The 461,373-nt window shown below is 41.6% G+C and carries 388 protein-coding genes, 2 tRNA genes, 1 other RNA gene, 2 pseudogenes and 2 riboswitches (2 of these 395 only partly in view); of the genes and pseudogenes, 223 read left to right on the top strand and 170 right to left on the bottom strand.

Annotated features, from left to right (window positions below):
• Positions 1 to 824, bottom strand: the 5' portion of a protein-coding gene (locus DIU38_RS12080) for a hypothetical protein (RefSeq protein ID WP_112654946.1). The gene continues 283 nt to the left of window position 1, outside the view; the window shows 824 of its 1,107 coding nt (coding positions 1-824); the start codon lies at positions 822 to 824; the stop codon falls past the left edge of the window.
• 3 nt (positions 825 to 827) lie between these two features.
• Positions 828 to 1,436 (bottom strand): hypothetical protein, encoded by a 609-nt coding sequence (locus DIU38_RS12075; RefSeq protein ID WP_112654945.1) that lies wholly within the window; start codon positions 1,434 to 1,436, stop codon positions 828 to 830.
• Between the two features lie 115 nt (positions 1,437 to 1,551).
• On the opposite strand from DIU38_RS12075, the gene DIU38_RS12070 reads away from it, so the two are divergent.
• The 6 genes from DIU38_RS12070 to DIU38_RS12045 all read left to right on the top strand — a co-directional run bounded on the left by DIU38_RS12070 (position 1,552) and on the right by DIU38_RS12045 (position 6,088).
• Entirely contained in the window at positions 1,552 to 1,737 is a 186-nt protein-coding gene (locus DIU38_RS12070) for a hypothetical protein (protein WP_112654944.1), read from the top strand.
• A gap of 202 nt (positions 1,738 to 1,939) precedes the next feature.
• Positions 1,940 to 3,259 carry a tRNA (N(6)-L-threonylcarbamoyladenosine(37)-C(2))-methylthiotransferase MtaB gene (gene mtaB / locus DIU38_RS12065; protein ID WP_112654943.1) on the top strand — a complete coding sequence of 440 codons (1,320 nt, stop codon included), beginning with the start codon at positions 1,940 to 1,942 and terminating at the stop codon, positions 3,257 to 3,259.
• A gap of 28 nt (positions 3,260 to 3,287) precedes the next feature.
• Positions 3,288 to 4,457 carry a prolipoprotein diacylglyceryl transferase gene (locus DIU38_RS12060; RefSeq protein WP_112654942.1) on the top strand — a complete coding sequence of 390 codons (1,170 nt, stop codon included), beginning with the start codon at positions 3,288 to 3,290 and terminating at the stop codon, positions 4,455 to 4,457.
• A complete protein-coding gene (locus DIU38_RS34875; RefSeq protein WP_112654941.1) occupies positions 4,450 to 4,938 on the top strand; it encodes a GtrA family protein in 489 nt (162 codons plus the stop codon). Before DIU38_RS12060 ends, DIU38_RS34875 begins: the two co-directional genes overlap by 8 nt.
• The gene (locus tag DIU38_RS12050; protein ID WP_112654940.1) at positions 4,904 to 5,695 is read left to right on the top strand and encodes an inositol monophosphatase family protein; all 792 of its coding nucleotides are present in this window, start codon (positions 4,904 to 4,906) and stop codon (positions 5,693 to 5,695) included. The genes DIU38_RS34875 and DIU38_RS12050 overlap by 35 nt, the downstream gene beginning before the upstream one ends.
• A 24-nt stretch (positions 5,696 to 5,719) precedes the next feature.
• Positions 5,720 to 6,088, top strand: a complete 369-nt coding sequence (locus tag DIU38_RS12045) for a hypothetical protein (RefSeq protein ID WP_112654939.1) — start codon at positions 5,720 to 5,722, stop codon at positions 6,086 to 6,088.
• Between the two features lie 428 nt (positions 6,089 to 6,516).
• Here DIU38_RS12045 and DIU38_RS12040 read toward each other — a convergent pair whose 3' ends face one another.
• Entirely contained in the window at positions 6,517 to 7,068 is a 552-nt protein-coding gene (locus tag DIU38_RS12040; RefSeq protein ID WP_112654938.1) for a NifU family protein, read from the bottom strand.
• Between the two features lie 222 nt (positions 7,069 to 7,290).
• A complete protein-coding gene (gene purB, locus DIU38_RS12035; RefSeq protein ID WP_112654937.1) occupies positions 7,291 to 8,634 on the bottom strand; it encodes an adenylosuccinate lyase in 1,344 nt (447 codons plus the stop codon).
• A gap of 204 nt (positions 8,635 to 8,838) precedes the next feature.
• Between purB and DIU38_RS12030 the strand changes: the two genes are divergently transcribed.
• From DIU38_RS12030 to DIU38_RS12010, 5 genes are all read left to right on the top strand, one after another.
• Entirely contained in the window at positions 8,839 to 9,450 is a 612-nt protein-coding gene (locus tag DIU38_RS12030) for a TetR/AcrR family transcriptional regulator (RefSeq protein ID WP_112654936.1), read from the top strand.
• A gap of 80 nt (positions 9,451 to 9,530) precedes the next feature.
• Positions 9,531 to 10,880, top strand: coding sequence for a TolC family protein (locus tag DIU38_RS12025; RefSeq protein WP_112654935.1), 1,350 nt, complete (start codon positions 9,531 to 9,533; stop codon positions 10,878 to 10,880).
• Between the two features lie 30 nt (positions 10,881 to 10,910).
• Positions 10,911 to 12,014: an efflux RND transporter periplasmic adaptor subunit gene (locus DIU38_RS12020; RefSeq protein WP_112655355.1), complete on the top strand. Its 1,104-nt coding sequence runs from the start codon at positions 10,911 to 10,913 to the stop codon at positions 12,012 to 12,014.
• Between the two features lie 25 nt (positions 12,015 to 12,039).
• Positions 12,040 to 15,462: an efflux RND transporter permease subunit gene (locus DIU38_RS12015; protein WP_112654934.1), complete on the top strand. Its 3,423-nt coding sequence runs from the start codon at positions 12,040 to 12,042 to the stop codon at positions 15,460 to 15,462.
• A gap of 125 nt (positions 15,463 to 15,587) precedes the next feature.
• The gene (locus tag DIU38_RS12010; protein WP_167516149.1) at positions 15,588 to 16,091 is read left to right on the top strand and encodes a DUF4126 family protein; all 504 of its coding nucleotides are present in this window, start codon (positions 15,588 to 15,590) and stop codon (positions 16,089 to 16,091) included.
• Here the strand turns inward: DIU38_RS12010 and DIU38_RS12005 are convergent.
• Positions 16,070 to 17,197, bottom strand: a complete 1,128-nt coding sequence (locus DIU38_RS12005; protein ID WP_112654932.1) for a mechanosensitive ion channel family protein — start codon at positions 17,195 to 17,197, stop codon at positions 16,070 to 16,072. The two genes, DIU38_RS12010 and DIU38_RS12005, sit on opposite strands and share 22 nt — an antisense overlap.
• Before the next feature lie 178 nt (positions 17,198 to 17,375).
• On the opposite strand from DIU38_RS12005, the gene DIU38_RS12000 reads away from it, so the two are divergent.
• Positions 17,376 to 17,993 carry a TetR/AcrR family transcriptional regulator gene (locus tag DIU38_RS12000; RefSeq protein ID WP_091163733.1) on the top strand — a complete coding sequence of 206 codons (618 nt, stop codon included), beginning with the start codon at positions 17,376 to 17,378 and terminating at the stop codon, positions 17,991 to 17,993.
• 220 nt (positions 17,994 to 18,213) lie between these two features.
• Here the strand turns inward: DIU38_RS12000 and DIU38_RS11995 are convergent, their stop codons facing one another.
• From DIU38_RS11995 to DIU38_RS11985, 3 genes are all read right to left on the bottom strand, one after another.
• Positions 18,214 to 18,627 (bottom strand): OsmC family protein, encoded by a 414-nt coding sequence (locus tag DIU38_RS11995; RefSeq protein ID WP_112654931.1) that lies wholly within the window; start codon positions 18,625 to 18,627, stop codon positions 18,214 to 18,216.
• 132 nt (positions 18,628 to 18,759) lie between these two features.
• Positions 18,760 to 19,179 carry a hypothetical protein gene (locus DIU38_RS11990; protein WP_112654930.1) on the bottom strand — a complete coding sequence of 140 codons (420 nt, stop codon included), beginning with the start codon at positions 19,177 to 19,179 and terminating at the stop codon, positions 18,760 to 18,762.
• Between the two features lie 31 nt (positions 19,180 to 19,210).
• Positions 19,211 to 20,458, bottom strand: coding sequence for a nucleoside recognition domain-containing protein (locus DIU38_RS11985; RefSeq protein WP_112654929.1), 1,248 nt, complete (start codon positions 20,456 to 20,458; stop codon positions 19,211 to 19,213).
• An 83-nt stretch (positions 20,459 to 20,541) separates the two neighbouring features.
• Here DIU38_RS11985 and DIU38_RS11980 point away from each other — a divergent pair, with 83 nt between their 5' ends.
• From DIU38_RS11980 to DIU38_RS11955, 6 genes are all read left to right on the top strand, one after another.
• Positions 20,542 to 20,976, top strand: a complete 435-nt coding sequence (locus DIU38_RS11980) for a DinB family protein (protein ID WP_112654928.1) — start codon at positions 20,542 to 20,544, stop codon at positions 20,974 to 20,976.
• Complete coding sequence (locus tag DIU38_RS11975; protein WP_112654927.1) at positions 20,976 to 21,392, top strand: DUF3052 family protein; 417 nt, start codon at positions 20,976 to 20,978, stop codon at positions 21,390 to 21,392. Before DIU38_RS11980 ends, DIU38_RS11975 begins: the two co-directional genes overlap by 1 nt.
• Positions 21,393 to 21,483: 91 nt before the next feature.
• Positions 21,484 to 21,912: an OsmC family protein gene (locus DIU38_RS11970; RefSeq protein WP_112654926.1), complete on the top strand. Its 429-nt coding sequence runs from the start codon at positions 21,484 to 21,486 to the stop codon at positions 21,910 to 21,912.
• A gap of 28 nt (positions 21,913 to 21,940) precedes the next feature.
• Positions 21,941 to 22,780 carry a maleylpyruvate isomerase N-terminal domain-containing protein gene (locus DIU38_RS11965; protein WP_112654925.1) on the top strand — a complete coding sequence of 280 codons (840 nt, stop codon included), beginning with the start codon at positions 21,941 to 21,943 and terminating at the stop codon, positions 22,778 to 22,780.
• 309 nt (positions 22,781 to 23,089) lie between these two features.
• The gene (locus DIU38_RS11960) at positions 23,090 to 24,466 is read left to right on the top strand and encodes an OmpA family protein (RefSeq protein WP_112654924.1); all 1,377 of its coding nucleotides are present in this window, start codon (positions 23,090 to 23,092) and stop codon (positions 24,464 to 24,466) included.
• 505 nt (positions 24,467 to 24,971) lie between these two features.
• Positions 24,972 to 25,739 carry a hypothetical protein gene (locus DIU38_RS11955; protein ID WP_112654923.1) on the top strand — a complete coding sequence of 256 codons (768 nt, stop codon included), beginning with the start codon at positions 24,972 to 24,974 and terminating at the stop codon, positions 25,737 to 25,739.
• A gap of 65 nt (positions 25,740 to 25,804) precedes the next feature.
• Here DIU38_RS11955 and DIU38_RS11950 read toward each other — a convergent pair whose 3' ends face one another.
• Both DIU38_RS11950 and DIU38_RS11945 read right to left on the bottom strand, forming a co-directional pair.
• Positions 25,805 to 26,668 (bottom strand): alpha/beta hydrolase, encoded by an 864-nt coding sequence (locus tag DIU38_RS11950; protein ID WP_112654922.1) that lies wholly within the window; start codon positions 26,666 to 26,668, stop codon positions 25,805 to 25,807.
• 4 nt (positions 26,669 to 26,672) lie between these two features.
• Positions 26,673 to 28,289 (bottom strand): carboxylesterase/lipase family protein, encoded by a 1,617-nt coding sequence (locus tag DIU38_RS11945; protein ID WP_112654921.1) that lies wholly within the window; start codon positions 28,287 to 28,289, stop codon positions 26,673 to 26,675.
• 566 nt (positions 28,290 to 28,855) lie between these two features.
• On the opposite strand from DIU38_RS11945, the gene DIU38_RS11940 reads away from it, so the two are divergent.
• The gene (locus tag DIU38_RS11940; RefSeq protein ID WP_149354085.1) at positions 28,856 to 29,338 is read left to right on the top strand and encodes a hypothetical protein; all 483 of its coding nucleotides are present in this window, start codon (positions 28,856 to 28,858) and stop codon (positions 29,336 to 29,338) included.
• Position 29,339: 1 nt separating this feature from the next.
• On the opposite strand, the gene DIU38_RS11935 is transcribed toward DIU38_RS11940, so the two are convergent.
• Genes DIU38_RS11935 through DIU38_RS11925 form a run of 3 tightly spaced genes read right to left on the bottom strand, consistent with a single transcriptional unit; the run spans position 29,340 to position 31,738 of the window.
• Positions 29,340 to 30,143 carry an MBL fold metallo-hydrolase gene (locus DIU38_RS11935; RefSeq protein WP_112654919.1) on the bottom strand — a complete coding sequence of 268 codons (804 nt, stop codon included), beginning with the start codon at positions 30,141 to 30,143 and terminating at the stop codon, positions 29,340 to 29,342.
• Positions 30,144 to 30,175: 32 nt separating this feature from the next.
• Positions 30,176 to 31,219: an EamA family transporter gene (locus DIU38_RS11930; RefSeq protein WP_112654918.1), complete on the bottom strand. Its 1,044-nt coding sequence runs from the start codon at positions 31,217 to 31,219 to the stop codon at positions 30,176 to 30,178.
• A 33-nt stretch (positions 31,220 to 31,252) separates the two neighbouring features.
• Positions 31,253 to 31,738, bottom strand: coding sequence for a TQO small subunit DoxD (locus tag DIU38_RS11925; protein ID WP_112654917.1), 486 nt, complete (start codon positions 31,736 to 31,738; stop codon positions 31,253 to 31,255).
• 82 nt (positions 31,739 to 31,820) lie between these two features.
• Here DIU38_RS11925 and pdxR point away from each other — a divergent pair, with 82 nt between their 5' ends.
• From pdxR to DIU38_RS11900, 5 genes are all read left to right on the top strand, one after another.
• Positions 31,821 to 33,314, top strand: coding sequence for a MocR-like pyridoxine biosynthesis transcription factor PdxR (pdxR, locus tag DIU38_RS11920; RefSeq protein WP_112654916.1), 1,494 nt, complete (start codon positions 31,821 to 31,823; stop codon positions 33,312 to 33,314).
• A gap of 1,097 nt (positions 33,315 to 34,411) precedes the next feature.
• On the top strand, positions 34,412 to 35,671 hold the full coding sequence (locus DIU38_RS11915) for a heparan-alpha-glucosaminide N-acetyltransferase domain-containing protein (RefSeq protein WP_112654914.1): 1,260 nt from the start codon (positions 34,412 to 34,414) through the stop codon (positions 35,669 to 35,671).
• A gap of 743 nt (positions 35,672 to 36,414) precedes the next feature.
• Positions 36,415 to 38,259, top strand: coding sequence for a glycoside hydrolase family 9 protein (locus DIU38_RS11910; RefSeq protein ID WP_112655353.1), 1,845 nt, complete (start codon positions 36,415 to 36,417; stop codon positions 38,257 to 38,259).
• An 18-nt stretch (positions 38,260 to 38,277) separates the two neighbouring features.
• Positions 38,278 to 39,411 (top strand): redoxin family protein, encoded by a 1,134-nt coding sequence (locus tag DIU38_RS11905; RefSeq protein ID WP_112654913.1) that lies wholly within the window; start codon positions 38,278 to 38,280, stop codon positions 39,409 to 39,411.
• Positions 39,412 to 39,435: 24 nt separating this feature from the next.
• Positions 39,436 to 40,194, top strand: a complete 759-nt coding sequence (locus DIU38_RS11900; protein ID WP_112654912.1) for a ThuA domain-containing protein — start codon at positions 39,436 to 39,438, stop codon at positions 40,192 to 40,194.
• 112 nt (positions 40,195 to 40,306) lie between these two features.
• On the opposite strand, the gene DIU38_RS11895 is transcribed toward DIU38_RS11900, so the two are convergent.
• From DIU38_RS11895 to DIU38_RS11880, 4 genes are all read right to left on the bottom strand, one after another.
• The gene (locus DIU38_RS11895; RefSeq protein WP_112654911.1) at positions 40,307 to 43,228 is read right to left on the bottom strand and encodes a triple tyrosine motif-containing protein; all 2,922 of its coding nucleotides are present in this window, start codon (positions 43,226 to 43,228) and stop codon (positions 40,307 to 40,309) included.
• Between the two features lie 266 nt (positions 43,229 to 43,494).
• On the bottom strand, positions 43,495 to 44,469 hold the full coding sequence (locus DIU38_RS11890) for a YeiH family protein (protein ID WP_112654910.1): 975 nt from the start codon (positions 44,467 to 44,469) through the stop codon (positions 43,495 to 43,497).
• A gap of 96 nt (positions 44,470 to 44,565) precedes the next feature.
• Positions 44,566 to 45,420 (bottom strand): pirin family protein, encoded by an 855-nt coding sequence (locus DIU38_RS11885; protein WP_112654909.1) that lies wholly within the window; start codon positions 45,418 to 45,420, stop codon positions 44,566 to 44,568.
• Between the two features lie 76 nt (positions 45,421 to 45,496).
• Positions 45,497 to 46,186, bottom strand: coding sequence for a class I SAM-dependent methyltransferase (locus tag DIU38_RS11880; RefSeq protein WP_112654908.1), 690 nt, complete (start codon positions 46,184 to 46,186; stop codon positions 45,497 to 45,499).
• Positions 46,187 to 46,246: 60 nt separating this feature from the next.
• Here DIU38_RS11880 and DIU38_RS11875 point away from each other — a divergent pair, with 60 nt between their 5' ends.
• Entirely contained in the window at positions 46,247 to 46,954 is a 708-nt protein-coding gene (locus tag DIU38_RS11875) for a DUF92 domain-containing protein (protein WP_112654907.1), read from the top strand.
• A gap of 18 nt (positions 46,955 to 46,972) precedes the next feature.
• Positions 46,973 to 47,755, top strand: coding sequence for a M90 family metallopeptidase (locus tag DIU38_RS11870; protein WP_112654906.1), 783 nt, complete (start codon positions 46,973 to 46,975; stop codon positions 47,753 to 47,755).
• Here the strand turns inward: DIU38_RS11870 and DIU38_RS11865 are convergent, their stop codons facing one another.
• On the bottom strand, positions 47,756 to 48,565 hold the full coding sequence (locus tag DIU38_RS11865; protein WP_091163804.1) for an MBL fold metallo-hydrolase: 810 nt from the start codon (positions 48,563 to 48,565) through the stop codon (positions 47,756 to 47,758).
• Between the two features lie 112 nt (positions 48,566 to 48,677).
• Between DIU38_RS11865 and DIU38_RS11860 the strand changes: the two genes are divergently transcribed.
• Positions 48,678 to 49,337 (top strand): YceH family protein, encoded by a 660-nt coding sequence (locus DIU38_RS11860; RefSeq protein ID WP_112654905.1) that lies wholly within the window; start codon positions 48,678 to 48,680, stop codon positions 49,335 to 49,337.
• Positions 49,338 to 49,458: 121 nt separating this feature from the next.
• Here DIU38_RS11860 and DIU38_RS11855 read toward each other — a convergent pair whose 3' ends face one another.
• From DIU38_RS11855 to DIU38_RS11845, 3 genes are all read right to left on the bottom strand, one after another.
• A complete protein-coding gene (locus DIU38_RS11855) occupies positions 49,459 to 49,989 on the bottom strand; it encodes an NADPH-dependent FMN reductase (protein WP_112654904.1) in 531 nt (176 codons plus the stop codon).
• Positions 49,990 to 50,100: 111 nt separating this feature from the next.
• Positions 50,101 to 51,447 carry a sensor histidine kinase gene (locus DIU38_RS11850; protein WP_112654903.1) on the bottom strand — a complete coding sequence of 449 codons (1,347 nt, stop codon included), beginning with the start codon at positions 51,445 to 51,447 and terminating at the stop codon, positions 50,101 to 50,103.
• Positions 51,437 to 52,795, bottom strand: coding sequence for a sigma-54-dependent transcriptional regulator (locus DIU38_RS11845; RefSeq protein ID WP_112654902.1), 1,359 nt, complete (start codon positions 52,793 to 52,795; stop codon positions 51,437 to 51,439). The genes DIU38_RS11850 and DIU38_RS11845 overlap by 11 nt, the downstream gene beginning before the upstream one ends.
• Before the next feature lie 512 nt (positions 52,796 to 53,307).
• Between DIU38_RS11845 and DIU38_RS11840 the strand changes: the two genes are divergently transcribed.
• The 25 genes from DIU38_RS11840 to DIU38_RS11725 all read left to right on the top strand — a co-directional run bounded on the left by DIU38_RS11840 (position 53,308) and on the right by DIU38_RS11725 (position 104,695).
• Positions 53,308 to 54,564, top strand: a complete 1,257-nt coding sequence (locus DIU38_RS11840) for an efflux RND transporter periplasmic adaptor subunit (protein ID WP_112654901.1) — start codon at positions 53,308 to 53,310, stop codon at positions 54,562 to 54,564.
• A gap of 131 nt (positions 54,565 to 54,695) precedes the next feature.
• Positions 54,696 to 55,373 (top strand): ABC transporter ATP-binding protein, encoded by a 678-nt coding sequence (locus tag DIU38_RS11835; protein ID WP_090525339.1) that lies wholly within the window; start codon positions 54,696 to 54,698, stop codon positions 55,371 to 55,373.
• 194 nt (positions 55,374 to 55,567) lie between these two features.
• Positions 55,568 to 57,937: an ABC transporter permease gene (locus DIU38_RS11830; RefSeq protein WP_112654900.1), complete on the top strand. Its 2,370-nt coding sequence runs from the start codon at positions 55,568 to 55,570 to the stop codon at positions 57,935 to 57,937.
• A gap of 106 nt (positions 57,938 to 58,043) precedes the next feature.
• Positions 58,044 to 60,410 (top strand): ABC transporter permease, encoded by a 2,367-nt coding sequence (locus DIU38_RS11825; protein WP_112654899.1) that lies wholly within the window; start codon positions 58,044 to 58,046, stop codon positions 60,408 to 60,410.
• 251 nt (positions 60,411 to 60,661) lie between these two features.
• Positions 60,662 to 63,052, top strand: coding sequence for an ABC transporter permease (locus DIU38_RS11820; protein ID WP_112654898.1), 2,391 nt, complete (start codon positions 60,662 to 60,664; stop codon positions 63,050 to 63,052).
• A gap of 203 nt (positions 63,053 to 63,255) precedes the next feature.
• On the top strand, positions 63,256 to 65,571 hold the full coding sequence (locus DIU38_RS11815) for an ABC transporter permease (RefSeq protein WP_244311290.1): 2,316 nt from the start codon (positions 63,256 to 63,258) through the stop codon (positions 65,569 to 65,571).
• A gap of 83 nt (positions 65,572 to 65,654) precedes the next feature.
• Positions 65,655 to 68,078 (top strand): ABC transporter permease, encoded by a 2,424-nt coding sequence (locus DIU38_RS11810; protein WP_112654896.1) that lies wholly within the window; start codon positions 65,655 to 65,657, stop codon positions 68,076 to 68,078.
• Positions 68,079 to 68,182: 104 nt separating this feature from the next.
• Positions 68,183 to 70,558, top strand: a complete 2,376-nt coding sequence (locus DIU38_RS11805) for an ABC transporter permease (RefSeq protein ID WP_112654895.1) — start codon at positions 68,183 to 68,185, stop codon at positions 70,556 to 70,558.
• A gap of 190 nt (positions 70,559 to 70,748) precedes the next feature.
• Positions 70,749 to 71,783: a DUF4097 family beta strand repeat-containing protein gene (locus DIU38_RS11800; RefSeq protein WP_112654894.1), complete on the top strand. Its 1,035-nt coding sequence runs from the start codon at positions 70,749 to 70,751 to the stop codon at positions 71,781 to 71,783.
• Positions 71,784 to 71,984: 201 nt separating this feature from the next.
• Positions 71,985 to 74,405: an ABC transporter permease gene (locus DIU38_RS11795; RefSeq protein ID WP_112654893.1), complete on the top strand. Its 2,421-nt coding sequence runs from the start codon at positions 71,985 to 71,987 to the stop codon at positions 74,403 to 74,405.
• A 62-nt stretch (positions 74,406 to 74,467) separates the two neighbouring features.
• Positions 74,468 to 76,885 (top strand): ABC transporter permease, encoded by a 2,418-nt coding sequence (locus tag DIU38_RS11790; RefSeq protein ID WP_112654892.1) that lies wholly within the window; start codon positions 74,468 to 74,470, stop codon positions 76,883 to 76,885.
• A gap of 96 nt (positions 76,886 to 76,981) precedes the next feature.
• A complete protein-coding gene (locus DIU38_RS11785; RefSeq protein WP_112654891.1) occupies positions 76,982 to 79,450 on the top strand; it encodes an ABC transporter permease in 2,469 nt (822 codons plus the stop codon).
• Positions 79,451 to 79,557: 107 nt separating this feature from the next.
• On the top strand, positions 79,558 to 81,954 hold the full coding sequence (locus DIU38_RS11780) for an ABC transporter permease (protein WP_112654890.1): 2,397 nt from the start codon (positions 79,558 to 79,560) through the stop codon (positions 81,952 to 81,954).
• 301 nt (positions 81,955 to 82,255) lie between these two features.
• Positions 82,256 to 84,322: an ABC transporter permease gene (locus tag DIU38_RS11775; RefSeq protein WP_208057835.1), complete on the top strand. Its 2,067-nt coding sequence runs from the start codon at positions 82,256 to 82,258 to the stop codon at positions 84,320 to 84,322.
• Positions 84,289 to 84,672, top strand: coding sequence for an ABC transporter permease (locus DIU38_RS33520; protein ID WP_208057836.1), 384 nt, complete (start codon positions 84,289 to 84,291; stop codon positions 84,670 to 84,672). Before DIU38_RS11775 ends, DIU38_RS33520 begins: the two co-directional genes overlap by 34 nt.
• Positions 84,673 to 84,746: 74 nt before the next feature.
• Positions 84,747 to 87,107, top strand: coding sequence for an ABC transporter permease (locus tag DIU38_RS11770; RefSeq protein WP_112654889.1), 2,361 nt, complete (start codon positions 84,747 to 84,749; stop codon positions 87,105 to 87,107).
• Between the two features lie 113 nt (positions 87,108 to 87,220).
• Positions 87,221 to 89,599: an ABC transporter permease gene (locus tag DIU38_RS11765; RefSeq protein WP_112654888.1), complete on the top strand. Its 2,379-nt coding sequence runs from the start codon at positions 87,221 to 87,223 to the stop codon at positions 89,597 to 89,599.
• A gap of 112 nt (positions 89,600 to 89,711) precedes the next feature.
• On the top strand, positions 89,712 to 92,078 hold the full coding sequence (locus tag DIU38_RS11760) for an ABC transporter permease (protein ID WP_112654887.1): 2,367 nt from the start codon (positions 89,712 to 89,714) through the stop codon (positions 92,076 to 92,078).
• A gap of 76 nt (positions 92,079 to 92,154) precedes the next feature.
• The gene (locus DIU38_RS11755; RefSeq protein WP_112654886.1) at positions 92,155 to 94,536 is read left to right on the top strand and encodes an ABC transporter permease; all 2,382 of its coding nucleotides are present in this window, start codon (positions 92,155 to 92,157) and stop codon (positions 94,534 to 94,536) included.
• Between the two features lie 69 nt (positions 94,537 to 94,605).
• Positions 94,606 to 97,002 carry an ABC transporter permease gene (locus DIU38_RS11750; RefSeq protein WP_112654885.1) on the top strand — a complete coding sequence of 799 codons (2,397 nt, stop codon included), beginning with the start codon at positions 94,606 to 94,608 and terminating at the stop codon, positions 97,000 to 97,002.
• An 89-nt stretch (positions 97,003 to 97,091) separates the two neighbouring features.
• Positions 97,092 to 99,494, top strand: a complete 2,403-nt coding sequence (locus tag DIU38_RS11745) for an ABC transporter permease (RefSeq protein ID WP_112654884.1) — start codon at positions 97,092 to 97,094, stop codon at positions 99,492 to 99,494.
• 388 nt (positions 99,495 to 99,882) lie between these two features.
• The gene (locus DIU38_RS11740; RefSeq protein WP_091163863.1) at positions 99,883 to 100,560 is read left to right on the top strand and encodes an ABC transporter ATP-binding protein; all 678 of its coding nucleotides are present in this window, start codon (positions 99,883 to 99,885) and stop codon (positions 100,558 to 100,560) included.
• Between the two features lie 13 nt (positions 100,561 to 100,573).
• Entirely contained in the window at positions 100,574 to 101,899 is a 1,326-nt protein-coding gene (locus DIU38_RS11735; RefSeq protein WP_112654883.1) for a TolC family protein, read from the top strand.
• A gap of 179 nt (positions 101,900 to 102,078) precedes the next feature.
• Positions 102,079 to 102,669: a porin family protein gene (locus tag DIU38_RS11730; RefSeq protein ID WP_091163868.1), complete on the top strand. Its 591-nt coding sequence runs from the start codon at positions 102,079 to 102,081 to the stop codon at positions 102,667 to 102,669.
• Positions 102,670 to 102,919: 250 nt separating this feature from the next.
• Positions 102,920 to 104,695 (top strand): glycoside hydrolase family 9 protein, encoded by a 1,776-nt coding sequence (locus DIU38_RS11725; protein ID WP_112654882.1) that lies wholly within the window; start codon positions 102,920 to 102,922, stop codon positions 104,693 to 104,695.
• Between the two features lie 166 nt (positions 104,696 to 104,861).
• On the opposite strand, the gene DIU38_RS11720 is transcribed toward DIU38_RS11725, so the two are convergent.
• From DIU38_RS11720 to proB, 6 genes are all read right to left on the bottom strand, one after another.
• Entirely contained in the window at positions 104,862 to 110,468 is a 5,607-nt protein-coding gene (locus tag DIU38_RS11720; protein ID WP_112654881.1) for an alpha-2-macroglobulin family protein, read from the bottom strand.
• Positions 110,469 to 110,533: 65 nt separating this feature from the next.
• Complete coding sequence (locus DIU38_RS11715; protein ID WP_090525388.1) at positions 110,534 to 110,938, bottom strand: hypothetical protein; 405 nt, start codon at positions 110,936 to 110,938, stop codon at positions 110,534 to 110,536.
• 96 nt (positions 110,939 to 111,034) lie between these two features.
• Positions 111,035 to 113,428, bottom strand: a complete 2,394-nt coding sequence (gene topA / locus DIU38_RS11710) for a type I DNA topoisomerase (protein WP_112654880.1) — start codon at positions 113,426 to 113,428, stop codon at positions 111,035 to 111,037.
• A gap of 234 nt (positions 113,429 to 113,662) precedes the next feature.
• Positions 113,663 to 114,751 carry a tRNA 2-thiouridine(34) synthase MnmA gene (gene mnmA / locus DIU38_RS11705; RefSeq protein ID WP_090525391.1) on the bottom strand — a complete coding sequence of 363 codons (1,089 nt, stop codon included), beginning with the start codon at positions 114,749 to 114,751 and terminating at the stop codon, positions 113,663 to 113,665.
• 761 nt (positions 114,752 to 115,512) lie between these two features.
• Positions 115,513 to 116,760: a glutamate-5-semialdehyde dehydrogenase gene (locus tag DIU38_RS11700; RefSeq protein ID WP_112654879.1), complete on the bottom strand. Its 1,248-nt coding sequence runs from the start codon at positions 116,758 to 116,760 to the stop codon at positions 115,513 to 115,515.
• Positions 116,761 to 116,765: 5 nt separating this feature from the next.
• Entirely contained in the window at positions 116,766 to 117,845 is a 1,080-nt protein-coding gene (gene proB, locus DIU38_RS11695; protein WP_112654878.1) for a glutamate 5-kinase, read from the bottom strand.
• Positions 117,846 to 118,185: 340 nt separating this feature from the next.
• Between proB and DIU38_RS11690 the strand changes: the two genes are divergently transcribed.
• Entirely contained in the window at positions 118,186 to 121,134 is a 2,949-nt protein-coding gene (locus DIU38_RS11690; protein WP_112654877.1) for a TonB-dependent receptor, read from the top strand.
• A 308-nt stretch (positions 121,135 to 121,442) separates the two neighbouring features.
• On the opposite strand, the gene DIU38_RS11685 is transcribed toward DIU38_RS11690, so the two are convergent.
• The 6 genes from DIU38_RS11685 to DIU38_RS34450 all read right to left on the bottom strand — a co-directional run bounded on the left by DIU38_RS11685 (position 121,443) and on the right by DIU38_RS34450 (position 128,463).
• A complete protein-coding gene (locus tag DIU38_RS11685; protein WP_112654876.1) occupies positions 121,443 to 122,153 on the bottom strand; it encodes a phosphoadenylyl-sulfate reductase in 711 nt (236 codons plus the stop codon).
• Between the two features lies 1 nt (position 122,154).
• On the bottom strand, positions 122,155 to 123,663 hold the full coding sequence (locus DIU38_RS11680) for a TSUP family transporter (protein WP_112654875.1): 1,509 nt from the start codon (positions 123,661 to 123,663) through the stop codon (positions 122,155 to 122,157).
• On the bottom strand, positions 123,641 to 124,426 hold the full coding sequence (cobA, locus tag DIU38_RS11675; RefSeq protein ID WP_112654874.1) for a uroporphyrinogen-III C-methyltransferase: 786 nt from the start codon (positions 124,424 to 124,426) through the stop codon (positions 123,641 to 123,643). The genes DIU38_RS11680 and cobA overlap by 23 nt, the downstream gene beginning before the upstream one ends.
• A complete protein-coding gene (locus DIU38_RS11670) occupies positions 124,426 to 126,516 on the bottom strand; it encodes a HEPN domain-containing protein (protein ID WP_112654873.1) in 2,091 nt (696 codons plus the stop codon). Before DIU38_RS11670 ends, cobA begins: the two co-directional genes overlap by 1 nt.
• 240 nt (positions 126,517 to 126,756) lie before the next feature.
• Positions 126,757 to 127,191, bottom strand: a complete 435-nt coding sequence (locus DIU38_RS11665; protein ID WP_090525408.1) for an RrF2 family transcriptional regulator — start codon at positions 127,189 to 127,191, stop codon at positions 126,757 to 126,759.
• A 117-nt stretch (positions 127,192 to 127,308) separates the two neighbouring features.
• Complete coding sequence (locus DIU38_RS34450; protein WP_262714356.1) at positions 127,309 to 128,463, bottom strand: SelT/SelW/SelH family protein; 1,155 nt, start codon at positions 128,461 to 128,463, stop codon at positions 127,309 to 127,311.
• A 162-nt stretch (positions 128,464 to 128,625) separates the two neighbouring features.
• Between DIU38_RS34450 and DIU38_RS11655 the strand changes: the two genes are divergently transcribed.
• Both DIU38_RS11655 and DIU38_RS11650 read left to right on the top strand, forming a co-directional pair.
• Positions 128,626 to 130,335: a GMC oxidoreductase gene (locus DIU38_RS11655; RefSeq protein WP_112654872.1), complete on the top strand. Its 1,710-nt coding sequence runs from the start codon at positions 128,626 to 128,628 to the stop codon at positions 130,333 to 130,335.
• Between the two features lie 144 nt (positions 130,336 to 130,479).
• Positions 130,480 to 131,193, top strand: a complete 714-nt coding sequence (locus tag DIU38_RS11650) for a ThuA domain-containing protein (RefSeq protein WP_112654871.1) — start codon at positions 130,480 to 130,482, stop codon at positions 131,191 to 131,193.
• 130 nt (positions 131,194 to 131,323) lie between these two features.
• Here the strand turns inward: DIU38_RS11650 and DIU38_RS11645 are convergent, their stop codons facing one another.
• The 4 genes from DIU38_RS11645 to DIU38_RS11630 form a co-directional block, all read right to left on the bottom strand.
• Positions 131,324 to 132,583, bottom strand: a complete 1,260-nt coding sequence (locus tag DIU38_RS11645) for a nucleoside permease (RefSeq protein WP_112654870.1) — start codon at positions 132,581 to 132,583, stop codon at positions 131,324 to 131,326.
• 213 nt (positions 132,584 to 132,796) lie between these two features.
• Positions 132,797 to 133,396: a bifunctional nuclease family protein gene (locus DIU38_RS11640; protein WP_091164922.1), complete on the bottom strand. Its 600-nt coding sequence runs from the start codon at positions 133,394 to 133,396 to the stop codon at positions 132,797 to 132,799.
• A gap of 23 nt (positions 133,397 to 133,419) precedes the next feature.
• Positions 133,420 to 134,397, bottom strand: coding sequence for an electron transfer flavoprotein subunit alpha/FixB family protein (locus DIU38_RS11635; protein WP_112654869.1), 978 nt, complete (start codon positions 134,395 to 134,397; stop codon positions 133,420 to 133,422).
• A 29-nt stretch (positions 134,398 to 134,426) separates the two neighbouring features.
• Positions 134,427 to 135,164 carry an electron transfer flavoprotein subunit beta/FixA family protein gene (locus DIU38_RS11630; RefSeq protein ID WP_112654868.1) on the bottom strand — a complete coding sequence of 246 codons (738 nt, stop codon included), beginning with the start codon at positions 135,162 to 135,164 and terminating at the stop codon, positions 134,427 to 134,429.
• 45 nt (positions 135,165 to 135,209) lie between these two features.
• Here DIU38_RS11630 and DIU38_RS11625 point away from each other — a divergent pair, with 45 nt between their 5' ends.
• Positions 135,210 to 135,551 (top strand): tetratricopeptide repeat protein, encoded by a 342-nt coding sequence (locus DIU38_RS11625; RefSeq protein ID WP_112654867.1) that lies wholly within the window; start codon positions 135,210 to 135,212, stop codon positions 135,549 to 135,551.
• 176 nt (positions 135,552 to 135,727) lie between these two features.
• The gene (gene chrA, locus DIU38_RS11620) at positions 135,728 to 136,927 is read left to right on the top strand and encodes a chromate efflux transporter (protein ID WP_112654866.1); all 1,200 of its coding nucleotides are present in this window, start codon (positions 135,728 to 135,730) and stop codon (positions 136,925 to 136,927) included.
• 78 nt (positions 136,928 to 137,005) lie between these two features.
• Here chrA and dnaB read toward each other — a convergent pair whose 3' ends face one another.
• Positions 137,006 to 138,571 (bottom strand): replicative DNA helicase, encoded by a 1,566-nt coding sequence (gene dnaB / locus DIU38_RS11615; protein ID WP_091163915.1) that lies wholly within the window; start codon positions 138,569 to 138,571, stop codon positions 137,006 to 137,008.
• A gap of 305 nt (positions 138,572 to 138,876) precedes the next feature.
• Between dnaB and rlmB the strand changes: the two genes are divergently transcribed.
• Entirely contained in the window at positions 138,877 to 139,647 is a 771-nt protein-coding gene (gene rlmB, locus DIU38_RS11610) for a 23S rRNA (guanosine(2251)-2'-O)-methyltransferase RlmB (protein ID WP_112654865.1), read from the top strand.
• A gap of 70 nt (positions 139,648 to 139,717) precedes the next feature.
• On the opposite strand, the gene DIU38_RS11605 is transcribed toward rlmB, so the two are convergent.
• Positions 139,718 to 140,803, bottom strand: a complete 1,086-nt coding sequence (locus tag DIU38_RS11605; protein ID WP_149354084.1) for a mannose-1-phosphate guanylyltransferase — start codon at positions 140,801 to 140,803, stop codon at positions 139,718 to 139,720.
• Positions 140,804 to 141,063: 260 nt separating this feature from the next.
• Between DIU38_RS11605 and recQ the strand changes: the two genes are divergently transcribed.
• Positions 141,064 to 143,256 carry a DNA helicase RecQ gene (gene recQ, locus DIU38_RS11600; protein WP_112659158.1) on the top strand — a complete coding sequence of 731 codons (2,193 nt, stop codon included), beginning with the start codon at positions 141,064 to 141,066 and terminating at the stop codon, positions 143,254 to 143,256.
• Positions 143,257 to 143,350: 94 nt separating this feature from the next.
• Here the strand turns inward: recQ and DIU38_RS11595 are convergent, their stop codons facing one another.
• Together DIU38_RS11595 and DIU38_RS11590 are read right to left on the bottom strand one after the other, a co-directional pair.
• Positions 143,351 to 145,255: an OmpA family protein gene (locus tag DIU38_RS11595; protein WP_112659156.1), complete on the bottom strand. Its 1,905-nt coding sequence runs from the start codon at positions 145,253 to 145,255 to the stop codon at positions 143,351 to 143,353.
• A gap of 38 nt (positions 145,256 to 145,293) precedes the next feature.
• Positions 145,294 to 145,917 carry a 7-carboxy-7-deazaguanine synthase QueE gene (locus tag DIU38_RS11590; RefSeq protein ID WP_090525991.1) on the bottom strand — a complete coding sequence of 208 codons (624 nt, stop codon included), beginning with the start codon at positions 145,915 to 145,917 and terminating at the stop codon, positions 145,294 to 145,296.
• A 321-nt stretch (positions 145,918 to 146,238) separates the two neighbouring features.
• Here DIU38_RS11590 and DIU38_RS11585 point away from each other — a divergent pair, with 321 nt between their 5' ends.
• From DIU38_RS11585 to DIU38_RS11575, 3 genes are all read left to right on the top strand, one after another.
• On the top strand, positions 146,239 to 147,003 hold the full coding sequence (locus DIU38_RS11585; protein ID WP_112659154.1) for a hypothetical protein: 765 nt from the start codon (positions 146,239 to 146,241) through the stop codon (positions 147,001 to 147,003).
• 77 nt (positions 147,004 to 147,080) lie between these two features.
• Complete coding sequence (locus DIU38_RS11580; RefSeq protein WP_112659152.1) at positions 147,081 to 147,803, top strand: hypothetical protein; 723 nt, start codon at positions 147,081 to 147,083, stop codon at positions 147,801 to 147,803.
• A complete protein-coding gene (locus DIU38_RS11575; RefSeq protein ID WP_112659150.1) occupies positions 147,800 to 148,135 on the top strand; it encodes a Rieske (2Fe-2S) protein in 336 nt (111 codons plus the stop codon). The genes DIU38_RS11580 and DIU38_RS11575 overlap by 4 nt, the downstream gene beginning before the upstream one ends.
• Before the next feature lie 62 nt (positions 148,136 to 148,197).
• On the opposite strand, the gene DIU38_RS11570 is transcribed toward DIU38_RS11575, so the two are convergent.
• Together DIU38_RS11570 and lepA are read right to left on the bottom strand one after the other, a co-directional pair.
• Complete coding sequence (locus tag DIU38_RS11570; protein WP_112659148.1) at positions 148,198 to 149,079, bottom strand: bifunctional 5,10-methylenetetrahydrofolate dehydrogenase/5,10-methenyltetrahydrofolate cyclohydrolase; 882 nt, start codon at positions 149,077 to 149,079, stop codon at positions 148,198 to 148,200.
• Between the two features lie 386 nt (positions 149,080 to 149,465).
• A complete protein-coding gene (gene lepA / locus DIU38_RS11565; RefSeq protein WP_112659144.1) occupies positions 149,466 to 151,253 on the bottom strand; it encodes a translation elongation factor 4 in 1,788 nt (595 codons plus the stop codon).
• Positions 151,254 to 151,346: 93 nt separating this feature from the next.
• Between lepA and DIU38_RS11560 the strand changes: the two genes are divergently transcribed.
• Positions 151,347 to 152,213 (top strand): fructosamine kinase family protein, encoded by an 867-nt coding sequence (locus tag DIU38_RS11560; protein WP_112659142.1) that lies wholly within the window; start codon positions 151,347 to 151,349, stop codon positions 152,211 to 152,213.
• Here DIU38_RS11560 and DIU38_RS11555 read toward each other — a convergent pair.
• From DIU38_RS11555 to DIU38_RS11515, 9 genes are all read right to left on the bottom strand, one after another.
• A complete protein-coding gene (locus tag DIU38_RS11555; RefSeq protein ID WP_146750470.1) occupies positions 152,210 to 153,670 on the bottom strand; it encodes a hypothetical protein in 1,461 nt (486 codons plus the stop codon). The genes DIU38_RS11560 and DIU38_RS11555 overlap by 4 nt on opposite strands.
• A 447-nt stretch (positions 153,671 to 154,117) precedes the next feature.
• Positions 154,118 to 154,585, bottom strand: coding sequence for a hypothetical protein (locus DIU38_RS11550; RefSeq protein WP_112659138.1), 468 nt, complete (start codon positions 154,583 to 154,585; stop codon positions 154,118 to 154,120).
• 97 nt (positions 154,586 to 154,682) lie between these two features.
• The gene (locus DIU38_RS11545) at positions 154,683 to 156,068 is read right to left on the bottom strand and encodes a sigma-54-dependent transcriptional regulator (protein WP_112659136.1); all 1,386 of its coding nucleotides are present in this window, start codon (positions 156,066 to 156,068) and stop codon (positions 154,683 to 154,685) included.
• Positions 156,069 to 156,249: 181 nt separating this feature from the next.
• An RNA gene (rnpB, locus tag DIU38_RS11540) (RNase P RNA component class A) lies at positions 156,250 to 156,636 on the bottom strand.
• Positions 156,637 to 156,700: 64 nt separating this feature from the next.
• Positions 156,701 to 157,822 (bottom strand): ISAs1 family transposase, encoded by a 1,122-nt coding sequence (locus tag DIU38_RS11535; protein ID WP_149354031.1) that lies wholly within the window; start codon positions 157,820 to 157,822, stop codon positions 156,701 to 156,703.
• Between the two features lie 187 nt (positions 157,823 to 158,009).
• Positions 158,010 to 158,426: a c-type cytochrome gene (locus tag DIU38_RS11530; protein ID WP_112656989.1), complete on the bottom strand. Its 417-nt coding sequence runs from the start codon at positions 158,424 to 158,426 to the stop codon at positions 158,010 to 158,012.
• Entirely contained in the window at positions 158,423 to 159,070 is a 648-nt protein-coding gene (locus tag DIU38_RS11525; RefSeq protein ID WP_112656987.1) for an SCO family protein, read from the bottom strand. Before DIU38_RS11525 ends, DIU38_RS11530 begins: the two co-directional genes overlap by 4 nt.
• Entirely contained in the window at positions 159,067 to 159,480 is a 414-nt protein-coding gene (locus DIU38_RS11520; protein ID WP_112656985.1) for a hypothetical protein, read from the bottom strand. Before DIU38_RS11520 ends, DIU38_RS11525 begins: the two co-directional genes overlap by 4 nt.
• A 42-nt stretch (positions 159,481 to 159,522) precedes the next feature.
• Positions 159,523 to 159,990: a DinB family protein gene (locus tag DIU38_RS11515; RefSeq protein ID WP_112656983.1), complete on the bottom strand. Its 468-nt coding sequence runs from the start codon at positions 159,988 to 159,990 to the stop codon at positions 159,523 to 159,525.
• A 296-nt stretch (positions 159,991 to 160,286) separates the two neighbouring features.
• On the opposite strand from DIU38_RS11515, the gene DIU38_RS11510 reads away from it, so the two are divergent.
• Positions 160,287 to 161,645 carry a GH1 family beta-glucosidase gene (locus DIU38_RS11510; protein ID WP_112656981.1) on the top strand — a complete coding sequence of 453 codons (1,359 nt, stop codon included), beginning with the start codon at positions 160,287 to 160,289 and terminating at the stop codon, positions 161,643 to 161,645.
• 4 nt (positions 161,646 to 161,649) lie between these two features.
• On the opposite strand, the gene DIU38_RS11505 is transcribed toward DIU38_RS11510, so the two are convergent.
• The 5 genes from DIU38_RS11505 to DIU38_RS35060 form a co-directional block, all read right to left on the bottom strand.
• Positions 161,650 to 162,930 carry a sensor histidine kinase gene (locus DIU38_RS11505; RefSeq protein ID WP_149354083.1) on the bottom strand — a complete coding sequence of 427 codons (1,281 nt, stop codon included), beginning with the start codon at positions 162,928 to 162,930 and terminating at the stop codon, positions 161,650 to 161,652.
• Positions 162,918 to 163,730, bottom strand: coding sequence for a hypothetical protein (locus DIU38_RS11500; protein ID WP_149354082.1), 813 nt, complete (start codon positions 163,728 to 163,730; stop codon positions 162,918 to 162,920). Before DIU38_RS11500 ends, DIU38_RS11505 begins: the two co-directional genes overlap by 13 nt.
• Positions 163,731 to 163,875: 145 nt before the next feature.
• On the bottom strand, positions 163,876 to 165,972 hold the full coding sequence (locus DIU38_RS11495; protein WP_112656977.1) for a sensor histidine kinase: 2,097 nt from the start codon (positions 165,970 to 165,972) through the stop codon (positions 163,876 to 163,878).
• 104 nt (positions 165,973 to 166,076) lie between these two features.
• Positions 166,077 to 166,469, bottom strand: a complete 393-nt coding sequence (locus DIU38_RS35065) for an acyl-CoA dehydrogenase family protein (protein WP_244311289.1) — start codon at positions 166,467 to 166,469, stop codon at positions 166,077 to 166,079.
• Positions 166,470 to 166,533: 64 nt separating this feature from the next.
• Positions 166,534 to 167,184 (bottom strand): acyl-CoA dehydrogenase family protein, encoded by a 651-nt coding sequence (locus tag DIU38_RS35060; protein ID WP_244311288.1) that lies wholly within the window; start codon positions 167,182 to 167,184, stop codon positions 166,534 to 166,536.
• Between the two features lie 308 nt (positions 167,185 to 167,492).
• Here DIU38_RS35060 and folB point away from each other — a divergent pair, with 308 nt between their 5' ends.
• Together folB and DIU38_RS11480 are read left to right on the top strand one after the other, a co-directional pair.
• Positions 167,493 to 167,852 (top strand): dihydroneopterin aldolase, encoded by a 360-nt coding sequence (gene folB / locus DIU38_RS11485; protein WP_090526249.1) that lies wholly within the window; start codon positions 167,493 to 167,495, stop codon positions 167,850 to 167,852.
• A gap of 2 nt (positions 167,853 to 167,854) precedes the next feature.
• Entirely contained in the window at positions 167,855 to 169,252 is a 1,398-nt protein-coding gene (locus DIU38_RS11480) for an FAD-binding oxidoreductase (RefSeq protein WP_112656975.1), read from the top strand.
• A 147-nt stretch (positions 169,253 to 169,399) separates the two neighbouring features.
• Here the strand turns inward: DIU38_RS11480 and DIU38_RS11475 are convergent, their stop codons facing one another.
• Positions 169,400 to 169,846 (bottom strand): acyl-CoA thioesterase, encoded by a 447-nt coding sequence (locus tag DIU38_RS11475; protein ID WP_112656973.1) that lies wholly within the window; start codon positions 169,844 to 169,846, stop codon positions 169,400 to 169,402.
• Positions 169,847 to 169,982: 136 nt separating this feature from the next.
• On the opposite strand from DIU38_RS11475, the gene DIU38_RS11470 reads away from it, so the two are divergent.
• The 3 genes from DIU38_RS11470 to DIU38_RS11460 all read left to right on the top strand — a co-directional run bounded on the left by DIU38_RS11470 (position 169,983) and on the right by DIU38_RS11460 (position 172,495).
• Complete coding sequence (locus tag DIU38_RS11470) at positions 169,983 to 170,423, top strand: Hsp20/alpha crystallin family protein (protein WP_112656971.1); 441 nt, start codon at positions 169,983 to 169,985, stop codon at positions 170,421 to 170,423.
• 314 nt (positions 170,424 to 170,737) lie between these two features.
• A complete protein-coding gene (locus DIU38_RS11465; RefSeq protein ID WP_112656969.1) occupies positions 170,738 to 171,499 on the top strand; it encodes an SDR family NAD(P)-dependent oxidoreductase in 762 nt (253 codons plus the stop codon).
• A 78-nt stretch (positions 171,500 to 171,577) separates the two neighbouring features.
• Positions 171,578 to 172,495: a helix-turn-helix domain-containing protein gene (locus DIU38_RS11460; protein WP_112656967.1), complete on the top strand. Its 918-nt coding sequence runs from the start codon at positions 171,578 to 171,580 to the stop codon at positions 172,493 to 172,495.
• Between the two features lie 468 nt (positions 172,496 to 172,963).
• Here the strand turns inward: DIU38_RS11460 and DIU38_RS11455 are convergent, their stop codons facing one another.
• Positions 172,964 to 173,758, bottom strand: a complete 795-nt coding sequence (locus DIU38_RS11455) for an AraC family transcriptional regulator (protein ID WP_208057843.1) — start codon at positions 173,756 to 173,758, stop codon at positions 172,964 to 172,966.
• 108 nt (positions 173,759 to 173,866) lie between these two features.
• On the opposite strand from DIU38_RS11455, the gene DIU38_RS11450 reads away from it, so the two are divergent.
• The 5 genes from DIU38_RS11450 to DIU38_RS32995 all read left to right on the top strand — a co-directional run bounded on the left by DIU38_RS11450 (position 173,867) and on the right by DIU38_RS32995 (position 178,471).
• The gene (locus DIU38_RS11450) at positions 173,867 to 175,186 is read left to right on the top strand and encodes a TolC family protein (protein WP_112656965.1); all 1,320 of its coding nucleotides are present in this window, start codon (positions 173,867 to 173,869) and stop codon (positions 175,184 to 175,186) included.
• A gap of 193 nt (positions 175,187 to 175,379) precedes the next feature.
• Positions 175,380 to 176,255 carry an HlyD family secretion protein gene (locus DIU38_RS11445; RefSeq protein ID WP_456152471.1) on the top strand — a complete coding sequence of 292 codons (876 nt, stop codon included), beginning with the start codon at positions 175,380 to 175,382 and terminating at the stop codon, positions 176,253 to 176,255.
• Positions 176,248 to 177,837: an MFS transporter gene (locus DIU38_RS11440; RefSeq protein ID WP_112656961.1), complete on the top strand. Its 1,590-nt coding sequence runs from the start codon at positions 176,248 to 176,250 to the stop codon at positions 177,835 to 177,837. Before DIU38_RS11445 ends, DIU38_RS11440 begins: the two co-directional genes overlap by 8 nt.
• Before the next feature lie 26 nt (positions 177,838 to 177,863).
• Positions 177,864 to 178,271 (top strand): hypothetical protein, encoded by a 408-nt coding sequence (locus DIU38_RS11435; protein ID WP_112656959.1) that lies wholly within the window; start codon positions 177,864 to 177,866, stop codon positions 178,269 to 178,271.
• 32 nt (positions 178,272 to 178,303) lie between these two features.
• A complete protein-coding gene (locus DIU38_RS32995; RefSeq protein ID WP_167516148.1) occupies positions 178,304 to 178,471 on the top strand; it encodes a hypothetical protein in 168 nt (55 codons plus the stop codon).
• A 656-nt stretch (positions 178,472 to 179,127) separates the two neighbouring features.
• Here DIU38_RS32995 and DIU38_RS11430 read toward each other — a convergent pair.
• The 7 genes from DIU38_RS11430 to DIU38_RS33515 all read right to left on the bottom strand — a co-directional run bounded on the left by DIU38_RS11430 (position 179,128) and on the right by DIU38_RS33515 (position 184,096).
• A complete protein-coding gene (locus DIU38_RS11430) occupies positions 179,128 to 180,018 on the bottom strand; it encodes a helix-turn-helix domain-containing protein (RefSeq protein ID WP_112656957.1) in 891 nt (296 codons plus the stop codon).
• Positions 180,019 to 180,038: 20 nt separating this feature from the next.
• The gene (locus tag DIU38_RS11425) at positions 180,039 to 180,581 is read right to left on the bottom strand and encodes a DUF1569 domain-containing protein (RefSeq protein WP_112656955.1); all 543 of its coding nucleotides are present in this window, start codon (positions 180,579 to 180,581) and stop codon (positions 180,039 to 180,041) included.
• 10 nt (positions 180,582 to 180,591) lie between these two features.
• Entirely contained in the window at positions 180,592 to 181,434 is an 843-nt protein-coding gene (locus DIU38_RS11420) for an oxidoreductase (RefSeq protein ID WP_112656953.1), read from the bottom strand.
• Between the two features lie 106 nt (positions 181,435 to 181,540).
• Positions 181,541 to 182,419 carry an NmrA family NAD(P)-binding protein gene (locus DIU38_RS11415; RefSeq protein WP_112656951.1) on the bottom strand — a complete coding sequence of 293 codons (879 nt, stop codon included), beginning with the start codon at positions 182,417 to 182,419 and terminating at the stop codon, positions 181,541 to 181,543.
• Positions 182,420 to 182,582: 163 nt separating this feature from the next.
• Positions 182,583 to 183,104 carry a DUF420 domain-containing protein gene (locus tag DIU38_RS11410; RefSeq protein WP_112656949.1) on the bottom strand — a complete coding sequence of 174 codons (522 nt, stop codon included), beginning with the start codon at positions 183,102 to 183,104 and terminating at the stop codon, positions 182,583 to 182,585.
• Positions 183,104 to 183,733: an HD domain-containing protein gene (locus DIU38_RS11405; protein WP_112656947.1), complete on the bottom strand. Its 630-nt coding sequence runs from the start codon at positions 183,731 to 183,733 to the stop codon at positions 183,104 to 183,106. The genes DIU38_RS11410 and DIU38_RS11405 overlap by 1 nt, the downstream gene beginning before the upstream one ends.
• 57 nt (positions 183,734 to 183,790) lie before the next feature.
• Positions 183,791 to 184,096 (bottom strand): carbonic anhydrase, encoded by a 306-nt coding sequence (locus DIU38_RS33515; RefSeq protein ID WP_208057844.1) that lies wholly within the window; start codon positions 184,094 to 184,096, stop codon positions 183,791 to 183,793.
• On the opposite strand from DIU38_RS33515, the gene DIU38_RS33510 reads away from it, so the two are divergent.
• From DIU38_RS33510 to DIU38_RS11360, 9 genes are all read left to right on the top strand, one after another.
• Positions 184,079 to 184,387: a hypothetical protein gene (locus DIU38_RS33510; RefSeq protein ID WP_208057846.1), complete on the top strand. Its 309-nt coding sequence runs from the start codon at positions 184,079 to 184,081 to the stop codon at positions 184,385 to 184,387. The two genes, DIU38_RS33515 and DIU38_RS33510, sit on opposite strands and share 18 nt — an antisense overlap.
• Before the next feature lie 119 nt (positions 184,388 to 184,506).
• A complete protein-coding gene (locus DIU38_RS11395; protein WP_112656993.1) occupies positions 184,507 to 185,115 on the top strand; it encodes a TetR/AcrR family transcriptional regulator in 609 nt (202 codons plus the stop codon).
• Positions 185,116 to 185,942: 827 nt separating this feature from the next.
• A complete protein-coding gene (locus DIU38_RS11390) occupies positions 185,943 to 187,199 on the top strand; it encodes a putative DNA modification/repair radical SAM protein (RefSeq protein WP_112656943.1) in 1,257 nt (418 codons plus the stop codon).
• 1 nt (position 187,200) lies between these two features.
• Entirely contained in the window at positions 187,201 to 187,959 is a 759-nt protein-coding gene (locus DIU38_RS11385; protein ID WP_112656941.1) for a TIGR03915 family putative DNA repair protein, read from the top strand.
• Positions 187,960 to 188,612: 653 nt separating this feature from the next.
• Positions 188,613 to 189,953, top strand: coding sequence for a PhoH family protein (locus DIU38_RS11380; protein ID WP_090526023.1), 1,341 nt, complete (start codon positions 188,613 to 188,615; stop codon positions 189,951 to 189,953).
• A gap of 176 nt (positions 189,954 to 190,129) precedes the next feature.
• Positions 190,130 to 190,780 carry an MBL fold metallo-hydrolase gene (locus DIU38_RS11375; RefSeq protein WP_149354081.1) on the top strand — a complete coding sequence of 217 codons (651 nt, stop codon included), beginning with the start codon at positions 190,130 to 190,132 and terminating at the stop codon, positions 190,778 to 190,780.
• Between the two features lie 287 nt (positions 190,781 to 191,067).
• Positions 191,068 to 191,700, top strand: coding sequence for an HAD family hydrolase (locus DIU38_RS11370; protein ID WP_112656937.1), 633 nt, complete (start codon positions 191,068 to 191,070; stop codon positions 191,698 to 191,700).
• Between the two features lie 11 nt (positions 191,701 to 191,711).
• The gene (locus DIU38_RS11365; protein ID WP_112656935.1) at positions 191,712 to 192,506 is read left to right on the top strand and encodes a DUF6438 domain-containing protein; all 795 of its coding nucleotides are present in this window, start codon (positions 191,712 to 191,714) and stop codon (positions 192,504 to 192,506) included.
• Positions 192,507 to 192,581: 75 nt separating this feature from the next.
• On the top strand, positions 192,582 to 192,932 hold the full coding sequence (locus DIU38_RS11360; RefSeq protein ID WP_112656933.1) for a hypothetical protein: 351 nt from the start codon (positions 192,582 to 192,584) through the stop codon (positions 192,930 to 192,932).
• A 57-nt stretch (positions 192,933 to 192,989) separates the two neighbouring features.
• Here the strand turns inward: DIU38_RS11360 and DIU38_RS11355 are convergent, their stop codons facing one another.
• From DIU38_RS11355 to DIU38_RS11335, 5 genes are all read right to left on the bottom strand, one after another.
• Positions 192,990 to 193,268, bottom strand: coding sequence for a hypothetical protein (locus DIU38_RS11355; protein ID WP_112656931.1), 279 nt, complete (start codon positions 193,266 to 193,268; stop codon positions 192,990 to 192,992).
• 24 nt (positions 193,269 to 193,292) lie between these two features.
• Entirely contained in the window at positions 193,293 to 193,763 is a 471-nt protein-coding gene (locus tag DIU38_RS11350) for a ferritin-like domain-containing protein (protein WP_167516147.1), read from the bottom strand.
• 320 nt (positions 193,764 to 194,083) lie between these two features.
• Positions 194,084 to 194,551 (bottom strand): response regulator, encoded by a 468-nt coding sequence (locus tag DIU38_RS11345; protein ID WP_317131841.1) that lies wholly within the window; start codon positions 194,549 to 194,551, stop codon positions 194,084 to 194,086.
• The gene (locus DIU38_RS11340) at positions 194,535 to 194,834 is read right to left on the bottom strand and encodes a sensor histidine kinase (protein WP_244311306.1); all 300 of its coding nucleotides are present in this window, start codon (positions 194,832 to 194,834) and stop codon (positions 194,535 to 194,537) included. The genes DIU38_RS11345 and DIU38_RS11340 overlap by 17 nt, the downstream gene beginning before the upstream one ends.
• A 32-nt stretch (positions 194,835 to 194,866) precedes the next feature.
• Entirely contained in the window at positions 194,867 to 197,533 is a 2,667-nt protein-coding gene (locus DIU38_RS11335) for a PAS domain S-box protein (protein ID WP_149354079.1), read from the bottom strand.
• A 413-nt stretch (positions 197,534 to 197,946) separates the two neighbouring features.
• On the opposite strand from DIU38_RS11335, the gene kaiC reads away from it, so the two are divergent.
• From kaiC to DIU38_RS11310, 5 genes are all read left to right on the top strand, one after another.
• Positions 197,947 to 199,695 carry a circadian clock protein KaiC gene (kaiC, locus tag DIU38_RS11330; protein ID WP_112656925.1) on the top strand — a complete coding sequence of 583 codons (1,749 nt, stop codon included), beginning with the start codon at positions 197,947 to 197,949 and terminating at the stop codon, positions 199,693 to 199,695.
• Positions 199,695 to 199,991: a circadian clock KaiB family protein gene (locus DIU38_RS11325; RefSeq protein WP_090526014.1), complete on the top strand. Its 297-nt coding sequence runs from the start codon at positions 199,695 to 199,697 to the stop codon at positions 199,989 to 199,991. Before kaiC ends, DIU38_RS11325 begins: the two co-directional genes overlap by 1 nt.
• Positions 199,992 to 199,995: 4 nt before the next feature.
• Complete coding sequence (locus DIU38_RS11320) at positions 199,996 to 200,313, top strand: circadian clock KaiB family protein (RefSeq protein WP_091162822.1); 318 nt, start codon at positions 199,996 to 199,998, stop codon at positions 200,311 to 200,313.
• Between the two features lie 2 nt (positions 200,314 to 200,315).
• Positions 200,316 to 201,983: a PAS domain-containing sensor histidine kinase gene (locus DIU38_RS11315; protein WP_112656923.1), complete on the top strand. Its 1,668-nt coding sequence runs from the start codon at positions 200,316 to 200,318 to the stop codon at positions 201,981 to 201,983.
• A gap of 85 nt (positions 201,984 to 202,068) precedes the next feature.
• A complete protein-coding gene (locus DIU38_RS11310; protein WP_112656921.1) occupies positions 202,069 to 202,845 on the top strand; it encodes an enoyl-CoA hydratase/isomerase family protein in 777 nt (258 codons plus the stop codon).
• 170 nt (positions 202,846 to 203,015) lie between these two features.
• Here the strand turns inward: DIU38_RS11310 and DIU38_RS33505 are convergent, their stop codons facing one another.
• Positions 203,016 to 203,297 (bottom strand): hypothetical protein, encoded by a 282-nt coding sequence (locus DIU38_RS33505; protein WP_208057847.1) that lies wholly within the window; start codon positions 203,295 to 203,297, stop codon positions 203,016 to 203,018.
• Between the two features lie 194 nt (positions 203,298 to 203,491).
• On the opposite strand from DIU38_RS33505, the gene DIU38_RS11300 reads away from it, so the two are divergent.
• Entirely contained in the window at positions 203,492 to 205,075 is a 1,584-nt protein-coding gene (locus DIU38_RS11300) for a MutS-related protein (protein WP_167516146.1), read from the top strand.
• Between the two features lie 23 nt (positions 205,076 to 205,098).
• Here the strand turns inward: DIU38_RS11300 and DIU38_RS11295 are convergent, their stop codons facing one another.
• Positions 205,099 to 205,386 carry a chaperone modulator CbpM gene (locus DIU38_RS11295; protein WP_090526009.1) on the bottom strand — a complete coding sequence of 96 codons (288 nt, stop codon included), beginning with the start codon at positions 205,384 to 205,386 and terminating at the stop codon, positions 205,099 to 205,101.
• A 12-nt stretch (positions 205,387 to 205,398) separates the two neighbouring features.
• On the bottom strand, positions 205,399 to 206,322 hold the full coding sequence (locus DIU38_RS11290; protein WP_112656917.1) for a DnaJ C-terminal domain-containing protein: 924 nt from the start codon (positions 206,320 to 206,322) through the stop codon (positions 205,399 to 205,401).
• Positions 206,323 to 206,465: 143 nt separating this feature from the next.
• Here DIU38_RS11290 and DIU38_RS11285 point away from each other — a divergent pair, with 143 nt between their 5' ends.
• Both DIU38_RS11285 and DIU38_RS11280 read left to right on the top strand, forming a co-directional pair.
• Positions 206,466 to 207,062, top strand: a complete 597-nt coding sequence (locus tag DIU38_RS11285) for a hypothetical protein (RefSeq protein ID WP_112656915.1) — start codon at positions 206,466 to 206,468, stop codon at positions 207,060 to 207,062.
• 100 nt (positions 207,063 to 207,162) lie between these two features.
• Positions 207,163 to 207,675, top strand: a complete 513-nt coding sequence (locus DIU38_RS11280) for a GNAT family N-acetyltransferase (RefSeq protein ID WP_112656913.1) — start codon at positions 207,163 to 207,165, stop codon at positions 207,673 to 207,675.
• 67 nt (positions 207,676 to 207,742) lie between these two features.
• On the opposite strand, the gene DIU38_RS11275 is transcribed toward DIU38_RS11280, so the two are convergent.
• Entirely contained in the window at positions 207,743 to 208,465 is a 723-nt protein-coding gene (locus tag DIU38_RS11275; protein ID WP_112656911.1) for an HAD family hydrolase, read from the bottom strand.
• Between the two features lie 205 nt (positions 208,466 to 208,670).
• Here DIU38_RS11275 and DIU38_RS11270 point away from each other — a divergent pair, with 205 nt between their 5' ends.
• Positions 208,671 to 209,030 carry a DUF1493 family protein gene (locus DIU38_RS11270; protein ID WP_112656909.1) on the top strand — a complete coding sequence of 120 codons (360 nt, stop codon included), beginning with the start codon at positions 208,671 to 208,673 and terminating at the stop codon, positions 209,028 to 209,030.
• 106 nt (positions 209,031 to 209,136) lie between these two features.
• Here DIU38_RS11270 and DIU38_RS11265 read toward each other — a convergent pair whose 3' ends face one another.
• On the bottom strand, positions 209,137 to 209,358 hold the full coding sequence (locus DIU38_RS11265) for a PspC domain-containing protein (RefSeq protein WP_022830549.1): 222 nt from the start codon (positions 209,356 to 209,358) through the stop codon (positions 209,137 to 209,139).
• 4 nt (positions 209,359 to 209,362) lie between these two features.
• Positions 209,363 to 210,649: a DUF2851 family protein gene (locus DIU38_RS11260; protein ID WP_112656907.1), complete on the bottom strand. Its 1,287-nt coding sequence runs from the start codon at positions 210,647 to 210,649 to the stop codon at positions 209,363 to 209,365.
• A 145-nt stretch (positions 210,650 to 210,794) separates the two neighbouring features.
• On the opposite strand from DIU38_RS11260, the gene DIU38_RS11255 reads away from it, so the two are divergent.
• From DIU38_RS11255 to DIU38_RS11245, 5 genes are all read left to right on the top strand, one after another.
• Positions 210,795 to 212,099: an MFS transporter gene (locus tag DIU38_RS11255; RefSeq protein ID WP_112656905.1), complete on the top strand. Its 1,305-nt coding sequence runs from the start codon at positions 210,795 to 210,797 to the stop codon at positions 212,097 to 212,099.
• Between the two features lie 193 nt (positions 212,100 to 212,292).
• Complete coding sequence (locus DIU38_RS11250) at positions 212,293 to 213,357, top strand: M20 family metallo-hydrolase (RefSeq protein ID WP_112656903.1); 1,065 nt, start codon at positions 212,293 to 212,295, stop codon at positions 213,355 to 213,357.
• Between the two features lie 360 nt (positions 213,358 to 213,717).
• Positions 213,718 to 214,302 (top strand): carbohydrate binding family 9 domain-containing protein, encoded by a 585-nt coding sequence (locus DIU38_RS33500; protein WP_208809230.1) that lies wholly within the window; start codon positions 213,718 to 213,720, stop codon positions 214,300 to 214,302.
• Entirely contained in the window at positions 214,248 to 214,460 is a 213-nt protein-coding gene (locus tag DIU38_RS33495; RefSeq protein WP_208809250.1) for a hypothetical protein, read from the top strand. Before DIU38_RS33500 ends, DIU38_RS33495 begins: the two co-directional genes overlap by 55 nt.
• Complete coding sequence (locus DIU38_RS11245) at positions 214,451 to 215,911, top strand: DUF5916 domain-containing protein (protein ID WP_244311305.1); 1,461 nt, start codon at positions 214,451 to 214,453, stop codon at positions 215,909 to 215,911. Before DIU38_RS33495 ends, DIU38_RS11245 begins: the two co-directional genes overlap by 10 nt.
• A gap of 70 nt (positions 215,912 to 215,981) precedes the next feature.
• Here DIU38_RS11245 and DIU38_RS11240 read toward each other — a convergent pair whose 3' ends face one another.
• A complete protein-coding gene (locus DIU38_RS11240; protein ID WP_112651238.1) occupies positions 215,982 to 217,673 on the bottom strand; it encodes a sensor histidine kinase in 1,692 nt (563 codons plus the stop codon).
• A 1,303-nt stretch (positions 217,674 to 218,976) separates the two neighbouring features.
• Between DIU38_RS11240 and DIU38_RS11235 the strand changes: the two genes are divergently transcribed.
• The 8 genes from DIU38_RS11235 to DIU38_RS11205 all read left to right on the top strand — a co-directional run bounded on the left by DIU38_RS11235 (position 218,977) and on the right by DIU38_RS11205 (position 228,827).
• Positions 218,977 to 219,378 (top strand): sigma factor-like helix-turn-helix DNA-binding protein, encoded by a 402-nt coding sequence (locus DIU38_RS11235; RefSeq protein WP_149354078.1) that lies wholly within the window; start codon positions 218,977 to 218,979, stop codon positions 219,376 to 219,378.
• Positions 219,379 to 219,414: 36 nt separating this feature from the next.
• The gene (locus DIU38_RS11230; RefSeq protein ID WP_112651247.1) at positions 219,415 to 220,560 is read left to right on the top strand and encodes a FecR family protein; all 1,146 of its coding nucleotides are present in this window, start codon (positions 219,415 to 219,417) and stop codon (positions 220,558 to 220,560) included.
• A gap of 240 nt (positions 220,561 to 220,800) precedes the next feature.
• Positions 220,801 to 221,406 (top strand): STN domain-containing protein, encoded by a 606-nt coding sequence (locus DIU38_RS33970; RefSeq protein ID WP_244311287.1) that lies wholly within the window; start codon positions 220,801 to 220,803, stop codon positions 221,404 to 221,406.
• Between the two features lie 228 nt (positions 221,407 to 221,634).
• Positions 221,635 to 221,802: a TonB-dependent receptor plug domain-containing protein gene (locus DIU38_RS33965; protein ID WP_244311286.1), complete on the top strand. Its 168-nt coding sequence runs from the start codon at positions 221,635 to 221,637 to the stop codon at positions 221,800 to 221,802.
• A gap of 2 nt (positions 221,803 to 221,804) precedes the next feature.
• A complete protein-coding gene (locus DIU38_RS11220; RefSeq protein ID WP_244311285.1) occupies positions 221,805 to 224,309 on the top strand; it encodes a SusC/RagA family TonB-linked outer membrane protein in 2,505 nt (834 codons plus the stop codon).
• A gap of 19 nt (positions 224,310 to 224,328) precedes the next feature.
• Positions 224,329 to 226,305, top strand: a complete 1,977-nt coding sequence (locus DIU38_RS11215) for a RagB/SusD family nutrient uptake outer membrane protein (protein WP_208057848.1) — start codon at positions 224,329 to 224,331, stop codon at positions 226,303 to 226,305.
• Positions 226,306 to 226,342: 37 nt separating this feature from the next.
• Positions 226,343 to 227,548, top strand: a complete 1,206-nt coding sequence (locus tag DIU38_RS11210) for a DUF5000 domain-containing lipoprotein (protein ID WP_112651249.1) — start codon at positions 226,343 to 226,345, stop codon at positions 227,546 to 227,548.
• Positions 227,549 to 227,582: 34 nt separating this feature from the next.
• Positions 227,583 to 228,827 (top strand): DUF4998 domain-containing protein, encoded by a 1,245-nt coding sequence (locus DIU38_RS11205; protein WP_112651344.1) that lies wholly within the window; start codon positions 227,583 to 227,585, stop codon positions 228,825 to 228,827.
• 70 nt (positions 228,828 to 228,897) lie between these two features.
• Here the strand turns inward: DIU38_RS11205 and DIU38_RS11200 are convergent, their stop codons facing one another.
• Positions 228,898 to 230,106, bottom strand: a complete 1,209-nt coding sequence (locus tag DIU38_RS11200) for an MFS transporter (RefSeq protein WP_112651250.1) — start codon at positions 230,104 to 230,106, stop codon at positions 228,898 to 228,900.
• 77 nt (positions 230,107 to 230,183) lie between these two features.
• Positions 230,184 to 230,459, bottom strand: coding sequence for an ArsR/SmtB family transcription factor (locus DIU38_RS11195; RefSeq protein WP_112651251.1), 276 nt, complete (start codon positions 230,457 to 230,459; stop codon positions 230,184 to 230,186).
• A gap of 228 nt (positions 230,460 to 230,687) precedes the next feature.
• Between DIU38_RS11195 and DIU38_RS11190 the strand changes: the two genes are divergently transcribed.
• The gene (locus DIU38_RS11190) at positions 230,688 to 230,996 is read left to right on the top strand and encodes a hypothetical protein (RefSeq protein WP_112651252.1); all 309 of its coding nucleotides are present in this window, start codon (positions 230,688 to 230,690) and stop codon (positions 230,994 to 230,996) included.
• A 10-nt stretch (positions 230,997 to 231,006) separates the two neighbouring features.
• On the opposite strand, the gene DIU38_RS11185 is transcribed toward DIU38_RS11190, so the two are convergent.
• A complete protein-coding gene (locus DIU38_RS11185) occupies positions 231,007 to 231,480 on the bottom strand; it encodes an Lrp/AsnC family transcriptional regulator (protein WP_090525447.1) in 474 nt (157 codons plus the stop codon).
• Positions 231,481 to 231,628: 148 nt separating this feature from the next.
• Between DIU38_RS11185 and DIU38_RS33960 the strand changes: the two genes are divergently transcribed.
• The 10 genes from DIU38_RS33960 (at position 231,629) to DIU38_RS11145 (ending at position 242,350) form a co-directional block, all read left to right on the top strand.
• Positions 231,629 to 231,913, top strand: a complete 285-nt coding sequence (locus DIU38_RS33960; RefSeq protein WP_244311284.1) for an NAD-dependent epimerase/dehydratase family protein — start codon at positions 231,629 to 231,631, stop codon at positions 231,911 to 231,913.
• 139 nt (positions 231,914 to 232,052) lie between these two features.
• Positions 232,053 to 232,214, top strand: coding sequence for an NAD-dependent epimerase/dehydratase family protein (locus DIU38_RS34655; protein ID WP_317132436.1), 162 nt, complete (start codon positions 232,053 to 232,055; stop codon positions 232,212 to 232,214).
• Positions 232,215 to 232,282: 68 nt separating this feature from the next.
• Positions 232,283 to 232,624 carry a Rossmann-fold NAD(P)-binding domain-containing protein gene (locus DIU38_RS33950; RefSeq protein ID WP_317132435.1) on the top strand — a complete coding sequence of 114 codons (342 nt, stop codon included), beginning with the start codon at positions 232,283 to 232,285 and terminating at the stop codon, positions 232,622 to 232,624.
• An 11-nt stretch (positions 232,625 to 232,635) separates the two neighbouring features.
• The gene (locus DIU38_RS11175; RefSeq protein ID WP_112651254.1) at positions 232,636 to 233,490 is read left to right on the top strand and encodes a sigma-70 family RNA polymerase sigma factor; all 855 of its coding nucleotides are present in this window, start codon (positions 232,636 to 232,638) and stop codon (positions 233,488 to 233,490) included.
• 277 nt (positions 233,491 to 233,767) lie between these two features.
• The gene (locus tag DIU38_RS11170) at positions 233,768 to 235,624 is read left to right on the top strand and encodes a beta-galactosidase (protein ID WP_112651255.1); all 1,857 of its coding nucleotides are present in this window, start codon (positions 233,768 to 233,770) and stop codon (positions 235,622 to 235,624) included.
• 296 nt (positions 235,625 to 235,920) lie between these two features.
• A complete protein-coding gene (locus DIU38_RS11165) occupies positions 235,921 to 238,290 on the top strand; it encodes a response regulator (RefSeq protein ID WP_112651256.1) in 2,370 nt (789 codons plus the stop codon).
• A 241-nt stretch (positions 238,291 to 238,531) separates the two neighbouring features.
• Positions 238,532 to 239,137, top strand: coding sequence for an RNA polymerase sigma-70 factor (locus DIU38_RS11160; RefSeq protein ID WP_112651258.1), 606 nt, complete (start codon positions 238,532 to 238,534; stop codon positions 239,135 to 239,137).
• A gap of 1 nt (position 239,138) precedes the next feature.
• Positions 239,139 to 240,101 (top strand): FecR family protein, encoded by a 963-nt coding sequence (locus tag DIU38_RS11155; protein ID WP_112651260.1) that lies wholly within the window; start codon positions 239,139 to 239,141, stop codon positions 240,099 to 240,101.
• Positions 240,101 to 241,834: a carboxypeptidase-like regulatory domain-containing protein gene (locus DIU38_RS11150; RefSeq protein ID WP_112651262.1), complete on the top strand. Its 1,734-nt coding sequence runs from the start codon at positions 240,101 to 240,103 to the stop codon at positions 241,832 to 241,834. Before DIU38_RS11155 ends, DIU38_RS11150 begins: the two co-directional genes overlap by 1 nt.
• A 45-nt stretch (positions 241,835 to 241,879) precedes the next feature.
• Positions 241,880 to 242,350, top strand: coding sequence for a RidA family protein (locus tag DIU38_RS11145; RefSeq protein ID WP_167516145.1), 471 nt, complete (start codon positions 241,880 to 241,882; stop codon positions 242,348 to 242,350).
• A gap of 192 nt (positions 242,351 to 242,542) precedes the next feature.
• Here DIU38_RS11145 and DIU38_RS11140 read toward each other — a convergent pair whose 3' ends face one another.
• Positions 242,543 to 243,850 carry a PQQ-dependent sugar dehydrogenase gene (locus DIU38_RS11140; protein ID WP_243770762.1) on the bottom strand — a complete coding sequence of 436 codons (1,308 nt, stop codon included), beginning with the start codon at positions 243,848 to 243,850 and terminating at the stop codon, positions 242,543 to 242,545.
• 276 nt (positions 243,851 to 244,126) lie between these two features.
• Here DIU38_RS11140 and DIU38_RS11135 point away from each other — a divergent pair, with 276 nt between their 5' ends.
• The gene (locus tag DIU38_RS11135; RefSeq protein WP_112651266.1) at positions 244,127 to 244,930 is read left to right on the top strand and encodes a hypothetical protein; all 804 of its coding nucleotides are present in this window, start codon (positions 244,127 to 244,129) and stop codon (positions 244,928 to 244,930) included.
• A 191-nt stretch (positions 244,931 to 245,121) separates the two neighbouring features.
• Positions 245,122 to 246,135, top strand: coding sequence for a LacI family DNA-binding transcriptional regulator (locus tag DIU38_RS11130; RefSeq protein WP_112651268.1), 1,014 nt, complete (start codon positions 245,122 to 245,124; stop codon positions 246,133 to 246,135).
• Positions 246,136 to 246,192: 57 nt separating this feature from the next.
• Here the strand turns inward: DIU38_RS11130 and DIU38_RS11125 are convergent, their stop codons facing one another.
• The 4 genes from DIU38_RS11125 to DIU38_RS11110 are packed head-to-tail and all read right to left on the bottom strand — an operon-like array spanning position 246,193 to position 250,941.
• Positions 246,193 to 246,879 carry an arylesterase gene (locus DIU38_RS11125; protein ID WP_112651270.1) on the bottom strand — a complete coding sequence of 229 codons (687 nt, stop codon included), beginning with the start codon at positions 246,877 to 246,879 and terminating at the stop codon, positions 246,193 to 246,195.
• Positions 246,880 to 246,899: 20 nt separating this feature from the next.
• On the bottom strand, positions 246,900 to 249,458 hold the full coding sequence (locus DIU38_RS11120; RefSeq protein ID WP_208057849.1) for an ABC transporter permease: 2,559 nt from the start codon (positions 249,456 to 249,458) through the stop codon (positions 246,900 to 246,902).
• A gap of 4 nt (positions 249,459 to 249,462) precedes the next feature.
• Positions 249,463 to 250,254, bottom strand: coding sequence for an ABC transporter ATP-binding protein (locus DIU38_RS11115; RefSeq protein WP_243770763.1), 792 nt, complete (start codon positions 250,252 to 250,254; stop codon positions 249,463 to 249,465).
• 54 nt (positions 250,255 to 250,308) lie between these two features.
• The gene (locus DIU38_RS11110; protein WP_112651272.1) at positions 250,309 to 250,941 is read right to left on the bottom strand and encodes a MarR family winged helix-turn-helix transcriptional regulator; all 633 of its coding nucleotides are present in this window, start codon (positions 250,939 to 250,941) and stop codon (positions 250,309 to 250,311) included.
• Positions 250,942 to 251,181: 240 nt separating this feature from the next.
• Here DIU38_RS11110 and DIU38_RS11105 point away from each other — a divergent pair, with 240 nt between their 5' ends.
• From DIU38_RS11105 to DIU38_RS11075, 7 genes and pseudogenes are all read left to right on the top strand, one after another.
• Positions 251,182 to 252,936, top strand: a complete 1,755-nt coding sequence (locus DIU38_RS11105; RefSeq protein ID WP_112651274.1) for an ABC transporter ATP-binding protein — start codon at positions 251,182 to 251,184, stop codon at positions 252,934 to 252,936.
• Positions 252,937 to 252,971: 35 nt separating this feature from the next.
• Positions 252,972 to 254,732 carry an ABC transporter ATP-binding protein gene (locus DIU38_RS11100; protein WP_112651276.1) on the top strand — a complete coding sequence of 587 codons (1,761 nt, stop codon included), beginning with the start codon at positions 252,972 to 252,974 and terminating at the stop codon, positions 254,730 to 254,732.
• 174 nt (positions 254,733 to 254,906) lie between these two features.
• Positions 254,907 to 255,611, top strand: a complete 705-nt coding sequence (locus tag DIU38_RS11095; RefSeq protein WP_090525482.1) for an NUDIX hydrolase — start codon at positions 254,907 to 254,909, stop codon at positions 255,609 to 255,611.
• Between the two features lie 645 nt (positions 255,612 to 256,256).
• Complete coding sequence (locus tag DIU38_RS11090) at positions 256,257 to 259,790, top strand: gliding motility-associated C-terminal domain-containing protein (RefSeq protein WP_146750375.1); 3,534 nt, start codon at positions 256,257 to 256,259, stop codon at positions 259,788 to 259,790.
• Position 259,791: 1 nt separating this feature from the next.
• Positions 259,792 to 260,807, top strand: a pseudogene (locus DIU38_RS11085) (PorP/SprF family type IX secretion system membrane protein).
• A gap of 260 nt (positions 260,808 to 261,067) precedes the next feature.
• Positions 261,068 to 261,379 (top strand): hypothetical protein, encoded by a 312-nt coding sequence (locus DIU38_RS11080; RefSeq protein ID WP_149354077.1) that lies wholly within the window; start codon positions 261,068 to 261,070, stop codon positions 261,377 to 261,379.
• A gap of 106 nt (positions 261,380 to 261,485) precedes the next feature.
• Positions 261,486 to 261,719: a hypothetical protein gene (locus tag DIU38_RS11075; RefSeq protein ID WP_112651282.1), complete on the top strand. Its 234-nt coding sequence runs from the start codon at positions 261,486 to 261,488 to the stop codon at positions 261,717 to 261,719.
• Positions 261,720 to 261,777: 58 nt separating this feature from the next.
• Here the strand turns inward: DIU38_RS11075 and DIU38_RS11070 are convergent, their stop codons facing one another.
• The 3 genes from DIU38_RS11070 to DIU38_RS11065 form a co-directional block, all read right to left on the bottom strand.
• Positions 261,778 to 263,172, bottom strand: coding sequence for an arginine decarboxylase (locus tag DIU38_RS11070; RefSeq protein ID WP_091162859.1), 1,395 nt, complete (start codon positions 263,170 to 263,172; stop codon positions 261,778 to 261,780).
• 233 nt (positions 263,173 to 263,405) lie between these two features.
• Positions 263,406 to 263,522: an AraC family transcriptional regulator gene (locus DIU38_RS34650; protein WP_317132434.1), complete on the bottom strand. Its 117-nt coding sequence runs from the start codon at positions 263,520 to 263,522 to the stop codon at positions 263,406 to 263,408.
• On the bottom strand, positions 263,522 to 264,385 hold the full coding sequence (locus tag DIU38_RS11065; protein WP_317132433.1) for a GlxA family transcriptional regulator: 864 nt from the start codon (positions 264,383 to 264,385) through the stop codon (positions 263,522 to 263,524). The genes DIU38_RS34650 and DIU38_RS11065 overlap by 1 nt, the downstream gene beginning before the upstream one ends.
• 157 nt (positions 264,386 to 264,542) lie before the next feature.
• Between DIU38_RS11065 and DIU38_RS11060 the strand changes: the two genes are divergently transcribed.
• The 7 genes from DIU38_RS11060 to DIU38_RS11030 all read left to right on the top strand — a co-directional run bounded on the left by DIU38_RS11060 (position 264,543) and on the right by DIU38_RS11030 (position 272,534).
• Entirely contained in the window at positions 264,543 to 264,965 is a 423-nt protein-coding gene (locus DIU38_RS11060) for a DoxX family protein (protein ID WP_112651286.1), read from the top strand.
• A 62-nt stretch (positions 264,966 to 265,027) separates the two neighbouring features.
• Positions 265,028 to 265,603 (top strand): dihydrofolate reductase family protein, encoded by a 576-nt coding sequence (locus DIU38_RS11055; protein ID WP_112651288.1) that lies wholly within the window; start codon positions 265,028 to 265,030, stop codon positions 265,601 to 265,603.
• 105 nt (positions 265,604 to 265,708) lie between these two features.
• A complete protein-coding gene (locus tag DIU38_RS11050; RefSeq protein WP_112651290.1) occupies positions 265,709 to 266,023 on the top strand; it encodes an HTH domain-containing protein in 315 nt (104 codons plus the stop codon).
• Positions 266,024 to 266,217: 194 nt separating this feature from the next.
• Positions 266,218 to 267,273 (top strand): hypothetical protein, encoded by a 1,056-nt coding sequence (locus tag DIU38_RS11045; RefSeq protein WP_112651292.1) that lies wholly within the window; start codon positions 266,218 to 266,220, stop codon positions 267,271 to 267,273.
• Positions 267,273 to 268,373, top strand: a complete 1,101-nt coding sequence (locus DIU38_RS11040) for a S8 family peptidase (RefSeq protein ID WP_112651294.1) — start codon at positions 267,273 to 267,275, stop codon at positions 268,371 to 268,373. The genes DIU38_RS11045 and DIU38_RS11040 overlap by 1 nt, the downstream gene beginning before the upstream one ends.
• Complete coding sequence (locus DIU38_RS11035) at positions 268,370 to 270,520, top strand: hypothetical protein (protein WP_112651296.1); 2,151 nt, start codon at positions 268,370 to 268,372, stop codon at positions 270,518 to 270,520. The genes DIU38_RS11040 and DIU38_RS11035 overlap by 4 nt, the downstream gene beginning before the upstream one ends.
• Positions 270,521 to 270,797: 277 nt before the next feature.
• Positions 270,798 to 272,534, top strand: a complete 1,737-nt coding sequence (locus tag DIU38_RS11030; RefSeq protein ID WP_112651298.1) for a phospho-sugar mutase — start codon at positions 270,798 to 270,800, stop codon at positions 272,532 to 272,534.
• Positions 272,535 to 272,615: 81 nt separating this feature from the next.
• On the opposite strand, the gene DIU38_RS11025 is transcribed toward DIU38_RS11030, so the two are convergent.
• Entirely contained in the window at positions 272,616 to 273,032 is a 417-nt protein-coding gene (locus DIU38_RS11025) for an RNA recognition motif domain-containing protein (RefSeq protein WP_112651300.1), read from the bottom strand.
• A 269-nt stretch (positions 273,033 to 273,301) separates the two neighbouring features.
• Positions 273,302 to 273,451 (bottom strand): hypothetical protein, encoded by a 150-nt coding sequence (locus DIU38_RS32990; RefSeq protein ID WP_167516144.1) that lies wholly within the window; start codon positions 273,449 to 273,451, stop codon positions 273,302 to 273,304.
• Between the two features lie 455 nt (positions 273,452 to 273,906).
• Here DIU38_RS32990 and DIU38_RS11020 point away from each other — a divergent pair, with 455 nt between their 5' ends.
• The 5 genes from DIU38_RS11020 (at position 273,907) to DIU38_RS11000 (ending at position 287,271) form a co-directional block, all read left to right on the top strand.
• A complete protein-coding gene (locus DIU38_RS11020; protein WP_146750377.1) occupies positions 273,907 to 275,517 on the top strand; it encodes a DUF6377 domain-containing protein in 1,611 nt (536 codons plus the stop codon).
• Between the two features lie 507 nt (positions 275,518 to 276,024).
• Positions 276,025 to 279,006, top strand: coding sequence for a SusC/RagA family TonB-linked outer membrane protein (locus DIU38_RS11015; RefSeq protein ID WP_112651306.1), 2,982 nt, complete (start codon positions 276,025 to 276,027; stop codon positions 279,004 to 279,006).
• A gap of 10 nt (positions 279,007 to 279,016) precedes the next feature.
• Entirely contained in the window at positions 279,017 to 280,564 is a 1,548-nt protein-coding gene (locus DIU38_RS11010) for a RagB/SusD family nutrient uptake outer membrane protein (protein ID WP_112651308.1), read from the top strand.
• A gap of 70 nt (positions 280,565 to 280,634) precedes the next feature.
• A complete protein-coding gene (locus tag DIU38_RS11005; RefSeq protein ID WP_112651310.1) occupies positions 280,635 to 283,937 on the top strand; it encodes a VCBS repeat-containing protein in 3,303 nt (1,100 codons plus the stop codon).
• The gene (locus DIU38_RS11000) at positions 283,924 to 287,271 is read left to right on the top strand and encodes an FG-GAP repeat domain-containing protein (protein ID WP_167516143.1); all 3,348 of its coding nucleotides are present in this window, start codon (positions 283,924 to 283,926) and stop codon (positions 287,269 to 287,271) included. Before DIU38_RS11005 ends, DIU38_RS11000 begins: the two co-directional genes overlap by 14 nt.
• A 268-nt stretch (positions 287,272 to 287,539) precedes the next feature.
• Here DIU38_RS11000 and DIU38_RS10995 read toward each other — a convergent pair whose 3' ends face one another.
• Positions 287,540 to 288,205, bottom strand: a complete 666-nt coding sequence (locus tag DIU38_RS10995; RefSeq protein WP_149354076.1) for a hypothetical protein — start codon at positions 288,203 to 288,205, stop codon at positions 287,540 to 287,542.
• Positions 288,206 to 288,450: 245 nt separating this feature from the next.
• Here DIU38_RS10995 and DIU38_RS10990 point away from each other — a divergent pair, with 245 nt between their 5' ends.
• Positions 288,451 to 289,779: a vanadium-dependent haloperoxidase gene (locus DIU38_RS10990; protein WP_112651316.1), complete on the top strand. Its 1,329-nt coding sequence runs from the start codon at positions 288,451 to 288,453 to the stop codon at positions 289,777 to 289,779.
• Positions 289,780 to 289,810: 31 nt separating this feature from the next.
• Positions 289,811 to 291,850 carry a glycoside hydrolase family 65 protein gene (locus DIU38_RS10985; RefSeq protein WP_243770764.1) on the top strand — a complete coding sequence of 680 codons (2,040 nt, stop codon included), beginning with the start codon at positions 289,811 to 289,813 and terminating at the stop codon, positions 291,848 to 291,850.
• Between the two features lie 98 nt (positions 291,851 to 291,948).
• Here DIU38_RS10985 and treF read toward each other — a convergent pair whose 3' ends face one another.
• Positions 291,949 to 293,541 (bottom strand): alpha,alpha-trehalase TreF, encoded by a 1,593-nt coding sequence (gene treF, locus DIU38_RS10980; protein ID WP_112651318.1) that lies wholly within the window; start codon positions 293,539 to 293,541, stop codon positions 291,949 to 291,951.
• Between the two features lie 189 nt (positions 293,542 to 293,730).
• Between treF and DIU38_RS10975 the strand changes: the two genes are divergently transcribed.
• Positions 293,731 to 294,882, top strand: coding sequence for a glycoside hydrolase family 130 protein (locus DIU38_RS10975; RefSeq protein WP_112651320.1), 1,152 nt, complete (start codon positions 293,731 to 293,733; stop codon positions 294,880 to 294,882).
• Positions 294,883 to 295,328: 446 nt separating this feature from the next.
• Here DIU38_RS10975 and DIU38_RS10970 read toward each other — a convergent pair whose 3' ends face one another.
• Entirely contained in the window at positions 295,329 to 298,751 is a 3,423-nt protein-coding gene (locus DIU38_RS10970; RefSeq protein ID WP_112651322.1) for a DEAD/DEAH box helicase, read from the bottom strand.
• A 125-nt stretch (positions 298,752 to 298,876) separates the two neighbouring features.
• Here DIU38_RS10970 and DIU38_RS10965 point away from each other — a divergent pair, with 125 nt between their 5' ends.
• From DIU38_RS10965 to DIU38_RS34865, 3 genes are all read left to right on the top strand, one after another.
• Complete coding sequence (locus DIU38_RS10965) at positions 298,877 to 301,615, top strand: bifunctional YncE family protein/alkaline phosphatase family protein (protein WP_112651324.1); 2,739 nt, start codon at positions 298,877 to 298,879, stop codon at positions 301,613 to 301,615.
• Positions 301,616 to 301,904: 289 nt separating this feature from the next.
• Complete coding sequence (locus DIU38_RS10960; protein ID WP_112651326.1) at positions 301,905 to 303,014, top strand: deoxyribonuclease II family protein; 1,110 nt, start codon at positions 301,905 to 301,907, stop codon at positions 303,012 to 303,014.
• A 60-nt stretch (positions 303,015 to 303,074) separates the two neighbouring features.
• Entirely contained in the window at positions 303,075 to 303,179 is a 105-nt protein-coding gene (locus tag DIU38_RS34865; protein WP_407716476.1) for a hypothetical protein, read from the top strand.
• 701 nt (positions 303,180 to 303,880) lie between these two features.
• On the opposite strand, the gene DIU38_RS10945 is transcribed toward DIU38_RS34865, so the two are convergent.
• From DIU38_RS10945 to DIU38_RS10900, 10 genes are all read right to left on the bottom strand, one after another.
• Complete coding sequence (locus DIU38_RS10945; RefSeq protein ID WP_208057513.1) at positions 303,881 to 304,138, bottom strand: hypothetical protein; 258 nt, start codon at positions 304,136 to 304,138, stop codon at positions 303,881 to 303,883.
• 160 nt (positions 304,139 to 304,298) lie between these two features.
• Positions 304,299 to 305,525, bottom strand: coding sequence for a group II intron reverse transcriptase/maturase (gene ltrA, locus DIU38_RS10940; RefSeq protein WP_112651330.1), 1,227 nt, complete (start codon positions 305,523 to 305,525; stop codon positions 304,299 to 304,301).
• Positions 305,526 to 305,870: 345 nt separating this feature from the next.
• Positions 305,871 to 306,269, bottom strand: a complete 399-nt coding sequence (locus DIU38_RS34445; protein WP_112651332.1) for an ORF6N domain-containing protein — start codon at positions 306,267 to 306,269, stop codon at positions 305,871 to 305,873.
• A 73-nt stretch (positions 306,270 to 306,342) separates the two neighbouring features.
• A complete protein-coding gene (locus DIU38_RS10930; RefSeq protein ID WP_112651334.1) occupies positions 306,343 to 307,554 on the bottom strand; it encodes a site-specific integrase in 1,212 nt (403 codons plus the stop codon).
• Positions 307,555 to 307,798: 244 nt separating this feature from the next.
• Positions 307,799 to 307,888: transfer RNA gene (locus tag DIU38_RS10925), tRNA-Ser, on the bottom strand.
• Positions 307,889 to 307,986: 98 nt separating this feature from the next.
• Positions 307,987 to 308,967, bottom strand: coding sequence for a YihY/virulence factor BrkB family protein (locus tag DIU38_RS10920; RefSeq protein ID WP_091164424.1), 981 nt, complete (start codon positions 308,965 to 308,967; stop codon positions 307,987 to 307,989).
• A gap of 11 nt (positions 308,968 to 308,978) precedes the next feature.
• Complete coding sequence (locus DIU38_RS10915) at positions 308,979 to 309,386, bottom strand: acyl-CoA thioesterase (RefSeq protein WP_112651336.1); 408 nt, start codon at positions 309,384 to 309,386, stop codon at positions 308,979 to 308,981.
• Positions 309,386 to 310,438 carry an endolytic transglycosylase MltG gene (gene mltG / locus DIU38_RS10910; RefSeq protein ID WP_112651338.1) on the bottom strand — a complete coding sequence of 351 codons (1,053 nt, stop codon included), beginning with the start codon at positions 310,436 to 310,438 and terminating at the stop codon, positions 309,386 to 309,388. The genes DIU38_RS10915 and mltG overlap by 1 nt, the downstream gene beginning before the upstream one ends.
• 28 nt (positions 310,439 to 310,466) lie before the next feature.
• Positions 310,467 to 310,775 (bottom strand): rhodanese-like domain-containing protein, encoded by a 309-nt coding sequence (locus DIU38_RS10905; RefSeq protein WP_091164434.1) that lies wholly within the window; start codon positions 310,773 to 310,775, stop codon positions 310,467 to 310,469.
• Positions 310,753 to 311,493, bottom strand: coding sequence for a PASTA domain-containing protein (locus DIU38_RS10900; RefSeq protein WP_149354075.1), 741 nt, complete (start codon positions 311,491 to 311,493; stop codon positions 310,753 to 310,755). The genes DIU38_RS10905 and DIU38_RS10900 overlap by 23 nt, the downstream gene beginning before the upstream one ends.
• A 252-nt stretch (positions 311,494 to 311,745) precedes the next feature.
• Between DIU38_RS10900 and DIU38_RS10895 the strand changes: the two genes are divergently transcribed.
• The 6 genes from DIU38_RS10895 to DIU38_RS10870 all read left to right on the top strand — a co-directional run bounded on the left by DIU38_RS10895 (position 311,746) and on the right by DIU38_RS10870 (position 315,918).
• Complete coding sequence (locus tag DIU38_RS10895) at positions 311,746 to 312,150, top strand: ISAs1 family transposase (protein ID WP_149354001.1); 405 nt, start codon at positions 311,746 to 311,748, stop codon at positions 312,148 to 312,150.
• A complete protein-coding gene (locus DIU38_RS34860; RefSeq protein ID WP_167516141.1) occupies positions 312,144 to 312,359 on the top strand; it encodes an ISAs1 family transposase in 216 nt (71 codons plus the stop codon). Before DIU38_RS10895 ends, DIU38_RS34860 begins: the two co-directional genes overlap by 7 nt.
• The gene (locus tag DIU38_RS10885; RefSeq protein ID WP_149354074.1) at positions 312,277 to 312,864 is read left to right on the top strand and encodes an ISAs1 family transposase; all 588 of its coding nucleotides are present in this window, start codon (positions 312,277 to 312,279) and stop codon (positions 312,862 to 312,864) included. Before DIU38_RS34860 ends, DIU38_RS10885 begins: the two co-directional genes overlap by 83 nt.
• 205 nt (positions 312,865 to 313,069) lie before the next feature.
• On the top strand, positions 313,070 to 314,059 hold the full coding sequence (locus DIU38_RS10880) for a D-alanine--D-alanine ligase (protein WP_112657239.1): 990 nt from the start codon (positions 313,070 to 313,072) through the stop codon (positions 314,057 to 314,059).
• A 114-nt stretch (positions 314,060 to 314,173) separates the two neighbouring features.
• The gene (locus tag DIU38_RS10875; protein WP_112657237.1) at positions 314,174 to 314,809 is read left to right on the top strand and encodes an ABC transporter ATP-binding protein; all 636 of its coding nucleotides are present in this window, start codon (positions 314,174 to 314,176) and stop codon (positions 314,807 to 314,809) included.
• Positions 314,809 to 315,918, top strand: a complete 1,110-nt coding sequence (locus DIU38_RS10870; RefSeq protein WP_112657235.1) for a hypothetical protein — start codon at positions 314,809 to 314,811, stop codon at positions 315,916 to 315,918. The genes DIU38_RS10875 and DIU38_RS10870 overlap by 1 nt, the downstream gene beginning before the upstream one ends.
• Positions 315,919 to 315,922: 4 nt before the next feature.
• Here the strand turns inward: DIU38_RS10870 and prmC are convergent, their stop codons facing one another.
• The gene (gene prmC / locus DIU38_RS10865) at positions 315,923 to 316,786 is read right to left on the bottom strand and encodes a peptide chain release factor N(5)-glutamine methyltransferase (RefSeq protein WP_167516140.1); all 864 of its coding nucleotides are present in this window, start codon (positions 316,784 to 316,786) and stop codon (positions 315,923 to 315,925) included.
• Between the two features lie 33 nt (positions 316,787 to 316,819).
• On the opposite strand from prmC, the gene ribD reads away from it, so the two are divergent.
• The 5 genes from ribD to bioB all read left to right on the top strand — a co-directional run bounded on the left by ribD (position 316,820) and on the right by bioB (position 322,043).
• The gene (gene ribD, locus DIU38_RS10860) at positions 316,820 to 317,740 is read left to right on the top strand and encodes a bifunctional diaminohydroxyphosphoribosylaminopyrimidine deaminase/5-amino-6-(5-phosphoribosylamino)uracil reductase RibD (protein ID WP_317132432.1); all 921 of its coding nucleotides are present in this window, start codon (positions 316,820 to 316,822) and stop codon (positions 317,738 to 317,740) included.
• A 133-nt stretch (positions 317,741 to 317,873) separates the two neighbouring features.
• The gene (locus DIU38_RS10855) at positions 317,874 to 318,752 is read left to right on the top strand and encodes an EamA family transporter (protein WP_112657229.1); all 879 of its coding nucleotides are present in this window, start codon (positions 317,874 to 317,876) and stop codon (positions 318,750 to 318,752) included.
• A gap of 9 nt (positions 318,753 to 318,761) precedes the next feature.
• Entirely contained in the window at positions 318,762 to 319,376 is a 615-nt protein-coding gene (locus DIU38_RS10850; RefSeq protein WP_112657227.1) for an IMPACT family protein, read from the top strand.
• Positions 319,377 to 319,464: 88 nt separating this feature from the next.
• Positions 319,465 to 320,817, top strand: coding sequence for a magnesium transporter (gene mgtE, locus DIU38_RS10845; RefSeq protein ID WP_112657225.1), 1,353 nt, complete (start codon positions 319,465 to 319,467; stop codon positions 320,815 to 320,817).
• A gap of 218 nt (positions 320,818 to 321,035) precedes the next feature.
• The gene (gene bioB, locus DIU38_RS10840; RefSeq protein ID WP_090525910.1) at positions 321,036 to 322,043 is read left to right on the top strand and encodes a biotin synthase BioB; all 1,008 of its coding nucleotides are present in this window, start codon (positions 321,036 to 321,038) and stop codon (positions 322,041 to 322,043) included.
• Between the two features lie 93 nt (positions 322,044 to 322,136).
• On the opposite strand, the gene DIU38_RS10835 is transcribed toward bioB, so the two are convergent.
• Positions 322,137 to 322,628, bottom strand: a complete 492-nt coding sequence (locus DIU38_RS10835; RefSeq protein WP_090525909.1) for a YajQ family cyclic di-GMP-binding protein — start codon at positions 322,626 to 322,628, stop codon at positions 322,137 to 322,139.
• Positions 322,629 to 322,821: 193 nt separating this feature from the next.
• On the opposite strand from DIU38_RS10835, the gene ppk1 reads away from it, so the two are divergent.
• From ppk1 to DIU38_RS10815, 4 genes are all read left to right on the top strand, one after another.
• Positions 322,822 to 324,867: a polyphosphate kinase 1 gene (gene ppk1 / locus DIU38_RS10830; RefSeq protein WP_090525908.1), complete on the top strand. Its 2,046-nt coding sequence runs from the start codon at positions 322,822 to 322,824 to the stop codon at positions 324,865 to 324,867.
• 2 nt (positions 324,868 to 324,869) lie between these two features.
• Positions 324,870 to 325,748, top strand: coding sequence for a Ppx/GppA phosphatase family protein (locus DIU38_RS10825; protein ID WP_090525907.1), 879 nt, complete (start codon positions 324,870 to 324,872; stop codon positions 325,746 to 325,748).
• 172 nt (positions 325,749 to 325,920) lie between these two features.
• Positions 325,921 to 326,484 (top strand): UbiX family flavin prenyltransferase, encoded by a 564-nt coding sequence (locus tag DIU38_RS10820; RefSeq protein ID WP_208057517.1) that lies wholly within the window; start codon positions 325,921 to 325,923, stop codon positions 326,482 to 326,484.
• 398 nt (positions 326,485 to 326,882) lie between these two features.
• A complete protein-coding gene (locus DIU38_RS10815; RefSeq protein WP_146750452.1) occupies positions 326,883 to 330,320 on the top strand; it encodes an ABC transporter permease in 3,438 nt (1,145 codons plus the stop codon).
• A 154-nt stretch (positions 330,321 to 330,474) separates the two neighbouring features.
• On the opposite strand, the gene DIU38_RS10810 is transcribed toward DIU38_RS10815, so the two are convergent.
• The 7 genes and pseudogenes from DIU38_RS10810 to DIU38_RS10790 form a co-directional block, all read right to left on the bottom strand.
• Positions 330,475 to 332,646, bottom strand: a complete 2,172-nt coding sequence (locus DIU38_RS10810) for a TonB-dependent receptor (protein ID WP_112657221.1) — start codon at positions 332,644 to 332,646, stop codon at positions 330,475 to 330,477.
• A gap of 49 nt (positions 332,647 to 332,695) precedes the next feature.
• Positions 332,696 to 333,094 (bottom strand): hypothetical protein, encoded by a 399-nt coding sequence (locus DIU38_RS10805; RefSeq protein ID WP_112657219.1) that lies wholly within the window; start codon positions 333,092 to 333,094, stop codon positions 332,696 to 332,698.
• A gap of 76 nt (positions 333,095 to 333,170) precedes the next feature.
• Positions 333,171 to 333,335, bottom strand: a complete 165-nt coding sequence (locus tag DIU38_RS10800; protein WP_208057519.1) for a hypothetical protein — start codon at positions 333,333 to 333,335, stop codon at positions 333,171 to 333,173.
• A 38-nt stretch (positions 333,336 to 333,373) separates the two neighbouring features.
• Positions 333,374 to 333,814, bottom strand: coding sequence for an SDR family oxidoreductase (locus DIU38_RS33490; protein ID WP_208057521.1), 441 nt, complete (start codon positions 333,812 to 333,814; stop codon positions 333,374 to 333,376).
• The gene (locus DIU38_RS33485; protein WP_208057523.1) at positions 333,792 to 334,040 is read right to left on the bottom strand and encodes a Rossmann-fold NAD(P)-binding domain-containing protein; all 249 of its coding nucleotides are present in this window, start codon (positions 334,038 to 334,040) and stop codon (positions 333,792 to 333,794) included. Before DIU38_RS33485 ends, DIU38_RS33490 begins: the two co-directional genes overlap by 23 nt.
• 51 nt (positions 334,041 to 334,091) lie before the next feature.
• Positions 334,092 to 334,214: a hypothetical protein gene (locus tag DIU38_RS34440; protein ID WP_262714355.1), complete on the bottom strand. Its 123-nt coding sequence runs from the start codon at positions 334,212 to 334,214 to the stop codon at positions 334,092 to 334,094.
• Between the two features lies 1 nt (position 334,215).
• A pseudogene (locus tag DIU38_RS10790) lies at positions 334,216 to 335,139 on the bottom strand (aldo/keto reductase).
• A gap of 224 nt (positions 335,140 to 335,363) precedes the next feature.
• Between DIU38_RS10790 and DIU38_RS10785 the strand changes: the two are divergent.
• The gene (locus DIU38_RS10785; protein WP_112657217.1) at positions 335,364 to 336,257 is read left to right on the top strand and encodes a helix-turn-helix domain-containing protein; all 894 of its coding nucleotides are present in this window, start codon (positions 335,364 to 335,366) and stop codon (positions 336,255 to 336,257) included.
• A 577-nt stretch (positions 336,258 to 336,834) separates the two neighbouring features.
• Here DIU38_RS10785 and DIU38_RS10780 read toward each other — a convergent pair.
• On the bottom strand, positions 336,835 to 338,097 hold the full coding sequence (locus DIU38_RS10780) for an ABC transporter permease (protein ID WP_149354073.1): 1,263 nt from the start codon (positions 338,095 to 338,097) through the stop codon (positions 336,835 to 336,837).
• Between the two features lie 11 nt (positions 338,098 to 338,108).
• Complete coding sequence (locus tag DIU38_RS10775; protein WP_149354072.1) at positions 338,109 to 340,511, bottom strand: ABC transporter permease; 2,403 nt, start codon at positions 340,509 to 340,511, stop codon at positions 338,109 to 338,111.
• A 68-nt stretch (positions 340,512 to 340,579) separates the two neighbouring features.
• Between DIU38_RS10775 and DIU38_RS34855 the strand changes: the two genes are divergently transcribed.
• Positions 340,580 to 340,645 carry a hypothetical protein gene (locus tag DIU38_RS34855; protein ID WP_112657247.1) on the top strand — a complete coding sequence of 22 codons (66 nt, stop codon included), beginning with the start codon at positions 340,580 to 340,582 and terminating at the stop codon, positions 340,643 to 340,645.
• Positions 340,646 to 341,346: 701 nt separating this feature from the next.
• On the opposite strand, the gene DIU38_RS10765 is transcribed toward DIU38_RS34855, so the two are convergent.
• From DIU38_RS10765 to DIU38_RS10750, 4 genes are all read right to left on the bottom strand, one after another.
• The gene (locus DIU38_RS10765) at positions 341,347 to 343,464 is read right to left on the bottom strand and encodes a hypothetical protein (protein ID WP_112657213.1); all 2,118 of its coding nucleotides are present in this window, start codon (positions 343,462 to 343,464) and stop codon (positions 341,347 to 341,349) included.
• Between the two features lie 46 nt (positions 343,465 to 343,510).
• Positions 343,511 to 345,664, bottom strand: a complete 2,154-nt coding sequence (locus DIU38_RS10760; RefSeq protein WP_167516139.1) for a beta-N-acetylhexosaminidase — start codon at positions 345,662 to 345,664, stop codon at positions 343,511 to 343,513.
• Positions 345,665 to 345,680: 16 nt separating this feature from the next.
• A complete protein-coding gene (locus DIU38_RS10755) occupies positions 345,681 to 346,292 on the bottom strand; it encodes a TetR/AcrR family transcriptional regulator (protein ID WP_146750453.1) in 612 nt (203 codons plus the stop codon).
• A 430-nt stretch (positions 346,293 to 346,722) separates the two neighbouring features.
• Positions 346,723 to 346,795 (bottom strand) — tRNA-Lys (locus DIU38_RS10750).
• A gap of 267 nt (positions 346,796 to 347,062) precedes the next feature.
• Here DIU38_RS10750 and DIU38_RS10745 point away from each other — a divergent pair.
• Entirely contained in the window at positions 347,063 to 347,245 is a 183-nt protein-coding gene (locus tag DIU38_RS10745) for a hypothetical protein (RefSeq protein ID WP_091164514.1), read from the top strand.
• 64 nt (positions 347,246 to 347,309) lie between these two features.
• Here the strand turns inward: DIU38_RS10745 and DIU38_RS10740 are convergent, their stop codons facing one another.
• The 3 genes from DIU38_RS10740 to pyrE form a co-directional block, all read right to left on the bottom strand.
• Positions 347,310 to 348,938, bottom strand: a complete 1,629-nt coding sequence (locus DIU38_RS10740) for an ABC-F family ATP-binding cassette domain-containing protein (protein ID WP_112657207.1) — start codon at positions 348,936 to 348,938, stop codon at positions 347,310 to 347,312.
• Between the two features lie 383 nt (positions 348,939 to 349,321).
• Positions 349,322 to 349,723, bottom strand: a complete 402-nt coding sequence (locus DIU38_RS10735) for an SRPBCC family protein (protein WP_112657205.1) — start codon at positions 349,721 to 349,723, stop codon at positions 349,322 to 349,324.
• 92 nt (positions 349,724 to 349,815) lie between these two features.
• Positions 349,816 to 350,475, bottom strand: a complete 660-nt coding sequence (gene pyrE, locus DIU38_RS10730; RefSeq protein WP_112657203.1) for an orotate phosphoribosyltransferase — start codon at positions 350,473 to 350,475, stop codon at positions 349,816 to 349,818.
• On the opposite strand from pyrE, the gene DIU38_RS10725 reads away from it, so the two are divergent.
• A complete protein-coding gene (locus DIU38_RS10725) occupies positions 350,474 to 351,112 on the top strand; it encodes an NUDIX domain-containing protein (protein ID WP_112657201.1) in 639 nt (212 codons plus the stop codon). The genes pyrE and DIU38_RS10725 overlap by 2 nt on opposite strands.
• Here the strand turns inward: DIU38_RS10725 and coaD are convergent.
• Both coaD and DIU38_RS10715 read right to left on the bottom strand, forming a co-directional pair.
• Positions 351,081 to 351,542, bottom strand: coding sequence for a pantetheine-phosphate adenylyltransferase (gene coaD / locus DIU38_RS10720; protein WP_112657199.1), 462 nt, complete (start codon positions 351,540 to 351,542; stop codon positions 351,081 to 351,083). The two genes, DIU38_RS10725 and coaD, sit on opposite strands and share 32 nt — an antisense overlap.
• A 233-nt stretch (positions 351,543 to 351,775) precedes the next feature.
• Positions 351,776 to 352,246: an NUDIX domain-containing protein gene (locus DIU38_RS10715; protein ID WP_244311281.1), complete on the bottom strand. Its 471-nt coding sequence runs from the start codon at positions 352,244 to 352,246 to the stop codon at positions 351,776 to 351,778.
• Between the two features lie 60 nt (positions 352,247 to 352,306).
• Between DIU38_RS10715 and DIU38_RS10710 the strand changes: the two genes are divergently transcribed.
• Positions 352,307 to 353,059: a DeoR/GlpR family DNA-binding transcription regulator gene (locus DIU38_RS10710; RefSeq protein WP_112657245.1), complete on the top strand. Its 753-nt coding sequence runs from the start codon at positions 352,307 to 352,309 to the stop codon at positions 353,057 to 353,059.
• Here DIU38_RS10710 and rsmD read toward each other — a convergent pair.
• The 3 genes from rsmD to DIU38_RS10695 all read right to left on the bottom strand — a co-directional run bounded on the left by rsmD (position 353,056) and on the right by DIU38_RS10695 (position 354,922).
• Positions 353,056 to 353,592 (bottom strand): 16S rRNA (guanine(966)-N(2))-methyltransferase RsmD, encoded by a 537-nt coding sequence (gene rsmD, locus DIU38_RS10705; RefSeq protein ID WP_112657195.1) that lies wholly within the window; start codon positions 353,590 to 353,592, stop codon positions 353,056 to 353,058. The genes DIU38_RS10710 and rsmD overlap by 4 nt on opposite strands.
• Positions 353,568 to 354,380, bottom strand: a complete 813-nt coding sequence (locus DIU38_RS10700; protein WP_112657193.1) for a DUF3822 family protein — start codon at positions 354,378 to 354,380, stop codon at positions 353,568 to 353,570. The genes rsmD and DIU38_RS10700 overlap by 25 nt, the downstream gene beginning before the upstream one ends.
• Before the next feature lie 68 nt (positions 354,381 to 354,448).
• Positions 354,449 to 354,922 carry a hypothetical protein gene (locus tag DIU38_RS10695; RefSeq protein WP_112657191.1) on the bottom strand — a complete coding sequence of 158 codons (474 nt, stop codon included), beginning with the start codon at positions 354,920 to 354,922 and terminating at the stop codon, positions 354,449 to 354,451.
• 57 nt (positions 354,923 to 354,979) lie between these two features.
• Here DIU38_RS10695 and DIU38_RS10690 point away from each other — a divergent pair, with 57 nt between their 5' ends.
• Positions 354,980 to 356,401, top strand: coding sequence for an ATP-dependent DNA helicase (locus DIU38_RS10690; protein ID WP_112657190.1), 1,422 nt, complete (start codon positions 354,980 to 354,982; stop codon positions 356,399 to 356,401).
• 87 nt (positions 356,402 to 356,488) lie between these two features.
• The gene (locus DIU38_RS10685) at positions 356,489 to 356,926 is read left to right on the top strand and encodes a DUF5675 family protein (protein ID WP_112657188.1); all 438 of its coding nucleotides are present in this window, start codon (positions 356,489 to 356,491) and stop codon (positions 356,924 to 356,926) included.
• Between the two features lie 232 nt (positions 356,927 to 357,158).
• On the opposite strand, the gene DIU38_RS10680 is transcribed toward DIU38_RS10685, so the two are convergent.
• Positions 357,159 to 358,499 carry a sensor histidine kinase gene (locus DIU38_RS10680; protein ID WP_112657186.1) on the bottom strand — a complete coding sequence of 447 codons (1,341 nt, stop codon included), beginning with the start codon at positions 358,497 to 358,499 and terminating at the stop codon, positions 357,159 to 357,161.
• 192 nt (positions 358,500 to 358,691) lie between these two features.
• Between DIU38_RS10680 and DIU38_RS10675 the strand changes: the two genes are divergently transcribed.
• Both DIU38_RS10675 and clpB read left to right on the top strand, forming a co-directional pair.
• The gene (locus DIU38_RS10675; protein ID WP_112657184.1) at positions 358,692 to 359,123 is read left to right on the top strand and encodes a hypothetical protein; all 432 of its coding nucleotides are present in this window, start codon (positions 358,692 to 358,694) and stop codon (positions 359,121 to 359,123) included.
• Between the two features lie 364 nt (positions 359,124 to 359,487).
• The gene (clpB, locus tag DIU38_RS10670; RefSeq protein WP_090525930.1) at positions 359,488 to 362,106 is read left to right on the top strand and encodes an ATP-dependent chaperone ClpB; all 2,619 of its coding nucleotides are present in this window, start codon (positions 359,488 to 359,490) and stop codon (positions 362,104 to 362,106) included.
• 74 nt (positions 362,107 to 362,180) lie between these two features.
• On the opposite strand, the gene DIU38_RS10665 is transcribed toward clpB, so the two are convergent.
• The 3 genes from DIU38_RS10665 to DIU38_RS10655 all read right to left on the bottom strand — a co-directional run bounded on the left by DIU38_RS10665 (position 362,181) and on the right by DIU38_RS10655 (position 365,881).
• Entirely contained in the window at positions 362,181 to 363,416 is a 1,236-nt protein-coding gene (locus DIU38_RS10665) for a homoserine dehydrogenase (protein ID WP_090525929.1), read from the bottom strand.
• Positions 363,416 to 364,471 (bottom strand): homoserine O-acetyltransferase family protein, encoded by a 1,056-nt coding sequence (locus tag DIU38_RS10660; protein ID WP_112657182.1) that lies wholly within the window; start codon positions 364,469 to 364,471, stop codon positions 363,416 to 363,418. The genes DIU38_RS10665 and DIU38_RS10660 overlap by 1 nt, the downstream gene beginning before the upstream one ends.
• Before the next feature lie 90 nt (positions 364,472 to 364,561).
• Positions 364,562 to 365,881 carry an O-acetylhomoserine aminocarboxypropyltransferase/cysteine synthase family protein gene (locus DIU38_RS10655; protein ID WP_112657180.1) on the bottom strand — a complete coding sequence of 440 codons (1,320 nt, stop codon included), beginning with the start codon at positions 365,879 to 365,881 and terminating at the stop codon, positions 364,562 to 364,564.
• 246 nt (positions 365,882 to 366,127) lie between these two features.
• Positions 366,128 to 366,238: riboswitch (SAM riboswitch) on the bottom strand.
• A 170-nt stretch (positions 366,239 to 366,408) separates the two neighbouring features.
• Between DIU38_RS10655 and DIU38_RS10650 the strand changes: the two genes are divergently transcribed.
• Complete coding sequence (locus DIU38_RS10650; protein WP_146750454.1) at positions 366,409 to 367,518, top strand: TonB-dependent receptor; 1,110 nt, start codon at positions 366,409 to 366,411, stop codon at positions 367,516 to 367,518.
• Here DIU38_RS10650 and DIU38_RS10645 read toward each other — a convergent pair.
• Positions 367,515 to 368,630: a trans-sulfuration enzyme family protein gene (locus tag DIU38_RS10645; protein WP_112657176.1), complete on the bottom strand. Its 1,116-nt coding sequence runs from the start codon at positions 368,628 to 368,630 to the stop codon at positions 367,515 to 367,517. The two genes, DIU38_RS10650 and DIU38_RS10645, sit on opposite strands and share 4 nt — an antisense overlap.
• Positions 368,631 to 368,726: 96 nt before the next feature.
• Here DIU38_RS10645 and DIU38_RS10640 point away from each other — a divergent pair, with 96 nt between their 5' ends.
• From DIU38_RS10640 to DIU38_RS10605, 9 genes are all read left to right on the top strand, one after another.
• Positions 368,727 to 369,245 carry a hypothetical protein gene (locus DIU38_RS10640; protein WP_112657174.1) on the top strand — a complete coding sequence of 173 codons (519 nt, stop codon included), beginning with the start codon at positions 368,727 to 368,729 and terminating at the stop codon, positions 369,243 to 369,245.
• A 93-nt stretch (positions 369,246 to 369,338) separates the two neighbouring features.
• The gene (gene mqnE / locus DIU38_RS10635; RefSeq protein ID WP_112657172.1) at positions 369,339 to 370,532 is read left to right on the top strand and encodes an aminofutalosine synthase MqnE; all 1,194 of its coding nucleotides are present in this window, start codon (positions 369,339 to 369,341) and stop codon (positions 370,530 to 370,532) included.
• Positions 370,533 to 370,643: 111 nt separating this feature from the next.
• Positions 370,644 to 371,270 (top strand): histidine phosphatase family protein, encoded by a 627-nt coding sequence (locus DIU38_RS10630; protein WP_112657170.1) that lies wholly within the window; start codon positions 370,644 to 370,646, stop codon positions 371,268 to 371,270.
• A gap of 13 nt (positions 371,271 to 371,283) precedes the next feature.
• A complete protein-coding gene (locus tag DIU38_RS10625; protein ID WP_112657243.1) occupies positions 371,284 to 372,027 on the top strand; it encodes a menaquinone biosynthetic enzyme MqnA/MqnD family protein in 744 nt (247 codons plus the stop codon).
• A gap of 148 nt (positions 372,028 to 372,175) precedes the next feature.
• Complete coding sequence (locus DIU38_RS10620; RefSeq protein WP_262714354.1) at positions 372,176 to 372,859, top strand: SDR family NAD(P)-dependent oxidoreductase; 684 nt, start codon at positions 372,176 to 372,178, stop codon at positions 372,857 to 372,859.
• Positions 372,829 to 372,987, top strand: coding sequence for an SDR family oxidoreductase (locus DIU38_RS34850; protein WP_407716481.1), 159 nt, complete (start codon positions 372,829 to 372,831; stop codon positions 372,985 to 372,987). Before DIU38_RS10620 ends, DIU38_RS34850 begins: the two co-directional genes overlap by 31 nt.
• A 225-nt stretch (positions 372,988 to 373,212) precedes the next feature.
• Positions 373,213 to 373,689: a hypothetical protein gene (locus tag DIU38_RS10615; RefSeq protein WP_090525550.1), complete on the top strand. Its 477-nt coding sequence runs from the start codon at positions 373,213 to 373,215 to the stop codon at positions 373,687 to 373,689.
• A gap of 149 nt (positions 373,690 to 373,838) precedes the next feature.
• Positions 373,839 to 376,046 carry a bifunctional alpha,alpha-trehalose-phosphate synthase (UDP-forming)/trehalose-phosphatase gene (locus DIU38_RS10610; protein ID WP_112657166.1) on the top strand — a complete coding sequence of 736 codons (2,208 nt, stop codon included), beginning with the start codon at positions 373,839 to 373,841 and terminating at the stop codon, positions 376,044 to 376,046.
• Between the two features lie 86 nt (positions 376,047 to 376,132).
• Positions 376,133 to 376,981: an N-acyl homoserine lactonase family protein gene (locus DIU38_RS10605; RefSeq protein WP_112657164.1), complete on the top strand. Its 849-nt coding sequence runs from the start codon at positions 376,133 to 376,135 to the stop codon at positions 376,979 to 376,981.
• Between the two features lie 99 nt (positions 376,982 to 377,080).
• Here DIU38_RS10605 and DIU38_RS10600 read toward each other — a convergent pair whose 3' ends face one another.
• Complete coding sequence (locus DIU38_RS10600) at positions 377,081 to 378,865, bottom strand: glycoside hydrolase family 15 protein (protein ID WP_112657162.1); 1,785 nt, start codon at positions 378,863 to 378,865, stop codon at positions 377,081 to 377,083.
• Between the two features lie 145 nt (positions 378,866 to 379,010).
• Here DIU38_RS10600 and DIU38_RS10595 point away from each other — a divergent pair, with 145 nt between their 5' ends.
• The 12 genes from DIU38_RS10595 (at position 379,011) to DIU38_RS10540 (ending at position 392,460) form a co-directional block, all read left to right on the top strand.
• A complete protein-coding gene (locus tag DIU38_RS10595; RefSeq protein WP_112657241.1) occupies positions 379,011 to 379,646 on the top strand; it encodes a peroxiredoxin in 636 nt (211 codons plus the stop codon).
• A 138-nt stretch (positions 379,647 to 379,784) separates the two neighbouring features.
• Positions 379,785 to 379,982, top strand: a complete 198-nt coding sequence (locus DIU38_RS10590; RefSeq protein WP_090525558.1) for a cold-shock protein — start codon at positions 379,785 to 379,787, stop codon at positions 379,980 to 379,982.
• A gap of 126 nt (positions 379,983 to 380,108) precedes the next feature.
• Positions 380,109 to 381,341 carry an MFS transporter gene (locus DIU38_RS10585; RefSeq protein WP_112657160.1) on the top strand — a complete coding sequence of 411 codons (1,233 nt, stop codon included), beginning with the start codon at positions 380,109 to 380,111 and terminating at the stop codon, positions 381,339 to 381,341.
• Between the two features lie 283 nt (positions 381,342 to 381,624).
• Positions 381,625 to 382,539 (top strand): oxygen-dependent coproporphyrinogen oxidase, encoded by a 915-nt coding sequence (hemF, locus tag DIU38_RS10580; protein WP_112657158.1) that lies wholly within the window; start codon positions 381,625 to 381,627, stop codon positions 382,537 to 382,539.
• 24 nt (positions 382,540 to 382,563) lie between these two features.
• Entirely contained in the window at positions 382,564 to 382,962 is a 399-nt protein-coding gene (locus tag DIU38_RS10575; RefSeq protein WP_091164618.1) for a hypothetical protein, read from the top strand.
• A gap of 162 nt (positions 382,963 to 383,124) precedes the next feature.
• Positions 383,125 to 385,716: a DNA gyrase subunit A gene (gene gyrA, locus DIU38_RS10570; protein ID WP_112657156.1), complete on the top strand. Its 2,592-nt coding sequence runs from the start codon at positions 383,125 to 383,127 to the stop codon at positions 385,714 to 385,716.
• A 5-nt stretch (positions 385,717 to 385,721) separates the two neighbouring features.
• On the top strand, positions 385,722 to 386,840 hold the full coding sequence (locus DIU38_RS10565) for a tetratricopeptide repeat protein (protein WP_091164626.1): 1,119 nt from the start codon (positions 385,722 to 385,724) through the stop codon (positions 386,838 to 386,840).
• A gap of 5 nt (positions 386,841 to 386,845) precedes the next feature.
• The gene (locus DIU38_RS10560) at positions 386,846 to 388,108 is read left to right on the top strand and encodes a tetratricopeptide repeat protein (protein ID WP_112657154.1); all 1,263 of its coding nucleotides are present in this window, start codon (positions 386,846 to 386,848) and stop codon (positions 388,106 to 388,108) included.
• A 510-nt stretch (positions 388,109 to 388,618) separates the two neighbouring features.
• The gene (locus DIU38_RS10555) at positions 388,619 to 389,479 is read left to right on the top strand and encodes a glycosyltransferase family 2 protein (RefSeq protein ID WP_112657152.1); all 861 of its coding nucleotides are present in this window, start codon (positions 388,619 to 388,621) and stop codon (positions 389,477 to 389,479) included.
• A gap of 178 nt (positions 389,480 to 389,657) precedes the next feature.
• Entirely contained in the window at positions 389,658 to 390,746 is a 1,089-nt protein-coding gene (locus tag DIU38_RS10550; RefSeq protein WP_208057525.1) for a GNAT family N-acetyltransferase, read from the top strand.
• A 62-nt stretch (positions 390,747 to 390,808) separates the two neighbouring features.
• Positions 390,809 to 391,558 (top strand): phytanoyl-CoA dioxygenase family protein, encoded by a 750-nt coding sequence (locus DIU38_RS10545; RefSeq protein ID WP_243770767.1) that lies wholly within the window; start codon positions 390,809 to 390,811, stop codon positions 391,556 to 391,558.
• A 107-nt stretch (positions 391,559 to 391,665) separates the two neighbouring features.
• Positions 391,666 to 392,460 (top strand): SDR family NAD(P)-dependent oxidoreductase, encoded by a 795-nt coding sequence (locus tag DIU38_RS10540; protein WP_112657150.1) that lies wholly within the window; start codon positions 391,666 to 391,668, stop codon positions 392,458 to 392,460.
• 75 nt (positions 392,461 to 392,535) lie between these two features.
• On the opposite strand, the gene DIU38_RS10535 is transcribed toward DIU38_RS10540, so the two are convergent.
• On the bottom strand, positions 392,536 to 392,733 hold the full coding sequence (locus DIU38_RS10535; RefSeq protein WP_091164641.1) for a hypothetical protein: 198 nt from the start codon (positions 392,731 to 392,733) through the stop codon (positions 392,536 to 392,538).
• 175 nt (positions 392,734 to 392,908) lie between these two features.
• Between DIU38_RS10535 and DIU38_RS10530 the strand changes: the two genes are divergently transcribed.
• The 4 genes from DIU38_RS10530 to DIU38_RS10515 are packed head-to-tail and all read left to right on the top strand — an operon-like array spanning position 392,909 to position 395,934.
• A complete protein-coding gene (locus tag DIU38_RS10530) occupies positions 392,909 to 393,385 on the top strand; it encodes a DUF4442 domain-containing protein (protein WP_091164644.1) in 477 nt (158 codons plus the stop codon).
• Positions 393,386 to 393,394: 9 nt separating this feature from the next.
• Complete coding sequence (locus tag DIU38_RS10525) at positions 393,395 to 393,850, top strand: GNAT family N-acetyltransferase (protein ID WP_149354071.1); 456 nt, start codon at positions 393,395 to 393,397, stop codon at positions 393,848 to 393,850.
• Between the two features lie 16 nt (positions 393,851 to 393,866).
• Positions 393,867 to 394,499: an AlbA family DNA-binding domain-containing protein gene (locus DIU38_RS10520; protein WP_112652276.1), complete on the top strand. Its 633-nt coding sequence runs from the start codon at positions 393,867 to 393,869 to the stop codon at positions 394,497 to 394,499.
• Positions 394,500 to 394,551: 52 nt separating this feature from the next.
• Positions 394,552 to 395,934 (top strand): MATE family efflux transporter, encoded by a 1,383-nt coding sequence (locus DIU38_RS10515; RefSeq protein ID WP_112652277.1) that lies wholly within the window; start codon positions 394,552 to 394,554, stop codon positions 395,932 to 395,934.
• On the opposite strand, the gene DIU38_RS10510 is transcribed toward DIU38_RS10515, so the two are convergent.
• Genes DIU38_RS10510 through DIU38_RS10485 form a run of 6 tightly spaced genes read right to left on the bottom strand, consistent with a single transcriptional unit; the run spans position 395,931 to position 400,742 of the window.
• A complete protein-coding gene (locus DIU38_RS10510) occupies positions 395,931 to 396,833 on the bottom strand; it encodes a histone deacetylase family protein (RefSeq protein WP_112652278.1) in 903 nt (300 codons plus the stop codon). The genes DIU38_RS10515 and DIU38_RS10510 overlap by 4 nt on opposite strands.
• Positions 396,834 to 396,838: 5 nt before the next feature.
• Positions 396,839 to 397,693: a bestrophin family protein gene (locus DIU38_RS10505; protein WP_112652279.1), complete on the bottom strand. Its 855-nt coding sequence runs from the start codon at positions 397,691 to 397,693 to the stop codon at positions 396,839 to 396,841.
• A gap of 14 nt (positions 397,694 to 397,707) precedes the next feature.
• The gene (gene kynU / locus DIU38_RS10500) at positions 397,708 to 398,991 is read right to left on the bottom strand and encodes a kynureninase (protein WP_112652280.1); all 1,284 of its coding nucleotides are present in this window, start codon (positions 398,989 to 398,991) and stop codon (positions 397,708 to 397,710) included.
• Positions 398,992 to 399,016: 25 nt separating this feature from the next.
• Positions 399,017 to 399,619 carry a DNA-3-methyladenine glycosylase gene (locus tag DIU38_RS10495; RefSeq protein ID WP_112652281.1) on the bottom strand — a complete coding sequence of 201 codons (603 nt, stop codon included), beginning with the start codon at positions 399,617 to 399,619 and terminating at the stop codon, positions 399,017 to 399,019.
• Positions 399,616 to 400,266 carry an alpha/beta hydrolase gene (locus DIU38_RS10490; protein WP_112652282.1) on the bottom strand — a complete coding sequence of 217 codons (651 nt, stop codon included), beginning with the start codon at positions 400,264 to 400,266 and terminating at the stop codon, positions 399,616 to 399,618. Before DIU38_RS10490 ends, DIU38_RS10495 begins: the two co-directional genes overlap by 4 nt.
• Positions 400,266 to 400,742, bottom strand: a complete 477-nt coding sequence (locus tag DIU38_RS10485) for a GAF domain-containing protein (protein ID WP_112652283.1) — start codon at positions 400,740 to 400,742, stop codon at positions 400,266 to 400,268. Before DIU38_RS10485 ends, DIU38_RS10490 begins: the two co-directional genes overlap by 1 nt.
• 74 nt (positions 400,743 to 400,816) lie before the next feature.
• Here DIU38_RS10485 and DIU38_RS10480 point away from each other — a divergent pair, with 74 nt between their 5' ends.
• Together DIU38_RS10480 and DIU38_RS10475 are read left to right on the top strand one after the other, a co-directional pair.
• The gene (locus DIU38_RS10480; protein WP_112652284.1) at positions 400,817 to 401,518 is read left to right on the top strand and encodes a DUF3291 domain-containing protein; all 702 of its coding nucleotides are present in this window, start codon (positions 400,817 to 400,819) and stop codon (positions 401,516 to 401,518) included.
• 7 nt (positions 401,519 to 401,525) lie between these two features.
• Positions 401,526 to 401,774 (top strand): hypothetical protein, encoded by a 249-nt coding sequence (locus tag DIU38_RS10475; RefSeq protein WP_091164687.1) that lies wholly within the window; start codon positions 401,526 to 401,528, stop codon positions 401,772 to 401,774.
• A 226-nt stretch (positions 401,775 to 402,000) separates the two neighbouring features.
• Here DIU38_RS10475 and DIU38_RS10470 read toward each other — a convergent pair whose 3' ends face one another.
• The 4 genes from DIU38_RS10470 to DIU38_RS10455 all read right to left on the bottom strand — a co-directional run bounded on the left by DIU38_RS10470 (position 402,001) and on the right by DIU38_RS10455 (position 406,104).
• Positions 402,001 to 402,714, bottom strand: a complete 714-nt coding sequence (locus DIU38_RS10470) for a Dph6-related ATP pyrophosphatase (protein WP_112652285.1) — start codon at positions 402,712 to 402,714, stop codon at positions 402,001 to 402,003.
• Positions 402,715 to 402,753: 39 nt separating this feature from the next.
• Positions 402,754 to 403,440: an SIR2 family NAD-dependent protein deacylase gene (locus DIU38_RS10465; RefSeq protein WP_112652536.1), complete on the bottom strand. Its 687-nt coding sequence runs from the start codon at positions 403,438 to 403,440 to the stop codon at positions 402,754 to 402,756.
• A gap of 87 nt (positions 403,441 to 403,527) precedes the next feature.
• The gene (locus DIU38_RS10460) at positions 403,528 to 404,100 is read right to left on the bottom strand and encodes a DUF6580 family putative transport protein (protein ID WP_112652286.1); all 573 of its coding nucleotides are present in this window, start codon (positions 404,098 to 404,100) and stop codon (positions 403,528 to 403,530) included.
• A gap of 51 nt (positions 404,101 to 404,151) precedes the next feature.
• Positions 404,152 to 406,104: a TonB-dependent receptor plug domain-containing protein gene (locus tag DIU38_RS10455; RefSeq protein WP_167516138.1), complete on the bottom strand. Its 1,953-nt coding sequence runs from the start codon at positions 406,102 to 406,104 to the stop codon at positions 404,152 to 404,154.
• A 120-nt stretch (positions 406,105 to 406,224) separates the two neighbouring features.
• A riboswitch (cobalamin riboswitch) is annotated at positions 406,225 to 406,418 on the bottom strand.
• Positions 406,419 to 406,460: 42 nt separating this feature from the next.
• Between DIU38_RS10455 and DIU38_RS10450 the strand changes: the two genes are divergently transcribed.
• Entirely contained in the window at positions 406,461 to 407,720 is a 1,260-nt protein-coding gene (locus DIU38_RS10450) for a serine hydrolase (RefSeq protein WP_317132431.1), read from the top strand.
• A 66-nt stretch (positions 407,721 to 407,786) separates the two neighbouring features.
• Positions 407,787 to 408,521, top strand: coding sequence for an SRPBCC family protein (locus DIU38_RS10445; protein WP_112652289.1), 735 nt, complete (start codon positions 407,787 to 407,789; stop codon positions 408,519 to 408,521).
• 67 nt (positions 408,522 to 408,588) lie between these two features.
• Here DIU38_RS10445 and DIU38_RS34845 read toward each other — a convergent pair whose 3' ends face one another.
• The 6 genes from DIU38_RS34845 to DIU38_RS33935 form a co-directional block, all read right to left on the bottom strand.
• On the bottom strand, positions 408,589 to 409,662 hold the full coding sequence (locus tag DIU38_RS34845; RefSeq protein ID WP_167516137.1) for an acyltransferase family protein: 1,074 nt from the start codon (positions 409,660 to 409,662) through the stop codon (positions 408,589 to 408,591).
• A gap of 79 nt (positions 409,663 to 409,741) precedes the next feature.
• Positions 409,742 to 410,086: a 50S ribosomal protein L20 gene (gene rplT / locus DIU38_RS10435; RefSeq protein WP_022829871.1), complete on the bottom strand. Its 345-nt coding sequence runs from the start codon at positions 410,084 to 410,086 to the stop codon at positions 409,742 to 409,744.
• 81 nt (positions 410,087 to 410,167) lie between these two features.
• Positions 410,168 to 410,368 (bottom strand): 50S ribosomal protein L35, encoded by a 201-nt coding sequence (gene rpmI, locus DIU38_RS10430; protein ID WP_090525627.1) that lies wholly within the window; start codon positions 410,366 to 410,368, stop codon positions 410,168 to 410,170.
• 81 nt (positions 410,369 to 410,449) lie between these two features.
• Complete coding sequence (infC, locus tag DIU38_RS10425) at positions 410,450 to 411,016, bottom strand: translation initiation factor IF-3 (RefSeq protein WP_090525629.1); 567 nt, start codon at positions 411,014 to 411,016, stop codon at positions 410,450 to 410,452.
• A gap of 1 nt (position 411,017) precedes the next feature.
• Positions 411,018 to 412,943 (bottom strand): threonine--tRNA ligase, encoded by a 1,926-nt coding sequence (gene thrS, locus DIU38_RS10420; protein WP_112652291.1) that lies wholly within the window; start codon positions 412,941 to 412,943, stop codon positions 411,018 to 411,020.
• A 230-nt stretch (positions 412,944 to 413,173) separates the two neighbouring features.
• Positions 413,174 to 415,777 (bottom strand): M1 family metallopeptidase, encoded by a 2,604-nt coding sequence (locus tag DIU38_RS33935; RefSeq protein WP_167516136.1) that lies wholly within the window; start codon positions 415,775 to 415,777, stop codon positions 413,174 to 413,176.
• A gap of 217 nt (positions 415,778 to 415,994) precedes the next feature.
• On the opposite strand from DIU38_RS33935, the gene DIU38_RS10410 reads away from it, so the two are divergent.
• The 6 genes from DIU38_RS10410 to rseP all read left to right on the top strand — a co-directional run bounded on the left by DIU38_RS10410 (position 415,995) and on the right by rseP (position 422,747).
• The gene (locus DIU38_RS10410; RefSeq protein WP_112652292.1) at positions 415,995 to 416,945 is read left to right on the top strand and encodes a glycosyltransferase family 2 protein; all 951 of its coding nucleotides are present in this window, start codon (positions 415,995 to 415,997) and stop codon (positions 416,943 to 416,945) included.
• A gap of 76 nt (positions 416,946 to 417,021) precedes the next feature.
• A complete protein-coding gene (locus tag DIU38_RS10405) occupies positions 417,022 to 417,990 on the top strand; it encodes a glycosyltransferase (protein ID WP_112652293.1) in 969 nt (322 codons plus the stop codon).
• Between the two features lie 5 nt (positions 417,991 to 417,995).
• Positions 417,996 to 418,697, top strand: a complete 702-nt coding sequence (locus tag DIU38_RS10400; protein WP_112652294.1) for a hypothetical protein — start codon at positions 417,996 to 417,998, stop codon at positions 418,695 to 418,697.
• Positions 418,698 to 418,699: 2 nt separating this feature from the next.
• A complete protein-coding gene (locus tag DIU38_RS10395) occupies positions 418,700 to 420,199 on the top strand; it encodes a GH3 auxin-responsive promoter family protein (RefSeq protein WP_112652295.1) in 1,500 nt (499 codons plus the stop codon).
• Between the two features lie 6 nt (positions 420,200 to 420,205).
• On the top strand, positions 420,206 to 421,393 hold the full coding sequence (locus tag DIU38_RS10390; protein ID WP_112652296.1) for a 1-deoxy-D-xylulose-5-phosphate reductoisomerase: 1,188 nt from the start codon (positions 420,206 to 420,208) through the stop codon (positions 421,391 to 421,393).
• A 19-nt stretch (positions 421,394 to 421,412) separates the two neighbouring features.
• Positions 421,413 to 422,747: an RIP metalloprotease RseP gene (gene rseP, locus DIU38_RS10385; RefSeq protein ID WP_112652297.1), complete on the top strand. Its 1,335-nt coding sequence runs from the start codon at positions 421,413 to 421,415 to the stop codon at positions 422,745 to 422,747.
• A 164-nt stretch (positions 422,748 to 422,911) separates the two neighbouring features.
• Here rseP and DIU38_RS10380 read toward each other — a convergent pair whose 3' ends face one another.
• The 5 genes from DIU38_RS10380 to DIU38_RS10360 all read right to left on the bottom strand — a co-directional run bounded on the left by DIU38_RS10380 (position 422,912) and on the right by DIU38_RS10360 (position 428,316).
• Positions 422,912 to 423,478: a DUF4199 domain-containing protein gene (locus DIU38_RS10380; RefSeq protein WP_112652298.1), complete on the bottom strand. Its 567-nt coding sequence runs from the start codon at positions 423,476 to 423,478 to the stop codon at positions 422,912 to 422,914.
• Between the two features lie 246 nt (positions 423,479 to 423,724).
• Entirely contained in the window at positions 423,725 to 424,300 is a 576-nt protein-coding gene (locus DIU38_RS10375) for a DUF4199 domain-containing protein (protein WP_112652299.1), read from the bottom strand.
• Positions 424,301 to 424,308: 8 nt separating this feature from the next.
• Positions 424,309 to 424,977 (bottom strand): hypothetical protein, encoded by a 669-nt coding sequence (locus DIU38_RS10370; protein ID WP_112652300.1) that lies wholly within the window; start codon positions 424,975 to 424,977, stop codon positions 424,309 to 424,311.
• A 7-nt stretch (positions 424,978 to 424,984) separates the two neighbouring features.
• Positions 424,985 to 426,235, bottom strand: coding sequence for a dihydroorotase (locus tag DIU38_RS10365; protein WP_112652301.1), 1,251 nt, complete (start codon positions 426,233 to 426,235; stop codon positions 424,985 to 424,987).
• 32 nt (positions 426,236 to 426,267) lie between these two features.
• Entirely contained in the window at positions 426,268 to 428,316 is a 2,049-nt protein-coding gene (locus DIU38_RS10360) for a vWA domain-containing protein (RefSeq protein WP_112652302.1), read from the bottom strand.
• 75 nt (positions 428,317 to 428,391) lie between these two features.
• Between DIU38_RS10360 and DIU38_RS10355 the strand changes: the two genes are divergently transcribed.
• The 8 genes from DIU38_RS10355 to DIU38_RS10325 all read left to right on the top strand — a co-directional run bounded on the left by DIU38_RS10355 (position 428,392) and on the right by DIU38_RS10325 (position 436,266).
• Positions 428,392 to 428,994, top strand: a complete 603-nt coding sequence (locus DIU38_RS10355) for a CDP-alcohol phosphatidyltransferase family protein (protein WP_112652303.1) — start codon at positions 428,392 to 428,394, stop codon at positions 428,992 to 428,994.
• 110 nt (positions 428,995 to 429,104) lie between these two features.
• A complete protein-coding gene (locus DIU38_RS10350; protein WP_112652304.1) occupies positions 429,105 to 430,100 on the top strand; it encodes an aldo/keto reductase in 996 nt (331 codons plus the stop codon).
• A gap of 56 nt (positions 430,101 to 430,156) precedes the next feature.
• Complete coding sequence (locus DIU38_RS10345) at positions 430,157 to 430,612, top strand: DUF3592 domain-containing protein (protein WP_112652305.1); 456 nt, start codon at positions 430,157 to 430,159, stop codon at positions 430,610 to 430,612.
• A gap of 62 nt (positions 430,613 to 430,674) precedes the next feature.
• Complete coding sequence (locus DIU38_RS10340) at positions 430,675 to 431,850, top strand: dipeptidase (protein ID WP_112652306.1); 1,176 nt, start codon at positions 430,675 to 430,677, stop codon at positions 431,848 to 431,850.
• Between the two features lie 73 nt (positions 431,851 to 431,923).
• Positions 431,924 to 432,880: a thioredoxin-disulfide reductase gene (gene trxB, locus DIU38_RS10335; RefSeq protein ID WP_112652537.1), complete on the top strand. Its 957-nt coding sequence runs from the start codon at positions 431,924 to 431,926 to the stop codon at positions 432,878 to 432,880.
• A gap of 322 nt (positions 432,881 to 433,202) precedes the next feature.
• The gene (locus DIU38_RS33930) at positions 433,203 to 433,718 is read left to right on the top strand and encodes a glycoside hydrolase family 20 zincin-like fold domain-containing protein (protein ID WP_244311280.1); all 516 of its coding nucleotides are present in this window, start codon (positions 433,203 to 433,205) and stop codon (positions 433,716 to 433,718) included.
• Entirely contained in the window at positions 433,685 to 435,505 is a 1,821-nt protein-coding gene (locus DIU38_RS10330) for a family 20 glycosylhydrolase (protein ID WP_244311279.1), read from the top strand. The genes DIU38_RS33930 and DIU38_RS10330 overlap by 34 nt, the downstream gene beginning before the upstream one ends.
• A gap of 17 nt (positions 435,506 to 435,522) precedes the next feature.
• The gene (locus tag DIU38_RS10325; protein WP_112652308.1) at positions 435,523 to 436,266 is read left to right on the top strand and encodes a hypothetical protein; all 744 of its coding nucleotides are present in this window, start codon (positions 435,523 to 435,525) and stop codon (positions 436,264 to 436,266) included.
• A 114-nt stretch (positions 436,267 to 436,380) separates the two neighbouring features.
• On the opposite strand, the gene DIU38_RS10320 is transcribed toward DIU38_RS10325, so the two are convergent.
• Together DIU38_RS10320 and DIU38_RS10315 are read right to left on the bottom strand one after the other, a co-directional pair.
• Complete coding sequence (locus tag DIU38_RS10320; protein WP_112652309.1) at positions 436,381 to 438,009, bottom strand: acyl-CoA carboxylase subunit beta; 1,629 nt, start codon at positions 438,007 to 438,009, stop codon at positions 436,381 to 436,383.
• A 179-nt stretch (positions 438,010 to 438,188) separates the two neighbouring features.
• Positions 438,189 to 438,773, bottom strand: coding sequence for an LOG family protein (locus DIU38_RS10315; protein ID WP_112652310.1), 585 nt, complete (start codon positions 438,771 to 438,773; stop codon positions 438,189 to 438,191).
• Positions 438,774 to 438,870: 97 nt separating this feature from the next.
• Here DIU38_RS10315 and DIU38_RS10310 point away from each other — a divergent pair, with 97 nt between their 5' ends.
• Entirely contained in the window at positions 438,871 to 439,650 is a 780-nt protein-coding gene (locus DIU38_RS10310; RefSeq protein ID WP_112652311.1) for a hypothetical protein, read from the top strand.
• 77 nt (positions 439,651 to 439,727) lie between these two features.
• Here the strand turns inward: DIU38_RS10310 and guaB are convergent, their stop codons facing one another.
• The 3 genes from guaB to DIU38_RS10295 form a co-directional block, all read right to left on the bottom strand.
• Positions 439,728 to 441,200 (bottom strand): IMP dehydrogenase, encoded by a 1,473-nt coding sequence (guaB, locus tag DIU38_RS10305; RefSeq protein WP_112652312.1) that lies wholly within the window; start codon positions 441,198 to 441,200, stop codon positions 439,728 to 439,730.
• Between the two features lie 279 nt (positions 441,201 to 441,479).
• A complete protein-coding gene (locus DIU38_RS10300; RefSeq protein ID WP_112652313.1) occupies positions 441,480 to 442,757 on the bottom strand; it encodes a M16 family metallopeptidase in 1,278 nt (425 codons plus the stop codon).
• A gap of 102 nt (positions 442,758 to 442,859) precedes the next feature.
• Entirely contained in the window at positions 442,860 to 444,098 is a 1,239-nt protein-coding gene (locus DIU38_RS10295; protein WP_112652314.1) for a M16 family metallopeptidase, read from the bottom strand.
• A gap of 125 nt (positions 444,099 to 444,223) precedes the next feature.
• On the opposite strand from DIU38_RS10295, the gene DIU38_RS10290 reads away from it, so the two are divergent.
• Positions 444,224 to 444,787 carry a hypothetical protein gene (locus DIU38_RS10290; protein WP_112652315.1) on the top strand — a complete coding sequence of 188 codons (564 nt, stop codon included), beginning with the start codon at positions 444,224 to 444,226 and terminating at the stop codon, positions 444,785 to 444,787.
• A gap of 137 nt (positions 444,788 to 444,924) precedes the next feature.
• Here the strand turns inward: DIU38_RS10290 and DIU38_RS10285 are convergent, their stop codons facing one another.
• The 4 genes from DIU38_RS10285 to gpmA form a co-directional block, all read right to left on the bottom strand.
• The gene (locus tag DIU38_RS10285) at positions 444,925 to 445,269 is read right to left on the bottom strand and encodes a phosphoribosylpyrophosphate synthetase (protein WP_090525677.1); all 345 of its coding nucleotides are present in this window, start codon (positions 445,267 to 445,269) and stop codon (positions 444,925 to 444,927) included.
• A gap of 182 nt (positions 445,270 to 445,451) precedes the next feature.
• On the bottom strand, positions 445,452 to 447,062 hold the full coding sequence (locus DIU38_RS10280) for a hypothetical protein (protein WP_208057527.1): 1,611 nt from the start codon (positions 447,060 to 447,062) through the stop codon (positions 445,452 to 445,454).
• 238 nt (positions 447,063 to 447,300) lie between these two features.
• Entirely contained in the window at positions 447,301 to 447,786 is a 486-nt protein-coding gene (locus DIU38_RS10275; protein WP_112652316.1) for a hypothetical protein, read from the bottom strand.
• Positions 447,787 to 447,876: 90 nt separating this feature from the next.
• The gene (gpmA, locus tag DIU38_RS10270; RefSeq protein WP_112652317.1) at positions 447,877 to 448,566 is read right to left on the bottom strand and encodes a 2,3-diphosphoglycerate-dependent phosphoglycerate mutase; all 690 of its coding nucleotides are present in this window, start codon (positions 448,564 to 448,566) and stop codon (positions 447,877 to 447,879) included.
• Between the two features lie 104 nt (positions 448,567 to 448,670).
• Here gpmA and DIU38_RS10265 point away from each other — a divergent pair, with 104 nt between their 5' ends.
• The 3 genes from DIU38_RS10265 to DIU38_RS10255 are packed head-to-tail and all read left to right on the top strand — an operon-like array spanning position 448,671 to position 450,503.
• Positions 448,671 to 449,261: an acetate uptake transporter gene (locus DIU38_RS10265; RefSeq protein ID WP_112652538.1), complete on the top strand. Its 591-nt coding sequence runs from the start codon at positions 448,671 to 448,673 to the stop codon at positions 449,259 to 449,261.
• 23 nt (positions 449,262 to 449,284) lie between these two features.
• Entirely contained in the window at positions 449,285 to 449,668 is a 384-nt protein-coding gene (locus DIU38_RS10260; protein WP_112652318.1) for an SRPBCC domain-containing protein, read from the top strand.
• Between the two features lie 58 nt (positions 449,669 to 449,726).
• Positions 449,727 to 450,503 carry an HAD-IIA family hydrolase gene (locus DIU38_RS10255; protein ID WP_091164815.1) on the top strand — a complete coding sequence of 259 codons (777 nt, stop codon included), beginning with the start codon at positions 449,727 to 449,729 and terminating at the stop codon, positions 450,501 to 450,503.
• Between the two features lie 109 nt (positions 450,504 to 450,612).
• On the opposite strand, the gene DIU38_RS10250 is transcribed toward DIU38_RS10255, so the two are convergent.
• Entirely contained in the window at positions 450,613 to 450,969 is a 357-nt protein-coding gene (locus tag DIU38_RS10250) for a response regulator (RefSeq protein ID WP_091164818.1), read from the bottom strand.
• A 126-nt stretch (positions 450,970 to 451,095) separates the two neighbouring features.
• Between DIU38_RS10250 and DIU38_RS34430 the strand changes: the two genes are divergently transcribed.
• The 3 genes from DIU38_RS34430 to DIU38_RS10235 are packed head-to-tail and all read left to right on the top strand — an operon-like array spanning position 451,096 to position 452,690.
• Entirely contained in the window at positions 451,096 to 451,959 is an 864-nt protein-coding gene (locus tag DIU38_RS34430; RefSeq protein WP_112652319.1) for a serine hydrolase domain-containing protein, read from the top strand.
• Positions 451,959 to 452,249, top strand: coding sequence for a serine hydrolase (locus tag DIU38_RS34425; RefSeq protein ID WP_112652320.1), 291 nt, complete (start codon positions 451,959 to 451,961; stop codon positions 452,247 to 452,249). Before DIU38_RS34430 ends, DIU38_RS34425 begins: the two co-directional genes overlap by 1 nt.
• A gap of 18 nt (positions 452,250 to 452,267) precedes the next feature.
• Complete coding sequence (locus DIU38_RS10235) at positions 452,268 to 452,690, top strand: acyl-CoA thioesterase (protein ID WP_091164824.1); 423 nt, start codon at positions 452,268 to 452,270, stop codon at positions 452,688 to 452,690.
• A gap of 2 nt (positions 452,691 to 452,692) precedes the next feature.
• Here the strand turns inward: DIU38_RS10235 and xerD are convergent, their stop codons facing one another.
• Positions 452,693 to 453,592: a site-specific tyrosine recombinase XerD gene (xerD, locus tag DIU38_RS10230; RefSeq protein WP_112652321.1), complete on the bottom strand. Its 900-nt coding sequence runs from the start codon at positions 453,590 to 453,592 to the stop codon at positions 452,693 to 452,695.
• Between the two features lie 40 nt (positions 453,593 to 453,632).
• Here xerD and aroQ point away from each other — a divergent pair, with 40 nt between their 5' ends.
• Together aroQ and DIU38_RS10220 are read left to right on the top strand one after the other, a co-directional pair.
• Positions 453,633 to 454,052 carry a type II 3-dehydroquinate dehydratase gene (aroQ, locus tag DIU38_RS10225; RefSeq protein WP_112652322.1) on the top strand — a complete coding sequence of 140 codons (420 nt, stop codon included), beginning with the start codon at positions 453,633 to 453,635 and terminating at the stop codon, positions 454,050 to 454,052.
• 79 nt (positions 454,053 to 454,131) lie between these two features.
• Complete coding sequence (locus tag DIU38_RS10220; protein ID WP_112652323.1) at positions 454,132 to 456,675, top strand: mechanosensitive ion channel family protein; 2,544 nt, start codon at positions 454,132 to 454,134, stop codon at positions 456,673 to 456,675.
• Here the strand turns inward: DIU38_RS10220 and DIU38_RS10215 are convergent.
• Positions 456,647 to 457,684 carry a glycosyltransferase family 2 protein gene (locus DIU38_RS10215; RefSeq protein ID WP_112652324.1) on the bottom strand — a complete coding sequence of 346 codons (1,038 nt, stop codon included), beginning with the start codon at positions 457,682 to 457,684 and terminating at the stop codon, positions 456,647 to 456,649. The two genes, DIU38_RS10220 and DIU38_RS10215, sit on opposite strands and share 29 nt — an antisense overlap.
• Entirely contained in the window at positions 457,681 to 458,511 is an 831-nt protein-coding gene (locus DIU38_RS10210) for a lysophospholipid acyltransferase family protein (RefSeq protein WP_243770877.1), read from the bottom strand. Before DIU38_RS10210 ends, DIU38_RS10215 begins: the two co-directional genes overlap by 4 nt.
• An 89-nt stretch (positions 458,512 to 458,600) precedes the next feature.
• Between DIU38_RS10210 and DIU38_RS10205 the strand changes: the two genes are divergently transcribed.
• Together DIU38_RS10205 and corA are read left to right on the top strand one after the other, a co-directional pair.
• Positions 458,601 to 459,212, top strand: coding sequence for a WbqC family protein (locus DIU38_RS10205; RefSeq protein ID WP_112652326.1), 612 nt, complete (start codon positions 458,601 to 458,603; stop codon positions 459,210 to 459,212).
• Positions 459,213 to 460,337 (top strand): magnesium/cobalt transporter CorA, encoded by a 1,125-nt coding sequence (gene corA / locus DIU38_RS10200; protein ID WP_112652327.1) that lies wholly within the window; start codon positions 459,213 to 459,215, stop codon positions 460,335 to 460,337.
• 91 nt (positions 460,338 to 460,428) lie between these two features.
• On the opposite strand, the gene DIU38_RS10195 is transcribed toward corA, so the two are convergent.
• Both DIU38_RS10195 and DIU38_RS10190 read right to left on the bottom strand, forming a co-directional pair.
• Positions 460,429 to 460,692, bottom strand: a complete 264-nt coding sequence (locus DIU38_RS10195) for a DUF3820 family protein (protein ID WP_149354070.1) — start codon at positions 460,690 to 460,692, stop codon at positions 460,429 to 460,431.
• A 36-nt stretch (positions 460,693 to 460,728) separates the two neighbouring features.
• Positions 460,729 to 461,373, bottom strand: partial view of an MBL fold metallo-hydrolase gene (locus DIU38_RS10190; protein ID WP_112652329.1) — the 3' portion only. Its footprint extends 291 nt past the window's final position; only the last 645 of its 936 coding nucleotides appear in the window; its start codon lies off the right edge, out of view; its stop codon occupies positions 460,729 to 460,731.

Here is a 461,373-nt window from a genome sequence, read left to right as displayed (position 1 = left end):
CCGACGGTTTTGCCATTTCGAATAAATTGCTGAATTTTCCATTTTCCGGTAAAGGCCGACGAGGGTACGGCTAATACATAACGGTAAATGCTGTAAAAAGAAAGGCCGATTACCAGGAGCTTTAAAACTGGTTTTGCAAAACTTAGCCTTACAGATGGTATTTCTACCTGTTTAAATAAAATAGGTTTGATATCTGGCCATCTTAATAATAAAAGGTACAATAGGCCAATAGTTATAATGATGGAGTTCATAAATGCCCCTGCGGCTATATCATAAAATGCATTGATCAGTACAATGTTTAACATTATGGGCAGTAACATGCAGGTGCCCAGCAAGGTAGTACGCCTGAATAAAAGCATGATGGCGCCACCAATCTGAAGTAAACCGAGTATAACCGCGAAAGTATAAGAGTGGCCAAAATAATTCCAGGTGAGGTCGAAGCCGTTTAACTTGCCTACAGGCGTGTTATCCCTCATGTAAACGTGTCCAAACTGTGTTTTCAGGATCTTGGCAAAGCCATAAGCCGACACTTGAAACGCAAGGAAGTACCGCATAACGCCACGCAGAAACGCGTGCCTTATTTCTGAATTAAACCCTTCCTTTTTACTTTTTTGATGCCAGTAAATGGAATAAATCACCGAAAGGATGAATATCCCGATAATAATCCAGGTGAAAATCATTGCGAAGGACAGGTCACCAAAAGAACTAAACAGCTTATAAAGCAAAGTGCCCCACATCATCATTAAACAATCGTAGATAGCTACGAGCAGATACAGGCATTCAAGGAACTTGGCAAACCAATAGGAGCGGGGTGTGGCAGTCATAGCTTATTTGCGTTCAATATCCAAAATCGATCCTTCTTTGGCCATCTCTACAAGAAATGGTTTGGCAATACCTTGCTGGGCGTTATCATAGGCGGTATCACCCTTTGCCGCGATATCATCAAGGCCCTCTTCACGGTCCGATTCATATTTGTTTAAGGCCAGGTAAACAGAATCACCGGAAACCTTATTTACCCTGTAAAGGGTATAGTGATCGTTTTTAAGTTTGATATGAAATACATCGTTCTTTTGTGGCGATAAAACCCATTGGTTTACTTTTTTTGCTTTCTGCTTTTCGCTGATATAAAAAAATATCGAACCAATAACAATCAGGAAACAGCCTGCAAATGTCCACACAGGTATTGTAGTTTGAGACTTTATATTATCATAGCTTAATTTAAGCGAGGCGGGCATTTCCTTAAGCTTTAAAACCTGCCTGCAACGGAGGCATTGGGATACGCCTGTTTTACCTATCGGGAAAAACGGGATCCAGAAAATATGTGCCCAGCGTTGAAATACATTCATCTGGATACTGTTGCCGGTATTGCAGTTTGGGCAGGTGTCGCTTGTTATTTCAGCTTTTAATAGTTTCGCTTTGATGCCGTATATGATCATGGTATGGGTGGTTTAGGGTTTACGTTTATCCGCACTGAAAATAGGCAAATTACCAGGATTATGAAAATACCGGGCCTATAAAAAGGCTCTTGTTTATAGAAAAACTAAAGCAAAAATGGTGGCACTGTTTTGTCAGCGGGCATTGGCAAGACGCTCTGCAGGTTCAAAAAAACTAAAAAAAACATCAAAAAAAGCCGAAAATAAAAGTAAGTCCTTAAGTGATGAATTTATACTCCTTAAAGTTTTAGTTATTGATAATCAAATATTTATCGATGTTTCAGGTAAAACATTAAAACTTTGATTATCAATATGTTTCATAAAAAGCATGTTTTGCGTTTCACTCTCAAAAAATGGAATATTTTAAAAAATCGGCAAAAGCAAAACCAATTTTATTTTGGGAATGGCGATTTTGGGACACCCATAATTTTACAAATACTTTTTACCGTGAAGTGAAATTGCTGAAATAGGCATTTCTTTAAAAAACATTATCTTTGCCGATTGAAATGAACAAGAAAGTCGCTTTTTACACTTTAGGCTGCAAGCTGAATTATTCAGAGACCTCATCCATTGGTCGGCTGTTTAACCAGGCTGGTTACGATACGGTAAATTTTACCGAAACACCGGATGTTTTTGTGATCAATACCTGCTCGGTAACTGATAATGCCGATAAAAAGTGTAAGAAGATTGTTAAAGAGGCCCTTAAAATTTCGCCTAATGCCTACGTAACTATAGTAGGATGCTACGCGCAGCTAAAACCGCAGGAAATTGCCGAAATCCCCGGCGTTGACATGGTGCTTGGCGCTGCCGAAAAATTCCAGATAGTTGATCATATTACCGACCTAACTAAAAGGCCAAAGGCGCTGGTGCTTAATCAGCCCGTGTCTGAAGCTAATGAGTTTGTACCCGCATATTCTTTTGGCGACCGTACCCGAACTTTCCTGAAAGTGCAGGATGGCTGTGATTATTCTTGTACCTTTTGTACCATCCCTTTGGCCCGCGGCACAAGCAGAAGCGATACTATTGAAAACGTTGTTGCTCAGGCAAAGCAAATTGCTGAGTCGGGCGTAAAAGAAATTGTGCTTACCGGAGTAAACCTTGGCGATTTCGGGATCCGGAACGGTAAACGCGAAGATAAATTTTTTGATTTGGTTAAGGCGCTTGATGAAGTAGAAGGTATCGACCGTTTCAGGATCTCATCTATCGAGCCTAACCTGCTTACCGACGAGATCATCGCTTTTGTAGCTGCTTCAAAACGTTTCGTACCGCATTTTCATATCCCGCTGCAATCAGGTTCGGATAAGATTTTGGGGCTGATGCGCCGCCGTTACAAGCGCGACCTTTATGTTAACCGTGTCGCCAAAATAAAAGAGCTGATGCCCGATTGCTGCATTGGCGTAGATGTTATCGTTGGTTTTCCCGGCGAAACAAGGGAGGATTTTATCGATACCTATAATTTTCTGAACGAACTTAATATTTCATACCTGCACGTATTTACTTATTCGGAAAGGGAAAATACCCTGGCAGCCCAGATGACCGGAGCTGTTCCAGGCTCTGCACGTGGGGAAAGGAGTAAAATGCTGCACATTTTGTCGGATAAAAAACGCCGTGCTTTTTATGAAAGCCAACTCGGTAAAAACCAGGAAGTTTTGTTTGAGGGTGATATCAAAGATGGCTTTATGCACGGCTTTACCCGTAACTATGTAAAGGTACGTACCAAGTATGATCCTGTACTGGTTAACGAATTGAAAACGGTGCACCTAACAAATATTTCACCTGATGGTGATGTTGAAATAACAGAAGGCGAAGAAATATTAGTGCATTAAATTCTATATTCGCCTTAAAATATAACCTATGTTTCCAACGCTTACATCGTTACTGAAATACCTTTTTGGTTTTAATCTTCCTTTGCCTATACAAACCTTTGGCTTTTTTGTGGCGATAGCTTTTGTTGGCGCTTACTGGGCATTTGGCCAGGAGTTTAAACGCAAGGAAGCGTTGGGTGTAATTCATACTTTCAAAAAACGGGTTACTATCGGATTGCCGGCTTCAAATGCCGAGCTTGCGGGAAATGGTGTTTTTGGCTTCATATTAGGCTATAAAATTGTTGACTGTATTCTCAATTACCAGGCCCTCATTGATAGTCCGCAGGATTTTCTGATATCCTTAAGAGGCAACTGGATAGGCGGTATACTCGGTGCAGCAGCTTTTGCTTACTGGGCCTGGTATGAAGCACAGAAACAAAAGCTCGACAAGCCGGTAACCAAAGACGTTGACGCGCATCCACATGAATTGCTGGGCAGTATATTGCTTTGGGCAGCGGTATTCGGTTTTGCGGGCGCTAAACTCTTCAATGGGCTTGAAAACTGGGGCGATTTCATGAAAGATCCGGTTGGTATGTTGATAGGTACCAGCGGATTTACCTTTTACGGTGGCCTGATCTGCGGTGGCGCGGCAGTACTCTATATTGCTAACAAACACGGCATTAAACCGCTGGATATGCTTGATATCGGCGGCCCGGGCATGATGCTGGCTTATGCATTAGGCCGTATCGGCTGCCAGATGAGTGGTGATGGTGATTGGGGTATAGTTAACCTGGCGCCAAAGCCTCATTGGTTAAGCTGGGCACCTGATTGGATGTGGAGCTTTAAATTTCCGCACAACGTGAACGACGAAGGTGTGCAAATGGTAAATTGCATGGGCAAATTTTGCCATGAACTGCAATATCCGGTTTATCCAACTTCATTTTATGAATCTGTAATTTGTTTATTACTGTTCTTTGTATTGTGGAAAATAAGGCACATTTTTAAAGCTCCGGGCGTTTTGTTTGGTATATACATGATATTAGCAGGCGTTGAGCGTTTCTTTATTGAGCTCATCAGGGTTAATACAAAGTATGTTGTTGCGGGTGTTTCATTTACCCAGGCCGAAATGATCTCTGTGATCATGGTTTTAGGTGGTATTACGCTTATTGTAACCGGATTAAATAAAGAAAAGAAAGCGCTGGGCACAACAAATGGCTAAAAGCTTTTCAATAAACAAATTACTTCAGAACCAGGTTTTCAGATTTGTGCTGTCGGCGGGGGTAGGTTTTGGGGTTGATGTTTCAATATTTCGCCTATTCAATAATGTTATACTTAATCGGCCTACTTACACCGTTTTTAACGTAGTTGTAAGTAATTATAATATTTCATTCACATTATCTTTTTTTGCCGGCGTAACCGTAAACTTCTTAATTACTCGATTTATGGTTTTTAATGAGTCGAAACTTGCTGCACAGAAGCAATTTTTTAGGTTCTTATTTGTGGCTATAATTGGTTTTTTCGCTAATTACTCGCTTTTTAATTTATTTATCAGATCGTTGAATTTCAATCCTACTGCTGCCCGTGTAACAGCAGCCTTAAGCTTATTCTTCGCAAGTTTTTTTATTCATAAAGTTTTTTCATTTAGTCTATCATTAAAACGTAACCATGGAAACAGCGAACATCATAAACCAGGTAATTGAAGTTTCAAAACAGGCAGGCGATTTCATCAGGCAGGAACGTAAAGCATTTGACCCTGATAAGATAGAATATAAAGGACTTAACGATATGGTATCCTACGTTGACAAAACCGCCGAAGAAACTATAGTAAAAGGCCTGAGCAAAATTTTGCCTGAAGCCGGTTTCATTACCGAAGAAAAAACAACCACTAAAATAGGCGAACGCTACAACTGGATCATTGATCCGCTGGATGGTACTACCAATTTTATACATGGTTTACCCGCATTTTCGGTAAGTATCGCTTTAAAAGAATATGATGAGCTGATAGCCGGTGTGATATATGAAATAAATCTTGATGAATGTTTTTATGCCTGGAAAGATGCGCCCGCATACCTGAATGGCAAAGAGATCAGCGTAAGTAAAAACAACACAATAGGCACCAGCTTATTGGCAACCGGGTTCCCATATTACGATTTTACCAAGCAGTCCGCCTATATCGAATTGTTTACGGAACTAATGCGCAGCAGCCATGGCTTACGCCGTTTAGGTTCAGCCGCTGTTGACCTGGCTTATACCGCCTGTGGCCGCTTTGATGCTTTTTACGAGTATAACCTCAACGCCTGGGATGTTGCCGCCGGTATTGTGATTGTAAAACAAGCAGGAGGTGAAGTTGTAAATTTTAAAGGTGGCTCGGAAGTTTTGGATACCCGTGAATTATTGGCTACTAATGGGAAAATAACAGGGGAGATGCTGGCGGTGATAGGGAAGTATTTTAAGTAATCGTCATTTAAATTCCAAAATGTTATGGATAAGTGGGAACCCATATCTCTGAAAGAACTTTTTGACAAAATTCATAATACAGAAACTGATTTAAATGGGGAGTTATGGAATTTTTGGCAGTTAATTAAAGTTTATCCGACAAAGTGGATTGAAAATGAATTTGGTAACGAAGGGGGCGGATTTTGGGTTGTTGCAATTTGTGGAACAAAAGTTATTTGGTACAATGATATCGAAGAAGGGTTCAATACCTCTAATTATGAGGTCTTTGGGAAAATTGACGGATATTATTGTAATCAAGATGAACTTAGTTGGGCAGTTATCAGATTGTTTGATTTGGTGAAATTTGGTGGAGATATTATTGGGCAGGCTGGTCCACCTCAATCGTTAGTATAAAAGAACTCCTTCATTAAAATGAGGGCCTTTTATTTTAATGTTTAATTATTTATAATTATGACGCTTCAACCTACAAACGCTATTTACACCATTTTAAATACCGTGAATCCGTTTCGAATATTGAGATGAGCGGTTGGCTATGACAATCAAACTAAGAGTATTTACTTATTCTGGCGCGGATATGAAAGGCTGGGTTGAGATATTGGTTACTCGTGACTTTCTGAATATCAAATTGAATGTTCACGAGCACGCCGGGCTTTTTCCAACGCTGCATACTCGCGCCAGTTGAGAGAAGATTTAAATTGGGCTATTTAAACTTGGAAAAATATAAAGCAAAAAAACTAATTCGCCCCGATAAAAAAAGCCTCTCATTTTTAATGAAAGGCTTTCGGGTAAATGATTGGGCACTAACCCCAAAATCAATAATATTATAATGCTTCTGAAACTACTTCAGTAACCTCTGGTACCATGCGTTTAAGCAGGTTTTCGATACCGGCTTTAAGGGTTACGGTTGATGACGGACAACCGCTGCATGAACCGCGAAGTTCAACAGTTACAACACCCTCGTTAAATGAGCGGTAAGAAATAGCACCGCCGTCCTGCTCTACAGCCGGGCGAACGTAATCATGCAGGATCTGTTGAATTTTAACTTCAGTTTCAGAGCCTTCAAAGTTTCCGGCTTCGGCTTCTTCCTCTAACTGGATCTTTAATTCTGATTCGATTGCGCCTTTAACAAACTCTTTCATTATCGGTTCAATATCTGCCCATTCGCTGCCCTCAGTTTTGGTAATAGTCACAAAATTGCTGGCAAAGAAAACACCATTTACAAACGAAAACTTATACAGTTCTTTTGCAAAAGGTGAATGTTCGGCACTTTCCTTAGTTGGGAAGTCAACACTGCCGTTAATAAGCAGTTTGTTAACTATGAATTTCATAGTTGCCGGGTTAGGCGTTAATTCGGTATATACGTTGATGTTCATCGTTTCGTGTTTTTATTCAATCTAATTAACAAATTTAACTACCTTTTTTATTAAAAGCTACCCTAAACTTTGTTATGACATTTCTTTGATGTGTCTTCCGATGTGCAAATGAGTAGATTTCAAATGTGCAGATTTCAGATGTGCAAATTGATGTATAATTAAAACATCAAAAAATCATAATAAAATTTGCACATCTGCACAATTGAAATTTGCACATCTAACTCAGATCCCAGTATAATTCAACGGCGTTATCTTTTTAATCTCATCCTTAATGGCGTCACTTACATTTAACGTATCAACAAACTCGGCTATTGTGTTAGCATTGATCTGCTGATTGGTACGGGTAAGGTCTTTCAGGGCTTCGTAAGGATTAGGGTAAGCTTCGCGTCTTAATATGGTTTGGATAGCTTCTGCAACAACAGGCCAGTTAGCTTCCAGATCGGCATTGATAGCATCAGTGTTTAGCAATAGTTTGTTTAATCCCCTAACGGTTGATTTAATGGCGATCAATGTATGCGCAAATGGCACACCGATATTCCTCAATACGGTAGAGTCGGTAAGGTCGCGTTGTAGTCTTGATATTGGCAATTTGGCTGCAAGGTGCTCAAATAAAGCATTAGCGATTCCCAGGTTGCCTTCCGAATTTTCAAAGTCGATAGGGTTAACCTTATGCGGCATGGCAGACGAACCAACTTCGCCGGCTTTGATCTTTTGCTTGAAGTAGTTCATGGAGATGTAAGTCCACATATCACGGTCAAGGTCAATCAGGATGTTGTTTACGCGCTTCAAAGCATCGCATTGAGCAGCAAAGTTGTCGTAGTGCTCTATCTGGGTGGTAAACTGAGAGCGTTTTAACCCTAAGATATTGTTAACGAAATTATTGCCGAAAGTTTTCCAGTCGATAGCCGGATAAGCAATATTATGGGCATTAAAGTTACCGGTTGCACCACCAAATTTGGCCGAATTTGGGATAGGCTTTAACAACTCAAGCTGGCTTTCTAAACGCTCAACAAATACCAGAATCTCTTTGCCTAAACGGGTCGGCGAAGCAGGCTGGCCATGCGTATGTGCTAATAGCGGAACGTTTTCCCATTCTGCAGCAAATGCTTTCAGGATACTAACCAGATCATTAATAGCAGGGTAGTAGCTGTTATTTAGCGCCAGTTTAAATGTATACGGGATGGCTGTGTTATTGATATCCTGCGAGGTAAGGCCAAAGTGAATGAACTCTTTGTATGGCTCTAACCCTAATTTATCAAACTCCTTTTTAATGAAATATTCAACCGCTTTAACATCATGATTTGTCGTTTTTTCAATCACTTTAATGCTTTCAGCGTCATCTTCCGAAAAATTCCTGTAAATATCGCGTAACTTTTCTGACAGATTTTTATCAAATGATTGTAACTGAGGTAGTGGATATTCGGCAAGTGCTATGAAATATTCTATCTCAACAAATACACGGTACTTGATAAGGGCATATTCTGAAAAGTATCCGGCAAGTTCGGCGGTGGTGTTTCTATAACGGCCATCAATAGGCGAGATCGCTGAAAGTGGAGTAAGCGTCATATTAAAAGAGTGGTATAATTTTTTGCAAAGGTAATCATTTTTGATGTGCCATTGGCAGAGTAAAAACTTTGCAAATAAGCCACTACAACAAACAATAACTAACTGATGTTAAAAAAAGCAAACAAGTATTTGTAATGAAAAAGTAAAAATGAATGGAAACTTTTTATTCAAAAAATGTTTCCTTAGTTTTGACCCGGAAAGTCAATGAGTCAAACAGAAAGAATTATAAAAGGTGCTGAAGACCTGTTTTTAACGGCGGGGATTAAGAGTATCACGATGGATGATATAGCCAGGCACCTTGGCATGTCAAAAAAAACGATCTATCAATTTTTCAAGGACAAAAACGAATTAGTTGTTGCCCTTACAAAAAAGAAACTGAAGGAAGATGAGGATCAAATGAATGAGATCATCAGTAAATCAGCTAATGTGATTGAGGAGATGATCAACATGACCAAATGCTCGGAAGAGATATTTTCAAGGACCAACCCGATTGTTATTCATGATTTGCAAAAATATCATGCTGAAGCCTGGGACGACTTTCAAAGATTCAAGGCCGGGGTACTGATCCAAAAAATGGAAGAACTTTTAACTAAAGGTATGGGTCAGGGTTACATTCGTAAGGATATTGACGTAAAGATAATGGCACGGATGCGGGTTAACCAGGTGGAGTTGGGTTTTAACACTTCAATATTCCCGGTAACTGAATTTAGCCCCTGGAAAGTACAAGTTCAGTTTTTAGATCATTTTAACTATGGCATTTGTACGCTTGAGGGCTACAAGCTGCTTAACGAATATAAAAATATTAATAATGAATAACCGGCTGCTGACACAAGGTTGTCAATAGCTAAAAGAAATTTGTATCAGTTTAAGTAAATCACTCAACCACAATATATATAATGAAATATCTATTTTTTACGGCAACTGTATTTTGTGCCGTAGCCTTTAAAAGCTACGCGCAGGAGGCAACGCCAAATGGACAAACCTTTAACTTTACGGTTCAGGATTGTGTCAATTATGCTTACGAGCACCAAAGCGCAGTTGTGAACTCGGGTCTCGATATTAAAAGTGCGGAGTATAAGGTTAAAGAAACAACCGGCATTGGTTTGCCACAAATCAGCGGCTCAGCCTCATTCCAGGATTATCTTAAAATACCAACCACGTTATTACCAGGTGAGTTTTTTGGAGCCCCTGGTACCTTTGTGCCGGTTAAATTTGGTGTAAAGTACCAATCAAACCTTGGTGTTAGTTTAAACCAGATCCTTTTTAACGGGAGTTATCTTGTTGGTTTAAAGGCTTCAAGAACATATCGTGAGCTTTCACAGCGTAATTATACCCGCTCAAAAATTGAAGCCAACGTTGCTGTCACCAAAGCATATTATCAGGTTTTGGTTAGCGACGAACAAATTAAACTATACGATGCTAATATAACCCAGTTAAAACAGCAGGTTGACCAAACCGTAGCACAAAATAAGCAAGGCTTTGTTGAAAAAATTGATGTAGACCGCATTACTGTGCAATACAATAATTTAATAACTAACCGCGAAAACGTTGTACGTTCACTGGCTTTGAACTATCAAATGCTGAAGTTTCAGATGGGAATGCCTATTGATGAAAATCTTGTGTTGAAAGATAAGCTAAGCGATGTTAGTCTTGATAATAATGTTGCAGAAATGTCGGTAGATACAGGCTTTTACCATAATCGTATAGAGTACTCCTTGCAGGAGACTCAGAAAAAGCTAAATGAGCTGGATCTGCAAAACAAAAAAACAACTTATTTGCCGACACTAAGTGCGAATGGTAGCTATGCGGCATCATATCAGAATAATAATTTTAGTAAGCTTTATAGCCAGGTTTTTCCTTCAAGTTATATCGGTTTAACGCTCAACGTTCCTATTTTCAGTGGCGGGCAAAGACTAAACCAGGTAAGACAGGCAAAAATTGAGGTGCAAAAATCAACAAACGACCTCGTAAACCTTAAAAATACGATAAACCTTGATGCAAAGGTGGCAACTGTGTCATACATTAATGGCTTACAATCGCTTAATAATCAAAAACGTAACCAGGAGCTTGCACAGGAAGTACTGCGTGTATCAAAAGTAAAATATCAGCAGGGGGTAGGCTCAAGCATTGAGGTTACACAGGCCCAAACCAGCCTTGAAGATGCTGACAATAAATATATCCAGGGCCTTTATGATGCCCTGGTTAGTAAAGTTGACCTTGACAAAGCTTACGGACGAATTAAATAACAACACTAAACTCACTATATAACAATGAAAATGAAAAAATTCATATACATACCTTTCCTGGTTTTACTGGCTGCATGCTCAAGTAAGCCCAAAGATAAAAAGGCCGAACTGGCCGATCTGCAAAAGCAACAATCGGATATCAATTTAAAAATAGCGAAACTGCAGGCTGAAATGGGTACTACCGATTCGGCTAAAACAACTGATGTAAGTGTTACAGAAGTGAAAAACGGCAGTTTTACTAACTATGTACAGATCCAGGGTAAAATAGATGCGCAGGATAACGTTACTGCCTATCCGCAGGCATCTGCCGTTATTACTGCTATTTACGTAAAACCAGGCCAGCATGTAACTAAAGGCCAGGTGTTAGCACAACTGGATAATAGTGTTATGCAACAAAATATAGCACAAGCCGAAGCACAGGTTAGCTTAAGCCAACAGTTGTTTGATCGTCAAAAAAACCTTTGGGATCAGAAAATTGGCACTGAAGTACAATATCTGCAAGCTCAAACCGCATTGCAAAGTAATCAGAAAGCTTTGGCTTCCTTAAAAAGGCAATCGGGTTTATACCGCATCATATCGCCAATTTCTGGTACCGTAGATCAAATGGACCTGAAACTGGGACAGGGTGCCACGCCGGGGCAAACAGGAATCCGTATTGTGAATGCCGATGTTTTAAAAGTTAAGGCCGATGTCCCCGAATCATATGCAAGTAGCGTAAATACCGGTAACGATGTTAAAATATTAATTCCGGATGCTAAGGACTCGTTGGTTACTAAAGTTACTTTTGCGGCCAAAGCCATCGACCCAACATCGCGTAGTTTCGGTGTGGAGGTCAAATTACCTCAGCGCAGCACACTTCGCCCTAATATGACTGCAATTTTAAAAATTGCTGATTATTCAAAAACAAATACTATAGCAGTGCCTGTTAAAGCTATACAGAAATCAGAAAACGGCGACCATGTGTTTGTTAATCAGAATGGTATAGCAAAACAGGTAAACGTAAAATCTGGAGTTACCTACGGTGGTCAAACAGAGATATTATCAGGCTTAAAAGCCGGCGACCAGCTGGTTGTTGAAGGTGCAACTGAAATAGAAGATGGCGATAAGATCAAAGTTGTTCAGTCGGCCAATTAGTTATTAATCAATTGATCTGTTCATTATGAAAGATGTAAAAAAAGAATTTGGCCCTTCAAGTTGGGCCATTGATAACAAAACAGCCATTTATGTGCTCATGTTCCTGATTACGGCACTTGGCCTTATCAGTTATAACCGCCTGCCTAAGGAAAACTTCCCGGATATTGCGCAGTCGAAGGTGTTTATAACGACGCAATTTAATGGCCAATCTCCTCAGAACATAGAGAACCTGGTTACGCGCCAAATTGAAAAGCAACTGAAGTCTTTAAAAGGATTAAAGAAAGTAACATCTAACTCGGTACAAAACGTTTCTATCATCACTGCTGAATTTCAGGCCAATATTGATATTAAAGATGCGAAAATCGATGTAAAAGACGCTATTGATAAAGCAAAAAAGGATCTTCCACAAAATGATAACAATTATACAGATCCTGCTGTTTCGGATATAAACGTTGCCGATCTTCCTATCTTGTACATCAATATTTCGGGTAACTATGATCTGAAAAAGCTGAAAGAATATGCCGATATATTGAAGGACGAAATAGAAAGTTATAAGGAAATATCAAGGGTTGACGAAGTTGGTGCATTAACTCCCGAAATACAGGTTAATGTTGATATGAATAAGATGGCTGCTGCACAACTTAGTCTGACAGATATTACTACGGCTGTTGGCAACGAAAATATTTTGCTGTCTGCGGGAACTGTTAAAACCGATGGAGTGCGCAGAACTATTGATATCAAGAAAGACTTCAAAAACGCAGAAGAAGTAGCGGCTATGGTGATCAGAAATCCCAAAGGCCAATCGGTTTATTTAAGGGATATTGCCGATGTTAAAGATTCATTCCTGGAGCAGGAAAGCTACGCAAGGTTAAAGACTAATGATAACGCTAATTTCAAAAATGTAATTACGCTTAACGTTAGTAAGCGCGCGGGAGAGAACCTGATAGAGGCGTCGGATAAGATCAATGCTTTGATTAAGTTAAAACAAAAAACCGTTTTCCCGAAAGGTCTCGATATTGTTGTTACAGGTGATCAATCGGATAAAACGCGTACAACACTTAACGACTTGATTAACACCATCGTTATTGGTTTCTTGCTTGTTACCGTCATCCTGATGTTTTTCATGGGTACAACCAATGCCATTTTCGTAGCATTGTCGGTACCATTGTCGTGTTTTATTGCCTTCCTGGTAATGCCCGCAATTGGCTTTACGCTTAATATGATTGTGTTGTTCTCGTTCCTGCTGGCGCTGGGTATTGTAGTGGATGATGCCATTGTGGTAATTGAAAATACGCACCGTATTTTTGCAAACGGTAAGGTACCGATAAAGGAGGCAGCTAAAATGGCTGCGGGTGAAGTATTCCTCCCTGTATTTTCAGGTACCATGACCACCTTAGCACCGTTTATTCCACTGGCTTTCTGGAACAGTTTGATAGGACATTTTATGTTCTTCCTGCCAATCACGTTGATTATCACTTTGCTGGCATCTCTGGTGGTTGCATATATAATTAACCCGGTATTCGCGGTTGACTTCATGAAGCCTCATCATGACGGTGAACATGATAACCCGAAGTTTGACAGACCGACAAAACGCGCCATGATATTTTTGGCCATTGCTACAGTTATCGGTTATTTGATAAACGTGGGTTTTGGTAACCTGATGGTGTTGATCATGGTATTATACCTGATTAATCATTTCTTCCTATTACGAATAATTGATAGATTTCAGAAAAATGCCTGGCCGAGATTTCAAAACTGGTACGCCAAATGGCTTGAACGTGCTGTACGCAGGCCGATTACCGTTTTAGTTGGAACCATTGGCTTATTCATTTTTGCGATTGTCCTGATGGCGGTACGCGGGAAGACACCGGAGTTTTTCCCGTCGGGCGATCCTAACTTTGCTTATGTATATATCACGCTTCCTATCGGTACCGATCAGGCTTACACTAATGAAATAACCAAAAGTGTAGAAAAAAAGGTTGCCGAGATTGTTGAGCCGGATAAGGATATCGTGTCCTCTGTAATCTCAAACGTTACTAAAGGTGTTACCGATCCTACGGATGAAGATCAGGGTGATTACGAAAATAAGGGTAAAGTGACTGTTGCATTTGTTGAATTTGGTAAGCGTAACGGTAAGGATACCAAAAAAGTATTAGCTAATATTCGTGCGGCAGTACAAGGGATCCCGGGTGCTAAAATATCCGTTACGCAAGAAAACAGCGGCCCGCCAGTTCAAAAGGATATTAGTATAGAGATTGTTGGTGATAACCTTGATACATTGGTTGCTACCGGAAATAGGTTAAAAAGCTACCTAAGCAAGCAAAACATAGCTGGCATAGAAAACCTTATAGCCGATGTACAAAGTGATAAACCTGAGATAGTGTTTGACATTGATCGTGAACGGGCAAATCGCGAAGGACTATCGACTTATCAGATAACGCAAAACCTGATTACCTCTGTATTTGGCTGGAAGGCGGGCGATTTCCGTAACACAAAAGAGGATGATTACAAAATCATGGTTCGGACGTTACAAAATCAGCGGGGTAATATTGATGAAATCAAAAACCTGAAAATAACCTATCGTGATATGGCTATGAATGGAGCAATACGTCAGGTGCCTATTTCAGCTTTTGCAGATGTGCGTTATACCACAACTTACAGTAATATCAAGCGCAAGCAACAACGCAGGGTGTTAACGCTGGGTTCAAATGTTATTAAGCCTAACAATCCTAATGAAGTTAATGCCAATATTTTAAAGGCGATAAACAACTTTAAGAAACCGGATAATGTTATTATAAGGCAGGGTGGTGGCCAGGAAGACCAAATGGAAGCCATGACTTTCCTGCTTTCTGCTCTTGGTGTGTCGTTCGGGCTTATTCTCATTATTTTAATGATCCAGTTTAACTCAATTGGTAAAACGCTTATTATTATTAGCGAGATCCTCTTTAGTATAATCGGTGTGTTATTGGGCGTTACCATATTTGGCATGACTATGTCTATAGTAATGACGGGGATTGGTATCATTGCACTTGCCGGTGTGGTTGTTCGTAACGGGATCTTGTTGGTTGAGTTTACCGATATGTTGTTGGAGCAGGGCGTTAGTATCCACGATGCAGTAGTTGAAGCCGGCCATACCCGTATGACGCCTGTATTGTTAACCGCAACAGCTGCTATTTTAGGTTTAATACCGCTGGCAGTTGGTTTCAATATCGATTTCGTTGGCTTGTTTACCCATTTTGAACCGCATATCCACTTTGGTGGTGATAACGTGGCTTTCTGGGGGCCGCTGGCCTGGACAATGATCTTCGGCTTAGGTTTCGCCACCATTATTACATTGATCCTTGTACCATGTTTATACCTGATCCGTTATAACCTGAAAGCAAGGTTGTTCGGCAAAAAATCGGTTGAAGCTAAACATGTTGAAGTATTAGAAACAGAAGCTGTTTAAAATAAAGAGCCATTAATAACACAAACAGCTGCAGTCGAAAGATTCGGCTGTTTTGTTTTTTGACAGTTTTTAAATAAAACATAATAATGTATTTATGGTTCTCTATGCAAACGTTTATCACAGCCATGAAACTTAAAATAACAAAACCGCTTTGGCCGGTAATAGGCCTTGGTACGTTAGCCGGTATGCGTACCTTATCTGCCCCTGTTGTAACTACGCATGTATTAAGTCATCATCCATCAAAGCAACTGGAAACGTCACCGTTAAGGTTCATGCAATCAACAACAGTGGCTGCTGTTTTAAAGATCGTATCCGTTACTGAACTCATTGCGGATAAATTACCCTCCACTCCAAACCGTATAGAGCCTGCAGGGGTAGCGGCAAGGTGTTTATCCGGCGCCCTGGCCGGCGCCAGTATTTATAAAGCGGTGGGGGGCAAAGCATTAACCGGAGCCTTGATAGGAGGGGTGGCGGCAATATCTGCAACCTATGCCAGTTACTTTTTACGCAAAAATACGGTTAAGGTAAATCATATCGCCGACCCGGTAATTGGCACAATTGAAGATGCTTTGGTAATAGGATCGGGCTTTGGCTTAAGTAAGCTGACCTATGCCCCGGTTGCAGGCTGAACATATTTTTCAAGTTCGCCCAGGTTGCTGATCTCATTACGCGACCGGGGCAGGCTGTCAGGATAATTCTTTTGAATAAAGGTTACCAGGTTTTCACGGATATAGCAGCGGAGGTCAAACGCATCTGATGAGGTTCGGGAGCTCATTAACACCCTGATCTCTATGGTATGTTCTTTAACATCAGTTACCTGTACTACTTTAACCCGTTTATCCCACAAGCTTGATTTAACTATCAGGCGTTCAAATTCTTCACGTATAGCATCAATAGGGGCGGTATGGTCCATGTATAAAAATACGGTGCCCAAAATGTCGGCAGATGTCCTTGTCCAGTTCTGAAAGGGTTTTTGAATAAAGTAATTGATGGGGAGTATCAGCCTACGTTCGTCCCAGATTTTTAAAACCACATAAGTAAGCGTGATCTCCTCCACGCGTCCCCATTCGCCCTCTACAACCAAAACATCATCAATACGAATAGGCTGAGTAAAAGCTATCTGGAAGCCGGCCAGTAAATTACCTAATGAGCTTTGCGCCGCAAAGCCAACTATGATACCACCTATACCAACACCGGTAAGTAAACCGGTACCTATTTTACGCATGCTTTCAAAACTGAGCAATATAATGGCAATCGTCAAAAAGATAATAGTCACCACAATGATCTTACGGATAAACTGGATCTGTGTACGTACCTTACGCTCCTTCAGGTTATCCACTTTATTAAGGTCGTAAGTATGATAGATGTAATCTTCCAGGATTCGTACCGAACGTACAAGCAGACCTGCGAAAGATATGGTAAGTAAAATCTCAAAAGTTTTGTCAAGAGGTTTGTAATAAACCGGATTCATTCGCATTAATGGCGAAAGGATATTGAATAGAAACAGTGGGATGAAATAAGCCACAGCCGGCCCAAGGTTAACCAGTATGGATCTTAAGATTGAGTAAGATGTGTCTGCTTTTTTTGCATAAAATTTAAAGAGACGGGTTATTATGAATTTTATAATCAGGCCAACAAGTACGGCTACCAGCGCGATGATCAGGTTCCAGGCAAATGACGGTATGCGCTGTGAAAATGTAAGCAGGTCGGGGGGTAAGCTGTTTTCAATATTCATAGCAAGGCAAGTGTTTTCTACAGTAAAATAGTTGGAATGTAAAATTGTTTTAGCAAATGGCGCCGTACCGGGTGTTGTTACACATGTTTAATGAATTTTTGATAGTTTTGTTAAAAAAGTCAGGAAATCGATTGTCTTAACTTTTTGTTTACCTGTTTAAATAAAACTTAACGAGCACATGGCAGCAGTGAATGACCAGCAGGATATTAAAAGAGAAAAAATTTTAGAGGCCTCGCACCAGCGCTTTTTACATTACGGTTATTCAAAAACTACCATGAACGAAATAGCCGGCGACCTCTCTATGTCAAAGGCCCTGCTTTATTATTATTTCCCGGATAAAAGCCAGTTGTACATTGCTGTAATGCGTAAGCTTGCTACTGATTATCTTAAAACACTTGAAAACAGGCTAAATACATTTACCAATTTAAAAGAAGCTTTCACCTTCCAGGTAAATACCCATCACGAGTTTATAGTAAACAATTATAACTTTTTTGATTTTTTCAGGCTTAACGAACAAAACCTCCCCGAAACCATTTGGCAAATAGTTAGCGAAGTTCACAGTGCCGAGCTAAACTTGTTAAGCAATGCTATTAAATCGGAAGTTGAAAAAGGAGCCATTAAGCCTGTAGAAAATCCTGACGAAGTTGTTGATGTATTGATGGACGCTTTGCACGGCATCAGGGTGGGGGCGATATCTCAAAAGAAAACCAACTTTCCGCGTAAAGAACACCTTGAAGAAATTCACCATAAAAAACTCCTCCTGCTTGATATTTTTATCAAAGGATTGATGTACTAAAGTCATCTTAAGGTATAAATACTCCATACTGTCAGTTAGCCGTCAAATGAATTGGCTGTTAAATATTATGGCTATTATTTATAGGTACATTTGTACTTACAAATAATTTAATAGCCAGGTAATTACCTCCCTGTTTAATTATTTATAAAATACTTCTTTTTTAAGAGGTGATTGTTTTAGAGTGATTTAGCCTGCATAGCTTTTTGCCGTGCGGGCTTTTTTATGGGTTGATATTTGTACGGATAGCAATATTGCCGGTCAATATTTTATGTACTGGGCATGCATTTGCTATTTTCAATAACCGGTCTCTTTGTTCGTCATTTACTTCACCTTTAAAGCTAATTTTAGTTTCAATGCGTGTACCACTTAAAGTCTTAAACATTTCAACATCGGCTTTAATTTCCTCTATAGGCCACATTTTACGGTTAATGTACATGCGCAGGGTGATTACAGTGCAGCTTGCGAGGCTCGCCAGTAACAAACTAAATGGGTTCATGCCTGTATTGCTGCCTTCGGCCTCAAGGGGTTCATCGGTTATAAGGCCATGCCCACCGCTGTTAACTACTGTTTGATATTGAGTGAGTCCTATAAGTGCAGTAGCTGTTTCTATCAACTCAATTCCGGTTTCTTCCATAAGGCGTTTAAATAGAGTATTGTTATTAATAAATTAAGCTTAGTCCTTAGTCCTAAGGCATGAGTTCTAAGTATAGAAAAGCAAAAAAACAGATTGGCGACTTCCGACTCAATACTATCGACTTAACTTTCTTTATTCGGATGTTTCGTTAATATCAACCAGGTTCCAGTTTTTTTTCAGAAATTTGGGGCCGCCATTATATTTCAGGATCACTTCAAAATTGGTACGGTTTGTTTCACCCTGGCTATCTGTTGAAAGAACATACGATTTGATAATAAAAACAGAGTCGGCCTTTTTGCCAAATTGATATCTGTCGTCAGGAAAAGAGGTATTTCCCGAACGTATGGTTGGGATTACAAATTCCTTCGCAATTTTATAAGCGTCATCGGCATTAGGCATTTTGCTAAATGAAAGCACCTCTGTAACACCGCCGGATATGGCAAACTTTACCATAATAAAAATAAATACTATACCAGCGATGATAATGGCATATACGCCTTTCATAGCGCGCTTTTTTTTAAGCTGCTTTTCTTTAAGATAAGTTTGAGTCATTAGTTTATAAAGGGTGCGATAAAAGTAGCAATTATGGCTGATGACCAAAGAATAAATAAGCAATAAAAATCGCCGCAATAACGCCGGCCAAATCGGCTATAAGCCCGGCAGGGATAGCATAACGTGACTTTTTAATGCCCACCGAACCAAAATATAAGGCAACGATATAAAAAGTGGTATCTGCCGAGCCATTAAAGATCCCTGCCAACCTACCTGCAAATTTATCGACACCAAAATTTTGCATTACCGTTATCATCATGCCTTTTGAGCCCGAACCGCTTAGTGGCTTTAAGTAAGCTACAGGCATAGCATCTACAAAGCGTGTATCTAAGTTAAACTGAACGCAGACCCAGCGCAAACCTTCATTCATATAATCCAACGCGCCGCAATTCCTGAACACGCTGATCCCAACCAGCATAGCTACCAGATAGGGGATTATTTTGACAGATGTTTCAAAACCTCCTTTGGCACCCTCTACAAAAACTTCAAACACGTTTACTTTCTTTATAAGGCCGCCCATGATAAATATTACCGGTATGGTAAACAACATCACATTGCTTATAACTGATGATACCGTACTGATCTGCTCTTTGGTTAGCTGCGTGGTAAAGTACCATACCACCAATGTAATGAAAGCGGTAACGCTGCCAAGCCAGCCAATAACTACCCTGTCAAAAAGATTGATTTTTTGCTTAATGGCCACTGCTATTAAGCCAACTACCGTGGCTACATAGGTAGCAATGATACAAGGTAAAAATACTTCAGCCGGATCTTTTGAATTAAGGATGGCCCTTTGTGCGATGATGGTAACGGGTAATAACTGCAAGCCGGATGTATGCAGCACCAGGAACATGATCTGGGCATTTGAAGCTGTTTCTTTATCTGGATTCAGCTCTTGCAGGCTGCCCATCGCTTTTAAGCCAAGCGGTGTAGCTGCGTTATCAAGGCCCATTAAATTGGCCGAAAAATTCATCATCATTTGGCCAGTGGCGGGGTGGTCTTTCGGCACATCTGGAAACAAGCGGCTGAAGAATGGCCTTACTATCCTTGATAGAAGGTTAATTGCCCCTGCTTTTTCGCCGATGTTCAGAATACCGAGCCAGAATGCCATAGAGCCAATTAGCGGCAAAGCAATATCCATTACTGATGACTTAGATGAATTAAACAATCCTTCAACCAATAATTTGAAAGCTTCTGTATCGCCAAAAAAAACTAATTTTATGAGTGAAACAACAAATGCAATTACAAAAAAAGCTATCCAGATATAGTTAAGCGCCATAGTAATGTTTAAGGCTTTGAAGTTAGTGCTTTTGCTGTTTAATATGAAATACTGATACTTTTATACTACCTATAAACCAATAAATGAACGATACTATCCATAAACTCAACGGAATTATAGATAATGTAAGGCAACTGAAAGGCCGCGATATTGACTGGGCCTGTAAGGCATCGTCCGCTAAGTGGTCAAAAAAAGAAGTGGTTGGCCATTTGATTGACAGTGCTCAAATTAACCTGCAGCGTTTTGTGCGTTGCACCTATGAAGAAAACTTCAGGCTTACCTACCAACAGGTAGAATGGGTTGCTGCCGCACGTTACCAGGATGCTGACATTAACGAATTGATTGAACTTTGGGCCTTGCTGAACCTGCAGATTGTACGGGTTTTAGAGAATTACCCTGCCGACAGATGGAGTGCCCGCTGTGACAGCAGCAAACAGGAGCCAAACCTGCAAACTGTAGAATGGCTTGCTGCCGACTATGTTGATCACATGCTGCATCACCTGAAAGATATATTGTAATGGCTGGCTATTCAGCTACGCCCCTGGCAAAAAAACTCGGCATAAAAGCAGGCAGGAAGCTGTTGCTTGTTAATGCACCTGATCATTACCTTGATCTGTTTAGCGACATGCCTTCTGATGTTTATTTTACAGATGATATTTCATTTGAAATTGATGTGATCCATTTCTTTAGCAAAAGTGCGGATGAATACCGGGTTAAGCTGCCTGAACTGATAAAGCAAATTAAACAGGACGGCATGATTTGGGTATCCTGGCCCAAAAAGGCTTCAAAAGTAGTTACTGATATTACAGAAGATTTGATCAGGAACTTTGCTTTGCAAATGGGGTTGGTTGATATCAAGGTTTGCGCGGTTGATGAAGTGTGGTCGGGTTTAAAGCTGGTGATCCCCGTTAAAAACAGGAAATATGTGGTATAGGTCATTTTTGGTTAAAACCAGTTAAACAAACAGCACTGCGTTTTAGCATAAGCGCTTAATTGTATAACTTAGCACAATAATACCTGATAATATGGCTCAGATTGATTTAAAACGTGTACATGGCGATTTTGGCTTTGAAGCTGTTGACGCTAACGGTCACACCGTAAAAATGGACAGCAGTCCGGAAAGTGGCGGCCAGGATTTTGGTATCCGCCCAATGCAAATGCTTTTAATGGGCCTGGCTGGTTGCTCGGCAATTGACGTGATCAGTATCCTGAAAAAACAGCGCCAGGAAATAACCGATTATAAAATGGTGGTTAACGGCGAACGTGAAGCAGGTAAGGAACCTTCACTGTGGGAAGATGTGGATATTGAATTTCATATTTACGGCAATGTTGATGAAGATAAGGCTGTGCGTGCTGCCGAACTTTCTATTAACAAATACTGCTCAGTTGCTGCAACACTTGCAAAAGCCGGTGCTGAAATTAACTGGAAAGTAATTGTTCACCCTGCTGAATAATATATTTATTACACATTAAAAATATAAAATGGCGGAACAGGAAGTACCTATTAAAACAGTTCACCTGTTCCGCCTGTTGGACCAAAAGCTAATAGAACTGCTTAAATCCTTATCAGCCGACGACTGGAACAGGCCTACATTAGCAAAGCTTTGGACTGTAAAGGATATTGCCGCTCATTTGCTTGATGGTAACATACGCGTCATTTCTTCGTCTCATCAATTTGCAGGCGATCCTCCTTCAAATCCCATTAATAACTATAGTGATTTAGTTGATTTTTTGAATGTATTAAACGCCACCTGGGTAAACGCTATGAAGCGTGTAAGCCCGCAGTTGCTTATCGACCTTTTAGAAACTACAGGCAAACAATACGGTAAAGTGATGGCTGCCGCTGATTTGTTTGCACCTGCACCATTTTCAGTAGCCTGGGCAGGTGAAGATGAATCCGTTAACTGGTTTCATATAGCCCGCGAATACACCGAAAAGTTTCATCACCAGCAACAGATCCGCGAAGCGGTTGGTAAACAAGGCATCCTAACTGCTGAATTGTTTTATCCCTGTATCGATACTTTTATGTGCGGGCTTCCGCATACATATCGTACGGTTAAAGCAAACACCAGTACGCTAATTCAAATCACTGTAACTGGCGAAGCTAGCGGTAACTGGTACCTGCTTAAAATGGCTGAGGGCTGGACACTCATCAAAAATGCCGGATCTGTGCCGGATGCTATAGTAACTTTATCGCCTGATATTGCCTGGAAGGTTTTCACCAAAGGCATCAATCCGCAAGCCGCATTGGAGGCTTCCAAAGTTAGCGGTAATATTAACCTGGGCGAAAACTTGTTTAATATGGTTGCTGTGATGGCTTAACAACCATTTTGTTTAATTACTCTTTAACTGTACAAAACTGTATTCTTTTTACTCATTAACCAATTTGTACAAAAAGTTAAGAATTTGGTTGTGATTGCCTGTTTAAAGCAACCTTAGTGGTGATATAAAAACCTAAGCATTTGACTTAGTGAGTCAGCATTTTATATCAAATTTCATATGCTTTTTTTATTTGATTAGCCTGCCTTTTGGCCATGGGCTCTCTGGTTTAATAAATATTGATGGCATCAATGTTGGATTAACCAGTGTACGTTTTACTTGAATGTTAAACGTATAATTAAACATATAGATATGAAAACAAATTTAAAAAAAGCCTCATTACTTCTTACAGGAGTTATGATTGGTAGCAAATTATTCGCTCAGTCAACAGATACCTCAGCTACAGCAAAAGATTACGTGAGGCCATTTTCGGGTGGCAGTGAATTACGTACCTGGTCAATAGGTGTACATGGCGGTTTATTAACCCCCTTTACCATATTCGGACGCAACAATAGGCAGGATTTTACCAATCCAACCGAACAGTTTGGCTACGGCGGATACATTAAAAAACAAATATTGCCATCCTTGGGCTTACAGGCCGACTTCCTTCGCGGTAAATTAACTTCATCAAACAGTCAGCCTAACGCAGCAGGTACCTCTCCCTATGATTCATACTCTACTAAATTAAACTGGTCGGCAGCTTTAAGTGCTAATATTACGCTGGCTAACATCAATTGGCGCCATGAAAAGCCGTTTATTCAGCCTTATTTAACCGCAGGTGTTGGTAATTTGAACTACACACCAAGGATTACCCCGGTTGGCGGGCAACAGGAAAACTTTAAGAAAACCGATAATGGCCATATCAACGAATTGTTTATCCCCATTGGCTTAGGTTTGAAATTTGACCTCGCCCCGGGCATAAACCTTGATTTAGGTTACCAGGTTAACTTTGTACAGGCCGATAACCTTGACGGATATAAGTATGGGGCGAGTGATGACAGGTTTTCATACGCGCATATTGGCTTAGAATTTGCCCTTGGCAATAAGAAAAAACACCAGATGGCAACCCATAATCCTGTATCGTCAATGCGTACAGAATACCAATGGGAAAACCAGCGTACCCGCGCCGAACTACAGCAACAGATTGATGCTGAAAAAGCAAAAAACGCGCAACTGGCCAGCGATCTTGCAACAACCAATGCCAACCTCGCCAAATTAACTACCGACAGCGATGGTGACGGTGTTGTGGACGTAAACGATAAATGCCCTAACACACCAGCCGGCCAAAAAGTTGATGGCTCAGGTTGTCCTTTGGCTAAACCGGTAGTTTATGTTACTGAAGAAGATAAAAAAGTAGTTAAAGACGCCATTAAAAACCTTGAGTTTGATTTGGGTAAAGCTACAATTCGTGCGCATTCATATCCCAGTTTGGATAGGGTAGCACAGTTATTAGTTGATAAAAACTTTAGCCTAAAACTTGCTGGCCATACTGACAACACAGGTTCGGCTGATTTAAACATGCGTTTATCAAAAGATCGTGCTGAATCGGTTAAATCATACCTCGCAAGCAAAGGTGCAAATCCATCGCGTATTGAAGCAACCGGCTATGGTCAAACACAGCCAATAGCTACAAACAAAACAGCTGCAGGCCGTCAGGCTAACCGCAGGGTTGAATTTACCTTGTATTAACAAAGGTTGTTAAACCTTATATAGGTAAAAAGCTGCTCAATTGAGTGGCTTTTTTACTTTCATATTTAGCAATCAAATGTGATTGTTTGAATAGGTAGGATTTTAATTAGTTCGCCAATACCATCATCCTGTCTAATTTCCTGTAGCAGGAGCGGATAATGGTGGTGCTACCAGGAAATCGTCAACAGTGATCAAGTATTTAGCATGAGCGGTCATTTTTGTTACAAATTGATCTGTATTTATTTATCCGTGACATTTATAAGCAACGTTATTTAATATCAGTGTAAATTAAAACAAAGTCATTTTAAAGATTACTCAACATAACCGTTTATTGCAGCGGGTGGTGAATAATATCCGCTTTTTAGTTAAGGTTAAAGTTTATATGCTGTCGGTAACTCTTGAGCGTATCAATTGACTTTTTTATGACTTTTTTAATTACAAATTAAGAAACAGCTCTTGTTATCACTTGTTCAAATCATACATCTCATTATAATATAAATTGGCTATGAAAGCAATCCTGGTAGTTCACAATCTCAAAAAAGAAAGCAATTATGCACTTACTTACGCCGGTAATTTAGGTGATAAATTAAAAACCAAAGTAATTGTTATGAACACGGTACCCGAGCCGATGAGTGTTCAGCAATCAGATACTACCACACAGGATATATTTGATGATGAGGATTTTAGTTTTAAAGATCAAAATAAAGGCATCGAAAAGATAGTTTTCCTTAACTATCTGGATACTTTGGGGATGTCGTTCCACGCAATTATAGCTAAATATGATATAGGTTTAATTATCAAAGGGGTTGGCGGAACTGCAAAAGAAATTAATGAACAGCTTGTGCCTGTTTTAAATCATTCATGCTGCCCCTTACTGGCCGTTCCGGAAGGTGCCTCATTCAATATTACGAATATGGGATACCTTGCCGATCTTCGTTATGCCAAAAAGGATATCGTAAGCCTTTTAAGTAAAATGAGTGAAGCAATGGATGTAAAGGCATCACTTTTTAATATAACTGAATCGGGATTACCGCATATGTATAATGATTATGCTGATGCTGTGTTCAGGCAATTGTTCTCCGGTTCAAGGCTGAACCTGGTGAATATCAAGGAGCGGGATATCATGAAAACCGTTGATGTACTGGCCAATATAATGCGAGTTGATTTTTTTGTATTGAGCAACCGCAGCTCACAATTAAATGGGTTATGGGATTGGGAGAATATGGAGAATGAAGAACATGCCCATCTACCGGCGCTTATCTTTCCATGCTGAAAATAGCGTAAATATAAAGGGAAGATACCGTCATCGATCTTCCCTTATATATTCAATTTGGCCGTTTATAAAACGTAAACACCATTTGCTTTTAGAATTTTACTGAAAAACAACAAATGCCCCGGCAAGGCGTTTTGCCAAAACTCCCAGGTATGGCCTCCTGGTTGTTCGGAATAATCATGTGGAGTATGGTTATAAACTAATCTGCGGTGTAATTCACGGTTGGGCTCAAGCAAAAAGTCATCAACTCCTATATTAATAACCAATGGCAGCCCGTTTTTACGGATCTGATCAGCCATGTTCACAACCGAATATTGCAGGTAAGTATCCGGCGTCATAGGCCCCCAAATTTTATCAAGCATTTTGGTAAGCATCTCAAACCTATCGGGGGGGAGCTTCCAGGTGGTCATGTTTGGGTCAAGGGCTCCGCTCATACTCCCTGCTGCTGCAAAAAGTTCCGGATGCCTGGTTGAAAGATACAACGCGCCAAATCCTCCCATAGATAAGCCGGTGATAAGCCTGCCTTTTTTATCGTTAACCGTGCGGTATTTGCTATCGATAAAAGGAATCACTTCCTTAATAATATAAGTTTCAAACTTGCTGTTAGGATCAATCGGGCTATCAACATAATAACTAAAGATTTCACCTTCGGGCATTACAATAATGATGTTGTATTGATCAGCAAGGTCTTTTACCAATGATTTATCCGGCGTTTTTAGCAGCCAGTCGTCAAAATGGCCATACCCCCCATGCAGCAGGTACAATACCGGAAAATTGGCTTTGCTTTTTTCATATGCTTTAGGAAATGCAATAGCCGCTTTATAAGTTTTGTTCATTGCCACGCTTGGGATTTGTACTGTGTCGACTTTGGCTGCAAAAACCCATATGCTGCTAAACAGCAGGGCAAATATTAAAGCTACTCTTCTCATTTACTTATGGTTTTGGTGCTGCGACTACTATTTTTAATAATTCATCATCCGGGTGATTTTTAACTGTGCATTGGTTATCCAGTATCATAGTTGCACCATTTTCGGCAGTGTATGCAGGCCATTTAGGTAATGACGATGTATTGGGGTTGCCGGTTTTGGCAAAATTTATCCATGCGCTGCTTATTTTATCGGCAAGGGCATATGCTTCCTTACCGCCGCCGGTCATTTCCTGGCAGCGTGCGATGTTGTTAAACTGGAAAGCTATATCCATACAGTGCATGGCTTTATACATACCTCCATTTACGGGCGATTGCCAGGTAAACAGGTACATATACACCGGGGCCGCGCCACTAACAGCCTTTTCATTTGCCTGTTTAATGGCTAATGAGCGGAAGTTAAATTCAATGTCGGTAAATTCTGATGGTTTTGAAATTGTTGGATACGCTTTTTGCGCCGCGGCGATGTAAGCATCTGTTTTATCGCCATATTTTTTTTGAAGACTGGCTTTTAATTCATCCATAGTTTGGCTTTTAGGGCCGGGGATAAATGGAGCGAATTCGTTTTTGGTTGTACCTACCAGCAGCGGAACATTTTTCGACAGTTCTTTAGCTGCCGGATCTGATGGTTGGTAAGGAAGAAAATCGCCGTCTAAAGCGGGGCCCCAGCCGTTCATGGTTTTGCCCTCTTTTTTCAACTCGGCCGAAACCTTGCGCATGGCTTTTTTACCCGCTTCGTTCAGTACATCATAAGGCAGTTTTTGAAGAGAATCAACCTGTGAAGGCTGCAGGTGAAGTTCTTCCAATAATGCAGCGGCAACTTTTTGGGTAACTGGTTTTTCGTTAAAATTGGTGATATAGCTGCCGCTCTCAACAATGGCATTTTTAAATAAACCTTTTACTGATGGCGCGTTCATCAAACAGGTAACCTTACCGCCACCACCCGACTGCCCAAAGATGGTCACATTATCAGGATCGCCGCCAAACTGGGTTATATTTTGTTTTACCCATTCCAGGGCCAATTTCAAATCGAGCAGGCCCGCGTTTGCAGAGCCCCTATATTTATCACCATAGGCTGAAAGATCAAGAAAGCCCAAAATGTTTAACCGGTGATTTACCGATACCAGTACCACATCTCCCTTTTTAGCCAGGTTTTCCCCGTCATATGATGGAAGTTCAATTGATGAACCGGCAGTAAAGCCGCCACCATGCAGCCAAACCATTACCGGGCGTTTTTTGCCATCGTTCAGTTTCTGTGTCCATACATTGAGCGACTGGCAGTGTTCATTTGAATAACCCAGATCATGCTGAAAGGCAAATTCAAATTCGTCGTTAACAGTTGTAGTTGGATCGGTAGGACAAACCGGACCGTAAGTTTTTGAACTGCGTACATCTGTCCATGGCGCAGGTTTTTCGGGCGCCATAAAGCGGTCGGCTTTGGCGTAGGGGATACCTTTAAAGGTAAAAATGCCATTGTGAAGATAGCCTTTTACTTTTCCGCTTTCGGTTGATGTTACAGCCACATCGTTCCCGGCAACAACTGGTTCGTTGCTGCTTTGGCAAAACGCCGTTACAGGTAAAAAGCAAATGAGTAAAAGCAGCATGAGGGTACTGTTTTTTTTCATAATTGTATTTGGTTAAATTGGTTTAAAGCAATAGATCTCTGCACGCTTGAGAGATCGGAAAGAAGAAATATAGCAAATCGGTGATCTCCCAATAGGGGCAATTATTGATTTTCTATTGTGTAAATATAACACAATGAGTTGTTCGAAAGTAATTTATATCAGATTTTTTACTCTAAATTTTAATGTTAATGAAAAAGTATGAAATGCTCTTGGCTATTGGGAGCTTATCAGTCTTGAAACACCTAAATTTAAAGTATTAATTTAACATTCATGTATCGCAACCTGCCTTTTCTCATCGTATTAATTGGTTTTTTTCCTTCCTGTAATCATGCTTCGGTTAATGTTGATAAGAGGAATGCGGCTAATCAAATAAAACCGCAGCGACAAGTTAACCCAAAAGGGGCGGGCAGGAGAAACCGCGACTTGTTTGGGGCTATCGTTTTGTTATTAACGGCGATTTTGATGGAGATGGGAGGCAGGAAAAACTCACCGAACATTATTTCAACGGCCTAACCAATAAGGAGACAAACAAATTTTACAATGGTGATTATGATTACGACATTAAGATGGCCAATGGAAAGCGATCATATTCATTTATAGTATGTGACAATGAATTAATCCGCAGGATAGATGTAGTTCCGGTTGGCAATTTTGGATTACTTTATCTTAAAAATGAAGGAGATCTGAACGGCGATGGGGGTGACGAAATATCCTACGTGACCAATAAAGCCGATTGGTCGAGCTTTAATGAATATAAGATCATGACTTATAAAAATCGTAAATGGGTTGTCTTGTATTGGTTTCCTATATGGGAATGGCAGTTGCCCGAATTGCCGCGGGTTGGTAATCAGACTGTTGCTTTGGGCTCGAATCAAGTTATAGCCCTAAATTCAGACACTACAGATAAGAAATTATTAAAAGAATTGAAAGTTTTTAATGGGTTGGTTAAGAAAGCCGGCAAAAATAAGATCCAGATCATTTACCGAAGTAAAGATATATCCCAGGATACGATTATTGTCGGCCTTAAAAACCATCATCCCCCTGTTTAGGTCACAGCCCGTAAGCATCTTTATATCGTTGCATCGAAGTCGTGAATATTTCCATTGCATTACCCTCAATATCCTGGTTTTCAAATGCTCCATACACAGTATCAAAATTAAGCATGGATGCTTTTTGATATGCTTTGACAAATTCTTCCTTGGCGAGTAATATAATATTAGGATAGCTGTACATAATAGCCATATGCCGTTTGCTTCTGGCTATATTAAAGGTATCACCACAAAGCATAGTTCCATTGGGTGTAAAGCCTGCAATGTGCAACACGCAGCTGCCCGCAAAATGACCGCCGATATGTACTACGCTTATGCCGTCCCAAAGTTGTGTGGTGTTACCACCCCATAAGTAGATATACGGAGAATTAAAAGGTACCCTTTCAGCGTCATGTTGGTGGATATAGATTGGGCAGCCAAATTCGGCGGCCCAGTCATTCATATTACTGTAATAATGCGGATGTGAAAACGCGATAGCTTTTAATCCGCCTTTAGCCCGGATAAATTCAATTGTAGCATCATCCAGGTACGGAATACAATCCCACAAAATGTTACCTCCCGGAGAGATAAGGAGCAGGGCCCTTTGGGCAATTGCAAAGTCTGGTTGTATTTTGAGTGCATACAGATGTTCACTTAACTGTGTTATTTTGATGGTGCGGTTCTTAAGTTCGGCTGGCGTATTCCATTGCTGTCCACTCTCCGGAACGTATTGTCGATCATCCGTACAGATAGGGCAAAACTCAGGCACGCCGGGATCGGCTAAAAACTGGGTGCCGCAAGTGCTGCATATGATTGTTTTGTTCATAGTTTTATAAAGTTTTATTTAGCGAGATAGTTTTAGATCCGGTAAGCTATTTTAGCCAATGCTTTGATCTGTTCCAAATCGGAAGCCGGGTTGAGGTGATTGCATTTACCCGCTTGTTCAACTGTTTCAGTCACAGGTTTTTTAAACTTAAGTTTCCCATACTTTGAAAGATTTACAAGCAATACGCTGAGCAAGATCACAATTAACCCTAAAAACTGCATTAACGAAATACTTTCATGTGCAAAGCAAACCCCAAGTAATACGGCGATAACCGGATTTACATACGAATGGGTGCTTACCTGCGTTGCAGGCCTTACCTGCAGCAGCCATACATAAGCGCTGAATGCCCCAATTGATCCGAATATGATAAGGTAAACGATAGCCATCCATGACTGAGCCGGAACGGTAGCAAGATTAAATCCGTTAAACTCCTGGTGAATAATAGCAGCCGGTACAAAAGCCAAACCGGCAATGATCATTTGCCAGGATGTATTTACCCTTGCTGGTGCTGTACCACCCCGCTTTTTTGAATATAATGATCCTGCCGACCATGCGACAGGACCAGCCAGTAACAATAGTAATCCTGTTAATTTTGCATGGTTCATAGTACCGGTAACTGATTTTAGGAAGGCTTCACCAAAAAGGAGCAGGATTCCTGCAAAGCCGATGATGAGACCGAATATGGTCGATTTATTTTTTAGGTTTACCCGCCAGTTAGCTTTATCTAATATGATGAACCATATCGGGTTCACAGAAACCATAATGGCAACCATGGCACTGGGGATATTGCGCTCGACCCAAATTACTATACCTGTAGCTACAAATAGGGTAAGCAGCCCGCAGATACCGGAGGTGATGATATCGCGCTTAACAAATATGTTGTCGCCCTTCATGTAGCACCAGCTAAGTAATAAAATACCCGCGGTAAAAAAACGCAATGCACCCATCAGCATGGGAGGGAAGCCCTGAATTGCCATTTGTATAAAGAAATAGGTTGACCCCCATACTATATAAACAGTAGCAAAGGCTATGATCACAAAAAGGGGTGATGCTTTTGTATTTGCTGTAGTTGCCATGATTATTTTATTGGTTAAAGATGTTTGCTGATTTTAATTGGTTTGCAATGATTGGTAAGCCGTAAGCTTTTTGTTCACAATACGTGAGGCGAACCATTTATCTAAGCTCCATGAATATTGGGACGTCCCGGCCAGCAGAAAGCTTGCGGCGCTCAAAGTAAACACTGAATAACCTAAAGGCGATTCGACGCCGAAGGAAATTGCCATCGCGATAGCAAAACATAAACTAAGGATACCGCTGCCGATAGCTGCCATGCGGGTAAATAAGCCAAGGATGAGTAATAAGCCAAAACCGCCTTCGCCAATGGTTGCAATAGTTGCCAGCGGATTTATGATGCCATTGGGCAGGAAACTCATTAACTGTTTGGCATAGGCAATAAAATGTTTCCAGTCGCCCCAGCCAACGTGTGCGTGACCGCTTGGGCCAAATAAGCCGAGGCGGTCGGCTACTTCCCACAGGTAACTTACTCCAATGGCTAACCTCAGGTATATGGATGATATTTTTTGATTGAGTTGCATAAGTTTTATTTTTTGATGATCAAAAATACCACGCTTTTGGACTATACTTGTAGTCCAGAAAATAGATTAAAGATAGTCCAGAATGATGCTCATTGAAAGTTTATTAAGTGTAGATAAAAGCGGCCAGGTGCCTGTGTATTTGCAAATTAGCAACGGTATTATCAATTATATCAGGCAGGGGACCTTAAAACCAGGCTCTGCACTTCCTGCCAGTCGTGTGTTGGCAGCATCGTTAAACGTACATCGTAAAACGGTGGTAGCTGCTTATGACGAACTTTATGCTCAAAGCTGGGTTGATGTTATAGCGCGTAAGGGGATTTACATAGCTAAAAACCTGCCCGATGTTGCACCCCGGCCTATCGAAAAAGCTGTTCTGAAACATAGCCTGGCAAATAAAACATCGTTCAACGTTGATGACAACAGGATCAACCCTCAGCGCATGTTTGTGGAAATGCCTGATGGCAATATTACATTTACCGAAGGGTTTCCCGATACCCGCATTGCGCCTGTCGACCTGATGGTGCGCGAATACAGACGGATGGCAGGTTATCATTTTACTCATAAATACCTGATGTACGGGCTGGAGCAGGGTTCCGAAAATTTAAGGAACGAACTTGCCCGTTTTTTGGGTGAAACCCGTGGCCTGCATGTAACACCTAATGATATTTTAATAACCAAAGGCGTTCAAATGGCACTTTACCTGTGCGCACAGGTACTGATTAATAAAAATGATATTGTAATTGTAGGTAACCCAGGCTACAGTGGTGCAAATGAGGTGTTTGAGCAAGCGGGCGCCAGGTTGGAATTTGTTCCTGTGGATGACTACGGTATTGATATTAATGCTGTTGAGACTATTTGTAAAGCACAAAAGGTACGTATGCTTTATGTGGTGCCGCATCATCATCAGCCTACTACAGTAACGCTGAGTTCGGAGAGGCGTATGCGTTTACTCGAACTGGCAGCAAAATATCAGTTTGCCATTATTGAAGATGATTACGACTTTGACTTTCATTATACAAGCGGCCCTATTTTACCGCTGGCCAGTGTCGATTATTATGGCAATGTAATATATGTGGGTTCGTTTTGCAAAACCATTGCGCCGGGAATTCGCATTGGTTTTATGGTTGCGCCGACAAATTTTTTACGCCAGGCCACCCGCTTACGCAGGCTGATTGACCGCCAGGGGGAGCACCTGTTAGAAGAAGCTATGGCAAGTTTATTAAAGAACGGAGACATTAGCAGGCACCTGAAAAAAGCCAATAAGCTGTATCACGAACGGCGGGATATTCTTTGCAAATTACTGCAGGAGCATTTGGGCGATTATATTTCCTTTAAAATACCATGTGGCGGTTTTGCCATATGGGTTAAATACCTTCATGATCTGGACACTGCCGTTGTTTCAGAAAAAGCTAATGAACTGGGGCTGTCTATAGGTGCGGGACATGATTATTATTATGATAAAACCTTTAAACACGGCTTTGTACGGATAGGGTTTGCCTCATTAAACGAAAAAGAAATGCATGAAGCAGTAAATATCTGGAAAAAGGCCATTCTTAAATGTCTTCCAAAAATTTAAAAGTTTGGCATGGGGGATTAAACGCCATAATAGGATGAATTTGCTAAAGTCATGTCGTGCTTTGGCAGTTGCTGTCATGCTTTTAAGTTAGAGGTTTTCTGCCAAAATTTGCGTTTGTCATGCCAGTGACAAATTGTCGGTTAATTTTTTTAAAAATGCTAAGACCTCTAATATGTGAAAATCAGGGAATAGTTTTTTTACAAAAAAAAGTTTGGCGATGAGTTTTTATAGCCGCAAAGTAGGCTAAGAAATTAATGAGCGAAATAATTTTCTCCAAAAATAAATTTGTGCTTGTTTGCCCGCTTTTTTTTAAATAATTCGGCAAAAAACAATTTTTCGGCTTTTTCTGCCCCGATTTAAGCCTGTTTTTTTTCGTTAAGCGCAAAACTCTGGGTTAAATTTAATAAACACCAGTTTTTGAAGGTAGTTTCAAAGAAAAAATCCATTTTAAAAATGACGTTTTTTGGCTTAAAGTATTGATTTATAGGGTTGATTTTTTAATGGCATGTTTTTAGCCGAACAGGTGACAGGAATGATACAATTGTTCTTGCATCACTGCTACAGCATGCCTGTAGGAACGGTTGTATTTCCTCAAAACATTGTTAGTTCAGTAATTAAAACATTAAAAAAATTAAAGTTATGTTAACCGTATTAGAAGTTGCCCTTTTCTTAGCTGTTATTATCGTTCCATTAATCCCTGCAAGAAAAACTGCAAAATAATTGGATATTAAAACCAGTTAATGAATGGGCGGCCTTTGGTTGCCCATTTTCGTTTTTATACCATTTGTGATCGGTCGTACTCATTGCTAATCAATCCGCTCCGGGTTTTTTCCGTCGCTTCCGAAACCTCCTTCTTTCCCACTTCGCTGAATTTTGTATTTATATATAATGTTACCTATGGTAGTAGTGATGTAGTGCTGTAATAAAAGCATCAGATCATGCTATCGAATAGATTTGTGCATTAATGATCCAATGGATTTATACCAGCGTCTTATAACCCAGATTGGCATTTGGCAGGTACGGCGATAATATTTTATATACCGCAAGCCATAATTCACTATTTTCCAGAAAAATTAAATGAAAACTCTTAAATAAGTATGCAGCAATTACCCAAACGCCTTTTATCAATAGATGTATTGCGTGCGATTACTATGCTCCTGATGATATTTGTTAACGATGCGGGTGGTGTACAGCATATTCCGAAATGGATAGACCACGCTAAAGGTTTTGAAGACAGGCTGGGTTTTGCTGATACTATTTTCCCGGCGTTTTTGTTCATTGTGGGCTTGTCGTTACCATTTGCTATTAATAACAGGATCAAAAAGAGTCATAGTACCAGACAGGTCTTATTTTATATCCTGATACGCAGTGCGGCGCTGCTCATTATGGGTTTTTACCATGTAAACCTTGAAGAATATAATTCATCGGCAGCATTAATTCCGAAGGCTGCATGGGCACTGGTTATTACTATGGCATTCTTCCTGATCTGGCTTGACTATCCGGAAACTATGGCAAAGACTAAAAGATATGCCTTGCAGATATTAGGAATTGCTATGCTGATAGGCATGGCGGTGGTTTATAAAGGCGGCGAAGATGGCGAGGTACGGGGTATGGAGCCTTCATGGTGGGGAATATTAGGTTTGATAGGATGGGCATATTTGGTTTGCGCTTTGATATTTTTCGCGGTTAAAGGCAAATTGAACAGCCTTATCATAGCATGGATAGTGCTTGTCGCGATTAACATTTTGGCGCACTCCATATTAAAGATAAAGGTGTTGCACGACGAAACAATGGTAACCATTGCCGGAAATGATGTTACGGGCAGTTTCCTCGGCAATGCTATTATCTTTTTAAAACCGTTTTGGATAATCAACGACGCGTCAACAATGGCTTTAACTATGGGAGGCACGGTAATATCGGGGATCTACGCCAAATTGGTTGAGCAGGGCAAAACGCAACATATTTGGGGCACACTGATTGTCGTCGGTATTTTATTCCTCATAGCAGGTTTTGCTTTAAGGCCTTATACTGAAGGTATTTCCAAAATTCGTTCAACACCGGCCTGGGTATTCATTTGTTCCGGAATTACCACGTTAGCTTTTTTGATGCTGATATATATGGTAGACGTTAAAGGAAAAATAAATGCCTTTAACTGGATCAAACCGGCAGGTACCAGCACACTAACCTGCTACCTCATCCCGTATTTTCAGGTGTTTACACTGGAACTGTTCCAAATTAACTATCCCGGCGTTATCAATAACGGATTTCCGGGACTATTGCGCTCTTTTCTGACGGCTGTGATCATCGTTTTATTTGTTGGATTACTTGAAAAGAAAAGATTACGCTTAAAAATTTAGTTACACCTAAAATCTCATGGCAACAATTTCATCATTATTGCAACCAGAACTGGTGAAATATGCCGGGAGATGTTGGTGGAAAACATAAGTACTTACTTGATGCTGCTATCAGGCACTTAGGTTAAAGAACCTTAAAAGCATCTTCAAAAGAGGCCCCCGAGATCAAGCGGCCTCTTTTCGGTTTAGGTTGATTATAATAAAAGCTATTAATTATAATTGCGTTCTTTGGCATAATCGGCAGTCAATGCACCTGCATTGGCGTCAGGCGAAACCTCGCAATTACGCTGCAGCTATACTAATGATGTAGGGATGTCCGTACTTACAAGGCCGGGAATAGCCTGTTAACAATTTTAACTTTGCGGCAGTCCCTTAGACTATATTTCATGTTGGATTTATATAAGAGATAAAATTTTATATCCTGCAATTATCAGCCAAACTTTACTCAATTGCTATTTTGAAGCCACTACAAAACCACTACTGTCGTGTTATCGATAAAGTGCTACGTGGTCATTACCCCAAAGTCGTAGTTTCTAAGCACAGAATATTAAAAACGACTTTTTACACCTTACTTAGCATTTGCCGGGTAATCAGCGAAAGTGACTTTGTAATAAATTGAGGTGTTTAATCACGGTAGTGCTAATGTAGTGGCATAAAAATATCCGGCCGAAACTTGATCTTTTAGCTTTGACCAACATTGCAAAACCATCATGCTTAAACCGCAGGGCAATTCCTTAACTTTATATATGAGTCTGAAAAAACACATCAATATCCTGTTTAAGGCCACTGCCTTGTTTTGGTTCGGTCTGCCGATTTTTGTGCAGGCACAAAATATTAAAATGGTAACCAATCACGTTGGTTATGAAGATAACAAGGCAAAACATGCCGTTATAGTTGCCGACAGCCGTCTTACATTTACGTCATTTAACCTCATTGATGCAGATAAGGGTAAAGCTGTATTTACCGGAAAGATCTCTTACAGCGGCCCGGTTGGCAAATGGAAAAATTTTGAGTTTTGGACGCTTGATTTCAGCAGTTTTACCGTGCCGGGGACTTACAAAATTCAATTCACTTCACCTAAAGGAATAATTTCATCATACCCTTTTTTCATTGGCAAAAATCTGCTTGAAAAAGCCACTATATCCGATGTAGTATATTACTTTAAAGGGCAGCGCAGTTCGGGTCTGCTGGATAAGGCCGATCATCATCTGGTATTATCGGGCACAACGGATACTATTGACGCGCACGGTGGCTGGTATGATGCCACCGGCGATTATGGCAAACATTTGTCGCATTTATCATTTTCTAATTATTTTAATCCACAGCAAATCACTTTAACAGCCTTTAGCCTGTTTAAAACATATGAGCTGCTAAACGCCCGCCCGGGAACTGATTTTCGGCAGTTTAACCGGAGAATTTTAGACGAGGCCATGTATGGCGCTGATTATTTAGTGCGGATGCAGGCAAAAAACGGTTCGTTTTATCGCTCTGTGTCATCGCCTGGCCCCGGCAAATTGCCAAAAGACAGGGTGATCCAGGCAGATGAAGGCAATTACCGGATTAAACAAAGCAAAAACCAGTCGTTTACCAAAACAACCTCAGGCAAAAACTGGCGTACTTACCAGGTCAGTTACCGATCGGGCGGGGGGATTGCTATTGCGGCACTGGCTATGGCTTCGGCGTATCAAACATCGGGTGAGTTTAGTAATGCCGATTACCTGAAAGCTGCCGAAAATGCCTTTGCTTTTCTGGAAAAGGAAAACCCACAAATGGACTATGATAAAAAAGAGAATATCCTTGATGACTATTGTGCGCTGAGTGCGGCTACCGAATTATACAAAGCAACTCACAAGGATATTTATAAAGCTGCTGCCAAAAAGCGTGCTAACAACCTGCTTAACCGCCTAACCTCGTGGAATAAATACCAAAATTTTTGGCGCGCTGACGATAGCGACAGGCCTTTTTTTCATCCATCAGATGCTGGCTTGCCTGTAGTAAGCCTGCTGTATTATTATCCCTATGCTTCTGCGAATCTGCAGGCAAAGATCAAAACAGCAGTAAGAAAATCAATGGAATTTGAATTGGCTATTACCCACGAAGTGAACAATCCCTTTGGTTACAGCCGCGAACTGGTGCAGGATACATTGGGCAACCGGCACAGCGCTTTCTTTTTCCCGCATGGCAGTGATGCTTCACCCTGGTGGCAGGGTGAAAACGCGAGATTAGGTTCAGTAGCCACTGCTGCACGAATGGCTGCCAGTCTGTTTAAAGATGATAAGACTTTCCATGACCAGCTCTCCGGCTTTGCGATAGATCAGTTGAACTGGATCCTGGGCCTGAACCCCTTTGATGCCAGTATGCTGCAGGGCACAGGACATAACAATCCGGCGTATGGCTTTTTTGGCACGTTTGAATATACCAACGCACCGGGCGGTATTGTGAATGGCATTACTTCAGGGTTTGATAATGAGGATGATATTGATTTCAATATCCCTTATGCAGTGTCAGGTAAAGATTCTGACTGGCGCTGGGCCGAGCAATGGCTTCCGCATACAGCCTGGTACCTACTGGCAGTATCAACGAGTGATTAATTGTAAACCATATCTACTATGAAGGAGTTTAAGATCAGTTTGTGTTTCATCTTCGGGCTGCTATCGGTTTTACCGATGTTTTCTTTTGCCTTCGATGAACATAAAACACTGGCCATAGGAGCATCGGCGCCTGATTTTAGTCTGCCCGGTATTGATGGCAAAACTTACACTTTGCAATCGTTCAGAAATGCTAAAGTGTTAGTTGTGGTTTTTATGTGCAACCATTGCCCTACCTCGCAGGCTTATGAAGACAAGGTAATCAAACTAACCAGCGACTATGCACCAAAGGGAGTGGGTGTGGTAGCAATCAATCCCAATAACCCTGCCTCACTGCGCTATGATGAATTGGGCTACAGTGATTTAGGGGATTCATTTGAAGAGATGAAAATACGTGCGAAAGATAAAGGCTTTAACTTCCCATACCTGTATGATGGCGAAACCGAAGTAGCTTCCAATAAATATGGCCCGGTTGCTACCCCTCATATTTTTGTTTTTGATAAAGACAGAAAGCTGCGTTACAATGGCCGGATAGATGATATGGAAAACCCTGCCAAAACACCCAAATCTTTGGATGCTCGTAACGCTATTGATGCGGTACTTGGAGGCAAAGAAATAGCAGTACCGGTTACCAAAACCTTTGGCTGCTCGGTTAAATGGGCCGAAAAAAAGGATTGGATAGATAAGGCGCAAATTCAATGGGCAAAGGAGCCGGTGAAACTTGATACCATTAACGCCAGCGGAATTGCAACAGTGGTAAAAAATCATTCGGACAGGTTAAGGCTTATTAACCTGTGGGCTACCTGGTGCGGTCCCTGCGTTGCGGAGTTTGACGATCTGGTTACCCTAAACAGGCTTTACCGTGACAGGGGCCTTGAATTTGTAAGCATCAGCGCTGATGACCCGGCTAATAAAGATAAAGCTTTGAAGTTTTTACAACGCAAGCAGTCATCAGGTATCAACTACATTTATACAGGCGATGACAAATATAAAATGATAGAGGCAGTAGACCCTAAATGGGATGGAGCTTTACCATATACCATGCTGATTGACCCGGATGGGATGGTTGTATACAGCCACCAGGGCGCTATTGATCTGGAGGAAGTTAAGAAAGTGATCTGGAATAACCCGATGATGGGCAGGATCTATAAATAAACCATCAACGCAAAAATCATCTGTATGAAAAAAATGGCCCTGATCTTCAATTTTTGCCTGTTAACCGTTATCAGCGCGTGGGCACAAAACGCCCCGCGTTTTAAAGTAATAGCCCTGTATGAAAACGGGGGGCATCATATTGAGTATTCAAAAGTGGCAAAAGTATGGTTGGATAAGCTGGCTGCTGACAGTAATTTTTCTGTCGATTATATTCAAAGTACTGATGGAATTGATGATGCTTTTTTGTCTAATTATCAATTATTTATCCAGTTGGACTACCCGCCGTATGCCTGGAAAAAAAAGGCCGTAAAAGCCTTTGAAAAATACATTGATGAAGGCAAGGGAGGCTGGATAGGTTTTCATCACGCAACCCTACTGGGCGAGTTTGATGGTTACCCGATGTGGAACTGGTTCTGGAATTTTATGGGGAGGATCCGCTATAAAAACTACATAGCTACATTTGCCAAAGGTACTGTCAATATTGAAGATCAACGCCATCCGGTAACGCGAGGCGTTTCACCGTCTTTCCTGATTCAGAAAGAAGAGTGGTACATTTATGACAAAGATCCAAGGCCCAATGTACATGTGCTGGCCTCGGTAGATGAATCAACTTATGAACCCAAAGATGGCATTACTATGGGTGACCATCCTGTGATATGGATTAACCCCGGGAAAAAAGCCCGTAACATTTACATCTTTATGGGACACTCGCCTGTGCTTTTTGATAGTAAGGATTATACCAGGCTTTTCAGCAATGCTATATTCTGGGCCGCCGGAAAATAAATATGAAGTAGCCGGTGTTGAGAAAAAGCATTTTTAAAACAAGAAATGCCTATGGATGACAGCACTTTGATGTTTAATAATAGCTGGAAAGTAGTAAAAACTGGAAGCAGTTTTACCCGGATTGTTTAGTAACCTCCATCAAAAAATCATACAGATTGGTTTCGGTAGCTAATTGCAGTTTTTTACGCACGCGGTAACGGCTGATCTCCACGCCTTTCAGCGAGATGTTAAGCAGCTGCGCTATCTCCTTTGATGACAGGTTTAACCGCAGGTAAGCACACAGTTTCAAATCGGTTGAGCTTAAACCGGGGAATTTGGCCTTCATGGTGGTTAAAAAGTTATTATGCACCTGGTCAAAATACATGGAAAAGTTGTCCCAGTCATCGTCACTTTTCCCGGTATCGCTCAATAATTTAAACACGCTCCTGAATTGGTACGATGCATCAGGAATGTTAAGTTTTTTGATTAATACCATCAGTTCGTCCTTGATATTGAGCAATAGTTTACTGCGGTTAACCATTTGCATTGTTAGCGTGGCCAGTTCTTTGTTCTTGTAATTTAGCTCGGCTTCAAGCTTTTCGTTTTTTAGGGTAATGATCTCTTTATCATTTCTGTCAAGTTCAAGACTATGGAGGTAGCTTAACCTTTTTTGCTCATCTGTGTGGCGTTGCTGATACAGTTTGAAACGTTTTTGCTGCGCCTTTATGCCGATATACACAGTGCATGCAATGATCAGGAAATAAGCCAGGTAGGCCCAAATAGTTTGATACCATGCCGGCTCAACAATAAAACTATAACTGACGGGAGCAGATGCTGTGCCCAAATTATTACGGGCCTTTACCGAAAACGTGTATTGGCCATAAGGAAGGTTGGTATAGTCCTTCTCCGTTTTAACCGACCATTGCGACCAATCTTTATCAAAGCCTATTAATTTATAGCTAAACTCCTCGTTGCTTTTTTGTGCAAACAGGGTAGAGGTATATTCAAAATGAAAAGAATTCCAGTGATTGGACAGCGAGGCAATAAGTTGCGTGTTTTGTGCTGATGCGATCCGGTTGTTTTTAACAAAATATCCACCGAAAATCAGGCTATCTTTTTCGGCTATGGCTTTTACCGTAGTAAGTAATACATTGAGTTTGTTCTCCGATGAAACGTATTGGCGATAATTTAAATGGAAAACACCATTGTTTGAGCCGATAAAGATGTTATCCATGTCGTGCGGATAAATATACTCTGCCCCCTTTACTGTTTGCCCGGCCAGTTCAGGGAAATAGATCACCTTATAAGATGCGTTAGATGATCTTTTCCCAAAATCAATTACGCCAACCCGCTGGTTGCTGATAAACCATATATTGCCCTTACCGTCTTCTGTAAAGAACTCGATTTTTGCTTTGCCAAATATGGGTTCGTAAAAAACAGACCGGGCAAAGTCACCCTCGGTGGTATTATACTCATAAACACCTTTTTCGGTGGCAGCTATTACTTTGTTTTTAATAAAATATACATGGTTATTCAGCGCCGATGGCAAACCACTTTTTTCGGTATATTGCGTATAACTAACTATCTTTTTTCTATCGGCGGATAGTTGCACTTTAAAAATACCCCTGTAGGGGTGCGTTGCCCACACAAAATTGCTCCTATCTACCGCGAGGTTTCCTAATGATTCATAAATACCATTTATTTTTCCTTCAAAGCTAAATCCGGCACCATTGTATTTTAAGAGCTGAAAGCCGGTGTAAGTCCCCGCTATCACATCCTGCGAAGCAGGGAAAGCTTTCATCGTCCACGCCCCCGGGCCGGGAGTAATCAGTTTAGCCTGATTATCGTCTATCTGTAAAACACCATCCTGATGACCAGCCAATAAATGCCCGTTAATTTGCGTTAGGCTTAAAACCTGTCCTTTAGTGTTTGGCACTTCTGTAAAAGCACCTGTGGCCGTGCTGATATCTTTTTGCTGCGCGCCTATCGATACGGTATATAAGCCGTTTGATGTTCCGATATACAACTTGTTGTTAAAAATGCTTACCGAGTTACTCTTTACCAGGTTTTCGCGATTAGGATAAATATTTTTTACGGACGTGTTATAATTAATAAAATCGAGCCCATTTTCCAGTCCAAGCCATATATTATGATCTCTGTCTAACAATATACCATGAACATTATTGTTTTGTAACCCCTGGTTATTGGAGTACTGGTCTATCAGCTTGCCTTTGCCATCTATAATAATCAGCCCTTTTGCTGATGTGCCGACGGCGTACCTGTCGACGCCAATTTTTTGAATGAAGTTTATAAGATCAGTGAGCAGGATTCCATCAATAGCCGTGTTTTTTTTAACCAGCGACGAGCCAGCAATGATAAAGAGGCCATTTTTGCGGGTACTTACCAGTAAGGTATCTTTATTAAACTCAGTGATGCCGCTGACATTCAGCGCCGTTGTGGGTTGTTGAACGAAGGCTTGCCAGTGCGAATCTTTAAAAATAACCAGTCCGATAGCTTTATCATAAGCAAACAGTTTACCGCCGGCCCGGTTTAGCAGCATCCAGCCACCGGGTGCATCAAATGTGTGCATGGTGTTGTTTTTTAACTCAAAGATGCATTCAATGGTTCTGAAAAATACCTCATTATTATGGATAACAATATCCCAGATATCGGCAAACTGCCTTGCTTTTTTGGGCAGGCGTTGTTTAAGCGAATGAAATTTGAGGATGCCTGCATTGTTAGGAAAAAAATAGCCTACTTCATCCTGACCGCCAACATAAATACGTCCCCAGGCATCAATGGCTACAGACTTTATGGCGCTTTTGTTAGGAAGCGGATATGTTTTCCAATAACTCCCGTCGAATGTCAGCAGGCCTTCATCATTGGCAAAATAAAGAATCCCATTCTTGTCTTGTTTAATATGCCAAATCTCGCTCCCCGCATTATATTCATTATGCGTGTAGCTTTTGATAGCGGGTGTCCCAATGGTTGTTTGAGCAGAAGATGTGTAGATCAACATGCGCAGAACAATAACAAATAGAATGCTTTTTTTCATTAACGATTTCCTGGCAAGGGTTTAAAACCCATTGATAATTAGTATTGCGCGGCAAATGCGGGCCTAATTAACAGCCGTAAATTAATCAACATTTTACATATAGTATGTAGTTCGCTAATATTGCTAAGCGAAAAAAACGCATATGTGGTAAACCTGCAATAGATTGCGTAGTGGTATTGTAGAGGCATAGACTATCTATAAAACCAAAATAGCAATGCTCCATTGTGTGGCTGTCAAACATCTGCAGCGGCATAGAATAGCATGACCTAAGCTAAATGCATAACCGCATACAATGCTGCCCCTGATATCGCAATCCAAAGCGCTACTCCCTGCAGAAGTGGCTTCAACCCAACCGATGCCAATACCATGCGTGAAAGGCCCGCACCTATTAAAAATAAGGTAAGTGTTAAACCAGCCTTTGCTATGTTGATTATAAACGGGCTTACCAACTTTATAACAGGCACGTAAGTATTAGCAATCATTGCCAATATAAACAAACCGATAAAATAAGGGATGCTTACTTTTTTTGACTTGTTCCTGAACAGAAAGGTAGATAGAAATGCTACCGGGATGATCCATAGAGCCCGGGCTAGTTTGACGGTAGTTGCTACTTCCAACGCATGAGCACCATATTTACTTGCTGCACCTACCACCGAGCTGGTATCATGTATGGCAATCGCGCACCATAAACCAAACTGCGTTTGTGATAAATTAAGATAATGGCCTATTAACGGGAAAATAAACAATGCTATTGAATTGAGAATGAATACGCAACCTAACGCTACGGAAATCTGCTTTTCTTCGGCTTTAATAACCGGTGATATGGCTGCAATTGCGCTCCCGCCGCAAATAGCAGTTCCTGATGAGATCAAAAAAGAAGTCTTTTTCTCAATGCTCAACCATCTGCCCATCAGCGTGCCAAATAGCAGTGTTCCGGTGATGGAAGCAATGGTAAACAGGATACCTTCTTTACCGGCTTGCAGTGCGCTATGCACATTCATGCCGAACCCCAGACCTACTACTGATACCTGTAATAAAATATGGGTTGCCTTATGGTTTAAATGCAGATAAGGGTGACCGGAACATTGAGCTACTATTAAGCCTAATAATAAGGCAACGGCCGGGCTCATGAAGGGCATTAAACATAGCACTATACAAACTGCGAATATAACCTTGCGGGCGTTTTCATTAATGTTTAATAACAGGCCACCGGTATTGTTTAGTTGATGTTGGGTATTCATTTTTCCTTTGTTTTAATGATACAAAGGTGTGTGGAATTACCGCCGGTTTTTCATCATAATACGCAATCTGTGATAACCAAAAGTTATTATGGGGTTTTAGTAATTTAATGTGCCGAATACGCCGTTTTGATAATCTGATAATGCCTGCTCAATTTCTTCGGGCGTGTTCATTACAAAATTATCCTTAGCTGATACGGGTTCGTCAATAGGTTTAGCAGAGAGAAATAACACCTGCGAATCTTCGGTAGCTGTCACTGTGATCTCTTCATTATCTTTTTCAAACACAATGAGATTGTGTTGACCGATAGTTTGTTCGTTTACTTTGACGCTGCCATTTATAATATAAAGTAATGCCCAGTAACCGGATATGGCTTCAAAGTTTGCCTCTTTTCCCGTGGCTATTTTGCCAACTATAGAAATAACCGGGGTGAAGTTTTTGATAGGCCCGGTTTTGCCCTCATAATCTCCGCTGGCCAAACTGAAGTCGAGGCCTTCACCAATAAGTACTTTCGGTAGCTCATTTGCTTTGGCCGACTGATAAAAAGGCTCATCCCACTTTTTAGTTTTGGGCGCATTGATCCAAAGCTGGATAAGTTCCTGAACGCCGCCTTTTTGTAACAATTCGGCGGTAGGGCCTTCGCTGTGCATGATGCCTTTGCCTGCAAACATCCATTGTACATCGCCGGCTTTTATAATCTCATCGTTACCTGCATTATCTTTATGATAGCCTTCGCCCTGTAGCATAATGGTATATGGGCTGAAGCCGCGATGCGGGTGTGGGTGGATGCGCAAAGTTTGGCCGGGTTCTATTACCTCCGGCCCCATGTGGTGTAACACAATAAAGGGGTTTGCAAACCGAAAATCTTTATGAGGTAATGGCTGGCGTACGGTTTCTTCGGCGGTAATTTTCTTTTCACGACCGGCAAGGACATGGATGATGGCTTTTTTCATTGGATAGATGTTGTCGGAATAAAAATAGCTTATTCCGTACGGAATACAACGAGCCAATAAGAAAATTACTGTGGTTTTACCTGCTCAGAGTTAACCGCACTAAGTACTGTTTAAATTCATCCTCCAGTAATACCTCCATATCAAAGCCAGCTTCTGCAACGATGGGCTCAAGTGTTTTTTCATCAATATATAGCCAACGGAACCAGTCGGTTTTTTGGCGATTGTATTCATATTGATAAAGTAGCTCACCGTAATAACCTTTTTCCGGCAGGCCATCTTCATATAAATAAGTGATATCTGATGAATCAAATACGATTTGCCCCCCTGGATTGAGCAGCAGTTTAATGTGTTGTAAAAATACCTTCAGGTTTTCAAGTGTCCCGGTGAGGCCAATCCCGTTCATGAGCAAAAGCAGGGTATCGTATTTGCATTCGTTATAAACAAAAATGTCACCTTTGATTACTTTGTTTACCTTGCGCAGTTTCATTACCTCACAGGCTAACGGGGAAATATCAAGCGCGGTGCAATCAAAGCCACGTTGCTGCAATACTAAAGCATGACTGCCCGCTCCTGCGCCAATATCCAGCACGCTTCCGCGGCATTCGTTCATGGCCAGCCATTCTATATCCGGCATGTCATCCTCATCCCTGAAGTAAACATCAATGGGCATCTCCTCTTTAGGTCCATATTGATTATTGATCCAAAGTTTATGGTTAGCTGATTTATGATAATGATCATGTATGGCCTGGCCCAGTATATCTTTCATGTGCCCAAAAGTATGAATTGAAAGTTTAATTTAGCGCCACATTAATCCCTTTGATCGACTATGTGGTTAAGTTATGGTTTGCTGGCACTTATTTTAGTAGCTGGTGTAGCATACAGTATATCGGCCCGTAAGCTAACTGTTATAGCAGCATTAACCGGTGCCGCAGTTGCCATCCTGGTATTTGCCGGTGCCGGCTTCACAGGTTTAGCCATGATGACTACCTTTTTTATTTTAGGTTCGGCAGCTACCTCGGTACAAAGCAAAACAAAGAAGGATTTAAACGCAGATCAAAAAGGAGGGAGAACAGCCGAGCAGGTTTTGGCGAATGCCGGTACGGCTGCCTTATGCGGAATTTTGACCCTCGTTTTTCCGGCCCAAACTCAAGTTTTACAATTGATGATTGCCGCCATCTTCGCTTCGGCAACAGCCGATACATTGTCATCAGAGTTAGGGACGGTTTACGGAAAACGTTTCTTCAATATTATAACCCTAAAGCCGGATTTACGCGGGCTTGATGGGGTGATCAGCTTAGAGGGTACTTTAATTGGCGTAATTGGCTCGGTTATCATTGCTGTTGTTTATGCCATAGGAATGGACTGGACAACAAATCTCATCTGGATTATTGTTGCAGGTACACTCGGTAATCTAACAGATTCCGTTTTAGGGGCTGTGTTGGAAAGAAAAAATCTGATCAACAACGATACCGTTAATTTTTTAAATACCCTGATAGCTGCTTTGTTTATGCTGTTGCTGTACTTTGTTTTATAATTTAATCTGTAAATAAAAATGGTTCTTATCCTGATAGTGATCGTTGTTGCGTTGGTGGTGTTCGTTTTCCTCAATAAAAAGAAAGTGGTAAATGAAACGCCTGCTGCCACATTGAATTATAAAGCGCTTTTAGAATTGCACATTCCATATTATCAGCACCTTGATGCTGATCGAAAACTGTTGTTTGAAAGAAAGGTTGCCAGACTTTTAGCGGATATTACTATCGAGGGTGTTGGTACAACGGTAAGCGATGCTGATAAAGTAATGATAGCTGCCAGTGCCGTGATCCCGATATTTGGCTTTAATGATTGGAAATACCGTAACCTCACCAATGTGATCCTTTACCCGGATACATTTGATAGCGAGTTTCAGTTTGAAGGCGAAAACAGGAGTATTTTAGGAATGGTAGGCTCAGGATATATGAACGGGCAAATGATCCTGTCGAGAGCGGCGTTGACAAAAGGTTTTAGTAAATCGGCAGGGAAAGAGAACACGGCTATTCATGAGTTTGTACACCTGCTTGATAAGGCCGATCGGGCTACCGACGGTGTGCCTGAAATCCTGCTGGCTCATGAATATATTATGCCATGGCTCAAAATGATCCACCGGGAGATTCACAAAATTGAAGCCGGGCGTTCTGACATCAATCCGTACGCCATCACTAACGAAGCTGAGTTTTTAGCTGTTGTAGCCGAGTACTTTTTTCAAAAGCCGAACGAGTTGAAACATAAACATCCCGAACTTTATGATATGTTAAGCACCATCTTCTTGCAGGACCTGGCTGATAATGATGTTACCTGATCAAAAGCTAAGGCCAAGCTGCCCTAACGGCTCATGTTGAACAACCGTACTGCTGATATAGTAAACCGGAGTTTCTTCATGTCTTGACGCCACAATAATATTGATCCCATCGGCACAATTGGTAAACAAATCCTCTACCAGCTTGGGGTCGTTGTTGTTTTTGGAAAGATGCGAAAGTAGCAAGTGGGTCATGTGCGGCGGGCGGTGCGTAGTGAATAAACCCAAAGCTTGTTTGTTTGATAAATGCCCTTTTCCCCCACGGATGCGTTGTTTTAAATAATAAGGGTAACCGCCTTTATCCAGCATATCATCATCATAATTGGCTTCCAAAAAAGCAGCATGGCACTGGCTAAAGTAGCGGATGAGTTGGTCGCACACTATTCCCAGATCGGTAAACACGCCAACCTTAACATTGCGACAGCTTACAATAAAGCTATGCGGCTCAGACGCATCATGCATTTTGGGGAAGGATGTTACCTCGAGGTCACCAATAACAACTGTTTGAAATGCGCTAAGATGATGGACTTTAAAATGATCAACACCGCTAAGGTGCATCAACGTGCCGGGGGTAATGTAAACCGGCAGCTGATATTTTTTGGCTAATACCGGTATACCACGAATATGATCAGAATGTTCATGCGATACAAAAATGGCTTTTACCTTTTGCATGGACAAGCCCAGCCGGGTCATGCGTTTTTCAGTCTCGCGGCATGAAATGCCCACATCAACCAATATAGCCTCCTGATCGTTCCCTACGTAATAGCAATTGCCATTACTTCCCGAATTTAATGATGTAATGAATAAAGACATTGCTATGCAAAGTAAACTATTTTGGTGTTATTATTTTAATCCTAACGATTTTAGCAATCAGAAAATTAGCAATTTTTTTTGACGCTATAAAAACCTGCTTATATTTAGCCCCATGGATTCACCGCAAACTTTACCCGTACTTGATGCCGAAGAACTACGCGTGCTTGGTACTTTAATGGAAAAAGCCAAAACCACGCCCGATTATTATCCCATGACCCTTAACGGATTGGTGGCTGCTTGTAACCAGAAAACATCGCGCAAACCTGTTGTTAATTATGATGATGATACGGTTATCAATGCCCTAAATTCCTTGAAAAGGCGCGGTTTGATCTCTACCGCTACCGGTGGTTCTATTCGTAATATTAAATACAAACACAATTTCGCTATAGTTTTCCCGGTAATACCTTCAGAAGTAGCTTTGATTTGCCTTTTGATCCTTCGTGGGCCTCAAACGCCAGGTGAATTGAATACCAACAGCGGTCGCATGTACGAATTTGATTCGATAGAAGATATACAGGAGATCCTGGATAAACTTGCTGGCGGCGAGACGCCTTACATTGTACAGCTACCTAAACGCCCCGGCCAAAAGGAAGTTAGATACGCGCATCTATTAGGCGGAACGCCCGAAATTAATGATGATGATTTTGCAGATGAGCCAAGTGGTCGCCCATCTTCATTAGCAATGGAGGCCCGTTTAACCAAAGCCGAACAGGAAATTGCCGAATTGAAAGAAACCGTGGGCAGGTTGATGAGGGAATTGGGAGTGGAGTAAAATTATGGTCGTGTTGAATTTGTTTCAACACCGCATTTGCTAAGCCGTCTGCTAATCTGGGCGTCTACCTGTCCTGTGGGGTGCTGAAATAAATTCAGCATGAGGTGCAGTTTTTTCATAGCTATATTTCTTTCAAAAATACTTTCATTACATCCCGCAAAGCCTTCTCCGTTTGCTCATCTGTAATATCCCCATTCACATCTATTTTAGCCCTGATAAAAGGAATAAGCAAAGTTGCTCCTGCTGTTACTTTTGCTGAGAGCGCACCAAGTGTCAGCAGCAATGCAGCGTGAGCATGACTGCCAACTGATGATGCGGTAACTAAAGCTACAGGTTTATCAACCAACGAACCGCTCGAGACCATCCAATCCAACATATTTTTAAGCTGACCGGGAACTCCAAATGCATACTCAGGTGTGCAGATTACGACTCCTGTGGCACTATTTATAAAGCTTCGTAATTCCGAAACAGCTTCCGGTGGGTGTTCGTTGTCAAGTCCGGGATCAAAAGGAGGGATGGCTGCCAATCTATCATATATGTAATAATGAACGTCAGCCGGAGTTAATCCACATAAAAAACTCAAAATATTATGATTGGATGAGCCCGATCTTAAACTGCCGGAAATAGCAAGAATATTGCTTTTGTAAGTCATGGGAAATATATTATCTAACCAAACTTACGAAGTTTCCAAAACTTCGTAAGTTTTTCAAAAGTCATAAAGATGCAGATCAAAAACTCCCCCCTCAGGAGGGCTGGGGGCGATCTATACGAAAGATAATATAAACGCTGATCCTTTGCCTTCAGTTGATTGTACCTGGATATTGCCTTTGTGCAATAACATGATTTGTTTACAAAGGCTTAAGCCAATACCGCTGCCTGTTTTACGGGTACTGAAGAAAGGGATAAAGATTTTGTCGAGCAGTTCGGGTGGCATGCCTAATCCATTATCGATAACTTTTACAAAGGTTTTTCCACCCTGAATCTCAGCTGTAAGCGTGATGCGCGGTGTTTCGCGGTCTTTTACAGCTTCAATAGCGTTAACCAGCAAATTGATCATCACCTGTTCAATGAGGTTAATATCGGCTTCAATGGCAAGTGTCGGATCACGTAGAATGATCTCCAGTTCTATCTTCTTTTTCTCCAGTGTAGGCGTCATCAAGCTGTTGAGGTTTTCAAAGATATTACGCACCATGATCTTGTTCAGATCAAGTTTGGTGATCTTGTTGAGGCTGCGGTAGCTTTCGGTAAACTTAAGCAGTCCTTCGCTGCGGCGCTTGATGGTATCGATACCAAGCTCAATGTCTTCCAAATCACTATGAGGCAGGCTTTCGGCAATATCAGGGCTTTGCAGGCGGTTCTTGAGCGTATCCGCGAGGGAAGAAATAGGAGCTACGGAGTTCATGATCTCATGCGTCATTACATTAAGCAATTTCGACCACGCTTTCGACTCCGTTTCATCCAAAGCTTCGTTTACGTTTTGAAAAGCGATGAGTTTGTATAGTTTATCATCGCTGCGCATCAGGCTGGCGTTCACCAGTATTTTAACCTGTTGCTGGTTACGGGTTACCGTGATGATCTTACTATCGCCCGGCTTAAGTTTAATCAGTTCGGCATACAATGATGGTTCGCGTTTTTCGAGCGAATGCACTGTTTTTAGATAGGGTACCCCGATTATGGTTTTAAAAGCTTCATTGATCCAGCCGGTGTCGCCAGTTTCCTCTTCGTAAGATAAAATGCCGGTATCAACCAGCTCAAGGATTTTTTGCAGGTAATGATATTGTGTTTCGCGTTCGCGGCTTATCAGTTTAAATGTGGTATTGATATCGTTAAAACCTTTACGCAGGGGCTTAAGTTCATTAGGAGCCTTCCGTACATCAAAATGGCGGGAAAAATCACGGTAATGGATCGACTCTACAAATTGATTTACTTCGTCCTGTGCTTTTTTCTGAAAACGGATCATATCCACCACCGAGTAAGCAACCAGTGGCAACAGGATCACGAGATACAACAGCTGATTAAGGCTTACTATAACAAAAGCTGTAACGGTAAGTACAATTAGCAATAAAAATACACGCAGCAAAAGCCGCCACTCGTAACGGTTAAATATCATATTTGCTTAGTCTTCGGTATAAGGCAGTGCGGGTGAGGCCAAGTTCTTTGGCAGCGCGGGTAATGTTACCATTGTGCTTTTCAATAACCCGTAATATAGCGTTCTTTTCCAGGGCGCTTAACGGGATATTGTCAGCATCAACCACGCTTTCTGTCGATGTTTCCAGGATTGAAAAAATCAAATCGTCGGGTCTTAAGGTATTATCATCGGCCATGATCACTGCGCGTTCAATAGTATATTGTAATTCACGCACATTTCCCGGAAAATTGTATGATTTAAGCTTGTTAATAGCTGCCGTATCAAAGTCCACTGATGGCTTAAGATATTTACTTGAGTACAATTTCGCAAAATGGCGGGCCAATATTACAATATCCTCATTACGGCGGCGCAGTGGTGGCATATTGATCTCGACAGTATTGATACGATAGATCAAATCCTTACGGAACTTGTTTTCGTTCGCCAGTTCACTCAAAGGTACGTTTGTAGCGCAGATAAGCCTGATATCTACGTCAACTGGTTTGTTAGTGCCCAAACGGGTTACCTGGCGGTTTTGTAAAATGGTAAGCAGCTTGGCTTGTTGCTGCAGGCTGATGTTACCAATTTCATCTAAAAATAAAGTACCGCCCTGTGCCTCTTCAAAACGCCCCATACGATCCTCTCGGGCATCAGTAAAGGCCCCTTTCTTGTGGCCGAAGAGCTCACTTTCAAACAGGGTATCCGTTAACGCGCCAACATCTACTTTAATAAAAGGTTTATCAGCACGGAGCGAGCGTTCGTGGATAGCCTTTGCCATAAGATCTTTACCGGTACCGTTCTCTCCAAGGATCAGGATATTGGCATCGGTAGGGGCTATCTTGTTAACCTTATAAAAAATATCCTGCATCACGTCCGATTCACCAAGGATAGAAGTGTCTCCCGCAGTGCTTTTTACAGGGGTTTTGGTGGTTTTTGTCCCACCTTCTTTTTTATCCAAAAGATCTTTTATAGTGTTTATCAGCTTTTCGTTGTGCCATGGCTTTACCACAAAGTCGTTTGCCCCTTCTTTAAGCGAGCGGACAGCAAGGTCAATATCACCATAAGCCGTTATCATAATAACGCAAACATCAGGCTTCCATTCTTTTACCTTGCGGAGCCAGTAAAGCCCCTCATTGCCCGTGTTAATAGCGCTGTTGAAGTTCATGTCAAGCAAAATCAGATCAACCCCGTTACGTTGCAGCAGCCAGTTCAGGTTTTCTGGGTTCTTTTCGGTGATGATTTCACGGGCTTCGGGTTTTAGCAAAAGTTTAACCGCGGTTAGTACGTCCGGATCGTCATCAACAATTAAAACGGTGGCTTTTTTAAGTATCATTTATTTTTAGTTAATAGTTCATAGATAATTGTTCATGGTCTTCAAAACGATGACACACGGTAATTTAAGTTCAAAATAAAAATAGCATCTTATTTATTGACGATGTCAATTTAATAAAAGTTATAAATTTAAATTAAATTGTATCTCTTTACCGAAGCTACCTAAATAAACTTTTAGCATCGTTGCCATCAACTATGAACTATACGCTAAAACAATTTAACCATGAACAATAAATTAAAGACTCGCTAATTATACCACATGTTACAATTTTTGTGCTAAATACCCGCATTTTTATGCAGTATATCATATAAATGCTTCACAATGAAGTGTTAACCTGTATTTGCATATAACAGGCTATTAATACGTGAAAAAACACTGTATCAATACCGTACACCTGATGTAACAGAAGCGTACGCTTAAATACTGTGTTTTGTGTTTAAATTATTGAAAAACAGCATTTTAATTTGTGGCATATCTTTTTGTTATAACTTTCAAAATATTATAGAAATACAGTGGACAGAAAAATTGAGAAAAAGACCTGGAACAGCAAAAAGATACTTACCATTGCAGGTATTACAGGCATTATTTTACTAATAGGCGGCAGTATTTATCTTACATCGGGTAAAAGCAAGCTTGATGTTGATACTGAACGCTTAACTATAAGTACTATTACTAAAGGCCCATTCCAGGAGTTTATACCGGTTAACGGCGTGGTTATGCCGCTAACTACCATATTTCTTGATGCATCTGAAGGCGGTGTTGTTGAAGAAAAATACGTTGAAGACGGAGCTAATCTTAAAAAAGGCGACCGGATTCTGAGGATGTCTAATACCGATCTTGAGCTTACTTTAGCTAACCAGGAAACCGCGGTTTATGCCGAGCAAACCCAAATGCAGATCTCCCATAACAATGCACAGCAAAACACCATCAGCAAGCTAAATACTATGGCCGATGTAGAGAATGCCTATAAAGAGGCTGAAAGGGTTTACAAGTTGGACAAACATTTATATGATCAGAAAGCCATTGGCCTGCAGGAATATCAGTCAGCTAAAAATACCTATGATTACCAGGTGAACCGTTACAAATTGGCTAAACAGATTCTTAGGCAGGATACAGCGCTGGTTAAGCAGCAGGCTTCGCAATCACAAGAACAATACGCCCACATGAAAACTACGCTTGAACTGATGCGAAAAAAAGTGGCCGGTTTAGTATTGGTGGCGCCAACAGATGGTCAGTTAACCTCAATGGATGCCGAAGTAGGTCAGAGCAAAAATAAGGGCGAGCATTTGGGGCAGATAGACGTACAATCGGGCTTTAAAGTTAGGGTTGATATTGATGAGCACTATCTGTCACGTATTTACACAGGCCTGAAAGGCGACTTTCAGTTTGCCGATCAAACCTATAATCTGGTTATAAAAAAGGTATATACCCAGGTTAAAACAACAGGTAGTTTCCAGGTGGATATGCAATTTGTTGGTAAAGTACCTACAGGGATCCGTAAAGGCCAAACACTGCAGGTGAGGTTGGCACTGAGCGATCAGATGCAGGCGGTATTGGTGCCTAAAGGCGGTTTCTTCCAGCAAACAGGCGGCAATTGGATCTTTAAGGTAAGTGAAGATGGTTCAAAAGCATACAGGGTAAACATCCAGCTTGGACGCCAGAGCCCTGATTATTTCGTGGTAACAGAAGGCTTAAATCCTGGCGATAAGGTTATTACCTCAAGTTATGAAACCTATGGTGATATTCAGGAGCTTGTGCTAAAAAAATAACGTAACCAAGCTGCAACGCCTGGCACTGTTTAAGCGTCATTATAATATATAACAGAGATAATTAATAAATTTAAATAAACAAAAAATCAAATCATATCGCCATAAAGGCGGGATGAACAACGGAGGCACCAATGATAAAAATTTCTAATCTTGAGAAATTCTACCGTACCGAAGAGGTAGAGACCATCGCATTAAACAAGCTGTCGATGGAAGTGGCTACAGGCGAGTTTGTAGCCATTATGGGCCCATCGGGCTGCGGTAAATCAACCCTGCTTAATATTTTAGGAATGCTTGATGACCCGGATGCCGGCAGCTATGTTTTTAATGAAATTGAAGTAGCGCATTTTAATGAGCGTAAACGCGCCGATCTGCGTAAACACAACATTGGCTTCGTTTTCCAGAGCTTTAACCTTATTGATGAGCTTACCGTATTTGAAAACGTTGAATTGCCATTGATCTACACCGGCGTAGCTGCTTCAGAGCGTGTTAAAAGGGTGGAAGAGGTGTTAGACAAAATGCAGATCATGCACCGTCGTAACCACTATCCGCAGCAGTTATCAGGTGGTCAGCAACAGCGTGTAGCTATTGCACGCGCAGTTGTTAATAAACCAAAACTGATCCTTGCGGATGAGCCTACCGGTAACCTGGATAGCAGCAATGGTAATGATGTGATGGAACTACTTACCGACTTAAATGAACAGGGAACTACCATTATCATGGTTACCCACTCTGAACATGACGCCCGGTACAGTCACCGTATTATACGTCTGCTTGACGGACAAACGGTTATGGAAAATATCATGGTATAGTTTGTTGAGTTCATAGTTGATAGTTTTATAGCTCGTGGTAAGAAAAGAACTTCCGGCTTAAACCTAACGACTTTTGACTTAGACCAACGCTTCCGAAATCAGTTTATAGATAAGTTAATAATTGCCTCTGCTGCCCTTCTCCACATTTGTAGAGAAGGGCATTTGGAGTTTTCTATTTTTAAAAACCTACTCCTATGTTTAAAAATTACCTTAAAACCGCATGGCGAAACTTGATTAATACTAAGTTTTACAGCGCTTTAAATATTGTTGGCCTTACCATTGGCCTGTCCGTTGGTATGCTTATTTTAATTTGGGTGCAGGATGAGCTGAGTTATGATCGCTTTCATACTAATGCCGATAATATTTACCAGGTAAATGCCTCTATTGGTGTGGGTGCCGGTAAGCAGGTTTGGGGAAACGTTTCCGGACCCGTGGCTTTTTTTGCCTTAAAAGAAGTGCCGGGGGTTGTAAACGCGGTAAGACTTATCACTGTACAAGATTATTCAGTTTTTAGATATAAAGATAAACTGCTGAAAGAAGATTATGGCAAACTGTTGTTTGTTGATGATGCTTTTTTTAAAATGTTTGATTTCAAATTATTAAAGGGAAGCGCCGATAAACCATTCCCTAATGATAAGACCGTTATCATAACGAAAAGCGTTGCTAACCGGTACTTCGGTAACGAAGATCCTATCGGCAAAACTATATTAGGCGATAGTAAAGAACCTTACACAGTATCTGGTATACTGGCCGATTTTCCTGCAAATTCGAGTATTAAAGGAGATATCTTTTTTTCCATCGAGGTAAGAAAAAAACAATATACCAGAAACCGTTTCTGGAAATCAATGGATGAGGATTGGGGGAATTATTATACCACCACCTTTTTACAGGTTACCCCCGGTGCTTCGGTTAAAGCTATTGGCGACAAGCTAACCGAGATTCATATGAAAAACCAGGCCGGTATAAAACCTACCGAAGGGGTGTTTCAGCTTCAGTCGTTAAAAGATATTCATCTATATTATCCCGATGGCACTTCTGCCGGGATCCAGGTGGTGAAAATATTCTCGTTTGTTGCGGTGCTGATCTTGATTATAGCCTGCATCAATTATATCAACCTTTCAACCGCACGCTCAATACTGCGTTCAAAAGAGGTTAGTGTACGCAAAATTATAGGTGCCGAAAGGAGCCATCTTTTTGTGCAGTTTATTATTGAAACTGCATTTTGTTTTATAGTAGCCCTGACATTGACCTTAATGCTCATTTACGCTATCATGCCTGTATACAACAGTATTTCGGGTAAACAAATGCACTTCGACCTGTTTAACATGAAGGTATGGCAGGTTATCGCTTTAACTATTACAGCAACGCTTGTTGCATCAAGTATATATCCGGCTTTGTTGCTGTCATCTTTCAAGCCTATCAACGCGCTGAAAGGAAAAATATCCGGTGCAGGAAACGCAACATTTAGAAAAGTGCTGGTAGTATGCCAGTTTGCTTTTTCAATAGGTTTGATAATAGGCACGCTGGTTATAAATCGGCAGTTAGAGTATATCCGTTCTACACAATTGGGGTATGATAAGGAATATGTTTTCGCCCTACCTATGCGCGCAATGCAAGATCATTATGAAGCGATAAAGGCCAATCTGCTCAGCCACACTGAAATATTGAGTGTTGCCACGGGCAGTAGTAGCATCATCAGCAGCGGATCAAGTACCACAGATGCTGACTGGGACGGCAAACTTACCAATGAAAGTATGTTGATCCATCCGTTTGAGATGGATAAGGACTATATAAACCTGTTTAAATTAAAGTTTGTTAGTGGTGTCGGCTTTGCAGGTGCAAAGTCAGATTCGGCGCATTATATACTGAACGAAACCGCCGTTAAATTAACTGGTATTAAAAATCCAATAGGCAAGCGTTTTAAACTGCATGATCTTAACGGAACCATCATAGGAGTGGTTAAAGATTTTCACTTTGCCTCGCTAAAGCAAGCCATTGAGCCGGCCATATTTACCTATAGCCCAAGCTCGTGGCAAATGTATATAAAAACTACAGGTAAAGAAGCGCCCGTAGCTATCAAACTTGTTGAGAAATACTGGAAGCAGTATAATTCGGATTTTCCGTATGAATACAGTTTTTTGGATGAGGCTTATAACGATATGTATAAGTCTGAACAGCATACAGCTACCTTATTCAACATATTTGCTGGTATAGCCATATTTATCTCATGCCTGGGTTTATTTGGTTTAGCAGCTTACACAGCACAAATAAAAGTTAAAGAAATAGGTATCCGTAAAGTACTTGGTGCCAGTGTAACCAATATCACAACCATGTTATCGCGTGATTTCCTGGTGTTAGTATTACTCGCTATTATAATAGCCTCGCCTGTAGCCTGGTACGCAATGAATAAATGGTTGATGGATTATGCTTACCGCGCCGAAATTCATTGGTGGCTTATAGTTATAGCCGGCGGAGCAGCAATAATCATTGCTTTTTTAACTATTAGTTTCCAAGCCATAAAAGCAGCTTTGACTAACCCTGTTAAGAGTTTACGATCTGAATAATTATCATTAAGTCATCAGTTGCTCTCCATTAAGTTATTTTGAATGGCTAATTGTGCAAGCGACAGGCAATGACTTAATGACCCAATGACTTTAACGAACTAAAGATATGTTTAAGAACTATTTAAAAATCGCATGGCGGAGTTTGATTAAAAACAAACTTTATTCGGCCATTAACATTGGAGGTTTGGGTGTAGGTATGGCAGTGAGCTTTATGTTGCTGTTATATGTTTATAATGAATTTACTTATGACGGATTTCATGAAAATAAGGATAGGCTGTATAAGGTAATGCGTAACCAGCCTTCAAATGGCGAAATAAACACAGGGGATGCCACGCCCGTGCAGATTGCTGCCGCGCTGCAAAAAGACTACCCAGAGGTTGAGTATGCAGCCCGTGCAAACTGGTCATATGATCAACTGTTTAATTACAACAACAAACCGTTAAAAGTTAATACCATTGCTGCCGACGAGTCATTTCTGAACATGTTTACACTTGATTTTGTGAAGGGTAACAAAAAAGATGCTTTCAGGGATATGTCGTCAGTTATCATGTCCGAATCGGCAGTAAAGGCCGTTTTTGGCGATGTCGATCCTATAGGTAAAACTGTTAAGTTAAATGGTTCGCGGCTGGTAAAAGTGAGTGGTGTTTACAAAGATCTGCCCCGGAATTCTACGTTCAGGTTTAATGCACTAATTCCATGGAAACTTTATGAAGCTGATAATGGCTGGGTGAAAACATCGGGCTGGGGTAATTATTCGTTCAAAACTTATGTTATGCTTAAGCCCGCCGTTAATGTAGATAAGCTTAATCTGGAAATCAAAAAGTTAATTGGTCGCTATGACGATCATAATAAAGAAAATCAGTTATTCTTGTTTCCATTTGCCAAATGGCACCTGCACAGCGAGTTCAAAAATGGAGTGAATACAGGTGGCGCAATCGAATACGTGCGTTTATTCCTGTTTCTTGCAATAGGTATTTTGCTTATTGCCTGTATCAACTTTATGAACCTTTCTACTGCGCGATCTGAGCGCCGGTCCCGCGAGGTTGGGATCCGTAAAGTTGTAGGTGCGCGGAGAATAGCCATTGTCCAGCAGTTTTTAGGCGAATCAATCCTCACCGCTATAATTTCGCTTGTTGTTGCACTGGTAATAATAGCATCAACGCTTGGTTATTTTAACGAAATCATACATAAGCAACTGACAATTCCTTATAACAATGCGTGGGCATGGGGCGCCGCTATATTAGTAACGCTGATAACTGGTTTATTGGCAGGTAGTTACCCGGCTTTGTTTTTGTCGTCGTTTAAACCGGTAAAAGTTTTAAAGGGCACTAACAAAACGGGTAGAAAAACGCTGCACTCAAGACAGGTATTGGTTATCGTACAATTTGTATTTGCTACATGTCTTATACTTTCAAGTATCCTGATTTATAAACAGATCAACTACATTAATGACCGCCCGGTAGGTTATTCACAAAATGGACTTATCGAGATCTCATTAGATGGCAATTTATATAAAGAATATGAAAACTTCAGAACGGATATAATTAACGCGGGAGCCGCTGTGGATGCTGCAGAAACATCGGGCAGTATAGCCAGTAATGGCAGCAGCAGTTGGGGTATTAACTGGCCCGGACAGCTACCTGGCGAGGATAAAATACCTATCGACCAGATTGTTACTTCATTTCATTTTATTTCAACTTATAAGCTTGAATTGATAAAAGGGCGTGATTATATACCAGATCGCATGGCCGACTCATTGTCGCTCATTATGAACGAATCGGCTGTTAAACTAATGCGCTTAAAAGATCCGCTTGGGCAGATAGTGAAATGGCAGGGTCGTAATTGTACTGTGGTTGGTATTGTTAAAGATTTTGTTTGGGGATCGCCATATGAACCTGTGAAGCCTGCCATTATTGGTTTTGATAAAGGTTGGGCAGGTCAGCTTGGTATTCGTTTAAATCCGAATGCTCCTGTATCAAAAAGCCTTGCTACAATTGGCGACATTTACAAAAAATATAACCCCGAATATCCTTTTGAATACAAGTTTGTTGACGAAAACTTCAGCGGCAAATTTGAAAATGAAAAGCTCTTGGGTACGTTGTCGAGTTCGTTTACTGTGTTGGCCATTATTATATCCTGTCTCGGCTTGTTTGGTTTAGCTTCGTTCTCGGCCGAACAGCGTAAAAAGGAAATCAGTATCCGTAAAGTATTAGGCGCAAGCATCAGTAGTTTGTGGTTCAACCTGTCGAAAGAGTTTTTAATACTCGTGGTTATTTCATTTATTATTGGTTCGGCCCTGAGCTGGTACAACATGAGCAAATGGTTACAGCATTATACCTACCGTACAGATATAAGCGCCTGGGTATTTATTGCCACTATAGGGATCAGTATGGTAGTTTGCCTGCTTACGGTAAGCTGGCAGGCTATCAAAGCGGCGTTGAGTAATCCTGTTAAGAGCCTAAAAAATGAATAAATCTGCATTGGGTCACTGAGTCATTAAGCATTGAATGCTGACTGATGACTTAATAATATAAAGTCTAAAGTAAAGAATAACTTTTGATTCTCTACTTTAGACTTCTGACTTAAGCAAACGTTCACATTCGCACTGTAAGTGTTCCATTACCGAACGGTTTTATATTGATTGTATTTTGTTAATTGATTGATATTTAATTAATTGTGTAATTGGTATAGGTTTTAATATTTTAGTGGTATAAACCATTTGCCATGTTACGTAATTACATCAAAATAGCCTGGAGAAACCTCATCAAACACAAGGTTTTTTCGTTTATCAATATCTTCGGTTTAGCTGCGGGTATTGCTGCTTTTTGGCTCATTAGCCTTTATGTGGTTGATGAATGGAGTTACGATCGTTATAACCTTAAAGCTGACCGGATTTTTCGTGTTGTTCAACATGGTACATGGAATGGCGGTAAATTCAATCTTGCAGTTACTTCGCCGCCGTATGCCCCCGCTTTAAAAAACGACTATGCCGAAGTAGAGGACGCTATTCGCATTGATGCCGAAGGCGGTGGCAGGATCACTTATGGCGAAAAGCAGATTAACGAGGGCGCGATGTTGTTTACAGATAAAGGCTTCTTTAATCTTTTTACCCATCACTTTTTATCCGGTGATCCCAACACTGCTTTAACCAAGCCGCAAAGCATTGTACTTACTAAAACCCTTGCCGAAAAAATATTCGGTAACGCTGCGGATGCCCTGGATAAAACAATACTAATCGAAAATAACCCAAGTACAGTTACCGGTGTAATTGATGATGTACCTGCAAATTCACATTTCGGTTTCAGTGCCCTTCGCTCATTACCTGAGGGATATACCGATGGCTGGGCTAATTCGCATATCTACACTTATGTATTGCTGAAAAGTCATGATGATTTTAAAAAGGTCCAGGCTGGCTCCGATGTGTTTTTTAATAGATACCTAAAAGGACCGCTTGGAGCTATGCAATACAGTATGGAACTGCAGCCGCTTACATCAATTCACCTTAACTCTAATCTTGATTACGAACTGGGCAGCAACGGCAACATAACCTATGTATATGTATTTGGCATTGTAGCACTACTGATACTGGCTATCGCACTTATTAATTATGTAAATCTTACAACAGCACGTTCATCCATAAGGATTAAGGAGATAGGTGTGCGCAAGGTAATTGGCTCCAGCAAAAAACAGCTGATCATAATGTTTTTTGCCGAATCAGTTTTATTCACCGTTATCGCTGCCCTGATAGCATCAGTGATGGTGCAATTTTTATTGCCTTATTTTAACCTTCTCTCCGGTAAAAGCCTTGTACTTATGCAGTTTGGATTTAGCAAAACACTTATCCTATTCAGTCTGTTTGCGTTTGTCACCGGTATTTTAAGCGGTTTATATCCTGCATTGTTTCTAGCTGGCTTCCGTACCATTGCTGCTATGAAGGGGCAAATGGGCAGCCAGGCTGCTACTATCATGTTCAGGAAATCATTGGTAGTATTTCAGTTTGTTATCACCATTGTTATGATAGCCGGTTCATGCATCATTTACAGGCAACTGCATTATGTAATGAACAAAGACCTTGGCTTTAATAAAGCCCAAACGCTTACTTTCCATATCAACGATAAATCTGCCCGTGCAAAAATAGCCGCTATTAAAAGTCAGCTGTTGCAAAATCCGGCTGTTGAGGCCGTGGGTATTGCAGGCAATCCTATTGGTAATAATGATATTGGTTCAAGCAATTTCAATATCGGCGCCGACGGAAAGGCCAATTCTGAATCAAAAATGGTGGAGAACCTTATAATTGATGATGATTTTATACCAACCTTGCAGGTGAAGCTGGCTAAAGGGCGCAATTTTTCATCGGAGATGAGTACCGACAGACTTGAATCCATTATTGTAAACCAAACGCTTGTTGATGAAATGGGCTGGAAGGATGCCATCGGCCGCTCTGTAAGGGTTGGAGTAGATGATAAGGGTAATGTGATCAGCCGAAAAATAATTGGAGTAGTTAAAGATTTTAACACCTATTCGTTACAGCATAAAGTTGTACCTATGATGTTGTACCTGCCCTTTACTGCCAACGACGAGGATAATATGTATATCCGAATTGGCAAAAATAATATCCCTGCTACACTCGACTATATAAGTAAAGTTTACAGCCGGTTTGATATCGAAAACAAGGTTGAGTTCCATTTCCTCGATCAGAATTTCGGTAAACAATACCAGTCTGAACAAAAGCAGGGTAACATCCTGCTCATATTCACCATATTGGCTATCAGTATAGCTTGTCTTGGTTTATTCGGATTGGTAACCTTTACCGCCGAGCAAAGGGTAAAGGAAATTGGCATCAGGAAAGTTTTGGGTGCAAGTGTAACCTCTATAGTTACCCTGTTGTCAAAAGATTTAATGAAGCTGGTGCTGATAGCCACGCTAATAGCATCGCCGCTGGCCTGGTATGGCATGAGCAAATGGCTACAAAGTTTCGCTTACCGGGTTGATATTAACTGGTGGATCTTCGCGGTAGCGGGTATCCTGGCTGTGATCATCGCTTTCATAACAGTAACTGTACAATCGGTAAGGGCAGCAAATGCTAACCCGGCTAAGAGCCTTAAAAGTGAATAAACCTCACCCAGCCCTCTCCAAAGGAGAGGGCTTAAAGTGTGGACTATGATATAAAATAATTAATTAAAATTCCTCCCCTTGGGAGGTTAGGAGGGGTTTATGTTTAAAAATTACTTAAAAACAGCTTTCCGTACCCTGCGTAAAAACGTGGGTTTACGGTTATTAATATATTGGGGCTGGCCCTTGGGCTGGCTACATGTCTTATGATTGTGCTATACGTGGCGGATGAGTTAAGTTATGATCGGTTTAACGAGAAAGCTAGCCGTACGTATCGGGTTAATGAAGATCTTAAATTTGGCAACAATAATGTACTTTATGCCGTTGCAATGCCGCCGTTAGCTCAGGCTTTAAAAACAGATCTCCCTGAAGTGGATGAAGCAACCCGGCTTAAAGCAGCGGGAGGTTTCCACGTAAAAAAAGGCAACGAAAGCATATTGGAGTATGGCAACGTTTATGCCGATCCATCGGTTTTTAACGTGTTTACGTTGCCCATGATCAATGGTAACCCGGCTACGGCTTTGAAGGAGCCAAATACAGTAGTAATCACCGAAACTACAGCTAAAAAATACTTTAACAGCACCAATGTTGTTGGTAAAACGCTCGCCATTGATAACAACCAATTATTGAAAATTACCGGGGTTATCAAAGATTTGCCAAAGCAATCGCATTTTCATTTTGATTTTTTTATGTCGATGGCGAGTTGGCCTGACAGCCGCTCTCCGGAATGGTTGAGGAGTGATTATAACACTTACGTGGTGTTGAAACCTGGTACAGATTACAAGTTTTTTGAGAAAAAATTGACTGCTCTTCTGAAAAAATACAGCGAAAGCCAAATGCAAACAGCGCTGCACGTAAATATCTCCGATTTTGAAAAAAGCGGCAGTTATTTCAGGCTTAACCTAACTCCGTTAACCGATATCCATTTGCACTCAAACCGTACCGGTGAGTTGGGCAGCAACAGTTCGGCGCAATATGTTTATATATTTTCGGCCATCGCCATATTTATATTACTCATAGCGGGCATCAACTTTATGAACCTTTCAACAGCACGTTCAGCCAGCAGGGCAAGGGAGGTTGGTGTACGCAAGGTTTTAGGTTCCCCGCGTAAATATTTAATAGCTCAGTTTTTAACTGAATCTGTGTTGGTGACTTTGGCAGCGGCAGTTATAGCTTTTTTTACTGTGTTACTTTTATTGCCGCTGTTTAATCAGGTATCGGGCAAAGAGTTGGTTGTTGGTGCGCAAACCTTAGCCTGGTTGCTTCCTGCTTTACTATTAATTGTACTGGTTGTAGGTTTTGCTGCCGGATCGTATCCTGCTTTTTTCCTTTCGGCATTTCAGCCCATTAATGTGCTAAGCGGTAAACTGGCCGGCGGTTTTAAAGGTAGCATGCTTAGGAGTGTATTGGTGGTATTCCAGTTTTCTATTTCGATATTCCTCATCATTGGTACCATCGTTATTTATAATCAACTCAAATATATTCAAACCAAAAACCTGGGATATAATCGTAATCAGGTGCTTGTTATCAATAATGCATTTGAGTTAGGCAGTCATGCCAAAACCTTCAAAAATGAGGTGAAGAAGTTACAAGGTGTGGTTAACGCAACGTTGACAGGTTATTTGCCAACCGGTAAAAACAGGGGAACGTCTATCTTTTATAAAGAGGCTGTGGGCGATCAGAAAACAGCCTTGTTTCCGCAAAGCTGGCGGGTTGATGCCGATTACATTAGCACCCTGGGCATGAAGATCTCTGCCGGGCGAGATTTTTCTACAAGTATGCCAACTGATTCTACCGGATTGGTTATCAACGAAACCGCGGTCAAATTTTTAGGCTTTAGCAATCCTGTTAATAAAACCCTGTACCGCAATATGGATGGCAACCGTGATCATGTAAAAGCTTATCATATCATAGGCGTGGTTAAGGATTTTAATTTCAATTCGCTGAGAGAAAATATCAGTCCGATGATTTTTTTAATGGACGAAGACAGTGGAAATCTGAGTATCAGGGTAAATACAACTAATTTACCGGCTCTTGTCGATCAGATAAAAAGCAAATGGCAGGGCATGACCCAAAGTCAGTTTAGCTACTCTTTTATGGATCAGGACTTTGATGCCAACTATCGGGCCGAGCAGCGTACCGGCACCATATCCATCATATTTACTGTGCTGGCTATTTCCATTGCCTGCCTTGGTTTGTTTGGCTTAGCTGCATATGCCGCCGAGCAACGTACCAAAGAAATCGGGATCCGTAAAGTACTTGGTGCAAGTGTATCCGCCATAGTGAATACCTTATCCAGAGATTTTATAAAGCTGGTATTGATCTCCATAGCCATTACAACCCCTTTAGCCTGGTATTTAATGAACAAATGGCTGCAGGATTTCGCTTACCGCATCAGTATACAATGGTGGGTGCTGGTGCTGGCAGGTGCAGGCGCCATGTTAATAGCTATTGTAACAGTAAGTTTCCAATCTATAAAAGCAGCATTGGTAAACCCGGTTAACAGCCTTAAAAATGAGTAGGCAGTAGGCCGTTTGCAGTGGCAGTTAGCAGTTACGTAACAGGAGGATACCAATGAACTAATGAACAATTGAACCAATGAACCATGTTTAGAAATTACCTTAAAACTGCATTTCGCACATTGAAAAAAAATGTGGGATTCACCGCGATTAATGTATTTGGTTTGGCCCTTGGGCTGGCCACATGTTTACTCATTATATTTTATGTGGTTGATGAGCTGAGCTATGACAAGTTCAATGTTAAGGCCGACAGGATTTATCGCGCCAATATGCAGATTAAATTTGGCGGTATCGATCAAAGCTATGCTTCGTCGCCGTCGCCGTTGGCTGCTGTATTTCAAAACGATTATCCCGAGGTTGAACGTGCCTGCCGTTTGTTGCAACGCGGCGGTTATAACGTAAAAAAAGGCAACCAAACCATTCACGAAAACAGGATGGTGTTGGCCGATTCAACGCTATTTGATGTATTTACCCTGCCTATGATAGCCGGCGATCCCAAAAAGGCGCTGGTTGAACCGAATACCGTGGTTATCACTGAAAGTACGGCCAAACGTTATTTTAACAACACGCAGGTAATGGGTAAAACCTTTACGTTTGATGAAAAGCTGCTTTATAAGGTTACCGGCGTAATAAAAGACCTGCCCAGGCAATCGCATTTTCGTTATGATTTTTTCCTGTCGATGGCATCAAATGCCGAAACCAAAGATGGGGCATGGTTCAGCAATAATTTCAATACCTACGTGCTGCTAAAACCAGGTGTGGATGCCAAAAAGTTTGAAGACAAGTTTCCTGCGTTAATGCACAAATATGCGGGTCCGCAATTGCAAAGTATCTTACATCTCACTTTTGATTCGTTTGAAGGTTCAGGCAACAAATACCAATTGAGCCTTATGCCATTGAAGGATATCCATCTTAAATCAAACTTGGTGTCCGAGCTTGACCATAACGGGAATATCCAGCATGTGTACATTTTTGGCGCGGTAGCGATTTTTATCTTACTAATAGCCTGTGTAAACTTCATGAACCTTTCAACCGCCCGTTCTGCAAACCGGGCCCGGGAGGTAGGGGTACGCAAGGTGCTTGGTTCAAGGCGTCAGTCACTCATTGCCCAGTTCCTGTCAGAGTCTATCATGGTAACGTTTATTGCTACGGTGATAGCCATGCTGACGGCCTATTTTCTGTTGCCGGTATTCAATAATATTGCGGGTAAAACCATGGAGCTTAATATGGGTTCATTGATTTGGCTGATTCCCGCTTTGCTGGTTATGGTTTTGGTGATCGGCTTCCTGGCAGGTTCGTATCCTGCATTTTTTCTTTCCGCATTTCAGCCAATTGATGTTTTAAAAGGAAAGCTTTCCTCTGGCTTTAAGGGAGGCATGTTAAGGAGTTCATTGGTGGTGTTCCAGTTTTTTATATCGATAGTGCTCATCATTGGTACGCTGGTGATCTATAATCAGCTTAAATATATTCAGAATAAAGACCTTGGTTATAACCGCAGCCAGGTATTGGTGATTCATGGCGTGTATGACCTTGGCGACAAGAGCAAGGTGTTAAGAGATGAGGTAAAGCAATTGCCCGGCGTAATGGGGGTAACCATGACAGGCTTTTTGCCAACTTCTGATTACCGGAACAGCAGCAGTGTTTTCCAGGAACGCGGGCTCGACCCCAAAAAAGCAGTGCTTGCACAAACCTGGGTAGTTGACGACAACTACCTGCCAACTCTGGGTATCAAATTGACCAAAGGGCGCAATTTCTCAAGCCAGATGCCAACCGATTCGGCAGCTATGATTGTTAACGAAACTGCTGCCAAACTCATGGGCGTACGCGATCCGCTTAATAAGCCTATGTATTTGCCTATGGATAATATGGCCAAAACTTTTAAGGAATATCATATAGTAGGTGTTATTAAGGATTTTAATTTCGCTTCGCTACGTAATAATGTAAGCCCGGTGATATTGATGTATGGGCAGGATACCGGCGCCTTGAGTGTAAAAGTAAATACCGCTAATATTACCACACTTATGGCAATGATCAGCGACAAATGGAAATCTATAAAACCGGGTAAGGAGTTTGAATATTCGTTTATGGATGACGATTTTGATTCATCGTACCGTGCGGAACAGCGGATGGGCACCATATTCATCATATTTACAAGTTTAACAATTGTGATAGCCTGTTTAGGTTTGTTTGGCCTTGCGGCATATGCTGCCGAACAGCGCACTAAGGAGATAGGCATCCGTAAAGTACTTGGCGCTAATGTAGGCGCTATAGTAGGTATGCTGTCAAAAGATTTTATCAAACTGGTAATGATAGCAATAGTGATAGCCATTCCAGTTGCCTGGGTCACCATGCAACAATGGTTGCAGGGCTTTGCCTACCGGCAAAACATACAATGGTGGGTGGTAGTATTGGCTGCTGTTTTGGCCGTGTTGATCGCTTTTGTAACCATCAGCTTTCAATCCATCAAGGCGGCACTGGCCAACCCGGTTAGGAGTTTGAAAAATGAATAAAATTAGTTGGCAGATAGCAGCAGCAGGTTACAGTAGCAGATACAGTCCAGCAGGCAGATAAAAGTAAGCGATAAGTACCAATGAACTAATGAACAAGTGAACTAATGATACGAAACTATTTAAAAACAGCGTGGCGGAACCTTTATCGTAATAAAGCATTTTCGCTGATCCATATCTTGGGGTTAACCATGGGGATAACCGTTTGCCTGATGATATTCTTGTATATAATGAATGAGTTTAGTGTGGATAATTTTCATAAGCAGGGCAAAAACATTTACAGGGTGATGCGTGGTTTTGATAAAGCGAAAGCACCTACCTCATACCTGTCAGGACCTTATGCGCCTGCTATGCTGAATGATTTTCCGCAGGATGTAAGAATGGCTGTACGCGTTTCGCCGCAAAATAATTTGATCTCTTTTGGTGAAAAATCATTCAACGAGAAGAAAGTTTATGCAGTTGATTCCAATTTTTTCAGCCTGTTTACCTTCCCGTTGCTTAGGGGGGATGCGGCTTCGGCACTGAATAATCCGGGTAGCGTAGTACTCACTGAAACTACAGCAAAAAAATATTTTGGCAGCGTTGAAAATGCGATGGGTAAAGTGGTGAAGATGGATAAACGTTTGCAGTTAAAAGTAACGGGTATTGCAAAAGACGTACCTTCAAACTCTCACCTTGATTTTGATTTAGTAGTACCGATTGCCAACTATACCCGCGATCCCGGTTTTAATGTTTGGATTAACAATGGCTTGTTTGTTTACCTGCTGTTGAATGAACATAGTAGCCCATCAGCATTGGAAAGCCATTTTCCGCAGTTTATGGAAAAGTACATGGGCGAAGATATGAAGCGCTTCGGTACTAAATTTAACCTGAGCCTGAGACCCTTCAAAGATATTTATTTTGAAAATGCGTCATCGTTTGATAACGTAAAGCATGGAGATAAAACTGTTGTGTTCATTTTTATTTCGATAGCGGCACTTATTATGATCATTGCCTGTATCAATTTTATGAACCTGGCCACCATTCTTGCGGTTGAACGCTCAAAAGAGGTTGGCATGCGCAAGGTTTTAGGCGCATTACGGAACCATTTGGTATGGCAGTTTATTGGCGAGTCGTTGTTGCTGGCGCTTATTTCATGCGCGCTTTCTATTGGTTTGTTACTCCTGCTGATGCCATTATACAACAGCCTGCTGGGGTATGAACTCACTGTATCATGGAACAGTGTGCCGATTTACCTTTTTCTTTTAGGAGTTATTTTATTTGTAGGTTTCCTTGCCGGAAGCTACCCGGCTATATTTATGTCGGCGTTTTCGCCTATTGAGGCTTTAAAGGGTAAGCTTAAATTAGGTAAAGGTGGGGCATTCTTTAGGCAATCACTGGTGGTGTTCCAGTTCAGTATTTCGGTATTGCTCATTATTGGCACTATCGTGATCGTTAAACAGATGCGGTATGTAAAAAACAAATCACTGGGTTATGACAAAGAGCAAACGGTTATTGTGAAGATTGATAATAATGACATCTATGATCACAGGCAAACATTTAAACACCAGCTGCAAAATTCGGACTATGTGAAGTCGGTATCCCTGATGTCGGGCGAGCCGGGCGGCTTTTTCGATATGCAGGGTTTTGAGGTCGAAGGTCAGCATGAAACCTTTAAATCCAGGTCGGAATTTGCCGACTTTGAATATGTAAAAACATTTGGCCTGAAAATAATTGCCGGCAGGGATTTTTCATCACAGTTTGCTACTGATACTACGAATTCGGTATTGATCAACCGTACAGCGGCTAAAGAACTGGGCTTTACGCCGCAGCAGTCTATCGGTAAATGGATTAAAAATACAGTGCGTGATAGTAGCCGCCGCACTATCATTGGTGTGGTTGAAGATTTTAACTTCCTTTCACTTAAAGAAAACATGGATGCCCTGGTGATATCGCCAAGTGAAGACAGGCGCGTAGCCGTAATCAAACTAAAATCCGGGGATATCCAGGCCGGTTTGGCGGCTATCAAAAACATTTATGCCGAAGTTGCGCCCGTTTATCCGTTTGAATACAGCTTTCTTGATCAGCAGTTTGATACTACCTATCGCAACGATATCAGGCAGCAAACCATGTTAAGTATATTTTCAGGGTTGGCAATCTTTATAGCTTGTTTAGGCTTGTTCGGTTTAGCCTCATTTACCGCGGCGAAACGTACCAAGGAGATCGGGGTCCGCAAAGTATTGGGTTCATCGGTACAAAATATCCTTATCCTGATATCAAAAGATCTGCTGAAACCAGTGTTATTAGCTACAGTGATTGCTATCCCCCTGGGTTATTACAGCATGGATAAATGGCTGCAAAGTTTCGCTTACAAAACACCTTTGCATTGGTGGATCTTTGGTTTGGCGGCTTTGCTTACATTTGTTATAGCAGTGGTTACCATTAGCTTTCAATCGTTAAAGGCGGCACTTGCAAATCCTATCCGCAGTTTGAGAAGCGAATGAGATCAGTTTGCAGATAGCAGTGTCAATTTGCAGTAGCAGTTGAAGAAATAGAATATACCCTGAGCCCGTGTCCCCACGGGCTTTTTTATGACGTCCTGTCATTATTTGGTAGCCCGAATTTATTTTCAGCACCATGCAACGTATTTGCTAAACGCCAGGTCTTATTATATATAAACCAAAGATCATTATTATGAAAAAGTATTTACTTGTGTTATTTGTTGCCTGTGCAGGCAGCGCTTTTGCACAAAATAATCAGAAAACACCATACCTTACCAAATCATTATCAGGACAGGCCGTGCAAAATGTATTTGTTAATACTTCGGGCGGCAGTATTACCGTCAGCGGCGCATCGGGCGAAGAACCGAGAGTTGAGGTTTTTATACAAGGTAATAATGGTAATAATGACCTTTCTAAAGAAGAGATCAAAAAGCGCCTCGACGAAAATTACGACCTGAGCATTGATGTTAACGGCGGGGAGCTGCATGCCAAAGCTAAAAGCAAACATGATGGCAACTGGGACTGGAAAAAATCATTAAGTATCTCGTTCCGTGTGTATGTACCCGGCAATGTGGCAACTAATCTAAATACCAGCGGAGGCAGTATTCACCTTGATAACCTAACAGGTACACAACAGTTTGAAACCAGTGGTGGCAGCTTACACCTGGATAAAATTACCGGCACTATCAAAGGCCGTACATCAGGCGGCAGTATCCACGTGAGCGATTCAAAAGAAGACATTGACCTGCAAACATCAGGTGGCAGTATTGAAGCCCGCAATTGTATGGGCCATATCAGGCTGGAAACATCTGGCGGTTCGTTGCATCTCGATGGTTTAAAGGGAGATATCAAAGCTACCACCAGCGGCGGCAGTATCAGCGGCAATAAAATTGATGGCGATTTCATTACAGGCACATCAGGCGGCAGTATTAACCTTACTGATCTTTCTTGCAGCCTTGATGCATCCACAAGTGCCGGCAGCTTTCATGCGCAATTTGTAAGCGTTGGTAAATCTGTTAAAATTGATGTAAGCTCGGGCCATATCGATCTGCAGTTACCATCAAAACAAGGCCTTAACCTCGATTTGCGCGCCAACAAAATAGAAAGTAACCTTGCAGATAACTTCTCTGGTAACAAAGATAAAGAAAGGGTAGAAGGTAAACTTAACGGTGGCGGATCCCTCGTTGAAGTACGTGGTAATGGGCGAGTTAATCTTACCGTCAATTAATATCAGTGTAAGGAATATTACAAAGGCCTGTTGCTCAAATAGTGACAGGCCTTTTGTGTTGCCTGGGGTGTATCATAACCGAACACCTGGTGTTACGTCTTCGTACAGTTTTTATATGAAACAAATCGTAATTAATTGATATTTAGAGATTTGATTTATTGGTATGGCTTTTAAACCTGTATTAAGGTTAATCGTACACCCATGTTCAGAAACTACATCAAAACCGCCTGGCGAAACTTAAGGCGGAACAAAATATTCTCTTTTATTAATGTGTTTGGCCTGTCTGTAGGCTTAGCATGCTGCATGCTTATTTGTGCTTATGTATACAGTGAATTAAATTATGATCAGTATCCGGCGCAAGCCAAACAAATCTACCGCGTTGGTTTACGCTCCATTGAAAATAACGGTGTGAGCGAATACCCGATGGTTGATATAGCGGTAGGCCAGGGGATTAAAGATATGTTTCCCGAGGTGCTTGAAACCACAAGACTTACCGGTCGCGGTCCGGTTTTTATAAAATATAATGACAGGCAATTTAAAGAAGAGCATGTACAAATGATAGATGCCAATTTCCTGCGGCTGTTTTCGATACCTTTGATTGATGGTGATGATAAAGCCTGTTTTACAGAGCCTAACAGTGTGGTGGTTACCAGGGCCATGGCTAACAAATATTTTGGTAATCAGGAAGCCGTTGGTAAATCAGTTGCCATTGATGGTAAACCTTACAAGGTAACAGGTGTAATTGACAAAGTACCTGATGATTCACACTTTCATGGTGATGCGTTTTTGAACCTGGCACCCTTTGTTGAAAATGCAAAGCAAACATGGAGCAATATTGGCTTTTTTACCTACGTTGTTTTGGATAAAAACGCCCATCCTAAAAAGCTGGAAGCTTCTTTTCCCGAAATGGTAAGGAAATTTGTTGTGCCCGAAATTGCACATGATATGGGTACCAGTGTAGTCGCAGCAAGCAAATCGGTTAACACCTTCCTGTTTTACCTGCAGCCATTAAGCGATATTCACCTGCATTCGGCAACCAAATATGAACTTGAGCCCAATGGCGATATTCACTATGTATATATATTCGGCGCATTAGCTGCTTTTATACTGATTTTGGCCTGTATCAATTTTACCAATCTTTCAACAGCTGGTTCGGCACGAAGATCAAAAGAAGTAGGGATCCGGAAAGTGCTTGGCTCTGAAAAAAGAGGATTGGTTTCGCAGTTCCTTACCGAATCGGTTATGCTTACATTTTGGGCTTTGTTGCTGGCTTTAGTCATAGTTTACTTGTTATTGCCTTTGTTCAACAATTTAGCAGGCAAACATATCGATCTCGGATTTTTTCTCAGCGCTAAAGCGTTAATTATTGAATTGTTTACAGCTTTTATAGTTGGTATTTTGGCAGGGATCTATCCGGCCTTCTTCCTTTCATCGTTTCAGATCATTGCGGTGCTGAAGGGCAATGGCGCTACTAAAGCCGAAGGAAAAGGTATTTTACGCAGTGGGTTGATCATTTTTCAGTTTGCTGTATCTACAGCACTAATTATATCAACCCTTGTGGTATACCAGCAATTGCATTATATGCAGAACAAAAAGCTGGGTTATGATAAAGACCAGGTTCTGGTTATTAACGATGCCTACACATTAGGCAGTAATGCAAATGCCTTCAAAAATCAGCTTTTACGTAACCCGCAGGTATTAAATGCTACAATCTCAAGTAGTGTACCGGGTAAGCTAACCGGCGTTGATGGTACCCAGATTGATGCCAGGGAGTTTGATGATAAAGGTGGTCATGCCGAAATCCACACCAATATTTACCACGTGGATGAAAGTTATATACCTACTTTAAGTTTGCAGGTCATTAACGGGCGTAATTTTTATCCATCGTTCCCGGGTGATTCGATGTCCGTGGTGGTTAACGAAGCTTTAGTAAAAGGTTTAGGCTGGGGTAATACTAATCCTGTGGGCAAAACCATTGTACGCTCGGCCCGTACGCAATACAAAGTTGTAGGCGTGGTTAAAGATTTTCATTATGCTTCGGTTAGGCAAAAAATAGCGCCATTAATGATGTTATCGGGACACAGTACAGGTACACTAATTTTGAAGGTCAAAACTGCCGATGTAAAATCGCTTATTGCAGGTATCAAAGCCGAATGGGATAATTTCAGACCGGAAGCGTCTTTTAGCTACTCGTTTCTTGACGAACAATACGCTTCGCTTTATGCTTCCGAGCAGCAAACAGGTAAAATATTCACCGTGTTTTCATGCATCGCCCTCATTATAGCAAGTCTGGGCTTGTTCGGTTTAGCCGCGTTTATGATTAGGTTAAGGGTTAAAGAAATTGGCATACGCAAGGTATTAGGCGCATCAACCAGTAGTATTACAGTGATGTTATCAAAGGAGTTTTTGAGATTGATTGTCATAGCGTCCATCATATCGTTCCCGATAACATGGTTTGCCATGAACAAATGGCTGCAGGACTTTGCATACCGTATCAGTATACAATGGTGGGTATTCATCTTAGCGGGCAGCATAGCCCTGCTGGTGGCAGGCATTACGATAAGCTTTCAATCGGTCAAGGCGGCTTTGGCTAATCCGGTGAAAAGTCTTAGAAGTGAGTAGCAGTTTGCAGATCATTGCCAGGGACTAATTACTAACGAACAAGTGAACTAATGAACTAAATCATGATAAAGAATTATTTACGAAGTGCTTTTCGCAATATTGCCCGGCACAAATTTATTTCGTTCATCAACATATTTGGCTTAACCATAGGGTTAACCTGTTGCCTGCTTATTTTAACTTATATAGTTAAAGAGCTCAGTTATGATAAGTTTAACCATAATGCCCCCAATATTTACAGGGTGAGCCGGAGTTTTAACACGGCCGATGGCATTGTTAACCTGCATTTGGGAGCCGTAGCGCCGCCTTTTGGCCCGTTGCTTAAAAATGAATTTCCGGATATAAAAAAGGTTACCCGTTTATTTCCTAACGGTGATGTGGTTTTGCGTTATAAGGACAAATTATTAACCGAAAAGGGATCTTATTTTGCAGACGAAAACTTCCTCAGCTTCTTCGATCTCAAGACAGTGGCAGGCGACCCCAAAACTGCCCTTAGTGAGCCGTATACAGTAATGATGACCGAAGATATGGCACGCAAATACTTCGGTAATGAAGACCCCATAAACAAAGAGATCAGGCTTGATAATACGGCCAATTTTAAAGTTACAGGCATTTTCAAACCTTTTCCGCCTAACTCACAAATGCATCCCCAAATGCTGATGTCATTTAATACGTTGAACGATGATAAGGTTTACGGACGTAATCAATTGGCAACCAATTGGGGGAACAACTCATTTTTTACCTACCTATTATTGCCTGATCATTATAATATTGATCGAATCAGCTCGCAGTTTCCGGCTTTTATAGATAAATACATGAATTCTCCCGGGCAACCCCGGCAGTCAAAATTTACCCAGCTGCATATTCAAAGATTCCTGGATATTCACCTGCATTCGCATCTTGATGATGAAGTAGAGCAAAATGGCGATATTAAAAGGGTTTACATTTTTTCGGCTATCGCCCTGTTTATTTTGCTGATCGCCTGTATCAATTACATGAACCTATCTACTGCCCGCTCAACGCTTAGGGCTAAAGAGATCGGTATCCGCAAGGTGATCGGCGCACAACAAAAAGAGATCATTACCCAATTTTTAAGCGAATCTGTGTTGATCACTTATTTTTCGCTTGTACTGGCCTCGATTTTGACGTGGTTGCTGCTGCCATTTATCAACCGGCTTTCAGAACTTGGCCTTTCTATCAATAGTTTATTTCAACCGATAATTTTAATATCGGTGTTATTGCTGCCGCTGATTATCGGACTTATCAGTGGTATTTATCCGGCTATCTTTATGTCGTCATTTAAACCGATAAAAGTTTTAAAAGGTATCCTTAAAGTTGGGTCAGGAAATATCTCGTTCCGTAAGGTGTTGGTGGTGGTGCAGTTCTCCATCTCCATCATCCTGATTGTTGCTACGACGATAGTTTTTCAGCAATTGAGGTATATTCAAACCAAATCACTTGGCTTTAATAAAGATCATTTAGTAACATTGGGCGGTATCCCTGCTAACCAGTTTGAAGCTTTCAGGGCAGAGGTATTACGGGATCCTGCTGTAAAAGATATCGGCCGTTCATCGCGGATTCCGTCGGGGCGGCTACTGGATGATCAGGGCGTTTCTGTTTTTGACGGGGATAAACCGCTGCCGGTTAAAGCAGATATCAAATGCATCAATGCCGATTATGGCTTTATTCCAACCTACGGTATAAAAATGGCAGCTGGCAGAAATTTCAGTCGCGAGTTCGCCACCGACAGTAATAATTTTGTGATCAACGCATCGGCAGTAAGTGCATTAGGATGGAAATCGCCTGAAAACGCTATAGGCAAGGATATGAGCTATGGTGGCGTTAAAGGAAAAGTGATAGGGGTGGTTAATGACTTTCATTTCGAGTCATTACATCAAAATATCATACCGCTTTTAATGGAGATGCCCTCATTCGCCAACAATAGTTATAGAAGAATAACGGTTAAAATCGATGGTAATCGCATCAATTCGGCATTAGCAACCCTTCGGCAAACCTGGAAAAAATATCAACCCGAAACACCTTTTGAGTACAGCTTTTTAGATGAACGCTTCCAAAAGCTATATAACAGTGAGCAGGAACAGGGTAACCTGTTTACCATATTTTCGTGCCTGGCAATATTCATTGCCTGTTTAGGCTTATTCGGGCTTTCGGCCTTCATCATATCACAACGGGTAAAAGAAATTGGTGTGCGCAAAGTACTTGGCGCAAGCATACCGCAAATTGTTACCGAACTTTCAAAAGACTTTTTGAAGTTAGTGATCGTTGCCGCGGTTATTGCTTTGCCCATCGCGTGGTACGCCATGAGTAAATGGCTGCTTGATTTTGCCTTCAGAGTTAACATACAATGGTGGGTTTTTGTGATGGCCGGCGTAATAGCGCTGATCATTGCTTTTGCAACCATAAGCTATCAATCAGTAAAGGCCGCTATGGCTAACCCGGTGAAAAGTTTGCGTTCTGAATAAATTCGTCATTATGTCATTTTGCTTCGCGTCATTAAGCCATTTTCGATAGCGCGAGGCAAAAATGACTTAATGACCTAATGAAATAATGACTTGACAATGTTTAAAAACTATTTCAAAATTGCGCTGCGTAATTTTTGGCGGCATAAATTTTTTACATTCATTAATGTAATCGGTTTATCTATAGGGATCAGTTCGGCGCTGATTATTTACTTGATAGTCCATTTTGATTTTACTTTTAATCAAAACTTTGATAACAGCGACCGTATTTACAGGGTAGTTTCAAACTACACCTTTTCCGGCGAAGAAGCGCATAACCGAGGTGTTTCAGGCCCGGTGCCCGAAGCTGTAAGAAATGGTGTGAGTGGGGTGGAACTTACCGTGCCATTTTTCCTGTTGAATCAGCCTAATGTATTTATCCCCGGAAAAGCGGGCGTTCCTGTTAAGTTTAAACTACAGGATAACGTGATCCTTGCAGATGGCAGGTATTTCAACATGTTTAAATACAACTGGCTTGCGGGCTCGGCCAACACTGCTTTGAATTCTCCCAATCAAACGGTGCTCACTTCAGATCAGGCAAAAAAATATTTTCCTCAACTGTCATATAGCCAGATGATGGGCAGGGTAATTACTTATGATACGATTAGTGTGGCCGTGAGCGGTATTGTTGAACCATTAAAGGGAAATAACGATTTTACTTTTCACGATTTTATCTCTTATTCAACGGCAAAAGCTAATAAAACGCTGTCTGACGAACTAAGCCTTACCAGTTGGGGAGGTACTACTTCATCATCCATACTTTTTGTTAAGCTGGCGCCCAATGCCACTGCAGCCAATTTTGAAAAGCAACTAAATATTATTCTTAAAAAGAATGATCCTCCAAAACCCGAAAACAAGGGCAATACACGTAATTTTGCCTTACAGCCTTTGAGCGATCTGCATTTTAACAGTATGTACGGAACATTTGATTCCGGTAATCCGGCTAATAAAACAACACTTTACGGTTTACTGGTTATAGCTGCCTTCCTGTTATTATTAGGTTGCATTAATTTTGTTAATTTAACTACCGCACAGGCCACTCAAAGGGCCAAGGAAATTGGCGTGCGTAAAACAATGGGAAGCAGCCGCGCCCAGCTTATAACACAGTTTCTGAGTGAAACGTTCATTATAACTCTTTTGGCTGTAATCATTTCGGTGACGCTGGCGCCTGTAATATTAAAACTGTTTAAAGATTTTATAGCGGAAGGTGTTAAACTTGACCTGCTGCACCAGCCCCATCTTTTTGTGTTCCTTTTTTTATTGATAATAGTGGTAAGCTTATTGTCGGGCTTTTACCCCGCAGCTTTGCTATCAGGCTATAAACCTGTTTTGGTTCTTAAAAACCAGGCATCATCAAACAGTAGTAAAGCCCGTAATGCGTGGCTACGTAAATCATTAACCGTAACTCAATTTGTTATCGCCCAGTTTTTTATAATGGCTACTGTGCTGGTAGGCAAACAGATTCATTATGCACTTACAAAAGATCTGGGTTTTAAAAAGGACGCCATCCTAATCATTAATTCACCCTGGAAAAATCGAACGCTTAGTAAGAACCAGGTATTTATGAACAAATTAAAGGCGATACCTCAGGTTGAGCTGGTAAGCGCGGGTAAAGCCGCTCCGTCATCAACCAGCACCAATTCAACGGAAGCTACGTACATAGATGGCAAAAAGGAAATAAAGATTGAATTGTACGAAAAGTACGGCGACCCTAATTATATTGATGTATACAAGCTTAAACTTTTGGCCGGACGTAATATACAATATGGCGACAGTACCAGGGCATTTTTAATTAATAATACTTACGCAAAACTAATAGGGTTTAAAAATCCTGCTGATGCTGTAGGTAAATATATTGATAAGTTTAATGGCGATAAAAGAATGCAAATCATAGGTGTAGTGGCCGACTTTTATTCTGAATCATTGCATTCGGCAATTAAACCTACCTGCATTCATATCAGTAACAGTTATTACAACAATGGTACCTTTCATATAGCGCTTAAGCCGCAAACCGCCGGAGGCAACGAATGGAAAAAAGCTATTGCATCGATGGAAAAAGCGTGGAAAGAGATTTATCCTGAAGACGATTTTGAATATAGCTTTTTTGATGAAAGCATCGCCAAATTTTACGATGCTGAGCAACATACATCAACTTTGCTAACCTGGGCAACCGGTTTATCGATCTTTATCAGCTGCCTTGGTTTATTAGGTTTGGCCATTTATAATACCAATCAACGCACCAAAGAAATAGGTGTACGTAAAGTACTTGGCGCTACAGTAGCACAGATAGTCACCCTGCTTTCAACCGAGTTGGTGATGCTCATTGTACTGGCCTTTGTATTGGTAACTCCACTGGCCTGGTATGCCATGAACAAATGGATGGAAAGCTTTGCAGACCGCACAACCATCAGTTGGTGGATCTTTGCAGCAAGCGGCGCGGGAATGTTGCTAACTGCATTGATCACTTCAAGTTTTCAAACAATCAAAGCGGCATTGGCTAATCCAACAAAGAGTTTACGTTCTGAATAATTGGTCATTGAGTCAGTTGCTTCGCGTCATTAAGTCATTTTGATTGATGATTTAGAAAAGCAAAATGACTTAATGGCTATGCAATAATGACTCAATGACTAATTAATATGCTCAGAAATTATTTTAAAGTAGCATTCCGTAATTTAGCTAAGCACCGCACTATTAGTTTGATTAATATTGCGGGGCTCACCATCGGCATCACCGCGGCGGTGTTTATTATGCTATGGGTACAAAACGAGTTTAGTTTTGACAATTATCACCCGGACGTTGATAATATCTACCGGGTAAAAACGAAACTAAGCCTGACTAAAGACGAAGTGTGGGATTGGGAGTCGTCTCCTTATGTATTAGGCCCCGTTGCTAAGCAGGAAATACCCGGTTTAAAGAATTATACGTTTTTGTGGCCGGGTTATATGATGACGGTACATCATAATAACCAACTGATATCGGAAAAAAAGTATGCATATATAGATGCTAATTGGTTCAAAGTATTCCATTACGATTTTATCGATGGAAGCGCCGATAGCTTTTCGAAAAATCCATTTAGTTTAATCCTGACCGAACCAACAGCAAAGAAATATTTTGGTAACGGCGAAGCCGTTGGCAAAATGCTAAAGATTGATTCCATAAACTACCAGGTGCAGGCAGTAGTTAAGGATAATCCTGCAAATTCAAGCTTTCAGTACGATATATTGATGCCGGTAGAGGCTAAACTAAGCAATGCACATGAAAAAGAACAGGCGAGCAATTGGGGTAACTATAGCGGCCTCACATTTTTAAAGCTGCAGCCGGGCGTAAATATTAAGGATATAGGCCAAAAGCTAACCCAGATTATCAGGAAAAATAACAAGGGCAGTGAAAACACAACCATGAGTGTGATAGGCCTCAGGGATATCCATTTTGAAAGTGGTTTGCTAAGTACTTCATTTGAAAACGGCAACCGAAAGCTGGTTAACATCTTCCTGGTCCTGGCTTTTTTACTTTTGGCAACAGCATGCATTAATTATGTAAACCTAACTACCGCAAGGGCAAGCGTGCGTTCAAAAGAGGTGAGCGTACGTAAAATTGTAGGAGCGGGCAGGAGGCAGCTTTTTGCCCAGTTTATGTCCGAATCATTGGTTGTTAGTTTCTTATCATTATTATTTGCTATTTTATTTATCCAGATTTGCCTGCCCTGGTTTAACCAGGTTACCGAAAAGCATTTTGTACAACCACTAACATCTGGTGTTACATGGTTGATATTGTTGGGTACACTGATAGTTTGCTTTGTTTTCAATGGCTTATATCCTGCTGTGTTATTGTCGTCATTTAAGCCATTAAGCGTGTTTAAAGGTAGGGCACTATTGAATTTTAAGGATGGCGGCATCCGTAAAACGCTGGTTGTTTTACAATTTGGTATCTCGGTGATGCTTATCATTAGTACAATGATCATTTATCGCCAGCTTAATTTTATGAAAAATGCTGATTTGGGTTATAAGCGCGAACATGTTTTTGTAATGACTATACCATGGCAAGTGCTTGGCTTAGACGATAAGACAAGGGAGTCGAAATTAAAAAGCATCGCCAGCGAATTAACACAGCAAAGCGCGATAGCTGAGGTCTCTCAATCGGCCAACGATGCCTTTTTTAATAATAGCAACAAGGTTTCAGGATCAATGGATTGGGAAGGCAGGCCACTTGATTATAAACCCTCGGTTTCCACCATATCGGCCGATGAAAAATTTCAACATATACTAAGCCTTAAAATGGCCGACGGGCATTGGTTTGATAAAAATGGCTCGGATCAGCATAATGTAATTTTGAATGAAACCGCAGTGAAACAGCTTGGGATTCATAAACCCGTTATCGGGCAGCGGTTTAAGTTTAACGGCGACTCTGGCATAGTAGCCGGCGTGGTGAAAGATTTTAACTTCAGGAGTCTTCATGAAAAGATAGGCCCTATGGTTATTAATAATCATACCGATTGGGCACGGAGCTTTTATATTAAAACAACTCCAGGTAATACGGCGGTAGCTATAAAGATAGCCCAAAATGTATGGAATGAATTTGTTCCCGACCAGCCGTTTGACTATAGTTTTATTGATGATGGCTATAATAAACTTTACCACGCCGAACAGCGTTCATCAACATTGATAGCCGCTTTCGCCATTATAGCCATTGCAATATCGGCCATAGGTTTACTCGGCCTGGCTGCCTTTGCCGCCGAACAGCGGGTAAAAGAAATAGGTATTCGTAAAGTGCTTGGTGCAAGTGTTCAAAATATAATAGGACTGCTATCTGCCGAGTTTTTAAAAACAGTTGTCATAGCCAACATCGTTGCTTTCCCGGTGGCCTGGTACATGATGAACAAATGGCTGCAGGATTTTGCATACCGAACAAATATCACATGGTGGATCTTTGCTGTTGCCGCGTGCATAGCACTTTTAATAGCATTGATAACTGTAAGCATCCAATCTATCAAAGCTGCACTGGCCAACCCGGTAAATAGCTTAAGGAGCGAGTGATTTTTTGAGGTGAAAGGTTAAAGACGAAAGCTAAAAGGTAGCAACCAATTTATGAAAACGTCAGATGTTTTTCGAACATCTGACGTTTTTACTTTCCACCCGTTGAGGTTGCCCAGGAAATAAATCTCCAAATCCTAAATCGAACATCCCAAATCTGAAATCAAACCACTGTATCAATACCGTACACAAAGTGTTACACTTACGAACAGTTGATGTTTTTTATCTGACTTAAATATCTGATATTCAATTGTTTTTGGTTTTGGTATAGCTTTTACATCAATTTTGAAAATTGCTGTACGATATGCTTAAAAATTACTTCAAAATAGCCTGGCGCAATATCGTGCGTCATAAAGGCTATTCTGCCATAAATGTTGCGGGTTTAACGGTTGGCATGGCTGCCTGCCTGCTCATTTTTGTGATTATTCAGTTTGAACTTAGTTTTGATACTTTCAATCCTAATTATAAAAGCATTTATCGTATAGTTACCCAGGAAAAGCACGAGTCGGAAACTACCACCAATCCCGGAGTTGCTGTTCCTGCTACAGATGCCCTTCGTTTGGATATACCACAGGCTAAAGTGGCAGCTTTGAACAGCAGTTATGGCAGCCAGATCACAGTGCCGCAAGCCGCCGGAAGTAATAGCAGCGATAAGAAATTTACTGAAAATATTGGCGTGTTATTTATTCAGCCTCAATTCTTCGACATTTTTAGCTACAAATGGCTCGCTGGTAGTCCCGCTGTACTGGCCAGTCCGGATATGGTTGTGTTAGATAAAAGCTCGGCCATTAAGTATTTTGGCGACTGGACAAATGCTGTAGGCAAAATTCTTAAAATGGATAATGTTTTAACGCTGAAAGTATCTGGCATTGTAGAAGATGCCCCCGTTAACAGCGATTTTCCGTTTAAAGTGTTGGTATCATTTGATACATGGAAACAGCATCCTAAAGATTACAACTACAGCGCCGAATGGGGATCAACCAGCAGCAGCCATGAGGTATTTATGTTGTTCCCGGCAAGCATGTCAAAAAGCAGTATCGACGCACAGTTAAAAGCATTTTCGACCAAGCATTTTAAAAAGGGATCGGCACAAACTACGCTGTTACCACAGCCGCTTGCCGATATGCATTTTGATACCCGGATAGGTAACCCGCTTGGTGATCATAGCACCAGCAGGGCCACCTTGCGTACCCTGTCATTCATAGCTTTGCTCATCATCATTATGGCTTCTATCAACTTCATCAACCTTTCAACAGCGCAATCTGTCGGACGGTCGAAAGAAGTTGGTATCCGCAAGGTGTTGGGCAGTACCCGTCCGCAATTGATTTTTCAGGTAATTGGCGAAACAACAATTATCGTCATTGCTTCGGCTTTAATTGCCTTGGCAGTTGCCCGGCTGGCCATGCCTCAATTGAAAAATATAGCCAATGTGCCTGATAGTATCAGCTTATTTACTACTGGGAGCTTATTTTTTTTAGCGGCCAGTACAGTTACTATCGTTTTATTATCGGGCATTTATCCTGCATCGGTAGTATCAGGTTTTAAACCTGTGCTTGCATTTAAAAATAAAATAACGGCAGCTTCTATCGGTGGGATCCCGCTTCGCCGGGGATTGGTGATTGCACAGTTTGCCATATCACAATTGCTCATTATTGGTACCATCGTAGCGGTAAACCAGATGGACTTTATAAATAAAGCAGATCTCGGTTTTAATAAAAAGGCATTGCTCATTATTCCCGGCTATACCGATAGTTTAAGCCTCCGTAAAATGGAATCGTTTAAACAACAGGTGTTGCAGGATCCTAATGTCAAAGCAATCAGTTTCTCTTCGGATGTACCATCATCAGAAAATAACTGGGGTACAAATTTCGATTTCAATAACTCAACCAAGGACGTCGGCTTTAACACCTACCTTAAATTTGGCGACGTAGATTACTTCAAAACTTATGGTTTGACATTTGTTGCAGGCAAAGGCTACGATGTAAGTGATACGGCCAGGCAGTACGTGGTTAACGAAACCTTTATCCATAAATTGGGTATCCAAAATGCTAATGATGCCATTGGCAAAACATTACGCTTGGGCGGCGGCAAATGGCTGCCGATAGTAGGGGTAGTTAAGGACTTTAAAACCAATTCACTTCGCGAAGCTATAAAACCAATAGTAATATCACCTGCTAAGAAATTCGAGGGGCAAATAGGTATCAAGATCCAAACTGCTGATTTGAGCAAAACTGTATCGCAGCTGCAAAAACTGTGGGAGAATACTTTCCCGAATATGCTTATAACGGTTATTTCCTGGATGATAATATTGCCAAATTTTACGAGCAGGAGAACAAAATGGCCCTGGTGTACAAAATTTTTGCCGGGATAGCCATTTTTATATCATGCCTTGGTTTGTACGGGTTGGTTTCATTCATGGCAGTTCAGCGCACAAAAGAGGTTGGCATCCGCAAGGTTTTAGGAGCATCGGTAAGCAGCATAGTATTCCTGTTTTCAAAAGAGTTTATGATACTTATTGGTATCTCATTCCTGATAGCCATGCCCGCCGCATGGTATATTATGAACGGATGGCTGCAAAACTTTGTATACCGTATTTCGATGAGCGCCTGGATCTTTTTACTGGCAATAATATCATCGCTGATAATAGCCTGGTTGACAGTAGGGTATAAGGCTGTTAAAGCCGCGCTTGTTAACCCGGTTAAAAGCCTGAGAAGTGAGTAGCAGTTGGCAGTGGCAGTTTGCAGTTAACGGACTATACAATTACCAATGAACTAATGAACCAATGAACAACTACCATGATAGGAAATTACATTAAAACCACTGTACGCGGCCTGATGAAAAACCGGGCTTACAGCTTTTTGAATGTTGCCGGTTTGGCTATAGGTGTTGCTTGCGCATCCGTGATATTCTTGTGGGTGCAGGATGAGCTTACATTTAATCACAACTTTGTAAAGCGCGATAATCTGTACACTGTTCGTGAAAATCAAACCTATGATGGTAAAACCTCCACATTTCGTGCTACACCGGGGCCAATGGCCGCTGCATTAAAAGCAGATATCCCTGGTGTGAAAAATGCTGCCCGCATGGGTGGAGACCATGACATGGTATTTGCCCTGGGAGAGAAAGTGATTAACGAAAATGGTACTTACGCTGATGCAGAGATTTTTCCGATGCTAAAATTATCTTTAGTTAAGGGTGAAGAAGCTAATGCTTTTCAGCAGCTGCATTCGATAGTGATCAGTACAACAATGGCTAAAAAGTTTTTTGGCAGTGCCAACCCTATTGGCAAAGCTTTAAAAATGAATAATGAACATGATTTTACCATTACCGGCGTATTTACCGACCTGCCTAAAAACTCAACTTTTCAGATACATTGGTTTGCACCATTAAAAAATATCGATCATATGCAGCCCTGGATGCAGGACTGGGGAGCAAACTGGGCTCGTACCTATGTGGAGCTGGAACCAACAGCTGATGTTAATGCCGTCAATAAAAAGCTGGCCAACTACATCGGTACCAAAAAAGAGGGCAATAAAACTGTCTGCTTTCTTTTCGGAATGAACGACTGGAACCTTCGTGATAAATTTATTGATGGTAAAATGAGTGGCGGTCGTATTGAGTATGTTCGTCTGTTTTCGGTAATTGCCTGTATTATACTTATCATAGCTTGCATAAATTTCATGAACTTGTCAACTGCAAGATCTGAGAAAAGGGCTAAGGAGGTTGGGGTACGCAAAGTGATGGGAGCCGCGAAAGGTAAACTTGTAGCTCAGTTTATAGTTGAGGCGGTGGTCATGGCGTTTATAGCGGTAATAGTCGCTGTGTTTTTAGTTTACACAGTTCTGCCATCGTTCAATACTATGGTTCAAAAAGAGCTTTTTATCGATCTTTTGCAATCACTCCATTTGTTTTATTTACTATCGATAGGTTTGGTTACCGGTTTGCTGGCTGGCAGCTATCCCGCGTTTTACCTGTCGTCATTTAACCCCATTGCCGTATTAAAAAATATCAAATTACCATCTGCAGCTGGTGCGGGCTTTATCAGGCAAAGTTTGGTGGTGATCCAGTTTTCCGTTTCTATCATACTCATCATTGGTACGGTAATTATCTATCAGCAAATTCAACACGTTAAAAACCGTGAGCTGGGTTATCAAAAAGATAACCTTGTTTATATCGATACCAAAGGCAAACTGACTGATCATTTTGCTGCGGTAAACAATGAATTAAAACAAACCGGGGTTGTAGCCGATGCTTCATTGAGCGAATATCCAATTTTACAAATTTGGAGTAACACGGATAATTTTTCATGGGACGGAAAAGATGCCTCAAAAAATCCACTGATCACTATCGAAAGTGTAAGCCCTCAGTTTGTATCAACTATGAATATGAAACTGCTTGCTGGCAGGGATTTTTATGCCAATGCAAAGCTCGATAGCAGCAATGTGATCATTAATGAAGCCTTTGCCAAACAAATGGGAAAGGCTGGTCACCTAGGTGGCATTATCAGGGATGGTGGCAGTAAACCATACCAAATCGCGGGAATCATTAAAGATTTCCTATATAATGATATGTATATTTCTGGTGCGCCGCTGATGCTGTTTAGCCGTCCGCAAAACAATAACATTTTAACTATCCGCTTTAAAGAGGGCGTTAATTTAACCGAGGCGCTGGCAAAAGCAGGCGAAGTTTATAAACGCGCCAACCCCGGTTATCCATTCGAATACAAGTTTGTTGATGCTGATTTTGATGAACTGTTTAAAACGGAGGCCCTTACCGGTAAGCTGTCGGGCATATTTGCATCGCTGGCTATCGTGATCTCGTGTCTTGGTTTGTTTGGGTTAGCAGCCTATACTGCCGAAAGAAGGATCAAAGAGATAGGCATCCGCAAGGTACTTGGTGCTTCCGTAGCCGGTTTAACCGGCTTGCTATCGCGTGATTTTTTAAAGCTGGTTGCAGTTTCCTGCCTGATAGCCTTTCCGATTGCCTGGTATGCAATCAATAACTGGCTGCAAAGTTATCAGTACCGGGTAACTGTACAATGGTGGGTTTTTGCCGCCGCCGGCATTGCCGCTATTGTTATAACGTTGGTGACTATAAGTTTCCAGGCTATAAAAGCTGCGCTGACAAATCCGGTGAAGAGTTTGAGAAGTGAGTAACCTCACCCAAACCCTCTCCAAAGGAGAGGGCTTTAAGAAGATTAAAATACATAAATAATAACTAAATATATCACAAGTACAATTCCTCCCCTTTGGGGAGGTTAGGGGGGGGTATGATCAAAAACTACATAAAAATTGCATGGCGAAATTTGGTGCGTAACAAGGCTTACGCAACCATCAGTGTTATTGGTTTGGCTTTGGGTATAGCCTGTGGGGTATTAATATTTACGCTGATCACTTACCACCTGAGTTTTGATACCTTTCATAAGGATAAAGACAGGATCTACCGTTTTTATACCGAGTTTCACGATCAGGGTGTAGACCGGGTAGGCGCTATTCCGCAACCGATGGCCAGGGGTTATCGAAATGACTTTGCCTTTAGCGAAAAAACGGCGAGATATATCAGCTTTAATAAAACGCTGATCACGATTACCAAGGGAAGTGAAGTGAAAAAATTTGGGGAGGATGATGGCGTTGCGTTTGTTGAGCCCGAGTATTTCGACATACTGAATTTTCCATCGCTTAAAGGCGATAAGAAAACCATGCTTGTTAACCCGAATGAAGCGTTGGTTACCGAAAAAATGGCCCAAAAATATTTTGGTAATGATAACCCAATAGGCAAAACTTTTAAGCTGGATAATAATATAACTGTTACTATAACCGGTGTACTGCAGGATTTGCCAAATAACACCGACCAAAAGCAACAGATTTTTATTTCATATGCAAGTATGGAAGCGTACGCAGGTAAAGGCCGTGAGAATAACTGGGGTGGTGTTTACAGCGGTTGTCAGGGTTTTACCAGGTTAAAGCCCGGTGTAACCAAAGCACAGGTTGAAACCGCTATGCTGCAATTGGTTAAAAAGAATTACACCGGCAGGGATTTGCAGGTTTGGCGCTTTAAGTTACAACCTATTGCCGAAATGCACTTTGACCGTGAACTTGGTGGTTATGCCGATAAAAGCTATTTATGGGCGCTGTTCTTTATCGGTGTGTTCCTGATCATTACAGCCTCGGTAAACTTTATAAACCTGGCTACGGCCCAGGCACTAAACCGCTCAAAAGAGGTAGGCATCCGTAAAGTATTGGGTAGCCAGCCTTTCCAATTATTTTGGCAATTTATTGCTGAAACGGCTATTATCAGCATTATTGCTGTGGGAGTTGCTATTGGCTTATCAGAGATTGCTTTGACGCCATTAAACAATCTCTTCCATGCAAGGATGACCTTTAACTGGGCCGAATTGAGCGCTTTTATAGTTGTTATTACTATTGTTGTTGTATTTCTTTCGGGTTCATATCCTGGTTTGGTACTGGCAAGGTTTCAGCCAATTAAAGCGCTTAAAAGTAAACTGTCCCAAAAAGATGTTGGCGGTTTTTCTTTGCGCAGGGTACTGGTAGTTACCCAGTTCACTATATCGCAGGTACTTATCATCGGTACTATCATCGTAGTATCGCAATTACATTATTCACAAACTGCCGATCTGGGCTTTAATAAAAATGCCGTAGTGCTTGTGCCGCTTCCTCAAAACGATAAGATGAAAATGAGCACGATGCGTAATCGCCTCAGCGAAATTAAGGGTGTTGAAAATGTATCTTACTGTTATAACCCGCCGGCGTCGCGTTCAAATAGTAATACCGGTATTCAATATGATAATCGTGCCGAAGACGAGCATTGGAGCATCAACACCAAACAGGCCGACGAAAATTACATTTCAACCTTCGGCATTAAACTTATTGCCGGCAGAAACTTCTTCAAAGGCGATTCGGTTAAAGAATTTTTGGTGAACGAAACCTTCGTTAATAAACTGCACGTTAAACCGCAGGATGTAATAGGGAAACAAATGGCAATTAATGGCCGCGACTATAAAGGTACCATTGTAGGCGTAATGAAAGATTTTTACAATTACTCTTTCCATTCGGAGATTTCACCATTATGTGTGATGCCTAACTATCAGTCACTATCTACCGTTGCTGTGAAGATAGATATGCGTAATGCCAAAGCTACACTGGCGGATATTGATAAAATCTGGAACCAAACTTTCCCTGAAGAATTATATTCTTACCAGTTTTTGGATGATACCATTGCCCGTTTCTATCAGATGGATAATATATTACTAATCCTGGTTGAAGCGTTTGCCGGTATCGCAATCATTATAGGTTGTCTCGGCCTGTATGGCCTGGTGTCATTTATGGCTGTACGTAAAACCAAGGAGATCGGGGTTCGTAAGGTATTGGGTGCAAATATCAGCAGCATCTTATGGTTGTTTGGCAAGGAGTTCAGCATATTGCTGCTTATAGCATTTGTAATAGCCTCTCCGCTGGCCTGGTGGGCAATGCATAATTACTTAAAGGATTTTCAATACAGGATTAGTATCGGTCCACAAATATTTGTGATGTCCATACTATCCACATTTATTATAGCGTGGATTACGGTAGGTTATCGTGCTGCAATGGCTGCGCTTGCCAATCCGGTTAAAAGTTTGCGTTCGGAGTAGGGTTCATTTGTTCACTTGTTCATTAGTTCATTAGCGGACGCGGGCAAGGTTGTGCAAATAATTTTTACTCGCGAATAAAACCAATGAACTAATGAACAATTGAACCAACAGTATGCTTAGAAATTATATCAAAATAGCCTGGCGAAACATCGCTAACAATAAGGCTTATACGGCTATAAACGTTTTAGGATTGGCAGCCGGGATGGCTGTTGCCTTGATGATAGCGCTTTGGGTTGCCCATGAATATTCATATGACAGATTTTTGCCCGATGCCAACAGGGTATACCAGGTTCGCCGTAATTTTAACAGTAATGGCGAAACATTAACGTTTAGTTCAACCTCGTTAAAACTGGCAGATGTGTTGAAAACTATGCCTGAAATAGAATATGTAGCACCCACAGATTGGGGTGGCACACATGGGTTAATGGTAGGCGATAACAAGTTATCTATTGATGGCGTGCAGGCAGGTAGCGATTTCCTGAAAATTTTTCAATACAATTTTTTACAGGGGAGCCGTACAACCGCTTTGAATGATCCATATTCAATTGTATTGACCAAAGCTACTGCTCTCGCTTTATTTGGCACCGGGAACGTGATTAATAAGGTTGTTAAGGTTGATAATAACTACAATTTAAAGGTTACCGGCGTGATTCAGGATGTACCATTGAATTCGTCGCTTCAATTTAAATATATTATTCCATTCAGTTTGATGGAGCAACAGCCTTACATGAAAGACGCCCACGATAGCTTTGGTAACAATAGCTTCGAGCTATTTGCAAAGCTAAAACCAGGTGTAACGTACGCACAACTGGCCCCAAAGATCCTTCACATTGAAAAAAGCGAAAAAAATATTAACGCCGAAAACTCGGATGTAATTATGCAGCCCATAACCGATTGGCACCTTTTTGCCAATTATAAAAATGGAGTTGCAGTAAGTGGTTTTATTGATTATGTACGCATCTTTAGTATTGTTGGTGTACTGGTACTACTGATAGCTTGTGTGAATTTCATCAACCTCACAACTGCCCGGTCTGAAAAACGCGCGCGCGAGGTCGGCATCCGTAAAGCTATCGGATCACAACGTCAGCATCTGATATTCCAGTTCTTGACAGAATCTACACTGATTACACTGATTTCCTTTATATGCTCAATACTTTTTGTTCAAATAGCGCTCGGGCCGTTTAACTCGCTTACTGGGACTACTATTTTTATCCCCTTTAACAGCGTAATTTTTTGGCTGATTGCCATAGTGTGTGTATTGCTTACAGCCCTGGTGGCCGGTAGCCGCCCTGCGTTTTATCTTTCGTCATTTAATCCGGTTAAGGTGTTAAAAGGTACAATTCAGATTGGCCGCTCAGCATCGTATTCGCGTAAAGTTTTAGTAGTGATGCAGTTTAGTTGCTCAATAGCGTTGATCATAAGCACAGCTGTTATTTACAGGCAAATTCAGTATGCCAAAAACCGCCCGGCGGGATACGATATTAATAGGTTAATAGCCACTAATGCCAATGAAGATTTGGGTAAGCACTATTCCGCTTTTAAAAATGAATTATTGCAAAGCGGCGTGATTGAAAGTATCTCCACAGCATCAAGCACCATTACAGATATTAACATGCACAACAACCTTGACCAATGGCCTGGTAAATTTGCCGGCGAAACCGTTGAAATGGGCGTAATAGCCGTTGCTGACGATTATTTTAAAACCACCGGCATGAAAATGCTTGCCGGCAGGGATTATAACAATGTGGTGTCAGATTCATTGAATATCATTTTCAATGAAGCGGCGATTAAGCGCCTGCGCCTTAAAGGCGACCCGATAAGCCAGGTAATAACTTATGGAGGTAAGCAGCGCAAGATAATTGGTGTAGTTAAAAACGCGCTGATGTTATCGCCGTTTGCACAGGCCGACCCAACCATGTTTGTGTATAATAATGATCCGCATCAAAACATGATTTACCGCCTCTCGCCTAAAGTGAACCCGCACGATGCCATTGATAAAATTGGGCAGGTGTTTTCAAAATATAGTCCGGCCTATCCCTATACCTATCGTTTTGTAGATGATGATTATAACCGCAAGTTTAGCCAGGAAGTATTGGTGGGGAAATTGTCGGGCATTTTTGCGGGCCTTGCCATATTTATTTCATGCCTCGGCCTGTTTGGATTAGCCGCATACATCGCCGAGCAGCGAACTAAAGAAATTGGCGTACGCAAGGTATTAGGTGCAACTGTAAGCCAGTTATGGTTTTTACTGTCGAAGGATTTTGTGTTGCTGGTGCTTATTAGTTGTGTAATAGCCTCGCCGGTAGCCTTTTACTTTTTGCAGGGGTGGTTGCAGAAATACGATTACCGGGTAACCGTTGGCCCTGGTGTGTTTATTATATCGGCGACAGCAGCGATTGTCATCACACTAACGACAATCAGTTTTCAGGCTATTAAGGCCGCGATTGCCAACCCGGTTAAAAGTTTACGTTCTGAATAATGGGTAATTGTATCAGTTTGCTTTGTGTTGTTATAACGGGTAAGATAAATGACCATGACATTAAAAAATAAAAAATATGATCAGAAATTACATTAAAATAGCCCTCCGGAACCTTTGGCGACACCGGAGCTTTTCGTTTATTAATATTACGGGCTTATCAATAGGGATAACAGCCTGTTTTTTCATTTTTATATACGTGGCCTTTGAGCTGAGTTACGATAACTTTCACACAAAGGCCGATAGGATCTATCGTTTGGTAACCGATATCAAAACCCCGAGCGAAACTATTAATACCAGTAGCACATCATGGGCGTTTGCACCCAATATTAAGGCAGACTTGCCGGAAGTAGAAGCATTTGTACGCACCAGCGGCGGCAGTTTTTTGGTGCGCAGGGGAGATGTAAAATTCCAGGAGGAAAACTCCATGTTCGCGGATTCGACATTTTTTAAGGTCTTTGATTTTAAATTAGTTAAAGGCGATCCCAGGACTGTGCTCACCGCGCCCGCTACGATAGTATTTACCGAATCTACCGCGAAAAAATATTTTGGCAGTGCCGACCCAATTGGCAAAACCGTATTAATTACCGGCGATGCCGTACCTGCCACGGTTACCGGTGTTATGAGGGATTTTCCTGGCAACTCGCAAATCAAGGCCGATATGATCATCTCAATGACATCGTTAACCCAAAAGTTTAATAAAGGAATTGACGGGCAGTGGGGCAATTTCGGCGCTACGACTTATCTTTTGTTAAAACCGGGTACAAGTCCAAAGGCTGTTGAAGCTAAAATGCCTGCCTTTTTGCAAAATCGTGACGGGGACGGAATGAAGAAAAGCCAGATGTTCTATAGGCTCATGCTTGAGCCTTTAAAATATACCTACCTCTACTCAAAAAGAGGCGGACAGGAAGTTGGAAGCATTAGCAATGTGTATATATTCAGCATTGTCGCGATTTTTATTTTGCTGATAGCTTGCATCAACTTCGTTAATCTTACTACTGCCCGCTCGGTTGAACGCGCCAAAGAAGTAGGGATTCGTAAAGTTGTGGGCGCCGAAAAGAGCCAGCTTGCTGGCCAGTTCATTGGTGAATCGGTGGTGCTTTGTATCATAGCTTTTTTACTTACGCTTGGTATCGCTGCTTTATTGTTGCCTGCATTTAATCAATTGGCTGGTAAAACTGTTAGTACCGGCATCTTTTCAAACTGGTACTATGTAGTTATTCTGTTTGTAACGTCTATTTGCATCGGCCTGTTTGCCGGTTTATATCCTGCGTTGGTACTATCGTCCTTTAAACCGGTGATGGTTTTGAAAGGCCGTTTTTCCGGAAGCCGGAAGGGCGGAATTTTACGCAAAACGCTTGTTGTTGCGCAGTTTAGTATTTCCATAGCGCTTATTATTGGAACTATAGTAGTTTATAACCAAATGAGCTTTATGCAAAACCGCGATCTTGGTTTTAATAAAGAACAAATGCTTGTACTCAACACCAACAGCGATCCTGCTAAAGAATCCCTAAAAAATGCTATCAGTTCAATTCCCGGCGTAGTATCAACGGCATCTGCTTCAAGTATCCCTGGAGGTGGAAATAACGGGGCTTACTCCGAGATAGAAAATAAAATGGGCGATTTGCAGATAGCTAACCTTGATCTGTATTTTGTTGATTATGACTATGTAAACCAATTTAAGATAAAGATGGTTGCGGGTCGTTCGTTTTCACGTGAATTTGGTACTGATACGGCCCAGGCCATGCTTATCAATGAAGCCGCTGTTAAATTGTTTGGCTATAGCTCTCCTAAAGATGCTATCGGCCGCCGGTTTAAACAATGGGGGCGCGAAGGTAAAATAGTAGGTGTAATGAAAGATTTTCATTTCCGTTCGTTACAGGAGGTAATCAAGCCGCTTACCATGCGAATCGAGCTTCATAGTCTTGATCTGATAACTGTAAAAGTCTCCCCGAAAAATCTGAATAGCACATTGGCGCAGATAGAAGGTAAGTGGAAACAATTTATCCCTAACAGGCCATACTCATTTTATTTTTTAGATGAGTTTTTTGACAGGCAGTACCGCTCTGAACAGCGTTTCGGTAAGCTGTTTTTCAACTTCGCCGTTCTCGCCATATTCATTTCGTGTTTGGGCTTGCTTGGTTTGGCTTCGTACAGCACGCTGCAACGTACCCGCGAAATAGGGATCCGCAAAGTGCTTGGCGCGTCGGTACCCGGTATTGTTAACCTGCTATCCTTTGATTTTTTAAAGCTGATAGTGATATCCTGCATAATAGCCATGCCGGTAGGTTGGTATTTTATGCATCAATGGCTCAAAGATTTTGCCTATCGTATAGATATTCAATGGTGGGTATTTGTGCTGGCTGGTGTATTAGCCGTTTTGGTGGCAGTAGCTACCATTAGCTTTCAGGCAATAAAAGCAGCATTAAGCAACCCGGTTAAAAGTTTACGTTCCGAATAATTGTCATTAAGCCATGCTTTCATCTTATTAATGGAATGCGGGGCAAAATGACCTAAACGAGATAAACTAATGATAAAAAATTATTTCAAGACCGCCTGGCGCAATATCTGGAAAAACAAGGTTTTTTCGGCTATTAACATTTTTGGGTTGGCCGTTGGTATGGCGGCTTGCATTGTGATCACGCTTTTTGTTTATTATGAAAAAAGCTTTGATAATCTGCATACTAAAAACATCTACCGCTTAAACGAGGTGCAAAAGTTTGAGGGAATGGGCGCCTCACAAAAGGTTGCGTTATCTATGTTTCCGATGGGGCCCACGCTTAAAGCCGATTTTCCTGAAATAAAAAACTTTACGCGCGTTCGCTGGCAACAAAAGTTTCCGCTTAACAACGGACTCAAACGTGTGTACATGCCACAGGTATTCTTTGTGGATTCGGTTTTTTTGAAAATGTTTGATTTTAAACTGCTGAGGGGCGACCGGGCAACTGCTTTATTACGACCACGCAGCGTTTTATTAACCGAAGATGCCGCCAAACGTATGTTTGGTAACGATGATCCGATTGGTAAAACAGTAACCAATTATGGGCAGGATACAATAACCTATTCGGTTACCGGTATATTGGCCAATGTGCCTAAAAACTCACAATTGCAGTTCGATTGCCTGTTTTCGTTCAGTAGTATTTATAAGAAATGGATGTTTACCAATTGGGGTGGCAACTGGTTAAATACCTATCTTGAGCTGGCTCCTGGTACTAATATAGCAGCCCTTGAAAAGAAATTTCCGGCGTATCTTGAAAAGTACAGGGGCAAAGGCGGTTCTAAAAATTATGAATTGTTTCTGCTATCACTTAAGGATGTGCATGCTAACTCTGTCGATATAGGGTTGGACTATATCAACTATCAGAAATTTGACAAGAACATCACCAACTTATTTACTGTGATAGGCATTATTGTTCTGATAATAGCCTGTATCAACTTTATTAACCTTTCAACCGCACGTTCATCTGAGCGGGCAAAAGAAGTTGGGGTACGTAAGTCTATCGGTGCAGGGCGTTTTCAATTGGCTATGCAGTTCCTTGGCGAAACGGTGTTGCTTTCCCTGATAGCTTTAGCTTTTGCCTGTATTTTGGTAAGTATTGCAATCCCATTTGTTAATGGTTTAAGCCAGCGTGATATTAGTTTACCGCTGCATGACAACAAGATGCTTATAGGGGTGGTGCTGATAAGCACCGTGCTTGTTGGTATTACTTCAGGTATATACCCTGCGCTTTTTTTGTCGTCGTTTCAACCGGTTAAAGTATTAAAGGGGGCTTTAGCAACGGCGAGGGGCAATAAAGTGCCATTGCGTAATATTTTGGTTGTTGGCCAGTTTACGAGTGCTGTAATCTTAATGATAGCTACAGTTTTGGTTATCAGGCAACTTAAGTTTATGCAGAAAAAAGATCCCGGCTTTAACCGCGATCAGATTGTTAATGTTCCTTTAGGTTTGATCCCCCAAAACAAATATGATCTGTTTAAGCAGGAATTACTCTCCAATTCAATAATACAGGGAGTTACCGCATCGCAGGATATTTTAGGCAGTCATCTGGATCAAACAGGGATCTCATTTAAACTGGGCGATTCGCCTTTGCGTCAGCTTACTTCAACATTGTTGGTGGTTGATAATAATTACCTCGATCTCTATAAGATCAAGCTACTGACGGGCAAGAATTTTTCTACTGATACTTCGGCTGTTTGGAAACAGTATATCATCAACGAAGCACTGGCTAAGGAATTGCTGAAAGATCATAAAGGGAAAAATATGGAATCATTACTGGGACAAAGGTTTGGTTTTGATTCGTTGGGTGTGATTACCGGAATAGCCAAAGATTTCAATTTCAATTCCCTGCATTATAAAATTGAAACGCTGTTCCTGGTAAACGGTAAAGGGTTCAACCAAATGTCGGTTAAGATCAACGGCGGCAGGGCTAAAGATGCTGTTGCATTTATCCAATCAACCTGGCAAAAGGAGTTTCCGGGGATACCCTTTGAATACCAGTTTCTTGACGATCATTTTAAAGAGGTTTACAGTGTAGATAATCAGGTAAGCACTGTAGTAAGTATTTTAGCTGGACTGATCATCATTATATCCTGTTTGGGGTTATTCGGCCTCGCTTTATACTCAGCCGAAAAACGGATCAAGGAAATAGGGGTGCGCAAGGTGCTTGGGGCATCTGTGCAGAATATAGTGATGCTGCTTTCGGGGCATTTTGTAAAACTGGTGCTCATTGCCAACGTCATCGCCTGGCCGATAGCGTTTTATGTCATGAATAAATGGCTGCAGGATTTTGCTTATCGCATTGATATTAGCTGGTGGGTATTCGGTATAGCTGGTTTTACATCACTGGTTATAGCCTTTGCTACTGTAAGCTTCCAGGCCATTAAGGCGGCTGTAGCTAATCCGGTTAAAAGTTTGAGGAGCGAATAACCTCACCCAAACCCTCTCCAAAGGAGAGGGCTTTAAGAGTCGAAGAGCAAACAACAATTCCTCCCCTTTGGGGAGGTTAGGAGGGGTAAATGATTAAAAATTATATAAAAACAGCATGGCGTAACCTGGTTATAAACAAGGTTACTTCATTAATAAGTGTTGCGGGTTTGGCAGTTGGAATAGGTTGCTTTATATTATTAGCTACCTATTTATTAAATGAGCTGCGGTATGATAGGTTTCACGTTAATGCTAATCGTATTGTGCGCATGGCTTATAACTACAAATCCTCTGATGATGCGGAGGCAAAATCTGTAGCGGTAACGCCAACCGCACCAGTACCCGTATTTAAACAGCAATTGCAGGAAATTGAGGATGGTGTGCGCATTTCCTGGTATAATAACCCGGTGCAATACCAGGATAAACTATTCAATGAAAAACGGTTCTTTTTAGCCGATGAACCATTTTTCAGGATCTTCAGCTTTAAGTTTTTGAGGGGGAACGCAGCTACCGCACTTAAAGATCCCTCGGCTTTGGTGATCACCGCGTCTACCGCAAAAAAATATTTTGGTACTGAGGATGCTATAGGTAAGGTTTTGAAGGTTAATAACAAACTAAACATGATGGTTACAGGGGTGGTGGAAGATGTACCCGAGTATTCGCAGATCAAGTTTGACATGATTGGTTCGTCCGCAGGTTCGGAACATGCTAAAACGCGCAAATGGGATTCGGCTAACGATTATTCTTACCTGCTTTTAAGGCCGGACGTTAATATAAGCTCGGTTGAGCAAAAAATGAACAACTATGTAGCAGAGATGTTTAAGGATGATTTCAGGCAAGGGCATAAAATGTGGTTCAAACTCGAACCTTTGACCGATGTCCACCTGAAATCGCAGGCTACATATCCGCTAACACCATCCGGCAATATCAGATACATTTACGTTTTAGGGGCAGTTGCCATTATCTTATTGTTGCTGGCTTGTGTCAACTTCCTAAACCTTGTAACAGCCAAAGCTATAGAACGGGGCCACGAAATAGGGGTAAGAAAGGTAATGGGTGCTGCACGTTCGCAGCTTTTTACACAATTTATCATCGAATCTGCCATGATCACCCTCGTATCGCTGTTGGCGGGCCTGTTTTTGGCGGATGTGAGCTTTAAATGGTTCAGCGATTTTTCGGGGCAGCAGTTGGGCTTTCAAACCTGGAATACATCATGGCTGATTATGGCCATGGTTACCTTATTTGTAACAGTAACTTTTTTGGCCGGAACTTATCCGTCATTATATCTGTCAGCATTTAATCCTATTGTTACCTTAAAGGGGAAACTCACAAATACCTCCGGCGGTCGGGCTTTACGCAAATCGTTAGTTATATTTCAATTTGTGGTATCCGTATTCTTCATGATCTGTACGGTTATCGCGGGTAGCCAACTGCGGTATATCCAACACCTCAATATAGGTATCAACAGGTCGCAGGTGATGGTGATTGATGTTGGCGGCAAATTATTAAAAGATATTAAATCATTTAACAACGAGGTAACTCAATTACCGGGAGTGCTTTACGCAACTGCTTCGTACGATTCGCCGGTTGATGTTCACGGCGGATATAGCATTAACCACGCCGACGGCAAAAACAGCGACTATAATCTTTCGGTAACTGCTTTACCGGTAGAAAAGAATTTTTTAAATACGCTTGGTCTTAAACTGGTGCAGGGCATTAATTTTACAGATGCCGATGAGAAACGTTCTACGGATGCTGATGAAAATAAGCGCTATTACGGTTTTATCATCAACGAAAAAGCCGCCAAAGCACTGGGTTGGACAGCCGAAGAAGCAATAGGTAAACATATTGGCCTTAACGGACGTACCGGTGAAGTAAAAGGTGTTGTACAAAACTTTAATTTCGCATCCCTTCACCAGGAAATTACACCAATTGTAATGTTTACTGAAGATTATTTTGGTAAAGTGCTTATCAAAACCTCAGGAAATAATATTGCCAAAACCATATCTGCAGTAAAAGAAAAATGGAGCGCTTTTAATCCTGCCACACCTTTTGAATATCACTTTCTTGATCAGGAATTTGATGATATGTATAAGGCCGAGCAGCGTACCGGTTCAATATTAACTGCGTTTACTTTGGTCACTATCTTCATCTCTTGTCTGGGTTTATTCGGATTGGCAGTGTTTTCAACCAGGCAAAGAGTGAAAGAAGTTGGAGTACGTAAAGTTTTGGGCGCAAGCGTTTTCAGTATAGTAAAGCTTGTTTCAGGCGATTTTCTGAAACTGGTTATCATATCGGTTATCATTGCTTCGCCGATAGCTTGGTATGCCATGCATCGTTGGCTGCTGGATTTTGCGTATAAGATCAGCATACAAATATGGGTATTCATAGCCGCGGGTGCAGTAGCTGTACTTATCGCCTTTATTACCGTGAGCGTTCAATCCCTTAAAGCAGCGCTTACTAATCCGGTTAAAAGTTTGCGGTCTGGAGATTGATTATTTAGCTGAAAGGTAAAAGGCGAAAACTGAAAGGTTTATAACGCATTAAATACAATGTTAAATAATTCTTTCAGCTTTCGCCGTTTAATTAAGCTATAGCGTGTTACAGGAATCAAAAGTAATTATACTCTACCTGCCGGTACATATTTGGGCAATGGAAAAAAGCTTTAACCTTTCGCCTTTTACCTTTCACCTCAAAAAACACTGTATCATAACCGTACGCAATCTGTTACATAAGCGTACAGTGAAGTTTTGGTATGATGGTGTAATTTATTGATAGTTAATAAGATAGAACTTTGGTATGTTATTGATATGTTAATCGCAAAATGATGAGTATTATTGTTTAACTCATTTATTTACTAACAAACTAATTCAATAATTAAAAATGTTATCACTGCAGCATATTTCAAAGTATTTCCAGGTAGGGGGCAACAAAAATATCATCCTGAATGATCTGAGCCTTGACATTGACGAAGGCGAATTTATTTCTATTATGGGCCCTTCAGGTTCGGGTAAATCAACGCTGCTGAATATCATCGGTATGCTTGATGAACCATCAGACGGTTATCATTATTTTGAAGGCCATGCAGTACATCAGCTTAAAGAAAAACAACGTTCGGCTTTGTACAAGCAATACATCGGTTTCGTTTTTCAGGCTTATCACTTAATTGATGAGCTAACCGTTTATGAAAATATTGAAACCCCGCTTATTTACCAGGATTTTAAAAGTGCGGAGCGTAAAGCCATGGTTGCAGATATGCTTGACCGCTTTAACATTGTTGGCAAAAAAGATCTTTTCCCGGCACAGTTATCGGGCGGGCAGCAGCAGTTAGTGGGTATCGCCCGCGCGCTTATTGCTAAACCCAAGTTGCTATTAGCCGACGAACCTACCGGTAACCTCAACTCAAAACAAGGGGAGGAGATTATGGAGCTGTTCCGCAAGCTGAATAAGGAAGATGGTGTAACCATTATTCAGGTTACCCACTCCGAAAAAAATGCCGAATACGGTTCGCGCATTATCGATCTGCTGGACGGCAAGATCGATTCATCAAGAAAACTCTGAACTCAATAATAAAATGCGATACTATAAATTACTATTTCTCGGTCTTGTTGTATTTGGAAACTTAAAGGCTTACAGCCAGGCCCCGGTAGATTCTGTGCTTACTTTACAGCAATGTATCGATCTTGCAATCAAAAACAACCTCGATGTAAAAAAGAGCGAATTGCAAATGCAGACACAGGAAATTGCCTATAACCAGGCCCGCGAAAACCTGCTGCCATCAATTAACGGCAATGTGAGCCACAACATCAGTAATGGCCGTAGCCAGGATCCTACAAATTATAACTACGTAACACAGCAAATTACTTACGCCCAGTATAATTTAAACAGTAACCTGACATTGTTTAATGGCATGAGCCTCCTTAATAATATCAAACGCTACTCGCTGGCATACCAGGCAGGTAAAATGGATTTTCAACAGGCTAAGGACCTTGTTACCCTGAACGTTATTACTGCTTATTTGCAGGTACTTGATAATGAGGATTTGCTAAAGGCAACCGATATACAGGTTGAGCAGGCACAGAAACAGGTTGACAGATTGGCAATATTGAATAAAGACGGCGCTACACCGCCTGCAACGTTATACGATTTGAAAGGCTCATTAGCTACCAGTAAAATAGGCGCGGTTAATACCAAAGCGGCGATGGGGATCTCAAAGATTAACCTTTTGCAGATCATGAATGTGCCATTGGATAAGAGCGTTAAACTTGTGCGTTTATCTGCCGATCAATTGCCTGGAAATTATGATAAAAATGCAGATGAGATCTACACCAAGGCACTTAACGACCTTGCCTTGGTTAAAGCCTATGATTTGCGTTTAAAAAGTGCCGAAAAAGGTGTAAAATCAGCCAAAGGAGCTTTATGGCCTACTATCACTGCGTTTGGATCGCTTGCATCCAATTACTCAAGTACAGGTAATACCGGTTATTATTCGCAAATAAAAAATAATTACAGTTCGGGTTTTGGAGTTGGTTTAAGCATACCTATCCTTAATTATTTCCAAAATCGTAATAAAGTGGCACTGGCTCGTATCGACCTGCAAACTGCAAAGTATAACAATGACTTTACCCGGATCCAGTTGAAGCAAAATATTGATCAGGCTTATATCAATATGACATCGGCCCTTGAGCGCTATCACTTGCTGCGCGACCAGGTTGATGCCTATGGCGAATCGTACAGGATTGCTGAAGTTAAATTTAATTCGGGTGCTATTACTTCGGTAGATTTTGTGATAGCAAAATCAAACTTCGATCAGGCTAATACCAACCTGATCAACGCCCGGTATGACTATTTTATCCGTACCAAAATCCTTGATTATTACCAGGGAAACTTGGCGCTTTAATTAATAAACTCTTTAAGATTTTTAAAACCTATACTTTTATTCCCAATTTTTAGTTAAATATCTGGTTAACTTTTACCGAACTTATCGGTTAGGTTTAACCAGATATTTCTATTTTAGCGGTAGTTTTGCAAACAATATCGTTTTCATAAACTTAATACATCATCGAACACCTAATAAATATGAAAAAAGCAATTTTACTTTCCTTATCTATTTTTTTGCTGTCAATAGGCATATCAAAAGCCCAGGTAATCCCCAGCTTTTCTTTCGGCCTTAAGGGCGGTTTAAATTATTCAACTTTTCCGTCAAACGGCGTTTTTAACAACGATAATAAAGCTGGTTATCAGGCTGGCGCTTGGGCAAGGATCGGCGGCTTAGGCTTAATTTTTCAACCCGAGCTTTATTATACTGATAAAAGCGTTACTGTAAATAATGGAGGTGTTTCAAATAAACAAAGCTTTAAAAGTTTTGATGTTCCATTACTTGTAGGTGCTAAAGTTGGTGCTTTAGGTTTAGGTGGAAGGTTTTATGGTGGGCCGGTGCTTTCATTTACAACCGGAAGAGATAGGGATGCATTTAATGATGCAACAGCGTTAAGGTATAAAGATGCGAACTACGCAATACAGGTGGGTGCAGGTGTTGATATCAGTAGCCTGTCTATCGATCTTCGTTACGAAGGTGGTTTAAATAAAATAGCTTATGGCAACGATAATTCACACACGCGAGTTAGCCTGTTCAGCCTTGCTGTTGCTTATAAATTGTTCTCCTTATAATCTCCCAGTCCCTCAAAAATACTGAAAGACCTGCCGGTAACGGCGGGTCTTTTTTGCGTTAGATCGGAGTGTGAACTTTCCTATTATTCAAGTTACGCAATCGATTGTATGTTTAGTATTATATTTTAGCTTTTATTTGATAGAATAGTATTATGCTTATTTTACAATGTACACCTATATTTAGGTGCCATTTATGCGTTAGTTATCTGTTTAAGCGCGGGTTTCAGACATTTCCTAAAATTCAGGGCAGATGAAAAAATACCTTTCAATCTCATTTTACAAAATTTTGTTTGCGCTATCGCTGATAGGGAACAATGCTTCTGCTCAAACGGATACAACTTCGAGGCTTATCCGACTTAATCAAATAGGCTTTTACCCTGGTGCCACAAAAAAGGCCATTGTTTTAAGTGACAGAGGAAGCGACTTTTTTATCCAAACCCTTCAAAAGCAAACAGTATTTACCGGTAAGCTCAAACCATCACTTAAACCAAACTTTGCCGGTCATATTGTTCAATTGGCCGACTTTAGTACATTCGGCAAGCCCGGCAGATATATACTTTATGTCCCCTTTGCAGGTTATTCCTATCCCTTTGAGGTTAAGGCCTCGGTTCATAAAGCTGTGGCCGCCGCTGCTATCAAAGCCTATTATTTTATGCGCTCAGGTACACCTTTACCCGAAAAGTATGCCGGCAAATGGCACCGGGCCTCAGGTCATCCTGATACGGTTGTACTGATCCATCCATCTGCCGAAAGTGAAGGGCGGAAGGCTGGCTCAATAATCTCATCACCGCGCGGTTGGTATGATGCCGGCGACTATAACAAGTATATTGTGAACAGTGGTATTACAACAAGTACGCTGCTTTCTTTATTTGAGGATTTCCCCGCTTACATGAAAACAGTTAAGCTTAATATCCCCGAAAGCAGCAATAAAATTCCGGATGTTTTGGATGAGGTGCTTTGGAACCTGCGTTGGATGCTGACTATGCAAGATCCCGCCGATGGCGGCGTATATCATAAGCTTACTAATGCTGCTTTTGATAAGTTTGAAATGCCCGATAAAGACACATCGCCACGTTATGTGGTACAAAAAGTTACTGCGGCTACGCTTGATTTTGCGGCTGTTATGGCGCAAGCTTCCCGCATTTTTAAACAATATCCAAACGAGCTACCAGGCTTAGCCGATTCATGTATCAATGCTGCTCAAAAAGCCTGGGGGTGGGCTGGTAAAAATCCGATGGTGACCTACCGGCAAGATGAGATGAACAAAAAGTTTGAACCGAGGATCACTACAGGGGGGTATGGCGATAATAACTTTACCGACGAGTTTATCTGGGCGGCATCCGAGCTGGCAGTCAGCACCGGCGAAGTTGACTATCTTAAAAATATTGATCTTTTGCCTGATGGCCGGATGCCGGTACCTACATGGTCGCAGGTTAGGCTGTTGGGGTATTATACGCTGATCAAAAATGATATAACAGGGAAAACTGTGCCCGCGTTACCGGAAATCAGGAAGCGACTTATCAACACTGCCGATGATATGATAAATGGGGTTGACTCAAACGCTTATCAAACAGTGATGACTAAATCCGCCAGGCATTTTGGCTGGGGCAGCACATCCGAGGCCGCAAACGAAGGAGTTCTGCTTATCCAGGCTTACAAGTTATCGGGCGATAAAAAATACCTGGATTATGCTTTAGCAAATCTTGATTACTTGCTTGGTCGTAACGGCACTGGTTATTCCTTTGTAACAGGGTATGGTACTAAAACACCAATGCATCCGCACCACAGGCCTTCTGCAACTGACGCTATAGTTGACCCAATACCAGGCCTGCTTGTTGGCGGCTCGAATCCTGGTATGCAGGATGGTGTCAAAGTGCCATCAAAAGTGCCCGATGAAGCCTATATTGATGATGAGCACGCTTACGCCGCCAATGAAATAGCCATAAACTGGAATGCCCCGCTGGCTTATCTGGCTAATGCGTTAGAGGCTTTGCAACACAAGTTAGCGAGCCAGACCACAAGATAATAAAGTATTAGGCATATATCTGCGACAGATCAACCTTCAAGACCCTGCAGGTTGTAATACTTTATTATCGCAGTAAAAAGAAAGCGCTTCCCCAATTAATTAGAAGCGCTTTTTGTTTTTTAAGAACTTACGAGGTCTCTAAAACTTCGTCAGTTTAAATTTATCGCTACTTCACCACCTCAACCCATTGTCCTTTCAATAAGCTGCTGATTTGGTTATTATACATCGCCTCGCAATAAACAGCCGGTAAATAATATTTACCGGTGTATGCTGCATTAAGCATTACATAATAGGTTGATTCCTGCCCTTCGTATAAACTGAAATATGTGTTCACCCTGTCATCACGGATGTCGCGGTAATCAGATGGTGATGATTTAAACGCTTCGTCGCCAAGCAGCCGGGTATTCAGGATCTCCCAGCCCGACGGGAAAATCTGGGTGAGGGCCAGGTTATCGTACCTGCCGCGTTTACCGGGGTTTTTGATGTTTACCTGTGCTACAAAATCGGTCCCTTGTTTTAATGATGATGGGTCAATAGGCTTACCTTTAAGCGAGAAATAACCGACACGCATCTGTAATACATCCAGGTTAAGGATTGATTTGGTATCCTGCCCTGATGATGGCTGTCCTTTTTGTATCAGACTAATGTACAGTTTATTATTGCTGTTATTCTTAAGGTATACTTTACCTCCATTGCCGGCCAGCGCCCCTTGCCATAAATATGAACTTGTACTAATGGTGGCTTTGGCGCTTCTTGCTGCATAGTTAAATTCAAGTTTGCCTGCAGGTTTGTTTTGCCCGTAAAACTGGGCCAATGCTATCAGCGAGTATGCTGTAGTTTGGGTGCTGTACCAATCATCCTGTGACAAACGCGCAGCAACGGTGTGCACCAATCCGGCCGCTTTTTGTTTTTGGCCTAACAGGGTAAGGGTTTCCAGTATCATTGCCTCATCCCTTAAATTAGATCCATAAGTGCCATAAAGACTATTGTATGGTTTAACGGTAGTTGATAATCTCGCAATCATTCTTAAACCAACTTCGGGCTGTCCTGCAAGCTTATAAGCCGCTGCAAGTCGCCAGGCCGCTGCATCACTCAGCAACGCAAACTCACGCAGTCGGTTCATTGCGCCCATTTCGGGCGAGCGGGCCAGTGCCAGCAGATATAAGCGGTAGGCTTGGGTAAGGTCATCCTCGTAATAATATGGCTGCTTGCGTGGTGTCCAGCTCAGGGCTTTTTCTTTTTGATACTTTCTCCAGCGGTCAATAAAGCCTATCGGCATGCTGAAGCCTTTTGCCTGTGCCGCTAACATGAAATGCCCGGCATAATTGGTCCCCCACTCATCGGCGTCGCCGCCGTAAGGCCAGTAGCTTAAGCCACCGCCCTGTATCTGGAAGCCATTGAGCCTGTTAATGGTGGCTTTAATATTCCGGTCGGTTTCGGCCCTTTGTTTTGGTGAAAGGTCAAGCAACTGGTTCAGGTATAACTGGGGGAATGCCGATGATGTGGTTTGTTCCACACAGCCATGCGGATATTCAATCAGGTAATCCAAACGTTTTGAAAGGTTCAATGGCGGGATGTAAGCTACTTCAAGCGTGGCTTTATTAGTACCGTTGATGCCAACCGGCTGATAATCGGTATTCCATACTTCGCCCGGCGCAAGCTCTTTCTGAATAATGCGGGTAACCGGTGGATTAGGGTTGCGAACATTAAGATCAACATCATAAGCAGCTGTTTCCGAACCGCTTTTGGCAATTATTTTTACTTTACTTACGCCGACAAAATCTTTAACGTTCAAATCAAAGGTTACCATCTGGTCGCCGGGCTTATCGAAAGTCAGCGTCTTTTGATTATTGCCGCCAAGATTACTGAAAGCATTGCTTTGCACTTGTATGTCAACGGTTTTAATATTGTTCTCCATAGCGAAAACGGTAACCGGTAACTGGACGCTTTCGGACGGGCCAAGCACACGCGGCAGGGTAGCCAGGATCATTAATGGTTTTTTAACCGCTACGGCTTTTTCGGCAATGCCGTAAGCACCATTGTGACCGGCTACTATCATAGCCTTAACAGAACCCACGTATTGCGGCAATATAAAGCGCTGTGTTTGCTTTTCGCCTGCACCGAGGTGGAAAGGGCCAAGGAATTTTACAACAGGTTTAAAACGGTTTACAGATACGTTTTTGTTGTTGCCCAGGTTTCCATCGCCGCCGATGCTTAAAATTCGCTCCAGCCCTCCGCCAAACGCTCCTATCACATAGTCAAACAGGTCCCAGGTTTTTACCCCTAAGGCTTCGTGCGCATAAAAGGTATCATGCGGATCGGGCAGTTTGTAATTGGTGATATCTAATAAACCTTCATCAACAATAGCGATAGTATAGGTCATTTCCTTGCCCGATGCTTCCGATACGGTAATGGCCGATTGTGTTTCGGGCCTAATCTTATCGGGCATGCTGATGATTGGTTTCAGGATGGTTTCCGGGTTTTCAACCTGCAGCGGGATAGCACCATACATGCGGATAGGCAAGTCATTAACCGTTTGCGAATGTTTTTGCAGTAGCGTAACATTTACAAAAATGTTTGGCGCCATTGTTTCATCAACCGTAAAGGTATAACGGGTTTGTCCTTTCTTAGTATCTATCCAGGCTGTTTTTAAAACTTTGCTGCCGTTTTCAAAACTAATCAGTGCTCGACCAGCTTCTCCTGTTGGAATGGTCAAAGTTGCCTCATCACCAACTTTATAAGCAGGTTTATCTGAAGTGAAAGATAACATCGCCGCTTCGGTAGGATTGGTTGATTGTAACCTTTCCGACCAGTTTGGCCAATCCACATAAATGATCTTACCTGTTGAATGGCCTGTTTGTTCGTCTTTAATTTTAATGAGGTAGCGACCCCAGTCGGCTTTGTTGATATGCAGCTTCCATTTCCCTGCGCCACCGGTAAGCCTTACGGTTTCAGTTTTGATAAGTTTATTATACTTATCCTGGGTAAAGTTACTCATTTCATTGCCGGTTTGGTCCCACCACCAGCGCCATTGTACCTTGTATAGTTCAACCTGCACATCGCGGCTACCCGGCAGGGCGTTTCCATTTACATCAACATCAGCTATGTCAACTAAATGGTCCTTATCAGTAACCAACATGCCCGAAAGGTCACTGCCTTCAGGTGTCTTGATCCCTACGTAGCCTGGGTAAACGTTATAAGGCATGCTCACCTGGTTGATGCTGAAATTGCCGCCCGGCTCAAATACCTTAACCAGGAAATTTGCGCGAAGCTGCCCAGGGGCCTGTTTCTCCACATTTACATTTGCGTCAACATCGGCCGTACCTGTTTCGCTTAGTTTGCCATCGAAAACAGTTTGAACCTGCGTGTTAAAGGCCAGTGTAGGATCGTCAAAAACATAGTCTTTATACTTTTTAAAACTGGTGTTTTGTGCCGACAGATAGGCATCAACTTTAGCTTTTAAGTTTTGCGCCGCGCCACCAAACAACCATTGGGCACTTAGCTTGCCATTGGCATTGTTTCCCTTGGTTAATTCGGATGCCCCGCCGAACGACAAGCTAAGCTTAAGCCGGTTAGGCATGATGGTTTCAACCTTGATTTTTTTCTCAAACGTGGCGCCGCCAACTTTAACTTTAGCCGTCCAGTTGCCGGTAGGGGACGAAGTTTCTGTTGCGGTATGGAAACTGTAAAAGCCATCTAAGCTTTTGGTTTGGGTGATGCGCCTGTAAAGCTTATCGCTTGGGTCATATAATTCAAATTCGACAGGATGATCAGCCGGAAGAGTTTTTAATTTATCCTCCAGAATAAAAGATGTATAAATGGAGTCTCCCGGACGCCAAACACCGCGTTCGCCGTAAATAAACCCTTTGAGCCCGTTTTGCACCTCTTCGCCGCTAACATTAAATCTTGATAAAGGCAAAGAGCTGCCATCGTCCAGCTTTAGATAGCCGCGTTGCACGCCTTTTTTGGCCACCAACAGGTATGGTTTCCTTTTCAAATTCAATTTAGCCAGACCGTCGCCATCGGTAGTGGTTTTGTAGATCACTTGTTTCTGATAGTCCAGCAGCTCAAGGTCTACGTTGCTCATGGGCTCGGCACTTAGGATATCGGTAACCGCTACCAGCATGCTGTTATCATTGCCGCGTTTGGCAATAAGGCCAATGTTTGAGGATATGATGTTTCGGGTAGCCCAGCGTTGCTTACTATAATACGAATCTGTGCACGCATCGTCGCGTTCCTGCCAGTTATACCCTTCGGGATAGTAATTGTCGTAGCGTTTCCAGAAGTCGTCGTCCTCGTCGCTTACTTTTGATGAATTGTCGCTGTATTCACCGCCATAGTATTCGCCTTCGTCACTATCACCGTTATCCTTTTGAACTTTACCGCTATAAACCTTGCAGTTGAACAACGAGTACGATCGCCTGAAACCGATTACCACGCGATAGATAGCGCCGGGTTCAGTTCGGATCATCTGGTCAAGATCAAGCATAAAGCGGTTTTTCTTGTGCAGGTTAAGGCCTTTATCAGTATCTAACCGAATAGTTTTTTGTACTATAGGCTTGCCAACCTGCCTTAATTCGGCACTGCCGTCAAAACCATTGCTTTGAAAGTATTGCGGTACGTTGTTTTCGTAGATCTTGATGATGGTGACATCAACCGCGTTCAGGTTAATTGCTTCAAACGGCATCATAATGCGGCCCGAATCGGGGAGGATCACACCCTTGCCGGGGATGGTAACCGCAGGCAAACGATTTTCAAAGAATAAATTAGCGGTATAACCCTTCGTGATCCTTTTTAAAAGTGTGTTTTTTATCCCTTCATTTACCGTCACTGTATAATCACCCTGGAGGCGATCAGGAGCGTAAACTTTGACCAGGCTACCGTCGATGCTGTACGCCGGATCAGTGATATTGTTGATGCTGATAAGGCCGTTAAGTTCCTGTCCAACTAAAATGTTATCCGAAAACTGTACCTCAACATACTGATCATTGTCCTGCACAGCGCGGATATTCAGTACCTTAAAATCGCCAATGGCTGGCACTTCAAAATTCTGGTTGCCTTTTTTATCCACGCCAATGCTGCTGCCATCCCAGTTAATAGTAAGTGGATAGGCTTTGCCGGCTATACGTGTTAACCCGGTTATGGTAAAATGATGGTTTTTATGGGCCGCGTCGTGTTCCCAGTTTATTTTAACCGGCGAATCATAATTGGGTACAATAAGCTTATCAACAGCCGATGGGTCTTCTGCGTCGGCTGTTTGAATATCACCTGTAAGCTTCATTTCGGTATTTGAAGTACTGCTGGCGGTTTGCATGCCGATAAATGACACGGTAAAGTCGGGCTGAATAACCTGGAAATTAAATTTAAAGTGCTCAAAAGGATCCGAAACTTCAATAAGCCTGCTCAATTTAAAATCGGCAGTATAGTTTTTACCGGGGTCGAGCTTTTCATCGGGCCTGAACTCGATGGTTCGTGCATCCGTCCAGATAGCCTTTCCTTTTATAGCCGGTGAAAAGTTGAAAAGATCTTCTGTTATTTCCTCATTTTGTTGGTGCGTTATCTGCACGTCATTGGCCAGCCTGATACGAATGGGGCTCTGTTTGGAAATAACACCAGTTGTATACGACTCGATATACTTGCTGAAAGCAGGATCAACTATTGTTTTTTTATGGCCATGAGCTACCAGGTATATGATAAGTAATGCAAGAGCAATGGTAGTGACAACAGTGATTAAGGTTCGGCGTTTGCGGAATTGATTGTATCCGTTTTCCATGAATAGGTTTATTTATTATCAGGTAAATTATGAAATTTATGACAATAAATAATTTAAAGCGAGAATTATTTTATCATAACCCCGGGCTTATTTAAAACCGGGATCTTGATAAAATTCATCTCCACAATACTTTCAGGAAGGAATATAAATTTCTTGTCGAAAATGTCTTTGCCTATATAATAGCTGAGCCAATATTCGTTATTAAGGCCGAAGGTTTGCTCATCAATAGGCTCGATAAGCTTATATGCTTTGCTGTCAACAACAGGGATCATGTGCCGCAGGGTAGATGTTTTTACCTGCTCACCGTCCTTTTCACCATAACCTTTTGAGGTAATAAGCACATTTTCAATAGGCTCATTTTTAAGATTGATGAGATACACATACCATACCTTACTTTCTACGCTCTCGCTTTCCAATGCTACCGCAATAGCAATATCCTTTACATTATTTTCGGGCAGGTCTTTTTTCATTCTTTTGGTTGATTGGGTTAATTGGGTTGATTAGGTGAGTGGTTTGGTAAAGATGCGATTAGAACCATTCACCTAATCACCCCAATTAACTATTCACTACTTCTTCTTAGTTGCCGCCTTTTTCTTGGCCGGTGCTTTAGTTGCAGTAGGTTTAGCTGAGGCCGCAGCTTTACCAAAGCGGCCTTTTTTTGCATCCTTCGGTGTTGCATCGGCAAGTGCCTTGCATTCCTCATAAGTCAGGGTCAAAGGATCTTTATCTTTAGGGATCTTAACGTTCAATTTGCCAAATTCAATATAGGGCCCCCAGCGGCCGTTCAGTACTTTAACGTCCGGATCTTCGTCAAAAACTTTGATCAGCTTTTCAGCATCCTTTTTGCGCTTCAGGTTAATGAGCTCAATGGCTTGTTCTTCAGTAACATCATGTGGGTCGATTTCTTTAGGTAACGATACAAAAGCGCTGTTGTGGCTAATGTAAGGTCCGAAACGGCCGATGGCCACTTTCATTACCTTGCCTTCATACTCGCCCACAACTTTGGGGAGCTTGAATAGCTCAAGTGCTTCTTCAAGGCTGATGGTCTCGATACTCTGTCCGCTGCGAAGGCTTGCATAAAGGGGTTTCTCTTCGTTTTCGTCTGTAGCGCTCTCTCCTACCTGTACAAATGGCCCGAAACGGCCTATCCGAACAGAGACTTTTTTTCCGCTTTCCGGGTGGATGCCTAATTCGCGTTCGCCGGTTGCTTTGTCGGCCTTTTCGATGGTGCTTTCAACTTCTTTATGGAATGGATTATAAAAATCATGGAGCATTGCAGTCCACTCTTTCATTCCCTGCGCTATCTCGTCAAATTGTTTTTCAACGCTGGCGGTAAAGTTAAAGTCAACGATATCCTTGAAATATTGAACCAGGAAATCGTTCACCACAGCACCGATATCGGTTGGGAACAGCTTACCTCGTTCGGCACCGGTATTTTCCGTTTTTTCTTCTTTGGTAATGTCGCCTGCTTTCAGTGTTAACACCCTGAAATTACGTTGCTTACCTTCGCGTTCTTCCTTAACTACATAACCGCGGTTTTGAATGGTTGAGATAGTAGGGGCATAGGTTGACGGGCGGCCGATACCAAGCTCTTCCAGTTTTTTCACCAGGCTTGCCTCGGTGTAACGGGCAGCCGGGCGCGAAAAACGTTCTGTAGCAGACATCTCCTGCAGAGCTAAACGCTGACCTTTGGTTAAAGGAGGCAATATCGCATTTTCACCGTCCTGTTGTGGTTCGTCTTCCTCATCTTTCGATTCGAGGTAAACCTTCAGGAACCCATCAAACTTCATTACTTCGCCGTTAGCTACCAGATCTTCGCTACGGGTTGAAATACTGATCTTTGCAGTAGTTTTCTCAAACTGGGCTTCGCTCATTTGCGAAGCAATGGCACGTTTCCAGATCAGCTCATATAGGCGCTTTTCTGCCGATTCACCATCGATAGAATGGTTATTGAAATAGGTTGGCCTGATTGCCTCGTGCGCTTCCTGTGCACTGGCATTTTTGGTTTTATATCTTCTTTGCTGATGGTATTTTTCACCATAGGCTGATATAATCTCGCTTGCTGCCGAATTTAAGGCTAGTTCAGACAGGTTTACCGAATCGGTACGCATATAGGTGATGTAACCGGATTCGTAAAGCCTTTGTGCAACCTGCATAGTCCGTGCTACTGAGTAACCAAGTTTACGGCTTGCTTCCTGTTGCAGGGTAGAGGTAGTGAACGGCGCAGCTGGCGAACGCTTTGTTGGTCGGGTATCTAACGATTTTACATCGAAATCGGCCGCAATACAATCCTGTAAAAACTTTTCAGCATCTTCCTGTTTAGCAAAACGCTCAGGAAGTTCCGCCTTGAAAGCTTCTTTGCCTTTACCAAATATGGCTACAATTTTAAATGAAGCTTCTGATTTAAATTTATTGATCTCACGCTCACGATCCACAATAAGCCTCACTGCAACTGACTGTACACGACCTGCCGAAAGTGATGGTTTTACCTTCTTCCACAAAACAGGGGAGAGCTCAAAACCTACCAACCTGTCTAAAACACGGCGTGCCTGTTGAGCGTTAACAAGGTTATAGTCGATTTTACGTGGTGTATCTATTGCTTTTAAAATGGCCGGCTTAGTGATCTCATGAAAAACGATACGCTTGGTATGCGTTTCCTTCAGATCCAATGTTTCAAACAAATGCCAGGAAATGGCCTCACCCTCGCGGTCCTCGTCCGATGCGAGCCAAACCATTTCGGCTTCCTTAGCTAACTTCTTTAATTCGCTAACTACCTGCTTTTTATCTGCCGGTACCTCGTATTTTTGTTTAAAGTTATTAGCTATATCAATTGCATCTTCCGACTTAACCAGATCACGGATATGCCCATAGCTGGACTTTACGGTAAAGTCCTTACCAAGGTAACCCTCAATGGTCTTAGCTTTTGCAGGTGATTCAACTATCAGTAAGTTTTTGGCCATTTAATCAGTTTTAGTTTTTGCAAATAAAACATAAAGTAAGCGAAACACCAATTAGTTTTTGGTAAAAGGTGCAAAAGTTGAAGGCAAAATATGTTTTAGGTTGAGAATTTTATGAAAAAATGCCTTTGGAAATTATATTCTTGCAAAATAACTAAACTCATTTTAACAAAATGATAACAATCAAATGCGGCAGCTCGCATTGTCAAGCTTAGAAAATGCAGGAAAATATGGTGTTTACATCAGGAAACCGCCGCCAACAAGGTCATCTCCTTCATAAAATACAGCTGATTGGCCCGGCGCTATGCCTGATACATTATGATGAAAATCAACTTTCATATGTTCGCCCATCTGAAGAATGGTGCTTTGCGCTCCGGCATCTTTATAACGGATTTTGGTAATGGCTTCGAGCGGCTCATTTATATTTTCATATTTAATGAGGTTGAGGTTTTTTACCCAGGCTTGTTTGCGTTCAAGCTCGTCGGCGGTGCCTAAAACAACTGTGTTGGTAGCCGGATCGATTTTTGTAACAAACATAGGATGACCTAATGCCACGCCCAAGCCTTTACGCTGGCCAATGGTATAAAAAGGATAGCCTTGGTGTTTGCCTACTACGGTGCCGTTGGTAAGTACAAAATTACCCGGGCCTATGCGCTCGTCAAGGTCTTCTACTTTATGGCGCAGAAACGAGCGGTAGTCATTATCGGGTACAAAACAGATTTCGTAGCTTTCGCTTTTACCTGCAAGCTCTATTTGTCCCATATCAAGCGCCATTTGCCTGATCTCAGGCTTTGAAAAACTACCCAGCGGGAATTTAGTACGTGCAAGGTTTTTTTGAGATACTCCCCACAACACGTACGATTGGTCCTTATTGGTATCCTTGCCTTTTGATATCACATAACGGCCATTATCCTGCAAACGGATATTGGCATAGTGACCGGTGGCAATAAATTCACAGTCGAGTTTATCAGCACGTTTTAGCAATGCTTCCCATTTAATATGAGTATTGCACAAAACGCATGGGTTAGGGGTACGGCCAGCCAGGTATTCATCAACAAAGTTATCGATCACGAAATCGCCAAACTCGTTGCGGATATCTAATATATAGTGAGGGAAACCGTAACCAACGGCAAGGGCACGCGCATCATTGATGCTATCTAAACTACAGCAGCCGGTTTCTTTAGAGCTGCCTCCCGATGAGGCATAGTCCCAAGTTTTCATGGTTAAACCAATAACTTCATAGCCCTGTTCATGCAGCATCACCGCCGCCACCGAACTATCAACCCCACCGCTCATTGCCACTAATATCCTGCCATGCTTACTCATAATGCTGCAAAGATACCTATTTGATTTTTATGTTAACACAAGCTTAGTCAGTATAGGGTAAAATGTGTTGAGATAATCATTATTTTGTGTTAATTAATAGTCAATTAATATTGTTATTCAGAATCTTATATTAATTATATTAAGTAAAGATGATGGTGATATATGAGGCAAAATTAGGGTAAATGTTGTTTATAAATCCCGATTTTGTCGCTGTTAATTTCATTGTTTCTTTAATATAAGTTAAAATGCTCCGATAGCGATATTCTTAACACCATATTAATATTGTATAATAAGGCAAAAAAATTTAATCTACTTAGTGTAAAAAGGGCTGATTAAAAAAGGGAATTAAACGGGCGCTCAAAGAGTTCATTTCGTTGTAAAAAGTGTGTTTGTAACAGGTATAGGTGATACACTAATTTCAACATTAAAAGAGATTTGTTGCAAAAATTTTAAATAATAAATGTAGAGTTGACTATTATAAAAACAAGCAACATTATTTATTAAAAAAAACGTAAAAGTGATGCTGCCTATTGTAACGGACCTATTACATTATAAATTTGCTATATCCTAATTAATAAAACAATGTTAACTCAATTAACTTTAGAACAAAAATTACAGGGCGTAATTTTAGTGATTATTTGCTTTATTGCAGCAGCCAACTACTTAATAAAGTAACGCTTAACAATACGAATAACACGTTAAAGGTGCTTACTACACAGAGTAAGCACCTTTTTTATGCGATATGTTTTTTGCAGGATGTTTTACGGATTGCGTGTTTGTCCGTTGCCTTTAACTATCCATTTGTAACTGGTAAGTTCTTCCAGGCCCATAGGACCGCGGGCATGGAGTTTTTGAGTACTGATGCCAATCTCGGCGCCAAGACCAAACTGGGCGCCATCAGTGAACGCTGTTGATACGTTTGCATAAACAGCTGCAGCATCCACATCATTTAAAAATTTAGCAATGTTTTCTGCATTTTCAGAGATAATGGCTTCACTATGTTTTGAACTGTTTACAGCGATATATTCTAACGCTTCAGTAAATGAACTTACCGTTTTAATAGCCATCTTCATCGAAAGAAATTCAGTACCAAAGTGTTCTGGGCTGGCTTTACGCAAAAGGTTTGAAGGATAATTGCTTCTTAGTGCTTCAAAGGCCCGTTCATCGGCAAAGATCTCTACTTCTTTTTCGTTTAGGATGTGTGCCAGTTGCGGCAAGTCATTTAAGCGAGCCGAATGGACTATCAAACAATCCAAGGCGTTGCAAACACTTACCCGGCGGGTTTTTGCGTTGGCAATAATTTCAGCACCTTTCTCTACGTTGCCCGATTCATCAAAATAAGTATGCACAATACCGGCACCTGTTTCAATAACAGGTACCTTGCTGTTATCCCGCACAAAATCAATCAGCGACTGGCTCCCTCTTGGGATAAGCACATCAATATAACCAATAGCATTCAGCAAAGCTGTTGTAGCCTCACGTTCGGCGGGGAGCAGTGTAACCACATTGACATCAACTCCATGTTTTGCCAATACTTTATGGATAACCGAAATAATAGCCCGGTTAGAGAAATCGGCATCACTGCCGCCTTTTAATATGCTGATGTTGCCTGTTTTAAAGCAAAGCGCAAAAACATCAAAGGTAACATTGGGCCTGGCTTCGTAAATAACCCCAACAACGCCAAGCGGGACACGTATTTTTGATATCGATAAACCGTTGGACATTTCTGTAGCAGAAAGCTGTTTGCCAAGCGGGCTATCAAGTTGGGCTACGCTTTGCATATCGCCTGCAATACCTTTGATGCGGTCGGCTGTAAGTTTAAGGCGGTCGTATTTTGGATCGGCCGGATCCATACGGTCAAGGTCTCGTTGGTTCTCGGCCAGGATATATTCGGTTTGTGCTATAGCCTCGGCAGCAACATCCTCCAAAATCCCGTTGATTACGGTAGGGGCAAGGGGCGCTTTGCGGCTTGCTTCACGTGCTTTATCAAAATAGCTGTTATAGTTCATTGTATTTAGCCTTGTAAGTAAAGATAATCATAGTGTACCAGTGCTTTTTGGTTTTTTTGGCCGACGCGTTCACGGGCCTTATCGGCACCATATTCGGCAATGCCTAAACCAATCAGCTTATCGGTATCATCTATCAGTTTAATAATATCGCCTTTTTTAAAGTCGGTTATTACCCCCACTATGCCAACCGGCAATAAGCTGGTTGCCTTGTTTGAGATGAGCGCGGCTTTTGCACCGGCATTGATCAGTACACTCCCGGTCGCTGATTTTTCGGAATGGGCAATCCATTTCTTTTTACCCGATGCTGTTTTATTTGGAATGAAGCGGGTATGTGTAACCTGGTTTTCCAAAACATCTGTTAAGATCTGATCACGTTTACCATTGGCTATATGCACTGAAATACCAAGCTGGGCGGTTTTTTGCGCCATGGTTGATTTGGTGATCATGCCACCCCGGCCAAATTGCGAACGGCCAGATGATACAAAACTTGAAAAATCAAGTTCATTACCGCTAACCTCATCTATCACTGCCGAACCAGCTGCTTTAGGATCGCCATTGTAAATACCATCAACATTGGTTAGGATGATGAGGGCATTGGCGTTGAGCATTGATGCTATCAAACCCGCAAGCTCATCGTTATCTGTAAACATCAGCTCTGTTACCGATACCACATCATTTTCATTAACAACAGGGATCACCTCATATTGCAGCAATGCCTCAAGGCAGTTTTTCATGTTGAGGTAATGCATCCTGTCCCTGAAATCCTCGCGGGTAACCAAAACCTGCGAGCACAGGATCTGAAATTGTTCAAACAAATGCGAATAAGTATTGATCAGTTTTACCTGCCCAATAGAGGCTAATACCTGGCGGGCCGCAACAGCATCTGATTTTTCGGCAACCGTAATGAGGCTGCGACCGGATGCTACAGCGCCCGATGAAACCAGTATTACTTCAATGCCTTGCTTTTTTATCGCAGCTATCTGGTCGACCAAATGGGTTATTCGCGGAAGATCGGGGAGGCCGTTTCCCTGGGTGATAACATTTGAGCCGATTTTAATAACGATGCGTTGATAATTGAAAGCCATTAGTACAGTACGGGTTGAAGCTTCAATATTACAAATTTGGGAGAAATTAGCCCTTGTTTATTTTGAAATATCCACTAAAGTGATGGATTTTATAGTGAAATGATGTGGAAGTCATCAAAAATTTAAAAAAACAAACAGGAAAGCTTGACCGTAAGTATTAAATTTATATTTTTGTCGACTAATTCTATAGACAATGTATCATTTTAGTGCAATTGCCGCTCTGTCCAAGTTAAAAATGCAGCTCCTAACGGCAATGTGTTGTTGTTGAGCCATAACCTCCATCAACGATAATACACAACCCAAAATCACAATTTTAATTACCACCACCACAAATTACTTCATGAAAATTTTTACAAACTTAGTTAGAATACTTGTGCTCTTCCTGGTACTATTGCCGGGTATAAGTTATGCACAGCTTAACGGCTCATATATATTGAGCGGAAAAGTTGACGACGATCAGGGCAAACCGCTGATAGGGGCAACCGTATCTATTAAAGGCACAACCAATAAAACATCAACAGATACTACCGGTAAGTTTTCATTAACTACCAGTGCCAAATTGCCCTATACACTTGTTTTTACCGCGATCGGTTATCAGCCGCAGGAGTTTTACATTAAAAATGCCAATAGTGCCGTAAATATTACGCTTACTACGCAATCATTGTTGGTTAATGAGGTAGTAGTAACGGCATCCCGTAAGGAGGAAAAATTGCTTCGCTCGCCCGTAGCTATCGAAAAATTGAGTATCACGGCGTTAAAACAATCGCCCGGCCCAAGTTTTTATGATGCTTTGGAGAACGTGAAAGGCGTACAGATGACAACCACCAGTATCACCCTCAAAGTGCCGAATACCCGTGGTTTCAACAGTCCAAACAACTTCAGGTTTATGCAGTTGGTTGATGGCGTTGATATGCAGTCGGCTACATTAGGTGTACCGCTTGGCAATGCCATTGGGCCGACTGAACTGGATATTGCCAGTGTGGAAATCACCCCGGGCGCTGCTGCTGCCCTTTATGGTACCAACGCTATCAATGGTTTATCAAATCTGTTTACTAAAGATCCATTCAAATACCAGGGCTTAAGCTTTTACCATCGCCAGGGTTTAAACCATGTTGGTAAAGACCGCTTAGGGGCAAGTTCACTTACCGAGGATGCTTTGCGCTATGCCAAAGCTTTTAACGATAAGTTTGCGGTGAAAGTAAACTTTAGCTATATGCAAGGTCAGGACTGGCAATCAGATACCCGTAATGATCAAAATCCAACCAACCTGAAATCGGCCAACCCTGCTTATCCTGAATTAACAGGCACCAGCAACGCAGCTTATGACGGCTGGAACAAATATGGTGACGATGCCCTTGCCGGCAGCAACACGGTATCGATAAAAGGAATCACAGTCGATGGTAAAGCCCGCCCTAACCTTACCGTTGCCCGTACAGGCTACAATGAAGTTGACCTGGTTGACCCGCATGTGAAAAACTTGAAATTGGATGGTACTTTGTCCTACAAGCTTACCCCTAATACTGTGTTATCATACACTTACCGTTACGGAAAGCTGGATGGTGTATTTCAACGAGGTAACAAGATATCTTTGCAAGGAGCTACAGTTCAGAATCATAAAATTGAGTTAAAAGGAAAAGATTTCCTGGTGCGTGGTTATGAATCAATAGAAAACACCGGCAACTCGTTTAACGTGAAACCACTGGCAGATAACCTTGATTTGAACCATGCAAGTAATTCGGCATGGGCAACTTTATATGGTAATGCTTTGAAGGCTTATAATGGCGGTGTGCTTACCTCAGCAAACCTTGCTGCGGCTGAGCAGGCTGCACGAGCTGCGGCCGATAAAGGTCGTGTTGAGCCGGGTACCCCTGAGTTTGATGCGTTGCGAAAAACCATTATCGGTATCAATAACTGGGATATTAAATCGAGCCTGATCCCTAACGCCCCGGCTACAGGTGGTGCAGCATTAGTTCAAAAAAGCCACATGTACAATGGCGAGGCCCAATGGGATTTGAGCAGCAAGGTTAAAGTTGTTGACCTGTTGGTTGGTGCCGACGTACGTGTATACAGCATTACGCCGGATGGTAATAACTTCGTAGATTTTAGTCGCCCTATTGCCGATAGGAATACCCCATTGGCCGACGGTACTTTCGGTAAAGATGTGATCTATAAAAAATATGGCACCTTTACCCAGGTTACCAAAACTTTTTTTGATGAGAAACTGAAATTATTCGGCTCTATCCGCTGGGACCGCAACCCATACTTCGATCCTAAATTTACGCCACGTTTAGCCGCAGTTTACACTGTTAATCAAAACCATAACTTCAGGTTCACGTTCCAGAACGGTTATCGTTTCCCTTCACTGTTTGAGGCGTTATCATACGTAAATAACGGTCGCGTAAAACGTGTAGGCAGCTTGCCGTTTATTAATGAAGGCTTGGGTTACCTTGGTAACAGTTACACCCAAACGTCAGTAGTGGCTTTCAATGCTGCGGTGAATGCTGCAGGCGGCTCTGATCAGGCAGCTTTGGCTAACCGTAACCTGTTAAAGGTAGCGGACCTGCCACCGGCACGTCCAGAACAGATCACTTCTTTCGAGGTTGGTTATAAAGGCATCGTAGCCGATAATAAAGTGTTCATTGATATTGACGCTTACACCAACCGTTATGACGGTTTCCTCGGCCAGGTACAGGTGTTTGTACCAAACGGTGCTACCGTTGGCTCAGACGCTGCCGTACTGTCAATGCTTGATATTAACCGCGATCCTACAACAGGCACATCAACTAACGCAGCCAGCCAGGGCCAAAGCAGGTACCGTGTTTATACTAATGCCAAGAATATCTACCATAACTATGGTTCATCTGCAGGTGTTACTTATAACTTCTATCAGCATTATACAGTATCCGGTAACGTTAGTTTTAATAAGCTGAAAGCCCAAACAGCTTCGGATATATTTGTCACAGGCTTTAACACACCAGAATGGTCGGGCAATATATCATTCGGTAATCGCGAGGTGGTTAAAAACTTTGGTTTCAACGTAGTTTACAAATGGCAGCAATCATACCTGTGGGAAAGCCCGCTGGTTACAGGTACCGTACCATCAATCAAAACAGTTGATGCACAGGTTACTTATCGTGTGCCGTCATACTATGCAACCTTTAAGTTAGGTGCTACCGATATCTTTAACAAAAGATATTACCAATACGCAGGCGGCCCAACAATCGGTGGCTTATACTATGTTTCGGTAACGCTTGACGGTTTATTAGCAGGCAATAATAACAACAAGTAAGAGCTTTTATTACGTTTTATATAGTTTGTAAGGGGATGGAGTGATAAGCTTTATCCCCTTTTTTTAACCATGATTTTTAGGATTTAATGATTGCCTTGAGTTTTATGAGGAATGAGAACCGCCTTACTTAGACAATATCATGGTCATCTAATCATCCTTAAAATCATTGTTCAAAAAAAAGGCCAACTGATTTTTCAACCAATTGACCTACGTATAAAAAAAGCGTCTTTTACCTTGATTTGCTTGATTATAGGATTTTCATTATTGCAGATTGCATATTTTTCATGGCAATCCTTAAATCCTATTCATCATGGTTTTGCTGTCTCATGCAAACCACATTCTTTTTTGGATTGATCTTCCCACCACCAGCGGCCCGCACGAAAATCTTCACCTTCGGCTACGGCACGGGTACATGGCATACAGCCGATGCTTGGGAAGCCTTTATCATGCAGTGAGTTATATGGAATGTTGTATTGTTTGATATAGGCTTTTACTTCGTCCAGTGTCCAGCTGAAAATAGGGTGGAACTTTACCAGTTGGTTTTGCTCGTCCCATTCCATGTCATGCATATCATGACGGTTAATCGACTGCTCGGCACGAATGCCGGTAATCCAAATTTTGTTGCCTTTTAAAGCGCGTTTGAGCGGTTCTATTTTACGGATCCCGCAGCACTCTTTGCGGTTTTCAACCGACTCGTAAAAGCTGTTTGGGCCTTTTTTGCTTACCATTTCTTCCAATAGTTCATTATTCGGATAGTAGGCATGTATAGGTTTTTGATACCTGTTCATTGTAGCCGCCCAAACTGAATAGGTTTCGCGGAACAGCCTGCCGGTTTCAAGCGTAAATACTTTAATTGGCAGGTTATTGGCAAAGATCATATGACTGATCACCTGGTCTTCCCAGCCAAAACTGGTTGAAAATATAACTTCGCCAGGGAAAAGCTCTGCCAGTTTAGTCAGGGCTTCCACGGGGACAAGTCCGGTGGTTACACTTTGTATTTGTTGTAATGCAGTGCTCATTTTATATAACCTTAGTAATAAACATGATAATAGAACGGATACTGATGAGGATAACGATTATCGATACCGCCACCATGATAGTTTTCGCAGAGATCTTATTGGAGATCTTAGCTGCAATTGGTGAAGCAAGTGCACTGCCTAAGATAAGGCCTGCTACAGCCTGCCAGTGATCGCTGCTTACCATGGCGATAAAGGTTATTGAGCCCATCATCGCCACAAAAAAACGTGAAAGTTTAACAGTGCCTAATGAAAAACGTGGACTGCGGCCACCGGCTATCAGGGTTGATAGCACGATTGATCCCCAACCACCGCCGCCAACAGCATCGATAAAGCCACCGCCTAAACCCAGCAGCGAAATGCGTTTTACCTTATCGGCCGATTTTTTCTTTTGTGTATTGAATGCTTTTCTGAATATCACTATACCCAATATCAGGGTATAAACCGATACAACAGGTTTGGTGTACATGCTGTAATGCTCAAGCGAAGATAGGAGATAAGCTCCTGTTACCGCTCCTATTATACCGGGAATAACTAATAATTTAAATAGTTTCCAGTTGATGTTGCCCATGCGATAATGCATCCAACCGGCTATACCGCAACTCATGATCTCGGAAAGATGTACGCCCATGCTGGCCGAGGCCGGAGGGATACCCATAGAAAGAGAGAATGTGGTTGAAGTAACACCGTACGACATACCAATGGCGCCGTCGATCATTGCAAATACAAACCCGGCACCTAAAAAGTAATAAAAGATAGGATCGATGCCGGTTACGAAGTGCTTAAAGTTAGGCTCTTTGAAATAAAGTGCCGTTATACCAATGGCCAGCGATATGATAATGGTTGACCAAATTAGCCAAATGAAATTTTTCCGGTTAACAGGTTTTGGTTCAACCAATACCGAGGTTACGCTATTTAGTTTTTTTACTTTGTCGGCAAAATCGCCTTCAAGGGTATTTCTTAGTTCGCTCATTTGCTGCAAAGTGATGTCAAGCTCCGCAGGAAGGCTTTCATTCAATACTTCTTTTAATCGTTTAGCCACAGTAGGCGATTTTCCATTGGTAGATATGGCCAGTTTCAGGTCGCCCTTTTGCACTATCGATCCTAAGTAAAAATCACATAGCGCAGGCTTATCTGCTACATTGATCAGCAGCTTACGGTCATGGGCGGCATTGCGGATATAGTTATTAAGCTCGCTATCATTGGTAGCAGCAATAACTATATCGGCATCGTTCAGGTCATCGTCGGCAAATGATTTTTGTATAATGCGGATGCCCGGATACTGCGATGCAAGTGTATGTACCTCGGGCAAAAACTCGCGCGAAATAACGGTAACCCTTGCACTGTTGCTGTTATTAAGTACAGCAGTAAGTTTTTCCAAACCAACATTACCGCCGCCAATAAGCACAGTATGCAGATCATTCAGTTTTAAAAACACAGGAAAAAGCTGGTTACCTTCCTGTTTTTCATCCTGGATGTTGGTTAAACTTTTATCCCCGGGCAACAAAGTCATAAACTTCTTTTATCAGTTGGAATTTTGGATGAAGCGATACTACCTCGCCCAAAACAATAATTGCAGGCGATGAGATCTTACTTTCTTCAACAGTATCGACAATAGTATCCACCGTAGCAACAGCGATCTTCTCGTCTGCAGTAGAACCGCTTTGAATAACGGCTACGGGTAGTTTGTTCTTGCCTTGTAACTTGAATATTTCAGCGATCTCGGCCAGGTTATGAATGCCCATCAATACAACCACGGTAGCATTTGATCGTGACGCGTCAACAAGATCGTTCGAGATCTTGCCATTTGCAGTAGTTCCGGTAACCACCCAAAAACTTTCACTTAAACCGCGGTGAGTAACCGGGATCTGCTGCAATTCGGGTACGGCTATCGAGCTGGAAATGCCCGGAATAACAGAAGCGGATATATTGTGTGCCGCGGCAATTATCAACTCTTCATATCCACGACCGAATACAAAAGGGTCTCCGCCTTTTAACCTAACCACGTGACCGTAGTTCACAGCATAATCAACCATCAGGTTGTTAATTGCTTCCTGCGAAAAAGTATGATCGCCAGAACGTTTGCCTACGTAAACTTTGGTTGAGTTTGCAGGGGCATACTCAAGTAGTTCTTCATTAACCAAAGCATCGTACAAAACAACATCGGCTGTTTTTAAAGCTTTGATTGCTTTAACTGTTATCAGGTCGGCATCGCCTGGGCCTGCACCCACCAGCGTGATGCGTGGTTCTTTTATATTTTTATTAGTTTCAGTCATTATTGTACAAGCGCCTCTCTCTTATCCTTGCTTCTGCTTAAAAATTCTGTAGCCTGTGCTAAATATGTTGTGGCAAATTCTTGTGACGGCTCATTTTGGTTGAGTTGTAATACAAGGTCATTAAAGCTCCCGTTCAATTCGAACTCGCCTTTTTCAACGTATTGCGTATCAAACTCGCGGATTACACCTATTTGTGTACTGCTATTAACACCTTTGTCAAGCAATAGCGCTTTCGCTGAGCTTACAAACACATTATAGGCATGATAAATAGCGTCCGCCCAACGGCCATCGGCGTAAGCTTCGTTAGCCCAGCCTAATTTTTCTTCCGATTCAAACAGGAGGGTAGCTACCAGGTCGATGATCACACCGGCACATTCACCTACGCCTATAGCGGTAACAAATGTTTCCTGGTGCCCCCAGTCAATATATTCGTCGTCGGTAAGAGTAGTTAAATCGGCAAGTGGTTTCAGCAAACGGTAAAAATAATCTTTACCCTGCCTGTCATAATATTCATGGTAAGTTTCACCCTCGGGCGAAAACTCTTTATAGTCGTTCAATAACCACCTTAGCACATCGGTAGCACGTTTGGTAGGTACTTTGATCACCCTTTCGGCAGCGCGGCCAACGCCGTCGCCAACGGTACCGCCGCCTAACATTACCTGTACAGAAGGTAATACTTTAGCACCCGCTTTAAGCGAACTGCCATGAAAACCAATGTGGGCCAAACCATGCTGGCCACATGAATTCATACAACCGCTTATTTTGATTTTGATTTCGCGGTTATAAATAAAGTCTTCGTATTCGTTATAGATCAGGTCCTCAAGTACGCGGGCCATGGTCATGCTGTTGGAGATACCAAGGTTGCAGGTGTCTGTACCCGGGCAGGTGGTAACATCAGCAATGCTATCAAAGCCCGGCGCAGCCAGTTCAAGCTTAGCCAGGCCTTCATATAAAGCAGGCAATGCTTCTTTTTGAACGTATTTTAAAAGCAACCCCTGGTTTTGAGTAATGCGGATCTCGTGACCAACCAATGGCTCTAATGTTTTAACAAGGGCGCGGGCAGTATCCGATGAGATATCACCTACAGGCACTTTAATATACACGCCGTAAAAACCTTTTTGCTTTTGCTCAAAAACGTTGGTAGCCATCCATTGTTCATAGCGCAACGGGTTGCTGATGGTTACCTCAGGATAGCTATCAGTTGGTGGTAAAGCCGGAGCATCAACAGCATCCCGGTTGATAGGGTATGATTTTACTTTGTTGGCAGTACGCTCGATTTTGGTTAAACGCAATACCTCGTCCAAACCTAATTTTTGGATAAGGTATTTCATACGGGCTTTGTTGCGGTTATTGCGTTCGCCGTAACGGTCAAAAACACGAATCACTGATTCGATATAAGGGATCAGCTGATCTTCTGGTAAAAACTCTTCAACAATACTGGCTAAAATTGGCTGTGCACCTAAACCGCCGCCAAGCATGATCTTAAACCCACGTTCGCCATTGGCATTTATTTTAGGTATAGCACCGATATCATGAATGTATGAAAACGCTGTGTCGTCATCGCTTGACGAGAAAGAGATTTTGAATTTGCGGCCCATTTCCTGGCATATCGGGTTACGCAGAAAATAATCAAACGTAGCATATGCATAAGGAGAAACGTCAAATGGTTCTTTTGGGTCGACACCTGCAGTAGGAGAGGCTGTAACATTGCGCACGGTATTACCGCATGCTTCGCGCAGAGTGATATCATCCTGTGCAAGCTTGGCCCAAAGCTGGGGTGTACGGTCAAGACTTACATAGTGGATCTGGATGTCCTGGCGGGTGGTAAGGTGGAGATTACTGCTCCCAAACTCGTCGGAAATCTCGGCAATCTTCAATAGTTGCTTAAAGCTAACTTTACCAAAAGGTAGTTTAATGCGTACCATTTGCACGCCTGGCTGACGCTGGCCATAAACACCGCGCGCCAAACGTAAACTTCTGAATTTTTCATCATGAATTTTACCTTCACGAAAAGCATGGATCTTTTTTTCAAGATCTATAATATCCTTCTCAACAATAGGGTTCTCCAGTTCCGTTCTGAAGCTCTGCATATTCTATGTATTAATCTTTTATAAAAAAGCCCCTTTGGCTGTGGCTAAAGAGGCATATATGGTTAAACATTACGTTTATAGCCTCGTTTTCTCATTGCGCATATAGCAATAAGTCAGTTGGTTAAGACAGGTAATATTAATGCTCTCACGATTCATTTCCCAAATATATATATAGTATACGGAAAAAGTAGCATTTAATTTAAAAAAACTGCGTTATGACAGTTTTATGAAGTTTTAAAATTAAACGCTGATGAGGGTGGTTTCGCGTTTGATGATATCGGCGATGCTGGTTTCGCTTAATATTTTAAGTGTGGCATCTCTTACATCAACAAATACATCCCTTATGCCGCAAGTGCTTTCCTGGTGGCATTCATCGCATTTGTGGTAAAAGTTTAAGCTGGCGCAGGGCACCATGGCAATAGGTCCGTCGGTTATACGCATGATACTTACCAGGAATATTTCTTTGGGATCGCGGTTAAGGCTGTAGCCACCGCCTGCTCCTTTTTTGCTGTAAAGAAACCCCGCATTGCGCAGATCAAGCAGTATCTGCTCAAGAAACTTTTTAGGGATTCGTTCAATTTCGGCAATCTTCGAAATTTGCATAGGCGGCTGGTCCATGTTCTTGCCAAGAACCACAAGTGCCTTTATAGCATACTTAGTTTTTTTTGAAAGCATTTTCTAAAATAAAACTCACAAAGGTAAATAAAGATATTTTCTAAATTAACTATTTTTTCGAGTAATATTATAGATTATATAGAAAGGATATTTTATACAGACATTGTTATATAAAAGTTACAATGTATGCCTGTCTGAATGGCCGAGGCTTTTACCCGGGTTAACTTTATCACGAACGGCCTGTTTTAACTCTTTGATTTCTGGAAAATGGCCATCACGTTTGCGGTCAAATAGTGTTTCTTCACCTACGCTTATCGTATATCTGCCGCTCACTTCGCTTGGTTTTAAGGTAACGCCATTTACGTCATCGGTAAAGGTTGTAAGCAGTTCCTGCGCCATGTAAGCGGCACGCATCATCCAGTTACATTTAGGGCAATATTCAATAATTATGGTTGGTTTCATGCTGTTGTGATTGGTTTTTTTTGCTACTATAAATCTATCTTCAGCATGGGTACTCAAGACCTGAAGTTCGTCACCCACCGAAATTACGCCTGTATTTTCATGCACCAGGTTTTGTCCAAACATGATCTTATTGTTTTTCATACGGTAAGAGGCCAACGTTTTCAATGGTTCTTTAGCCTTTATTGCTGTTTGTTGATCAATAGTGGTTAAAACACAACGTGCGCAAAGTTTTGCTCCATAAAAGGTTATCCCTGCTATTGTTATCTGGTTCATCAGGTCCTCGCTATAAGCCTCGCCGCCTGTAAAAACTATATTGGGACGAAAGCGGTTCATTGGCAAAGGCAACGGCATACGTTTGTTGAGGTCATTAAGCGAAGCTTGCCCAATCAGCAGAAAAGGATAGGCATCTGCAAAGGAAGTGATCATGCCGGGTTTTGCGTAGCGCTGGTCAACTTCGCGTTCACTGTCATCGGGCATGTAAATGAGGCGGCATTTCATATTAAGTGCTTCGCTGAGCCATTCGTCGAATTCTTCGCTTACATATTGTCCAAAACAGGTGTCTTCCCAAACTGCAAACTGTTGCAAAGGTTTTCTTTCGCAATTAAACGGAATTAATAATGACCCACTTGACTGATGATGTACTGTTATCCCATCCGATTGGATTGATGCCTTCAATAAGGCCATTTGCGGAAACTCGCGTTGCGTTATAAAATGCCCGTGTTCATTAACCAGCATCCAACGCCTGTCGTGTTGTAAACCACGACGGGTAACCTCCGCATTTTGCACAGCAATGCCGCCCAATGATTTGATAGGGTAGATGTATAATTCACTTACTTGTAGCATGGGGTAAAAGTAAGAAATCTGAGGCATGATTTTCGGGATTAGAAGATTAAAGAATGTTTGAATCCAGACTTTCCATCAAGTCAATCCTTCAATCAAAAAAACATGGTTCTTTTTCTTCACAATCGATTGCTATATCGATTTTTAATTAATATACTTGTTTTATCCAATCTCAAAACCAATTTATAAACTATGCCATTAAGTAATATAAACGGCAAGGCTAAGGCTAATAATACCTATGATGCCATTGTAATAGGGTCAGGCATCAGCGGTGGCTGGGCAGCAAAAGAGTTATCCGAACTTGGCTTGAAAACCATAATGCTTGAACGGGGCCGAAACTTTGAGCACATTAAAGATTATAAAACTGCTAATCAGGACCCCTGGGACCGACATCATGCCGGAAAGCCAACGCAAGCCCAACGTAAACAACGCCCCGTAATTTCACGTAATTGGGGAGCTTCCGAACCCATTATGGATTACTGGACCGATGAGCAGGCCGCACCATACACCGAGATCAAACCTTTTAATTGGTGGCGTTCATATCAGCTTGGCGGTCGCTCCATTTTATGGGGAAGGCAAAGCTATCGCTGGAGCGATTTTGATTTTGAAGCAAATGCTAAAGACGGCTGGGCTATTGACTGGCCTATCCGCTATAAAGATCTTGCGCCATGGTATGATCATGTAGAGAAATTTGCAGGCATCAGTGGTTCGCTTGAAGGGTTACCGCAATTACCTGATGGGCATTATTTGCCACCCATGGATATGAACGTGGTAGAAAAAGACGTAGCTGCCCGTATCAAGAAAAATTATAATGGTACAAGGCATATGATCATCGGTCGTACAGCCAACTTAACAGCTGCTATTCCAGGGCGTACAGCATGCCAGTTCAGGAACAGGTGCTGGGAGGGCTGTCCGTTTGGTGGCTACTTTAGTACGCAATCATCAACTTTGCCTGCAGCGCTTGCCACCGGAAATTTAACAGTAAGGCCATATTCCATCGTTACTAAAATATTATATGACAAGGATACCAAAAAGGCCAAAGGGGTAGAGGTGCTTGATGCCGAAACCAATCAAACCTATGAGTACTATTCAAAAATAGTTTTTGTTAATGCTTCAGCTTTAAACAGTGCATGGGTACTGATGAATTCGGCCACCGACATCTGGCCGGATGGTTTAGGCAGCAGCAGCGGCGAACTTGGGCATAATATCATGGATCATCATTATAATCTGGGTGCAAGCGGATTGGTTGAAGGGTTTGAGGATAAATATTACTACGGCCGCCGTGCTAATGGCATTTACATACCCCGTTTTACCAACCTGTTTGGCGATAAGCGCGATTACCTGCGAGGTTTCGGTTATCAGGGTGCGGCAAGCCGCATGGGATGGAGCCGTGAGATTGCTGAATTGAACATTGGAGCCGACTATAAAGACGCACTTACAGAGCCAGGTCCGTGGACTATAGGCTTAAGCGGTTTTGGTGAATTGCTGCCTTATCACGAAAATAAGATCACCCTTGATAAAACCCGCAAGGACAAATGGGGATTGCCAATTTTGGCGATGGATGCCGAGATTAAAGAAAATGAAAAGAAAATGCGTATTGATATTGTGAAGGAAGCTAAAGCCATGCTTGAAAGTGCCGGCGTAAAGAACGTTGAAACGCACGACCGCGGTCATAACGTTGGTGATGGTATTCACGAAATGGGTACTGCAAGGATGGGACGTGATCCTAAAACTTCGGTACTTAATGGTAATAACCAGGTATGGGATGCCAAAAACGTTTTTGTTACCGATGGTGCGGCTATGACTTCGGCAGCTTGTCAAAATCCATCATTAACGTATATGGCTATGACGGCCCGCGCTGCTCATTTTGCAGTAGATGAATTGAAGAAAGGGAATTTATAATTTATCCAACACGTCATTCCGAATTTATTTCGGGATCCCACATGCTAAGTATGCGCCATACTTGTCGGCTACTTAGCATGTGGGGTGCTGAAACAAGTTCAGCATGACGTTCATTTTTAATCTGATAACCAATAACAATCAACTATGAAAAAGCTACTTACCATTTGCCTTTTAATAGGCGCACTAATAAGCCAGGTACTTGCTAAAGATAAAGTACTGATATTTTGCAAAACCGCGGGATTCCCTCATAAATCAATAGCGGTAGGCGTAACTGCAATAATTAAACTGGGTCAGGAAAATAATTTTGATACAGACAGTACCACTGATGCCACGAGGTTTACCATCGATAATTTAAAACAATATAAGGCGGTAATATTTTTAAACACCACCGGCGATGTTTTAAATGATGCCCAACAAACTGCATTTGAGCAATATATTAAGGCCGGCGGCGGTTTTGTTGGTGTACATTCCGCAACAGACACCGAGTATGAGTGGCCATGGTATGGTAAACTGGTAGGGGCTTATTTTAAAAGTCATCCAAAACAACAGGAAGCAACGTTAAATGTGGTCGACCGTAATTTTATTGCCACTAAACATCTGCCCGAAACCTGGAAGCGATGGGACGAATGGTATAACTATAAATGGATTGGTAATGATCTGCACGTACTGATCAAGATAGATGAGAAAAGCTACACTGGTGGCGAAAACGGCGATAATCACCCAATGGCCTGGTATCATAATTTCGCCGGCGGCAGGGCTTTTTATACCGAATTAGGTCATACTGATGAATCATATGCTGATCCATTATATTTGAACCATCTGTTAGGTGGTATTAAATATGCAATGGGAAGGAAATAGTCTGAATCAGAATTTACAGAATTAAAGAATTTTCAGAATACCACATAAAAAAGCCTTGCTATGTTTCAACTTTGCAAGGCTTTTTTATTCTGTTAATTTAAAAATTCTGTAAATTCTGATTCAGAATAACTTACGCATGCTGTATAGCTTCAACAAGCGCTTTATTATGCTTATATCTGAATACGAAAGGGAAAACAATTGCAATTACAAGAGCATACCCGGCAAACGTAAGCCAGATCCCATGCCAGTCTTTGCCACCGCCGGGCAGCAGAAAGAAATGATCGATAATAAGTCCGCTTGCAATACTTCCGAAAAAAGCCCCGAAGCCGTTTACCATCATCATAAACAAACCTTGTGCACTTGCCCTGATGTTGGGAGTAGCCTGGGTTTCAACGAAAAGTGAACCAGATATATTGAAGAAATCGAAAGCCATACCGTAAACAATGCATGATAAAACAATCATCCATAAACCACCTGCCGGATCGCCAAAGGCAAAAAGGCCAAAACGCAACACCCAGGCCAGCATGCTGAACAGCATTACATACTTAATACCAAACTTACGCAGGAAGAATGGGATCAGTAAAATGAAAAACGTTTCAGAAAACTGGGAGATGGACATGATAATGGCCGGATATTTTACGCCGACAGAATCTTTATAAATGGCTATATTTTTAAAGTCTTGTATAAAGGTATCACCGTACGCGTTGGTAAGTTGCAGTGCTGCGCCCAAAAGCATCGAAAATGCAAAGAAAATAGCAAACTTTGCATCTTTGAATAGTTTAAAGGCATTTAGCCCCAATGAATCAACAAACGATTTGTTATTTGCTTTGGCCGAAAGTGGCGGGCATTTAGGAAGACTAAAAGAATAAATGCCAAGTGCAAGGGCTACGGCCGATGCAATATAAAACTGGTTGGGAGAGGTTTCGTTGTGTGTGAGACTCACTGTCCACAACGCAGCTATGAATCCAATAGTTCCCCAAATCCTGATAGGGGGATAATCTTTAACTACATCTTTGTTATTACTTTTTAACGCCGAATATGCAACTGTTATTGATAATGAAAGGGTTGGCATATAAAAGATCATGTTTATCAGCATTACCCAGAAAAAGGCGGAAGGACTGGTAATTAAAGGCAAGGTAAATAAGGATGCCGCCCCTAAAATATGCATGATACCGTAAAGCTTTTCAGCATTGATAAACCTATCGGCTATAATACCCGTAAGGGCAGGCATAAATATTGCCGAAATACCCATAGTACTGAAGATTGCCCCAAATTGTGCGCCCGACCAATGTTTATCCTGGAACCAGTATGCACCAATGGTAAGCAACCAGGCACCCCAGATAAAAAATTGCATAAAATTCATCAGTATTAAGCGGAACTTAATATTCATATGGTACCGGGTTTAAATAATTTTAGTCAGTGTTAAATTAAAAGCGGAAAGTAGTGAAATAAATGTAAATCAGAAAGCTACAAGTGTAGAAATTACGATTGTTAAACAGAAACCCAAGGGGTGAGTTTCTGTTATATGTCATTCACGATTAAATTATATTTTTTGAAAAAGTACATTCGGGTAAATCCGAAATAGAAAATTCGAACTCCGAAATCAGGAAGCTTTACGCTTGTTCAGTTCATCGCGGATCTTCGCTGCTTTTTCGTATGACTCTTCGGCCAGGGCTTCCTGGAGTTTTGTTTTCAGCTCCTCGGTACTGATAGAAGCATAACCGCTAACCGATGCACTAACAGATTTTTCTTCGGGTGTTTCGTTGATATTTTCCAGATAAACAAAATCGTTGCCTTCTATAACAATACCCGCAGTTGAAAGAATAAATTCATAAGTGAAGATTGGGCAGTCAAAGCGTACAGCTACCGCAATAGCGTCAGAAGTGCGGGCATCTATTTCTACAGAACGCTTTCCGTCGCTGCAAACCAATTTTGCATAAAATATCCCATCAACCAAATTATAGATGATCACTTCCTGAACTTCAATCTGGTAAGCCTGTGCGAAACTTTTAAACAAATCGTGCGTAAGCGGGCGGCTTGGGGTCATTTTTTCTATTTCGATAGCGATAGCCTGAGCTTCAAAGCTTCCGATGATAATAGGCAAGCGACGACGGCCGCTAACCTCGCCCAAAACAAGTGCATAGGCACCCGATTGAGTTTGACTGTATGATAAGCCGACAATATCAAGCTTTATTTTTTTCATGTTATTCCCCATCACACCTGTATTTATACTGAAGCTTTATATTCTTTAACGGCTGCAATTAATTTAGGGAGTACTTCAAACGCGTCGCCCACAATTCCGTAATCTGCCACCTTAAAAAACGGTGCTTCCGGATCTTTGTTTATTACTACTATGACTTTTGATGAACTTACCCCGGCCAGGTGTTGAATAGCACCTGAAATACCGACTGCAATATACAAATTTGGACTGACAGCTATACCGGTTTGTCCAACGTGTTCGCTATGTGGCCTCCAGCCTGCATCCGAAACAGGTTTTGAGCATGCGGTGGCAGCACCCAAAAGGCTGGCAAGATCTTCTATTATGCCCCAGTTTTCCGGGCCTTTCAAACCACGACCTCCCGAAACAACAATTTCTGCATCGGGCAGAGAAACTTTGTCGGTTGAACGAACGATTTCTTTGATCATGGCCTTGAAGTCAGATGCTTTGGTTTCGACGCTGAAATCCTCAACCTGGGCAGCAACAGCTGTTTCCACAACTTGATAAGAGTTAGGCACAAGTGCGATAACCTTAATAGCAGAAGTAAGCTCAACAGTGGCAAAGGCTTTACCAGAGAATGCTGTTTTTTTTACTTTAAACGAGCCACCGGCCTGTTCAGGTAACGCTACTGCTCCATCGGCAACACCGGCTCCCAGTTTAATACCTATACGGGGCGCTAAACCACGGCCCGAAAAGGTGTTTGATAATACCACAACTGCAGAACCTTCTTTTTTGGCCGCCTCGGCTATGACAGATGCGTAGGCCTGGTTTACAAATTCCTTCAATTTATCTCCTGATACATTAAGCACTTTATTTGCACCGTATTTACTTAATAAAGCTAATTCGGTGGCGTCAACGTTGCCTATTGAAACAGCGGTAAGGGAAGTATTATTTTGATCGGCAATGGCGCGGGCATAAGAAACTGCTTCAAAAACTGATTTCTTGAATTTGCCCCCGGTATTTTCCGCATATATTAAAACTGACATATTTATCTGTTAATGATTTAGATCATAATTTATATAACACGCGCTTCGGTATGCAGCAGCTCAACCAGTTTAGCAGTATCATCAGCAGGTATAAGCTTCACCTGGCCGCGTGGAGCAGGTGTTTCATAACTAATGATCTCCGAAAATGTTTTTACCTCAATCGGTTCAACAACTGTAAGTGGCTTGGTTCGGGCAGACATAATGCCGCGCATATTGGGTATTTTGGGTTCGGCCACCCCTTCGGCTGTACCGGCTACAAAAGGATAGGGGATAGTTAAAACTTCTTTACCACCTTCAATCTCGCGCTCAACGGTTGCATCTGTGTCAGCGGCATCTAATTTTTTAATGATGGATACCGATGGCAGATCAAGCAGTTCGCCAAGCATACCGGCAACTTTTGATCCATTATAATCAATAGATTCACGACCTGTCAGGATCAGATCAAAAGGATTTGATTTTACATATTGCGCAATCTGATACGCTACATACCAGGCATCGTGCGGTTTAGCACTTATTCGTACCGCGTCGGTAGCGCCAATGGCCAGGGCTTTACGTATAGTGGCTTCTGTATTGGCTTCCCCAACATTTATTACAGTTACTGTACCTTTACCGCCGTCGGTTAGTTCAATGGCGCGGGCAAGTGCAATTTCATCATAAGGGTTAAGTATAAACTGAACCCCGTTTGTATTAAATTGCGTGTTATTATCAGTAAAAGTTATTTTTGTGGTGGTATCAGGGACATTACTTACACATACCAGAATCTTCATATCAATAGGTTTTTGCAAATTTAGTTAAAAAAGATAGAGTTTAAAATGGAGTTAAGCAGATTGAATAAGCTGTTGGAATTTATAAAAAATGAACCGGATGATGAGTTTCTGAAATATGCCCTGGCAACTGAATATCTGCGTCTGAATGAGACAGATAAGGCACTTGCCTATTATGAAGACCTGGTAAATAACCACCCCGGCTATACAGGTACCTATTATCATTTGGGTAAGCTTTATGAAGCGTTAAACCGAAAGGATGACGCCATTAAAACTTATGAAACCGGCATGAAAATGACAAAAGAAAAGCGCGATAACCATGCTTTTTCTGAATTGCAGGCAGTGTACAGGCAAGCAATGGGTTTTGAAGAAGACGATGACGATTATTAGCCTTTAGGGTTCATAGTTGATGGTTCATAGTTCATGGCAACTGAACAATGACCTTTAGGTTTTAGCTTTATAAACTAAATGAGTTTACTTATAATAATTGATATTAGGCTATAAAGCATGGTCTTAAGAGCCATCACCACAAACTATGAACCATCAACTATGATCTTTTTTAAAGAATGAAAAAACGGCAACTTATATTCCTTCGGGATGTGCTAATTTATACTTTTACCGCTTTTGGCGGGCCGCAGGCCCATATTGCTGTTTTACTGCGCGAGTTTGTTGAAAAACGAAAATATATTACCGAAGATGAGTTGATGGAGCTTAATGCCTTATCGCAGGTATTGCCCGGCCCTTCGTCAACCCAAACGCTGGTTGGGATAGCCTGGAAAGTGGGTGGACTTAGGCTGGCTATTATTACATTTTTAATTTGGATACTGCCCTCGGCTACTATTATGTGTATGGCGGCTATCAGTTACAGTATGGTTGCTAATAAGGCCAAATTTGCTCATGTAATCAGTTATGTACAGCCTATAGCGGTAGGCATAGTTGCTTATGCCACTTATACATTTGCTAATAAATTTTTGAAAACCAGGATCAGCACCATGCTGGCTATTGGTTCACTGATTGTGACACTCATCCTTCAAAATGCTTATGCCTTTCCGATACTGATATTGCTTGGCGGCATTATATCATCGGCCATGGAAACTCAGCAGCATGAAAACGAATTGAGGGTAAAGCTGTATTCAAATGTAAACCCTAATAAAGTAGCTTACTTTATAGGTATTCTGCTTTTTTTTGCTGCTTTAGGTGCGGTTGTAAATCAAACGTCCCCATTAAGTTTACCAATCCGTTTATTTGAAAACTTTTACCGCAACGGCATTCTTATTTTTGGAGGAGGACAGGTGCTGGTACCACTCATGTATACCGAATTTGTTGAGGTTAAGCATTACTTAAGCCGGTCGGAGTTTTTGTCGGGATATGCCTTGCAGCAGGCTTTGCCTGGGCCTACATTTTCATTTACTTCGTTTTTGGGCGGCATAACGCTTGGCAACAAAGGATACAGTATTTGGGGGCAGGTAATTGGGAGCCTGGTTGCTGTTATTGGCATCAATACACCAGGACTTATCCTTATCCTGTTTATTGTGCCGTTTTGGGAGGATCTGAAGAAGATTACACGTATAAAAAACTCACTGAGCGGTATAAATGCAGTAGCTGTAGGTTTTATGGCTACTGCGCTGATTTTACTGGTAAGGCCTTTTGGCTTAAATTGGACAGCCTATGCCTTAATGATTGGCACCTTCCTGGTGCTGCATTTTACCAAAATAAAAACACCGATAGTGATCATTATCGGTGTGGTTTTAGGAATAATATTTTGATTTGCGATTTCGCATTTTTGATTTCGGATATTGTCTTTAAATAAATCCGAAATCGAAGGTTCCACATTCGAAATGAGATTAAAACGGAGGTTCATCATCTATGTCGTCCATTCTTGATGGACGTATAATGAAGTTACTCTGCTTTTCAAAATCCTGCGAAGGGGCAAGGCCTGCGAAAGCGTTACCTGCGGGAGGGGGGAAGCCATCCATACCTTCTTCAAGATTTGTGAACTTAACATATTTGCCCACAAATTTAAGCCGAACAGTACCTGTTTCACCGTTACGGTGCTTGGCTATAATTACCTCGCCCACACCCTGGGTTGGATTACCGTCCTCATCTTCGGTCAGACCATAATATTCTGGACGATAGAGGAATAATACCATGTCTGCGTCCTGCTCAATAGCGCCCGATTCACGTAAGTCTGAAAGCATTGGTCTTTTTGAGTTGCCCGGCCGGCTTTCAACCGCACGGCTTAACTGCGAAAGTGCAATTACCGGCACACTGAGCTCCTTGGCAACTGATTTTAAAGCACGAGAAATGCTACTGATTTCCTGCTCACGGTTGCCCCCGCCACCTTTGCCTTCAGCTTTGCCATGCATCAGCTGTAAGTAGTCGATAATGATTAACTGGATATCATACTGTGATTTTAAGCGGCGGCATTTTGCCCTGAACTCAAAGATGTTTAGGGCAGGTGTATCATCAATGATGAACGTTGCTTTTTCAAGCCTGCCAATTTTAGAGTGTACCTGCTGCCATTCCCATTCTTCAAGTGTGCCTTTACGTATTTTTTCCTGCTCAATTTCTGCCTCGCCGGCTATCAAACGGTTAACTAACTGTACAGATGACATCTCCAGCGAAAATACAACAACAGGTTTGTCAAAATCAACCGCTGCGTTACGGGCACAGCTTAATACAAAAGCTGTTTTACCCATCGCCGGACGTGCCGCAATGATCACCAGATCTGATTTTTGCCAACCTGACGTCATCCGGTCAAGGTTGGTAAAGCCAGAGGCAACACCTGTTAAGCCATCCTTTTTATCCTTCAGGGCTTCAATGTCGCGTAGGGCCTCATGAACAAGATCGTCCATATTACGGGCATCCCGGCGTAAATTGCTCTGGGCTATTTCAAACAGATTTTTTTCGGCCATATCCAACAGGTCGAATACATCTGCGGTATCCTCATATGCATTGTTGATCACCTCTGTAGAAATGCGGATCAGTTCGCGCTGAATAAATTTTTGAATGATGATGCGCGAATGGAATTCGATATTGGCGGCCGATGCAACGCGGCTTGTAAGTTCAGTGATATAGTAAGCACCGCCAACCATTTCCAGCTCGCCAAGCCTGCGTAATTCGGCAGTCACGGTAAGGATATCTACAGGCTGTGTTTTTTCAAACAAGATTTTTATTGCAGAAAAAATCTTTTGGTGATTGGTTTGATAAAAAACTTCGGGTTTTAAAACATCTATAACAGATGAAAGGGCATCTTTCTCCAGCATAAGGGCGCCTAAAACTGCTTCCTCCAAATCCGTAGCCTGTGGCTGCAATTTGCCGCCTGCAATGAATGGGGTAGGATTAGGGATCCGGCTGCGGCGTTCAAAAGTATTTGGCTTGTTATACTGGTTGTTATTCTCAAAACTCATAAGGGTACAAAAATATACAAAAAACGCTTCGACAGGCAAAGTAAACACCTAACATAGTGTATCGGCATTTTAAAATAATCATACACAGGGTGATAATTTTAAGGTTTTTAATAAACACCTCGGTGTTGATAACTTTTTAAGGGAATTTGGGCTGATTGATTTTCAGCTAATTGAGTCAATGTTAATAAAGTTTTCAAGTGTTGATAGCATCTGCACTCAAACGCCGGTAAACCCAAAAGGGTTATCAGTTCAATAACGGCTTAATCAATTAATATAGCTACTTTTGCCAAAATTTAAATCATAAAATGGCATTTAATTCAAGGCCTCAGCGCGAAAGCAATCAGATGGTTTTTGGTATCAGGGCGGTAGTAGAAGCGATTCGCTCGGGTAAAGAGATTGAGGCGTTATTTATACAGCGAGGCATAGGCGGTGGCCTGATACAGGAGCTTAAAGAACTGATGAACGAATATCAGATAACCGCACAGCAGGTTCCGGTTGAAAAACTAAACCGCATTACCCAGAAAAATCACCAGGGAGTTATAGCTGTGATTTCGCCTATTGTTTATCAAAAGATAGAGAACATCATTCCAGAAGTATTTGAAAAGGGGGAAACGCCGTTAATTTTAGTTTTAGACAGCATTACTGATGTAAGGAACATGGGTGCGATTGCCCGTACTGCCGAATGTGCCGGTGTGCATGCCATCGTGATCCCAGCCAAAGGCTCGGCGCAGATAAATCCTGATGCCATTAAAACATCGGCCGGCGCATTATACAAAATCCCTGTTTGCCGGCATGATAATTTTATGCAAACTGTACGCTTCCTCCAGGAATCAGGCTTGCAACTGGTTTGTTGTACCGAGAAAACACAGGACAATATTTACACTCCGGATTATACCGGACCTACTGCCATCGTTATGGGATCGGAAGAAGACGGCATTCGTAACGAGATCATCCGGATCTCCGACCACCTGGCCAAGATCCCTATGTTCGGCGAAATTGAATCGTTGAATGTATCGGTATCTACCGGGGTGATTTTGTATGAGGCGATAAGGCAGCGATCTTTGTCAGTTAATTAAAGGTTAGAGATTGGGGATTAGGAAACAGTCTTTAACTAATCTCTAATCTCCAGCCTCTAATCTCTAAATACTAAATATATTTCGCCCCGAACTTATTCTTCACATCAGCCACAACCTGTTTGATGTTCTGTTCCTGGTCGCGGGGGCAAATGAGCAGGGAGTTGTTCGATTCTACTACGATATAATCATGCAGCCCCTGCAATATTACCAGTTTTTCGCCCGGCACGTTTACCATGCAGTTTGAAGAGTCATACATGATCACTTTTTCTGCAGGGATAACGGCATTACCTACATAATCCTTTTCGGCAAGGTCATATATTGATGCCCAGGTACCCAGATCGCTCCACCCAAAATCCGAAGGTAATACATACACATTATCTGCTTTTTCCATAATGCCGTAATCTATCGAGATATTAACGCATTGCTGGTAAGCCTTGTGTATATAAGACTTTTCATCGTCTGAGTTATAAACTGGCTTCGCATCAGCAAAGATCTCATGCATTTCGGGCAGGTATTGATTAAAGGCCTTAACAATAGTTTTGGTCGACCAAACAAAGATGCCGGCATTCCATAAAAAGTCGCCGCTTTGAATAAAGGTTTTAGCTATTTCAAGAGTGGGTTTTTCGGTAAAGGTTTTTACTTTATGAAACTCATCGTTGATAACGTTATCAGTGTATTGAATATATCCGTAACCGGTATCGGGCCTTGATGGTTTAATGCCCAGGGTTATCAGATAATCATTTGAAGCGGCGGTTTGCAATGATTTTTCGATAGCGGCAACAAAAGCATCTTCATCCAGGATCTGCTGATCGGAAGGGGCTACAACAATAGCGGCATCCGGGTTAAGGCTTTCAATTTTAAAACAACCATAGGCAACACAAGGAGCGGTGTTTCGCATTACCGGTTCGGTAAGGATCTGCTGATCCTCCATATCGGGCAATTGTTGTTTTACCAGTTTGGTGTAGTTTTCGTTAGTAACAACGTAAATATTTTCTTTGGGGCAAACTTTCAGGAAACGTTCGTAGGTGTTTTGTATTAAGGTTTTACCGGTACCAAGTATATCTATAAACTGTTTAGGGTGCGATGTACGGCTTATCGGCCAAAAGCGGCTTCCAATCCCTCCAGCCATAATTATCGCATAATAGTTTTTATTCATGAGCAAGTAAAGAATTTTAATTTGGTATATCGACCGTAAAAATGTGTAATAATTTGTTAATTATCCATTAAGTGTAGCTAAATAATTTAATGGTAGGCATAACCACAAATTTGTCTGGTTCTTTAAATGAACGAGCAATGAAATTGTTTTTCATCTAATCATCATTTTTGCATAAAATTTAAAAGTAAATCCATCGTTTATTTAGAAAATTTTGTTACTTTAAACTTTTAAATACAATTTAAGAATTTGTTAAAATAATGATAGAAACAAAGAAATCGCTATTTGACAATCTCCAGAATTTTTTCGGGTTTGATAATTTTAAGGGAGAACAGGAAGCGATAATAACCAACATCCTGGCCGGTAATGATACATTCGTTATTATGCCTACCGGTGGCGGCAAATCGATGTGTTATCAGTTACCAGCTTTGATGAGCGATGGCACGGCAATCGTAATTTCACCATTGATAGCCCTGATGAAAAATCAGGTAGATCAGCTCAGGGCGTTTGGAGGATCAGATAGTATAGCCCATTTTTTAAATTCATCACTTACAAAATCAGAGATAGGCAAGGTTAAGGAAGATGTACTGGCAGGGAAAACCAAGTTATTGTACGTGGCCCCCGAATCGTTAACCAAGCAGGAAAATATTGATTTCTTACGCCTTAACCACGTTTCATTCGTGGCGGTAGATGAAGCGCATTGCATTTCGGAGTGGGGGCATGATTTCAGGCCCGAATACCGCAAAATACGCCAGGTGATCAGTAATATAGGTGAAAATATCCCCATAATTGCTCTAACAGCTACAGCTACCCCAAAAGTTCAGCAGGATATTCAAAAAAACCTGCAAATGAATAATGCAACCGTATTTAAATCGTCATTTAACCGGGGTAACCTGTTTTATGAAGTTAGGGCCAAGCGTAATGTTATCAAAGAGATTGTAAAATTTGTAAAACAAAATCAGGGCAAATCGGGAATTGTGTATTGCCTTAGCCGCAAAAAGGTTGAGGAAGTAGCCGAGGCGCTGAACCTTAACGGGGTAAGGGCATTGCCCTATCACGCAGGGCTTGATCCTAAAGTGCGTGCAGAAACGCAGGACAAATTCCTGATGGAAGATGTTGATGTTATTGTTGCTACGATTGCATTCGGTATGGGTATTGATAAACCCGATGTTCGCTACGTTATACACCATGATGTGCCTAAAAGTATGGAAGGTTACTACCAGGAAACAGGAAGGGCCGGGCGTGACGGAGGAGAAGGTGTTTGCGTGGCTTTTTATTCGGAGAAGGACATTGATAAACTTCAGAAATTTATGAAAGACAAGCCTGTTTCAGAACGTGAAATAGGTACTCAGATACTAAAGGAAGTTATCGATTATTGCGAGTCGTCGGTTTGTCGCCGTAAACAATTATTGCATTATTTTGGCGAAAACTTTAATGAAGCAGGCTGTAATAACATGTGCGATAATTGCTGTACCCATAAAGAACATTTTGATGGGGAGGAGCACCTGCACAGGGCATTAAGTTTGATTAAGCATATTGGCGAAAAGTTTGACGACCACCATATCCTCAGCATATTAATGGGTGAGGAAAATGCTCAGATCAAAAATTATGAGCATGATCAGCTTGACTATTACGGCTCGGGCAAAGAACAAGGTAAAAATCTTTGGAACTCGCTTTTAAGGCAGGCGTTACTCAACAATTACATTTCAAAAGACATTGATCAATACGGGCTTTTAAGGCTCACCAAAAGTGGCATTGGCTTTATTGAGAATCCACACAGTATCCGTTTTGTTTTGAATAAGGTAATGGAGGCTGCTGACGATGACAACGATGACGACGGACCAAAACAAAGCGGCGGTGCACTTGATACCCAGTTGCTGCAAATGCTTAAAGAGCTGCGTAAAAAGCTGGCCAAACAAAAAGGATTGCCACCGTTTGTAATATTCCAGGATCCTTCGTTAGAAGAGATGTGCACCCATTATCCGATCAACACCGAAGAACTTAAACAAATTTCGGGTGTTGGTGCAGGCAAGGCGCTGAAATTTGGTAAACCATTTACGGATTTGATCCAGAAATATGTAGAGGATAACGATATTGACCGGCCAATTGATATGGTGATCAAGAGTGCTGCCAATAAATCGGCGCTTAAAGTTTTCATTATCCAAAATATCGACAGGCATTTAAACCTTGATGATATTGCTGCTTCAAAAGGTCTTACTTATGAGGAGATCCTGAAAGAAGTTGAAACTATAGTTAACTCAGGAACCAAACTTAATCTGAACTACTATATTGATGAGGTGATTGACGAAGATAAGCAGGAAGAAGTATTTGATTATTTCCGCACTGCAGAAGCCGACTCTATTGATGAAGCCTTAGCCGAACTGGGCAGTGATGATTACACCCGTGAAGAGGTGCAGTTAATGCGTATAAAATTCATGTCGGAGTTGGGGAATTAGTTGCTAAAAAGTTCTGATAAAGAAAGCCTTTAGATTAAATTCTGAAGGCTTTTTGCTTTCCACTCTTCCCTGATTTCCGCTTTGGCTTTAAGGTTTATTTAGTTATAATCATAAATTCCGTGCGTCTGTTCTTTGCCCTGTCTTCCTCTGTTGTATTAGATGCTATCGGTTGCGTTTCACCGTATCCTTTGTAAATAAGGCGTGTAGGGGCAATTCCTTTCGATACAAGATATTGATAAACAGACTTTGCCCTGTTTTCAGATAAGGTTTGGTTACCCTGGTGATTACCTGTGTTATCTGTATGACCTGAGATCTCAATACGGGTAGTTGAGTTTACCCCTAAAAATTCAATGAGCTTGGCAAGTTCGGCTTTTGATTCCTTTTCAAGGTCAAACTTATTAGTATCGAAGAAAATATTTTTAAGGATTACCTTATTGCCAATTTCAATGGGTGATAACAGTGCCACAATGTTAAACGGGCTTTTAATCTTATAATTTTTAAGCGAAAAGTTTTCGGAATAAAACAGATATCCGCTTTTTGAAATATTAAGTGCATAGTTTTTGCCCGACGTTAGTGTGGCTAAAAAGTCCCCCTGTTCATCGTCACTGTAATCCTGGTAAACTGGCAAGTTACTTTCCAGGTCAATAATCTCAATTGCAGCTTCAAGGGGGGCTTTTGTCTTTACGTCTTTTACAAAGCCTTTAACATACGTTACCAAATGGGGCCGCAACTTAACAGGCAGTTCGAACTTATAAATATCATAACCGCCCAAACCCTTTAAATTATCCGATGAAAAGAAAGCATAATCTCCGGCGGCAGTTAATGATAAGCCGCCCTCATCACCACTGGTATTGATAGGATATCCAAGGTTTTCGGGCTTTTGCCATTTACCGTCTTTATCCATGCGGCTAACAAACAGGTCCTTGCTGCCTAAACCCGGCCACCCGTCGCTGCTAAAGTAAAGTGTACTGTCATCAGGGTGAATAAACGGTGATAATTCATTGTAGGGGGTATTAATATTGGGGCCAAGGTTTTCAGGTTCGCCCCATCCTTTTTCACCCAGCGTGCTTTTCCAAATGTCATAGCCGCCATAACCACCTTTACGGTTACTTACGAAGTAAAGCGTGCGGCCATCGGCATTTATCGAGGGTTGGGATTCCCAGCCCGACGTATTTACCGGTGGGTTTAGGTCAACAGGTTTCCCCCAGTCATTTCCCCGTTTTTGAGCGATATAAATGTCGCAACGGCCCAAACCGTCGGGGCGATTGCATCCCGTGAAAAACAGGTATTTACCATCCTGCGATATGGATTGTGCACCTTCGTTATATTTTTCAGTATTAATTTGGTTGCTTAAATAAGTAGCAGTATTCCACTTGCCATTTATCATTTCGCTTTTATAAAAATCTTCGTTGTTATTGATTTTTCGGGTAAATATCAACGTGCCTTCGTCGGCTGTAGCAACCGGGAGGTACTCGTCATTGGCAGTGTTTATTTCAGGGCCGATATTTATAGGTTTAAATGGTACCGGATGTGTCATCGCCTGGATGCTGAATTTGGCATCGGCAAGCATTTTTTTTGCGTAAGTATTGTTTTGAGGGCTTATATCAGGGTAGGTAAGGTATTTTTCGAGATGTTGCTGGGCCTGTGCGTAGCCTGCATCGTGGATTTCCATTTCAGCGGCTTTGAGGTATACCCCCCTGTTAAATTCCGGACTAAGTGAAATGACTTTAGCGTATTGCTCAACAGCTGGCTTGTACATGCGTTTCATTCGGTACAGGTCGGCGAGTAATAACCGCGCTTCTATAAACTTTGAATCTTCGCTAATAGCTTTAAGCGAGTTTTGAATCGCCTCATCATAAAGATGTTCATCAAGGTTTTGATAAGCGGTAGCAAAATATTTTACAGCTTCTTTATTGGATGATGAATACCGGGTTTGCTGCTGGGCGCCAAGCAAAGCAGGTAAACACAATGCAAGCACCAATAATACTGCAATCTTCATTTGTAACTTAGGATAATTAATACCGTAAGTTACAAAGATTATGGAATATTCAGATACTTATGTGTTTGTAGTGAAATTTCCCATTGTGGGTTTTCTTTTACATAATCCACAATCAGCGGGGTCATTTCTTTGGATTTTGACCATTCGGGCTGCAGGTAAAGCTTACAGTCGGGCGATACCATTTTGGCGTGATATTCAGCCCATTCAAAATCGGATTTATTGAAAACGATGACTTTTAACTCGTGGGCGCATTCGGCTACGTTTGGCGTAGGCGCTTTGAATTTTTTGGGTGAAAGGCAAATCCAGTCCCAATCGCCCGAAAGCGGATACGCACCCGAAGTTTCAATAAATGTTTTTATTCCCTTTTCGTGCAGGTTGTGGGTCAAATAATCAAGGTTGTAAATAAGCGGCTCGCCACCGGTAACTACAACAGCTTTTGCAGGATGAAGGGCAGCGTTGCTCACAATTGTATCAGCCGCGGTAAGGGGATGTAACTCGGCATCCCAACTTTCTTTAACATCACACCAATGGCAACCTACATCACAGCCGCCAAGGCGAATAAAATATGCGGCTTTGCCCGTATTGTACCCTTCCCCCTGTATCGTATAAAACTCTTCCATTAAAGGAAGCAGCGTGCCGTCGTCTGGTATTTGGTGTGCCATAGTTATTTGAGGGTGCAAAGGTACTGAAATATAGGCGAAAGCTAAAAGGTGAAAGCCAAAAGGTTACACTAATATGGAAGTACCTTAATAAGGCGAAAGGTAAAACGCCAAAGGTGAAAGCTCTTGGCTTTATCATCAAATTACATTATAAAAAAAATAAAAGTACACGCTAAAATACCTTTTGCCTTTCACCTTTATCTTTTTGCCTTTTTTTATTTTCATTTATAATTGTTATAATTACTTTAATTTTAAGATAACCAATTAAATCTCTTTTCGTAAAATGCAATAACTGTATCGTTAACGCTTAATTTATATCCGGAGATGAAAAAGCTTTACCTTCCTTTATTTTTAATGGCAGTGCTTTGTTTTAGTTCATGTGTAGATATTGAAGAGCATTACGATTTTAAAAGCGACGGAACCTGTAAAGTTGCCTACGCCTTTGATATGAGTAGGGCAGTATCGGTATTGGTTAATTTGATGTCTGATTCGGTTAAGGAAACGCCTCAATTTAGTTTGGTTAAGGACACTACGCTTAATTTTTATAGTGCGATACCCGATAGCGCCCAGCAAAAACTGAAAGCCGCTGAAATTGAACTGGCCAAAAGCAGTGAGCTAACAGTTAACATGAACCTTAAAAAGAGTGTTATGAAAGTAACGCTTAATCATACGGCTAAAAACGCCGCAGATCTGCAATACTATCTTCAAAATGTATCGAAAATAGCCCTCAATACCCAGATAAGCGCTATTACCACCACCGATAAAACGAATAAGCCATTCGATGCACGTCAAATGGTAGGAGGGCAGGACTACTACTCGTATGATATAACTCCCCATAAATTTTACCGCATCATTGATAAAGCTAAGTTTAACGCTTTTTTAAAGAAAACTCAGGCCACTTTCATGATGGCCAAGGCAATGCTTATCGATATGCCTTATAAGGTGATCCTGAGGTTTGCTCATCCTGTAAAGAAGATCAATAATTCAAAGGCTATGCTCTCGGCCGACAGGAGGGAAGTTACACTTGTTACCAGCATGGACGAGGTAATTAAGAATCCAAATGTGATGAATCTGAAAATTGATTTTTAAAATCGGTTGGCTCAATAAGATTCAGAAATGTTGGCGTAATATTAGATTTTGAAACTTGCAGTGCATAACTTGTACTCATGAAATCTGACCTTGACCAAATTATCGAATATTTTGAAGGTGAAAAGAAATCGCTTGAAGTGTCAATTAAGAAAAGCCTTGCTGAGTATGACTATTTATATGCCCATTATCAACAGGAAGGCCTTTGGCGTTTAGATAGTCATCTTGGCGCATTAAAGCGTTTTAAAGATCCTTTTTACGTTAAAAAGAGTTTACTTGAAAGATGGATTAGGTGGATGGACTCTTCTTTTGAAGATGGCGAACGTTCTGCTTTTGATAAAGAGCAAATAGTTGAAACGAGAAATGAACTTAAAAAATTAAACCGGCAGCAAACAGATCTTTATTTTAATGATAGCCAGGTAATTGACAACGCATTGTTCGATTTGTATGAAAGGCGAATTAGAAAATTCAGGTTTTGCCTGAGCGCGGAAGAAAATTTTAATCTTGATTTTGAAGTCTCCGGAGAGTTTTTAAAAATCAGCCATCCGTTAGATTCACAGTACAATAATTTTGTTGATTCGGCAGACTTTGATGACGATGATATAGCATCTCGATATCCTTTAATAAATCTTGGCTTTAGGTGGGATACAGCGGAAAAAAAGTTTGTATATTATTATGATATGAACGGGTTTAAAGAAGCCCTGCCAGTAAAGATCTTGTTATCCCGTATAGCTTATGAAAAATTCAGCTTTGATCTGGACAATCCCGATTTAAATCCCTTTGTTAATATATTCGATAAATGAAATGGTATAAAGTTTTGGGATTAGTCTATATGGAAGGCACATTTATAAAAAAGGTTAAGGTTGGCGGTAAAAGTATTTGCCTCGTAAATTTTGAAACTAAGCTTTATGCAGTATCTGCTAAATGTCCTCATGCCGGAGCCGATTTAAGCGAAGGCCTGTGCGTGAGGAAGCTGATTGTTTGTCCATATCATCGCTATACTTATAATCTTGAAACAGGAAAAGGTGGCGAAGGGCAAAATGATTTTATTGAAACTTATCCTGTGGAAGTAAGGGAGGATGGAGTGTACGTTGGCGTAGCCTCTATTTGGGATAAGTTGAGAGGATTTAAGTGAGGGGTTGATTAAGTGAATGGAAAAAAGGAACCATTCACCTAATCAACCCAATAAACTACTCACTATTTATACACCTCTTTATTAGCCGAAGCCAATGTGTTTTTAAGCAAACCGACAATGGTCATCAAGCCTACGCCGCCTGGTACTGGGGTAATCCATGATGATTTTGGTGCTACGTTTTCAAAATCAACATCGCCGTAAAGTTTAAAGCCCGATTTTGTTGTAGTTGAGGTTTCGCGGTTCATACCCACATCAACAATTACTACACCATCTTTAACCATATCGGCAGTAATGAAATTCTTTTTACCGATAGCTACGATCAGTATGTCTGCATCAAGAGTGAATTTTTTGATATCGGGTGTGCGACTGTGGCAAATGGTTACTGTACAGTTGCCCGGCGTAGTGTTGCGTGCCATGAGGATACTCATTGGCGAGCCAACGATATTGCTGCGGCCAACAACCACGCAATGTTTACCGGCAGTTTCAATACCGTATTCTTTAAGCATTAAAGTAATGCCATAAGGAGTTGCCGGTATAAACGATGGTAAATTACGCTGCATGCGGCCCAGGTTAACCGGGTGAAAGCCATCAACATCTTTACGATGGTCGATACGCTCGGTTACTTTTTCGGGATCGATATGTTTTGGTAGCGGAAGTTGTACGATAATGCCGTCGATATCAGAATCAGCATTGAGCTCTTCAACTTTTTTCAGCAACTCTTCTTCAGTAACATCGTCTTCATAACGCACCAGCGATGATTTGAAGCCAACTTTTTCGCAGTTCTTCATTTTGCTGGCTACATAAGTTTCACTGCCACCATCGTGACCAACCAATACTGCCACCAGGTGAGGCTTCCTGCCGGTTTTTTCTAATATTTTAGCTGCTTCTTCAGCTATTTCAACCTTAAGTTTTTCTGAAACGTATTTTCCGTCTAAAAGCTGCATTATTAAATGTGTTTAACCAAGTGATCAGGCAACGGAGGCAAACTTAAATTTACCGGCTCTGATTTCACTCGTATTCTTATAAAAGGCCTGTTATCCAGGGATAGTTTTAATGTGTGATTTTGATTTATCTTGTTAATGATACTTTCAATAGTTTCTGTTTTATTGTTCAGGAGCATTTCAAATATAATTTTATTTGAATCTGCGTCTTTATTGAAAGCATCAATGTAATATTTTGGTTCACCGGCATCGTACACAATCCATTTGCCATAAATAAAGTCTCCTAAATGAATATGTTTAACAAATCCGGTTGCTGTAAGATATGTAACTAACCTGTACAGAATATATTAATTTATTCACTCTCGCTCCCCTTCAAAGGAATTAAGAGATTAATCCAACTTTAAAACTGCCATAAATGCCGACTGCGGTATCTCTACGTTACCTACCTGACGCATGCGTTTTTTACCTTGTTTCTGTTTTTCCAACAGTTTACGCTTACGGGAAATATCACCACCATAACATTTGGCGGTCACGTCTTTACGTAGAGCTTTTACTGTTTCGCGGGCTATGATCTTGGCGCCGATCGAAGCCTGGATAATAATCTCAAACTGCTGGCGGGGTAAAAGTTCCTTTAATTTTTCGCAGATCTTTTTACCAAAATCATATGAATTACCGCGGAAGATCAGGGATGAAAGTGCGTCAACAGGTTCGCTGTTTAAGCGGATATCGAGTTTAACCAAATCTGACTGACGATAACCAATCTGGTGATAATCGAAAGAGGCGTAACCTTTTGAAATGGTTTTCAGCTTATCATAAAAATCAAATACGATCTCGCCCATTGGCATCTCGAAGATCAGCTCAACACGCTCGGATGTGAGATATGACTGATTTACGATGGTACCGCGTTTTTGAATACAAAGCGACATTACCGGGCCAACAAATTCAGATTTGGTGATGATAGTAGCTTTAATATAAGGCTCTTCTACAAAGTCAATTTTACTTGGATCAGGTAGATCGGACGGGTTATTTACCGTAAACGAATCGCCCTTGGTGGTGTGAGCCAGATATGATACGTTGGGAACGGTAGTGATCACCGTCATGTTAAATTCGCGCTCCAAGCGCTCCTGGATGATTTCCATATGCAGCATGCCCAGGAAACCGCAACGGAAACCAAAGCCTAAAGCCGCTGATGATTCCGGTTCAAAAACCAACGATGCATCATTGAGCTGTAATTTAGCCATTGACTCACGAAGTTCTTCATAGTCCTCGGTATCAACAGGATAAATACCTGCGAATACCATTGGTTTGACCTCTTCAAAACCTTGTATACCTTCTTCGCAAGGGCGGTCAACATGGGTGATCGTATCACCAACCTTAACCTCTTTTGCTTCCTTTATACCTGATATGATATAACCTACGTCGCCGGTTTTGATTACGTCTTTAGCTAACGGGCGCAATTTAAGCGTGCCAACTTCATCAGCAAGATATTGCTTCTCGGTAGCTACGAATTTTACTTTGTCGCCTTTTCGGATCTCGCCGTTTACAACTTTAAAATAAGCTATGATGCCACGAAATGAGTTGAACACCGAATCAAAGATCAGTGCTTGCAGCGGAGCTTTAGGATCACCTACCGGAGCGGGCACACGCTCAACAATGGCGCGTAAAATATCATGAACACCCATGCCGGTTTTGCCCGATGCGGCAAGGATCTCCTCACGTTTGCAGCCTATAAGATCGACTATTTGATCCTTAACTTCCTCGGGCATAGCGCCGGGAAGGTCCATTTTATTCAGGATCGGGATAATTTCAAGGTCGTTCTCTAAAGCCAGATAGAGGTTTGAAATGGTTTGCGCCTGGATACCCTGTGCAGCGTCCACTATTAGTAAAGCGCCTTCACACGCTGCTATTGAACGTGATACTTCATATGAAAAATCCACATGACCGGGGGTATCGATCAGGTTGAGCACATATTTTTGACCATCAAGGACATAATCCATTTGTATGGCATGGCTTTTTATGGTGATACCGCGTTCGCGTTCCAGATCCATATCGTCAAGCAATTGCGCCTGGGATTCGCGCTGCGTTATGGTGTTAGTATACTCTAATAACCTATCAGCAAGTGTGCTTTTGCCGTGGTCGATATGTGCTATGATACAAAAATTACGAATGTGCTCCATTGAACCGCAAAAATAACTTTTTAAACCGATAATTTGTATCGGCTAATAAATTAACTATTTTGAAATTTTTAATTTAAATAATATCAGAACAAAATGGCTGTCTCGGCAAGCATAATAAGTGATATCGAGAGTAAGCTAGACGCTCAGATTAAGAATGTAAGCCCGATAAGTGGAGGCGATATTAATCAAGCTTACTGTTTGCAAACCACGTTAGGTGATTTTTTTATTAAGATAAATAGCCTCCGTAAATTTCCGGGCATGTTTAAAAGCGAGGTGAGTGGTTTAGCTGCTATCCGCAAAACAAAAACAATAGCTATACCTGAGGTTGTTTTACAGGGCGATACAGGTGACGAAAGCTATCTTATGCTGCAATGGATTGAAACAGGATACGGTGATGCGATATCATCGCAAAAATTGGGCAGGCAACTTGCTCTCATGCATCGTGACACAGCTGCACAATTTGGGTTTGAAGCAGATAATTATATGGGTTCGCTCCATCAAAGCAACAAACAGCACAATAACTGGGCCCGGTTTTTTATCGAAGAAAGATTGCAGCCGATGGTAAAAATGGCTGTAGATAAAAGAGAACTTAATCAAACCGACATGTACCTGTTTGACGAGCTCTATAAAAAGCTGCCGAATGTGTTTGCAGAAGAACCGCCCGCATTACTGCACGGAGACCTTTGGGGAGGCAATTACTTGATTGATACCAGTGGCAAACCTTACCTGATCGATCCGGCGGTTAGTTATGGTAACCGGGAGTTTGATATTGCGATGACCACGCTTTTCGGTGGTTTTGACCGCGCTTTTTATGAGGCTTATAATCAGGAATTTTCGTTGCTGCCTGGTTGGCAACAGCGTCTTAAACTTTGGAACCTTTATCCGCTACTGGTTCACGTAAACCTGTTTGGCGGTATGTACGCCAGGGAGGTGAGGAGGAGCCTTTCGGCATTTATTTAGTTTGTGCCCTGTACAAAGATTGGTGTTTCGGTTACTTTAACAATAAGTTTCCCGTTAACTGTTTTTAGGGTTGTTTTAACAACATTATCGGCACCTGTTTTTAGTTTGTAAACATTTGCTTTAGCTGTGCCGAGGTTGAGTGTGTATGTGCCTGTACGTGCCCGATAATCAGGGATGGTTAATATGTACATGCTTTGTGATCCCGATAGATATTTATCAACCAGTGGGTCGGCATTAATGGTACTTGTGTAGGTGTAGTTACCCATTAATTTTGATGTTTGCAATATAAAATCGGCAGCAGGCCTGCGTTTGCCATTTTCGGCTAAACCAGATGTGGCATATTGAACAGCAACATTAGGAGCATCGTCAAAAAGCTGGTAATAAAATACACGTTGTATACCATGCCTGATGTAAAGAAGCGAAGTTCTTAAAATCCAATCTGCCTGGGTGCTTTTCGATGTCTTTTGCCCTACATCTAAAGCTCTCTGATAGCTTCCCTTGTTTATATCGTAGCCAGACTCGGTTACCCAAACAGGGATTGGTTTAACAAAAGAATTTGCATACTGAACAAACGAATCAGCAATTTGCCCCGCCATCGACAATTCCGGCGGCAAGCCAAACGTGGCAGACTGATGTGTTAAAATATTACCGTTATTGTTGTAATAGTGGTAGTTAATAATATCAAAACACAGATTGATACTGCCGTTGGCCCTGTAACCACGGTTGATGCGGCACCACTCTACCATTTTCTTTACAAAATTTATGTCGGCTGTAGCTAATCCACCCATTACCACTTTCATATTAGGATCTGCATTTTTTACACCGGCATTTTTTCCTAACTTCCCCTTGTTGCCATCATAAAAGGCCGACATGTTAGCTGCATATTCTTCAGCGGTTTGTTGTGTTGCCGATCCTTTCCACCATTTATCGCGCTCATTATCACACTCTACGTAAGTTATAAAGCCCATGCCCACTTTTACCTGGTTAGGCGAGTCATTTGCCCATCGCATGCTGGTGTCAACTTTTATCAATGCCTTGTTAATATTAGTATTATAGCCATACCTGGCGGCAAATTGAAAGGCCATGTGCGCCTGGTCAATATAGCTTGCCGGATCAGCCTTACTTAAGCCATAAATAAGCGGCGCATTTTCAAGATCCCGCATATTGTTAGGATAAGTATTAACCAACCATGGCGGACAATTTTTTATATCTGCTAAAACCAATATACCTTCCTGCTTGCAACGGCTATAAATGAGATCATAGTTCCAGTTGTCTTTATGAGTGGGGTTGAAGGTATAGTTGCCTTTAGTGCTTTCCATCCGGGCCCAGCCTAAATAATGCCTTACTGCACTGAATGACTTGATAAGGTTCATGTTGGTTTCGTAAATGGCTCCTTTTTGCTCAGGATTGGCGGGATCCTGCAAAAAATTCCATTCATACGCGTTTATGCCAAACATGTTTTTAAGCGGAATATTTGAACTCGTAGCTGAAATTGTGTGAATAGATTTAATAGTTGTAATGCCTTCTGAGCTTTTTTGCGGCCGGCAGCGATTAAATGAAAATGTAAATAACGATAACATTAACAGTATTTTATGGCTAATTAACAGCTTCATTCTTTGAATGGTTTTTAGCAGGTAAACTACAATTAAATCCGGGCCGATAAAAAGACTTCTTCAATAAATTCCATCGTTTACAAACAACAATCGGCTAACTTTTTGTGAAGGCTTTCCAATAAAATTTAACTTATTATAAAAAGGGTAATTTAGGTTTTAACGAATGGGTTACCGCGCAGGTTACGATTTATTGTTATTGTAAAGGTGAAATGCTGTTCGGTTCGTTTAGGACGTGACAATGCAAATAAAAAGCCCGGAACACGCCGGGCTTTAAAATATAAGTTTTAAGGTTTATTTCACTCTTACATAAGTTTCAATGATCTCATGATCAACCCTGAGGCTGTCTATCTTCTCAATTCCTTTTTGAGTCAAGGTGTCATTTTTCATAGTGAGCTTAAATTTGAAATCCCTGTTTTCCCAATCGCGGGCATCGCAATAAGCCAGGTGCTCGGTATAATCATCGCCGGATAGGGTATAAGTGCCCGCGCCCGACGAATAAACCGGTTTGGCTGTTTTGCCGTGTACCAGGTCATGCGTGAAGAAGGCGAAGTTAGTGGCATTAAACATCTTGAACATTTCCTGGTCTTTAGGAGGGGTGGTTACTGTAGTATCGCCCTTCATAATGCTTTTGCTTGATATCAGATGCCAGGTCCCGTCAAGCTTACCGGCCGGTTCGGTTGTTTCTGTAGTTGCCTTTGGCGGGTTACTGCATGAGCATAACGCGAGTAATAAAAAAGATGCTAAGTAATAGGTTTTCATGGTGTTAATAAAGGTTATTGATATACAATAATAACATAAAAAAAGCACCGGCTATCATATTTGCCGATGCTTTTTAAAATAATTTCAAAAGTTTATGTTATTCGCCGCGCTTAAGGCCAAATTTTTCAATTTTACTGTACAAGTGACTGCGTTGAATATCGATATCATCAGCAGTTTTTGACACATTCCAGTTGTTTTTCTCCAGCTTGAATTTGATGTATTCACGCTCGGCGAAGTCCTTATATTCCTGGAAGTTATTGAACTGATCAAAATCTGTTTGTGGGGCAGGAGCGGCTGCGCTGCCAGTGCCAACTGCTGCTGGTGCAGATGGGTTTGCAAACGCCCTCACGTCATTATCTGTGATAACTTTGTCACTCAGGATGATCAAGCGCTCAACCATGTTGCGGAGTTCACGGATATTACCGGTCCATGGCAGGGCTTTAAGGGCCTCAAGTGCAGCATCAGAGATCTTTTTAACCGGCATGCCATATTCATTGCAAATCTCATCCAAAAAGCTTTGAGTTAACAGCGGGATGTCGTCTTTGCGTTCAATAAGCGGTGGTACGTGGATTAGTATTACACTTAGGCGGTGATACAAGTCCATACGGAAATTACCGGCTTCAATTTCTTTTAGCAGGTCCTTGTTGGTTGCCGCTACTACACGTACATCAACGTCAATTTCCTTTTCGCCGCCTACGCGCGTAATCTTATTTTCCTGTAAGGCACGCAAAACTTTAGCCTGGGCCGACTGGCTCATATCACCTATCTCATCCAAAAATAACGTTCCTCCATTTGCCGATTCAAACTTGCCAATACGCTGTTTAATGGCTGATGTAAACGAACCTTTTTCATGACCGAATAGTTCACTTTCAATTAACTCTGATGGAATGGCAGCACAGTTTACCTCAATAATAGGTGCACTTGAGCGGTTTGATTTTTCGTGCAACCAACGCGCAACCAGCTCTTTACCACTGCCATTGGCACCCGTAACCAATACGCGGGCATCGGTGGGGGCCACCCGGTCAATAGTTTCTTTTATTTTGAGGATAGCCTGCGATTCGCCTAAAATCGAGCGCACCTTTGATACTTTACGTTTAAGGACCTTAGCCTCAACAACAAGACTTCCCCTGTCAAGCGCGTTACGAACGGTAATGAGCAGGCGATTCAGGTCGGGCGGTTTTGAGATAAAGTCAAATGCTCCTTTTTTACTGGCTTCCACAGCGGTTTCAACCGTGCCGTGGCCTGATATCATGATGAAAGGAAGATCAGGCTTAATGGCAAGGCCTTCGGTAAGTACTTCCATGCCATCCATGCGGTTCATTTTAATGTCGCATAGTACCAGATCATAGTCTTTTTTTTCAATTAACTGAAGGCCGTCAACCCCGTTATCTACATCTTCAACCTCGTAATCTTCATACTCTAGAATCTCGCGAAGCGTATTACGAATAGACCGTTCATCATCAATTATTAAAATTTTAGCCATGTTTTGTAATTATGTACCGATGTGTAATTGTTGTTTGCTAATATATGGGTTTGTATAGAAAAACAAACACTTTTAATGTGCTATAAAGGTTTAAGGCGGATAAATGTTTGCAGGGTTATAAAATTTATTAAAAATAAATTGAGGTAAATAAAGAAACCCCTCGCTTTACAGCAAGGGGTTATACAGCAGCAAACCTATAAGCCGGGTTCTGTTTTGCCTCGTTAAAGGCAACTTCTATCATTTATCTGGCCCTGTTATCACTAACAGGTTTAAACAACCTACCCATCCTAACGACCTGCCTTACGGCAGATACGGGAGCGAGCAACTCCGCTTTCAGGACCTATTTGGTTTTTCAACTCCTGAGGTTTACCGTCATAGCCGGTCGCCCGGTTATGCCGTGAGCTCTTACCTCACGTTTTCACCCTTACCCACCTAAGCGGGCGGTATTTTCTCTGTGGCACTTTGCTGTCGCCGGCTGCCGGCGCCTTCCCGTTAGGAAGCAGGATGCTCTATGTTGCCCGGACTTTCCTCCGCCAAACAAGCTGGCAGCGATAGAACGTTTTGCGGGGATAAAGATAGGGAAATTTTGTGGTTCATGGCTGATAGTTCATGGATCATGCAGGGCCGACGCATTAGAAATTTTTGTTAGCTATAAGTGTTAGGAGAAACTTGTGATTCCACCCAGCCATTTTTCTTTTGGCCTTTATGCTGGCTTTGCTGGTTTTGTCAGCCTTTAGAATATTTAAAGCTATCTTTCTGACTACAGCAAGATTTTGTGCAGCCTGACTATTTCGTGTGGTATTATAATCTTCGGCAAAACCAACATCCAGTTGCCAGTGCAACTGGTTTTCTATTCCCCAATGTGTGCGGATGGCTTGGTTAAAATAGGCAGCGTCTGCCTGAAGGCTGGAGATGTAATAACGATTTTGTGTAGTACGGCTGTCCCCAATTATGCGTTCGGAGGTGATTTTGATAATACTCTTTATTCCTTTCCAATTTTCCTTTTCGTCAATCCAGTTAAGTTCATGTATGACCTTGCAGGTTCTGATCTCAGACCGCCCGTGCCCTTTATCCAGATGCTGGCTGTAACTGTCTTCCCTGAAGTTAAACTGGTTGGTTACCTGGTCATAAAACGTTTCATGGTTTTGCTTCAGGGCCAGGATATAATCCCCCTGACTTTCGATAATCTTTTCAGCGATTGCTTTTTGGGTGCCCATCGCATCGATGCTGACTACTGCCCCCTTAATGTTCAATAAAGATAGTAATGCCGGGATGGCACTAATCTCATTACTCTTGTCAGCCACCTTTTGTTGCCCAAGTACCAACTGATTACGGCCTGACCAGGCACTTACCAAATGTAATGCCCCCAATCCCTGATGCTTGCAGGCGCTATTGCAGACGCTCTTTCCATCGATAGCAATCAGTTCCCTTTCGCCAGATGTACCTGTTGTTTGAAGGCTCTGGCCAAGTTCCGCCGTCCAGGCGCGGAAACAGCGTTCAAAAACATCCGCATCGATCATCATAAAAACGCGATTGATCGTATCATGACTCGGTATGCCATTTTCAAGCGGTAGCAACTGTTTTAAAAAGTCTTCTTTTTCCTTGCCAAACTCCTCCATTTCGTACCAGCTTTCCGCACCGCATACAACCGCCAATACCGATAGGATTATTACTTCCAGTAAATTATGTTTCTTATTATTGCCCGTGCGCGGATCGGGTATCCATCTGAAATGATCATGGAGTGAGGTTGTCATATTCTTTTTACAAAGAAAAAACTCTAAAAGCCTTTACCCCCCCCCGAACATTTAAACTTATTCCCTCTTTACCAACATTTTGTTGGTAACACTACTCATTTTTACCGTTTCTTATACGTCAGCCCTGATGGATCATGGTAAAATGGAGTCGACCAATAAGTCTTTGCTATGAACCATGAACTAAAAACTATTTGCAGTTTCTAAGATCATCCTGAACCTGCTGCAAAGTAACTGTCCCCATCTTATTACCAAAGGAATTGGAGACATAAGTAAGCACTTTAGCAATTTCTAAGGGCGCAATATCATCCGCCTGCATGTCATCGTCAAATGTTCTGCCGGCTACAGTTATTTTTCCTTTAAGGCCGTTTTTGATAAAACAGGCAAGTACAGCTTTGTTCTGTTTTAGATACGTTGAATCTGTTAATGGCGGGATAAGCGATGACAGGCCTTGTCCTTTATCGCCATGGCAATTTTGACAATGCTGCTGGTAAACAAGGCTTCCGCCAGAGTAATAGCGTTTAAACTCAATTTGATCATCGCTTTGGCATGATGCACCAATTATGATCAGCAAAATAGCTATAGCGCCTATTGCCTTTATCTTCATTTGCCAGCAATTTGGTCGGGTTCGGCTTTCAGGGTTTTGATATCGGCAATCAGTTTGGTTACTTCTGCCGGATCTGTTCCTTCGTAGGTACCGCGAATACGTTTTTGTTTATCTATCAAAATAAAGAAGCCGTCATGGATATATTCGCCTTTGGGATTTTTTTCGGATACACTTTGCAGGTAGCTTTTGGCAATTTTATAAGTATCGCCTTTTTCGCCATGCAGCAACCACCAGGTATTGCCCGCAATCCCCAATTTATCCGCATAGCGTTTTAATACAGGCACGGTATCATATTTGGGATCGATGGTATGCGAAATGATCCTGAAGTTATCATCATCCTTAAACTCCTTGTATACATTAAGCATATTTCGGTGCATCACCGGGCAAATAGAAGGGCAGGTAGTAAAAAAAAAGTCGGCTACGTAAATTTTACCATCCAGGTTTTTCTGGGTAATTGTATCGGCATATTGGTTTACAAATTTGAAGGGAGGAATGGTTGCATATTCCGTATCGGTTACAGTTTTGCCATTAACTGTTTTAGTTACCGGTGTTTTATAACCCAATATTGGAAGGGCGGTTTTAGTATTTGATTTGCAAGCATTGAAAAGCATTAATATCACAATGCCTATCCACAATTTCCTCATTTTTTTGCCGGTATTTGGGTTATATATTTAGTTGAGCCGCTAACAGCTACATTTATTTGGGTATCTATTTTGCTGATGAGCTTCTTTTGAGCTTCGAGGTAGTCCATAATCTCCTGATGGGATTTGCCTTTGTTTTCCGCATCGAATTTATGCATCCAGTCGCTCATCGCATTATCAGCATCATCAACCAGTTTTAAATAAACCTGTGCGCTGTCTTTATTGATATTAGGAGCGTTCTTTTTTATCAGGCTATCCAGCAGCATCTTATTTTTCATCAATTGCTCGTCATTGGCCATTACTTTATCATGTACGGCAATTACCTGTTTTAAAAGATCTTTTTCCTGTTTTTTAGTGTCGGTGCAACCTAATAACAAGGCAATGCCTGCAGCTGCGAATAGATGTTTTTTCATGGTTTTTGATGCGTGATAAAACTTGGCAAATATGCTAAATGTTTAGCTGTTTAACACCCTTAAATAATAACTATAGTCTGTAACAGGTAAAGTTTTTGTACCCGCAAACTTTAGCTGTTGCCCAATTTGGGCCCTGGTATGTGTACCATGGTTAAGAACCTGCGTAATAATATCGCCAAGTTGGTTTTCAAAATAGTCGCCGGTAAAGCTACGATACGGAATTATGCTATTCAGATCTTCCTCATCGATTTCGTTTAAAAATGTGACCCATGCTTCATAACGCTCCGGTACCTGTTTTTTGCATTGCTCAATTGTAACATTTTCGGGCCATGTATTTGGCAGAGAAGAAGGGATAAGTTTACATCTTTCGAGCCATACCTGTTCGGCGGCCAGCAGATGCCCCATCAGTTTAAGCGTTACCTCCGGCGAACCGTTTGCTTCCATTGCCTGTATCAACTGCTGATTGGCAAACAGGTTATAACCAAACATTTTTATAAAGTGTGTTTTCATAGCGTTTGTAAATTAATGGCTAATGTATTAAAGCAATTTTGTATATTTATGAAAATGCTGGTTAACAATTAAATAACATAGTTGTCACATTCAGCAAACATCTGCTTGTTACCTTTATTATTATAGTTAAATAACATAAGGGCATGAAATTCATTGTCAATATTTCGAAGCTGCTGATCAATTTCCGTCAGTGGATGATGCTTAAAAGTATGCGTTCGTCGTTCATACATTAAGTTATCACTTATAATTCTTCATTTATAAATATAATTGCACTTTTGGGCTTGTAGCTCAAATTAATGGAACTTACTGACCGGGAAATACATTTAAGCAAAGATCTTTTTGGTGCCGACTTTGAATGGGGCGTTTCAACTGCTGCTTTTCAGGTAGAAGGATCTCATGATGCCGATGGGAAAGGACTATCTGTGTGGGATGTTTTTACCACAAAAAAAGGAAAGATCCTGAATGGCGACCATGCACAAACCGCTTGCGATTTTTACAATTTGTATGAGCGTGATATCGACCTCATAAAAGAACTTAATATCCCCAATTTTCGTTTTTCCATATCGTGGACCCGTATTTTGCCCGAAGGCACCGGGAAAATTAACCAGGCCGGCATTGATTATTATAACCGGGTAATCAACTACTGTATTAAGCAAGGCGTTGAACCCTGGTTAACTGTTTATCACTGGGACCTTCCGCATGTGCTTGAAGTTAAAGGCGGCTGGACAAATCGTGAAGCAATAAACTGGTTTAGTGAGTTTATCACTATTTGTGCTCAAAACTTTGGCGATAGGGTAAAACATTGGATGGTAATGAACGAGCCTGTAGTTTTTACGGGAGCCGGCTATTTTTTCGGCATCCATGCGCCGGGACGCAGTGGTATGAAAAACTTTGTGCCCGCCATACATCACGTTACCATGAGTATTGCTGAAGGTGGCAGGATCCTGCGAAAATTGCTGCCTTCGACGGCGCAAATAGGTACCACATTTTCGTGTTCGCAAATAGAGCCTTACACAGATAAGCCAAGGGATATAGCTGCCGCAGTCCGTGCCGACGCGCTGATCAATCGTCTATATATTGAACCTTTGTTGGGCATGGGCTACCCAATAAAAGACCTGCCTGCACTTAAAGATCTGAAAAAGTATTTTTACCCCGGCGACGAGGATAATCTGAGATTTGATTTTGATTTTATCGGCATACAGAATTACACCCGCGAAATTGTAAAATATTCGTTTTTTACGCCGTATATCAACGCAAGTATGGTCAAAGCCGAAAAGAGGGGTGTTGACCTTACAGCTATGCGCTGGGAGGTTTACCCGCCTTCTATTTACCATATGATAAAAAAATATGATGCATATCCTAATGTTAAAAAGATTATCGTTACGGAAAATGGATCAGCTTTTCCCGACGAGGTTACTGATGGTGAAGTAAATGACCCCAAAAGATTAAAATATTTAAAGGATTACATAGCACAGGTGTTAAAGGCAAAAAACGAAGGCTGTAAAGTTAATGGCTATTTTGTGTGGACCCTCACCGACAATTTTGAATGGGCCGAAGGTTATCATCCGCGTTTTGGGCTGATTCATGTTGATCATGCAACCCAGCAGCGCACGGTTAAAACATCCGGCAGATGGTACGCTGAATTTCTGAAATAAGCTGTTAGTTTTTTGGCAGCGTGAAATTAAATGACGTGCCATTTTCGGTATCACTTTCAAACCAGATTCGGCCGTTATGATCTTCAATAATTTGCTTACAGATGGAAAGACCAAGGCCAAATGATTTTTCACCAGCGGTTCCGGGGCGTTTAGCATCTGTAAACATGTTAAATACCTGGTTTTTGAGCTTTTCGGGAATCCCTATACCGCGATCTTTTACAGAAAACTGGATTTCGTTTTCCAAATCAATAGCCATAACTAAAATAGCCGATCCTTCCGGACTGAATTTAATGGCGTTACTGATCAGATTGCTGATCACCCGCCATATTTTTTCACGGCTAATATAAATTTCGAGTGGTGAATTTAATAGGAAAGTATTGATAACCTGCTGTTTTTCAGCGGCCTTAAAACGCATCAACTCAACACTGTTGCCCAATAAAGAATTAACTTCAACCGCTTCTTTATGTAATATAGCCGAAGCAGATTCAGTGGCTTCCAGAATTTCATTGATTAGTTCAATGGAGTTAAATGAAGTCTCCCGAATAATATTTAACAGCTCTTTTTGTTCGTCACTATAATTTTCCTCAGTCATTACACTGGTAAGCGAAGCTATTCCGCCTATAGGGTTGCGCAGATCATGTGCAACAGTACGTAAAATCCGGTCCTTTTCCTGGTTATTGAGTTTTAAATCACGGAGGGCGTTTTCAAGATGGTGGTTTTGATGGTTTATCTGGCTGTTAAGGCTTCCAAGTGTTTTAATGTTCTTTTTTGATTTTTGCCAGTTTAAAAATACCAGGGAAATGATAATAATGAGCATCAGGGCAAAAACAACAGTTACCCTCAGATAAATATGCTGCAATTCATTGTTTTTTTTAAGGTTATTAAACTCGTTATCTTTTTCAAGGCTTTTAACCTGTTCTGCAACGTCGGCTTCTTTTAGTTTTTTGTTTTCATTTGCTATGATGTCCTTAAGCTCGTCATATTGCTTATAATGGGCCATAGCCTGCTGATGATCATTTTGCTTCTCGAAATAATTTGACATCAATAAATGCCAGTTTTGTTTTGTTTCCGGACTTTGAACACTATCAAACTGGAGGCTGATAACGTTGAGGAGATTTAATAAAGAGTCATTTAAGTTTTGACGATCGTATATAGATGCAAGTTTCAATTCGGAGTGTTGAGCGTCATTATTATCGTTTCCTTTGCGTAGATTGATAGCTATACTCTTTCTAAGCAGACTTTTAGCCTTGTTATAATCTTTTTGCCTGATATTTATATCAGCCATATTGCCATATACAACACCCTTGGATACTTCCCCATTTGGGGCCTGTCTTTAAACCTTGCAGTATTTTCATTAATATAATCGAGGGCCTTGTTGTAAAAATACATAGCACTATCATTCATCAACATTTTACTGTAGCTTAAACCTATATTATTCAATAGTTCCTGCCTGCGATAAAAATAATTGAAGTTTCCTTCGCATGACCTGGTTTCATCAAAGCTTTTTTTAAAATATACGGCGGCCCGGCTGTAATGTTCCTGCTTATACAAGATCATGCCCATGCGATAGCTGTAATCACCCATAGTACATTCGTCAAGGTTATTATTGGCAATTACTTTCCCTTCGTAAAAATAACCGTAAGCTTCGTTGTAACGATGTTCGTCAAATAACACGTCTCCTTTGGCAAGATGAGCCTGGCCATATTCACTGGTAAATTTTAGCTTCTTCTCCGGCGTATCGAAAATATTGAGCATACTATCGGCGTACAGCAAAGCCATTTTTCGATCGGCCTTTATATGCGAAGCATAATTATAGATAAAATAATAGTAATTATAAACCTGTTTGAAGCTAAGGTTGCTTGAATGACGGAAGGCCGAATCAAGATAATTTACTGCTGCTTTGTGATGCCCATTATCATACATTATCGTTGCAGTGTCAACAGCCTTATTATATGCTGAAGACGAAAGAAAGCCCTTTGACTGTTGCCCGCATGAAGTGGTTATCAACAAAAAGTAAACAAAAAGCAAACAACCCTGTATATTACCGGATAGCCATATTTGCCTGAAGCTTTTGTATATAAACATCAATATTAAATTATGCGAGGTTTAGAGTTGATTGTAAAACAAGGGTAATCTATAAAAAAAATAAAAATGACCGGGTTGTTTTACCAATATTTTTTTATTTATCTATCACCTGTCCAAAATAAATTGGTTTGGAATAACCGATATGTTAAGATGCCTGGGCCGGCAGATAGACGTAAAAACTTGAACCATTATTTGATTCGCTTTTTAGCCAAATCCTGCCGCTATGTTTTTCAACTATTTGACGGCAGATGGAAAGCCCGAGGCCAAATGATTTTTCGCCGTCGGTACCGGGCCGTTTAGCTTCGGTGAACATATTAAACACCTGTTGCTGTAATTTATCAGGAATGCCTATACCGTAATCTTTAACACATATTTCAACACCTTGATGTTTTTGGTTTACAATTACATAAATAACGGCACCTTTGGGACTAAACTTTATGGCGTTACTAACCAGGTTGCTGATAACCCGCCATATTTTTTCCCTGTTTATCAATATTTCAGTGGGAGCATCCAATAAGCTCAGCATGATATCCTGGTCTTTTTCAGCTGCTTTAAACCGCAACAAATCAACACTTTTATTAATGAGGCTATTGATTTCAACCCATTCTTTATTAAAAGTCATGTTGGCAGTATTTGCCGCCTCTAAAATTTCATTGATGAGTTCGAGGGAATTATAGGAAGTTTCTTTTATGAGGTTGATCAGCTCTGTTTGTTCTTCATCAGTTGCATCATCAACCATTGAGGCCGATAACGATGCTATTCCTCCGAGTGGGTTGCGGAGGTCATGTGCTACAGCCCGTAGAATTCGGTCTTTTTCCCTGCTTCCCCGGTTTACTTCTTCAAGTGTGTTTTCTAATTCGGTTTTTTGCAACTTAATTTGGTCGTTTAGCATTTTTATAGCTACTATATCTCGTTTTGACCTTTTAAGGTTACGAAAAACAAGGAAGATAATAATCACTGCCATCACTGAAAAAAGCACAGCAAGATAGATGTATATCAACTGCAGTTTATTATGACTTTTAAGATCTTCTATCTGATTTTCTTTATCAAAATTGGCTTGTTGCTGATTAATATCTGTCCGTTTTAATGATGAAGTTTTTTTTGTTGCCGAATCTTTTAACGATGAATAGTTTTTTAAATACAACAAGCTATTCTGGTAATCTTTTTTTTGCAGATAATAATTACTCATCAAACCATTCCAGTTGGTTTCAGCGTCATCATTCTTGATAGTATCGAGCTGGGCGCGGAGTCTTTTCAGTAGTTCAAAAAGGTCGTTTGGTTTATTAGTTATTAAATATAGCCGGGCAAGTTTTATTTCGGTTAGTTCGGCATCGCGGTTATCATAACCTTGTTTTAAATTAATGGCGATACTTTTTTTCAGTAATTCGTGTGCCTGGTTATAATTATGGGTTAATAAAGCCAGATCTCCCTGGTTGCCATATACTACGCCTCTTGCAACTTCAAGCAGGTTTGCCCTTTCGGCAAACCTTGAACTATTTTCATTGATATAAACAAGCGCTTTATTTAAATAAAGGCTTGAGCTGTCAATATCGCCACTGTTTTTATAGCTCTCGCCAATATTATCCAAAAGCTCCTGCCGCTGATAAAAGGCACGAAAATCATCAGCATAGGCATAGCTTTGCCTATGACTGATCTTGAAATAATTGGCCGCTTCCCTAAAATGCCCCTGCTTAAACATAATCATACCCATCCGGTAGGTGTATTCGGCTAGGATGGCATCGTCAATAGCGTTTTTGCCGATAGAGTAGCCCTTGTAAAAATACCTGTAAGCCTCATCGTATCTTACCAGGGCCGAATAGGTATCCCCGGTTGCGAAATCAGCTTCGGCAGCTAATTTAATATGCTGATCCGGGGTAACACTTTCGGTAGCCACAGCTCGCATAGTATCAGCATAAAGCATGGCTTTTTTAGGGTCATGCAGCCCTTTTAAATTGTAAAGAAAATGGAAGGCATAAAAACGGAACCTGTCGCTTACAAACGGGTGTTTTATAGTGCGGTAGGCTGAGTCAAGGTATTGAATGCCCTTCTGTGGTTGGGATCTTTCCCCATTATACAGGTTTACCGTATCAAATAGTGTTTTAAAGTGCCTGGAGTAATCGCCTGTATCATTAACGCTGTTTGCGCAGGAATTAAATATCAATAAAAAAGCCAGGGCCAGCCAAATTAAATGGTTGACCAGCAGTTTGTTTAAACTAACTGGGCTATCAGGGGTTGACAACATTAAGTGGTTACACCACAAATATAACGCTCATAATTATAATGAACAATATTTATGCGCATGAATAACACCGGCGCTGCTAAAAGTTAATGTATATAGATTATCTATTACTTAAAAGCGTCGAGTCCGGTAACATCCATCCCGGTAATAAGCAGGTGAATGTCATGTGTCCCTTCATAAGTTATTACCGATTCAAGGTTCATCATGTGGCGCATAATAGGGTACTCGCCGGTAATACCCATACCGCCAAGCATTTGCCGGGCTTCACGGGCTATAGTAATGGCTGTTTCAACACTGTTTCGTTTAGCCATTGATATTTGGGCAGGGGTAGCCCTGTTTTCATTTTTAAGTACCCCAAGACGCCAAACTAACAGCTGCCCTTTGGTGATTTCAGTTATCATTTCGGCCAGTTTTTTTTGCTGAAGCTGAAATCCAGCTATCGGCCGGCCAAACTGCTCACGTTCTTTGGTGTATCGGAGGGCTGTGTCGTAACAATCCATCGCAGCACCTAATGCACCCAGGCAATACCGTAACGGGCCTGGTTTAAACAACCCAGCGGGCCTTTTATACCGCTACGTTGGGCAGCAGATTCTCTTTTGGAACTTTAACATGATCAAAAACAAGCTCACCGGTTGCCGATGCCCTTAACGACCATTTATTATGGGTTGTAGGTGTGGTGAAACCTTCCATGCCGCGCTCGACTATCAGCCCGCGAATTTTACCAGCTTCATCCTTAGCCCAAACAACGGCAATATCAGCAAAAGGCGAATTGGAGATCCACATTTTAGCGCCATTAAGTATATAATGGTCGCCGGCATCTTTAATGTTGGTCGTCATGCCACCAGGGTTTGAGCCATGATCGGGCTCGGTAAGGCCAAAGCATCCCATTAATTCACCACTCGCCAGCTTAGGAAGATATTTTTTACGCTGTTCTTCACTGCCGTAGGCATAAATGGGATACATCACCAGCGAACCCTGAACAGATGCTGTTGAACGGATGCCAGAATCGCCGCGCTCTAATTCCTGCATGATGATGCCGTAAGCAGTATAATCTAAGCCCGCTCCGCCATATTCTACTGGTATAGTAGGCCCAAAAGCACCTATTTCGGCAAGGCCTTTTAACAGTTGCGAAGGGAACTCAGCTTTTTGAGCGTACTCTTCAATAATGGGGCTCAATTCCTTCTTCACCCAATCACGAACTGATGAGCGGATCAACTTATGCTCATCGGTTAGTAACTCATCTAATAAATAGTAATCGGGGCTTCGTACAGATCTGTTTTGGCCATAAAATTATAGTTGGTGGGCAAATATAAAGCATTAATCGCCGGTAAAAGCAAGCCAAAAACGCTGTTTTTTGATATTCGAAGCCACTTTATGATAAAAAGTAGGTTTAAACGGTTTAAAACATGTTTTTGATTGTAAAATATTTTTTGAGCTGCTGGAAATCAGCCGAAATAAAAATATTTTTAAAAGTCTTTCTATAGAGAGTGAGATTTAGAGAGGGCTTTTTTTTATTTTTGGCCATGATCAATATAGCCTTACAGGGCGCGGAGTTTTTCGCGTACCACGGATTTTATCCCGAAGAACAAAAAATAGGTTGCCGTTTTTTAGTTGATGTGAATGTTGGTTTTGTGCCTCCCGGCGATTTGCTGGAAGATAATCTAAGTAAAACTGTTGATTATGAACGTGTGTATATTATAACATGCGAAGAGATGAAACAACCACGTAAATTGATTGAAACCGTTGGTCAGGCAATTATTGATCGTATAAAAAAGAAATACCCGTTTGTTGAAAGTATTGAGGTTACCATTAAAAAACTTACTCCGCCCTTAAGCGGTAAGGTAGCGCATTCGGCTGTTATTATAAATTACAAGAAATCCTGATCATGGAATTCAATAAAATATCGGCTCAAATATTAGAGGCCATAACCGCAATTGTTGGCACCGGTAATGTTTTAACCGGCCAAGAAAGCCTCGAAAAGTACAGCCATGACGAAACCGAAGATCTTGTTTATTATCCGGAAGTTGTAGCGCGCCCGCAAACACCCGAAGAGGTTGCTGCATTGTTGAAAATCTGTAACGAAAACCTGATCCCCGTAACGCCGCGCGGAGCGGGTACTGGCTTAAGCGGTGGCGCCCTTCCGGTTAATGGCGGTTTGCTGATAGCCATGGAGCGTTTTAATAAAATCCTTGAAATTGATGAACAAAACCTGCAAGCTACCGTTGAACCCGGCGTTATAACTGAAGAGTTCATGAACGCGGTGGCTGCAAGAGGCTTGTTGTACCCCGTTGATCCGGCCAGTAAAGGTAGTTGCTTTATTGGAGGCAACGTATCGCATGGTTCAGGCGGGCCGCGGGTTGTTAAATATGGAACCATCAGGGAGTATGTGCTGAACTTACAGATGGTTTTAACATCGGGCGAGATCATATGGACGGGTGCAAATACCCTTAAATATGCATCCGGTTATAATTTAACCCAATTGATGATTGGTTCGGAGGGCACCCTTGGCATTGTCACTAAAATTGTGGTGAAGCTTATTCCTGCTCCAACTTTAGATGCTTTGATGCTGGCCTCATTCCCAACCAATGAAGCTGCCTGTGCGGCGGTTTCAGCAATATTCAGAGCTGGTATTATTCCGTCGGCGCTGGAATTTATGGAGCGAAGAGGAGTGGAGTGGGTTAGGGAGCATGATGATATTGCTTTTGATTTGCAGGATGGTATTGAAGCGTTCTTATTGATTGAAGTAGATGGTACCAACCAGGACGTGATTTTTACCGATTGTGAAAAAATAAATGCAGTGCTTGAAGAGTTTGACTGCCACGATGTGTTGTTTGCCGATTCGACTGCTCAAAAGGAAGAGCTTTGGCGTTTAAGGCGTACCATGGCGGTATCGGTAAAGTCAAACTCGGTTTATAAAGAGGAAGATACTGTTGTACCCCGCGCCGCACTGCCACAGCTGATTAAGGGAATAAAAGAAACCGGAGCTAAATATGGCTTTGAATCAGTTTGTTATGGCCATGCAGGCGATGGAAACCTGCATGTAAATATCATTAAAGCCAACATGAGCGATGAAGACTGGAATAACAAGCTCAAATCAGGCATCCAGGAGATATTTGAATTAACCGTATTGCTTGGCGGCACCTTGTCTGGTGAGCACGGAATTGGCCTGGTGCAAAAAGAGTTTATGCCGATAAAATATTTGGAAGTGCATTTTGCGTTGTGGAAAGGAATAAAGCACGTGTTTGATCCCAAAGGGATTTTGAACCCGGGAAAGATATTTTAGATTTTAGATGTGCAGATTATGGATGTGCAAATATGCAGATTTCAAATGTGCAAATGCTTGAATTAGATACGTAAGCTCCATTTGCATATTTGAAATCTGCGCAATACAAGCTTTACCAGCACATTTGAAATTTGCACATCAATACAATTAATTCGTATTCAGAATTAACCTCGGTTCGTCATAATCGATCATCCTGTGCCTTTCGGGCGATGGAATAGAAACAGATTTATTGGCCGAGTAATCGTAGCTGATACAAACCGTTTTGCCGGTTGTTACAATTTCTTCGCCATTGGGGGTTATTTTTACCAATACATGCATCATATCAAAACTGCTGTTGCCTATACGGATGGTACGTACATAGCAGGCAATATTATCCTGAACAGTAATAGGCTTAAGGTAGTTGATTTCCGACCGGCCCAGAATAATGCCGGTATTGCTCCAGTCCCAGTTGATAATTTCCTTCCAATAACCAATCCGGGCTATTTCAAAATAGGTAAGATAAACGGCGTTGTTTACATGTCCAAATGAATCGATATCCGAAAAGCGGATAGGGATAAGGGTTTTATATTTATAATCTGTAAGTTTTTCAGCCATTTTCGGTCATTTTGTCTGCCTAAAATATTTAATAGTGACTTTTTGTCGTTTGATATAGGCGGTTTTGCTGTTGGTACAGCAGTTGATCAATAGGTTACGAAGTTAACAAAAAACAAAACTTTAGGAGGATATAAAAATGACATTAGTAAAATTTAACAACGGCCTTAAAAACACTTCAGCTAACCCATTTTTTAGCGATGTATTTGATTCACTGATCAATGATTCATTTTTAAGTGATAAACTGATTGCCCGTGTGCCTGCAGTTAACGTCGCAGAAACCGAAAATGAGTTTCATGTTGAACTGGCTGTACCTGGCTTAAAGAAAGAGGATTTTAAAATCAATCTTGACAAAAATGTATTAAGCGTAGCTGCAGAAAAGAAAACCGAAAATGTTGAAGAGGGTAAAAAATTCAGCAAACGTGAATATAGCTACAATTCATTTGTAAGGTCATTCACATTGCCTGAAAGTGCCGATCAATCAAAAATTGAAGCAGATTATACCGATGGTATCCTGAAGCTTACTGTAGCAAAAAGAGAAGAAGCTAAATTTCAAACAAGAGAAATAGCTGTTAAATAATTAAAGACTGTTTTCATAAAGTAGTTAGTTTGGTTTGAAGGCCGCCCTGTTATGGGGCGGTTTTTTTTTGCAAAATAACCGAGCTGTAGTTGTAAGATATTTTAACTAATGACTTAGTAGTTAAATTAAATAAAGACCATCCAAAGAGATGACCGTAGATTGTAATTCCAGTTTGATCGGAATGGCGTCAGGGCAATGTCTTAGGATAGGTAGCCCTTTTAATAAAAGAATAATTTGGTTAGGAATATCCTTGATTTGGTTTAAACGGTGCAGATCGTAATACAGACCTTTGTTCTATTAATATAATTAAGCAAATGGAAAGTCAAGATCATAATCAACTGATCGCGCTGATAACGGGCGCTAATCAGGGTGTAGGGAATGAAATTGCTAAAGCACTTGCCGCTAACGGCTATATTGTTTATTTGGGTTCCCGTAGCCTGGCGAACGGCAAAAAGGCAGCCGCCGAGATTGGCGATAATGCAAAAGCGGTTCAACTGGATGTTACACAGCAGGAAAGTATCAATGCGGCGGTAGCTAAAATAACTAGTGAATATGGACGCCTGGACCTGCTGGTGAATAACGCAGGTATCTCTCACGCAGGAACATCTCCCAAAAACCCGGAAGAGTTAATGGCCACCGGCCGTGCCGTTAACGTATCGCTGGATGAGGTACGCGCTGTTTGGGAAACCAACGTTTTCGGTGTGATCGCTGTAACCCAGAAAGCGTTGCCCTTACTGCGAAAATCGGCAGCAGCGCGCATCGTTAACGTATCCAGCGGCCTTGGCTCCCTTACCTGGATCTCCGATCCGGAATGCTGGGCACGTGAACATTTCGGCATCGTCTACGCTGCATCTAAGACTGCTTTAAATGCGGTAACCCTGGCTTTTGCCTTAGAGCTGGAGAAAGAGGGGATCAAGGTAAATGCGACCAGCCCAGGTTACACAGCTACTGCGCTCAATAATTTCCAGGGAACAGATAGTCTGGAAGTAGGTTCGCGTGAGCCAGTACGCGTCGCACTCGAAACAGGTGGCCCGACAGGCGGATTTACCGGCCCGGAAGGAAAACTGCCCTGGTAATTCGATTAATCGCTATTACCTGACGCTTAAATGACCGGCGGCTGAGGTTGTTGCCGGTCATATTAAGTAATTTTAGCTATGAAAATAGAAAAGCCTAAAATCGCTAAAGTAGAATCGATTAAAGAGGTTCACCGTATGCTGAATCTGCCAGGGCCTAAGCATCCATTGATCACCTTGTTTGATACACGCGACGAACGGATCAATTTAAGCTGCTTACCGGTCAGTTACGTGACCTCTCTGTACAAGATATCCTTTATTGAAAAGCTGGGCGGCAAGTTTAGATACGGGCAGGGCTATTATGATTTTGACGAAGGCAGTATGGTATTCACCGCACCTAACCAGGTGGTTGGCAGCACAGCCGTATATAAAGGAAATGAAGGTTATTCGTTGATCTTTCATCAGGATTTTTTGCATGGTTTTCCCTTAGCTGCCAAGATCAGGCAGTATGGTTTTTTCTCATATTCATCAAACGAAGCGCTTCACCTTTCTGAACAGGAAAGAAAGACCGTTTCATCCATTTTTAAGATCATTGAAGAAGAGTTGAACAGCCGCATCGACGATTTCAGCCAGGAGGTGGTGATTGCGCAGATCGAATTGCTTTTGACGTACGCCAAACGCTTTTACAAACGTCAGTTCCTGACAAGACAGGCCGCCACCAGCGATCTGCTTCAGCAGTTCGAAGCGGCACTCAACTGTTATTTCCAAAAAGAAATGCCAACAAAAAAAGGGCTGCCCACCGTTCAGCACCTGGCGGATCGATTAAACTACACTCCAAATTACCTGAGTGATATGTTGCGCTCACTTACCGGGCTTAGCGCACAACAGCACATCCAGGAGCAACTGATCGAGAGATCTAAAGAATTACTTGCGACATCCACATTGAGCATTAGCCAGGTCGCCTATCGATTAGGATTCGGGCATCCGCAATCGTTTAGCCGCCTTTTTAAGACCAAAACGCAGCTGTCGCCTGCTCAATTCAAATCTTCATTGAATTGATTAAACTTACTATCTATTAGCTAAGTCACCGAAAATTTCCATACATAGGCGCGGGCAGGAATTTACTTTTGCCCGTGCAAATTTGAACGGTCACGGTGTATCCGGGTTAAGGAAAATTACATGAACGGTTTTTGCGTAAGCGAAATACTGGCTGATCAGAGCTGGCCTTGGGTTTGTTCGCCGTGGATGCTAAGCAAGACCGGCAGTATTTCAGACTAAGAGTTGCTCAAAAGGTTGACCAAATTGCACCAAAACTTAATTGTTTTAATGGTTTCGTCGGACGGGGCCAGCGCCCCAGACCTTTGTATGGGGTTAAATGAAGACAAGGGTTTAATGATATCTATTTTATGACAGGTGGATTTAAGACAGCCAGGTAGAGATTGGATATTCTACCATGGAGGTGCAAAGCGTACGGGTGTATAGGTAAGCGGTAGCGGGAGAGCTTGACCGTTCCGCTGACTTTTCAGATCAACGCCTCCGCAAGTCAGACGGACGTGATGAGGTGAAAGCATAAAATGTATCACTAAATGATGCAACACTGGCATACCCCACTTCAAAAGCAATATCAGCGATAGGTTTTTGTGTTTTAACAATCATCTCTATCGCCGTTATCATACGCAGGCTCTTAACATATTGCAAAAACGAAATACGTAATTGCGACTGAAACAGGCGCGATAACGACCGCTCGCTCATGGCAAAATGTCCGCTTACATCAGCTATAACTAATTTTTCGCTTATATGGCTTTCTAAATAATTCATGATCTTTTGCATTAGCTCATGTTCAGTTTTGGGCAACATAATAGGCAACGACCTTTTGTTTAAGTCGGGCAGCATATTCTTCAGCGCTACCAGGAAATCGAAATTACGATCGCCAATGCCTATATGGAGTTCGTCCCAACGCTCGGTATAATTGATCATTTGGATCAGCAACTCGCTAGCCGGATAAATACCCAGTTTGCCATAAAATTCGTTCGCGTCGTCGTTGGTGGAATAAAAATAAAGTGACCTTAAAGCTGTTGCGAAAACACCCACCCGAAGTTCATGTATCAGGCCCTGCGGAATCCAGAAGTAGTGCCTTGCAGGCACTACATAGGTTTTGTTTTGTGTAGTGATGTAAGCCAGACCGCCCTCAACGTAGCTTAACTGGCCCTTGGTATGGGTATGAAAAGGGATTAACTTCTCTGATCTTTCATGCATCACAAAAACCGAATCCGGCTTATTATCAATTTCGGGGAGGGAAGCTATTAATCCAATCTTCGTCATTAGAATATCATCGCGATTCAAAGTTAATAAAAACTGGCCGGAATGATGAAAATATTGGCAACTTAGGCGAAAGCGAACAGTTGTGAGAGGCATATTTTTGCAACAAATATGTACTACAGTAAAATATTGATCGCATTTGCTGGTTTGTTAACCGCCAATAGCGCATATAGCCAGTCTAAAAACACTGCCTTCCTTACATTGCCGGACGCCTGGCGCAAAGCCGAACAAAACAGCAGGCAGATTGAGATTACCAGAAAAGCCAATTTGATTGCTGACGAGGAGATTAAGGACGCAATAATGGAACGGTTGCCCGAAGTAAGTTTGCTTGGCAGCATTGAAAAGGCAACCAATATGCCCATTTATGAAAATGGCCTTTTTTCTTCGCACACGCAGGAACACGAAATTATACACACATTATACAAAGCGGGGGCCGATTTTTATCTGAACCTTTATAATGGCAATAAGCTTAACCTTAAAATTGAAGAGAATAAGCTATTGTACCAGATTGCGGTTATCCATAATAACGAAGCGATCTCTGTCATCAGGTATAAAACGGCCGCGCTGTATCTTGATCTTCAAAAGGCCTTGGTCTTCAGGAAACTGATCATTAAGGATATTGCCGATCAGGAAAAACAATTGTTGGAGATAAAAGCCCTTCAAAAAAATGGGGTGGTCTTAAAAAGCGATGTGCTGCGTGTTGAACTGGATCTTTCCAGGCGTAAGATGGCTTTGGTAACCATAGAGAATGATATTCTTATCGCTACGCAGAAACTAAACATCATTATGGGCGAACCGGATGAAAGTGTGATCATCCCCACAGAGTTCGATTCAGTTGACGTGCCAGAATTGCCTTATGAAAAATACCTCGCCGACGCAATGGAACATTCCTTTGCGTACCATATTTCTGAAAAGCAAACGCAGGTTAGTAAACTGCATCTTAGCCAGGTAAAAGCCAACTACCAGCCAAAGGTTGGGCTTTACAGCGATTTTTCATACGCTAACCCGCAAATATTCCTATTTCCTTACAATCCTGCCTGGTACTCGCTTGGTGTTGCCGGTATCAGGGTTACTATGCCGCTATCGCAACTTTATCAAAACAGGCATAAAGTGAACTCGGCTAAACTGGAGCTTGATAAAGAAGAAACCACTCATAAAGACATTGAGGACAAAGTACGGCAACAGGTTAAAGAGGCTTACTTACGATATAAGGAATCGCTGGTGCAAATTGGTGTGGCCGAGGTTGATGTGGCCCATGCACAGGAAAATGCCCGCATTATTAAAAATACATATTTCAATCAAACTTCATTAATTACCGACTTGCTTGATGCCGATGTGCAGGTGCTGCAAACACGCTTTGAGCTGGCAACCGCACGTATTGTGGCCCAAAACAAATATTATCTACTTCTAAACATCACCGGCGTACTTTAACATAAAAAAAAAGCATATAGTAACAGATCGAATTATTACCAAGATAACCGGTTGGATAGCCGGCCTTACCATTATAGCCCTGGCTATTTGGGCCGTATTTACACTTTGGGAGTATCATGAGTATGAGCAAACTAATGACGCACAGGTACAGGAGTACGTAAACCCTGTTATATCGCGCGCGGGAGGTTTTATAGTGGCTGTAAAGTTTGAAGAGAACCAGCCGGTAAAAAAGGGAGATACCTTATTAATTATAGATAACCGGGAATACACTTTACAAGTTGCGCAGACCCGGGCAGCTATACAAAAAGCCGAGGCACAGTTAGAGGTATTAAAAAGTAACATACACACCACGCAAAAAACTGCCGGTTCTGCTAAAGCTCAAATTAAAGCAAGCGCTGCAAAAGTTTGGAAACAGCGGCTTGACTTTGAACGTTATTTGCGCCTTTATAAAGAGGAGTCAGCTACTAAACAACAGCTTGAAAATGTTCAGGCTACCCTGGATGTAAACAATAGCGATTTCCAGTCGGCAGAGGAAAACTACGGAGCCGCAGAATCAAAAATAGACGATATTATAGCAGAAAAGACGGTATTAAGGGCAGAAATTGCACGTTTAAAAGCTTTGCTTGACCGCAACATGCTTGATGTTGAATATACCGTTATCAGGGCTTCATATGATGGAAGAATGGGACGTCGTACGGTAGAGGTTGGTCAAATGATTAATGCTGGCGAAGTGCTGGCCTATATAGTTGATAACGAAACTGACAAATGGGTGATAGCCAATTACAAAGAAACCCAGATTGCCGGCATGCATATAGGTGATACCGTAAAATTTGTTGCCGACGCATTTCCGGACCAGGAGTTTAAGGGCACTATCATTTCATTGTCGCCCGCGACCGGTTCCAGCTTCTCGTTGCTGCCTCCGGATAACTCTACCGGTAACTATGTGAAAATTGTTCAGCGTGTGCCGGTACGCATCAGGGTCGATGCTGAAAAAAAGCAGCTGGCTATGCTTAGGGTGGGGATGAATGTTAATGTTTACGTCCCTAAAAAACAGCAGCGCCATGGATAGGGGTATTCCAATTTTTAAAAACGGGGTTCCGGGGTGGGCTATTAAGATCATCCTGTTTTCGCTTATCCTGCCCACGCTGGTGCTTTTTTTTCTGCCATTTGCAAACATTAATGCGGCAGCAGGCTATTATGGCAGCGAACCGGCAGATATACAATTTGCGGTAGCCTTGTTTTATGCCGGATATATAGCCTTTTACAGCCTTGAGCGGCGATTCTTTAACTTCCTGGCAGCAAAAGAATATTTTATCATTTTTACCATGTTGGAATTGCTGACAACACTGGTATGTTATTTAACCAATGATCTTTATATATTATTCCCTATCCGTTTTTTCCAGGGGATGTTGTTCTCCAGTACAGTAAATCTGTCTTTATCCCTCATGTTTACCCGCCTGCACAGCGAAAGGGCCCGCGAAATAAGCTTCTCGGTTTTTTTCGGAATGCTGATATGTATTCTGCCCTTTACCAATTTGGTTACCGCCGATTTGATAGACTCTTATAATTTTAACCTGGTTTACAAGGGCGCATTGTTCTCTTACCTGCCATGCCTGTGCCTTATCATGCTGTGTATGAATAACGTCAGGTTAAACGCCCGCTTTCATTTATACAAACTCGACTGGCAAAGTTTTGTGTTTTGGAGCATCATGCTCACTTTGTTGGGGTATATTAGTATTTATGGGCAGGAATATTATTGGTTGGATGATGCCCGCATTTACTATAGCGTTGCCGCTATGATAGTTAGCACGCTGATTTACATTGTACGCCAAAGAGGTTTAAAAAGACCATATCTGCATCTGGGTATATTTCGCTTTCGCAATTTTAAGTTCGCGGCCTTTCTCATCTTCGTACTTTATATATGTCGGTTTGCGGTTAATATCACCAATTCATTTTTTACAGGTGTGCTTAAGCTTGATCCTATTCACGTAGGCTATATAAACAGTTGCAATCTGGGTGGCCTCATAGTTGGTATTATAATTTCCGGTGCTATGATCCTGCAGAAAAAAAATATCAGGTTTATCTGGTTTCCGGGCTTTATATTATTGCTGGCTTTTCACGTCATTATGTTCTTTTTGTTTGCTACAGAGGCAAATGAAAACAACTTTTACGCTCCGCTTTTTATGCAGGGGATAGGCGTGGGGATGATCATGGTACCCACCATTGTGTATGCCATCTCTGCAGTGCCTGTTGCAATTGGCCCGTCAGCAACTTCGATATGTTCTACTATGGGGTATGTTGGCTTCTGTGTTAGTGCTGCAATCATCAATTTTTGCGAGCTCTACGAAAAAAGCCGGCATTACAATGCATTTCAGGACCATCTAACAAAAGTTGACCGGTTTGCATTACACACGCTGGCCACACGTGGGACCGAACTGTTGTCAAAGGGGCTTTCGTTAAAGCAAGCCGGTAAAGGCGCAAACAAGCAATTGGTAGGCGCCGTTAATCAGCAAATCCAAATCAGGTTCGCTATGGATTATTACGAGATGATGTCAATGATGTTGGTCGCAACCTTGCTGCTTATTGCTTTATTCCCTTATCTAAATCGTACAGCGGTTTACCTGCGTTCGCGCCGGCTTGTACCTGCATAATCTAATTACTTAATATTAAACAACAAATGAAATATATAACCCTGTTGGCTATTATCATCGTCAGTATAACTGCATGCCAAAAAGATAACCAAAACTTTAAATTAAAAACGGTTACCATAAATGCCTACACAAACAAAAACTCCGAATTACAGCATATTTACGTCAAGGTAGTTGACGCCGCAGATAATCAGCGAGTTATCGGTAAATCTGATTCGTATCCGTCAAATCTGCCATTGCCTGTTACGCTGGGTATAACTTCGAGCCTCAAACAAGCGCTATATAAACAAACATGTATAGTGCAGTTGTGGGCCGACTCTACAGGTTTGATTAGTTCGCAAAAAATGAATATGGATAGTTATAAAATCATCTTTCCGTTAGAGATGGATGTCAAAAATAAAGACATGGATGTTACGTTGTCAGGTAACTGGGACTAAGCATTAACAATAACCTATATTTATAAAAAACAATGAATACCATGATGTCTGATCCATCTGATGAGGCGATCGTATATTTTATATTTTCAACCAAGTATGGTGTTAAAGCCAATCTGATTAACGGGTACGACACGTTCAGCAAATCGCTTACCGAAGGATTGGTCAATGAGTTAAAAGAAAAACGCAACAAGAACATATAGCAAACCAATGTAAATTCGTTTTTCGGAACGGAGAAGTTCTGAATTTGGCATATGTTCTTATCCGGTTATCATCAAAAAGCTCTCTTATTTGCCTCTCAACTTTAAATATTACCAGTACTGTTACGCCAAAGTTGTTTGTTGTTTCAAACTACCTCCCAATCGCTTACTAAGCGCCTTAATTATCTCCATCCCTAATGAAGAGGTCCCGGTTAAATTAAAATCGGGAGGCAGCCCTTTGTCGTTGTCACTAATAAGTAAGGCGATGATTTTTGGTGCCGACAGCTTCGCATTAATAGTATTTCTCCTCCGGTTTTATTAAATGCATACTTGATACTATCGGTGCTGGTCTAAATTCTCTTAAAATTGATTTTTTGGTGCCCGCAATCATAGCAGGTGTAGAGATATCTAACTAAGGCGGTGATGTAGTCGGCCATAACAATAGTTGCTACAGTTCGTGCGTAATTACAACCATGCTCATATTTCCATCTCATACGGCCTAGTGATATTCGGTTAAAAAAAGATCTATGTTCTGGGCGACCTGATGTTCTGGCGCGCGCGCCGTGTAGATGAATAAGGTTTGATACGGAGGCGAATCGGCCGTCCAACTTGTAGATCCTGTTGAAAAAAGTGCGTTGAAGCAGTTCGGGCAATTGGCTTTAATTCAACAGCGTCTTTTTAAAATCTTTCGGAGTTTGGCCCACCTCTTTCCTGAACAGCCGGGAAAAGTAAGACATGTTCTCAAACCCGAGAGAATAGGCAATTTCTGAAACATGGTCGCCAGATTCCCGCAACCGGTTTTTAGCGATCGAGATGAGCGCAATATGGATCAGTTCCTGCGCGGTTTTCCCGGTCTCCAATTTCAGCGCATTACTGAGGTAACGTGGCGACATGTTTAGCTCGGCTGCGAGTGCGGATACTGAGGGCAGGCCCTCTTTCATCAATTTGTCCTGGCGGATGAAATCGTCGAGCAGCCTTTGGAAAGCCGAAACCGTTTTGCCGCTTAATTCCCGGCGGTTGATAAACTGCCGTTTATAAAAACGCTCAGCGTACTTCAATAAGGAATCGATATTGACCAGTATAATGTTCCGGCTAAACTCGTCCTGGTTATTATCGTATTCTGTATCGATCGATTCGAAGAGACGCATGATGATTTTTTCTTCTTTGGGCGCCAGGTGTAAGGCTTCATCCGCTTCATAGTCAAAAAAGGCATACCGCCCGATCTCGCGCTGCAGGGCGCTGCCCAGTAAAAAGTCTTCATGGAACAACAGGATATAGCCACCTTCTTCCAGCTCCAGGTTATTTATCTCGATAACCTGGCGGGGTTTCCAAAACACCATCGAGCCTTTTTCGTGATCGAAGCGCGTGCGCCCGTAAAGCCAGTGCCCGGCTTTGATATTTTTCAGGCCGATCATGTAAAAATCACAGGTGAATTCCCGGAAGTTCAGGACCAGGCCGGGCGTAATCTTCAGCAGGCTGAGCATGGGGTGCTCCGGTTCTGGCAGGCCATTCTCGCTGTGCATCTCGCTTAGTGAGCGGAAGTGTTTCATGAAGACTAATTTAAAAAAGATCAGGCACTATATTGTGTTAAATGATAATCAATATGGATGAGCACCAATTTACCCCATTGTCTGCGAGTCAGCCTGCCGAACAGGGGATGCGGCCCACAGGCTTCGGTTGGAGTGATCCAGGCTTTGTCCAGGATATCCAACAACAGCTTTTGCTCCTGCTCAAAATAAAATTGCTCGTAATGGGGTATCACAAAATTCAGGGGCATACGCAGTCCCCGCGGCTGCTCAGGAAAGAAGTCCACCAGTAACCATTTGAATAGCGTACGGCTGAGCCCATAACTCTCGTCCCAAAGGCTGAAATACCCCAATGCCCCGCCCGGCGAAAGGTTGAGGTGGTGCAACATCTTCGCAGCGGCCATCGTCCCCCACACCCGTTCAGATTTCGGGCTCAGGCCTTGCACCCGCCGCCGGATCTCCATCTGCTTTTGCGGGCTGTAAAACAGCAGCCCGTCTACCTGTGGCGTAATAATAGCTTTGGGCAGATAACGAAGTATGGCGATAACGGAAAGCCATAGTTCCTTGTTGATGAGGTTACGTTTCATTGCGTGCAATTCAGGCGGTGAGTTCAGTAGGTGTGAATTTACCGGCCCAGGCTTCGATTTCCTGGCTGACTTTATCGCGGTTGCTGCGGTAAGTTTGCAGGGAGTCCTTTCCGACCGGTAAATGAAGCGGCGGATTTTCAGTGTTCGCCAGTTCCAGCACCACTCGCGCCAGTTTGGCGGGGTCGCCGGGTTGGTTACCGTGCAGGGCTTCCGGTACAGCCTTCATTTGGCCTACCGTGGTAGTCTGGTAGTCGGAGATCGACTCTTTGGTCAGAGAATAACTCTGGGCATTCAGGAACTGTGTACGGAACAGGCCGGGTGCCAGGGCGGTAACCTTGATGTTAAAGGGAGCTAGTTCTAGCGCCAGGCCTTCGGATAAGCCTTCAACAGCGTATTTGGTCGAGCCGTATAAGGCCCAGCCCGCTAAAGCGCCGTAGCCGAACAGGGAAGAAATGTTGATGATGTGCCCTGACTTTCTTTCCCGCATACTTGGCAACAGGGCGCGGACCAGGTTCAGCACACCGAACACATTGGTGTCATACTGTCGCCTCACTTCTTCATCCGAAGCTTCTTCGATCGCGCCAACGATGCCGAAACCGGCATTATTGACGAGTACATCGATCTGTCCGAACTGCTTAAGGGCCTCGCTGACACCTTGTTTTACTTCGGCCTCTTTGGTGACATCCAGACTCACGACAAACAGGTCTGTCGGGTTACCCAAGGCAACCTTTAGGCCAGTGGCGTCATTACGAACGGTAGCAATGACCTTGTCGCCCGCTGCAAGAACGGTTTTGACGATTTCCAGGCCCAAGCCTTTGCTGGCACCTGTGATTAGCCAAATTTTTTGTTTCATGATTTTGATTTTAAATGATTTACCGAGTTCTTATACACCAAAGGTAGCCCGGTGCCGGCCAGTGCTGCTAACCCGGATCGCACGAATACTGACACAGATTTACCGTTTAGCTGAACACCGCTTTGTTCTTTCTGAAAAAATGGGACAGTGTCTCCGGCTGCTGGCCGGTGATGGTTTCAATTAGGTCGTTCGTCCCGGCGAAAACGCCGTTTATACAATCTTCCGCAACGTGGGTCACGTGCTGGATAAAATATTTGCTGGCCGGTCTTTTGGCGTTACGTTCAAAAAATTGAGCTATGGTCACGGGTTGGTACCGGATCGTTCTTCCCAGTTCGCCGGATATGACCGCAGCCATTTCTGCCAGGCTGTATTCCTGCGGGCCGTAAAGCCGAAGGATCTGCCCGGCATAGGCGGTTATATTGGTGGCTACTTTGGCGACTACGCGCCCCAGGTCGGCAGAATCCACCGGTGCCCAGAGTCCATCGCCGAAAGGCAATGCGATTTCGTTGTTTTCCCGGATCAGGTCGCGGATATACAAGAACCAATCGTCAAAAAAGGTGGGCCTTAAATGAACGGTGGGAATGCCGGTAGCGTTGAGCAATTGCTCTCCTGCCCAATGATCCTGGGCTGCGTTGCTTTTGGCTTCCCGCCTGGCGGATATCTGCGACATATTGACGATACCATTCAGTCCATTCTCCTTAGCGGCTATGGCAAAATAAGCGGTAGCCTGCAATACGCCGGGCACCAAAACGGGGTAACACAAGTATGCCGTGTCGATGCCCTGCATGGCTGCAGCGATGTCGTCGAGGTTCAACAGGTCACCGGCTACCACCTCAACGCCTTTGGCAGCCAGTCGCGCCGAACGTTCATCCGGTTGATGGACGAGCGCCCGCACTGGATAGCCCCTTTTTAATAGTTCATCGATGGCGGCGCCACCACTCTTGCCGGTCGCGCCGGTGATGAGTACTTTGATTTGCTTTTCCATTTGTTTTATATTGAATGATCAAAGATAGCCCGGACCTGGCGGGGGCTGCTAACCCGGAATGCTGAATTACTAACACGGATTGTCGGGGCTTTAAGGAGGCATTATTGTTTGGTAAGTAAATCAACTATTGGCTAACCAGCCCTGCAGTACAGGGCTGGTGTCATTAATGCGCGTAATATGGTGACATCATCAGGTAAACGATAACACCCGTAAGGCTGACGTAAAGCCAGATGGGCATTGTCCAGCTGGCCACTTTATGATGACGGTTGATCTCGTCTTTGAGGGCCAGCGCTATGGTGTACATTGCTAGCGGTACGATGATGATGGCCAGCAGGATATGTGTTGTCAGGATAAAATAATACACATATAGCAGGGGGCCTTTGCCGCCGTATTTGGTAGATGGCGTGGTAAAATGATAGGCCAGGTAGCTGATTAGGAACAGGCTGGTCGCGGCAAAGGCGATTCCGATGAAACGCCGGTGCCAGTCGCGGCGTTTACTCCGAATGGCTATCAGTGCGGCCAGTAAGGCCACAAAGGTAAGGCCATTTAAAATGGCATTGACCTGTGGCAGTAGCATAACTTTTATGCCGCCAGGTAGTGCTGCTTTCGGTAAAAAAGCCGAGAGTGTGATCAATCCGTTGATTGCCAGGGCCAGCGCCCAGATCCATCGTTGGTAGTGTTTCATTAGTCGGCAAATGGAGCGCTGTTAAAAAAGGCCTGCGGAACTGGGATGTTGAGCTGGCCGGTCCGGTGATGCTCGATGCAGGCGCACATATGGAAACGGTGCTGGTAGGGCTGCTTACGGTCGAGCTCGTTCTCGAACAGTTCGAGGAAGCCTTGTTTGAAACCCAGCCGTGGATAATGCTGTACGACATCGTCTACTGCCTGAGCATCCAGTTCGAACCCAGCCGGCAGCCCGGTAATATCATAAAGGATGCCGTATTGCAGCATGCGCGTCGCATCATCTTTAAACAGGTTAAGGTCGCCAACGTGCAGCGCGATGTTGTGCCATACTTTCCAGGCGCGCTCGTCGCTCACGCCGTGTTCAAGCAGGAATTGCCTTGCGGCTTCGGCGCCTTCGATTTCGAAGCGGTTTTGGCCGGGCACGGATGATGTAAAACCGAGATCATGCAGAACAGCGGAAAGAAACAGAAGTTCCTGGTCTGCCGCTACCTGGTGCTTTTTGGCGAACAGGTCGGCAAAATGATAACAGCGCATAACGTGGTTGAACAGCATCGGGCTGGAGACGCTGCGTGCATAAGCTTCCGCCGCGCGGACCGGTGGCGTATCCGGTTTTAAAATTATTGAATTCATGGACTAAAGATTAAAATGAACAGGCGGGTCGCCGAACAAGGCTCGCCTGCTTGCAGGTTATTGATTTTCGCCCGGGATATCACGGGCGATCTCGGTGAGCTGACCGCTGTTGATCTCATAAAAGAAACCATACAATTTGATATTTTTGGGCACCAGCGGACTGTTGCGCAGCAGTTCCAAGTCGTGTTTAACGGATTGCTCGAAGTCAAGTATGGCCATGCTGTCATGATCGATCAGTGTTGCGATGTCGGCATGGTGATGCTCATGAAACGAATGAATGAGATGTTCCGGCTCAAAGGCGGTAGCGCCACAGAACGAGTGGTGAACCACAACTACCTTCTCAAAATGAAAGAGATAGTCCATAGTAGCGACGGATTGCAGCGCAGAGAAGGCGCGGCCGCCGGCATTGGATACCGTGAACAGCGTGCGGGTATTACCCACCCGGTTACCGTCGGCGTCAAGGATGTTTTCGCCCGGGTACACTTCGTCTCCGAAGTAGTTGGCTACCGCTTGCGGTATTTCCGAAGCGCGGGGGTCGAAGCAATGAATGACTATGGTTTTCATGGGAATGGCTTGATTGAAGCCTTCGAAATGTTCTTGGTCGAACCAGGGTTGCTTCCTGAATTCGAATTGGCTAAGATTTGTCATGTCTGAGAATTTTGTTGGGTCAAAAGTAAACAGATCTGTATACTTTTTGCAATTAAAAGTAAACAGATCTGTTTACTTTTACATTCTGCTGATAATTCATGCACTTAAAATTTTTAATTTTGAATATGGCAGATACACTTAGCTCCTTCAGGGATTTGCGGACGGAGAAGATCCAAGAACTGAAACCACGCGAACGGATACTAAAGACCGCGATTCGTCTTTTTAATGAACATGATGTACACACGATCGGCATTGACCGGATCATTGCGGAGAGCCAGGTATCTAAAAGAACTTTTTACAGTTATTTCCCTTCAAAATCTGATCTGACCGCAGCTTACCTGGAGTTTTGGGACGCTTTCCGGTTTGATATTCTGGAAAAACGGGTGGGGGCAGCAAGTAATGAGCCTAAAGCGCAGTTGCTGGCTGCTTTTGACGCGGTGGATGACTGGATCGCGGACCCGGATTTCAATGGCTGTGTTTTTACGCGTGGCTTGAGTGATTTTAGCACAGACGAGGAAAAGCCGCTTCGGGCAAAGGTAGACCGGCACCTGGAAAAAGCATCGGCGTTTATTCAGGAACGTTTAAGTCAATTGGTTGAACCTGCTCAGGCCAAAACGCTGCTACCACAGTTACTCAGTCTCATCCTGGGAGCAATGGTGGTAGCACAGGCGACCGGTCGGAAAGACACGGCGCAACTCAACAAGGCTGCGGCGACACATTTGCTCAACGTCTGATCACCTAACCGTTGATTACTTGAATGAAGCCTAAACTCCATCGGCGATTGTCGTGTCTTAGTGGATATCCAGGAGCCATTGATCAATGTGTTCCGGAGAAGGGGGCATTGTATTCTGTAACACTTTTACATACTATCTTTCTGAATTACATATTTAAAATTAGGTATTCATCGACACAACTGTTTATCTGATGAACGCGGAACAACGTGGCCAAGCATGCAGCAATCTCCACCAAGTAGCCTTTTTCAAATTCTCGAACCGCGTAAATCTTCTTAAATGCTTGATGAAAAATGCATTGATTCTATCAAGTGGTTAACTGATTCGAAAAGCGCCCACTTGGATTTTTCTATTTGTTTTGTATACAAGACAGATTTAAGGCTTTTCACTGTACCCACGGCAATAGGTGTCCCAAGTGGGATATAGGCAAATGTGGACCGAATAGATTTTTTGCATTGCGGATTTTATGATTAGTAAAGGCATTCAAAAAACGGCATTTAAATCAGTTTTACTTTCGCGCTTGTTGCAAATACATTAGAGTTTGTTGCGTTGATTGACTCCAAAAACGCTTGATCTGGCTTAATCTATGTAGCTGCGGAGCTTTTTTCAAAAAATATGGAATTCCGCAACGGTGGGCAGGTGGTTCCATTTTTCGCTATAGATGCTCACGCGGTGCTGGAAGTAAATATGAATAATAGTGCTAAAAAGCGGTATCAATGTCGGGAAGGAAAAAATTGTTGAGGCATACAGCGAAAAAAAACAAAATGGCTTCCCTTTTATTTATCGCGCAATTTGGTTAATTGCTAAAAATATTAGTATTTTTGGTTGGTATGAATGTAGACAGGATAACGGAAAAGCTTAATATTTTGGCCGACGCGGCTAAATATGATGTTTCATGTGCATCGAGCGGAAGTAACAGGAAAAATAAGGACAAAGGTTTGGGAAATGCCAGTAACGGAATTTGCCATAGTTATACGGAAGATGGGCGTTGTGTTTCGTTATTGAAGATCCTGCTTACCAATCATTGTATTTTTGATTGCGCTTATTGTGTGTCTCGGAAGAATAATGATATCAAACGGGCCGCGTTCACGGTGCAGGAAGTAGTTGACCTTACCATTAACTTTTATCGCCGCAATTACATTGAAGGCTTGTTTTTAAGCTCTGGTATTTTTAAAAATGCTGATTATACCATGGAGCGATTAGTGCACGTAGCTAAAAAACTCCGAACTGAGCATAACTTTAACGGATACATCCACTTAAAATCCATTCCGGGTGCAAGTGCGGAGCTAATGCAGGAGGCCGGGTTGTATGCCGACAGGCTCAGTGTGAATTTAGAAATGCCTACAGAAGCTGGATTAAAACTGCTTGCACCTGATAAAAACCGGCAGGACATGATCGACCCGATGCATTTTTTGAAGCAGGAGATCATCCGGAACACAGAAGAGAAAAAACTTTTCAAAAACGCCCCCATGTTTGCACCTGCAGGGCAAAGTACCCAGGTAATTGTTGGTGCCACACCCGAAAGCGATCAGCAGGTGCTGCAATCGGCTAATTATTTCTATAGAAATTTTAACTTAAAACGGGTGTATTATTCGGGTTATGTACCTGTATTGGCCGACCAACGCCTGCCTGCTTTGAATACTGCGGTGCCAATGGTGCGCGAAAATCGTCTTTATCAGGCCGACTGGCTCATGCGTTTTTATGGTTTCCATGTAAACGAGATCGTCAATAATCAAAACCCGTTACTTGATCTGGATATTGATCCCAAACTCAGCTGGGCAATCCGCAATATGCAGGCTTTTCCTATTGATATCAATAAGGCCGATTTGCAGCTGATCCTCCGGGTGCCGGGTATCGGTTTGTTATCGGCACAAAAAATTGTGGCTGCACGTAAATTTTCCGGGCTGGGCTGGGAACAGCTAAAAAAAATAGGAGTAGCCATTAACCGGGCGCGATACTTTATTACCTGCAAAAGCAATGAATTTGAACGGCGAGATTTAACAGGCCAAAACATTAAGCAATTTATTATGGCCCAATCGCAAAGCAAGTACATTAAAAATACCCAAACCCAACTTAACCTGTTTTAATATGAACTCGCTGGTTTATGACGGAACGTTTGAGGGGCTGCTTACAGCCGTGTTCGAGATTTACGAACGTAAACTGTATCCTGTAAAGTTATTTAAAGGGGAGTGGCGCAGCGGTGCGTTGTTTGAAGAGGTAATTCCTATTGTTACTGACGAGGCGCGCGCCGGCCGGGTATTAAAGGGATTGCGGAAAAAACTTTCAGCTGCCGGGGTGCAGCGCCTTTACATTAGTCACATGGCCGAAATTGCCGGCGAAGACTGCAATGTGCTGGGTTTTATCCGCCATGTTTTTGACAGCGACCAAAATATTGAAGAAGATTACGGGAATAGGTATGTGATGCGACTGTCCGAGATTTTAAAGATGGTGCGGCGCGAAAAACACAGGATGGAAGCTTTTGTTAGGTTTCAAAAACTAAATGATGGTACTTTTTATGCTGCCATTGAACCTGATTTTAATGTATTGCCATTGTTGATTAAGCATTTCAAAAGCCGCTATACCGATCAAAAATGGATGATCTATGATATTAAAAGAAATTATGGGCTGTACTACGATCTTCACGACACGCAATTCATCGAAATGAATTTTGATGAGTTAAGTAAACCGGTTAATGTAATTGCGGCTTATAGCGAGGACGAAGGTGTTTATCAAGACCTTTGGAAGAATTATTTTAATAGTATAAACATCGCTTCACGCAAAAATACCAGGCTTCATGTGCGTCATATTCCCAGGCGATATTGGCGGCATTTAACAGAGAAAATTTAACGTTTTTATGATTTTACGCGTTTTTTCTGTTTCGATACAAATGGTTTTTCATGCATTTTGTTAATAAAGGGTAATGTTAATAATGCAGCTTGTATTTCAGTTAATTACCTTGATTTATACTTGAGAAGGTTGAAAATTCAATGTTGATAAGTATTGGTTTATTGTTGATAACCTGTTAATAGAAATAATCAAAAATATTTGCCAAATCACGGTAATGTCCCGATATTGAAATCATCAAGAACGACGTACTTTGACAGCCTTTCAGGAAAACAGAAATTGAATCGGGTGAACCTTCGGGGGAACTAAAGATCAAGGGAAGTCCCTGAGTTGCAAGAAAAAATGAAGAAGGCGAAAGTCTTTTGAAAAAAGAAAGCAATTAAAGGAGGTACCGGAATTAAGAAGAAGAACTCTACGGAGGGAAACAACAGAAACCGGTGACATTGAAAATAGTCGACCGCTCGTGAGAGCAACGGACGAAGATCATGTCGGTAAGAGATACACAAAACTTGATGCTGTTGGGCAACTACGGTTAAACAACAGTTTGGAAACGGGAGTTCAAATCGAAAGAGATGACTCCCGTTTTCGCTTTTACAGGTTTTTTTGTTTGAGGAGAAATTTTTCTTCAAACCTTAAAATCGTTATTTTAGGCGGATATGAAGGACGGTCAGCGTAACCAGAAGAAAATATTTGTTTTAGATACTTCTGTGATCCTGTATGATCACAACGCATTTCAAAACTTTCAGGAGCACGATGTTGCCATACCCATCCAGGTATTGGAAGAGCTCGATAATAAAAAGAACGGTAATGATACCCGTAACTTTGAGGCCCGAAGCTTTATCCGGTTGATGGATGACCTGTCGCACAATGGACTGATCAACGAATGGATCCCGCTTAACGGTAAAACTAAAGGCAGCTTTAAAGTTGCAATGGATACTAAAACTACCGGCCAGGATGCCGAGCAGATTTTTGGTTCAGATAAAACGGATCACCGTATCCTCAACGCGGCCCTTGGCTTACAGGAAGAAAATCCTGGCAAAAAGGTAGTGTTGGTATCAAAAGATATTTGCCTTCGCCTCAAAGCCAAAGCCCTTAACCTGCATGCCGAAGATTATGAAACGGGCAAGATCAAAAACCTGGAGGAACTTTATACGGGTAAAACGGATGTAGATAAGGTGACGGAAAAACTGATCACCACTCTGAATAAAAATGAAAATTTACCGGCCGAAAATTTAAAGATAGGTTCGTACACCAACAATCACTTTTATGTATTAAAAGGAAAAAAAGGCGATACTGTAGGTTTTTACAATTCACAAACTAAGCAGCTTGAAAAAGTTACCGAGCAGCCTGTTTTAAACATTCACCCTCGTAATATCGAGCAGTCTTTTGCTATTCATGCGTTATTGCACCCGGATATAAAATTAGTAACTATACAAGGAAACGCCGGCACGGGTAAAACGCTATTAGCTTTGGCCAGCGCACTTGAGCAACGTAAATATTATCGTCAAATCTTTGTTACCCGCCCTATTGTTCCTTTAAGCAATAAAGACATAGGCTTTTTGCCTGGCGATATTAAATCAAAGATTGATCCTTATATGGCCCCGATATGGGATAACCTAAAATTTATAAAGGATCAGTTCGGTGACGACGAAAAAATGCAGGCCAAAATTGATGAGTTAGTCAATAATGATAAAATCTCGATAGCTCCACTGGCTTTTATTCGCGGGCGCACGCTCAGTAAGATATTCTTTATTGTTGATGAAGCGCAAAACCTCACCCCGCACGAGGTGAAAACTATCATATCCAGGGCCGGAGAGAACAGCAAATTTGTATTTACAGGTGACATTTACCAGATAGATACCCCATATCTCGATGCCGAAAGTAATGGACTGTCGTATTTAATAGATAAAGCAAAAGGGCATCCGCTTTATGCTCACATCACCTTGCAAAAAGGGGAGAGGAGCGAACTGGCCAATTTGGCTACGGAGTTGTTGTAAAATCAGCCTTACTTAGTTTTAAAACCTCGTAAGGTTTTACGCTTATATATATAATTCGCTCTCTAAATTCCTTGAGTCCAAACACTGAGCGTGATATCCGCTTTTCAATCAGGATTAACTTTTTAAAACTTCATAAGTCTTTCCTGTGTATCTTTAGGAAATAAACCTACGCGCTTATGAAAATATCAAAATACCTTCATTCATGCCTGCTTTTTGAATTAGACGGTTATCAGCTCTTGTTTGACCCCGGAAAGTTTTCATTTGCCGAAGGTTTGGTTACACCACAATTGTTTGTTGATGTAAGAACTATTGTGATCACCCATATCCACCCCGATCATTTCGATATAGATATCTTAAAAAGTATTGTAGAGTTAAGCGGCGCAGTAGTTGTCACTAATTCGCAGGTAGGAAGGGAATTAGATAAGATCAATTTAAAATATATACTTCTTGAAGAAGGCACCCATCGGGCAGGGCCATTTAAACTCCAGGCGTTCCCGGTTAGGCATGAGCTCATCATGGATAACCCGCTGCCACAAATGACGGGCTTCCTAATCAATAACAAAGTATTGCACCCCGTTGATTCGATGGAAGAGAAGCTTTTGAATTTTAAAGGTATCGAGTTGCTGATCATGGTTTCGATGGCTCCATTTGCCAATGAACCAACAATTTCGGCCTTTGCAGATGAGCTGTATCCTAAGCAAATTTTGCCTGTGCACGACGGGTTTGCTAAAGATTTTTTCATACTTCAGCGTTATGCCGCGTACAAAAAACATTTTGACAAGCAAGGAATCAAGTTTCATGAAATTTATAAAGTAGGGACGGAATAAGTATTTAGTCGGAAGTTTTGAGTCTAAAGTTATAACTCTTAAGCTGGAGTTTTAGAAACCATTATTGTTGCTACCTAAGACTTTGAATTTAGGACTTACGACTTTTAAAGCCACCTTTATAAAAAGAAACCCCGCCGAGAGGCGGGGGTTCTTTGCGGGCTCAGCCTCCTGCTAAGCCGACCCGCGTTAACCTTATCACAATGCTAAGGTGAGGATTAATAATGAAGAAAACATGAACATTAATTGCCGTTAATTTTTCATCTTAGCGAAAAACATACTTTTAGCTAATGCAGAAACCCGATAGCCTCATTTTTGATATGGACGGAACCCTTTGGGATGCCGTTGACACCTACGCCGAATCATGGAATCTGATATTTCAAAAGCTTGATATTCAAAGGACTATTAAACGAGATGAACTGCTGCACGTGATAGGTATGGATGGTAAAAAGCTTACACGGGTAATGCTGCCCGAATTTGATGAGGAAAAAGGGATGGAGATCTACAATGCGGTAAACCAGGTAAGACGCGAAATATTACCAACCAGCGGTGGTATTATGTATAAAGGAGTTACTAAAGGCCTGGAACAATTGGCAGGCAAATACAAATTATTTGTATTAAGTAACTGTGCTGTTGGTATTATTCCGTTGTTTTTAACATGGGCAGGCATTAATGAGGTTATTACAGATAGCATGGCTTATGGCACCAACCAGATGCCTAAAAACCACAATATGCATCTGCTCATGAATAAACACAAATTGCAGAACCCGGTTTACATAGGCGATACTAATGGCGATGCTGAACAAACGCGCCTTGCCGGTATCCCATTTGTGTTTGTTAGTTATGGCTTTGGTAATACGGATGACTATGATCATAAATTTGACGATTTTGAATCCCTTACCCAATATTATTTGAGTTTGTAAGTTAAATTTAAATGAAAAGCATATCCCTGCTTATTTTATTGCTAACTATCCTATGTGGCACAGTGTCGGGCCAGCATGCAACCGTTGAGTCGGAAGAGTGGATAACCGAAGATCTCGGTTATCTTTATTTTAATAGCGGCAAGGTTTATTTTAATTTGGATGGATATAAGAAACACGAAAACAAATACAAAATAGAGCATGACACGCTTAAAATAATTGATACATATACTACCAGTGCAGATAATTTTAAACAACAGCATATTGACGTTTCTAAGTTTATCATCAACTATTTTGATGGCAAGAAATTAACCATTAAAGCTGTTAATGATAATGCTATAAAATTAGCCGGTCGCCCTCCCTTGCAGTTTAAAAACTATAAATCCAGTTTTGATAATGGGATCAAATTTTTAAAACTTCGTTTCCTATCCTCAACCTGTTATGGCAATTGTCCGCAATTGTTGATCAATATATGGGCTGATGGTACGTATCGTTTAAAAGGGGGCGAGTTTGCAGATCCTTATAAAGGAGATTATGCCGGGAAGCTCACTAACCAGCAACTTGACAGTCTGAACTATTGGCTAAAACGGAGTGAATTAAAAAAGATGTACGATTGGAAACAGGGTAGCCAGGTTACAGATGCACCTAATTATTACCTGGATATCGATTTTGAAAACAATAAGGACAAACTTACGCTAACTACCAATGATCCACCTTTTAACCTAACTGGTTTGGTTACCTTTTTAGTGGAGTCTTTTAAAAAAGTAAACCTCACGAAAATTAAAGAAGGAGAGAAGCCGGCAAACTAAACAGGCCATTGTCATGATATAAATGTTTGCTTACCTGCTAAGTTTTTGTAGCTTAGTTAGCAAATAAAATCTCCGATGAAAACAAAAACCAAGGTTATTATCACCCTTATATTACTACTGATTATAGTAGGCTTTTTTTACTATCGATATTATTTTGTTTTTGGCGAGGGAACTAAAGCCGGTACCATGAACTATTTTGTAAAGAAAGGTTACGTATTTAAAACTTATGAAGATAGGTTAATTCAAAACGGAATCCGTACGCAGGTAACAGGGGGTACAATTGGCTCAAATGAATTTATGTTTTCTGTAACCGATGAAAAAGTGGCAAAAAAACTGAACAGTAACGCAGGCTCATTTTTAGAACTTCACTATAAAGAATACCTGCATACGCTGCCATGGCGGGGAGTAAGCGTTTTGATAGCGTAGTTTCGGCCAAACCACTTGCGCCTGGTATGTAATAAAATATATTAAACTACAACCTGCTTAAGCGTTGACCAGGTTGTAGTTTAACTCGCCGTTTTGTTTGGTGATCTTTACCAATCCCCGGTCAAAAAGATAATTAAGTACTTCAATCGTGTTTTTCTCGTGTGTAAAAGTATTTACCGCAGGTTCGTATTCCTTTAGCTTCAATGCAATATCAGCTACTGTGGCTTGCTTTAATTGCGAAAGCGTATAAATCACCTTATCCTGTGTGCAGGTAACCTTAGCGAATTGATCAGGCATGCGGCATGCCGAAAAAAATGATTGATTTGAATTGCTCATCTGCTCAATATAACAAAATTATGATCAGGCATTAACCGCATCTCTTAACGATTTAATGGTGTCATGCGTTTTTTTTAAACCTTCTAAATGATTATTAAGCATGGTTACAACCTGCTCATCTTCCCATATCAGCTCCTTATCGTCAAGCGCGGCGCGATAAGCTTTTTTTGCTACATCCTCGCCATATTCGCAATCCGAAAGTATCGAGTGACTGTCTTTACTTACAAAAACCGATTTTACATCCATCCAGGCGTGATAAAATTTCCCCGCAAGGGTAGTACCGTCTGTAGGATCTCCTCCTAATACACGAATGTAATCGCGTATTTCACTAACGTAGTTTTTGCTTTGATCAATATATTCATTAAAAAGTAAATTCAATCCGACTTCATCTGTTGCTTCGGTAGCTTTGTGATATCCGGTTATCCTGTCGTTATTTATTTTGATCAGATCGTTCAGTGCTGAGATCTGATGTTGTACGTGCTGTAAAACTCCCATGGCGTTATTGTTTTGTTTTAATAAATAACATACCATATGGGTTAATGTTTTTATATTTTAGTTAGGTGTTGACCAGTGAAATGACCAGTTTAACTGCATGCCATAAAATACAACTGGATGAATCGGCGACCGGATAAAACGGCCATCGCGAGGACTTATCCCGGAGAGGCGTTATAGCATTTTAGCATGTCGGTTTTATATTAATTTTAAAGGGATATTTAAGCAACGGGAAGAACCGGCGCCCGGGTGAGACGGCCGCCATAAGGTTCTGTCCGAAGAGGGGTAATTGTTGTTAGTTGATTGATGTTGCTTGTCTATTATTAAGTTTTTTGAACAAAATAGGCCACTTTTTTTAGTAAATCATCCATATCAAAAGGCTTGGCTAAAAAATCGTCGGCACCGGCTATCATTGCAGAATCACGTATATCGCGACTTGCCGATATCATGATAACAGGTATATCTTTGGTTAGCTCGTCTTGTTTTAGCTTCCTGCAGATATCGCGACCGTCTTCGCCGCTCATCCAGATATCTAACAGTAGCAAGTCGGGGAGTTCGTCTTTCATATCAAGTACTGTTGTACCATCTACGGTTGAAGTTACCTCATAGCCTTCAAATTCAAGCAGCATTTCCACAGCATCTACAATGCCAGGGTCATCATCTGCAATCATGATTTTCTTGTTCTTTGTATCCATTTTAGGCGTAAGGGCTTGGTTAAACCCTCTGAAATTAGCTGTAATAAATTTACCTGATTGTAAACTATCCAACAGATCATTAACTGTTGATATCATCTACAGGTAATGCAAAGCAAAAAGTAGACCCTTTGCCTTCAATGCTGTTTACCCACATTCTGCCGCCTTCTCGCTTAATAATTTCTGAAGAGATGTATAATCCTAACCCCAAACCGGGGAAAGTATGCTGCTTATTCCCGCTTACCCGGTAAAATTGCTCAAACACCCGGTCCTTCTTGTCTTCGGGTATCCCGATGCCAAAATCCTGTACACAAACAATCACCTCATTGTTTTCGCGGCGAGTGTTGATGATGATGGTATCGGTATGAGGCGAATATTTGATAGCATTTGTAATAAGGTTGGTAATAACCTGGCTTACCCGATCTTTGTCTGAATAGATACGGCCTGTTGGTGTAAAGTTTTGGATAAGTTTATGTTTTTGTGTAGTGTGCTGCAGGTCTTCAACAGTTTCCTGTAGGTTTCATTAAAATCGAACCATATTTTATTGAACTGTAGCCTGCCCGAGTTAATCTTGGTAACATCAAGGAGATCGCCTATGAGGTTTGTAAGACGGTTAATCTGGGCATCCATCCTAAGCACCATTTCGGCTTTTTTTTGTTCGCCTTCTTTGGTAAGCATAGCACCCAATACCTGGGCATATGCTTTTATGCTCGTAACCGGCGTTTTTAATTCGTGACTTGCGATACCTAAAAAATCATCTTTTTGCCGTTGTAATTGTTTTTGCTCATCAATGTCTGTATTAGTACCAAACCATTTAATGATTTTTCCGTCAATTATGAAAGGTAAAGCCCTGGACAAATGCCACTTGTAATTTTGATCTTTATCTTTTAATCTAAATTCACATTGGTAAACATTACTCGTGTTCACTGCATAGTTCCAAGCCTCAACACAAGCATCTCTATCATCGGGATGAATAGCATTGAGCCAGGATGCTGCTATTTCATTTGCTTGGGCACCAAAATAATCTACAGCACGTTGATTAAAGTAGTCGACCTGACCATCCGTGCGGGCCGTCCAAAGTTGCACCGGCATAAAACCAGTAACAAACTCAAACTGCCTGATCTGGTTATTTAATTCCCTGTTACGTAATTTCACTTCGCTTTCGGCAAGTGTTTTATCGGTAACATCGGTACAGGCACCTATGTACCCGGTAAATTCCCCCTGCTCATTATATTGCGGATTGCCGGTGGCTATACACCATCTTATTTCACCATCCCGGCGTGTGATCCTAAAATCAACTTCATAGAACCGGCGGGCATTTAAATCGGCTAAGAACTTTTCACCGGCCCTGGTTCTGTCTTCTTCTAAAAGTGCGTTGATCCACCCTGCGCCCATATTATCCTCATATTTAATGCCAGTCCAATCAACCCAGGTTTGATTTACGTAAGTAATATTACCTTGAGCATCGGCCATCCAAAGTACTGTTGGCGACGCATTAGTGATGTTTTTAAGCAATCTCTCACTATCAGTAAGGGCTTTTTTATCGGCAATTTCCCTTCGCAGATCCCTTGCAATTGAAGCCCGGCCCTCTGGCAAGCCGGTTACAGCGTCATAAACCAGCATGGTGGTGCCGTACACAGGTATGGCTTCGCCGGTTTGGAAATGACGGTAAAGTACTTCACCGCTCCATTTGCCATGCTTCATTAAAATTGGATTTACTTTGTCCCTCAGCTTATCAAGCTCATCAGGCATTAAATATTCGCTGTTGTGCCTCCTGTGCTCGTTGGCGCCTTTGATACCCAACATTTTTCGCCCGGCGGTATTTACGTAAGTTACATTACCATCAAGGTTGGATAGGCTTACAAAATCTGAGCTATGGTTAATAAGCGACAATAATTTATACTGTTCATTTCTTGCCGCTTTTTCAGGGCGCAGGTCTCGGGCTACGGATGCCATACCAATAGGCAAGCCATTTAACGGATCATCGATTCTGAAACAGTTAACGTAAACCGGAATATTTTCTCCTGTCTTAAAATGCCGATAGTGCATTTCACCTTCCCACTTACCATACTGCTGTACCGCGGGGTTTATCTCATTATTTACTTTGTCTGCTTCATGATCTGCAAAATATTCAACGCCGGGTTTTAAAGCTTCTTTTGTACTCCCAATACCTAATATAGTGTAGGCTGTTTTATTGATATAGGTTACAGAACCATCCATGCTGCCTACTGCAACCACGTCGGCTGTTTTATCAATCAGTGCAATCAGTTTTTGTTGTTCTTGTTTATCTAATATTTCGCGGGTTATATCCTGTACGGTACCTGCAAAGCGGATAGGCTCATGATTATCGTTAAAGTAAGCCCTACCTTTCAGGTGGATCCAATATTTCAGGTGCCCTGTGTCATCAACGGTGCGGACGATTATATCATAATTTCCATTGCTTACAGGATCATAAGCCTGCATTACTGCTGTTCGCAAGCGTTGCTCATCTTCCGGGTGGACAAATTTCAACAGATCATCATACTTTATCTCATCATCTTTTCGAAAACCGCAAAGCTCTTTACAGCGATCGTCCCATGTTGCGGTTTGTAATCTGGGGTTTAAATCCCAGGTTCCCAGTTCGGCAGCTTGCAGAGCAAATTGAGCACGCTGTTCACTTTCAACCAGCTTTTTACGGGTGTTAACCAGTTCGGTAACATCTGTAGCTGTATTCAACACACCCCAAACTTTACCATCGTCGTTATGTAACGGTTTAAAAATAAAGTTGAAGTAAAATTCTTCAAGCTTATCGTTAACCATAAGATCAACCCTTTGCTCTTTCCACTTATAAGCCGTACCGTTATCGTATACATTTGATAATATTGCATGAAAGCCCGGCTCTTCGAATTCGGGCAGCAGGTCAAAGTAATTATGCCCAATAACATCATCTCCCTGTCCCCATATATCTGTCATGGCCTTATTGGCAATCCTGATCTCCATTGTTTTGCCAACATATAATGCTATAGGGGTAGGAGATTCCCTGAACAGAATACGGAAAATATCTTCGTTTAATTGTTGATGAAGGCCGGCGTTGTTATTCATTATATAAATAATATGTATAAATATAGGCTATAATAATTAAGATCAAAATCTCAATTCATACATCATAATATTTCAATTAAATGAGTATGCCTGTTATATTAATATAGCTGCAGTTATTGATAAAAACGGGTTACAGAAGCGTATACCTTGTTTTTTTAACAGTATACCTGTATAAATGTTTAAATTCTGTTTTTAGAGAATTTGATGGTATGAGATTTTAAAGGTTTGTAAAATCAGGAGAATTATTTGTATTAATAGTACGGTAATTTTACCATGTTTTTTGTTTTTTTTACTCCACAAAATCAATTATATCAAAACAATTTCATAGGTATTACTATTACCATACCAATAAAACAAAATCCTGTATACTTGATGGTTGTGGTATGCGGGTAGTTAAACAGATTGGATTTATTATGACCAAATTGCATAAAAAACAGCAGCTTATAACGTTTGAGCAATTGCCCAAAACCCCTACCGGTATTACCGGTTTAGATGAAATAACGGGCGGTGGTTTACCTAATGGAAGACCAACGCTGATATGTGGTGAAGCGGGTTGTGGTAAAACACTTATGTCGCTTGAGTTTATCGTGAGGGGTGCTACCGAATTTAACGAGCCCGGTGTATTTATGGCTTTTGAAGAAAAGGCAGATGAATTGGCTTCGAACGTAGCGTCGCTGGGCTTTGATTTAATTAAACTCCAGGATGATAAAAAATTAAGACTTGATCATGTGCATATAGACCGAAGCGAGATTGAGGAGACAGGCGAATATGACCTGGAAGGTTTGTTTATTCGCTTAGGCTTTGCTATTGACAGCATCGGGGCAAAAAGAGTAGTACTGGATACTCTTGAAAATCTTTTTTCGGGTTTATCAAACCAGATTATATTGAGGGCCGAGCTTAGAAGGCTTTTTACTTTTTTAAAGGAAAAAGGTGTAACTGCTATTATAACCGGCGAAAAAGGTGACGGCTCTTCATTAACACGGCAGGGACTTGAAGAATATGTTTCAGATTGTGTTATCCTGCTTGATCACAGGGTTATAAATCAGATCTCAACCCGTCGTTTGCGCGTGGTAAAATATCGCGGTACACAGCATGGTACCAACGAATATCCATTTTTAATTGATGAAGATGGCATTTCTGTACTTCCGGTAACATCTTTAAGATTGGAAAAAGAAGTGTCATCCGAAAGAATTTCATCGGGTATACCCTCTCTTGACAGCATGTTTGGAGGCAAGGGTTTTTTTCAGGGCAGCAGTATCCTCGTTTCGGGCACGGCCGGTACCGGTAAAACAAGTATTGCGGCTAGCTTTGCCAATGAGGTTTGCGGCAACAAAAAAAGGTGCCTTTATTTTGCTTTCGAGGAGGCGCCTAAGCAGATCCTTCGCAACATGAAATCAATCAATCTCGACCTGCAAAAACACATTGACAATGGCTTGCTCGAGTTTCATGCCTCGCGTCCTACGCTTTACGGTATTGAAATGCACCTCGTTGCTATTTATAAGATCATTAAAAGATTTAAGCCCGCAGCGGTGATCCTCGACCCGATTACAAACCTCATTACGGTGGGTTCGGTAAGTGAAGTAAAATCGATGCTGATAAGGCTGATCGATTTTTTACAGGACGAACAGATCACGGTTATGTTTACTGCCCTCAGTTTAAATACGGTGGTAAGTGAACAAACCGACGAAGGTGTATCATCATTAGTTGATACCTGGCTGCTTGTAAGAGATATCGAATCGAACGGAGAGCGTAACCGGGGTTTATACATCATGAAGTCGCGCGGTATGAGCCATTCAAACCAGGTACGCGAGTTTACCATTACCGATAAGGGGTTAAACCTGGTTGATGTTTATCTTGGCCCCGATGGAGTGCTCACAGGATCGGCTAGGGAAGCCCAAAAATTAAGGGAAAAAGCAGGCGTGGCACTAAGGGAGTTTGCTATATCCCGTAAAGATAAAGAGATATTGCGCCGGCGTATGATGCTTGAATCAAAAATTGCAAGCTTGCAGGCCGAATTTGAATCGACAGAGGAGGAATTGAACAAAATATACCTGGAAGAAGAGTTGAAACAGGATATTATAGAAAGAAACCGGCAAGAGATAACCGACATTCGCCGGGGAAATGTGGATACGCTTAAAAGTAAATCAAAAAGTAAAAAGTAATGGAACTGGATGAAGTTATAAAATATGAGTTAAGGCTGTATGTAGCGGGCAAAACTGCTAAATCGGTTACCGCGCTCACCAACCTTAAAAAATATTGTGAAGAACATTTGAAAGGTCAGTATGTTATTGAAGTAATAGACTTGCTGCAGCAGCCTCAACTGGCCGAAGGGGATCAAATATTTGCAATCCCCACGCTGGTAAGAAAAGTACCTGAACCGATTCGCAAAATAATAGGCGACTTGAGCAACGAGGAAAAAGTTTTGGTTGGATTGAATATAATACCAGTAAGTAAATAGTTAGATGACCGAGCAAAACCAATTGCCTTTAGATCAAGGAGAAAACCAGTTTTTTCGATTGCGTTTATTTGTAATTGGAGCATCGCCCAATTCTGTCAGGGCAATAGCCAACTTAAAAATTATTTGTGAGCGGTACCTTAAGCCTAATTACGAGCTCGAGATAATTGATGTTTACCAGCAACCGCTTATCGCACGGGAAGAACAGATCATAGCATTGCCTTTACTTATTAAAAAATCTCCCGGCGTTGAACGCAAGCTTATCGGAGATATGTCAAATACAGACAAAGTTTTAAAAGGGCTGGGAATATTTACAGAAAGCTAATTATGGAGCAGGACAAACTTACATATGAGCAGTTGCTTGCGGAGAACAATAAGCTTCGATATCAATTAGAAGAAGCTACCGACGTCATTTCTGCTATTCGTAATGGCCAGGTTGATGCCTTTATAGTTAAAGATGATGAAGGCCACCAGCTTTATACGTTGAAAACGGCCGACCAAACCTACCGCGTTTTTATTGAAAAAATGAACGAAGGAGCGGTTACGTTGAATGGGGACGGTACTATATTATATAGCAATTCGAGTTTTGCGGCTATGGTTAATGAACCGTTAGAAAAAGTGATCGGGCTGGATTTTAACGCTTTTGTTGCCGAAGTTTCGGTGGAGAAGTATAAGCAGATAATTAGGGATGGCTGGAATGCCGATTGTAAGGGCGAGGTTTTGTTATCAAATCGGGATGGTAAACTGACTCCCTGTTTATTATCATCTACCACACTTGACCTTGATGAAGGAACGGCATTGAGTTTGATCCTGACCGATTTGACTGCTCAAAAGGAAACCGAATGGGAGCTGAAAATTAAAAATGATCAGCTTGAAGAAGCCCAGAATATTGCCGAGAGGCTGAATAATGACCTGGAAGATACTGTGAGGGAGCGTACCAATGATTTGCTTATCAGCCGGGAACATTTTAAGTTGCTGGCTAATAATATTACTCAAATGACCTGGACGAATTTGCCCGGTGGCGAAGTCGATTTTTATAATCAGCGTTGGTTTGATTATACGGGCAGGCGATATGGTGAAACAGCAGGCTGGGGCTGGCAACAGATCGTACACCCAGATGATTTGCAAAAAACAATGAGTGCTTACCTCGAATCTTTGCAAAGCGGGAGTGTTTATGAACTTGAAAACAGGTACCTCCGCTGGGATAATACTTATCGCTGGCACCTTAACCGCGCAGTGCCGTTAAGAGATGATAATGGAGAAATTCTTTTTTGGGTAGGGACCGCAACAGATATCGAAGAACAGAAAAAGCAGCTTGATTTAAAGGATGAGTTTATTGGTGTGGCCAGCCATGAACTTAAAACACCTTTAACCAGCCTGAAAGGTTATTTACAGCTTATTTTGGCTTATAAAAAGGAGGAAGTTCCCTCAATAGTAAAACAATATATTGAAAAGGCCGGCACTGCTTTAAATAAGCTTCAGCGTTTGGTTAACGATTTACTTGATGTAAGTAAAATTCATGCGGGAGGCCTTGAATATGCCAGGGCGAAAATAAATCTTCGCGACCTGGTAGCGTCAACTTTAGAAAACGCTATCCACCTATACCCTGAATTTAATTTTATCAATAAATCGGAAACTGATTTTTTTATAGATGGAAATGCCGGGCGACTGGAACAGGTACTGATAAATTTCATTAACAATTCTGTAAAATACTCAACCGAAAATAAAAATATCATTATTGAAACCTGTAATATAAACGGAAAGGTACGTGTATCAGTAACGGACTTTGGCATCGGATTGTCGGCCGCGCAGATCGAGCATATTTTTGAGCGGTTTTATCGTGTTGAGGATAAAAAATTTATGACGAGCGGCCTTGGTATGGGGCTTTATATCTCGGCTGAGATCATTAATAATCATAACGGCGATATAGGGGTTGAAAGTGAGCTTGGTGCAGGCGCTACTTTTTATTTTGAGTTGCCCTTGCTTGAAAAGTAAGCATTGTTTATTTCGGTTCAAAATTGCAGTTGACATAAATACTTCTGATATTGGTTGGAAAACCGCCTGATATAAAACATAAAATATGTCTGCCGAAAACGAAAATATATACGTTACAAATGAGCCTGACGGTGTAACCACCATTTGTTTTTATCATCCGGCACAAAACTCCCTGCCCTCGGCGTTATTAAAACAACTTGCCGATGCGATATTCAATGCCGGTAATGATCCGGAAACAAAAGTCATTATTTTAAAAAGCGCGGGAGATCGTACTTTTTGCGCGGGTGCAAGCTTTGACGAGCTGTTGCAAATTAAGGATAGGGAAACCGGCGCGTTATTTTTTGAAGGGTTTTCTAACGTGATTAGTGCCTGCCGCAAATGCCCTAAAATAATAATTGCGAGGGTACAGGGTAAAGCAGTTGGAGGAGGGGTTGGCCTTGCCGCCGCTGCCGATTATTGCCTGGCCAGCGAGGCGGCGTCAATAAAGTTAAGTGAGCTTACTATAGGTATTGGCCCCTTTGTGATAGCCCCCGCTGTGATCCGTAAAATAGGGTTATCAGCATTTTCCCAGCTCACTATCAGGGCGTCAGATTTTCAAACTGCCCAATGGGCTAAGCAAAACGGCTTGTATAATGAGGTTTATGAAGATACTCCAAGTCTTGATGGGGCTGTATATGAGCTTACTCAAAAAATAGCTTCATATAACCCGGCAGCACTTACCGGCTTAAAGCAGATACTTTGGGAAGGCACTGCTGATTGGGATGATTTGCTTAAACAACGTGCAGCTATAAGTGGTGAGCTGGTTTTATCAGAATTTACGCAACGGGCATTACATTCTTTTTTTAAGGATAGATCCAAGTAACATTTGAGTAATAACTGCCTGTATTTTTACACAACCCTTAAAACCTCTCATTTTTAACGGGGGCAATTTTGTGTACATCTAAATGGCATTGGTTAATGTATTTGATCGTTTTATACCGGCATAGTTACATACTATAATAAAGCCTCCGGCAACCCGGAGGCTTTATTTTTTTACCAGTGCCTGCAATAACGATGAACACGATAGTGTCTTTGATAGTATACCGGCGCGTCATAATATCTTGCTGCGTAATAGCGCGGACGACCATAATAAACAGGACGGTCATAATAAACGTCCCTGCCATAGTAAACAGGTGCATCGTAATATCCGCTTGTGTAAACTACCCTATGATAAGGACGGCCAAAATGTGCGCTGATACTTATGCTTTGGGCTTTTGCAAATTGAAATGAAAACATCATCACAAAAGCTATTATTGAAAATCGGATAAATTTCATGGTCATAAATTTTAGTTAATACCTGAATTGTAATACATAATTATGACTGGCGATAGATAAGTTGGTTTAATTAAATTTTTATATTTTTAGATATGTATTACTTTGTTTTTTCTGCGATAGTTGTCTTTATCGTAATTGGAGTGCTTTATATTAAGTCGTATTATGATAAATTACGCTGGGCAAAAAAGCAGCTGATGAAAATTCAGGAAAAGTGGGGCAAACCGGTTAACGCCCGCCGAAACTTTGACTTAATAAAGATTTACCTGGATTCGGAAGATAGTAAAAACAAGCTTTCGGCTCAAACAGCCGACGACCTTGACCTGATAAGTGTTTTCAATTATATCGACAGAACAAACAGTAAGCCTGGTAAACAATATTTGTTTAACTTATTACATCACCCGACAACCGACATTGATGTTTTGCATGACCTCGACAATGATATTGATGATCTTTACATGGATAAACCCGGCCGCGAATTGCTTGAAGTGGAATTGTCAAAACTTAACCACCCCGATGCTTATTTTATAGCCAATCTTTTTCTTATGGCACATGAACCGGTATTTGCATCGGTAATTAATTTTTATATAAAGGTTTCACCTTTTCTGATCCTGGCTGCGTTATTATCGCTGATTGTTATTCCTAACATTTTCAGCTTTATCTTTTTGCTATTGTTGTTTGCGTACAACATTGTTATTTACTTCGGCAACCGCAAGGCTATTTCAGGGTATACCAAATCGTTACCGCAATTGCTGGTTATGTATAAAGTTGCAGTGGCGTTAGTTAAAAGCGGGAAATTTGGTCAGGTACACGAGGTAAAGCGTTCCCTTACCAGCCTAAGAGGTTTAAAACGAGCGCTTAAGTTTGTAAATATAGAAAGTGGCTTCGTGAATGGTAAAAGTGATATTGCTTATGCAGCCTTCCATTTGTTTAAACTGCTTTTTGTGATTGAGCCCAATACTTATACATCATCATTAAAACAAGTAAGTAAATACCGTGAGGACATTAAAGAAGTGTATAAATTTATTGGCCGGGCCGATACGCTGATAGCCATACAATCAATACGTGACGGTATGCCTTTTTATTCAAAACCCGCGTTTACGGGTGTTGATGGCAAAATAGAGATTACAGAACTTTTTCACCCATTAGTAGCTAACTGTGTAACCAACTCCCTTTATACAACTGATGCAGACAGGGGGGCATTGATCACAGGGTCAAACATGTCTGGCAAAACTACATTTATTAAAGCGCTGGCATTAAATACGCTGCTATCGCAAACTATATTTACAAGTTGTGCAAAGGCCTACAAGGCTCCTTTTCTCAAAATACAAACCAGCATCAAAACCAGCGATAACATTGATGAACACAAGAGTTATTTTCAGGCACAGGCCTTAGCTATTTTAGATATCATTGATAACAGTTCTCAGAAAGAGGATATAAAAAGCCTTGTGATCATCGATGAGATTTTCAGGGGTACCAATACCATCGAACGTATAGCGGCGGCTAAGTCTGTGCTTTCGTACATTACCGCTAACCAAAATTTTGTTTTTGTATCAACCCATGACCTTGAACTGGCCGAACTGCTCGACGAAGATTTTGTTGTATATTCCTTTTCAGAATCAAAAGATGGGCGCATGCTGGTATTTGACTATATCCTGAAGCAGGGCCTGCTTAAAAACACTAACGGAATCGCCATACTCAAATCCATGGGATATCCAGAATCTGTTATTGATGAAGCCAATATTGTAAGCGAGCGGATGATGAATAAATATTTGGTTTAAGCATTCCTGAAAAGAAAGCTTTCTTATTCATATAAGCTCAACCTGTTTTTTAAATACCGCATATCTTCCTGTAATTTTTCAACCCGGTCAAGCAGGTGGGAGATAGCTTCAATGCCGGCTACGTTAATATCCAATTCGTACAGGCTCACCAGTTTTTCCAGCTTTTGAAGTTCAGTTTGCGGGATGAAGACGATTTCATTAATGATGGTTACCTCAACCAGGCCCGCTTCATGTAAAGATGTGATGAACGTGTATTCAACATTATGATATACACAAAAATCGTTTGCTGCTATTAATTCTGCTGTTTTCATAATGTTTTTAATTTAGGCTGAGGATTTTGCCAGTTCTTCAAATAATTGTTTCTGCTTTTCAGTAAGGTTGGTAGGGGTTTGGATATCATAGGTCAGGTATAGATCGCCAAATTCATTCTCTTTTTTATAAACGGGCATACCTTTGCCTTTGAGTTTTACTTTAGTGCCGTTTTGAGTTTCAGGTTTTACTTTCACTTTAACTTTGCCGTTTAATGTATCGGCAGTTATTTCTCCACCTAAAACTGCAGTGTACAGGTCAAGTTTCAACGTGGTGTACAAATTATTACCATCACGCTTAAAATTTGCATCAGGTGCAACATTAAACTGAATATACAGATCTCCGGCGGGGCCGCCGTTTACACCCGGGGCGCCATGCCCGGCTATTTTGATAGTCTGTCCGTTTTCAATACCTGCGGGTATGGTTATCCGGATGTTTTTGCCATTGACAGTCAACGTTTGCTTATGTGTTTCAAGAACGTCTCGAAGGTTTAAACTTAACGAGGCGTTATAGTCCTGCCCGCGGTATTTTGCCTGCCTGCCGCTACGCGCGCCTCCCGCACCGCCAAACATCGATTGAAAAAAATCTGAAAAATCGTCACTTCCAAACCCTTCGGCGCTACCAAATCCTTCGGCTCCGGTAAAGCCGCCATAACCACCAAAACCTCCTTGTGCACCGGCTTGTTGGCGCGCTTGTTGTTCGTATGCTTCGCCATGCTGCCAGTTCTCGCCATATTTGTCGTACTTCTTTCGCTTTTCCGGGTCACTTAATACTTCATTTGCTTCGTTTAGCTGCTGGAATTTTTTGTGGGCATCTTCGTCATTAGGGTTAAGATCGGGGTGATATTTGCGGGCCAGTTTACGGTAAGCATTTTTAATATCCTTTTCGGATGCATTTTTGTCGAGCTCTAATACTTTGTAATAATCTATAAAAGCCATGGCGGGGTTTGATATAAACAGATGTGTTATTAACTACTAAATATACAGCTTGGTTTTAAAACTTATGGCTTTTTTAATGTCATTTGATATAAGTGTAACCTACAATAGCATGTTACGGTCATAGCTGGTAAATCTTTTAAATTATGAAAGCCGAAATTGATTTCCAGCAACAAATATTGCCTGGCTTGTGCCTTATTACAGCACCATTGCTGTTTTGCATATCAACATTTTTTTGGGTAGATGGACAATACGGGGTAACGGCTGCAACGCTGATCTGCCTGTCAACAGTATTTTGGATCCCGGCTTTGTATGGGTTATTTGGCTTGTTAAAGCACAACATGCCGTTTTATTCAGCAATAGGTTTGTTGATAGCGATTTATGGATGCTGTATGGGCGGGATAGGGTTTGGCATGTTGGGATATTTATCAACTATATTTAAAATTTCTCATCATAATTATCTCGGTGTTTTACAGCAATACCCCATCAGTTCGGGTTTGTTGCTTTTTTGGGCAGGCCCGTTGTTCCCGCTAAGTCTATTGGTGTTAGCTATAAACCTTGTCCGTAAAAAAGCAGTACCTGTTTGGCTCGGTTTGCTGGTAGGCCTTGCAGCTGTAGCGTTCCCGGTAAGCCGGATTCTAAGGATCTTATTGTTAGCCCATGTGGCCGATGTATTATTGTTATTGCCTTTAATGATTATCGGGATAGGCTTTGTGAAGCGCCGAAAGGTTGCTGATTTATGAATTAAGCAGAATCAATTAAGGTACAAACTTCAAAATGGTAATTTGAGGCCTTTTATTTAGAACATACAACCATTACCTTTGGCATCCTTAAATTAATCATATGCCTGTAATAGCCCAAGCTACCCTTACCGACGTACCCGAACTTAATATTTTAGTAAACAGCGCCTACCGTGGTGAAAGCTCCAAACGGGGCTGGACAACTGAGGCCGACTTAATTGGTGGTGCCCGCATTGATGAACAAACTCTGACGGGGTATATGAATGATGAAAATATCATCATTTTAAAGCATACTGATGAGGATGGCAATATTACAGGTACTGTTTATCTTGAAGTCAGAACTCCAAAGTTGTATGTTGGCATGTTTAGTGTATCGCCATTATTGCAGAATAAAGGTGTGGGCCGCGCACTGATAGAAGAAGCTGAAGTTTACGCGCGTAAGCATAACTGCAATACTTTAACTATGACAGTAATCAGCACCCGCTCCGAACTGATAAGCTGGTATGAGCGCCGCGGTTACAAACCAACCGGCGAAATTCAGCCTTTTCATGCACATGGCCGTTTTGGTGACGCCAAACAGCATATTGAACTGATTGTAATGGAGAAAGATATTTAGAGTCGGAATGTCATGAAGTCGGCAAGTCCGAAAGACGTAAAACATTTTAATGATTATGTGTATGACGCTAACTTCCGGACTTGCCCACTTTCGGACTTCCGGACTCCAACACAAACTCCAATACTTCACTGATCTTATGCACATGTTTGAAGTTTTCGTGTGTTAAAACGGTTTCTACATGTTCATGTGCCCAAGTTGTATGATAGGGTACGTGAACAGCATGCCCGCCAATGTTGATCACGGGCATCACATCTGATTTTAAGGAATTGCCGATCATCATAAACTCATCGGGATTGATGTCAAGGTGTTTGATCAGCTTGATATAATCATCCTCCTTTTTATCACTCATAATTTCGATATGGTGAAAGTAATGTGCCAGCCCTGATTTTTTGAGCTTCCGCTCCTGGTCAAGCAGATCGCCTTTGGTGGCTACCACCAGCCTGTAATGATCTTTTAATGAGGATAAAACATGTTCTACCTCGTTCAGTAACTCTATCGGTTGATTAAGCATATCCTTACCATACTGTAATATGGTTTCCACTACATCAACACTGATATTTTTTTCAGAAATGCTCAACGCTGCCTCTATCATGCTGAGGATATAGCCTTTTATCCCATAACCATAAAGCGGGAGGTTATCAACCTCGACTTTAAAAAGCTCTTTGGAAATGGTGTGCTGTGGCGAAAAATTTTCGAGCAGACTGCAAAACCTTTCTTCGGTGGCTTGAAAGTAAGGTTCATTTACCCAAAGGGTGTCGTCGGCATCAAAGGCAATTACTTTTAGGTTCATTTGAAGTATCTGGTTTACCTGGTACAATAATAATACATCAGGTTGATTTTAGTAGCATAAAGCTCCATTGTACAGCAATAAATATTTAACATTTATTAACTATCAGGTTCAATTTAAACGATTTAAAAATAAAGTAAATTTGTATGCAACCTTATTTAAAAATCTACGTCTCATAACTTAAATGGTCAAATTAACATTCGTTTAAATGGAAGAGATACTGCCACCCTTAAAAGAATTTATAGTTGATTATTGCAACAGGTATAAGATCCATAAGGTTGATCCGCGTAGCCTGAACCTCGATACCAGTATCGATCTTGATCTGGATATTTTTGACATTGAGATAGACCTTTTTCTTGCTGATTTTGCCGAACAGTTCAATATAGATCCATCTAAATTCAGTTGGTATAAATATGGCTATCCCAAAGGCTCAACCCGGGTAAAAGTTATTAAACTGATGTTTGGCTACAATACTACATGGGTTAAACAACTGGCCCAATATTGTTATACTCCCAAATTTAAGGTGCGCAACTTACAAGATGCTGTAAAAACTGGCAAATTGGTTTAATGAGAAGATGTGCTTTCACTAATCAAAATCGGTGAAATCAGGGAATAATCGGTGAAATCTCCCAATAAAAATCAGCGAAATCAACGTAATCAGAAATGATCAGCGATTAAAGATCAGTAACCCCGGTATGCTTGCGTTTAATGAAGTTGCGGATATCCAACACAATACCTGCAAAAAAATAAAATATAAGCGGGAAGCCTACCGCCAGGAATGAGGAGTAGATAAAGAAAAGCCTGATTTTGGAGATCGAGATATTAAAGCGTTCGCCAAGGTAGGTGCATACACCAAAAGAGTACCGTTCAAAAAAAGTAAGTATCCGCTGTAGCATGGTGTCAGGCCAGTTTTAGTATCTTATTACCAACGCCGCATTGCAGGCATTTCTTATAATTGCAGTAATTATTTTTTAACTCAAGCAATGCCTGTGATTCAAACGCAGTTTCAATTTTCACTCCTAAGTTAACAAAATCAGTAATAATATTGTTTTTTTCGGCCGGTAAATTTTCTAACAATTTAAGACTACGGCTAATATAATATTGCTGCTGGTGCTGCTTGCCGTAACTAAACAGGAACAAGGTCACTGTATTGAGTAGCAAAATATCAACAGAACCATCGCCCATATTTTTTGATGATGGCTTGGATTGTACATCAAACCGGTAATGATCCTCCCAGTAATCGTTTACTTTGATCTCTGTAAATAAATTACGCAGTGCTTTTACCTCTTTAATTTCTAATATTTTAGATAACAGGTGGTTTGACTGTACGATAAGTGCGGCAAATTGCGCCAGCCTGATGGTTGGAAAGTTTTGGGGCCTTAGCCGCATAAACTTCCACAGGTGGCTTTCTATAGGTTTAAGGTTGTATTTTTTACGCAGATATTCATACTCCTTTTGAAGTTTGAGGGGATAATCATCTTTAAATTCACCCTCTAAAAAGCCTGCCTGCCCAAATATCAAAGCTTCAATTTGCATCGGGCTGTTTTTGTTTTTGGCGAGGATAAGCTGAGGCAGCGATTTAGCCATCAGCTCAAACGGCAGGGCGTTTACTTTAAAACCAAAGTTTGCCGCTAAAAACTGGTAAAAAGTTTCCTCCCAATCGCCTTTATTAAGTGCCAGAGCCGCCGCCACATTTGCCGATCGTTTTTCCATCCGCTCAACCAGTACGCGGGTAAGCCAGTTTTGCATGGTGAGGGCATCCACTGTAGCGATGCCGTTTTCGCAGGGTATAAAACTCTGGTTACCGAAAACCAGCTTATGATATTTGTTATAAAGCTCTTCACTAATACGGCTTTGCAGTTCAAGTGTTGGAACTTTGCGCCCGTTTGGTAAAAACAACTGCATATCGTTACGATAAACCACGTGTAATATCACATTATCATAAGCGCCATCATTAGTATGGCCATGCTTTTGCCAGTCGGACGCGGAAAGATGTACTTCGACATTACCTGCCCAAACAGTTTCGCCAATACGGATCCTCGCATTATGAAAATCGGGACCTGAATCTGAATTGTGCAGCCCTGCCGAAAAGATTTCCAGTTTCTCACCATCTACAGTTTGAAGGTTTTCGCGCTCAAAAAGCCTGAATTTCCAGATGTAATGCAAAAAATCTTCGGTGAAAAGCATGGTTGTGGTTTGGGTGAATGGTTGAGCGTATTAGATTAGGTTGAATAAGTTTTTATTAAAGCAAATATGCCTGTTATTATATTGGTATTGCGCCTCTATTTTAAAATTCCTAATATTACGGAAACCAATAATATCTGCCAAACCTATGAATGAAATAAAATCACCAATACCCCAAACCACGGGCGGACGCATCAAGTCCATCATAGGCGGATCGCTGGGAAATTTGGTTGAATGGTATGATTGGTATGCTTACACTGCCTTTTCCCTTTATTTTTCAGATGCTTTTTTTCCTTCAGATAATCAAACCGTACAGCTTTTAAACACAGCCGGTATTTTTGCCATCGGCTTTTTAATGCGCCCTATAGGCGGTTGGGTAATGGGGACCTTTGCGGATAAACGCGGCCGTAAAACAGCGCTTACATTTTCTGTATTGCTTATGAGCGTTGGTTCATTGATTATTGCCATAACGCCCGGCTACAAAACCATCGGTGTTGCCGCGCCTATACTGCTGGTGTTGGCCCGCATTATCCAGGGCCTGAGCGTAGGAGGGGAGTATGGAACCAGCGCCACCTACCTGAGCGAAATGGCTACAAAAAAGCATCGTGGTTTTTACTCAAGCTTTCAATATGTAACGCTTATTATGGGGCAATTACTGGCGTTGGGCGTTTTAGTGTTGCTGCAAAGAGCGTTTTTATCTGAAAAACAATTGCATGACTGGGGTTGGCGCATTCCATTTGGAATCGGGGCAATACTGGCTGTCACCACTATGTATTTAAGGCGAAGCTTACAGGAATCGGCATCGTTTGATAAAGAAAGTAAAAAAGCTGATGACTTGAATGGCACTATAAAAGCTTTAGCAAAGCACCCTAAAGCTGTTTTTACGGTAATTGGATTAACCATTGGCGGTACACTGGCGTTTTACACCTTTACCACCTATATGCAAAAGTTCTTGGTTAATACGTCCGGCTTCAGTAAGAGCGCCGCTACGCTCATCTCTACCTTAACATTAGCTGTATTTATGGTGATACAACCTTTATTTGGCTTACTATCGGATAAAATTGGCCGGAAACCATTACTAATTGGTTTCGGCATATTGGGTACGCTTTGTACAATTCCTATCATGACATTGCTAAGCCATACTAAAGATGTATCGGTTGCATTCGCGCTGATCCTTTGTGCGCTGGTCATTGTAAGCGGCTATACCTCGATCAATGCTGTTGTTAAGGCCGAACTTTTTCCGGCCAATGTGCGCGCCCTGGGCGTAGGTTTCCCTTATGCAATAGCCGTATCCCTGTTTGGCGGCACTGCCGAATATATTGCCCTGTGGTTTAAAAATGAACATCATGCGCAATGGTTTTATTGGTATGTAACTGTTTGTATTGCGCTATCATTGGTTTTATATATCACCATGAATGATACCCGCAAATATTCAAAAATGGAAGAAGAGTAGTCTGAACCATAATTTACAGAATTTTAGAATTAACTGAATGTGCGCGTTAATTAATTGTTATTTAATGGTTAATTATAGATCAATGGGGCTGATATTTCTGATGTCAATTCTGCGAATTCTTGAATTCTGAAAATTCTGATCAATAAAAAGTATTAATTTTGCCCGTTCATCACAAGGGATAACCCTTAAATTTATGACTGACACAAGCAATTTATTTCAACTGGCGGTAACATTACTGCAACAACTAATATCCATCCCGTCGTTTAGTAAAGAAGAAGATCGCACAGCCGATCTGATCAACGAATTCCTGCAGTCGCATGGGGTAACCACTCATCGTAAGCTTAACAATATCTGGGCCTGGAATAAACATTTCGACCCGGCTAAAGAAACTATCCTCCTTAACTCACATCACGATACCGTTAAGCCCAATTCGGGCTATACACGCGACCCTTACGATGCCAAAATTGAAGATGGTAAATTATATGGCCTTGGCAGTAATGATGCCGGGGGCTGTCTTGTTTCACTTATAGCGGTATTTCTTTATTTTTATGATAAGGAGAACCTGAAATATAATTTCTGCCTGGCGACTACCGCTGAAGAAGAAATTTCAGGCGTAAATGGTCTGGAACTAATTATTCCCGATTTAGGCCAACTATCTTTTGGTATAGTAGGCGAGCCAACCCTGATGCAGTTGGCAATTGCCGAACGGGGTTTAATGGTGTTAGATTGCACTGCTCATGGTCGTGCCGGACATGCCGCCCGCGAAGAAGGGGAGAACGCTATCTACAAAGCATTAACAGATATTGAATGGTTCCGTACTTTTAAGTTTCCGAAAGAATCAGAAGTTTTTGGGCCGATAAAAATGTCGGTTACCATTATTAATGCTGGCTCACAACACAACGTTGTGCCTGCCAGCTGCGTGTATACCGTTGATGTGCGTGTAACTGATGCTTACCGTAATGAGGAAGTGCTGGAGATTATTCGTGAGCATGTTGCCAGCGATGTAAAACCGCGCTCTATCAGGTTAAAACCATCATCTATCCCTAAGGAACATCCCATAGTTCAGGCTGGCATAGCTCTTGGCCGTACCACCTATGGCTCACCAACAACATCCGATCAATCATTGCTGGATATCCCTTCCATAAAAGTTGGTCCCGGCGATTCCGCACGTTCACATACTGCCGATGAGTTTGTTTATGTAGATGAGATCAGGGAGGGCATTGAGTTGTACATTAAGATGCTGGAGAGTATTAATTAACATTTTAAAAATAAAAAGTTACCCATGACATGTTGTAGAATCCAGACTTAAGAACTTTTCAAACTTGGTAAGTCTTTCTTCTCTGGCTTTGTCATTGCCTTTCAAAGTCCGCAGCATTCCAAAACTAACGATGACGGCTTATAATGAAACAGCGCGCTTAACAGATCGGTTAAGCGCGCTGTTTCATTATAAGAATAAATTTAATTTACCCGATTTGAGTATATTTTACTGATTAGTAGGTGTATAGCTAATTACAGGGAGAAACCAAGCGGTAAATTATATGATACAAGGCATTTACTTTTACTAAAAAAATGTAGTTTTAAAATTCGTCAACCAATAAGTTTATATATCCTTACCTTAATGCCCTTAAAACGCTATTGCCGCCTTTCGGCAAAAACATTCTTGCTCATCATCTTATGCTGTATAACCTCCTTTTATGCATCGGCTCAAAAAAAGAACGCGGGGTATAAGTACCATATCCGCAGGGCTGCTTCGGCTATTAATATAGACGGAGTGATGAATGAGCAGGCCTGGATACAAGCTGATTCGGCGGGAGATTTTTTCATGGTGCTGCCGATGGATACCAGCAAGGCTACTGTTAAAACCGAGGTGCGGATGACCTACGATGATAAAAACCTGTACATCATAGCTATCAATTATAATTCGGTACCGGGGCCTTACATGGTTGAATCGTTAAAACGTGATTTCAGTTTTGTAAAAAATGACAACTTCCTGATCTTCATGGATCCATTTGATGCCCGCACCGATGGCTTTAGTTTTGGCGCCAACGCGGCGGGAGGGCAGTGGGACGGCAGCATGTATGAAGGCGGCAAGGTTGACCTGAGCTGGGACAACCGCTGGTATTCGGCAGTAAAAAATTATCCTGATAAATGGGTTTGGGAAGCATCCATCCATTTAAAAGTATCCGTTATAAAAAAGGTATAAAGGAATGGGGGATCAACTTTAGCCGTAATGATCTCAAGACCGCCGAAAAATCAAGCTGGACACCCATCCCACGGCAATTTCCTACTGCTTCATTGGCTTATACCGGCACGCTTGTTTGGGACGAAGCGCCCCAACAGCCAGCAGTAACGTGTCTATAATCCCATACGCGCTTACGGGTTTATCTAAAGATTATCAGCATAATACCAAAACCGAATATAAACATGAAATAGGAGGGGACGCCAAGATCTCCGTTACACCATCCCTTAACCTCGATTTAACAGTCAATCCCGATTTTTCGCAGGTTGATGTTGATCAACAGGTCATCAACCTCAACAGATACGAACTTTTCTTCCCCGAAAAACGGCAATTCTTTTTAGAAAATGGCGACCTGTTTGCCAACTTTGGTTACTCAGATATTCGCCCTTTTTTTTCTAGGCGGATAGGCCTCAACGTACCGATTGATTTTGGAGCAAGATTGACTGGTAAATTAGATAAGGATTGGCGTATAGGCGCTATGGATATTCAAACAGGCGGCTCGGGCAGCGCCCGTCAGGCTCCTGAAAACTACGGCATTATTACCCTGCAAAGACGGATCCTTGATCGCTCAAACATCGCTTTCCTGTTTGTAAATAAGGACGCTACTGCCAATATTCCCGGCACCAATACCGGATCAACTGCTTATAACCGTAACATAGGCGCCGAGTTTAACCTTGCCTCACGCAGCAATATCTGGACAGGCAAAGTACTGGCCCTTAAATCATTTACGCCAGGTGTAAGCGGGCGTGATTACGTGTTATCCGATCATTTTCAATACCTGAGCAAATACTGGACGCTTTATATGCAGGAGGAGTACGTAGGTAAAAACTACAATGCCGAAGTGGGGTATGTTCCCCGTGTTGGTTATGTTAAGTTGAGTCCGCTGTTACTCCGTAACTTTTTTCCTAAGCAGGGCAATATTCTGAGCCATGGCATCCAGCTTACCTCCAATTACTTTTTCGATGAGTCGTTTCACCGTACTGATAATGAAAGTATCCTGTCATATTTGATCACATTCCGTAACCGGGCAACACTGTCGGTGTCTGGTATAAATGATTATGTGCGCCTTCTGAAGCCTTATGATCCAACCAATATAGGTAAAGGTTTATTACCTGCCGGCTCTGAGCATAACTGGAACACTATTGACGTGCAGTTTGTATCGAAGCCGCAAAATGTGTTTACCTATTTGCTGGAAGCATCGCACGGTGGGTATTATGATAAAGGCGTTCGTAATAGCGTTACAAGTTTAATAGGCTATCGTTTTCAACCTTATGTAAATATTGCTATCAATACCTCCTTCAATGATTTAAGGTTGCCGCAGCCATTTGGCCATAATACGTTCTGGCTGGTAGGGCCAAAAATTGATGTTACCTTCACCAATAGCTTGTATTTTACCACCTATATACAATATAATGAGCAGGTGGATAATATCAACATTAATACCCGCCTGCAATGGCGCTATAAACCTGCTTCCGACCTGTTTATTGTTTATGGCGATAATACCACGCCATCACCGTATACAGTAAAAAACAGACAGTTAACGTTAAAATGGACGTACTGGTGTAACTTATAATTAGCTGGAGAATGAACAGCTTTTTAAGATTCTGGGTATTTGCATCAAATTTTAAGTAAAACGTCGGCAGTTAGTCTATTCCATACTTTTCGTAAGGGATCTCAAAGCTAAAAGTGCTTCCTTTACCTGCATCACTTTTCACACTGATTTTTCCTTTTTGCAACTCGAGCAACTGCTTGCAGATGTACAAACCAAGCCCGGTACCAGTATTGCCTTTGGCCGAATTGGTTTGATAATACTTGGAGAACAGGTTAACCTGCTGCTCCTGGCTGATACCTGCCCCTGTATCAGTAATATCAATTGTTAATTCGCCTTTACTATCCGCAAATTTAAGGGTTGCAATGATCTTTATGCTGCCGGTATCTGTATATTTAATGGCATTACTAATGAGGTTCACCATGATCTGTTTAAGCCTGAAGCTGTCGCCCAAAACTTCAGCGTCAGGGTCGCCTTCAAAATGATAGTTTAACCCCAGTTGTTTTTTATCGGCGCTGAATGCCATACTTTCGATAACCTCTTTCAATGTTTTATCAGGGCAAAAGGGGTCTTGATGGATTTTTAGTTCACTGCTTTCCATTTTGGCAGCATCAAGTGTATCGTTGAGTGTTTGTAACAACAGGTCGGATGATGCTCTCACAGTACCCAACATTTCCGCCTGTTTGGGTGTGAGTGTCGTTCTGCTGAAAATGTATAGAAAACCATTTATTGATGTAAGTGGATTGCGGATTTCATGGCTCATATGCAGCAGCAAGTCCATTTTTTGCCGGGCTATCATTACTGCGCGCTCGTTCTCCTTAAGTAAAAGTTCTTCAGATTTCCCCAGTTTAATAACAAACACGATCAGCAATATGGCAAAAGCCAAAAGCAGCAATAGCGTAATCAGGTAAAGTTTATTCAGTAAGCTTGTAGTTTCAAGATAGCTATTAAAAGCCAAACCCTTAAAGGCGTCGGTCATGCTGTAGTTGATATCTTTAATAGCCGCAATTAGTTGCTCCATTTTATGAGTAATACGCATATTAAGCATAATGAGCTGCCGTTGTGTTTCCTGTAATTTTAAGTTGCTCTGTTCTAGCTGTTTGAGTTTGTTGAGATAGGCGTATTTATCTTTAGTTCGGAGCTTTTGAGTAACCGAATCTATGTAAACGCGTGTTTGATGATTAATGACAACATTACCGGTGCCGGTTGCATAGGCATTTTTATTTTTTATAGCCTCTTTGATCCTTGCAAAAAAACCTTTCCTTTTTACGGTTCCTGGTTGAGTTAAAGTGTCGCTGCTGTTTTGCACCGTTCGGCTGCTTTTAACTGCCAACCTATTTTGAGTTGTTGCCGTATTGAGGTCTGAATAAGTGGTTAACAGGGAGTCAAAGTCGCGCCGGGCGGAGAAGAGTTCGGCGGATAACTTTACCTTTTGAGTGTGCCATGTGCGGAGCTGCGCACGTTGTGCTGTGTTAAGCCTGGTTGTATCATGCTGCATATTAAGCAGCGTGTCAATTTCGGCAAAAGCCATTGAAAGTTTATCCTGATAGGCCTGAGCTTTAGCAGTACTGGCATCTACAAGCGATGACTGAAACAGATCTTCGGCCTCATGGAGTAATAATAACGCCTGCTGCGGCCTGGAGTTGTTAAGATCCATAAGGTGCGACACCTGGGCCGTATGCGCCAATCTTTCGGTGATCTTGTCCCTCACGAAAAGGGCGGCGATGACTAAAATTATTGTAAATGCTAAAAAAGCAAGCAGGATTTTCCTTGATAAAACGTTCATATATTTATTTTCATCAGTATGCCGGACTTTATTAATTTAAAATCGATTCCGACGTTCCCAATGGTTTTGAAGAACAATGATAATGATAAAAATAATAGAATCATTCAGCGATTGCTACCTTTGATTGTCAGGTTTCTTTAAGGCAGGGTTAAACATGTAACTTATACTTTATCAGGTGATTTTCGCCTGGGTTAAATGTTGTGGGTGTTATGGAAATGGAAGCTTTTATTTTAACCAAAAGTTATGTGGCAGAAAAAATAGCTTGAGATGAAAAACAACGGGCCGGTTAAAAAAATACAATTACGTAGTTAAAGATTTAATACCTGTCAATATTGGTGATAGCGCAATTAAAATTCATCAAACGTTGTGCGACTGTCTGTAAATGGAGAACTATAAAGATTTATAATTAAAAGCTTATAATCAACGATGAAAGTCCATTCTGATGTTTGATTTTTTTTATGGGTAACCAGGTCTTCGCAGCCGAACGCATAATCTATATCTAATACTATTCGGAAACTTCCCTGGCCTGTGTTCTGATCAAATTTGATCCGGTCAAAATTTAAGCTGACCACTTCCGGCGAGCCTCAGGTCTGAATTCACGTTCAAGGGCATACTTAAGCTGTTCGTAGTTTGCTGAAAGAGGCTCAAATATTGTATTCAAAAAATTCAATAAGCTGGCAGGTTCATCCTTTAACTCATCGAGCTGCCCTTTGTGAAGTTTAATTTGCAAGCTGTTTATCATCAAAACAAAATTAAAAACAAAGCCGGATTAAATGAAATGCGAAATAGAACGAGTGTTTGTGCTCATTTTGTAAAAAAAGAGCCGGATGAATTTTTGATGCTGAACTGGATATTCTAAGTTAAAAAGAATAAAAAGGGAATGCCTTATTTTCATTTTTTAATTGTTTTTATTACATTAATTACTGAATGAAATCGATTGCTTTTGAATATTTTTTAAAACCAAGGTATATCCGTTTCTTACGATGTATCAAGAATGTCTCCGCTATAATTAAATGGCCGGTTTAGTAAAAAGGCTTGTTACAGATCCTGTTTTTGAGTAAAGTGACAATTTTTAATATTTTTTTAATAATTGTTGTTTTGACAATAAAAGTTTTTACATTTAGCTTTCTATAGTAGCCCAACCTATTTAGTTATAAACCAGTTAAGACCAATTCATGGAGATTTTGAACGATGCTTATATTATTGAGCAATTAAAATTGGGGAACAAGGAGGCCTTTGAAGCAGTATTTAAAAATACTATAAGCTACTTAACGTATCGGCCTTTTATATTTTACGGGATGAAATGGAAGCTGAAGACACCGTTCAGGGTTTTTTTGTCGATCTTTGGGAAAGACAATTATATACCAATATTAATTCGTCATTAAAAGCTTATTTAACTACAGCAATCCGTAACAGATGCCTCAAAAAAGTTGAAAGCGAAACACGAACGCAAAAAAAATTGGTAGATTATAAATATACACTTACCGAAATAGAGGAGGAAGAAACACCTGTACCAGAAATTTATCCTGAAAAAGTGCTGGCTGATTTGTCGATACAGCGGATGCAGGCTTTTACCCTGGTGCATTATGAGCATAAAAAGTATAAAGATGCGGCCCTTGAAATGGGTATTAGTATAAATTCTTTGAAAACTCATTTGAAACTGGCAATAAAAACTTTAAAAGAAGGGTTAAAAAGTGCCAAATAAGTTCACCCTTTTATCCATAATGAGGTCTTATATATAATGACATACAATAAAGCGTATTTTCAGGAACTGATAATTGAGCAAATTGCAGGCGTAATAAGTGAGGAAGACAGTCATTTGCTTGAACAGGCTATACAAAACGATCCCCGGATTAAACAACTGTGGGATGAAATGCAACAGGTACTTACTTCAGATAAAGCTCAAACCTTCTTTAATAATATTGATGAAAATAAAGCCTGGAATACAATCCAGCCCGAAATAAAGCCGGTACGATTGATCAGGCCTGGCTGGGCAGGCGCAATAAAATGGCTTTCTATAGCGGCATTATTATGTGTCGCTTTTACTGCCGGATATTATTGGCGGCAAATACCTGTTAATAATCTTGTTGCTGCAAAAAAAAATCTTAAAACGCCGTCCATTGAGTTACGGCTGGCAAACGGGCAGCATATCAACCTGTCTGATACCAGCAAAAAGGTGATTAATATGTCGTTTGCTCATTTAAAGAAAGGTGTTAACGGTTTAAGTTATCAGGTAGATAATAGTAAAAATGAGGAGTGGAGCACACTCGTTATTCCTTCAAAATTAAACTACCGGATAGTACTTTCAGACGGTACACAGGTTTGGTTAAATTCGGTATCGAGTCTGCGCTTCCCGTTTTCATTTTTAGGCAAAACCAGAGAAGTGTATTTAACAGGCGAAGCTTTTTTTAAAGTTGCAAAAAATGCTGCTCACCCCTTTATAGTTCATACAGGCCAAACTGATGTAAAAGTTTTAGGTACGGAGTTTAATGTAAATACTTATCATGCCGATGAAACAGTAACCTCGTTGGTTGAAGGCTCGGTATCAACAAGCGGCCAGGATAAGCAAAAAATGCTTTTACAACCTGGCTACCAGTCTGTTTATACGCCGGGTTCCGGGTTCCGCTCCCAACTATTTGATCCTGCTGTTGAACTGGCCTGGATGAATGATATTTATTATTTCCATAACATTAAACTTCACGATATAAGCGATGTACTGCTCCGCTGGTTTGATGTAAAAGTAGTTTTTGACGATCCTGCGAAAGCTGATGAAGCATTTAGTGGCGCTATTCAAAAAAACAAGCCAATTGAAGTTTTCATTCAAAATATTAAAGCATCTGCAGGAGTTTCGGCCCTTTTAAAAGAAGGGGTTTTACACATCAGGTAAGAAAACGCCGCGGTTAAACTACAACTTGTTTCCTGGTTATTTAATGCCTGGCCCTTAAGCGCCATGGGAGTCATTTGCCCTTGTTTGTCAAATGGGTAGCATTAGTAATGCATTGAAATAGCGTTGATTAACAATGTTTGTTTTTCATTGTAATAAAAAAAATACAATTTTTCTTGTTTCCGTTCACCCGTTTTAGCAGGAACAGGTCTTAGAGAAAACCAAATCGTAAACCCAATAAATATGGAGAGAATTCTATTCAGCCGGCGGCTTATACTGCCCTTTATTTTTCTTTTATTGGTAACCCGGTATAGCGCTGTACAAGCGCAGGGTACCGGACCAATAACACTTAAAAAGGCTAACATCAGTTTGGCCGAAGTATTTAAATCAATCAAAAAGCAAACGGGCCTAACCGTTTTTTACAGTAACACTCTTTTGAATGACAAAGAATTGGTTACCGTAGATTTTAAAAACGCTGAACTGAAAGAAGTGTTCGGCGTTCTTTTGAAAGGAAAAAACCTGAGTTATGTAGTGCGCGACCAACTCATTGTTATTGAAAAGAGTGAACCCGCGCCCGTTGTAAACCCTGCCAAAAAAGAACCTGCAGGAGCCGTCGTTCCTAAAAAAGTGCAGGGAGTTGTTTCTGATGACAAGGGCCTTACTTTACCAGGTGTAAGTGTTAAGGTTAAGGGAACCATGAACGGCACACAGTCAGACATGGATGGAAAGTACACTCTCAATTTAAAGGAAGGCGGAAGTTCAATCATTGTATTTTCATTTGTGGGATCAAAATCGCAGGAATTTGATCTTGCAAATTATTCCCATCGGCAGGCGGCGTTTATAAAATAAATGTGCAAATGGGCGCTGATAAAAATGGCCTTGAAGAGGTTACCGTAGTTGCCTACGGTACGCAAAAAAAGGCGAGCCTTGTTAGTTCGATTACCTCTATAAACCTAAACAGCTCAAAGGTCCGTCAAGTAACCTTACCACCATGTTGGCAGGCGTTGTACCGGGGATGATCTCTTATCAAAGAAGTGGTGAACCGGGTGCTGATAATGCCAGTTCTTTATCAGGGGCGTGGGTACGTTTGGAGCTGGTAAGGTTGATCCGCTGATATTGATCGATGGCATTGAAATGGGCACAACCGATCTGGCAAGGCTTCAGCCGGATGACATATCGGGCTTTTCGGTACTGAAGGACGCTACAGCCTCATCACTATATGGCGCAAGGGGGCAAACGGTGTAATATTGGTAACCACTAAGCGTGGTGAAACAGGGGCTGTAAAATTCAATATCCGGGGTGAAAATTCAACATCATCAAACGTCAAGAATATTGATCTGGCCGATAATATTAGTTACATGACATTGGCTAATGAAGCAGTACTTACCCGTAATCCGCTGGGCATCTTGCCTTATTCTCAAAATAAAATAGATCATACTGCAAAAGGTGATGACCCGCTGTTATATCCCAGTAATAATTGGATCAAGCAGTTGATCAAAACCAAAACCAATAACCAACGGTTTAATATGAACGCCAGCGGCGGGTCAGAAAAAGCTAAGTACTATCTGGCCATGACCTATAATATTGATAATGGCAACCTGGCCGAGAACAGCCTTAACAATTTCAGCAACAACATTAAGCTGCAATCATATTCTCTTTTATCAAATACAACTTTAAACCTTACTAAAACCACAGAGGCGGTGGTGAGCTTAAAAGGTCAGTTTGATAGTTATCATGGCCCTATCGGCGGCGGCGGTTACACTTTTTTAAATGCCCTTTGGAGTAATCCTGTAGCTTTTCCGGCAATTTATCCGGGTAATTTGCTGCCATATGTAAACCACCCGCTTTTCGGTAATGCCATTATACCCGGTGGCGGTTTGTATATGAATCCATATGCGCAATCCCTGTCTGGTTTCCAAAGCTCAAATACCAGCACACTGACAGCGCAATTAAGCTTAAGTCAAAAGCTTGATTTTATAACGCAGGGTTTATCGGCAAGGGCAATGGCGTATACTACGCGTTATTCATACTTCACTGTTTCGCGTCAGTATAGCCCTTATTATTACCAATCGGATGTAGTTAACGGAACTTTTAATGGGTTAACGCTACTTAATAACGGATTGGCAGGCAGCAGCGTTGGCAATACGCCAACCGAATATTTGACTTATAATCAAGATCCGGCGTTAAATGTTTCTAATTCCATAGCTTACATTGAAACGGCGGTAACCTATAACCGCACCTTTGCCCAAAAACACGCTGTTAGCGGGTTACTGATCGGGACTATGCGTAACTATCTTACAGGTAATGCCAAAACATTACAATTATCATTGCCGTCACGTAATCAAGGGGTGTCGGGCAGGTTTACCTATGGTTATGATAACCGCTACCTATTTGAGTTTAACTTTGGTTACAATGGGTCTGAGCGTTTTGCAAGTAATCACCGTTTTGGTTTTTTCCCGTCTGTGGGTGCAGGTTGGGTAGTATCTAACGAGAAGTTTTTTGAGCCATTGCTTTCAACTATCGATAACCTTAAATTCAGGGTTACCTATGGTTTAGTGGGTAACGATCAGATAGGAAAGCCGGAAGATCGTTTTTTCTACCTGTCTGATGTTAACTTAAATAATGGCGCCTATGGCCAGTTTGGTACCAACTACCTGTATAGCAGGCCGGGCGTGGTTACCAATCGTTATGAAAATCAAAATATCACCTGGGAGCAATCAAGGCAAACTAACATCGGTATGGATTTAACTGTGGCCAAAAACTTCACATTAACAGTTGATGCCTACCAACAAAAACGTGATAATATTTTAATGGTACGCAGCACCATCCCAACCTCTATGGGTTTACAGGCTGATATATCTTCAAACGCAGGTAAATCATCCAGTAAAGGGGTGGACATTGCTATGGATTACAAGAAAAACTTTAATAACTCTTTCTGGATCCAATCGCGCGGTACGCTTACTTATGCTAAGAGCAAGCTGTTAAAAAATGAAGAACCTGTTTACCCAAATAACCTTCAATACCTGAGCAAAGTAGGTAATTCCTTAAGCCAGATATATGGACTTATAGCCGAGCGGTTATTTATTGATAATGTAGAGGTAGCCAACTCGCCCGTCCAAAGCTTTGGCGACTACAAAGCCGGCGATATTAAATACCGCGACATGAATGGCGATGGAAAAATAACCAGTTCAGATATAGTGCCGATAGGGTATCCGCAAGTGCCGGAAATCATCTACGGTTTCGGTTTTTCTGTTGGGTATAAAAACTTCGATATCAGCGCGTTTTTCCAGGGCTCGGCAAGATCTTCTTTCGTCATCAATTCAGCAGATATTTCTCCTTTTTATTTAGTGAGCGGCAGGCAGGATAACGGTCTTAACACCGGTAACCAAAGCGGCTTGTTAAAATCAATTGCCGATGATCACTGGTCTGAAGATAATCGCAACCCTTACGCGTTTTGGCCACGCTTAAGTAATACCATACAAGCCAACAACAGCGCAACCCCAAATTCTCCAACATCAACATGGTGGTTAAGAAATGGTTCGTTCCTGCGCCTGAAGTCGGCAGAACTTGGATACAATTTCAATAAGAGTCAACTCAAGTTTATCCATTTGAATAGCGCACGTATCTATCTAAACGGCTTAAACCTGTTAACCTTCAGCAGCTTCAAGCTTTGGGATCCCGAAATGGGAACCTCAGGATTGGGTTACCCGATTCAAAAAGTATTTAACGTGGGCCTGCGGGTAGAATTTTAAAAGCTTTCAAATTAATTATATGAAAAGTAATTTTATACAAAAAATTAAGCAATCGGTATTAAGTCAAACACCAAAGAGGAATATCTCCATGGTAATAATGATCTTAATAATGATTGCGCCGGTAACATCCTGTAAAAAATCATTTTTGGATGTTGTCCCTGATAACGTATCAACAATAGCCAACGCCTTTGTTTCACAAACCGAGGCCGAAAAGTATTTATTTACCTGCTACTCATACCTGCCAACGGAAACAGATCCTACTTATAACGTTGGGCTTACCGCCGGTGATGAAGTTTGGGTGGAAGACCCTGCAAATCACATACGGTCAACAAACGTACTGCAACTGCCCAGAGGGTTCCAAAACTCGTCTGACCCTATAGCCAATTATATGAATGGTACCAGAGACGCGGCTGCGAATTATAAGGCTATACGGGATTGTAATGTTTTTATTGAAAATGTAAGCGACAAAAGCAAGGTGCTGGATTTGGATATTGACACACGTGAGCGTTGGATAGCGGAAGCCCAATTTTTAAAGGCTTTTTATCATTTTCAACTTTTCAGGGCTTATGGGCCAATACCCATTATCGATAAAAATCTGCCCATTGACGCGTCCATCGACGATATACGGGTAAAACGCAGGCCGGTTGATGAAGTAGTAAATTATATAGCCGGATTATATGATCAGGCTGCTGCAAAACTACCTTTAACAATCAGGAATGAAGGAAGTGAACTGGGGCGTGTTACCAAGGCGGCTGCTTTGAGTATGAAAGCCAAATTGCTGGTAACGGCGGCAAGCCCGTTGTTTAATGGCAACCCGGATTATAATTCATTCAAGAATAAGGATGGCGAGCAGTTGTTTAACCCTACTTTTAGTGTCGAAAAATGGCAGCGCGCTGCCGATGCCTGCAAAGCAGCCATTGATTTTTGCGAATCCCAAAATATACGCCTTTATACGTTTCCTACACCTACTAATCCCCTTAGTCAAACTACTATGACTCAAATGGGCATCAGAAACGCGATGAGCGAAAAGTGGAATGAAGAACTGATATGGGGGCTAACTGCCAATAATAACATCAACTATAATTCATTCTTCCAGTCGATGTGCGCCGGGCAATATGATTTTAACAATGCCGATGCAGCAAAGTCAGCCAATCGCCCGTTACTTGGCCCTACCTTAAAAATGGCTAAGATGTTCTACACTAAAAACGGGGTGCCGATTAACGAAGATAAAACTCTTGATTTTAGTGATATAGCCCAGTTAAGAGTTGGTACTCATGATGAGCGTTTTAACATCAAAGAAGGGGAAACAACTGCAAGGCTTAATTTTGACAGGGAACCGCGCTACTATGCCGATCTGGGATTTGACCGCGGTGTTTGGTATATGGCCAACAGCCCAACTAAAACCGATGAAGATACCTGGTGGATGAAGGCCCGTGGTGCTGAAGTAGGCCAATCTTCACCTATACCAATTGCTGGTTTTTATATGAAAAAAGCCCTTAACTGGCACTACGAATGGGCAACGGTTACCTATATCAATTACCCTTGGCCCGAAATGCGTTTGTCTGATCTGTATTTGCTTTATTCAGAGGCATTAAATGAAGCTCAGGGGCCTGTAGCTGATGTATATACCTACGTAAACCGCGTAAGGGCGCGTGCCGGCCTGCCTACGGTTCAGGATGCCTGGACTAATTACAGTATTAATCCAACCAAATATACTACGAAAGAAGGAATGCGGTCGATTATACAGCGGGAACGCAGCCTTGAACTTTGTTTTGAAGGCCACCGGTTTTGGGACCTTTTACGCTGGAAAACAGCCGGTGTTGAACTTAATGGAAACGTAACAGGATGGACAATAAGCGAAAATTCACCTCAGTTGTATTATCGCGAACGGTTGATTTTTTCGCGGCATTTTGTGATTCCGCGCGATTACTTATGGCCGATAAAAGAAAGCGATTTACTGGTTAACCAAAACCTGGTTCAAAACCCTAACTGGTAGATATAGCGACAATATGTTTAACAATAAAAACATTCACATGGAAACAATGAAATTACGGGCTGCTTTCTTGATCGGGTTGTTAGCGATAATAATAACGGGCTGTAAGCAGGAAACACTTAATAAACCTACTATAACTAATAACAACCCGCCTGGAGTTGTTACCAACGTGCAGGTACAAAACGAAAACGGTAAAGCCAGTTTGACTTATACGTTACCCGGAGATAATGATCTGTTTTACGTAAAAGCAGTTTACGAAACCTCTCCGGGTAAAACACGCGAGGTAATTGCATCACGCTACACCAATACATTAACTGTTGATGGATTTGGCGATACTCTGGCACATGTGATAAAACTTTACGCAGTAAATTCAAGCGAAAAGGTTTCGGCACCTGTTAGTGTCACAGCAAACCCTTTAACGCCACCGTATCTCCTTGCTTACCGATCACTTAAAATAACTGCTACTTTCGGTGGTTTTAACATTGCTTGTGATAACCTTACCCAGGATAACCTGGTTATAGTGCCAATGGTTGATACAGCTAACAATGGTTTATATGTGCAGCCAAAGGGTATGGATAATGTTTACAGTAACAGCATCTCAATAAAAGCTGCTGTAAGAGGTCAGCCGGCTATTGAGCGTAAGTACGCATTCTTTGTAAGGGATAGATTTTTAAATAAATCCGACACTTTATTTTTAAATCTTACGCCTTTTTATGAGGAGCAGTTTTCAAAATCGGATTGGTCGGTTTACAAGCTGCCAGGCGACGCAACCAACTTGTATTCATATACCGATGTAACCAAAATTTTTGATGGAAACTTTACCGGCGGTTGGCCAAATTGCCTCTTCACGGTTGAAAGTGCCGGAAGCCCGCAAATGGTAACAATCGATCTTGGTAAACAAAGGGTATTCAGCCGCTTTATTCTCAATCCATTCATCGAGATCGGTAATGTATATTATGTAAGGGGTAATTTGCGTGATTTTGAAATATGGGGGTCAAATTCGCCAAATGTGAATGGTGCGCTGGATGCTTCATGGACGAAATTGTTAACCTGTAACATAGTAAAACCATCTGGTTCACCTTCAGGTACGGAAACAGCTGCTGATTACAAATACGCACATGACGGATGGGGCTTTGATTTTCCGGCCGGATTAAGTGCTTACAGATACATCAGGATCAGGAGCTTGCGTAATTGGACAGGATCGTACTTTATGAGTATCAGTGAATTTACCATGTTTGGAAAGTAACAAGGCCGATGCATTTATCAATTTAATTACAATTATGAAACTATATAAAATAACATTATGCTATCTTTTAGTGCTGGCCGCTTTCACCATGAGCGCCTGTACGAAAATGGATGATTATAAAAAGAAATATGAGCCCAATGGGGCAATTATATATCCGGGCAAACTGGATTCCGTTCAGGTGTTTTCTGGCAGGAACCGTGTTTTGCTAACTGGTCTGTTTACATCTGATCCTAAAATTGTGAAATACCGGGTATACTGGAACAGTAAACAGGATTCGATAGAAACGCCGGTAACCCGTACATCCGGGGTTGATACGGCTAAATTGTTCATACCCAATTTACCTGAAGGTACAATGACCTTCGAGGTCCGCACTTTTGATAACGGGGGGCATATTTCCGTTCCGGTTACGTTGGCTGCCAATGTATATGGTAATCTTTACCAAAGTTCACTTATCAACAGAGGTATAATCGCGGTCAAATTACAAACAGATGGCTCAGCGTTAATTAACTGGGCTGACGTGAATGCTGATGACGGATTGGTTTCAATGGAACTAAAATACACAGACGCTGCCAACAAACAACGCGATACAGTGATTGTATCGCAGCCAACTGGTTTAAGCACATCTCTGCCTAAATTTAATGCTGGAAAAACGCTTAGTTACCGCACAGGTTTTAAACCCAATAAAACGGCCATAGATACTTTTTATGCAGATTACGTAGATCAGAAAGTAATCGATGTAACTAATGCTTACCTCTTAAACACAGGGCCTTTTCAAAGAAACACCTTTGATGGCCGTTGGGGAACCCTCGCTGCGCCCTGGATAACCAATGCGGCGGCCAAAAATAAAGATGGCGGTACCAATGGGGGCTATAGTTCTGATGGCGGTGGTACCATTAACTGGGAAACATGGAATAATACCCCGGTAGTAAACGGTATCGTATATCAGGTTACTTCTTCGCAGCTATCGGCAGGAAGTTATACTGTGTCATTTGATGCCTATTCGGAAGTGCAATCAAATTCATCGGTTTATTGTGTGGCAGCTGCCGGAGGGAACGGCATCCCGATACTCGCAAACCTTTCAACAGCGCTGGGATCTGTAAAGATGTATAACGGTGCAAATGTAGGTACAACCAGTCCGAATTCAAGAGACGTAAAAACCTTCACCTTTACAATCTCTTCACCGCAGGTGGTGTCCATAGGATTTGTGGGTAATCTGGTCGGTAATGGAAACCCAGGCAATTATTTTACGGTGTTTAATATTAAACTGTTTAAAAATTAAAAGTGATAAAAAGTCCCTGGTGTTAGCCAGGGACTTTTTACTTTAATATAGCTATCGTTTACAATTGAGCTTATTCATAAATGGCTACTTGTACAGGTTCGTCCTCTGGTATTTCCTCAATTTGAGCTGATATTGATTTTTTTGTAGCATTTGAGGTAATAAAACTCATGCCAAATGCAAGTAAAAGCAGAGGTACTGTCATCCAGATTACCTGACGGATACCATAATGAGCAATCACAAAACCACCCAGTAAAGTGCCCAATGTAATACCTGCGTTAAAGAAGGAGGGAAGCAGGCTGTTTACAAAGTCAAGCGCTGGTTCCTGAATGCCATGGGTAAGCTGTATATTTGCCGCCAGAAATCCTCCGGTGTGTATAAATCCCCAAACAGAAAGAATAATAACCATTGGAATAAAATGCCCGCCAAACAGATATGCCAAAACATGGGTTGCAACTAAAGAAAGCAAAAACAGCCGTGTTGTAAGCGTTACATTTTTACTAAGCGCTATACCCATAAGCCAGTTGCCCGCTATCCCTGTTCCACCAAATACCAGCAACATGATGCTAATTTGAGCTCCGCTCATACGCGAAACTTTATCCAGGTATTCGGCAAGATAACCGTAGGTGGCAAACATGCCTGCCAGGATAATGGTTGAAGCCAGTAGCTTAATCCATAAGTATACACTCCGCAGCAACTTTACCTGGCTTTTGGGGCTTGCCTGTTCCTCATTAACGGGCATTGAAGGTGCAAATAGCGTCAACGCGCCAAAGGCTAATAAGTTAATGATGGCCGATAAGATAAAAGATGCCCTCCAACTAAACAGATCTGCCATATAGGTGGTTAAGGGTACGCCCAACACGGTGGCAACGCTAAGCCCGGCCATTACTATAGAGATGGCTTTGGGCGCGTCTTTTGGCCCTGCTTGTTTTGCAGCTGCAGTCATGGATACAGCCCAAAACACCGGGTGTAAAAATGCCGGTAGTATACGGGCAATCATAAGTACAGTGAAGTTCGGCGCTATTGCCGATAACAGGTTGGAAATAACAAATATCCCTAATACCAGGCACATCACAAATTTGCGGTTAAGACGTGCTGTTAGCATATTGGTAAACGGTCCGGCAAGCGCCACCGTTAACGCGAAGGCACTAAGCAGCCAGCCTGCCGTATCAATGGAAATATGAAATTCTTTCACCAGGTCGGGAAGGATACCGATAACTCCGAACTCCGTGGTTATGATGCCGAAGGCACCAAGGGCCATAATGTAGATTAATTTATTCATGAGTAGATGTATTTAAATATTTGAATGTTTCGATGTTTTATGTTGAAGTAACCAGTCAAATCAGAAGATGTCAGTACTTAGCTTTTCAGTTCGTTCAGGCAGGCAATGTAGTCGTCAAGTACCTGTTGGTTCAATAGATATTTAAGGTTCCGACCTTCTTTTTGTGATAGTAATAAATCGGCATCAACCAGTTGTTTAAGGTGGTGTGATACGGAAGGCTGCGTAAGGTCAAGCAGATCATTTACCTCCGCACAGTAAAGGCAATCTTTCCTTTTTTTAAACTGTTGTAAAATAGCTATCCGGTTCGCATCACTCAGCGCCCTGGATATTTTCTCTATTTTTTTGTTGTCCATTTTTTGCCGTCAATTATATGTATCTAACGTTATAGTGTAAAGGTAAATAATATTAACATATAGAAATGTTTCTATGTATTTAAAACGCATAAATGACAATAAAAGGATATATGGGCAAGCCTTATGGGAGAGAGATGCTTCTCCGATGTTTCATTTTGTCACAAACACACCCGTTTGTTGGCACATTTGCATGTTTAATAGTAATCGTGCTGATCTTAATTTTATGGTATGAAAGTAGTAAGAGTACAATACACCACACGCGCGGAGTTTGCGGCCACCAATCAGCGGAACATCGCTGCCATTGTTGAAGAGTTAAAAATTTTAAATCATCCCGGTATTAAATATACAGCATGGCTATTGCCCGACGGTAAAACATTTATGCATTTTGATCAGTTCGAAAATGAAGAAGCCCACCTTGTATTACAAGGGCTGGCTTCGTTTCATAAATTTGCTGACGAACTTGAGGCCAGTGATTTAGAAGTCGAACCCAAGCTTGAGCTGCTTTCGCTTGTGGCGTCTACGGAGACCTATTTTTAATGCACTAAAACTACTGTTTGCCGATTGGTAAAGCCGTTTCTGTTTTCGCAGCTTTCATTACGAGTTTGGTTTCTACCTTGCCAATGGCAACAACCGCGAAAAGCCGGTTCATCAAAAAATCATAGTACTCTTTGCGGTCTTTTACGGTTACCTTAAGTATAAAGTCAAAATCGCCGGTGAGGTGATAGCATTCCAGTACTTCCGGAAGTTTAATGATCTCACTTTCAAAATGACTTAAACTGTGCTGGCTGTGGTCCTTCAGTTGCACATGCGTAAAGGTCATGAAATCCAGCTCGAGCTTTTCATGATCAAGCACCGCAACATATTTTTTAATATAACCTCGCTCCTGGAGCGAACGGATCCTGTTATTGATAGGAGTAGTGGTTTTGTTAAGCTTAAGGCCTATCTCCTGGCCGGTAAGCCGTGCATTTTCCTGCAAAAGCTGGAGTATGCGGATATCTGTTTCATCGAGTTGGTTGAGCATGAGAGTTATAAAAACTAAAATATAAGCTTTAAATATTTATCAAAAGTTTTAAAACCTGTTTTTAAGAATATTTTTAGTCTTAAAAACCAAATTTTAAGTGATGTGTGGATTATGAGATTGTAAATATACAATTTTACATCGTAATACTATGAAGCACGACAAAAAACAACTATCGCCGGTAATCCTTGTTACGGGTGCCCGGGGGCAGATCGGTACCGAACTGGTTGCCGCTTTAAGAAATGTTTATGGCAGGGAACAAGTAATTGCCACCGACTTACATGATGCTGCGGCACTCCCGGATTTAGAGGGGCCATATCGTCAGTTAAATGTATTAGATAAAGATGAGCTGGAAAACCTGGTTGCTACCTACGGAGTAACTCAAATTTATCACCTTGCAGCTACCTTATCTGCCAAAGGAGAAGAGGCCCGCTAAAAGCATGGCACCTGAACATGCAAAGCCTGCTCAATATATTGGAAGCAGCCAAAGATCATAAATTGGATAAAGTGTTTTGGCCGAGCAGTATCGCTGTATTCGGGCCTTCAACAGCACGTAAGATCAGTCCCAGAATGCTTTGCTTGATCCGCAAACGGTCTACGGTATCAGCAAAGAAGCTGGTGAACAATGGTGCGCCTATTACAGGGAGCATTATGGAGTGGATGTACGCAGCTTGCGTTATCCAGGATTGATCAGCTACAGCGCCCCGGCTGGCGGGGTACTACAGACTATGCGGTAGCTATATTTCACGAAGCTTTGCAGAATGGACGTTACGAATGCTACCTAAGCCCCAACACCGCATTACCTATGATGTATATGGATGACGCGGTAAGGGCTACACTTCAACTGATGAACGCGCCCGTGGAAGTACTCAAAGAACGCGGAGCATATAATATCGGTGCTTTAAGTTTTACACCTGCTCAGCTTGCCGTAGAGTTGAAAAATCACCTGCCCGATTTTACCATTAGTTATAACACCGACAAGCGCCAGTCCATTGCGAACTCATGGCCCGCCGGTGTTGAGGATACTGAAGCAAGGCGCGACTGGAACTGGCACCCTGAATATGATCTTGTTACTATGACTGCACATATGCTTGATCATCTTACACCTGTTTATAAAAATAACAGCAACACTGCAGCAGTGAGTTAAATAAGGGTTTAATGAGAGACCTGAATATTACCCAATCGATCACAGCCCGGGATACTGCTTCGCTGGAAAAGTATTTTAGTGATATTGCCCGCGAGCCAACTATCAATGCGGAAGAAGAAGTTCTGTTAGCCGGGAAGATCCGGCAGGGAGATCTGTCGGCTTTGCATAGGTTGGTAAAGGCCAATTTGCGTTTTGTGGTTTCTGTGGCAAAAAAGTATCAGCACCAAGGTATGCCCATGGGCGACCTGATTAGCGAAGGTAATTTGGGTTTGCTTGAAGCTGCGAAACGGTTTGACGAAACCCGTGGCTTCAAGTTTATATCGTATGCAGTTTGGTGGATCAGGCAGCGAATCATGGAAGCGCTACTTGATAAAACGCGGATGATCCGCCTGCCTGCCAACCAGGTGGATATGATTGTTCATGTTAACAGGGCTACAGGGGTTCTGGAACAACGACTTGAGCGACTGCCCGTTCAGGATGAAATAGCGGCATTCCTGGAAACTGCTGAATGGAAAGTGAAAGAAGCTTTGCATGCGGCGCCTTTTACACATTCGTATGATAAAGCCGATACACCCGGCAATGACGGATACAGCCTGCTTGATCGTTTACATACAGATGAACCCGGAATAGAAGGCCTTTTGGAAGCTTACCAACTTAAACAACAGCTCGATGATTTGCTTAATAAGCTAAACGATGCTGAACGATCTGTTGTGTTTTATCATTATGGTCTGGACGGGCACAGTGAACTCTCGGCTCCCGAAATCGGTAACCGGCTTGGTATTAGCGCAGAAAGGGTGAGGCAGCTACGAAACCGGGCTATTGACAAGCTTAGGGAAAGTGCTAATTTGAAAAAGCTTGAAATTTAAATAAGCAGGTAGGGATTTTATTTTTTTCTGCGTCTTAATTTCTTTCGATACTTTATCCTGCATTAACTTCACCAGTCCATTATTCAGGGCTAATTTGCGATTAAAATGAGCTGCTGAACTATTTATCTTGCATCCGCTGGATTAAGCAAACGTTTGCGCTAAATTAAGATTGCAGGAAATTAGGCATTCCTATTTAACCTTTATAATTTAGGAGCTTAAACACATCATGGTCGGTACACTTAATACACGGTCAATCATGTTCACTCTACAAATACAGATGAAAAAAACACTCCTCTCTTTATTATTGCTAACCCTCATAATTTCACAGGTTTTTAGCCAGGCGAAACATAGTTTTAAAATTGCTGATGGCAATTTTATTTATGATGGAAAACCCATCCAAATCCACTCGGGCGAAATGCATTTTGCAAGAATCCCTAAAGCTTACTGGAAGCAGCGCCTGCAAATGCTCAGGGCAATGGGTATGAATGCGGTTGCCACTTACGTTTTCTGGAACCATCATGAGGTTAGTCCGGGTGTGTGGGACTTTAAAACTGATAACCGCGATATCCGCGAGTTTGTAAAAACCGCACAGCAGGAGGGCTTAATGGTAATATTAAGGCCGGGCCCTTACGCTTGTGCCGAATGGGAATTTGGCGGCTATCCGTGGTGGCTCCAAAATGATAAACAATTGGTTATCCGCAGTAAAAACGACCGCTTCCTGGACTCCTGCAAAACTTATATCAACCAGTTGATGGGGCAGGTTAAAGACCTGCAAATAACCCATGGCGGGCCAATAATTATGGTTCAGGCCGAAAATGAATTTGGATCATATGTAGCCCAGCGTAAGGATGTGCCGCTTGCCGATCATAAAATTTATAGTGCAGCTGTAAAAGACCTGCTTTTAAAAGCGGGCGTTGATGTGCCATTGTTTACCTCTGATGGCGACTGGCTCTTTGAAGGCGGCGTAATTAAAGGGGCATTGCCAACTGCCAATGGCGAAGGTGATACAAAAAATTTGAAGAAGCTCATTAACCAATATAACGGAGGAAAAGGCCCTTATATGGTGGCCGAATATTATCCTGGCTGGCTTGACCATTGGGGCGAGAAATTTGAAAAAGTATCAGAAACCTCGGTAATTAAAGACCTGGAGAAGTACTTGAAAGATACCGTATCATTTAATATATACATGGCACATGGTGGCACCAATTTTGGTTTCACAAACGGTGCTAATTATGACAAGGAACATCAAATTCAGCCGGATATCACCAGCTATGATTATGACGCCCCTATCAGCGAGGCAGGATGGGTAACTCCCAAGTTTACAGCTATCCGCAACCTGATGAAAAAGTATGCAGCTTATGCTATTCCTGAAGTACCCGCGCAGCTTCCGGTGATCCAGATCCCGGCTATTAAGCTTACCAAAACGGCCGATTTGCTGGAGATGGCGAAAGACCAGCCCGCTGTAGAAAGCGATACCCCGCAAACATTTGAAACGCTTAAGCAAGGCCATGGCTATGTATTATACAGCCGTAAATTTACTCAACCTGTCAGCGGCACTTTAAACCTGGAAGGCCTGCGGGATTATGCAACCATATATGTAAATGGCGAAAAAGTTGCAGAGCTTAACAGGCAAAGTAATAAATTCAGCTGCCCTATAAATATTCCTTTTAATGCGCGTTTGGATATTTTGGTTGAAAACCTTGGCAGGATCAATTACGGCGGCGAGATCATTCACAATCTTAAAGGAATCATCAGCCCGGTGAAGGTTGATGATCATGAAATTACAGGCAACTGGCAAATGTATAAGTTACCTATGGATAAAATACCGGCGCTCGGGGCAGGCGTAACAAACACAGCTGGCCATCCAGCACTTTACCAGGGAACATTTGACCTGAATAAAGTGGGAGATACCTTTTTAGAGATGAAGAATTGGGGTAAGGGTATAGTATTTGTAAACGGGATCAACATTGGTCGCTATTGGAAAATTGGCCCACAGCAAACGCTTTATTTGCCAGGCTGCTGGCTTAAAAAAGGCACAAACAGTATCGTTGTACTTGATCAGTTGAATGATATCCAGCAAACAGAGATCACTACGGTAACCGTGCCGGTATTAGATGGCCCGGTAAGTAAATAATATAATTTAACTTAATGAATGACGGCAGGAAACTATCCTGTCGTTTTTTTATGTCTGTTATTTAACAGGGTTGGGTTTTAATATTAACTATTACTATTTAAACATAAGGGGCAATTTAACCTATCGTTTATATCAATAGATAAGCCTTAATAATAGTTCTAAATATTCGTACGGGTTGGTATATTCACACTTAATTATGAAATTCTTAAGTTAGATTAAGGAAAATAAATCCTGTTTCATATTTCCGAACGAAACAATTTGCAAGCTTTTGGTTTGATAATAAGTGCCGTAAATCGATGAAGATCATTAAGGTTCTATATTTCATATTTGTATTATTGATCGGAGCCAAAACAAGGGTATCTGCACAAAACACCTATGTAGCCGCGGTGCACGGCGTACTCGATCTTCGTACCCAGCCTATCAACGATAAAATTGAACTGACTGGAAACTGGCTGTTTTATTGGAACCAATTAATAAATCCCACTGACACCACTGCTATTAAGGACAGGCTTTTGGTTGAGTTTCCATTTAAATGGAGTGGGTATACCTGGCGGGGCAAAAAGCTACCTGCGTTTGGCTATGGTACTTACCGGCTTAAAATTTTACTTCCCCAAAAGCACAGCGAATTAAAGTTGGCCATGCCTGATGTTTACAGCGCGTACAGGCTTTATATTAACAAAAAGTTAGTATCGTCGAACGGGAAAGTAACTACTTCCCGAAAAGGATTTGAAGCACATTGGGAATATCATGCTGTAGACCTGCCCAGCAGCGATACCATCAATATCACATTACAAGTTTCCAATTTTATACACAGTAAAGGAGGGATCAGTAAACCTATTTTCATAGGGCCTGCGGAAAGAATTGACCTGGCCCGGCATCGCGCCGAAGGTATTGATCTGATGCTAACGGGCTGTTTACTGATGGGGGGATTGTTTTTTCTTGGCTTATACCTGCTGGGCAGCCGTGATAAAGCCATTTTACTTTTTGCCCTGTTCTCTATAGTTTATAGTTACCGGATCATAGGTACAGATAACTATGTGCTGCACACCTTATTGCCGAATATTAACTGGTACATAACGGCCCGGTTGGAATATATGAGCTTATTTTCAGGGATAGGTTTGTTTGGCCTTTACACGTTATATTTATATCCGGCAGATGTAAATCGGCGGGTTGTAAATATTATTAATGGCATTTGCTTTTCGTTCACTTTAATGACATTATTTAGTCCTCCGTGGATTTTTACCCAGCTCGTGAACCCATTTTTAGCAGTGATGCTGTTTTGCCTCGTTTATATTCCATATGTATACTCAAAAGCCTGGCGCAATAACAGGCCCGGGTCTGTTTATGCTTTAATGAGCGCATTTGCTTTAATGTCGGTATTTGCGATATCGCTTTTTCATTACTGGGCATTAATACCTCCGCTGCAGCTGATTAGTTTTTTAGGATATATCGCTTTTTTCTTTTTGCAGTCGCTTGTGTTAGCGCACCGGGTATCATTTGTATTGAAAAAGGCGAGGGCTGAAGCCGAACAGGGTTTAAAGGTTAAAAGTGAGTTTTTGAGCACGATGAGCCATGAAATCCGGACACCGCTTAATTCGGTAATAGGGATGAGCCATCTGCTGCTTAAGAACGAGCCTCGCAAGGATCAGATTGAACATCTCAACGTCATGCTTTTTTCGGCTAATAATCTTTTGGCGATAGTGAATGATGTATTGGATTATAACAAGATAGAAGCCGGGAAGATAACTTTTGAAAGCATTGAAATGGACCTGGCTGCACTTGCCCGTAATGTAGTAGGTGGTTTGCAAACAGTAGCACACGATAAGGATATAACCCTACGCCTTGATTTTGATAAGAAATTGCAGCATAAACTGCTTGGCGACCCTACTCGCTTATCGCAGGTAATTACTAACCTCGTTCATAATGCCATAAAGTTTACCCCAAGAGGGGAGGTTGTGTTAGGGATTGAGGTGAAAGAACAAACCGAAACAACGGCCACATTAATGGTGTTTGTTAAAGATACCGGTATCGGTATTCCCCGTGGCAAACAGAAACTCATATTTGAACGTTTTACCCAGGCCGATTCGTCCATATCACGCAGTTTTGGTGGGACAGGTTTAGGTCTTGCAATCAGTAAAAAAATATTGGAGTTACAGGAATCGTCCTTGCAGTTAATTAGTGAGGAAGGAGTAGGCTCAGTATTTTATTTTATTAAAACCTTTGAAAAAGCGGGCAAAATATCAGAGGCGGTTAATGTTAACGTTAAACCCGATGCAAATGATAAGCTGCTGAGCGGGATCTCTATTTTGCTGGTTGATGATAACCCGATGAATGTGCTGGTAGCGCAAACTTATTTAAAACGCTGGGGGGCTACTACCGACGTTGCAACCAACGGACAGGAAGCACTTGACAAGCTGGATACGTCAAAACATCGTCTTGTGTTGATGGATTTGCAAATGCCTGTGATGGATGGGTATGAATCTACAAAGAGAATGAGATTGAACGGCATAAACATCCCCATTATAGCGCTTACCGCCAATCTTCCCAAAGATGTAGAGGACGAAGCTTATAAAACAGGTTTTGATGATATTGTGATGAAGCCTTTTTTACCCGATGAACTACATAGTAAAGTATTGCACTACGTTTTTAAGCAGGAGCATGTGTAAGATGTTCCTGAATCAAACTTCCTGTTTATTTTCTGAATAAAAATTTCATTCGCTCATAGGGGTAAAGTGATCCTGGCGTGTTTCAGGATAAATTTTACTAAAATGAACAGATTAGCTTCCTTATTACTTCTTATTACTTTTATTTACCTTCCCGATAATAATTGGGCCAGGCGGATAATGGAGGAAAATAAATGGATAAACATCCTTACAACCATTAGTTACCGCATTAAGATTTAATTGAATGTTAACCCAAACTGATCATATTTTGGATATAAATAGCGAGCAATTGATCCCGCTGCTGCTCTCGGGCGATGAAGCAACCTTTGAAAAGGTATATAAGCACTTCATCAGGCCGCTGCATGTGTATGCTATCTCTATTTTAAGAGATGAAGATACCGCGAAGGGGATGGTGCAAAACGTTTTTATGCGGCTGTGGGAACGAAAGGAACGGCTGAATTTTACCGGCTCGATAAAGGCCTACTTGTATGGCGCGGTTTATAACGAATGCCTTAATAACCTTAGGCACCAGAAAGTAAAGGTTAATCACCTGCAGCACGTACTGTATATGACGAAGGATAAAGTTGATGGGGGCGCCGGTATGGAACTGCTTGACCTCAAAGAAAAATTACAACTGGCATTGAATGACCTGCCCGAAAAATGCCGTACAGTGTTTCAGTTGAGCAGGTTTGAGGATTTAAAATACCAGGAAATTGCTGATGAATTAGGCATCTCCATAAAAACAGTAGAAAACCACATGGGCAAGGCCCTGAAAACATTACGGCTCAAATTAGTTAACTACCTGCCGTTAATCATTTGGCTTATAAGCCGGGCTTTTAATATTATTTAACATGATGGACGATTTATTAACCAAATACATGCTGAACGAGACCACAACGGTTGAGAATGAAACCATCAACCGCTGGCTTGGCGAAAATGATGATAACCGGAAATATTTTGATCATTTTAAACTGATCTGGGATACCAGCCGCGAACTTAAAATAGAAAGTAAGCTTGATCCCGATACTTCATGGGCCGAATTTAAACAGCTGGCACAAAACAGGGGTGAAGCACCGGCTAAAATTAAATCTTTAAAGCCGGTAAACCGCTGGCTTAAAATGGCTGCTATGTGGCTGGTGATATTAGGTACTGCCGGTACCTTATACACCCTGCTCAAGCCGGTAAAAGTTAATATGCTTGCACTGCAAAGCGGTAATATAGTACGCAAGGTTACCTTATCAGATGGATCATTGATCACCATGAATAAAAACTCGGTGTTGAATTACCCAGACAGATTTGTCGGCGATATCAGGGAGATATCGTTAAAAGGGGAAGCCTTTTTTGATGTGGCTCATGACAAATCAAAACCATTTATGATCCACGTAAACGACCTGGTTGTGAAGGTGGTAGGTACATCGTTCAATATTAAAACTACCGGCCCCAATACCGAGGTTATTGTTGAAACCGGCGTTGTGCAGGTAATTCAGCAGGAGATAGTGGTAAAACTAAAACCTAAGGAGAAAGCATCGGTACAAAGCGGCCGCCTGCAGAAAGGCGCCAGCCAGGATGAGCTATATAATTATTATCGTACCCAAAAGTTCGTAGCCAATAAAACACCACTGTGGCGGCTTGTGGATGTGCTTAATGAGGCTTATCGCGCAAATATTGTCATAGATAATAAAAAACTGGCTAACAGGACTATAACAACCACATTTAAAGCAGGTTCACTTGATGGGATATTAGAGATCATAAGCAAAACCCTTGGCGATGTTAAGGTGATCAAAAAACCTCATCTCATCATAATCAAAAACTGATGGAAAAGAAACTAAGCATATTATTTTATATAATGCTCGTGTTGGCGGGCTGCCTGCTCATTACCAATGCGCTGGCGCAGGATAACCTGAACCGTACTGTAGCGCTCAATGTTAAACAAAAAAAGATAGCCGAGATCCTCACCATTATCGGCGAAAAAGGGAAGTTTTATTTCTCGTACAGCAATGATGTCATCAAAACCGATAGTGTGGTGAGCATAGTATCTTCCGGGCAAACGATCAAAAACTTACTTGATGAGCTGTTTCATGGCAGGGTTGATTATAAGGAGTCGCCGGGATATATTATACTCCGGCCTACCCCGTACAGGTTAACCCTTGTGCCTGATACCCTGGCCGGGCCAGGCAATGTTTATTACATCAGCGGTTACGTGTATGATGATATCACCGGCAAAAAACTTTACAATGCCAGTGTTTATGAAAAAAATTCACTGGAATCAACTCTTACCGATCAGAACGGTTACTTCCAGCTCAAGATAAAAGCCAATGGTATGATTACACTTAATGTAAGTAAGGAGCTATATCGTGATACCAGTATCAATTTTTTAAATAATGTAAACGTATCCATAAAATCACGCCAATATTATTACAGCGCCGATGCCGCAAATTCAAAATCAGACAGGAGCTGGCTGGGCAGAATGTTCCTTTCATCAGGCCAGAAAATACAGAACCTTAATTTAGGCGGTTACCTTTCAACGGTTCCGGTACAAACCTCGCTTTTACCAAGTTTAGGAAGTCATGGTATGATGAGCGGGCAAATAGTCAATAACTTTTCGCTCAATATTTTAGGCGGATATAACGGCGGCGTTAATGGCGTTGAACTTGGGGGACTATTTAATATCAACAAACAGGAAGTTAAATATGTACAGGCAGCCGGGCTCTTTAATATTGTTGGGGGTAACAGCAAAGGCGTTCAACTGGCCGGCATCAACAATAACGATCAGAAAAACATAGAAGGCATCCAGGCGGCTGGTATATATAATATGGTAAAAGACAGTCTTAAAGGCGTTCAGCTTTCCGGGATCTTTAACCACGTGAGCAGTAGCAAAGGCATCCAGGCGGCAGGTATTTACAATTACACCCGGAAAAACAACAAAGGTTTTAGTATTGCAGGGATAGCCAATGTTACAGGCAACGACGCAAGCGGAATGCAGATGGCAGGAATTTTTAATAAAGCCCGGGTAATAAAAGGTGTGTCATTTGCTATGGTAAATATTGCCGATACGCTTGATGGTTATGGCATCGGCTTATTGAATATTTCGCGTAATGGATATGCTAAAATTGAAGTGTACAATAACGAGATCACTACAATAAACATCGCCTTTAAATCGGGGAATGCTAAACTGTATTCCATCATGTCGGGCGGCGTTAATTTTACAGATAAGCATGTTTATTACAGCACAGGTTTTGGTTTGGGTCACGATTTTATCTTCAATAATAATATGTCACTGTCGGCTGAGGGTTCGACTCACTTACTATTGGCAAAAGGATGGAAAAACCAAAATCAGATAAACCGGGTAAGCGCGTTGCTCAATTTCAGGGCAGGTTCAAAAGTTAGCTTCTTTGCAGGGCCGTCGTTTAATGTTTACACTAATTATGGCAATCATCCCGGAGACAGCGATATTCAGCAGATCATAAAAAACAAACCCGGTTTGATTGATTGGAGCAACCGTACAAAGGGCTGGATCGGTTGGTCGGCCGGTATTACCATATTGTAAGTGTGCTTTAATATGTCCAAATTTGTGCAAATCAATAATCACCTAATGAAAAAACTCCTTTATCTCATTTTGTTCTGCGCATCGTCAGCTTGTTTTGCCCAGGATTCGAATAAAGACGTAACTTTCTTAAACCCATCTACAGTTGGTAAGCCATTTGGCTATTCTCACGCTGTAATTGTTGATCTGGGTAAAAATAAAATGGTGATCATGTCGGGTCAGGTTGGTTTGGATCAAGCCGGCAAGCTTGCCGGCAAAGGTGATCTGGCCAGCCAAACTGAACAGGTTTTTGCCAATATCAAAAACATTGTTGAGGCTGCGGGCGGGACTATGAATGATCTGGTTGAGTTGAACTACTATATCATGGACGCATCGCGGGTACAGGTGGTTCGTAATATAAGGGATAGATATGTGAATACAAAGCAACCACCGGCAAGTACACTGGTGCAGGTAAGCAAGCTTTTCAGGGATGATATTTTAATTGAGATAAAAGCGACGGCTGTTATCAAAAAGAAGTGAGGTTGATATTAAGCCTACTAAGCTTTAAAAACTTCGCAGACTGATTTACGTGTTACCACTTTTTATTGGCAGCTCTTGCTGCTTTTATCTGTTCAATATTGAGTAAAAAGGGCTTGGCCAAAGGCCATTAATTTTAAAAACCGGCGACAGGTTTCCTTGTCGCCGGTTTTTATGTCTTGTTTTAGTCCGTTATTATTTTTTATAGGTGATTTTATAAATATTTCCAGCTACATCATCGGTAACGTAAAGTGAGCCATCCGGGCCTTGTGCCAAGCCGCATGGACGGTGGGCCGCAGCGCCCGAAGCAGTATTAGCAGCAGAGCCAGAAAAGCCGTCGGCAAAAACTTCCCACTGACCATCAGGCTTGCCATCTTTAAACGGTTGAAATACCACGAAGTAACCAGCCTGCGGTTCAGGTGCGCGGTTCCATGAGCCATGAAAAGCTATGAATGCACCATTTTTATATTTCGCGGGGAACTGATCGCCGGTGTAAAATAACAGGCCGTTAGGGGCAAGGTGGCCCGGATAAGCAGCTGCAGGGTCGATAGCATCTTTTCCGCCTTCAATCTTGCCGTCGCCGCCATATTCAGGCATCAGCATTTTTTTATGTTGTTCCTGGTCGTAATACATATAAGGCCAGCCTGCATTATCTCCTTTTTTAAGCGCATACATACACTCGGCAGGTAATATGGCCGATTGTTTAGCAGTGAAATATTGTGGAAAGAATTCAAAAAGCTGGTCGCGGCCGTGCTGCATTACAAAAAGCTGGTTGTTTTGCTGGTTCCAGGTGATGCCTACAACATTACGCAGACCGGTGGCATAACGTATACCATCGCCATAATGCTGGTTCAATTTATCTGCTTTAAACTGCCAGATGCCGCCGGCCGAATCTAAAATAGGGCAGCCCTTTTGGCCCGGGGAACCTTTTTTTCGGTCTTCAACCTGGCAGGCATTTGAGTAAGCGCCAATATTAACATACAGATTGCCGTCATTATCAAGCGTTATAGCTTTAGCTTCGTGCTCGTGGCGGCTGATAAGCCCTGTAACGATTTTCTCAGGCTGATCAGGATTGATCACCTCGCCCTTATCGTTCAGTTTATAACGAAAAACCTCTTCATCCGACGATGCATACAGGTACCCGTTTTTAATCGACATGCCTGTGCCGCTATAAGCGCCAAAGCTGTTCTTTACGGTTGCCTTGCCGCCATCTTCGTGAAGCATTAATATCCCCTTGTTGTTTTTAACATTTGTAAGCTTTACATAGATGTCGCCTTGCGGTGTAATGGCAATATGGCGGGTGCCACCAAGTTTTTCAGCAATAATACTGGCGCTAAAGCCTTCTGGAGTTTTAATACCCGCGTTTTCTGTTGATGGAGCAGGGGTAGAAGTGCTATCGGCAGTTTTCTTTGAGTCGTTATTACTTTTGCAGGCCGTAATAAACATAATACCTCCCATAGCGACTACAGGTAGTATGGAACGTAATAATTTGCGGTTTTTCATGGTGAAAATTAATGGTTATCAAATTAAGTAAATATACCGATAATCCTAAAATCTGTTTCGTAGTAATCGAGTAACATTGTTGTTTTTTTATTTAAGCATATCAATTAATAAAATTTGGCAACAATAGGCTGCGGTCTTAATTGTTTGAAATAAAATTTGGTTAAACGGGTTGTGAATAAAATATAGTATTAATTAACTAATGTTGTGACATATAATGCTGTGTTTGATTAAACCATTGTTGATAGATATCGTCCTAACTATATAAAATTTACAATTATGAAAAAGTTAGCCATATTATCAGCAATAGTAGCCGGAAGCTTATTTATCAGTAAAGCCAACGCACAGGTATCTATACAATTTGGTATCAATATCCCCGCTCATCGCGTTTACGTACCTGCCCCTCCTCCGCCAGTAGTTGAAGAAGAGCCTGTTTATGATGATAACGTAAATGTTAGTGACGACGATGATTATTACTATTTACCGGAAGTAGAAGCTTACTATAATGTAGGAGCCGGATGCTACTACTACAATGACGGCAGCCGCTGGGTAAGCTGTGCTTATCTGCCAGGCGCTTACCGGGATTATAACTGGCGTACCGCTGTGCGTTACGAAGTAAGAGCCCCACGACCATACTTGCGTCACGATTTTTACAGGCAAAGGTGGGGCGGTTACATGGGCGACCGTGGTAACTGGGGACACCGTTTTGACAGAAGGCCTGCAGGCGGCTATGCTTATCGCCCGGGCTGGGGTGGTGACCGTGGAAACTGGGGCAGAAGACCTAATCCGTATGATAACCGTGGTAACTGGGGAAGTGGCAGGGATAATCATAACTGGGGCAACGGTAATCATGACCGTGGTAACTGGGGTAATGGAAACCAATCTGACAATGACAACCATGGTAACCATGGCGGATGGGGTAACGGACAGCCTAACAATGGCAACAATGATAACCATGGCGGTCATGACAATCGCGGCAATTGGGGTGGCCGACCATCAAACAGCGGCGGTTATGACAGGGGCAATGGTGGTGAGCGTTTTTCTCAAAATGGAAATTACGGCCGGGGCATGCGCAGGTTTTAATATTCTAACTCCCTATATATTAACTGAAAGGTCGCCTGTTATGGGCGATCTTTTTTGTTTTATATATTGTTGTGCATTTTTGAGTTATCCTGCATGCATTAATTAATAAGTAATATAAACCATTTATTATCTACTAAACCTGTTTAGCATTACTATTTATATTATATATTTGGTTTTAAAATACTAAATCCTTGAAGAAGAAATTATCTATAGTTGACATTGCCAATAGCCTGAATATATCTAAAACTACGGTATCTTTTATCCTTAATGGTCGCGCGCAGGAAAAACGCATCAGCGATGAGTTGGTGAAGCGTGTACTTCAATATGTAAAAGAGGTTGGTTATAAACCTAATTCGTTAGCCAAAAGTTTACGCACCGGCAAATCAAATATCATTGGCTTGCTGGTGCAGGATATTTCCAATCATTTTTTTGCCACAATAGCACGCCGCATAGAGGATCTCGCTTACCAAAATGGGTATAAGATCATTTACAGCAGTACAGATAACGATACGCAAAAAACGCGCGAACTGATAGCTATGTTTCGCGACAGGCATGTTGACGGCTACATTATTACCCCGCCCGATAATATTGAAGAAGATATCAGCGATTTGATCAAAGATGGTTTCCCTGTGGTACTTTTTGACCGCTACCTGCCTAAAGTAGCTACCGACTATGTAGTGGTTGATAACCTGTTCAGCACCTTTAACGCCACACAGTACCTTATTGATAAAGGACATAAAAATATAGCTTTTATAACTTACAGCTCTATCCAAACTCAAATGATAGAAAGGCTTGAAGGTTATGAAAAAGCCATGCACCAAAGCAAATTAAAACCCAATATAACCGAGGTCGATTTTCACACTACTGTTCAGGAACTGCTTAAGTTAATGACAAACTTCCTGGAAAAAAATAAAGATGTCGATGCCATTCTGTTCGCCAATAATCATTTGGGCAAATGCGGCTTAAAGGCCATCCGTAAGGCAGGTAAAAATATACCGGGTGATATTGCTTTGATCGCGTTTGACGATTACGAACTTTTTGAATTGTATACCCCGGCTGTTACCGCTATAGCTCAGCCAATTGACGAAATAGCCGACAACGTGATCAAGCTGCTGATGGAAAGGCTTAACGCTACTGTCCCTGAAGAAAAAAATCAACACATAACATTAGCAACCGAACTAATTATCAGGGATTCATCAAACTAATGAACTATTTTGCAGGATGAATTCGGGGTGATGGTGTACCAGGTCTTGAACGATTGATCATTTCAATTCATCTTGCAAAACTGCCCAAACATTATTGGCTACAATCTTCGCACCCTGAGCAGTAGGGTGGATGCCATCGCCCTGGTTAAGTGATGGTACGCCTCCAACGCCTTGCAATAAAAAGGGGACAAGGGCCATATTGTTTTTTTTAGCCAGATGGGGGAAAACGTTTTTAAACTTACCGGTATAATCGGCGCCCATGTTCGGCGGTACCTGCATGCCCAGCAAAACAAGTTTAGCATCAGGATATTTGGCTTTTACCTTATTTACTATTGATTGAAGATTTTTGGCGGTTTCGTTTACCGGAATCCCGCGAAGGCCGTCGTTAGCCCCCAGCTCCAATACAAAAACGTCTACTTTTTGCTTTAACAGCCAGTCTATGCGGCCATTGCCGCCTGCAGTAGTTTCGCCGCTTAGTCCAGCATTTATTACTTTATACGGTAATTTTAACGAATCAACCCGGCGACTGATTACACCCGGAAATGCATCGGCAGGGTCATCAAGACCATAACCGGCAGTGAGGCTATCGCCAAAAAATAAAACTATTTTTTTTGAAGCCGAATCAGTTTTAGCAGTTTCTGTGGCAGCTTGCGTCTGATCATTGTTTGATGATTTAGCACCGTCACCGCAACCCACCATTGTAAGGGCCGCAAGCAAGATACCGCTTAATGTAACTTTGTTCATATAAAATAAATACAATGCGCTCAGGCGTTTGTTCTTAAAATCTCAAGCGGCGGCTTGTTTAACACTCCACGGCTGTTCAATAAGCCAATAACAACAGTCAACAAACTTACTGTTAAAAATAGTACAAGTGCCGGTAATATATTCACACTGTATGGTATTTCAAAACTATATTTTGCCAGGAAATAAGTGCCCGCAAAAGCTATCAGGATTCCGGTTAAGGCCGACAGGCTGCCCAAAAACCAATACTCCAACGCTGTTATAGTGAATATTTGTTTACGGCTTGCACCAAGCGTACGTAATAAAACACTTTCCTGGATGCGCTGGTATTTGCTGATCCGCACAGATGCTATCAGCACCACAATACCTGTTATAATACTGAACGCGCTCATGAAACGTATAACGTAGCTGATTTTACTTAACAGCTCATCAACAACACTTAAAATTAGCCCCAGATCAATTATCGAAACGTTAGGATAAGCCCTTACTACAACCTGCTGAAAAGCTGCTGATACCTTGTTTGATGGCACGTGTGTCATCAACACATGAAATTGCGGTGCACCCTCAAGTATTCCCTTCGGAAAAACCACCTGAAAATTGGTTTGTACCTTACCCCAGTTAACCTTGCGGATACTGGCAACGTATGCCGGCATTTGTACGCCCTGCACATTAAATACTATTTTGTCGCCAATTTTAAGATTTCCCCGTTTGGAGAGGTTTTCTTCAACAGATACCGGGATTTCTTTTGAAGGATCAGCTTTACCGATCCATTTGCCATCCAGTAATTTTTCTGAAGATGTTAATGAATCCCTGAAGGTTACCCGGTATTCCCAGGCAAAAACACCATGCTGTATTTTGATGGTAGTGTCCTTTGTAAGATCGGCAGCGGTTTTGCCATTAATTTGTTCAATACGCATAGTAACTATTGGTACTCGTTGCAGTACCGGAAGCCCCTGTTGTTTTGTTAACTGAACAACACCTTTTTCCTGATTGCTTTGGATATCAAACAGGATCATGTTTGATTGATTACCGCTGGTTGAAAGATTAACCTGCTGCACCAATAATGTCTGCACAAAGTACAGTGTACAAATAAACATGGTGCTTAAACCAATAGATACAATAAGGATGATAGTTTGATTATTGGGGCGGTATAAATTCGCAAATCCCTGTCGCCATAAGTAGCTCCATGAGCCTTTTACTATTGCTTTTGTGATGCGCATTAATAGCCAGGCTGTTGCCGTAAGGATCATAAAGGCAATCAGGATTCCTAACGTAAACAGGATACTGCCAATGATGCTGTTTAATTGTAAATATGTAAATGCTATCACAAATACCAGTATCAGCAAATACACGAGCCAACGCAAAGGATCACGCCTGTTGCCACTTTCATCAAATGAGATACGAAGCGTATTGAGCGGCGAGATATTGCGAACGGAGATTAAAGGTAGTAAAGCAAATAGTATAGAGATAATCACACCAAGTAAAATACCCTGGCCAATAGCCATCCACGAAATTTGTACGGAAATGGTAAACGGTAAAAAGTCTTTGAATACAAGGGGTAATAAGTGCTGAACAGCCGTACCCAATATTGCCCCCGTAACAGAACCAATAATGCCAATCCCAACAATTTGTATCAGATAAATTAAAAATGCCTCAGAGGATTTAACGCCCAAACAGCGCATGATAGCTATTGACGCGATTTTCTCTTTTACATAAATATGAATAGCACTGGCTACCCCAACACAGCCCAGCAATAGGGCTACAAAACCAACCAATGATAAAAAACGGCTCAGGTCGCCAAAGGCTCGGCCGGTATTGTCTTTCTTGGTTTCGATGGTTTCAAAGCGCATTCCGGCCCTGTCGAGTATTGGGTCAATTTTTTTGCTGAGCTTATCTACATTTACGGATGAATTGAACTTGTAATAAAAACTGTAATTAACCCGGCTGCCAATTTTTACAAGCCCGGTTTGTTCCAGGTATTGCATGGGGATATAAACCACCGGGGCAATACCCGCCATTACGCCGCTTTGACCGGGTGCTTTATTCAGAATGCCGGCAATCTGAAAATTGAGATTGCCAACTTTTACCGAATCGCCCACTTTGGCATCGAATTGCAGCATCAGGGTTTTATCAACCAGCGCCATTCTGCCTTTTTTAAAGGTGAGTCCGGCTACCTCGGGTGTAGTTTCTAAAGTGCCGTAGTAGGGGAAACCTCCCTGTAAAGCCCTGATCTGCACCAACCGGGTACCATTTGTGCGCGGAAAATAAAGCATGGACGCAAAGCTTCGTTCCTGTGAGCGCTCGTCGCCTAATGAATCGAGCATATGCTTCAATTTATCATCAACAGGTTTGTTTCCGGATATGGCGAGATCTGCACCTATGAGCGTGGCTGCCTGATCGTTCACATCATTTTGTACATTGTACTTAAACGAATAAATAGCTACCAGTGCAGCTATCCCAAAAACAATGGCGGATATAAAAAGGAAGAGCCTTGAACGGTTGCGCCGGCTATCGCGCCAGGCCATCCGGAATAGCCAGGGGATATTTATCTTTCTTTTAAAATCAATTGCGGTATTGTCCATTAGCTTATCCGTTAATGGTTTTCTCGTCAGCAATCAGTTTGCCGCCCTTAATCCTGATAATGCGCTGCGTTTTGGCTGCCAGCTCAGGGTCATGTGTTACAACCACGAGGGTAGTGCCCGCTTCCTTATTCAGGTCGAAAATAAGTTTGATCACCTTATCGCTGGTTTCTGCATCCAGGTTCCCCGTGGGTTCATCGGCAAACAGGATCCGGGGAGCATTTGAAAATGCGCGTGCAAGTGATACACGCTGCTGCTCGCCACCCGAAAGCTGGAGCGGGTAATGATGGCCGCGCTCTGATAAGCCTACTTTATCTAAAAGATCCAAAGCCCTTGCTTTGATGTTTTTTTCGCCCCTAAGTTCAAGTGGCACCATGACGTTTTCGAGCGCAGTAAGTGTAGGTAGCAACTGGAAATTCTGGAATATGAAACCTACATGCTGATTCCGCACTTGTGCACGCTGATCTTCAGTAAGCTTGTTAAGGTTAATGCCATTGAGTTCAACGGTGCCTGAAGTTGAGCGGTCAAGCCCGGCGCAAAGGCCAAGCAGGGTGGTTTTTCCGCTGCCTGATGGCCCGACTATAGCATTGGTTGAACCTATTGCGACTGAGAAATTTATTTGATCGAGCACGGTGAGTGTACGACCTCCTGCACTTTGGTATGTTTTACTTAAATCAGAGATATTGAGGATATTGTCCACAGATGTTTTTTTTGGTATAGATACAAAAAAGCCGGGGTTGTTACTACGCCCGGCCATTAAACACCCAAGTATTATGCCATCTTTACTTTTAGCTGACATTGAGTTTTGAGGTTGGCTTTTATCTGAATAATAACGACGTAACCGGGATTGAAGTTAAGCTTTATCTGCCATTGCAAGCTCATACATCTGGTCAAAAGGTTTATTTTTTAGTTCGATGGCAACAGCGGAGTTCCGCTGCTCACAATATTTGAGCATTTCATAGCAATCGGTTAAAATATCATCATCGATACCTTTAAAAGTCATTTCCACCACTTTTCCAGAGATCTTATAATATTCGTCAAGAGCCGTAATGCCCTTCTCGGTTATTTTGATCAGCTTAGCCCGTTTGTCATCGGGGGAGGTTCGTTCATCTATCTTGTTTTCCCGGATGAGCCGGTTAATGACTTCCATGCCGGTTGTTGTTTCGGCAAACATATAGTTGATCAGGTCGCTTTTTCTTACCTCACCAAGGTGAAGTAAACCATTCAGGTAATAGAAACTTTCGGCAGGAGGGATGCCGATGTGGTTAACTGCCGACCGGAAATAAAGCGAATAAGCGCTCAGGATGCGGCCGAGGGTTTTAAGCAGGTATGCGCCGTTCATGATGCGCTCACCTTTTTTGCCGGCTTGTTTAGGTTTTGGGCGTTGCTTTTGCAGATAATATCTGCAAAACGCTTCTACAGTAGGTTGTTCACTTACTTCTTCAAAAGCAGTCCATTCGTCAACTAATTGCACTATTGGTTTCATTTTATTACCGTTTGGGTGTAAAATTATAAATTTATTTCTAAAATGTTTTAATTGTTCCTGAATAGAAATATATTTGCCAAACTATATCGAAATAGAAATATATGGAAAATGAGAATGGCTTGCCGTTCTGTTCTGATTTATTTCGATAATTGAAATAAAAATGTTTTGCAGGCTGAGTCGTCAACTATAATAAAAGCGCGATTTGATACCCGCAAAAGAGAATTATAAATCAAGATCACTATGCAACCTGATCCTACAAAAAAAACAAACAATAAACCTCCCGGCGTATTTAGTTTGCTGAAACCATATAAAGGGCTTGTGGCGCTGTTACTGTTATTTGCTTTACTGGGCAACGCCATGAACCTTTGGCTGCCTAAAATTATAGCTAACGGTATTGATGCCTACTCTAATCATCATTTTGTGATAAACGAGGTTATGGCCAAATTCCTGACGGCGACAATTGTGGTATTTTTGTTTGCAGGCTTACAGGCAATTGTTCAAATATATGCATCTGAAAAAGTAGCGCGTGATCTCAGGCAGCAACTGGCTGATAAAATATCCCGCCAAACCCATGCTTTTATCGAACAGGCAAACCCTTCAAAACTGTTAACCAATCTAACTTCGGATATCGATTCGATCAAACTATTCGTATCGCAGGCTTTGGTTTCTATTGTATCGTCGCTGTTTATCATTATTGGCTGCAGTGTTATGCTGCTTACCATTAACTGGAAACTTGCGTTGGTTGTGATCACTATTATTCCCATCATTGGCGGTACTTTTTTTTATGTTTTGAAAAACGTGCGCGCGTTGTTTATGAAAAGCCGCGGCGTTATCGATCAGCTTAATAAGGTAATTAACGAGAGCATACTTGGCGCAGCACTCATCAGGGTGATCAACTCGCAGCAGTTGGAATACAATAAATTCCTTGCTGCCAATACCGAAGCAAAGGATTACGGCTTAAAGATCCTTGGTTTTTTTGCCGGGCTCATTCCCATTGTAACGTTTACCGCTAACATGGCAGCATTTACTATTTTGGTAATGGGCGGGCATTTCGTAATCAGCGGCAGCATGACCCTGGGTAGTTTTGCGGCTTTCAACAGCTACCTGTCGTTATTGATATTCCCGATATTCATTTTAGGTTTCATGAGCAACCTGATAGCCCAGGCTACCGCTTCATTTTCGAGGATCAGCATGGTTTTGAATGCGCCGGATGTTACCGACGGTGGCCCGTTGAAGGATACTTTGTGCGGCGATGTGGAACTGAGGAACGTTACAATAAGCTACGGCCAAAAATCGGCGCTGAAAAACGTCTCATTTAAAGTAGAGGCGGGTTCAAAAATCGCCATCATCGGGCCTACATCTGCCGGTAAAACACAATTGTTATACCTGCTTACAGGTTTGATTAACGCTACCGAGGGAGAAGTGTTGTTTGATGGTAAAAACCTTGCCGAATATGACAGCGAAACCTTTCACCGGCAGGTTGGCTTTGTTTTTCAGGATAGCATTATCTTTAACATGAGCATCCGTGAAAATATAGCTTTCAGCGATACGGTAACTGATGAATCGCTTCAAAAAGCTATTGAAACGGCCGAGTTAAGTACGTTTATCGATAACCTGCCCGATAAATTGAGCACCATTGTTTCTGAACGGGGCTCAAGCCTTTCGGGCGGACAAAAGCAACGCATTATGCTGGCCCGGGCACTTGCAGTTAATCCAAAGGTTTTGCTGCTTGATGATTTTACGGCAAGGGTTGATAACAACACAGAAAGGAAGATCCTGGCTAATATCCAAAAGAACTATCCGGGTTTAACTCTGATATCCGTAACCCAGAAAATTGCGTCTGTTGAACACTATGACCAAATCATACTATTGATGCAGGGCGAAATAGTGGCCAGCGGTGTGCATGATGAGTTGATGAAAACCAGTCCGGATTATGTACAGATCTTTAATTCACAGCAAAGTACCAGCAATTACGAACAGGGTGTTAACCATTAAATATAAAGTTAACGACTGAAAAAATATTGATTACAATGAACTACGATCTTAACCAATTAGGTAAAAATCAGCCAAAAACTTCTACGCTGGCCGGGTTAAAAAAGCTGCTCCAGCTGATAGCCCATGAAAAGCGTACACTCATCATTGCTTTTTTTGCCATCCTTGTTAACTCTACGCTTAACCTGCTCGGGCCGCTCATTATTGGTCATACTATTGACAAATATGTGCAGCACAAGGATTTTAGCGGAGTTTTACATAATGCGGCTATTTTATTTTGTATGTACCTGGTGGCGTTATTTACCAGCTATAAGCAAACCACGCTGATGGGAGGGGTAGGGCAAAGGATGTTGTTTACACTGCGCAATTCTATCTTTAATAAGTTACAGCAGTTGCCGGTAGCCTTTTTTAATCAGAACAAGGCTGGTGACCTGATATCGAGGGTTAACAACGACACCGATAAGCTTAATCAATTCTTCTCCCAGTCACTGATGCAGTTTATCGGCAATATCTCTATTATGATTGGCGCCGGTATTTTTTTGCTGGCTATCAATATTGAGCTGGGAGCAGCTGCTTTATCTCCGGCCTTGGTCATCCTGTTTTTAACGCTGGTATTATCACCATGGATAAAAAGAAAAAATGCAGCAAATTTGAAAAGTACCGGTGCATTGAGCGGTGAGATCCAGGAGAGCATTAATAATTTTAAAGTGATCATCGCTTTTAACCGGCGCGATTATTTCAGGAAGCGTTTTGACATAGCTAACAATCAAAACTATAAAACAGCCATTGGATCGGGCCTGGCTAACAACGTCTTTGTGCCGGTATATGGTTTACTTGCCAGTATGGCCCAGCTTACCGTACTATGTTTTGGTATCTACCTGATCAGTAAAGGTATGTTCTCTATCGGATTGCTGGTGAGCTACTTATCATATGCTACTAATTTTTATAACCCGTTAAGGCAATTAGCTGCCTTATGGACAAACTTTCAGCTGGCGATGGCGGGCTGGGACAGGATCTCGCAGATCTTATCCCTTGAAACCGATTTGCCCGTGCTGCAGGTAGGCATTAACGAACCAGATGCTGCTTTATTAGAGTTCAGACATGTGCACTTTAGTTATGATGAAAGCAGGGAGATCCTCCATAATATCTGCTTTAAATTAGAACGCGGCAAAACCTATGCCTTAGTTGGCCCCACAGGTGGCGGCAAAACAACAACGGCTTCATTAATAGCACGTTTGTATGACCCTACTAAAGGGTTGGTGTTACTTGGCGGGAAAGATATCAGGAGTTTTACGGCCGAGGAACGTAGCCGAAAAATAGGCTTTATTTTACAGGAGCCGTTCCTGTTTACAGGCACGGTAAGAGATAATATCCTTTATGGCAACGAGCTTTTTGAAGATCATACCAACGAAGAAATGGAACAGGTGATCAGGGATGCCAACCTGGGCAGCCTGCTGGCAATTTTTGAAGAAGGGTTGGACACCAAAGTTCTATCAGGCGGCGACAGCATTAGCTTGGGCCAGAAGCAGCTTATTGCCTTTATGCGGGCTGTTTTACGCAACCCGGAAATTTTGATACTGGATGAGGCAACAGCCAACATTGATACCATTACCGAAAAATTGCTGAGCGACATTTTGGATAACCTGCCAAAAACTACTACAAGGGTAATCATAGCACATCGTTTAAATACGATTGAAAATGCTGATGAGATCTTTTTTGTAAACTCGGGCGAGGTGATCAGGGCTGGATCATTTGATGACGCTATGGATCTATTGTTGCAGGGGAAAAGGGTAAGCTGATCTTTCTTGGGATATGGATATGCGGTATCACGGTTTTGCCTTGTTTTTTATCCGGATTTGATAAATCGTTTTAAATTTTTGGAGATAAATTGTCGGTATATAAAATAGTTGTCCGATCAACACTAAATAATTGCTAAATTATTTTTACCATTGCATATAAACTTAACCTAAGTTATGCATAAGTACAGCGGCGAAACGCGCATTTTAGTTGCAACAGATTGTATCATATTTGGATTTGACGGGGCAAATATTAAGTTATTGCTTGTTCAGCGTGGCCTTGAGCCCGAAAAACACAAGTGGAGCCTGATAGGTGGTTTTATAAAACCAACCGAATCACCCGAAGATGCTGCAAACCGTGTGCTTGAATTGCGCACCGGGCTTAAGAATGTGTATATGGAGCAGTTCCAGGTATTCGGTAAACCGGAACGTGACCCGGTAGAAAGGACCCTTTCCGTTGCTTATTTCGCGCTTATCGACATTCATAAATATGAAGCCCAACTAAGTGAAGAATATCACCCCGAATGGTTTTTACTGGACGAGATGCCCGATCTGATCTTTGACCATAATGAAATGGTGCGCCTGGCTAAAAGACAACTGCGTTATAAAGCGGCGCTTCACCCGATTTTATTTCAATTGCTTCCGGAAAAGTTCACCATCCCGCAATTGCAGGCACTTTATGAAGGAGTTTATCAAACCAAGTTTGATGACAGGAACTTTAGCCGTAAGCTGCTTTCAACAGGTTTGCTTGTAAAGCTTCCTGAAAAAGATAAGCTTTCATCAAAAAAAGGTGCATTTTACTATAAGCTTGATCAGTCGCATTACGAAGAAAATTTTGAAAAGTTCCTGAACCTGGTGCCTAACCCGGATAAGTTTTTTTAGCATGCCGGGCAATGCATTTTAATATTTTTATGACAAGGCCTTGTTATTCATATAACTAACGAAATGGTATCGGGTTAGTAATTAACATCAAAATTATACTTGTTTTATGGCCTGATGTGGTTTAAATATACCCGGTCTTGTCAGCATGTTTTTACTAATAACAGGCGCAAAACATTCGGATGTGCATGATTACTCAAAAATTTGTTTAGTGTTAACCCTGTAAAAATATAAATAATTGATTATTAGGCAGTTGAATACGTTGTTTTTAAAATGTGTTAAGTCATGTTAACCCTGTTATTTGCGTGTGTCCTGTTTTAGCACGTGTTTTTTTATTACCACCTGAACCCGCTGGCCGGGTTTTTAAATAGCCATATTTTTCTGACACTGTTATCGCGGGATCCACAAAACCATTACTATACCATGATAGCATGACGATCTGAAATACATCATTTAAAATGCTCTTGAAGTTTATGATCTGCGGAAAAGCGACTTGAGTTTAGGTATAAATTAAACGTAGCTAATTATGAAATTGACCGGGCAATTAAACGGCTGCTTATTTTATATAATCATACCGTATAAATTAAAGGTTTTCGTATTTTTAAAGGGTTAGTTTAATACTACAAAACCAAATCCAACTGTACACCTTTGAGCAAGATAATTTTTTTGCGGTCGTTAAGCCTCTCTTTTATTTTCATATGCATTGCTATTTGCACTAACGCGCAAGGTTCAAACCAGGGTACGGAGTTTTATACCGCATATATTGACCACGTTGATGGTGCAGCAGGCAGTCCTACCGCGTTGGGCAGGGGTAGTCAGATGGACCTTTACATAACTGCCGACGTAAATACCACTGTAACAGTTGAAGTTGCAGATGGTAGCTTTTCAAGTACCTACCAGGTTAAAGCAAAGGATATATTAACGGTAGCTATTCCCCCCGAAGCCTTTGTAGGAAACCAGGGGCAGTTTTTAAAGGGGATTCATATCACCTCATTAAAACCAATTGCAGTTTACGCGCATATTTTTGCAGAGAACGTATCCGGCGCAACGCTTCTGCTGCCCGTCAATACGCTCGGTAAAGATTACCTCTCAATTAACTATAAACAAATATCAAACTCAAACAACGGTACAAAAAATACTGAAGGCGTACCCTCATATTCAACCTTTGCGGTAATAGCTACAGAAGATAATACTACGGTTGAAATAACACCCTCGCAGCCACTGCTAAACGGGATTCCTGCAAACCAACCATTTACCGTAAATTTAAAAAAGGGCGAAGTATACCAGGGATTATCAGCTACTGACCTTACCGGCAGCCGCATTCGCTCAATTGTGAGCGCAGCCGGGGCCTGTAAAAAAATCGCTGTTTTTTCGGGCAGCTCAAAAATAAGCATAGGGTGTCAGGGCGATAAGGGATCATCAGATAACCTCTTTCAGCAAGTTTATCCTTTAGCAGTTTGGGGTAAGAACTATGTAACCGCACCTTTAAAAGGGCGCTATTATGATATCTTAAGAATAGTGCTTAGTTCGCCCGATACAAAGGTTACCGTAAACGGTGCCGCGCCAACGGGAGGGCTAAACAATGGTTTGTATTACGAGTTTACATCAACCACAACTAACGTTATCGCTGCCGATAAACCAATCCAGGTAGTGCAATATGCGGTAACCCAGGGTGAAGGTTTAAATTGCCAGTTTATTCAAGGTGATACAGGTGACCCTGAAATGATCTATCTGACCCCGATTGAACAAACACTCGATCACGTTACGCTAAACTCAACCGGAAACTATAGGATCCTGAATAATTTTATCAATGTTATTATTAAAACAGCTGCGGTGCCAACGTTTTCGCTCGATGGAGAACCTTATACCCAGTTTTCTCCTGTGCCGAACAGTATTTATTCTTATGCACAAATCAGCGTAAATGCAGGTGTACATAATATCAAAGCATCCGACGGGTTCAACGCAATTGCTTATGGGTTTGGCAAAACGGAATCATATGGTTATGCTGCGGGCACCAACCTTAAAAACCTGAATGAGTTTATTGTATTATTAAATCCTGCGGACAAGACGGTGCAGGCCAATGGCTGTACTGATACTCGTTATAAACTGCAGCTTACGCTGCCATTTCAAACCAATAAAATAAGCTGGGATTTTAAGGATGGCAGTGCTGCTGTTGTTGTAGACAACCCAATACCAACTGGTTCCATCATAAAGGATTCGAAGGTGCTTTATACTTATGAATGTCCGGGAGATAAAACCTATATCGACGGCGATTATAGTGTAGTGGCGACTGTATTTAACCCTATTGCAGATGAATGCGGATCAAACGAAGACATAGAGTTTGATTTTAATATATCATTGCCACCGATTGTAAAGTTTAGTTTTGGAAATACTTGTTTTGGCAGCGATGTTCAATTCACCGACCAGTCAACCTCAGGTACACGGCAAACTAAAACATGGCGATGGGACTTTGGCGATGGGTTAACTGATGTTGTGCAAAACCCTGTACACAAATATGCCCAACCGGGCTACTACTTGGTTACACTGTTTGTTACTAATGAAAATGGATGCGGCGCTGCATCTGATCCAATAAAAATACATATATCAAAACAACCTCTTGCATCTTTTAGCTATTTGTTGCCAAGCTGTACAGGTCAGGATGTTACATTTACGGATAAGTCCACATCTGCCGAAGGAAGTATCAGTAGCTGGCAATGGGATTTTGGTGATGGCACACCGGTTGAAATTCTTAAAAGCAAGAACCCATTTAACCATACGTTTAGTGGGCCGGGAGATTATTTGGTTAAGCTAACCGTCACAAATGATAATGGTTGTACAAGTAATATAGCCCAGCTGCCTGTTAAAGTTTATCCTGTGCCGGTAGTGGATTTTTTATTGCCCGATGCCTGTGAAGATGACTTTGTTCAGTTTACTGATCAAAGCACAATTGCTGATGCCACAGAAGCTGACTTTACCTACGAATGGAATTTTGGTGACCCTAATGCAACACCAGCTAACCCGAATACTTCCCACGAGAAAAACCCGAAGCACAAGTTTTTAGCCGGCAACTATCAGGTTACACTTAAGGTTACTTCAAAAAATGGATGCTCTTTTACATCGGCTTCAAAGTCATTAACAATTAACGGTAGCAAACCAAAAGCTAAAGTAATTATTAAGGACCCGGCAGGTTTGTGCAGCGCTCAGGAAGTATTTTTTGAAAACCAATCCTCGGTTAATTTCGGCGAGATTACCCGGCTGGAGGTTACTTATGACATCAACGACCCATCAACTACGGTAGTTTATGACCATCCGGCATATGGAAGGCAACTCAGGCATAAATATCCTTTGTTCACATCAGGAACCCGGCAGGTTACCTTGCGAGTAATTGCATATTCGGGTATATCATGCTCTGATGTCGCAGAAATCCCGGTTAATTTAAAAGCATCGCCTGTGGTCATCTTTGATCAGGCGCCGGTTTTTTGTATCGAATCGGAGCCCAAAAAATTGTTGCCAAAACTTCAGGGCCCTGTTGGCTCCGGTGTGTTTTCAGGAACAGGGATTAGTACAGATGGTGTGTTTAACCCTGCTGTTTCGGGCGTCGGCGAATTTGATATCAGGTATATTTATACAACTGCCGATGCTTGTGCCGATACTGTTATACAGCAGGTTAAGGTAGATGCATCGCCTGTTGTAATGTTGGGGCCTGATTTTACTATGCTTGAAGGCACAAAGCGTGTTTTAAAACCTATAGTAAACGATAATAACTTAAGTTATAAATGGACACCAGCAACAGGCCTTGATCATGATGATGTGGCTAATCCTGTTGCAAGTCCGTCGCAGGATATTACCTATCAGGTAGTGGTTACATCGGCACATGGATGCCAGGCTATGGCCAGCGTATCGGTAAAGGTTTTAAAGTTTTTAGTCGTTCCCAATGTGTTTACGCCAAATGGAGATGGGGTAAATGACATTTGGAATGTTAAATATTTAGAAAGTTATCCAAATAATAAGGTTGACGTATACAACCGATTCGGAGAAAAGGTATATTCGTCAATTGGTTATAGTATACCCTGGGATGGGAAATACAAAGGCTCATATTTGCCTCCCGGGACTTATTATTATATTATTGATCCGAAAAATGGCCGGGAGGTTATTGCAGGTAATGTGACCATTATCAGATAAAATGAAGCGAATTTTATATACTCTACTTATTATTGCCGTAACAATTCAATTAGCAAAAGCACAGCAACGGCCGCAGTACACTCAATACGTATTCAATAATTACCTTTTGAACCCTGCGTTAAGCGGTATTGAAAACTATACCGATGTAAAACTGGGTTATCGCAGCCAATGGACAGGGCTTGAAGGTGCACCGGTAACGTCCTATTTTTCAGTAAATGCGCCTATAGGTAACCGGTTTTTACAGGGCGATGCTACTGCATTTCCTGCGGGTGGAGGTTTAAACCCATCAAGCAGGTCATATACACAAAATTACATGGCTGCCGAGCCGCATCATGGCGTGGGCTTAATGGTGGTGTCTGATAAAACAGGCCGATAACACAAACCAATATTGACGCTACTTACGCTTATCACCTCGGCCTTACCGAAACATTGAATTTGGCGGTAGGGGTGTCTGCCGGGGTAAGTCATAATATTATAGATAAAAGTAAACTTACCTATGTTGATCAAAATGACCCAACCATTAATAGCATCGCGGGGGCGCAGTGGAAACCTGATTTGGGAGTAGGCGTATGGGCTTATTCTTCCAATTATTTTTTTGGCGCGTCTGTACAGCAAATCCTTCCGCAAAATTTATATGTAACTACGTCAACAACTGCTGTACAAAACAAAACGGTACCCCATTATTTTGTGACCGGCGGCGTTAAGCTTTTTGTATCTGATGATATTACACTTATGCCTTCAGCCTTGTTGAAATTTATAGCACCGGTTCCGGTAACTTTTGATGTGAACATGAAAATGTCATTCAAAGACAGGTTCTGGATTGGTGGTTCATACCGCCGTAATGATTCATATGCGGCTTTGGTTGGATTTAACCTGAGTTCGCTTATTAATGTTGGCTACTCATACGATTTTACAACATCTGCCCTAAATACGGTGAGTCATGGTTCGCATGAAATTGTGTTAGGCATCCTGCTTAATAATCGATATAAAGTAACTTGCCCTCAGCATACTTTTTAATTTTAAAAAGCGCTTTAATATACAAGCGCATAAATTGCCGTATCGTTCGAGATTAGTCCGAATCAAGCTCTGTAATCCGGTTCGACTTGCGAAGGCGCAATTATGCCATGCTGCATAGCATTTATAAACTATTTTGGAGCTTCCTAATAGTTACAACTATAATAGTTTTAATTCACGATATTTAATTTCTTAAAAGGATAAAAAATAAAACAATACAATTGTTTCGTAGGTTTATTAAATAACAACTAAAATTAAAACCTATGAATACCAATAATGAAAACTGGGGAAACCAGGATAATGATCGTAATGATTTTGAAAACAACACCAACTCATTTTCTGTGAATGGTGATGAAGCCTATCCAAACCGCGATCTTGAAAGCGATGATGATGATCTGGATGAGGTAGACGATATAGTAGACTTTGATGAACAGCCTGAAGTAGAAAAACCCGAAGACGAACAGGTGGGTACTCATAGTCAATCGGAGATTGACCAGCCCAACAGAAGTGCTGACACTTCATTTAGCGAGCAAACAGATGTTACACCGCGAATAAAAAGGAATTTCCGTCGGTAGGCCCCGCTAAAACTGATTTTGAGAGCCGCCCCAAGGACGCACCACCGGTAGGATGGTTGGTCATGAACCAGGAACTGAAGGAATTTAATAAAAGGAGGGTATAATCATGAATGATTATAAAAATAACTATCCTGCTTCCCGGCAGGGTAATATTAAGGAGACCAGGGAAAGTAACATTAGAGACAGCTATAACTATGCTGCCCGAAACAACCCCTGTCTTGAAACAAAAGGTCCTCAAAGAAAACACTTTAAAGTTTTACATGAGGATGGGAGCCTGGCTGATCTTCCGGATCCAAATATTGAAGGAGCAGGTGTCGGGGATGGCACCATAGGCCGTTAAGCAAAAAAGGTGACCGAAATGGCCACCTTTTTTATGCTGTTATGAATTAGACATACAATCACGTGGTATAACCCAGGATCTTCAATACTTGCTTGCTGTTTTGCTCTTCTCCAAACACCTCAAAGTTAAACGTTTCGTCCCTGTTACGGCGAATGATCACATGCTTGGGTGATGGCAGCAGGCAGTGGTGGATACCGCCGTAGCCACTTAATACTTCCTGGTAGGCGCCGGTATTAAAGAAACCTAAATATTGCACCTTACGGGTTTTAGGCATAAATACGCTGTTCATATGCGCTTCCTGGTTGTAATAATCCTGCCCGTCGCAGGTGATACCCCCAAGGTTTACACGTTCGTATTCCGAATCCCAGTTGTTAACCGGCAACAGGATGTACTTTTGGTTCAGCGCCCAAACGTCTGGCAGATTGGTAATGAACGAGCCATCAAGCATCAGCCAGCGTTCGCGGTCGTTTTGTTGTTTACGGCCTAATACCTTGTACAGGATACCAGAAGCTTCGGCTACAGTATACTTACCAAATTCGGTAATGATATCCGGTTCCATCGTGTCATGCTCGGCACATATCTCTTTGATCCGGCTTACTATTTCGTTGATCATGTATTCATAATCAAAATCGAAAACCAGTGAATCTTTAAATGGCATACCACCGCCAATATCAAGCGTATCCAGATGCGGGTTTACTTTTTTGAATTTGCAGTAAAGAGTTACATATTTTTCAAGCTCGTTCCAGTAGTATGGCGTATCGGAAATCCCCGAGTTAATGAAGAAATGTAACAGCTTAACCTGGAAGTTAGGGTTATCCTCAATTTTGTTATGATAAAAATCAATAACATCTTCCATACGCACACCCAAACGTGAAGTATAAAACTGAGAATCAGGCTGCTCTTCAGCTGCAATCCGGATGCCCAGGTTGCAAGGAGTGTCCATCTCAATTTCGTCGTCGTAAAGGTTAAATTCTTCTTTATTATCCAATACCGGAATGATGTTTTTAAAGCCATCATGTAACATATCAATAATATATGTTTTGTACTGGAAGGTTTTAAAGCCGTTACATATTACGGTTATTTCCTTTGTTACAGTGCCTTTTTTCTCCAGCGCGTCAATCATAGGCATATCAAACGCCGATGATGTTTCCAGGTGAATCTCGTTTTTCAGGGCTTCTTCAACAATGTGCTTGAAATGCGAGCTCTTGGTGCAATAGCAATATTTATAACTACCGCGATAGTTGTTTTTGATGATGGCCTGTTGAAACAGCAGTTTAGCTTGCTGGATCTTTTTGGATATCATAGGCAGATAAGTAAAGCGTAGGGGAGTACCGTACGTTTCAATCATCTCCATCAAATTTAGGTCCTGAAAGTATAGTTCATCGTCGATGATCTCAAAACCATCCTGTGGAAAGCCTACACTTAAGTCAAGAAATTCCTGATAACTCTGCATCCTTAAAAATTTTGGGCAAAAATGTAATTTTTAAACGGAATATTTGGCTATTTGTTAGGATTAATTTTATTGACAGAATGTAATGTTTTTGCCGTAGAAGCCAGATTTACCATTACCCACTGCAATACAGTATGTTACGGTTGATAATCAATAGATATTTTCGATAATAACCAAGCTACAACATAGGTGATCCGGGAAGGGGTAGCAAGCGCCTAAAATTTTGATGAACATACCTATGCTACAGCCGCTTCCTTGTTATATTTATTACGGTAATCAATTGGCGAGAGCCCGGTGATCTTTTTAAAAACTGTACGAAATGCCTTGGCATCGGTATACCCAACATCATACATTACCTCATTGATGTTTTTGGGGTACTTTCCAATTGTTTTTTGGCTGCTTCAATTTTTACGCGCTGTATATATTCGACCGGGGTATTGTTGGTGGCTTTTTTAAACCGGCGTTCAAAATGCCTGCGGCCAATAGCATACATTGATGACAGGTCTTCAACTGAGATTTTTTCGGTAACGTTATTTTCTATGTATTCCTGGGCTTGCTTTATAGGATTGTCCTCGTGTTTTTTTTGCCCCGTGAACATCGCAAATGGAGACTGACTTTTTCGGTCGATCTCCAGGGCGTAAATCTTGGCGGCCATGATGGCTATATCCCGGCCGGCATACTTTTCAATCAATAACAGTAATAAGCTCCAGTAAGAAGTAGCGCCGCCACTTGAATATAAACCCTGCTGTTCGGTAACAATACGCCCGTCAACCAACTTCACTTCCGGAAACATATTTCTGAACGCATCGGCCGTTATCCAATGGCTGGAACACTCTTTACCGTTCAATAACCCTGTAGAGGCCAATATAAATGAGCCGATACAAAGACTTGCTATTTCTGCACCATTATTGTACTGGTTGATGATCCACGGTACAAAATCCCGGTTTACGTTTACCGCGTTTTGAAGATCGCCACTTATGGCAGGGATGATCACCATATCGCTTTTTTGCAGCTCGTTTAACAAAATATCCGTATGAACCGAAAACATACCGCCATGCACCTTAACTTCTTTAGAAAGCCCAACCATCTGTACCTCAAAAACAGGTTGCCTCCCCATGGATTGTAAAAAATCGTTGGCGCCTGTAAAAATGGTTCGGGCGTCAACTATGCTGGCTAAAACTGCTTCGTTGGGTATCAGGATGGCAACATGTTTCATTTTGTTATTGTATAACTGGTTATCTGGGATAAAGATAATAAACACTAAAGTCGCAAACAACCCCTTAACAAGTCCTTTTTACGTGCTACACAACTTTATCGCACCAAATAACTTTGTATCGTTAACAAACATATAATCACGCAAACCAAATATCATCATGAAACCAAAAACAATTAAAACCCTGTACTGGATCTTTACCGTCCTTTTTTTATTGGCTATGCTGGGCGATGCTTACGGGGGAATCACTATGCAGCAGGCTGGCAAAGATTCATTAGCTAAACTTGGTTATCCCTTTTACCTCATGGTTATTATGGGGTGGGCAAAAATAGCAGGTGTACTGGCCATAGCGCAAACCAGGTACCTGGTTATTAAAGAATGGGCTTATTCTGGCTTCACCATTAGCTTTATCGGTGCATTTTTATCGTGGCTTGCTATTGGAGCCGAGGCTGCCGTGCTCATTCCGCCGGTAGTTATGCTGCTTGTCATGTTCTTTACCTACTATTTATGGAAAAGGTATGAGCAGGTAAAAGAACTGGGCTTAACCAACACCAAACTTGCCGGAAATACCGAACTGGCTTAATGTTTTTAGTTTAATTATAAATTCCGGGTTTATCAATAAACCCGGTTTGCTTGTTTATCACCATGCGGAAACTGATCGTATCCTTAAACATTACGCTGGATGGTTTTGTAGCGGCGGAGGATGAGGGCCTTGATTGGCACTATCAATACTGGACGGATGAAATAGCCGAGACAACAACAGAACTGCTTAGCCAGGCAGATACTATTTTATTGGGCAAAAACACATATCAGGCTATGGCTGCCTATTGGCCTTTTCAGGCTAAGTGCATGAATTTTCCTCGTACGGATATTGCTTATGCAGATATGATGAACAACTACCAAAAAGTGGTTATGTCCTCAACAATGAGCTCTGCGTTGTGGAACAATTCATTACTGGTCAAAGGAAATCTAAAGAGAGTTGTTGAACATTTAAAAAAGCAGCAGGGCCGTGACATCCTTACTTACGGAAGCATCAGTGTGGTCAAAAAGCTGGTGGCCGCGAATTTAGTTGATGAGTACCAGCTTTGGATCCACCCGGTAATTTTAGGCAATGGTAGAGCTCTTTTCAACGGGGTAAAAAGCCACTTGCTTTTAAAACTGGTTTTAAAGAAAGTTTTTTCATCGGGTGTTATATTGATGGTTTATCAATCCTATAATTAACTTAGGTAACACCATTAAACCGACCGGTTTAAAAAGGCATCTTTACTGCTGACACACTGTTGTCAATAGCGCATTACACCTTTGTATGTAAAAACGTGATCCGTTATGAACAGAGCCGACAGGTTGCTCAAGGTATTGGTGCTGCTGCAAACCAGGGATGTGGTTTCTATCGACCTGCTGAAATCACATTTTCATATCAGTACCCGTACAGCCTACCAAGACCTTGAGTGCCTGAAGCAATTAAAAATAACAGTGATATTTGAAGCTGAAAAGGGATGTTTGGTTTTAGTTGCAAGCTGCCTTTCGCCGGATGGTAAAAGTGAGATCATTTCTCAGCCGATGCTGGTTATTCCGCCGGCCATAAAAAATGAGGTACTATTGACTATTCCGCGTGCGGTAAATAATGATCCTCAAAACTGATCATCGTAATATCTTAGTTTTTCGGCAACTCATAAAAATTTACGCCTTCGCTGTTTTGAGCCAATTTAAAACAAGGGAACATCTGATTTTTGCGCAAAAGTACGTATGAAAATACCGTATTTTAACGGATTGATATTTGGTCGATTGCTTTGTAAATTGGTAAACATTTTTATGTCTGCTAAACCCGCAACCTTATGTTTAATTCCCCAATTATTGATCTTGCGCTCACGCTGTCGTTCACCTATTTTTCACTGAGCCTAACTGTTAGCACAATTCATGAGTATCTGTCTGCCCTGCTTAACAAGCGGGGGGAGTATCTGAAAAATGCTATTGAATGTTTACTATTTGACCAGGACTGGAAACAAATAGCAGAAAAGCTTTATAACAATCCTAACATTACATCTTTAAAGAAAGATTTAAACAGTTTGCCATCTTATATCCCAGCTGGCAATTTCGCTGCGGCTTTAATGGATCAGTTTAAAGACGATAAAAATATTATCCTTGATATGAATAAGATTAGGGATGTTTTAACAGATGACGGCATAGCGGCACAGGTTGGCATCTCTGCCGGGATCAGGAAACTTCTTCTTAATTTTTATGAGCGCGCCCAGGGCGATCTTCAGAGTTTTCAAAAACAGATCGAAACATTTTATAATTCGGCCATGGACAGGGCCTCGGGAGTTTACAAACGATCGTCTCAGCTTATTGTATTTATTATTTCGGTGGTAATCTGCGCCTCCTTGAATGTTGATACTATAAATATTGTAAACAAGCTTTGGGGTAACCAGGAAGCACTGAAACATGCAGCCGATAATTTACAAACCGTAATTAAGCAAGTAAACGAAAAAGGATATAATCCTAAAACTGATACGATAAAGTTTGAAGCCAGCAAAGTAACGGTTATTAAAAACATACCTGCCGATACGAGTAAAAACGCACCTAACGGGAAAAAAGTCGCCCAGCAAATCAGCACAGTTAGTACGTTTCTGGTAAGCTCTGGTATCCCTGTGGGTTGGACGGCACAAAATACTCCAGATTTGAAGGGTAAAACATTTTACCAAAGCCTTTTGCCGCTTTTAATCAAGATAACGGGTTTATTATTAACAGCTATAGCTTTAATGTTAGGCGCTCCTTTTTGGTTCGATTTGATCAATAAAATTGTAAGTTTACGTGCGGCAGGCAAAAAGCCTGAAGAAGAAGCAACCACACCAACTAAAAACACTACCGTAACCGTTAAACCAGTAGGCTGATGCGTATTAAAGTAACCAAGCTGCTTAATACCAGGGTAGGAGGCGCTCATACAACCTATCAAATCGGTACTGTAAAAGAGCCCGGTGACATTATAGAAGTAACGGGGATTGTGCAGGGAGAGGAACTTGACGGAAACAATACCTGGTATAGAGCGAGCGACGATGTTAATAGTCATTATTGGAGTGGCGGGGCCGAACAAATAGATGGAGCCGGTGGCAATTATCAGCAATGGATGATTGACTTGAACCTCCCGGAGATTTGGGGCAGGTATGCAGGTACAGGCGTTGGTGTTGCTGTGGTGGACACCGGTATTGCGCCAGGCATAACAGACCTGTTTTATAATCAGAGTAAGTATTATGTTTATGGCGATGATGTTGAGATAAAAGACAATGCCGGTCATGGTACGTTTTGTGCTTCCCTTGTTGGGCTACGGAATATCAGCGGTAACTATGTCGGTGTGGCTCCGGGTTGTAATTTATTCGCCTGTAAAATATCCGAAAAAAGAACATTTGAAAACACGGAGAGAGATGCCCAAAGATATGCTGACGCGATTAATTGGTGTGCAAAAAATCCTGATATTCATATAGTTTCAATAAGTTGGTCGTCGGGTATAAGCAATGCTGCTACTCTAAGTTTAATTCAAGAGGCTATAAACAATGCCGTAGCTAACAATAAAATTATTGTTTGTTCTATCGGAAATTCGATAGTATTTGGAAATACAAGTAAATATTATCCGGCCTGTTTGAAAAATACAATCGGGGTCGGCATGGTTCCGGATAAGGAGAATGGCTATCCTTGTATAAATGAGTTCCTATCGCTGGTGATCAATGGCTCGCAAATAAAATCATATGATCAGAATAACGAATTGATAGCTGATAGCGGGAGTAGTTTTGCGACGGCTATTACATCGGGCATAATTGCGCTGATGATTCAAAAAATGAATTTTAGTTATTCATTTGCTACGATCATTGAAAAATTGGCGGCTATGACGCAGAAAACAACCTTCATTATAACCGAAGATGGAAACCCGCCAGCATCCTTCGATCTTCCACTGCTAAAACCCGAACTTTTATTGAATTTTTTTAACGATGTTGTATGAAATATAAATACGCCTCTGTTTTTTTGCTCTTGCTTCTATCCTGCAAAATATTTGCACAACAACCCGAAAGGCGCGTTTTTTATGATGTATTATATTTAAAAAGCCTTTACGACAAAGACGGAAAAATAAGGATCAGCCCACAAAACAAGCCTTTGTTTGCTTATTATTTTAATCTAAAGAACACCACTAATGTAGATACTGTTATCAAGAAAAACCCTTTTTTTAGTTTGAGCGGGATTTATGAAGCCGGAGGTGCAAGCGGAGGCACAATGCCCAGCCCATCCGGATTAATACAATCCATAGGCTCTCTTGATGTTACCAATCTTGCCGACGGTCTTGCAAAGTTTTTGGTCGAACGAACAAAGCAGGAACTTTCAACAGCTTTTTTTTCTCGGTTTAAAAAAGAACTGGACAGTACCAGGCAGTTGCAGTTATTATTCCCGGTTACTTACAAATCACTTACAGCTATAGATGTTGAGATATATAATTACGCCGCCTATACGGATTTGCTGCGGGAATCATTTCAGAAAGACCTGGCACTTTTACTTCCCAATGTTTCTAATTTGATTGAGGATCCCTGTATGGATCAATTGTTTGCTGCCATGCCTCATGTCAGGATAATCTTCATTGATGCCTTGTATATAGCCAACGAGTTTCATGAGGGTTCCCATCCCGGGGATATTTTTCATAATTATCTGGTTAATAAAGCAGACAATGGCACCTTAAGGCTTATAAATGAAAATGTATATCCGGCATTGCAGGCTTTTGATCTTTTTTCACAATCATTACGGTCAAATCAGAAAGATAAATACTGGGTTGATGCCGATTCGGCAAAGATGCTTTTTAATAGCCCTGTAACTTTCCAAATCTACCTTGGTTTGCTTTATCAGCAATTGGAAAAAAAAGACATTAATTTTAAAGAGGGGTCAATGAAGCAATTCCTCAAAGATCGTAGTGGTGACTTTTTAAAATTTGAGGAAACTTATCAGAAGTATAACGTTGAACTTATCCAAAAAGCAACGATAGTAAACAGGTATTTTATTAATTTAAAGCAGCTTCAGCAAAAAGGTGAAAACACTTTTAATTACCAGGATTATTACGCGCTTTATAATTCATCCCTTAGCCTTTTTGAGCAATTATTGAAATCGCCATTGCTTTTAAATGTCAACTCGGCTAATATCACTATACCAATGATTGACAGGAACGATCCGAAGATTGATCAGTACCTGTCATCAGCCAGGAGTCTTGGCAACGTTTACATTGATGTTTACGAAAAACAGTACCCCGCGGCCATAGTTGAGCTTAGCGGCGTTTACGATAACCTGTTTATTAATAAAGTCGTCACCAACCCAATAAAACAGGATTTAGTTAGAAATCTTGCAGAAAAAAAAGCAGAATATGATAAACTGCAGGATGCAGTCGCCAAAACTGCCATAAAGAAAGAAATAAATGAACTTGAAGCGAAAATTGCAGCGTTCACCGAGTGGCCGGCAATAAATAAAATGTTTATTAAATATGCCAATTTTGCCGCTGAGGTATCAAAAGCGAAAAACAGCGACGAAGTAAAAAATGCTATTGAAGCAATTGCTTTACCGGTAGGCAGTTCAACCGTTAAACGCGAGGCTATTTTTAATGTCGCTCTAAACGCCTATGTTGGTCCTTATATAGGTAAAGAAAAAGTGCATGGCATTGATGAAAAGTATAAAGGTACATACGGGCTCTCAGCACCGGTGGGAATTTCATTTAGCTGGGGGCACCGTTTATTATTTGTTCCTACGGGCGATAAAAAATGGTCGACTTCTGTTTTTGTTTCTTTAATTGATATCGGCGCACTTGCTTCATACCGTTTTACATCCGGAAGTACCCCAGTAGCAAAAGATACCAGCGCCACTGTAGCGCAGGTGCCCAAAATTGAGCTGAAGAATATCATAAGCCCCGGTTTGTTTTTATCTATAGGTATACCATCTACACCAATCTCAATTTCGGGTGGTTTCCAGGTTGCGCCAAATTTGCGTAGCGTTAGTTTAACAGGAGCCAATAAAGATGTGATAACTAACACTTACGGCGATAATAAGTTATATACACGTTGGTCGGTTGGGGTTTTAGTTGATATACCGATACTCAACTTGTTTACTAAAGGACGTTAACAGATTTGATTAACGGTTAGTCGGCCAACGATAAATCGAGGGCGAAGGATGGCAGCGCCATTTATAGCTTGAAATTGATAAAACTTTTACTGGAGTATCTTGTTCAGATAACGGTTCGGCGGCTGCCGCTCTTGCCGTGCATTATATTTAAAAGTTATTGCATATTGGGCTGGCATAATTAAAAAGATGATTTAACTTTAAGGCGTTCTGTTTTGATTATTTATTGTCATATTTAAAATAAAACCGAATCTGATAAATTGAAAATATACAACCACTTATGCAGGAATTAGACCCCACCATTCTTCAAAAAGCAAACTCATGGCTTCAAGGAAATTATGATGCTGATGTAAAGCAGGAAATTCAAAAATTAATTGACGATAAGGCATATACCGAACTGACGGATTCATTTTACCGTGATCTGGAGTTTGGTACCGGCGGCCTTCGCGGCATTATGGGGCCGGGTTCAAACCGTATCAATAAGTATACTATAGGCGCCGCCACACAAGGATTAGCTAATTATCTGAAAAAAACCTACCCCGGCGAAAAAATCAAAGTAGCTATTGCTCATGACAGCCGTAACAATGCCGATTTTTTTTCGACTATTACGGCCGAAGTTTTTTCAGCTAATGACATTTATGTTTATTTTTTTAAGGCATTACGTCCTACACCCGAGCTTTCGTTTGCCGTACGCTATTTAGGCTGCAAAAGCGGTGTAATGCTTACAGCATCGCACAACCCTAAAGAATATAACGGGTACAAAGCTTATGGGGCCGATGGTGGGCAGTTTGTTTCTCCGCACGATAAAGCCGTGATGGACGAGGTTGCTGCAATCAGCAGCATTGATGACATCAAATTTAACCGCGTTGATGCTAATATTCAAGAAATAGGGGAGGACATTGACGAGCTTTACCTGAGCAAGATCACCGAGCTTTCTGTTTCGCCTGATGCTATTGAACGTCAAAAAGATCTTAAAATAGTTTATTCGCCAATCCATGGTACCGGTATCACATTGGTACCCCAAGCCTTGAAACGGTTTGGTTTTGAAAATGTGATCTTGGTTGATGAGCAAATAACTCCCGATGGGAATTTCCCAACAGTAGTTTACCCTAACCCCGAAGAAAAGGAAGCGCTTACTCTTGCCCTTAAAAAAGCACAGGAAACTGACGCCGACCTGGTATTGGCTACAGATCCGGATGCAGATCGTGTGGGTATTGCTGTGAAAAATACCGATGGCGAGTTTATCCTGCTCAATGGTAACCAAACCGGCGCTATGTTGATCAATTATTTATTAACGGCATGGGAAGAAAAAGGCAAGCTTACCGGTAAAGAATACATCGTTAAAACCATTGTTACCACAAATCTAATCGAACGCATAGCCGAAGCCAAGAATGTTACTTACTATAACACCCTTACCGGCTTTAAATATATCGGCGAGTTAATGACCCATTTTGAGGGTAAACAAACCTTTATAGGTGGCGGTGAAGAAAGCTATGGTTATTTGATAGGCGAACTGGTTAGGGATAAGGATGCTGTAGTTTCAAGCGCATTCATTGCAGAAATGACTGCTTATTACAAAGACAAAGGAAGCAGCCTTTTTGAAGCATTAATTGACACTTATGTGCAATATGGTTTTTATAAAGAAAAGCTGATCTCCCTGACTAAAAAAGGTAAAACCGGTGCCGAAGAAATTAAGGAAATGATGGAGAAATTCCGTACCAATCCTCCGGCTACCTTAGGCGGCTCAAAAGTAAGCGCACTTAAGGATTATGAAAAACGTATTGAAACTGATTTAACAACCAATACAAGCAAACCAATTGAATTGCCGGTATCTGATGTTTTACAATTCATTACAGAGGACGGTAGTATCATTTCGGCCCGGCCGTCAGGTACGGAGCCTAAAATTAAGTTTTATTGCAGTGTGAACGGCAAACTTGAAAGTAAAGAGACATATAGTGAAACAGACAAAAAACTTGACGCTAAGATTGCCTCAATTATGCAGGACCTCGGTGTTTAACTACGGATAATGATGTTAAAAAAAATCCCGGCCAGATCTCAATCGGCCGGGATTTTTTATGTGTGGTTTATCAGTCGTTTGTTACATTGTTTTTCTGGGGCGCCTTGGTCTGTCACCTCCAGGTGACTGATTATTATTGCTCCGGTAATTGCTTTGGCCATTATAGCTTCGGGTATTGTTAGTTCTGTCACCGCCGCTTCTGCTATTGTTATTGCCATATCCAAATGACTTACGGGGCGGAGGAGTTTTCTTTACAAAGTCGTCGTTTATTTTTACACTTAATATCCGATCGGCAATAGGCGTACCGTCTAAGGCAATCACCGCGTTTTCGGCTCCCGTGCGGTCCTTCATTTCAAGAAACGCATATCCCTTGCATATCCTTGTTTTTTTGTCGCGTACAATTTTAATCGTTTCCACATCGCCATGTGGACCTATCATTTTAACAAGTTCCAGCTCTGTCATTTCCAGAGGAAAGCCGCCTACAAATAATTTGACCATTTATAAATTGAGATTAAGATGATAGATAACCACCGTACACAAATTTCGTTTGATTTTTTTTAAATAAAGGATGTTTTCGCGTTAAAACCAAAGTTTATTTAATAATTCGTTGTTTTCAAGTCAGTAATGGTCCTAAAAAGGCATTTTGTGACTCTTAATAATAGAACGTCATCAATACAAAACAGAGAACGACTGGTATACATCTTTAAGAAGTACTGAAGGCCCGTTGGCTGCAATTGCGTTTTCAAGGTTTTTATTGCTAAATACAGCTACCCCATCTCGGTTTTTACCTGGTATCTCAATGACAAATTCAGTGCGGTTGTATCCCAGTTATAAATATCGGCATTAGCGTTCGGACGCCCGGTAAATGGCCCAAATGCTTTTAAGAAATAGTCCAGTATTTTATAGGCGTCAGCCATCTTAAAAAAAAGATAAATGTTCACTATTTTGTTTTTGTAAACGCGGAAACCTATTGCATCTAATAACAAACTATCTCCCTGTATCAATGGCCGCTGTCTTTATATTGATAACGAATACAATTGTCTGCATTGTGTTTAGCATCAATATCTAAATAGATAAGCTCACGGGCCGGAATAGATTAAAAATAAAACTCGTCGTTTAGGTGGCATGACTCAATCTTTTTCAGGTTCGGACAGTGTAATTTCTGTGGATCAAAAAACAAAACTAAAACGCATTAGCAATACTGTAAATCCATATATTTGAGAATATAAACCGGGGATAGGTGTGCAATTTATCTTCTAAAATGATAGCCTTGTTGGTTGCAGTTTAATTAATTTATTGCCGTATTTGATTTGCAGAAATTGTGTGTTTGATTAATCGGATCGGTGCGTTATTAAAAACCTTTATAACAAAAATGAAATATATCTTCTGTTTGCTTTTTTTATTAATTATTCTTTCGGCAAATGCATTCACTGATCCTAATACCTTACTCGAAGAATTAAAAACTGAAATCGCAAAAAAAAATATATATGATAGCAGTAAAGAAGCAAGGATCCGAAAATTAAAGGCATATCAATCAACCCTTTCGCAAACCAATTATGATGCGCGGTTTGATACCTGGGACAAGCTTTACATCGAATATAAATCATATCAGTTTGATTCGGCGTATGTTTATGTCGATAAAATGATATCACTAAGCAAGGTAACCGGTAATAAACCAAAGGAGTATTATAGTTATGTAAGGATGGCTTTTATTCTTCTTTCGTCGGGGATGTTTAACGAAACCTTTGACTATTTACGAAAAGTAAATGTAAAAGCCCTAAGTAATGCCGATAAAGTTGATTACTATTTCTTTTTAGCCAGGTGCAATTATGACTTGGCGAATTACAGTAATGACAAATATTTTAGCCCCGATTATATTAAGACCGGTAATAAATACATTGATTCAGCGGTCTCGTTTTGCGGCAACGACCATATAATGCATACTTATTTACTTGGTTTGAAGGATTACCAGGAAAAGAATTATGTAGAAGGGCGGATACGCTTTAAAAAATTACTGGAAAAGGATATGCCAATTTCCATGCACCTGCGTGCAATGGTGTCATGCTCATTGGGCGCAATCTGCCTGGAAGATAATGAAAGGCAGGAGGGCCTTAATTTGATGATGAGGGCTGCAATAGCCGATATCAAATCATCAACGCGTGAAACGGTTGCGCTTTATACGCTTGCCGAATTATTGTACAAACAGGGTAACATCAAAGATGCTTACAGTTTCATTCAACTGGCAAAAGCTGATGCCGACTTTTACGGGGCTCGCCAGCGTAAAATACAAATTGCTTCAATTTTACCATTAATAGCAGCAGCCGAGCTTAATAATACCGAGCATCAAAAAAACCGCTTCCTGGTGTTTCTGTTAATTATTACTGCGCTTGCACTGCTGGTTGTCTTTTTCCTGGTGATGATCATTAACCAATTAAAAAAGTTGAAGGTTAAAGAAGCAATAATTGAAGGGAAAAATGTACAATTAAACCACATAAACGCGAAACTAATTGAAGATGCAAAAATTAAAGAGGAATATATCGGGCAGTTTTTTAAAGCTATTTCGGGATATATCGGTAAGCTCGAAAATTTGAAAATCTCTATTGATGCCAAGCTCTCGATGAAGAAGTATGATGCCATTCATACTTTTGTAAATAATATCGATATTAAAAAAGAAAGAGAGAGCTTGTATTACAGCTTTGATCATATTTTTTTAAAGATCTTCCCTAACTTTATTACGGTGTTCAATAGCTTGTTTGCCGAGAAAGATCAGATCTGGCCTGATGAGGACGAAGTATTAAATACCGACCTTCGTATATTCGCGCTTATAAGGATGGGTATTGCTGATAATGAAACTATTGCCAAAATATTGGAATATTCTGTCAATACAATCTATGTTTACAAAATGAGGATCAAAGCCAAATCGTTGCACCCTGATCAATTTGAACAACGGATAATGGATATTAAGGCTTTTGATTATGAGTGATTTTTTTAGAAGATACATGCTAAAAACCCTGTAAAGTAGCCAAACCTTACAGGGTTTTTAGCAAAAAAAGTATTATAAGTGATTAAAAAAACATTATATTTTTTGTCGATGTTTTTTATATAAATATCTGTTTTTCAGTTTTTTAAATTCTAAAAACATCGAAAAAAGTTATAAAATTATTAAAATAAGCCCTTTTCACCTTTACCGCAACGGATAAGTCTTTTTCTGAGTTTATTTATAAGTAAATTGCATCAGAATTTAACCTGTAATAATTGTAAACCATTACATTTTTAAACGATCGGCCATTGTTAGCCTTTTCCTGTGCTCATCTTCTTATCTACCGCTACGGGCGATGTTTGGATGGCCATTGTGCGTATACTTCGGGTATTATTTATTATGATAACCCGAAACTATATTAGCGTGACTTCGTATAAATGTTGGGATCTTTTTTTACGGATTGAAAACTAAACCCAAACAACAACCAATTTCAACTAAATCTCAAGTTTTATGCAAATTAAACATTTACTCAACGTATGTTTCTTTGCTGTTTTTCTCTTTTTGATGGAGCCTGCTATGGCCCAAAATAAGATAATAACAGGTAAAGTAACCGACAAAAAAGATGGCTCCCCTTTAATAGGAGTATCGGTAGTAACTGCTGTAGGTGCCCAGGGTGGCGCCATAACAGCAACAGACGGATCGTACAAAATTTCGGTTCCGGCAAATACCCCAAGTCTTACTTTTACCTACGTAGGTTATTCAAATCTTACTGTACCTATCAACGGTAAAACTCAAATTAACGTAAGCATGGAATCGGCCAGTAAGGCCCTAAATGAAGTAGTCGTGGTTGGATACGGTACCCAACGGGTAAAGGACGCAACGGGTGCAGTGGCCTCGCTAAGTACCAAGGACTTCAATAAAGGACAGATCGCAACTCCCGACCAATTACTTCAAGGACGTATAGCAGGCGTAACGGTTACTCCAGGAAGTGGTGAGCCAGGTAGCGGTGCTTCAATAAATATTAGGGGGACCGGTTCAATAAGAGCCGGAAATGACCCTTTGTATGTAATTGACGGTGTGCCGGTATCCAATGATTCATACGCTGCGTCGAGCGCCGCTAGCCCTATCGGTAGTTCATCGGCTCGTAACCCGCTCTCTTTTCTCAATCCAGCAGATATTGAAAATATTTCGGTATTGAAAGATGCTTCCGCGTCAGCTATTTATGGCTCAAGAGGCGCTAATGGCGTAGTGTTGATTACAACAAGAAAAGGCAGGAAAGGGCAGGGCATACAGTTTTCTGAAAATACATCCTATGCTACAGCTGCCAATCGTTATAAACTACTTAACGCCTCTCAATTTCTTCAGGCTGTGGCGGCAACAGGCGCAGACGCAAATGCAATTAATAAAGGAGCAAATACTAACTGGCAGGACCAAATATTTAGAGGTGCGGTTTCTCAGAATTTTAACCTTGGTTTTGGCGGAGCTACTGGAGGTTTTGTTTATAGGGTTTCCGGAAGCTATGACGATCAAAATGGTATCATTAAAAAGTCGGGCCTAAAACGTGGTACCGTAAGAATCAATGCTACTCAATCTTTATTTAAAGATGTAGTGAAACTTGATCTTAACTTGCTCGGGTCAAATGTAAAAAACGTATATGCGCCTATCACCAACAACGCGGGTTTTCAGGGTAGCCTTATCGGTGCTACAATAGGGTTGAACCCAACTTATCCGATTAAAAATGCAGATGGCACTTACTACTACGATGGTAGCAGCCTTAATCCGGTAGATATGCTCACCAATACCTGGGACAGGGATAATGTTAACCGTGTATTGGCAAATTTAGGACTGAGCATTAAGCTGACTAAAAATTTAACTTATCGCGGTACTTATGGTAATGATTATTCTTTAGCTAAACGTTATACATTCTATGATCCGAGAATCCAGGGGTATACAAGCAGCGGTAGTATAAGAGGTAAAACTACTCCGGCTATATCCGGTACAGGCATGGGTGCGCTGCAAACCGTTAAACTGGGCAACTCAATTACCGAACAAACCTTAACTTACGACAGAAAATGGACCGATAATAGCTCATTAACAGTTTTAGCAGGTTATTCATATCAGGTATTTAACAATAAAGGTTTTAATGATATCCGGTTTAAAACATCGCAGCCAAACGTGTTGGTTAAAAATATAAACAATTTTCAAAATCCATTTCCTGTATTTGGTGATACCACCCGTTCGCAGTTACAGTCATATTATGGTCGCGTCAACTATTCATATAAAGATAAATATCTGTTAACTGCAACTGTACGTACCGACGGTTCATCAAAATTTGGTAAAAACAATCGTTATGCGACATTCCCCGCTTTGGCTGTGAAATGGAAAATTATGAATGAAAGCTTTGCGCCAAAAGGCTTGTTTGATGATCTTAGCCTGCGCTTAAACTATGGCAAAACAGGTAATCAGGAGTTCCCAGCATATCAATCACTTTCAATTTATCAATCAGATCTGAACGGTGGCACCAACCAGCTTTATGCACCTAATTCTGATCTGAAATGGGAAACTACAACCAACTATGGTGCTGGTATTGATTTCTCTATTTTTAATAACAGGGTAACCGGTACTATTGATTATTTCAATAAGAGCACCAAAGATCTTTTATTTTTTCAATACTTTTCAGCTCCAGCTCCAGCTCCTGGGCAATGGATAAACCTTCCGGGTAAAGTGTTGAACAAAGGCTTGGAATTGGGGCTGAGTGTAGCTGCTGTCCAGGGCTCTAAATTTACCTGGGATATTAATTATAATATGACATTCCTGAGCAACAAGGTTAAAGACTTTAAGCAAAGGGTGGTTCAAACAGGTGCTATTAGTGGACAGGGTTTGTCTGGCGCATTTTCCCAGGTGATACAAAACAATTATCCATTATTCACCTTTAAAGTTACTAAATATAATGGTCTTGATAAAGACGGTTTTGCTATTTACCCTGATGGTATTGACGTTCAAACATTACAAGGTAGTGCTTTACCTAAATTCACAGCCAGCCTAACCAATAATTTTACTTATGGTAACTGGAGCCTAAGCGTTTTCCTGAATGCGGTAACCGGCTTCTATATTTATGACAATACCGCAAATGCATATTTCTACCGCGGTAGTTTGTTAACAGGTCATAATGTTTCAACCGATGTTGCATTTACCAACGAAAATCCACTTAACTCTGGCCAGGTATCAACCCGTTGGCTTGAAAAAGGCGATTTTGTCCGCCTTTCAAACGTAACTCTTGGTTATACATTCCCACTTAAAAATGGTAAATTTATTAAATCGCTAAGATTAGCTCTTACCGGCCAAAACCTCGCTATCATAACCGGTTATAAAGGACTTGATCCTGAAATAAATGTTAATAAGGACATTAATAGTGTTCCATCAAGGGGTATAGACTATACTGCATACCCTAAAGCCCGTACATATACATTTGGTTTAACTGCAGGATTTTAAAAGTAAATAAATGAAAAAATTAATAGAAAGAACGAGCGTTGTTTGTTTGGCAACATCGTTACTGGCAATAATGAGTTGTGCAAAACTTGACGAAAAAGTTTACGGCTCAAAGGTGATCAGGGAGGGAAGTAATGGTTCTGCATCTGATCTAAAAGGTGTTTACTCGCAATTAAACGGTCAAGCAGATCAGGCAAATACTTATGCATTGCAAGAGCATCCTACTGATGAAATGATGGGACCAACCAGGGGAACAGACTGGGGGGACTTTGGAACCTGGCGTAAATTACATACTCACACCTGGGACGCTTTTCATAACCAGGTGAGCGACACCTGGGATCAATTGAACACTGGTGTTTACCGGGCGACACAAGTTATCAATTCATCACAATCAAGCGCTCAAACCAAAGGTGAAGCCAGTTTCTTAAGAGCCTACTTTATGTTTGAGGTGGTTGACTTATATGGACAAGCCCCTTTCAGAGATCCAGACGCACCGTCAAGTGAAAATCCTAAAGTATATAATCGCAGCGCTGCAACTGACTTTATAATTAAAGATTTGCGATTTGCCGAAGCAAATCTTGGTGCTTCCGCGTCTGCAGGAATTGCAAGCAAAGCTGCTGCCGAAGCGTTGTTAGCTAAAGTATATCTAAATAAAGCTGTATACAAAGCCACTACAGTTGGTGGGCCATTTACTTTCGCTAAAACCGATATGGATAGCGTAATAGTATTTGCCAATCGGGTAGCTGATGCCGGCTATCAATTGGAGCCTTCGGGCAAATACTTTCAGGAGTTTGCATGGGACAACAGTGATAAATCTAAAGGCATTATATTCGGTATAATCAACACCTCTACCAATGCGCCAGGAAATACCCACAACCGTTGGAGAATGGGTATGCACTATAATCAATCGCCCAGTGGCTGGAATGGATTTACCACCCTTGCCGATTTTTATAACGCATTTGATCCAAAAGACGAGAGACGTGGTGGTTCATATACAGAACTCACCGATCGTAACGGGTTAAATACTGGTTTTCTGGTTGGCCAACAATATGGCCCTGGACATGTTGCCCTTAAACAGCGTGGTGGTTCTCCGCTCGTTTTCACACCCGATGTAAACCTTAACTATTCAACAGAAGCGCAGGGTATCCGTGTTATTAAATACTTTCCTCATCCGGCGGCGGATGGTTCTGTTAACGACGACTTCGCTACAAACACTTACATCTTATTACGTTTTGCCGATGTGAGGTTAATGAAGGCTGAGGCTATACTGAGGGGAGGCACAGATCCGAATGGTGAATCCGCACTTGCAATCGTTAATAGTATAAGGACACCGCGCGGGGCTGCTGCCCTGGCAACTTTAGACCTGAAAGCTATGCTGGCTGAACGTGGTTTCGAGTTGTATTATGAGGGATGGAGGCGAAATGACTTAATCAGGTTTGAAAAATTTAATGACCCGGTTGATCAGCGTCCTAACAAGAGTGATAAGACAAGAACTGTGTACCCAATACCGGCTCGTGCTGTTGACTCTAACCCTAACCTTAAACAAAACGCAGGTTACTAATAATTGAGATTTATTTGATTGAAAGGAACGTAGCGGAAATTTCCGCTACGTTTGTTTTTTCGCAAAGTATATGCAACCAAAAGTACCCCTGTTTCTCCTTATCTTAATCCTTACTATTTTTTGCGCCTGTAATGGTGGGGATAAACAAACCCTGTTTACCGAGCAGAATAACGAAACCATCGGCATCAATTTCGCTAATCGGCTCAATGACCAGGACCGTACCAATGTGTTCACCTTTCGTAATTATTACAATGGAGGCGGGGTTGCCATTGGCGATGTCAATAATGATGGCCTCAATGATGTTTATCTGACATCAAACATGGGCGGCAATCAACTCTATATCAACAAGGGAAATTGGAAATTTGAAAATATAACCGATAAAGCAGGGGTTAAGGGTACTAAATACTGGAGCACGGGGGCTACTATGGTTGATATCAATGGCGATGGCTGGCTTGATATTTACGTTTGCCACAGCGGTAATGCCCGCGGCAACGAAAAGGGTAATGAACTATTTATTAATCAGCACGATGGTACGTTTAAAGAAGAAGCTCAAAAGTATGGCCTGGTAGATAATGGGTTATCCACCCAGGCCATTTTTTTCGACTACGATAATGACGGCGATCTGGACTGCTTTGTACTAAATAATTCTTTCAGGCCTATAGAGTCGTTTGATTTTAGTAAAAACCTGCGCGCTGTTGTTGATGAGTTGGGTGGTGCCCGTCTTTATCGTAATGATGGCGGCCATTTTACCAACGTAACCAAAGAAGCGGGCATATATTCAAGTGATATAGGTTTTGGTTTAGGCGTTTCTGTAGCCGATATCAACCAGGATGGATATCCTGATATCTATGTCTCCAATGATTTTTTTGAACGCGATTATCTTTATATCAACCAAAAAAACGGAACTTTTAAAGAGGATATTCAAAATGAAACCGGCCACCTGAGCCTGGCTTCAATGGGATCAGATATTGCCGATATTAATAACGATGGGCAGTATGATATTTTTACTACAGAGATGCTGCCCGAAGGCGATCGGCGTTTAAAAAAAATGACCTCGTTTGAATCGTACGATGTGATCAAAGCCAAGCAGCGCGATGGCTATTATAATCAATACATGCAAAACTGCCTGCAGGTACGTAATAGCGACGGTACGTTCTCCGAAACTGCTTTCTATTCGGGCGTAGCAGCAACCGACTGGAGCTGGGGCGCGCTGATGTTTGATATGGATAATGACGGATGGAAAGACATTTTTGTGTCGAACGGCATCTATAAAGACCTGACCGATCAGGATTATATTGAGTTTTTGGGTAATCGCGATAATATGGCCAAAATAGCCGAAGGCCGGAAGAAATTTGATTATAAAGATTTTACTGATAAAATGGCTTCATCGCCTTTGTCTAACTATGCCTATCTGAACAATCACAACCTTACTTTCACCAATAAATCAACTGATTTTGGTTTGGATAAGCCTGGGTTTAGTAATGGCTCGTCATATGCAGATCTGGATACTGATGGGGATAATGACCTGATTATAAATAATGAAAATGCCCCCGTTTCTATCTTTAAAAACAATGCCGAAAAAAATGGGAACCACCACATCCAGATAAAATTAAAGGGAACAGGCCTGAATACTTTTGGAATAGGTACTACGGTAAAAGTGTTTATGAAGGGCAGTTCGCTAATTTATTATAATCAGCCAACACGTGGTTTTCAAAGTTGCACATCGCCCAATTTACTTACAATAGGTATAGGTAAATACAAATCTATTGATTCGATCCAGGTGATTTGGCCGGGTAATACTTATCAGTTGTTAAAAAACGTAAACGCGGATAAAGTTTACACAGTTAAGCAAACCGATGCCGTCTTGAAATATAACTGGACAAAGCCTGCTGTTAAAACACTATTTGCCGATGTTACCAAATCAATATTTGACAGCATTCCTAAGCATAAGGAGGACGATTTTATCGATTTCGACAACGAGCGCCTGATGCTCCAGATGTTATCGACAGAAAACCCTTATATGGCTACCGGTGACGTTAATGGCGACGGGCTGACTGATTTTTATTTCGGAAGTTCAAAAAACAGTTTTGCCAGCATCTATATCCAACAAAAGAACGGTAAGTTTAAACAAATCATTCCTGAAGATTTTAAAAAACAGGAATACCTGGAAAATGCGGGGGCTGTTTTTGGCGATTTTGATGGCGATGGCGATCAGGACCTGATAATAGGAGTAGGAGGTAACGCCGATGAAGCTGAAACACCAGTGTACAATCCTCGTTTTTTTGTGAATGATGGCAAGGGGAATTTTCATAGGGACCCTGAGAGAACACTCCATGCAGCTGTTAATGCCTCGGTGATTATTTCGGCCGATTATGATGGCGATGGCAAGCCCGACCTTTTTGTTGGGGGCAGAAGTGTGCCCGGGCTTTACGGATGTTCGCCGCAATCATTTGTTTTTCATAATGAAGGCGACGGGCATTTTACCGATGTATCAAAATTAGTATTGGGCACGGATACAAAGATCGGTATGGTAACAGCAGCCAAATGGGCTGATATTGATCATAACGGTTCGCCAGATTTGATAATTGCAGGTGATTGGATGGGGATTAAGATCTTCAAAAACAACAAAGGGAAATTTGCTGAAGATAAACAATTGGCCAATTACAAAGGCTGGTGGAGCAGTCTTGAAATTGCTGATGTGGATGGCGACGGCACCCTTGATATTATTGGCGGTAACATCGGGCTTAACTCAAAATTCAGGGCTTCGTTTGAGCGGCCCATGGAAATTTTTGTAAAGGATTTTGATAATAATGGTACAAAAGAATGTGTAACTTCCATGTATAAAAGTGATGGAGTAAACTATGTTTTTCATATGAAGCCGGATTTAGTGGGCCAGATGCCGATCTTCAAAAAACGTTTTCTGCGCTATATTGACTATGCGGGCAAACCATTTGACGAGGTATTTCCTGCTGAGATGCTTGATGGCGCTGAAAAGCACCAGATGAATTTCCTGGCTTCGGCGGTATTTTTTAATAAAGGCGGAAAATTTATTTGTAAACCACTGCCTGCCGATGCACAGTTATCTATGATAAATACTATTTTGTGTGCAGATTTTGATAATACCGGAGCTGTGAAGATCATCTTAGGGGGCAACTTTTACGGCTTTAAACCTGAAGTCGGGCGGCTTGATGCTAATCGGGGGCTTGTTTATCAATATACAAAAAATGGGTTTACTTATTTTCCAGCTTCCAAAACGGGCCTCAATTTAAACGGACAGGTACGCTCATCGTTAGGTATAAGAAATGCAGCCGGTAAAAATTATTATCTGTTTGGCATTAATGATGAACCGCTTAAAGCTTATGAACTACGTTAACATCAATTTAATGCTGTTTGCCAAATATATTCTTAGATATTTCATCATCCTTCTTTGTATTGGTGTGGTCGGCTTGTCTTCTTGTAAACCCCAAAAAGCCGGAGAAGGTGTATTTAAATTACTCCCAGCTAATGAAACGGGACTAAGCTTCGAAAACAGGAACGTAGTATCCGATTCAGTTAATGTATTAGATTATTTGTATTTCTACAACGGTGCCGGCGTAGCTACCGCTGATTTTAATAACGACGGCTTGCCCGATCTTTATTTCGTATCAAACCAGGGTTCTAACAAACTTTACCTTAATAAAGGAGGGATGAAGTTTGAAGACATCACCGATAAAGCGGGTGTTGCAGGTACCGGGAATTGGAAAACCGGTGTAACTGTAGTTGATATCAATGGCGATGGATTTAAAGATATCTACGTAAGCGTGGTGTCAGGTTATAAAACCTTTAAAGGTAAAAATCAGCTTTACATAAATAACGGTAATTTAACCTTTACCGAAAGCGCGGCCAAATACGGGCTCGATTTTGCAGGACTTTCTACCCAGGCTTCTTTTTTTGATTATGATAAGGATGGTGACCTGGATATGTTCCTGCTTACTTCATCAGTTCATAGCAATGATACCTATGGCGACTCAACCCAGAGGTTTAAATACAGCCATGATGCCGGCGATCATCTTTTCAGGAATGACAATGGTCACTTTGCAGATGTAACTGCGGGTTCAGGTATTTATTCGGCGCCGATCGGTTACGGCTTAGGTGTAAGTGTAGGTGATTTGAATAACGATGGCTGGGATGATCTTTATGTAAGTAACGACTTTTTTGAGCAGGACTATTACTATGTCAACCAGCATAACGGCACATTTAAGGAAGAGTTGAAAAATGCGTTCGGACATACCAGCCTTTTTTCAATGGGGAATACTATCAGTGATGTCAATCAGGACGGTCATTTAGATGTGCTTAGCACCGACATGCTTCCGGAAGAAATGAAGGTGTTACGATCAACCATCAACGATGAACCCTTGGATATTTATAACCAGGAAGTTAATGCCGGGTATTACTATCAATATTCAAAAAATTGCATGCAATTGAACGTGGGCAACGGCAATAAGTTTGTCGACCTGAGCTTGTATAGCGGGAATTCCGCTACAGATTGGACATGGTCGCCACTGGTGCAGGATTTTGATATGGACGGAAAGAAAGATATGTTCTTCTCTAACGGTATCAAACGCCGTCTCAATGATATGGATTACCTGAAATACCTTGGTGATCCTATGGTTATGCAGGCATATAAACAAAATCGCGTTTTTGACAAGGACAAGATCAACAGAATGCCTGAAGGCGGCGTACATAATTACTTTTATCACGGTGAGGACAAATTGAAATTTACAGATGTTTCTAACGGCAACGATATGCAGCGGGCATCTATATCGGCAGGATCTGTTGCCGTTGATTTAGATAATGATGGTGATTTGGATATTGTGACCAACAATATGGATGAGCCGGCATATATCTATAATAATACCACAATGGAAGGCCGCAAGGAAAGCAAGCCGGGCTATCTTAAATACACTGTAAAATATAACCTTTTAAACCGTGATGGCATCGGTACCAAATTTTTCCTTAAGTCAAAGCATCATCTCGATCACCAGGAAATACAAACCAGCAACGCGTACGAAAGTAATTTGAATAACGAGCTGCTTTTTACATTTGCCCCTGACGATAAACCAGAATCGCTGTTAGTGGTTTGGCCTGACAATAGCTACGAAGTGGTGAAGGATTTCAGGCCCGGTCAGAAAACTACCTTAAGATATAACCCTCAAGCAGTTGAAAACAGTAAACCTATAGCTGAGGTTATCGAAGCTTTCATCAGCGATAAAAAACAGTTTGACAGCAAATCTATACAAGCAAAGCTTTTGGCCAACGTTAAAACTTTCGACACTCCCGACTTTAATTATTATTCGCTTTTACCGCACACTTATTTGCAGCACACCCCCGCAATTGCTGTAGCTGATGCCAATAATGATGGCATTGATGATATTTACGTAGGAGGCATAGCCGACGAAGAAAAATACATACTTGCAGGTAATAAATCGGGTGGATTTACCAAAGTTAAAGTGTCATTATTTGACCGGGATAAATATATTGCGGATGAGCAGGCTACATGGGCTGATGTAAATAACGATGGTAAGCCCGATTTGATCGTGATCAGCGCTAACCATCCTTTTCAGGAAACGGAGAAATTGATACAGCCCCGGTTATATATCAATAAAGGCAATTTTCAGTTTGAAGATCAACATTTACCAAAGCTAAATTACCAGGCATCAAAAATTACGTTGTTTGATTTTAACGGAGATGGGCTGAACGATATTTTATTTACCAGCGCCGTTTCATTTAAAGATTATACAGCTACTATTCCTTCTTCAATACTCATTAATAAAGGCAATGGAAAGTTTGAAATAAGTCATGACAAAGCTTATGATCAAATCATGAACCTGCAATATGTCACCAGTATAACAACTGTCGATATCGACCACAATGGCAAGTCTGATCTGCTGATTACGGCCGAGTGGCAGCCCATTTACATTTTCCTGAATGATGGAAAAAAATTAAGTCGTTTTTCATCATCGGTTTTGGAAAAGGAAAAGGGCTGGTGGCAGTCGGCTATAATAAGCGATATGGATGGCGACGGCAAGGCGGACCTTATTGCCGGTAATTGGGGATTGAATAACAAATATAATGTTACTGCTGATCAGCCGCTGTATGCCTATAATACCGATTTGGACAAGGATGGTAAAAACGATTTGATATTATCATATTTTTATAAAGGCCTTTATTTCCCTTTTCGTCCCAAAAATGATTTGGAGCAGGAACTTCCATATCTCAAAAAAGAATGGCTTAGTTATCAAAAAATGGCTGACAAAACCACCACTGAGGTATTTAAGGACAAACTGGATGACAATGATCGTTTAAGTGTAAACCAGTTCAAAAGTATTTTTGTGAGCGATGTATTGCATTCTGCTTCGATTACTGCACTGCCATATCTTTATCAGCAGGCTCCAATTAAATCGATGCTAAAATATAACAACGGCGATATATTACTGAACGGAAACTTTTGTGGTGTTGTGCCTTATGAGGGAAAGTACGATGCACTCGGGCTGGCTGATTTACACTACAATAAACAGCAAAAGCAATTTGATGCGCCGACATACTATGTTAACGGTGCAATCAACTCACAGGAAATCAATTATCTGGTGCCAGTGAAAACAGCAACTAACTTGAATACTTATCTCGCGGTTACCTATGATGGCCGATTAATGTTATTAAGTAAATAATCACGGTTATAGTATCGGATAATATATTTTAGTTATCCATTTTGAGGTGTCCTTTTGTGCCAGTCTATTGGTAACAAGCGATTGAAACGGCATGGCAGGTGATATCAACCTATGATCTTTCATGTATATCTTCATTTGCGCCAGGGCATTGTTAACCGTATTTTGCCCGCCACGTACATCGGCCACCAATAAATTCCCCCCTTAGGTATGTTGTTTATACTTGTTTTTTGAAAAGGAGTGATCGTTTTGTTGATTGGCAGGGCAACATTTACCTGGTATTCGTGCTCATCTGTTTGGGTAACATTAAGCATAGGGAAGTTTGTTTGTTTGGCCCCTGGCTGCCAGCTTGTTGTTGCAGGGTTGTAACGGTGTTGTAAATTACCTGTAATGAAGGATATATCGGATAGGTGTTAGCTGAAACGAGCAAAACTGTGTCTTTAGCATGATTTAAGTAGATCCTATAACCGTATGCGTTTCTTTCATCCTCAAGGAAGTGTTTAAGGCTTAGTAAAATTTCGCCAACCAGTTTTTCCGTATCTTTGGTTTTGAAATAATTAGTTATCCGTGAAAAAAATTGGGTGTTATTCTTATCAACAGCATCCCATTTAAATTTGGCAGAACCTTCGGCGTCGGCAAAATAACTTATTTCGCCATCAAAAGTCAGGTTATCTTTTTTCAATTTAAGATAAGTACTGCTATTGGTCATTTTATCGATACTGATCTTTGTACCTTTAAAATTGTATTGCCTGTCCCCGGTTTTGGTACCGGGCCACCATTTATCCCATCCACTTTCTGTGGTCAGGAATTTTCCGGCAATAACATCGGAGGTATCAATTGACAGGTCCTGTGCTATAACAGGTTTTTCGGGGAGCAAAATATAAGCTGCCGCAATAATTATAATAACGGTAAGTACAATAAAAAAGATCTTCTTCATTTAGTTTATAAAAGACGGATACCCGGGGTGATAAATTTAATAATATCGGGTGGATTAACATGTGTATATTGTTATAAAATATGCTGCCTTTTAATTAAATAAAAAAAATGCCTGATCGGGTTAAAAAACTAAGGTGAATATGCTGCAGCGTACTGGAAAAAGCCTATATTGGCTCTTGATCAATCAAAAAACCAACAGATTTTCTCCTTGTGTATCTGTCCGGTTTTTAACCTATTTTATAACTTATGAGATCCTTTTTATTTTGTCTTGCCGGTGTATTATTTTTATTCACATCCTGTAAAAAGCCCTACTATGAAAAAGTACTCCACGATCCCGAACTTTATCGTATAACCGTTAAAAAACTTAATGATATTGTACTGGAAAATAACTTTCCGCCGGTTACAGCTTCCCGTAATTATGTATATGCCAATATAGCCGCTTATGAAGTTATAGCTTCCGGCGATCCTGAGCATTTTAGATCTTTAGCCGGGCAAATTAAGCACTTACCGGCCGTACCCAAAGCATCAAAAGATACTGCTGTTGATTACCAGTTTGCTTCGTTGCTTGCTTTTTGCACAGTTGGCAACGCGGTAACATTTCCGGAAGGAAGTATGGATCAGTATGTTGATGAGCTTAAAAAGAAGGCCAAAGATGCAGGTATGCCGTCTGTTTTATTTGAAGGCTCCGTAAACTACGCTGATAAAGTCGCTAAATTTATATTGAAGTGGAGCAAAGGCGATCACTATGCACAAACCCGGTCTGCAAGTAAATACACGGTAAAACAGCAGGATGGTCGTTGGATCCCCACGCCGCCCATGTACGCGCAGGCCCTTGAGGCCCATTGGGGTGAGATCAGGCCCATGGTGCTGGATTCCACAGCCCAATTTATTCCGCCCGATCCGCCGGCTTTCAATGTTAAAGACCATAATAGTCCGTTTTATAAACAAGCGCTTGAGGTAAAACAAATAGTTGACAGCTTAACCAAAGAAGAGAAACATCAGGCCGATTTTTGGGATGATAATGCCTTTAAACTTAATGTAGTTGGCCATGCATCGTTTGCAACCAAGAAATTTTCCCCTGGAGGGCACTGGATGAATATTACTGCAATCGGTACAAGAAGTAAAAAATTTGATTTTGGAACCACAGTAAGCGTTTATACCGAAACTGCTATTGCCCTGTTTGACGGCTTTATTAATTGCTGGTACCTTAAATACCGCTCAAATTACGTTCGCCCCGAAACCATAATTACCAAATATATGGATGCCGAATGGCGCCCATATATTCAAACGCCTCCATTTCCGGAGTATAGTAGCGGCCATGCCGTAATTTCGGCAGCCGCGGCCGAAGTACTTACCAATAGGATTGGTGATAATTTTGCTTATACAGATTCGTCAGAAATGGAGTTTGGAATCGATCCGCTTTCTTTTAAATCATTTCGGGCGGCCGCGAAATCGGCAGGAATGTCAAGGGTAATGGGAGGGATCCATTTTAAAAATGCCTGTATTGTGGGCAATAAACAAGGCGCCGAGATTGGGCAACTGGTGGTGAAAAAGCTCCAATTAAAGATTAAGTAGCATTTTTTTTATTTTACTTAGATAGTTGATTTTGAATAAGATATTTAAATTTAGTTTCCTTTATGCTTTGCTGGTACCGGTTATGTCTGAGGCGCAAAGCATCGATCCATGGAAAATTAAAGCCGAAAAAATTGATCCCTCAAACTATTACGGAATTACCGTAGCCAACGGGATGATTGGGATAGTATCAGCACCGGAGCCTTTCAAGGTTAAAAATGTAGTACTGGCCGGCGCCTATGATCTATATGGCAGGGGGCGCGTAAGCAATTTCCTAAACAGCTTTAACCTGCTTAATATGTTCCTTGAAATAGATGGCAGGCGGATCGATGCTAAAAGTATTAACAATTTTAAGCAGGAACTGGATATGCAGCATGCTGCGTTCACCACTACTTTTGATTATGCTGATAAAGCAACCATAAAATATACCTATTACTCGCTGCGGCAATTGCCTTTTACCGTTTTGATGGATGTTTCGGTAATGGCAAAACAGGCCATCAACATTACATCGGCCAGTGTAATGGAAGCGCCCGATGCGCTCAAAGAAGTGCAGAATTATTATAACGAAATTGACAGGCCGCATGTAACCATCAGTTTGCTTACTTCAACAGCAAAAAGCCCTACCGGCAAAATGCAGCTGTGTGCATCTACCTCATTTTTATTCAGCGAACCGCACGGACAGGAGCCCCGTATTATTCATGAAATGTGGGATAATAACATGCACCTTATGAAGTTCAGTAAAACTATCGCCGCTGGACAAACTTATAATTATGCGGTAACTGGTTCATCCATAACTTCGGCACACCATGCCGACCCACTGAATGAAGCCGAACGCCTCACCATTTTTGCCAAATTGGAAGGTCGGGACAGGCTAATTAAATTTCACAATAAGGCTTGGGACGACCTTTGGACAAGCGATATCCAAATAGAAGGCGACGATCAATCGCAGCAGGATATTCACAGTATGCTATATCATTTATACTCTTTTTCAAGAGCAGGGACAGCCTATTCGCCATCGCCAATGGGGCTTTCGGGTTTAGGTTATAATGGCCACGTTTTTTGGGATTGTGATGTTTGGATGTATCCGGCTATGCTGGTTTTACATCCCGACATTGCCAAATCTATGATTGAATACCGGTTTGAACGATTGGATGCCGCACGTAAAAATGCGTTTTCACATGGGTATAAAGGAGCGATGTTCCCTTGGGAAAGTGCTGATAGCGGGGTAGAGGAAACACCGGTTTGGGCGTTGAGTGGTCCGTTTGAGCACCATATTACTGCGGATGTAGCGCTGACCGCATGGAATTACTATTGCGTAACCCAGGATAAACAATGGCTAAAAGAAAGAGGTTGGCCGATACTTTCAGCCACTGCCGATTTTTGGGCAAGCAGAGTTGAACGCAACGGACCCGGTCATTATGATATTAAAAACGTAGTAGCTGCAGATGAATGGGCCGAAAATATTGATAACAATGCTTTCACCAATGCTGCAGCAAAAGCTAACTTGCTAAATGCTACCGCTGCTGCCAAAATCTTGGGAGAGAAGGCCGATGTCGATTGGGCAAATGTTGCTCAAAACATCCCGATCCTCAGGTTAGATAACGGCGTTACCCGCGAGCATGCTTCTTATAAGGGTGAAGGGATTAAGCAGGCTGATGTTAACCTGTTAGCTTATCCGCTTAAAACAATAACCGATCCGGCACAAATAAAAAAAGACCTTGAATATTATGAAACCCGTGTACCTAACGAAGGTACTCCTGCCATGACCCAGGCTGTTTTTGCTTTATTATACTCGCGGTTGGGCAATGGCGAAAAGGCATTTCACTTTTTTAAGGATGCTTACGAACCTAATCTCAACCCGCCATTCCGGGTAATTGCCGAAACAAAAGGTGGAACCAATCCGTATTTTGCTACAGGCGCAGGTGGTATTATTCAAAGCTTGCTGATGGGTTTTGGTGGTTTGGATATTACACCAACTGGTATAGTGCAAGTTAAAAGTAAGTTGCCCGCCAACTGGAAATCATTGAAAATTACAGGCGTGGGGATTAATAAGACTACTTATAAAATAAAGTAACTGCTTTATAACTTTATACGTTAGCCCTTTAAAATCTCCTGCGTTTGACAGAGAGAGCGAATTGGCGATTGGCTTCTGAAACTTGCTTTACCAGGTACTTAGTTCTGAACTTCTGCCGGAGCCTTTTCTAATTGCTGGGTATCAATATGATACCTGTTTACTAAGTGCAGTAATACCCCATTCGTCCAGCCGAAGCCATCTTGTAGGGGGTATTCACCACCGCCTGCAGTTAATTGGGTATCAACCACGTTATACTTTTCAAGCAATTTGCCTGTTTGTTTAAATACCCGGATATTAAGTTTAAGCCAGCGGGTGGCTATCTCTTTAGCCAGCGTATTGTAATTGTACTTTTCAAGGCCGTCTATAGCTATGTATTGCAGTGGCGCCCAGCCATTGGGTGCATCCCACTGCTGGCCGGAAAAGTTGAGGGTAGTAACCAGTCCGCCGGGTTTCAGGAAATTATTTTTAAGCCCGTCGGCTACAAGGCGGGCTTGCTCATCACTGGCAATTTTAAATTCGAGAGGGAACTCACCGGCAAGTGTTTCCACGGCAGATTGTTGTTTCAACTGCCAGTTGTAATCACCAAACCAGCCTGTTTTCTGGTTCCAGCAATATCTCAGGATAGCAATCTTACGGTCACGGGCTCGTTTTAGATACATTTTAGCAAGCTTGGCATTCTGACCCTGGTTCAGACTGCGGGCGATTGTCATTTCCAAATTATACAAAAGACAGTTCAAATCTACGGGGATAATATCAATGGTTTGTATAGCTGGCAGTTTTCCTGAAGCATCAAACCAACGGGTGCTGAAATCCCAACCTGAAGCTGCAGCCGCCCGTACGTTGCGGTAAAATTGCGCTGCCGGTTGTTTGCTTTCTTTGGCGGCATCAACATCTTTTATATACGATTCTTCGCGGGGTTCATCACTTTCGTCCCAATAACGGTTCAATATCTGCCCATCCGGCATTCGTACAATCCGGTGTGTAGCCTGATTGGCTTGTACAGTTTCCCAACCATACATCCAATATTCATATTCTTTGATCAATTGCGGCCTGAAATATACCAATACTTTCTCTCCCTCAATTTTTGCCAACAGGTTTACCATCATAGCAAAAAATGGCGGTTGCGAACGGGTAAGATAATAACTTCGGTTGCCATTGGGTATAAAGCCATATTTATCAATGAGGTAAGCAAAGTTTTCAACCATGTTGCGGATCACTTTAACCTGGTGACTTTCCTGTAAACCCAGCATCGTAAAATAAGAGTCCCAATAGTAAATTTCCCTAAACCTGCCACCAGGTACAATGTAAGGGTTAGGCAGCGCCAGGGTTGATGAAAAAGGTTTTGCTTCATCCGGACGGCGTTGTAATACCTGCCACAAAGTATCAATATGTTTGCGGATACCGGCCGATATATCAGTTTGAAAATTGTTGTGGGATACAGGTACGTTAAAATTGGCCAATACAAATGTCTGCAGGTTAAACCCCGGCTGATCTTTCTGTTCGTTATAAGCTTTCATGATCAGTGCTGGATCCTGTTTGGGTGTTGCGTCGACAAAAGTTTTGTTATCAGGGAAAATGGTTGAAGTTTGAACCGCCTCAAACAATCCTGGAAATTGTTGCCGGGGTGTAAGTGTTTGTGATTTTGCATTAAGTACAACGAATAAAAATGCGAGTAAAAAAAGTTTTCTCATCGGCCTAAAATTATACCCTGCTGCGGGATGGGTAACTGGTTTATAACAGACCATAAATTTACTATTTTTGAAAAGAATATAACTGGTATTTGGTTTGTTTTCAAGGTTTTTTGTGCGATATTATCGCAGAGAAATAATAGATATCGGGGCATAGGCCAATTATAAAACAAAATATACAATCCATTTATTATGATAAACTTTTTACGGAAGGGAAGTATTATATTTTCGTTATTACTTACCCAGCTATGCTATGGACAGTCGCGAGTGAATACCCTGCCTTCCTGGGCGTTTGGTGGCTTTGTCCGGCCGGCAAATACCAATCCTATTATCTCACCAGATACGATTTCACGCTTTCTTGATCCGATGAGTAAAAAGCAGGTGCAATGGGAGGCCAATGACACTTTTAACCCGGCCGCAACCGTAAAAAACAACAAAATAATAGTATTATACCGGGCGGAAGACCTATACGGCATCGGTATTGGCTTCCGTACTTCACGTGTTGGGTATGCCGAAAGTGCCGATGGTATTCAGTTTAGCAGAAGGAAAATCCCGGTGCTGTATCCCGATAATGATATTGCTAAAAAGTACGAATGGCCCGGAGGCTGCGAAGACCCTCGCGTAGCCGTTACCGCCAGGGGGACTTATGTTGTTTTTTACACCGAATGGAACCGCGACTTGCCAAGGTTAGGTGTAGCCACATCGAAAGACCTCATCCATTGGAAAAAACACGGGCCGATATTTGAAGCTGCCTATCATGGCAAGTTTTTCAATATCGCCAGTAAATCGGCTTCTATATTAACCCGGGTGGTTAATGGCAAACAAGTGATTATTAAAACAAATGGAAAATATTGGCTGTACTGGGGCGAACATCACGTATACGCGGCAACATCGACAAACCTGGTAGACTGGGCCCCGGTGGTTGACAATAAAGGAGAGTTGAAAGAACTTATGTCACCACGCAACGGGTATTTTGACAGTGACCTCACCGAATGCGGCCCGCCCGCATTGATGACCAAAAACGGTGTAATCCTCTTTTACAACGGCAAAAACAAACCCGCCGAAGGCAGGGACACCCGGTTTAACCCTAATTCATACTGTGCAGGTCAAGCCTTGTTTGATGCAAAAGATCCTTCTAAACTCAAAACACGCCTCGATATTCCTTTCTTAAGACCAATGGAACCTTTCGAGAAAAGTGGTCAATATATTAACGGAACAGTTTTTATTGAAGGAATGGTTTATTTTAAAAGGAAATGGTTTCTTTACTATGGCTGTGCAGATTCACGGGTAGCCGTAGCTGTATATGATCCATCGAAACCGGCGCCTCCTGATCCGGTTGAATAGTATTTTACATTTGTTTACTGTTAAAGAGAAAAATACAGCTTAAAATCTTTAGTTGTGACGGCTAAAGTTTTATCTTCATAGCTGAAATCTTTATTATGCTTTTTATCTTAATCTCAGTGGCAATTATTCTTTTTATTGCTCACGTTATTTTGTTATTTAGTTCGTTTTCAAATGCCAGCATTATGCCATCGCGCTATTTTTACTCGCATCTAACGCTTTGGCTTAGCGGCTTATCTGTGTTTGCTTTAGCTGCCTGATATAGTGGTACAAACCGCTCAGCCTTCCTTGATTATTTTAATACCTGGATGAGGAGATCATATATCGTGCTGTTTACTTTTGGGCTGTCATTAGTTGCTCACGTTATTGTTACTTTTTTAGTTCTCCCGCTATTACAAAAATCTAAAACGCAATAGTGACGGGTAGCTTGAATGCTCAACAATGATTAACTAATTCAATAAATCAAGGAGGTCATCTTTTGACAATGGACTTGTAGAAACGCTGTCGGGCCTGTTCAGGCTATTGGCGATATCCTTTTTTGATTGCTGCATCACCATAATCTTCTCTTCGATAGTGCCGGGGCAAATGAGTCTTACTGCCACAATTTTTTTATCCTGCCCTATGCGATGGCAGCGGTCTATAGCCTGGTTTTCGACAGCCGGGTTCCACCACGGGTCGACGAGGTAAACATAATCTGCTTCTGTTAAATTAAGACCAGTACCACCAGCTTTTAGGCTAATTAGGAACACCCTGATGCCGGGCTCGTTTTGAAACTCATTAACCACTTGCTCCCGTTTGCGGGTTTGACCGGTGAGGTACGAGAAGCGAATCTCGCGGGATATCAATTCCTTGCGGATAAGATCAAGCATGGAAACAAACTGCGAAAATACGAGGATCTTATGCTGGTGCTTTTTGCTTTCTATTTCTTCAATCAGCGTTTCCAATTTGGCCGATGCATCACCCGGCATTTTCTCGCCTTTTATGAGCATCGGCGAGTCGCAGATCTGCCTCAATTTGTTTAATCCTTTTAATACGTTCATCGAGCTCTTTTTTAGCTCTTCGTTTGTTGTGGCCGAAATGTACTCTCTGAATTCTTTTTCGTATGAGTCGTAAATATGACGCTGCTCCTGCTTCATTTCGCAATACAATACCATTTCGGTTTTTTCGGGCAGTTCTGTTGCAACCTGCTGTTTAGTACGTCGAAGTATAAAAGGCTTTACTTTTTCCTGTAGTTCGGCCGCGCGTTTGCTACCCTTAAATTTATCGATTGGAACAGCATAAATATCCTTGAAATATTGTTTGCTCCCCAATAAACCGGGGCAGGCAAATGAAAGTTGACCATACAAGTCGAATGTGTTATTTTCTATCGGGGTACCCGTTATAGTAATTTTATTGCGCGATTTTAGGAGCCTTACAGCCTTGTAACGCTGCGATTCGGGATTTTTTATATTCTGCGATTCGTCGAGAAAAACGTAGTTGAAATTAAAATCCTTTAAAAAATTAACATCTGACAGTAATGTGCCGTAGGAAGTAAGCACTATCTCATACTGGTGCAGGTGTTTGGTATGCTTAAGCCGTTCAGCACCGTAAATGGTATGGATGCGGATAGAAGGCGCAAATTTTTGTACCTCTTGTTGCCAGTTAAACAGGAGCGAGGTGGGCACTACAATAAGGTTAGTGTTGTTTTCTGTTTTACTTCGCTGCAAAAGTACAAATGCTATCACCTGAAGGCTTTTACCCAGACCCATATCATCGGCAAGGCAGCCACCAAAATTAAGGTTATCTAAAAAATTTAACCAGTTTAAGCCCTGGCGCTGGTAAGCACGAAGCGTTCCGTTTAGTCCGGGAGGAACCGGTACTTCATCAATGGTGTCGGTACCGGTAAGTTTTCTGTTGTATATCGCAAGCTCGTTTCGCACGTCCTGGTCAAGCATTTCCTCGTCGTAATATTGCTGTATAGCAGTATAATTACTTTTTGAAGTATGCAGCGTATCATCATCAGCAATCTCTCCCGAATTAAAATAATCGGTGAATTTCTCTATCCATTCGGTTGGCAAAATTCCCCGGGTTCCATCATCAAGGCGTACATACTTGCTTTTATTTTTTACAGCCTGGTGAACCTGTTTCAACGAAGCTCTTTTTTTGCCAAATTTTATATCGATAACTGTATTGAACCAGTTGATCCCGCTCACTACGTTGATAGTAATCTTTACTTTATGAGGGTTCAGCTTGTTGCCTTCCAGTTCGTTAAAGCCGAGTATTTCGATATTGTGGCAATGCCATTCGTCAAATACATTTAAAAACCACTCCTCATCTAAAAAGTACCTTTTATGCAGATAAAAGTAATCAAGGCCGTTATCCAATTGTTCGTTAAAATAAGGATGTTGTTTTACAAGCAGGGCTGTAAAGGCTATTTCCTCATCATCGCGCCGTTTAACTAAAAATTGGTTGCCTTTTTCGTCGGTTCCGTAGATCTGCCTTTGCGTGCGAATCGGGATCTCGGCCTCACCATAACGCAGCACAGGTATGATCATGACATGTGCGCCAAAGTCCGACAGATAAATGATCTTCTCGGCGGGCTGATCAAAGCCTTCTTTTTTTATTTGCTCCTGTGTTGCAGGTTTAATGTAAGTATAATCAATAAGAAGCTTGTTTTCCAGTTTGTTAAGCAAATGCGATTTTAATTCTGCAAACTTACTCTTATGTACCTGCAGGCTGCCTTGTTTCTTTTTCAAAAGGTCGAGGATATTTAATACCTGTAAGCTTTCAATAAGATAAAGCGTGTTGCCTATGCCGATAAAATAGGTATACCTGATATCAAGATCCTTAACATTATACAGCAAACCATCAATGTTTAAAATGCCGCTTATTTCATAAAAATCATCCCAGGTATTTACTTTCAGCTCGATATCACTTTTTAAATTCTTAACCAGTACAGGATTTATTGAGCCAGCTGTTACGTTGTCTGAAACGGTATTGTCATGCGCGTAGAAACTGTAGGCCAACGGGTTTTTAACGATAGCCTTTAGTGCAGCAATATCGGCGGCGGTTATTTGTGTGTTTATATGATTTTGAAACTTGTGTACCCCGGTAAAGAATTTGAGTTGCTGTGCGTCATTCGTTTCCCAGATCAGCTCTAAAGGAGCTATAGGCACCAGCGGGTTCTTGATTTTTCCATCTTTGGTGCTTTGTGCGGTGTATAGTTCAATAAATAAATATTTATAATATTTATGCTGTTTCAGCACGATACAGGTTGTTTTATCGGTGTCCTCGCCGGGGTGCCCAACCGGTTCGGAAACGTCATTAACTATAACACTTTGCAAATTTGCAAGGCTTTCTTTAGTAATGGCTGTTAACGCGGCGGAGCGGGGGACTATTTCGAAATTTTTAGACAATGGTCTTACCTCAAAAAACTTATCCAGGTCAGGCTCGTCTTCAAGCCCGTAATCGACCGCTGCTTTTTTTAGTTTTGTATCCCGTAGTTCATCATCAAAAAACACCCTAAACTCATCACGCTGTGTTATTGCCGATAGTACCTGTGCCTGGTGCTCGCACAGTTTATTACCTGTAGCATGGCACCCGCACGAAAGTGCCAGCTGCCCTTCATGACTGGTAATGATTACCTCGGGGAAGGCAACCGTACCCGACTGATTGGTAAAAGCCCCGTGGTTAATTTCCAAATGTTTGGCCAGTATTTGCCTGTAACTTTGCTTGTCAAAATAAATGCTGACGGCTGCGTGAGCAGCAATAACACTTTCGCTAAGGTCGGTTATGGCTGCGCCTTTGATGATGACATTATGGTTGCTTTCGCCTTCCTGGTAGCTGATTATCCTGATCACTCGTACATTGATGTGTTGCCGGGTAAATATCATAACAATTATATAAAAGAAGACAATCACCAACGCATTTTCGTGAACTATGTAACAATTATATTCTTTATCAAATATTTATCTTTAGTAAACGTATCTGCCTTAATTTAGCCACTTAGTTCAGTACTATGAAGTATTCCAAATTACTATCGCATCTATCCATATTAGCAATCTCTTTTTTCCTTTATGCATGCCACACCGTTTCTGGCAATAAGCGAGCCTCCGATAATGAACAGGTTAATATGCATAGCGCTTATGACGACAGCACACTAAATCGCCATATATTGCCGGTTTTAATGCCCTACAACCGTATTATCGATCCGGCAGGAACAGTGATATCATTTGGCGATGCATCCGACGAAAATCATAGCATGGACGTAAGGCTGATCCCCGGCACCAGGTTTATCGCTGTCGAAGACCGGTATGGGCTTACTATAATCGATACTGTAGCTAAGAAAGTTTCCAACCGCTGGACTTATAAACAAGATCCCCGCTATCGCGAACTTACAAGCACTTACTCCGGCTTAAAAGTTGTGAATATTGACAATCAAACTCAAATATATTGGAGTGCTGCAGCAGGCAAGGGTAAGGATTCAAAATCATACGTTTTCCAGGCTATCTGGAAAGATGGCAAAATCAGCATACAAAACACTTTCAATTTTAAAGTTGAAGGTGAATCGCCATTGGCATTACCTAACGATTTAGCCATCAATAAAGAAAACAGCATAAATTACTTATATGTAGTTTTAAACGGGAATAATCAACTGGTAAAGATTAATTTAACTGACAATAAAACCGTTTGGACAAGATCGACCGGTGTTGCACCTTATGGATTGACGATAGCAAAGGGCAAGATATTTTTAACTAACTGGGCCGGCCCGCAAGCTATCGATACATTGAAGCGTGAAACAGCGGGTGTACCATACGGCAAAGCCTATATCGACCCAAAAACCGGTGCAACGGTACAAGGCACTGTAATGGTTATGGATTTGGCTAAAGGCAATGTGATTAAGGAAATTGCTGTGGGGCTGCATCCTAATGCCATTATCAACAGTGCCGATGAGGATTTTGTTTATGTGGCGAATGGCAATAGTGACATGGTATCGGTAATTTCAACAAGTTTATTACAAAATGTAGCAGCGATTGATGTTAAATTAAATCCTGGTAAAAAAAGTTATATAGGTGATACGCCCAATGCTTTAACCATTAATGCCGATGGTACTATACTGTATGTAGCAAATGGTTTGGATAACGCTGTGGCCATGGTAAAATTGGGTAGTAAAACATCTCTTAAAGGCACTGGTAATAACGAAGTGAAAGGCTTTATTCCAACCGAAGCATACCCCGGCGGCCTGGCTGTTGACGGTAATAATTTATTTGTAACCAATCTGGAAGGAGAGGGCTCGAGGGTAAGTACCGATGAGATAGGCAAAAGCAATTTAAAAGGTGACTTACCCTCGGGAGCAAATGGTACGGCTTATAACTCGCACCATTCAAAAGCTACCGTATCAATAATAACTATTCCGGATGATGCTTTGCTAAAACAGTATACTCAAAAAGTCCAAAACCTAAATCTCAGTTTCCGCCAGCAGATAGCGCAGTTACTGCCCCGCAAAAATATTGCGCCTAAACCCATACCAGAGCGTATTGGCGAGCCTTCGGTTTTTAATCACGTACTTTATATTATCAAGGAAAACCGTACATACGACCAGGTTTTGGGCGATATGCCTGAAGGTGAAGGCAATAAATCGCTTTGTATTTATGGTGATAGTGTTACTCCTAATCAGCATAATTTGGCGCGCAATTTTTTATTGCTTGATAATTATTATGCCTCGGGAAAATGCTCTGCCGAAGGGCACCAATGGACTGATGCCGCTATGGTAACCGATTATGTTGAAAAAAGTGTACGCTCCTGGTTTAGAAGTTATCCGCATGTGCAGGAGGATGCTTTGGTTTATGACGGGAACGGTTTTATCTGGAATAATGCCGCCGATCACGGCAAAACGGTCAGGATTTATGGTGAAGCATGCGCCGTACATTTTGATGATAAGTTAAGCTGGAGCGATATTTATAACAATTACACAGCAGGTAAACCATTCGCATTTAAAAACACCAGCACTATTTCTCGGGTGAGGCCAATGCTGTCACAAAACTTCCCGGGATCCGACGAGCATAAGATTAATGAACAGTTACGGGCCACCGCTTTTATTAAAGAGCTTCATGAATATGAGCAAAAGCCCGGCGACCAGTTACCGCAACTGATGATCATGGCCCTATCGGCCGATCATACTGTAGGCACCAGGCCAGGCTACCCGACACCTGACGCTATGGTAGCTGATAATGACCTGGCGCTCGGCCGTATTGTTGAAGCAGTCTCAAAAACTCGTTTTTGGAAAAATACGGTAATATTTGTCACCGAAGATGATTCACAGGCAGGGTGGGACCATGTATCTGCATATCGTACTACAGGGTTTGTGATTAGTCAGTATAGCAGGTTACAGCATAAGGTGGGCAAAAACTATAATCAAACCTGTATAGTGCGTTCTATTGAGCAAATATTGGGCTTACCACCAATGAATATCATCGATGCTACTGCATTACCTATGTTTGATTGCTTTACCGGCAAGCCATCTGCATACACTTATACCAGTTTAAAAAACAGGGTTCCGCTCAATAAAATCAACCAGCCTTTTTCTGCGCTCAAAGGCTCTGCATTGCATTTTGCACAATTATCATCAAGACCTGAATACGATCATATTGACGGTGGTAATGATGATGTGATGAACAGGATACTTTGGTTTGCGGCTAAGGGTGAAAAAGCTTATCCCGCTAAACTGGCGGGCAAAGATCAAGACGATGATGATTGATCGGGAAAATAGCTGGGTTTAATCTCTCTTCCACAGGTTATCTGTATCATATTATATGGATGCTTAGAGCTCGCTTTCTTAACCAGATAGCGAGTTTTTTTATAGCTGATTGCCTTAAATTTCTATTGATCGATTAATTGTTTTATGCGTAAAAATACGGGAAACTCTTCTGGAAATTCCGTGAAATTACGTGGTCATTTATGCACGATATTACTTTATCTTTATTGCAAACCTCGTCAATGCCTGCAAACAATTAATCAATTAATTTTTCAACCTAACCAAAAAAGTTATGAAAATTTCTGCGCTTGATGAGAACGGCGCACCAGTCGACTGGTGGTTTATCTACAAAGTTCCGCAACTTGACGGAGGTGTGGGTAATGACAAAGCTACAGGGTACGAATATGTTTATTACGACTCAACTATCGATGCCAATACCGACGCCCGAAAAAGGACGATTACAAAGTCACCCAATGTTTTGAATGGCGATAAAGGAGCACTCAACCTGACTATGGACTCCGTATTCAAAAACATTAAATCACCGGCTCCGAGTACCGGATGGGTTCTTTATAATGACGAGATGCCCGAAAGTGCCAATAAACATGATGATGGCACCAAAGGGCATACTAAGGGAGTATTGGCATTTGATACCGAATCTAAAACTGCATTTTGGTTGCTTCACTCATGGCCAAAATTTGCAGACCCTGGTGCCATCAAAGATCCTACTCCCAAATACGGGCAAACCTATATGTGCATTTCATTGGATTTGGATACCACTAATCTTATTGCCAAACAGATGCTGAACCACCAGGAGCCGCAAATCTATCTTTATAATTCCGCCAATCTGCCCGCAACTGCCGAGTTGCATTCGCTCACACAGCCTTTGGCGAGCCACCCGATTGCCCTGGGCGACTCCATTGATTTAAAGTCTATTGGCGGTATGTCATTCAAAGTTATAGCCAAGAACCGGGAATGGAATAAAGATTTTTGGAACGATTTGGTAGGGCCTGTCTTAAATGATGATTTAGACATTGAAACCTGGATCCGCGGTCCTATTCCACCTATCGCTGATAGCGATGGCATTCATAAGACTTTTGACATCAAATATATCAATTTAGGTTTCATGGGCGCACACTGGGCCTGGCCCGAAACACATGACCATGCCAAATGGGGAGTTACATTGCATGATCCCTGGGTTTGTGTTGGCGATATCAACCGCATGATTTCGCAAAGAAGGCGCGGCGGCTGTACAATTGCATTTCAAAATCAAACCTTATGGTCGGGTTTATCCAAAACAAGTTTGCTTTTAGCGCCTCCGGGGCATAACAGGACCGAAGCTCACGTGCTGATCCAAAAAACACATCATCTTCATGCCGAAGCACCATTGAGGGAACAACAGTAAACAATAAGAGTAACACAGATCTTGGAGCAAACTATTCGTGAGCAAGGTAAACCAAAATGTATGAGGGTAGATAATGGGTCCGAATTCAACAGCAAAGGGTTCAAGGATTGGTGTGAGGGTAAGGATTTTACAGTTCAATTTACACAGCCAGGCAAGCTAATGTAGAACGGCCATATCGAACGCTTTAACAGAAACTTTGGGGAAACATCTTGGATGCTTACCTATTTAAAGATATTCATCAGGTATAGTTTTAACCGATGAATGGATGGAAGATTACAATTACCGTAGGCCGCATGAAGCACTGTGACACATAACTCCTGACCTGTATAAGCTGCTAAACCGTGGAGATATTGGAAACTCGATCGGGTTTCCAATATCTCCACGGTTACAACAACAATGATAATTATATTTTTGAATCAATAAGTCTACAAACACCAGTCCGAACTAAGGGAGGGTTACATTGTAAGTGTGAAAGCAAAGGTTTTGATGCAAAAAAAGGATAAAAGGGATAAAAAGGCATATCATAGCTGACACTTTGGGGATGATTCTTGCAGTGGTGGTTCAAGGCGCATCGGTTCAGTTCAGGGCGGTAACAGGGCTATGGATATCGTTGATAAACTTTTATCGAGGACAGCGGTGTTGACTATTGGATATACGGCATCATCACGATGCTACCCCTGAATTTGATATCGGGAAAACTGAGCTGCTAACCAACCAACTCGGATATGTACACCAGGATGAGCATAGCAGTTTTGATCGCGGCAAGACAATAACAATTGATGCACAGATCGCATAAATGATTCACTGGCGTGGATTTCCATGCCAGTGTTCCTAAATATATAAAGATAAATTGAATGCCTGCTTTTTTAAAAGCTATCAGTATCAGGCATATAACCTATTCTTTTTCTGTCCATCGGCTGCGTTTTTTTTTCGATCAGTTCATCGAGATAGCCGAATACCAATTCAAGGCTTTTATCCTGCCTGATGAGTTTGCTTTTGATCTGTTCAATTTCCAACCGGAGTTCGGTGTTATTGAGGTACATGTTTCGTATCCGGTTGAATATCCGCATCACCTGAATATTAACCTGGATGGCCTGTTTGCTGTTCAATACGCTTGAAAGCATCAGCACCCCATGCTCAGTGAATACATAGGGTAGCTTTCGCCTTCCCCCTCGTTTTGATGTGTCGAGTAGCCAAGGGGAGTTGCACCCCAAGGCCCTCACAGAACCGTGCTTAAGACTCTCGCCTTACACGGCTCTTCCAGATTAGATTTGACCAATTACATTATGGTCTCAACAATTGCCAATGTACAAATAGACCCGGCTGTGTTTTGTAAATACCCTGAAGCCAGCGATATGCTCGCTTCTTGCTGAACAGCCGGGTTTTCATAACCCAGCGAACCAGCCGATTGTTCATCCACCACCACAAGTCTGTTGTTGTCCATTTGTTCCATTTACAATAGTAGGCTATCCATCCCCGAATTTTCGGATTCAATAGAACTGCCATCCGTTGTATTGGAATTTGCTTTCGTTTAAACTGCATCTCCCGGACACTATCCTTTACACTTTTCTTCGCAACGCTGGACATACATGGCGTGAATGCTAATTCCCCACCATCTTTGTGAGCAATCCAGCGTGGCCTAAAGGTGTAACCTAAGAAGTTAAAGCTTCTTTTTCCGTGTCGGGATAGATACCTACTGCTTGGACAAGACACAATGTTGGTCTTGTCTTCATTCAATTCCAGCTTACAGTCATTAAGCCTACATGCGATTTTCTGTTTCAGATACTCGGCTTGTGCTAAACTCGCACAATGTACAATGATGTCGTCACAGTAACGTTCAAACTTAATAGGCGGGAAATTCTTTTCCATCCATTTGTCAAAAGCGAAGTGCAGAAAGATATTGGCTAACAACGGGCTTATTACACCACCTTGCGGTGTGCCTTTTTCTCGTTGTTCAATACCCGTTCCTTTCATCACTCCCATTTTCAACCATCGTTCCACGTACATGAGAACCCACTTTTCCTTTGTGTAATGTTGCACGGCCTTCATCATCAACTCATGGTCAATGTTATCAAAGAAACCTTTAATGTCCAGATCAATTACCCAGGATAAATGCTTACACCATTTATGGGTTTGAGCCAATGCCTGGTGAGCACTTTTCCCTTTGCGGTAACCGAAACTGCTTGGATGAAAACTTTCATCAACCTTTGGTTCAAGATAGCTTTTGACCACTTGCTGGGCAATTCTGTCTTCCACTGTTGGAATACCTAAACTTCTTGTCCCGCCTGATTTCTTGGGTATCTTCACTTCTTTAACAAAAGAAGGAAAATAGCTTCCCGAACTCATTCGATTCCATAGCTTGTAAAGGTTGTCCGATAGGTGTTTAGCATAATCGCTTATGCTTTGATCATCAATACCCGCACTTCCACCGTTGTCTCTTACATGTTTGTAAGCATCCAGTACCATTCTTTTCGTAATTGGATGAGTCTTTGTTTCGTAATAATCAATCATCCCTTGTTACAGTTGTTGTTTACATTGAAACTAATCTGGTTCAGCCCTTTGCTCTTGCCTGTTTTCACAGGCCGTCAACACTACTACGACTGAATCCGTCCCTGTATCGTCTTGCGGTATTCGCCTAACAGTTTCGCTGCTTGTGCTTTCCCCTAATTTAGTCGATACAAGTTCCCTTATTCCGTTAAAACGCCTGATGCGGCTTCCTGCTACCTATGCACCGCCTGTCGCTTAGCCAACTCCAGTTTACTGCCGCTAAGCTTTGTCTGAAAGGAAATGCGATACTTTCATTTTGACAGGGTATTCTTCACATATCGATGTTTTAAGTAGGTAGTTCACTTTCGTTCAGCTCTCCGCATCGTACCTGACAGCTATCATGCTGCCTTTTGCCCAGTCGCTCAGTACCAACACCTTTCGGTTGAAAGCACCACTGGGTGGTTTGCAGGGTATGTCTGTCATCCCCTGCGGTGGCCCAAACCACCATCGTCTTAACAGCACGTGACCGCGCGTCACTACAAGGCGCACCGCAATTTGCGACATCAAACTTTCAAACTCCGATTCATTCAACCTGAACATAAAATCGTCTGGAAACCTGTCCATGTTCCTGGTTACCTGTTCGTTCAAGCGCCGTGTTTCTACGCCATAAAGTTCAGCTAGATCGCTATCAAGCATAACTTTCTGTTCCCTGATATAATAGATCTTGGTCATGATGATATCGTCTGATATTGAAGTTGTATTGCTCATTGATTCCTTGTTTAAAAATTAAATAATTAACCATAGCGCCACTGATGGCTCTATGGTTGTGTAAATAGGCGGTCTAATAAAGCTTCCTTAGCTTAGACATGTCCTGGGCTACTTTCATATCAAGGATCTTGGCGTAATGCTGAGTGGTTTTAATATTGGTATGGCCAAGCATTTTTGATACGCTTTCAATGGAAACGCCATTTGCAAGCGTTACGGTAGTCGCGAATGTATGACGGGCAATGTGATAGGTTAATTCTTTATTGATACAGCAGGCATCTGCTATTTCTTTCAAATAGCTATTCATTTTCTGGTTGCTTAATACAGGGAGTAACAAACCATCGTTCACGCATTGAGGATGCTCTTGATATTTTGCCATTAATGCTAAGGCTTGCGGGAGCAGGGGGATGCGGGAAGAAGTATCCGTTTTTTGACGACTGGTGTAAACCCATTTCTGCCCGTCGATTCCGGTGACAATTTCCGTACGTTTTAGCTTCTTCACATCGGCATAAGCTAAGCCAGTGTAGCAGCTGAAAAGAAAAATGTCCCTTACCTGAGACACCCGGTCGCTAACCAGCTGCTTATTCGCCATCACCTCCAATTCTTCGGCATTTAGAAAATCCCGTTTAACTTCCTTTACTTTTGGTTTGTATTTAACAAACGGATCTCTATCAAGCCAGCCATTTGCGATACAAATCAGAATAATCTTTTTAAAGTTCTTAAGATATTTGACCGTCGAATTGTTGTTGCAGCCTCTTTCTGAGCGGAGATAAAAATCATAAGCCATGATAAACTCATGGTCAATTGCCCGGATGTCGATATCGGGGGCATTATATTGCCAGATCAAAAATGCCTGAGTATGCTTCAAGCTTGTTTCGTAGCGGTCAAGCGTACCTTTTGCATATTCTTTGCCAATAAGCGTGGCAACCTGCCTGTTGTGTTCCTGAAATATCGGCACCAACATTTTTCCAGGTGAAGGCTTGCCGCCGAGAAGTCTGTCTTTTAAATTAGCCGCGGTGATCAACAACTTTCGCTCTATCATATCACAGTGAACATCATACACTTGGTGTTCTAAAGTTTTCAGGTAGGCATTGATACTTTTTGTATCCTCATTGTTCCCGGTTAACTTCTGACCGTTTGTGTCCCATTTGTCGGCATTGACATAGCGTTTAGAGGAGACTTCGATGCGTAGGCCATCAACAGTGATACGGAGATAAACAGGGGCGAGGCCTTCGGCATTTGTTTTTGATCTCTTTACGAAAAAGAGCAGGTTAAAAGATTTGTTCATCGCTGAAGCTTTTAAGTGAATAAAATTAATTACATATCCTGCTGAAATCAAGATGTTTAAATACTGAACATGCTCAATAACAGTGACTTATAAGCATTCCGGTGACCTGTAAGATTACCTTAAAAAAGGTCACCCACGGGGCACCGGAATAAAGCGATTGATTGCTTTATTTTGGTGAGGGCTAAAAACAGAAAGCGCCGTAAATAATTCATTTACAGCGCTTTGATTCTAATTGAATAATACTTGGCGGAGAGTTAGGGATTCGAACCCCAGGAACCTTTCACAGTTCAACAGTTTTCAAGACTGCCGCAATCGACCACTCTGCCAACTCTCCGGGGACAAAAGTACAAATCCGGGGCGAATTGCCAAATTTCAATTTCACTTTTTTTGATTTAATTAAATAATCTATATAATCTATTGATTAATAATAAGTTAATTTTTTGACTGGTCGGTTTTTTTTGCCCGAAAAGTGTTAAATCTGGGTTTTACAATACGGATTGTACGCTTGGAAAGCTCTACGGACGCATTTAATTCGAACCCGATGATCAAAATCAATGAGTTTATATACATCCAGATCATCACAACGATGAGCGTACCAATGGATCCGTAAACTTTATTGTACGACGAGAAATTGTTGATATAATAGGAAAAGCCCAGTGAGGTTAAAACTGCCAGTGCCGTAGCCAGTATGGAGCCAGGGTTAATAAAATTCCATTTCTTTTTATGTGCAGGAGCGTAGCGGTATAAACAGCCTATGGTCACAAAAATAATTACTACAATAATTATCCACCTGAAAAGCATCACCGGGTAAACCCAGAAGTGATTTTCGGAGGCCACATGCGACTGGATGAACCGGATAATGGATTGCCCCAGGATGAGTATGGAAATGGCCAATAATAACGCGAAGCTTATAGCTACAGTAATTCCTGTGGCTACCAGGCGCCTTTTAAGCCAGCTCCGCTTATCTTCAATTAATGAGGATTTATTAAAGGCTTTCATGAGATTGATAACGCCATTCGTAGCAAAATACAAGGTTGTCAGGAAACCGAAGGAAAGGAGCTTGCCGTTTTGATTACTTACGATATCGAAAAGGGTTTCTCTGAACGCCATATAGGCATTTGTAGGCATTACAGAGGCCAGCACCATCATCAGGTTACCTTTAAAATGTTTTATGGGCACGTAGGGGATAAGCGTAAACAAAAAAATAGTAGCCGGAAAAACGGCGAGCATAAAGCTATAGGCTAAAGCATAGGCCCGGTTAATAAGCGAGTTATTGGTGATTTCCTTTACAAAAAAATCAATAACGGTGTATAGCGGCAACGGCCTGAAACCCGGAATGATGACAGACTTCGTCCACTCGATGATGTACCTGTAAAACGTAAACCGGATTAAAAAGCGGTGCAGCCATTTCATTTACACCAAATTTACTTAAAAAAGGGCATTAATCTATCGGTAAAATCCTGTGGTGGCAGGCATGGGCGATTGGTTTTCATGTTAATGAATACGAGCAGCGTTTCGCCGGTATTAATAAGTTCGCCTTTGGGGTTTGTAAGTTCGTACCTGAAATGGATGCGGATGCCTGGCAGCTTATCCATGATCACCCTGATGCTGATCTCCTCGTCATATAAAGCAGGCTTCAGGTATTTGCATTGAAGCTCGAGCACAGGCATCATAATGCCCGATTCTTCCATGCCTTTATAAGTAAGGCCAAGACTGCGAAGCATCTCCACACGTCCTACTTCATAAAATTCGGCATAGTTACCGTAATACATATAGCCCATCTGGTCGGTTTCGCCATAGCGCACCCGTATTTTAGTAGTGTGCTCAAACATTACCTTCGGATGTTACGCTCGTTAAGGGCTTGCTGAAATTTATGCGCGTTCACCAGGTGGTCGGCCACGTTAGTTGCAAATGCATGATAGCCTGAAAAATCGGCTTTAGCACACATGTAAATGTAATCGCTCTTTTGATAGTTTAACACTGCTTTTACCGCGTTAACCGATGGCATCATAATAGGACCCGGAGGCAAACCTGTATGCAGGTAAGTATTATATGGCGAGTTATATGAAAGGTAGCGGGTAAGCACGCGTTTTATAGTAAAGTCGTTCAGTGCAAAGATCACGGTAGGGTCGGCCTCCAGTTTCATTCCTTTTTTAAGACGATTAAGGTATAAACCTGCTACAGCGGGCATTTCATCGTCATGCAGCGCTTCAGCATCAACTATTGATGCCAGGACAGATACTTCTTGTGGGGTTAAGTTTATTGCAGCAGCCAGTTTTTTACGTTCAGGTGTCCAAAAAGCCTGATAGTGGTCATACATCCGTTTAAAGAACTTTTCAGGGGTAGTATTCCAGTACATCTGGTATGAGTCGGGCATGATCACGGTATAAACGTTATCGGTAGTAAAACCATATTTACTTACAAAACTCGCCGAATCAAGCAGCCGGATAATCGCCATTGAATCCGGTTCAATCTTTTTCGAGATAAATCCCGCAAACTGTTCTTTAAGCCGCAATCCGTGAAATTCAACTTTAACAGGCTCTTGTGTACCTGAGGCCAGCATATTGATGAGCTTACGGTTCCCCATACTTTCATGCAGGCGATATTTACCTGGTTTTACACGGGTAATATAATTCATATTACGGGCGGCCCAGCCAAATGAAGCAGTATCTTTCACTATGCCCTCATCTTGTATGGTTTTAAAAACATCGCCAAAAGTAGCGCCGGTGTGAATGTATAAGTACTCCTGTTTATCCGTAACGTTGGGGCCAAAGTATTTGAGGTAATAATTGAAACCTGTAAAGCCTAAAAGCACAACGATAATGATTACCAGCACTATAATAATTTTTTTCAGCATGCCTGATCCTTGTTTTTCCGCGGTCATGATATTGAATAGATGGTGTTTGTTGTATTTATTTTAATTTTTGAACGGCAACTAATCCACCGCTTAAATTACGCACGTTGTTATAGCCATGCCGCTCCAATATGTTTTGTGCAGTTTCGCTCCTTAAACCAACTTTGCACATAACGATTATCTCATCTGTTTTGTTGTAGGGTAAACTGTTAAGCGTATTCTCCAAATTTGAAAGTGGTATATTATCACCACCTATATTATAAGTATGGAATTCAATAACCTCGCGCACGTCGAGCAGGTTAAGGCTTTCACCCTTGCTTAAGCGCTCAAGCAGTTCGGAAGCTTTAATTTGCCGGTGGAGCTGCATCGGTTTTGGTACCTTGTGTAACAGTAAGATTTATACGCGTGCCAATACTTGTTTTGCTCAACGAATCGGTCTTCATCGGGTACTGCGAAACAACAACCACATTAGTCGAATCGGTAATAGTCCCCTGGTAAGTAATGATCCCAACGGTTAAGCCGGCGCCTTTTATAGCAAATCGGGCGGCATCAAGGTCAAGGTTTACAAGTTCCGGTATTTCCACTTCGCTTGCACCCTCACCATCGCCCAAAACCAAATCTATTCTTGAGCCTTTGGGGATCTTGGTACCTGGTTTTATCACTTGTCCGCCAAAACGTACCTCTAGGATCCGGTCGCGGGCAATATCCGAACGGTACGTTGTATCGCCCAGTTTTAATCCATAATTTGATATGGTAGCTATAGCTTCGCGATAATTGCTTTGTTCAAGATCTGGCAAAGCTACATTTGGCGCCTGCAGGGTTACCATGGTAAGGTAAATTACCCGGCTTTCTTTAACGTTGGTCCCGGGATCTGGGTCTTGTTCAACGATAGTACCAGGGGCTACGTCCTGTACATACACAGAATCTATTTTATAGCCGAATCCCTGCTCTTTTAAAATATCCATCGCCTTGTCAATAGTAAGGCCTTTAAGCTTTGGCACGGGTATGCCCGAACCATGACGGGTATAATAACCAAGGCTAAAAAAAGCTATTAAAACAACGGCTATCACGGTCACAATAGCCATTAATAAGTTATTCCGGAATGATTTTGATTTTAAGTAAGCCCAAATTTGCTCATCAGTATATGTAAGGGTAAACCTTTTAATTAAATATCAAACATAGGAATTATTTTGGATATGGGTGTTAGGATCAGGGCTGACGTATAAGAAACGGTAAAAATGAGTAGTGTTACCAACAAAATGTTGGTAAAGAGGGAATAAGTTTAAATGTTCGGGGGGGGGTAAAGGCTTTTAGAGTTTTTTCTTTGTAAAAAGAATATGACAACCTCACTCCATGATCATTTCAGATGGATACCCGATCCGCGCACGGGCAATAATAAGAAACATAATTTACTGGAAGTAATAATCCTATCGGTATTGGCGGTTGTATGCGGTGCGGAAAGCTGGTACGAAATGGAGGAGTTTGGCAAGGAAAAAGAAGACTTTTTAAAACAGTTGCTACCGCTTGAAAATGGCATACCGAGTCATGATACGATCAATCGCGTTTTTATGATGATCGATGCGGATGTTTTTGAACGCTGTTTCCGCGCCTGGACGGCGGAACTTGGCCAGAGCCTTCAAACAACAGGTACATCTGGCGAAAGGGAACTGATTGCTATCGATGGAAAGAGCGTCTGCAATAGCGCCTGCAAGCATCAGGGATTGGGGCATTACATTTGGTAAGTGCCTGGTCAGGCCGTAATCAGTTGGTACTTGGGCAACAAAAGGTGGCTGACAAGAGTAATGAGATTAGTGCCATCCCGGCATTACTATCTTTATTGAACATTAAGGGGGCAGTAGTCAGCATCGATGCGATGGGCACCCAAAAAGCAATCGCTGAAAAGATTATCGAAAGTCAGGGGATTATATCCTGGCCTGAAGCAAAACCATGAAACGTTTTATGACCAGGTAACCAACCAGTTTAACTTCAGGGAAGACAGTTACAGCCAGCATCTGGATAAAGGGCACGGGCGGTCTGAGATCAGAACCTGCAAGGTCATACATGAACTTAACTGGATTGACGAAAAGGAAAATTGGAAAGGAATAAAGAGTATTATCAAAATCACCTCCGAACGCATAATTGGGGACAGCCGTACTACACAAAATCGTTATTACATCTCCAGCCTTCAGGCAGACGCTGCCTATTTTAACCAAGCCATCCGCACACATTGGGGAATAGAAAACCAGTTGCACTGGCAACTGGATGTTGGTTTTGCCGAAGATTATAATACCACACGAAATAGTCAGGCTGCACAAAATCTTGCTGTAGTCAGAAAGATAGCTTTAAATATTCTAAAGGCTGACAAAACCAGCAAAGCCAGCATAAAGGCCAAAAGAAAAATGGCTGGGTGGAATCACAAGTTTCTCCTAACACTTATAGCTAACAAAAATTTCTAATGCGTCGGCCCTGGTGTTAGGATGTCGGATTTCGGATGTTCGATTTCGGAATTAATTATTGCAGAATTTCGGGAGTTTTAAACTCAAAATTTAAACTTTAGTATTATTTGCAATGATATTTATTCTAATTTCGACTTCGAAATCAGGTCGCTGTCGTTGCTCCTGGAAATAAATTCGAAATCGAACATCCGAAATCCGAAATAAAATGAGTCTTAAAAATATTGCCCTTTTGGCCGGAGGTTTTACCGGCGAATATGAAGTATCCCTTAACAGCGCAAAAAATATTGCGGCTAACCTGGCATCAAACGGCAACTATAAGGTTTATACTATATTAATTACCCGCGACAGGTGGTTTTTTGAAGCAGATGATGCAACAGTTGATGTTGACAAGAATGATTTTACCATCACCCTTAACCAGGAAAAAATAAAGTTCGACTTTGCCTTCATCACCATTCATGGCACTCCCGGCGAGGATGGAAAGCTGCAGGGCTATTTTGATATGCTTGGCATCCCTTATAATACTTGCGATGCCACAACATCGGCCATTACCATGAACAAGGCTTATACCAAAGCTATCGTGAACGGGATCCATGGCTTGCATACCGCACATTCAATGCGTTTATTTGAACGCGATGTGCATGACGTTGCCACCATTGCAGCTAATTTGAAATTTCCGTTGTTTGTTAAACCTAATAATGGTGGCAGCAGCGTGGGTATGAGCAAGGTTCAAAACATAGCCGGCCTGCCAGAAGCATTGAACAGGGCATTTCAGGAAGATGCCCAGGTGTTAGTAGAAGAATTTATTAAAGGCCGCGAATTCAGTATCGGTATAGCACGCCTGCACGGTAAAATAAAGGTATTGCCTGCTACAGAAATTATAACCTCAAAAGATTTTTTTGATTACGAGGCGAAATATACTTCTGGTGTAACACAAGAAATAACTCCTGCCGACCTTTCGGCTGAAAAGGTTGAAGAAATTGCCGGCATAGTTACCGAGGTGTATACCCGCCTCAACTGCCGCGGCATGGCCAGGATCGACTTTATTTTGCTTGAAGGCAGTAATGATTTTTATTTTATTGAGATCAACACCACACCAGGTCAGTCTGCCGCCAGTTTGATTCCGCAACAGGTACGTGCGGCAGGTATGGATGTAGGTGAGTTTTACAGTGCGCTGATCGAAGGAGCCACGTTGTAATTTCGGAATTGAGAATTCCGATTTCGGATTTACTTAGATAATTACTTTCAGAGACGCGTTACAAGCGTCTCTTTTGGTGTAACAACAGGATCATTATGCCGTCAAAAACCAACGATGCTGCAGTTTCAAAATTTCACAAAATCATACGGTAATTATCCTGCTTTAAAAATTGAAAATCTTAACCTTGAAACTGGCATTTATTGGATAAAAGGAATAAACGGATCGGGTAAAAGCACTCTATTAAAATCCATCGCCGGCATCCTGGCGTTTGATGGCGACATCATGCTTGAAGAACGTATCAGCATAAAAAAACAACCGGTGGCTTACCGTAAGCTGGTTAATTTTGCTGAAGCCGAGCCGGTGTTTCCAGATTTTTTAACAGGTACTGAAATGGTCAGGCTGTTTGCTGATGCTAAAGACGCCCCGGCAGGACAGGAAGATAGGTACATTAAAAGTATGGGAATGCAAAGTTTTGTCGACCGCCCGGTTGGCACTTACAGCAGCGGTATGATGAAAAAGCTTTCACTGTTACTTGCCTTTTTGGGCAAGCCCAAATTGATCCTGCTCGATGAACCTTTGATCACCATTGACACGGCGTCGTTAGCAACATTAAATAGTTGGATAAGGGAAAGGTATGAGCAGGAGGGAACCGGCTTTTTACTGTCATCGCACCAGATACTTGAAGATGGCTCATTACCTGTATCAGGTGAACTTCTCGTCGAAGATCAAACTTTAAAGTTTATTAGCTGATGAAATCGCTAACCAATGTATTGTTAAAGATTTTTGCAAACGGTTTTTTCCGGGTGCATGCCGGGATTTTGCTATTTATATTTTTGGCAATGGTTGGCGTAGTGCCTCCCCAGTATTTAATAGGCTATCACAAAGCACTGATGCTGGCTATGGACAGCAGTTCGGTTGTAATGATCCTGGTGTTTATAAGCTGGTTTATTTATGCCGTTAAAAGCTGGCATTACGTATCCAGGCAAATCTTTGCCCCCAGTCAACATTTTTTATTTTATAGCAGCAATGCCCTGAGCAGAGGGAAACAAATAATAAGCTGGTTTTGGGTACAGGCCGCTATATTATCGCCGGTAATATTGTACGCACTCATCGCTGTGGGGGTGGGTTTTTCCAATCAGTATTATTTATTTCCGGTTTGCATTTTACCGTATTTAATCGCTTTAACTTATTTAAGTGCAGTTATTTATACGGGGCAGATCAACCGGCTAATAGATGGCAGCGATCAATCTATATTGTTAAAACTGAGCAGCAAATGGCGCAAATCTTATTTCAGCCTTTACATTTACCACCTGTTCGATAAGCGCAAGGTGCCATACCTCATTACCAAGGCGCTTTCCTGGCTTATCATCACCGGGGTGTTTTACGTGTTTGCTGATGTTAAAACTGATGTCCGTGTTGCCGGTATAGCAATCCTTGCTGTTATAACGGCACATATTGTATTGATATTTGAGGAAAGGAAATTTGAAGAGAGCGGCCTTGGCTTTTCCCGCAATTTACCCTATAGCAGGCCACAGCTATTTCTGAATTTTATAGGCGTCTATTTCCTTTTGCTCATCCCCGAAAGTATCTGGTTGTTCAGCAGATTTAACTTGCTAATGGCTATTGAACTGCTGTTTGTTGGCTTAAGCACCGCGATGCTGTTTCATTGCCTGCTTTACTGGTTTGGCCTTAATATGGATAAGTACTTGCAATGGATCCTGGGGTTATTTATTGTATTGTTCTGGATCATTATGTTCAAGCTGCTTTGGGTGCTGGTTCCTTTAAACTTAGGTATTGCTTACTGGCTGTTTTACAGTAACTATTACAAGTTTGAGGGCGTGGCAAGCGATAAGTTGTAACCTTTTAAAGCTGCGCTTTCACCATCCTGTCCCTGCCGCTCATATCTTTTCTTAACTCAATGTTTTTAAACCCTTTACCAGTTAATAGCTCAACAGTTTCATTGCCTAAATTTTCATTGATCTCGAAGAAAAGCAAGCCGCCGGCAATCAAATTACTAAGTGAAAAATCGGCTATGGCCCGGTAAAATATCAGCGGATCATGTTCTGGTACAAACAAGGCAGTATGTGGCTCAAAATCTGTAACATTACCATGCATCTGCTTTTTATCATCAAGCGTAACATAAGGAGGGTTGCTCACAATGATATTATATTGAGCCGCTTCCTTATCAGGCCCAATATTTAAAATATCAGCCAGGATAAAATTAACCTCAACTTCATTTAGTAAAGCATTTTCCTTGGCGGTTTCCAAAGCTCCTTCGGATACATCTATCGCAGAAACATCCGCATTTGCCAAATTCTTTTTCAGGCTGATGGCGACACACCCACTACCTGTACCTATATCCAGCACAGAAAACCTTTCACCTTTCGCCTTTAACCTTTCGCCTTCTAAAATCCATTCCACCAGTTCCTCGGTTTCCGGGCGCGGGATCAGCACATATGGGTTTACTTTAAATGGCAGGCCAAAAAACTCGGTGACACCAAAAATGTATTGAATGGGTTTGCCGGTTTTTAGTTCGGCAAGGATGTTTTTCGCCCGTTCCGACTGTTCAGCAGTTAACGCTCTTTCGGGGAATGCCTTAACAGATGCCCTTGATAAACCGGTAACTTCGGCAATAACAAACAGCGTAATAGCTTCGGTTTCATTAGTATCATAAATGCCATTTATCTGCTGCCTGTAATCTTCAAAAACATCCTTAATCGTAATCATGCAACAAAGTAACATAAAAGCTACTTTTGCAGCATGCTTGAACATGAAAAATATATGCGCCGTTGTTTGGAGCTTGCTCAATTGGGCGCAGGATACGTTAGCCCGAACCCTATGGTTGGCGCGGTTGTGGTTCACGATGGCAAAATAATAGGAGAGGGCTATCATCAGAAATACGGCCAGGCCCATGCCGAAGTTAACGCTATTGAACAGGTTACGCAAAGGTTTGATAACTATCCTCAACTGCTGAAAAACTCGATTATATATGTTTCATTAGAGCCTTGTGCGCATTATGGTAAAACACCGCCCTGCGCCGATCTGATTATCAAACATCAAATCCCTGAAGTGATTGTTGGTTGCCGCGACCCATTTGCCCAGGTCGACGGAAAAGGTATTGAAAAATTGCAGGCTGCCGGCATTCAAGTAATAACCGGCGTGCTTGAACAGGAATGTCAATGGCTTAACCGTCGCTTTTTTACCAAGGTACAAAAGCACAGGCCATATATTATATTAAAGTGGGCACAAACACAGGATGGCTTTTTTGCTCCGGCAGATGGCAGCCAGTTCTGGATCACCGGCCCCGAATCACGCAAGCTGGTGCACAGGTGGCGTAGTGAAGAAAATGCTATATTGGTAGGCAAAAACACGGTACTAAGTGATAACCCGCAATTAAATACCCGTTACTGGGATGGCCCATCACCCAAACGTGTGGTGATAGACCGAAGGCTGGAACTAAATAAAGAATTGAATGTATTTGATCAGTCTGCCGAAACATTGATATTTAACGAGCTTAAGTTTGATGTCGATGGTAAAAACAGGTATATAGCACTGGAAGATTTTGAGCGCTTTGTGCTCAATATATTTTATACCAGTTATACCTGCAGGATATCCAATCGGTTATTATTGAAGGCGGCGCGCGTACACTTGATGCTTTTATTGAGGCTGGCCTTTGGATGAGGCACGGATATTTACCGGTGATAAAGTTTTGAACAAAGGCATAAAAGCACCGCAAATAACAGGTATACTTGCCGATGAATATCCTGTAGGCGCCGATCGCCTCCAATTGTTATACAATAAGCCGGTTATATAAATGCTGTTCGTTTTTTTAAGTATTTGTTGTAGTGTTATCGTTTCCATTTTGCTGAAACTGGCAAAACGCTACCATGTGGACGTTTACCAGGCCATTACCTGGAACTACTCCATGGCTATTTTGCTTACCTGGTTCTTTTTTAAACCACAGCTGAGTATTATTCAAAACGGGCCTGTTTATAATTACGTGGCTTTGGGGATCCTGTTTCCCGCTATATTTGTAATCATGGCAACGTCGGTGCGCAAGGCCGGTATTGTTCGTACAGACGTAGCACAGCGTTTATCCCTGTTTATACCCATACTGGCAGCATTTATTTTATTTGGCGAAGCCACGGGCACAATTAAAGCAATTGGCATTATACTGGCCTTCATTGCTATCATTTGCTCTATACCCTGGCAAAAATCTGTTGGCAATAAAGTTGAAAAGGGCTCATGGATTTACCTTTTAATCGTTTTCCTGGGTTTCGGCGTAATTGATGTATTGTTAAAACAGCTTACCAAAGTAAATAATGTGCCTTTTACCACAGCCATTTTTGTCATCTTTATTATAGCGTTTATATTAACCCTTACCGGTTTAATTTACCAGGTATCCACAAAAAAAATGAAATTTTCATTGCCGCATATCCTCATAGGCTGGGTATTGGGGATAGCCAATTTTGGCAATATCCTGTTTTACTTGAAGGCACACCAGGCGCTGGCGAACAGCCCTTCGGCAGTTTTTTCATCGGTAAATATTGGCGTTATTGTGGTTGGCACGCTGGTTGGCATCTTTGTATTTAAAGAGAAGCTGAGCCTGCTTAATAAAATCGGCATAGCTATAGCGGTGCTGGCTATTATCATTATTTATTTCCCGCAAACATTAGGCTTCCTGCACCTGTAATATTTTTGAATGCTTTTTGACGATACTTATAAAACCATAGAAAACCCTGCCGAAGGTGTTTTTCGCGACCGCGGCAGCAAGTTTCTGGCCTATGCTTATCCCATCAGTTCTGAAAATGAAATCAAGGCAATAATTGCCCGACTAAAATCAGAACATCCCAAAGCCAATCACCATTGCTGGGCTATGCGCTTAACCATCGACCGTTCGGTATTCAGGGTTAATGATGACGGTGAGCCTTCAGGTACTGCAGGCCGACCGATCCTGAATACACTGCTGTCAAAAGATCTGACTAACCTGGTGGTTGTTGTAGTCCGATATTTCGGCGGCACCTTATTAGGGGTTCCGGGTTTGATTAATGCTTATAAAGCAGCCACCGAGAATGCCTTAAACCAATCGGTTATCATTTCAAAAACTGTAAATGACGTATACACCATCTCGTTTGATTATCTGCAGATGAACGATATAATGCGGATCATTAAGGAAGAGAACCTCATCGTACTTAATCAGCAATTTGACAATGATTGCAGTATCCAGCTTTCTATCCGAAAAACGCAGGTTGAGCAGGCGCTTTTTAAATTAAGCAAGGTGAGCGGCTCGCAGGTTAAATACAACCACAGCATCTAACGATTCCATTACGATAGCCACTTTAGGCACTCTTTTTGTGTCCATTTAATTCCTTAATTGTGGTCTAATTGTTTTAATTTAGTCGGGTATGCAATCTTTTGAATTAGATAAAACCGACCTGCTCCGCATTAAAACAGCGCTCGAAGCCGATGATGCTGATTTAGAGAATGTTCTGAAGGAATATCACGCCTCGGAGATTGCTATACTATTTGAAAAACTTCAGCAGGAAGAAAAAGAACGGATCATCAATATCCTCCCGGCCGACGTCGCTTCAGAAGTTTTATCGGAAATGGACGAAGAGCACGGCCCTGCCGAACTGCTTGTAAACCTCGATCCTGAAAAACGTACCGAGATAGTTGAAGAGCTTGACTATGATGATGCTACCGACATCATTTCCCAGTTGGATGAAGAACACCAGGAAGAGATATTAGAAGACCTCGATCATGAAGATGCCAGCAGCATCCGGGCATTGATGACCTATGCCGAAGATACTGCCGGTGGTTTGATGAACTCCGAGATTATCAAGGTAAACATCAACTTGGATAAAAAGGATGCGCTTGATGAGATCATCCGACAATCGGAAGAGATGGAAGAGTTTTATACCATCTGCGTAGTTGACAATGACGACATACTAAAAGGGATCCTCTCTATTAAAACAGTTATCAAAGCCCGCGCCGATGCCCGCATCAGCGATTTGGTAACTACCGATTTTGTTTACGTAAAAGCCGAGCTTGACCAGGAAGAGGTAGCCCGCCTCATCAAGCAATATAACCTTACCAGTATCCCGGTTGTAGATGATCATATGAAACTGCTCGGGCGCGTTACGGTGGATGATATCATCGACGTAATGGAAGAGGAAAACACCGAGGACATCCTGAAGATCTCCGGTGTATCTGAAGATGAAGAGTTGAGCGGTAACTGGCTGGAGGCAGTAAAAAGCCGTTTGCCATGGCTGGTGATCAACCTGGGTACAGCATTCCTTGCTGCATCCATTATCCGGACATTTGATTCGACAGTTGCCAAGCTTTCCATTATCTCGGCTTATATGACCATTATAGCAGGTATGGGTGGCAATGCCGCCACACAGGCATTGGCGGTAACTGTAAGGCGTATTTCGTTAAGCGATCTTTCCGACAAACAAGCCTATAACACCGTATTAAAAGAGTTTTTAGTAGGCCTGATCAACGGCGCCGCCAATGGGCTCATCGTGTTTATAGTAGCGTTCTTTTACGATGCCAATCCGCTGCTTGGCCTGGTATTGTTCTTAGCCATGACAGGCAACCTGATCATAGCAGGCTTAACAGGCGCTTCCATCCCGTTGATATTGAAAAGGGTAGGGATTGACCCCGCAGTAGCATCATCCATCATCATCACTACTTTTACCGATTGTATTGGGTTTTTATTACCGCTTTGGTTGGCCACCAAGCTTTTGTTGAAGTAGTATATCCCGCCGGTTACGCCTGTCCCCACAGCAATTCATAAGGAGATAGCGTGGATACCAACCCCGGAAGTACTAAGCTGCCAAATATTTAAAACCTTGTTATATAGCCAGTTTCTTTTTGAGGGCTGTCAAAATGTTATATTTATAAATAATCTTTGAATATTTGCGTGTTTACAATAACTTAATAACATTGTTGGGACGAATTTAATCTGAAACTGATGACAGAAGTTAGACATAACTGGACTAAAGAAGAAATAGCCGAAATATACCATACACCATTGCTTGATCTTGTATACAAGGCCGCTACAATCCACCGCGAGAATAAAGATTATGCAGAAGTGCAAATCAGTTCTTTGATCTCGATAAAAACTGGCGGATGTTCTGAAGATTGTGCTTACTGCCCGCAGGCTGCCCGTTATAATACGGGTGTAAATGTACATGCCATAATGCCGAAAGATGAAGTAATTGCTGCTGCCGAAAAGGCAAAAGCCGGAGGTGCATCACGTTTGTGTATGGGGGCGGCCTGGCGCGAGGTTCGTGATAACCGCGATTTTGATAAGGTAATTGATATGGTTAAAGCGGTGAACAGCCTTGATATGGAAGTGTGCTGTACCCTTGGCATGCTTACAGAAAGCCAAGCGCAACGTTTGGCCGATGCCGGTTTATATGCCTACAATCATAACCTTGATACATCCGAAGAAGATTACAAACGGATCATCACCACCCGTACCTATGATGAGCGTCTTAAAACGCTTGAACATGTGCGCAAAGCGAAGATCACTGTATGCAGCGGCGGCATCATTGGCCTGGGTGAAACGGTGGAGGACAGGGTATCCATGCTCAAAACATTGTCGAACCTGCCCAAACACCCCGAATCAGTGCCTATTAATGCTTTAGTTCCGGTAGCAGGAACTCCTTTAGCCGATCAGCCCCGTGTTTCTGTTTGGGACATGGTTAGGATGGTGGCTACAACAAGGATCATTATGCCTAAAACCGTAGTCCGTTTATCTGCCGGGCGTACAGAGATGAGCACGGTTGAGCAGGCTTTCTGTTTTATGGCAGGAGCTAATTCAATTTTTGCCGGCGAAAAACTGCTTACCACGCCAAACCCATCATTTGATACCGATATGGCTATGTTTGAATTGCTTGGTTTATCGCCGCGTAAAGCTTTCAAAAATGGCCGGCCTAATGAAGTTAATAAAGAAGAAGTTGAAGTTGCGGGCTAATAGCGCTTTCAGATAAAACAAAAGGAGCCGTAGCAAAATGCATGGCTCCTTTTGTTTTAATAGAATCTCTTAAATTCTTATCAGAGATTTCTATCAGTCTCTCATGTTGATGTATTGTAATGGCTGGCCAAAATCCTCCGCACGGCAAAGGCTGATAACCGATTGCAGGTCATCAATTTTTTTACCTTGCACCCGCACCTGATCGTCCATGATGGAGGCTTGCACTTTAAGGCCGCTATCTTTAATTTTCTTTACTATCTTTTTAGCAGCTTCTTTATCTATACCTTCCCTGATCTTGATTTCCTTGCGGATCATGTTGCCCGATGCATATTGCTCTTTGCCAAAATCCAGCGCTTTGGGATCAAGATGTTGTTTAACCATCCGGCTTATAATGCTGTCCTGTATGGCTTTAAGGCGCATATCGTTTTCAGTAACTATGGTAACCTGGTTTGTTTTTTTATCAAGGTCAATAGTGCTTTTTGAATCGTTAAAGTCGTAACGGTTCAGGATCTCTTTTTTGGCGGTATTTATCGCGTTATCAAGCGTTTGCCCGTCTATTTTACTAACTATATCAAATGTTGGCATAAGTAGTGTATTGGTTATAAATGTTTTGCAAAACTAATGTATTGTTAACATACAGCGCAATATTGCAACAAATTGTTTAATTTCTGCAATAAATAATGATGAATGAAAACAGGTTAATTCCTCATGAGTTAATATTAAGTTAACAAATAAATAAGCAGATTTGTAACATCTGGCTGTAAAGCGAGAAATTTTTATGGATAAACAGGTTCCCTTAATTAACAGAGAAATAAGCTGGCTATATTTTAACGATAGGGTTTTGCAGGAAGCGGCCGACCCGACCGTTCCCCTAATAGACCGGATTAGGTTCTTAGCTATATTTTCATCTAACCTCGACGAATTTTACAGGGTGAGGGTTGCCACACTAAGCCGTTTAGCTGCACTTAATGAAAAATCGAAAGAGATACTTGGTTATAACCCTAAAAAGATCCTTAACCAGATCAAGAATATTGTAGTAAGGCAGGAACGTAAATTCAACAACCTGTACGAAAACATCATTGTTAAACAACTGGCCGAAGAAAAGATCTTCATCCTGAATGATAAACAGCTTAACGTAACCCGAGGTACTTTCGTTAAAAATTATTTCAGGGAGAAGCTGTTGGCTACATTGGTGCCTATTATGCTTAATGACACCTTACCGCTGCCTGAGCTTAGGGACAGGGCCGTTTACTTTTTTGTAAAGCTTACCACCAATAAAAAAACAAGGTTTGCCCTTATTGAGTTCCCGGATAACCTTTCGCGTTTTGTTAAACTGCCCGATACCAATAACCTGAAGTTCATTATTTTGCTTGATGATATTATCAGGTACAGTTTGGAGGATATCTTTTTCATTTTTGAACATGATAGCATAGAGGCTTACTCCATCCAGCTTACCCGCGACGCGGAGCTTGACCTGGATAAAGAGGTGAGCGAAAAATTTGTAGATTCACTGGCCAAGAGCCTTCAAAAGCGCAAAAAAGGTAAACCGATGCGTTTGTTGTATGACTCAGAGATGCCTATGGATATGCTGAAATACCTGGTAGGCAAAATGGGCCTGCATGGCGAAAGTCTTATCCCGGGTAACAGGTACCATAATTTTAAAAATTTTATTGCGTTCCCCAACGTTGGCGGCCCGGAGCTTGAGTATAGCAAATATATAGCACTGCCTGTGGCCGACCTTTCATTCGGTAAAAGCCTTATAGGGCTCATTGCTAAAAAGGATTACCTGGTAAGTACACCTTATCAATCGTATGATTACGTGATCCATTTTTTGCGCGAGGCCGCTATAGACCCTAAGGTAAAAGAGATCAGCATTGCTGTATATCGCTTGGCCGAAAACTCAAGAGTAGTCCATGCTTTGATCAATGCCGCTAAAAACGGCAAAAAGGTAAACTGCCTTGTAGAGTTAAGGGCCCGCTTTGATGAGCAAAACAATATTCACTGGAGTAACAGGCTTGAAGAGGAGGGGGTAACTGTATTGTACGGTGTACCCGGTTACAAGGTGCACTCAAAAATATGTTTGGTTAGCCGTACCGAAAAAGGTAAGCTGGCTTATTATGCCTGCCTTTCAACCGGTAATTTTAATGAAAAAACAGCGCAGATCTATGCCGATCATACCCTTTTTACAGCTAATAAAAGAATCACCGATGACCTGGTGAACGTTTTTAAAGCAATTAATAAGGGATTATTGCCTAAGGGGCTCAAAAGCCTCATCGTATCGCCAATTGACTCAAGGCCTGCAATTTACAGACTGATAGATAACGAGATCAAAAACGCCAAAGCCGGCAAACAGGCATATATGATCCTGAAGATGAACAGCCTGGCCGATGAGGAAATGATCAGCAAGCTTTACCAGGCCAGTAATGCAGGCGTGAAAATTAAGATGATCATCAGGGGGATGTGCTGCTTAATTGCCGGGGTGAAGGGCTATAGCGAAAATATAGAGGTGATTAGTATTGTAGATAAATATCTTGAGCACGCCCGGGTACATATTTATTGCAATGGCGGCAAGGAGCTCATCTACCTTACATCGGCCGATTTCATGACCCGAAATATTGACAATCGCGTTGAAGTTGGCTTCCCGATATATGACGAAAAGCTGCAGCAGGAGATAAGGGATATTATTGATATCCAGCTTGAGGATAACACCAAAGCCCGTGAGATCAATAGCCAGAACACCAACAAATACCATAAAACAAACTCGCCCGAAAGCCACCGGGCGCAAATTGAAATATATAATTATTTAAAAAATAAAACGAAATAACATTGAGATACGCCGCCATTGATATAGGTTCAAACGCCGTGAGGCTGTTAATTGCCGACATAATTCAAAACACCGGATCGGTGTCGTTCAAAAAAAACACCTTGATCCGTGTTCCGTTGCGTTTGGGAGACGATGCTTTTATACAGCAGCATATATCTGAGAAAAAAACGACAGAGCTGGTAAAATCAATGGTTGCTTTTCGTAACCTGATGGATGTATATAAGGTTACCGATTATTTAGCCTGTGCAACATCGGCCATGCGCGAAGCCAAAAACGGAGAAGATGTTGTAAAGCTGATTAAGGATGAAGCTAACATCGATATTGAAATTGTACATGGATCTAAAGAAGCCAGTATCATTTATGCCAGTCATGCCGAGCAAAATATTGATAAAAGCAAAAACTACCTTTATATCGACGTAGGCGGCGGCAGTACAGAGCTTTCGCTGTTTTCGGCAGGGGAGCTGATCGTTTCGCGTTCGTTTAACATTGGCACCATCCGCATTCTTGATAACCAGGACACCGAAGAAACCTGGAACGAAATGAAGGATTTTGTGCGCGACAATACCCGTAACTTTAAGCAATTATCAGGCATAGGTACCGGCGGCAACATTAATAAACTGTTCAGGCTATCCGAAGAAAAAGAAGATATGCCGCTAACTTTTGCTAAACTAAGATCACTATATACCTACCTGAGCTCTTTTTCATTAAAAGACAGGATCAACGTACTTGGCCTGAACCAGGATAGGGCCGATGTAATTATTCCTGCCTGTGAAATTTACCTTACGGTAATGAAAAATGCCAACATTAAAAACATATATGTACCCAGGGTAGGTATGGTTGATGGAATTATCCAAACTTTAATAGAAAAAAATATTCAATAAACAGGTTAAAATTATTTTAACAAATTGTTTAATAATTTAAAAAGTGTTATTATATTTGTAGTGCCCTCTCAAGGGCATGTTTTTCATAGGTAGATGTAGGGTCGGGTACAAGTTATTCGACCCTTTTTTGTGCCCTAACTTTTTGTGTGTTTGGGTTGTTGAAGGAGTAATTATGAAGAAAAAGATAGTTGTTGCTATTACGGGCGCCAGTGGCTCAATATATGCCAGTCTGCTGCTAAAAAAACTAACTCAATTGCAGGATCAAATTGCCGAAGTGGGCGTTGTTATGTCAGATAATGCCAAAGATGTTTGGAAGTTTGAACTCGGCAACGAAGAATACAGCCGGTTCCCTTTTAAATTTTACGCTAAAAAAGATTTCATGGCACCCTTTGCTTCGGGTTCGGCAAAGTTTGATACCATGATAATTGTTCCATGCTCAATGGGGACGCTTGGAAGAATAGCAGGAGGGATCTCTGACGATCTGATCACCCGTGCGGCCGACGTGATCCTTAAAGAGCGCCGTAAGCTGGTATTGGTAGCCCGTGACACGCCGCTCAATCTGATCCATATCCGTAACATGGCGACTGTTACGGAAGCAGGTGGGATCATATGTCCGGCGATTCCATCATATTACAGCAAGCCCCAAACTATAGAAGAGCTGGCTATGACAGTAGTAAACCGGGTTATTGATTTAATAGGGCTGGAAAATAAAAGCTATGAGTGGAAGGGGATCTGAATTTCACATCGTTTCGGTTAAGTAATTGCGGTTACGTGTCGTTTTAATTACCCGAAATATATCCGAACTTTAACGGGTAGCCCGTCTAATGGAAAAATACAAAGGTATTTCTATTCTCACTGCAAATTTTCATGCGGTTAGTTAAGTTTGTTAGGGTAGCCTTACCAAAGGGGGCAGCCCTATTACGGGGTATAAAGCCGCATTAGAAAGTAAGGCGGTTTTTTTTTATTAGGTTATTCATCCGTGATAATACCATAAACGACGAAACAAAATCACGCTACTACCACAAAAGTAACTTGTTTTTTTCGTTTATCTTACAGGAAAACATTTTTATGATCCCATGATTTGTATGGGGCAATATTGTAAATTTGGAACACTCCTTAAACTTATCAAATAATTTGAATCCGGATATATTCCATGTTAACTTATCCCATGTGGCTGCCATGGCAACCCTGTTTTCGGGCTTTACGCTTGCATTGCTTTTAGCTTTCGCAAAAAGGCAAGGCCAAAGAGCTAATCTGCTTTTAAGTGTCGCTTTAACTGTAATTGTACTGAAGACTGGCGGGCTTTCGCCGTTTTTTTTACCGGCGCTGGGACCGTTGTTGTATCTTTATGTACGGCAAATAACATCTCCCAACCTGAAATTTAACCGAAATGATCTCCTTCATTTTTGCCCCATGTTGGTTACATATTGGATACCGGGATGGCTCGTGCTAATATCTGTTGTTATTTATTTATACCTGGCGCACCGGTTGATCCAGCAATTTTATAACCGCTTGCAGCCAACAATAATGGATAGATCGCGGCTTACCTTCCGCCCATTGGAAAAAACCATTCACTTGCTCGGGTTGCTTTGCGTGTTATGGCTGTTTAACGACGCTTTGAGTTTTATCGTTGCTTTTGTAGTCATTGGTGTGGCGGCCGAAGTGATGCTAAAATTGGATGATGGCACAGAAATGACCATGCCGCTAACCGATAGATATATTGCAAGGGAAAAAAGCCGCAGACTAAAGGAGGCTGTAGCCTCAAACCGTTTTTACGAGGATGCCGAATTAACGTTAACCACCCTGGCCGTAAAGTTGAATATCCATCCGCACGATTTATCACGGATCATTAATGTGGGAATGGGCAAGAACTTCAACGATTTTATTAATGAGTTCAGGGTTCGTGAAACTGCCCGGAAGATGCGGGACCCTGCACACGCCCATCTCACTTTACTGGGAATAGCCTATGAGTCGGGGTTTAACTCCCAGAGAACCTTCAACCGCGTTTTCAAAGAGATGACCGGCAAAACCCCGGCGGAATATAAAAATAGCCTAAAAAAAGAGTTGCCAAATGATAAGTTGGCCATTCTCTCACACTTACAGCCGGTAATATTGCGTTCAGGAAGCCCCCCCAATTGGGCTTCTGTAATATTAAACCGCAATTATATGTTTAAAAACTATTTAAAAATAGCGCTTCGCACGCTGGCCAAGCAAAAGACATTATCGTTCATTAACATATTTGGCTTGTCTGTTGGAATAGGCTGTTTCAATCTATTCATGCTTTATGCTATCAATGAATTTAGTTTTGATGGGTTTCACAAAAATGCTGCTAACACTTACCTTGTTTTAGATAAAAATGGAAAAGAAAACGTAAAGGCACTTGCAGGAGTCATTTATACTCCTATGCCCCTGGGGCCCGCCATGAAACAGGAACTGCCGGGAGTAGAGAATTATGTCCGTTATATTCAGCCTTATGAAACATTTATAAAAATAAAAAATGACGCGAGACGGGAGAATATTGCTTACGCCGATTCCTCGTTCTTCAATGTGTTTTCGTTTAAATTTAAATACGGGAATGCCAAATCGGCTATCAGTGGTTTGCACAGCATGGTTTTAACCGAAGAAACCGCTAATAGGTTATTTGGTAAAACAAATGCAATTGGTCAATCATTCCAGGTAAAGATTGGCGATGTGTTTGAAACTTTTACAGTTACGGCTATAGCAGAAAATCCGCCATCTAATTCTTCCTTCCAATACAGCATGCTTGCCAACTTTGATTGTTTTGGTAACACAAAATCAGGAAAAATGGGCGCACATGACTGGTGGATGAATATATTTGTCACCGTAGTTCAGCTAAAGCCAGGAAGCAAACTGGCGAATAACAACAAGTTGCTGGCAAATTTCTGGCACAGGCATTTTCCAGATGCAGGAACAGGCGGGTATAACCTGGTACCAATCAAGGATGTGCACACAAGCCCGGCGTTGATGGGTATTAAGGTCCCGCCTGTCGATCCAAAATCGATTTGGATATTACTAAGTATCGTTGCCGGTGTATTGTTAATCGCCTGTATTAATTTTACAACGCTTTCCATAGGCCGTTCAGCAAACCGCGCAAAAGAGATAGGCGTCCGCAAAGTTATTGGCGGCACCAAAAAGGCTTTAGTAGTTCAGTTTTTAACAGAATCATTTTTGCTTGCTGTCTTTTCGACGTTGATAGGCCTGGCACTTGCATACCTGCTTTTACCTTATTTCAATCAATTGTCAGGCAGGGAGCTGAGTTTCTCTTTTAAGCAATTCCCACAGTTAACCGGCCTTATTGCCGGCTTAATACTGATTGTTGCCCTACTCTCCGGATGCTACCCGGCGTTAGTATTGTCAGGCTTTAATACGGCGGACGCGCTGAAGGCTAAAATTAAGTTAGGCGGCGCCAATTTTTTCACAAAAGCATTAGTCACTTTTCAGTTTGTACTTTCCGCAGTGCTGATTGTTTCTGCTATAATCATCATGCAGCAGTTACACTACATGGAATCAAGAAATCCTGGTTTTAATAAAGAGAATGTAATTGTTGCGCAAACATTCGGCGTTCCGGATACAAAACATTTATTCCCACTTTTCAAACAGGAGGTTTCCGAACACCCCGGTGTTTCTGATTTAACCAGTGCCGACAATGGCTTAGGAGAACATGAAGGGACCGGCTTTACAGATTTTAATTACCAGGGCAAGCCTGTCAATACAAAACAATTTCATATTGATCCTGACTACATACCTACGTTAGGGATGCAGCTGCTTGTGGGACGAAATTTTAACCCGACAATTGCTTCAGATACCGTCAACGCAATTATCATTAATGAATCCATGATGAAGGAATTAGGATGGAAGCCCGAAAACTGTATTGGCCGTCAATTGGAAGGCTATGGTGAGCCTGGCTTTAAAGATCCGACGGTGATAGGCGTTGTCCGTGATTTTAATTATGAGCCACTTACAGATCGTGTGGCGCCAGCGTTGTTTCATCAGTTTGAAAGAAGCCGGGAAAGTCTCAATATTTTCTATGTTCGCCTCCGGCCAGGGAATCCGTCAAAAGCTTTGGCTGCAATCAATTCCGCATGGAAAAAAATTGCACCCGATTACCCCTTAGAATATAATTTTCTCGACGAAGATATCAACCGCTTCTATAAAGCAGAAACCAGATTGGGAAATATTATTAGCTGGGTTGGTGGGATCGCTATCTTCCTGGCATGCCTGGGCCTGCTGGGGCTTTCAGCGCTTGCAGTTGCCAATCGCACCAAAGAGATCGGCATCCGCAAAGTGCTGGGGGCATCCGTTTCAGTTATCATCGGCCTTATTTCAAAAGATTTTTTAAGGCTTGTTGTATTAGCTTTATTCATTTCAACTCCAATTACGTGGTGGTTAATGAACAAATGGCTACAGGCCTATGCATACAGGATAACTATTGAATGGTGGTTTTTTGGCGTAGGTTGTCTGGCAATCATTTCTGTAGCATTACTTACAGTATATTTCCAGGCGATTAAAGCAGCCGTTGGTAAACCGGTGAAGAGTTTGAGGACAGAGTGAGAATTCAAGTACTATTTGCCGAAGGGCTGGTGTATGCATGGTATTAGGGCTGGCGTAACAGGTATTGTAAAGTTATTAGCCAGGTAACATAGTAGTGTTTAATCATAAAAAAAGTTGCCAATAAAATTGACAACTTACCGAGGGGGCGTTTCTTTTATTTATTGTTAAGCAGCTTTATTATAACTCCGGCATTAATAACTCTACCGTCCAACGGCGCATAAATATTTTTGAACACGGGATTAGAAATCGAGCCAGCATAAATCGTTCCCCATTTATTTTGTCGTTGATTAGTAAGATTCTCGGCATTAATGAAAATAACAAAATGCTTCCACATCTTTTGCACAAGCAGTCCGAAAGTCCAATAATCACGCCCTGTTGTACCATCGTCCAATATTTGTGAACCTGTATAAAATCCCTCAACTCCTGCCCGGAAACTGTTTTCCACTTCGTAGGTCAGGTCTGCGTTTAACTGGTGTTTGGGTGTTAATGTCTGAGCACTGCTTAACCCGTTAAAATGGTGTTGTACATTTGTATAGGTATAACCGAGGTAAATCCCTAACTCATCCATTAACAGCTTAACATTGGTTTCGGCCCCTTTGCTGATCAGGTAACCCGGAGCGTTTATAAAGGCATTGTTTTGTAATATTAAAGGGTCATTCACTTTAGTGAAGAAGAATAGCTGATTAACCTTCAAAAAAGCATCGCCTACTGCGCCCTTATAATTTACATCTGCGTTAGCACCGGCCGAACGTTCGGCTTTGGTCGCGCCAATATTTAATGGCTGCAAATACCGGTAGCCCTGTTCTTCGGCATCGTCATTAAAAATATCTGGCATCTTATAGCCCAGGCCGCCGCCTACGCGGCTACTCCAATGTTCATCGAGCGTAAATAGCGTGTTAACGCGTGGCAACAGGAATAACCCGTTTGAGCTTGCAGATGACGGCGAGTTTTCGTCAAGCCGAATGCCACTTTCTACAGCTAACCATTTTGTGGGTTTGAAGGTATTTTGAGCAAAAATTCCGTAAGTGTTGCGGCTATAGCTTAAATCTACACTTCCGTTTGGTTGCGACAAATGATCTGTCCAAACATCCGCACCGGCTACCCAGCTTGCAATTTTGCCATTACGGACATAGTTAGCTTCGGTATAAGATGATAATTGATCGCCCTTAAATAGAAACTGCGGCTCACCTATTGTCCTGTAAAAGTAGCCAATCGTATTTTTAAAGTTCAGTTGGTTGTTCGAGTCAAGCTTATGCGTGTAGGAAAACTGCGTGGAAAGACGGTCGCTTAGGTTATGCTCGAAATATTGGTGCTGATTATCGGCATGGCCGTTGATGACCTGCATATCGCCACCTAAACGATCTTCGTGCATGAGGTTAACACTAAACCAAAGTTGATCGCGGTTGCCTGGCTTTAAGAATACTTTTGGCGCAAGCGTGAAGCGATTGGTTTTAGGTACCGCCGAAAGCCCTGTATTACCCGGATCGTAAGCACCATTATAGTTATAAGAACTAAAAATTGTTGTTCCAATGTGTGTCCATTGCTGGCTGTAAAAACCGCTGGCATCGCTGCCTTTGGCTGAATTCTGGTTAAGCAATAAGGTCAATTCGGGTTTAGCCGCTGGCGTTTTGGTGATCAGGTTAACTAAACCGCCAATAGCCCCACCACCGTAAAGTGTTGATGCCGAACCTTTAATAATCTCGGCCTGCTTCAGGTTAAGCGGCGAAACCTGCACCAAGCTTAACCCACCCGAAAAGCCATCGTACATTGGCAATCCATCCTGCAATAGCTGCGTATAACGGCTATCCAGCCCCTGGATGCGAAAACTCGCTATGCCGCTTACTGCCGAAGTCGCTTGTACGTGTACACCCGTGATCTCCCCCAGCAGCATTTTGATATCGCCGGGGCGCATGGTGCTTTTTTCGTCCAGTTCTTCAGCAGGCAATGCTTCGATACGGGTGGGCACATCACTGCGGTTCTGATTGATGCGGTTGGTTTGCACCACCACCTCCGCCAATTCACCTGCCATCGGCTCCAGGTAAACCTCTATAACGGGCTCAATATTTTTGAGTGGTAACACGAAAGTTTTTTCCTGCGGCAGATAACCCACCATACTGAATTTGATCTCGTATTTGCCGGTGGACAGGTTGAACTGAATGTGCCCGCTACTGTCCGCAGCAGCGCCTCTTTTTAATTCGTTGATATAAGCCGTAACACCGGCTATGGACTGCTTGGTCTGGTCATCTTTGACCAGAATAGATAAAGTATGCTGTGCACGTGTGGCCACTGAAGTCAGCAGCACGGCGCATAAAAGTAAATAGCGCATGAAATAGCTTAAAACGTAAGAATTGATGATTAAGAAAATGAGGGTTTTCTTACGCTAAAGGCGGACGAAATAAAGAAGGGTGGTAATAGCTCAAGGCACCGGAGCTATGATGTAACGAAGCTGGGATAATGGAGCCTAATGGTACCGGTTTAGCTAAAAACGGGCTAACCGGTTGAATAATGGCCGCAAAGGATGGCGTGCCCTGAAATTGCAGCGCACCGGGTTTTGATGGCTGATCATGCTGGTTATGGTTTAACAGATCTTTACCATTTAGCAGATAATCACCGATGAAATCCAATACGCCTTTTTCGTCCGGTGTGACCACCTTTTCATAAGCCTGGTACATGCGCGGCAATTCGTTAAGCAGCGAGAAATCCCCCAATGGCAAAGCAATGCTGCCAAAGAGCAAATATCCGATCATCCAAAAAGCCGCGATCCTTTTGAGCATGAGCGTAAATTAACTAATAAATTCTGTAGGAAAACTGAAAAACCATAAGCCAGCCAATCTGGCTTACGGTTCAATATCATTGACAATCACAGAAAGTGATACCTCGCTCAACAGCAGCACGAATAGTAGCCAGGCCATCATTGATATCGGCGGCCGGGCCGGTACCAAAACTTAAATTCATACAGCCCATACCTAACGCAGATACTTCGAGGCCGCTATTTCCTAATTTTCTTTTTATCATAATCCTGTTTTTTGCACTTGCGCGCGTTACAGTTCATATTATCTGTTTTCCGGTTGAAGTGGACCGTAGAAGTAGGATGCCGTTGCACCACCGTCTATCAGAAAGTCAGAACCAGTAATGAAAGCGCCAGCATTGGACAGTAAAAGTTCCGCAACATTTGCTACTTCGTCCGCAATTCCGGGACGTCCTGCCGGGCTTTTAGCAAACATGTTCCTATAAAAGTCTCCCCTCGGGCCATTGATCTCATCAAGCGCAAGAGGCGTAATGATAATGCCAGGTGATATTGCATTAACTCGAGCACCACGTTCGCCCCATTTTACAGCTTCCGCCATAACTCGCTTGCCATTAGCACGTTTTGCCATCTGATAGGCGTGAAGCGTGTCTTTGATATTTTCTGGCTTAAGCAATTCGAGTTGCAAAAGTTGTTCTGTAGGTGTTGTTGCAAGCAACCTGTCCTCATCGGAGGTTAACGCGGGCATCCTGTAACCTTACTGGCTGGAGATCACAACGGCCGTACAAGTATTTGATCACCTTGCCAAACTCCTCCAATAAGAGTGCGGTTCCGTATAAATCAACCTTTAATATTTGCTCAATGGATGCCTGACTTGGTGAAACTCCTGCCGCGTTGATGAACATAGCAATCTCACGTTCCTTTCGGGCGGCTTTAATCAGTGACTGAACAGATTCCCGTGATGAGATGTCCACTTTAAACGATACTACGTCAAAACCAGCCTCCGTCAGCGTTTTAGAAATTGCTTACGCATTTTCTATTTTCCAGTCCGCTACAAAGATCTTATTACCGTAACCCATTCTGCGGGCGATAGCCATACCTAATTGACCGGCCCCGGTCAATACGATTACGTTTTTTGAATTTTTCATATTACCGTCCTTGCCTTGCTGCCAAATGTTGAGGGTAACGGGCACCAATAACTTCGATATTACCAAGTGCAATTTGTATATCATTCAGGTCCTGTTGGCTCAATTTCACACTGGCAGCAGACATATTTTCTTCCAAACGGTTGATCTTTGTGGTACCAGGGATCGGCACAATGTATGGTTTTTGCGAAAGTAGCCAGGCAATCGTTACTTGTGCATTCGTTACACCTTTCTGTTTTGCAATTTACGCTAAAGCATCTACAATGCCTTGGTTCGCCTGCCGGTTCTCTTCTGAGAAACGGGGTACAACATTGCGGAAATCGGTCTTATCAAAGGTCGTCTTCTCATTAATCGCACCGGTCAAAAACCCTTTACCAAGTGGACTGAAAGGCACAAAACCAATTTTTAATTCTTCCAATAACGGTAAAATCTCTTTTTCAGGCTCACGCCACCAAAGTGAGTATTCGCTTTGCAACGCTGTAACGGGTAGACCGGCATGTGCTTTACGAATACTTTCGACACCGGCCTCAGACATACCGAAATGCTTTACCTTGCCTTCGGCAATCAGGTCTTTAACAGTGCCCGCAACATCTTCCATAGGTACATTCGGGTCAACGCGGTGTTGGTACAACAGATCGATCCGGTCAGTCGGCAGACGTTTCAATGCCGCTTCAGTGTGCGCACGGATATTTTCAGGTCGGCTGTCAAGACCATCACTGGTTTTACCATTCTTAAAGCCAAATTTGGTTGCAATTACCACCTCATTTCGGAAAGGTTCAAGCGCTTCGCCAACGACTTCTTCGTTAAGGTAAGGGCCGTAGGCTTCTGCGGTATCAAAAAAGGTTACGCCAATTTCAAACGCATGATGGATCAAACCGATCGCTTCTGTTCTTTCTGTTGCCGGGCCGCAGCCGTAACTTAAACCCATGCAGCCTAAACCGAGTGTGGAAACTTCTAAGTCTTTCCCTAATATTCTTTTGTCCATAATTAAATAATTTTGTTTAAATAGATGATGGTACAAAGGTCAAGCCTATTTTTTAAGCTTAACTTATACAGAACACGGTAATGCTTACCAATTTCACCGATAGAGCACTGACGGTGGTATAAAAAGATTTTCGCTTTTTACATTTGTTCATAGAAAAGAAAAAAGACATGGAAGATATAGTTCGTTTTGAGACAGTTAAGTCCTATAATGACTTCAACAACGAAGAAACGCTGCATCCATTGGTGAGCGTAATCGACTTTTCAAAAGCGTCACCGCGCAATCGCTACAAAATGTACTTTGGGCTCTATGTGGTTATTTTAAAGGATGTCGACTGTGGCGATCTTACTTACGGCAGGGCGAATTATGACTATCAGGAAGGAACACTGGTGTTCTTTTCTCCGGGACAGGTAGCAGGAGTCCGAAAAGAGGAACTGTTTCAACCGAGCGGCCATGCGCTGGTATTACATCCGGATTTCATCCGCGGCACTTCGCTCGGTCGTCATATCCAGGATTATGGCTTTTTTAGCTGTAACGTCAACGAAGCTTTGCATTTGTCACAGCGCGAGCGCCAAATTGTATTAGATAGCTTCAGTAAGATACGCTATGAACTCGAACACGCTATTGATAAGCATAGTAGAAAGTTAGTGATCAGCACCGTAGAGTTATTTCTGAACTATTGTGTTCGCTTTTATGACCGCCAGTTTATTACGCGGGAAGATATTCATAAAGGCATTCTGGAAAAATTTGAGACCTTACTCTACAACTATTTCAGGTCAGACAATTTACAGAATACGGGATTGCCGACAGTTGGTTATTGTGCTGATAGCCTCCACCTTTCAAGTAACTATTTTGGAGAGCTCATCAAAAAGGAAACGGGAAAATCCGCGCACGACTTTATACAAGAAAAAGTCATTGACCTTGCAAAAGAAAAAATATTTGATCGAAATAAATCGGTCAGTGAGATCGCTTACGAACTAGGCTTTAGATACCCGCAACATTTTACAAGGCTATTCAAACAGAAGACTGGCACGACACCTTTGGAGTACCGTTCGCAAAACTAAAAGAATTAGCACCTTTCATTAATATTCATAAAATCGGTCATAAGGGGTTGCCAAATAAAAAAGGTGATTAATCGATTGCCTATCGATAAGGGCGCTCTGTAGCTGACACCCGGAGCACTTTTTTGATTGAAAAAATGCCAGTTTATTTATAAGCATTTAGGTAAGCCAGTGAATTCTATCGAACACGGATACGGTGAATAAAATCAAAATTGCTATTTAGTTATCAGTCCGTTGTGTATGCGCTAAACTAAATGTCCACTATAAATGTACAAAATCTTATTAGGTTACCCCAACGAGATTCGAACACTCAAAGTGTTGCTATTGTGCAGAAACGCAATAGCAAAAAAGGTCCTTAAAACAAAAACCGCCTCCAATTGCAATAGAAGCGGTATTTGAAATACTGTGACCCCTACTTTACAAATTTCGAACTATTTTCTATTTGATTTGCGTTTATTTGCGGATTTAGACTTATAACCTATCCCAAAGTAGCTATATGAACTTATAATATTCGGGCACTTTCGCCAGATAGTATGTATGGTTTTTTTGCAACTTGTTAAATGAAAGCAGTGATATGCTGTTATTCATTTCGCAAACTCTTCGCCGGGGGCGCCATGCCAGCCCTAATGGTTCGGAAACTTAAGGTAAATAATCCTATCAGCAGCATTCCAGCACCGCTGATAACAAATACCCACCAGCTGATAGCCACATGGTCGACAAAGCCTTCCATCCATTTATTAACTGCGTACCATGCAATCGGCGTTACGACGATAAAAGCGAGTAAAATAAGCGATATCAGTTCGGTTGATAGGAGGATTACTATTTGCGCAACACTGGCACCAAATACTTTGCGTATGCCAATTTCTTTTGTTCGTTGGTTGGTGGTGTAAACAGCAAGACCTAACAGCCCGAGACAGCTGATTAGTATAGAGATACCTGTTGCACAGTTGAGCAGTGTTGAAGTATGTTGTTCATCGTCGTAAAACCGGGCTATCGTTTCGTCGTAAAAATGGCAATCAAAATCATCATCGGGATAAGCTTTCTTCCAGGCTTTTCCCATATTTGTAATGGCGGTTTTCCACTCGTTACCTCCGGCGGTTTCAGGTTTCAAACTAATATGTAACGTCATCATTGGCCGGGGGATTGGACTGCCCGATGTTATGATTGATGGATAAATGGCAGAATGCAGCGACCGCTGATTAAAATCGGCAACTACGCCAATGATACTAATATTTCGGCCATCAAACCAATTCAATTGCTTGCCGATAGCATCATTCGGGTTATCAAATCCCAATAATGTAGCGTAAGTATTGTTAATGATAATAGCTTTCCCGGTGTCTGCTTCGGTTATGTTTCTGCCGGCAAGCAATTTCAGCTGGTATATTTTGAGGTAGTTTTCATCGCCAGACTTAACTATTATTTCCTCTGTTGTAATTTGTTTTTTTCCGTCGTCATAAGTCATGCGCGTCCTGTTAAATGCATCAGCCGAAGGTGGGTCATTACCTAAACCCGCGAGGGCAACCTGCGGCATCAGCCTGAATTCGTTCAGCAGTACCTGGTTGGTGCTGGCCTTACTGGTATTCCAGGGTGTATTAATAATGAGGATAGCATCCTTTTTAAACCCGAGGTTTTTATGTAGGGCGTAATAAATTTGCTGGCTTACCAAAATGGTAGCCATTATGAAAAATTGGGCTACAACAAACTGCGAAACTGTAAGCGACTTACGGAGCCACGCGTTTCGTGTTTTATTGCTGTTATCCTGCACCTGTTTTTTTAGCACCGATACAGGCTTGTAACCTGATAATACAATTGCCGGATAAAAACCCGACAAAATACTGATCACAATAGTTAAAATCAGCAGGAAGAGTATGACATCCGGCTGCAGAATATTTGCATGAATATCGGGGATATAACGTCGGCAAACATTTTTAAAATAATTGGCGCAAGCAACACTGATATGCAAACCGCAAAGAATGTTATAAAAAAAGTTTCGCTTAGAAACTGAATTACTAATTGCATCCGGCTGCTACCTAAAGTTTTGCGGATCCCAATTTCTTTTGCCCTTTGGGCGGCCTGGGCGGTAGTTAAATTCACATAATTGATACAGGCCAGCAATAACAAAAAGATAGCGCTGGCCAATAATCCGTAAAGTGCTGTTTTGCTGGCTGGCGACGAGAAATTAAAAATATTATAGTCGGAATTGAAGTGAATATCGTCCAATGGCTGCAAGGCCAGATCAATGATGGGGGCAGGCATTTTTTGTTCGGCACGGGGCAGATTGTTTTTTCTGAAAATGGTAGTGATCTGTTTTGCAACCCCAGGTACAGGAACGCCAGGTGCCAGCTTTATAAAAATCTCCGATGCCGAAGATATCCTGCCCCAATTGTTTATATGCAGATCATCAGCTAAATGTCTATTAGTTGTGACGGTACTAAAAGAAATAAAGTCATGAAAGATGAAGTCGCTATTTTTAGTAAACGTTTCAACTATCCCGCTAATGGTTATCTTAAGGGTATCATAGGTAACTACTTTACCAATCATTTCATGATATGACAACGACGGGAAGTAAAGCCTGGCTTGCTGGGATGTTAGTACTACCTGGCCGGGCGCATCAAGCGCGTGTTGCGATGACCCGGCAAGCCATACATAATTAAAAATTTTAAAATATTGCTGATCGGCAAGTGTTATCCTGTCCGGATCTTTAAACCGCTTTTGTGTATTTTTATCTTTGTCGATATAAACAAAATGAGGCCACAGAGTATATAGTGGGGTTATATTTTCTATTCCTGTAGCCTGGCTCTTAATCGCCTCGGCCAACGGGCCAGGTACACCACTCGAATAGTTTTTATGCCCCTGAAATGACATGTTCATCACAACGCGGTAAATCCGGTCACTGTCCTTGTGAAATTTATCAAACGTAAAATCGTAGTGTACAATAAAGTAAATGGCCAGGAAAGCGCTTATACCGATGGATAAACCAACAATGTTTATCAGTGTAAATAGCTTATGTCTCCGAAATCCGCGGAATGCAATTTTAAAATAGTTTTTTATCATATGACTGCCGGTTAACGTTTCACGCGGCCACCCCGAAGGGCTTACGTGGTTCAATATTAGCGGCATAGGTTGGCTAAAACCTCCCAAGTTATAAGTTGGCATAACTTTCTGAAGGTGATTTTTATACTCCAGAGGGGTTTTACTGGTAAATTGCTTAAAAACACGATGGAAACTGCTTTGTGAATTAAAGCCCGACCCGTAGGCGAGGCCGAGTAGGGTGATATGGTCATATGAGGAATCCTGCATTTTAAGCGCAACCTCGCGGACACGGTATTCATTAATAAAATCGTTGAAGCTTTTTTTGAAGACCGTATTAATGATCCGGGATAATTCATGCGTATGCAAGCCGAGCTTTTCAGCAAGCGAGCTCAGACTTAATTCTGCGTCACGGTAATATCCTTTCTCCTTAACTTCCATTTTTAACCATGAGCCTTTTTGTTTCAGATCTGCCGGTAATAATGGTTTTGCTTGATGATCATTTGCATCAATAATTTCTGCTTTTAAATGATTCTTGCCTGCAATCCAAATGATAATGGATATTAAAAGCAGGTATAGGGAATAGTAATAGTGTATGCTTAGCTCATAACGGTAATAAAAATAGTTAACAGCTGTAAACGGTATCCATAATAACCATAAGATAAGGACTCCGGCAAGTGAGCGATCCAACCAGCGTAACTCATTGCGGTAGCGGTCTCCCGCTTGAAATTGTTTTTCCTTGTAAAAACAATCAATTTGTACATAACAGAGAAATAAATAGACAGTAATTGACAGGAATGCCAATAATTGTAAAATTGAGTTAACGTTGTTGTAAATAACGTTACCCGTCTCAATGTTTTGTATTGCAGCAAATACCTGAGCACCCAATTCAGGCACCAAGGGGATGAAGTGCAGCAAATCCCTGCGTTTGAAGATATACCTGGGCCGGGTTATCTGACGCACGTAAAAGTAGATCAAAGGGCCAAAAGTAATTGGCAGCCAAATGTTCAGACGGTTCCATAATGGAATGCACGTCACGAGGCCAACATCAATTGTTAAAATCCGGATTATCCATAAAGCAACAGCGAACATTAAAATTGCCAACCAACGGTTTGCAGACTGGTTCTCCTTTGGGGATATCCATAAAAATAGTGATAGCGTTAAGCTGATAAATACAGCACCTAAAAACGCAATGTCATAAAATGTAAAATGGAGTGTAAGGGGCATCAAGTGAGTTTAGGTAGTTTGTCGCTTTCTCAAACCTAAGAAAATATTGATACAAATTCAATGGGTTATTGATTAAAGCCAGGGCTCATGTAAAACATTTCATTGTGCTAAACCAACATGTTTATCGGTTGTGAAGCCATAAAAAAAGTTGCCAATAAAATTGACAACTTGCCTAAAAAAGTGATCCCTACTTTACAAATTTCGAACTATTTCTTGTCTGATTTGCGGTTATTCGCGGATTTGGATTTGTGAATTTTAACTTGCCGCAGGAATGGTCAGTTATCCTTTACGATTTTACAGACGCTCCATGCGGGAACTCCATCGTGTCGATGTTTGAAACATAAAGCAAACGTATAAATTGGGGATCGAGTCCATTCTGGGGAAGAAATAAGGAAGCCCGTAGGGGAAGCTTTTTGAACCCCTTTTTAGCAGATTTACGTCTGTAAGTATCTTAATTCGCTCGCTTAGATAATTAATAGCAAAGCCTTTTTTGTACTTGAGAAGCTTTGCTGTTTTGTTGCACGCGCAGCATGTCGGCGTCTACTTTTCTTTTTTCAAATGCCAGGAAGAAAAGTATCAAAAGAAAAGGACTTTGTTAAAATAACGCAGATGTTCAAAAGCAAGAAACGTACAATGCTTATTTAAAAAAAGAAAGGCATAAAGGTAAATCCAAATTTAATCGTCTTAGTGCAAATTTTCAAAAAATGCATAAGTACTTATCTTTTGATCTCCTTGCTTACAATCCTGTTTTTCCATTTGCTGTCGTGGTCACTGGGCGTGTAATTAGTTCCGGTAAACATGGTATTTCTGCAACGGTTGGGATTATTCAGCTCATCTATTTCACAACTACTCTTACTCGGTCGATATTCTGCACCTTCGCGTAAACTGAATTCGCATCGCCTCGACGCTGCGAGGTAACCCTTACAATGCAAAAATAAGTACCCGGTTTGGTAAATGCGTACTTATTTGTCACAACAATGTGATAGCCTGAATTTGGTCCGATAAGTTTCTTTTGAGACGCTGGAAACGCCCCGGTGCCCTCGAAATCCCATTCCGCAGATTCTATTCTTCCCGTGTGTGGAGGAAGGCCGATAGACGCCGTAAATACCACGTTTTGACCCTTTTTAACAACTGTTTTCTTACCGCCATTTGCTTTGAGCATGACGACGGGTTGAATACCTTTGCGAGCGGCTGCAGTTGCAGGAACAATGACCTGGCCGTCTTTGATTTCATAATTAGTTGAGGCTGGTGGTGCCATACCTTTTTCTACCCATGCACTTAGGTCACGTAAAGCTTGTTGCAATACGCCGCTATAACTCACTGTATGCGTAGAATCGCCCCTGTCTGTACGTTCACCATGTATGGCGTGATCTGTATACCAGAGACGGAAATGCTGGTCTAAGCTATCACCTAAATTTTCTTTGACTTTGGTACGATACCAATCTGCCTGCCATGGAAACGCTTCACGATCCCATAAGGATTCCAGCAATATCATTTTGCCCTTAAATTTCCCCGTAGGCAGCACACCGGAGGCCCCTTGAGTGAATATGGGCCCCAGTTGCATTGGGCGTTGAGGGTAAAGCGATTTGCCATTTGCATCGCGGAACTGATCCCATACCCGATAATCTTTTCCAGGGTCTTGATGTCTGTGATAAGTTTGTATGGCGAGGAAATTTGAATTATCAACCGCTACCGAATCACCCGGTTGTATTTGTAACAATATTTTTTGATCGTTAGGCCCTAAAACTACTTTGTTAGCCGCAATTTTGGTGATAAACAATGTTTTTCCTGCCGCTTTACCCGATTTTATAATCAGGTCGCCACCAAGAAAATATTTATCCGGCAAATTGTCGCTCAATTCAAAAGCAACGGGCATACTACCTACAGCACCACCAATGCTTTTCCATGCAAGATCAGCAGTGCCTCGATCTTTTTCGCTTAATGGCGCTATCAAATACTGTTTTATGCCCTCATCCGTATTGATCGCCGATTTAATTTGCGAAGGCTTCCGAATGCGATTTTTCAGCAGTGATTCAGGAGGGTTATAGCCGAGATAGCCGGGCTTTTTCCAAAAGTCTTCGGTAAAGTATTTGTTGTCGATCATCACAATGGTTTGGTATAGCACGATAAATCCGTGAATCCCCATGTTCTGATGGGCATACCAGGATTGTGGTGGAAATCCCATTTTGGTCACTTCCTGTAAAACAGATTTTTGCTCCGGGTTTAAGCCTGTATACATATCACCACTGCCCCCCGGTTCAAGCGCGTCAACTATTTGCGAAAACTTATCGTGCAATACGCTCATCGCGTACATGCGCACGGTGAATACATTTGGAATCGCAACCGGTGAACCCATAACCATTGGGACAACACCATCCCAAACGCCTTGTGTGTTCTCCAGACCGCCTACGGTTCGGTAAGCGCCACCGCTACCGCCAAAAGAATATCCATAAGGGCGTTTCGTTGTTTCATAGATTTGTTTAGCAACCATGCGCGAAAATTGCGCGGCAGCTGCATTAGCACGGTAGGCTCCGATTGTTGGGTCACCGCCCATAGGATTTCCTATGCCACCACCACCACCATTGGTCTCTATAAAATAAGCACCGCTGCTTGCAGAAAAAGCGATCATATTCAAATCATCAGAGGCGTTTTGTGCCAGGTTTTCATTATCAGGGAATGGCGTGATGTATTGGAAAAAATGCCCTTGGTACTGTTTCTTTGATGGGAAATAAAATGAAAAACGGGTTTCAGAACCTTTGAATCCACCATGGATATATCGGTGACGGACAGGCTTGTTACGCCATTCATCTTTGTCTATATAAGGTTTACTGAATAAAGTATCCGAAATGCTGAAACTTGTAGTTGATAATGCTTTGTTATCTTGACTGTAAGCTGTGATCGGAAAGGTTACTGCCAGTAACAAAACTAACTGGCTTAATTTCAGTGTTTTCATTTATCGTCTTGTCCTATAATTGTGTATATAAATTTAAGCCGCTTTTTTAAAAGCCTACGCTTGCTTTGGGCTCGTCAATTAATTTCCCGCTAACCAGAGAACTTACTTCTGATATGATCGCTAATTTGGTTTCGGCGTGTGCCGTAGTGTACGAATTTAATAGGTCGATATTTTTCTGAACCCATGCGTTATCAACTTCCGTTGATTTGTCAGCGCGAGTTAATGCTTCAAGCCCGATAGCCGCTGCGGATGCTAAATTTTTGGAATGATTCTGAATTTCCAGCAAACGCCTGTTGCCTGCAAATAGAGGGTCGAGATGTGTTTGATTATTTTGCCATTGAATAAGATACCATCGTATTTTTTCTTCCACGCTTTTATCATGATTTTCCAAATACACTTTTACCAATGCACGGAATTTTTTCTGAGTTTCCGAATCACAGGCTACAAAATCTGAGACAAAGGTTAAAGGCGTTGTCTGGTAACCCAACGCAGGAGACTTCATCATATTGCCCATTGCCTTCATGTATCCGTTTATAGGCGTTAAAACGTCAACAAGCGTTTTCAGATAAACTACATTTTCTTTATCAACGATTTGACCTAAAGCGCGGTCATATTCATAAATGTTTAACAAGCCTTGTTGACTCAACTGTTCTCTTAATATGAATAGGCGTCTATACATATCGTCTACGTCACTAACTGAAACTGGTGACCATAATCTTTCAGCGATCGCACCGGCACGAGGCCATACACGCAAGCTGGCATTTTCATTATCTATCATTTCTGCCCATTGTGCTGCCTCACCGCCCAGAATTTTTGGCGAGGTTTCCTGCATCAATACCGGATTCGTATAATGGAAGCTGGCGGGCATAAATACGTCCAGGTAAAAACCTTCAGATAAAATAGTGCCGTAACCATGTGAAGCGAATTCGTCAGCCGTACCATGTGATTTCACAAACTTGCTTAAACTTGGTGGTATCCATTTATGGACAATAGCATCTTTCGGCAGTTGGCCATTATTATTATAGATTTCTTCCCACCCGACCATTTGCTTATGATGTTTTTTTAGAATGTCGTAAATGCGGCTTACAAAGTACCGCTCCAGGTCGTCGGTGCTTTGCATCTTATGTTTTGTCATCCAGTCCGCAATTTTCGGGTTCAACTTCCAGGCCAGACCGTTGTTCTCATCGGCTCCTATGTGAACGTACTCAGCCGGGAAAATCGAAGTCATCTCACCAATGAACTTATCAAGGAATTTGTACACCTTTTCGTTGGTCGCGTCAAAGGTTGAACCTTCCAGATCATTCACAACTGAAGCGGGGCCGCTGTTTTTTGGCCGGTTAGGGTCAGGGTGTTCTTGCATCCATTGTGATCTTGGCCCTGGCCGGTAAGGACCGGGCCTGCTTGCCAATTCAGGATAGCCTGCAAACCAGCTTTGTGAGTGGCCTGGCATATCAAACTCTGGTTCAACAATTATTCCGCGGTCACTGGCATACTGAACAACTTCCCTCAATTGAGCTTGTGTGTAGTAATCGCCGTTCGAGCCTTTAGCCTGTAACAATGGGAATAATTTCGATTCCACACGAAAACCCTCATCGTCAGTTAAATGCCAGTGTAAAATATTCATCTTCACCGTAGCCATCGCATCTATATTCCTTTCTATCTCGTCTACAGATATGAAATGCCTGGCGACGTCGATCATTATACCGCGCCATTGAAAACGGGGCGCATCGGTGATCGAAACACATGGGAAATAATAGCCGTCGCCATCTAACGAGCATAATTGAATAAGTGTCTGTAGCCCCCTCAGCACACCTATCGTATTTGGAGCAGTCAAATTGATGTGGGAATTATCGATTGTTAGTTTGTAGCTTTCGTCAATGCCTATTTTCATCAAGGTCTTCGAGGCGGCCTTTATTTGCATCACTGCATTTTTCAATGTATCGTTCGGCGTGATGTATTGCTGGCCGAAAAGTGCCGCTGTTTTGCTGTTTAATCGTTTATAGGCTCTATTTACAGCCCTGTATAGAACCGAATCTTTAGCTTCGGCAGACACTGATACAGTTAATTTCTCAGTGATCCGAAATTTGCCATTATTCCGCTGTAGCCGGGAAGGTATTGGCATAAGATTCAAGGGTGCCGATTCTTGTGCAAAGGCTGAAATAGTAAGAAGAGATAAGATGGTGATCAAAATAGTTCTCATAATTATCATTGTTTAATTAGTGATCTAAATATTTAAGGCCTTTTTCTGTACACATCCCACGGATCTGGATGATAACCGTTTGTTTAAATAGCAACCTTGGCTCGGATTTGTATTCGAACTCTTCTTTGTTTCGAGTGATTGAGGAATACAGCATATTAATTGCCCTTAAAGACACGTAAGGATCAAGATCACTCAGAAAATATCCATCTCTGATACCTTGTTCAACAACTGGTATCAACAATTCTCCAGACTCTTTGGCAATAAGCCTGATTGATGCGTTCTGGACTTCAGGATAATAATAGTTTAGATCGTAGTAGAATTTGTGGCTAACGCCAAAGTCCCTTTCTAATGCGATCGTAAAGACACTTTTTATTTTGCTGACAGGATCACCATCAGTGCTCAAAACCTTCCGGAAGTCTTCGAAAAGATTCAGATATAGAAGATTCACGCACTCTTGTAATAGCTGCTCTTTATTTTCAAAGTGCTTATATAATGTTTTAGAAGATATCTTAAGTGAAGCCATCAGTTTAGGTATCGTAATATCCCGAATTCCTTTTTTTAGGAATTGCTTCAGAGCGGTTTTAACTATTTTATCCTTCATTAAATAAGAAACTTTAAGTTTTTTCACAAATATTGGAAAAAAAATGAAATGTCATATTTTCCTTGGAAAAAATTTGTTACTTTATTTTTTCCATTTGATTTTTTAAAATTTGGTTTTTAAGGGCGATTTTAGGAAGGAATCGCAAAATCTTCTCGCGTTCTTACTGTAGAAGGTTGTAGCTAAGAAAAAACTAGCAATATAATTGGCAACTTCCCTAAAAATGCAAAATCATATTGTGTAAGTCTTTTAATGTAAGATTTGCAATTAATTTCTGATCAAAAATATGAACCATCAGCGAAATTGTGGTTGGATAACGTTACTTAGTAGTTAAGTAGTTAAATTACAGTAATTTATTAAACTTTTACAATAATTCTGTTATCCAATAACGGGGTCGCGTGGTGTAATTAGCTGGGCATAAAAAAAGTTGCCAATTAAATTGACAACTTGCCTAAAAAAGTGACCCCGGAGAGATTCGAACTCTCGACCCAATGATTAAGAGTCATTTGCTCTACCAGCTGAGCTACGGAGTCATATGTACCAACTTTTGCCGGGTTGCAAATATGCAAATTATTTTCTTTTTCAGCAGGCGGAATTACTCATAGTTAACAATTATTTTAATCTGCTTATTGTAAAATTAAAGGTTGGAGTAATAACCCGCTTTCATCTTCTTGGTGTTCATTTTATTCCCGGCTCGGCCAAAAAAAGTTAATTATAGCAACTTCCTAACAAAATGTTAGTTTTTTTGTTGGAATTTTAACAAAAGCTACTTAAATTGTAAAACTTAATATCTATCTCTCATGAAAAAAAGAAAATTACTTAAAATTAACAAGCTGCTATATGAAAGCGTTGTTAAAGATTTTATTGCCCAAAACGGTTTAAATGTTCAATATTCGTACACTAAAGATCATTTTTACCTGTTTAGCGACGAATCTACTATTAATCAGCTCGAAACGCAGGCCTCCGGGTTTAACTTATTATAAGTTATAAAATATAAAGGCCCGGTAGTATTATACTATCAGGCCTCATATATTTCCTTACCAGTTATTATACAGCAGCGTATAAATCTTCCTGTTGTTTTTGCACTACAGGGCTGTTAATGTATTCATCATAAGTCATGAGTTTATCAATGTAACCACCTGGTGTTAACTCAATAATCCGATTGGCTACCGTTTCAACCAGTTCATGATCCCGTGAGGTGAACAGGATTGTGCCGCGGAAATCTTTCATACCATTATTAAGCGCTGTGATCGATTCCAGGTCGAGGTGGTTGGTTGGTTCATCAAACATCAGCAGGTTGGCTTGCTGCAACATCATACGGCTAAACATGCAGCGCATTTTTTCGCCACCAGATAGTACACTGCATTTTTTCATAACTTCTTCGCCCGAAAACAGCATCCGGCCTAAGAAGCCGCGGATAAATTGATCGTCTTTTTCGCCGGGCGAGTATTCGCGCAGCCAATCAATCAGGTTGTCGTTTTTGCCGTCGAAGTATTCGCTACTGTCGTTGGGGATATCAGCCGCGTTAATTGTCACACCCCATTTAAAGGTGCCTGTAAAATCTTTATCGCGACCTGTTAAAATATTATAGAAAGCGGTAGTTGCCAAACTGTTTTGCGACAAGATAGAAATTTTATCGCCTTTGTTTACAGTGAAGGTGATATTATTGAACAGCACCTCACCATTAAGGGTTTTGCCCAGGTTTTCAACGGTCAGGATCTGATCGCCGGCTTCACGGCCCAGGTTGTTGAATATAATACCCGGATATTTACGGTTTGACGGCTGAATTTCATCCAGGTTGATTTTATCCAATGCTTTTTTACGGCTTGTTGCCTGTTTTGATTTGGACGCGTTGGCACTAAACCTGCGGATAAACTCCTGGAGCTCTTTAACTTTATCTTCGGCTTTCTTGTTTTGTTCGGCACGTTGTTTAAGGGCCAATTGGCTCGATTCGTACCAGAAGGTATAGTTGCCGGTATAAATGGTCATTTTACCAAAATCAATATCTACTACGTGGGTACACACAGTATCCAGGAAGTGCCTGTCGTGTGATACTACCAACACAATAGCTTCATATGATGCAAGGAAGTCTTCCAGCCAGCTAATGGTGTGGATGTCCAAATCGTTGGTAGGCTCATCCAGCAGCAGGATATCTGGTTTGCCAAAAAGTGCCTGGGCTAATAAAACACGTACTTTTTGAGTGTTATCAAGGTCTTTAACCAGTTGATAGTGGAATTCTTCTTTAATACCGAGGTTGCTGAGCAGGGTAGCGGCATTGCTTTCGGCATTCCAGCCGTCCATTTCGGCAAAAAGGTTTTCCAGTTCACCCGCGCGTTCGCCATCGGCATCGCTAAAATCTTCTTTAAGATAAATAGCGTCTTTCTCCTTCATTACGGCGTACATTTCCTTATGGCCCATCATCACCGTTTCGATAACTGTGAATTCGTCAAAGGCATAGTGGTTTTGGCTCAAAACAGCCATGCGTTCGCCGGGAGTAAAGCTAACCGAGCCGTTGGTTGGGTCAATATCGCCCGAAAGAATTTTTAGGAATGTGGACTTACCCGCGCCATTGGCGCCAATAATGCCATAACAGTTGCCCTGTGTAAATTTCAGGTTTACGTCTTCAAACAAAGTACGCTTACCGTAACGTAAAGAAAGATTGGATACCGTGATCATGCTGCACCTCTAATTTGGCGCAAAAGTACTGTAAAATCTTCATTTTAACGATAAATGGTGCTGATATTATGGATGGGGATTTTTTGAGCAGCAATTTTTCCCCATAAATTAAATCCATGGGTACACAATTACACAGAAATGATAATGGAGTGTAAACTAAAAGTATATTTAATACGTTTAATCGCTATATCTAACCAGTTATAATATAATGGTACAGCCTTTGACTAACATGCAGTATAAAAATTTATTTAAATTATTAAACAATGGTCATGGGAGCATTAATTATAGGTTTAATTATCATCAATGTGGTAATAGCCATCAACAATACACAAAAGCGCAAAGTATATTAAAAATATATTAATTATAAGCTTTAAAGCAACGCCCTAAGCTTGGTTTAAAATATTAAATAAGCTTTGTGTTTCATGGTCGGCCAATTTTTGAAGTGGACCTGATGCCAGCATTTTCATCATCATGCTAAGCTCTGCGCCAATGGTGAATAAAATATCAGTGTGGTCGTTATTGAAAGATAACGACCATTTTAGTTCCAGGTTAAACGGCGGTTTCTCGGCAGGTATAATCCTTATCAGCTGGCTTGGCACACGCTCTTCAATTTTCAAAGCAAGTTTGGCCATATTCTGGATAGTGAAACGGGCTTCATCCCGGGTGGATGTCCATTCCTGGATATTATCAGGCATCAGTTGCCGGTGATTATTAAAATCGGCCAGGAAATCGTAAACCTCCGTTAAAGGCTTATTAATACTTATGGTACTGGTAAATGTATTCATGGATAGATTTGAGATATTAGATTTGAGACAAATTACGCTGACGAACAATCTAAAAATCAGCGCAATCATCGAAATCAAAAAAATCAACGGTCTTAACTTGCAGCCATTTCGCCCCAGGTTGATGGGTTTTCGCGCCACTGCCTGAGCAGGTTTACATCTTTTTCATTAATGAATTGATGTTCTTCCGCGTATTTAATAAGCGCGTTGTAATTTGACAGGGTTACGTATGGGCAGTTGGCCTGTTTAAAGTTTTCGTCGGCAATATCAAAGCTATAAGTAAATATCGCCGCCAGGCCCGCAACGTCATAACCTGCGGCACGCAACGCTTCAACGGCCTGCAAGCTGCTTTTACCGGTTGAAAGCAGATCTTCGATAACCACAACCCGCTTGCCTGATGTAGTAGCGGCATCGCCCTCAATCATGCTGCCTGTACCATGCTCCTTAGGTTTTGAACGTACATAGATAAATGGAAGGCCTAATTCCTGGGCTACTAATGCACCTTGCGGTATACCTGCAGTTGCCACACCTGCAATGCAGCCAACCGACCCGAATTTATCCTGTATGGCTGCCACTAATTGCTGCCTGATGTAAGTGCGGATAGTTGGATGAGAAAGTGTAACGCGGTTATCGCAGTAAATTGGAGATTTCCAGCCCGATGCCCATGTAAAAGGATTATTGGGTTGTAATTTAATTGCTTTAATTTGCAGCAGGAATTCGGCTACTTGTTGTTCGATCTCATTATTAGTAAACATGGCTCAAAAATACAGAATTTATATTAACGAAAAGGTTATCCTGCTCACAGAATCTGAACCAAAGCATGCAGATAATTTTGAAAGGCTTGATGCAGAGACCTTTGACCTTAAAATTATATATACGTGGATCCTCGCTAATCCTAACAAATTGTTCTACATAAAAACAGCAAACGCTAAGGTGTATCTTAAAGCTGTTAAAAAGAATATTACACTTATTGAAGCGGCAGGGGGCCTGGTTATGAACACTAAGGGGCAATATTTATTCATTTATCGTAATGATAAATGGGACCTGCCCAAAGGCAAAATAGAAAAAGAGGAAAAAGTGAAAGAAGCGGCAGTGCGCGAGGTAGAGGAAGAGTGCGGTATAAAAGTGAGCGAACTGGGAGAAAAAATTTGTAAAACATACCATGTATATGTGAACCGCGGCGAGGTAGTGCTTAAGAAAACGCATTGGTTTGCCATGACAAGTAAGGGTAAAGAAAAGCTAAAACCTCAAAAAGAAGAGGGTATTACCGATGTGCGCTGGTTTGAACACCATCATATTGAACCGATAATTGAAAACACCTTTCCATCTATTATGGATGTGTTGCATAAGGAAAAGCTGGTTACAAATAAGGTAATGCCTCTTTCGGAATAAACTGGCTTACATCGCCATTATAGCGGATAATTTCGCGCACAATGGTTGAACTGATGGATGAATAGCCTGGTTTGCTTACAATAAATATGCTTTCGATGTCGGGTGCCAGCGAATGGTTCATCTGGGCAATCGCTTTTTCATACTCAAAGTCTGATACGGTACGGATGCCCCTGATCATGTAAGCGGCGCCTATGCTTTTGCAAAAATCGACAGTAAGGCCTTCATAGGCTATCACATGGATCCGTTCATCATGCTCAAAAACCGCCCTGATCATTTGTTCGCGCTGTTCAACACTCAGCAACCCCTTTTTACTGCTGTTCACGCCGACACCTATGTAAAGCTTGTCAAAAAGCTCGACAGATCGTTTCACAATATCAACATGAGCTTTAGTAAGCGGATCAAATGAACCTGGAAAAAGGGCTGTCTTCATGCAGTAAAATTAATGAATAGTTGATTGGGTTGTTTAAATGAACGGTTGTTTTTTGCCTTTTATCGGCATTATTTAATGAGCGGCTTTATATCTGACAAGTTGAACCATTCATTTGATCACTAAAACAACCTAAACCAGCGAAGCTAATTGAGCATACTGTAAAAGCATAATTGTTTTGCCATCTTTTATTTCCCCGGTTTTTACCATTTGCAGGGCTCCACTGAATGGCAGCTCTAAAACTTCAATATTTTCATTTTCGTGGGCGAGCCCCCGCCGTCACTAACTTTCATTTCTTTGGCATATTCGGCAACAAAAAAGTAAAGGATTTCGGTAACAGAGCCCGGCGACATATAAGCTTCAAAAACCTTTTTAACATCAGTTATTTTATAGCCGGTTTCTTCCTCAGTTTCCTTACGGATGCAATCTTCCGGATTATCCTTATCAAGCAAGCCGGCACAACATTCAATCAGCATGCCGTCGGGGTTTCCGTTGATATAAGTTGGCAGCCTGAATTGCCTGGTTAATATTACAGATGACTGTGCTTTATTATAAAGCAAAATGGTTGCGCCATTGCCGCGGTCATAAGCTTCACGGCTTTGCACAGCGGTATTACCGTCTTTTCCCGTAACCTCGTAAGTCACTTTTTTAAGGACGTACCAGTTATCTGATAAAATATCGGTATTAAGAATTTTGATCTGACTCATTTTTATTTGATCGTTTATGATTAATATTGATTATTTTTGAACGAAAATAAGGTTAATAAAATGAACTTTCCAAAAAGAAAACAAAAAATAATTGAGCAGCTCAGTCAAAGGGGAGAGGTTGATATAAAGCAATTGGCTACCGAACTGAACATTTCAGAAATTACAGCACGCCGCGACCTGAACCAGTTAGCAGCCGATGGATTGCTTTACCGTACTCATGGAGGAGCAACAAAAGTTAATCCCCACGAAAAGCCTCATAGCTTTGTGAATAAAAGCGCTCAAAACGCAGCTGTTAAAGATGCCATTTGCCGCAGGGCCGCATCACAAATCACTGACGGGGATATTATTTTTATGGATTGCGGGAGTACTGTTTTTAGGTTATGCCAGTTCATTAAAAACAAGAAAATAAAGGTGATAACAAATTCATTACCTGTAGTATATGAGCTTCAGGATAGCGCTGTGAGTGTTAATATAATAGGAGGGGAGCTGGATAAAGAGCGACAGGCTGTACATGGAACTACAGCTATTGAGCATATTCAAAAGTATAGGGCAACCAAAGCTTTTTTGGGTGTTGACGGTATTTCGGAAGCAGGATTGTTCGCCAATAGTGAACATGAAGCATCCATTACAACAGCTTTCGCTGCAAGCAGCGCATTTACTTATATTCTGTGTGATGCCAGCAAAATAAGTAAGGAAACCTACCTTAATTTTGCAGGCTTAGATATAATCAACGCGATCATTACCGATGCAGATCCTGAGCGGTTAAAGGGCTTTAAAGAAAGCGGGGTAGTTATTTTAAAGGCAGGTATCTAAACCGGTCTGAAAAACGAAAATGACGAATGCCCGTATTTTCTTTGTTCAACAAAAGCGGGATGATTACTCAAATTTTGCAGGGACTGGTGTTCAACAATCAACAGGCCATCAGGTTTAAGCAGGTCCTTTTCAAAAATAACTTTTGGCAAATCGGGGATCATGTTCAGGTCATAGGGCGGGTCGGCAAATATCAGATCGTATTGTTCCGTTTCAATATTCAGGTATTTGAATACATCTTCGCGGTAAGTTTTTATTTGCGTAAGCTTATGCTGCCGCGAGGTATCTTTAAGATAATTAACGCAATGAATACTCCTGTCGACAGATATAACTTCCGAAGCTCCGCGGGAAGCAAATTCAAGCGAGATGTTACCGGTTCCGCTAAACAGGTCAAGCACTTTAATGCCTTCAAACTCAATTTGGTTAAGCAGAATATTAAATAAAGCTTCTTTTGCCAAATCGGTTGTAGGACGAACAGGAAGATTTTTTGGCGGATTAAGCCTTAAGCCTTTTAAACTGCCTCCGATAATGCGCATAATGAAAGAGCCGCTATTGATAACACCCTGTGAGCCACAACCTCCGCGGGTAATTGTAATACCTGTAAATTATTGACTTCGGCCGCTTTGAAAAATTCGGCCAGGCGACTTAGTCCTTTACTGTCGGCATCAATGTTACCGCTTACATATAAGCTGGTGTATTTAGCTTCGAGGTTAAGTTCATTGGCAACCAGCACGGCAAAGTAAACCAGTTCATCATCGCCAATGAAATCAAATGAGTTATAGAAACGCAGTTTGCCGGACGCAAAATGAGCTATCTCCACCTTTTTCTTTTCAATATTGAGGTAAAGGCAATCGGTGCCGGGATTGTTTTGGGCAATGGCGGTTAACCAGCCTTTTGATGTAAAAACGGTATTACGGATGCCAAATTCTTCCGCGGTACTCACAATGGCTTCGCTGGTATTGTATACGATGATATTTTCTTTGTCTAATACCTGGGCTATAACTTTGCTGTCGGCTTTCACATCCAGGAAACGGGCCAGGTTTGGCAGGCGCTCACCGCTAAACAATTCTGCCGGCACCAGCGTAAAGCTATGAGCAGGTAAACCGATAATCATTTGCTCGTATTTGGCCGACAGCAGGTCAAGCAATTCCTGCGGATCGCTTAGCTCATCAAATGGGTAATTTTCGGCCCAGGCTATTAGCTTGCCGTTAGTACTTATAGCGTACGAAAACGATTTGTCTTCAACCTGTATTAATAAAGTATAATCCTCAGTTTTATCTAAACTAAAGTTATCATCGTGGTAAGTATAATTGTGTTCGTTCATACCGGTTTTAACAAAAGTAATATTTTTTGGCAGATACAGTAATTACCGCAGCCCAAATTGGTATGCTGTTATAAAATGCGGGTTAATATCATCAGGATGATAAATATCAAAATTGGTAAGCCTACAGGCTTAGGATAGTAATCGTTATCCGGAAAATATCTCCTGAAAAAAAACTGGCTTAGAATTAATGCTCCAATCAGGCCAAAACCTATGTTAAGGCCTGCTACCGAAAGCATTGCTGTAACCTGCGCCGGTGTTGGCTGGCCGCCTTTAGCCGTTACATTCATAGCATCAACAACCTGTTGCAGGTTAACGCCCGAATGCATGATAACAAAGTAGGAGAGATAGGAAAAAAATAATACAAAGGCCAGCACCGCCGGAACCGCCTTTCTGTAACCTGCATTGTATAAATTGATAACCAGCAGTACACCGCCAAATATCAGGTTAAAAAACGAAAACCAAAATATCGCCCTTTTGGAGTAAATATCTACATAATCGTCTTCGCTGTATTTTTCTTCCTCTTTGTGTTCGTCAAATTCCATGGGTCAAATGTAAAACTAATCTTACTGAATTAAATTACTTATCATCATTTTTGCAGGGTGTCAAGTCCCGATCATATCCGCCAGTCATTCCCGCATGAGCCAACAGGCCAGCAAACAGAGCTTTTTAGCAAACTGCATGCTTTTTTAAAAAGTACCGAAGGTGACGAATGCTTTATTCTGAAAGGCTATGCCGGCACCGGGAAAACAACCATTGTGGGCGCGCTTGTAAAAGCGTTGAGGCATTATAATTATAAAGCCGTGCTGTTGGCCCCAACAGGCCGCGCCGCCAAGGTCATTACCAATTATTCCGGGCGCAAAGCCTTTACAATTCATAAGCGCATCTACCGTAAAAAATCGGCCTTAACTATCGATGATGGTTTTGCCCTTGCTGATAACCTGGCCAGCGATACGCTTTTTATTGTTGATGAGGCCTCCATGATCTCGGATGAGGCCATGGGCAGCAATCACGTGTCGTTATTGTTTGATTTGCTGAGATATGTTTATAATGATAAAAACTGCAAGCTGATACTGGTAGGCGATACCGCGCAGTTACCGCCTGTGGGGGCCGACGATAGCCCCGCGCTTGATGTGCAGCTTATGGGTGATAAATTTGGCCTGTCGATATTCAGTTATGAACTTACCGAGGTTTTGCGCCAGCAAAAGGATTCGGGTATCTTATATAATGCCACTAATATCCGAGATCTGATCCGCGAGGAGATCATCGAGATCCCTAAAATTGTTACCAAGGGGTTTAAAGATGTTTTCAGGATGACCGGCGAGCGATTGCCCGAAGGTTTGGAATATGCCTATCGCAAATACGGCTATGACCGTACACTTATCATTTGCCGCTCAAACAAAAATGCCAATTTGTACAACGGGCAAATTCGAAACCGCATTTTATACCGGGAGGAGGAGCTTACCGGCGGCGATCAGATCATGATAGTGAAGAACAATTACTTTTGGCTGCAGGATAAGGATGAGAACAGTACCGCGTTTATTGCCAACGGCGATATTGCCCGCATAGTAAAAGTACGCCGCACCGAAGAGATGTATGGTTTTCGTTTTGCCGATGTGCAGCTGGAATTTATTGACTATGCCGAAGACCCAACCCTTGATTGTAAGGTTTTGCTTGATACGCTCTATGCTGATTCGCCCGCGTTAAGTCAGGACGATCAGAAACGGTTTTACCAGGAAGTAATGAAGGATTATGAACATTTACCTAATAAACGGGCCATGCACAATGAGCTAAAGCTCAATCCTTATTACAATGCCTTGCAAATAAAATTTGCCTATGCCATTACCTGCCATAAAGCCCAGGGCGGCCAATGGGATGCTGTTTTTGTCGATCAGGGCTATGTAACCGATGAAATGATCAATATGGATTTTCTGCGGTGGTTTTATACCGCGCTCACCCGAGCTACCACCGAATTATTTTTGGTTAATTTTGACAGCAGGTTTTATAAATTAAAGGAAGAATAATCTTCAAAGATAAATTTACTTTTATCAATACAAACTATTGATAGTTAGTATTTTAATTGTTAATATTAGCAATTAAAAACCGGTATCATGAACCTAAACTTAAAACTCGAAAGAAAAATCAAAACCAAACAATCAACCATTGGCGAACTATCAATAAATGGCGCCTTCGAATGTTTTATGCTGGAGGACGTAGATAGAGGGCTAAATAGCGGTATGAGCCTTGCCCAAATTGCATCAATAAAAATTAAAACGCAAACAGCCATCCCTACAGGAACTTATAATGTAGTCAAATTTTTCAGCCCCAAACACAACGAAAACCTGCCATTATTAGAGAATGTACCCGGTTTCGCCGGAATTGAGATCCATGTTGGCAATTTTGCCAGGGACACCGACGGTTGCCTTCTCCCAGGTGAAGATAAAGGCGCTGATGCTGTTCTGCATAGTACAACAGCTACAGCAAAACTCAATACGAAAATTTTTGAGGCCCTTAAGGCAGGTGGTACCGTGACCATTGAGGTTGTTTAATATAGCAAATTATAAATGCCTGAAGGTGAAATGACGCATCTATGCCGTCATGCTGAGTGATAAATCCGCGGCCTTTGAAGGTTAGATGCCAAAGAGGGGCTGTCAGTCTGAGCCTGTCGAAGACTTGTGTGCAGAGGCCAGCCCGCCATACTTCGACGGGCTCAGTATGACACCCTTTTTAAGTGGTCATTTGAGAAGATTACCTTGGATAAACAAAGATTTATTTAATATCCTAAAACGAATTAACTGCCGGCAAGGTGATCCTGAACGTTGAACCCTGTCCTTCGGTGCTGGTAACGCTGATAGTGCCTTTATGCTTTTCAATGATCTGGCGTACAATACTCAACCCAAGCCCGGTCGACTTTTCGCCGCGTAAACCGGCTCGGCCTGCTTTTGAAAATTGGTTAAAAATTTCCGGCAGCATATTGGCAGGGATGCCCATGCCGTAATCCTGAACTTCAATAACTACCGTATCGTTTAGTTTAAGCAGGCGCACATCCACATTATCCCGGTCTTTAGAAAATTTCACCGCATTGCTGATCAGGTTATCAATAACCCGGTGAAATTTTTCGTGATTTATGAGCGCATGGGCAACACTTACCGAACTGCTGAAAAGTACATTAACTTTATTACCCAGCTGTAATTTCCATTCGCCCACTATGTTGTTAAGCCATTGGTTAAGCTCGATATCTTGAGTTTCAATAACCGCTATGTTCTCGTTTCGGGCTGCTTCCAGTAAGTCATCAATAATACTCCGCGCTTTTACGCAGGATGCCTTCATCATATTGATGTTGTCCTGTGTTTCTTCATTAACTTCATCAAGTTCCATCATCATGGCAATCGATTCAACAGCAGCTATCGGGTTACGCAGGTCATGTGCAACCATACCCAAAACCTGGTTTTTAAACTCGCTTGCTTTTTCAATTTCCGAGTTTTTTTCGCGGATTTCTATCAGCTGAAAATAATAGTTGGCTTTGTAGGAAAAAAAGTACCTTGATATAAAATAAAAGCCGGAAAGTAAGATAGCTGAGATCAACTGGTTATACAACATATCCGTAGCCGGCGTTTCACTGTAAAATAGCAGGGAAGTAAAAAAAAGCTCAATAGCAATAAGCAGCAATACGGTTTCATAGTATTCAAAAACAATTATCACGCTGATTAAGCTTAATGCAACAAGATATAAGGTGAGGGCATTACTCGGATTGGAGGTGGCTATAAAGCTGGAATACATTCCGCAAACAATAATATAAAGCGCAAACAAAAACACAAGCAATGACATGCCTGTTGTAGCTTTTTTATGGCTTTTGAAACTAACGATAAAAAGGTTGCTCGCTATCAGGAAAACGGGAGTTATAATAATGAAAACCCAGTTGCTGAAATTAAACTCGGGAAAGTTTTGAGCTTTGGTTAAGCTAATGGGGAATACAAGATAAAGGATCCGGATAATTACATTAAGCAATAAAAATACTATACTGGCACCCCTTATGGTCACCAGGTTTTGGTAAGTATAATGCAAACGGTATTGCGACCGGTATTTTACCGGGATACTGTTAAAAAAGAAATGGGTGTTCAATTAAATTTTATGGGTTAAACAAAATTATAAAAATATTTTCAAATAATGTAACAGAAATGTGACAAGGTATAGTTAACCCTTTTACCAAATATTCGGTCAATAAAGATATAAGCCTATTTTGATGAACCTTGATTGTTTTTTAAAAAAGGGATAAGTATAATTTACACATCATAAAACCAAAATCACATATTAATGAAATCTCTTAAATCTATCGCAATTCTCGTTACTGTATTAACAACTTTTTCCTGCAGAACTGTAGAAAGGGCTAATCAGAAAGAAATTAAACCGTTTGTTGGCTTCTGGAAGGATACAACCAATCCGGGATCTCAAGTCGTATTCACGTCGGACGGCAGCTTTTATAACATTGCAAAAGAAAATAATGTGCAGATCGTTACGCACAGTGGTACTTTTAAAGTCTTATCCGACAGTATTTATGTATTGACGATTACAGACGCGAGGCCCAACGCCACATATGATCTCAAAGGAAGGCAGTATGCCAATTATTATACGTTAAGCAGCGATAGAAAAACGATGAAGACAAGTGGCATGGTTGACGGAAGAAATGGCGGAAAAGGACTTGCCTGGACCTGCAATTTAGTTAAAGTTGATAAATTGGATAATTAAACCCGCGGCTGGCTTACTAAGCCCTCATCACATTATAGCCCTCCATTTACAGACAACAAGAGTTGCACCCTCGCAATTATCTTTATCCATTACGCAGTATTTCACTAACAGGCAAGCCCACGCCTGTCTGTTAGTGAAGTGTTTTTTAAGCTCATCTGATTTATTTAGCGTCTTTAAACATCTTCACTTGACGCATACTTTTATTATGTTTTTAATGTATTAAACGACAAATTGCCCCGTACTATTGTTAATAGTAATTCGTAAATTGCTATTAATTATGGCAAAGTGTCATTGCGATTTAATTTAAAATGACAATTTTTCACTATGGATACTATGGCCGATAAATTGACTAACCATGAGTACTATGAATTTTAACAACTTTACCATAAAAGCTCAGGAAGCCGTACAAAAGGCATCTGAAATTGCTGTTGGTAACCAACAGCAAGCAATCGAGACCGCGCATCTGCTTAAAGGCTTATTGCTGGTTGATGAAAACGTAATTACCTACTTACTAAAAAAACTAAATGTTAACCTGAACAGGTTAAATGATACGTTAGATGCGCAAATTGCATCGTTCCCCAAGGTAAGTGGCAGCAACGTATACCTTTCGTCTGAAGCAAATTCGGCTTTGCAAAAAGCGTCGGGATATTTAAAAGAATTTAAAGACGAATTTGTATCAGTTGAGCATGTGCTGTTAGGGATTTTAGCCGCCGGTGGTGCGGTAAGTAGCATCCTGAAAGATTCGGGTGTTAATGAAAAAGACCTAAAAAAAGCCATTGTTGAACTCCGCGGTGATAGCAAAGTAACTGATCAAAACGCCGAAGCTACCTATAACGCCCTTAACAAGTATGCCCGCAATTTGAACGAATATGCAGGTTCGGGCAAGCTGGATCCGGTTATTGGCCGCGACGATGAAATTCGCCGGGTTATCCAGATCCTTTCGCGCCGTACCAAAAACAACCCGATTTTGGTTGGCGAGCCTGGCGTTGGTAAAACTGCCATTGCCGAAGGAATCGCTTTCAGGATCATCAAAGGTGATGTACCTGAGAGCCTTAAAACCAAAGTGGTATACTCGTTGGATATGGGCGCACTCATTGCGGGCGCCAAATATAAGGGAGAGTTTGAAGAACGGTTGAAAGCCGTTGTAAAAGAGGTTACCCAAAGCGATGGAGAGATCATCCTTTTTATAGATGAGATCCATACGCTTGTAGGTGCAGGCGGGGGAGAAGGCGCTATGGATGCGGCCAATATTCTGAAACCGGCCCTGGCCCGTGGCGAGCTTCGTTCGATTGGTGCTACTACCCTTAATGAATATCAGAAGTACCTTGAAAAAGATAAAGCTTTGGAACGCCGTTTCCAGAAAGTGATGGTTGAAGAACCTGATGCTGCTGATGCCATATCTATTTTACGTGGACTGAAAGAACGTTATGAAACCCACCACAAAGTGAGGATCAAAGACGAAGCGATTATCGCCTCTGTCGAAATGTCACAACGCTATATTTCTGACAGGTTTTTACCGGATAAAGCTATCGACCTGATGGATGAAGCTGCATCAAAACTTCGATTGGAGATGGATTCGGTACCGGAGGTGGTTGATGAACTGGAACGCCGCATCATGCAGCTTGAAATTGAGCGTGAAGCTATCAAACGAGAAAAGGACGACCGTAAGGTTGCCGAACTAAGTGAAGAAATAGCCAACCTGTCGCAACAGCGTGATTCATTACGTGCCAAATGGAAAGGCGAAAAAGACCTTGTTGACGGTATTAATACTAAGGTTGAGCTGATTGAAAACTATAAACTGGAAGCCGAACAGGCCGAACGTGCAGGTGATTATGGCAAGGTAGCGGAACTTCGCTACGGAACTATAGTTGAAGCCCAGGCCGAAGTTGAAAAGTTGAAAGCCGCCCTCCTTGAAAACCAAAGCGACAGCCGCATGCTGAAGGAAGAGGTTACCGCCGATGATATTGCCGGTGTAGTAAGCCGCTGGACAGGCATCCCGGTAAGCAAGATGATCCAGAGCGAGCGCGAGAAATTGCTCAATCTTGAAGATGAATTGCACAAACGTGTGGCAGGACAAGAAGAAGCTATTGAAGCAATAAGTGACGCCATCCGCCGCAGCCGCGCAGGTTTGCAGGATAAACGCAGGCCAATAGGTTCGTTCATATTTTTAGGTACAACCGGTGTAGGTAAAACCGAGCTGGCTAAGGCCCTGGCCGAATACCTGTTTAATGATGAAGGCGCGCTTGTGAGAATAGATATGAGTGAATACCAGGAACGCCATGCTGTTTCAAGGCTGATAGGAGCGCCTCCGGGCTATGTTGGGTATGATGAAGGCGGACAGTTAACGGAAGCCGTTCGTCGCAAGCCTTACAGTGTGGTTTTACTGGACGAAATTGAAAAAGCGCATCCCGATGTATTTAACATCCTGTTGCAGGTACTGGATGATGGCCGTTTAACAGATAATAAAGGCCGTGTGGTGAATTTTAAGAATACCATCATCATCATGACCTCCAACATCGGTTCAAACATTATCCAGGAAAACTTCCAAAACCTGGAAGACGAAAACCGCGATGAACTGGTGGCAAAAACCAAAAACGAGCTGTTCAATTTGTTAAGGGCAACTATCCGTCCGGAGTTTTTGAACAGGATAGATGAGATCATCATGTTTACCCCGCTTAACCGCGATGAAATTCATGATATAGTTAAGCTGCAGTTTAAACAGGTACAGCAAACGCTTGCCGAAATGGGTGTAACTATCGAAGCATCCGATGAAGCCTTAGATTGGTTGGCCCAGTTAGGTTATGATCCTCAATTTGGTGCACGCCCGTTAAAACGCGTTATCCAGAAAAAGATCCTGAACGAGTTGAGTAAACAGATCCTGGCGGGTACAGTTGATAAAGACAGCGTTATTAAAATAGATATGTTTGATAACCAGTTCGTGTTCCTGAACTCGGCCAAAGAAGCTACGGAACCGGCTAAATAAGCTGTAGAAAAATAATTAAATGTAAAAAGGCTTCCCAATTTGAGAAGCCTTTTTTATTAACAACCGAGAATCTATTAAAAAACTTCAGCTGTTTGTTTAGTTACCGATGCTAAGCTGACCCCCGTAAGCTGATCGGCAAAGGCTACGAAAGCCTTACTCTCAGATATACGATGTTGATTAGCGATCAGATTTTGCAAATTGATTTTTCCTATCACAAATTTATAGTTGCCTGAATAGTAACGCTCATTGATATGCTCAAAGTTCAGCGCTTCAACCAGTTCCTCGTCATCATAACGCAGGTAAATGGTTAATTCAATGTTATTGGTAAAATTAAGGTCTGTTTTTTCTTTAGCTTTTTTGTATTCATACTGGTAGTTATAGCGCAACGCGGCAATATCCGACAGTACAGCCGAACCGGTAGGGTGACCGCCTGCGCCCTTTCCGAAAAAGAATTGCTGATCGGCAAAGGCAGCTTGTACAGTTACTCCATTATATTCATACTCAACGTTGTATAAAAACTCTTTGTCGTTTACAAATTTAGGCAGTACAAACAGGGCAACGTTACGGTCGTCAAGCTCTTTAGCTACAGGCACCAGTTTAATTTTGAGGTTCTTTTCCCTGGCATATTGCAAATCGGCAGCTGCAAGGTTCTGAATGCCCAGGTTAAATACCTCATCGGGCTGTACAACTACACCATAAGCGTGCGCTGCGGCAATAACCAGCTTGTATTTAGCGTCAAAACCACCAACATCACTTGTTGGGTCGGTTTCAGCAAAACCCAGGTCCTGGGCTTGCTTCAAAGCGCTATCATAATCGAGCCCTTCAATAAAGCCTTTTGAAAGGATATAGTTTGATGAACCATTGAAAATACCGCTGATGGAATGCAGTAGTTCATTATCATAATACTCTTCCAGATTGCGGATAATAGGGATACTACCGCAAACCGCACCTTCATATAGTAATGAAGTACCATATTGGTGCTGAATTTCGATCAGTTCGTCCAAATGCAGGGCGATCATTTTTTTACTGGCAGATACTACGTTTTTTCCAGATTTTAAAGCCCTTGAAACAATTTCAAAAGCAGCTTCGGTATCATTGATCAGTTCAACAATGGTATTGATCTCCGGGTTATTAAGCAGTTCTTCTTTGTCGGTAGTAAATAAATGTGCCGGTAAAGAACGTTTTTTATTAGGGTCTTTAATAGCAAATTTTACTATCTCGATATTTAAATGCTTTGTTTTGATGATATCATATAACCCCTGGCCAACAACTCCAAATCCGAAGAGGCCGATATTTAACTTTTTACTCATTACGCTGTACGTTGCAGTTCTATAATTTTTCCTTTCACATCGGTTTTAAAAAATGATGTGAATATTTTTGTTAATGCTTCTGTTTCAATTAAAAATCCATCGTGCCCATAAAACGAATCCAGCTCGGAAAAGGCAGCTTTTGGGATATGCCTGAACAGGTATTGCTGTTCTTCAACAGGGAACAACACATCCGACGAGATGCCGATAACTAATGTTTTTGCCTTGATGAGGCTCAACGCTTTATCTACACCGTGACGGCCCCGGCCCACATTGTGTGAGTCCATCACTTTGGTCAGGTACCAATAACTATAGGCGTTAAAGCGGTTCACCAGCTTTTGCCCCTGGTAATTTTGGTACGATGAAGAACGGAAATTGTCCTGCACATCGTCGGCTTCTTCCTGCTGGGTAATGCCGTAAGTTTTATAAGTACGATAACTTAAAAGCGCGATACTGCGCGCAGCTTTTAAGCCTTTCTGACCGCCTTCGGGCGTATTGCTGTAAAAGGTACGATCTGTAGTGATAGCCAAACGTTGCGACTCGTTAAAGGCAATGCCCCATGGTGAATGCTTGGCATTAGTTGCTATCAGAATAAGATTTTTGATGCGCTCCGGCTCAATGATAGCCCATTCCATAGCCTGCTGGCCACCTAATGAACCACCAATTAATACACTGATATTATTGATGCTTAAATGTTCGGCAAGCAACTGGTGTGCTTTAACCATATCCCTTGTAGTAAACTGGGGATATGAAAGATAATATGGCTGACCGGTAACCGGGTTAATGCTCAACGGACTTGTAGTGCCGTAAGGAGAACCCAAAATATTGGCACAAACTATATAATGCTCTTCCGGGTTAAAAAAATACCCCTCGCCAATAAGCCCTTTCCACCAGTCAAATACATCGCTGTTGGCAGTAAGCGCATGGCAAACCCAAACAACATTATTTTTTTCCTTATTTAACCGGCCATAAGTGTGAAAACCTATTTCTAAACCTTCAATTGTACGGCCCGATTCAAATTCAAAAGTATCAGTGTATTTAAATATCTCTGCGTTCATTCTGTTGTTTTGTTATTTCAGGTGCAACCGGTATTTCCGGCTACAACCTGCAATAACGTTTACTATATCACTTAAAAAAACTATACATTATTAAACTAACTCACCCTCACCTTGCTTGATTTTTGCAAAAGCCTGTTCAAAATCGGCTTTAATATCATCAATATGTTCAATACCAACAGCCACGCGCAATGAAGCAGGTGTAACACCGGCAGCTAATTGCTCTTCATCAGATAATTGCTGATGCGTAGTTGCCGATGGCTGGATGATAAGTGTTTTTGCGTCGCCAACATTGGCCAAATGACTAACCAATTTCAGGTTGTTGATCAATCGGCTGGCCTGCTCTTTACTTCCCTTAATCTCGAATGACAATACGCCACCGAAACCATTCTTTAAATATTTTTTAGCCAGCTCATGATATGGCGATGATTCCAGTCCCGGGTAATTTACACTTGCCACCTGTGGGTGCTGCTCCAACCATTTAGCCAGTTGCAGGGCATTATCAACATGGCGCTGCACACGTAATGACAACGTTTCCAGTCCCTGGATATTCAACCATGAATTAAACGGAGCCTGCGACGGGCCGAAATCTCTCAAGCCTTCCACACGGGCACGGATAATAAACTGGATATTGCCAAACGGGCCGCCAATGCCGAATACGTCGTTAAATATCAGTCCGTGGTAACCCTCGGATGGTTCGGTAAATTGCGGAAATTTGCCGTTACCCCAATTGTAATTGCCTGCATCGATAATAACACCGCCAATACTGGTACCATGCCCGCCAATCCATTTGGTTGTTGACTCCACAACCACGTTAGCGCCATGTTCAATAGGACGGAAGAGGTAACCACCGGCACCAAAAGTATTATCAACAATTAATGGCAGGTCATGCCTTTTGGCAACTTCGCTCACCTTTTCAAAATCAGCAATGGTAAAGCCTGGGTTACCGATGGTTTCCAGGAATATAGCCTTTGTTTTGTCATCAATAAGAGCCTCAATATTGGCTGCTGTATCATCTTTGGCAAAGCGAACCTCGATCCCCAGCCGTTTAAATGCTACTTTAAACTGGTTATAGGTTCCGCCGTACAGAAATGGTGACGTAACAAAGTTATCGCCGGCCTGCAATATGTTATTTAATGCTATAAACTGCGCCGCCTGGCCAGAGGCTGTTGCCAGTGCTGCAACACCACCCTCTAATGCCGCAATGCGTTTTTCAAACACATCGGTAGTAGGGTTCATGATGCGGGTATAGATATTACCAAACTCCTTTAATGCAAATAAGTTTGCGCCATGCTCGGCACTGTTGAATACGTATGAAGTAGTTTGATAAATGGGCACAGCGCGTGAACCTGTTGTTGGATCAACTTCCTGGCCGGCATGCAATTGTAAGGTTTCGAATTTTAAGGCAGACATAGTTGTAATTTTTTAATGTGTTTAATTTAGATTTTGAATGTTTAGATGAATTTGGAAAGCCGGTTTAAAAACAACCGGTTTAAAAACACGCTTTTTTCAGAGAATGAAAAACAGGAGCTTGCTAAGCATCAACAGCAGCAACACATACAAATACAGCCAATAGGGGAGCTAATACGTTGTATGTTACCGTTTGCGGTGTAAAAAGTGTTGCGTTGCGTAAAATTAATTAAACTTTTCATGGTTATAAATTTATATTCCCCGGTGTTATTTGCCGGGACAGGAATTGGCACCTTCTTCAACATTGAAGGGTTGCCAGCGGGTCATTGAGCCTGATCTCTCGCCGCTTCTTTATAAATCAACACCCGAACTATGTGCGGAGGATTGATCGACGTTGGTATCACTACCAAATAATGTTACGAATATAAGGGGTTATTTGGGAATATGCCAAATTTTATTTTTAAATAGCGTCAGTTAAAAACGAGGGAAAACTTTTATACCTTAGTAAATATCTTTAATGCCTATTCCTTATGCAGAGAAATATGCTTCAAAAATTATTGGTAATTATTTTATTCTCGTCCTTTTTTTGTACGGAGGTCTTTGCTCAAATAAATAGTTCAATTCCCCCAAAAAAGGTAATTATAAATAATATCTGCTTGTGTCAAACTGCAATTGCTGATTTAAAAAAGTCAGATCCAGGCTTGAAAGACACGGTGCTTGAAGAAATGGATTTGAACGCAGTTTGTGTCGGAAATGATCCGAGATATATTGCGGACAGCGGATATTCAACGTCAAAATATCCCGGAATGATATTCCAGAAAGATCAAAAAACTGATCTTATCAGTAAAATCAGGCTAACCAAAACATTTGCCGGAAAATTACCCGATGGAAAAGAGATTGATCTTAGTAAGTTATTACTTAAGGATTTGTTCAACCTATATCCTGCATTTAAAGAGCAGTGGAATACACGGAGCTGCGATGATTATTGGAATTTCTCAAATGATATTATTTCTTTCTACGTTAGGATAGATTCAACAAAAAAAATTACATTCCCGATAGATGAAGCATATTACATGGATAAGCCTGTGGAAGCTGCTGATTTGATACTATCCTGCCATGGAGAAATAAATGAGGCTGAACATCAGTATGTAACAGGGGAAACGGAAAATAACGAACCTGTATATTTTATTGATAGTGTGCGTGTAACCGGGGCAGATTTAAATAAAATAAATACTAATGATGTCGCTACCGTATCCGTTTACAAGGATGCAAGCGCCATTATAAAATATGGCCGGGAAGCAAAGTATGGATTGATCTATATAGAAACCAAAAAATTTGACACTCATCGCTATCAAAATTATTTTAAATCAAAATCTGCTGACTACGCCAAGCTTATTTCCATGTCGGCAAACGCACCCAAAATTCAGTATATCCTTAATAAAAAGGTACTGACCAATAATTACGAAGGTAATTTAGCGGGAATAAATGATAAAATATTTAAGGGGCTCACAATAATAAATAAGAGTCAGCTTTTGAAACAATATGGGGTCACAAATAAAAATTACGGTGTAATAATTACTGCTGATATACCGGTCAATTCATTTAATAAAGACAAGGAAAAGGAAAAAAGCAAGCACTAAGCTAAAGCCTGCTCCATATCAGCTATTAAATCGTCAATATGCTCTAGCCCAACCGATACCCTAAGCAGGTTTCTTGGTGTTTTGGTATCGGGGCCTTCAACTGTAGCCCTGTGCTCTATCAGGCTTTCAACGCCGCCAAGACTGGTGGCTTTGATGAATAACTTCAGCTTATTGATGATGTTATGCGTATCGTTTTCGTCGCCTTTAACAATAAAGGATAACATGCCACCAAAAGCAAGCATCTGATCTTTAGCTATATCATGCTGTGGATGCGAAGGTAATCCTGGATACATTACCTGTTCAACATTAGGATGCTGTTCAAGATATTCGGCAAGTAATTGAGCGTTTTGTACATGGCCCTTTACGCGATATGGCAGGGTTTTGATGCTGCGTACCAGGTAATAACAATCCAGAGGCGAGGGGATAGCGCCGCCCATTTCCTGCACCTGGCGGATCTTTGTCCACCAATCATTTTTTTTAGCGGTGATTAAAACGCCGCCCATCAGGTCGCTGTGCCCGCCAAAATATTTTGTGGCCGAATGCATTACCATATCTACGCCTAACTCAAGCGGCCGCTGGCAAATAGGGGTGGCAAATGTATTATCGCACAAAACTTTAATGCCTTTTGCTTTGGCAATAGCAACCACCTTTTTAATATCGGTTATTTTAAGCAGGGGGTTTGAAGGTGTTTCAATCCAGATCAAACCTGTTTCGGGCTTGATGTGCTGTTGCAAAACCTCGGTATTATTTACATCGATAAAATCGAAAGTAAGGATCCCGGCAAAAAGGGTTTTAAGCTGATTACGTAAGCCATGATACATATCATCAGGAGCGATAATATGCGTACCCGGCTCCAATGATTGAAATACCGACATCCCGGCCGCATTACCTGATGAAAAGGAAGCTGCTTCAACACCTCCCTCTAACTTTGCCAGCACACGCTCCAGTGCATGACGATTGGGGTTCGCTGAGCGACTGTAAATATAACCTGCCGGAAAACCACCATCTTCACCACGCTCAAACGTGGTTGACATAATAATGGGTTGTATAACGGCCCTTGTTGCTTCATCAACATGGTTACCGGCGTGTATGGCTATAGTTTCAATTTTCATGGCATAATTTGTTATCGCCCAAAATAAACAAGAATATTTGTTATTAGCTGTAGCGTTTTTATATTTTTTGTCGAATAAGTTTAAAAGCCAAACCGCATGAAAAAGTGCCTTATCTTCCTGTTTGTTATTATTGGGCTATTTGCCTGTAAAAAAGATGCCAATGATACCGCTTATGACAAAAGCTATAAAGCATGGCAAAACTTTAAGGCCGAAAGCAAAAATTCATACACTTACACTGTTAACGCCGGTTCAGTTTTCGGTTATGGTTCTGAAACGGAGATTACTGTTCAAAATGGGGTTGTTACAGCGAGGGATTTTTTATCGTATGTTTTGGAATATAAAACTGCAAATATGCCTCCTGTTAAAACTATAAGAGACCAATGGCATGAGAATAAAGCATCGTTAGGTCAACATAGTTCGGGCGCAGCATTGATCACTCTTGATGAAGTATATAAAAAGGCAAAGAACGAATGGCTTGCGGTAGATAAGAAAACAAACACTATTTATTTTGAAACCAATAATGATGGCATGATATCAGGAGCCAGTTATGTACCTAATGGTTGCCAGGATGATTGCGTGATAGGCATCTCTATAAGCGAGATCAAGGCTCTGTAACTTTAATGTAATTTACCGTGAAATTTGGCCGATATGTGTCATAACGCATATTACTTTTGTGCTTTTTAGTACCTTTGGTTAAATTTTTAATTGATGCATAATTCAGATAATTTACAGTTTTTACTTAACGATCCGAATTTATCTGCTGATTTAAAGCATATTGCTCAAAAAGTTCTTGACAAACAACGCATCACTTTTGATGAAGGCGTTTTGCTTTATGAGCAGGGCGAACTTGGCTATCTTGGCACTTTAGCCAATTACATCCGCGAGGAGCGCCACGGCGATAAAACTTATTTCAACCGTAATTTTCATATTGAGCCTACCAATCTTTGCGTTTACGACTGCAAATTTTGTTCATACTCGCGGCTGCTGAAACAAAAGGCGGAAGGTTGGGAGTACACCATGGATGAAATGTTCAACATGGTTACCAAGTATGATGGCGAACCGGTCACCGAGGTGCACATTGTAGGTGGTGTGCTGCCGCAATATGATGTACCTTTTTACCAGGAACTTTTTGCCCGCATCCGCGCGCATCGCCCGGAATTGCATATTAAGGCATTAACCCCGGTTGAATATCACTACATCTTTAAAAAAGCCAAAATTGATTACGCCACAGGTATGCGCCTTATGCAGGAAGCAGGCCTGGATTCTATCCCCGGAGGTGGTGCCGAAATTTTTGATCCCGAAATAAGGGACCAGATCTCGAAAGATAAATGTACTGCCGATCAATGGTTGGCTATTCATGAAGAATGGCACAAGCTTGGCGGCCGTTCAAACGCTACCATGCTTTACGGGCATATTGAAGCATATAAACACCGTGTCGACCACATGGAGCGTTTACGCCAGTTACAGGACAAAACAGGCGGATTCCAGACATTCATTCCGCTTAAGTTCCGTAATAAGGATAACCAGATGTCGCACGTGCCCGAGGTTTCAGTGATTGAAGACTTGCGAAACTACGCCGTAGCCCGCATCTACCTGGATAACTTTGATCATATTAAAGCTTACTGGGCTATGATTAGCCGTACTACCGCGCAACTTTCGCTTAATTTTGGCGTAGATGATATTGATGGAACATTAGATGATACCACCAAAATCTACTCAATGGCCGGCGCCGAAGAGCAGCACCCCGGCATGAGCACCAAACAAGTGGTAGAATTAATTAAACATGTGGGTCGCCAGCCTATTGAACGTGATACATTATATAATGTAGTAACGGATTATACGAACTTTGTGATCGGCGACGAACCGAAACCGCAGTATTACAAATTACCGGTAATTAATTAAGCTTTTTAAGCCGAAAGCCAAAGGCCCAAGCTTAAAGCAAAGCAATAAATTTAGCATAGATAAAAGCAAAAAAGCTTTAAGCATTCGGCTTTCAGCTTTGGGCTCAAGAAAATGGTACAAAAAACCTTATATATAGTACGCCACGGCCAAACTGAGTATAACAAACTTGGTATTATACAGGGCCGCGGTGTGGATACTGATTTAAATGACGAAGGTCGTAAACAGGCCTGTCAGTTTTTTGAGGCTTATAAAACCGTTCCGTTTGATAAAATTTACATATCGGCGTTAAAACGTACCCAACAAAGCATTCAGCCTTTTATTGATCTTGGGATTCCTTACAAGAAACTTCCGGGGCTGGATGAGCTGGCCTGGGGCATTCACGAAGGCCAGTCGCCAACTATCGATAATAAGGCCGCTTTCCTGCAGATTATGCGTGATTGGCTGGATGGCAAGCTCGACAGTAAATTTGAAGGGGGCGAAAGTCCGCTTGAGGTTGAGGTGCGCCAGCGTGAGGCCCTGGAGGTGATCATGAGCCACCCCGAAGAAAAAACGGTGCTTATATGTATGCATGGCCGTGCTTTGCGCCTTTTGCTTTGTATCCTTACCGGTAAACCCTTATCCGAAATGGATAACTTTCCGCACCAAAACCTGGTATTATATAAGGTAACCTACAATGGCGAAAGGTTCGAAATTATCGACTTTAACAATGCCCAACATCTCAAACATTCCGAAGAATAGAAATAGCGAATTTGTGAACAAGATCAGAATATCAGCAGTAAGCTACACTAATACCAAACCCTTTTTATACGGCATTCAACATACCGACATTATTAATAAAATTGACCTGAGCCTTGATATCCCGGCAGATTGTGCCCAAAAGCTTATCGACGACGTGGTTGATATCGGTCTGATCCCGGTTGCTGCAGCACTGAGTTTGCCGCAATGGGAAATTGTTTCTGATTACTGCATTGGTGCCGTAGGCGCGGTAAACTCCGTTTTCATTTTCAGCAATAGTGATATTAAGGACGTAACTACTATCCAGCTTGATCCGCAGTCGCGCTCATCAAATAATCTTGCCCGTGTATTGCTGAAAAACCATTGGTTGGTAAACCCCAAACAGGTAAGTAATGCGCCGGATTATGCTCAATCTGCAGATGAGAAAACTGCCTTTGTGCAAATAGGCGACCGCACCTTCGGTAAAAAGCAGCAATACAAATATGTTTACGACCTGGCCGAAGAATGGCAAAAAATGACCGGCCTGCCATTCACCTTTGCAGCCTGGATAGCTAATAAACCTATCCCTCAGGATTTTATGGACGAGTTTAACGAGTCACTAAAATACGGTCTTGATCATCGCGAAGATCTGTTTAAACAACTACCCATGCGCGATGATTTTGACCTGATCGACTACCTGATGGTTAAAATAGATTATGATTTAACAGCAGACAAGAAGAAAGCCCTGTACCTGTTTCATGATTATATAAAGGCGTTGTAATCTCTGAACCGGGATTTGGGTGGATTTTAAGATTACAGGATTAGAATTGTTCGATTATGTAATCCAATAATCACATAAATCCCGGTTCGGGCAAAAACAATTCCCCTCTCAATTCAATTGCTTATCTTAAACACAAAAACGTTTATCTATGAGCAATACTCCCCAACTATTAAAAGGACAAGCTGCCCTCGTAACCGGCGCCGATAGCGGCATTGGCAAAGGTGTCGCATTAGCTATGGCCGCTGCAGGAGCCAAATTACTGATTAATTATGCCCATAATAAAGCAGCCGCTGATGATGTTGTAAGCCAGATCAAGGCCTCAGGCGGTGAGGCATTTGCATTTCAGGCCGATGTGAGCCATGAGGACGAAGTAAAAACCATGTTTGCCGAAATATTTAAGCAATATGGCACTATTGACATTTTGGTAAACAATGCCGGTTTGCAAAAAGATGCCAGATTTGTTGATATGACGCTCGACGATTGGGATAAAGTGATCAGCATTAACTTAACCGGTCAGTTTCTGTGTGCCAGGGAGGCTGCTAAAGAGTTTATAAAACGCGGTGTTGTTGAAGGTGGAAGCAAAGCTGCGGGCAAAATTATCTGTATGAGCAGCGTGCATGAAGTAATTCCCTGGGCGGGCCATGTAAACTATGCGGCCAGCAAAGGAGGTATTATGATGTTTATGAAAAGTATAGCACAGGAACTTGCTCCGCACAAGATCAGGGTAAACGGCATAGGGCCAGGCGCTATACAAACACCTATTAATAAGGAAGCCTGGGAAACCCCGGAAGCGCTGGATAAATTATTGACGCTCATCCTTACAACCGAATAGGCCAGCCGGCTGACATCGGAAAACTGGCAGTTTGGCTGGCTTCAGATGAGTCGGATTACATTACCGGGGTAACAATTTTTGCAGATGGGGGCATGACTTTGTACCCGGGCTTTGCAGATAATGGCTAAATGACATTTTCATGACAACATAAATCGGTTTAGCAAAGAAAAAACGCCATTAATTGGCGTTTTTTCTTTTAGATATTGTAAAATATACACTAAGGTTATTGATAAAATTTAAATTTTATGACTATAAAAGGCTATAATTATTAAATATTCATAAAAGTTCAAGAAAATTTTAAATATTGACAAGTGTAGCGTATTTTTGTTGCAGGATTTAAAATTTAAACGAACATGAAAAAGATATTTTTAACAATAGCAACTGCAGCCTTATTTACCGTTAACGCTTTCGCTGATGGTGGCAAAAAATCAGATGGTGGTACCAACGTTTCTTACGTAGCATTACACGGCTTTACTGCTGACTTCGCTGAAGCTACCAACGTTAACTGGACTGTAACCAAAAACGTTCAAAAAGCTACTTTCACTGTTGATGGCGTTCAAAAAACTGCTTTCTACAACCTGCAAGGTGAATTTTTAGGTACAACTCAACGTGTTGACAACAAAGCTATTCCTGCAAAAGCCCTTAAACAAATTAACAGCGATTACAAAGGTTACGAAGTAGGCGAAGTTATCGTTTACCAGGCTAACACGTCAATCAATGACGCTATCGAGCCAACTTCATATTTTGTTGACTTGAAAAACGACAAACACGAAGTTTTGGTAAGGATCACTCAACAAGCTAACATCGAGTTTTTCCAACAAGTAAAATAACTCCGAAAAATTATAACAATGGAAAGCCGTCCCGAATATCGGGGCGGCTTTTTTTATGATTATAAATCACACTTTTATGTCATAAAGCCTCTTTCATAAAACAAAAAGGGTGTTTTCGTCTTTTAAATATTAATTAATATTTACTTCATATGTCGAAAACAATAATTGTATCAAACCGTTTGCCTGTTAAAATTTCCAAAACTGATGGTGCATACCATTCATCACCAAGCGAGGGAGGATTAGCTACCGGTTTAGGTTCAATATATAAACAGGGTGATAACGTATGGATAGGCTGGCCCGGAATAGAAATTGCGGAGCAGGAAGATAAAGACCAGGTTACAAAAGAATTAAAAGAGTTAAGCCTGATCCCTGTTTTTTTAGATCAGGAAGAGATCAACCAATACTACGAAGGTTTCAGCAACGAGGTTTTATGGCCCGTTTTTCATTACTATGCATCAACGTATGCAGCATACAAACAATCAAACTGGGATTATTATAAAGCGGTAAACAAAAAGTTCAGGGATATGATCCTGAGCATTGCCGAGCCTGGCGACGTGATCTGGATCCACGATTACCAGTTGCTATTGTTACCCGCTCTGGTTAGGCAGGAACTGCCGGATGTTTCCATCGGCTTTTTCCTGCACATTCCTTTCCCTTCAAATGAAATGTTCAGGTTGATCCCGTGGCGTTCGGAACTGCTGGATGGAATGCTTGGCGCCGATCTGATCGGTTTACATACATTTGATGATGTGCGCCACTTTTTGGGTGCGGCTACACGTCTGCTGCCGGTAACATCCAGTGCCAATATCATCAGCAATGGCGAGCGCTCGGTTGTTATCGAGTCGTTCCCGATGGGTATTGATGAAAAAAGGTATTCATCGTTACCGCTGCAGGACGATGTGAAACAGCAAATTGAGCTTATTAAAGAGAATTTCCAGAACAAAAAGCTCATCCTTTCTATAGACAGGCTTGATTACAGCAAGGGGATCCTGCAAAGGCTGGAAGCTTTTGAGCTGCTGCTTGAACAATGCCCGGAATGTATTGAGCAAATTACGCTTTACATGATCGTGGTTCCATCCAGGGATACGGTACCGCAATACGCTCATCTTCGGGATGAAATAGATAAAAAAGTAGGGAAGATCAATGCGTTGTATCGCACCATGGACTGGAGCCCGGTGCACTATTACTACCGCTCATTCCCCATCGAAACCCTGTCTGCACTTTATTATTCGGCCGATGTTTGTTTGGTTACGCCCATGCGCGACGGCATGAACCTGGTAAGTAAAGAGTATGTCGCCAGTCGGATAAATAATGATGGGGTGTTGATTATGAGTGAAATGGCAGGATCATCTAAAGAACTTATAGACGCTATAATTGTTAACCCTAATAATACCGGGGAAGTTTGCCGGGCCATTTTGCAGGCTATCAATATGCCGGTTGAAGAACAGCGCCGGCGGATGATCCCGATGAGGCAGCTTGTAACAAAGTTCAATACATCGCATTGGGTTAAAATTTTTATGGACAGGCTGAAAGAAGTAAAACTCATGCAGCGCTCCATGCAGGCCAGGCACGTAAGTAATACTACCGAACAAAGCATTATTAACCGTTATGTGAAAACTAAAAAGCGGATTATCTTTTTGGATTATGACGGCACGCTGGTGAATTTTAAATCAAATATCGATCAGGCCTCTCCCGATAAGGAATTATACAATATCATCAATAAACTTGCAGAAGATCCTGCAAATCAATTGGTTTTGATAAGCGGGCGAAAACATGAAAACCTTGATGGATGGTTTAAGGAAAACGACATCTATCTTATTGCCGAACATGGTTCATGGTTTAAGCAACCCGGCACTTTATGGCATAAAATAAGCGGGCTAACCGATCAATGGAAGCATGACATTTATCCGATATTGGAAACCTATGTCGACCGTACACCGGGCTCGTTCATTGAAGAAAAAACATACTCACTGGTTTGGCATTACCGTAAAGCCCAGGCCGGGCTTGGCGAGCTGAGGGCCAATGAGCTGATGAATAATCTTAAATATCTTGCAAGCGATAAAGGATTACAGTTACTGGCGGGGGACAAGGTGCTGGAAGTGAAGAATATGGATATTAATAAGGGTAAAGCCGCTTTAACACTTACCGAAGGCCGTGATTATGATTTCATTATAGCGTTCGGCGATGATTATACCGACGAAGATATCTTTAAAGCCCTGCCCGAAAGTGCTATTACCATTAAAGTCGGCAGTAATCTTTCGGCAGCTAAATTTTACCTGCGAAATCCATCAGAGGTTAGGAAATTGCTGACCAGTTTTGCTAAGTATACGCCAATTGAGGAACCGGCAGACAAGTAGGGTCGAATAGTTTAATTTAAAATTTATTATGCCTGCGGTTTAGCCGCGGGCATTTTTTATATTCGGTTCGCGATAATGTAACCTTTATGAAAAAAATCAGCCTGCTTGTTTTTGCATTAATGCTTAGTTGCCATATTATTTATGCGCAAACCCCGGTTTATAAAATTTATGCGGTAAAATTCGCCGAATCGGGATATCCATTTAAAGTGGGCGATTGGGCGTTAAACGGTCCCAAAAATGAACCGGTTAAAATTGATTTTATGGTATGGCTTATCAAAGGTAGCAACGGAAAAAATATTTTGGTTGATGCCGGCTTTTTGCCCGATATTGAAGATGCCAAAGAATTTAAACTTAAAACCTATCAACGCCCAGACTCGGCGCTTTTAAAGCTTGGTGTAAAGCCCCAGGATATAACCGATATTATTTTAAGCCACCCTCATTGGGATCATATAGATGGTTTGAGTCTTTTCCCTAAAGCTAAGGTTTGGATGCAAAAGCTGGATTATGAGTTTTTTGCAGGCGCAGCATGGCAAAAAGCGGGAGAGGCAGGGGGGTATGCTAAGCGCGATGTTATCAATACCGTTAATTTAAATTTGGCGGGCAGGCTCAAACTGATAGACGGCGACAATAAAGAGATCATTAAAGGTATAAAAGTTTATACCGGTTCAAAGCATACCTACAATTCGCAATATGTGCTGGTACAAACCGGGAAAAACAGGGTAGTAATGGCATCTGATAATATCTGGATCTATTATAGCCTTGAGCATTTGGTGCCACCTTCGCAAGGTGGCACGCTTGATCCGGCAGGCTATGTCAAGGCAATGAAACGCATGAAAACACTTGCAAGCGACGTTAAATTTATCATTCCCGGGCATGATGGCAGGCAGCTTGAGATCTTTCCAAAGGTAGCGGATGGAGTAGTGGAGATCAGGTAATTATTTAGGTGAATAGCGAATTACTTAATCCAGACTTACGAAGTTTTAGAAACTTCGTAAGTCTTATCTGCTGCCAATTTATGCAAGAGAAGATTAATCCTACAAAAATATCGGCCTGTCCAATTTCATGGCAATCCGGTACGCCGCGTTCATCAACCCCACATGACTGTAAGCCTGGGGGAAATTGCCCCATTGGCTTCCGTCGCGCTCATCAACATCTTCGCTAAAGAGCAACAGGTGATTGGAGTACTGCAACAGGTTGCCAAACTCGCGCTGGGCATCATCCAAACGGCCAACAGCAGCCAGCGCTTCTACATACCAAAATGCGCAGATCAGGAAAGTAGTTTTGGGCTTACCAAAATCGTCTGTATATAAATACCTGTAAAATAATCCATTAGGAGTCTTTAGTTCTTTTTCTAATGCAACTAAATGATCCTTCGCTTTCTGCGAATTTGGATCGAGATAGTTCATCATAATCAATTGCAAAGTGCTGGCGTCAAGGTTACTGCTCCCGGCTGAGTTGGTGTAAACTTTGCGCACCGGGTCATAACAGCTCTCGATATGCGCGGCCGCACGTTCTTTAAGAGAAATTGCCTTATCAATCAGCTCCTGGTTTTGGATTGTACGCGCCATTTTTTCGGCTGCGGATGCACCCGCCCATTGAAACAGGTTGCTGTAACAATGAATGTTGGCCATATTCCTGAACTCCCAGATACCTGCATCTTTTTCGTCGATAGTATGTTCTATTTTGCTTAACAAAAACTCCACCCAGTGTACGGAGTCTTTTCGTTCCGAAAAAACAAAGCGATGATCTGTATACAGTGGGAGCAGGGAGATGAGTACCTGTCCATAAATATCATTTTGAATGTGCTCAGATGCCTGGTTACCAATGCGTACCGGCTGGTTGCCCATATAGCCTGCTAAATCAGTTAAAATATGCTCTACAAGGTCTTTTTTACCGGTAATACCATAAAGCGGCTGATAACGTTCCATTTCCGAAAAGGTGATATCAGTAACATAGCCGAAATACTTCTCCATCTCTTCAAAATGGCCAATGTGGTTTAGCGCGGTTATTACGTAATAAGTATCGCGCAGCCAGCAATAGCGATAATCCCAGTTACGGCCGCTTCCCGGCGATTCGGGCAAGCTTGTGGTGCTTGCGGCAATAATGGCACCGGTATCCTCATACTGGTGTATTTTAAGGGCCAAAGCAGAGCGGATTACAAAGGGCTGAAAATAAGTAGCAATTGACGAGTGTTTGATCCATGTACGCCAGTATTGCACGGTTTCGGCCAAAAACCGATCAGCTGTGCTGATGAGCGGCGCTTCAAGCGGTTCGCCGTAGGTCATGGCCAGGTACTTGGTTTCATTGAGTACAAAAGCCTGCCCATCAAAAACATAACTTATGGGAATATTGGTGGTAAGGCGGATGTTTTCTTCGCCGCCCAGATATTGGATATGATTGCTGCCACGGTTTACACTCAACTTAACAGCACCATATTCAGATACTGGGGCGCACTTTACAATGATGCGCGGCGATCCCTCAATAACCTCAATTTTCCTGATCAGCATTAATGGTTTATAATAACGCTGATGCTGGTAAAACCTTGGTGCAAAATCGGTTATGCGATATTTTCCGCCGCTTGCAGGACATATTTCTGTAATTAAAATATTGGTATTTTCCAGGTAATGTTGATTGGTAGTGTATTCTCCTTCCGGACGGATCGAGAATTCGCCGCCCTTATCTTTATCAAGCAGGCCGCCAAAAATAAAAGTGCTGTCGAACCGGGGCCAGCACAGCCAGTCGACGTTGGTGTTTTTATTAATATGGGCTAAAAAGGCACAATTGCCAATTATACCGGTATCATAGGTGTGTTTACTCATGGATAGCTGTTATTAATTTCAAACTTCAACAACACAGCCTTTGTAATGTTGGCGTAAATAATGCGATTATTTGAAGTTTGTTTGCATTTGTTTATGAATGTATAGTAACTTAGTCGTATTAAATTACCATCAAAAATCTATCATCATGAGTTTAAGACTGGGCGATAAGGCGCCAAACTTCAAAGCAAAAACATCAGAAGGCGAAATTGACTTTTACGAATATTTAGGCGATAGCTGGGGCGTACTATTCTCGCACCCTGGCGATTATACACCTGTATGTACCACTGAACTTGGCAAAACTGCCGCGTTAAAAGATGAGTTCACTAAACGCAATGTTAAAGTATTGGCACTTAGTGTTGACTCGGTTGAATCGCACCACGGCTGGATCCAGGACATTAACGAAACACAGGGTGTTGAAGTTAACTTCCCGATCATTGCCGATGAAGATCGCAAAATTTCTGAAGCTTATGATATGATCCACCCCAATGCCTCGGTAAATGCCACAGTACGCTCATTATTTATTATTGGCCCTGATAAAACGGTTAAGCTTATTATCACTTACCCCGCATCAACCGGCCGTAATTTCCAGGAAATTTTAAGGGTTATTGACTCATTGCAGTTAACCGCCAATTACAGTGTGGCAACGCCTGCCGACTGGAAAGAAGGGGAGGACGTGGTGGTAGTGCCGGCAATTAAAACTGAAGATATCCCTGCCAAATTTCCAAAGGGTTTTACCGCAGTTAAGCCCTATTTGCGCCTGACACCACAACCAAATAAATAATTTTATTTGGTTTATTTAATAATTTTATATATTTGAGGGAAGCAGGGTATCTATTCCTTCTGAACCAATAAGCCTATTTGTTTTCAGTTTGGTTTTAGTTGATCTTAACACGAATTTTTTATTACGATTATTATAATTATGAAAACTGGAAAAGTAAAATGGTTTAACACACAAAAAGGCTACGGCTTTATTATTACCGAAGAGGGTAAGGATCTTTTTGTACACTTTAAAGACGTGCAAGGCGGTGTAAATGCGATTAAGGATAATGACAGCGTCACGTACGATGTGGAAGAAGGAAGAAAAGGATTACAGGCAGTAAACGTTAAAAAAGCATAAAATATATAAAATTATTGAGCAAAACTTACTTACAAAACCTCTGTTACGACAGGGGTTTTTTTGTGCCGATTTTTTTGTTTTTATCTTCATAAATCACCTACATTAGCCAACCAATTTTTACACGATATGACCGATGTTACCAACGCCAAAGCCACAAGGAACGCTGTTTTCTTAGTACTTGTTGCTTCCCTGGGCTATTTTGTTGATATATATGATCTTTTGGTTTTTTCTATAGTACGCATCCCCAGCCTTAAAGATATCGGCTTAAATGCACAGGAAATAACTGATAAAGGTCAGTTCATTATCAGCATCCAGATGTTTGGGCTGTTGCTTGGCGGTATCATATGGGGCATTGTCGGTGACAAACTGGGCCGTATTAAGGTGCTTTTTGGTTCGATATTACTTTACTCGATAGCCAATTTTGCCAATGGCCTTGTTCATGATGTAAATACTTATGCTATAGTAAGGTTTATTGCAGGTTTGGGGCTTGCAGGAGAACTTGGTGCTGGTATTACCCTGGTTAGCGAAACATTAAGCAAGGAAAACCGGGGCTACGGAACTATGATGGTAGCTGTTATTGGCTTGTTTGGCGCTACCGCTGCTTATGCCGTAGCTAAATTTGGCTGGCGTAATGCTTACTTTGTAGGCGGCGGCTTAGGGATTTTATTGTTGCTGCTTCGTGTTGGTACTTTTGAATCGGGCATGTTCAAAAATGTTGAGAACAGCGATGTATCCAAAGGCAACATGCTCATGTTGTTTACCAACTGGGAACGTTTAAAAAAATACCTGTTTTGTATCCTGATAGGCGCACCGCTTTGGTACGTGGTGGGTGTATTGATCAGCTTTTCGGATAAGTTTGGGGCTGCTTTAGGGGCTAAAACCCTGATCAAACCGGGCGACGGCATTTTTTACAGCTACATTGGCATCGCCATTGGTGATATTGTGGCCGGCTTATTGGCTCAGGTTACCAAATCGCGCAAACTAACGATGGCTGTATTTCTGGTTATATCATTAATTAGTGTACACTTTTATTTAAGCAGCTACGGCATTACTCCAGAAAAATTTGCTATATTAAGCTTTTTTATGGGTTGCACAGTAGGTTATTGGGCAACGTTTGTTACCATTGCGTCCGAGCAATTCGGCACCAACATCCGTTCAACAGTTACCACTACTGTACCCAACTTTGTGCGCGGCTCACTGATCCCGATAACTATAGCATTTAATGCTTTCAATGCAAAGTATGGGTATATTAAATCGGGATATATCATGATGGGGATACTTACTGCAGTAGCCCTGTTATCCTTAAGCCAGTTAAAGGAAACCTTCGGCAAGGATTTGAATTACGTAGAGATAAGCTAAAATTGGCCAGGTGTTCAATTTTTAAAAAAACAGGTGTTCAAAAATGTTCCGTTTAGCCTAATGTTAAAAACACAAGCATTGATTATCAGTTGTTTACGTTTTTAGCAATAAAATAATGAACACATAAATCATTGATTATCAATTGATTTATTTTTACGGGGTGTTCACACCTAAAAAAGTTGAACGCTTCCCACTATCGGCTGTAAATGCGGGTAGCTACGGGTTTCCACGTTGAAAAAAGGCCTTCCGCTGCAATTCCCAAAATTCATTACTTTTACAGCCTATGATCAGCAAAGAACAAATAGCCGAAGATTATAAACAAATACAGGATGAGATCTGCACCGCACTTGAGCAATTAGATGGCGCTGCAAAATTTGAGGAGGAGCTTTGGGAGCGCGAGGGTGGAGGCGGAGGCCGTACTCGGGTTATCCAAAACGGAAATATCCTTGAAAAGGGCGGAGTTAACTTTTCGGCAGTTCATGGTCATTTACCCGATACTATGAAACGGGCCCTGCAGGTTGAGCAGGATGACTTTTTTGCCACCGGTGTATCTATAGTGATCCATCCTAACCATCCGTTGGTGCCTATCATCCACATGAACATTCGCTACTTTGAAATGCCCTCCACTATGGGCGATAGCCAGAAGCCTGTTCGCTGGTTTGGCGGAGGTATTGATTTAACCCCTCACTACGTTATCGAAGATGATGCCCGTTTTTTCCATGGCGGACTAAAAGCTGCGTGCGATCAATATTATGCCGATTTTTATCCCCGTTTTAAAAAATGGGCGGACGATTACTTCTTCATCAAACACCGTAATGAAACCCGCGGCATAGGCGGCATATTTTATGACAGGCTCACTGCTAACGATGAGTTAAGTTGGGAAGACATTTTTGAGTTTTCAAAATCTGTTGGACGATCATTTGCACCCTTATATACTGAGCTGGTTAACCGCAATCGCGATAAATCATTTACCGAAGCGCAGCAGCTTTTCCAATACCAGCGCCGCAGCCGTTATGCAGAATTTAACCTGGTTTATGATGCCGGCACCAAATTCGGGCTGGAAACCAACGGTCGCATTGAATCGATATTAATGAGCCTGCCGCCTACAGCCAAATGGGTTTATGACTATCACCCGTTAACTGGCAGCGAAGAGGAAAAAACACTATCTTTATTAAAAAAAGGCATTAACTGGGTTTAGGGCTTTAAGCTAATAACATCACCAATGAAAAGATCTATTGTGCCGGTAATCGGTATTTTATTGTTATGTGCTTTCCGTTTTGATGACAGTCCGTTGAGAGGTGTATGGGAGTATCGCGGCGGTATAATTAACGGCAAACTTGATGCTGCCCCAACAGCTTATAAACTACAACGGGATTACGACAACGAGCATTACAAAGCGAGGGTTATAGAAGAAGGGGAGAATACCCAGGTATATGAAAAAGGCGATTACCAGTTAAAAGCTGACACCTGCTTTGAAACCCAAACCTATTGTATGCAGGAGTCAAAACTGCTTAACAAAACCATAAAATACAACTACATAATCAGTAATGATACACTTAAACTGCTTTCGGTTTTACCTAATGGCAACAAGGTTGAAGATTACTGGGTAAAGGTGAAATAAACCTGTATTGAAGTAACAAAATTGTTAACCCGGTGCAATATGTTCCCCCCGGTTTATTGTTACTAAGTTGGCGCAATCCCAAGTATTTTTTTAACTTCGCAGGTCGTTGAAAAATCAATTTTAACACGCAATTATAAGAGAAGGTTCTACAAATAATTAAAAATGGCTGAAGGAACAGAAAACGATAATTCACACGCAGAAGACAGGATAATTTCGATAAATATTGATGAGGAAATGCGATCGGCGTACATTGATTATTCAATGTCGGTGATTGTTTCCAGGGCGCTGCCCGATGTCCGCGATGGACTGAAACCCGTTCACAGGCGCGTACTTTACGGTATGCTTGACCTGGGTTTAACCAATAACAAGCCCTATAAAAAATCTGCCCGTATTGTGGGTGAGGTAATGGGTAAATATCACCCTCACGGTGATAAATCGGTATACGACACCATGGTACGTATGGCCCAGGAGTGGAGCTTGCGCTACCTGTTGGTTGAAGGCCAGGGTAACTACGGTTCGGTTGACGGTGACGAACCTGCGGCAATGCGTTATACAGAAGCACGCTTACAAAAGCTTGCGGAAGAGATGCTTGCTGATATCAACAAAGACACTATTGATTTCCAATTAAACTTTGACGACTCGCTACAGGAACCAACCGTACTGCCATCCAAATTTCCCAATCTGCTGGTTAACGGCGCTTCGGGTATTGCCGTAGGTATGGCTACCAATATGGCGCCGCACAACCTATCGGAAGTTATCGATGCAACTATGGCTTTAATTGATAACCGCCAGATCGAGGTTGCCGAGTTAATGAAATATGTAAAAGGCCCTGATTTCCCTACAGGCGGTATTATTTACGGGTACGACGGCCCTCGCGAAGCGCTTGAAACAGGCCGCGGGAGGGTTGTGATCCGCGCACGTGCGGAGATTGAAACTTATAATGGCGAACGTGAACGCATCGTTGTTAGCGAAATACCTTACCAGGTAAATAAAGCTTTGATGATTGAGCGTACTGCCGAACTGGTTAACGAAAAGAAACTGGAAGGCATTTCGGCTATTCGCGATGAATCGAGTCGTGAAGGGATCCGCATCGTTTATGAGATCAAACGTGACGCCAATGCAGCTATTGTATTAAACAACCTGTTTAAATATACGGCCCTCCAAACATCGTTTAGTGTAAACAACATCGCGCTGGTTAATGGCCGGCCAATGCTGCTTAACCTAAAAGACCTGATCCATCACTTTGTCGAGCACCGTCATGAGGTTGTGGTACGCCGCACCAAATTTGAGCTTAATGAGGCTGAAAAACGCGCGCACATCCTTGAAGGCTTATTGATCGCTTTAGATCACCTTGATGAAGTTATCCGTCTGATCCGCGCTTCACAAACTCCGGATGAAGCAAGGGAAGGCTTGATGAGCAGCTTTGGTTTAACCGATATCCAGGCACGTGCTATCCTTGATATGACCTTAAGGAGGTTAACAGGACTTGAGCGTGACAAGATCAAAGATGAATATGCTGCTTTAATGAAACTCATTGAACACTTAAAAAACATCCTGAGCGACGAAGGCTTAAGGATGCAGATCATTAAGGATGAGTTATTGGAAGTTAAGGAGAAATATGGTGATGAGCGCCGTACCGAAATGGTTCACTCATCTGCAGAAATGCAAACTGAAGACTTTATTGAAGATGAGGATGTAGTAATCACAATCTCGCGCGAAGGCTATATCAAACGCACCCCGCTGACTGAATACCGCAGGCAAAGCAGGGGAGGTAAAGGCGCTATTGGTAGTAACAGCCGTGATGAGGATTTCATTGAGCACCTGCTTATTGCTTCTAACCACAACTATATGCTCTTCTTTACCGAGTCGGGACAATGTTTCTGGCTCCGGGTATTTGAAATACCGGAAGGCACACGTACCTCAAAAGGCCGCGCCATCCAGAATATTATCAATATTCCGAAAGAAGAGAATATCAAGGCCTATATTAAACTGATTTCGCTTAAAGATCAGAACTACCTTGAAAATAACTTCATTATTATGTGTACCAAGAAGGGTACCATCAAGAAAACCTCACTCGAGGCTTATTCACGTCCACGTTCAAATGGTATCAATGCTATCAATATTAACGAGGGCGATTCATTACTTGAGGCAAGCTTAACCAGTGGCAGCAGCGAAATTGTGATGGCACTTAAGTCTGGTCGTGCTATTCGTTTCAATGAATCAACAGTAAGGCCAATGGGACGTACCGCTACCGGTGTTCGTGGTATTACGCTTGATGACGAGAGCGATGAGGTAGTTGGCATGATTGCAATTGATGACGCTGAAACAACAGTATTGGTGGTATCAGAAAAGGGATACGGTAAACGTACCGACATTGAAGACTATCGTGTTACAAACCGTGGTGGTAAAGGTGTAAAAACATTAAATATTACTGAAAAAACCGGAAACCTTGTTGCCATAAAAGGTGTTACAGATAAGGAAGACCTGATGATCATTAACAAGTCAGGTATTATTATCCGCATAGCTGTAAGCGAATTAAGAGTGATGGGCCGCGCCACACAGGGCGTAAGGCTGATAACGCTTAAAAACAATGATGAGATAGCTTCAGTAGCCAAAATTGAGCATGATGAGGACGAGGAAGTAAAAGAAGGTGATGAAAATGCAGAAGGCTCTGATACCACAGCCGAAAATACAGGCGATGGTGATACAGCTGAAAATGGCGCAGAACCATCAACTGACGATACAACAGAATAATAAATATGCACTACCGCAAGATCATTTTATCGGTTTTAATTACAAGCTTTACTACAACTTTTGCCTTCGCACAAAAAGAAGCGCTGAAAGTTGTAGTAAATAACCTGGCTTTTTATAAACAGAAAAACGACCTGAAATATTTGGCCGCGGCCAAAAAATCTGCAGATAGTTTGATCATTACCAAGTCGGACACGGCTGATATTGAAAAAAACCTTTATCGGGCTATTGTAAATTCAAGCATCCTGTATATCGATTCGTTAAACAAACTCGGGATGCCCGCAGATATGCTTGACAAAACAACCAAACTGGTTGATCGGCTATCGGGTATGAACAAAATTTTCAAGTACCAGTCAGAACTTGATTATACCAGGCGCTGCCTGGCAAACGTTTATATCCGAAAGGGGTTTGATGCGGTAAATAATTCCGATTTCACCAATGCTAAAACTTCGTTTGAAAACGCTAAAAAGTATGCGCCGGCGATGAATCAGATCAATACCTATATCGCTTTCGCAAACAATAAAGCCGGTAATTTGCAGGATGCCGCTGTGTATTATAGCAATATGCTAAGGGTTGACAGTGCACGTACTGAATATATCGAAACAGCATCAAATATCTATAAATCATTGGGGGATACGGCCAAGGCTTTACAGATTCTTCAAAAAGGTAGGAAAATCTTGCCTAATGACAGATTTTTATTACTTGATGAAGCCAATATCTATAACAACAAAAAAAATTACAAAGCCTTAGAGCCCCTAATTGGCCCTCTGCTTGATATTAATGCAAATAACGCCGATATTGCATTTGTTGCAGCTAATTGCTACGATCATTTAGATAAATTTGATCAGGCAGAATCTCTTTACTTACACGCCATTGAACTAAGCGGAACATATTTTGATCCGGTATTTAATTTGGGGTTATTATATTTAAAGCAAAGCACAACTTCGAAAGGGGAGAGGAGCATCCAGGACCTGGGGCGGGCCATTCAATGGCTTGAAAAGGCCAATGAAATATCACCGAATAATGTAAACAGCCTGCAGGCTTTGCAGTTGGCATACGCAAAAACCAATAACCAGGATCAGTTAGACAAAATAAACAATAAACTAAAACAGTTAACCAATCAATAATAATCATGAAAATCAAACTTTTGATGGCGGGCCTGTTAGGCTTGGTTTCAGCAACAGCTTTTGCACAAAAAGGCGAGTTAAATACCGCAAAAGAAGAATATGAAAAATATTCGGGCTTAAGGGGCCAGCCGGCAATGGCAGTAATGGCAGGCAAAAGCCTCACTACCGCAAAAGAATCAATTGACAAAGCTTCAGCCAATGAAAAAACCGCTACTTTGCCGCTTACTTACGCTGTAAAAGGTTCAATTTATTCAGCGTTAGCTGTTCAGGATACTGTACCTGCTACTTCATTACCATTGTTTACCACAGCCGAGGAAGCCTTGAAAAAAGCTAAAGAAACTGACACGAAAGGCGAAAATAAAAAAATGATTGATGAGGCATACTTAAACCTGGCTCAATATCAATTGACTAAAGGTGTAAAAGAATACTCTGCCGGTAAATATGATCTGGCTTACAAATCATTTGACTTTTACCGTACCGTATTGCCTGAAGATACAAATGCCATTTATTACACCGGTCTTGCAGCTGCAAACGGAAAAAATTATCCGGCGGCGATTTCAAACTATAGTAAACTGGTAACTACAAAATATTCAAAAAATGCCGGGGTTTACCTTGATCTTTCTTCATTGTACCTTGCCAATAAAGATACCGCGGGTGCACTTAAAACAGTATCTGAGGGTGTAACTAAATATCCTGCAAACAGCGAACTGCGGAAACGCGAAATCGAAATTAGCCTGCAAACAGGAAAAGAGAAAGAAGTTACCGATAAGATCCAGGCAGCTTTAGCTAATGATCCTAAAAACAAAACTTTGTATTACTATGCAGGGTTAACTTATTCACAAACAGCCGATAATTACGCAAAAGAAGCGGGTGCAACTAAGGATGTTGCTGCAAAAGCGAAACTGCAAGCCTCAAAAGCGGAGGCTTATGTTAAAGCTGGTGAAATGTATAAGAAAGCATTAGAAATTGATCCTAATTATTTTGAAGCTAATTTAAACTACGGCTATGTAATACTTAACCCAGCCATTGACGCTTATAATGCTGCTAATAAATTGCCTGCTAACAAACAAAAAGAATACGATGCTGCTATTGCCAAAGCTAAAGCTCAGTTTGAACAAGCGAAACCATATTTGGTAAAAGCTGTTGAACTTCAGCCAAAATCAATTGACGCATTGCAAAATTTAAGAACCTATTATTTAGGTGTTAAAGATGATGCGAATGCTTCAAAATTAAAAGCCCAGATTGATGCTTTACCAGCCAGCCAATAATTAGATAAAACAATATAAAAAGGAAGGGTCTTGAAAAGACCTTTCTTTTTAAAGTATTATTTAACATAATGTTAATTATGAGAACAATATTCATTTGCAAATTTCACATAGATACTATTGGTTTCAGCTTAAACTTTTATCGAATTGCACGGGTATACAGATAATATCTACAGGCGTTCACAGGTGTGTAAAATAATTGAAAAGTAGTTTACAATTTAAGAGTCAATAACGTAGCGCGGGCTGTTGATAAGCCTGAATTAAATATATTTGACATAGCAAATTGCTGTTATAAGCCGACTCGTAATTATTGATTTTTGATCGAACCAAAGACGAATTAAAAGTTTATTTAAACAATAAACCTTCCGATCAAATAAATAAAAAATGTGAGTCATATGGCGAAGCATTGTGCGATGGTTCAAACGTATACAAGGTTCGGTATCTCGTTAAAGCACCGGGCATGTGAAGCTCAAATTCTATTTAATACTTCTGAAAATAAATTTTTTCTTTTATATGGTAACAGGTCAGAACTTGATGGTTAGCGTTTGCTGTACAACTTACAATCACAAAGATTTTATCGGCCAGACTATCGAAAGTTTCCTGATGCAGGAAACTAATTTTAGGTACGAGATTGTTATTGGCGACGATTGCTCAACCGATGGCACAACTGAAATAGTGAGATCATACAAGGAAAAATATCCTGATAAAATCAAAATCATCTACCCGGAAAAAAACCGTGGAGCTCATTTAAATACTATTAATACCATCAAAGCATGTGAAGGAAAATACATTGCTCTTTGTGACGGCGATGACTATTGGACAAGTCCTCAAAAGTTGCAAAAGCAAGTCAATTTCCTGGAAAATAACCCGGAATACATTATTTGCTGCCACTACACAAGAGTGATCGATATCAACAATAACACCCTGAATATCGAGCCAAATCCTGTACCGCTTGATTATACTTATCAAGATTTATTAGTTGGCCGGCAGGCAGAAACTAAAACCGCTACTGTTGTTTATCATAACATTCCAGAAGTGCATGAATTGTTTAAGGAGCCATGGTATACGAGTTGCTATGCAGCCGATAAATTCTTTAAAATCTTTGCCACATTCAACACCGGGCGCAAGATATATGTAATGCCTGAGGTTATGAGCTGCTATCGCAATCATGTTGGCGGCATTTGGAGCATGATAAGAAATGATGCCCGGATGGAGATGGTTATCAGTGATTTCAATCTCATTATCAGGCGCTTTCGCTATCGTGGAATGCAAAAGAAAATGCTACTGCTGCTGTATCTTAAGAGATACATACTATTTGAATTAGGCCGGTTTCGGTTACGTAAAGCTTTCGACACAGTAAAATACCTGCTTTAAACTTTATCACAGTTTTTCCTTCCTGCTGTACTATAATCAACCTTGTGCCCTACGGAGGTACCTGGATAAGTATTTTCATTTTTTTTGAGGCAACTGCCCGTATTGTTGACTAATAAGCGCCCCATGCCCTACCCTCCGGGCATATAATCAATAATTAAATACGTAATTAAAACCACTTATGAGCTACCGAAGTTTAACTATACGCAATAGAAAGGACTGGGATGAATATATAAACCGATCATATGCGCACGAGGGATTTCATACCTGGTATTATCACTCTTTAAATAATGAAGGCGAGCCGCTTTTATTTGTTTATGAAGAAGATGAAGTTTTTATAGCATTACCTGTAATCAAGAGGAAAATTGAAGGTTCCGAATACTTCGATATGACTTGCGTGTATGGCTATTCAGGACCTTTATCCAACATATCCCTTGAAAACTTATCAACCGCAATAACTACACAATTTAAGGTTGCGTTTATAGGTTTTATGAAAGAAGAATTGGCCATTTGTATCTTTTCAAGGTTACATCCGTTCCTAAATCAGCATCATTTGTTGGAGAATATTGGCGGTATTAAAGATAACGGCACAACGCTGTACGTTGATCTTTCCATTTCTGAACAAGAACAACGAAATGGCTATGACAAAAGACTTGGTCGGCAGATAAGAAGCCTGCGAAAAATGGGCTTTGTTATTAAAGAAGCGGATACAATTCAGGAAATTGAACATTTTGCGGAAATGTATTATAAAAACATGGATAGGCTGCATGCCTCATCTAATTATTATTTTGATGTTCAGCATTTTATCAATCTTCTTAACGAGGAGTACATGAAAAATAAACTGATCTTAATTTACGATGGCCTAAACCTGATGTGCGGAGCGCTCATTTTATTATCAGATAACATAGTGAGAAACCACCTTTCTGCTACTTCTCCCGATTATCTGAATATTTCTCCGAGTAAACTATTAACAGACGAGATAAGTATGATTGGAAGAAGATTAGGAAAAAGGATCTTTCACCTTGGAGGCGGCGTAGGCGGAAAAGAAGATTCACTTTTTAATTTCAAAAAGCTTTTCTCAAACTTACAGGTAAAAGACCGGATCTGGTGCTATATCAATGATGAGCCTGCATATAACGAGCTTGTTTTAAAATCGGGCGTGGATCCCAATCCTGAAATTAAATTCTTTCCATTATATCGTCATCCTAACAGAAAAGCACAGTCAACTACCTCTGAACCAGAAACCACCACAATTGAAAACCTTAATTAATTACAGAAATGAAAAATAAGTTTAACTATTCCGATGCTGACCTTGCCGTATTCGACCGTGTAATGGATGAATATGGATGGATTATATATGAAAATGCTCTGGACAATGAATTCATTGACGAAATAACAGATTCATTGATACCTGCATACGATATCAGGCGTAAAATTCAAATTGCAAATGGCATAGGCGATAACATGAATGGAACGTTACACCACCTTGTTGAACGGGAAAGATTTTCACTAAAGTTTCTTGAACGAAAATATTGTGCAGATCAGATAATGCATTTCTTAAAAGGAAATTACATTATAAATTCGCTGGGCGCGGTCATCAATTTAAAAGATGAAAAACCATATGTTCAAAACATCCATCGGGATATAAGAAGTTTTACCGGCGATTTTAAAGTAATGATTCAAATGATGATAATATTAGATGATTTTACTCTTGAAAACGGATCAACTTATTTTCTGTCAGGCTCGCATAAAAGCGATGAAAAGCCGGAAAGTGATTTTTTTTACAAAAATGCAGATCGCGCCAATACAAAAAGAGGCAGCATTATCTTGTTTGACTCCAATTTGTGGCATGCGGCTGGTAAAAATTATACTGATGCAACAAGGCGGACATTAACCATGGCTTTTACTAAGCCCTTTTTTAAACAACAGCTTGATTATCCAAGATTTTTGGGATATGAATTTGGCGAAGGATTAAGTGATGACCTGAGGCAAGTTTTGGGTTATAAATCCCGGGTGCCGGAAAACTTAAACGAATATTATCAGCCTGTTGAAAAAAGAATGTACCAGCCCGGTCAGGGTTAAATTCAAAATTTGCCATCTATTGTCAATGCTGTTTAATCTTTGATTTTAAAATCTGCCTTAAACTAACAACAATGCTACACTTGTATTATTAAGCAAAAACTAAAATCATGGATCTTAAACTTAATGACAAAATCGCGCTGGTAACCGGATCAACAGCCGGAATTGGCTATGCTATTGCAAAATCATTAGCCAACGAGGGCGCCACGGTATATGTAAATGGCCGAAGCCAAACCAAGGTTGACGAAGTTGTAAAAAAGCTGATTGCCGAAACCGGTAACAATAAAATTAAAGGCATTGCTGCTGATTTTTCAAATATTGCGCAAGTTGAAACACTGACAGCACAATTGCCGGAAGTTGATATTTTGGTGAACAACGTGGGTATTTTTGAACCTAAACCATTTACCGAAATTACCGATGCCGACTGGCTGAAGTTTTTTGAGGTCAATGTACTAAGCGGGGTACGGTTGTCGAGAGCCTATTTTGATAAAATGATCAGTAAAAATTGGGGCCGTATTATTTTTATCTCCAGCGAATCGGCATATCAGATCCCCGAAGAAATGATCCATTATGGCACAACCAAAACGGCTCAAATTGCGGTTGCACGTGGCTTGGCCGAACTTACTAAAAGCACAGGTGTTACTGTAAATACTGTTTTGCCCGGGCCGACTTTATCTGAAGGCGTGGGCGATTTCATTGAGGCTTTAGCAAAAGATCAGGGTTTGAGTAATACTGAGGTAGAAAAAGAATTTTTCACTAACGTGCGTGGCACGTCATTAATAAAACGCTTTATTACTACAGAGGAAATTGCAAACATGGTTACCTATATTGCAAGCCCCCTATCGGCAGCAACTAATGGCGCAACTTTACGTGCTGATGGCGGGGTTATAAAAACCGCATTCTAAAATTTAAACGAAAACACATAAAAAATCCCGGCCAGGCGTAATACCTGGCCGGGATTTTTTATGTGTTTTAAATTTCTAATGTTTTGTAGTGTCTTTTTTGCTTGTGTCGGTCTTAGCTGTGTCAGTAGCCGCCGGTGCAGGTGCACTTTGACTTGTTGAATCCATTTTTGTACTGTCAGAGCCATCGCCTGCTTTTTTTTCCGAGCTACAGCTGGTTGCAATAGCGCCGATCATTGCCGCGACAAGTGCGAAACTTAAAAATTGCTTTTTCATAGTTATTTGCTTTTGATTAAATGATCAATTTATGATGAACCATACTATTAACGAAGCTTTAACCGTATTGTTTACCGGTAATTCTGGATTTTATTATCTTTTTATTTTTAAACATACGCCTGTTTGATTCACATTTGCCACCTATTGTTTAATTTTTTTCTGATCTTTAAGCGCTATGGTAGTATCCGAAGGATTATTAAAGTGGGTAATGCGCTTCTACCCTCCTCTCCTTTTCCAGCGTATCTGGGTAGTTAAATTCAGCAAAGGCTATCGCGGTGTTAAGGTAAAAGTCAGGAAGAGTTTTCTCAATAAAAACTACAATAACTCAATTTTTGGCGGTACGCTTTTCTCGGCCGCAGATCCCTTTTACCCTATCCTGTTTTATCAAATATTTAGCCATAAAGGTTATAAACTTACTGTTTGGTCGAAATCGGCAACGGTAAAATACGCAAGGCCGGCAGCAACAAATTTATTTTTTGATATCGAGCTATCAGACAGTGATATAGCCGAAGCAGAGCATGTTTTAAATACAGCTGGGAAATTTATTCGCTCGTTCCCTATTGACATTTACAATAAAGATGGCGAAATATGCGTATCTCTCATGATTGAGGTGTATGTTCGAAACTTAAACTTTACTGATACTACAATATAACTTATACTGATGACTGTAATTATGAATGACGAAGCGTTTAAAAAAAAAGGCTTCATGATCTCAACTGATAAAAACCTGCTTAACGTTGATGTTATTTATGATTATCTGAATAATGAATCATACTGGGCAAAAGGCATCCCGCGACAAAAAATGGCAAAAGCCATCGAAAACTCCATGTGTTTTGGTATTTATCTAAACCATGAACAGGCGGGCTTTGCACGTGTTGTTACCGATAATGCTACGTTTGCTTATATCTGCGATGTATTTGTCCTGCCTGCTTATCGTGGTAAAAGCCTTTCTAAATGGTTAATACAAACAATTGTTAAACATCCGGATTTGAAAGGTTTAAGAAGATGGTCGTTAGCTACATTGGATGCGCATAACTTGTATAATCAATTTGGTTTTTCGCCACTCTCCCGCCCGGAAAACTGGATGGAAATTTTTACACCATATATTAAGCCCTAATAATAATCAAAAGGCTATGAACAAAACAAACGTTAAGAAGCTGATTTTTGAAGGTGAAGGGGTTACTGTCGATTTTAAAAAAACGATAACCAGTTGTGAAAAAATAGCCCGGACAATGGTATCATTTGCTAACAACAAAGGTGGTAAATTACTTATTGGGGTTACTGATGACGGCACAATAAAGGGTGTGAAATCAGACGACGAAGAAAGGTACATGATAACAAAGGCAGCTCATTTTTTTTCAAGGCCGGCGCTTGAACCTGTTTTTGAAGAGGTATATTTTGATGATAAATTGGTACTCGTTGTAGGGATACCCCCAAGCGAGCTAAAGCCTCATTATGCCCTGGCCGAAGATGGTAAATGGTGGGCTTACGTACGCGTTAAAGATAAAAGCGTATTAGCCAGTAAAATTGTGCTGGAAGTTTTAAAACGTTCGTCAAATAATCAGGGTGTTTTAATTGAGTATTCTGAAAACGAGAGTACCTTACTTGGCCATTTGGAAAAAGCTGGCCGCATTACCATAAAAGAATGCAGCGAGCTGCTTAAAGTTGGGCGCCGTCGTGCTCAAAATGTACTTGTTGACCTGATATTATCAGGCCTGATCAAGATCAACACAACCGAAAAGGAAGAATATTATACAGCCTGCTGACTTTTCTGTGTGCCCGAATGGTTACTTTTGCGCTCCTGTTGTAACAGTAATTATGAGAGCCGTTTACCAAAAATACAAACCTTATTATCTTGAAAGCCTTAAATTGGCTATCCCGGTAATTATATCAAACGTAGGGCATACGCTCGTTCAAATGTCTGATACTATTATTGTGGGGCATTTTGCGGGCACTGTTTCTTTGGCTGCGGTATCAACAGTAAATAGCCTCTTTATGGTTCCGCTGGTGATTGGAATGGGGATCTCCTATGGTTTAACACCACTTATCGCCCAAAATAATGGCCGCAAAAATCACAAAGAATGCGGTCTGTTATTATCCAATAGTTTATTCCTGAATATACTGAGCGGAATCATCCTGTTTTCCGGAATCTACTTTGGCACCATGTTGCTTATCGGCCACCTTTACCAGTCGCCCGAGGTTGTGAAAGAGGCTAAGCCATATTTATTTTTGCTTAGCTTGTCCCTAATCCCCTTGCTCATTTTTAACACGTTTAAGCAATTTGCAGAAGGTTTGGGTTTTACTAAACAGGCCATGATGATATCGATATGGGGTAACCTTATTAATATTTTGTTCGGGATAATTTTTGTTAAGGGCCTGTTTGGCATCCAACCAATGGGTATCAGAGGTGTTGGCTACAGTACACTGATTGATCGTTGCTTAATGGCAACTGTTATGGGTATCTATGTTTTCCGTTCAAAAAATTTTAAAACTTATTTAACAGATTTTGCCATTAAGCATATCGATAGGCTTCGAGGTATCCAGATCATGAAAATCGGTGCGCCTGTGGCAATGCAGTACACATTTGAAATCAGCGCCTTTGGCGGCGCTGCATTATTGGTTGGTACCATCGGCGTAGTTGCGCAGGCCGCACACCAGGTTACTATAACTATGGCATCCATGACTTATATGATGGCAAGCGGCATCGGTGCGGCTGCAGCAATTAAATCGGGCAATTATTTTGGTGTAAGTGATCATCGTAATTTAAGGCTTGCGGCTATATCCAATTATCACATTGTATTGCTATTTATGACGTTTACGGCAGTAGTATTTGCTTTAGGCAGGCATCTTTTACCATGGATTATTACCTCGGATAAAGAAGTAATAACCATTGCATCACAGCTACTTATAATTGCAGCATTTTTCCAGCTGTTTGATGGTGCGCAGGTTGTTGGGCTTGGTGTACTAAGGGGTATGGGCGATGTAAATATCCCAACTGTTATTACTTTTCTGGCGTATTGGATAATTGGTTTGCCTGTTGGTTACCTGCTTGGTATTAAATTAAACCTTGGGGTTTATGGGGTTTGGTATGGCCTTGTGCTGGGCCTTGGAACCGCATCGGTACTTTTATTTGTACGGTTTAACCTGTTGAGCAAAAGCCGCAAGCAAAAGCCGGTAATACCAGTAATAGCAAAGGATTAAAAATAGAGGTCGATAGCCGCCTTGAACGTATTACAGTGCGCTTCCACAATATCTTTAATTTGTGGTGAATACCCTCCTCCCATACTTACCTGCACGGGGACATCGTGTTTGATGCATTGTTCAAAAACAAACTGATCACGGGCTTTACATGCGTCTTTACTTAATACAAGCTTACCCAGCTTATCAGTAGCCAAAATATCAACACCCGAAAGGTAAAAGATAAAGTCGGGCTTATGTTGCTCAATCAATCGCGGCAGCGTTGTCTTAAGTATGTCGAGAAACTCGCCATCACTTACGCCATCTTTTAAAGGGATATCCAGATCAGATTGCTCCTTTCTGTAAGGGAAATTGTTAGCCCCATGCATTGAGAAAGTAAATACCCTGGACTCATTTTCAAAGATCTCAGCTGTGCCGTTGCCTTGATGCACATCTAAATCAATTATTAAGATAGATTTGGATAATTTATTGTCTAATAAATAATTAGCTGCAATGGCTTGGTCATTTAACAGGCAGAAACCTTCACCCCAGTTACTGCCTGCGTGATGTGTACCGCCTGCAACATTGAACGCGACACCATCGTCAAAAGCGTACCGGCAGCCATCAATTGTGCCTTTTGCTATCCTGATCTCCCGTTCAACCAATTGCGCCGATAAAGGAAAACCCGTGCGGCGTTGTTCCTTCGGTGAAAGCGTGAGGTCTCGAAGCCGGTGCCAGTAATTTTCATCATGGGTACGGGTAATGATATTTTCTTCCAGCAGCCCCGGCGAAAACAGATTATTCCTGCCTATCACGCCTTCATATAATAACTGGCCCGGGATCAGTTCATACTTCAGCATAGGAAAGCGGTGCCCTTCGGGCAGCGGATGGGAATATATCGGATCGTAAGCTATTTTGAGCATACCTTCTATCCTATCAACTCTCCAACATGTTTTTGAATGTTGTCGCAAATGCTATCCAACGGTAAATCATTAGCATCCCGACCAAAAGGATCCTCAATTTCTTCAGCTAATAACTCAATACTCGCAAAAACAAAAAGTACAAAGCAGATTATCGGGATAATAAAATATTTGAGGTCAAAGGCCCAGGTAAACGGCAGGGTCATGATGTACGTAAAGATAAATTTCTTGATAAAAACATTGTACGAAAACGGAATAGGCGTTTTCTTAATTCGTTCACATGCGCCGCAAATATCTGTAAAAGAAGTAATTTCAGCGGTTATGCTAAACAATTGCTCCGGGTTGATAGCACCTTCTTTATTTAACCTGTAAATGTTTTTAATTATTTCAGAAGCTACCTGGTTGGGTACATGTTTTTGTGCATCAACATCAATAAACGACTGCTCCTCCGGAATATATTCATCCCGTAAATGATCTCTCAGGGCTCTTGCATAACGGGGAATAGCGTAATTAAAAAAAGCCAGTTCATTTTCGCCAATCAGATGTTTTAATTTGATGGCAAGGTTGCGGCTATTGTTAACCAGGCTTCCCCAAATCTTACGCCCTTCCCACCAGCGGTCATAAGCAGAGTTGATACGAAATGCGAGCAATAAGGAGAATACGAAACCTATTGTTTGATGTATAAAGATTACCTTCTTAAGTATGCTTGTATCGGGTAGCTGCCAAAAATCAATCAGGAAATAAGTAACAACACCTGCATATGCACCTACGGCAAGCATAAGTGGAAATAACTCGCGCAGCGTTTCGGCCTTGTTTATTTTAAAAATGAATGAAAACCATTCTTTGGGATTGTAATAAACCATATAAGTCTGAAAATTTAAACACCTTTTAGTGCATCAGCCATCAACCTGGCTGTTTGGTAAACATCCTCAAATGTATTGTAAAGCGGAACAGGGCTCAGGCGGATCACATCCGGTTCGCGCCAATCGCCTATCACGCCATTTTGCGCAAGGTAGTTGAAAATAACTTTGGCATTTCGTTTACAAACCACCGAAAGCTGGCAGCCGCGGGCAACTGGATCGGCGGGTGTGATGATCCTATAAATCTCTTCACCCTGTTGTTTATTAATGCCCTGAATTAAAAACTCCAAATATCCCGTTAAATGAATGCTTTTTTGACGAAGGGTACCTAATCCGCCCGCATCATCAAAAATAGCCATAGAAGCTTTAAATAAAGCGAGGAGCGGAATTGGACTGGTGCTTACCTGCCAGCCGGCTGCCCCAACTTCCGGATCAAAGCCCGGAGCCATCAAAAACTGCTTATCACGACGATATCCCCACCAACCCGCAAATCTGTTCAATTCCTTATCGGTAAAATGGCGTTCATGCACAAAAATGCCGCTAATACCGCCCGGACCTGAATTCATGTACTTGTACGAACACCAGCAAGCGAAATCAGCGCCCCAGTCGTGCAATTGCAATGGTACATTTCCTGCAGCATGGGCCAGATCAAAACCGGCATAGGCACCTGCGGCATGGGCTGCATCAGTTATTGCTTTAAGATCAAAGAACTGCCCTGTGTAATAATTTATCCCACCAAATAGCACCAAAGCAAGCTCATCTTTATTTTTATCGATAGTTTTGAGAATATCTTCGGTACGTAAAATAACCTCTCCTTCACGTGGAAAAATCTCGATTATAGCTTCCTTAGGATCAAGTGCATGGAACTTAACCTGGCTTTCTATAGCATACTGATCTGAAGGGAAGGCCCCTCCTTCCATTATTATCTTAAATCGTTTACTATTTGGTTGATAGAAACTTACCAGCAATAAATGAAGATTTACTGTAAGTGAATTCATTACAGCAACCTCATTTTCGTTTGCACCTACTATCCTCGAAATTGAACCTATAAGTTGCTTGTGATAATCGAGCCATGGCTCATCACCCTGAAACCAACCTTCAACAGCAAGGTTTTTCCAGGTGTTTAATTGATCGGCTAAATATTGTTGCGCGGAAACCGGTTGCAAGCCAAGCGAGTTACCGCAAAGGTAAAACGCGTCTTCACCATTGTGCTGCGGAATTAAAAAACGACTTCGGAAATTTTTTAATGAATCCTGCTCATCCTGCCGCCGGGCAAACGCCAGATCGTTTTGATAGTTCATTCGCCAATAATACAAAATAGGAAGCTTATTTGTTGGGCTTGCTCACGTAAATATTGCCTTTTACATAGAAACGATAAGGCAGCAAGGCATCTTCAGCAGCGTAAGCCACTCCTATTCGTGGGACGGCTTTTATTTGATTATCCGGAAAATGAAGGCCACGGTCTTCAAGCCAGATCGTATCACCTTGCAAACTAAACGCATTGATATTGCGCGAAATGCCTAACGCCTTGGCTACCGAACCGGGCCCGGCAGTTATGGTTGGCTTAAGAACCGGCATATTGCGCCGTACCTGCATTGCTTCAATCCCATCAGTAGGTTGAATTGCCCGGATAAGAATTGCCTGCGGATGCCCTTCGCTTGAGGTAACGATATTAAACATTTCATGAATACCATAACAGAGGTAAACATATGCAATACCACCCCGCATGAACATGGTTTTAGTTCGGGGGGTAAGTCGATTACCAAAAGCGTGAGAAGCTTTATCTATTGCACCGTTATAAGCCTCTGTTTCCACAATATATCCTCCTGTTATTATACCATCAATACAAGTAAATAAATACTTACCTAACAGGTCTTTACTGATATTTACAACATCGTTACCCAGGTAATAACTTTCAGGTATTTTCATTTTTTCAGGATCCCCTTCAATAATTTGTTAATCTCTTTTGCCTTGTCAAAGATCATGATATGTGTACCTCCTTTAACAATGGTGGCGTTTTTTATTCTTTTGTAATCAAACACCAAATCCATATCACCAGTGATGTGATAGAGGTTTGGCGGGATAGCTTCGTTCTTCCAGTGCAAAATGGCATACATGGCCCATTTCATAAATACTGGCGATGATCTTTTGAGCATATCGCTAAATAACCAGGCATCCTCCTGGCTCATGTGACCAAACAAAGGTTTGATCATAAACCCCATCAAATTAAATACTTTTCCCGGGACAAGTTTGTAAACAGGCAAAGCGCGAAAAAGGCTAAAATACCATGGCGCCTCATCACTGGTTTTAATACTGGAAATCAAAATAACCTTTTCGACAGGGATGAGCTTCGCCATTTTAACAGCGACAATCCCGCCTAAGGAGTTGCCGATCAGTACTGAGTTTGATTTTATATTGTATTGATAAATAAGCTTTTGAGCATAACTAACTAAAGTGTCTTTTGAATTCGGTTCTATCCAGTCTACTGTAATTACCTCATGCTCATCACTGAGGTTAATATTGTTGTATACACGCGTATCAGCACCGAGACCGGCAATAAGATAGATCCTGCTCATTAAAAATTAATAAGCTTTATTATTTGTTCAAGATATTGCGCATCGGTTTCATTAAACTGATCAAGTAATTCGCTATCCACATCCAGCACTGCTACAACTTCGTTATCTTTAAATACCGGCACTACAATTTCCGAGCGGGAAAGTGAGCTACAGGCAATATGCCCGGGAAATGCATCAACATCTGGCACAACCAAAGTTTTAGCCTGCTGCCATGCCGCTCCGCAAACGCCTTTCCCCAAGCCAATGCGGGTACATGCAACCGGACCCTGGAAAGGCCCTAAAACCAATTCGTTTTCTTTAACCAGGTAAAAACCTACCCAAAACCATTTAAACTGCTCTTTTAAGGCTGCCGCTACGTTTGCCATATTAGCAACGAGGTCAGGCTCGCCATAAAGTAACGCTTCTACTTGAGGGACAAGTGTTGCGTATTGCTCTGCTTTATCGGTCGATGTATTTATTGTTAGATCTTCTGCCATGATGTAAAAGTAAGGATGCCACGTTGAAACTAAATAAGGCAAATATCATATTTAATCTTTTATTTAGCATTTACATGATAGTTAGCCTTACTATAATCCGATACCGCAAACTGTTTGTTCCTTTTGCCCTGTTGGCTATGGCTATTCATCGCCTTCCCCTATTGATGCAAAAAGGATGCAGTTTTTACAAACTTCTTGGCTCTGGAAAAAACGGAACATTTGACCTTGAACCCGACTGGCAACAATGGGGCTTATTGGCTTGCTGGGATAGCAGGGAAAATTTTGACGCATTTTATAACAGGTCGTTCGTCCCATCCTGGTGGAAGCTGTTAGGTACTGAAAGCTGGACTATGATTTGTCAGCCCCTGCAAAGCCACGGGAGTTGGGATGGAAAAGAGCCATTCGGCAAGCCCGATGCAAGCGACATTAATGGCCCAGTCGCCGTACTCACACGCGCAACAATCAAACTTAGCAGGTTAAAGAATTTCTGGGCCAATGTAGATACCGTTGCAAACATAATGACATCCGCTCCCGGATATATAAATTCATTTGGCGTTGGTGAAGCTCCAGTATACAGACAAGCTACATTTTCTGTTTGGGAAAGCCTGGAACACGTCAAAACTTTTGCATATAAAAGCCCCGAACATGCCGAAGTAATTAAAAAGACAAGAAGCGAAGGTTGGTATAGCGAAGAGCTTTTTGCGCGGTTTAAACCAATCGCCAGCTTTGGCACCATTTACGGAAAAGATCCGCTGAACGGTTTATTGAATAAATAAAACAGACATGAGAATTATTGCAGAACTTCCCCATCCCGATTTTAAAATCTCCATCCTGAATATGAACAATAAGTTTATTGTAAAGGTAGAGCAGGGCTCCCTTGAGCAGAGTTACAAGATCCCGGAAATGGATTTAACCGAGGGGGTTAACAGTGTTTTTGAGTTGCTTGATGAAGAGTTTTTAAAAAAGATAGCCGCCCGATTTATCGACATGCGTAACGATTATAAAGACGCTTATTTTAGATACAATTATTGAAATAAAACCGTTAATATTGATGATAAACAGATTGTTATAAATAATCAATACAGCAAACAGAATTTAATTTGGCAAACCAAATGCTTTTAAGTTTCGCTTGTCGTTATCTTCACAAAATACATAAATAAAAAATTGAGTAGAATGAAATCAACATATTGATAATTAATAACTTATAATATGAAACAAAATTTTATTGCGCGTTGATTTTAACGGAATAAATGAAAGGTCAAGCCAATAGCAGGTCGCAATACCAAAAACCGGAAGGTTTGGTATCGGTAGCAGAAACGCAGGAATCATTGGCGTTTTTCGGCGCGGCGTATTCCTTAAAAATTTTTACACCTGTTTTGTATTCAATTGGGTTTTTAAATATCGGCCCTTTAAAAGTGAAGGTGTGGAACTCCCCGTTTTCGCCGCAAACGTCAACATCGTCATGCAACGCATCAATTAACTCGCGGCTGATCTCTTTACCAACAATGCGTTCCAAACGTTGCTGGGTACAGGCTATCACAGTTCCGAAACCGAGGTTCAAAAATTCATTTATCAATTCGGATGTATCCCTTTTCCATAATGGGTAAATACCTCTGAGCCCAACCTCGCTTAACCGTGCATCGCGGTAATCTTTTAGGTCCTGCAAAAATATATCTCCAAAAACGGAATGGGTTACACCTTCATTTTTAAACCGGTTTAAATGGTATCGCATTACATCGTCATATTCCTGCATGCCCGGCATTTCGGGCAGGCGGATTTGATATAATGGAATGCCGATAGCTTCTGCTTGTTTAGTCAGTAATTCCGTCCTTACACCATGCATGGAAATCCTGTCGGCCGCGTCATTGATCGTAGTTACAAGATAGGCGATTTCAAGATCCGGATTTTGCAGGCAATGATATAAAGCGAGGGCGCTGTCTTTACCGCCGCTCCAATTGAAGATACACTTCATATTTAATTATTGAATTAGAGAATTAATGAATTATTGATTTTAATCTTTCAGCAATTCATTTACCAGGGCCGGCACACCAACTGTAGCTTTTTCCTGGATTTTAATTACAGGCCCTTTAACATTTACCGAAGGGATATTGGGATCGATAATATATTTTGGCGCCTCACGGTCAACATAACCGATAAGCCCTGCGGCCGGGTAAACAGCAAGAGATGAACCTATAAGCATAAATATATCAGCCCCTACGCATATCGCGGCTGCGTGTTCTATCATTGGCACAGGCTCGCCAAACCACACTACATGTGCACGCAATTGTGAACCTAATTCACAAAGCTCGCCCATTTTAATTTCCCAGCCGTCAATAGGGTAAGTAAGCTCGGATTTTACGCTTGATTGCGAACGGGTAATAATACCGTGCAAATGCACCACATTAGTTGATCCAGCCCTTTCATGCAGGTCATCTATATTTTGAGTAATGATGGTTACCTTATACTTTTCTTCGAGCGCAGCAAGTGCATAGTGGGCCGCATTAGGTTTTGCTTCCAATACAGATTTACGGCGCTCGTTATAAAATTGCTGTACCATAACCGGGTTATGCTCCCAGGCTTCGGGGGTGGCTACATCTTCAATATTGTACCCTTCCCAAAGCCCATCGCTGTCCCTGAAGGTTTTTAAACCACTTTCGGCGCTGATACCCGCGCCTGTTAATACTACTAAGTTTTTCATTTCGATATAAACAGATGATAATTGGTTAGGCCACAAAAAAAGCGGATCGCCTTTCAACAATCCGCTTTAAATTTAAATGCTTTTATATTATAAAGCCAATTGCTTTTTGTCCCGAAGAAAAGTGTACTTATTCTTAGCCAGTTCAAAACCACCAAAAAGTATTGCACTAAATACTAATGTACCCAATGCCATATTTTTCTCAAACGGAATAGCCTTAATCAATGATTCACCGTAGCCAGCTAAGGTATGCGGATAAAGCGTGCCGTATAACCATGGCAAATCAGTAATTAACCAATGAATTAAAACTGCTGCAATTGAGCCTAAAAGCACGTTAATAACATTCACCCTTTCAAGCAAAGTACCAACAAGTACCATGAATGCAAAGCATAGGTAAACCCAGACTGCTCCACCATACCATAAAGTTAACTTTCCAGTATACAGGTAATTGATTATGATATCGGTTGAAAACAGCGTAAGCAACACTGTTGCATAACCTTTCCACTTTGAGGTAAAATAAGCACCGCCAAATAATGCAATAGCACCTACCGGATTGAAATTACTCAATTCTTTATACTTAAATGCTAAAAGCCTGAATGTGGCTGCAACCAGGATCATCAGGATCAGGAACAGGTTGCGGTTGGTGTTATCTTTTGCGGTCATGATTTTATATATGGCGTAAAATTACTTAATAATCCGAACAATAAGCAAGCGCTATTTAAATTGATACCTGGCACCAAGCATGAAGTTGATACCGCGGGTGTTATATCCTAACCAGTCTACGTATTTAGTATCTAAAACGTTGTTGAGGTCGCCAAAAACATTTAAGCTTTTGGTTGCTTTGTATCCCAGGTGCAAATCTACCAGGTTATAGTGCTTCAATGTAATCACACTTGAAGGATAGGTTGAAAAATCCTGATCGGTACGGTTGCCTGTATATTTGTAGTTAACGCCAACCTGAAAATCGTTTAAAACATCGTAACTGATGTTGGCACCCAAAGTACTCTTAGGCCTGCGGTAAAGATTGCTGGTTTGTGCACCGGCTTCGTCGGTTAGCTTGCCTGTTACATAAGCGTAATATGCGGATGCGTGAATTTTATTGTTGCTATATTTTAACTCGGTCTCAAAGCCTTTATCTTTTTGCTCTTGTCCGTTTTTATAAAAAGAAGCGTACGGCGGCTGCGATTCAGAGAAAAAGTAAATTACATCTTTGGTATTACGCTTGAAAAACTGCGTATTGAATGACAATGTATTTTTAATAATTTCCCAGTCAAAGCCTGCTTCGTATGATGTGGTGATCTCAGGATTTAATTTAGGATTGCCATACTGAGAAAACAACTGATATAACGAAGGTGATTTGAACGCCGAAGCTATTGTACCAAAAATCTTAAACTGATCGGCAAGGTATAACGATGGGTTGATGGTGTAGGTAAACTTGTCGCCATATTTACTATGATTATTGTATCTGCCGCCTAACTCCATATGAAAGATATCGTATTTGAAAAACAACGAAGTATAAGCGCTGAATATATTATTAGTAGCATCACCGGCTTTGATAATACTTGCGGGTGCCTGGTAAGCTGTTGACTCATACAGACTATACTGGCTTGTATTGCTGTATTTAAAACCTGCACCGCTGGTAATGTCCAAATACTTATTCAGTTCATAATTAAACACAGCTTCAGCATTGGTTATACGTCCTGTATTTTTTGTAACTTGGTGGGTTCCGCCATTGTCAGACGGAAGGTTGGTGAAATCATTTTGAACCGTATTTTGCGACAGGTTCACGTTGAGGTTACCTTTTGGCAAAATTAATTTTGCACCTACGCCACCAAATAAAAATGTATTTTTATAAGTGTAATCGTTATCATTAGTAAAAGCACCATAAGGCAGGTCGCCAGTGTTGTGGCTTACCTGCAGGTTTCCATTAAGAATAAATTTAGATGAGACATTTTGGCTCAGGTTCACACTGGCCGAACGTTGGTGAAAACCATCTTTCTTAAAATCGCCTTTGCCAGTGGTATCTGTAGCCGCGGCAAAGCCTTTTGAATCGGTATTTGATAGGTTAATGGCTATGCCTGTATTTTTCACCTGTCCAATTAATGAGGCCGACTCTTTAAACGCATTATAGCTGCCGCCTGTTAACTGCAAACCACCGGTCAATCCCTGTTGTTTAGCTTTTTTTGTGATGATATTAATAACGCCTGCTACAGCATCAGAACCATAAAGCGTTGAACCACTTCCTTTCAAAATCTCGATATGATCTATCAAATCCACCGAAAGGGCGTTAAGATCATAGCTGCCATCAATGCCTGAAGCGTTGTTTACCGGGAAACCATCAACCAGGATAAGGGTATTGCCAGATGAAGCTCCGCGCAGGAAAACCGATGTGCTGATACCGGGGGCATTATTTGCACCTGAAAAAGTTATACCGGCAACCGTATTTAATAATTGAGGTAATGATTTACCCTGCGATTTATTGATCTCATCGGCAGAAATGATGGTAACAACGCGGCCGATGTCTGACAGTTTTTTAGGCGACCGGCTTGCAGTTACTACTACCGTATTGAGTGTGCGTGTGGTATCCTGTGCATATGCTGCTGAGGTAGATAAACCAACAGCTAACAAACCGAATCCCAAAGTAATTTTAGCGTACTTTTTTTCCATGTATGATTGATATGTATAAAATAATAATGCAGCCTTAATAGCATACACGGAAATGAATAAAATGAAAACACGCCAAACGAAGAGCATTCACATCCAAGCTTCAATCCCCGAAAGCTATGAATAACATATAATGCCTTGGCAGGTCTTCTGACTTGCTCCCCATTTTGCCTGGCCTTCCCCCTGTTTACAGAAAGTGACTTTATAGATTTGGCAACGGTTACGGAGCTTACAGCTGCGGGACAGTTACGGATTTACACCGTATTCCCTTTTAATTCATTAAGCAAATAATGAAACCTAAAGCGCTGCAAAAGTACAATAAGTATCCGTTAACCTCAAATTACATAACTATATTTATCATGATGAAATATCTCTGTATTTTACTGCTGATCATGAGCACACTTAACGGTTTTGCCCAGCAACCAGATACCATTTTTCTGAAGGGTTTGCTGCATGAACATCCCGAATTCTTTTCGGGTATCCTAAACCACCCCATACAAAATGAAGTACAGATACTATACACCCGGATAGACAGGGATAGAAACAACACCCCTCACTTTACCTCATATAGTTATCACCTCAACGCGCAGCATTATTTTTATCCGGCGAGTACAGTAAAACTTCCTACAGCCATATTTGCCCTTGAAAAGTTGAATGAGCTGAAGGTGCAAGGCTTAAACCCCAAGTCGGTGATGATTACAGATAGCTCATTTGCCGGCCAAACCAAGGTACGTGTGGACACATCATCTGCAACAGGTCTCCCATCTATTGAAAACTACATTAAAAAAATCTTGCTGGTGAGCGATAACGCTGCGTACAACCGCCTGTACGAATTTGTTGGCCGGGCGGAGATCAATCAAAAACTAAAAAAATATCACCTTGATAACACTCGTATTGTAGGCAGGCTGGCTATTGGCGATGCGGGAGAAAGCACCCGGCATACCAACCCTATTGATTTTTATAACGGCGATAAATTGATTTATCAGAAACCTGCATTGTATGATGCCTCGAACTACCCTATGCACCTGGAAAATATGTTGCAGGGCAAAGCCTATTTAGATAGCAGCGACCGGCTCGTCAATAAACCGCTTGACTTTTCTGAAAAGAATATTTACGCTCTTGCCGATCAGCAGATGGTGCTTAAACGATTGTTATTCCCGGAAACTTTCCCAAAAGCTGAGCGCTTTAACTTAACAGCAGACGACTATCGCTTCATTTATCGTTACATGAGCACCTTTCCCACCGAAAACACTAAACCCACTTATCACCGCCCCGAATATTTCCCAGCTTATTGCAAGTTTTTGTTTTATGGCGGGGATAGCACGGCAGTTATTAATCCCGATATCAGGATCTTTAATAAAGTTGGTGATAGTTATGGTTATGATATTGATAATGCATATATCGTAGATTTTAAAAACAATGTTGAGTTTATGCTCAGTGCAGTCGTGCAATCAAATGAAGATGGGATACTGAACGATAATAAATACGAGTACACAACGGTATGCCTGCCTTTCCTGAAAAACCTTGGCCAGGTGATATACCAATATGAACTCAAACGCCCTAAAAAATACCTGCCCCATTTAACTAAATTTAAATTTAACTATAGCCAAAAGCAATAAAAATTCACTTCAGGAAAACTTAGTAGCGCAAAGGGTGTTTTAAAAACGACAACTATTTAAAAACCTATGGCAACTACAATAGTAAAATATACCGACAACTTCCCTGTGCTTTATGGAGATGACCGCATAAACCTGAATTGGCCCGAACGCTTTACGTCCATCGCTGGTGGTATGAAGCTCGGTTTCTCAGGTTTTAAAAATATTTTCAAAAATCCATTTGCAAGTATCGTAAAAATAGGTGCCGGTGGCTATTTGTTAAACAGGGGTATCACAGGGCATTGTGAGCTTTACAAACGTATTGGTAAACTATCCACCAATCCCATAAATGTAAATATTCGTTCGTCGTTTATTGTGAATAAACCCCGGCAAAAGGTTTATGAATTTTGGCGCAAACTGGATAACCTGCCCCTTTTTATGAAACACCTGGAAAGTGTGGAGGTCATCGACTCTAAATATTCACACTGGGTTTTGAAGCTTCCCAAAAATGTAGCTACAATCAGCTGGCATGCCGAAATTGTTCATGACGAACCTAATGAAGTGATCGGCTGGAGTTCGCTGTCTGATTCGATGATTAACAATGCCGGTAAAGTACGTTTCCAGGATACGGTTGATGGGCAGGGTACCATTGTTGATGTAGTAATCAGCTATCAGCCCCCGGCAGGTGGTGTAGGCGCAGGCATAGCCAAAATACTAAACCCGGTATTCAAAAATATGGTTGATAAGGATATTCAAAACTTTAAACAGTATATGGATATCAATAACGATCCGGATGAATTTGTTGAAGTAATTGTCGTCAAATAAAAAAATAACACCTTTACCCCAGGGCGCTCAGGTAATACGAGCGCCTTTATTTCTCACAACAATAGCATCATTTACGGGTGAATTTTGATTTGAGTTTTAGAAAACGCCGTTCATAAAGATAATACGATAATAAAGGGACAGTAATCAAACCCAATACATTGTAAGGAAATATGCTTAATAGCATTTTACTATCCCGGCCAGTAAATAACTGCTGCCATATGTATATGCCATAGGATAGCATACCAATAAATGACAGAAATTTATTGTTTAACACCTTAAAAATCCAATCGTTTGCGGGTATGATATTGCTTAAAATTAAATAGCCGGTAATTACCGAAATCGCCAGGTTTACGTACAGTGATTTTAAGGTATAAAATTCGTCAAAGTGTAATCCAAACATTAATATTATAGCCAAAATATTGCCGGCTACCTTTGTTTGTTTGAGCCAAATTACCTTCAAAGTTTCTTTGGACGCCATCAACGCAAAAAAACAGCCGACACCAATTGATTGAAACTTTATAAAATAGTGAGTAAAACCGTAAATAATGCCACGATTCAAAACGGGAACAAACTGTTGCACTGCACACAACAGCGGCAATGTGAATACAATGCTGATAATGATATAATAAAATGCAGTTCTGTTTATCTTTAAAATAAAAGGAAAAAGAAGATAAAATTGTTCTTCAACCGATAATGACCAATAATGACTAAAGTAATAAGTGAAATCATGGCTGCGGAAATAGCTAAAATTCATTAGATATAATGCAGAGCCAAAAAATTGAATCCAGGAAATGTTTAAACTGTAGAAATGGTTTAATAAAAACACCACTCCAATATATAAATAGGCTAAAGGAAATATTCGCAAAAAACGCCTGATATAAAATTTTTTTAGCGATAAGCCACCTGTTACTTCTTTTTCTTTTAAACATAGGCTCGTAATTAAAAAACCACTTATTACAAAGAAAATGTTTACCCCCAACCCACCATTGAATATTGTAGTATAAAAATGATTATCAGATAACTGAAGGTGGTAAAATACAACCAGGATAATTGAAATGCCGCGAAATCCATTTAAGGAGTAATAATAGTTACTGCGCAATAAGCTGGATAAGACAGGCTGTCCCTCCTTGTGTGATGTCATACCGTAAAAATAGATACTCAAATAATTAAAACAAAAAAGGCCGCAAATTGCGGCCTCTCTCATGCATTACAATGCGATATTATTTTACTGCATCAACAACTGCTTTGAAAGCGTCTGGGTTGTTCATTGCTAAGTCGGCCAATACTTTACGGTTTAAACCGATTTCTTTAGCGGCTAATTTACCCATTAACTGAGAGTAAGAAATTCCGTGCTGACGGGCACCTGCGTTAATACGTTGGATCCATAAAGCCCTGAATTCTCTCTTTTTGGTTTTACGGTCGCGATAAGCGTATTGTAAACCTTTTTCAACTGTGTTTTTTGCAATGGTGTATACCTTGCTACGTGAACCCCAATAACCTTTGGCGAGGTTCATGATCCTTTTCCTGCGTCTTCTCGACGCTACTGCGTTAACTGAACGTGGCATCTTGTGTGTTTTTTGGTAGTGAGTGCCTGCATCTCGTGTGCCGGACTTAAAACTCTAATACCTGGTTTTAAAATTTGTGAATTACTTTCCGATACAAAGCATACGTTTTACGTTACCCATGTCGGCATCAGATACTAAGCTGGTTTGACCAAGGGCACGCTTACGTTTTGTCGACATCTTGGTTAAGATGTGGCTTTTGTATGCGTTTTTTCTTGCGATTTTACCTGTTCCAGTAAGCTTAAAGCGCTTTTTAGCACTGGAATTGGTTTTCATTTTTGGCATAACTCTATTTATTTGTGTTAGATATTAACGTTTCTCAACGTTTTATTTTCAAGCCCCGATCTTGAGACCGAGGTTATTTAATTACTTTTTAGCTGCTTTTGGTGCAAGGGTTAAAAACATCCTTTTTCCTTCAAGCTTCGGTAACTGCTCCACTTTACCAACTTCTTCTAATGCCTGGGCAAAGCGAAGTAGTAAGATCTCGCCTTGTTCTTTGTAAACAATTGCACGACCTTTAAAGTGTACATAAGCCCTTACCTTTTCGCCAGCTTCCAAAAACTTAATGGCATGCTTTAATTTAAACTCAAAGTCATGGTCATCAGTGTTAGGTCCGAAACGGATTTCTTTGATAACCGTTTGCTTGGCATTGCTTTTTATCTCTTTAAGCTTTTTCTTTTGCTCGTAAATAAACTTATTGTAATCAGTTACTTTACAAACCGGTGGTACGGCGTTAGGAGATATTTCAACCAAATCCAATTCCTGCTCCTGCGCTATTGCAAGGGCATCTCTTAATGAGTAAACTCCCTGCTCAACGTTATCACCTACAAGGCGAACTTCCTGAGCCCTAATGAATTGGTTTATGTTATGTTCGGCTTCTTTTTTCTTAAAAGGAAGCCTTGGTCCTCTATTGAAAGGTTTGTTTAATGCCAAGTTATACTGTTATTTCTTTAGTTATTTGTTCTTTAAAATCTTCTATGCTCATACTTCCCAAATCACCGGTACCGTGTTTACGTACAGAAACCAAGCCTTCGGCAGCTTCTTTTTCGCCCACAACCAGCATGTAAGGGATTTTTTTGACTTCAGCATCTCGTATCTTTCTGCCTATTTTCTCGTCCCTGAAGTCGATTAGCCCGCAAATATCGGAATCTTTTAATATATCAGAAACTTTTTTTGCATATTCTTCATATTTTTCTGATATGGGGAGTATAATGAACTGTTCGGGCGATAGCCACAACGGGAAATTACCTGCACAATGCTCAATTAATACTGCTATAAAGCGTTCCATCGAACCAAACGGAGCCCTATGAATCATTACCGGGCGGTGCTTTTGATTGTCGCTACCTGTATATTCCAGTTCAAAACGTTCAGGCAGGTTATAATCAACCTGAATAGTGCCCAATTGCCATTTACGACCAAGGGCATCTTTCACCATGAAATCGAGCTTAGGGCCATAAAACGCAGCCTCACCTAATTCCACAACTGTAGTCAATCCTTTTTCGGCTGCAGCCTCAATGATAGCGCTTTCTGCCAGGGCCCAGTTTTCATCTGTACCAATGTATTTTGCCCTGTTTTCAGGATCACGTAACGACACCTGAGCAGTGTAGTTTTCAAACCCCAAAGCTTTAAATACATACAATACAAGGTCAATTACTTTTTTAAACTCATCCTTTACCTGGTCCGGACGGCAAAATAAGTGGGCATCATCCTGAGTAAAGCCACGTACACGTGTTAAACCATGCAACTCACCACTTTGCTCATAACGATACACAGTACCAAATTCAGCAAAACGAACCGGCAGATCTTTGTATGAACGCGGTTTTGTTTTATAGATCTCGCAGTGGTGAGGGCAGTTCATCGGCTTTAAGAAAAACTCCTCCCCTTCCTGCGGGGTCTTTATCGGCTGGAATGAATCGGCACCGTATTTTTCATAGTGACCCGATGTTACATACAGATTTTTATGACCAATATGAGGAGTGATTACCTGCTCATAGCCTGCTTTTACCTGTGCTTTTTGCAAGAAATTTACCAAACGTTCGCGCAATGCAGTTCCTTTAGGTAACCACAATGGTAATCCCATACCTACCTTTTCCGAAAAAGCGAACAGTTCCAGTTCCTTACCCAGTTTGCGGTGATCGCGCTTTTTAGCTTCTTCGATCATGTGCAGATATTCGGTAAGCTCGCTGGCTTTAGGGAAAGTAACACCGTAAATACGGGTTAACTGCTTACGGGTTTCATCACCACGCCAGTATGCACCTGCAAGGCTCATCAGCTTAACCGCTTTTATAAAACCTGTGTTAGGGATGTGAGGCCCGCGGCACAAGTCGGTAAAATTACCTTGCGAATAAAAAGTAATAGCGCCATCAGGCAGGTCTTTGATCAGGTCAAGCTTGTACTCATCGCCTTTTTCTGTGAAATACTCAATAGCATCAGCCTTGCTCACCGGTTTGCGGATGTACTCCTCTTTAGTTTTAGCAAGTTCAATCATTTTATCTTCTATCTGCTTAAACTCGTCAGAAGATAAAACCTTGTCGCCAAAGTCAACATCGTAATAAAAACCTGTTTCAATAGCCGGACCGATACCAAATTTAGTACCCGGATAAAGGGCTTCCAAAGCTTCGGCCATTAAATGGGCCGATGAATGCCAGAAAGTTGACTTGCCGTCGGCATCATTCCAGGTTAATAATTTAACATGGGCATCCTGCTCAATAGGGCGGCTTGCGTCCCAAACCTGGCCGTCAACTTCGGCTGCTAATACGTTACGCGCTAAGCCTTCAGAAATCGACTGCGCGATTTGCATGGAAGAGATCCCTTTGTCATACTGACGAACGGATCCATCGGGAAGTGTAATGTTAATCATCTACAACTATGATTTAAAGTTTTATAAAATTACGTTTAAACGGTCACCTACAAAGTGACCCTCATTTTGTGGGTACAAAAATAGAATTTTAAATAGCATTTAACATCAAAGCAGTTTCAAATTTTTGTTTGATAGGGATTTTCAGACTCACACCATAGAAAATAAAATGGGGCGTCTTCATTTTCATATAAATTAAAAATGAAGATGCCCCATCAGTTTATGTATTGAGCCTACTTAAAAGCCTCGTTCGACGGATTTGAATTAACAGATGTTTCTTTAACCTTAAATTCAATTGGTTGCCCAACCAGGATGGCTTTTACAGAGAACGGAATTTTAATACCTCCGTTTATTCCTTCGTAGTTACCAAACTCAACAGTCAGGTCATTTGCTCCTTCAATGGTTTGTTTAAGCTTCAGTCCTGTTTTTTGGCTGTAATAATTATGGATATGAATCTCGGTACCTATATTGATATCAACCTCGTAGGCAAGCTCGTTATTTACCACTCTTAAAATAGGCTGCAGCGTTATATTTTGATTTATCCGTTCATAATCAAGTTCAGGAAACGGGCGGCTTTTAAGTTTGATCATTTTTTTAGCTGCATCATCAAGCTGTACATCCCTGTTAACCTGCCTTGCTTTTATGCTATCACCATTAAGTGTTATATGCGACACAACAAGGTTATTATATGAGGGTACTATTGCTTCCTGGTAGTACTTATCAGGCATTTTATACCGGGTTACCAATTGCACATCAGCGCCTTGTATATTGCCAACTGCCGATGTTTGCAGATCGCGAATATTCTTGAGTTTGTCGGCACCGCCAATGGCATCTAAATACGCCTTGATCACAGTACTTGCAGTTGTGCCTTGTGGAATTGGAAGCCCGCTGTATGAATTATTTTCGGGGTTAACATCAGGTAAATTATGATCAGGATCGATGGTTGCATAAGCAATTTTCGAGGTCGATTTGTATGGGAAGGTCCAGGTATCGCCGCGCTGCCAGATCTCAGCCGGAAGTTTTACAATGCCGGTTTTTCCGTTCTCTTCTTTAATTGATATGGTAACCGGCAATGCCATTTCTTCCAGGTTTACAATGGTGAGCATAGCACCTTTGGTGGCATCATTATCAGGATATGAAATATCCTTTATACCCTGATCAACTTTCCAGGTGGTGAAAAACCATTCGTTCCAAAACCAGCTCAGGTCCTCACCTGCGGCATTATCCATCGTATGGAAAAAATCCCAGGGGGTTGGGTGTTTAAACGCCCATCGTTTGATATAGGTTTTAAATGCATAATCAAAACGTTCTTCACCTAAGATCTGTTCTCGTAAAATAGTTAATCCTAACGCCGGTTTTTCATAAGCAGCAACTGCTAAAAAATCCTCCTGTATCACATCGGGCGTATTCATAATAGCCTCAGCACCTGGGCTAAATAAATAAGCGGCACTTTTTTGCTGATCGGGCTTGTCATAATATTCACCCTTGTTAAATACCTTGGTATCAACATTATTTAAAAAGGTGTTAAAACCCTCGTCCATCCAGGCGTATTTACGCTCATTTGATCCAACAATCATCGGGAACCAGTTGTGGCCAAACTCATGATTGGTAACTTCCCACAAACCTCCGTTTTGATTATTTGAGCCACAAAATACTATACCCGGGTACTCCATCCCTCCTACTATACCGGCCACATTAGTAGCTACAGGATAAGTATATTCAAACCATTTATCACTATACAATTCAATGGCGGCTTTAACATATTCGGTTGAGCGGCCATACGAGTTATTCCCTTTAGCTTCCACAGGGTAAACAGATTGGGCAAGCGCTTTTTTACCGCTTGGCAAATTGATGCGTGCAGCATCCCAAATGAATGCTTTTGAAGCTGCCCAGGCCACATCACGGGCGTTTTTACACATAAAATGCCAGGTAAGCGTCGGCTTTTTCGGGTAATCGGTATTATGTAAAATATCAGTCGAATCTTTAATAATAACTGTTTTATCACTCTTACGGGCTTCGGCCAAACGGTTTATCGAGGTAGGTGATAATACTTCAGCAGGGTTAAGCAGTTCGCCCGATCCTGCTACAACCAAACTTGCAGGTGCGGTAATAGTATAATCAAAATTGCCGTACTCCAAGTAAAACTCGCTTGCACCAAGATATGGTATGGTGTTCCATCCGGTTACATCGTCGTAAACTTCCATGCGTGGGTACCACTGCGCAATTTCATAGATCCAGCCATTTTTGGTATGCTGGCGACCCATTCTGTCGGTACCATATTCGGGAATATCAAAACCATAATCTATTTTGATCTGCAATTTGCTCCCTGCCGCGCGTAACGAATCTTTCAGCTTGATCTGCATACGGGTGTCAGTGATCAGGTAATCGGCTTTCAGCGTTTTGCCTTTGTTAATGATATAAACCGATTTTATTTCGGCACCTTTTGTATATGATTTATTTGCGAACCTTCCACCCGAAACATTGCTTGTTGCTTCGGCACGCGAATCATCCTTATAAATATTCTGATCTACCTGGAGCCACAAAAAGCCCAGCGCATCCGGGCTGTTATTAGTGTAAGTAATTAAAGTGCTGCCTTCTATCCGGTGTTTAGCGGTATCAAGCGTAACATCAAGCTTATAATCGGCCCGGTTTTGCCAGTATTTTGGACCTGGAGCACCACTGGCCGTCCTGAACTCACCGCCCCTTTCGGGGTAAAATATAGGGTTAAATACTTTATGCTGATCATACTTGGGTGCTGCCTGATCTGCATTTTGCGCTTTTACTTCACCGGCATAAATGCCTAAAAACAATAACAACGCGGCTTTGTAGAATTTCATTAACTGTGTTTTAATTGTGAGGGAAAGATATTAAAATATATTTGACTTGAAACGTAATTGCTTGGTTACGTAGTATCAGGCTCATTTGTTTATAACAATTACGAATAAACTATTTTGCTAAAATGGCCGTTGATACATTGTTGCAAATCAATCCCTATTTTTTATATTTTTGCGGATGATTTACGGCACATACAGTCGTTGATCGCAGCCCTAATAAATGGATATATCAGTTGTAGTACCTCTTTACGATGAAGTAGAATCATTACCCGAATTAACCACATGGATTAGCCGGGTAATGGACGAAAACCGTTTTACTCACGAGATAATTTTGGTTGACGATGGCAGCAAGGACGGATCATGGGAAATGATCAGGAAACTGCAAACCGGTAATCCCTTTATCAAAGGCATTAAATTCAGGCGTAATTATGGTAAATCTGCAGCCCTTAATACAGGTTTTATTGCTGCCAAAGGCAATGTGGTGATTACCATGGACGCCGATTTGCAGGATAGCCCGGATGAGATCCCGGAACTTTACCGCCGGATAACTGAAGAGAAATATGACCTTGTTTCGGGTTGGAAAGCAAAAAGGCACGATCCACTGAGCAAAACTATACCTACTAAACTATTCAACGCGGCAACCCGCCGTATGAGTGGCATCCATAACCTGCATGATTTTAATTGCGGTTTAAAAGCCTATCGTAATGTTGTAGTTAAAAACATTGAAATTTATGGCGAGATGCACCGTTATATCCCGGTTCTGGCAAAATGGGCCGGCTTTACCAAAATTGGCGAACAGGTTGTTGAGCACCGCCCTCGTAAATATGGCAAAACCAAGTTTGGCTTAAGCCGGTTTATCAATGGATTTCTTGATCTGCTTTCAATTTTCTTTGTAGGTAAATTTGGCAAGCGTCCGATGCATTTTTTTGGTACGCTGGGCACATTGAGCTTTTTTACGGGTTTGATTATGGCCATCTGGATAATTTGGGAAAAGCTTTACAATATAGCACACAACCTAAAATACAGGGATGTAACCACGAGCCCGCTGTTTTATATAGCATTGGTAGCTATCATATTAGGCTCACAATTGTTTTTAACGGGCTTTGTTGCCGAGCTTGTTTCACGCAGCGCAAGCGAACGTAACCATTATCAAATTGAGGAAACAATTTAATTAGATTTGAGATTTGAGACTTTTTGAATATTTGCCTCCTGTCTCATATCTAACATCTCACATCTATTCTAAAAACATGTTTTTTTCCATTATCATTCCTTTATATAACCGACCGCAGGAAATAAAAGAACTGCTGGAAAGCCTCACCTTGCAAACCTATCGCAATTTTGAGGTTTTGGTTATTGAAGATGGTTCTGTAAATGATGCTGAAGCCATAGTAAATACCTTTACCGATAAGCTTAACCTGCGTTATTTTAAAAAACGGAATGAAGGCCAGGGTTTTGCACGTAATTTTGGTTTTGAGCGTGCCAAAGGCGATTACTTTGTAATTTTTGATTCAGACTGCCTGATCCCTCCTGCTTACCTGCAAATTGTTAATGATTCGTTGGCGGCAAATTACCTTGATGCCTACGGCGGACCCGATGGTGCACATGAATCTTTTACCCCTACACAAAAAGCCATAAGCTATTCTATGACCTCCCCTTTTACTACCGGAGGCATTCGTGGTAATAAAAAAGGTATAGGGCAGTTTCACCCGCGTAGTTTTAACATGGGTGTTTCAAGGCAGGCCTGGGAAAAAGCAGGTGGTTTTATTATTACCCGTCTTGGTGAAGATATTGAATACAGTATCAGGATCCATTCACTAGGCTTTAAAATTGGGTTGATTCCCGACGCTATTGTTTACCATAAACGGCGTACTAACTTTTACCAGTTTTATAAGCAACTGCACTTTTTTGGGAGGGCCCGCATCAACATATCTAAGTTTTTTCCTCAAGAGTTAAAGCTGGTACATTTTTTTCCGGCTGCTTTTACAGTGGGTGTTATCCTTACTATTATTCTAAACCTATTTGGCTCTGTTTTAGCACCTGTAGGTAATTTTATACTGTTGATTTTCACTTTGTTAATTTTTTTCCATGCCTGGTGGAAAAATAAATCGGTAAAAATCGCATTTTTGAGCATTATAGCTGCCTTCACACAACTTATTGCCTACGGGTTAGGATTTATACAGGATTTTTGGAAGCGGAAAGTTTTAAGTAGATCATAAGCAATATGTACCACCCCTTTTCTGTAGCGGAGACCATTAAAACCGCATGGAATATTTTAAAGAAGAATTTTGCCATAATCTCGGTCTATTCGGTAGTTGCCATGATATTTGTGTTCATATCAGGCTTTGCCGTATTTTATTTTGATGATAATGCAATGGTGAGTTCTATTGGCTTTGTTGTGTTACTGGTTGAAATAACTTTCATATTCTTAGCATTTATAAAGCTGGTATTCAGATTAATGGACAAAGAATACTATGATTTTGATTTTAGCGAGATCATTCCTAAAATCAGGATGCTGGTAAGCTATCTTACGTTACTGGTACTGGTGAGTACATTAGCCGTTTTTGCAACCCACCTGGTTGAAGGTTTAAAAGAGGGTTTCGCCCAGGATTTTTTCAAATTTATTATCGGACTTATTGTTCAGTTCTTTTTTTTGTTCTATTTTCCTATTTGCACCTGTTTCATTGTTGATGACGCGTCGGGGCCGATAGAATCAGTAAAACAAAGCTTTTATTTGATAAAGGGGAATTTTTTAAAATATTTTTTGATCTTCATTATAATCGAAATATTGATGCTGGTTGCAGCAATCACCGTTGTAGGGTTAATAATAGCTATTCCATTTGCTAATATAATTTTGATGGCAGCCTATCGCAAACTGGTTTATAGCCACCTTGATGTGGATGATGACCTATCTGAAACCAATTAAAAATGGGATTTAAATCTGCATTAAGTAAAGTATTTGCTGCCTTTGTTAATCGGGAATTAAACAAAGTTCGTAAAAACGCGGTTTCATTTCAACAAAAGGCGTTTACAGATCTGGTGCATGTGGCCAAAGACACCAGTTTCGGCAAAGATCATCAATTTGAAAAGATCAACAACTACGAGGATTTTAAGCGATTGGTACCAGTGCATGATTATGAAGACCTTCGCCCCTATATCGACCGTGTTGTAAATGGCGAAGAAGATGTACTATGGCCGGGCAAACCTGCTTATCTTGCCAAAACATCCGGTACAACATCCGGCGTAAAATATATTCCCATCTCTAAAGAAAGCATGCCTGAGCATATCAAGGCTGCGCGAAATGCTTTGTTGAGCTATATTCACGAAACCGGTAATTCCGATTTTGTAGATGGCAAATTGATATTTCTGCAGGGCAGCCCCATTTTAGCCGAAAAGCATGGCATTTCAACAGGCAGGCTGTCAGGTATAGTTGCGCACCATGTTCCGGCCTATCTGCAAAAAAATCGCCTGCCCAGTTACGAAACCAATTGCATAGAAGACTGGGAGCAAAAAGTTGATGCTATTGTCGACGAAACTTTCAATGAGGATATGCGCCTCATCAGCGGGATCCCCCCCTGGTGCCAGATGTATTTCGACAGGCTTTCGGCCAAAGCAGGCGGTAAAAAGATAAAAGACATTTTCCCAAACTTTAAGCTATATGTTTATGGAGGAGTTAATTATGAACCCTACCGCGCCCGCATTGAAGAAAGTATCGGCTTTAAGATAGATTCAATCGAAACCTATCCGGCATCCGAAGGCTTCATTGCGTTCCAGGACTCACAGAAAGAAAAAGGGCTCTTGCTGCTTGTTGATTCAGGGATCTTTTACGAATTTATTCCATCGGAAGAGTACTTTAATGAAAACCCAACCCGCATCAATATTAAAGATGTTGAGCTGAATAAAAACTATGCGCTCATAATGAATACAAGTGCAGGTTTATGGGGATATAGCATAGGCGATACTGTTAAATTTATTTCGAAAGATCCGTATCGTATCATCGTAACCGGCCGTATCAAGCATTATATATCAGCTTTTGGCGAACATGTTATAGGCGAAGAGGTAGAGCATGCATTAATGAGCGTGGCTAAAGAAGAAGATATTGACGTGGTTGAATTTACAGTTGCCCCGCAGGTTAACCCTTCGGCAGGACAATTACCTTACCACGAGTGGTTTATTGAGTTTGGTACAGCCCCTGACAATCTTCAGGCTTTCGCCATAAAAGTGGATAAGGCGCTACAGAATAAAAATATTTACTATTTTGACCTGATTGAAGGTAACATTTTGCAACCTTTGGTAATCCAAAGCCTGCAAAAAGATGCCTTTATCAATTATATGAGGGCCGAAGGTAAACTTGGCGGGCAAAACAAAGTACCAAGGCTATCAAACGACAGGAAAACTGCCGAAGGATTAAAGAGTTTTATAAAATAAAGATAATTGAGTAACCAGGTAAAAAACATTGCCATTCTTGGCTCAACAGGCAGCATCGGTACACAAACACTTGATGTTATAAGGTGGAACAGCAATTTATTCAAGGCGTTTTTGCTCACAGCACATTCCAATGCCGATTTGCTCATTAGCCAGGCTATTGAGTTTGTGCCGGAATATGCTATTATCTGTAATCAAAGCAAATACCAGGAAGTTAAAGAGGCTTTAGCACATTTGCCCATACAGGTACTTGCCGGTCACCAAGCTATCATTGATACAGTAACTCATCCCGAAATTGCGATTGTGCTGACTGCCATGGTAGGCTTTGCAGGGCTTGAACCAACTATTGCAGCTATTAAAGCGGGTAAAGACATTGCCCTGGCCAACAAAGAAACATTGGTTGTTGCCGGCGATATCATAACCGCATTGGCGAAACAAAATGGAGTTCAGATTCTACCGGTTGATTCGGAGCACTCAGCAATATTCCAAAGTCTCGTTGGTGAGGAGTATAAGTCGATAGAAAAACTGATCATTACCGCATCGGGCGGGCCTTTCCGCGGCCGCGGGCTTGATTTCTTAGCAAACGTTACTCGTGAAGACGCGCTTAAACACCCCAATTGGGTAATGGGCGCCAAGATCACCATCGATTCAGCATCGTTAATGAACAAGGGGCTTGAAGTAATTGAAGCTAAATGGCTGTTTGATGTTGAAGCCGATCAGATTGAGGTAGTGGTTCATCCGCAATCTATTATTCACTCGCTGGTGCAGTTCAGGGACGGCTCAATCAAGGCACAATTGGGTTTGCCCGATATGAAGCTGCCTATACAGTATGCCCTCACCTATCCCAACCGGATCGAAACGAATTTTAAACGTTTCAGCTTTACCGATTACCCTAATCTTACTTTCGAAAAACCGGACATGGAAACTTTCCGTAATCTAAGCTTAGCGTACGCTGCTTTAAAACAGGGGGGTAACATGCCTTGCATTATCAATGCGGCAAATGAAATAGCGGTTGCCGGGTTCCTTGATCGTAGAATTGGCTTTTTAACTATGAGCGGCATAATTGAAGAATGTATGCAGAAAATAAATTTTATTGCAAACCCAACCCTAACCGATTATTTGAATACTGACAAAGAAACACGCATCTTTGCGCAAAATTATATACAGCAACTACCTTCAAAAACATTACAATTTTAATATTACATAGATATAGATAATGAGTATAGTGATCATGGTGGGCCAGCTTATACTGGGCCTTTCAATTTTGATAATCCTGCATGAACTGGGGCATTTCCTGGCGGCACGTGCCTTTGGCATCAAGGTAGAAAAATTCTACCTGTTTTTTGATGCATGGAACGTGAGCCTGTTTAAATTTACATATAAAGGCGTTGAGTATGGCATTGGCTGGTTACCGCTTGGTGGCTATGTTAAAATTGCCGGTATGATTGATGAGTCGATGGATACAGAGCAAATGGCTGGTCCACCGCAGCCGTGGGAATTTCGTTCAAAACCAGCCTGGCAACGCCTTATTGTGATGCTTGGCGGTGTTACTGTCAATGTTATATTGGGGATCCTGATATTTTGGGTGTTAACCATGCGTTTTGGTGATAGTTATATACCTAATTCGGCAGCAAAATACGGTATTGTACCTGGCGAAGTAGGTAAAAAAATAGGCCTTCAAATAGGTGACAAGGTTGTCGCTATTAACGGTAAGCCTTTCGAGCGTTTTGATGACCTTACAAGCCCGCAAGTGCTATTGGATAACACTGTATTTACCGTATTACGCGGCACTCAAACTTTGCAGATCAGCATCCCGCGTACCATCCTAAACGATTTGAACGATCATGACATTGAAGGTTTTATCAGTCGCCTGCCCCGTGCCAAGTTTATTGTTGATTCATTGGAGCCAGGCAGTAACGCTGTAAAAGCAGGTTTAAAAAAGGGTGACAGTATTGTGATGGCTAATAGCCATGCGGTTGTATTTTGGGATGAATTGCAAGCTCAGCTATCGGCCAACAAAGGCAAACAGATTGAGTTAGGTATAAAACGTAACCATGAATTGGTTACACTTAAGGCGCAGGTTACACCAGAAGGAAAGCTGGGCTTTTACCGTGCAAAAAGCGACTTCCCGGATATCAAAACTATCAAATATGGTTTCTTCGAGGCTTTCCCTATAGGGGCGCAAAGAGCATGGGGAACCTTCAGAGATAATGCCAAAGGAATCGGCAAAATTTTCAGAGGTGATGTTAACCCGGGCAAAGCAGTAAGCGGACCGGTAGCTATAGCCAACCTGTTTGGTGGTACTGTTGATTGGGTTCACTTTTGGACGCTGGTAGGCTTCCTTTCGATGGTATTGGCATTAATGAACCTTTTGCCTATTCCAGCTCTTGACGGAGGCCACGCGGTATTCCTGATCATTGAAATGATTAAAGGCAAACCATTAAGCGATAAGTTCCTTGAACGTGCGCAGATTGTGGGCTTTGTAATTTTAGTTACCCTGATGGTATTTGTTTTTGGTAACGATATTGTGAAGCTGGTAATGAAGAAATAGTGATTGGATGTTAGAGATTAGTTTCCTCCCAAGCATATAATACAAGAAAGGCCTTTCAACCACTGAAAGGCCTTTCTTGTATTATATGAATTTATCAATCAATTGAATAGCTGTACAAATTAGAATTAGCTTTAAGCTTTGAGCATTCTGCTTTCAGCTTGTTTTTATACCGCAGGATCAGTTGGTTTCGGATTTTCGTAATTATCGGAAATGGTGTCAAAAGGTGATCTTTCATTTTTAAATACCGCTGCTGAGATCAGACTTACTATAGCGCCAAAAATGGCGTATATAAATACCACACTTACGGTTGCTATAACCGCAAAATATTTACTCACCATACTTAAGGCATTGTCTATTTGGTCCTGCGACAGGTTTCCTTTTGCTTCCATTTGTGCGCGCGAAGCAGTTAGAGCCTTATTAACCATTTCCGGACTTAATATCGCATAATACACATAAGTGAATACTGCCACGAAAACTCCTGTAAAAATCGCATATAAAAACCCGGATAAGAAACCTTCTCCATAGGTAATATATCCGCCAAGCTGGTCTTTGTATTCTTTTTGTGTTAACAGCAAGAAAGCGATGAAGGGCAAAAAGCTGAGGTATTTAAGAGATGAGTTGGGGTCAAGGTCCAGAAACTGAAATGCGTAAGTTATAACTATTGAGGTTACCAGGTTAATTAACGCCCACTTCAGGGCTGGTTGCGACGGGCTCGCTTTTTTTATTTCCATGATATAGGTTATTTAGTGTTTGGTTAAAATTAACTAATTATCCTATATCATGTATATGTTTATTTTTTTACCCAGGCAAACGTATTTCAAATATTTATCGCCGATATTTTGTTGTTAAATATAGTAACCCGCGTTAACCCCATTTAGATGCGTTTTTCCTGGTTTTAACTCCTCAAATTTGCTATAACAAAACAGGCCTTTCAAATTTGAAAGGCCTGTTTTGTTATAGCATTAATGTTTTATTCTTTAAACGGATCCTGCTGGCTCCCGTTTAAAGAAGGCTGCGAAAATTATCGATAAAACAAACAAAAATATAATGCTTATACCTAACGACTGGATTTGCTGCCCTATGGTAACGCTTTTTCCGGTTTGAAAGCTTTTCTCCATCTCCTGAATCTTGGCGTCAGCTTCCTTCTTTTCTTCCGGTTTAGCAGTACTTTCTTTCAGTTTATTCAAAGCGGTAACCATAGCTGTTTTAGTTTTCTGAGCCATTTGCGGTTCTATAGCGTTTGCAAATATCTGATCACGTAGTATAAATATGGTCAGGTTTGAAATGAAAAACATAATGAAAATTCCGGTGGCGGCCTGCCTCATTGTCCAATACCCGCCGACTTTGCTCCTCAGATTTATGCAAAACAAAGCAGCAATAGCTATCGGAAATATGTAAGTGAAAAGTATTGCACCAACTGTTATTGCGACAGCCGATGCTACACTTACCATAAAATAAAAATAAATAATACTTACCACAGCCAATACTGCACCTAAAATCAATCCTTTGATAAGTCCTTGTATTTTTATGGTTCTTTCTAATTGTGCGCTCATCAAAAAGGCTATTGAAAACTAACTAAAATTTCTAAAACTGCCATATCAAATTCCTTGTTAATGGCATTGTCGGCAATTTCTTTTTTCTCCTCATCAGAAGGATCGATATTCTGGAAAAAGCACATCATTGGGTAAAACAGTTCTTTAAGCTCTGAATCGTCAGGAAGCGTTGTTGCTACTTTACTGATCTCAGATACCGGGCTTTCAATCAGGATTTGATTGGCAATAACCGGTTCATAAATGCGGTATTCGTCCTGGAACTCGTCTTCATCAACTAATAAAAACTCTTTCAGGTAATCTTCAAGTTCTGGTTCAATATCTTCGTCTTCGCACTCATTCAGATATAGTAAAAGGTTAAGGAGTTCGGTACCGCGGTCAAGCGTTTCTTCTTCAATGCTCTCCCATTCTGGAGTATCGAGGTAATCTTCTTCCAGTTTTTTAACATCGGCGCTGAAGAAATTAATCATCAACAGGTCGAAAAATATTTCACGAAGCTCTTCAACCTCTGAATTTTCATCAAAAACCGCATCCAATTCATCAACTTTAGATAAAAAATCTTCGTCGGATGCAAATACTTCGGCAAACTCATCAGTTAGCTGGGTTGCATCAAAGCTGTTGTATTTGGAGAAGGCCTCAAGCGCTGCTATAAAGGCGGTTTCTATTTTTGGATCGATCATAGGTATGTTATTTAAAGATTTGTTGATTGTTGTAAGTTAACAATACTTTACCTTTTAAACGCTGCCCGATATAAGGCGAGTTTGCAGATTTAGATTTGTTGTTAGCCGCAGTGTATTCCCATTCGGCATCGGTGTCAAAAACCACGAGGTTTGCCTTTTCATCTTCAGCGATAACCGGCAGTTCAACACCAAGTATTTCGCGGGGATTAACAGCCAGTTTTTCAACTATAAGTTCAACCGGTAAACCCGCTTTTAAAGCCAGGGAAAATGCGGTTTGCAGACCTATTATGCCATATTCAGCAACTTCAAACTCCACATCTTTAAATTCAATTTCGTGTGGGGTATGTTGCGATACAATGGCGTCGATAGTGCCGTCTTTTAAACCTTTTACCAACGCAGCAACATCATCGGCAGTACGCAGGGGTGGTTTCACTTTATATAAACTGTCAAAGCCTAAAAGGGCTTCATCGGTTAATATTAAATGATGCGCAGCAACGTCGCAGGTAACTTCAATGCCTTTACGCTTGGCCTCACGGATCAATTCGACCGAACGTGCAGTTGATATGGTTGTAAAATGGATGCGGGACACGGTGTATTCTGCAAGATAAAGATCACGGGCAACCATCAGTTCTTCGGCCAATGAAGGAATTCCCTTCATGCCAAGCAGCGTGCTGATCTCCCCCTCATTAACTTTTGCCTTACCTGCTATAGCGGTATCTTCAGGGTAAGAGAAAACCAGTGCATCAAAACCCTGTGCATATAGTAAAGCTCTTTCCATTAAACCCGCGTCCTGTACCGGGCGATTGCCATCGGTAAAAGCCTTGGCACCGCTTTGGTACATATCGTACATTTCTGCAAGATCTTTCCCTTCACGCTTCTGCGATATGGTACCCAGAGGATAAACATCAACCAGGTTACCTTTTGAGCGGTTTAGCAGGTATTCAACTTCCGACTTGGAATGCACCGGCGGCTGGGTATTGGGCATTAGTGCTATGCCGGTAAAACCTCCTGCCGCCGCGGCCATTGTACCTGAGTGAAGGTCTTCCTTGGTTTCAAGACCCAACTCGCCTACGTTACAGTTAAGATCAAAAAAGCCGGGCGAAACATATTTGCCTTCGGCATCAAACAGTTCGGTATCGGCATCAATATCGTCCGCTATGCGGGTGATAACACCATTTTCAATTAAAATATCGGCGACTCGTTGATGAAAGGACGATCCGGGATCAAGAATAGTGGCTGATTTGATAAGCAAATTCATTAGCACTGCTTTATGTGTGGATTTGTATGGACCTATCCCGCCTGAATAACACCCTGTTGATGAGGTTTATAAAACCTGATTAACAATATTTCTGCAAGCAGGAAGACCAGCGCCAAAATTATACAAAGTTTCCATAATTGTGTGCCAAAATTTGATTCGGCAACAACACTTTTTAACGAGCCGTTCCCCGCTGTTAATAAGGGCTTTGCATTTGGTATCAATTTTCCCAGGTCCGCTGCCGAAAAATAACTCATGTCAGATTCGGCACGATTGTCGTTAAATGCAAGCGTTTCCAGCGTGCTGTCCTGTTTCCGGAGCGAATAAATTCCGGGTTCATTCAATTGATCAGAAACATATAACAACGTACTTCCCTCCCGCTGCCTTACATCCGGGATAATGCTTTGATTGCCTTTGGTGAGTTTGAGCAATTGCTTTTCGGTGGTTTGTACAGGTGGTACCTCAAAATTTTCGTCAGTGCCAAGGGTGTAAAATAAGGGTTGGTCATGCGCGCTTAATAATGCCATCCTAAAAAGTATGGGTACAAACAGTGCATGCCTTGGCAGGTTACTAAAATCCTCGTTAAGGGGCACGGCACATACATAAACATTTCCTCTTCCGCTGCTGTAACCCTCACAAAAAGCTTCGCCGGTAGCGAGGTTCATCAGGCTTTCCTGCTTAGAACCGCTTTTACTCAGCTGATAATATTTTTTTACGGATGGCAAATCAGGATTTTGAGGAAAGCTCTCAAATACATTTTTAAATACTGCGCTCTGTTTGTTAATGGAGGCTACTTTTACGTCCTGGGTTATTAGCTTTTCAGGATATCCGGTATTTAAGGCTAATAAAAATGACTTATAATTAGCCAGATCTGCATCGGCCGACGGAAATACAACCAGCGTCCCTCCTTTTGTTATGTACGTTCTCAACTGCTGTGCCAGTCCGGTAGCTATGGTTTTAATGTCGCTGATAATTACTATAGGGTAGCTATTAAGTGCAGCGTAATCAACGTTACCATCGGTTACACGGGATGCAGCAAAGAAAGCGTCAGATGCAAAAACAGCTTTCAGATATGGATTTGGAGCGCCTCCATCTATCAGCAGAACCGGCATTTGCTCCTTTACATTAAAACTAAAATAAAATTGGTTGTCAAATGTGACCGGGTTGTCCTGCAACTGAATTTCACCGCTCTGCCATCCAGGTTTTAAGCCCGAAAATGATAAGGTATCATTTTGAACCTGGCGGGCATTGATACTGAAGCTACCGAGCGCCTTTTGCTCACCATTAATTAATATTTTGAGGGGAATCTTTTCTGCTTTTTCTGTAGCGTAATTATGTAGGCGTACAATCAGTTTTTCACTTTCACCCGGCCGATGTACCGCACTAAGCAACCAAACCGAATCAACAGCAACATTGGGAAGGTTTCCGGCTTTAAGCTGAACAAGGTTAACGGTAATATTACTATCGGCCTTCACTGGTTTATCATTTCTGTTTTTTTGAAAATCAGAAATAATAAACACCGACTTGGCAGCTCCCGGTTGATTTTGCAATAGGTTTTCCTGTCTGTTGATAACCTGTTGTAAGCTCCTGCTTTGTGAACTTACTTTAACCGCATCAACTGCATCATTAAATTCATCACGGCTCAATAGTCTTTGATGTTTACCTTCAAAATCTTGCGTAAGTAATTGAAACCGATCATTAATATTATAAGCCGAAGCAATTTCCTTAGCACGGCGTTTAGCTTCATCAAGTAACGAGCCCTCGCGGTTAAGGGTTTCCATGGAGTAAGAATTATCCACAAAAACGCTTATCACCTGTTGTTTACCAGCATTAGCATTCTGCGCGCCGGGGATATACGGTCGGGCAAATGCCAGTACCAAAAATAACAAAGTAAGCAGGCGCGAAGCCAATATCAATCGCTCCTTCAAATTGCGGCGTGAGGCCTGCTGTTCTTGTACCTCTTTCAGAAACTGTACATTACTGAAATATACCTTTTTGTATTTACGAAAATTGAACAGGTGGATCACAACCGGGATAGCCAGGCTCAGCAACGCGAATAAAAAAGCAGGATATAAAAAATACATATTTTATATAGATGGTTGTGCTATTTACAAATGTGGTAATTAAATTGAATTTCTGTTATCTTGCGGTACCGGAACATGAAAAAAATCCCCCTGTTATTAATTTTATCGCGAGTTTTATTTGGTGTTATAATTATTGCATTAAGCTTAATACAATGCCGGTACTTCCAAAACATCGTTATAATATTAATGATACTCGGCTTACTATCAGATGTTTTTGATGGAATCATTGCCCGACGGCTGAACGTTTCAAGCCCCATGCTCAGACGGCTTGATTCAGGTGTCGATCAGTTTTTTTGGTTGAGTATTGTGGCAGGATGCTATATCACCTGTTCACAGTTTTTTAAAGACAATCTGCTAAAGATAAGCTTGCTGGTTGCCATGGAAGCGGGATGTTATGCCATAAGCTATATCCGGTTTGGTAAAGAGGTGGCCACACACGCCATATCTTCAAAATTTTGGACACTTGTACTGCTCGCAACTATGATTCAGGTTACCGCTACCTGCTCTTCCGTAATTTTATTTAACATTTGCTTTTACCTGGGAATAGCAACCCGTATAGAAATAATAGGCATGCTGCTTATTATAAAAGAGTGGACAAACGACATCCCAACTATTTACCATGCTTTTTTGATAAGGAATGGCAAAGAGATAACGCGCCATAAACTTTTCAATGGCTAATTGCAGGGAAACAATATGGGCTTGTCTCTTTAACTATCTTAATATCGGTCTCTCCTTTCAAATCATGTATAAATAAATATATTTGGTGCATACATCAATCTACTTAAAAAATGGAATACAGAAGATTAGGCGAAAGTAAACTAAGCATATCGGCAATAACTTTTGGAGCATGGGCAGCAGGCGGCTGGATGTGGGGCGGCAATGATGACCAGGAAGCTATTGATGCCATGCGTGCGGCTTACGATCTTGGAATAACATCAATTGATACAGCCCCGGTTTATGGACAAGGTAAAAGTGAAGAGCTGGTGGGCCGGGCCATTAAAGACCTGCCGCGTGATAAAGTACAGATCCTGACTAAATATGGCTTGCGCTGGGACCTTGCAAAAGGTGAGTTCTTTTTCAAAAGTAAAGACAACAGCGGAAAGGATATTGATGTATATCGATATGCCGGTAAAGACAGCATTATAGCCGAGTGTGAAAATAGTCTCAAACGTCTTGGTACGGATTATATCGACTTGTACCAAATTCATTGGTCGGACAAAACTACGCCTATTGACGAAACTATGGAGGCCATTTTACGCCTTCAGGAACAGGGGAAAATTCGCGAAGCAGGTGTTTGTAATTATAATTTGAGTCAAATGCAAATCGCTGCCAAAACCATTAAGCTGGCAGCAAACCAGGTTCCGTTTAGCATGGTAAACCGAGCTATTGAAGATGACCTAATCCCTTATTGCATCGAAAATCGGAAAGCGATATTGGCTTATAGTCCCCTTGAGCGTGGTTTATTGACCGGCAAAATGAAACCCGGCCAAAATTTCGGCGAAGGCGATCATCGTGCAGGCGTTAAATATTTTAAAGATCAAAACATTGATCGTACCAATGCGTTCCTTGCCAAAATAAAACCATTGGCCGATGAAAAAGGTGCAACTTTAGGGCAATTGGTTATCCGCTGGACAATCAATCATCCAGGCATAACCGTAGCGCTGGTTGGCGCCCGTAATGCCGAACAATCTGTTCAAAATGCCAAAGCCATCAATATTCATATCAATGGAGAGGAAATGGAGTTTATCAATAACCAGTTGAATGATTTGGTAATTGTTGGATAAATTATTCACTTTTGTGAAGAGTCAATGACTCTTCACAAAACCCAATAACCTTAATCATGCTTATTGATACTTTACTATATAGTAATAATTTTACATCTAACACTGATCCTGCTACGCGCGCTTTAATATTTGGCGGTATAGGAGCCATATTTAGCCTTATAGGTGCCACATTGAATGATCGCCGTAAAAGGTTGGTTAAAGAAGGCGTACAAGTTGAGGGTACGGTTATAAGTATTGAACGCGAAAGGAGCAGTAAAAATTCGATGACCCTGAATTACCCCGTAGTTAGTTATCGGACGTTACAAAACGAACTGATGACAAAAAAATACAACATCGGCATCAGTAGCGGATCTTCATATAAAGAAGGTGATTCCGTAAATGTTATATATGATCCTAAGGATACTTCTTCATTTATGCTCAATGACGCTTCATCAAAAATCATCCCCCGTGTCTTTATTTTAATTGGCTTAGTGCTAATTATTGGAGCTGTTATTTTCTATATAATGAAATAGAATCATTTTAAGGGAGTCAAAAAAACAGTTAAATCGATGGTCAAGTTTCCTATATTCCAAGTATGAAAAAGTCGTTATTAATTTTCCCTTTATTGCTCGCGTTAAAATTATCTGCCCAAAACGCACAGCAAATCCATCAAAAAGCTATTTTAATTGATACGCATAATGATGTTATTTCAAACGAGCTGATTACCGGGGCTGATTTAGGTAAACGTCAAAACGAAGGGGATTTTGATTTGATTCGTGCTAAGGAAGGCGGACTTGATGCGCAGATCTTTTCTATCTGGTGCGGCGAAAGTTATGGTAAGGGAACTGCCTTCGCCTTTGCTAACCGGGAAATTGATTCGTTGTACGCGCTCATCAAGCGTAATCCTGATAAAATAGCTTTAGTGCGCAATACCAAAGAACTAAAAAAAGCTGTGGCCGGTAAAAAGCTGGCAGCGTTGATTGGTGTTGAAGGCGGGCATATGATCGAAGACAGAATGGATTACATTGACAGTCTGGCTAAACGAGGGATGCGCTATCTTACCCTAACCTGGAATAACAGCACTTCATGGGCAACTTCGGCACGTGACGAGGTTACTAAAAAGGATAGCTTGAAACATTTAGGGCTTACCGATTATGGCAAACAAATAGTAAAGCACCTGAACGAGCTTGGTGTTATGGTTGACGTATCGCACGTAGGTGAACGTACTTTTTATGATGTGCTGGCAACTACCACAAAGCCTGTTATCGCTTCACATAGCTGTGCTTATAGTATCGATCCATTTCGCCGCAACTTAAAGGATGACCAATTAAAGGCACTGGCCAAAAATGGTGGCGTGGTATGTATTAATTTTTATAGTGGCTTTGTAGATAGTACCTATACACCCAAAGTAATTAAGTTTTTAGGAGAACACAAAGCAGAGCTTGATTCATTGACTAAGGTTTACCACGATGTTGATTTGGCCAATATCAGAATTAACTCAGTTTATAAAACGGAATCAGACAAGCTCAGACCTCCGCTTGAGCTGCTGATCAAGCATATCGATTATATTGTGAAACTGATAGGTGTTGATTATGTGGGTATCGGGTCGGATTTTGATGGTGCCGAATCATACCCTCTTGGTTTGGATAGCGTTGCCGATTATCCCAAAATAACTAAAGAATTGCTAAAGTTGGGGTATAGTCGAAAAGATATTGATAAAATATTGGGCGGAAATGTAATGCGGGTGCTTGCCGCAAATACAGGCAAATGATGTCACTTTGTTGACGATATGCGCTTTGCCTTATGCGCTTAAAATCGTAAATTCGCAACTCATTTATAATAAAATGTCTCAAGAAACTGAACACGTAAAATGCCTGATCATAGGTTCAGGTCCTGCAGGTTATACTGCAGCTATATATGCTTCCCGCGCTGATCTTAAGCCAGTTATGTATACCGGTTTACTGGCAGGCGGCCAGCTTACACAAACTACCGAAGTTGAAAACTTTCCGGGCTATCCGCAGGGCATTATGGGTCCTGAACTGATGGAAGATTTTCGCAAACAGGCTGAGCGCCTGGGTACCGAAATCCGTTTCGGATATGTTAGTTCTGTAGATTTTTCAAGCCTGCCACATAAAGTTGTAGTTGATGATGTGAAAACCATTACAGCTGATACCGTGATTATTTCAACCGGAGCTTCGGCCAAATGGCTTGGTTTAGAGTCTGAACAAAAATATAGCGGCTTTGGTGTTTCTGCATGTGCAGTATGCGATGGCTTCTTTTTTAAAGGCCAGGATGTGGCTATTGTTGGTGCCGGTGACACCGCTGCCGAAGAAGCTACTTATTTAGCTAAACTTGCCCGCAAGGTATATATGATCGTTCGCAGAGACGAGTTCCGCGCCTCAAAAGCGATGGTTCACCGCGTGCTGAACACGCCAAACATTGAAATATTATATAATACCGAAACCAAAGAAATTTTAGGCGATGGCCAAAGTGTTACCGGTGTTAAAGTGATCAATAACGTAACCAACGCCGAAACTGATCTTGATGTTACAGGATTTTTCGTAGCAATTGGTCACCACCCTAATACCGATATTTTTAAAGGCTGGTTACATATGGATGAAACCGGTTATATCATCACCCGTCCAGGTTCAACTGAAACCAACGTTGAAGGTGTATTTTGCGCCGGTGATGCCCAGGATCACATTTACCGCCAGGCTGTAACAGCAGCCGGTACCGGCTGTATGGCCGCTATCGACGCTGAGCGTTATCTGGCTGCCAAAGAGCATGTGGTGACGGCTTAATTAAAGTGATTAGAGATTGGAGGTTAGAGATTAGATGGTTTCTTACGATCATAAAAAGCGACAGGTATCCCCTATCGCTTTTTTCATTTCTGAACCGGGGTTTGGGGAGATTTTTCGGTTTACACTGCACACCGTGGTCTAACCCGAATTAGCAAACAATAAGATTCTTTTGAATTTGCTTAGCATCCTGTTAATTCGTTTCATTCCATAAATTCGAGCTCAGACAAATACTTACTGAACTAAGATTTTTACACATCAAAACTTTTTAAATTTTTTAAAAAAGTTTTATCTTACGGGCTCACACTAACCTGTTAGATAAATTATGTATAAAAAGGCTTCTTTAGTACTGCTTGCCGTGCTTGCAGTGTACACCTCCACTGTAAACGCACAGGACACGGATCCAAACCTGGGTATTATCCCCGCTCCTGTTTTATTGAAAAAAGCTTCCGGTCAATTTGTTTTGAGCCAGGAAACTACCGTTCAGGCAGATAGCCCTTCAAACAAAGCTGTGTTATTTTTTAAAGATTATCTTGCCAAAAATCAGGCTTATAACAAACCGGTTGCTGTAAAAAGCAGTAGAAGCAGCAACGTTATAACGCTCACTGCCGCTGGCACTGATGGCTTACCTGCTGAAGGCTACCGTTTAACCATTACCCCCCAACAGGTTATTGTTGCAGGTAAGGGCGCCGGATTGTTCTATGGTGTGCAAACACTGTTGCAACTGATGCCTGCCGAACATGCCGCTACCATCAAACTGCCGGCTGTACAGGTGGAAGATTATCCGCGTTTTGGTTACAGGGGGCAATGCTTGATGTTGGCCGCCATTTTTTTGGAGTAGAGCTGGTGAAAAAATACATTGACCTGTTAGCTGCCTATAAACTGAATACTTTTCACTGGCACCTTACCGAAGATCAGGGCTGGCGCATTGAAATCAAAAAATATCCTAAGCTCACCCAAATCAGCAGCATGCGCGCTCAAACATTGATTGGGGGATATCATGACCGTACACCTCAACAATTTGATGGTACGCCTTATGGGGGTTTTTATACACAAGACCAAATCCGCGAGGTAGTAAAGTATGCCTCGGACAGGTTTATTACCATAGTACCTGAAATTGAAATGCCGGGGCACTCTAAAGCTGCGCTTGCTGCTTATCCCGAGTTAAGCTGTGACCCGTCAAAAACGTATCAACCTGCCGAAACATGGGGCGTATTTAACGATATTTACTGCCCTAATGAAAAAACCTTTGCCTTTTTGCAGGACGTTTTAACAGAAGTGATGGCGCTTTTCCCGAGTAAATACATCCACATTGGCGGTGACGAAGCTCCGAAAGATGCCTGGAAAAGTTCGCCATTTTGCCAGCAACTGATTAAAAAATTGAAACTGAAAGACGAGCACGCACTGCAAAGCTATTTTATACAACGCATTGAAAAGTTTTTAAACTCAAAAGGTCGCAGCATCATTGGCTGGGACGAGATTTTAGAAGGCGGCCTTGCTCCTAACGCTACTGTAATGAGCTGGCGCGGTGAAGAAGGTGGGATTGCAGCAGCGCAGCAAAAACACGATGTGATCATGACGCCAGGAAGCAACGGTTTATACATCGACCACGGCCAGGGCAAACCAAGCCAGGAACCTTTAAGCATCGGTGGCAACGAACCGCTTTCAAAAATCTACAGCTATAACCCCACTCCTGCTGTATTAACGCCTGATGAGCAAAAATACATTAAAGGTGTGCAGGCCAATTTGTGGACGGAATATGTGGCCACAGATGCCAAAGTGGAATTTATGCTGCTGCCGAGGTTGCTTGCATTATCAGAAATTGCCTGGTCGCCATTTGCTAATAAAAATTACACTGATTTTGCTGATACACGCTTACCTGGTCATTTGGCATGGCTGGATAAAAATGGATTTGACTATCACGTACCCACAGCTATAGGCGCAAAAGATACAGTAATGATAGGCAGCAAGTTAAATGCCGTATTAAAACCATCTGTTGAAGGTGCAAAAATTTATTATACTATTGATGGTTACACCCCACGCGAAACAGATTTGATTTATACCACCCCATTAAATTTGGATATACCCGCTGACCAATACCGCGAACTACAGACTATTGTGATCACTCCTTCGGGCAAACGGAGCAATGTAACCCGTACATTGGTTTATAATAAAGCGCCAATGGCAGCCGTTAGTTATACAGGTACAGCATCAGGACTAAAGTATCAGGTTTTTCCTGGTCTTTACAGCAGTACAAATCAACTTGGCGTTATGCCTGCCGACAGCTGCGTAACCAAAACCTTTAATACGGCCGATCTGCGAAAAAATAAAGGTAAATATGGTGTGATTTATACAGGATTTATTAATATTGAAACAGATGGCGTTTATGGCTTTGCAACGTCATCCGCAGGTGGTTCGGTTTTATTAGTCGATGACCAACCGGTAGTTGATAACGACGGAAAGCATACCATGAATGAACAAATGGGAGCTGCGCCGTTATTAAAAGGCTACCATAAGGTAACGGTAAAATATTTTGATCAGGGGATTGGCCCGGTATCGTTAAAAGTGTTTATTACCGCACCTGGTAAAGCAAAAGCCGAGCTAACACCAGATACATTATACAACTAAGTTGAACCCCAAAAAATATGACTAACAGGTTTTACCTTTTTGCGCTTGCGATAAGTGCATTAATGGCTGGATGCGGCGGGCAAGAAACAAAAAAGCCTGCCGCTCCTACGTCACCTAAAAAGCCGGAATTGATGGCGCCTTTCAGGTTTCACAAACTGATAGAGGTGTCTCCGGGCCAAAGCTATGACATTTTGAGCTGGGGGCGCGGCGCCGAAGAAGCCGGTTCGTTCATGATATTACATTCAGATTCGTCGGCTATAAAATACACTACGACAACCGGCGATTTGGATGGGGCTATTATTGACGTTTACAATTCGGATATGGATGTAGATGGTAACCCGGAGATCCTGATCCAGGCGAAATCAAAAGATACAACCAATTACACGTCAATTTACGCCTTTGAGTTTAACGACAATAATAGTAAGGCCAATAAGCTTGATTTTCCGAAGCTGACCAGCTCGCAGCGCAAAGGTTACCGTGGTAATGATGATTTCTACATTAAGGAAGGTAAGCTGATGCGGGAGTTCCCGATATTTAACGGAACCGGCAAAGATGCCAAACCATCAGGAGCAAAACGCCAATTGGAATATGGTTTACGGGGTAATGAATTTACTGTTAAGCAGTTGAGCAAAGATTCGACAGATGTAAAGCAACCGGACAATCGGCCTGCTAAAACTGATGAGAAAAAATCTTCGGATAAACAAAGGTCATCTTCTTCTTCAAAATCGTCTAAGAAAAAACATAAAAGACATAGAGGATAATTTAGGTTGCGTTACAAACGAGCGCAAGGCGAAACAAGTCAAAACATTAAAAGCGCCGTGATGAGCAGTTCATCATGGCGCTTTTTACTAATCTCCAGCCTCTAATCACTAAAATCACGTCTGTATCACCCCTACATTAAAAGCCTTTTCTATTGGTGCGTGATTAGCGGCTTCGATACCCATGGATATTACTTTACGGGTTTCAAGCGGGTCGATGATTCCATCAACCCAAAGCCGGGCAGCGGCATAATATGGAGTTGTTTGAGAATTATATTTATCTGTTATCTGTTTCAACAACTCGGCTTCTTTTGCTGCGTCAATCTCTTCGCCTTTCGCTTTGAGGCTTGCTTCCTGGATTTGTAACAGCGTTTTCGCTGCTTGTCCGCCGCCCATTACCGCAATTTTGGCCGACGGCCAGGCGTAGATCAATCGTGGATCGTAGGCTTTGCCACACATGGCGTAATTGCCTGCCCCATAACTATTGCCAATAACAATGGTAAACTTAGGCACTACTGAATTTGCTACTGCATTCACCATTTTGGCGCCATCTTTAATGATGCCTCCCTGCTCCGACCGGCTGCCTACCATAAAACCCGTAACATCCTGTAAAAACACCAATGGGATCTTCTTTTGATTGCAATTCATGATAAAACGGGTAGCCTTATCTGCCGAATCGGAATAGATTACCCCACCAAACTGCATCTCGCCTTTTTTTGATTTGATCACCTTGCGCTGATTAGCTACAATCCCTACGGCCCATCCGTCGATACGGCCCAAGCCGCAAATGATAGATTGTCCGTAGCCATCTTTATAGGGTTCAAATTCTGAGTTATCCAGCAAACGGAGAATGATCTCCTTCATATCATAGGCTTTTTCCCGGTTATCGGGCAGTATTCCATAAATTTCTTTTTCGCTGAGTTTTGGAGCTGATGGCTGGATCCTATCGAAACCGGCTTTGGTATAATCGCCCGTCATACTCATGATATTGCGGATGGAATCAAGAGCGGCTTGATCATTAGGCTGTTTATAATCGGTAACGCCTGAAATTTCGCAATGAGTAGTGGCACCACCGAGGGTTTCGTTATCTACATCCTCGCCAATGGCCGATTTTACGAGATATGATCCCGCCAGGAAAACCGAACCCGTGCCTTCCACAATCATCGCTTCATCGCTCATGATAGGCAGGTATGCCCCTCCTGCTACGCATGAACCCATAATGGCTGCGATCTGGATAATTCCCATACTGCTCATGATAGCATTATTGCGAAAGATGCGGCCAAAATGCTCCTTATCCGGAAAGATCTCATCCTGTAAGGGCAGATAAACTCCTGCTGAATCGACGAGGTAAATGATAGGTAATTTGTTTTCGATGGCTATTTCCTGGGCACGGAGATTCTTCTTAGCTGTTATCGGAAACCAGGCCCCAGCTTTTACAGTTGCATCATTGGCAACTACAACACATTGCCTGCCGGATATGTACCCAATGCCACAAATAACGCCACCTGACGGACAGCCGCCATGTTCAGCGTACATGCCGTCGGCAACAAAAGCGCCGAGCTCCAGCCATGGTTTATCTTTATCAATGAGATAAGCCACCCGTTCGCGGGCAAGCATTTTACCCTTTTCCTTTTGTTTGGCTGCAGCTTTTTCGCCGCCGCCCTGGTATACTTTGTTAAGCCGGGTGTTTAGCTCATAAACAAGCTGCTTATTAATATCTTCATTTTTATTGAATTCGATATTCATAATTGGTTTTAGATAGGACAGGTAATTTAGAAAATTTCCTATCTAAAAAGGGAATTGCAAACGGTTTTGTTTTAAAGAGATAAAACAGTTAGCAGTAAATAGTTGGCAGCAGGCAGTTCATTAGCCTATAAAACCTTCGAAAACACCAAAACTTTTGACTTAAAACTTCGAATTTAAGACTAAGTAAGGTTTCTATCTTTAAACCATACATCATCTGGTTTGGCGTTGAAATTATCCATCAGGTTTACCAGCTCTATCGGATCGCCTGAGGTAAGAATCAGTTCGCGGTTGGTCGGCTTCAGAAAACGTTGCACAACCATTACATCCATTTGTTTAAGTAACAGGTCGTAAAAGCCATTAACGTTGAGCAAGCCGATAGGGTGATTATGCAACCCTAATTGCAGCCAGGTTAATACCTCGAAAAATTCTTCAAGAGTACCTAAACCCCCGGGAAGTGTGATGATTCCATCACAAAGATCATTCATCATTTGCTTGCGCTGGTGTATGTTTTCAACAATATGCAACTCGGTTAAACCGGTATGTCCTACTTCTTTATCCATCAAAAACTGCGGGATTATACCGATAGCTTTACCTCCCCTGCTTAACACAGCATCGGCCATTAAACCCATAACGCCAACCTTGCCGCCGCCAAATACAAGCGTAATATTACGGCTTACCATAACCTCTGCCAATAGTTCGATGGCTTGTTTTAATGCAGGATCGCCATTGAAATTGGCACCGCAGAATACACAGATAGATTTCATGCTCAATGATAACAAAATTTGTTCAATGGCCTATTAAGGTTTTGTTACCTGTTGATTGTATGTAATCCAATATTTATATATTTAGAAAAATTATCACATGAAAAAACCTATCTTAACCATTATCACGTTTTTTATTGTTGCAGTGCAGGCATTGGCACAAAACATCACAACTCCTAATGTTGAGCAAAAAGACGATCAATCAACAATCATCAAAAAAATAGAAACCAATAGTCAGTATACTATTGTGACCTTTGAAAACTATGCCTACCAGGATAATGCGTGGCTACAGCTCAATAAAGAGATCTTTATTCAAACTGATTTAAGCAACGCACATTATGAGTATGTTAAGTCGGAAAACATAGCCATGGTACCCAATAAAAATGTATTAAAAAAGGCTGGTGATAAGCTTGAGTTTAAGGTATATTTTAAAAAAATACCTTCTGCTGCAAAATCCATTGACATCATAGAGCATGCCGGGTTAAGCAGGCCGGGAATTAACTATTTTAATTTTTATAATGTTAGTTTAACTGAGCAAGCTGCCGCAACCAATCATGTCAAGGTAACCGATGTTGTATTGCTTCCGCCACCACCTGTAGCCGCGGATACAGCCTCAACAGGACTATTTAATGGAAGCCCCTCTAATTACATGCAAAACGCGATGAATTCTATGGGGCCGATGTACGCATCGATGGCCAAATCAGTGCTTGACGCTCAACTCGCTTACTTTAAGCAGCCCGGCAAAATAGCCGAAATAGCTAAATTAAATAAAGATTATTTTGATGCACTTGTTAAAGTGGGGTTCAATTACGAACAGGCGTTAAAGATCATCACCGCGAACGGTTTAATTTCAAAATCATCATCAGTGACCGGCCAATAGGTTATTATCAAAAACAAAAGCGGTTGAAAGATAGAGGATCTTTCAGCCGCCTTATTTTATGCAGTTTATATTAAGAATTACCTGCTTGTATAGTTAGGCGCTTCTTTAGTGATAGTAATATCATGCGGATGACTTTCGCGCATACCGGCAGCAGTGATGCGTACAAATTTAGCACGTTGCAGGTCTTCGATATTAGCGGCACCACAATAGTGCATACCAGCACGTAAACCACCTATATACTGAAATATCACTTCGGCCATGCTGCCTTTAAACGGCACGCGACCAACAATTCCTTCCGGTACCAGTTTTGTAACCACATCGGTTTCATCCTGAAAATAGCGGTCTTTTGAGCCTTTGGCCATCGCCTCAACCGAACCCATACCACGGTATGATTTAAATTTACGGCCTTCATATATAATAGTTTCGCCGGGCGACTCTTCAACACCGGCAAATAATGAACCTGCCATGATTGAGCTTGCACCGGCGGCAATAGCTTTAACGATATCTCCGGTTTGTTTAATACCGCCATCGGCAATTACCGGAACCCCACGGCCTTCAAGTGCCTTGGCACACTCATATACCGCGTATAACTGTGGTACACCCACACCGGCAATGATACGGGTTGTACAAATCGAGCCCGGGCCAATACCTACTTTAACCGCATCAGCACCGGCGTCAGCAAGTGCGATAGCAGCATCGCCCGTTGCAATGTTACCGGCAATTACCTGCAGGTTAGGATAGAGTTTTTTAACTGCCTTAACCATATCAATAACTCCTTTTGAATGGCCATGAGCTGTATCAACCGTAATTACGTCGACACCGGCATTAACCAGGGCGGTTACCCGGTCAATGTTATCGGCGGCCACACCAACGGCTGCACCAACACGTAAACGACCGTATTCGTCTTTACAAGCGTTCGGGAAGTTTTTAACTTTCTGAATATCTTTATAAGTAATGAGGCCTACCAGTTTCCCATCTTTATTCACAACTGGTAGTTTCTCAATTTTATTGCTTTGCAGTATGTTAGCAGCATCCACAAGGGTGGTACCTGCAGGTGCGGTGATCAGGTTGGTTTTGGTCATTACTTCGCTCACGGGAACGCTCATGTCTTTTTGGAAGCGAAGATCACGATTGGTGATAATGCCTTTCAGATTATGATCGGCATCAATAACCGGGATACCGCCAATGCTAAATTCCCTCATGATCTGGAAAGCGTCTGCAAGCAAGGCGTCTTCCAGTAAAGTTACCGGATCCTGGATCATACCGCTTTCTGAGCGTTTAACCTTGCGCACCTCGTCGGCCTGTGCCTGTATGGTCATGTTTTTGTGTAACATGCCTATACCGCCTGCCTGTGCAATGGCAATAGCCAGATCAGCCTCAGTAACGGTATCCATGGCGGCCGAGATAATAGGAATGTTTAACCGGATGCTTTTAGTTAAGTAAGTGCCGGTATTCACTTCGCGTGGTAAAACTTCTGAATAAGCCGGGAGTAGTAAAACGTCGTCGTAAGTTAATCCTTCGGCAACAAATTTTGATGGGTCTAACTGCATAGCAAATAATTATTTTGGAGTTATTATTTGCCGGGCAAAGGTAATAAAACATTTCGGAATTCGGAATTTCGCTTTGCTATTTATTTAAAATTGCCTTAAGATGATAATTCGGATTTGGGATTTCGAATGTTCGATTTCAGATTTGTTTAATTTTTACTGCTCAAATCTATTCAAGAATTTGGGAGTTTCGCTTTCTGATTCGCCGTTAAACAAATCAAAAAGCGAAATTCCGAAATCAAAGTAATCCGAAATCGAACATCCCAATTCCGAGATCAAAAATTAATATTTCCCTACAATCACTTTATAAAAGTGATCGAAGTTGAAATAAGTATTGGCCAGTTGGATCAGCTTATCTGAAGTTATGTTTTTTACGGTCACCGTATACCTGTCATAATAATCGTAATCCAAACCTGCAAAATAGATGGTTTTGAACTTATCAGCATGCGAAAATACATTCTCCAAACTGCCTAATAATGAACCTAACATGTAATTGCGCACCAGCGAAAGCTCCTCTTCCGGTACAAGTTCGGTTTTCAACAGGTTCATTTCTTTTTCAATCTCGGCAACCGCCGACTTACAAACATCTGCACCAACCTCTGTCGCTATAAAAAATGATCCGCCCTGCTTAAATGACGCCAGCCCCGATCCTATACCATAGGTATACCCTTTATCCTCTCGGATATTAGCCATTAGCCGCGAGCCAAAATAACCACCGAATACTGTATTTAAAACCTGTAACGCCTGGAAGTCTTCATGCGAACGGTTGATGATAGGCGTACCTATCCGGATAGCTGATTGCAAAGCTTCCGGTTTCTCTGCAAAATAAAACAGGTCGGCGGCGGCTTTAATATCGGGCTGGATTGTAACAGCCGGGGTTGGGCTGTTTCCCCAGTCTTTATCAAATGTATCGGTAAGCAATGTCAGCATTTCAGGCTCAATCTTACCCGCTATAACGATAGTGCAATTAGAAGGCTGGTACATTTTTTTATAATGTGCCAGCATATCATCATGCTGCAGGGTTTGATAATCGGTCATCTCAGCAGCATATCCAAAAATGGTAGCTCCATAAACTGCCCTGTTAAATGCCCTCCGTGCCACCACATCATTTTTCTGCAAACTAACCTGCAATTTTTGTTGTTGGTTGCGCTTAAAAGTTTCCAGTTCCTTCTCCGGAAAAATGGAATTATTCAGGATGTCGGCAATAACCGGTAAAGTATGGTGCAGGTGTTTATTTAAGCTATACAGTGTTACCTGCGAGTTTTCGTATCCATAGTCAACCTGTAAAAAGGCGCCGTAAAAGTCAATTTTGTCGGCAATCTGTGCAGCAGTTAAAGTTGTAGTGCCATCGGTAAGCATGGAGTTTACGGCCATGTTAAGCAGTGGCTTGGCCGGATTAAAGCTCAGGTTACCGAAGACCCACTCAATACGTACCAGTTCCTGGTCGCCGGAGTTAAAGCAAAAAATGTTGCAGCCATTGCTGAGTTTCTTGTGCTCTGGCCTAATCAAATTAATATTATCGATAGCCCTGAATTCGGGGGCTAATTTTCTGTTGATCATATGTATATTGTTTGACCTTGATTTGCGTGATTTAAAGATTTCCTGATTCAAATGGTGTCCATACATCAAGGCAATCTAAAAATCTTTTCAATCAGGTTTTTTTTATTTCTCCGCCAAATAAATAAGTGTTGATGAATTATCTTTTCTGAATAGTTTATTGGCTTGTGTTTTTACCTGGGCAGCGTTTACAGCAAGATATTTTGCTGTTTCATGGTTGATCATGTCAGCATCACCCAGCAATTCAAATGAGGCCAGGTTCATGGCCTTATCCAACAGCGACATTTCGGAAAAAATCATGGTTGACTCGGTTTTGTTCTGAACTTTAGTAAGTTCATCTGCCGGGATCTCCTCAGCTTTTATTTTCTCCAGTTCTTCCCACAATGCAGCCTCCGCCTGTTCAATGCTGATGCCATCGAGCGGTTTGCCTTCTAACACAAACATGCCTTTATCCAAACTGCCGGTGACATAGGCATGCACCTCGCTAAAAATCTGTTTTTCCTTAATCAGCGATTTATACAACCGTGATGAATTGCCGCGCGAAAGAATATCCGAAAGCAGCTCTACCACATAGTAATCTTGATCTGTGCGGGCCCCCATCTGAAAAGCGATATACACATCATTGAGTGGTACTTTGGCGGTGACCGTTTCGCGGCGGGCTTCCTGCTGTTCAGGTTCCTGGGGAAGGCTGCGGTGATATCTTTCGCCGGCCGGGATCGGAGCAAACCATTTTTCGGAAAGCTCTTTTACCTGTTCAGTTGTTACGTTACCCCCTACTACCATAATAGCGTTTTGAGGATTGTAATGTTTTTTGAAGAAAGCTTTTACGTCTTCGATTTGTGCATCCTCGATATGTTTGATGGTTTTGCCGATGGTTGCCCAACGATAAGGGTGTTTTTTGTAAACCAGCGGACGAAGCTTTAACCAAACATCGCCGTAAGGCTGATTTAAGTAACGCTGTTTAAACTCCTCTATAACTACGTTACGCTGCACCTCAAGGCTTTTTTCGCTAAAAGCAAGGCTCAGCATCCGGTCACTCTCCAGCCAAAATGCGGTCTCCAGGTTGGCAGATGGCAAGGTGATATAATAGTTGGTAATATCGTTGCTGGTAAAGGCATTATTCTCGCCTCCTACCCTTTGCAGTGGTTCGTCATAAACAGGAATATTGACAGATCCGCCAAACATGAGGTGCTCAAACAAATGGGCAAACCCGGTCTGTTCGGGATCTTCATCGCGTGCGCCAACATCATATAAAATGTTAAGCACCGCCATTGGCGTTGTATTATCTTCATGCACAATAACCCTAAGGCCATTGTCAAGTGTAAATCGGTTGAATTTAACCATGTATCTATTAAATTGTTAATACGGATAGCAAATGTATAACTTTTGGTGACATAGAAAGTGAATGCCAGAAATGAACAGGTGTTTTAGGTTAAGTATCAGCATTTATTTACTTTTAAGCTACTATAATGACCCGCGACGAACTCACCAAAAAAATAGAGAACACCATTGGCAAGCTCAAGGTACTTGAATTGAGCCGTATTTTAACCGAGCAGCAATTTAATTTGCACGATCTGATTGACATTACCTTTCACCCCGATAAACCTCTCGCCTTCCGTGCGGCCTGGCTGCTTGAAAATATGTTTTTGAGGGACGCTGATGTCTTTACCGGTAACTTGCAATATTTTATTGAACGGTTGCCACAGGTTACGAACCCCGGCTGCCAGAGGCATTATGCTAAAATACTGATGCACGCTACCGAAGAAAAGGAACACGCCCCGGTAAAGCAAAAACTCAACCGCCTTGATCTTGAACCCGTTGTTGAGCGCCTTTTTGACTGGATGATTGATGCCAAAGTTAAAATAGCAGTAAAAGTATTTGCGGGTTGGGCTCTGCTTAATTTACGGCATCGTTACGCCTGGGTGGCCGATGAGCTACCGGCCCAGCTTGAATTTTTAATGCGTAATGGTACCGCAGCTATACAATCTGCCGGGAGAAAAATAATGAAAGAATTGAGACCTTTGCCTCTCTAATCCCCAAAAAGGCAGACTTTTAAAGTTGGCTATTGTATTAAAAGCCAAAAGCCGCCAACAAATATCCCGCTGTCCCTACAGAAATATTTGTCACCGACTTTTAACTTAAGATTTTTGACTTAAAACTTTCGACTTACTTACGCCGTGGGCCTGTCGTCGCCGTGCAGGTTATGGCTTACCTGCCCGTGATGTAATTTGGCAGCTAACGCTGATGAGCTATCATCGGCATAAGTACCATAAGCATTTACCAGCACTCCTTTTAAGTTATATTTTGATGATGATACAGCGTATACTATCGACATATCCGATGGATTACTTGGACCTTCAAATCGGTAAAACTCATCGATCTCAAAATCATCAGCTGTCATCCTGATATCTTTTTCTTTATCATCAATAGTATCGCCATCAAGGCTAAGGTTGGCCGTATATCCCCTCTTCATGAGGTCATTAGTGGCATCCACTAAGGTTTCATAATTTTTCATGGTGATGTTTTTGTATAGGTAAAACGGAAGATGAGTTCATTGATCACCTTTGTATAAATATATAACTGCAAAAGCAACTAACTTGTTTGAAGAGGGGAAATAAAAAAGTCCGGTTGCCCGTGGCAACCAGACTTAAACTAACAAATGAAAATTCTCCCGTTTGGGGAAAGGTTATTCTATGCTTACTGGGCTTTGGCCAGCCAGAATGAAGCATTTAAATGAAATGACGAATGCGAAGTATATCCTGACGGAGCATCACCCGACCAACCATTAAACAGGTTATCGCCTGTATCACCTGTGCCGTCATCGGCGTCCGAGCTGTCGCCGATCCAAACAACACGGCCGCTTCCATAGGTTGCCAATAATGCCATAGCGTTGGCATTGCCACCATTGGTAGCGCTGTTACGCCAGAATAACCCCTGTACGGTTGAGTTGTTGGCCGGGAACAGGGTTGCTGTAGAACCATCGTAGAAAGCCATTTTTGAAGCAGTACCTGCCGCACCATTCAGCACTTTTTGCGCATCGGCATTGGAGCCGGTATAAACGTTGGTTGACGGGCTTTCGTTGATATCAACATAATTTACACTAAAGCCGAAAGGGTTGTTGTTATTGATGCCATTGTTGGTCATCAAGTCATTCCAAACCCTTGGCGAATCATAACCATCACCATCGCGGTCTGAAGGATTGTAGCCATTAGCATCGGTACCGGCAGTTGTTGCCGCAGTATGATCAGCTATCATAAATAAACCACCACCATTAGCTACAAAGTTCATCAAAGCAGTTTTCTCGGCGGCAGTAAATAAGCGGTTAGGTTCGCAAACAACAAATACATCGTAATTGCTCAAATCCTGGGCTCCACCGCCGCCATAAGTGATGGCAGTGCCTACAGGTAACGATTCAACCAGTTCGCCTCGTTTTACCAATTCTACAGCCCATGCTGAAAGAGCGCCTTTCCAATAAGTTTCGGTAGTAGATGAAGTAATACCTGTGTATGACGGAGTAGGAATGCGTTGTGCCTTGGTTTCGGTAGTGGTACCGCCTGTGTAAATAGCAACCTGCTCAGTGCCGTCGGCATCTATTTGCCAGTCGGCGCTGCCTGCATTTTCAAGGTGACTTGCATCAAACAGGAATTTTTTGCCTGTAAGTACAGTACCCCCGCCTGTACCGCCGCCGCCGTTATCATTAACGGTGATATCATCAATATTGATACGGTTGGTGCCGCCAGATAATTTACGGATCTCCAAACGTACATTACCGGTTTGTGTAACAGTAAAAGTTGATGTAGTAAGAGTTGCAGTAGTGGTAATTGCCGAACCGGATTGCGTCCAGGACGAACCTCCGTTAACAGAATAAAACAATCCCCATGTGCTTGGAGTATCGCCGCCGTAGGTAGCGCTTTTGATGGTAACCGTGCTGATGCCCGTGGTAACGTCAAACAGCATAGTAATTTTACCGGTGTTGCGGATACGGGCACTCCATGAGCCCGCTTTTTGGTCGGCAGAGAGATTGCCGATCAGGGCATCATACATATTCCATGAATTGCCAGACAGGGTAACATTATCGCCGCTCGATGAACCGGTTGGCGATACATCATAAGCAGTTTTGGGACTGGTTGCGCCAACTTCAAAACCCTGTGTTAAGGATACAGCTAAGGTTTTAATTGTTTTTGTACTGGTTGCAGTTTGGTCGGCAACTTTCAATGCAGGCATCTGGCCGTTTTTTTGACAGCTTGCCAACATGCCTGTAGCGGCAGCGGCCAATACCCACATACGTAGATTAGTAAGTTTTAGCATAATGATTTTTCAGGTTTTAATGTATAAGTTAATAATATTAAATTATACGGTAAAACCGTACAAAGGTTAATTCGTAATCATTGCTATTTCATTAACTTATTGTTAAGTAAACCTATTGAAGCTTCTTACATTTATATAAGTGTTCCATTTTCAGAAGTGGAACGGCTAACATATGGCCCGAAAATAAAAAAAGCGTCCAAAAAGGTCGCTCTTTTAATACATTAAGTTTGTTCAACTTTTACCTGGCAAAATAAGCTCCTATCCTTTTGGCAAAAGCTACGGTTAGTATGCCGATAAATATTTTCGCCCCTGCCGATATTACACTGCTTTGTTCATTAACATTGGAAAGCGTATACAAGTGGTATAAAAAATCGGGTATGGTGCCAACCAACAATAACCCTCCTATTATTACCAGGGATATCTCGTAGATGACTTTGCGCTCTGCAAAAAGTTTCGCGTTTTCCTGATAATCACTTTCGTTGGTGATCCAGCGGGTGATTTTTTTTGTACCGGCAATTAACAACACCGCTAATACGATCAGGAAAATAAAGTTTAAACCATTTACCAGCAAAAGGTTTCCCTGATCGGCAGGCTGCTGTTCGAGAGAGGAACCCGCATGGTTACTGATAAAGGTGATCAGGCCGGGAAGTTTAGAGATATCGGCCACCAGCAGGTATATGCCCAGTACTTTAATGGCGACTTCATAAATGTCGGATTTTTTCATTCGTATTAATTAGGGATTAATTGGTTTATGGCTTACAAGATAAACAATTGCGCTATATAAAAAAGAGAAATGAAGATCCCGAGGGGTAAATTATTCCAGGTAATAATGCCTGATCCTGTTTAAATCCCCATCAAGTTCATAAACCCAGGGGGTGGCGGTAGGGATTTCCAACGCAGTCACTTCCTCATCATTTAAATTATCTATATATTTTATAAGCGAACGCAGGCTGTTACCATGTGCCACAACAATAACCTTTTGATTGCGGCGCAAGGCCCTGACAATTCTTTCGTTCCAGAAAGGCAATACCCTGTCCATAGTTTCGCTCAGGTTTTCGGTCAGCGGGAGCTCACGCTCGGTCAGATCTTTGTACCTGAGATCATGCCCCGGGTAGCGCGGATCATCTTTGGTTATAGCAGGCGGGTGTTCATTTGGGTCGCGCCGCCATTTTAATACCTGCTCTTCGCCGTACCGGGCAATGGTTTCGTCTTTATTTAACCCTTGTAAAGCACCATAAAAGCGTTCGTTCAACCGCCATGATTTTTCAACGGGGATCCATAGGTGGTCGAGCTCCTCCAGTATGTAATGCAATGTTTTGATTGATCGCTTTAAATAGGATGTAAAGCCAATATCAAAATTATAGCCATTCTTATTAAGGATTTTTCCGGCGCGATGGGCCTGTTCGTAACCTTTGTCTGACAGGTCGACATCTTCCCAGCCTGTAAATCTGTTTTCCTGGTTCCAGATACTCTCACCGTGGCGTATTAATACTAATTTTTGCATAGGTATTTAGTTAACGCAAAAGTAGGTTAAGGGTTGTGAAAAACTTGCTTAATATTTATAAATCAATTAGCTTGCGGTACAAACCAAATAAACTAAAACCTATTATGATCCCTACTACACCAGTACCGGTGAAAGATGGCATTGCCAATCCCGCACCGCTTGGCCTTTGTGCTTTCGGAATGACTACTGTTTTGCTAAACATCCACAACGCCGGCTTTTTTGAAATGAACACCATGATTTTAGCCATGGGTATATTTTACGGTGGGCTTGCACAAGTTATCGCCGGTGTTATCGAAGCTAAAAAGAACAACACCTTCGGGCTGACAGCATTCACTTCGTACGGATTTTTCTGGCTTTCATTAGTGGGCCTGTTGGTAATGCCCAAGTTTGGCTGGGGAGCTGCGCCATCTGAAGGCGCCATGATCGCATACTTAAGCATCTGGGGTGTGTTTACCCTGCTGTTGTTTTTTGGAACATTGAGGCTTAACCGTGCGCTGCAATTTGTTTTTGCATCGTTAACTATATTATTTTTCCTGTTAGTGGCTGGTGATGTCACCGGCAATGTAGGCATTAAACACCTGGCTGGTTATGAAGGTATTATTTGTGGGGCATCGGCTATCTACACCGGTATCGCTAATGTTTTGAATGAGATTTACGGAAAAACCGTTTTGCCGATTGGCCCGGTGAAGGTTTAAATTATTTGAGCTAAATTGCGCGGGTGAAAGATTATAAAAAATATTACAGCATACCGGCCACTCCCGAAGAGATTTACATGGCCATCACCAACCCGGTTACCATTGAATTGTGGACTGGCGAAGTCGCCCAAATGTCGACAGAGCCCGGTACCGAATTTTCTATGTGGGATGGTAGTATCGTAGGTAAAAACATCGAATTTGAACCCAATAAAAAGGTGGTTCAGCAATGGTATTTTGAAGGACAAAGCGATAATTCTATCGTTACCATCAAATTACATGCTGATAAGCAAGGCACTTCGGCCGAGTTAAGGCACACTAACATTCCCGATGATGATTATAATGATATTGTTGACGGGTGGAACGAGAGTTACTTTGGCGGCCTGATCGACTTTTTTGAGGGAGCTTAAAACGCCAGGTATTCAAAATCACCTCTTTAATAAAACAAAAAATGTATAATTTATACGCATGAAACAAGGTCTTTTAATTGATATGGATGGTGTAATTTACAGCGGCGAAGAACTGATACAGGGCGCTGATAAATTCATCAAACACCTTATTGATAATGATATACCATTTGCTTTTATGACCAACAACAGCCAGCGCACCAGCCTGGAGGTAGTACGGAAACTTAAAAGATTGGGAATAACTGTAGAAACAAAACATATTTATACAAGCGCCATGGCTACCGGGAAATTCCTGGGCGATCAAAGCCCCAATGGTACCGCTTTTGTGCTGGGTGAGGGTGGTTTGTTGAGCAGTTTGCACGAAAACGGGATCACACTTGTTGATTCCGACCCGGAATTTGTTGTTTTAGGCGAAGGCCGCAACTTTACATTGGAAATGGTACAGCGTGCGGTCGACATGATCCTGGCGGGCGCCAAGTTTATAACCACCAACAGGGACCCATCTCCTAAAAAACCGGGCTGGAACAATTTAGGTATTGCAGCTACAACAGCCATGATAGAGGAAGCTACCGGCCGCAAAGCTTTTGTAACCGGCAAACCAAGCCCGGTAATGATGCGTTCGGCAAGAAAATTCCTTGGGCTTGAAACGGCCGAAACGACTGTTATTGGTGATACTATGGAAACTGACATCCAGGGAGGTGTGCAAATGGGCTATAAAACTATCCTTGTACTATCAGGCATTTCCAGCAAAGATCAATTGAGCCATTATGCCTTTAAACCTGATATGATAGCAAGCTCGGTTGATAAAATAGTTTTTCCGCTTAAATGGTGGTCATAAGATAATTCTGCAAGCCTATTTAAAAGCGGACGATCATTTTTACTGGTCGTCCGTTTTTGTTTTTGACTACATGAGTAAATTAAATCATTTGGAGTTTTGCAACAAGTTATTAAGCCATAACCCTTGTCAAAACATCCACCAGTTCCTGAATTTCGAAAGGCTTGCCAATATAGGCATCTGCTTCTCCAATTGCTGCTTTTTGTTTAATTGCAGGGTTGGCAGAAATCAACACAACAGGAATTTCCCGGGTTACGGGCTTCGATTTAAATAAAATACAAATTATATGGCCGCTAATAATCGGCAGGTTTTCATCAAGTAAAAAACAATCAGGCTGTAAGGCTACCATTTCCTCCAAAGTGGTGAAAGCCTTAAATCCAGACACCCGAAAACCCTCATTTTCGAGCAACAGCGTGGTAGATTCAAGGATATCAGGTTCGTCTTCTATTAATACAATGTGTTTGCTCATAAATTATCCTTCTTCTACGAAAGTACTCCCTTAGTAGTTGGGTGGCAGCGAAAGTATGATAAAATCTGTAACCATCTAGTTAATGCTTGCGTCTCAATAAAAACACACATCATACTTTACCTAACAATGAAAAATCACATACAATACTTATACCATAAATACACTGAGTTATATATTCTCATCTGCTTAATTTCATTTGGGTTCTGCGGCATTTCAGAAGCCCAAATAGTAACTCCGGCAGGAAAACTTATCAGCAATGCCATGATAGACACATTTCTGCAAAAACAGATCGACTCATTGCAGCTTCCCGGATTATCAATAGCATTTATCAGTAAAGGCAAAATCGTTTATCACCGTGCTTTAGGTGTAACAGATATTAAAACAAAAAAACCAATAGACGAACAGTCGATTTTTGAAGCGGCTTCGCTCTCCAAGCCTGTATTTACCTATTGGGTTATGAAATTGGTTGACCGGGGCATATTAAATATGGATACCCCTTTGTATAAATATCTTCCCTATTCTGATATTGCACAGGATGAGAGATACAAGCTAATCACCGCCCGGATGGTGCTTTCTCACCAATCCGGTTTTCCAAACTGGCGTTTCTTCACTGCCGATTCCACTTTACACGTGAAACAAGGTGACCTTTATTTGAATTTTAAGCCAGGTACAGCATTCAATTATTCGGGCGAGGGGTTTCTTTACCTGGGCAAAGTGGTAGCGCATTTGCTTAACTGTTCATTGCAAAATATGGAGCCACTGTTTGAACGTGAAGTTGCTATCCCACTACACATGCCCCATAGTTCATACACTGCCAATCCCTATATTTTGAAACATAAGGTCAGAGGACATCAGGATGGGCACTTAGATCCTACTAACGGATTAAACTGGCCTATAATTCCATCCATCAGCATTGATTCAAACACTTTCAATCCTGCAGCTTCCCTGCACACCAACGCTTTAGATTATGCCGCATTCCTCATGCCCTGATGAATGACCAAGGACTAAGTACCAATAGTATCCATGAAATGTTCCGGCAGCAATTAACCGTGCCCCTTCCCGAAGATTTCCGCAAAGCAGGCTATTCAGCCTGGGGATTGGGCATAGCAATAGCGCAAATTCCATCAGGTGCAATTTACTTACACTCAGGCAATAATGGCAATTTTCAATCAGCTTTCATGATGGATAGGGCCCGGCAGTCCGGCTATGTATTTTTTACCAATTGCGATCACGGGAACACTTTTAATGAGAAACTGGAGGCTTTCCTTTCGCTTAAATAGGTTTACTATATTTGCTGCATGGATACACCACTCCAACTTTCCACTTTTGAATCTGAGTTTCGCGTACGCCCCGATGATATCGACATGTTTCAGCACGTACATAACAGCAAATATTTTGATTATGTACTGGCTGCGCGTTACGAACAGATGGAGCGTTGCTATGGAATGGCGATGGAAAAATTTATGGAACGCGGCTTCGGCTGGGTGGTACGTACCGCCCATGTGGATTATAAACGTGCTTTAACCATGGGCGATTACTTTATTGTGAAAACCGGTATTGAAAGTATTGACGACAAAGGCTGCCGTGTAAAGTTTATCATCACCAATAAAGCCACTAAAAAGATCTGCTGCGATGGTTGGTTTGATTATGTGATGATTGACATGGCTACCGGACGCGGTGCAAAGATCCCTCAGGATGTAATTGATCAGTACCTGATCTGACCTTAACTGCGCGGATGAAATTGGCTGATGGTACTTTTTAGATACTCCCTGTCTAAATGGGTATAAATTTCTGTCGTGGTGATGCTTTCGTGACCCAGCATCTCCTGCACTGCCCGTAAATCGGCGCCACCTTCAACAAGGTGTGTGGCAAAGGAGTGCCGAAAGGTATGGGGACTTATCTTTTTCTTCAATCCAATGGTTTCAGCCAACCCTTTGATGGTTAAAAAAATAATCTGCCGGCTTAACCTTGTACCCCGTCTGTTCAGGAAAACATAGTCCTCCTCACCTCTTTTTATTGGGTTATGTACTCTTACATTTTCTATCCAGATCTTCAGTGCTTTTATAGCTTCGCTGCCTATCGGCACCAATCGTTCCTTATTGCCTTTACCGGTCACCTTTATAAATTCAATATCAAGGTACAGATTAGAGAGTTTCAGTTCGGTAAGCTCGGATACACGCAGGCCTGAACCGTATAGGGTTTCCAGGATGGCTTTGTTACGGATGCCTTCTGGTTTGGATAGGTCTAACGCAGCTATAATTTTGTTGATCTCTTCATAGCTCAATGTATCCGGCAGCTTACGCGTGATCCTGGGCGATTCGAGCAATTCTGACGGATCGGATTTAATAATATCCTCCATCAGCAGGTATTTATAAAAAGCTTTTATGCCCGAAAGAATCCTGGCTTGCGATGAAGGGATCATACCCAGTTCATTTATCCAGTTAATGAACCCGCGCAAATCAGTTAAAGTAATTAATTCTGGTTTTAGTTTAACTATCTGTGAATCTGAATATTGATATAATTTTTCTATATCTCTGCTGTAAGCTTCGATAGAGTTGTCGGATAGCGACTTCTCTAATTTTAAATATGCCTGGAAACCTTTTATTGCCGAACGCCAATCCAATTGATTTTAGTTTTGATGATTTATAGCTAAGTTTGAACTAATGAAGATACAAATTATAAACGGCCCCAATTTGAACCTGTTAGGCGTTCGCGAAAAATCAATTTATGGCGATGCCAGTTTTGAAACCTATCTTGAAACCCTGCGCCAACGCTTTGCAAACATCACCATTGATTATTACCAAAGCAACATTGAGGGCGAAATTATAAATAAACTGCATGAAACTGGATTTAGTTACGATGGTATTGTGATGAATGCCGGGGCGTATACCCACACTTCTATTGCCATTGCCGATGCTATCGCTGCAATCAATACACCGGTTATTGAAGTGCATCTCTCCAACGTACACAAGCGCGAGGAGTTCAGGCATAAATCAATGATAGCGGCCAGTTGTCGTGGCGTAATCGCAGGTTTCGGGATGGATAGCTATCGCCTCGCCATTGAAAACCTGTCGCTTAAATAATATTAAAATATTTTATCGTTTTGATAAAACGCTTTTGGTGTAAAAGCGTTTAAATATTGCTTTCAGCTTATTGTTCCAGATGCTTAAAATATTCAGGGTTGCCGCGCTAAGTTTACTTTTTATTACGCTGTTATTCAGTGTTGATGCATTTGCCCAAGCCAAAAAGAAAAGATCAAAATCGGTAAGAGACTCGCTCCGCGCCTCTATCCTCTCGCGCGATTCGATGATGCGGGCGCTTAAACGTTCAGATACGTCGGTCAATAACCTGCTGCAAAAGGTTGAATATTATACATCTGCCTTTAACCAGATCAAAAGCAACCTGTCAAAAAAGTTAGATACGGCAGAGATCAGCACTAAGCTACCATCATTTGAAAGGCGGATTACGCTCATCAAATCACTTATTGATAATGATAAATCAAGCACGTTAAGGTATCTTTATACCATCAGGGATGTGCTTACCCGAAGTGATGACCAGCTTGACCTTTGGCAGGAGCAGCTTGCCGATATCAATAGTAAACTTGTTCAAAATCAAAACGATCTGGATGCCATATCGCGCGACAGCGTTTTAAAGATCCTGCCTGCTGATAGCTCGCTGGCCACTACCTATCTCATCCAAAAAATAGCTATCGACAGCAAATATCACCGCCTGGATACTACCAACAAAAAGGTAATGGTAAAAGTAGGCCTGCTGCAAAACCGCACCTCAGCTGTTTATATTTCGATACTCGACCTTAAAGACCAGATTGATACCAAGATCAGGGATTTCAGCATCAGGGCGATGTCCCAGGAGTATAGCAACATATGGAACATGAATGCTGATGAAGGCAGCGATTTCGGCCCGGCAACAAAAGCTACCGCCGATATGAACGCCAAGCTGTTCAACTTTTTTATAGGTCGGGATATTCTGATCCATCTTTCGGGCCTGGTTGTTCTATTTGCTTTTTTTGCCTGGGTCCGCGCCAGTCGCCGTAGGATCATACGTGATAACGATACGCCCGAAAGTGTGTTTAGCCAGGCCAATTACGTTGTGAATTATCCGTTTGTATCCTCAATAGTTTTGACTTTCACATTGCTGCCTAACATTTATGATCACCCACCAGTAATTGTATTGGAGATGTTTTTGTTGGTGCTGATGATCGCCCTGCTTTACCTCATAAAAAAAGCATGCCCTGCAACCATGTTCCGTTACATGCTACAATTATTTGGCATCACTATTATTTACAGCCTGAGCAATCTTTATATCCAGGTAACCAATATCGACAGGGTAGTTATTTTGATTTTAGGTCTGGCAGCATCGATAATAAGTTTCAGGTTTTTATCAGAAGTGCGCAAAGCCAGGGCTGATTACCTGCCTTATACAGGCTTTATATTGAAGGTTTTCATATTTCTGCAGGCCTCATCTTTTTTATGCAATGTTTTTGGCAGGGTGAGTTTAGCCAAGATCATTGGTGTTAGCGTGGTTTATAACCTATGGCTTGCCCTTGCTATGTATTATATAGTGCATATCATTATGGAAGCCTTGTTCCTGCAACTGGAAGCCGGTAAAAAGAGTAACAACCTCACTTCTTTTATTGATTATAAATTAATGCAAAATAAGTTCAGGAGTGTGCTAAGCATATTGGCTACCTTGTTGTGGCTGGTAATGCTTACCCAAAACCTGAACGTTGAAGATACTGTATTTGATTACCTGGGCGATTTTCTTGCCAAAAACCGCAGCATCGGCGGTACCAATACCCAGTTTACGTTTCAAAGCGTGATTATATTTGTGGCCGTGATCTGGCTGTCGTCTATAGCCTCTAAGATCATCAGTTATCTTTATGATATTGCCGCCAAGCATGCCAATGATATTGACGTAGCCAAGAAAAAGAACCGGACCTCTACCCTGCTTATCCGTATCGGGGTAATTGCTTTAGGCTTCTTCCTTGCCGTAGCTGCTTCAGGAGTGCCTATTGATAAGATTACCATCATTATCAGCGCTTTTGGTATTGGTATTGGTTTTGGCTTACAGAATATCGTTAACAACCTCGTATCGGGTTTGATACTGGCTTTCGAGAAACCGATCCAGGTTGGGGATATCATTGAGGTCGATAACCGGTCGGGCACTATAATGGATATCGGTATCCGGGCCAGTAAAATAGCCACTTCCGATGGCGCCGAGGTAATCGTTCCTAACGGCGACCTGATTTCGCACCATGTAATTAATTGGACGCTAAGCAATAACAATCGCCGCGTAGAGCTAATAGTAGGAGTAGCATATGGATCTGATATCGAAAAAGTTAGGAATATATTATTAAACTTATTGATGAACCATGATGATATCATGGCTCAGCCTCCGCCGTCTGTGTTCCTGCACAATCTCAACGAAAGCTCGGTTGATTTCAGGCTGTTCTTTTGGGCTGCGGATATCTCCACATGGCTTTCATTGAAAAGCCGCGTGCTTGCCGATATCTATGATGCTTTTGCTAAAGAAGGTATCGAAATACCGTTCCGCCAGCAGGACGTACGCGTAATATGGCCGAAAGGCTTGCCTCCCATTAAAGTAGAAGCGCCGGGCATAAGTGACGAGACAGAGCCGGAACAGGGTGCAGATGACGTTAAAGCTCCGAAGGATCAAGATCAGTAAAATGAATTTTCTTTTTCACAAAGAAATCCCAAACAATACTGCCCCTGTATATACCTTTTGTGTTATGTACCGCGTTACCTTTCGCCTTTTGCCTTTCGCCTTTAACCTTCTTAAAGAGGCTTAACACAAAGCTCTGATGTGCCCTGCTTACTGCCCAGGCATCTTTGCGTTTACCTTCCATCAAAAACCTGAACAAGGCCAGGAGATCCATTATAAAGCGGATGCTGATCACCCAAAACGCCCGCCAAAATGGAAGGTTCTTTTTTATAAGCAGCAGGTTATTCCTGAAATTGAGATAGGTCTTAAACGGATTTTCGGCATTTAATGTACCGCCGCCAACGTGATATATGGTTGATTGCGCGCAATACATTACTTTATAGCCCATGTTTTTTAAGCGCCAGCAAAGGTCAATCTCTTCCATGTGGGCAAAAAAACTTTCATCAAAGCCACCAGCTTCATCCCAGATACTTTTTTTGATGAACAGCGATGCCCCTGAAGCCCAAAACACTTCGCCCGATTGCTCATATTGGCCGTTATCCTTTTCAAGTTCGTAAAAGATTCTGCCGCGGCAAAAAGGATAGCCGTGCTTATCAATAAAGCCACCGGCAGCGCCAGCATGTTCAAAGTACTCTTTTTGCGCATACGACCGGATCTTGGGAGCAGCGGCAGCGATTAAACTATCGCTTTCCATTAATTCGATAACAGGTTCAATCCAGCTGGGGATTACCTCCACGTCCGAATTAAGCAGGATATAATAATCGGCATCAACCTGGGCCAGCACCCGGTTGTAACCTCCTGTAAAACCGTAGTTTTTATCATTTTGGATAATCCTCACTGATGGATAGTTTTCGCGCATAAACGCCACTGAATTATCCGAAGAAGCGTTATCCCCCATAACGATATCCAGGTTAGGATACGTTGATGATAATACCGAAGGAAGAAATTGTTTAAGGTACTTTGCGCCGTTCCAGTTTAAAATAACTACAGCAACTTTAGGTGTATGGGTCATCTATGTAAATCCTCCGGCTTAAACTTCCATCTCCGGTGCGACCATAACCAATATTGCGGTTCTCTCCTGATCATCCCCTCAAGATATTTAACATGCATATCTGTTATTTCGTGTTCGGCAGTTTCTTTTGGTGTTTCGGTAAGCGGGATTAGCGTATATTCATAATATCCGCGTTTTACCCTTTTCATGTCGTAAAAAACAACAGCTGCGTCAATTGTTTTGGCAATTTTTTCGATACCCAAAAATACCGCAGTAGGCTGGTTTAAAAAATTGGTGAAATAGTTTACCTCATGCATCACGGGAGTTTGATCGCCCACGAGCACGCTTACAGTAAGTTCTTTACGGTATTCAATCATTTTACGCAATGTTTGCTTCATGGCAACCGGCTGCCCACCAAACCTTGAGCGGATCTTAATAAAAAAATCATCAAACGTTTTGTTCGACAGGTTTTTATAAATGATCATGAACCTTTTATCGGTAACGAAATTAAAATTGAGCGCGGCCATTTCCCAGTTGCAATAATGACCGGCAACCGCAATAATACTTTTACCTTTAGCAAAGTATTCAAACACCAAATCGGAGTTGGTTGCGACTACTCTTTTCCGGATCTGTTTTTCTGATACGGTGATCATTTTAATGGTTTCCACTATCAGGTCGGCCAGGTAGCGATAGTACTTTCGTTCAATATCATGGCGTTCCTGATCTGTTTTTTCGGGAAAGGAATTGCGGAGGTTTTGCTGCACTACATCACGGCGGTAATGAACAACGTAGTAAATAATAACAAACGCAATATCGGATAAAATGTATAAAAACCAAAAGGGAAGCAACGATATAAGGTATAAAATTAATATCCCTAACTTAGTAAAACCCTTTTTTATCATTATTTTAGCCAATTTTGAGCACAAACATAAAATATATGATTGAAAAAGGCGCTGTGTTACCCATGTTTTATCTTCCACCGGTAGATTATTTTGTACAGTTAAATATGTACAAGCCTGATATACTGATAGAAAGAGAAGAGCATTTCCCCAAACAAACTTATCGTAACCGGGCTAATATCTACTCGCCCGATGGGGTACTGGCATTGGTGGTGCCGGTAATAAAAGGTTCAAAAAACCATACTAAAGTTAAAGATGTAAAAATCAGCTACGATTTTATGTGGCAGCGCCTGCACTGGCAAAGCTTGCAGGCCTGTTATCGCCGTTCGGCTTATTTTGAATTTTATGAAGATGATTTAGCGCCTTTTTATGAAAAACAAATCACCTATTTGTTTGATTATAATCAGGAGCTTTTGAACCTGCTGCTCAAGCTTACTAAAATAAAAACAGAACTAAATTATACGGATGAATACCATGCCGAATATCCTAACCTGCACGATTTTCGGTTTTCTATTCATCCTAAAAAAGAAAGTGAAATGCAGCAGAAACCATATTTCCAGGTATTTGAAGACCGACGGGGCTTTATGAAAAACCTGAGTATTATTGACCTGCTGTTTAACCAGGGCCCGCAAACAATAAACTATTTGTAGATGAATGGCAACTTTAAACGCCTGCGCCTTAAAAAACACAAACACGCAGGAAATGTAGGTGACAGACCGGGTACTATTAGGGTAGCCGAGGATGCACTGAAACCCATTATATCCGTTTACTCATATAATAAAGATGAGTTGGTAACCTGTGAGGGAAAGGATATCAAAACAGCATTAAAACAGCTCAATAAATGTGATAATCATACCCATTGGATCAAGATTAATGGGTTAGGCGATGCCTCGCTGATTGAGCAAATTGGTGAGCATTGCAATATAAATGCCTTGGTTTTGGAGGATATTGCCAATACACACCAGCGCCCCAAATTTGATGAATACGAGGATTATGCCTTTTGTACCAGCCGCATCGTTCAATTTAATAAGGATAACGAGATCATTAACTGCCAGTTTTCGGCTATCATAAAAGATAATATCATCATTAGCTTTGAGGAGGACCATACCGAGCGCTTTGATGCCGTAAAAGCCCGCTTAAAAGCCGGGAAGGGCGCTATCCGTACCGCTGGCCCCGGATATATGTGTTATGCGCTTACTGACACTATAATTGATACCTACTTTGTGCTGCTTGCCGAAATTGGCGATCATTTGGATGCCCTTGAAGATAAGCTTTACCTGAGTGCCGATAAAACCATCATGTTTAATGCCCAGCAGTTAAAACGTACGCTCATTGTTGTACGCCGTGCCAGCTGGCCCGAGCGGGATAAGATCAATGACATGATCCGCTCTGATAGTCCGCTGATAACGCCGGAAGTGAAACTGTTTTTGCGCGATGCTTACGACCATTGCATCCAGGCCATGGACCTTATTGAAAATTATAAAGAGGTAACGTCAAGTATCATCGACCTGTACCTATCCATGGTAAGTAACCGCATGAACGAGATCATGAAGGTGCTTACCATTATTTCGGTGATTTTCATTCCTCTTACTTTTATTGCGGGCATTTACGGCATGAATTTTTCGCGCCAGGATGATAAAGGCCATATCCTTCCGGATAACATGCCCGAATTGTATTGGCACCATGGTTATATTTATGCCATTGTGTTTATGTTTTTGATAGCCTTAATACAGGTGTTTGTATTTTGGAAAAAGGGTTGGTTTAACAGGTTGTAGCCCCTAGCTCCCTAAAGGGGGAGTTATCGGCATAAAAAAGGAGCGTTACGAGTAATGCTTCTTTTTTAATGGAGACGGGTAAGAAACTTGATCAGAAGCCTCCCCCTTTAGGGAGCCGGGGGGCTTGAACTTGTTTCTTTACCATAAACAGGATCTCACCCAGCCCATTTGTTTTGATCTCAAATGTGGTTGAAAGCAACATCCCCATTTTATCTTTACTAAAACCCTTGCCTGCCATCCATTCCAGGTATGATACCGGGATATCGGCTATAATAGTGCCTTTATATTTACCGTAAGGCATTTTGGTTTGTACAATATCAATGAGGATCTTTGGATCTGGCTTTAAATTTTCCACGGAGTAAAGGTAAGTACAAACCGATAGTATTCTGGCCTATTCCTGCAATCCTTTTATAATAAAAAATGTCGCGAGTGCAGCTGCGATGCCAACAGTTGCTTTCAAAATACCGCTGCTTATATAAGGCGGGATATATTTTATACCCATTTCATCGGCAAGAGCCGGGTGCCCTACATAGCGGCCTTTTACAGGTATTGCAACTTGCTCAAAATTATCGGCCATCTCGTGTAATTGATCATGCAGCTCACGGCCGCGCATTACGGGGCCATGGCCTGCCGCTACTGTACGGGGCTCAAGTGCAGTAAGCCGGCGTACCGATTCAGCTGCAGCCTCCCAGTCGGTAGTAAAATATCTTGGCGGGCCTGTTAGCTTTTTTAACGAACTAAATGAATATAAAGCTGATTCGGCCTTTGTGGTTGCCAACGCATCACCGGCAATCAAAGTTGAGTTTATTGGTAAAAACAGGGATATATGCCCCGGCGTGTGGCCTGGTGTATGAATGACTTTCCATTCGGGCAGTTCAGGGATCCCTTCCTCTATGTCAATTGCCTTTACTTTGTTGCCCAGGTTTATAGGTGCTGTAGGGAAAAACACCGATAACAAGCTCATCAGCCCGTCGGTTAGTGATGGATCGGATGGTGGATACGACGATAAGCCGGTTAAGTAAGGTAATTCAAGAGC

Source organism: Mucilaginibacter metallidurans (assembly GCF_003286435.2).
In the GTDB taxonomy this organism is placed as follows: Bacteria; Bacteroidota; Bacteroidia; order Sphingobacteriales; family Sphingobacteriaceae; genus Mucilaginibacter; species Mucilaginibacter gossypii.
The sequence above is the reverse complement of the archived record's forward strand: the minus strand, read 5'-3'. Positions and strand labels throughout refer to the sequence as shown.

Excerpts from the sequence above, each read along its gene's own strand:
- DIU38_RS12075 (WP_112654945.1), bottom strand. The coding sequence starts at position 1,436 with ATGATCATATACGGCATCAAAGCGAAACTATTAAAAGCTGAAATAACA.
- DIU38_RS12070 (WP_112654944.1), top strand. The coding sequence starts at position 1,552 with ATGGTGGCACTGTTTTGTCAGCGGGCATTGGCAAGACGCTCTGCAGGT.
- mtaB (WP_112654943.1), top strand. The coding sequence starts at position 1,940 with ATGAACAAGAAAGTCGCTTTTTACACTTTAGGCTGCAAGCTGAATTAT.
- DIU38_RS12060 (WP_112654942.1), top strand. The coding sequence starts at position 3,288 with ATGTTTCCAACGCTTACATCGTTACTGAAATACCTTTTTGGTTTTAAT.
- DIU38_RS34875 (WP_112654941.1), top strand. The coding sequence starts at position 4,450 with ATGGCTAAAAGCTTTTCAATAAACAAATTACTTCAGAACCAGGTTTTC.
- DIU38_RS12050 (WP_112654940.1), top strand. The coding sequence starts at position 4,904 with ATGGAAACAGCGAACATCATAAACCAGGTAATTGAAGTTTCAAAACAG.
- DIU38_RS12045 (WP_112654939.1), top strand. The coding sequence starts at position 5,720 with ATGGATAAGTGGGAACCCATATCTCTGAAAGAACTTTTTGACAAAATT.
- DIU38_RS12040 (WP_112654938.1), bottom strand. The coding sequence starts at position 7,068 with ATGAACATCAACGTATATACCGAATTAACGCCTAACCCGGCAACTATG.
- purB (WP_112654937.1), bottom strand. The coding sequence starts at position 8,634 with ATGACGCTTACTCCACTTTCAGCGATCTCGCCTATTGATGGCCGTTAT.
- DIU38_RS12030 (WP_112654936.1), top strand. The coding sequence starts at position 8,839 with ATGAGTCAAACAGAAAGAATTATAAAAGGTGCTGAAGACCTGTTTTTA.
- DIU38_RS12025 (WP_112654935.1), top strand. The coding sequence starts at position 9,531 with ATGAAATATCTATTTTTTACGGCAACTGTATTTTGTGCCGTAGCCTTT.
- DIU38_RS12020 (WP_112655355.1), top strand. The coding sequence starts at position 10,911 with ATGAAAAAATTCATATACATACCTTTCCTGGTTTTACTGGCTGCATGC.
- DIU38_RS12015 (WP_112654934.1), top strand. The coding sequence starts at position 12,040 with ATGAAAGATGTAAAAAAAGAATTTGGCCCTTCAAGTTGGGCCATTGAT.
- DIU38_RS12010 (WP_167516149.1), top strand. The coding sequence starts at position 15,588 with ATGAAACTTAAAATAACAAAACCGCTTTGGCCGGTAATAGGCCTTGGT.
- DIU38_RS12005 (WP_112654932.1), bottom strand. The coding sequence starts at position 17,197 with ATGAATATTGAAAACAGCTTACCCCCCGACCTGCTTACATTTTCACAG.
- DIU38_RS12000 (WP_091163733.1), top strand. The coding sequence starts at position 17,376 with ATGGCAGCAGTGAATGACCAGCAGGATATTAAAAGAGAAAAAATTTTA.
- DIU38_RS11995 (WP_112654931.1), bottom strand. The coding sequence starts at position 18,627 with ATGGAAGAAACCGGAATTGAGTTGATAGAAACAGCTACTGCACTTATA.
- DIU38_RS11990 (WP_112654930.1), bottom strand. The coding sequence starts at position 19,179 with ATGACTCAAACTTATCTTAAAGAAAAGCAGCTTAAAAAAAAGCGCGCT.
- DIU38_RS11985 (WP_112654929.1), bottom strand. The coding sequence starts at position 20,458 with ATGGCGCTTAACTATATCTGGATAGCTTTTTTTGTAATTGCATTTGTT.
- DIU38_RS11980 (WP_112654928.1), top strand. The coding sequence starts at position 20,542 with ATGAACGATACTATCCATAAACTCAACGGAATTATAGATAATGTAAGG.
- DIU38_RS11975 (WP_112654927.1), top strand. The coding sequence starts at position 20,976 with ATGGCTGGCTATTCAGCTACGCCCCTGGCAAAAAAACTCGGCATAAAA.
- DIU38_RS11970 (WP_112654926.1), top strand. The coding sequence starts at position 21,484 with ATGGCTCAGATTGATTTAAAACGTGTACATGGCGATTTTGGCTTTGAA.
- DIU38_RS11965 (WP_112654925.1), top strand. The coding sequence starts at position 21,941 with ATGGCGGAACAGGAAGTACCTATTAAAACAGTTCACCTGTTCCGCCTG.
- DIU38_RS11960 (WP_112654924.1), top strand. The coding sequence starts at position 23,090 with ATGAAAACAAATTTAAAAAAAGCCTCATTACTTCTTACAGGAGTTATG.
- DIU38_RS11955 (WP_112654923.1), top strand. The coding sequence starts at position 24,972 with ATGAAAGCAATCCTGGTAGTTCACAATCTCAAAAAAGAAAGCAATTAT.
- DIU38_RS11950 (WP_112654922.1), bottom strand. The coding sequence starts at position 26,668 with ATGAGAAGAGTAGCTTTAATATTTGCCCTGCTGTTTAGCAGCATATGG.
- DIU38_RS11945 (WP_112654921.1), bottom strand. The coding sequence starts at position 28,289 with ATGAAAAAAAACAGTACCCTCATGCTGCTTTTACTCATTTGCTTTTTA.
- DIU38_RS11940 (WP_149354085.1), top strand. The coding sequence starts at position 28,856 with ATGGCCAATGGAAAGCGATCATATTCATTTATAGTATGTGACAATGAA.
- DIU38_RS11935 (WP_112654919.1), bottom strand. The coding sequence starts at position 30,143 with ATGAACAAAACAATCATATGCAGCACTTGCGGCACCCAGTTTTTAGCC.
- DIU38_RS11930 (WP_112654918.1), bottom strand. The coding sequence starts at position 31,219 with ATGGCAACTACAGCAAATACAAAAGCATCACCCCTTTTTGTGATCATA.
- DIU38_RS11925 (WP_112654917.1), bottom strand. The coding sequence starts at position 31,738 with ATGCAACTCAATCAAAAAATATCATCCATATACCTGAGGTTAGCCATT.
- pdxR (WP_112654916.1), top strand. The coding sequence starts at position 31,821 with ATGATGCTCATTGAAAGTTTATTAAGTGTAGATAAAAGCGGCCAGGTG.
- DIU38_RS11915 (WP_112654914.1), top strand. The coding sequence starts at position 34,412 with ATGCAGCAATTACCCAAACGCCTTTTATCAATAGATGTATTGCGTGCG.
- DIU38_RS11910 (WP_112655353.1), top strand. The coding sequence starts at position 36,415 with ATGAGTCTGAAAAAACACATCAATATCCTGTTTAAGGCCACTGCCTTG.
- DIU38_RS11905 (WP_112654913.1), top strand. The coding sequence starts at position 38,278 with ATGAAGGAGTTTAAGATCAGTTTGTGTTTCATCTTCGGGCTGCTATCG.
- DIU38_RS11900 (WP_112654912.1), top strand. The coding sequence starts at position 39,436 with ATGAAAAAAATGGCCCTGATCTTCAATTTTTGCCTGTTAACCGTTATC.
- DIU38_RS11895 (WP_112654911.1), bottom strand. The coding sequence starts at position 43,228 with ATGAAAAAAAGCATTCTATTTGTTATTGTTCTGCGCATGTTGATCTAC.
- DIU38_RS11890 (WP_112654910.1), bottom strand. The coding sequence starts at position 44,469 with ATGAATACCCAACATCAACTAAACAATACCGGTGGCCTGTTATTAAAC.
- DIU38_RS11885 (WP_112654909.1), bottom strand. The coding sequence starts at position 45,420 with ATGAAAAAAGCCATCATCCATGTCCTTGCCGGTCGTGAAAAGAAAATT.
- DIU38_RS11880 (WP_112654908.1), bottom strand. The coding sequence starts at position 46,186 with ATGAAAGATATACTGGGCCAGGCCATACATGATCATTATCATAAATCA.
- DIU38_RS11875 (WP_112654907.1), top strand. The coding sequence starts at position 46,247 with ATGTGGTTAAGTTATGGTTTGCTGGCACTTATTTTAGTAGCTGGTGTA.
- DIU38_RS11870 (WP_112654906.1), top strand. The coding sequence starts at position 46,973 with ATGGTTCTTATCCTGATAGTGATCGTTGTTGCGTTGGTGGTGTTCGTT.
- DIU38_RS11865 (WP_091163804.1), bottom strand. The coding sequence starts at position 48,565 with ATGTCTTTATTCATTACATCATTAAATTCGGGAAGTAATGGCAATTGC.
- DIU38_RS11860 (WP_112654905.1), top strand. The coding sequence starts at position 48,678 with ATGGATTCACCGCAAACTTTACCCGTACTTGATGCCGAAGAACTACGC.
- DIU38_RS11855 (WP_112654904.1), bottom strand. The coding sequence starts at position 49,989 with ATGACTTACAAAAGCAATATTCTTGCTATTTCCGGCAGTTTAAGATCG.
- DIU38_RS11850 (WP_112654903.1), bottom strand. The coding sequence starts at position 51,447 with ATGATATTTAACCGTTACGAGTGGCGGCTTTTGCTGCGTGTATTTTTA.
- DIU38_RS11845 (WP_112654902.1), bottom strand. The coding sequence starts at position 52,795 with ATGATACTTAAAAAAGCCACCGTTTTAATTGTTGATGACGATCCGGAC.
- DIU38_RS11835 (WP_090525339.1), top strand. The coding sequence starts at position 54,696 with ATGATAAAAATTTCTAATCTTGAGAAATTCTACCGTACCGAAGAGGTA.
- DIU38_RS11830 (WP_112654900.1), top strand. The coding sequence starts at position 55,568 with ATGTTTAAAAATTACCTTAAAACCGCATGGCGAAACTTGATTAATACT.
- DIU38_RS11825 (WP_112654899.1), top strand. The coding sequence starts at position 58,044 with ATGTTTAAGAACTATTTAAAAATCGCATGGCGGAGTTTGATTAAAAAC.
- DIU38_RS11820 (WP_112654898.1), top strand. The coding sequence starts at position 60,662 with ATGTTACGTAATTACATCAAAATAGCCTGGAGAAACCTCATCAAACAC.
- DIU38_RS11815 (WP_244311290.1), top strand. The coding sequence starts at position 63,256 with ATGATTGTGCTATACGTGGCGGATGAGTTAAGTTATGATCGGTTTAAC.
- DIU38_RS11810 (WP_112654896.1), top strand. The coding sequence starts at position 65,655 with ATGTTTAGAAATTACCTTAAAACTGCATTTCGCACATTGAAAAAAAAT.
- DIU38_RS11805 (WP_112654895.1), top strand. The coding sequence starts at position 68,183 with ATGATACGAAACTATTTAAAAACAGCGTGGCGGAACCTTTATCGTAAT.
- DIU38_RS11800 (WP_112654894.1), top strand. The coding sequence starts at position 70,749 with ATGAAAAAGTATTTACTTGTGTTATTTGTTGCCTGTGCAGGCAGCGCT.
- DIU38_RS11795 (WP_112654893.1), top strand. The coding sequence starts at position 71,985 with ATGTTCAGAAACTACATCAAAACCGCCTGGCGAAACTTAAGGCGGAAC.
- DIU38_RS11790 (WP_112654892.1), top strand. The coding sequence starts at position 74,468 with ATGATAAAGAATTATTTACGAAGTGCTTTTCGCAATATTGCCCGGCAC.
- DIU38_RS11785 (WP_112654891.1), top strand. The coding sequence starts at position 76,982 with ATGTTTAAAAACTATTTCAAAATTGCGCTGCGTAATTTTTGGCGGCAT.
- DIU38_RS11780 (WP_112654890.1), top strand. The coding sequence starts at position 79,558 with ATGCTCAGAAATTATTTTAAAGTAGCATTCCGTAATTTAGCTAAGCAC.
- DIU38_RS11775 (WP_208057835.1), top strand. The coding sequence starts at position 82,256 with ATGCTTAAAAATTACTTCAAAATAGCCTGGCGCAATATCGTGCGTCAT.
- DIU38_RS33520 (WP_208057836.1), top strand. The coding sequence starts at position 84,289 with ATGGCCCTGGTGTACAAAATTTTTGCCGGGATAGCCATTTTTATATCA.
- DIU38_RS11770 (WP_112654889.1), top strand. The coding sequence starts at position 84,747 with ATGATAGGAAATTACATTAAAACCACTGTACGCGGCCTGATGAAAAAC.
- DIU38_RS11765 (WP_112654888.1), top strand. The coding sequence starts at position 87,221 with ATGATCAAAAACTACATAAAAATTGCATGGCGAAATTTGGTGCGTAAC.
- DIU38_RS11760 (WP_112654887.1), top strand. The coding sequence starts at position 89,712 with ATGCTTAGAAATTATATCAAAATAGCCTGGCGAAACATCGCTAACAAT.
- DIU38_RS11755 (WP_112654886.1), top strand. The coding sequence starts at position 92,155 with ATGATCAGAAATTACATTAAAATAGCCCTCCGGAACCTTTGGCGACAC.
- DIU38_RS11750 (WP_112654885.1), top strand. The coding sequence starts at position 94,606 with ATGATAAAAAATTATTTCAAGACCGCCTGGCGCAATATCTGGAAAAAC.
- DIU38_RS11745 (WP_112654884.1), top strand. The coding sequence starts at position 97,092 with ATGATTAAAAATTATATAAAAACAGCATGGCGTAACCTGGTTATAAAC.
- DIU38_RS11740 (WP_091163863.1), top strand. The coding sequence starts at position 99,883 with ATGTTATCACTGCAGCATATTTCAAAGTATTTCCAGGTAGGGGGCAAC.
- DIU38_RS11735 (WP_112654883.1), top strand. The coding sequence starts at position 100,574 with ATGCGATACTATAAATTACTATTTCTCGGTCTTGTTGTATTTGGAAAC.
- DIU38_RS11730 (WP_091163868.1), top strand. The coding sequence starts at position 102,079 with ATGAAAAAAGCAATTTTACTTTCCTTATCTATTTTTTTGCTGTCAATA.
- DIU38_RS11725 (WP_112654882.1), top strand. The coding sequence starts at position 102,920 with ATGAAAAAATACCTTTCAATCTCATTTTACAAAATTTTGTTTGCGCTA.
- DIU38_RS11720 (WP_112654881.1), bottom strand. The coding sequence starts at position 110,468 with ATGGAAAACGGATACAATCAATTCCGCAAACGCCGAACCTTAATCACT.
- DIU38_RS11715 (WP_090525388.1), bottom strand. The coding sequence starts at position 110,938 with ATGAAAAAAGACCTGCCCGAAAATAATGTAAAGGATATTGCTATTGCG.
- topA (WP_112654880.1), bottom strand. The coding sequence starts at position 113,428 with ATGGCCAAAAACTTACTGATAGTTGAATCACCTGCAAAAGCTAAGACC.
- mnmA (WP_090525391.1), bottom strand. The coding sequence starts at position 114,751 with ATGAGTAAGCATGGCAGGATATTAGTGGCAATGAGCGGTGGGGTTGAT.
- DIU38_RS11700 (WP_112654879.1), bottom strand. The coding sequence starts at position 116,760 with ATGAACTATAACAGCTATTTTGATAAAGCACGTGAAGCAAGCCGCAAA.
- proB (WP_112654878.1), bottom strand. The coding sequence starts at position 117,845 with ATGGCTTTCAATTATCAACGCATCGTTATTAAAATCGGCTCAAATGTT.
- DIU38_RS11690 (WP_112654877.1), top strand. The coding sequence starts at position 118,186 with ATGAAAATTTTTACAAACTTAGTTAGAATACTTGTGCTCTTCCTGGTA.
- DIU38_RS11685 (WP_112654876.1), bottom strand. The coding sequence starts at position 122,153 with ATGAGCACTGCATTACAACAAATACAAAGTGTAACCACCGGACTTGTC.
- DIU38_RS11680 (WP_112654875.1), bottom strand. The coding sequence starts at position 123,663 with ATGACTTTGTTGCCCGGGGATAAAAGTTTAACCAACATCCAGGATGAA.
- cobA (WP_112654874.1), bottom strand. The coding sequence starts at position 124,426 with ATGACTGAAACTAATAAAAATATAAAAGAACCACGCATCACGCTGGTG.
- DIU38_RS11670 (WP_112654873.1), bottom strand. The coding sequence starts at position 126,516 with ATGCAGAGCTTCAGAACGGAACTGGAGAACCCTATTGTTGAGAAGGAT.
- DIU38_RS11665 (WP_090525408.1), bottom strand. The coding sequence starts at position 127,191 with ATGCTTTCAAAAAAAACTAAGTATGCTATAAAGGCACTTGTGGTTCTT.
- DIU38_RS34450 (WP_262714356.1), bottom strand. The coding sequence starts at position 128,463 with ATGCCTCAGATTTCTTACTTTTACCCCATGCTACAAGTAAGTGAATTA.
- DIU38_RS11655 (WP_112654872.1), top strand. The coding sequence starts at position 128,626 with ATGCCATTAAGTAATATAAACGGCAAGGCTAAGGCTAATAATACCTAT.
- DIU38_RS11650 (WP_112654871.1), top strand. The coding sequence starts at position 130,480 with ATGAAAAAGCTACTTACCATTTGCCTTTTAATAGGCGCACTAATAAGC.
- DIU38_RS11645 (WP_112654870.1), bottom strand. The coding sequence starts at position 132,583 with ATGAATATTAAGTTCCGCTTAATACTGATGAATTTTATGCAATTTTTT.
- DIU38_RS11640 (WP_091164922.1), bottom strand. The coding sequence starts at position 133,396 with ATGAAAAAAATAAAGCTTGATATTGTCGGCTTATCATACAGTCAAACT.
- DIU38_RS11635 (WP_112654869.1), bottom strand. The coding sequence starts at position 134,397 with ATGTCAGTTTTAATATATGCGGAAAATACCGGGGGCAAATTCAAGAAA.
- DIU38_RS11630 (WP_112654868.1), bottom strand. The coding sequence starts at position 135,164 with ATGAAGATTCTGGTATGTGTAAGTAATGTCCCTGATACCACCACAAAA.
- DIU38_RS11625 (WP_112654867.1), top strand. The coding sequence starts at position 135,210 with ATGGAGTTAAGCAGATTGAATAAGCTGTTGGAATTTATAAAAAATGAA.
- chrA (WP_112654866.1), top strand. The coding sequence starts at position 135,728 with ATGAAAAAACGGCAACTTATATTCCTTCGGGATGTGCTAATTTATACT.
- dnaB (WP_091163915.1), bottom strand. The coding sequence starts at position 138,571 with ATGAGTTTTGAGAATAACAACCAGTATAACAAGCCAAATACTTTTGAA.
- rlmB (WP_112654865.1), top strand. The coding sequence starts at position 138,877 with ATGGCATTTAATTCAAGGCCTCAGCGCGAAAGCAATCAGATGGTTTTT.
- DIU38_RS11605 (WP_149354084.1), bottom strand. The coding sequence starts at position 140,803 with ATGAATAAAAACTATTATGCGATAATTATGGCTGGAGGGATTGGAAGC.
- DIU38_RS11595 (WP_112659156.1), bottom strand. The coding sequence starts at position 145,255 with ATGAAGATTGCAGTATTATTGGTGCTTGCATTGTGTTTACCTGCTTTG.
- DIU38_RS11590 (WP_090525991.1), bottom strand. The coding sequence starts at position 145,917 with ATGGCACACCAAATACCAGACGACGGCACGCTGCTTCCTTTAATGGAA.
- DIU38_RS11585 (WP_112659154.1), top strand. The coding sequence starts at position 146,239 with ATGAAAAAGCTTTACCTTCCTTTATTTTTAATGGCAGTGCTTTGTTTT.
- DIU38_RS11580 (WP_112659152.1), top strand. The coding sequence starts at position 147,081 with ATGAAATCTGACCTTGACCAAATTATCGAATATTTTGAAGGTGAAAAG.
- DIU38_RS11575 (WP_112659150.1), top strand. The coding sequence starts at position 147,800 with ATGAAATGGTATAAAGTTTTGGGATTAGTCTATATGGAAGGCACATTT.
- DIU38_RS11570 (WP_112659148.1), bottom strand. The coding sequence starts at position 149,079 with ATGCAGCTTTTAGACGGAAAATACGTTTCAGAAAAACTTAAGGTTGAA.
- lepA (WP_112659144.1), bottom strand. The coding sequence starts at position 151,253 with ATGGAGCACATTCGTAATTTTTGTATCATAGCACATATCGACCACGGC.
- DIU38_RS11560 (WP_112659142.1), top strand. The coding sequence starts at position 151,347 with ATGGCTGTCTCGGCAAGCATAATAAGTGATATCGAGAGTAAGCTAGAC.
- DIU38_RS11555 (WP_146750470.1), bottom strand. The coding sequence starts at position 153,670 with ATGTTTGGCATAAACGCGTATGAATGGAATTTTTTGCAGGATCCCGCC.
- DIU38_RS11550 (WP_112659138.1), bottom strand. The coding sequence starts at position 154,585 with ATGAAAACCTATTACTTAGCATCTTTTTTATTACTCGCGTTATGCTCA.
- DIU38_RS11545 (WP_112659136.1), bottom strand. The coding sequence starts at position 156,068 with ATGGCTAAAATTTTAATAATTGATGATGAACGGTCTATTCGTAATACG.
- DIU38_RS11535 (WP_149354031.1), bottom strand. The coding sequence starts at position 157,822 with ATGACAACCTCACTCCATGATCATTTCAGATGGATACCCGATCCGCGC.
- DIU38_RS11530 (WP_112656989.1), bottom strand. The coding sequence starts at position 158,426 with ATGAAGATAAAGGCAATAGGCGCTATAGCTATTTTGCTGATCATAATT.
- DIU38_RS11525 (WP_112656987.1), bottom strand. The coding sequence starts at position 159,070 with ATGAGGAAATTGTGGATAGGCATTGTGATATTAATGCTTTTCAATGCT.
- DIU38_RS11520 (WP_112656985.1), bottom strand. The coding sequence starts at position 159,480 with ATGAAAAAACATCTATTCGCAGCTGCAGGCATTGCCTTGTTATTAGGT.
- DIU38_RS11515 (WP_112656983.1), bottom strand. The coding sequence starts at position 159,990 with ATGAAAACACACTTTATAAAAATGTTTGGTTATAACCTGTTTGCCAAT.
- DIU38_RS11510 (WP_112656981.1), top strand. The coding sequence starts at position 160,287 with ATGGAACTTACTGACCGGGAAATACATTTAAGCAAAGATCTTTTTGGT.
- DIU38_RS11505 (WP_149354083.1), bottom strand. The coding sequence starts at position 162,930 with ATGGCTGATATAAATATCAGGCAAAAAGATTATAACAAGGCTAAAAGT.
- DIU38_RS11500 (WP_149354082.1), bottom strand. The coding sequence starts at position 163,730 with ATGTTTATATACAAAAGCTTCAGGCAAATATGGCTATCCGGTAATATA.
- DIU38_RS11495 (WP_112656977.1), bottom strand. The coding sequence starts at position 165,972 with ATGTTGTCAACCCCTGATAGCCCAGTTAGTTTAAACAAACTGCTGGTC.
- DIU38_RS35065 (WP_244311289.1), bottom strand. The coding sequence starts at position 166,469 with ATGGATTGTTACGACACAGCCCTCCGATACACCAAAGAACGTGAGCAG.
- folB (WP_090526249.1), top strand. The coding sequence starts at position 167,493 with ATGATCAATATAGCCTTACAGGGCGCGGAGTTTTTCGCGTACCACGGA.
- DIU38_RS11480 (WP_112656975.1), top strand. The coding sequence starts at position 167,855 with ATGGAATTCAATAAAATATCGGCTCAAATATTAGAGGCCATAACCGCA.
- DIU38_RS11475 (WP_112656973.1), bottom strand. The coding sequence starts at position 169,846 with ATGGCTGAAAAACTTACAGATTATAAATATAAAACCCTTATCCCTATC.
- DIU38_RS11470 (WP_112656971.1), top strand. The coding sequence starts at position 169,983 with ATGACATTAGTAAAATTTAACAACGGCCTTAAAAACACTTCAGCTAAC.
- DIU38_RS11465 (WP_112656969.1), top strand. The coding sequence starts at position 170,738 with ATGGAAAGTCAAGATCATAATCAACTGATCGCGCTGATAACGGGCGCT.
- DIU38_RS11460 (WP_112656967.1), top strand. The coding sequence starts at position 171,578 with ATGAAAATAGAAAAGCCTAAAATCGCTAAAGTAGAATCGATTAAAGAG.
- DIU38_RS11455 (WP_208057843.1), bottom strand. The coding sequence starts at position 173,758 with ATGACGAAGATTGGATTAATAGCTTCCCTCCCCGAAATTGATAATAAG.
- DIU38_RS11450 (WP_112656965.1), top strand. The coding sequence starts at position 173,867 with ATGTACTACAGTAAAATATTGATCGCATTTGCTGGTTTGTTAACCGCC.
- DIU38_RS11440 (WP_112656961.1), top strand. The coding sequence starts at position 176,248 with ATGGATAGGGGTATTCCAATTTTTAAAAACGGGGTTCCGGGGTGGGCT.
- DIU38_RS11435 (WP_112656959.1), top strand. The coding sequence starts at position 177,864 with ATGAAATATATAACCCTGTTGGCTATTATCATCGTCAGTATAACTGCA.
- DIU38_RS32995 (WP_167516148.1), top strand. The coding sequence starts at position 178,304 with ATGAATACCATGATGTCTGATCCATCTGATGAGGCGATCGTATATTTT.
- DIU38_RS11430 (WP_112656957.1), bottom strand. The coding sequence starts at position 180,018 with ATGAAACACTTCCGCTCACTAAGCGAGATGCACAGCGAGAATGGCCTG.
- DIU38_RS11425 (WP_112656955.1), bottom strand. The coding sequence starts at position 180,581 with ATGAAACGTAACCTCATCAACAAGGAACTATGGCTTTCCGTTATCGCC.
- DIU38_RS11420 (WP_112656953.1), bottom strand. The coding sequence starts at position 181,434 with ATGAAACAAAAAATTTGGCTAATCACAGGTGCCAGCAAAGGCTTGGGC.
- DIU38_RS11415 (WP_112656951.1), bottom strand. The coding sequence starts at position 182,419 with ATGGAAAAGCAAATCAAAGTACTCATCACCGGCGCGACCGGCAAGAGT.
- DIU38_RS11410 (WP_112656949.1), bottom strand. The coding sequence starts at position 183,104 with ATGAAACACTACCAACGATGGATCTGGGCGCTGGCCCTGGCAATCAAC.
- DIU38_RS11405 (WP_112656947.1), bottom strand. The coding sequence starts at position 183,733 with ATGAATTCAATAATTTTAAAACCGGATACGCCACCGGTCCGCGCGGCG.
- DIU38_RS33510 (WP_208057846.1), top strand. The coding sequence starts at position 184,079 with ATGAAAGAGATAGTCCATAGTAGCGACGGATTGCAGCGCAGAGAAGGC.
- DIU38_RS33515 (WP_208057844.1), bottom strand. The coding sequence starts at position 184,096 with ATGGACTATCTCTTTCATTTTGAGAAGGTAGTTGTGGTTCACCACTCG.
- DIU38_RS11395 (WP_112656993.1), top strand. The coding sequence starts at position 184,507 with ATGGCAGATACACTTAGCTCCTTCAGGGATTTGCGGACGGAGAAGATC.
- DIU38_RS11390 (WP_112656943.1), top strand. The coding sequence starts at position 185,943 with ATGAATGTAGACAGGATAACGGAAAAGCTTAATATTTTGGCCGACGCG.
- DIU38_RS11385 (WP_112656941.1), top strand. The coding sequence starts at position 187,201 with ATGAACTCGCTGGTTTATGACGGAACGTTTGAGGGGCTGCTTACAGCC.
- DIU38_RS11380 (WP_090526023.1), top strand. The coding sequence starts at position 188,613 with ATGAAGGACGGTCAGCGTAACCAGAAGAAAATATTTGTTTTAGATACT.
- DIU38_RS11375 (WP_149354081.1), top strand. The coding sequence starts at position 190,130 with ATGAAAATATCAAAATACCTTCATTCATGCCTGCTTTTTGAATTAGAC.
- DIU38_RS11370 (WP_112656937.1), top strand. The coding sequence starts at position 191,068 with ATGCAGAAACCCGATAGCCTCATTTTTGATATGGACGGAACCCTTTGG.
- DIU38_RS11365 (WP_112656935.1), top strand. The coding sequence starts at position 191,712 with ATGAAAAGCATATCCCTGCTTATTTTATTGCTAACTATCCTATGTGGC.
- DIU38_RS11360 (WP_112656933.1), top strand. The coding sequence starts at position 192,582 with ATGAAAACAAAAACCAAGGTTATTATCACCCTTATATTACTACTGATT.
- DIU38_RS11355 (WP_112656931.1), bottom strand. The coding sequence starts at position 193,268 with ATGAGCAATTCAAATCAATCATTTTTTTCGGCATGCCGCATGCCTGAT.
- DIU38_RS11350 (WP_167516147.1), bottom strand. The coding sequence starts at position 193,763 with ATGGGAGTTTTACAGCACGTACAACATCAGATCTCAGCACTGAACGAT.
- DIU38_RS11345 (WP_317131841.1), bottom strand. The coding sequence starts at position 194,551 with ATGATATCAACAGTTAATGATCTGTTGGATAGTTTACAATCAGGTAAA.
- DIU38_RS11335 (WP_149354079.1), bottom strand. The coding sequence starts at position 197,533 with ATGAATAACAACGCCGGCCTTCATCAACAATTAAACGAAGATATTTTC.
- kaiC (WP_112656925.1), top strand. The coding sequence starts at position 197,947 with ATGACCAAATTGCATAAAAAACAGCAGCTTATAACGTTTGAGCAATTG.
- DIU38_RS11325 (WP_090526014.1), top strand. The coding sequence starts at position 199,695 with ATGGAACTGGATGAAGTTATAAAATATGAGTTAAGGCTGTATGTAGCG.
- DIU38_RS11320 (WP_091162822.1), top strand. The coding sequence starts at position 199,996 with ATGACCGAGCAAAACCAATTGCCTTTAGATCAAGGAGAAAACCAGTTT.
- DIU38_RS11315 (WP_112656923.1), top strand. The coding sequence starts at position 200,316 with ATGGAGCAGGACAAACTTACATATGAGCAGTTGCTTGCGGAGAACAAT.
- DIU38_RS11310 (WP_112656921.1), top strand. The coding sequence starts at position 202,069 with ATGTCTGCCGAAAACGAAAATATATACGTTACAAATGAGCCTGACGGT.
- DIU38_RS33505 (WP_208057847.1), bottom strand. The coding sequence starts at position 203,297 with ATGAAATTTATCCGATTTTCAATAATAGCTTTTGTGATGATGTTTTCA.
- DIU38_RS11300 (WP_167516146.1), top strand. The coding sequence starts at position 203,492 with ATGAAAATTCAGGAAAAGTGGGGCAAACCGGTTAACGCCCGCCGAAAC.
- DIU38_RS11295 (WP_090526009.1), bottom strand. The coding sequence starts at position 205,386 with ATGAAAACAGCAGAATTAATAGCAGCAAACGATTTTTGTGTATATCAT.
- DIU38_RS11290 (WP_112656917.1), bottom strand. The coding sequence starts at position 206,322 with ATGGCTTTTATAGATTATTACAAAGTATTAGAGCTCGACAAAAATGCA.
- DIU38_RS11285 (WP_112656915.1), top strand. The coding sequence starts at position 206,466 with ATGAAAGCCGAAATTGATTTCCAGCAACAAATATTGCCTGGCTTGTGC.
- DIU38_RS11280 (WP_112656913.1), top strand. The coding sequence starts at position 207,163 with ATGCCTGTAATAGCCCAAGCTACCCTTACCGACGTACCCGAACTTAAT.
- DIU38_RS11275 (WP_112656911.1), bottom strand. The coding sequence starts at position 208,465 with ATGAACCTAAAAGTAATTGCCTTTGATGCCGACGACACCCTTTGGGTA.
- DIU38_RS11270 (WP_112656909.1), top strand. The coding sequence starts at position 208,671 with ATGGAAGAGATACTGCCACCCTTAAAAGAATTTATAGTTGATTATTGC.
- DIU38_RS11265 (WP_022830549.1), bottom strand. The coding sequence starts at position 209,358 with ATGCTACAGCGGATACTTACTTTTTTTGAACGGTACTCTTTTGGTGTA.
- DIU38_RS11260 (WP_112656907.1), bottom strand. The coding sequence starts at position 210,649 with ATGCTTTTCACCGAAGATTTTTTGCATTACATCTGGAAATTCAGGCTT.
- DIU38_RS11255 (WP_112656905.1), top strand. The coding sequence starts at position 210,795 with ATGAATGAAATAAAATCACCAATACCCCAAACCACGGGCGGACGCATC.
- DIU38_RS11250 (WP_112656903.1), top strand. The coding sequence starts at position 212,293 with ATGACTGACACAAGCAATTTATTTCAACTGGCGGTAACATTACTGCAA.
- DIU38_RS33500 (WP_208809230.1), top strand. The coding sequence starts at position 213,718 with ATGCCCTTAAAACGCTATTGCCGCCTTTCGGCAAAAACATTCTTGCTC.
- DIU38_RS33495 (WP_208809250.1), top strand. The coding sequence starts at position 214,248 with ATGGGTTTGGGAAGCATCCATCCATTTAAAAGTATCCGTTATAAAAAA.
- DIU38_RS11240 (WP_112651238.1), bottom strand. The coding sequence starts at position 217,673 with ATGAACGTTTTATCAAGGAAAATCCTGCTTGCTTTTTTAGCATTTACA.
- DIU38_RS11235 (WP_149354078.1), top strand. The coding sequence starts at position 218,977 with ATGGAAGCTGAAGACACCGTTCAGGGTTTTTTTGTCGATCTTTGGGAA.
- DIU38_RS11230 (WP_112651247.1), top strand. The coding sequence starts at position 219,415 with ATGACATACAATAAAGCGTATTTTCAGGAACTGATAATTGAGCAAATT.
- DIU38_RS33970 (WP_244311287.1), top strand. The coding sequence starts at position 220,801 with ATGGAGAGAATTCTATTCAGCCGGCGGCTTATACTGCCCTTTATTTTT.
- DIU38_RS11215 (WP_208057848.1), top strand. The coding sequence starts at position 224,329 with ATGAAAAGTAATTTTATACAAAAAATTAAGCAATCGGTATTAAGTCAA.
- DIU38_RS11210 (WP_112651249.1), top strand. The coding sequence starts at position 226,343 with ATGGAAACAATGAAATTACGGGCTGCTTTCTTGATCGGGTTGTTAGCG.
- DIU38_RS11205 (WP_112651344.1), top strand. The coding sequence starts at position 227,583 with ATGAAACTATATAAAATAACATTATGCTATCTTTTAGTGCTGGCCGCT.
- DIU38_RS11200 (WP_112651250.1), bottom strand. The coding sequence starts at position 230,106 with ATGAATAAATTAATCTACATTATGGCCCTTGGTGCCTTCGGCATCATA.
- DIU38_RS11195 (WP_112651251.1), bottom strand. The coding sequence starts at position 230,459 with ATGGACAACAAAAAAATAGAGAAAATATCCAGGGCGCTGAGTGATGCG.
- DIU38_RS11190 (WP_112651252.1), top strand. The coding sequence starts at position 230,688 with ATGAAAGTAGTAAGAGTACAATACACCACACGCGCGGAGTTTGCGGCC.
- DIU38_RS11185 (WP_090525447.1), bottom strand. The coding sequence starts at position 231,480 with ATGCTCAACCAACTCGATGAAACAGATATCCGCATACTCCAGCTTTTG.
- DIU38_RS33960 (WP_244311284.1), top strand. The coding sequence starts at position 231,629 with ATGAAGCACGACAAAAAACAACTATCGCCGGTAATCCTTGTTACGGGT.
- DIU38_RS33950 (WP_317132435.1), top strand. The coding sequence starts at position 232,283 with ATGATGTATATGGATGACGCGGTAAGGGCTACACTTCAACTGATGAAC.
- DIU38_RS11175 (WP_112651254.1), top strand. The coding sequence starts at position 232,636 with ATGAGAGACCTGAATATTACCCAATCGATCACAGCCCGGGATACTGCT.
- DIU38_RS11170 (WP_112651255.1), top strand. The coding sequence starts at position 233,768 with ATGAAAAAAACACTCCTCTCTTTATTATTGCTAACCCTCATAATTTCA.
- DIU38_RS11165 (WP_112651256.1), top strand. The coding sequence starts at position 235,921 with ATGAAGATCATTAAGGTTCTATATTTCATATTTGTATTATTGATCGGA.
- DIU38_RS11160 (WP_112651258.1), top strand. The coding sequence starts at position 238,532 with ATGTTAACCCAAACTGATCATATTTTGGATATAAATAGCGAGCAATTG.
- DIU38_RS11155 (WP_112651260.1), top strand. The coding sequence starts at position 239,139 with ATGATGGACGATTTATTAACCAAATACATGCTGAACGAGACCACAACG.
- DIU38_RS11150 (WP_112651262.1), top strand. The coding sequence starts at position 240,101 with ATGGAAAAGAAACTAAGCATATTATTTTATATAATGCTCGTGTTGGCG.
- DIU38_RS11145 (WP_167516145.1), top strand. The coding sequence starts at position 241,880 with ATGAAAAAACTCCTTTATCTCATTTTGTTCTGCGCATCGTCAGCTTGT.
- DIU38_RS11140 (WP_243770762.1), bottom strand. The coding sequence starts at position 243,850 with ATGAAAAACCGCAAATTATTACGTTCCATACTACCTGTAGTCGCTATG.
- DIU38_RS11135 (WP_112651266.1), top strand. The coding sequence starts at position 244,127 with ATGAAAAAGTTAGCCATATTATCAGCAATAGTAGCCGGAAGCTTATTT.
- DIU38_RS11125 (WP_112651270.1), bottom strand. The coding sequence starts at position 246,879 with ATGAACAAAGTTACATTAAGCGGTATCTTGCTTGCGGCCCTTACAATG.
- DIU38_RS11120 (WP_208057849.1), bottom strand. The coding sequence starts at position 249,458 with ATGGACAATACCGCAATTGATTTTAAAAGAAAGATAAATATCCCCTGG.
- DIU38_RS11115 (WP_243770763.1), bottom strand. The coding sequence starts at position 250,254 with ATGTCAGCTAAAAGTAAAGATGGCATAATACTTGGGTGTTTAATGGCC.
- DIU38_RS11110 (WP_112651272.1), bottom strand. The coding sequence starts at position 250,941 with ATGAAACCAATAGTGCAATTAGTTGACGAATGGACTGCTTTTGAAGAA.
- DIU38_RS11105 (WP_112651274.1), top strand. The coding sequence starts at position 251,182 with ATGCAACCTGATCCTACAAAAAAAACAAACAATAAACCTCCCGGCGTA.
- DIU38_RS11100 (WP_112651276.1), top strand. The coding sequence starts at position 252,972 with ATGAACTACGATCTTAACCAATTAGGTAAAAATCAGCCAAAAACTTCT.
- DIU38_RS11095 (WP_090525482.1), top strand. The coding sequence starts at position 254,907 with ATGCATAAGTACAGCGGCGAAACGCGCATTTTAGTTGCAACAGATTGT.
- DIU38_RS11080 (WP_149354077.1), top strand. The coding sequence starts at position 261,068 with ATGAATACCAATAATGAAAACTGGGGAAACCAGGATAATGATCGTAAT.
- DIU38_RS11075 (WP_112651282.1), top strand. The coding sequence starts at position 261,486 with ATGAATGATTATAAAAATAACTATCCTGCTTCCCGGCAGGGTAATATT.
- DIU38_RS11070 (WP_091162859.1), bottom strand. The coding sequence starts at position 263,172 with ATGCAGAGTTATCAGGAATTTCTTGACTTAAGTGTAGGCTTTCCACAG.
- DIU38_RS34650 (WP_317132434.1), bottom strand. The coding sequence starts at position 263,522 with ATGTATGATGTTGGGTATACCGATGCCAAGGCATTTCGTACAGTTTTT.
- DIU38_RS11065 (WP_317132433.1), bottom strand. The coding sequence starts at position 264,385 with ATGAAACATGTTGCCATCCTGATACCCAACGAAGCAGTTTTAGCCAGC.
- DIU38_RS11060 (WP_112651286.1), top strand. The coding sequence starts at position 264,543 with ATGAAACCAAAAACAATTAAAACCCTGTACTGGATCTTTACCGTCCTT.
- DIU38_RS11055 (WP_112651288.1), top strand. The coding sequence starts at position 265,028 with ATGCGGAAACTGATCGTATCCTTAAACATTACGCTGGATGGTTTTGTA.
- DIU38_RS11050 (WP_112651290.1), top strand. The coding sequence starts at position 265,709 with ATGAACAGAGCCGACAGGTTGCTCAAGGTATTGGTGCTGCTGCAAACC.
- DIU38_RS11045 (WP_112651292.1), top strand. The coding sequence starts at position 266,218 with ATGTTTAATTCCCCAATTATTGATCTTGCGCTCACGCTGTCGTTCACC.
- DIU38_RS11040 (WP_112651294.1), top strand. The coding sequence starts at position 267,273 with ATGCGTATTAAAGTAACCAAGCTGCTTAATACCAGGGTAGGAGGCGCT.
- DIU38_RS11035 (WP_112651296.1), top strand. The coding sequence starts at position 268,370 with ATGAAATATAAATACGCCTCTGTTTTTTTGCTCTTGCTTCTATCCTGC.
- DIU38_RS11030 (WP_112651298.1), top strand. The coding sequence starts at position 270,798 with ATGCAGGAATTAGACCCCACCATTCTTCAAAAAGCAAACTCATGGCTT.
- DIU38_RS11025 (WP_112651300.1), bottom strand. The coding sequence starts at position 273,032 with ATGGTCAAATTATTTGTAGGCGGCTTTCCTCTGGAAATGACAGAGCTG.
- DIU38_RS32990 (WP_167516144.1), bottom strand. The coding sequence starts at position 273,451 with ATGGCTGACGCCTATAAAATACTGGACTATTTCTTAAAAGCATTTGGG.
- DIU38_RS11020 (WP_146750377.1), top strand. The coding sequence starts at position 273,907 with ATGAAATATATCTTCTGTTTGCTTTTTTTATTAATTATTCTTTCGGCA.
- DIU38_RS11015 (WP_112651306.1), top strand. The coding sequence starts at position 276,025 with ATGCAAATTAAACATTTACTCAACGTATGTTTCTTTGCTGTTTTTCTC.
- DIU38_RS11010 (WP_112651308.1), top strand. The coding sequence starts at position 279,017 with ATGAAAAAATTAATAGAAAGAACGAGCGTTGTTTGTTTGGCAACATCG.
- DIU38_RS11005 (WP_112651310.1), top strand. The coding sequence starts at position 280,635 with ATGCAACCAAAAGTACCCCTGTTTCTCCTTATCTTAATCCTTACTATT.
- DIU38_RS11000 (WP_167516143.1), top strand. The coding sequence starts at position 283,924 with ATGAACTACGTTAACATCAATTTAATGCTGTTTGCCAAATATATTCTT.
- DIU38_RS10995 (WP_149354076.1), bottom strand. The coding sequence starts at position 288,205 with ATGAAGAAGATCTTTTTTATTGTACTTACCGTTATTATAATTATTGCG.
- DIU38_RS10990 (WP_112651316.1), top strand. The coding sequence starts at position 288,451 with ATGAGATCCTTTTTATTTTGTCTTGCCGGTGTATTATTTTTATTCACA.
- treF (WP_112651318.1), bottom strand. The coding sequence starts at position 293,541 with ATGAGAAAACTTTTTTTACTCGCATTTTTATTCGTTGTACTTAATGCA.
- DIU38_RS10975 (WP_112651320.1), top strand. The coding sequence starts at position 293,731 with ATGATAAACTTTTTACGGAAGGGAAGTATTATATTTTCGTTATTACTT.
- DIU38_RS10970 (WP_112651322.1), bottom strand. The coding sequence starts at position 298,751 with ATGATATTTACCCGGCAACACATCAATGTACGAGTGATCAGGATAATC.
- DIU38_RS10965 (WP_112651324.1), top strand. The coding sequence starts at position 298,877 with ATGAAGTATTCCAAATTACTATCGCATCTATCCATATTAGCAATCTCT.
- DIU38_RS10960 (WP_112651326.1), top strand. The coding sequence starts at position 301,905 with ATGAAAATTTCTGCGCTTGATGAGAACGGCGCACCAGTCGACTGGTGG.
- DIU38_RS34865 (WP_407716476.1), top strand. The coding sequence starts at position 303,075 with ATGAGGGTAGATAATGGGTCCGAATTCAACAGCAAAGGGTTCAAGGAT.
- DIU38_RS10945 (WP_208057513.1), bottom strand. The coding sequence starts at position 304,138 with ATGCTTTCAAGCGTATTGAACAGCAAACAGGCCATCCAGGTTAATATT.
- ltrA (WP_112651330.1), bottom strand. The coding sequence starts at position 305,525 with ATGATTGATTATTACGAAACAAAGACTCATCCAATTACGAAAAGAATG.
- DIU38_RS34445 (WP_112651332.1), bottom strand. The coding sequence starts at position 306,269 with ATGAGCAATACAACTTCAATATCAGACGATATCATCATGACCAAGATC.
- DIU38_RS10930 (WP_112651334.1), bottom strand. The coding sequence starts at position 307,554 with ATGAACAAATCTTTTAACCTGCTCTTTTTCGTAAAGAGATCAAAAACA.
- DIU38_RS10920 (WP_091164424.1), bottom strand. The coding sequence starts at position 308,967 with ATGAAATGGCTGCACCGCTTTTTAATCCGGTTTACGTTTTACAGGTAC.
- DIU38_RS10915 (WP_112651336.1), bottom strand. The coding sequence starts at position 309,386 with ATGTTTGAGCACACTACTAAAATACGGGTGCGCTATGGCGAAACCGAC.
- mltG (WP_112651338.1), bottom strand. The coding sequence starts at position 310,438 with ATGACCGCGGAAAAACAAGGATCAGGCATGCTGAAAAAAATTATTATA.
- DIU38_RS10905 (WP_091164434.1), bottom strand. The coding sequence starts at position 310,775 with ATGCAGCTCCACCGGCAAATTAAAGCTTCCGAACTGCTTGAGCGCTTA.
- DIU38_RS10900 (WP_149354075.1), bottom strand. The coding sequence starts at position 311,493 with ATGGCTATTGTGACCGTGATAGCCGTTGTTTTAATAGCTTTTTTTAGC.
- DIU38_RS10895 (WP_149354001.1), top strand. The coding sequence starts at position 311,746 with ATGACAACCTCACTCCATGATCATTTCAGATGGATACCCGATCCGCGC.
- DIU38_RS10885 (WP_149354074.1), top strand. The coding sequence starts at position 312,277 with ATGCGATGGGCACCCAAAAAGCAATCGCTGAAAAGATTATCGAAAGTC.
- DIU38_RS10880 (WP_112657239.1), top strand. The coding sequence starts at position 313,070 with ATGAGTCTTAAAAATATTGCCCTTTTGGCCGGAGGTTTTACCGGCGAA.
- DIU38_RS10875 (WP_112657237.1), top strand. The coding sequence starts at position 314,174 with ATGCTGCAGTTTCAAAATTTCACAAAATCATACGGTAATTATCCTGCT.
- DIU38_RS10870 (WP_112657235.1), top strand. The coding sequence starts at position 314,809 with ATGAAATCGCTAACCAATGTATTGTTAAAGATTTTTGCAAACGGTTTT.
- prmC (WP_167516140.1), bottom strand. The coding sequence starts at position 316,786 with ATGATTACGATTAAGGATGTTTTTGAAGATTACAGGCAGCAGATAAAT.
- ribD (WP_317132432.1), top strand. The coding sequence starts at position 316,820 with ATGCTTGAACATGAAAAATATATGCGCCGTTGTTTGGAGCTTGCTCAA.
- DIU38_RS10855 (WP_112657229.1), top strand. The coding sequence starts at position 317,874 with ATGCTGTTCGTTTTTTTAAGTATTTGTTGTAGTGTTATCGTTTCCATT.
- DIU38_RS10850 (WP_112657227.1), top strand. The coding sequence starts at position 318,762 with ATGCTTTTTGACGATACTTATAAAACCATAGAAAACCCTGCCGAAGGT.
- mgtE (WP_112657225.1), top strand. The coding sequence starts at position 319,465 with ATGCAATCTTTTGAATTAGATAAAACCGACCTGCTCCGCATTAAAACA.
- bioB (WP_090525910.1), top strand. The coding sequence starts at position 321,036 with ATGACAGAAGTTAGACATAACTGGACTAAAGAAGAAATAGCCGAAATA.
- DIU38_RS10835 (WP_090525909.1), bottom strand. The coding sequence starts at position 322,628 with ATGCCAACATTTGATATAGTTAGTAAAATAGACGGGCAAACGCTTGAT.
- ppk1 (WP_090525908.1), top strand. The coding sequence starts at position 322,822 with ATGGATAAACAGGTTCCCTTAATTAACAGAGAAATAAGCTGGCTATAT.
- DIU38_RS10820 (WP_208057517.1), top strand. The coding sequence starts at position 325,921 with ATGAAGAAAAAGATAGTTGTTGCTATTACGGGCGCCAGTGGCTCAATA.
- DIU38_RS10810 (WP_112657221.1), bottom strand. The coding sequence starts at position 332,646 with ATGCGCTATTTACTTTTATGCGCCGTGCTGCTGACTTCAGTGGCCACA.
- DIU38_RS10805 (WP_112657219.1), bottom strand. The coding sequence starts at position 333,094 with ATGCTCAAAAGGATCGCGGCTTTTTGGATGATCGGATATTTGCTCTTT.
- DIU38_RS10800 (WP_208057519.1), bottom strand. The coding sequence starts at position 333,335 with ATGATAAAAAGAAAATTAGGAAATAGCGGCCTCGAAGTATCTGCGTTA.
- DIU38_RS33490 (WP_208057521.1), bottom strand. The coding sequence starts at position 333,814 with ATGCCCGCGTTAACCTCCGATGAGGACAGGTTGCTTGCAACAACACCT.
- DIU38_RS34440 (WP_262714355.1), bottom strand. The coding sequence starts at position 334,214 with ATGAAAAATTCAAAAAACGTAATCGTATTGACCGGGGCCGGTCAATTA.
- DIU38_RS10785 (WP_112657217.1), top strand. The coding sequence starts at position 335,364 with ATGGAAGATATAGTTCGTTTTGAGACAGTTAAGTCCTATAATGACTTC.
- DIU38_RS10775 (WP_149354072.1), bottom strand. The coding sequence starts at position 340,511 with ATGCCCCTTACACTCCATTTTACATTTTATGACATTGCGTTTTTAGGT.
- DIU38_RS10765 (WP_112657213.1), bottom strand. The coding sequence starts at position 343,464 with ATGAAAACACTGAAATTAAGCCAGTTAGTTTTGTTACTGGCAGTAACC.
- DIU38_RS10760 (WP_167516139.1), bottom strand. The coding sequence starts at position 345,664 with ATGAGAACTATTTTGATCACCATCTTATCTCTTCTTACTATTTCAGCC.
- DIU38_RS10745 (WP_091164514.1), top strand. The coding sequence starts at position 347,063 with ATGAAAAAAAGAAAATTACTTAAAATTAACAAGCTGCTATATGAAAGC.
- DIU38_RS10740 (WP_112657207.1), bottom strand. The coding sequence starts at position 348,938 with ATGATCACGGTATCCAATCTTTCTTTACGTTACGGTAAGCGTACTTTG.
- DIU38_RS10735 (WP_112657205.1), bottom strand. The coding sequence starts at position 349,723 with ATGAATACATTTACCAGTACCATAAGTATTAATAAGCCTTTAACGGAG.
- DIU38_RS10725 (WP_112657201.1), top strand. The coding sequence starts at position 350,474 with ATGGCTCAAAAATACAGAATTTATATTAACGAAAAGGTTATCCTGCTC.
- pyrE (WP_112657203.1), bottom strand. The coding sequence starts at position 350,475 with ATGTTTACTAATAATGAGATCGAACAACAAGTAGCCGAATTCCTGCTG.
- coaD (WP_112657199.1), bottom strand. The coding sequence starts at position 351,542 with ATGAAGACAGCCCTTTTTCCAGGTTCATTTGATCCGCTTACTAAAGCT.
- DIU38_RS10715 (WP_244311281.1), bottom strand. The coding sequence starts at position 352,246 with ATGAGTCAGATCAAAATTCTTAATACCGATATTTTATCAGATAACTGG.
- DIU38_RS10710 (WP_112657245.1), top strand. The coding sequence starts at position 352,307 with ATGAACTTTCCAAAAAGAAAACAAAAAATAATTGAGCAGCTCAGTCAA.
- rsmD (WP_112657195.1), bottom strand. The coding sequence starts at position 353,592 with ATGCGCATTATCGGAGGCAGTTTAAAAGGCTTAAGGCTTAATCCGCCA.
- DIU38_RS10700 (WP_112657193.1), bottom strand. The coding sequence starts at position 354,380 with ATGAACGAACACAATTATACTTACCACGATGATAACTTTAGTTTAGAT.
- DIU38_RS10695 (WP_112657191.1), bottom strand. The coding sequence starts at position 354,922 with ATGGAATTTGACGAACACAAAGAGGAAGAAAAATACAGCGAAGACGAT.
- DIU38_RS10685 (WP_112657188.1), top strand. The coding sequence starts at position 356,489 with ATGAACCTAAACTTAAAACTCGAAAGAAAAATCAAAACCAAACAATCA.
- DIU38_RS10675 (WP_112657184.1), top strand. The coding sequence starts at position 358,692 with ATGAAATCTCTTAAATCTATCGCAATTCTCGTTACTGTATTAACAACT.
- clpB (WP_090525930.1), top strand. The coding sequence starts at position 359,488 with ATGAATTTTAACAACTTTACCATAAAAGCTCAGGAAGCCGTACAAAAG.
- DIU38_RS10665 (WP_090525929.1), bottom strand. The coding sequence starts at position 363,416 with ATGAGTAAAAAGTTAAATATCGGCCTCTTCGGATTTGGAGTTGTTGGC.
- DIU38_RS10660 (WP_112657182.1), bottom strand. The coding sequence starts at position 364,471 with ATGAACGCAGAGATATTTAAATACACTGATACTTTTGAATTTGAATCG.
- DIU38_RS10655 (WP_112657180.1), bottom strand. The coding sequence starts at position 365,881 with ATGTCTGCCTTAAAATTCGAAACCTTACAATTGCATGCCGGCCAGGAA.
- DIU38_RS10650 (WP_146750454.1), top strand. The coding sequence starts at position 366,409 with ATGCAGAGAAATATGCTTCAAAAATTATTGGTAATTATTTTATTCTCG.
- DIU38_RS10645 (WP_112657176.1), bottom strand. The coding sequence starts at position 368,630 with ATGAAAATTGAAACTATAGCCATACACGCCGGTAACCATGTTGATGAA.
- DIU38_RS10640 (WP_112657174.1), top strand. The coding sequence starts at position 368,727 with ATGAAAAAGTGCCTTATCTTCCTGTTTGTTATTATTGGGCTATTTGCC.
- mqnE (WP_112657172.1), top strand. The coding sequence starts at position 369,339 with ATGCATAATTCAGATAATTTACAGTTTTTACTTAACGATCCGAATTTA.
- DIU38_RS10630 (WP_112657170.1), top strand. The coding sequence starts at position 370,644 with ATGGTACAAAAAACCTTATATATAGTACGCCACGGCCAAACTGAGTAT.
- DIU38_RS10620 (WP_262714354.1), top strand. The coding sequence starts at position 372,176 with ATGAGCAATACTCCCCAACTATTAAAAGGACAAGCTGCCCTCGTAACC.
- DIU38_RS10615 (WP_090525550.1), top strand. The coding sequence starts at position 373,213 with ATGAAAAAGATATTTTTAACAATAGCAACTGCAGCCTTATTTACCGTT.
- DIU38_RS10610 (WP_112657166.1), top strand. The coding sequence starts at position 373,839 with ATGTCGAAAACAATAATTGTATCAAACCGTTTGCCTGTTAAAATTTCC.
- DIU38_RS10605 (WP_112657164.1), top strand. The coding sequence starts at position 376,133 with ATGAAAAAAATCAGCCTGCTTGTTTTTGCATTAATGCTTAGTTGCCAT.
- DIU38_RS10600 (WP_112657162.1), bottom strand. The coding sequence starts at position 378,865 with ATGAGTAAACACACCTATGATACCGGTATAATTGGCAATTGTGCCTTT.
- DIU38_RS10595 (WP_112657241.1), top strand. The coding sequence starts at position 379,011 with ATGAGTTTAAGACTGGGCGATAAGGCGCCAAACTTCAAAGCAAAAACA.
- DIU38_RS10590 (WP_090525558.1), top strand. The coding sequence starts at position 379,785 with ATGAAAACTGGAAAAGTAAAATGGTTTAACACACAAAAAGGCTACGGC.
- DIU38_RS10585 (WP_112657160.1), top strand. The coding sequence starts at position 380,109 with ATGACCGATGTTACCAACGCCAAAGCCACAAGGAACGCTGTTTTCTTA.
- hemF (WP_112657158.1), top strand. The coding sequence starts at position 381,625 with ATGATCAGCAAAGAACAAATAGCCGAAGATTATAAACAAATACAGGAT.
- DIU38_RS10575 (WP_091164618.1), top strand. The coding sequence starts at position 382,564 with ATGAAAAGATCTATTGTGCCGGTAATCGGTATTTTATTGTTATGTGCT.
- gyrA (WP_112657156.1), top strand. The coding sequence starts at position 383,125 with ATGGCTGAAGGAACAGAAAACGATAATTCACACGCAGAAGACAGGATA.
- DIU38_RS10565 (WP_091164626.1), top strand. The coding sequence starts at position 385,722 with ATGCACTACCGCAAGATCATTTTATCGGTTTTAATTACAAGCTTTACT.
- DIU38_RS10560 (WP_112657154.1), top strand. The coding sequence starts at position 386,846 with ATGAAAATCAAACTTTTGATGGCGGGCCTGTTAGGCTTGGTTTCAGCA.
- DIU38_RS10555 (WP_112657152.1), top strand. The coding sequence starts at position 388,619 with ATGGTAACAGGTCAGAACTTGATGGTTAGCGTTTGCTGTACAACTTAC.
- DIU38_RS10550 (WP_208057525.1), top strand. The coding sequence starts at position 389,658 with ATGAGCTACCGAAGTTTAACTATACGCAATAGAAAGGACTGGGATGAA.
- DIU38_RS10545 (WP_243770767.1), top strand. The coding sequence starts at position 390,809 with ATGGATGAATATGGATGGATTATATATGAAAATGCTCTGGACAATGAA.
- DIU38_RS10540 (WP_112657150.1), top strand. The coding sequence starts at position 391,666 with ATGGATCTTAAACTTAATGACAAAATCGCGCTGGTAACCGGATCAACA.
- DIU38_RS10535 (WP_091164641.1), bottom strand. The coding sequence starts at position 392,733 with ATGAAAAAGCAATTTTTAAGTTTCGCACTTGTCGCGGCAATGATCGGC.
- DIU38_RS10530 (WP_091164644.1), top strand. The coding sequence starts at position 392,909 with ATGGTAGTATCCGAAGGATTATTAAAGTGGGTAATGCGCTTCTACCCT.
- DIU38_RS10525 (WP_149354071.1), top strand. The coding sequence starts at position 393,395 with ATGACTGTAATTATGAATGACGAAGCGTTTAAAAAAAAAGGCTTCATG.
- DIU38_RS10520 (WP_112652276.1), top strand. The coding sequence starts at position 393,867 with ATGAACAAAACAAACGTTAAGAAGCTGATTTTTGAAGGTGAAGGGGTT.
- DIU38_RS10515 (WP_112652277.1), top strand. The coding sequence starts at position 394,552 with ATGAGAGCCGTTTACCAAAAATACAAACCTTATTATCTTGAAAGCCTT.
- DIU38_RS10510 (WP_112652278.1), bottom strand. The coding sequence starts at position 396,833 with ATGCTCAAAATAGCTTACGATCCGATATATTCCCATCCGCTGCCCGAA.
- DIU38_RS10505 (WP_112652279.1), bottom strand. The coding sequence starts at position 397,693 with ATGGTTTATTACAATCCCAAAGAATGGTTTTCATTCATTTTTAAAATA.
- kynU (WP_112652280.1), bottom strand. The coding sequence starts at position 398,991 with ATGAACTATCAAAACGATCTGGCGTTTGCCCGGCGGCAGGATGAGCAG.
- DIU38_RS10495 (WP_112652281.1), bottom strand. The coding sequence starts at position 399,619 with ATGAAAATACCTGAAAGTTATTACCTGGGTAACGATGTTGTAAATATC.
- DIU38_RS10490 (WP_112652282.1), bottom strand. The coding sequence starts at position 400,266 with ATGAGCAGGATCTATCTTATTGCCGGTCTCGGTGCTGATACGCGTGTA.
- DIU38_RS10485 (WP_112652283.1), bottom strand. The coding sequence starts at position 400,742 with ATGGCAGAAGATCTAACAATAAATACATCGACCGATAAAGCAGAGCAA.
- DIU38_RS10480 (WP_112652284.1), top strand. The coding sequence starts at position 400,817 with ATGATAGTTAGCCTTACTATAATCCGATACCGCAAACTGTTTGTTCCT.
- DIU38_RS10475 (WP_091164687.1), top strand. The coding sequence starts at position 401,526 with ATGAGAATTATTGCAGAACTTCCCCATCCCGATTTTAAAATCTCCATC.
- DIU38_RS10470 (WP_112652285.1), bottom strand. The coding sequence starts at position 402,714 with ATGAAGTGTATCTTCAATTGGAGCGGCGGTAAAGACAGCGCCCTCGCT.
- DIU38_RS10465 (WP_112652536.1), bottom strand. The coding sequence starts at position 403,440 with ATGAAAAACTTAGTAGTATTAACAGGCGCGGGTATCAGCGCCGAAAGT.
- DIU38_RS10460 (WP_112652286.1), bottom strand. The coding sequence starts at position 404,100 with ATGACCGCAAAAGATAACACCAACCGCAACCTGTTCCTGATCCTGATG.
- DIU38_RS10455 (WP_167516138.1), bottom strand. The coding sequence starts at position 406,104 with ATGGAAAAAAAGTACGCTAAAATTACTTTGGGATTCGGTTTGTTAGCT.
- DIU38_RS10450 (WP_317132431.1), top strand. The coding sequence starts at position 406,461 with ATGATGAAATATCTCTGTATTTTACTGCTGATCATGAGCACACTTAAC.
- DIU38_RS10445 (WP_112652289.1), top strand. The coding sequence starts at position 407,787 with ATGGCAACTACAATAGTAAAATATACCGACAACTTCCCTGTGCTTTAT.
- DIU38_RS34845 (WP_167516137.1), bottom strand. The coding sequence starts at position 409,662 with ATGACATCACACAAGGAGGGACAGCCTGTCTTATCCAGCTTATTGCGC.
- rplT (WP_022829871.1), bottom strand. The coding sequence starts at position 410,086 with ATGCCACGTTCAGTTAACGCAGTAGCGTCGAGAAGACGCAGGAAAAGG.
- rpmI (WP_090525627.1), bottom strand. The coding sequence starts at position 410,368 with ATGCCAAAAATGAAAACCAATTCCAGTGCTAAAAAGCGCTTTAAGCTT.
- thrS (WP_112652291.1), bottom strand. The coding sequence starts at position 412,943 with ATGATTAACATTACACTTCCCGATGGATCCGTTCGTCAGTATGACAAA.
- DIU38_RS33935 (WP_167516136.1), bottom strand. The coding sequence starts at position 415,777 with ATGAAATTCTACAAAGCCGCGTTGTTATTGTTTTTAGGCATTTATGCC.
- DIU38_RS10410 (WP_112652292.1), top strand. The coding sequence starts at position 415,995 with ATGGATATATCAGTTGTAGTACCTCTTTACGATGAAGTAGAATCATTA.
- DIU38_RS10405 (WP_112652293.1), top strand. The coding sequence starts at position 417,022 with ATGTTTTTTTCCATTATCATTCCTTTATATAACCGACCGCAGGAAATA.
- DIU38_RS10400 (WP_112652294.1), top strand. The coding sequence starts at position 417,996 with ATGTACCACCCCTTTTCTGTAGCGGAGACCATTAAAACCGCATGGAAT.
- DIU38_RS10395 (WP_112652295.1), top strand. The coding sequence starts at position 418,700 with ATGGGATTTAAATCTGCATTAAGTAAAGTATTTGCTGCCTTTGTTAAT.
- rseP (WP_112652297.1), top strand. The coding sequence starts at position 421,413 with ATGAGTATAGTGATCATGGTGGGCCAGCTTATACTGGGCCTTTCAATT.
- DIU38_RS10380 (WP_112652298.1), bottom strand. The coding sequence starts at position 423,478 with ATGGAAATAAAAAAAGCGAGCCCGTCGCAACCAGCCCTGAAGTGGGCG.
- DIU38_RS10375 (WP_112652299.1), bottom strand. The coding sequence starts at position 424,300 with ATGAGCGCACAATTAGAAAGAACCATAAAAATACAAGGACTTATCAAA.
- DIU38_RS10370 (WP_112652300.1), bottom strand. The coding sequence starts at position 424,977 with ATGATCGATCCAAAAATAGAAACCGCCTTTATAGCAGCGCTTGAGGCC.
- DIU38_RS10365 (WP_112652301.1), bottom strand. The coding sequence starts at position 426,235 with ATGAATTTGCTTATCAAATCAGCCACTATTCTTGATCCCGGATCGTCC.
- DIU38_RS10360 (WP_112652302.1), bottom strand. The coding sequence starts at position 428,316 with ATGTATTTTTTATATCCTGCTTTTTTATTCGCGTTGCTGAGCCTGGCT.
- DIU38_RS10355 (WP_112652303.1), top strand. The coding sequence starts at position 428,392 with ATGAAAAAAATCCCCCTGTTATTAATTTTATCGCGAGTTTTATTTGGT.
- DIU38_RS10350 (WP_112652304.1), top strand. The coding sequence starts at position 429,105 with ATGGAATACAGAAGATTAGGCGAAAGTAAACTAAGCATATCGGCAATA.
- DIU38_RS10345 (WP_112652305.1), top strand. The coding sequence starts at position 430,157 with ATGCTTATTGATACTTTACTATATAGTAATAATTTTACATCTAACACT.
- DIU38_RS10340 (WP_112652306.1), top strand. The coding sequence starts at position 430,675 with ATGAAAAAGTCGTTATTAATTTTCCCTTTATTGCTCGCGTTAAAATTA.
- trxB (WP_112652537.1), top strand. The coding sequence starts at position 431,924 with ATGTCTCAAGAAACTGAACACGTAAAATGCCTGATCATAGGTTCAGGT.
- DIU38_RS33930 (WP_244311280.1), top strand. The coding sequence starts at position 433,203 with ATGTATAAAAAGGCTTCTTTAGTACTGCTTGCCGTGCTTGCAGTGTAC.
- DIU38_RS10330 (WP_244311279.1), top strand. The coding sequence starts at position 433,685 with ATGCTTGATGTTGGCCGCCATTTTTTTGGAGTAGAGCTGGTGAAAAAA.
- DIU38_RS10325 (WP_112652308.1), top strand. The coding sequence starts at position 435,523 with ATGACTAACAGGTTTTACCTTTTTGCGCTTGCGATAAGTGCATTAATG.
- DIU38_RS10320 (WP_112652309.1), bottom strand. The coding sequence starts at position 438,009 with ATGAATATCGAATTCAATAAAAATGAAGATATTAATAAGCAGCTTGTT.
- DIU38_RS10315 (WP_112652310.1), bottom strand. The coding sequence starts at position 438,773 with ATGAAATCTATCTGTGTATTCTGCGGTGCCAATTTCAATGGCGATCCT.
- DIU38_RS10310 (WP_112652311.1), top strand. The coding sequence starts at position 438,871 with ATGAAAAAACCTATCTTAACCATTATCACGTTTTTTATTGTTGCAGTG.
- guaB (WP_112652312.1), bottom strand. The coding sequence starts at position 441,200 with ATGCAGTTAGACCCATCAAAATTTGTTGCCGAAGGATTAACTTACGAC.
- DIU38_RS10300 (WP_112652313.1), bottom strand. The coding sequence starts at position 442,757 with ATGATCAACAGAAAATTAGCCCCCGAATTCAGGGCTATCGATAATATT.
- DIU38_RS10295 (WP_112652314.1), bottom strand. The coding sequence starts at position 444,098 with ATGGTTAAATTCAACCGATTTACACTTGACAATGGCCTTAGGGTTATT.
- DIU38_RS10290 (WP_112652315.1), top strand. The coding sequence starts at position 444,224 with ATGACCCGCGACGAACTCACCAAAAAAATAGAGAACACCATTGGCAAG.
- DIU38_RS10285 (WP_090525677.1), bottom strand. The coding sequence starts at position 445,269 with ATGAAAAATTATGAAACCTTAGTGGATGCCACTAATGACCTCATGAAG.
- DIU38_RS10280 (WP_208057527.1), bottom strand. The coding sequence starts at position 447,062 with ATGCTAAAACTTACTAATCTACGTATGTGGGTATTGGCCGCTGCCGCT.
- DIU38_RS10275 (WP_112652316.1), bottom strand. The coding sequence starts at position 447,786 with ATGAAAAAATCCGACATTTATGAAGTCGCCATTAAAGTACTGGGCATA.
- gpmA (WP_112652317.1), bottom strand. The coding sequence starts at position 448,566 with ATGCAAAAATTAGTATTAATACGCCACGGTGAGAGTATCTGGAACCAG.
- DIU38_RS10265 (WP_112652538.1), top strand. The coding sequence starts at position 448,671 with ATGATCCCTACTACACCAGTACCGGTGAAAGATGGCATTGCCAATCCC.
- DIU38_RS10255 (WP_091164815.1), top strand. The coding sequence starts at position 449,727 with ATGAAACAAGGTCTTTTAATTGATATGGATGGTGTAATTTACAGCGGC.
- DIU38_RS10250 (WP_091164818.1), bottom strand. The coding sequence starts at position 450,969 with ATGAGCAAACACATTGTATTAATAGAAGACGAACCTGATATCCTTGAA.
- DIU38_RS34430 (WP_112652319.1), top strand. The coding sequence starts at position 451,096 with ATGAAAAATCACATACAATACTTATACCATAAATACACTGAGTTATAT.
- DIU38_RS34425 (WP_112652320.1), top strand. The coding sequence starts at position 451,959 with ATGAATGACCAAGGACTAAGTACCAATAGTATCCATGAAATGTTCCGG.
- DIU38_RS10235 (WP_091164824.1), top strand. The coding sequence starts at position 452,268 with ATGGATACACCACTCCAACTTTCCACTTTTGAATCTGAGTTTCGCGTA.
- aroQ (WP_112652322.1), top strand. The coding sequence starts at position 453,633 with ATGAAGATACAAATTATAAACGGCCCCAATTTGAACCTGTTAGGCGTT.
- DIU38_RS10220 (WP_112652323.1), top strand. The coding sequence starts at position 454,132 with ATGCTTAAAATATTCAGGGTTGCCGCGCTAAGTTTACTTTTTATTACG.
- DIU38_RS10215 (WP_112652324.1), bottom strand. The coding sequence starts at position 457,684 with ATGACCCATACACCTAAAGTTGCTGTAGTTATTTTAAACTGGAACGGC.
- DIU38_RS10205 (WP_112652326.1), top strand. The coding sequence starts at position 458,601 with ATGATTGAAAAAGGCGCTGTGTTACCCATGTTTTATCTTCCACCGGTA.
- corA (WP_112652327.1), top strand. The coding sequence starts at position 459,213 with ATGAATGGCAACTTTAAACGCCTGCGCCTTAAAAAACACAAACACGCA.